This window comes from Microbulbifer mixtoriginis (SeqCode), assembly GCF_052466695.1.
Window position 1 is genome coordinate 406,199 of the sequence record NZ_CP174285.1, and the last position, 461,373, is coordinate 867,571.

Below are 461,373 nucleotides of genomic sequence, written 5' to 3' on the forward strand. Positions count from 1 at the left end.
GAGTATTTAGCAAAATTATTGCAAGGAACTTTGCTGGGTATCGGCAGCACGCCTGAAGGGCGGGCGGCAGTATTGCAAGGTATATTAATGACGGCGCCTATGTTGCTTTGGCAAAACCAACAAGTACTGAAGGCTGTAAATACAGCGATTATGACTCTGGATGAGGATACTTTTGTCACCATACTGCCAGCGCTTCGGCGCTGCTTGACACAATTAAACCCTCATGAGACAGATCGCCTTGCCGAGGAATTGACGACACTGCTCGGAGTCCAGGGGGGCAATATTGCAGGGGCAAAAAGTCACTTCAGTGAAGAAGAGACTACTCAAGCGTTAGCTATTGACCGAGCTATGGGGGCTTTGCTGGAGGCCGATGGGTTAACTCATTGGAAATTAAGCTAGTGCGTGGTCCTCAAGAGAGATGGCGTCTGCTTTTAGGAAAATATGCTGAGCGCCAATTTGGTGATTGTCTCAGCAAAGCTGACGGTCGGCGGGATGCAGCATTGGATTACCTGTACACACGTGAATATAAAAAGCGCGGTATCAAAGTTGAGAAAGTTGGAGGGCGTAGAGGCTCACTTGATCCAACACAGTTGCGCGCCCTGGACTGGTTAGCAGAAGTGCGGGCTCTATTCCCAAATAATGTGTTTGAAGCACTGCAAAGTGAAGCGGTAGAGCGGTATCAGTTAGCAGACTTGCTCAAAGATCCGCAAGTTTGGGAAGACATTGAACCTGATACTAGCTTGTTACGTACACTGTTAACATATCAGGATCGCGCAGACCCAGCTATGCAAGCTGAGCTTCGGCGTATCGCCAAGAATATTATTGATGATATCTTAGATCGGCTAAGAACCAGGGTCGTTCGGGCAATGAGTGGGCGGCGCAACAGGCACCAACGCTCGTCTATGAAGGCCTCGGCAAACTTTGATGCGCGGGCAACGGTTAGAGCCAACCTTAATACTTGGGATAATGAGAAGACACGATTAATAGCAGATCAGTTAGTGTTTATGAGCCGTCAAAAACGGCATCTGGATTGGACGATTGTACTCTGTGTAGACCAATCCGGTTCCATGACGGAAAGTCTGATTTTCTCAGCGTTGATGGCTGCAATCCTGACAGGCCTTCCGGGTATTAAGGTCAAGATGGTGCTGTTTGACACTTCTGTAATCGATGTAACAGATCAACTGGATGACCCTCTTGCGCTACTGCTTTCAGTACAACTTGGCGGCGGCACCAATATTGGAAAGGCGCTCAGTTATTGTGAAACCTTGATTGAACAGCCTAGCAGGACAATATTGGCATTGGTTTCTGACTTCTATGAGGGCGCTGGTCCGAGACCACTGTTTGCTAGTGTTGCTCGCTTATTTGAAGCTCGTGTAAAGATGTTGGGGATTGCGGCATTGGATCATAGTGGGCAGGCTGATTTTGATCGCAATATTGCTGAACAGTTAGCGGGGTTGGGAATGAATGTTGCCGCAATGAGCCCAGAAAGCTTTGCTGATTGGTTGGCTGAGGTTATGAAGTGAGTGCTCTGGCGGCCTTGGTGGCGGTATACGATGAGGCAGCGCTTACAGCAGTTTTATCAAAAGGCGTTGTAATCCGGGCGCGTAAGGATGTATCTGCGGGAAAGGTTTTGGTCCGGAATTTAGCCGAGGAAAGTGCGAACGTTGAAGTTGATGGCGTATCGCTGACTTTGGATTCGAAAGATCTAACTGCCGCACGGTGTACATGCTCTGCAACAGGTTTGTGTCGCCATATCGCGGCAGCAGTTTTATATCTGCGTGAGACTGACTCTGCTTCATCAATTGAGCCAGCATTGCCTTCTGATGTTTTCACTATTGAGCTAGTCGAAAAGTTTTCTGGCAAGGACTGGCCACATGCTCTTGCGATGATAGATGAGCCTGTCAGTATCATTACTGAATCTAGTACTAATGTCAGTTTTATTGAAACAAATGAAACTGTAACATTTCCTGCCGGGATGGCAGTGCAGAAGGCACTTTATAAGGGGTCTGTTAACTCCCGCAAAACGCGGGTTGTTGCAGCGGCTGCTTTGATATTACTTCGTAATAGTGGTGTGATTATACCGGAGTGCGTGATCACTGAAAGTAGAGTGGCTAATAGGGAGGTCTTAGATGCGGCTGCGGAAGGGTTGGCTCAAGCTGCACAAGCACTATCCTCAAGTACAGTAGCTTTAGCAAGAGAACGGTTATTTTCATTAGCAATTTCTACACGGGCAGAAGCGATTCCGCGCCTAGCAGCAGAGTTGCGAAGCCTTTCACAACGGTTGAACCCGGAACGACTACGCAGAGCAGAAGAAAAGCCGGTGGACTTATTTTATTCACTAGCGCGAACATTTGCTTTAACCGAGGCATTGCGAGTAGCTCCGTCAGATCCGTCTTTAATCGGAGTTCTAGCGCGTAACTTTATACCCACTGGTCCTATGCGACTTACTTTTCTTGGAGCAGAACATTGGCGCACCCCCTCTGGTTCTCGAGGTTTTACTGGCATATTTCTAAATCTTGTTACTAACCGGATTCATCGTGTGGTTGAGGCGCGTGGCGCTGGAGTAGATATAAAATTCCGTCCCTGCCGTGTTTGGCAGTTACCACTCTGGGCTTTGGCAGAGCCTGAAAAGATGGCTGGTAGAGAGATTTTATTGGAGGATGCTACTTGTGCTCATGATGGCAGTCTTGGGCTGACCCAAAGGGCAATATTTAATGAAGGTGAATTTTCCTTTAATCAGTTAGAAAGCACAGGTGCAGTAATAGAAGACTGGAAGCGGTTACCTGAGTGGGTCTATCAGGAGCAGGGGCGCGGTTTGCGCCAGCGAGCCGGTGAAATGTATGTCATTCTAAAGCCTTACAAGGTTGATGTCCCTCGTTTTGATCCGCTTGAACAGCGATGGATTTGGACATGGCAGGACGCGCAAAGTGAAGAGATAGTATTGTGTCTACCCAATGATATTGTTTCAAATATAGATACTATTACGTTGCTTTTGGGAAGAGTTAATGCTGGTTTGGTTGCTATATCGCCTCTGGAGAATGGGCGAAGAGGTAGGGTAATCGCTCTTTACTTATCCGGTAAAGCCTGTGGTTGGAAATCATTGCAATTTGAAAAACTTTACAGGCCTCGTGGTTTTAGTGGTGTGGCGGAGAGGTTTAAAGAGCGTGCCGTGCCCCGATCTGTAAGCACGCCGGGAGTCATAAATCCTTTGAGTTTGTTCTATGAGCGATTGGCTGAGGCAGCTTTGGCGTGCCTAAACGGATCCACCATTTCGGACCGGCTGTTTGAAGATGCTAGAGCTTTGGGACAAACACATATAATGTCGATTTTAGAACAGATGCGGGAAACGGGAATGTCTTCAGTAAGGCCAGTAAATGCACTCCGGTTAGCATATCTTTTATCTGAAGGAGCTCGCCGCTCCAAGTAGTTATGAACTGGGATACCCATAAATTAGAGGTAGATAATAGCAGTGGTATTGGTGCTTGGGTATCTCCTGTTTTTAGCTTAATAGGAGGCATTAGTGAAATGCAGAAAATGGGCGTGTAGAGTTCAATACAAAATTCTGGATAAACACCGGAAAAATAGTGTTGGTAAGCTTCGTAAGGGATAGTAAAACGTTAAAGAAAGAGTGTACAGACTTTCGCCCGTATCATGTATCAATAGTTTATAAGCTAGTTGTGATTTAATTTTTCGTAAGTTAGCCTTGATCTGATAGTTTCCGATTTTTCAGAAGGTGCTCTGTCAGGTCAAATTTAGTTTACGAGTTCTTCCTTCCAGATACTTTTTATCTCTTCAAGGGGCACCATTGGTGTGGGGTCACAACAATTTATCCTGATAAGTACGATCATAATTGAGATAGCTGAGCTATTTAACAGGTCCCAGTATAGCTCCTTTAATGATCAATAAGCCTTGCGGCATAATAAAGGGTGGGAGAAACTATTGTAGAATGGTTTTGTGGCGGCGCTCATAGACACCGTTTATTTGTGATAGTCTAGCTTTTCTCCTGATAAATACTGTCTAATTTACTTAGGTACAAATGATATCAGGTTGCTCCAGTTTACCGCAGTAAATAGTAGCGTGATTAGTTAGGATATACAAAACCTGTAGATTATACATAGCGAAAAAAGGTAAAACGGTCATTCAGAAGATCTGCCGTTATGATTGACGCTATAGTGGTATAGAGCTTGTAATTGGCTAATTTTGCATAGGTACCGACATAAGTTTTTTGGTAATTATGTACAACAACCTTAAGATCTCTATCTTAAAATGTATGAACAAGCCAAGATAGCTAGGATGTTGAGTCAACTTTACTGTAGGTTTCTTAATTTTGTCCGTCTCAGCCTATAGGTTGCAGCTGCGATTAGGTGAAGATCAATTTTCCCTCAGCCACCCTGGCAACAAGAACTTCTGGGTGTTTCAGATTTGATCAGAATTAATTCAGAGATTAATTTTCTTTCACATCTGGCGATTCAGTATCTCCTTTCTTTGAGGCTTCAGCCAGAATTTTTCTTCCTCTATTCGCGATCTTCTCGGCTTCTTTGCTTGGATCACGGTTCCATCGCTTAGGGATCTTATCCCAGTCACTATATATGGTAAAAGGGTTATGAGTTGCCCCCTTAGGAGGCATTCCCGTATACCCGCGGTGTTTAATCTGATAAAGATAGTTGTTCGATAATCGCTTATCACGAGCCTCTTCAGCTAGTTTAGGATAAAGGTCAACTTTTGTCATACCTTCACTGCCATCTAGAGAACATATGATGTTCCCATCATAATCGCAGGCCATTGAGCGACCAAAATAAGAGTAGGAACTATCTTCTCCAGTATGGTTGACCGCTACTACATAAGCTTGGTTTTCATAAGCCCGCACTTGATTTGTAATCCCCCAAATATGATCCCATGGGTACATATATTTAGCAGGCCTTAGAATTACATTTGCACCCTTCCAAGCTGCTTCACGTGCCACTTCTGGGTAGTCAAAATCTGAGCAAATCGCAATGGCTAGTTTCGACCCTTTTGGACCATTACAAACTGACATTTCAGGCCCGGGACTCCAGGGCTCCATAGGACACCATGGAACCATTTTTCGATAGGAAAGAGCGACCTCACCATCACCATTGATCAGGACCATTGCGTTATATGGTTTCATATGCGGCTCAGGTGCAAGCTCGACAATTGATACACACAGCCAAACACCATATTGCTTAGCTATTTTCCCAAAAGCTTCTGTTTCAGGTCCCGGTATGGTTGTAGCAAGTTTTAAATGTTCAGCATATGGGTGGAAGCCAAATCCGTAAGTGCTGTATTCAGGAAAAATGATTAAATCCACGCCCGGGAAGCATAAAGATGCACGATCAACATATGCTTCAATTCTCTTTATGTTTTGTTTGATTCCTTCTGAATCAGAGGCTGGGTAAGGCGAAAATTGGACAAGCACTACACTCATCGCATCTGGAATAGGGTTGATAGCCGGCACTTTATTTCTCCTTGAGAAAATTTGGCGGTCTCTTGGAAGAGAAAATCTCTATTGTTACTTGAAGAAAATTATAATTTGATGAGTTTTTAGTTTATTTTAATTGTCTGTTGGTTTGAGTAAAAGGACGTCCGAATTTATTTGTAAGCGAATAAATGCCAGTGGCAAATCAGTTTGTTTGATCACTAATCTGTTCTTGTTAGTATAGGGTTGTTATTATGTGCGCTCGGTGTTAATGATTGTTTGTCCGGTAGAGGGTAAGATTAAACTTTGTGATAGTGACAGAGGTTATGATAGTTTCCAGAGCTATGATCTTGTATGAAGAAAAAAGTGTTATTCATATTGATATGTGAGGGATAAAAGGCCTCGCTATTATTGTTGGTTAGCCGCTGTATATGTTAGTTAATGAGAAAGCTAAATCCTACATAAAGCGGTCAGCTCCGCCTGATGCCTCAATACTATCCCCAGTGATAAAATTATTACGCGCAGAACAAAGGAAGGCCGCCAGAGTAGCAATGTCTTCTGGTTCCCCTGGATGTTTTACAGGCGTACATTCGTTCGATACTCGAACAAGAATTTCATCATCTGTAAGTGTTGCATACTCTGGTGTATTACTGCGGATAAATGGGATCATGTTATTTTTCCAGTTATCCGTTTTAATTGCGCCTACTCCAATCGAGTTAACTAGTATATTGTACGGTGCAACCTCTAATGCAAGAGATTTTGATAGATTATTGATTGCTGCACTTAGGACATGAGATATGAGTAGCTTTGGGTTTGGGTAGGTGCCGCCAATAGATGACATGTTAACTATTCTTCCCCAGCTTTTTTGTTGCATATAAGGGATGGCAGCTTTGCACATTCTCCGCATAGAAGTGAGTTTTACTGCAGTCATTTGTTCCCAGTCTTCTTCAGTTGAGGACATAAGTCCACCAGCATGGGCGCGCCCAGCATTGTTGACTAGAATCTCTGGTGCTCCAAAGGTGTTTAGGGTTTTATTGATTACCTGTTGTGCAGCATGATCCCGAGTTATGTCTATTGAGATAGAAGTTACTTCAGACTTTGAATTTTTATGTAGCCTATTTTCTGCTTTTTGCAGGCGTGCTTCGTTTCGTGCAACCAGAACTACCTTTGCCCCATTGGCAAGAAGCTCTTTGGCAATGGCATAGCCAATTCCTGAGCTAGAGCCAGTTACAATGGCTACTCTATTCGTAATTCCAAGATTCAACATTGAACTCCGCTAACAGTGTAAATGTTGAGATGTTAGGTTTTTAACTTACAGTTAGTACCTAACTGCCGGCAGTTTCTTAATTAGCTGAGAACCTTTCATGTTAAAGATGGCAGTGTAGATGATTTGGGCGTCAAGATTTAAGACAAAAGTTAAAGATTTTAAATCATTTTAATTATAGGTCTAAAAGTTGTTGCTCATCCTATTTTAGGGAGCGCAAATATTAATGTGTGTGTCAATAGAAGGCTGGAGTTTATACTGAGGCTGTCTGAGGAGGCGTGAGATGTAGGTCATCTTTATGAGGTGGGAGTTGGTCAAGTACCCAAGAGTTATTGAGCATAGAGTAAGAGCTCAGTCGGATTGGTAAATATTTTTTAGCACAACCACGCTTATAGGTCTGGATAATAGATCTTCTATATTCTTTCGGTAGTTAATGTAGTGAGCTGAAGATTTGTGTTCACTGAGCGCGGTTTCATCTATATATTTCTCTATGAGGCTATAGATTATTTTGTGATCTTTCTGGTCGATCTGTTCACAAAGTTCATACAATAAATTACCAGGCTCCGCTCTGGATGGTGAAACCATCTCTTTGAGCAAATTTTTGACAGCTTGTTCCTTTTCGGGTTTTGGGTAAAAGGAAGCAAAGACTAAAACAGGTGTTTTCATTGGGAGTCTCAAGATGAATCAACTCAAGGTGGCTGTTATTGAGTGGTTGTAATTATTTTGAAATCTTTGCCGTCTAAGTTTGAACTTAAATTTAGACGGCGATGGCTGCTGTGCAAGTTATTTGGCTGAACTTGAAAGCTAAATCCATTCAAGTTAAAGCCAATTAGTAAATCTCCAGATTTTGTTGGGGGGACTTGATCTGCACTGTTATATTGGGATTTCTAATAGCTATTTCAATACTCCAATCTGTTTCAAGAAACCATATTTGTCCCAGGTCACCCAGGTTTCTAGTATTTTTCCATCCTTGATTTTAACAAACTCTACGGCATCCCAGGTGATGGTTTTATTTGTTGGAGTTTCTCCCATAAATGATCCTGTGTGATTGGCGCTAACTTTTACATGGGTTGCGACAAGATCTCCCTCGGCGACCTGCATTGAATCAATCAGTTTTACATTTTTGAAGGCCGTATGAAATTTGGCAACTTCGGCTTTGAATTCATTTAAATTACGTTTTTGTGAGCCGATACTCAAATTTGTGGCCGAGTCTAGGTTGTTGATATAATTGGGTGCCAAAATTGAATCAGGATTGACCTTTGACCCACTGTGCCATAGGTCGGCTGCCTGCATGGCAGTTTTTTTATTTTCTTCAAGGTTATTTGATTGGGCAATCGCATTGTAGGCAATACCTAACAGCAAGAAAGTTACAGTTAATGCCAAAGAGTAAGGGTGCTTGGACATCTAAATTCTCCCAATGTTAAGTTTTTTACCTGATAGGTTGGTTAGGTGTGAAAATGATATGGCCTAAATAGCTTTAGAGTATGGAGGCAAACTTGGGGATTTGTAGCGTGAGCAGGTAATTTGGCAACTTTCACTTCATTGTAGGGTAGTTAGGTTATAAAAATTTCACGAATACAAACAAGAAAAATTGTGCGAGTGCCAAAAGGGGGATGGAATAATCTGAATAGATATTGATGCGACTAAAACAAAATGATTTAATTTTTTCAATTATGAAAAATAACTTTGAAATACAGAGCTATTGATGGCCAATGACTCGATGAAATATTTTCCCTTTTAATGCTCGGCACCGTATTTTCTTTAGAAAGGGTGTACTTCCATACTAAATTACTTCAGTAGCCTCTCGATACTTTCAATAATTTTCTCAGCTGTAAACTCGAAGTACTGCATGACTTCCTGGCTGGGTGCAGATTTGCCAAAGTTATCCATTCCGATGATTTCACCGTCAAAGCCTACGAACTTGTGCCAATAGTCTTTATGACTAGCCTCTTCCACCACCCGGACGCGGAGAGTACTGGGGAGAACTGATTCACGGTACGGTTCTTCCTGTTCCAAAAAGGTTTCTATGCAAGGCATGGACACAACCCGAATTCTCTTGCTGGTGAGCTTTCTTTTAGCAGCTATGGCCTGCTCGACTTCAGAGCCGGTCGCAATAATGATTGCCTCAGGAGCGCCTTCGCAGTCGGACAGTACATAACCACCTTTTTCAATTTGTGCTATCTGCGTGGTATTTCGTTCCTGCGGAGCTAAATCCTGACGACTGAATACTAGTGCAGTGGGCCCCTCTTTGCGTGTAATAGCCATCTTCCAGCTTACCGCTGATTCCGTAGTGTCACAGGGGCGCCAAGTGTGTAGATTCGGTGTAGAACGCAAGGCGCTGAGTTGCTCCACCGGCTGATGAGTTGGACCGTTTTCACCTATTCCGATGGAGTCATGGGTATAGACGAATATAACTTGTTGCTTCATTAATGCCGCCATACGCACGGCATTTCGAGCATACTCCATAAAAACCAAAAAGGTAGCACCATAAGGTATAAAACCTCCGTGCAGGGCAATGCCGTTCATTATGGCGCTCATACCAAATTCACGAACTCCGTAGTGTATATAGTTGCCTGAAGCATCTTTCTTGTTCAATCTTTTAGAACCGGACCATAGGCTAAAACAAGGGCCGGCTAAATCGGCTGAACCACCTAGGAGTTCGGGCAACAGAGGTCCGTAAACATTCAGTGTATTCTGGCTCGCTTTACGAGAGGGGATTCTTAGTGCATCTTTTTGACATTGCTTAATGTAGCTATCGGCTTTTACCAGGAAATCTGGTGGAAGTTTTCCACTCTCACGACGCACAAACTCGAATGCCATCTCAGGATACTCCTCACGGTATTTAGCGAAGAGACTCTTCCACTCCTTCTCTAATGCTTTACCTTTAGACCTTTGATCCCAATATGCATAGATATCTTCAGGGATCTTAAAAGGAGGGTAGTCCCAACCAATCGTTTTGCGAACGAGAGCTATTTCCTCCTCCCCGAGTGGTTGACCATGGCATTCCTTTCGGCCTTGCTTATTCGGGGAGCCGAAGCCGATCACGGTTTTACAGCAAATAATGGTGGGCTTATCAGAACATGCATGGGCTTTTTCAATTGCTGCTTTAATCGCAATTGCGTCATGGCCGTCAACATTAGGGATGACGTGCCAATGGTAGGACTCGAAACGCTTGGGTGTATCGTCAGTAAACCAACCTTCAATCTGCCCATCGTCAGAAATACCGTTGTCGTCATAGAATGCGATCAACTTGCCCAAGCCTAAAGTACCAGCCAGAGAGCATACTTCATGGGATATGCCTTCCATCAGGCATCCATCCCCCATAAATACATAGGTGTGATGATTGATCAACTTATAGCCAGGGCGGTTAAATTGAGCGGCCAGTGCTTGCTCCGCCAGGGCCATACCTACGGCATTAGCAACCCCCTGGCCTAGGGGGCCTGTGGTGGCCTCAACACCAGGTGTGCAACCATATTCCGGGTGGCCCGGGGTCTTGGAGTGCAATTGGCAGAAATTCATCAGTTCTTCGATTGATAAGTCGTAGCCGCAAAGGTGCAACAGGGCATACAACAATATGGAACCGTGTCCATTAGAGAGGACAAAGCGGTCACGGTTAGGCCAATTCGGGTTAGCTGGGTTGTGCTTTAGGTAATCGTTCCATAAGACCTCCGCAACGTCTGCCATACCCATAGGTGTACCAGGGTGCCCGCTATTGGCTTTTTGGACTGCATCCATGGATAAAGCACGAATCGCATTGGCCATGCTTCTTCTATAAGGAGAGGAGACCATGTAAATGTACTCTGGTGCTTTGAAAGCTGAAGCATCACCTTTACAAAAGGAGATTCCCAACTTAATAAGTGACAAACTAGTAATATAATAATTTTCAGTTTAATTATCCTTGACATAAATAATGAGAAATTTGTTGGCCTTTGCAAAAGATGTTGACCTGCATTTGGCGGCATTAGTGATGATAAGGAGTTATTTGCGTCTTTACAAAAATAGCCTGTTTTTCAAGAAATTTACAATCTAAAGAATTGTAATAATCATGATAAAAAGAAATAAAGATTGTATTTTAGAGATCTGTTGTGGATTACATATCTTGAAATATCTCTACCACCGGGATCATTACTAAATTTCTTGGGGGAAAGTTAGTGTATATGTCAATGAGTAAGAAAAGTCTAATTGCATACTATGTTTTATTCAGTGATCTGTTGATGCTCTTGGAATAAATAAGGCTAACTAAAGATCAATAGTTGTTGATTTACATGTCTCCATCATAAAGGTTAGAGGCAATGTTATGAATACAAGGTATTTTCAATGAGTCCAGAACCATTATCGAGAGAGCTTGGGCCCCAAGAAGCATTATTTATTGAAATGAATAGGTTATCTCGTGGTGGCCTGCAATTTGTTTCTTTTATAAAAGTCTGTGAGCCCTTGCAAATGGAGTCCTTGCGTGAGGGGTTGGCTTACTTGCATAAGCGTCATCCATTTTTGAGGGCGCGTGTAAAAAGGGGGGAGCGATTAAGGTGGGTTTGTGATGTTGATTTTGTTGATGTGCCAATAGAAGTAACTCTAATTGTTGATCAGCTTGATTTGGAGAAAGAGTTTAGGGACCTTGCTGAGATCTTCATTAAAACTGAGGAGCATGTATATAGATTAAGGGTATATACAAATAAGCAAGGCTTTGTTGAGTGGATTTGTTTTATAAATATACATGCCATACTTGATGGCAGATCCCTCATGACGCTATTCTCTGATCTTGACAAGTTCCTATGTCCTCATGAAAAGCCAAGGCATGCCATTAGATCACTCCCTTTGCTAAATAGTATCGCTAGTCAACTAGAGGCTTCTGGATATTGTGGTGAGAAGGAATTTGAGCATCAAATAGAGGGGGGAAGCCGTTGGGCGGTTGAGAAGCAAGCGTCCGTCGCTGATAGAAGAGCCTGTGCTAAATCCTATTTAGTATCACCTAAAAAAATCGAGGGATTGGCTTATTTGGCTAAAAAAAATCAGATAAAGCTAACGGCGCTTTATTGTGCTGTTGCATCAGTTGCTGCCCGGGTTATACCAGCATGTAGAGATTTGACAGAAGTTATTTTCACGATGGATGCTCGACTATTGTGCAACCCTATTATCCCGAGTGATCATGTTGGTTCATTTTCAGAAACTGCCAGCCTAAAATTACCACCAAACGCAACAAGCTCCGATATTTTCGAGGTGGCCAAGCTTTTGAACAATGAGATTAATTTGGTGCTCCTCAAACAAAAACCAATGACAAAAAGCTTAAGATCTGACTATAGCATAGAGGAGGTCACCCGCATGGCTGCTGAGATCACTGCGCCGAAAGAATGCTTTCCTGCAGGTATTCTTGTTTCAAATGTAGGGAATATGCGCCTTCTTGCAAATGAAATGCGATATTTTGAAATTCGAAAAGGGATGATTAGTTTAAAAACTGCAATTAACCCCTTAATGATTATAAATTATACGACTTATCGCAACTCGGCTTTTGTCTTCGGTTATTGTGAGCCTTTGATTAGCGAAGATAGTATCTCTGCGTATATTGATGAATATATGGGTATCATTAACAGATTGATCTCTAATGTTAAATGTTAGTTTAATATAGCGTCTAGCAAACTGTTGGTCAGTTGATTAACTGAAATATTTTCCGAAGTATAAGTATCAGTCAAATTGCAATGCAATTTATTGAACACAATAATTTGATGATTTAGCCCTACAGGTCTGATTGATTAAATGGTTAATAGTATGATTCGTTGATAGGGTATATATCAGAAAATCTGAGATGTAGCTAAGTCGCAGAGTTCGAGCATATAATTTTAATATGAGTGAATCTATCGTAGTTAAGACTTGGCTTGACCGTACACTTTATTTAAATGGGAAATGATCCTACCAAGTCTGAACTAATCTAACTGATACTTTACTCCACTGCTATTTTTTAGGCCTGAATCTTAGAGGCTTAACATTTCACGTAGCCGAGTGGCTGGCCGTCTGGCAACCTCTATTTCTTTCCCATCGGTCATGGTTATTATTAATCCACTATTAACCCAAGATTCTATATTCTTAATATAGTTTAGATTGATAATTTGTTGTCGATTTACACGGAAGAATACTTCTGGGTTTAATCGTTGTTCTATTTTGGTTAGAGATTTATAGATAAAAGGCTTGCTGTCATCGAAAAATACTTGAGCATGGTTGCCGCAGTTTTCAAAGTATCGAATTTTTCCAATTTCGATTAACCAGCAACGCTCCCCATCCTTGATAAATATTTTATTGCTGGAATCTAAATAGCTTGTTGAGCTATTTGTGTGCTCGGTGGGTGTTTCATTTGACGTCTTATCGAGAGCTTTCTTTAGTTTTTCAGGGTTTATGGGTTTAAGTAGATAATCCAGTGCATTTACTTCAAAAGCTTGTATGGCGTATTCGTCATAAGCTGTTGTAAAAATAACCTGAGGTGTGAAATCCAGTTTTTCAAGTATGTCAAAGCCATTGCCATCAGGAAGATTGATATCCAAGAATACTAAATCAGGCTTTTCCTCTGATATAAGGAGAATAGCTTCTTCACAGTTTTTTGCTTCTGCTATTAAGTTTATATTCTTATAAGGTTTGAGTAACTCTCTTAATTCATTGCGTGCGAGACGAGAATCTTCAACGATAATGGCTTTCACTTCTTATACCACTAATTGTAAGTGAGAGGAGGGAATATGGCACCGAGCAACTACCTGGGAGCCCTGCTGTTCAATTCCAAAATATGTCTTGTCTCCATATTGTATGGTTAACCTTTTTTGTATATTGATTAACCCCAGGCCGGTATTACCACTCTCTTTGGTTGACTCTCTGATGAGAGTACCTGGATTTATCACAGTGATTACCATATGATTGTCTTCTTTGGTGATTTTAACCACTAGTTCACCGCCTTGTTTACATTTTTCTATTCCATGGCGAACGGCATTCTCGGCAAGCAGCTGGATTAGGAGTGGAGGTATTCGCTCTCCCATTAAGTCTTCGTTAACTTCCAATGTGAAAGACAATCGATCTTCATATTGTATTTTCAAAAGTTCGATATACTGACAAACGATTTCCAATTCATCTCTTAATGATACAGTTTTATGCTTATGGGCCATTAACGTATAACGTAGAAGGTCAGACAAGTTCGTCAACATATCTCTGGATTTAGCTGTATCTTCAAGGATTAATCCTCGAATATTATTGAGCCCATTGAATAGAAAGTGAGGGTTTAACTGCCCCATTAGAGCGCTCATTTTTACTTCGTTCAGTTGTAATTTAAGTTGTGTTGCATCATGTTCGGCTTTGCGTAATTGCTCTTGATTTACCAGAGTAAGATAAATGAAACTCCAAATAAATATAAGAATGGTAAGATAGAACCAATTGCTAACAACAACCTCCCAAAAGGAAGATGGAATTTCATATCCTACAAAGATGTAATATAAATATCCAAAGCCAGTTGCAATATAGGCGCCTATACCGCCAAGAGGAATGGCAGCTAATAGGAAGCCAATCCATTGTTGATACCCGTTTTTATCAAAGAGGCTAAATCGATATATGATTTCTCGAGTAAGAAGGGTAGAGATCCCTGTAATAAACCCTACAATAATAATATTAATCACGATTTTATCGGTGTGATTCTGAGATAGAAGTCCTAAAGAGAAAACATTAACTAAAGAAAATATCAACCAGCCACCAAAATGGTAGGCTAAAAATTTTGCGGATGGAGTTGGGGATTTGAAAATACTCATTGCACATATATCTAAGTAAGTTGGCTCCTAAATCAGGAGCCATGTCTTGACATTCTTATCAAGTATCAGAAGCGTTCATTCAGCCACGAGGACATTACTTCGAGAGCAATAGGTGAAAAACTCTCCTCTAGCTCGGCATACTCTGAAAATGAGCCCTTATTGGCTATTTGAAAAAGGTGGTTCATTTTGTTCAGCTCGATAGTTTTAAAGTCTTTATGTCCAGCGCTGCTCAATATTGATTGTATATTACTTAGGTTCATTTTTGCATCAACCTGGTAGTCAAGTGAGCCATTAAGAGCCAGAAGTGGTGACTTTGTTTGTTTCAAATAAGGTTCAGGATTGAACTTAACAAAATAACGGAACCAAGGAGTAGTATACTGCTTCTTTAGTTGTTCAACCTGAGCATCCAACTCCTCTTCCTGAGCGCCTTCGAGCTTCACGCTTTCATAAAGCAGCTCATGAATCTCATCATTAAGACTTTCATTCATTCCGAGTTGAGCAATATTCTCAAAAATCTCCTTATCCAACTGGCTAAGTCTTTGCATATTTTGTTCAGGTAAGTTATTGAACTTACGATTTCGGTGCCACTGATCGACCAGTAGTTCAGGTATTTTAACCCCTGGTCCAGCGAGTAAGATGGTAAATCCAATATCATCTCGACTACTGGCAACCATGGGAGCTATCATACCGCCTTCGCTGTGTCCAATTAATCCAACTTTACCCTTTGGGAGATCTTTACGGCTGTTTAAATAATCTACAGCTGCGTTAGCGTCACTGGCGAAATCCTTGCTGGTTGCTGCTTGAAAATCACCACTTGAGCCGCCAATACCGCGGTCGTCATAGCGAAATACTGCATATCCTTGCCGTGTCAAATGATCGGCGATTACCGCAAATGGTTTATGGCCAAACAGGGTTTCATCCCGGTCTTGAGGCCCAGAACCACTGATAAGAACAGCAGTTGCTTTGATATTAGACTTTGGTTTGGTCAGTGTTCCCGAAATGATATTGCCTGTCGCAGCATTCTTAAAGCTTACTTCCTCTATAGCATACGGAAATGGGCCCTTTGGTGTTTGGGGTCGCTTGCTAGTCCTGTTCTTTGCATCTTCAGATGCCCGGCTAAAGTTCAGAGGGGATGCCACTTCCTGGCTGATAGACCCAAATACAAGATCAACTGCTGCACTGTAAGTGCCTTTGTAGTTAATCTGTAAGTCTTCTACTTCGAAAGTGATACTGCTGTCCCGGATTTCCAGCATAGATATTTCTACTCCCTTAGCCCCAAGGGAAGGGCTATCTAAGGAGCCTTTCCACATACCGTTATCTTCTTCCAGGTGAATGACTACAGGTATATTCTTTTCACCATTAATCTGGGCTACGGACCTCCAATCCCCCTCTAAACCTGAAGCCATTACATTGGTTGATATTAAGCCAGTTGTGAGGATTACTGTTTTCAAGTGCCACTTGGCTTCTGCAAAGAGTGTTTTGATAGGCTGCATTTGTACTCTTCCTGTACCTACTTGTTGAATGGTTGATATTCTACCTGTCGATTAGCCTGGTGTTATGAATTTAGTAGGAGCGGCTTCCTGAGGGGATGAATGGTAGGGAGGGGCGGTGAACGGTCTAGGGTTACTCTGAATAGGAAATTCAAACAGATATCTTGCTCATAAAATGGTTGACCAAAGACTTGAGACTAGGGTGCAAAGTATTCTAGTTTTGCTGTGATCGATCCCTCTATAAGGGAATTAGTCGGCCGATAGATCTTTGAGGGTTTACTAATTATCAGCTCCAGTATGGAGCGTTTATTATCAATATCTATAAGGTTTTGCCAATAGATTTTAATCTTTAGGTTAATTTAAGTATACCCACTCGATTTGATTTTTTTTAAATAGCATTTCGTTTGAATGTAATAAAATGGCTCCCAAATTGGAGCCATAAATTCTAGTCAAATCTAGATTTTGAATCGTTCGTTTAACCATTCAGAAATTACATGTAATGCTTTTGGCGAAAAGCTTTCTTTTATTTCAGCATACTCAGTACTTGAACCTTTGTTAGCTATTTGAAAAAGATGATTCATTCTGTCAAGTTCAATGACCGTAAAATCTTTATGTCCGATTCTATTTAACACTGATTGTATATTGCTTAAATTCATTTTTGAATCAACTTGAAAGTCTAAAGAACCATTAAGAGCCAATAGCGGAGCTTTTGTTTGTTCTAAATAGAATTCTGGATTGAACTTTAAGTAATCACGAAATATCAAACGAGAGTATTCTTTTTTCACCTCTTCAAATTGGGTATTTATGTCCTCTTCGGGCACCCCCTCAAGCCTGATGCTGGAATAAATAAGATCCTCAATGGCATCATTAAGCGGTTCATTTAATTCAAGATTACCAATTTTCTCTAGGATTTCCTTATCTAACTCTTTGAGTTTGTTTAATATTTCCTCGGATAATCCATTAAATTTACGACCACGGTACCACTGATCAACAAGCAAATTTGGTATTTTAACTGCAGGCCCAGCAAGTAAAATGGCAAATGCAATATCATCACGCCTACTGGCAACCATAGGAGCTATCATACCGCCTTCACTGTGGCCAATTAAACCAGTTTTACCCTGGGGTAGGTCGTTACGGCTGTTTAAATAGTCAACAGCTGCACTGGTGTCACTTGCGAAGTCTTTAGTAGTTGCTGTTTGATGGCTACCACTAGATCCACCAACCCCTCGGTCATCGTAGCGTAATACTGCATATCCTTGCCGGGTTAAGTGATCGGCTATTACGGCAAAAGGTTTATGTCCATAAAGAGATTCATCTCTATCTTGGGGACCACTACCACTGATAAGAACAGCCGTTGCTTTGATTTTGCAATCTGGCTTGGTTAAAGTCCCCGAAATTAGATTGCTTGTCTCTTTATTTTTAAAATTGACATCTTCAATAATATATGGAATAGATTTTTTTTGTGTTTGTGAATGGTTGCTAGAACCATCAATATAGTCATTTATTCTGCTAAAGAATGTAAGAGATGATGCGCCTTTCTTAATGTTTGCGCCAGCAATTAGGTCTACCTGATTAAAGTAACTTCCCTCGTATTTGATATCTAGGGCTTCTACTTCAAAAGCAATTCTATTGTCTGCAACCTTCAGCCCCGTAATGTCTAATTTCATTTCCTCTAAAGATGGGCTATTTAATACGCCAGTCCATTCACCGCTATTCTCCTCTAGTTGAATCACTATTGGTATGATCTTCTCATCATTTGTTTTAAGCATCGATCTCCAGTCGCCTTCAATGTCAGTGGCCATAGCATTGGAAGTCAATAAAGCGGCTAGGATTAATGACTTTAATCGCCACTTGGTAACTCTAAATTTCGATTTGATCGTTTGCATCAGTAATTATTCCATAGGGTTAGTTGAATGGCTGGCATTCTAGATGTTGAATAACTTTGTGCAGTTAATTTAGTAGGGGAGGTTTTATATAATGGATGAGCGGTAAAGAAAGATGATGAATGGCTAGGTCCTGCGCAAATTAAACAGGTTCTATCGTGCCAGTTACTTTGGGTAATGTCCTTTCAGCTTGTTTTTGTTCGTTAGGCGAAAGATGGTTCTGTGTAGATGGTCAGTTTTAACAGTTGAGCATACAGCATAAGTATGCTCAAAAGGGCCACTCTTACTGTCAATCGCTCTAAAAGTCAGGGGAATCTCGGAGTTATTCTGAGGCTTCGTCAATGTTATAGTTTGGTGAGTGTCCTTTCTTATACACTAATACTGTTCTCATAAAGCGCATAAATAGTTCGCCATCTTGCTTGAAGCCACGAGTCTCAACCGTCACTATTCCTTGAGTGGGGCGGGACTGTGATTCTCGTTTAGATAGGATCTCACTCTCTGCGTAGATGGTGTCCCCCTCAAAAACAGGTTTCAGTAGCTGTACCTTATCCCACTCTAAATTGGCTACTACCTTCTTGCTGATAGTGTTTACTGTCATTCCAGTTATAATCGCCAGGGTTAAAGTACTATCCACTAACGGTAACTGCCACTCGGTTTTTTGTGCATAGTTGGCGTCAAAGTGTAACTGTGCCGTATTCATTGTTAATAGTGTCATCCAGGTATTGTCTGTTCGAGTTAATGTCCTACCTGGACGATGTTCAATGATCATACCTTCTATGAAGTCTTCGAAGTAAAATCCAAAGTCTTCCCGGTAGCGATTATCGTTAATTTTTTTATATGGCTGGAATTGCATGACCACCACTTCCCTTTAAGTTTTAGCTAAGTTTATTGAATATAGAGATAACTTGCTTTGCTTTGGAGTAAATCGGTACATCAATCATCTCCCCTTGGTATTGACAGGCTTTACCTTTTGAATTGTTATAGATTTCTACTATTTTCTCTGCTTTTTCGTATTGTTCTTGAGTAGGCTTGAAAGAGGACTTGATAGCGGAAATTTGTTTGGGGTGAATGGCGGCCTTGCCATTGAATCCCATCCCCTTAACGATATTTAGTTCTTTTTTTAGCCCATCTTCATTATTGAAATCAAAATAGGGGGAGTCAAAGCTGGCCAGATTGTTTGCCGCTGAAGCTTCCACGATTTTACTACGTGCAGAGCTTAGAACGTTTATTGAGTTGTCACAGTTGAGATCGTTGGCATAGTCTGCGGCACCAAACATTAAGGCCTGCAGTTTTTTGGGGCTGTCCTTAGTGATATTGTGGATATTCATTGTTCCATTGGCAGTTTCGATTAAAGCAATAATGGCTATGTCCGTATAAGTTTGAGCGAGGAGTTTATCAAGTTGTTGGATATCATTAGGAGACTCTGTCTTTGGGTAAAGTACAGCGTCGATTTGTAACTTGGTTGTAGTAATGGCAAGTATGTCTTTTAGTCCTTCATTGCTCGTTAGGTGGTTGATTCGAATAATATTGGCTGTATTGTCGCTTTGGCTCTTGGAGCAGTAGTGAATAGCATTGTCTCTGGCTAATTGCTTATCACTACAGGGTACACTGTCTTCGAGATCGATAATAATTGCGCTGGCTTCTACCTCTGCTGCTTTCTGAAAAAGATTGGGCTTATTACCTGGCGTAAAAAGCAGTGCAGGATGAATGTGTAGGTTGATCATAAGGTTGGTTAGATAAAGTTGTGTTCTTTAGCCTGCTTTATCAGGTTGTCTCTAAAGTCTGGGTGTGCAATGTTAATTAGGGCATGTGTACGTTCTGTGGTCGACTTACCCATAAGCTGGCAGCAACCGTACTCAGTTACGACATAGTCAACATCCAGTCTAGAGTCTGTTGTGATTGTATTTAGGCGCGGTACAACCCGGGAAATTTTCCCTCCCTGTGCCGTAGAACTACTCGCCAATATGGTTTTACCATTTCTTGAGTAATATACGCCTCTGATAAAATCCAATTGTCCACCCACCCCAGAGAATTGATGATCGATAAATTCTGCATTTACCTGCCCATTAAAATCGATCTCAATAAAGGAGTTGACTGAGATCATGTTGTCAATTTGAGCAATAGTTTGTGGTTCATTCACGTAGGAGACTGGAAGGCAGGCCATTGAAGGGTTGTTATCAATAAAGTCATAGAGTGTCCTATCCCCTATAGCAAAGGTGAACACATTGAGGTGGGTGTTTAGTTTTTTGCGTGAATTATTAACCGCACCAGATTTGATTAGGTCTATCATTCCGGAGGTGATGACCTCTGTATGTATCCCTAGATCCTTCTTGTTTCTCAGCTGCTCGCACACGGCATTGGGAACACCTCCAATCCCCATTTGAATTGTAGCGCCATCGGGTATTAGCGGTGCAATATAATCGCTAATTTTCTTATCCAGTTCAGAGGTTTCTCTTTGCGGTTCTTCAATTAATGGAGTGTCGTTTTCTATAATTGCTTCTACTTCACTAATGTGAAGTAATGTGCCCCCAGAAGTTCTCGGCATGTTTTTGTTGACTTCAACGATGAGTTGGTCTGCATGTCTGGATAACTCAATCGCATAATCTCCACTAGTACCAAAATTGAAATATCCATATTTATCCATTGGGGATACAGTTACGAGGAAAGCATCTAGATTCACTTGCCTTTTTATAATTTCCGGGTATCGACTAAAAGAAATGGGAACATAATTGATATACTTCTTTCCTTTGGCGAAGCCTTTCTTTGCAAGCTTGACCTCGTCTTTGGTAAGCATAGATGAGAAGGGTCTGACGCGGTCTAGCAAGTCCTCCTGAAAGATTGTTTTCATCGCGACACCGCCACAACGCATGTAATAAACCATGAGTTTTTTTATGTCGCCTGTCCGAACTCGGTTTTCTAAAGCTTTAAGTAAAGCTGGCGGGGTTGCGACGCGCATACCCATGGAGATGATACTCTCGCTGGGTATAGAGGCTACGGCATTATCGGCTGTGGTTAGCTTTCTGTGGTATTGATCTTCGTGATTCATAGTGGGCTAAATTTCCGGTGCCTTAGGTGGGTTCTTGCCGTGTCTTGGTAGATTTATTGTCTTCCGTGAGCCTTGACTTTGAGATGTATGGTTTGAAATATTTTTTGATCTATTTGGGAAGATGAATATTCTGCAGGTTTACCTTGCCTTGCTACGCATCTATGCCATTGTTCCAGGGCATTATAGGTGACATTTAGAGGGCTAAGATCGATCAAGTGATATATTGGGGTTGTTTCGCGACTATTTTTCTAGCAACTGTTTCAAAGCTTCATTAGATTAATTGATTTGCAGGCAGTAAAGAAGAATGCTCTTTAAGTAGATACATAGCGATTCTACCTAACGACCAAGCGGGGGTAGTTTCCTGGCCATGTAAAAGTCCGCTCAACCTTAAGACGTTGCACATACCTTCTAAACCTTCTGCCATTTTGTTTCGAAGGTATCTTTCTATTCCTGCTGTGAGGGGAAATCAGGCCATTTTTACAACGGGTCAAGCTGTATCGTATCGGATTCCCAATCTGAAGCTTTGTTGTGCTAATAGGTGTCGTTTCTTTGTCTTTCTATCTTGCCCTAGAGTGCAAAATCCACAAGAGATCTTAAAAACAAACAGAGTTATCAATAAGGTTGGGACCAACTTTGCCACGTTCTAGTTGGGGGAAGGCTTGGCTCGATCAATTTCCACTGATCGTCTGTTAATTCTGGCTTAAATCTATTCTTACCTACTGTTCTTTTCATTCTATCCGATCGTAAGAATAACTGATTTCAAGTTATGAAACATTTTCTAATATTATTTGATTCCTCACTAGAGAGTTGACTCTCTACATAAAATAAATATTGGCAATGTCAATTAAATTTACGGGAAATTAATTGTGATGCTTTGCTTTGATTGTGTTCTGCGTGGGATCGTGAATGGGTTCAACAACTATGTATTTGCGTGATGTGGAATAGAAGTTTGATCAGGTTTGTGTGAGCGGTGGAATATAATCTAGAAAATTGTTGGTTTTTTTTGGTGATTATGGTTTTGTCGATGGTTAGAAATTCAGCTTATAAACTGTAGCGATGTAAGGCGACCGTGAAATATCATAAACCAGATTTGAGAGGGCTTTCAGGTGGGCTGTATAAAAAATTTTGTCAGTGCCTTCGTAGGTTTAATCGAGTTTTTAAATTCTTGGTATATAAAAAACGGGGGCTTATTGCCATAAACCCCCGAAGCCTGTGAGATAAATTATTGATTGGTTACTTAGCGCCAAACACCCCATTGCCCGGTTGTGCCTGGCTCTTCACCCCTGGTCCACCATCCGGCAGTCCATGTTTTACCGTTATGGCTTACCGTGTCCCCAGCAGTGTAGATTTGGTTACTGTCCCAGGTTTGAATAGTGGGATCTGTGGGATCTGTGGGATCTGTGGGATCTGTGGGATCTGTGGGATCTGTGGGATCTGTGGGTGTCGAGGGTTCAACGACAAAGGAGTAGACCTCGTCATCATTGGCAGAACTACTACTTACGGTTAACTTGAAACTCAACTCGTGTCGGGCATTGGTTAAACTTGAAGTGTCAATAACCAATGCACCACTCGGCCCGGCTGCTGTTTCCACTGGGCTGCCACTCACTTGTGACCACTGGGTATCAGTGATGTTTCCTGTGCTTTCTCCTGTAGAGAGCACCAGTAATTCACCGTGCTCGACCTTGGCTATGTCGAGAGGCTTTAACACCTTGGGCGTAATAGACGCAATCAATTCACTGCCATTACTTGTGATGCTGAACTGGCCTGAAGCGCGTGCATCTTTAGAGTTAAAATAGTTGCCATGCAAGTCGCCTTGGAAATACATGTAATGGTTCATTTCCTCATGCCAGCGACCGATAAAGACATTTCCATTGTGATTGGATTGATACCAGCCAGTAACTTGAGATGCTAGCAGTCTATCCCAATCATTTTTATTGTCCTCAGTAATTGCTAATGAAAACGATGAATGTTCCTCACCATTTTTATTTATGACCGTATAATTGACAGTATCCCCTACAGCTACTGAATCGATATTAATACCCTGCGGGATAAAGGTGTTGCCTTGAATAAGGTATGGCTCTGTTGTACCCGGATCAGGTTCGGTAGGGGGTTGAACATCACCGTTTACAATGGTGATATCACTACAGTTGTAGAAACCTTCACCCGCTGCATCTACTCGTTGCCAGCGTACAAATAAAATTGCATTGCCTACCCTGTCTTGAGGGATCGTAACATTCATTCGGTATTGGCTATTCACAACTGGCACATCGCCCACTTCTTGAATAAGCTCCAAGTCATCCCAGGCGAGAGGCTTTGAAAGGTCAGCGTTGGGTTTGGTTAGATAAAACTGCCAAAAAGAGGGGTTGTGCGGTGCGGTTGCATTGAAAACGTATTCAAAGGTTCCAGCGTTAACTTCAACTCGGCTCCAAGTGTCTGTAGCTGCACCCATGCCCTTTTTTTGTGGGTCATTGGCATAGCAGAGTGTTCCATCTGGAATGGCTGCTTTTACGGCCGTAAAATTATTGTAGTCAGGAATGTTGATGGAAAATTCATTGTGTTGCTGAAATGGATAAGATCCAGAGATCGTTTTTGCTAATGCACATCCAGGATTTGAGGGAGTTCCAGACCAGACATTCCCTTGGTCATAGCATATTTTTTGCCTCGCCTTTGGGTATTCAGACCAGCCGTGAGCTTGAACCTGCAAGCTGAAAGGCATCAGTAGTAATGTGGCAATGGCACATTTTGTTCTTAGTAGCATGGATTTACTCCTGGTATCTCTATTTTTGTGAGTCCGCTAACTTCGTGAATAAGAGTGCTTCACGATGGTTGAATTCTTGTAATAAAAATCTGTTTGTAGAGTGTTCCTTTAGATGGTGTCGAAAAAATCTAGGTGACACTCTAAATTTAAAATCCAGTGTGAACTGTGACGAAGGTTGAGTTTTTTATTGCGTAAAAAATGTGAAAAAATTTCGAATTAATATTTGTGTTTATTCAGTTGCATCACTCAAACAGACATTCGGTTTGGATGTGGGTTCCCGTTGACAGGGTAAAATCTAACTTCTTGGTTTCTCTTTCTGGCCAAATTGCCTATGACCAGCTTTGCTTTTTTGGTCTAGATATATCCTTTTTGATCCCGATATCTTAGCTAAATAAAGTCAAGATACGATGTTAAGGGTAAAGCTTCTGGTTTTTTTCTCTTTAGCGGATTTATATGTGGCTTCGTGAACGTCTGGTTTTAGCGGCCGGGATGGGTAACAAAGCTGGAGAGTCTGTATGGTCATTTCTTTTTATTGCAAACATCGTGGCTCAATGACCACAGGGCCACACTGTGACGATTTTGGCATAACAGGCTTTCAGTTTGCTTGAGGGGATTCAGGTAAATTGCTTGGGGTTAAAGGCACTGTGGGAATTTTATTTAGGGCACTTATTTGGTGGTTTAATTAAAGTTGTGTTCTCTGCCCACTTGAACAGGCCCTCTCTAAAGCTTAGGTGAGCAATGTTGGTCAGTGCGTGTGTGTGTTCAGTCGTGGATTCTCCCATTAATTGACAGTAGCCATATTCTGTAACAATGTAGTCAACATCACGTCTCGAGTTTGTTGAGATTGTATTTGATCGAGGCTTAATTTTTGAAACGCTTCCTTTTTAAATGGTAGAGCCACTTGCTAATATAGTTTTACGGTTTTTGAAATAATGGACACCCCGAATAAAATCCAGCTGACCGCCAACACCTGGAATTGATGATCAATAAATTTGACGTAAACCAGCCCATTGAAATCGATCCCAATAAAAGGGCCAACCGAGATCAAGTTGTCAATTTTTCATTCTGGAATAGTAAAGCAGTCTGTTTGTTGGAATGCCTCAAATTGCTTGTATGTACACCGATTTATACGTATCCATGAGGAAGTTGCTGATGTCACTATGAGCTTGTGAACCATTCAATAGGCAGTAGGCTATTTGTTTTACGAAAAGGTAAGCAAAAGAGATTGTTATTGAAGTTGGCAGGAAAGCCCTTATAGCGGCGTGGCGTGGAGAAATAGAAGATGAAGATTGAGTGAGTGGCCGGTCAATGACCGGCCGTTTGATATTCCAGTCTTTATTCCACAGAAGACCGAATTAAGTAGTCAAACGCTCCCAGTGCCGCTGTGGCCCCTGCGCCCATTGAGATCACAATTTGCTTGTAGGGGGCAGTAGTGGCATCGCCGGCAGCGTAGACGCCTGGAATGGAAGTTGCGCCGCGCTCATCGATTTGAATTTCACCCATACGATTCATTACGACATCACTCTCTTTGAGGAATTCTGTATTTGGCACTAGTCCGATTTGCACAAAGACTCCTGCAAGGTCGAGCTTTTTGCTCTCTCCCGATTTGCGATCGGTGTAGGCAAGGCCATTGACTTTGTTACCATCCCCCAATACTTCGGTAGTTTGTGCATTGAGGATAATATCGATGTTGTCCATTTGTTGTGCCTTGCGCACCAGTACTTCATCGGCACGCAGTGAGTCAGCGAACTCCAGTACGGTGACATGTTCGACAATTCCAGCAAGATCAATAGCCGCTTCAATACCAGAGTTACCGCCGCCAATAACCGCTACGTGCTTACCTTTAAAGAAGGGCCCATCACAATGGGGGCAGTAGGCAACGCCCTTGGTACGGTATTCCGCTTCGCCAGGTACACCAAGCTCTCTCCATCTTGCACCAGTGGCTAGCACCACAGAGCGACTGGATAGGGTGGCACCGCTCTTTAGTTCTATATCTACCAGTTCATTGCGCTGTAAATTTGCCGCACGCTGGTCAGTAATAATATCTACACCGTATTCTTTAACGTGCTGTTCCAGGCTGGCTGCTAGCTTCGGGCCTTCTGTATAAGGTACGGAGATAAAGTTCTCGATACCTACAGTATCCATCACCTGGCCGCCGAAACGTTCAGCTACTAACCCGGTGCGAATACCTTTACGCGCAGCGTAGATGGCAGCTGCTGCGCCGGCAGGTCCACCACCAATGACTAGTAGGTCGTAAGGAGCCTTTCCATTCAGTTTTTCAGCTTTGCGTTTTGCGGTACCTGTATCCAGTTTGCCAATAATCTCCTCAAGGGACATTCTGCCTTGGCCAAAGTGTTCGCCGTTTAAGTAGACCGCAGGTACCGCCATTACATTGTGTTGTTCTACTTCCTGCTGAAACAACCCTCCATCGATCATCTCGTGAGTAATGTTCGGGTTGAGGGTGGCCATCAGGTTCAGTGCCTGTACGACATCCGGGCAATTTTGGCAGGAGAGAGAAATATAGGTTTCAAAGTGAAATTTACCTTCCAGATTACGTACTTGCTCCAGCAGCTGCGGGTCTGCCTTGGATGGGTGGCCACCCGCTTGCAGGAGTGCCAGAACCAATGAGGTGAATTCGTGGCCCAGGGGAATACCGGCAAAGCTTACACGGGGTTCCTCTCCAGCAGGGGCGATAGCCATGCTTGGTGTGCGCTTGGCCTGGCCCTGCTGTGCAGTAATTTTTTTGGAGAGCCCGGAGATTTGATCTACCAGGGTTTCCAGCTCTTTCGATTTTTCGCTGTTATCTGTAGACACACGAATCTCGATCGGTTTGACGATATTCTGCAGGTAAGTGTCCAGTTGTTTTTTCAGGTTTGCGTCCAACATCGGTGTGTCCTTTCTCTAACTAATTCAGGCTTGGTTGTGGCCCACCATCTAGATGGGCCGGGTCAGAGGCATTGGGTTTATATCTTGCCTACCAGATCGAGGGAGGGCGCTAAGGTTTCTTCACCTTCCTTCCACTTAGCAGGGCAGACTTCTCCAGGGTGAGCGGCGATGTACTGGGCCGCTTTGATCTTGCGTAACAGCTCACTGGCATCGCGGCCTATTCCGCCGGCTGTGATCTCCACAATCTGGATACGACCTTCCGGATCGATGACAAAGGTGCCGCGATCGGCAATGCCCTCTTCTTCGATCATCACTCCGAAATTACGAGTGATGGTGCCGGTAGGGTCGCCAATCATGGGGTATTGAATTTTACCGATGGTGTCGGAAGAGTCGTGCCAGGCCTTGTGGGTGAAGTGGGTATCGGTAGATACGGAGTAGATCTCCACACCCAACTTTTTGAACTCTTCGTAGTTGTCCGCCAGATCACCCAGCTCGGTGGGGCACACAAAGGTGAAGTCTGCGGGATAGAAGAAGAACACCGCCCACTTGCCCTTTACGTCGGCGTCGCTTATATCGAAGAAGTCGCCATTCTGGTAGGCCTTAGCGTTAAAGGGCTTTAGTTGGGATTCGATGTAACGTGACATGGATAACTCCTTATTCATCACTTTCTATTCAGTCTTTGTCTTTGGAACAGCATTGATACTATCGATTCATGGATCTTAATAAAAATTATCAATATAAATGCTTCTAATAAATTTTCCCAATCGATCATTGGTTTTTAGGGGAGGGGAAGGCGCCAGTTGGTTGATGTAGCCTTGTCGTTACAGGCTCAAGAACAGAAAAGACTTGGAGTCTAAATGGGAGGACGTTAGCAATGAGTTAAAGAAGTAACTCGGATTCATGTGAGCCTGGATGGCTTCGATTTGATATGAGATTGCCCCTATGAACCAAAATGTGGTGCATGTCATCGTGATTGGTGTTGGCTTGCCAGGGGAGTCAATCGGATGGCTGCATCTTTCTCAGTTGATGAGTATGCCTAATGTCGTAGTAGATGCCATTGTTGAGCAGCACTGGCTGTCTGCTGATGTTTCGTCTTCCAAAAAAGGGATGGCATTTCATGAGGAGATGGCAAGGCTCAAAGATCAATTTGGTGACTTCAAACTCTATTCCTCTTTAGAACAATTACCTAAGGCAAATCTTTCCCATAAAAGTTTGGTGTTGATTTCAGTTAGAACTCAATCAACGAAAGGGATTTTTGATTTTGTAGTAGGCAAGGGGTATAGAAATATCTACCTGGAAAAACCTGGCGCCGATTCACTGGAAAAATTGCGTGACATGGAGAGACGTGCTGGTGAGGAGCACGTGAACGTTGTTATAGGCTATCAGAAGCATATCGCTAGCTACGTAAGCGAAGCTGAGAGAATTAATGAACAATGGCAGTTAAAGTCTAGAAGTGTGGGATTTATACATCACAATCCACACCCAGAGGCTAATTTGGAAAGCATCTTCAGGCAAAATGCCGAAGGTATGTTACTTAACCAATGCTGCCATGAGCTTGAACTTTGTGTCGCAAAGTGGAATCTAGCCCCCCACAATATTGTGGATGTCGTGGTGAATCAGGATGAGACAGCACAGAAGCAATTTGGTGATATTGAGGATTTCAAAAAGCTATCTTTTACCTTAAAAACCAATTTGGGAATCAGTTTCTCCTTTCTGGCTACCCGTTGTGAAGGTGTAGAAAACTGTATAGTGATGCGGAAAGGGCTCAGGGGCAGGCCGATTTTCATTCGACAAGCTATGCCGGATAGGCTTGATCGCGCGCTTGAACTTACAAGAAAGGAAAGGGGGGCTATATGGTATTGCTATTTATTTGAACAAGATTATCGTGATTTGAAGAGGCTTTTCATTGAATCTATCTTGGATGATGATAATGAAAAATACCAGCGGCTACCGCGGTTAAATCATGCATGCAGTGTACTTGAGTTAGCCACATTGATTGAGCCTAGTATCAAGGCTCAAGTGCGAGCAGACGAAAACCATCACTCTATTGTCCAAGTTTCAGACACTATTTGTCAGGCCCCTACAAATCAGAGAATCTGGTATCACCACGGGCTGTTTGACCTCGGCAATCGGTTTCTTATTGAGCTCTTAAGGCCCCCAAAGAACAGGATTATTTGTTGTGTTGATGACAAGGTTTGGGGTTTGTATGAAAAATCTATCATTGCGTGGGAAAAGTCTGTTGGGGTTAAATTTATTCCAATTGTTATGAAGGGCGGTGAGCAGTCAAAAAATATTGACAGTCTTTTAAAAATGATTGATGAAATATGGAAGGTCAACCCTCTTCGTTATAGGGAGCCAATTGTAGCTATCGGGGGGGGAGCGGTAACGGATACAATAGGGTTTGTCAGTGCGGTATGGCGACGTAATACGCCCTGGATACGTATCCCAACCACTCTAATGGGCATGATTGACTCATCTATCGGTATTAAGGTTAGTGTAAACCACAACATCAAAAATGGGATAGGTGCTTTTCATAGCCCTTTGCACACAATAATTGATCCAACCTTCTTAAAAACTAATCCACAGCGAGTGCTGAAAAGCGCGATTGGTGAAATGATCAAGGTTGGCGTGGTATTTAATAGAAACGTACTCGATACATTGTCAGCCCAAGGTGCATCATTATTAGAAAATAAATTTCTGGGACCTGATGGGCTCCCGGGAGAAGCATCCTATAAATTATTAATAAATTGTATCGATGCAATGCTTGACAGTATTGCGGGAGATTTAAAAGAGGAGAACTTATCTAGGCCAATGGACTTTGGACATACGCTATCTCGATGGTTGGAACGTGATGAGGCTTTTAGGTTGATGCATGGTGAAGCTGTGGGTATTGATTGCCTATTTACTTCACTGGTTGCTGAACAGATGGGATTGATATCTAAGGCAGAAGTTAAATTGCTGTTTGACATTTACGTGAATCTGGGACTTTCCGCTAGTGTGAAGGGGCTGAGTCTGGATGTATACAAAACGGCAATTAAACAGATTTCAATCCACCGTTCAGGAACGTTACGCGCGCCTCTACCTGCACCTCTCGGAAGGTGCATATGGGTGAACAAAATAAAGGGTAAACATCTTGAGGGTGCGTGGAATAGCCTGCAAGAGAGGCTTTACTACCACCCTGAACTCGTATTAGATCCCGATACTATAGAAGATGAAGAGGGGCTGATTGAGGACGTAGAAATAGCGAATGTTTATACTCCAGAGAGGGTCTCTCCCCAAAAGCTACGTTGGGGGTTTATTGGTTGTGGAAGGATTGCGAATGATTTTGCCATAGTGATCAATTATCTGGAATCTGCAGAAATTCATGCTGTGGCTTCTAGGGACTTTGGGCGGGCTAAAGATTTTGCAGGTAAGCATGGAGTCTGTCGAGCATATGGAGATTACCAGGAATTAGTTTCTGACCCAGAAGTCGATATTGTCTATATTGCGACTATTCCCGAGTTGCATCGACAGCATGCTGAATTGGCTTTAAGGGCAGGGAAGCCGGTACTGATTGAAAAACCTATAGCGCTGACCGTCGAAGATGCCCAAAAGATTAAGGATCTTGCCAATAAAAAGCGGCTTTTTTGCATGGAAGGTATGTGGATGAGATTCTTTCCAGCTATACAACACTGCAGAAGCATTATAACTTCCGGTGGCATTGGGGATGTTTGTCAGCTACGGGCTGATTTGAGTTTTGATTTACTCATGGACGAAGGGCTTCAATCTCCTAAATGGAAAGTTGGGGCAGGTTTGGATGCCGGGGTATACCCAATACATGCAGCGTTGATGATGCTGGGTCGGGATACATCAGATCTGGAGTTCTCCGGGGTACTTGATGATCATGGATTTAAGGAAGATGGAGCCGGACTGATTTATGCCCACTTTAATTCTGGATCTACTGCAGTTGTTTCTTGGAGTCATCTGGTGGAGGGAGCAGAAGAGTTGGAGATTTATGGAACTGAAGGCAGGATAAAAATTTTTACGCCGGCGCATTGTCCAACAAAGATTTCAACAACTAGAATTTCAGGCGATAGAAGATCGAATAATGTTTCTAAGATGTATGAATTCCCGCTGCCGAGAATTAGGGGTAAATTTAATTATCCCAACTCTGAGGGGCTATACTACGAGGCTCGGATTGTGCAGCAATGTTTGGAGAAAGGTTTAATTGAGTGCCCGGAGCTTCCTCTAGCAGACTCCGTGCGAGCGATTCAGATGGTTGTAGAGTGTGATCACTATATTAAAAGAAGAGCTGCGTGAAGCGAAAGATCTATTGGTTTGGATTGTTATCCTGTTATGGAGCGCTATTTCTTCTAGGTTTTATAGAGGTTTATAAGGCGCCAATTTATCCTCAAATCTTGGATTACTTTTCTGTAACCCCTTCTAAGGGGGCTACCTTTTTCTTTTTGTCTACTTTTTCTGCCTTATTAATGACTCTGTCAGGATCTTTATGGGTAAAGAGAGTTAGAGTGATATCGGGTTTGGGGTTATTTGTCGCTTTTATGGGGGTTGGCTCAATACTATCGGGAGTTTCTGGTTATTATCATTCCTTTCCCACTCTTATTTTAGGAAGTTTTATTTTTGGAATGGGAGCAGGGGGCTGTATGGTACTGATTAATGTAGCAATCCCTCTTTTTGTTCCTCAAGATCTCGCGCGTCAAGGATATTGTGGGTTGCATAGCACCTATGGAGTTGCATCGATACTATCTCCCTTAATACCTGCATTATCCTATAAGTATCATTTTGACTGGGAGGGGGGGTTCTATTTATTTGGCGTACTTGCTGCTGTCATTCTTCTATATATTTATGTCGGCTTATTCAGAAGAAAAAGAAGGCATCAAACAGGAGGTGGGGACTTTGATCCCAGTGCTTATCGAGAAAACGGTAAACGAGATAAAGAGCCAAAAGAATGGTGGATTGCAATTGGGGGTGGGTTAATTGTTTCTGCATATAATGGATCTGAACACATCCTTGCTAGTCGACTTGTGTTATTTCTTGATGCAAGGGGTGGTCCATGGGCTGTTGAGGCAGATGTTTTACTTTCAATTTTTTTTGGCCTGCTGTGTATTGGAAGGATATTTTTTACCTTTATCCTTCTAAGGGGTAGTGCATTTATTTGGTTGATAATTTCTTTTGTATCAACAGCAGTTGTATTTCTTCTTGGTTATTGGGTTAATCCTTTGTGGTTGCCTGTATGTGGTCTAACTCTATCTTACCTTTTTCCCTATACGATGGAGTGGTTAACACGTAGTTCAAGAAATCCACCGTTTACTGTTTCATTTTCTCTTGGAATGGGGGGCGTGTTTTTGATATTTGCCCATGCCTTAGTAGGATGGCTGGATGAGAATTATGGTATACAAACTGCTATCTATATAGTTCCAGTATTTCTTCTGGCGGGGATTGTTTTCTGCACACTGGTAGCCTTTATTGAGAGGTTGGTAAAGTCTCGGTAAGTTCCTGACAATCCATATTACCTTTATGGCTCAGAAAGAAAGTTAACCCGCTGAAATTCTTAATGTGCAGGGTTATTTAATCCTAACCATTCACTTACAGATGAATCAGTCTGACTATAAGAGAGTGGTTTGAACGAAAATGCTGGCGGGTTGTTAAGGTACCCCCTTCCTACAAGTTGAGATTTAGAAAGCTACTAGATGGTCGGATTGGTGGCGCAGTGTTCAGTACCAAGTCTCGATGGAGAAGCATGTTAGGTTACTCTAACCGCTAGGATAGTAGGTATCATCTAAGTTGATTGGTTTGCAAATAGTGCTTGAAATATATTGGCATATTAATTACGCTAAGCGCCTTTAATAGATGCCCACGCCTTGGGAAATACTAATCTAATATCTTGTCCGGAGTCATTTACGCCGATGAATTAAGCCCTGCGCATAACTGGAACTAAGTTCGCACTCTATCGCTGCGGACCTAATCAATCCTTTGCAGGTGGCGTATCTTCCTCAAACACCTATTTTGGCTGATAGCAGAAATACGCCGCACGGTCCTATGATCGGAGGGCATATGACAGCTATTTGTACTCTTGAAAACATCTCCCTGATATTTGGGGACACCCCGATTTTCCATAAAGTAAGCTTGGAATTACCTATTGGAATCACTGGATTAGTTGCACCTAATGGCAGCGGGAAATCCACACTACTAAGTGTTCTTCACGGTCAAGCTTCCGTTACTGGTGGTAAGGTCTCTTGGAGAAGACGCCATCATCTGGTGAAACAGCTTAATCCCCGACTTGATTTGCGGATCGTCGATTGTCTTGCAGATGGCCATTTGTATGAAGTTTTTTTACGGGTAGAGCAAGGGCATGCATCAGAGAATGACCTGATATCTGTTGCAGACTATTGGCACCTGCCTCTTATCTGGCAACGCCAGCTAGAGGAAGCAAAAATCAATGCGCCATTGGATACGCCGATAGAACGATTGAGTGGTGGTCAGAGAGCCAAGTTAAGCCTTGCCTATGCATTTTCTCTCTCAAGTGACTACTTACTGCTAGATGAGCCTAGCAATCATCTTGATCAGAGTGGGCGGGAGTGGCTGCAAGAGAAAATCTTAAATCATGCAGGAGGGGCATTGGTCGCCAGTCATGATGTAGAGCTGCTGGAAAATGCCCGACAAATAATAGAGATATATCAGCGAGGATTGAAAACCTATGGCGGCGCATACAGTGCGTATTTGCAACAAAAAGAAACAGAGCAAGCAGCCCTGTTCCAAAGGGCAGAGGATAATCGAAAAGAATTCAACCAACTAAATAATGTCAGGCAAAAAAGTCTGCATAATTTTGCTACTAGACAACGGCAGGGAAAAGGTAAGCGGAACTCTCAAAGTAAGAGCCTTATGGACTCACAAAAAGATCGCGCTGGGAAAGGTCTTGGAAAATTAAAGCGAAAGTTAGAACAGCGCCAGTTACAGTTAGAGAAAAAAAGAGAGGAAATAAGTAAAATAACAGCAATTGAGTCACAGAGACTAAGACCGCAAAAGCTATCCCTTACTAAGTATGATTCTCGAAAATCAATACAACTACATCTTGAAAATTTGCAGCTCCCATATGGTTCTCATGATAAGCCTATATCTTTAACCCTCCGCAAGGGGGAACGTTGGAGAATAGCGGGAGGTAATGGTAGTGGAAAATCCACTCTGCTAAAGGTCATAGCTGGTCAGCTAAAAGCTCTAAGTGGCGTTTGCCAAACTCGTGGAGGTTTGTGTTATTTAGACCAGGACTTCAGTTTTCTCAATAAAGAGTTATCCGCCTTAGAGAATCTTTTCTATCTTCATCCTGGTAGAAAAGAATCTGAATGGCGTACCATGCTAGGTAGTTTGCGGCTAAGGGGAGATACGCCGCTGCTGCCTCTCAGGCTCCTAAGTGGAGGGGAGCAACTAAAAGTGGCATTACTTGCCGTTACACGGGGCACCATTGCCACAGACTTGATACTACTAGACGAGCCAGATAATCACTTGGATCTGGATTCCCGCCAGCTATTAGTAGATGCCATTATGGATTTTTCTGGTGCTGTCTTATTGGTCTCACATGATCTGAGTTTTATTAATGCTATAGGTGTAGATAGTCAGCTTAATTTGGATTGAAGAATCTTTATCGTTTGGTTGGTAAAGGGTGTTTGTAGGTAGTGTGTCACAGATGGTAATCTATATAGTTGATCCTGATAATAGCCTGGCTACTTTGTATTTTTATCAATAATCTCTGGAGGTTTGCTATTATCGAGAGGCTTTGGAGTGAGTTTTCAGTATAATTCCAAGTCTGGGATTGGCAAATCTTTCCGGGGGGGGTACAGGGAGCTTAGCCTGGTTAGCTCTCTACAAGATCTGCAACACATCTGTTGTTCAACCCTATGAAGCCTTAGTTTGAATTGGGTTTAGCTGGAAGTGGGATATCTATAGTTTATCCTTGTCCTCTCTTGTCTCTTATTATCTTCCCAATATCCTTTTCCATTTTTTCATATTCTGAAACTTTCCATGGTTCCTGTATGGCCTGATCTATCCATTCCTTTAAATTTGGTAAAGCCAATATCTTGTTGAAATATTGGTTTGTCTCTGTGCTAACTGATAAATTGTAGTTATTTATTTTAATGATTGTTGGAGAGTAGAATGCATCTGCGGCGGTAAACTTTTCGCCGGCAAGGAAAGGGCCACCAAAATTTCCAAGTCCTTCCTGCACCAGATCATCAATTCGGGTGAGCGCTTCACTAAGATTATCTGGTATTACTGGGGTGTTAACTTCTGTCGCGCAGCTTAGCGATTTGCTATTGAAGAATTCAAAGTTTGAGTGCATTTCTGCTGAAATACTGCGCGCCCAAGCTCTGGCAGACCTATTCATTGGCCAGATGAGAGAGATTTTTTCGGCTAGATACTCTGTAATTGAAAGAGAATCCCAGATTAAGAGATTGTTATCTTTCAGGCAAGGTAGTTTTCCGCTAGGTGAGAAACTGGAAAATTTTTTCCAACTATCCCCACCCTCAAAAGTGATCATCTTTTCCTCGAACGGTATACGCATCTCCTTCATTAAGAGCCAAACTCTTAAAGACCATGAAGAGTAGTTTTTATTGGCAATAAATAGCTGGTACATGATGGTTTGATTACATTTAGTAAGATGTAGTAATAGAGGCAAGCTTATTGTCTTCGATTTGATATCTCGGTTAATGAAATATTGCTATATCTATTACTTGCCATTATAGGAAAAAGACGTTCAGTAAGTTGTACTATTTCAAAATTCATTAGGGGGGTTGGATAATTGTCACTTTTCCAGATCGCAAATGACTAGTCGGTCAAAATGTTTGGTTGGTTCAATTTATAACTCCGCAGCGTTTATTTGGCGGTAAACCTAACTTTTTTCATTACACTGGTGTTTAACAACTTATTGGAGATTAACCCAGTGGGCCTATATACATCCGAGTCGGGTATGGTTGTAATGCCTATGGATAATTTACCAGTGAGAAATGATCGGGTGTATAGGTGGGGTTTTATAGGTTGTGGGAAAATTGCAAATGACTTTGCCTTGGTGCTAAATTTTCTTGAGTCAGCCCAACTCTATGCAGTTGCAGCACGAGATATTAGTCGTGCGCAGGCATTTGCAACATCGCATGGGGCTAAAAGATATTATGGGGATTATGCCCACTTATTAAATGACCCTCTTGTAGATATTGTTTATATAGCAACAACAACAGAGTTTCATGCTGAGCATGCTTTACTTGCCCTAAATGCCGGAAAGCATGTATTCATCGAAAAGCCAATCGCCCTTTCAGTAGATGATATTGTTAAAATTAAAATTTTGGCTAGCGATAAAGATCTTTTTTGTAGTGAGGCTATGTGGATGCGCTTCTTTCCTGCAGTTGAATACTGTCGGGAATTAATTAAAAAAGGTGAAATTGGAGAGGTTCAACAAGTTAGGGCGGATTTTAGTTTTGATATGAAGAGTGATGAAGGCTTGGAGTCACCAACCTGGAGAACAGGGGGTATCTTCGATGCCGGTGTGTATCCTGTTCATCAATCTTTAATGATTTGTGGAGAAAATATTAAAGAGACTGTGTGCGCAGGAATAATTGATGGTTATGGTTTTGGGCAAGTTGCCGCAGGTATGCTGTACGCTCGTTTTGAAGGATCTTTATCCGCAATCTCAGAATGGAGTATTTTATATGAAGGTGCGGAGGAAACCGATATTTATGGGTCGGAGGGTAGAATTAAGTTGCATTCTCCAGCACATACTCCAACGTGTGTTTCGGTAATTAAGTATGGCGGGAGTCGCCGAAATCCTGATAATACTATTGAAACACAGGACTTTCGTCTGCCTAGTATTCCCGGAAAATTTATCTTTCCATGCTCTGAAGGGCTGATTTATGAGGCTGCCGCTGTACAACGGTGTCTTGCTGCAGGACGCACTGAATGCCCTCAAGCTCCTATGGATGAATCATTATTGGCTATTCAGTTATTATCCGAGTGCGATCGTATCATCAAAAGTAGGGAGAACTAGATTCTTACTGCACTCAAATTTGTGATGATCAGGTGAGCTTTTTCTGAAAAGAAATCAGTGGTAATGCTTACTCTATTGAATTTGTTCAGATCAGTTTGTCAAAATTTATAAATGACAATGCCCACCAAAGAGTGGGCAAAGCCAGTTCCAATCCTGTGAGGGCTTGGGAAAACTTAAATCTTACCTACCAGGTCGAGAGACGGGGCTAAGGTTTCCTCGCCTTCCTTCCACTTGGCCGGGCATACCTCACCGGGGTGTTCGGCAACGTACTGGGCGGCTTTGATTTTACGTAGCAATTCGTTGGCGTCGCGGCCAATACCACCTGCAGTGATCTCAACGATCTGAATACGGCCTTCTGGGTCGATCACAAAGGTGCCGCGGTCTGCGATGCCTTCTTCCTCAATCATTACGCCGAAGTTACGGGTAATAGTGCCAGTGGGATCACCGATCATCGGGTACTGGATCTTACCGATGGTTTCAGAGGAATCGTGCCACGCTTTATGGGTGAAGTGGGTATCGGTGGATACGGAGTAAATCTCCACTCCCAACTTCTTGAACTCTTCATAGTTGTCGGCCAGATCGCCGAGCTCGGTGGGGCAAACAAAGGTGAAGTCGGCGGGGTAAAAGAAGAATACCGCCCACTTGCCTTTGACATCGGCATCGCTGACGTCGTGAAACTCGCCATTTTGGTAGGCTTTGGCGTTGAAGGGTTTAAGTTCAGATTCGATATAACGGGACATGGGTAACTCCTTAAGTGAATACCGCGTTGTGTCAGTAATTTCTATGGGCTTAATACTATTGATGGTTTCACTTTGATAAAAATTAACAATTTAAATATATCAGATAGCTTGTCGCTATCTTGCTGCCCTGGGGCTTGACCGGCTTGGCTGTTAGATTGTGGATGGGGACGACATCAGAGATACTCCAAAGACTTACAGCGGGCGCTGAACAGCGCAGTAATGGATATTTGGCCGCAGGACAGTGGTATGCGATTGATACGCTTATTGAAATATGACTTGGCGCGTGAAGCCGAGGATTGGGTGGATGACGGGGTGATCAGCGAGGCACAAGCAGAGTTAATTTGTGCCCGCTACCAGGTGGATTATCGCAGTGCCCGGCAGCGCTCACTAGGTTACAACGTGTTAGTGGGGCTCGCTTATCTATTTATCGCGCTTGCACTGATCACTCTGATTGGCGCCAATTGGGAAGAAATCCCCCGCGCGTTGCGTATGGGCGGTTTGATTGCGCTCACGCTGGTCACTCAGTGTGTTGCCTTGCGAGCTTATTGCACAGGGGACCGCCGTGCCGGCGAAGGGCTCTTTCTACTGGGGAACTTCTTTTTTGGTACCGCGATAATCCTGATCGCACAAATCTACCATCTGGGTGAGCATATGCCCGATGGAATCTTTTGGTGGGCAGTGGGCTGTCTGCCATTTGCCTTGATTACCCGCAGCCCTTGGCTGGCCATTCAGGTGAATGTGCTGGCACTGCTGTGGTTCTTTTTACAGGTGAGCATGGGCTATTACCCGGCGTTCTTCCCGCTCTTTATAGCGCTATCTCTCTATGTACTTTTACGCGGGCGAGCGAGCACCATTCTTATGCTGCTGCTTGTGGTGAGCATCGGCTTCTGGATCGAATTCTCGCTATCGGAATTTTGGCGTGACGAGCAGCTGGGCGCGGGGTTGAAATTTCATTCGGAGAATCTGGCGGTGGCGGTCTCCCTGTTTATTCTGCTGTATACCTTTAGTCATTGGCTGGCGCTGAGGGCTTCGCCGGTGGCCAAGGACTACGCTGCGGTGATCTCGGTGTGGTGTCTGCGTTTTGCCCTGGCCAGCCTGTTGGTATTCAGCTTCGCACAGCCTTGGGAGGCGTTGATCGAGGCCGATTGGCAACACCGGTTGTCTATGTGGCTGGTGGTGGCCGCGATGGCCAATGTTACTCTGCTGTTGGCACTGCCGGCCAGGCGCTTGATATCGAGTGGTTTGCTCTATGTGTTCTTTATTGGTGCCCTCATCACTGTCAGCAGCAGTGATAACCAAGACTTGGCGATGTATTTGCAAGTGGCTACCAATTTCGCCCTTATTGGCTGTGGTAGCTGGTTAATTTACCGGGGTATTCACGATGGTATTTCTCATTATTTCTTCCTTGGGGTGATGTTGATACTGATCACTGCATTGCTGCGTTATATCGATCTGATCGGTGATTACCTGGGGGCTGCGCTGATCTTTATATTGTTTGCGGGCCTGTTATTGGGCGCCGCCAAGTACTGGAAGTACCACCAGGGCAGGGAGGGAGCACAATGAAAAAGGGACTGATTTTTGTCTTGGGTATGGCGATAGCCGCACAGTTTTTGATTCTGGTAGGCATGTATGTAAAGGCACAGGTGCCGCTTTGGACTGGAGAGCCAATCCGGGTAAAAACGATACCGGTAGACCCCCGCTCCCTGTTTCGTGGCAACTATGCGCGCTTGAATTACGACTTTTCCCGTATTGCCAAGTCAGCCTTAACGGAAGAGCGGCGCATACGAGAGGGGGAGGTGGTGTATGTCTCCTTGAAAAAAACCCCCTCAGGGCTTTATGAATTTTCTGCGGCGAGCCTGGAAAAACCGGTCGAGGGGATATTTCTTAAGGGGCGGATTGCCGGTGCTAATCCCTGGAGTGCAGAGCAATTTTACCGCATCAAGTACGGTATAGAGGCCTACTTTGCCCCCAAAGAAAAAGCCCTGCAGTTGGAGCGGGAATTACGCGATGGTGGGATTGCCGAGCTTATGGTAGCGCCCAGTGGTCAGGTGAGCCTCAAGAGTGTAATAGGAGGCGGCTGAGTCACTCACTTTATGCTCTGGAGTTGCAACGCGAGGTTGTATTGGGCCAAGAGTCGAAGGAAAAAACAGCTCTAATGAATGGAGTCAGAATCTATGTCACAGGGAAGAAAGCGCCAGATAAATATCTTCAGCACCATGATGTGGGTGCAGGGGGCTTGCCTGTTGTTGGCAGTGATCGGACTTTGGCTTTCCGATGTGACGCTATCACCAGCAAGAGGCGATCCGTGGAGTTCTGTTGCCTGGGGAGTCTTGGGCGCACTGTTTAGCTTTGCTGTGGTTGTGGCATTGACCCGCGCCCATCATCGCGTGGGGCGTACTCTGCGTTGGTACTGTGCCCAGCTGGCGCCAATTTTCTGCAAAATGCCCTTGGCCCAGGTGGTACTGTTGTCTCTTGCCGCAGGTGTTTGTGAGGAGTTGTTATTTCGTGGCTTTCTGCAAACCTGGCTGTCGCAACTGAGCTCCCCGCTGCTGGGGTTACTCGGAGCTTCTTTCGTTTTTGCCCTTCTTCACTGGGCTTCGCTGATCTATGTGCTGCTAATTTTCGCATTTGGCTTAATCCTTGGTTTTGTCTACCAAGCCAGCGGCAGCCTATTGGGGGTGGTTGTCTGGCATGCCCTCTACGATTTTTTTGCCCTGGCCACACTTGCCTATTACCCGAAAGTATTGGGTGCGGATCGGTGGCTGGCCAAGTAACAGGCGCATTTCAGTGGTTGGATGTGTCAGCCTTACAGCAGAGTATGCGCTAGCAGTAGGGTTAGTAGGGCGGTCATGGTAAAGCCGATCAGCGCTAGCAAGCCATCGTGAGCCACCAAGGCCAGCCCAAAAATAGTGAGGGCGAAGCCCGCTGTAGTGGCCGAAAAGGGCACCAGTTCCATCAGCGGCATTGTCAGGGCGATAAGCGAGCAAGTAGTGGCAATAGCATAGGTGCCACTGCGCTTTACCAGAAAATGCAGGCGTGGCTGCATCCAGCGATCGGCAAACTCTGCCGGCCGCCTCAACCAGTGCAATGCTCGGGTCAGCTTCTTCTTGGAAATCGAACGGTTTAATAGCCACTGAGGTAGCCATACATGTTTGCGCCCCAGTAACAACTGAATGGCCACTAGTAGGAGTAATGCTGCCATGGAGGTAGATATGCCGGGCACGCCGCTTAGGGGGGAAAATAGAATCAATCCCACCACCAGCAGAAAGGGCGCATAAGAACCGAGCCCTACAGCATCTATTACCAACTCTAGGGAGACCCGTTCAGTATGCTCGCAGCTGGCTTCTATGTGTTCCAGCAGCTGGCATAGGCCGGTAAATTCCTGGGGCATAGGCTTAGGCTTCAATGCCCATTACTGATTGATCGGACAAGAACGGTGAGTCGGGATCTTCCATCCGGGATCATCCATCTGGGATCTTCCATACTGGCGCTTATGCCGGTGATAGGCTACGTAGATAAGCAGCAGGGAGGGGGCTAAAGACAGGAGCAGTCTAGATAAATAGTGCACAAACAACAACATGGCGTTCACCGCAAAGGGAATCCTATAGAGATAGTCTGTGCCGCCAAAGCCTCAATCGCCAGCCCAAAAAGGCGCTAGTTGGAAAACAATTCATCCAGAGTGAAGGTTTCTTGGCCTTTGCCCTCTTTAAGGCTCTCTCTCACCATCTTTGCCGCTACCTGAGCCCCCTCAATTGGGCGATAACGCTGTAGTCCGGGGAGTCGGCAGATCCAGGGTAATAATATGGCGCCAATTTTCTCTGCTGGGCGGGAATCGCCCCGCTCACCTAAAAGTAGGGAAGGGCGAAAGATACTGGTTCGTGTAAAGGGCAAAGATAAAATTTCCTGTTCAAGTTCCCCCTTCATTTGCAAGTAGGCATTGCCACTTTTGGTATTGGCACCGCTAGAGGATACCAGCAGGTAATGCGACACCCCATTATCCGCGGCGAGCTTTGCCGCCTGGTATTGATACTCCACATCCACCTTATGTTGTTGCTCCAGGCTGCCTGCTTGTTTTTTGGTAGTGCCAAGGCAGGAAAAAAGCAAGTCACCATGGAATAAGTCTGCATAGTCCGTCAGATGTTCAAAGTCCACAATTTCATTGCGTACCTTGGGGTGGCGAATAGGGACATTTCGGCGGGTAAGAGTGATTATCTCATCGATAGCGGATTCCTTTGCCAACAGTTCAACCAGTTCACTGCCAATCAGTCCCGTTGCACCGATAATAATTGCCTTCATTATAAAAATTTCCGATTCATACATTTGCCAATTAGCTGATGATCCACTATTTAGGGGTGGTGTTGTCAAGTGTATTGGTCCCTTTCCCCGCTGTAAATTTTCCGACTATTTTTTTAAATAAATGGACGATTTATTTAAAAAATTAATTCTAAAAATAAATGTAGAAATGTTTGCTTATTACATATTAATCTCCTTCGTAATTGTTGGTGAAGGTATCAACCCTTTTAGGGAGTCGGATTGAACAATGCTATTTGATTACTCGAAACAGAAGTTGCCTATTCGTGAAGGTCTACGTGAGGCAAATTTAAAAGCCTGGCAGTTTATTGGGGAGACCGGTAATTGGTGGTCTGCCCAGCAGCACCTTGCCATTGCCAGAGAGGTGCGTGCAGCACATGAATGTGCATTTTGCCGAGAGCGGAAGAAAGCGCTTTCACCTTATCAGGTGGAGGGGCGGCATGAATCTAATTCGGAACTTTCTGAAGTTATTGTCGATACAGTTCACCGAATAGTGACAGACTCATCCCGCTTAAGTGAAGAGTGGTTTAAAAGACTAATACCCTCAGAAATCTCCAAGGGACAGTATGTGGAGTTGGTCGCTGTAGTTGTATTTGTCATGAATGTGGATACCTTCCATCGGGCACTGGGTTTACCTTTGGAGGCATTGCCAGAAATTCAAACTTTAGTGAATGAATCGCCATCGCAATATATTCCCGAAGGCCTGGAAGAGGGTGCAGCCTGGGTGCCAATGATCGGCAAGGGCCAGTGTGCCGAGGAGGAGCAAGATTTATATAGGGATGTCCCCAAGCCCACTAATGTGCTTAGAGCTTTGAGTTTGGTACCAGAGGCGGTGCGTTGTCAGCGCTATATGGAGAATCGTTATTACTTTTTACCCTCTGAAGTCATGCAGGTAGGTGAGAGTCACGATCGTGCGCTATCTCGTATAGAAATTGAGTTAGTCGCTACCAGGGTGTCGATGAATAACGAGTGTTTCTATTGTTCGGCATCTCACGCAATGTTGCTGCAAGTAAGCGGAGAGGTGCAGGGTAAGCAGCAAAATATCACCGACTTGCTCTCTTCGGAAAGAGCGGCAGCTAGTGAAAATAATGGACCTGGTAATGGGGGAATTTCCGGGGAGTATGCGGAGCTTATTGGTTTTGTGGACGCTGCTATGGGGGATGATAATCAGCAACTTGTCCTCGCCAGGGAGAAGTTATCCAGGGAGCATGGTGATTCTGCACTGGTGGATACGGCCGCGCTAATAGGCAGTTTCCAGCGTATGAATCGTATTGCCAGCGCCACAGGAATAGAGTTGGATAAAGAAGTGGATCTGTTAAGTCAGCAGGCACAAAGTCAACTGGCGCTGGATACATATGCCCAGGCAAGTGAGACGACGGCCGGGGGTAAGGCATTGGGGTGGCTGTTTGCCAAGGTTCGCCCGATTTTGTTTAAAATGGTGGGGAAAAGAGCCAGGGATAGGGCTTAAGTAGCAAGCTACTCTCCCTTTGGAATAGTGAGCCAGGTTCAAAAAATGCCTATGGTGGGCAAAAAAGCCCATATGCCAATGAGGATGAGTCGCCTACCGTTATAATCGTTATCGGTATAGTGTGGATCTTGATGGACCCGCTTCAATAGTGGGTTAAAAGGTCTACTCAAGGTTTGGTGCAGTAAATATAAAGCAAGGTGCACCACGGAGAAATTGAGTGTAATCATTCCTGGCAAAACCTTCTGGTCAATCTTGGTGCAAAATTTAATGAACCAACAGATACAGTACATTTACCCAAAAGTACTTCACTGGGCTGATGGCTGCCCTGCATCTCCTGCTTGCGCATAGGCATACGGTCTATGCGCTGAAAAATTTCTACAGGGGAAAAGGTAACTGTACGATATTTTTCTCTGCCATCCTTGCCAATTAGCACAACTTGTTCACTATTTCCCTTGAAGTATTCATCGCGAATATTTTTACCAAAATCCCCAGTAATTTTTCCTGCATAATTGGTTTCAATTTTGTCACCTGAAAATAAAAACCAAATAAGTTGTCTCTCAGCAAATTGTGGCCCCAGCTTGAGCAGTGACTCTAGGGTTTCAGGGGGCTTTGGTGGGTTTGCTAGCAGTAAAATACGATTTTTCCATTGAAAATCTTTGAGGTTACTTATAGCTGTTTCTTCGGCGGCAAGCTGTAAGGATTGAATAAGTAATAGCAAGAAAAATAGTATACGCATTATCACAACTCTGCTATTTAGATTGCTAAATACATTGGAGTTTAGCTGAGTAAACTCAACTAAGCTTAAGTAGTACCCTTTGTGGCACTCCAAAAGAAACGGTTTTGGGTGACCCTTTCAAGCTTACCGGTTTTTGTAATCAGGTTTTAGGATAAAAAATCGAATCTGCGATAGATTAGCGTATTGCATGGTGTGGTCGAACTCCCCTGGCCTAACAATCAAATTGGAGTTTCTGAAGCTGGTACCATTTATGGCACATATGCAGGAGCCTACCCAGCAGTCAAACCGTTTAGGCCTATTAGCCATTTATGTTGCCCTTTTTATCATTGCCATTGATATCAGTGCATTCTCCCCGGCGATTCCCGCAATAGAAAGGGAGATGAATATGAATATTACCACTTCACAGTGGGTAATTAATGGCTATGGGCTGGTTTTTGGGGTAATGGTTGTTACCGGTGGCCGTATTGCCGACATTATTGGGCGGCGCCGTACCTTCATCATTGGTGCGTGTATATTCCTTATCTTTTCCCTGCTCGGAGGGCTAGCTGTAAATGTTCCAATGCTGTTGGCCGCCAGGGCTGCAATGGGTATTGGGGCCGCCTTAATGTGGCCATCAATTCTGGGGATGGCTTACAACCTTATGCCAGAAGAACGCGCTGGGGAAACCGGCGGATTAATTATGGCCATCTGCGGTCTTGCCAATACTTTGGGGCCAGTAGTGGGGGGAGTGTTGGCAGATCTACTGAGTTGGCGCTGGCTATTCTTTTTCAACTTGCCCATCGCTACTGCGGCGGTCTACATGTGCTGGAAATATATCCCGATCGATACACCTTATGACCCAAACGAAAAAATTGACTATTTGGGGGTTTTGACCCTTACGGGTTCTTTGTTAAGTTTTCTCTTGGCCTTAAATTTCGCTTCTGAAAATGGCTTTATGAATCCCTTGGTAGTGGGGTTATTAACCTCCTTTCTTCTGTTTACGGTTGCTTTTGTACTGATTGAAACAAAAGAGCGAGATTTCGCCCTGATACCTCAGGATATCATTAAGAATAAGCGATTCTTTGCCGCAGGAGCTGTTACCCTTTTTACCTCCGTAACTTTTTTTTCCGTGATCTTGTATTTGCCACAATACTTAACCAATGTGCGGGGTTTCTCTACTATTCAGTCCGGCTTGTCCCTGGTACCCATGATGGTCGCTTTTGGCATGATGTCCTTTATTGCAGGTAAATTATATTTGCGTACCGGAGGGAAAATATTGGTATGTGTTGGAATTTTGGGCATGAGCCTGGGGATGTTTTACTTGTCCAGGCTGGGAGAAGGGTATAACTACATCTTAGGGCTGATTATATTAGGAGCTGGCCTGGGGCTGTTTAACCCCTCGACAACCACAATGGTTATTGCGGTTGTAAATCCCAACCGCGCTAGTTTAGCAAGTGCTATTATCTATATGCTCAAAATTACCGGTGGAGCGGTAGGGCTTGGTGTAAATGCGGCCATATTGGGTTTCTCTCCAGATATCACATCGGGTATTAGCTTGGCATTTGAGGTAAACGCTTGTTTTGCTTTTGTGGGCTTTGTTGTTGCTTTCATGTTTATGAGCGCTCCTAGAATTCCAGAGCGGGAAGGCGGGTAGTCACTGAAGTGCAAGACCATATGATGAAAGTGAAGGAAGCTGCGAATCTATCCGAATGGATTGCAGAATTGCTGAGGGATTTACAGTGGTGAGTCAGCTACAGATTTCCAGAGGGCAGGTTTATGGCTTATTTGCTGCCGCTCTGGCCTTATTTATGGTCGCGATTGATATGAGCGCCTTCTCCCCTGCATTGCCAGCTATGCAGCGTGAGTTTGGATTTGATATCACCACTTCGCAATGGGTGATTAATGGTTATGTACTTGTCTTTGGTATTTTGGTGGTCACTGGCGGTCGCATAGCGGATATCTATGGCAGAAAACGTGCATTTATGGTGGGAACGGCTATTTTTGCTCTCTGCTCATTAATTGGTGGCCTCGCTATTGATATGGCCATGTTGCTGGTAGTCCGCTGTCTGATGGGGATAGGTGCAGCGTTAATGTGGCCCTCTGTTATAGGTATGACCTATAGCCTGGTTCCCAAAGAGTATGCTGGGCAGGTTGGTGGGGGCTTGATGGCAGTATTGGGGGTGGCAAATATTGTTGGGCCTGTGGCTGGAGGGGTGTTGGCTGAATATTTAAGTTGGAGGTGGATTTTTTTTATAAATATTCCTCTTGCGATTACCATAATTTGTTTTTGCTGGAAGTCAGTTCCTGATGATGCTCCCAAAATTTCACGGGAGAAGATAGATTATCTGGGAGTTTTGACGTTGAGTATTTCTCTGTTCAGTCTTTTGATTTCTTTGAATTTGGCTGCCGAAATTGGTTTCAGAGATCTATTGGTGATCTATCTGATAATGCTATTCTTAGTGTTCATCTGCTTGTTTATTATTGTGGAAAAGCGCAATCAAGAGGTTGCATTAATTCCTGCTGATATTGTCTCTAATAAAACATTTTCTCTGGTAAGTTTGGTTACTCTTTTATCGGCAGTGATGTTTTTTGCCGTTATTTTGTTTTTGCCCCAGTTTTTAATTGAATATCTGGGGTTTACTGCAGTTCAGTCTGGTGTAGGAATGATCCCCATTATGGCAACCTTTGCCCTGACCTCCTATCTATCGGGTGTTCTGCATAAACAGCTGGGGGCTAAATTGTTGATATGTGGGGGGCTTGTCTGCAAAGGCGCTGGAATATTTTCACTATCTTATCTGAACAAAGAAACAGAATATCTTGAACTTATACCCGGATTGATTATTTTGGGGATTGGCATTGGCTTGTTCAATCCGGCGGTGACTACCGCTGCGATATCAGTGGTAGATTCTGCGCGCTCAAGCTTGGCGAGTGCGATTCTTTATATGTTCAAGATTGCAGGAGGTGCCTTGGGCTTGGGAATCAATGCGGCTATTGTAGGTTTTGCGCCAGATGTGGTGAGTGGTATTGGTTGGGCCTATACGGTAAATGCTTATTTTGCTCTTAGTGCGTTTGTGATTGCTGTTTTCTTTCTTCCCGGGCAGTTACCAAAAGCCTTCTCGAGACGGCAGTAATAATGAAATTTAATCGTTTTAAAAGATCCTATGTTGGGTTCGTAAATGTGATCAGGAGCGTGGTTTGATAATGTGTTGAGTTCGATTTGAGATCTAGTGCGCAGGAGGTTTCAATTAATGCCCGCGCTAAATTCTACTCTAGGAAAGGAACAATATTTAGGGCTCGCGGCCTTATCAGTGGCTGTGTTCCTTGTGGCAAATGACTTTACGGCTTTTGCTCCTGCATTACCTGCTATTGAAAATGAATTTAATGTAGACATTACCACTTCCCAGTGGATTATTAATGGCTATGCGCTGGTCTTTGGGGTGCTGATCATTACTGGTGGTCGGCTTGCTGATCTCTACGGTAGAAGAGGTGTATTTTTTTGCGGTACCCTGATTTTTATATTTTTCTCCATTTTAGGCGGATTGGCAGTTAATGCTAATATGCTGTTGATTTCCCGAGCTTTGATGGCAGTTGGGGCAGCGTTGATGTGGCCATCAATTCTGGGGATGACCTATAACTTGATGCCCGATGACCGCTCTGGCCAGGCTGGCGGGCTGATTATGGCAGTTTGCGCTTTTGCTAATGCCGTAGGCCCAGTACTGGGAGGAATACTGGCGGACCTTTTAAGCTGGCGGTGGATTTTTTTAATCAATATCCCTATAGCATCAATCGCACTATTTGTCTGCTGGAAAGTAGTTCCGTTTACACCACCAGAGCAGACAGAAGAGAAAATTGATTATCCAGGTGTAGCAACACTTTCTATTTCACTATTTGGACTATTGTTTGCGTTGGATATTTCTGGGCAGATTGGCTTCAAGCATCCATTGGTTATTGTTTTGTTGACGATATTTTTAGTTTTTATATGTTTATTTTCCGTTATTGAATGTCGCATAGGGCGTACTGCATTGGTTCCAGGTGATGTTATCGGCAATAAAAAATTTCTTTCAGCAAGTGTTGTTACCCTGTTAGTCGCTGTTTTATATTTTTCAGCCTTACTTTATATTCCGCAGTTTTTGACAAAAACACAGGGGTATAGTGCGATGCAATCTGGTATGTCATTGATTCCATTGATGGTTGTTTCGGGAATCTTTGCTTATATATCAGGGCGTTTTTATGAGCTGATTGGGCCAAGGTGGTTGGCTGGGGCAGGCACACTCTGTATGTGCGTAGGAATGTTTATGTTGTCTCATCTAAGCGACAATACCGGATTCATTAGCCTTTTGCCGGGTATGATGATGTTGGGTACAGGCATTGGCCTCTTTAACCCTGCAGTTACCACTGCTGCAATCACTGCTGTATCACCAAGTCGAGCCAGTTTGGCCGGAGCCGTATTATATATGTTTAAAATTGCTGGAGGTGCCATTGGTCTTGGGATGAATGCGACTATTGTGGCTTTTTCACCAGATATCTCTTCAGGTATTGACCGGGCGTTTGCGGTTAATGCTTATCTTGCACTTGCAGGGTTGATAGGGTGCCTGTTTTTTGTGGCTGCTAGCGAGCAGAAGGAAGTATCTACTTGACTGAATTTTATCTTTTCTTCGACTTATAGGTTTAGAGTCGTAGCGAGGCAATATTTCAAATATTTTAATCTTAATTTTGAATAATAAAAATACTTAAAAAATGATTTTATAATTCAATGGTCATCCCAAAGAAGAGCTATCTCTAGGGGTTTCGGAAAGGGTTCTGCAGTAGTCAGAATGATACTTTTTATTTTGCCAGTCCTTGGGCTATAAAAAACAATAGGTTTCTAAATTATCGAGACCGTGATTGATAGAAGTTTTATGAGTTATTTTAAGGTGCAGATTTTCAACAAATAATCATGTTATAGGTTCTATCCAGGGAAAATAAATATGATCGGTACAAGTCTTTCTATAAATTATAGGAGCTCTTGGGGCTGTCATTTCAAGGTGGAAGCTACACTTCTCAAGTACCCGCTCTGAAGTAAAATGATTTTTGGTTACTACCGCTCTGTAGTGGGTGATACCATGCTCTAAGGTTGCCCATTCCATCAAGGCTGTCAATGATTCGGTACTATACTTTTTTCCGTGAAATTCAGGTAGCAATAAATAGCCAACTTCGGCGATACCATTCTCTACTAGGAAGCCCAGTAACGCCTATTTTTTCGCCTGAATTTTGATCTGAAATAACCAAGCACAACCACGCATTGGCGGTGGCTTTCCAGGGGATCAGGTCCTTCTTTCTGGTTTCCAAGCTGATTGCACCTTAAATCGCTTAATAAGATCCTGAATCTTGGGGCTCATACAGCTTGCGGATTCTATTTCTTGATATACCCTGTCAGTTGCTCGTTTACCTGCGTCTAGAAGTATCTGCGCTGTTTGTTTTTCTGTTAGTTGGGGCCTTTTCTCTTTAAGGTATTGAGATGACATACGTGTTACCAGCTCATAATTTGCCAGGAATGAAGCTAACTCTGGTTTTTTAGGTTGGTAACACTTACCAGCAGCGGCACTAGACAAGGTAAAGTGTTCATACATCTTAAGGATCTCAGGCGTACTCTGGGCAGTGGAGTTTGAACTGGATAAAAGTGCGATGGATCGAGTTATTATGAATTGCATAACATTTCCATATGTTCAATGGTCTGCCCTTATTTTAACTTAGAAAGCTTAGTTTTTACACTGCTTGAATAATTGCTTTCACTATAAGGTGGCTTACTTGGCTGGAAAATAGATTTTTTGGTTTTACCAGAAATGCCAAGTAGCCATCGATATTATCTTTATAGTATTTTTGGTCATCTTTGGGTTCACATTTACTACTGAGAGGGTAGGGAGCTGAAAAGCTTCTTTTTGTATTCCATCCATTTTTTCATGGATTCATTATTTCTTATAAGTTCCTGCATTTTATGCATGGACTCTAGATGCTTCGGTTCTTTTTGCTGATACATCTCTATGCCATGTTTCTTACTAAGTTCCGCAATCTCTTTAAATGAGTTTGCTTACAATTCAATATCACAAGCGCTACCTAATTGCTTGCAGGTCATAGTTTTCATATCGAGCTCCTTTTGTGAAAGACAATTGATTTTTGGGAGGGCTAATTTTAGGACAACTGTAGATTTGAAGAGGTAATGGTGGAGAGGTACAGATTGGGATACTTGAGCGATAGATGGTATTGCTAAGCTTGCTGCAGCTCTTTGAGAGGGCTTTTGTGTGTACTTATGGGTATTAACGGGCCTTACAAAGGGCCATGTGGCCACAGTTATTAGACTCAAAAATCTTATGCGTGCCTAACCATTACCTTAATAGTAATATCTTGCGCTTGTTTGAATGCTCGTGATAGAGACTAATTGTAGTGGTCTAATCCTTCCGAGCACTTGGCTTCTTTGCACCCGTGATAAAGGGATTTTTGAAGTTCATTAAGTTCGCTTGGTAGGATGGTGAGAATAAGCATGAATTGCTTCGTTAGGTATCAGGCATGGACTCCTTGATATTATGATGAAGTCTAGTTAATAGAGTCTTCACGAGGCTTGTTGCTTAAGCCATTGTCGAGGGGAGCATCCCACGCAGGCTTTAAAGGCGCGTGACAAGGCGGCCTCGCTTCCATAGCCAACTTCCTCTACCACCAGTTTGAATGGCAAGCCCTGTTTCAAAGCGCGCTGTACTAACGATATCCGCCAACGCTGCAAGTATGCAGCTGGAGTGGTGCCAACTTGATCACGAAAAGATCTGGCAAATACACTCCGCGACATGCCAGCTTGTTGGGCCAGCTCTTCTAAGGACCAGTCATGTGCGGGCTGTTCATGTATGGCAATCAGCGCTAAGCGCAAGCGTGGGTGTGCCATACCAGCCAGTATACCAACCTGTGTCAGCCCTTCCTCCATCAAGTGCCGAAGTACCCGAATTACTATGACTTCGAATAGGCGATCCAGTATTGCCTGGCGACCACAGTTTTGGGCGAAAGCTTCTTCAAAAATCAGGTCCAGTACACTTTTTGAATCGGATATAGCTGACAATGGAAGGCAGATAAAGTCGGGCAGGGCTGCCGCTATAGGATTACCAGGGCCGCCATCAAAGCTAAGGTTGGCACAGGCAAAATCTGCCCCACTCCTGGAGTCTGTAATAAAGCGATGTGCCAACGGTCGCGGGTAGAACAGCAGACTGGGCTCTGTAATCTGCAATGTCGGACCACTGCTGTGGTTGACCTCGACAGTGCCCTGGCGAATCAAATGGAGCTGTCCCATATCACCGTCGCCATTTAGCCCATTAATACCGCATAAAGTGCCTGTGTGGAATACGCGTGCTGTGATTGAGAACTTATCCAGCAGGGCAGCCAGCCGATCCCCCATTCTGATACTCCTGGTTAACTTATAAAGACTTATTGTTACATATCGTCTCGATTCTGGGGGTAAATTTAAACCCGTTGACAGATATGAATCCCGGCTCTTCACAAAACCAAGGAGTATTATCATGCCGCTAGAAAAAGTCCTCTACACAGCCGAGGCTACCGCTACAGGTGGTCGGGAGGGGCGAGCACTATCAACTGATGGTGCCCTCGACGTCCAACTTTCAACACCACGAGAACTTGGTGGTGCAGGTGGTAACGGCACCAATCCTGAACAGCTATTTGCGGCAGGCTATTCCGCCTGTTTTCTGGGTGCATTGAAGCATGTCGCAGCTCAAGAAAAAATCACTCTGCCAGATAGTTCACGGGTTACCAGCAAGGTCGGCATAGGCCCGATACCCACAGGTTTTGGCATTCAGGTGGCGCTGTGTATCAGCTTGCCCGGACTGACGGAGACTGTGGTGCAGCTGCTGATTAACAGGGCCCATATCGTATGTCCCTATTCAAATGCAACCCGTGGAAACATTGATGTACACCTTGTGCCCGCTGAATAAGTGGCCGGCATTTCCCAATACCTGATTTAAATGCTTCGAAGGAGAAGCCAGTATGAATCCCTTAACTCGTAAGATAGGTGCTCTTGGAATAGCTCTCCTTACTATATTCAGTGCAATACAATCTTCAGCTGACTCAAAATCTGGTAAAGCTGCCGAGTCTGCTAATAGTTATTCTAAGACAGCCAGCACCATCACCACTCGTGATGGAGTGCAGCTTTACTACAAGGATTGGGGGCCAAAGGACGGGCCGGTTGTAACCTTCAGCCATGGTTGGCCACTAAGCTCGGACAGCTGGGAGTCGCAGATGACATTCCTGGCATCCAAAGGTTATCGCGTTGTGGCGCATGATAGGCGAGGGCACGGCCGCTCCAGCCAGTCCTGGGACGGTAATGATATGGATCATTACGCAGATGATCTGGCAGCCGTCATCAAAGCGCTGGACCTGAAAGATGTGACCCTGGTGGGTTTTTCCACTGGTGGCGGTGAAGTCGCGCGCTATATCGGCCGACATGGTACAGGTCGCGTTAAGAAAGCCGCGCTGATCTCAGCCGTGACACCGCTTATGCTTAAGACCAACACCAACCCAGGTGGTTTGCCGCTGGAAGTATTTGATGGTCTCCGTAAAGGCTCCCTGGAAAACCGCTCTCAACTTTACCTGGATATCGCATCTGGACCATTTTTCGGATTTAACCGTCCAGATGCAGAGCCCTCGCAAGGTTTGATTCAGTCATTCTGGGCGCAGGGAATGCGAGGTGGACACAAGAATACCTACGATTCTATCGCTGCCTTTTCGGCTACAGATTTCCGTGGGGACCTGAAGAAATTTGATGTGCCTACGTTGATAGTTCATGGGGATGACGACCAGATTGTTCCCATCGATAATTCGGCCCGTGCCGCAGCAAAAATTGTCCGCAATGCTAAGTTGGTTGTTTATCCCGGTGCGCCGCATGGCCTTGCCGACACTCATAAAGAGCAACTCAATCACGACTTGTTGAAGTTTTTACAGGACAGGTAATTAGCACCAGGAGTGCCCTGCGAAAGCAGGGCAGCCTCCAAGAATACTTTTTTTAGTTTTGACAATACTGGCCATACCTTCGCAGTTAGAAAATGGGTGTAAATTAAATGCGTGATATAACAATTGTAGGTGGCGGTTAATCGGGCCTGAATCGAAGCCTCCCCCCTTTGTGATGGCTCGTAAAAACTTCCTGTTTGCGTCTTTGGTCAATGACTCTAAAGCATTAAGCCTGCACTTCAGTTTGATCCACACTGCTAATCCGTTGAGGATTATGAGGCATTGCTGTCCCAGAAATATCCAACTTGAGTAGGTTGGGCTAGCAATAGTCGCGTCGCGAAAGATAAGAACGTTGCTAGTAAGAGAGGTTGGCACAGGCTGCATCCCTATATATTTATCGATTAACAACACTCTCTTGGGATTTTCTGGCTGGCCATTCAACGAACCAACTTGAATGCCTTGAATAGAGTCCTCACTTGGTCCTAGTGAGATCGCTTACATAAAATATAATGAATTAGAGTGCATGTGAGAAATCTATGCAGCATAAGTTGGAATGGGTGATTGCCGTAATCGTATTAGTATGTGCCACATCTTTGCAGGGTGCTTCCGCTCAAAATGTCGAAGAAGCTGCGCCCTCGTACTCATATTGCTTACGTCCATCATTATTCGATTGGCCAGGTGGTTTGAAGCAAGCCTTTCGGGAGCGTGGGATAAAAGTCGATGCTTGGCTTACACAATTCTACCAAGGTGTGCTCACAGGAGATGGCGACAAGACTTGGCAATACGGTGGTAAAGGAGACCTAATCGTAAATCTGGATATGTCGAAGCTGGGTCTGTGGCGAGGCCTGTCAGTCAATGTGCACCAGGAATGGATTTTTGGTGATGATGTGAATGACTTGGGGAATGGGGAGTTATTGCCGTTTAATACAGCGCTCGCTTTTCCACGACTCGGTGGCAGTGATCGCGAAACGTCCATTACTTTATCGCAAGCCATCGGAGATCGCTATTCGCTCACCTTAGGCAAGTTTTATATGTTTGATGTAGCTGCTAAGAAGCCTCTAATCGGCGGTGGCGGCCTGGATACTTTCATGAATATCGGACTTGCGGCCCCAATTAGTGGAGTAACTCCACCATACTTGTTTGGAGCTATTGGGAAGGTCAAGGCCGATTATGCAACCTTTACATTAATGGTTTATGACCCACGCAACGCGCAGATGAAGGAGGTAATCAGGAGTCCCTTTGCTGAAGGCAAAACTACAAGCCTTTCAGCAACTTTCCCTACCAAGATAAACGATCAAAAAGGTTTTTATACTGTGCGCGGCGTGTACAGTTCGAAAAAGGGGCTGAATCTTTCGACTATTCCCTCGCTTCTCGACCTTCCTGCAGCGTCCGAATCCATCCTCACGCGGAAAGGTTATTGGTATCTAAGTACCAGTGTGCAGCAATATCTTTATCATTACCCAGGCAACCCGGATATTGGATGGGGCCTCTTTGCGGAAGGCGCAATTTCCGATGGAAACCCTAATCCCCTTAAATGGCATTTTTTAGCTGGCGTCGGTGGGCAGGGGTTGTTTCCTGGCCGGCAGCAGGATCGTTGGGGGATCGGTTATTTTAAATATGGATTAAGTAACCAACTGATCAAGGGGCTGGCAAGGATCGGTTCTACCATGCCATTCAATCCCGAGTTCTTTATCAGGGATGAACAGGGCATAGAACTTTTCTACAACATGCACTTGGCGCCTTGGCTACGCATCACGGGCGACCTGCAATGGGTCAGGCCACATGAACTGAGTCGCAAGAGGATTTCTGTTGCGGCCCTGCGATGGCAGATACGTTTTTGAATTGAGACACAGTGTGAAACTGATCGATCTATCGACCTGATGATACTGAATGACCGTCTACTCAATGTCGAGCCTTAGGAACATCCACAAAACCGACATTCTAGTTACCTCTATTATGGAGGAAAGGTGTGCATCACACCGTAGACTGGGAATGGATGTTTTGGAAGTTCGGTGCTGAATTCTCATAGAAATGGTACTGCTGCGGACCGCGACGGCTTTCGCCATCATCTTCTGCGGTGTAGATATTGCCGTTGATAAAGGCAGGGACAGCGGTTTCGGCCACAGGAATGCCTGCTTCCGATTGCTTGGTCACCAAGGAGCTGGAGTACGGTTTCTCGGAATAACCGGAGAGCGCAAGGACGAGGCCAAGCGCTGATTCCAAACAGATACCAGATTCGAAACAGGCCTACCTCCCTGAGGGGTATTGCACAGTTTCGCGCGACACCTGGGCTGCTCAGCTCGTCGAATTTTGTATGTCATTCAGATCAATGTCGAACAAAGTCTATCGAGCGCATTATGTCTTCTATCTGGCCCACAAGATTGCTTACCGGAAATATCAAATCATTTAGCTATTTTGAAGCTTTACCTTTTCCCGCCAGATATTTAATGATCCCATAGAAGCCCTGCAGGTTGTACCCGTCCAGGTAGGTGTCCTTGGATGGCGGCATGGAGGATTGTTTGATGATGGCGATGTCATGGTTCCTGTCGATATAGATCCACTGCCCGTGAACTCCAATGGCCATGAAGGCTTCCATGCCCGGCGTATGTTTGACCCACCACTGGGCGCGGTAGCTCCATTCGCCTTTTTTATACACAATATCGTCGGAGTCTGGACCTTTATCGAAGGCCTCAATGCTGCCCCCCTTGGCGATCTTGTCGACTACCTCTTTCGGCACGACCTGCTGGCCGTTGAATTTACCGTTATCCTTCATCATGATCGCAAAGCGAGCGAGATTGTAAGGTGTCGCATTCAGGCCGCCACCGGCTACCGGCGTCGCGTTGTTGTCAACCAACACGTAGGTCTCACCCTCGGTGCCAATCTTCGACCAGACCTTTTCGTGCAGAGCTTTTTGGAACGATTCGCTGGTCACACGATTGGTAACCCAGTTAACGACGTCGGTCTTGGGGGTCTGATAGTGAAATACTTGGCCGTCCTTGTAGTTCTTGTCGGTTTTGAGAGTCACTAGGTAATCGTACAGGCTCTCAGGGTATTTGATCCCCGGCAATTTCGGCGTCCAGCCCAGGACAGCACTATACATGCGGATGCCGGATTTGGGATCCGCATAGTCCTCGGTGAAATCCATGGAGTTGGTCATATTCAGAACTTGGCCAAAGGTAGCGTTGGCGAAAGCCCCGTCCTTCACGTTGAGTTCTGGAACATATTTCGTAACCGGGTCGGTTTCCTTCAGTTTTTCTTCTGCTACCGCCATCAAGCCGAGCAAGCCGCAGAATGATTTGGTCACAGACATCATCTGGTGCGGCGTGTCTGGCGTCATGCTATTGAGGTATTCCTCGTAGACGATGTCGTTGCCTTTAATCACGACCAGGGAATCCGTCCAGGTTTCTTTCAGAAAATCAGCGACCGACTTGATATTACCCTTTGGATCCGTGATCTTGACGCCGGACGCAAAACTATTATCGATAGCCTTTTGGAGTGTTGACGGGTTGGCAGCGGCGGGTATGTTCGCCGAAGGATAAAACATCCGCATGTGCTGATAGGACCAGCGGATGAACGGCGAAGTCATTAGGGCATTCTTTTTGGTGACTTGCTTATCAGGTGGTGGCGGAAATCCTTCCATGATACCCAGCTCTTTGGCTGTTGCATATTTGTCTTCCGCATGGGCTATAGAGTTTATCGCAATGGTGGACGCTAATACCGAGCAGGCGAAAAAAATGGTTCTCGGAATAACTTCTAACTTACTCATCGTGTACTTTCTCCATAACTAGCAATTGGTCGGCAGAGCAGGTCCTCTGCTTGCTAATCGCTGCAGGCCTTCGTAAGCGGTATATAAACCACATTGTAGTGGTCTAATCCATCTGGGCACCAAAGAGTTGATCAGATGCTGGGTTTTTATGTAGCGTATCAGCCTCCAGCGGCACAATGCCATTAATCTATTTTCTGAAATCGATGGGCTGACGGAAAAACCAGACTTTGCTGTTAAACGGTAACCATATCGTATTTAAAGGTCCATAAAGCCAGGAATTTGCGCCAACAACACCGGGATATTGATCACCAGCTTTATACCATTAGGGCACTCCAATATATCCAGATTTCCCGTAGTGGCCACAGGAGATCGGATATCCACAAGAACAAAGTCAGGGGTATCAGACACCAAAGTTTGTTCAGATAGTTTGCGGTACCAGTAGAGGAGCAGGCTGTAGTTTATGTTGTGCTTACGTATTAAGACACCGGATAAATGTAGTAGGTAAAGGAGTATAGCCCGCGTTACATATAGCGACTAACCCACATACTTTGCGCCACAGCATTGCTATCAACCACCTGATAGATGGTAAAACCCTAGAGTAAGTACAGGGCTTGTATTGAAAGCTCTTAGTATCGAGTGTTTGGTTATGTAAGTAATTAAAATCATGATTAAGCCAAGAGCTGATGAGGCCTGGGATACAACCCTATGTACAATCTAAATCCACTATTATCCTTTAGGTTTTGGTGGTTTAAATAGATTGCTGCGAGAGAACATCAATAGAGAATCTTAGATGGATTGTGTGCTAGTTTCTGTCTATTGTTTAATGCTAATTTCTTATTTTAAGGTTTTAATGTATAGGTGTGGGTGTTAAATAGATATTTCTGTGTCGGTTAACTTTGTATAAGTTATATGGTTAAATCCAAAAAATGACCTCCTACCATAAAGACGTAGTTTGTCGCCAGGTTTGAGATCCTCCCATGACTTTTTTGTCACGCCGCATATCTGATTGCTCATTAAGGAGTTGTACTCACTCAGAAGGATTCTACCTTTGCAATGCTTCTCTCGGTATCTAGATGATTTTCCTGAAACTGTCACATCCATGCTGCCGTGAGTTGATATGAAAAAATGTAATGTTGCTGGTAATCCTCTTGCTATTGAAAGATAGATGGTAATTGGGATCCCCATAGTTAAAGCTATCCCCATCAAGAGAGGGCTTTTTTTCTGATCTTCGATAATTTCCCTTATTGTCGATTTTCTTCTGGGGAGAGAAATGAATAAGATTGTGAGTAGAACTATAGAGAGAGCGATACTAGTAAAAGCAAGAAGCCTAGCTTTTTCATCACTGATCAAAAGTTCACTCGAAGCTCCAATTGGGAGTAGGCAGGCTATGCCAAAAGCTATACATGCATATATCTTGTGCTTAAGTGTTGCTCTTTTCTCGAGTGAGGAATCCATCGCTACCTTTTTGTACGGCTGACTGATCATTTATTGAAGTCACAATATATCATTTGATGTATGTGCTTCCCAGGCACTTACAACGATTTATATTTCAGTTGGTTATTCGTTGGAGAGTAAATCTTTAAAGTGACAAAAACATAAAATTCAAGTCGTGATTAATAAGGTTAACTATGGAGTGGTAAATTTTTCAGTAAAAATGGTAGCTTAGTCAGCTATATGGCATGGCACTTCTCAAAAATTCATTTATTGGTATTCAGGTTACTTATATTGGCTCGTTGGTTCTATCTAGGTGATGCTGCAAATGCTCACAAATAAAATCCACACATAGTTTAATTTTTGGTATTTGATATTTACTGCGCTCGTAAAGAAGAAAGATGCCAATATCACCTCCAGGGCTGACAGAGACTTTACCTTGGGTGGGAACCTGTACTAATTCTCCAGATTCCAGGTGTTCGCAAATACTCCATGAGGGTACACAGAACATACCGCGATGATTCAGTGCTGCAGCCAGTAGAGCTTTGCCATTATTGCTGATCAGGTGGGTGGATAGCTTTAGTGGCACCCAGTGATCATCATCGAAATAATGCCAGTCAATCAGTCCTCTGGGACCGCGGTATTGTAGGGCGTGGGCAGATTCTATAGCCTGTTTGTTTAGCGGTAACTCTTTCCCTAGGGTGTTTAGATACTCGGGTGTGGCGGTGAGTGAGAATTCGTTCTTGGATAGACGCTTGGCGATGACATGCTCATCGGGAGCGGAGCCTCCGCGAATGGCGATATCTACAGGATCTTTACCTAGCTGGGTAAGATCGTCGCTATAGTGCAAATCAAAAACAATGTTTGGGTAGCGTTGGGCGAATTGTTCCAGTAGGGGGGTTAAGTGCTGTTCGCCGTAAGAAGGTAGGCAGCTGATACGGATCAACCCGCTGGGGGCTTCGAAGGTTTGGCTCACCAGCTCATCTGCCTGCTCCAGTTGGCGAATGGCTTCATTAATCATGGAGTAATAGAGCTTACCCAGTTCGGTAACTTCCACCTTGCGGGTGCTGCGCTGCAATAGCTCTACTCCCAGAGACTGCTCAAGGTCCCGCACACGCCGTGAAATAGAAGAGGCAGGAACATCGAATTCCTCAGCCACTGCAGTAAAACTACAGAGTTCTGCCACGCGCTTGAAGTAGCGTAATGCCCGGATTTTGTCCATAAAGCCCCTATTCTTGCTTGTTTACACGGCAACTTAGCATTCATTATTGTCAGAAAGACAAAAGACTTCCACTAAATGCTCTCTGTTTCTCAGTTGGGACAGGGGGCACTATCGCTCTCATTCTTGAACTGATGACTAGAGAGATTAATGAAAGCACTCAAAATTACTCAGTATGGCGATATCGATAGCAGCCTTGCTTTCCAGGAGGCGAATGTACCCGAGCCAGGTGCGAGCGAGGTGTTGATCAAGATCAATGCCGCTAGCATCAACCCCATTGATCTAATGGTGATGCGCGGCGAGATGAAAGCGCTAAAGAAGCTCAACTTGCCGGTGGGAATTGGCCGGGATCTGAGTGGCGAGGTGGTCGCAGTGGGTAGTGGAGTCTCACAATATCAGCCCGGAGAGGAAGTGTTCGCCAGGGTGGGGGAGGATCACGTGGGCACCCTTTCCCAGTATCTGGTGGTGGATGCTACGCATCTGGCGAAGAAACCTGAAAACCTCTCCCATGAAGAAGCTGCAAGTATCCCTTTGGTGGGGCTGACCTCCTACCAGGCTTTGATCCAGGTTGCTGGTTTGAAGAAGGGAGAGAAAGTATTGATCCATGCGGGTTCCGGTGGCATCGGCTCTATGGCGATTCAGCTTGCCAAGGCCTACGGCGCTTATGTGATTACTACAACCAGTAGTGCCAATGTGGACTGGGTGCGCAAACTCGGTGCGGACCAAGTGATCGATTATAAGAAAGAAAACTATCTGGATTTATTGTCTGATATTGATGTGGTGTATGACACCCTAGGCCAACAATACACAATGGATGCCTTTAAAGTATTGAAAAGAGGCGGCAGAGTAGTATCTATTGCTGGGGTGCTGGACCCGTTGACGACGAGGGAGTTGGGTATCAACTGGTTTTTCCGTAAGCTAATCGGGCTTAAGTCTCGCCCGGTATTGAAACAGGCGAAAGACAAGAATGCGTTTTACCGTATGGTCATTATGCAGGCGAATGGGGATCAGCTCAGTGAGCTAAGCGCCTTATACAAGGACAAAATCATTTCTCCTGTCGTTGATAAAGTTTATCCATTTAGCCAGAGTCTGGCGGCTTTCTCCTACCTGAATACCAAGCGTGCAAAGGGTAAAGTAATCATTTCATTGAACAGCGGCGATTAAATCGCCGGGCTATTTGAGCGGCTTCTTTCCAAGTTGGCAGTCATTCCTGTATCTATTGGGTGATTGCCAATGGCTAGCCACGCTTATTTTATTGCTAGTCGCAAATGATAAATGATTATCGATTGCACAGCAGGTACTTTTAATATTTTATAGGTTGGCAGTTTTGCTTGTGAAAGACTTTCACAATGAATCTATAAAACAGTAGCCATTAACATTTCGGCGCGAATTTAGAATTAATGAGATCCACCTCACATAATTGCTCAGTCGCATCACTTCTCAGTGCAAAAAATTAGCAATTGCCGGTTTTCCTAGATTTGACTTTCCTCACATCTGCCTATTTCTGTATTCACTACAATGCCGCTGGCTGAAAGGTCCCTGTTTACAGGCACTTCAATGTGGCCCTCAAGGGGTTTGCACATCGCTGGTTTTCATTGATAAGGATTGGGTCAGAGGTAGGCCACATGTTCAGAATTTTACAGATAGCTCTCCTTCTTTTACTGGCTGCCGCAGTGAATGCGCAGAATGTCAGTCGTGATGATATCCGTGGTTTGGACGAGCAAATCCAGGATGTTAAGAAAGATGTAATTGATCTGACAGCAACTTTGGCACAGTTGGAAGAGAAACTGTTGTTTCCTTCCAATACTCAGGTGGCTTTGTTTGTTTCTGTTGCAGACGAAAAGCCTTTTGAACTGGAATCCGTAGAAGTCACTCTCAATGGTGAAATCGTGGCGCACCACCTCTACACCTATCGGGAAATTGAATCCTTACAAAAAGGGGGGGTGCAAAAAATCTATACCGGTAATGTGCAGGCTGGTGGACACCCGTTACAAGTGCGCTTTATAGGCAAGACCCCTTCCGGTAAAGAGTATCGAGCCAATGCTTCTTATCAAATCGACAAGGCGGTAGGGCCAAAGTTTGTCGAGATCAGAATTTCCGGAACCGAGTCCGAGATTAACTTCAAGGACTGGTAACCATGCGTATCCCCCTGCTTTCGGCATTTTCCGGCGTAGCTGGAGCTGGCCTGCGTGTTCTCAGCTTTACATTATGTAGCTTGTCTCTACTCCCTAGTGTGGCTGGCGCAGACGATGATAAAGAAGAATTGCGCGATCTGTTCTTTGGTGCGGCCATGTACTACGCCCACCAGGAAAACTACTTTGATGCGATTGTAGCGCTGGATAACGAGCTGGCCCAGTATCACCGTCTGGATGAGCCCGAGTTAGACCCCTTCAGTAATCATCTTGGGCAGGCTGAATTCTCTGTGGGTGACCTGGAGCTTTCCTACCGTATGCACCGGGAGGCGGGGCGTGCAATTGAAGCGGTGCTGAAGGGCGATGTTTCGCAGGAAGTGCGCAATGAAGCCGCCTATCGTCTGGCCAAAATTCACTACCACAAACAGCAGCCTCTAAACGCTTTGCATGCGCTGGAAATGATTGAGGGCAGGGTGCCCTTGCGGGTGCGTGCCGAGGAGCAATTCCTGCGCGCGCGGGTTTTTATGGAGTTGGGGCGTCTCGAAGAGGCGGTAGAGCTACTGAAAGACCTGAAAGGTGAGGAATCCCTGGAAGGCTTTGTGGAGTTCAACCTGGGTATTGCCCAGTTGAAATACGGTGAGGAAGCGCGCGGGGTGCTGGAGCTGACCGCTCTGGGCAAGCGCCACAGTGGCGACCCGGCCGATCAGGCCCTGTACGATAAGACCAATTTATTACTGGGTTCCCATTTGATGGAGGCCGGTGAACTGCAGCTGGCGCGCCCCTATTTTGATCGGGTGAATCTCGAAGGGCCTTTCTCCAATCGGGCGCTGCTCGGTGCCGGTTGGGTGGAGGCTCGAGCAGGGCGTTTCGATCGCGCCCTGGTGCCCTGGCGGATATTGCAAAACCGTAAGGGCACCAATGAATCGGTGCAGGAAGTGATGCTGGCTGTACCTTACGCCTATGGAAAATTGGATGTACACAGTACTGCGGCAATTCATTACGGCCGCGCCCTGGATGCCTTTGGTCGTGAGATCGACACACTGACGGCCTCCATCAACAGTATTCGTCAGGGCAAATTTCTCGAAGCGCTGCGGCGCAAAGAGGCTACCCAGGTACAAAACTGGGTGGTGGCGCTGCGCAACCTGCCGGAGGCACCGGAGACTCACTATCTCCTCGACCTCATGGCCTCCAATGACTACCAAGAATTCCTGCGTAACTACCGCGACTTGAATGATCTCTACGAGCGCAATAAAGAGTGGCTTAAAAGTCTCACTGCCTTCGAGGATATTATCAGCGCGCGTCGGGCTTACTACGAGCCCCTGTTACCACAGCTGGATGAGCAGTTCCGTACCTTGGATGCACGTATCAAGCTGCGTATGGAGCAGCGCGATCAATTTTCCAGTCGCATAGAGCAAATGCTGGTTTCTCGCCGCCCGGAGTATCTCGCCACCGCCGAAGAGCAGGAAGCGCGCCTGCAACTACTGCAGCTGCATAAGCAGATCGCACGCAACCCTAAAGGTTTTACCGAGCAAAGCCGCAGCCGTGTTGAGCGCTTGCAGGGTATTTTGGATTTGCGTCTCTCTACCGAATATCACCAGCGTCTCACCGAGGCCTATAAGCATTTGCAGGCCCTCAACGCTGAGATCGAAAAGTTACAAACGGTGTACCGTTCCTATGTGCGCAGTCGCCAGGCGGCGACCCACAGTTACACCGGTTATAACAAGGATATCCAGCGTTCGCGTGCGCAGATTCGCTCGGCCCAGCAGCGTCTGGAGATGTTGATGGCGCGCCAGGGCAGCATGCTGGAAGCACTCGCTGTTGAAGAGCTGGAGCGCCGCCGCAGCCAACTGGAGAGTTACCAGATCAAAGCGCGCTTCGCCCTAGCCGACAGTTACGACCGCGCTAATGAACTGCAGGAGCAGCGTGAGGATCAGCGCAAGATTGAACAGCATCGCGAGGCTCAGCCTGAAACCTTGCCAGAACAAAATCCTCCCGAATTGGAAGCATCTGAAAGCGAAAATGGGCTGCAGGAGCAGAGCCAAGAAGCGCAGCCGGAAACTCTGCCTGAGAGCAATTCTGCCGAATTGAAAGTGCCAGAAAGTGAAAATGGGCCACTGGAGCAGGGTGAGCAACCCCAAACAGGCCAGCCGGAAATTTTACCTGAGAATAAATCCACTGAACGGCAAGTTTCAGAAACTGAGGGGGATAAGGCGTGAAACCTGTAAATCATCGCGTAAGCCTCTCTGCTAGTTTTGCGATCGAGCCAATAACTACAGGGCGGAAGCCCAAAAATGCACTGTGCTATGGTGCATTCGCCGCGGCATTACTGTTACTTAACGCTTGTGCGGTGAACAGCGGCAAAACAATTGGCAGCCTGCAAAATGTCGATATTGAGATTAAAGAGGAATATATCGACGGCAGCCTGGAAAAGGCCCTGGCAAGTTATCAGCGCTACCTGCAGGAAACGCCCGAATCGAGTCTCACCCCTGAAGCGATGCGTCGGATTGCCGACCTGAAAATTAAGCAGGCGCACCGGGCCGAGGATGCTGCCATTGACGGTATTGCCCCTGGCACAGCAGGCAGTGGTGCTGTGGTTGCCATCGAAGCACCGGAGGCAACAGCAGAAAATACCCTGGAAGCCCCGGCTGAGGTAACCGCGCCTGTTGCCAAGGTACAGCGTATCCCCACTGAGCATGTAGCAGGTGCGGAGTCTGATGCGGACTTTGAAGCTCGCGCTAGTGGCAGTGTGGATATCGCCGCAGACACCACTCCACTGCAGGTTCCTGAAGAAGACCCGGAAGCGCTGATGTCGGCGAATGCCCGAGAGGCCATTGCGCTGTATCTCAACCTGCTGAAGAAATACCCTCTTTACGACCGCAACGACCAGGTGATGTACCAGCTCTCCCGCGCTTATGAAGAGGCCGGGCAAATTGATGCCGCAGTAGATGTATTGCGGCAGTTGGTGGCCAAATACCCGGATTCCCGTCATATCGATGAAGCCTGGTTTCGCCTGGGGGAATATTACTTTACCCGCAAAAAGTATCTGGATGCGGAAGAGGCCTATGGCCGGGTAATCACCATCGGGCAGATTTCCAGTTTTTACGAGCTGGCCCTGTATAAACGCGGTTGGTCCCTGTTTAAGCAGGATATGTACGAGATGGCCCTGGACGATTATGTGGCCATGCTCGATTACAAAGTCTCCCAGGGTTACGACTTTGACCAGCAGACCAATACGGTTGAACGCAAGCATGTGGACGATACTTTCCGCGTGGTGAGCCTGAGCTTCTCATATATGGAGGGCCCGGATTCAATTGTCGACTATTTCTCCCGCAAGGGTGCGCGCCAGTATGAATACCTGGTGTACAGCCATCTCGGTGAGTATTACCTAAATAAGCGGCGCTACCAGGATTCGGCCAAATCCTATATCGCCTTTGTGGAGCGCAATCCACTGCACAAGGTTTCTGCGGATTTTTCCATTCGTGTGATCGAGATTTACAGCAAGGGCGGTTTCCCCAAACTGGTGCTTGAGGCGAAGAAGACTTTTGTAAATACCTATGCCCTCAATGCCGACTACTGGACAGTATTCGATATTAATGAGTTCGGCGAGGTGGTCGAATTTCTACAGGCTAACCTGATCGACCTGGCCGGTCATTACCATGCCGCCTACCAAAACAAAAAACTGAAGGATAAAAAAGGAGAGCACTACCTAGAGGCAATTCACTGGTATCGCCGTTACTTGCAGTCCTTCCGTGAAGCTGAGCGTGCGCCGGAAATGAACTACCAGCTCGCCGGCTTGATGCTGGAAAATCGCGATTTCCACAATGCCGCTCTGGAATATGAGCGTACCGCCTACGAATACCCTGCCCACAAGGATTCCAGTGAGGCGGGTTACGCTGCGGTTTACGCTTATCGCGAACATCTGGCCAACAATTTGAAAGAAGCCAGTGCAGATCAGCGCGCTCCATTGTTGCGTGAAATTATCCGCTCATCGTTAACCTTTGCCGATACCTTCTCACAGCACGCCAAAGCGCCGCAGGTAATGCTGGGTGCGGTGGAAGATTTGTACGGTCTTAAAGACTATACGCCGGCGATCGATAACGGACGCCAGCTATTGGAAAAATTCCCGGCGGCAGAGCAGGAGATTCGCCGCTCTGCCTGGATGGTGGTGGCCCACGGCTCCTTTGATACCCATGCCTATGCCGATGCGGAAGTGGCCTATGGGGAAACCCTAAATCTCACCGCCACCGATGCCAAGGATCGTGCAGGCCTGGTCGACAATCTGGCGGCATCCATTTACCAGCAGGGTGATATGGCACGCAAGCAGGAGGACCACGCTACTGCTGCCGGCCACTTCCTGCGCATTCGCGCTGCGGCTCCGGGAGCCACTTTACTGGCCACCGCCGAATACGATGCTGCTGCCTCCCTGATTGTGCTCAAGGATTGGACCCAGGCCGCCACAGTGCTGAACAATTTCCGTGGGAATTTCCCAGAGCATGAACTGGCCAAAGATGTCACCAAGAAACTGGCGGTGGTCTATCAGGAAAGTGGCGAGCTCTTATTGGCAGCAGCGGAGTTTGAGCGTATTGAGCGAGAATCTGAGGACGAGGAAATTCGCCGCGAGGCTCTGACGCAGGCAGCGGATCTCTACAGTACCGCTAAAGATAGCGACAGGGCGTTGGCGGTGTTGAGGCGCTACGTGAAGCTGTTCCCCAACCCCATGGAGCCCGCCCTGGAGACGCGGCAAAAAATCGCCGACATCTACAAAACTGCTGGGCAGCAAAAACGCTATATGCAGGAACTGCGTGAGATGGTGCGCATAGAGAAGCGTGGCGGTTCCCAGCGCAGTGATCGCACCCGCTACCTGGCTGGTAGCGCCGCGTTACAGCTGGCTGAGCCCAGTTATCAGGCCTTTACCAAGGTGATGCTGGTTAAGCCAATCGAGCAGAACCTCAACCTGAAACGCAAGCGTATGAAAAAAGCGATTAGCGATTTCTCTGCCCTGATTGATTACCAGGCAGCGGATGTGACTGCCGCAGCCACTTATTACCTCGCGGAAATTTATTTGCACTTCAGTGTGTCTCTGAAGGAATCCGAGCGCCCAACGAATTTGAGTGCGCTGGAACTGGAAGAGTACGAGCTGGCTCTGGAAGATCAAATTTATCCGTTCGAGGAAAAAGCGATTTCCGTGCATGAAAAAAATGTCGAGTTACTTGGGATGGGTATCTACAACTCCTGGATCGATAAGAGTATCGGCCAACTTGCCGGTCTGATGCCGGCCCGTTATGCCCGTATCGAAGAGGCTGGTGACTATCTGCAGAGTATTGTCCCTCTGCCACCGGAGCCGGAGGCCTTGGAATCAGCGGAAGTAGTTTCCGGCCAGTAATAGCGAGAATGGAGAAGAGGGCTATGCAAATAAAACTGCGAGTGGTTTTCCTGTGGGTGGTTACGCTGTTTTTGGCTGCCTGTGCGGGAGTTCAGACCAAGTCGGGCAAGGTTTCTGATTATTCCTCTGTGCGGGTGTCCGGCAGTGTGAGCCGGGACTTTGAACGATCCCTGGAATTCCTTGCGGATAAGGAGTTTGCGCGCGCGATTGAATTGTTGGAGACGGTAGTTGAGCGGGAGCAGCGTTTGCCCGCGCCTTATATTAATCTCGGCATTGCCCAAATTCAGGTGGCAGAAGAAAAAAAAGCGGAAGAGGCTTTTCTTAAAGCACTGGAAATAGATGCCGAGCACCCGGTGGCTACGAATGAACTGGCAGTGCTTTACCGCAAGCAGGGCCGTTTTGCCGATGCGCGCAAAATTTATGTGAATGCCTTGGCAGAAAACCCCGAATACCTGCCATTGATAAAAAATCTCGGCATATTGTGTGATCTCTATCTGCAAGATCTCCAGTGCGCTCTGGCACAATTCCAGCAATATGTACAGCTGGAACCCGAGGACCAGGATGTGTCTATCTGGCTGGCGGATCTCAAACGGAGGGCGGGCAAGTGATAGCGCAGTGTAAATGGATTTTGCCGTTTATGATGGGGTTTGCCATTTTTCCTTTTGCCGGTGCGCAGACCCAAGAGGGTGATAAAACCCAAGCCACAGATAAGAAAGTGGATACCAAAGTTAAAGAGTTATCGGGTATTTCCATTATTGGTAATAAGGAAGCGCCCAAGTCTCTGTATATCGTTCCCTGGAAAAGTTCCGAGGTGGGTGTCGAAAGTGATCTTGTCTCCAGTTTGATGGACGACAAGCTCAAGCCGCTCGACAAGGAAGTTTTCATGCGTGAGTTGGAGTTCTACCAGCTCAGCCTGTCCGGCGATTAACGCCGTCCTTTCTCTGGCTAAAGCCAGAGCAGCAACCAATTACTGCAGTATTTCTCAAGAGGGTTTGTAATGGACTTTTTCAACAGCGTCATCGAGTTTTTCCAGACGGGCGGTACTTTTATGTACCCCATTCTTGTGGTGGCCGCCCTGGGTGGCGCAGTAGCTATTGAGCGATTTATTCGCCTGCATTACGAGCGTCGTACCAACCGCACTATGTGGGATAAATTGCAGCCAATCCTCTCCAGTGGTGATTTCGATCGTGCGCGCAATCTGGTTAAGCAGGATAACTCCAGTGTGGCAAAGCTACTTTCCATGGGGCTGGCCCGTCAGGGTGCAGTGCGCCGCCGCGAAGATATCGAAATCGCGATGGAAGAGAGCATGATGGAAATCACTCCACAGCTGGAAAAGCGCACGCCCTACGTAGCACTGTTTTCTAATATCGCCACACTGCTGGGTCTGCTCGGTACTATTATGGGCCTGATTGAAGCCTTTACCGCAGTGGCCAATGCCAACCCGGCAGAAAAAGCCGACTTGCTTTCCGCCAGTATCTCGGTAGCGATGAACACAACGGCTTTCGGTCTGATGACCGGTATTCCCCTGTTGATTGTGCATGCACTGCTCAACTCCCTCACTGGAGAAATTATCGATAGCCTGGAAATGGTTTCTGTAAAAGCCTCCAATCTGATCGATAGTTCAACCCGCCGTCGCTTCGAAGTCGATGCGCCTGCTTCAAAAAATAAAGGTGAAAACAAGCCGGCTACCAAGTCTGAGAAGCACACCAAATCACAACCAGTGGCCGAGGCCAAAACCGAAGAACAGCAAACGGAAACAGCGTAATGAGAAGGCGGCGCCACGGGAGAGATAAAGAGGCCCCGGAGCTGGACATCACCGCCTTCCTAAACCTGATGGTGGTGCTGGTGCCGTTTCTGTTGGTATCGGCGGTGTTCTCACGGGTAACAATTTTAGAGCTGAATATGCCGAGCGGAGCCGGTGGTGGAGCGCCGGATGATCCCACGGTCACGGTAGAAGTCGTCGTTCGCACAGAGGCGCTGGAGATTAGTGATGGTGAGAAAGTCATTGCGCGTTTTCCAAACCTGACGCAATCCGAAGAGGGTGAGTCTGCGCCGCTGGAAGCGGCTACAGAGGAAGGTGCCGGGGGGGGGGAACAGCTTGCTCTGTTGCCAACTGCGGAGGTCTACGATCTGAAAAAACTCACCGAGTTTTTACTGCAGGTTAAGGCCAGCTACCCAGAAAAAACCGACTCCATTTTGTTGATGGAAGCGGATATTGCCTATGAGCACTTGGTGGGTGTAATGGATACCGTGCGCGGAGCCGAGGTGCGTGTGGAGGGCAGCGATCCGAGTGATCCAAGTGCTGTAGAGAAAGTGGTGCTGTTTCCCGATATTTCCATAGGAGATGCGCCGTGAGACATGAAAGCCGACGTATGAAGCGCATGGCGCGCAGCCATAAGCGTAAAAAAACCTCGGGTATGAACCTTACCTCGCTAATGGACGTGTTCACCATTTTGGTTTTTTTCCTCTTGACCAACACCTCCAGTAATGAAGCGTTGGAGCCACCCAAGGTGATCACACTGCCGGATTCGGTGGTGGAGACCAAACCAAGGGAAACCGTAACCCTGATGGTGACCAATGAGGAAATTCTGGTGGAATCCAATTCAGTGGTGGCTACCAGCGAGGTACTTGAGAGTGAAGAAATCATTATCGAGGCCATTAAGCAGGCGATGATCGCCGAGATGGGTAAGGCTATCGGTGTGGCCCAGGCCTCTGCGGAGGCGGAGGCCGAAGAAGCCGGCACCGAGGGAGAAGTTCAGCCGGAGCCACCGGAAGTCAATATTCTCGCGGACAGGGGCATTCCGTTCAGTTTGCTTAAGAAGGTGATGTCCAGTTGTACGGAAGCTGGTTACACCAAGGTATCGCTGGCGGTTATTCAGAAAGCATCTCAGGGTTAATGGAAGTTTGTGAGTAATTTTCTACAACAACAGCAGGCGCTTAGCGAATCGCTCAATGCGGTTCGCCAGCGCATGCTCCTGCTCGAGGATGAGCGGCAGCAGATAGAGGCGCAGCTGGCCGAGTTGCAGGCCAATGGCACCAAGTTCCAGCTGCTTGATGAAATTTCCGAGCGCTTGCGCAAGCTCGAAGAGGCCGACGCCGGAGAAATGTTCTGGGCCGAGGATTACCGGGTCGATGCCTCCGAGCGGGTGATTGCTCGAATCGGTGAGTTCACCCGCGATTTCAACGAACAGCTGGAGCAGCTGCATCAATCCCGCCGACAAGTTCTCGATAATATTGAATACTGCAGCGAGGAAATCTTTGCTCTGGACGAGCAGGCAGATGAGCTGCGCCGTGAAGAGGAAGAGTCCAAGTACGAATTCGAAATCACCCGTGAGTTCGAGCAGCCGGATTTTCGCCCAATGGTTATGCCCTGGCATACCCAGGGTGAAGATGAAAAGCGTTTCCGTCTCTGTGTATTCGCCTCTCTGTTTATTGCCACTTTATTAGGTTATCTGGTGCCACTCTATACGTTGCCGGAACCGGAAAACGAAGTGGTTGAGATTCCAGAGCGTTTGGCCAAGCTGGTAATCGAGAAGAAAACCAAGCCCAAGCCACCGCCGGAGCCGGAGAAAACCAAACCCAAGAAAGAGGAGAAGAAGCCCGAGCCCAAGCCTGAGCAGAAGGTGGCCAAGCAAGAGCCCAAGCCAACCAAAACTGAGAAGAAGCAGGCGCGCAAGAAAGCTGAGCGCACAGGCGTTCTGGCCTTTAAGGATAATTTCCAGGATCTGATCCAGGATGATCTGGATAACCGTCTCGGCCAGCAGACCCAGCTGAGCACGGCGGGTAAGAAAGAGAATCGCAGCCAGCGCTCTCTGATTACGTCTGCCGCAGCCAAGGGCAGTGGTGGTATCAGTGCTTCAGATGTGAGTCGCAATGTGGGTGGAACGGGTTCTTCCCTGGGTGGTGTCGAGTTTGCACGTGTTGAAAGTGCTATTGGCAATGAGGGTGACTTTGCCGGTGAGGACCGACCGCTCAGCGATGGTGTTGGCCCGTCTCGTACCGACGAGGAGATCCAGATTGTCTTCGACCGCTATAAGAATGCGCTCTATCGCATTTACAACCGCGAGCTGCGCAACAACCCGGCTCTACAGGGCAAGATGGTGCTGAAGATCACTATCGAGCCAGATGGCTCTGTGTCCCTGGCACAAGTGGAGTCCAGCGATATGGATTCGCCGGCACTTAATGCCAAAATTGTTGCAAGGGTCAAACGGTTTAACTTCGGTGAAAAGGCTGGTGTTCCAACAATCACCATTCTCTACCCGATCGACTTCCTACCGCAGAGTTAATCAAATGGGCCTCCTTCTCGCTTGTGCGGGGAGGGGCCCCTTTTTTTCGAGCAGTTTTTGCCTGCTTTCACAGCTTTTTCCCTCCCGGGTTTGCCTGAGAACCACTTGGCAATCTTCAAAAAAGTCCTCCTGCCGGGCGGTATTTATGACCTGCTTCACGGCCACTTTTCCCCTCTGCAATTAAAGTTCGCGCACCGGGCAGACCCTGTGCGGCGGCAGTGCCTGGGGGCACTGTCAAGGATTTGTAAACAGAAAAGCGGCGGCTAATAAGTGACGATGATGTCGGAAGTAATTGGACGGAAATCCTGGAATAATGCGCTTGTTGGTTTAGTGCTGCTCTGTATTTACATTGCTTTATTTTCTCCGCAGGCAAGGGCGGATCACAATTGTCCGTCGTCTCCGGATAATCCCGCATTTTTTAATATCCTTGACCATAGCTATAGTAATAGCTGGTGTGAACTCTGTGGCGATGGCCAGGTGACCATCAGAATTGTTGTTCCCAGCATCCGTAGTGGTTTTATGGGAACCCAGCATATTGAAAATATTGTGGTCACAGAAAACCTGGGGACTTCACAGCTGGAATATATCCCCGGTTCCACTACAGTAAGCTCTGGTGCTGTTTTAAGCGAACCTACTGTCAGCGGCACTACTATCCGTTGGGACCAAAACGACCTGTCTGCACTCGCTGCCCGTAATGAAAGTACTACCTTATGGATTACTTTCGGTGTGCGCAGTAGGGCAGACCGTGAAGAGGATTTGGTTAATAACAACCGCACTATTAATGCATCTGCCTCTTTCGACTATTGTGGTGATTCGGAGACAGATTACGATAGTATGGAGCTGGCTATTAAAGAGCCGCTGCCCTCCGTAGATAAACGCGGGCGTAATATCGATGCGGGTCAATCTAATTACACCAATAATGTTTATGGCAATATTAATGATGACGTGATCTGGCGTATCGCTATCTCCAATGCTGGCGATGCAGATATGCAAGATGTACGCTTTGATGATTTGATGACCAACCCGAATATGGACATCAATTATGCTTGTTCCAGCGAATCTGCTGCTCAGGCTATCGCCAATAACAATGGTTCCAATCCAGGTGTCTCTGGGTGTGTTTCAGCCAGCAACAATATCAATAATTTTGAGCTGAATGGCAGCTTCTCCGGTGGTTCAGGACGCACAGATGTTCCTGCAAACTCAACCCTGAATATCTATCTGGTAGGTAAGGTAAACACCTCCTGTAGTGACGGCACTAATACGGTTTCAGATATACAGTGGGGTTGCGAAATTGATGACGATACCGGTGTTGGGGGTATTTCCTCTCCTGCAGTAGGCTCAGGGCCCGGTTCAGATTCCGAAGCGATGTATGCCCGAGTTGCCGATGCACTCGATATTACCCAGGCCATTACTGGCACCAATTTGAATCAACCACTGGGTTCGGCTGGTTTTGTAACCATTACCATCAATAACCAGACACGTGGCTCGGTTAAGGATATCCAGTTCGTTAGTGATCTTCCGGATGAATATGTGGTGGATACCACCTATACACCACAAATTACCCGCTCGCGCCGTGGCGTTGATGGGCATGGGGCCAACTACAGCTCCACTTACCCCGGTAAGGCCGATACCTTGCAATGGCGTGTGGGTAGCAATTGGAATCAATGGCACACTGATCCACTGCAAAATAACAAGCCGGAATTCCGCCTGCTGAGTAGTACCACGCACCCGAATTATTCGGACCAGCGTAATATGATGCGTCAGGGCGATGAGATACAAATCCGTTTCCGTATTGTTACCACTGAGCCTGACTTTTTCGACAAGATGGCCGATCTCGATGTGGAAGTAGAATCGGCAGGTAACGGCAAGGACCCGAACAGTAATATTAGCCTCGCCAATAATGTTTTAACGATTGACTACGAGGATTTCTGCCCCAATACCAATCCTCCCACGCAGATTGAAAATCAGTCGGTTACCCCGAACCCGGAAGATCTGGATATCAGCACCGTGCATCCTCTGTACATTGTGCGGGATAGCGGTACGTCTGAGCTGACGGTAGATGTAACCAACAATGGTGGCCACGATGCGGATAACTACGATGTGTATGTCACCTTTGGTGAAGCCATGCGCGTGCTGTCGAATGACCGCGCCTGTACTCCAGTTGGCCAGCCTAACCCCGGCACCGTGCCCGCGCACCCGCTTTGGAACCAACCGGACTTTCTGCCAGCTTCGGCTGCGGTTTATCGCTGTACCAGTCTAGATGGTGTCATTGAACCGGGCAGAACCGAGCGTATTATTTTCCAGGTAGAAAAAAACCATTCTGCCACCGATGATGATCTTACCTTCCGCGCCGATGTGGTGGGAGAGATAGCCCTGTCCGATGGCACTCCGCTGTATTTCCCTAATCCAGCGGTGTTGAATGAAACAACGCCCCAGAAGCAGTTGGCCAATAACTACACCCTCGACGGTATGCGCGCGCGGGTAATGGGTTTTAACCTGATCAAGGAGCGCTCTGATCAGTGTAATGAATTAACTTCCGAAGTTGCATTCCCCAATAGCAGTGTGTTGATAGGTGAGGAGTGTCGCTTTGAAATCCAGGCCGGAGGCTGGTTTGGTTTCGACACGCCCGGATTTACCCTGATTGAAGTGCGCGATATTGATGTGCGCGATGACCTGCCGGATGGCCAGGGCTATATCGCCGATGCTCCGCTTACTTGTGCGGATGTCACCCTGCCGCACCCGGTTTCTCAGGCAAATTGTGTAGTGATTCCCAGTGGCGATATTGTGGAGACCGGGGGCTTGAATATTCCCCTTAGCGAAGCAGACTTTCTCTGGGATGTGACCTCCAAGATAACCCTGCGCGATCGCTGGTTCCTTGCAGATATGACCACGCGCTTACTCAATGATCCGGTGGATACTGAGAACACCGATCCGAATCAGCATGCCAATCCCAGCACCGATTACGCGCGCGCGCAATTTACTGCGGTTTTCGACACCGAAACTATTGTGGTGGATAACTACAATACCAGCGGTATTTTTACCAATATTGATGGTGTGCCTACTACCGTACCGGGTTTCCCGGATATTACCGAGTGGTCGGAAACTGTAACCGTCTCCGAGCCCCATATCGAAGTTGAGAAAAAAGTCTGTAACGAAAATCTCTACGGTATAGGTACCAGCTGTACAAATTTCGTGGACTTTACTAACGAAGGCCACCGGGACCAGACTTACATTTTCCGCCTGACCCTGACTAATCGCACAGCCGATAGCGGTGTAAACCGCGCTCCAGCCTACGATCTGGTGATCACCGATACGCTCGACCCTTCCGGTCAAATGTGTGTGCAGGCCCTGAGCAGCGATGGCCTGGATAACGATGGTGATGGCTCAGCGGAAACGAATAACGGTGATGATGGATGGGTAGGCACCACTACAGGTGCTAATAATTATTCTGAAGCCAGCCATTGTAGTAGTGGTGGAACTCCGGCGATTGTCACTTTCTCTTATGAGCATTCCACAGCACTGGAGCGCATTAATCCCGGTGACTCGGTAACCCTTTACTACCGCGTTAAGCCACATCGCTCCGTAGCGCCACTACAAATTTTTAACAATACCTTTTATGCCCGCTACGACAGCCTGGAAGGCAACTTTGGCCAACAGACCGCCACACAGATCGATAGTGACGTGGACAATGATGGCGTTGGCGATGGCACTCCCGCAGCAGGGCGTGCGCGCCACTATAAATCTGCGGATGCACAAGCGCGAATGCAGATTATTGAGGTGAAAGCGGAACCGAAGCAGGCTTTGCAATTATCCAATGGTGCTGCCAGCGGCACCAATAAAGATACTGCGGTTGTGGGCGAGGAAATTCGCTATCAGCTGACCGCAAAAATTCCTGCAGCTAAATTGCGTAACTTTATTATCCGCGATGAACTGCCGGCGGGAATGCGCTGTGTTGAAGGGCAAACCGTAAACCTCGATGCATCGCCCTACGATGCTGCTGGTTTTATTCCCGGTGGTACTTTTAGCGCTACCTGTACCAGTACAGGTAGCGCTGATTACGTGGAGTGGAATTTTGGCGATCAGGAACTCACCACGGTAACCGGTAGCTTGTTTGATTTCCCGGTGGAATTTATTGCGCGCATTGAAAATAGCAGCAATACCGGTGATGGTGATGTGCTGGGTAATGGTGGTAGTTACACCACTGCCCAGGTGAGCTATGTGGATGAGGCTAATCAAAACGTTACAGTACCTTTTGCCTCCCACGAAATTACCGTGCTGGAACCTAAGATACAGCTGAACAAATCGTTCGCAGTAACTAACAGCGATGCGGATGATATTCTCACAGTAACTGTCACTGCAGAAAATATCGGTACTGCCGCCGCCTATAACCTACAGGTACTCGATGACCTTACCGGCTCCAAGTTAGTTTATATCGGCAATATTGGAGGTAATGATCCACCCCAAAATGTCGATATCACTTCCGTGGGTGCTAATGCACCGATCTTTAGCTGGAATCGCAGTAATGCGGATTACAGCATCGCCGTGGGCGCTACTAAGTCATTCACCTTTGATGTGCGGGTAGAGCAGGGTGTAGAGCCCCATGAGATTCTGGATAACACCATTCAGGCCCGCTGGCAGTCCCTGCCGGGCAAAGATATTTCACTGAATAGCGGTAAGACTATTGGCAATGATGGCGCTGCTGACGGTATGCGTATCGGCGTGTTACCAAATGGTGGCGACGCGATTAATGATTATGAAACCAATGCCAGTGCCCAGACAGAAGTCTTGCCGTTACAGATAAACAAAACCGATTTACAGCCCGCTTTAGCTCCCACCATTGGTGCTCATAAAAAATTCCAGCTGGAAATCCGCTTGCCAGAAGGTATCAGCCAAAATGTAGCGGTTACCGATCAGCTCGGCAGCCCGGAAGGCTATGTGCTTAGCCATAATGCCGATTTCGATATTACTTATGATTTTGTCGGTATCGAAACCATTAATGGCGCAGCGCCATCTGAAACAGCATTCAATAGTTTCCCCACAGATAATACTGCCGGCAATGCCACCTGGAATATTGGCACCGTGGATACTGCCAGTGAAAATGACACGGTTGGCGGTACTATTGAACCACTGATTCGTATTACCTACTTTGCCCGTATCGCCAATGATTTGGCTACAAATAATGGCGATTCCCGTCGCAATGGTGCCACCCTGTCTTACCGCAATGGCGAAACCGGAGCCGGGGAAAATCTCAATGACAACACCGCTGCGGTTACCGTGGTAGAGCCTTTGCTAGCGGTCAGTAAAACCGTCAGTAATGCGACCAACCCCGGCAATTTGCCTGTGGGTGGTGATGTACTGGAGTACGAAATTACCGTGGCCCACGATGGTGGCTCCACAGCAGCTGCTTACGACTTAAATCTGGTGGATACACTACCTTCGGAATTGCGCCTGGACAGCAGTTTCACCCCAACGGCACTAATTAATGGTGGTGCTGTGGCAGGTTTTGTCTCAACACCGGCGGCAGCGCCCAATGGCCCCTTGATTTGGGGGCGGGAGAACGGTGATAACAATCTGGACCTGCAGTTGGGTGAAACTCTGGTGATTACCTACCGCACTCAGGTGAATGGGGTATTTGGTTCTCCCATTAGCAATAGTGTGATGTTGGATTGGACCTCTCTCGACAACAGCAGTACAAATGATCAGGCCTATGAACGCGATGGTGCTGGCTGCCCAAGTATTTCGGCACCGGATGATTACTGTGTGGGCCCGGCCAGCGCCAGTATCGACACGGTGGATAACACCACTATTTCCAAGACAGTCATTGCGGATTCCGATAGCGCCACTCCAGTGGGTACGGTACGGGTTGGTGACACTGTTACCTATCAGCTGGTTCTGAATCTGCAGGCGGGCACCACACCGGCGGTAACCGTTACCGATACGCTGCCGAGCGGATTGGAGTTTGATTCCATTGTCAGCGTGAACGGTGATACCACCGCGCCCTACGATGACAACTTGAATGATTACACCTATGCGGCGATTGCCGTGCCTGGCGCCGGGGATACTGGTACCGTGACCTGGAATCTGGGCGATATCCTCAGTAACTTCGGTAATACCAATCAATTTATTATTGAGTACACCGCCAAGGTACAAACCGGCGCGGGCATTGCGGTGCCCACTGCCACCCTCACCAATACTGCGCAACTGAATTACACCGGTGCTGCCAGCACATTGCAGGACAGCGCCAGTATTACAGTACTGCAGCCGCGCCTTGCGAATCTGACTAAAACCGATGCCAACTGGCCCAGTTCCCATATGAATGTGGATCCGGCCAATGATGTGATGCAGTTTACTTTACAAGCCTGTAACACTGGCTTGGCTCCAGCTTACGATCTGTCTTTGACCGATGATCTGGCGACGCAGATGGAGCAAAGTTCCATCGCCAATTTACGGGTCTCCCTGGATGGCTCAGTACTGACTCAAGGTACTGATTATAGCTACACTGCACCGGTCAATCGCGGTGACGATATGCACTTTACTTTACAGGTGCCTATCGACGCTGGTGCCTGCTTGGATATTTATTATGAAATTGGCTTTTATACTGATATCGGCGGCGGTGAAAACTGGGTAAACACTTTTACAGCAAATGAATTTTGGTCACTGCCCAGCAAGAGCGGTGAACAGTATGCTGCAGTTCCCCTGGCAACGCCTTACCCGATGGGTACTGTTGCCACTACGGTAACGCCTCCGCAGAAAACGCTGCTTACTGCCCCCACAGCGGCAGTGGGTGAGGAAGTGATATACCGAATTCAAGTACCGGGTAGCGCCACTACTGCGGCGATTCACGATTTGGTGATTACCGATGTGCTCGACCCCAGCCTGACACTGGTGCAGCTGCAGGAAATTAATGGCCGCGCATTTACTGATAACACCAGCAGTAACAATATTGCCCTGGCTGTTGACATGCTTCCGGCCGGCGAAGTGGCAATTTTTGAAGTGCGCGCACGGGTTGCCAATAATGCAACCGCGCAAGCGGGGCACAACTTTGCCAATCAAGCCAGTTATACCTTTGCCGCCACTAAAGGTGGGGCTGCACAGGCCGGCGGTGTCGGCACTGCGCCGGTGCTTACTATTGTGGAGCCGGATTTATCCGCAACCAATACGGTGGTCAACCAGACCAGCCCCGGTAATGACCCCGATGCGGGCGATATTTTGCGCTTTACCCTGGACCTAGCCGCTGCGGGCAGCCCGGAGAATTCCACCGCTTTCGATTTGGCTATCCTTGAGCAGCTCTCTCTGGGGCTGCAATTCGTACCGGGCAGTGTCACCTTTGCAGGTGCCGCCCAGGCCGACCCCACGGTAACCGGCGATGGTGTTAATACTACGCAAACTCTCGAGTGGAGCCGTGCCAACAGCGATCTGGATATCTCTGCCGGTAATAACAGCCTACTGGTATTCGATGCTCTGGTACTGGATGAAGTGCTGGCAGCTGCCACACTTTCCACCACTGCGCGTATCGAGTGGACCAGTCTGGATGAAGATAACAGCAGTCCCCATGAGCGCAATGGTGCTGACGGTGTCGGCGGTTTAAATGATTATGTACTGGAAAATATTGCCGCACAGCTGACCGCCTCCAATGACAGCGTACTGAGCAAAACCCGTGTTGACGATAGCTACGGTAGCACCGATGTGCAGTTGCGTATCGGCGATCTGGTGGAATACGAGCTGCGTCTGGCCCTGCCAGAAGGTACAGCACCGAAGGCGCAGATTGTCGATACCTTGCCCCAGGGCATGGTATTCGCCGGCACTGTGTCGATCAATGGCGATAACAATGCACCTTTCGCGGCTGTGGCACCTTTCCTCCACAACGATATCGCCGAGCCGGTGCAGGCTGGTGACCCGGCCGCGGGCCCGACCACACTGAATTGGAATATTGCTGATTTGCGCAACCAAGGCGATAACAACGCAGCTAATGATGAATTTGTGCTGCGCTATCGCGCGCGGGTATTAAACCGCGATGTGCACCCATGGCCAGCCAACAATACTGCACTCACTAATAATGTTGTTTTCAGCTTCGATGCCGCTACCGGTAATGAAACACGCAATGACAGTGAAACTCTGGATCTGCTACAGCCAGACCTGGCAATAGCAATCAGTTCGAACCCTGCTGGGGGTACCACTCTCTCCGCCGGTGATAGGGTCGATTACACCATTACTATTACCAATAATGGTTCTGCGCCCGCCTATGATCCGCTCTTTAAAGATTTGATTCCCATCGGCCTGCGCCAGGCTGGTATCAATGTGCAGTCAGTAACTGTCAATGGCGCTACTGCAACGGTTGTTGCTCCAACTTTCGACAGCAGCACTGGCGCAGCGATTTGGGATTTCTCCGCGGGTACCGGTTACGCCATTAACCCAGGCCAGACTTTACAAATGGTGTACCGCGTTCAGGCGGATGCTAATTTGGGCGCGGGCCTTAATCTGCAAAATGCCGCTTATGTGGAGACTTATTACTCTTTGGATGGAGACAATCTGCCTTCTCTCGGTACGACGGCCGTGACTGCGGATATGCGCGAAGACTACGGCCCCACAGCCCCGGTGAGTGTGCAGTTTAATACTCCCAATGCCGCGCCGCTTTTCATTGAAAATACTCAGCCCACGGCTTCTATTGGCGAGCCGTTCAATTATCGCATTACTATTCCGCAAACGCCGCAGCCAGCAGCCCTGCACGATGTTAGCGTGTTGATTGACCTCAGTGCTTCCGCGGCGGATTTGGAATTTATTGGTGCGGCCAAGGTTTCCGGTAAAAATGCATTTACTCCGCAAAATACCGGTTCCGCTTCTGCACTGGTGATTGCCGATACTACCAACGGCATCGATGTGCCCGCTGGTGAGCAGGTGGTTATTGATGTAACGCTGCGCTTGCACGACAGTAATCCACCCAATGTGGATGGCTTCATGTTTAGCAACAGCGCCAGTTACAGCTACAACTACGATAATGACAACCCGGCCATGGGGCAGGGTGCTGGTACGGGTAATTCCACCTTGGATATGCAGGTGGTAGAACCCACGGCGATTACCCTGACAAAAACCGGCCCGGCCAGTTTGCAGTCCGGTTTACCTGGCACCTTTACTTTGGACTTACACAATATTGGTACCGGCCCAGCCTGGGATATCAGCGTGACCGATATCCTGCCGGACAATAATCCCGGTGGCATGTGTGAAACCGCACCAAATAATTTTGCCGCACAAATCACCGATGCGGCCGGTACTGCGATTGCCACCCTGAGCGAAGGTACCGATTTTAATACGGCCTTTGATGCAGCCAGTTGTACTCTTACCATCACATCAATTGGCGCTGGGGCAATGTTGGCTGCGGATCACCATCTGCTGCTAAGTTACGACGCTACTCTGGATGTAGATACCCACGATGGCGATACGCTCACTAATATTGCCGGGGTAACGCTGTGGCACAGTTGGGATAGCAGTGCGCCTGAAGCGCGTCAGTACACCCGTCCGGCGCCTACCGATGGTACACTTGGCGTGCTCGATCATGAGGATGCCTATACCCTGAGTGCTTCAGTTCCCAAGGTAACTTTCTACAAGACTGTCGAGAATGTTACTCGTGGACAAAACCCGGCTGTCACGGCCAGCCCTGCAGAGGTATTGCGCTACACCCTCACTTTGAAAAATATCAGCGGTGTGGATGTCAGTGGTATTGAGATTACTGATGACTTGGGCCGCCTAAACAGCTTGCCATTGTTCCAGTCGGGCTCCCTGCAACTGGTTACTGCTCCGGCGAGTAGCGATAGCAGCGGGACAGATGCTTCTGCTGGTACCCACGGCAGTGGCTTGTTGAAGGTGACCAATCTTGACTTGGCAGCAAGTGGCAGTGCGGGTGATTCCATTCAGTTGATCTATGAAGTAAGTCTCGCCCCTGTCATAGATAGCGGTACAACTGTGTTGAATCAGGCTCAGGTACAGTTGCCCGGTCAATTACTGAAAAACAGTGATGATCCCAATATTAACGGTACTGATGATCCTGACGCTGCGGGGGATGAAGACCCTACTCAGGTATTAATTGAATCTGAACCACTGCTGGTAATTCATAAAACCTCAGCAGATATGACCGGTGACCCGGACCTGCTGATGGTGGCGGATACCCTGCGCTATACCATTCGCGTGGAAAATACCGGTAACGAAAATATCGTTAACGGGATGTTGCGTGATCAGATCCCAGCGAATACTACTTATGTTGCTGGCTCCACCACCTTGAATGGTTCTGCGCTTACAGATGTAAGTGGCGCTTCGCCGCTTGAAGCGGGTATGAACATTAATACATCTGGCGAAGCCGATGGTTTCATTGCTGCAGCGGCAACTGGCGCTGTGCCTGTGATGGTTACCTTTGATGTCACCATTAATGACGTCAATGACGGCACTATTATTTCAAACCAAGGCTTTGTTAATGGCGAAGGTGCTGGTAGTGGCCCCTTCGATGAAGTCCCATCGGATGACCCCGCTACAGATGCCCCCAACGATCCAACAATAGATATTGTTGGCGATGTTCCCCTGCTGGTTGCTCATAAGACCGTGGCAATTACGGTGGATAATATTTCTACGGGTATTGTCGACCCCGGTGATGTGCTGCGTTACACCATTGCGATTACCAATATGGGGGGGGTTGATGCGCTGCAGGTGGCACTCACTGACCAAGTGCCTGCAAATACCACTTATGTTGCCGGCAGTACCACCTTAAATGGTATCGCGGTTGCTGATAATGCCGGTGGTATGTCACTGCTGAATACTGCATTGCCGGTATCTTCTGATGACCTAACCCCACCTTTGCCAGGTGCCAACGAGGGGGTGATTACTTCTGCACAAACTGCCACCGTAACTTTTGATGTAATGGTGAATATGGATGCTGCCAGGGGTACGGTAATCAGTAACCAGGGCAGTGTTGCTGCAGAAGAACTGCCACTGGTACTCACTGATGCAGATGGCAATCCGGCCAATGGTGCCCAACCGACACTAGTGGTGGTGGGTGATGCACAGCTGCTTTCAATTGTAAAAGAAGTTGCCGTTGTCGGCGGTGGCGCAGCCGAAGCCGGAGCAGTGCTGGAGTATCTGGTGACCATTGAAAATATCAGTGGTGTGCCGGCGACCATGGTAAATATTATTGATGACCTAATGGTTGCCGGCGATGGTGTCCTTACCTACGTTGCAGACTCTGCCATGCTCAACGGCCAAGTAGATGGAGTCAGCGTTGCCGGTACGGTAATTACTGCTGACTACTCCACAACTTATGGAGATTTGCTGCCGGGTGAAAGTGTGACATTGCGCTTCCAGGCAAAACTTTCCGACAGCCTGGAAATTGGCTACACCGTGGTGAATACCGCGGAAGTGCACTGGAATGATCCACCTTCAAGCAACCAGGCCAGTGTTGCTATCGATGTTGGTGGCACACCGGGAATCGCTAATTTGGCCGGTTACCTGTGGCACGATGTGAACTTCAATAATCAGGCCGATGCCGATGAACGCCTGCTGTTGAATTGGGCAGTGGATCTGTATTTCAACGGTGCATTGCTGGAAACAATCCAGACCGATGAAAATGGCTATTTCCATTTCCAGGGACTGGTACCCAACAATTATGGTGGCCTTAGTTACGAGATGCGCTATACCGCGCCGGATGCCAGCGAAAGTACCGCATCTCTGGGTAATCCGGTTTCCGATTTCACCAATGGTCCCCAGCGTATTAGTGAGATCTTTGTGGAGTCGGGTGCTAATCCGCAAGACTTAAACCTGCCGCTCACGCCAAACGGAGTCATTTACAACTCCATCCTGCGTGCTCCGATTACCGGCGCTACGCTGAGTATGCTGCGTGCCAGCTCAGGCCAGGAGCTGCCGAATCGTTGCTTCGATGATGAAAAGCAGCAGGGTCAGGTAACCCGTGCCGGTGGCTACTACAAGTTCGATATTAATTTCGATGATGCCGCCTGTCCGGCCAATGCGGACTACCTGATTCGAGTAGAACTGGCCGATGACAATTATGTCGGTGGTGAATCCCTGGTTATTCCAGCGCAGACCAATGAGGAGACTGCCGGATTCGATGTGGGCGCTTGCCTCGGCAGTAATGCGGATATGGTGCCGGGTACTGCGCAACACTGCGAGGTGCAACTGTCCCCGGCTAATCCGCCACTGGATATAGAAGCACGTGATACCCTGACCAACTATTACCTGCGCCTGACTCTGGATAACAAACAAATTCCAGGGGATAGCCAGTTGTTCAACAACCATATCCCCCTGGACCCGAAATTAGAGGGGGCGCTCTCTATTACTAAAACTGCGGCCATGTTGAATGTGACCCGCAGCCAATTGGTGCCTTACACCATTACCTTCGGCAATAACCTGCCGGTACCGCTCACCGATTTGCAGCTGGTGGACTTTTTCCCCGCAGGCTTCAAATACGTGGCCGGCTCGGCGCGTCTCGATGGTGAACCGGTGGAACCGGAGATGAAGGGGTTACAGTTGATCTGGTCGGACCTACGTGTAGAGGCGGATCAGACCCGCGAGTTGAAACTGCTACTCGTTGTAGGCTCCGGTGTAGGGGAGGGCAAGTATGTGAACCGTGCACGTATGTTTAACCAGCTCTCCGGGCAGGCGGCGTCTGGTGAAGCCTCGGCGACCGTGCGTGTGGTACCGGACCCCACTTTCGACTGTACCGATGTGATCGGTAAGGTCTTCGACGATAAAAATATGAACGGCTACCAAGATGCCGGTGAAGGTGGACTGGCCGGTGCGAGGGTCGTCAGTGCAACGGGTCTCAATGCCACTGCCGATGCCCACGGTCGATTCCATATTACCTGTGCGGTGGTGCCGAACCCCGATCGCGGTTCCAATTTTGTGCTCAAGCTCGACGACCGCAGTTTGCCAAGCGGCTATCGTCTCACCACAGAAAACCCGCGCGTGGTGCGTGCGACCCGAGGCAAGATGGTGAAGTTTAACTTCGGCGCCAGCCTGCATCGGGTAGTGCGCCTGGATATGGCCGAGGCGGTCTTCGAACCGACAACTACCGAGATGCGTCCCCAATGGCAGTCCCGAATTGAGCTGCTGCTGGAAAAACTCAGTGAAGCGCCCTCGGTATTGCGCCTGTCCTACCTCGCGGAAAATGAAGACCCGGATTTGGTGGAAGAGCGTTTGCAAACGATCAAGGCGGATATTGCCGAGCAGTGGGCGCGTAGTTATGGCGACTACGAACTGACGATTGAAACGGAAGTGTTCTGGCGGCGTGGTGCGCCGCCCAGCAAAGGAGGGTGGCAGTAATGTCCTTTGCAGATGGCAATAAAAAGCGCAGTAACTTGGAGTGTTCGCGCACACCTGGCACAGCGGTTGTTGCGAAAAAAAACACTCGCACATTTCGTCGGCGTGAGCGTTGCCTGGCCACAGCGATTACTTTGGCCTTGGCAATGCCTGTACACGCGCAGCAGCAATCTGATACCGAGGTAGCCGAACCCCTGGAAACCAGCTGGTGGCAGGTGTGGCAAAAAATTCCCGGACTGGCGCCAGAGGTAGAGGAGCCGCAGACGGAGTTTGAGGAAAAATCCATAGGCAGCAATACGGAAACGATGTTGCTGCGCGCCCCTTCCAATCAATGGCTGCAGGATGCGGGCACTTTTATTGCCCCTCCCGAGCCGATTGTGGTGGAAGACTTTATCGAGCCATTACAGTTTTTCGCTGTGGCTGATGAAGTTTCTCCTGAGGACATCGCGTTATTGCGTGAAAAGCTGGATGAGCTGGGAGAGACGCCCAATTTCCAATTGCATTTTATTGGTCACACCGATTCGGACCCGATGCAAAAAGAATTCGTTGCGGATTACGCAAGTAAGGAAGAATTTACCCTTGCTCGCGCTCAATTCGTGGCAGATTTTTTCCAGCAGGCTTTGGAACTGCCGGAAGAGATGATCGCGGTGGAAAGCCGCGGTGACGCAGAGCCCATTGCCGACAATATCACTACTGCCGGACGCGAACTGAACCGTCGTGTGCAAGTGCAGGTGAGTTACGATGCTCTGGATGCAGAGGCTATGGCAGCCCGTGCCCGCGCTGAAGCCCTGGCACTTAACCGGGTCAAAGTGTGTCGGCAGGAAACGGTTTGTAGATTGAATTATACCGCTGGCACTGAACAGCGCGCGCGCTTAAAAAACCTGGTTAATCCTTTGCGCTGGCAGCCGGGGCAGGCGAATTTACCCGAGGCGTTCTTACGGCGTATCCGTGAAGTGCGCACAAATCTGGCCAACAAAAATAATCTGGTGATTCATTTTGTTGGTCATACCGATGCGTTGCCTCTGCAAATTGGTGAAAGCTCTGAGCAGCAACAGAGTGCCTATCAGGAAAAGTCCCATAGCGAAGCCCGCCGTGTTGCTCTGGCGGTGCGCGATGCCCTGGGCCTACCGGACACCATGATATCCAGTAGCGGCAAGGGCGCCAGTCAGCCCATAGCCGCTAATGATACACCCAAGGGGCGCACCCTAAACCGCCGTGTGGAAGTGGAGTTCTGGTACGACGATCCCCTCGAAGTGGCGGTGGATGGCGTACAGGCCTGCCCGGAAGCGGCAGCCGCAGAAACCATTACCATTGCCCATCAATCCCTGCGTGGCGATATAGCCCCTATCCGTTTCGATAATGGCGATCCGATTATTACCCAGGCGCAGCTGACTCAAATTCGCGCTGCCATGGGGGAAATTTCGAGCAAAGCCAATGTGCGCCTGAGCTTTATTGGCTATAGCGAAAATAAGCGCATGGACCGCCGGGAAGCTATGGTTTACGGCGATGATGTTGGGCTCTCTGGTGCCCGCGCCCGCCGCGCGATGGAGCAGGTAAAAGAGCTTCTCAGCCTCGAAGACTCCCAAGTGGAATTTGAAGGGCGCGGTTATGTGCAGTCCGACGATGTAGTGGCCAACGGTTTCACCCTGGATGAAGGCGCGAGGGTTGAAGTGCAGGTGCTCTACGATGAGCTGGCGATTCTGGCGGAGAGCGACCGCCTGGAAATCGAGCGTATTAACCGCGAAGCTATCGCTAACAACCCCTATTCACTGAATTTAATGCGTATTACTGTGGATGGCAGCCCCGAATACGATCCCTATAAAAATTCTGCCGATCTGCAGCGCTGTACCGATGTGGCGCTGGATAATGCCAATATCCAGTTCCGCTTCGATAACAAAAAAATGCAGCCGCGTCTGAATATTTCAGCCTGGCCCAATACCATTCGCTATGCGGATAACCCGGATACCGAGCAAAGCGAGAACCGCGTGGTTTTCCGCAGCTACACCAACTATCCCAGTTTTATTGAGCGGGCAGAGGTACGCCTGTTTGAAGAAGGGCAGTCCCTGAGAGACACGCCGCTTGACATAGTCCCGCTGGCTGCCGGAGAAGGGGAGTGGTTTGCAGAATTTTCCCATTTCCAGGCACCGCTAAAAAAACTGCACTATGTATTGCGGGTGTACGATAAAAAAGGCCGCTTCGATGAAACTGCCGAGCAGACTCTGTGGCTGGTGGATAAGGTTGAAGAGTCAACGAAAGAGGTAAACGTTTCACAGGAATTATTGGTTGGCTACGGTGAAAATCGCCTAGCGCGAAGAAATATTCCTCTGGATGGTAACAGTGTGCTGGTGAACGGTGCCGAGGTACCGCCAGGGCACACTGTGTGGCTGGCGGGCAACCCGGTACCGGTCAACGAGCAGGGCCAGTTTGTCGCCGAACAAATTTTCGACCCCGGTATGCACACCGTGGAAGTGGCGGTTCTGGATGAAGAGGGCAATGGTGAATTGTTCCTGCGCGATCTGGAATTTGCCAAAAACGATTGGTTTACCGTGGGTATTGCCGATCTCACGATTGGCTATGACAAAACCAACGGCCCGGCAGCTTTGGTTACCGGCGATGAAACCCACTACGACAATTCTGTTAGCTACGATGGCCGCCTGGCGTTTTATACCAGCGGTGGTTTCGGTGAGGGCTGGCGCCTCTCTGCCAGTGCGGATACGGAAGAGGGGCCGGTGGATGATTTATTTTCCAACTTTATGGAAAAAACGCCCGATGCTCTGTTCCGCCGTTTAGATAGTGATCTTTATTATCCCACCTTTGGTGACGACTCCACCGTAGTGGAAGACGCACCCACCTCCGGCAAGTTTTATGTGAAGTTGTCCAAGTACGACGACTACGGCTTGTGGGGTAATTTCAAGGCGACCTATGCCGATAACGAACTGGCGCAAATAGACCGCGCACTCTATGGTGCTAACGGCCACTTCGAAAGCGATTCCATGACCAGCTTCGGGGAAAAACGCTTTCAGGTCGATGCCTTTGGTGCGGAGCCAGGCACTATTGCCGGGCGCGATGAGTATCGTGGAACCGGTGGCTCCCTGTATTTCATGCGTCATCAGGATATTCTCAACGGCTCCGAACGCCTGCGGGTTGAAGTGCGGGATAAAGACTCCGGTTTGGTACTGGCAGTAAAAAATCTTTCCCCGGTGATCGATTACGATATCGATTACATTCAAGGCCGCGTACTGCTGAACAAGCCCTTGTCTGCCTTGGCTAACGATAATCTGTTAATCCAGGATGGCTCCTACAACGGTAATCCGCAGTATCTGGTAGCCCGCTACGAATATACCCCCGGCTTTGAAGAGATGGATACCCTTGCCTTTGGTGGCCGCGCCCATTACTGGTTTGGAGATCACGTAAAGCTGGGGCTCAGTGCTACCCAACAGGATGAGGATGACAGCGAAACTGCGCTGCAAGGCTTTGACTTAACATTACGTAAAACGGCAGGCAGCTGGCTGAAAGTGGAAGTGGCCAACAGTGAAGGCGGTAATCTCGATAGTACCAACTCCTTAGATGGTGGTTTTACTTTTGATAGCGGTCAAACTTTTGATCCTGAGGCTAGCGCTGCTGCCAACAAAATTGAAGCTAGCCTACAGCTGGGTGATTTCTTCGAAAGCCTACGCGGCTCCGGTAATTTCTATCACCAGCAACGGGAAGCGGGGTTTTCTGGCCCCGGTCAATTTGCCCGCGGTGAAACCACCCAGTTTGGAGCGGGGATCAACCTACCTCTCGGTGAAAGTTTCGATGTGGGCTTGAAAGCGGATAGTAAAGAAGAGGAATTCGGCCTGCACACCAGTGCAACGGATTTGATGCTCGGCTACCGTCTCAACGATCACTGGCATCTCAGTTCCGGTGTGCGCAGCGATAGCCGCGAAGATTTCTCCCAAGTTGTAGCGGCCACCCAGACCCAGGGCGACCGCACTGATATGGCAGTGGAGGCCAGTTATGATTCTGGCGAAAATTGGAGTGCTTTCGGCTTTGTGCAGGGTACCGTAGAGGTGACCGGCACTCGTGAGGAAAACAATCGTGTCGGTGTCGGCGGTGCCTACCGGGTGAGCGACAGACTCACCATGGATAGTGAGGTTTCCAGCGGTGATACCGGCATGGGCGCGCGACTGGGCACTGACTTCCTGGTGAGCGACAGAACCAGCGTATACCTGAATTACACCCTCGATAACGAGCGCAGCGATACCGGCGTACGTGCCCGCAAAGGCAATATGAGTACCGGCTTCCGCAGCCGTTATTCCGATACCCTGAGCATGTATGGTGAGGAGCGCTACAGTCACGGCGATATCTCCACCGGACTGACGCATGCCTTGGGTATGGACCTGGCGCCCAATGATCGCTGGACATACGGCACCACGGTAGAAGCGGGCACCCTGGAAGACCCACGCACCGGTGCCAAAACCGAGCGCAACGCCCTGGGCCTTAATATGGGCTATAGCCTGGATGCGATCCGTTTGGCCTCAGCGGTGGAATACCGTACCGATGCCATGGAAACCGCAGTGGATGAAAATACTGTGCTGGAATCCGAGCGCGATACCTGGCTGCTGAAGAACACCCTGAGCTATCAGCTCAACCCAGACTGGCGCTTGGTTGGCAAATTTAATTACTCCGATAGCAAAAGTTCCCAGGGCGAGTTCTATGATGGAAAATTTACCGAAGCGGTAATGGGCTACGCCTACCGCCCGGTGAATCACGATCGCCTCAACACGCTATTGAAATACACCTATTTCTATAACGTGCCCACCAAAGATCAGGTAACCGTAGAAAACACCTCAGCTGAATTTATTCAGAAGAGCCATATTTTCTCCGTGGATGCCAGCTATGATCTCACCCAGCGCTGGACCCTGGGAGGCAAATACGCCTACCGCCTCGGTCAGCTAAGCCTGGATAGAGAAGACCCGGAATTCTTTGACAGCCGCGCCAGCCTCTATGTACTGCGCGCAGACTGGCATTTTGTAAAACGCTGGGATCTCCTCATCGAAGGGCGCCTGCTCGATTTACCCGACGCGCAGGACAGCAAGAGCGGTGCATTAATTGGCCTATATCGCCATATTGGTGACCACCTCAAGCTGGGGGTGGGCTACAACTTTACGGATTTCTCTGATGATCTTACTCAGCTGGATTACGACAGCCAGGGGATGTTTGTGAATATTGTTGGGAAGTTATGACCAAAGGGTTGTGAGGGACAGTCTGAAAATATGAGAAAACTGCTAGTTAAGTTGCTGTTGGATTTAGTAATTAAGTTGTTACCTCAGGTCTTCTTGATTTAAAGACTCGATTTCACTCACAACAAGTAACAAAGAAGATCCAGTGGAGTATTTGTACTCCACGCGGTCTGTTTTTTTGGAATTAGCGTATCAGATTCATTAAGTCACTATTGTTGAGGACCATCGGAGTGAGGCTCTAGTTGGTGTTTAGTCGCGTACTCATCTCCAATTAAAAAATATAAGATACTCCTGCCTGCCATACACCAAGGTTATCCAGATCGAATTCCACTTGTTCGTTTTCAGTTATTTTATATTTGCCGATCTCTCCGATATTATATTGAATATATTCAGTATTCATACGCAAAGAGTCGGTGAAGTTGTAGCGGAACCCACCTCCAAGGTGGACGAAGCTTTTGTTGAATGATCTCGACTCGTGGACGTCGATTCCTTCAATTATCCCTTCCATAGATAGAGACCAATCTAGCTCTCCAAAGCTATAACCCCCTAGCAGATACAGGCAGGTTCTTTGGCAGGATTTCGAAAGCTCAAAAACACCGGTCAGGGAGAATACTTCTAAATCAAACTTTTGCCAGGAATCAAAAATTACCGCCGTGACGGGATCGTTCTCATCAAAATCCCACGCGTCAATTTTATCAGTAGAAACGGTGCTGTAGCTTAATCGCAATTCCAGCGGATAATTGTCAAAGTTTGCCCCTATTGAAATACTATTCCATGACTCTCTCTCAGAAGCAGTGAATTCTAAGTAGCTAAACTCCTTTGTATTTCCTTTCTCAGTTGTTCGATAATCTCGAGTAAGTTCTATTTCGCTATATCCTGTGTTTAAGGATATATATGGATGGAAACTTAGTGTCTTTTGGTTGCCGAACTCGGCTGCACTAGTGTTAGTTGAAATAACAAGAGCTACGAGAACGGTGGTTAAACGAGAATGCATGGCTTCCTCCATATGGTTACTACGCTTTTTCTTAATTTCTAAGACTGGGTTCTTAGGTTTAAAACGGGTTGAAACCAATCAATATAGCGACATTGCTTCGATTGGAAATACTGAGGTCAGGTAGTGGAGAAGTAGTAAATTCATTTGGTCTTCACTGCTTAGGTAAGACTGACAACAGGTATCCTGTCTCCCTACAAAGCAGTGGATACTTCTTACTTCTATGATATGCCCTACCTCTGCTACGGTAAAAAAGGCACAACAATACTCAAAAATCTACTGTGTGACAATGAGCCAAATTTAGACTTGGCCACATGTAATTGAAGATTAGGAAAAGATGGTATTGATACTTCTGTACCTAATTTAATCTTCTGGGATTTTATGAGTCGAGTCTTACTTGAACGAATGTTCCAAATGAATAATGGTTTAGTAGCTAACTCATAATGTCTATTAGCCAGTTGAGGTTATGAGTCTACCTAAATAGAAAGTGAGATGTTCGTAAGATCTTTTCGCTAATAAGAGAAAAGGGCATTTAGGTGCTTGGGGTGACGGAATTTTTAATATTGTTTGTTAGAAACTGAAATGACCTTGCTTTCAATGTAGCCTGTCTTTGACCGATATTGATTAATATCGGTCAAAGACAGACATGCTATGTTGGCAATCAAATTAAGATCGCAAGAAATCAACTTGAGATTATTGCTTGGCTAATTTTGATATATCAACTTCAAGCCCTGCCAAGTGAGTAGTAAGCTCCTTAGGGATTTCAGAGTACACTTCACCACCAAGGTGCTCAGCAAGAAACTCTTCCATCTTTATTAAATAAGCCATCAGGTTATTGCGCTTGCTAAATCCATGCCCCTCATCTTTAGCTAAAATATACTCGACAGCCAAATCTTTTTGATACATTTTTATAGCAATTTGATCAGACTCAAGCTGAGTAACACGAGGATCATTTGCACCTTGCACCAACAGTAAAGGAGCTTTAATTTGATCAGTAAAGTTTATAGGTGATCTGTTTTGCATATCTTCTCGATCAGCTTGTACCAATGGGTCACCGATTGCTTTTAATCTGTGAGAAAGAAATTCTCGTTCATACTCCGGGAATGATTCTATCAATGTGATTAAACTTGATGGACCTACAAAAGATATGGCGGCTGCATATACATCTGGGGTGAAAGTCAACCCAGAAAGTGCCGCATAGCCGCCATAAGAGCCACCCATGATGGCCACTCTATTTTTGTCTGCAATACCTTGTTCTACTAAATACTCAACACCATCCGTCAGATCGTGTTGCATCCCACCGGTTCCCCACTGGAGATTGCCCAAAGCAATAAAGGTTTCCCCGAAGCCTGCAGATGCGCGAAAGTTGGGTTGCAACACGGCATAGCCACGATTTGCTAACAGTTGAGACACACGGTTGAAAAAGTCAGCACCAAGTCTCCAGTAATCTCTATACCAAGGGCCACCATGCGGCAATACTACTAGCGGTAACTGACTACTCTTGCCTTTAGGTAGCGTTAAATAGGCCTGGATGGCGATGCCATCACGGGCTTCATAGGTAATAGAACGTCTTTCTGCCAGAGATTCAGGGTCTAACTTTGTATCTTTATCAATCAAGCGCGTTAGCGACTGGTCTGTTTGATTGTAGGTATAAAAAGCTCCCAGATCGACATCGCTAGCAATGTCCAACAACCAAATGCCAGACTCTTCATTTATAGAGATAACATCGATCTCTACTCTGCGAGTAAACTGAGTAGTGATAAATTGCCAGTGTTTTTGGAATTCCTTACTAATCGGATAATCTTCTCGGTATCCATAGTAGTAAGAAACCAGCTGAAGCTCACCATCTTTATTGAAAAGACTCTTGTAAACATCAGCACGTTTATTGGGGTCTGTATGCACATCAGTAATTTCTCTTGAGGCCAGGTTCAATTGCTTTAACCCCGATGTGTCTGCCTCACCGTAACTAGACTCGAAATAGACTCTCTCGAGATCTGAGTTATAACTGGACAGGTGTAAGATTTCTCCCGGCTCAGTTTTCAGAGACTTTTGCCAGGATTTGTTCTTACGAATAAATAATTCCATGGATGAATCCGGGTTGGACCTTACACCGGCAACAGGAATTCCCTCTTTGTCTATCAGCACATCATGGAAGTGCTGATTATTCGACATTATTGATGTCAACTTACCAGTTTGGGTGTTCAATTGGTAAAAACTTAACAGCTTTGGATCGTCGTGATTAGCGAAGAGGGTTAGACTGTTGGGCTTTTCTGAAGCTTGTCCTAAAAGTATATAATTTACGCCATTTTTCGATGTTAATTTATGGGTATTGAGTAAATTTAGATCTTTACCTTTTACCTCTAGATCCAACTTATAAATCTGATGTTGCTCATTTCCATTGGAATCTTTAGAGACATACATACCGAGCTGATGCTTATCCCAAGAAAAGCTATCTGCGCCGTCGGCAAAAGCGGTCAACGGGAAGGCATCTTCAACACTTCCGTTACTCGGCATTACATAGATATTCAGTGCTCCATTGTATTGCTGGAGCCAAGCTAGCCATTGCCCATCAGATGATAGTTTGACTCCACTAATTACAGAGTCATTAAAGAAGCTCTCAACAGGGAGTAGCTTCTGCTGAATTTCTGCCGATGCTGAATCCTCCACGAGAAGGTTCACACTGCAGCCACTAAATGCGGCTGCAAGACTCAGCCAACAGATGGCTTTGCGTACTGACCAGCGATGATTTTGTAATTCCATGAGTTTTACTCCTTATCAACAATGACTACGCGGCATACTGTAGATGAGCAATAAATTATTGTAAAGCAATAATTTATTGCTTAATTGCAGAAATATTATATTGTTGTATAATGCCTGCCTATCCAGTGGGAGCAAAATTGTGAACTACAAGATCCAGGTTTTAAGTACACGTCTACGTTGGGCAATCGTGGTAATTAGCCTTATTGCTGTTACTAGCTTACCAATCATTTATTTTTTCTATGATATGAATGGCTTCAATAGTAGTAATCCAGTTTTTCAAGAGTTGTGGGGGTTAGGTGATCAGTTCAGACCGATGCTAATCCTCGGCCAGTTGCCAACTTTTGTGCTTTCCGGTTTGTTTATCTACTGGCTTTGGCGACTTTTTGGGCAGTATGCCAAGGGTGATTATTTTGGTAAGGAGAGTGACCGATGCTATCTATGGCTAGTTTGGCTATATGGAGTTTCAATCCCATTAGGTATGTTGGAGTCGCTGTGGCTTAGTTATCTATCGTATGTGCATAATAATGAGTTTACTTTATTCTTTGCACTCGATATTGGCAGGCTATTTACATTGTTCGTGCTAGTGAGCGTCCTCTATATTTTGCGTGCAGCAAAACAAATCGATCAAGAAAACAAAGAGTTTGTTTAGCATGGCTATCATTGTCAATCTAGATGTAATGCTGGCTAAGCGAAAAGTCAGTTCAAAGTCGTTGGCAGCAGAGATAGGAATTACTGAGGCTAATCTGTCCCTACTGAAGCGTGGTAAAGTGAAGGGCGTTAGGTTTGACACCCTATCGGCAATATGTGAGGCACTAGAGTGTCAGCCAGGTGATATTTTAGAGTTCAGGCGGGATGAGTGACTTGCTCACTGGATTTTTTATAGGTAAAGGTTAAGGGGCTAGGTTATAGTCAATTAAAATTTCGCCAGAATCTAACATTAGTGTACGGGGTTACCTTTAAGAATAAACTTTTGGACTCCGTATATCTTCATGCATTGTATTACTTTCCTAAAATTTTTTCTGTAGTGGTTCATCAACTTTCCACACTTAAAGCTGACCAGTAATTCAGCAGCTATCTTCTTTTATAGCTAAGCTATACCCTATAATTGTCATCCGTAATATGGCAATTGGTAGTTCCCACTCACCAATATAAATTTTCGGGTGATAGTAGTGGCTTTTAAACTGCATATCATTACATATTTATATTTACTTTCTTTTTCTCTTATAACCTTTGCTAATAACTTTTCTAGTCAGTCAGCCTTTGGGGTGGCACCGCCCTCAGAAGTTGAAATAGCTGTCTCGGAAATGAAAAGTCGAACTGGGGATATAACGTTAACTTGGCATCCTCCCCCAGAGACGGTAGACACCTATGAGCTTGTAAAGCAAAAAAATAATGGAGTTTGGTCTAAGCCCATAAAAATTTCTGGGCATTCTTATCGGGCTAAAAAGTTATCTACAGGATCTTGGGGATTTAAGGTCCGGGCTTGTAATAATAGTGGATGTGGCGCTTATTCCAATGAAAAGTGGGTAGATGTAGCTATCCCACCTTCTTCGCCAAGAAATGTTACCGCTTCTGGTGGCGAGGGAGAACGAGTTCAGCAGGTACAGCCTCCTGTACAGTCAGCCCCTTTATCAGTGATTACTGCTTCAGACAACCCAGAATCTCATGGAACGGTCAAAGTTCAATGGGAAGCTCCAGATACTGGAGCAAAAGTAACGGGGTATGAAATTGAGCAGTGTAAAGATGATTGTGCAACATGGTCCTCAGTCTATATAGGAGCAAAAGTTGTATCAGTAACCCTCCCGATTGAAAAAAATAATCGATTAAAGAGTGGTTCTTACAAGTTTCGAGTTCGGTCTTATGCTACCGGAGGTCGTTTTACGTCCTACAGTGAATGGGCAACATCCCCAAGGGTTGCTGTGATCCGAAAGGGGCTGATAAATCCCAAAGAAGTTAGATTTACCCAGGATAGTATTAAGCCGACGTTTTCAAATGGTCGTAAAATTGAAGATTTAATTCAAAACCTTAAAGAGGGTAAAGTAACTGCGTATGATGTCCCTCCTATTCGGGTCTTTGGTCGTGACGGAAAGATTTACTCCCTGGATAATAGAAGGCTCAAAGCTTTTCAAGAGGCGAATAAGCCGATAAGAATAATTCCCGCCACATCAGAGGAGTTATCTACCAGATCATTTAAGTTTACCAGTCGTAACGATGGTACATCTATTCGTATCCGTGAAGAAGGTGAAGATCGATGAAATCACTAGATCTGCCAAATAAGCTGGGTGAAATTAAAACAAGGGCTGATTTTTCCAGTTTCATCTTGGATGTACTTGAGGATTTCAAAAATAACGCATCAACCTGGGAAAATACTGATTTAGCCAATTTTCTCGAAGCAATGGCGGCATGGACGGAAGACATGGATGGATTTTATGCAAATCAAGGGAAGGGTGTGCCTGAAAATGTTCAGTGGAAAGTCTTTGCTGAAATTATTTATGCAGCAAGAATTTATGAATGATTTGCCAGGGAATCCTACTTATCTCCTAGGATAATATATTTAGAAATTAATAAGCGGTTATCCTGAAGCTTGCCAAATGCTTTCCATTGGTAATCAGGTAGGCAAGATGGCACTCCCTGATAATGGTCTAAATGATGTTGGGTGAAATCCATATTTACATCTTCAAAGTCATTTAAGTGATATAGTAATTCTGGGTCATCTTATTCTGATTCTTGTCGCTGTTTACCTTAAGGTATCCATTTATTACTCTCCAGATATAAACTGAGAGTAAACGTTTCTATTGGGGTCGATACATGAGTAGTCGCTCAAATTTATGCTATTTGACTCTTTATAATGTCATTTATTTAGTATGTGGCTTATTGGTACCTTTAAAGGTTGATTCTGCGACACTGGCTCAGCCCTGCTTTTCAGGGCCTAATCCGTTCTGGCAGGAATCTAGTGCCATTAAAGGCAGTTGCATTATTGATTCTAGATGTTATGTCATTAATTTATTTGTTGGGAGCTCAAAGAAAAATAAAAATTTGTTGCCTGTTGGGATTGAGTCCCATCAGTATGTATCAAATGAGGCTTCCAAAAGCGATCAGTCATCGTTCCACTCAGAGAAGATCGAAGGCTTAGATGAGTTATATGCAAAAGCTCCCGCAGCGAAGAAAGAAATTGACCTTCTGGCTGATAAAATAGCGGCTATGAATGAGGGGAGTGTTGCTAAAGTGCCGATAAAGTCTTTAGAGAGATCTAAGGAAAAAGTTATTAATGATTACGGCGGTGATCCAAATCGAATCATGGATCTTGCAAGGAATACCATTGTTGTACCGCAGGATAAAATCCCTATAGTGGTTGGAATGCTTAGGGCAAAAGGCGCAATGGTAAAAGTTATCGATGGATCTGTGGATCCGTTAGGTTATAGCGGAGTAAACTCTAAAATTAAAACGAGTAGTGGTTTGGTTGCAGAAATACAAGTGAACTCCCCTGAGATGATATATGCAAAAGAATCTCCTGACTCTGCAGTAGCTCTACTGGGTAAGGACGTATATGCATCTATTGCAAATAGAACCACAATTGAAGGTGGAAAAGGGCATGAGTTATACGAGAAATGGCGCTCTTTGAAAGAAGATGATCCACGAAGAAAGAGGATTGAAGTTGAAAGTAAAAATTACTATTCATCTTTGAGGTCTGAGTTGATGCCGATTAAAACGGGTGAATATTTAAATCTAAGGCATATTTTTATTGACTATCCTTTTGAGTCAGTCATGTTTAGGAGGGATCATCAGACTAAAAATATATACAGAAAATTTTATGGTGAAGAGGAAGGTCAAACTCCAATTCCCAGCAATAATCGACTGTTTAATGATGCCCTCCGGCATGGGCAAGAAATATCTCAGGAAGAATATCTTAAAGGGAAGGGGAAAGGGAAAGGAAATGAGGGTTAATGTCTAATTGTGAGTATATCCAAAGAGTTAAAGATAATAATCTCGTGGTCTTTATGTTGGTGTGGGGCTTATAAGATGTTTTGATTTTTTTGTGGCTGGGTTTGTTGATGGGGGTGTTCTTTTGTGTCAGGTGAAATTATAAGATCTTAAGGTTTTCAAAGGCTTCAAAATTGAATTGTTGCTTGTTAGTTTTAATTGTAATTTTGTGGATCATGAAACTGCCTCCCATAGCTGCACGCTAACTCGAAAAATTAAAATCAACCCAGATACAAACATGATCGAAAGTGCGTAGCTGTTGAATTTTTGTATGCTTATTATCTTTAGGAAATGTTTTGCTATAAACATGCCTGTCATAATTCCTAGTCCAATGGTCAAGCCGTAAGTGATTAATTCAGTGTTAAGCGCGCCAAAATGGAAGTAAGCGACAAGTTTCGTCGAGTGCATCATTAAAGAGCTTACCCCCCTGGTTGCGACTAGCTCCTCTTTGTTAAGTCCGTAGTTTAAGAAAAAAGGATTTTGTACGGGGCCTACAGCGCCAATAATTGAAGAGAAGAGTGTGGTGACAAAGCCGAGCATGGGAAAGTACGGCAGGTACATAACAAATGAACGTTTCTTATGCCCGAATCCAAACTGAAATATGGTCGAAACTAAGAATAAGCCGACAGTAAACTCTATTAATAGCGGGTGCATCTGGGTGTAAACGTAGGCGCCAATAATTGCACCAGGTATGATGCCTGGGATTAGCCATAATGCCACCTTCCAATCTATGTGCTTCCAAAATAAATACACGCCGAATGGAGATGCAATCGCATTTCCTGTTGTTAATACCGGGGCGACTAAATGGGGGCCTACTAGAAATCCTACTAGTGGTACCAGCAGCAGTGCGCCACCACCTGCAGCCATAATAGAAATGTAGCCAGTAATCAGGCCGAGAATTAGAAGGAGGGTAATGATCATGTGTCAGAGGATTTTCGTGCCTACAATAGGGATTTTTATTTCTTAAAGGTAAGCATAAAAATATTTTAAGGCTAGTGGTTGTGGTAAAGGATATCTATTTTGGAGCAAGTCGAATTATATGAAAATATCTACAGTTTCCTCACATTATTTCACGTCAAATCTGCCTTCTTAGGCTGGTAAATAATAGAATGTTATCACTCAATAGTTTTTTATGATGGCAGATAAAAGTACACTCACATCACTTCACTATTGGGGCTTATCTGTTCTCTCTCTTGCCGTCTTCTTGGTTGCAGGGGACTTTACAGCTTTCTCTCCTGCATTACCGGCGATTGCTGCCAATTTTTCCTCAAATTTTACTTCAGTCCACTGGGTAATTAATGCTTACTCTCTTACTTATGGAGTGATCATTGTGACTGGTGGTCGACTGGCAGATGTTTACGGCCGTAGGCGCTTATTTATATTTGGCGTTATTGTCTTTGCGTTGTCCTCGCTTGTGGGTGGTTTGGCACAAGATCTATGGGTGCTTCTCTTATGTCGGGCATTAATGGGGTTTGCTGGAGCGTTGATCTGGTCCGCGATTCTTGGGATGGCTTATAACCTGTTACCTCCAGAGAGAGCCGGTTTGGCGGGAGGGTTAATACTGGCTGCCCTTGGTTTGTCGACATCCCTAGGGCCCATATTGGGTGGTTTTTTTAGTGAGTACCTAACCTGGAGGTGGGTCCTTTTTGTCAACATACCATTGGCATTTATAATAATTTTTTTGTGTTGTAGGAAGTACCCAGCTGATGAAGTAGTGAGAGTTGAGGAGGATGTTGATTATTTGGGTGCATTATTGCTTTCAGTGTCACTATTTTGTTTCTTGCTGGCTATGGAAGTGCTGGCTCAAAAGCATGCTTTTGGATTATTTTCCACTTTATTGTTGTGTTCTTCAATGGTATTTCTTGTGGGGTTTGGTTGTAGAGAGATCAGTAAGGGATCTGCTGCGCTAATACCCGTTGAGTTGATAAAAGATACCAGTTTTCTATCTATAGTGTTTAGTGTTTTGTTGGTTGCAACAGCCTTCTTTGCTGTCCTTGTTTATATACCTCTACTTTTTATTAAGGTTCATAAATATAGTGCCCTTATGGCAGGGGTTGCACTTTTGCCAATGATGATAAGCTCCAGTATTTTTTCTTTTATATCTGGATTGATACACGAAAAGTGTGGTGCAAGGTTGTTAATTTGTAGCGGAGCCCTTGGTATGAGTGTCGGGCTCTATTGGCTGTCAGTGCTCAATGAATCCACAAGTTATGTTTTTTTTATCCCTGGGTTGGCTTTGGTCGGGGCAAGTTTAGGAGTCTATTCACCAGCCGCGGTTACTGCTGCCGTTGCTTTGGTTGATCCCAGTAAGTCAAGTCTCGCGGGGGGAATTGTTTATATGTTCCGTTTTTTGGGTGGTGCGCTTGCTCTTGGGTTCAACGCAATAATCCTAGCCTATTATGATGATATTGCTGAAGGTGTCTACAGGATTTTTGAGGTGGATGCTTTTATAACTTTTCTTGGTTTTTTATTGCCGCTTTATTTTTTGAGGGGTGTTGATGCACGTTTTTCTTGAGGTTTGTTTTGACGCTTTATATATCTTGTCTGCTGGGTAAAATTTTAAGATCAATTTTGATTATCTGTTTGCGGAGCAATTCAATTTAACAGTGCTTTGCAGGGTGTGAGATCTTACTCTTTTTACCGAATGGAAGATTGAAGGCTTTGTGTTTGGGTAAACATCAGCTTCTTTTTCAGTATTTTTCTATTGTGCTTGGCTAATGAATGATTCACTTCATGATTTACAGTTGTGGAAGGGGACTAAGGATTATTTTTAAGCGATGGTCACTAATGAATGCTCTAATGAAATAGTGAGATGGGGATGCTGTTTTAGTGTGATTTTTGGCTTGACAGGTAAAATTTAACGACTTATAGAAAGGGCTTTAATAATGCTTGGAGTGCAAAGTAGCAGAGTTTTAAAGTTGCTGTATTTGTTGGGGGGCAGAAAATGGAGTAGTCGATAAAACGTGTTTTATGGCTAGGTGAGTAAAAAATAATGAATTTAAAGGGGTTAACGGTTTCCGAAGCCCGCAGTTTGGGGCTGGCGGCGTTAATTTTCTCTATTTTCCTTATTGGGTATGACTATACGGCCTTTTCTGTTGCTCTACCTGCGATCCAAAAAACCTTTAATATCGATCTTACTACAACAATGTGGCTGGTTAATGCTTATGCCTTGGCTTTTGGTGTTTCTGTAATATCGTGTGGGCGTTTAGCCGATATGCTGGGTAGGCGCCGAACTTTCTTCATAGGCGCCTCACTTTTTTCGATGTTCTCATTGCTGGGGGGCTTTTCCATTAACATCTGGATGTTGATGGGGTGCCGCGTAATGTTAAGTATTGGTGGTGCTTTGATGTGGCCCGCCGTGATTGGAATGACATACCACCTTTTGGATAGTAAACGCGCAGGAGTGGCTGGTGGGTTATTAATGCTTGGCTGTGCTGTTGCTAACGCACTTGGTCCAATTATTGGTGGTATTGTGACTGATTCTTTAGGCTGGCGGTGGATTCTCTTTCTTAATCTCCCGATAACTTTGGTAGCAATGTTGGTTTGTTGGCGACTGATTGGTAGTGACTTGCCTGAGTCTCCCTCTGAGCGTGTGGACTTAATGGGGCTACTCTTCCTCTCATTGGCATTACTTGCGCTATTGGTTGGATTGGACCTGTCGGTAGATATGGGATTTACTGACTATAGAGCCATACTTTTATTTTTGGCGTTTGCGATTTTCTTTACAGTTTTTATCTTTTTGGATTACCACTCCTCAGAAGAGCCGCTAATTCCCATCGATGTGGTGAAGAATAAGAAGTTCTTAGCGGAGGGAGTGGCGACCCTTCTGGTCTCTGTGGCATTTATTGCTGCACTTATGTTTATCCCCCAATTTCTAAGCAAGGTTTGGAGTTTTTCTGCAATCCAATGTGGTATTGCATTGCTCCCCATGATGCTTGCTTTTGGTGTCACTTCTTATCTGGCTGGACATCTCTATGGGCGGTATGGGGCCAAACGCCTTTCTAGTCTAGGGGCCTTATTTATGTGGATCGGTATGTTGGTGCTTTCGAGGCTTAGTGCTCAAATTGATCCAACAGCCTTTGTCCCGGGCCTGATATTGATGGGGGTTGGTATGGGCTTGTTCTATCCAACTGTGACGACGGCAGCGATATTGATCCTTCGTTTTAACCGTGCAAGCCTCGCAGCAGCCATTATTTATATGTTTCAGATTATTGGCGGTGCTATTGGCCTGGGCTTGAATACGACAATCGTTGCACTGGCTCCAGATCTAGCAACAGGTATGAGTAGGGCCTTTTTGATGAATGCACACTTGGCTTTGTTAGGTATGGTGGTGAGTGTGTTTTTTATTAATGGAAGAGGTAAGGCTTGATTTGAATGGGTTTAGTGCGTTAAGTGCCCTGTTCTGAACAAAGGCAAAGCTCACTTTAACTCAGTTTTACGCTTTATTTTTATAGTTTTACTTCTTAGATAGCACTAGATTATGACTGCGCAAAGTATTCGGGCAATAAAAAAGCCCCGCCAAATGGCGGGGCTTTTTAGTGAGATAGGGTGGCTAGTTATACACTAACTTCCTGGATCTCAGTCGCGGCGATGCGCTTGCCTTCTTCGGCAGACTTCTGGAAGTCTTCAATCTGATCGAAGTTCAGGTAGCGGTAGATCTCGCTGGACATGGAATCCAGGTTCTGTGCGTATTCCTGGTACTCAGCCGGAGTCGGCAGTTTACCCAGGATGGCGCCTACAGAAGCCAGCTCAGCGGAGGTCAGGTACACGTTGGCACCATCGCCGAGACGGTTGGGGAAGTTACGGGTAGAGGTGGACAGTACGGTGCTGTTCGGAGCTACGCGTGCTTGGTTACCCATACACAGGGAACATCCGGGCATTTCGGTGCGGGCACCGGCAGAGCCGTAGATGTTGTAGTAACCCTCTTCCATCAGCTGGTGCTCGTCCATCTTGGTGGGCGGGGAGATCCACATGCGCGTGGAGATGCCACCTTTGTGTTCTTGCAGCAGTTTACCGGCAGCGCGGAAGTGGCCGATGTTGGTCATACAGGAGCCGATAAAGACTTCGTCTACCTTATCGCCAGCAACGTCGGACAGCAGGCGAGCGTCGTCCGGATCGTTAGGAGCACAGACGATCGGCTCTTTGATCTCGGCCAGGTCGATCTCGATCACTTCCAGGTACTCGGCGTCGGCGTCCGCTTCCATCAGTTTCGGGTTGGCCAGCCACTCTTCCATGGCGCGCGCGCGGCGCTCCAGGGTGCGCTTGGAGCCGTAACCTTCAGCGATCATCCAGCGCAACAGGGTTACGTTGGAGCGCAGGTACTCAGACATGGTGTCTTCGGACAGCTTGATGGTACAGCCAGCAGCGGAGCGCTCGGCGGAGGCGTCGGACAGCTCGAATGCCTGCTCTACAGTCAGGTCTTCCAGGCCTTCGATCTCGAGGATGCGGCCGGAGAAGATGTTCTTCTTGCCTTTCTTCTCAACGGTCAGCAGGCCCTGCTTGATGGCGTAGAGAGGGATGGCGTGAACCAGGTCGCGCAAGGTGATGCCTGGCTGCATTTTGCCTTTGAAGCGCACCAGTACGGACTCAGGCATATCCAGCGGCATAACGCCGGTAGCGGCGGCGAAAGCTACCAGACCGGAACCTGCCGGGAAGGAGATACCCATGGGGAAGCGGGTGTGGGAGTCACCACCGGTACCTACGGTGTCTGGCAGCAGCATGCGGTTCAGCCAGCTGTGGATGATACCGTCAGCTGGGCGCAGAGAAACACCGCCGCGATTCATAATGAAGTCCGGCAGGGTGTGCTGGGTGTCGATATCAACGGGCTTAGGGTAGGCCGCCGTGTGACAGAAGGACTGCATTACCAGGTCGGCGGAAAAGCCGAGGCAAGCCAGGTCTTTCAGTTCGTCACGGGTCATGGGGCCAGTGGTGTCCTGGGAGCCCACGGTAGTCATTTTGGGCTCGCAGTAGGTGCCCGGACGGATACCTTCAACGCCACAGGCTTTACCAACCATCTTCTGCGCCAGGGTGTAACCCTTGCCGGTGTCGGCAGGTTGCTCAGGCTTGCGGAACAGCTCGGAAGGCGCCAGGCCCAGGGCTTCACGGGCTTTGCCGGTCAGGCCGCGACCGATGATCAGGTTGATACGACCGCCAGCCTGAACTTCGTCCAGCAGTACGTCGGACTTGAGGGCAAACTCAGACAGCACCTTGCCGTCTTCGGCCAGGATCTTGCCGTCGTAGGGGCGGATTTCGATCACGTCGCCCATGCCCAGTTCGTCAACGGGGGCTTCGAATACCAGTGCGCCGGCATCTTCCATGGTGTTGTAGAAGATCGGGGCAACTTTACCGCCGATACAAATACCGCCGCCTTTCTTGTTGGGCACGCCCGGCATTTCTTCACCGAAGTACCACAGCACGGAGTTGGTGGCGGATTTACGGGAAGAACCGGTACCGACTACGTCGCCAACGAATGCAACGGGCAGGCCTTTGGCTTTCACTTCTTCGATCTGCTTCAGCGGGCCGGTAACGCCAGCTTCTTCTGGCTCCAGGCCGTCGCGCTTCATTTTGTACATGGCCAGCGCGTGCAGGGGGATGTCCGGACGAGACCAGGCATCCGGTGCCGGAGACAGGTCGTCAGTGTTGGTTTCGCCAGTGACCTTGAATACGGCAACTTTGATGCTCTCGGGTACTTTGTTGCGCTTGGTGAACCACTCGGCATCTGCCCAGGATTGCATTACCGCTTTGGCGAATTCGTTGCCGGCTTTGGCTTTCTCTTCCACATCGTGGAAGGCGTCAAACATCAGCAGAGTGCCTTTCAGCTGCTCGGCAGCCAGTTCGGCCAGATCTTTATCGTCCAGCAGCTCGACCAGGGTGGAGATGTTGTAGCCGCCCAGCATTTGGCCCAGCAGCTCTACAGCGTGTTTGCGGTCGATCAGCGGGGACTCCGCGTCGCCCTTGATAATGGCGGACAGGAAGCCGGCTTTAACGTAAGCGGCTTCGTCAACACCGGGGGGTACACGGTGGGTTAGCAGGTCAACTAATTCCTGCTCTTCGCCTTTTGGCGGATTTTTCAGCAGCTCAACCAGGCCAGCGACTTGCTCTGCGTCGAGTGGCTTCGGTGGGATGCCTTGTTCGGCGCGTTCTGCGACGTGTTTACGATAGGCTTCAAGCACGGATAAGTCCCTCTTGGTGTGTGGGGTGGCACCAACAGCGGGTGGAATTCCCGATCTTTGTACTGTTGTCGGGATTTTTTTTTCGAGGCCGCTGAAGGCGGGGTGGCGAATACTACAGCAAAGCCCTACGGCTGTTAAGTTTATCGAAAAATCAATAATTTAAGTGAATTTCGACTATTCGCAGGGCAAATTTTACTGTGCCCACTACAGCTGCCTCACCTCTTTTCTTAGTGGCCGAAACAAAATAGTCTACGCGCAATTTTAATCCAGGCCCGCGTTGCCTGATCGGCTAAATCTGGTTAATTGATGTACAAAAAAGTCCGTACACCTTGCATTGGTGTCTGTTCAACGGGAATAGGTGATGATGTCTGTCGTGGGTGCAAGCGTTTTGCCCACGAGGTGATCGACTGGAATGCTTATACCGAAGAGCAGCGCCGTATTATTGCCTCCAGGCGGGAGGGCTATTTAACCAATGCTGTACGCAGCCAGCTGGAAATCATTGATGAGTCGTTGCTGCTTTCCCAGTTACGCCATCAACAAATTCGCTTTGATGAAAGCCAAAGTGCCTACTGCTGGGTTTTTGAGCTGCTGCGCGCCGGTGCCAGCCAGATTGGCGATCTGGGTGCTTACGGCCTGCGCCCGACGGCTCAGGCGAGGGGAGTGAGCCTGGTGGAAATTCGCCGGCGCATCGATGAAGATTTTTATGCGTTGTCTGTGGCCTACTATCAGCGCTTTATCGCCCCTGGCTTGATACAAGACTGACTTACAGCCTCAGCTCATTCTTACGTGCCTGGGCTACTGTATTTCCCGAGGCCGCTTCCCCCTTTAGAATTGATGTACATCTTTCCGGTAATGGAGAACCGGCTATCAGCTCAGCTCACAAAAATCCGCGTAGAGTACTTCTCGTGGTTAATCCAAAAAGCCGGAATGGTGCCGAGGCGGATATCGACAGCGGCCTAGCGCGCTTACGCGCTGACGGAATAGAGGTTGAAGTCTTGCATTCCGAGGGCCCAGAGGAGACCGAGGCTGCGATCCGGCAGAGTCATAAGAACCTCGACCTTGTGATAGTCGGTGGCGGAGATGGCACCATCAGCTCCACCGCTCGGGTATTGAAAGAGTGCCAATTGGCCCTGGCAATTCTACCGCTGGGTACCGCGAATGACTTGGCACGCTCCCTTGGCATTGTCGACTTGGAGCAGGCTTTTGATGTCATTATCGGCAACCATCGCCAGCTAATCGACCTCGGTGTTGTCAATGGTCACTATTTTTTCAATGTGGCCAATATGGGGCTTGGGGTAAAAGTGACTGAAGCACAAGACTCCGAGATTAAAAGGCGCTGGGGGGTTCTAAGTTATCTGAGAGCCTTCTTTATTGCTCTGAGGCGTACACAAAAATTCCGGGTTAATCTGGCACTAGATGAAGAGCGCTGCCAAATGCGGTCAATCCAATTGGCCGTGGGCAATGGTCGTTATTACGGTGGCGGCAACCTGGTTGCAGAGAAGGCACGCATCAATGATGCCAAGCTTAACCTCTATAGTCTGCGTCCGCGCGGCCTGTTGGAGTTGCTGGGCATGGCACTTTTGCTCCGCGGTGGCAAGCACCATCTAACCGAGGGGGTTTTTAATGCCAGTGCTCAGCGAATAGAGGTAGAAACCAAGCCGCGTCTGCAGATTCATGCGGATGGGGAGCCGGTTGCTGAAACCCCTGCAACCTTTTCGGTGATTCCCAGAGCGCTTGAGGTTCTGGTGCCACGCAATTCAGAGGAACTCCTCAGTAGAAAAGAGAGAGGGCAATGACACTCATTCGCACTGATATCCAGGCAGCATTGAATGATCTTTTTATGCTTATTAGCCGTAGCGAGGAGGATTACCGGGCAGCGGCCGGGCAACTTGAAGAAAAGTCGGCAGCTAATTTCTTAAACACAATTACCAAACGCCGGCAGGTGCTTGCGGACAAGTTAGAGCGGGCAATTCGTGCCGAAGATAGTTTGCCTTCTGAGCCGGATAGGGACCTCAAGGCTGGTGAACAGCTACTGCAGAGCTTTGCGCCCCTACTGGCTGAGGACAAAACCAAAGAGATTTTCAAAAAGCGTCAAGACGCCGATCGTGAGCTACTTGCGCGTCTTAACGATGATGAGTTGAGTGCTCTTGATAAATCCCACAAGGCGCTTAAAGAAGTCTGCCGGACTCAACTCGAAGAAACATTGGCGGAGCTGGCTCAAAGGCTCCGGTAGCCCTTTGGGCGTTCCGGTTAACCGGCGCTAGCGTTGCTGTCGCAAGAAGACACGCAAGGCAGGTAGGAATGGCTCTGTGGAAATAGCCAGGTCCCTTCTTTGTCGGCGCCGGCTCACACTGGGTTGATGATCGACCCGAGTAAATTCAGGCAATCGCCCGGCTTCATTCGCAGCCACTAGTATCGGCATGGAGGAGTAACCCACTTGTCGATACTGGTCTTCCTCTCCAGCTTCCTGTGCGAAGAAAATTTCGGCCACCTGTAGATTGGGGCGGCTCTGCACTTGTACCTGGCGCAGGTCCTCCTGTTGGCTTTTGTGCAGGCCGGCAAGCAGTTGCCGTTGGTATTGGGTGCCGGGATCTGCACCGGTTGGGTCCATCTGGACCAGCTTTTTTTCACACCACTGCACTGTGACTTTGCGAATGGACTTGCGTGCCTTTATCCAGGAGAGTGTGATGGCATTGGGATGCTGTTCGCAGAGTAAAACCAGGCGGTAGCACTGGCGCAGGTGCGCGCGGGGGTAGCCTGCTTGCGCCAGTACCTCGCGCACGTTGCGGTCTCGCTCTGCCATGGGCCGCTCTGCTAAGGCTGATCGGTACTCGGCGATAGCATTGGCAAAGGCCTCTTTGTCGCTGTTGAGTTGTTTTGCCAGTGCCAGAGTCTTGTCTGGAACCGCCAATAGACCTGGGATTTGCAGGGTTGCACGGGCATCGCCTCCGGTTCCGAGAGGTTCGGCATAATCCAGCTGGTTATACAGGGCGCCAGCAAGAGAAAAGGGCCGCTCAAAGCTTTCTTGCAAGGACTGGGCTGCTTCCAAGGCAAAAGGTGGCTGCAGCAGATAGTGTTGCCAGGGCTTACTGGCAGTTTGAAGTTGTTCAAGAGAGTCGCGTAATTCTGCTGCGCTGCTGTGGATCTGCTCCAGTAAGGGGGGGATGCTGAGTGCCAATTGCCGATAGTCTTTCATCGCCGAGTTCCACTATCCAAAAGATCAATATTTTAATGCACTTAATAAACCGTTAACAAATTTCTATTTGGACTGTTTAAAACTGGGGGGTGCCTGGCGTGTGAAGTTGGTTAGAGGTTGGCTAGAGGTTGACTGAAGGGGGTGCGTCATAGGGAAAAGGATAGATAGCTATTGTCAGTAAAAGCTGTCCTGGAGAACAGCGCTTGATTTCTTTTGGGGCCTGCCTTTCTGCTGTTGTGCCGCTATAATCCCGCGCCAAATGATTGATACCAGATGAAATACTGATCCCATGAGTGCCCAAGTTCCCGATTTGTCCGCGATTCACGAATTCCTGCTGTGCGCCACCCCGGATGCCTGGATTGAGGCAGCACTGGCTGAGCCGGAAATTATGCTGGTGGACCACGCCAACTGTGAAAAGAAGGCGGCCGGTACAGCGCTCAACCTGATGTTTCGCTATCTGGGGGATTTTGAGCTGCTGCACAAGATGTCGCGTTTGGCTCGTGAGGAGTTGCGCCACTTCGAGCAAGTACTGGCCATTATGGAAAAGCGCGGCATTGCCTATCCCCACGTGAGCGCCTCCCGCTACGCGGCTGGGTTGCGTGCCGAGGTGCGCAGCGCAGAGCCAGGGCGCCTTGTGGATACTCTGATTTGTGGAGCCATTATTGAGGCACGTTCCTGTGAACGCTTTGCCCGTATAGCGCCACACTTGGATGAAGAGCTGCAAAAATTTTACCTGTCTCTGCTGAAATCTGAAGCTCGCCATTTCCGCGACTATCTACATCTCGCGCAAAAAGCCGCAGATGAAGATATTGAGCCGCGGGTGCAGGCGTTGTTAGCGCTGGAGAAAGAGCTTGTGCTGAGTGGCGATGGTGAGTTTCGTTTCCATAGCGGTGTGCCGGGAAAGTCGCAGGGCTAGGGTCCGTTAAAAATCATTGAACTGTCACTGATGGAGATCACTTTCTTGCCTAACTAGACAGGAGGGCTATGAAGCTGTTCTACATCAGTTGCAGGCAGTACATTGGACACCAAAATGCTGTGTGCCTATTTAGGTGCTGCTTAGGTGCTGCTTAGGTGCTACCGCGGTTTAGGCGCTACCACGGTGCTAGTCCAATGGGGAGCAACGGCGCTTAAGGTATTCATTTCTGATCAAGACTAGCCAGTAGGCGTATAAAATCCTGCAGCTCTCTGTCGCTCGAATAATCGATAGAAAACTTATTGTGAAAAAAGACGGTGAGCTTCACTTTTGCTGAGTTGATAAATACGGTGTAGCCATCAAAGTCGGTGCTCACTGTCAGCCCCTTGTAGTGCCAGCCGTCTGTTTCCTTGTGTCCCTCCCGGGTGACACGATCAAATACCCGCAAGGCCTGTTTGACATCAATTTTGCTCTCCTCTTCCATACTGGCTTCCCCGTGCCACTAAACTTGTTGTTTCTGTTCTCCCTTACTGTATGGAAGATTAGACAGCATGGATAGTAGCGGCTATCAGCAGCCGGTGGTGGATACCCGTTTATTTGATGCCCTGGCTTACCTGGGGCTCTGTCCTTTTGTTGTCGGTCTATTGTTGCAGCTAACTGAAGTCTCCCTCCTGGGTATTGATGCCAGCCTATTCTTTACCGCTTATAGTGCAGTGATTCTCAGCTTTTTGTGTGGTATCTGGTGGGGGGGCGCGCTGAACCGGCCCGGCCACCCTCACCGGTTGGCGTTGATCGTGCTCAGTAATGTGGTTGCGCTTGCCGGGTGGGTGGGATTAATGCTTTATCAAAGTGCTTGGGGGTTGCCCATTCTCGCAATAGGTTTTGCCTTTGTGGCCTGGATGGAGGCCCGCTTAAATCCCAATCTGCCTGGTCGGGAGCAGTATTTTCGTACTCGCAGTATCGTGACCTATCTGGTGATTGCTTGCCATATCGGCATGATACTGCTGCGTTAACACTTGGAGTAACCGTTTCTCCGTCGTTCTGAAAGCTAGACTTTCACCAGAAAGCGACACGAGAATGCCAGGTATGAAATCGATTGCCCCTCCAGCATTAGATCAATTATTTTTTGAAGCTAGAACACACAGTTACTGGCAAGATAAACCGGTGCCGCATGAGTTGCTGAAAAAGTTGCACAATCTTGTCAGGATGGCGCCCACCAGCGCTAATTGTTGCCCGGTGCGGGTTGTTTTTATTGTGAGCAAGGAGGGAAAAGCCCGGCTTAAACCGGCTTTGAATGCGGGCAATATTGAGAAAACCATGTCGGCACCGGTGACAGCAATCATCGCAGTTGATATGCGCTTTTACGAATATCTTCCCAAGTTGTTTCCCCACACACCGGCGCGTGAGTGGTTTGCCGATAATCCAGAGTTGGCAGAAACCACGGCATTTCGCAATGGTTCAATACAGGGAGGCTACTTTATTCTGGCGGCAAGGGCTTTGGGCTTGGACTGCGGCCCTATGTCTGGGTTTGATAATGCCCTAGTGGATCATGAATTTTTCAGTGATCAGTCCTCAACCCTAGCCTTTGTACAGGAACACTGTCCAGGCCATATTAAATCCAACTTTCTCTGTAATCTGGGATACGGTGTAGATGCCAAGTTACATCCGCGCAACCCGCGCTTTGAATTCGATGAGGTATGCCAAGTTGTTTGAGGGCACTGTGTGAATGCCACCAAGATTTTAAGAGGAAGGTTAAAAGTGAGTTGGATGAATGGCTCATAGGCAATTGCAAAATCTATTTCGCCCGAATAATTACTTTTTACCCAGAGATGAAGAGGTTTTGTATGAGTTGTTTGGCAGGGATATCAGCCGGCCGGTAGTTGAGCGTTTTCTCGCGTTTCAGGATACTGAATATTTACGCTGTGTCTCATCTAAAAATAAAGGAATTTACCGGGCTGACCAGATGCTTCTGGATTGCTATGCCAGAAAAATTAATGAAGAAGCGGTTTTGGGTAAAAAACTGCTGTTCAGCAAGGAGGAACTAGAGCCAATTATTTCGGCGTATCGAAATGAATCGCGATACATGAATCTGGGGGAAGAGAGGGTGTCTTTACCCCATGACGTGATTTCTACCGAAGAATTTATTCTGCACTTACAGGCCACCATTGTTAAAGCCTTGGAAAAAAAGAAAGAGGCCGATGATTTTGTCGTGGTAATTCCTACCACCAGTTATAAAGGGGAGCTTATTCCCAAGGCAATCTGCAGTAAGGCAAAACTGGATGATGAAACTTTCAAAAAGCAGTGTCAGTTGGGTTTGGTGAGAAACCAACACCTGCAATATGTGCTCAGTAAATCTTATCTTTGGACCCTAGCCCATGCCTGGCCCTTTATCACAGGTAGTGAGGTGGGCAGGGGGCGCTTTCGCGGGGTTGTATTCCGGCAGTTTGATCTTGGGTGGGACCTGATCTGCCCTGATCTCGATAGTGATACCAATGTTTTTGTCATTACCGATGCAAGTTGTTCCGGTGGCGAGGCTGAGCAAATTCGCAGTCGCTTGCTGAGGTGTGATAGACGCGAGAAATCTGCAGTTATTATTCCACTATGTAAAAAGAAAGCCTTAGAGCGGTTGAGTAAAACCCCGGACGGTTTTGCCGATATTATCGCAGGGGTTGTGCTGGAGGACTTTAAGCGGCAGTGGAAAGATATGGGGGAGAGAGCAAGCTATAAAATACTGCGGGGAGGGAGTTAAGGCTGAAATCGTGTATTTGGCCATCATCAAATTTTCGTGATGCTGTTTAAAAGGAGGGCTTGGAAACCATCAGGTAAACGATAGCAATCGTTAAGGGAAAAGCCAGAGCACCTAGCAGGCACCAAATGCGCATGATCCCACGGATTTGACTGTGGCTATTTTCTTGGTTTGCATGTGCGCGCAATTGATATTGAAGGTAGATAACCGGTAGCCACAATAGGAAAACCGCTAGGGTTAGCCCGGCAGCCAATTGCAGCCAGGTTTGTTCTATCCATGCCGGGTTAATCACCAGCATCCCCATGGCACTTCCCAGTAAACCGAGCACTGCGCTGCCGGTAAATATCCAGTCTGCTCGCACCGTTTCCTTGCTCACCCACTGAATCACCTGGGAATCACCTGGGAATCACCGGACAGCCAGCCGCGCAAAGTATACCAGGCAATCCCGGTACCGGTTCCGAGTACGATAATGGCGCAGAGAATATGTAGTGTCTTGAGTGCGAGGTAGTAATTCATAAAGCGGCAGACCAAAATAAACCGGCAATAAGGTAGAGTTTTAGCGCATAACTTTCAATCCTATAGGTTTGATTTGGCTATGAGTTTCAAACCAGAAAAAATTATCAGCGGTGGGCAGACCGGTGCGGATACTGGTGGCTTGATCGCCGGGCAACGATTGGGTATTGCCACCGGTGGTACTGCCCCGCAGGGGTATTGGACCGAAGTTGGAGAGCGCGCCGATTTTCTCAAAAGCTTCGGGCTGATTGAACTGGCATCTGGGAATTTAGCAGAGCGCACTCGGGAGAATATCCGTAATTCTGATGCAACTTTGATTTTTACCGACAATCCTGGCAGTGATGGTACCTCTTATACCATTAAGTTTTGCCGGGAGCTGGGTAAACCCTTTTTAGTGATTGATCCCTGGGATGACTGTTGCAAACAAATCCGCGATTTTATCGGTAAAAATAAACCTTATATTTTAAATGTGGCTGGGAATAGGGAATCAAATTCTCAGGGAATTACCTGGCGCACGGCCGAGACCATACAGCGCGTATTTAGTGGTTAAGTGGTTGAGACTGTTGGTTCGAAACTTGTGGTTGTGGCGCGCGCAGGCGAAGCTCTAGGTCTGCATGCTGGCCCACGGAAAACCAGAAAAAAACGCACAGCGCAGTGACTGTTGCGCCGAGGGTAAAGTATTGCACCCACTTTGGCTCCGGTCCGCCGGGTAGCCAGTGTTTCTCTTCAACGCTGCGGCGGCGATTTAATATCAGCGCATAGAAAATAACGGTGGCAATAACAAATATCAGCGACCAGCGCGTCTGTTGGCCATCGGAGCCCACCAGTGCCACCAGGCAATAGATTGCGGCAATTAGCAGTATTACAGTAAACAGTGTGTATTGTTGCTGCGGTATTTTGCCGTAAGCGAGTACCCGCAGTGCAATTGCCGAGTAGATATAGGGCAGTAATGTCATGATGACCGCCACCGAGGCGATCTTGCCAAATTGCTGGCTGGCGCTGGGAGAAATGGTGGCGAGTACCAGTAAGGACATCAGAATGGCCACCAAAGTCAGGCCGACAGAGGGCACCCCTTTAGGATTGGTTTTGGCAAAGGCTTTGGAGAAGAGACCGTCATCAGCTGCAGCCTTGGCAGATTGCCCCACCAAAAGAATCCAGCCGCCGAGAGAGCCGATACAGCCTACTGCTGCACAGACTGCAACAATATTCGCGGCGGTATTGCCTAACGCCAAACGTGCGGCGTCGGCAAAAGGTGCCGAAGAGGCGATGAGTTCTTTGTTAGGCAGCATGCCCATAATGACCGAAGAACTCAGGACATAGGCTACCGATGCCAGCAATACCCCGCCAACAGTGGCGATCGGCACATTGCGGCTGGGGTTTCTCACCACCGCGGCGGATACAGATGCGGTTTCCACGCCGATAAATGCCCACAGGGTAAAGGTGAGGGTGGCCATAATTGCACTGGCATTGCTCTTGCCGGAGACATTCCAGCTGGCGTTGAATGTCTGGCTATCAAACCAGAACCAACCGAAGAGTGCTGTACCGAGAATGGGAATAAACACCAAACTGGTGGTGAGCGATTGGATACGACCAACCATGCGCGGCCCGAGGATATTCGCGTAGGTAAGTAGCCAGATCATGGCCACCTGGGCCAGGGCAAAGGTCATAGGGTCCTGGAGCGGGGGGAAGAAATGGGTGATATAGCCCAGCCCGGCGGTGATCAGTGCGACATTGCCGATGACATTGGCCAGCCAATACACGAGGTTGGTCTGGTAGCCGATATAGTCGCCAAATGCCCTGCGTGCGTAAGCATAAGGGCCTCCGGCGGCTGGGTCCAAGGCGGCAAGGCGGGCAAAAACCAGTGCTAGTGATACGGCGCCCACGATGGTGATCAACCAGCCAATCAGAGAAATGCTGCCTATAACTGCCAAGTTAGCAGGCAGCATAAATACGCCGGAGCCCATCATATTGCCGGCCACCATCAGCGTGGCTGGCACCAGGCCGATTTTATTACTCTCCGCCGTCTGGGGGGTTATGGCGCGGCCCCCCGGCTCAGGGTGTAGACATGGTAGTGCCCCTTGTGTACTTCGACACCGTGGTTGTCATGGCCGAAGCCGGGAAACTCCCGGTCGAAGGACTCCAGCACGCGTAAATATTCCAGGGCAGGACTGCCCTCGCTGCCAAAATTTTCCCCCGGCATCAATAGCGGAATACCCGGTGGGTAGGGAATAACCCCGGTTGCTGCGCTGCGCCCAGCCAACTGGCTCAAGGGGAGCAATTCCACTTCGCCGCGCACCAGGGCTTCATAGGCCTGCACAGGGCTGCAGTCGGCCTGTGGCAGAGCAGAAAAACCAGCGGACATTTTTGCTGTACTGCGCAGCTCCTTCATACGGGTAAACATTTTTTGCGCCAGGTCGCGTAGGCCCATATCGGCATAACCAGAGTGTTTGGCCAGCAGATTGGGCAGACACTGGCTGAGAGGCTGATTGGCATCGTAGTCCCGTTTGAAGGCGAGTAGTGCGTTGATCAGCGTGCCCCATTTGCCCTTGGTTATGCCGATGGAAAATAGGAACAAGATGGTAAAATCAGTGGTCTTCTCGACAATAATGCCGAGGTTATCCAGGTACTTGCTGATAATGCCGGCTGGAATACCCCATTCCGCCAGCTGACTGTTGCGCTGCATGCCCGGGGTAGTGATGGAGACCTTAATGGGGTCGAGCATGCAATAGCCTTTCTCTAGCTCGCCGAATCCGTGCCAGGAGTCTCCGGGATTCAACAACCAGCAGCTGGCTTCGCTGCACAGTAGCTCTGTAGGTGCGCTGTGAAAGGCGTATTTCTGGCCGCTTGAGGGTTCTGTTACCTGATCCGGCTGCCAGCCATCAAAAAACCACTCCCCTTTTTCCCCATACTCTCGTTTCAGCCGTGCCAACACTTGGCGAAAAGCCACCGCCTCAGCGATAGATTCGCCCGTGAGCGCAGTGCCGCCAGGGCCGTCCATCATCGCCGCACTGACATCATTCGAGGCCATGATGGAGTAGAGGGGTGAAGTGGAGGCGTGCAACATAAACGCCTCGTTAAAGCGACCGTGTTCGATGGGGCTGCGCCCATCGCGGATATGAATCATGGAGGCCTGCGATAGGGCCGCCAGCAGTTTGTGTGTGGACTGGGTGGCAAATTTTGTCGGGCCGGTGTGAGGCTCGTCGTCCTCGCTGTCGTACATCGCGAAGCGATCCCGATAGATCGGGTTGAAGCGCGCATAGGCGTACCAGGCCTCATCAAAATGCAGTCGGTCTACGGACTCACCCAGTAATTCCTCCACCCGACGCACGTTATAGCAGAGGCCGTCATAGGTGGAGTTGGTAATCACCGCATGTACCGCCCGCGGGCTATCGGCGCTGCCCGCCAGGGGATTGTTAACAATGGCCTCTGAAATGGCTGCTTTCGTCAACTGATCTGGGGGAATCGGGCCAATCAAACCGTAGTGATTGCGCAACGGTATCAAGTAAGTAGGAACAGCGCCGGACATGGTGATGGCATGTTCTACAGACTTGTGACAATTGCGGTCGCACAGGGCCAGCTGGCCGCGGGTCACAGAGGCCATCACAATCACGCGATTGGAGGTGGAGGAGCCGTTGGTGACATAGTAAGTGCGATCTGCGCCGAATACCTTGGCTGCGTAGCGTTCCCCTGCGGCGATGGGGCCTGTGTGATCGAGCAGGGAGCCCAGCTCTGTCACAGAGATGGACAAATCTGAACGCAGCATATTTTCGCCGAAAAAATCATAGAAGGCGCGCCCTGCAGGGGACTTTAAAAATGCGGTGCCACCAGTGTGGCCGGGCGTGTGCCAGGAGTATTCATGCACATGGGAAAAATGGGTTAGGGCGGCAAACATGGGCGGCAGCACCGCCTGGCTGTAGCGCCTGATTGCACCCTGGATACGCCCGCCGATAAAAGTGGGGGTGTCCTCCAGAATCCAAATGAAGTCATTGGCCAGCTCCAGGGCGCGGCGTGGCATATTGCTGACGGTTTCGCGGTCTGCGAGCAGAAATACCGGCAGATGCAGATTACGTGCTCGCAACTGCTCCAGCACATTCAGCGCTGGGGGGTGACCGCTGCCGGGCAGTTCCCAGTTCAGCAGCAGACATTGTATTGCCGGGTTGGCGCGCAACATGGCACTGGCATCGTCACTTGAAACTGTGGTGATCAGGTCGATGCGGCGCTGCGCCAGCTCCTCCTGCAGGCGTGTGGCGGCGCGGCCAGGAGCGCTGTTGCTGGCGATCTCCCCACTGGCGAGCAGGGCCAACATATTGGTGGGCATTTGTTTTCCGAGCTGGTGCATGAACCTCCCGCCTGGGTTGCGTCTCGGGTCGAGTTGGCCGGCTCCCCGTCAGCGCAGAAAGTTGTCTTTCAGCAGGTCGACCACTTCATCTGCGCGTCCGTTGAGTATGGCTTTGAGGCCAAATAGCGCGGTGGAAGACACCTGCTGCGCTGTCACCTCCGGGGGCATCACCAGTTCCAGCCGGTTTACAGTGACGTCCAGTAAGGCAGGTCCTTTGACTGCCAGCCAGCGTTTCATCGCGTCTTCGAGATCACCCGCTTTCTCGACTTTTTCTCCAGGAATACCAATCACTTCCGCCATGCGGCTGAAGTCGGGGTTCTGCAGGTCGGTGTAGCTATCCAGCAGCCCCTCTATACGCTGTTCCATTTCCACAAAGCCGAGGGAATGATTGTTAAAGACCAATAGTTTGAGAGGGATTTTTTCCTGCACCAGGGTCAATAGATCGCCCATTAGCATGGTCATTCCGCCATCGCCACACATCGCAATTACCTGGCGGTTGGGGTCTGCCTTAGCCATACCCAGACCCTGGGGGTAGGCATTGGCCATGGTGCCGTGGGAGAGGCTGGTGAGGAAGGAGCGCTTGCCATTGGCGCGCAGGTGGCGCAGCAGCCAAACCATGGGAGAGCCGCCATCGGCGGTAAATGCAGCTTCGTCGCTGGCGAGTTTGTCCAGGGCTTGGGCAACGTACTGTGGGTGAATCAGTTTGGGGTCTGGCTCGTGGCCGCGCTCTTCCAGCTGCTCCAGGTCTTTTTGATAGCGACCGAGCAGGTCCTGGAGAAATACATTGTCACTGCGGTCTTTTAATCTCGGCAATAGGGCTTCAATGGTCGCGCCGACATCGCCGACCAGGCCCATATGAATGGGCGTGCGTCGCCCGAGGTGGGAAGCCGCTATATCCACCTGAATAATGGTGGCTTTTTCCGGGTAAAACTGGGTGTAGGCGAAATCGTTACCCAGGCACAACAGCAGGTCACAGGTTTGAACTGCGCGATAACCGGCAGGGTTGCCGAGGATACCATTCATGCCGACGTTGCAAGGATTGTCGTATTCCAGATATTCCTTGGAGCGGGTGGTATGCACTATGGGTGCTGCCAGCTGCTGTCCCAGCTTAACTACTGCATCGTGCGCGAAGCGGCAGCCGATACCGCCATAGATAACAATTTTCCCTGCTTGGTTGAGCTTTTCTGCCAGCGCATCCAGCTCCTCATCAGTGGGGCGTGCTAACCACTGGGGGCGATGAACAGCCCAGGGAATTGAGTCTTTGATCTTGGTCTTGAAGATATCGCCACTGACCTCAACTACCGCAACGCCTCTGTGGTTGAGAGCTGCCTGGGCAGCTTGGCTCACAATGCGGCGAGCCTGCTCAGGGTCGGAAAGGGTTTCACAGAATACTGCGCACTGCTCGTAGAGTTTGATCTGATCGACATCCTGCGGGAATCCCAACCCCTGCTCGGCTCGGTCAATGCGGGTGGCGATCAGCAATACCGGTGCGCCATTGCGGTGGCTCTCAAAGATGCCGTTGAGAAAATGCAGGCTGCCGGGGCCAGCGGTACCAGCACAGACACTCAGTTCCCCGCTCAAGTAAGACTCACCGCCCGCAGCCAGGGCACCCACCTCTTCGTGACGAACGTGGACCCACTCCAGCTTGGACTGGCGCACGGCGGAGGTGAAATGATTGATGGTATCGCCGACGATGCCATAGCAGCGCTTTGCTCCGGCTTTTACCAGGGCATCGACAATAATTTCCGAAACGGTCTCCATGGAAATCTCCAGAATAAGGTGCGGGGCTTACAAGCGCCGCAGTGCGGAGTGATCATCGTGGTGAGCCAGGTTGACTGCGGGCCGGAATGAATCAGCCCTGGCGGCCTGCCACCAATGCCGGTAAGGCGTCTCCTCAGGGGCGTCTATCAAGGCTTTCTCATTGAGAAAGTGCCAGATGCGATCAATAGGATATGACTCGGTACCATTGATGCGGTGATAGAGATGGTAGGGTTGAAGGTCGCGCGGTTCGGTTAAACCGGCGGCGGCGACAATCTCCCCCAGGGCCTCCAGGGTCTTAGCCTGGAAAGCCGCCGCGCGCTTGCTCTGCACATCCACCACCAGGCCCCGCTGGCGCTTGGGGTCCTGGGTCGTGACACCGGTAGGGCAGGTATCGGTGTGGCAGCGTCGCGACTGAATACAGCCGATGGAAAACATAAAAGGCCGCGCGGCATTGCACCAATCGGCGCCTATCGCCAGACAGGCTGCGAGTTCTGAAGCAGAGTAGATTTTACCGCTCGCCGCCAAGCGCACCTTATCGCGCAAGCCGGTAGCAACTAAGGCATTGCGGACTACGATCAGTCCCGACAGCAGTGGCATGCCCACATGGTTGGATAATTCCAATGGCGCGGCACCGGTCCCGCCTTCGGCGCCATCGACCACGATAAAGTCGAGATATTTCTCTGTTTCCAGCATGGCTTTCATAATGGCTAGTACTTCAAAGACCTGCCCCACGCACAGTTTGACGCCCACCGGTTTGCCACCGGATAGGTTGCGCATCTGATCGGCAAATTCGAGCATTTCAATAGGGGTGGAAAACATCGAGTGGGCGCGTGGAGATACGCAGTCGACGCCCGGCTGGACTTTGCGGGTTGAGGCAATTTCCTGGGTAACTTTTGCTCCGGGTAATACACCGCCATGGCCAGGTTTAGCGCCCTGGCTCAGCTTAATTTCCGTCATTTTTACCTGATCATCGCAGGCTTCGCGAAAAAGGTCGGGATCGAAGCTGCCGTCATCCTTACGGGCACCGAAATAGCCGCTTCCCAGCTCCCACACCAGGTCCCCACCGTGTTTGCGGTGATAGGGGCTGATGCCACCTTCTCCGGTGTCGTGATAGAAACCACCGATAGCTGCGCCCTGATTCAGTGCCTCAATCGCAGCGGCGGATAAGGCGCCGAAGCTCATGGCGGAAATATTTAATAGCGTTGCCGAATAGGGTTTTGCACAGCGGCCAGAACCTACTTCGATGCGGGACTTTATATCAGCCTCTTTGGCCGGGTTAATGGAGTGCGTGAGCCACATGTATTCATCACTGCGTACATCCAGCTCAGTACCAAAGGGGTGCATATCCGAGAAACCGTCGGCGCGGGCGTAGACCAGTCGGCGCGCCTCATAGCTAAATGGTCTGCCCTCCTCATCACCTTCCACTATGTAAGCGCGGAAGTAGGGGCGCAGATTCATAAATAACCAGCGTATGCGCCCAGCAACAGGGAAATTACGTGTCAAACTCCAGTTGGGCTGAAGCATGTCATAAATGCCCAGTAGCACTAAGAACAGGCTGAGTAGCAATGCGATCACCCACCAGGCATCGACAGCAATGGTGAGTATTAAAAATATCGGTGTCAGAACCAGGGCGGTCACCGGAATGATGGCGCGCTTGATTCCATTCCGACTGGCATAGGCGCGCCAGGCTGTGGAGATGATCATAGTGTGTGGGTTCAATCTCATTACTGGGAGTTCCGATAATGAACCTAGATCATCACAGGGGGCTTTGCCGCTATCGGTCCACGATCTGCCGCAAAACTGACCACCCCCAGTATGAATCTTGCCAATCTACTGTCTGTAGGCGCGTAAATACTGGCTTTAGGCATTGAGTGTATGCAGCTGTTTATTTCCATGCGGGGAGGCCTGCAATACTTAATAAGGGAATGGGCCTCTGAATAATTCAGTAATTTCAATTGAGGCTTGAAGGTCGAGTGGTATGGGGGTGGGCCTTTGCGAATGGCTGAGTCCTTTGCCGGAGCATTCCAGTAGTCGCCTAACAAGATTCTGGCAGAAATAAGATTGATTGAGCGTTCACGGGAGATAAGCATGTCGGGATGGAAGCATGCTGCGGATGTACCCTTATCGATTACCGAGAGGAGTATCTACAACTTACATTATCGAAAAGCCTTGGCAGATATGATCGCCCGTGCAATCAGTATCAAGGGCACCCTCCAGATCGACCTGTTCAGAGAGGCGGTTCAACGAACTGTCAATACTTACCCTATTGTTCGTTGTCGCTATACCCGCGAGCCTGTTCGGCGGATTTTTGCAGATGTCGAATTGGATATATTGGATGTTCGGGGCATGAGTGACTCTCATGTAAAGAGCTTCTTAACCCAATACAGTAATGCGCCAATAGCATTGGATACTGATCAGCTGTTGAGCTTAAGCCTTATCCGTACCGGAGAGGATGAATACATCTTCTTAACGAAGTGTCATCACATTATTACCGATGGGATTAGTTTGTCACTGCTTTGGGGGTTGATACTGAGCACTTATCTGGACCTTGAGAGCGGGGCTGGTTTTCGTCCTCAGCCGGAAATCATTGATTACGCCGATTACGTGGGTTTTGAAAATAACTACATTCGTAGCCAACGGGGACAAAAAGCTCTACAACATTGGCAAAATAAGTTGGCCCGACAGAGAGGCGCAGTTGAAGTGGCCTCATCGGGGAAAGGAGTCTCTCTGTATTGTGAAGACTTGGTTTGCACCCTGTATAAGAAAGAGTTCTCCCATATTAAAGAACGGGCAAGGGTTGCCGGGGTCAGTCACTTTGTCTATCTGTGTGCAGGATTTCAGCAGGCTTTGTTCGAACTCTTACAAAAAGATTTTTGGATGAATACGAGCTTGTCACTGCGGGTCAAAAGAGAACATCGGAAGGTTTTGGGGCCAATGTTTCGCCAGGTAAATCTGGCAGTGGTAGCTGAGGAAACCTGGTTGAAAAAACTACGGCGGATGTGCAAAGAAATACACTATGCCGTGCGAACGGTTTACGTGGCTGATTCGATTGGTCCCCATGGCATTATTGGCAATAACCTGCCTGCTCCCTGCACCTATTTAATTAACTTTCTGCAAACAGAGGTACAGCAGGAGGGACTACAAGCGATTTATAACGATGCTTCCTCGAACTGGATCAATTTAAATGAGAGAGTAAAAATGCGCTCAATGAGTTTGCCTACCCGAATTACACCCTATGGAATCTATCTTTCTCTGGCGGCCTACGGTGGGCACCTTCATAGTAACTTTGTCTATAACGCCAACTGTTTCAGCCGCGACACCGTGCAAAAACTCAGCGATCGGTGGCGTTTTATCTTGGAGAATGGCTGTTAGGCCGAGTTTGCTTGAGTTACTGCGCCAAAAATATCAGCAAACTCTCATTGGGTACGGGGGTAAATCATTCACTTTGCACAAGCGTTGGCCTGGTTACCGCCCTAGCCAGCAAGTGCTGGCATTCGCTCGCGGGAGTGGGTTTCTATAGCTGTAACGATAGAGTGATCATTCAGTTCAAGCAGAATCTCATCCAGACTCAGTAACTGCCAGCAGGCTCTTGCTCCTGCCTCTTCCATTTCTCCGCGTAGAAACTTACGCGCCAGTGCTGCCGCTGGGGCTGCAGGAATCCAGGGGCCATCGCCATTTAGGCCTAATACCTGCCAGCTGCGCGAGGCGCTTTCTCCATGGGCATTTTCCCCTGTAGCACGCACGATCATGCCGCCGTGTGGCGTGCCTCCCGGCCAGCGGTCACTGATCTTATGGCCAAGTTGGGCTAGGCGCGCAGTGGTTGCCGGTAGTTGTAGGCGTGCCAATTGAGCGCAGGCGGACAGGCCGATTTGCAGGGTCAGAGGCTCAAGGCCAGTGGCGAAGCGAGCACTGTGCATCTTGGGAAAATACTTCGGGCAGAGCTCTAGGTCGGGCACATCAAAGTCGCACAGCCAGCGTTTGCCCACTGGGTGGGCCAGGTTGATGGGGCGTAGATTTTTCCCTGCGTGGGATTCGCGCCAGTAGCCGCTCTGCAGCTGTGGAAAGCTGTGGCCAAGGGATTCAAAGCCAGCGCGTACCGTCGCCAGGCCACGATCTATTCGATGTGCAGGTGCTATGGCAATGTCTACGGAGTGAATCACTGGCAGTTCAAGCTGGATCTCGGCGATTGCGGCGGAGCTCAGCCCGGGTAGGCTACTGGCGCCCGATACCATACTAATGCCGGCGGCCTTTGCGGCGGGGGATAGGCGGTGAAAATCGCACACGAAGCGACGACCATCGGAAATATCAATGTAAGGTGTGCGTGACTCAATGCAGGCTTTTGCAACCCGATAATCACTCTCTTTTTGGAAGGGGCCTGCGCAGTGAATCAAAAGATCCAGGTGGAGGGCTTTGAGTTGCGCAGCCAAGTTGACGGCATCTCTCTCCAGGCGTAAACCTTCGGCGAGCCCGCCGAGTCCCTCGGCACACTGGTCTGCTAGAGCCTTGTTGCGGCCGGCAATAATCAGCTGAATATTGGGCTCGGAGCTCAGCATTTGCGCAATGCGCGCGCCAAAGTTGCCGTAGCCGCCGAGTATTAATACGCGTTTGTTCAGGTTATTAATCACCTGGATCGCACTCCTCTCCCCTGAGGTTAGTTAGAGTGGATCATGCAATGGGGCAGTGACGTAAATCAAGAGAATCTTAGTGACTATTGATTAAATGACTGGCTGGCGGTTTATCACGATTTGCCTTTGCTTGGTGAGTACCGACGAATAAATAGTAATCTTAGGGGGACAACTATGACGTAAAAAGGGTCAACGGATTACCCCCGGCAGGGTTCGTTATTCACGCCTTATCGGCTGTTAAAGAAAACCAGGCGCTATCCCTTAGCCTTATCTAGTTTGTGTCTTACAGGGGCTAATCGATGACACTATTCACTTACTTGACGGTAACCTGATCGGCGGTCTTGTATATTATTTATTCATATCTTTTGGTGTTTGGCGCGGACTTTTCTCTGGGGAGGTTAATATGCGGCAAAACGGTAATGCCCATATTCTGGTGTTGGGGGGAGATGGCTTTTGCGGTTGGCCTACGGCCTTGTTTTTATCGCGGCAGGGATACAGGGTCACTATCGTGGATAACTTCTCAAGGCGTCGTATCGATGAGGAGTTGGGGGTGGAATCCCTGACACCGATTGAGAGTATTGGGCAGCGCCTGCAGTGTTGGTGGGAGACGACCGGGCTAAATATCGGGCTGCACAGGCTGGATTTGGCTTGTGACTACGAGCCGCTAATGGAGTTGATTACCGAGACCCAGCCCGCTGCTATTGTGCACTTTGCTGAGCAACGCGCAGCGCCATATTCCATGAAATCCTCGCGTCATAAACGCTACACCGTTTCCAACAATATCAATGTCACCAATAATCTTCTCGCCGCGGTGGTGGATGCCGGCGTCGATAGCCATATCGTTCATCTCGGTACTATGGGAGTTTACGGTTATGGCTCTGCGGGCATGAAGATTCCAGAAGGTTATCTGGATGTGGAAATACCGATGGCAAACGGCCAGAGGGTGTCCCAGCAGATACTCTATCCCACTAACCCTGGCAGTATTTACCATCTGACGAAATCCCAGGATCAGCTGCTCTTTGCCTACTACAACAAAAATGATGGTTTGCGAATTACAGATTTACACCAGGGGATAGTGTGGGGGACACAAACTGTGGAAACCTCCCTGGATGAGCGCCTAATCAACCGCTTCGACTATGACGGTGATTATGGCACTGTACTGAACCGCTTTCTGATGCAAGCCGCTACCGGACATGAATTGACTGTACACGGTACCGGCGGGCAAACCCGTGCATTTATTCATATCTCCGATACCGTGCGCTGTATCCAGCTGGCGATTAACTCTCCTCCCGTCGCAGGAGAGCGGGTGCGTATCATGAACCAAATGACCGAAACCCATCGGGTGCGTGATCTCGCCAAAATGATTGCCGATGTGAGCGGAGCCAAGGTGGCATTTGTCGACAATCCGCGCAATGAGGCTGCGGAAAATGATTTATTTGTGGAGAATGCCAGTCTCTGCAACCTGGGGTTAAAGCCGACTTTTTTGGCCCAGGGATTGCTGGAGGAAATCTCTGAAGTAGCAGATAAATATGCCTATCGCTGCAATGCAGACCTAATCCCGTGTCGCTCTTACTGGCGCACCCACAAAGTCCAGGAAAGTACACCAGATGTTGAGACACCACACCTGCACAAGGTACTTGAGGGGGCCCAGAATTTGATTCGGCCCACTAACTCTTAGCCGACGACTGGAACTCCTATGCCAGGCTGGGATTGCTCTGCGAATGTGCCTCTGTCGATTACGGAGCAGAGTATTTACAACCTGAATCACCGCAAGGTACTGGCGGACCTGATTACTCGCGCCATGCGTATTAAGGGGGACGTAGATGTCGAACTGTTTGAGCGGGCTGTGCCCACGGTTGTAAACGCTTATCCTATTTTCCGATGCCGCTACCGGGATGAGCCGGCTATTCGAAGTTTTGATGATATCGAACTGGACTACATGGATATTCGCCATATGAGTGAGGCGCATATCACCAGCTTCCTGCGCCAGTTCAGCAGCTCCCCCATGGATTTAAATTCGGACCAGCTGCTAGGCCTCAGCCTTTTTCGCACCGGTGAGGATGAATATATTTTCTTGACCAAGTGCCACCACATTATTACCGATGGTATTAGTCTGTCTCTGTTGTGGGCCGAATCCCTAGCTGCCTACCTGGCAATGGGAGCAGGGAAATCCTATAAACCCCGCGGGGAGTCCACCGATTTTGCCGACTATATCAATTTTGAAGAGACATATCTTGGGACGGAGCGTGGGCAAAAAGCCAGTTACTATTGGCGCAATAAGCTAGAGCTACAGAGAGAAGCCGTTTGGCAGGCTTCGCACCAAGAGATTGTCTCAATTAATTGTGATGAGGTGATTCTCAATATTGACGGAGCCGATTTTACGCAGATTCAAGCCAATGTCAGTGATGCAGAAATCAGCTTGTTTGTCTTCTTATGCGCCGCCTACCAGCAAACTTTATGTGAATTTCTTCATCATGACTTTTGGCTAAATACCAGCTTGTCTCTGCGCTTAAAGCGAGAGCACCGCTATATTCTTGGTCCCATGTTTCGCTATGGCAATTTGTCAGTTTGCAGAAATGAATCCTGGTCAGAAAAGCTCGTGCGCCTGTCACGAGAGATCCGGCATGCGATGCGCACGGCCTACGCTGCTGACTCAATTGGCCCTCACGGCAGTATCGGTCACAACCTTAACGCCTCAAGCTGCTTTCTAATTACTTTTCTTCAGGCGGAGGAGCATCATGAAGGGTTTACCGCTGTGTATACCGGCGAAACTTCGGAGTGGGTAGAAATTAGTGAGAATTTGAAAATACATACGACCCCGCTGCCAACGCGTCTCACCCCTTACGGAATTTACCTCTCACTGGCAGTCTATGGCGGCCAGTTACGGGCGAGCTTTATCTATAATGTGAACTGTTTCAGCCTTAAGCAGGTGGAGAGCATTGCAGATCGCTGGTGCCTTCGCTCAATCCATGGAGCGGATGAGAAAATGCCTCCCCTGTGAGTCTCCCATAGGCATTTCTAAGTGCTAGGCAGTGCGTATACCTAACTAGTGTTAAACAGATTGCAGTAGCCATCATGTCTCGTTGTGCCTTTATTACCCTCGTAAACAGCCCGGATTATGTGATTGGTGCGGTTGCGCTAAAACGTTCGCTGGAAAGGGTGAGGGCTACACACCCTTTGATAGCAATGGTGGTTGCCGATTCTGTGGATACGGAACCGCTGGAATTATCTGGATGCCTGGTGCGGGAGATCAGCCCTCCAGATTTTTCTGAGGCATTTATCCAGCGCCATGAGCGCGCAGGACTTCACATGCGCGCGCCTTTCGATAAAGGGGAAAAACCTCGGTTTCATATTCCTCTGAATAATTTTTGCAAGCTGTCCCTCTGGCAGCTGGAGGAATATGACAAGCTAATTTTTCTCGATGCAGATATGTTGGTACTGCGCAATATCGACCACCTGATGGGATACCCTGAATTTTGTGCCGCGCCCAATCTCTATGAAAACTTGGACGGCTTTGGCCGAATGAATTCTGGCCTGTTTACCGCCGTACCTTGTGTAGAAACCTACCGAGCAATGATGACCTTGTTAGACAAGCCGGACGCTTTTTGGCGGCGCACGGACCAGACTTTTCTGCAGGCATTTTTCCCTCGCTGGCACGGTATGCCTTATATCTACAATGCCTTGCAATATCTGTATCTGAATCTACCGCAATTATGGTTGTGGAGTAGCATTCATGTGATTCACTATCAATACGAAAAACCCTGGCAAAAAGACCATACGAAAATGGAGCAGCTCAGACCCTTGATCGAATTGTGGTGGGCAGTCAATCAGGGTCGTGATATCGGTGCGAGAATCGAGCAGTTGACCCATGAGCAGAGTCAGTCAGTGAGTAGTGCCCAGTGAATATCGGCATCACTGGCGCCAGTGGCTATGTGGGGCAGTTTATTGTCCGTTACTTTCTCGATCATGGTTATAAAGTGCGAGCACTATCCCGCACAGGTCATAAATCTGGGTTATTTCCTTTTGCTACAGGTAGCAACTTTGAGTGGGTTGCTGGCGATATGGCGGATCGTGCAGTTCTATCCAGGTTTGTTAGTGGTTTGAATGCGATAGTGCACTGTGCCTATGATCACTTGCCTGGGCGTTATCGTGGTGGGGAAGGGGAGAATCTTTCCGGGTATCTCCAATCAAACCTGAACAGTACGCTGCTACTGATGCAAGTGGCTCATACTGCCTCCGTGGATAAATTCGTATTTATTTCCAGCAGGGCGGTGTATGCCACGGGGTGTTTGCGAGGCAACTTGTACGAGCATCAGGCGGCTTTGCCCGATACATTTTATGGGGCTTACAAATCGGCGGTGGAAGCGATGGTTTCCGCTTGGGCCCAGCAGCGTCAATGGCACGCGGTCTCCCTGCGTCTCACCGGAGTCTATGGTGTGGTGAATCCCCTCGAGCGCAGTAAGTGGTATGACATTGCTCGCGCAGTGGTGAGCGGTGAGCCCTTCACTCAAACCAGAGTTGCTACAGAAGTACATGGGGAAGATGTCGCCAGGGCAGTGGAGTTGGTCCTATCGGAGGCGGATGCCAAGGGGAGGGCGGTGAATTGCAGTGATCGCCTGGTGAGTTACCGAGAGGTGGCGGAGATTTTGCAGTCCATGTTGGGTAAGCGTAGCCCTCTGCCTCCGGATGCTCAGGGAGAGCGGCCAGCAATAATGGATTGCGCCTATTTACAGGCCAAAGGGTTCCGCTTTGGTGGGGCGAAGCGTCTGCGCCACAGCCTGCGCCTCTTGGCGGAGGCTGTGAAGCTCGAACAAAAGCTCTGTCACTAACTATTGGGAAGCTGGATGTGGGTAGCCCTGCTTCAGCCGATTGGCCAGTGCATCAGTTCCAATGTTTCCCCACTCGCTTTTAGGCACCAGGCATTGCGATCCCAGTCTCCCAGTACAATGCGCTCTGCTGCAGCGTCATCAAGTGAGAAGGGGTGGCGACCGGGCCTGTGGGTGTGGCCGTGGATCAGGGTATTTACGTTGTATTCACGCATCACTCTTTCCACTTCCTCAGGGGTAACATCCATGATGTCTTCCGCTTTGCGACCATTCATGGCTTTGGAGGCGGCGCGAATCTGTGCGGCGATAGCGCGGCGTTCTTCCAAAGGCTTGGCCAGCAACTCCTGTTGCCAATTGGGGTCCCGCGCCTGGCGCCGAAAAGTCATATATTCCTCGTCGCGAGTGCAGAGACTGTCGCCATGCATTAAGAGAACCTGCCGGCCAGCCAGGGTGAGGGTAGTTGGGTCTTGCAGTAGCACCACACCTGTGCGCTGGGCAAAATCGGTACCGAGCAGGAAATCGCGGTTGCCATGCATTAGGTACAGTTCCACCCCGGTGCTACTGTAGTGGCTTAACTCCCGCACCACCTCTTCAATCAGGGGGGCATCGTCGTCATCGCCAATCCAGGCCTCGAAGAAGTCGCCGAGAATATACAGTGCTTCGGCACCGGCGGCGGGGCCGCGCAGAAAATCAAAAAAAGCCTGGGTAATCTCCGGTCGGCTCTCATCGAGGTGCAGATCGGAAATAAAATAAATAGACAATGTCCCCGCCTTAGAGCCTAAATGGGCTCGAAAAATTACTTGTCTGCGTAGTCGTCAGAAATGCTGATACCGGTGATTTCGATGGTTTCCATGGGTACGTCCTGGTGGAAGCCCTTGCTGCCGGTTTTTACGCTCTTGATCTTATTGACCACGTCCATACCGTCGGCCACTTTGCCGAATACGCAGTAACCCCAGCCCTGGGTGTCTTTGCTGCGGAAGTTCAGGAAGTCGTTGTCCTTTACATTGATAAAGAACTGGGAGCTGGCGGAGTGGGGGTCCATGGTGCGGGCCATGGCCAGGGTGCCGGTGTCATTCTTCAGGCCGTTGTCCGCTTCGTTTTCAATGGACTCGCGGGTTTCTTTCTGCTCCATGTCGGGGGTCATGCCGCCACCCTGAATCATGAAGTTGTCGATCACCCGGTGGAAAATGGTCCCAGTATAAAAATCGTCACGGCAGTACTGCAGGAAGTTGGCTGCGGTCTTTGGGGCCTTGTCGAAATCCAGTTCGATAGCAATATCTCCGTGGGTAGTGTGCAAGGTGATCATAAAATGTCCTATGAGGGTTGATTTCGGCCGGCATGATACCTTTTAGTCAGGAGCTGTAAAACGCCGAGTCGCGATATCATAATGGATTGCCTAAAAAGTGTGCGCCAACAGCAAAAATCATCGTCTGGCGCTCAGCTAAATAGGATATTCTGTGGCTCAACTAGGGTATAATTCGCCGTTTATGTTCGCACAGCTGTAAATAAGAGAATCCTATGACATCCGAGAGCAAGCCCGCTCACTTTTTACAGAACCTTATTCGCGAAGACCTGGCAGAGGGCCGGGTATCCCAGGTGGCAACCCGCTTTCCACCGGAGCCGAATGGATATCTACATATTGGACACGCCAAATCCATCTGCCTGAACTTTGGTTTGGCTCAGGAGTTTGGCGGCACCTGCAATTTACGTTTTGATGACACCAACCCGGCTAAGGAAGAGGAAGAGTTTGTCGATGCGATTAAGCGCGACGTTTCTTGGCTCGGTTTTGAGTGGAATGGCGAGGCCAAATATTCCTCGGATAATTTTGATCAATTGTACGAGTGGGCACTGCACCTGATTAAAGATGGCAAGGCCTACGTCTGCGATCTGTCCGCAGAAGAAGCTCGTCACTACCGCGGCACGCTGAAAGAGCCGGGTAAGAACAGCCCCTACCGGGATCGCTCCGTCGAGGAAAACCTGGTGCTGTTTGAAAAGATGCGCAATGGCGAAATGGAAGAGGGCCAGTGCAGCCTGCGTGCCAAGATCGATATGGCCGCGCCCAATATCAATCTGCGCGACCCGATTATTTACCGCATCAAAAAGATGGCTCACCACCAGACCGGTGATAAGTGGTGCATTTACCCCAGCTACGATTTCGCTCACGGACAGTGTGATGCGATTGAAGGTATCAGCCACTCCATCTGTACCCTGGAGTTTGAAGATCACAAGCCGCTGTACGACTGGCTGATCGAGAACCTGCCGGTGCCTTCGCGTCCGCGTCAGTACGAATTTGCACGTCTGCACCTCAACTACACCGTGGTATCCAAGCGCAAGCTCAAGCAGTTGGTAGACGAAGGCCATGTGGACGGCTGGGATGACCCCCGCATGCCGACCCTGTCCGGTATGCGCCGTCGCGGCTTTACCCCGGCTTCCATTCGCAACTTCTGCGAGATGATCGGTGTAACCCGCTCCGATTCCGTCGTCGATGTGAGCATGCTGGAGTACAGCATTCGCGACGACCTGGATAAAAATGCACCGCGCGCTATGTGCGTGATGGAGCCTTTGAAGATCACCCTGAAAAATTACCCGGAAGGTCAGGAAGAGATATTGTCAGCACCGGGCCACCCAGTGCGGGACGATCTGCCGGCCCGTGAACTTCCGTTTGGCCGCACTCTCTATATTGAGAAAGAGGATTTCCGCGAAGAGGCCAACAAGAAGTACAAGCGTCTGGTGCTGGGCAAAAAAGTTCGCCTGCGCAACGCCTATGTGATCTTTGCGGAAGAAGTCGTGAAGAACGATGCCGGTGAAATTGTTGAGGTGATCTGCTCGGTTGATCTGGACACCCTGGGTAAGGACCCGGCCGACGGCGTTAAGCCGAAGGGCGTTATTCATTGGGTATCTGCGGACAACAATGTCGATTGCGAAGTGCGTCTCTACGATCGCCTGTTCAACGATGCGGCGCCGGATGCCGGCGGTAAGAACTTCCTCGACTGTGTAAACCCGGACAACCTGCAAATCCTAAAAGGCTGTAAGGCGGAAATCGGCCTGGCTAAAGCGGAGCCGGAGCAGGGCTACCAGTTCGAGCGCAACGGCTACTTCTGTCGCGACAGCAAATACGGCAGCGCAGAAGCGCCGGTGTTTAACCGCACTATTGGTCTGCGCGACAGCTGGGCGAAAGAGCAAAGCAAATAACAAAACAGGTCACTGTCCGAGGGCAGTATTTGGAGGTTGGGCCAATGATAGGCCCAGCCCAGTCAGCAAAAGAATTTGAGAGAAGAGATGTCTCTACAGGTCTACAACACGTTTTCCGGCAAGAAAGAACCTTTCGTACCACTGGTGGAAGATCAGGTGCGCATGTACGTGTGTGGCCCCACCGTGTACAACCGGGTGCATATTGGCAATGCCCGCCCTGTGGTGGTGTTTGACACCCTGTACCGGGTACTGAAAAGAAACTTCAGCGATGTGATTTACGCGCGCAATATCACCGATATTGACGACAAAATCATGAAGACCGCGCGGGATGACGGCGAGGAAATCGCTGTACTATCTGCCCGCTATGCCCAGGCTTACTACGAGGATATGGCCGCGCTCAATAACCTGGAGCCGGATATCGTTCCCTACGCCACCCAGCACCTGCCGGAAATGATCGCGATGATCGAAAGCCTGCTGGAGAAGGGTCACGCTTACGCCGCCGAGGGCCATGTGCTGTTCGCGGTGGAGTCCATGCAGGAATACGGTCAGCTGTCCAAGCGCTCCCTCGACGATATGCTCGCCGGTGCGCGGGTGGAAGTAGCGCCTTACAAAAAGTACGCCGGCGACTTCGTACTGTGGAAGCCGTCCGCCGATGACGAGCCCGGCTGGGACAGCCCCTGGGGCCGTGGGCGCCCGGGTTGGCACTTGGAGTGCTCGGCCATGATCAAGAAGCACCTGGGTGACACTATCGATATCCATGGCGGCGGTCGCGACCTGACCTTCCCCCACCACGAAAACGAGCGCGCCCAAAGCTGCTGCGCCAATGGCGTGGATTTTGTGCGCTACTGGATGCACAACGGCTACGTGAATATCGATGGCGAGAAGATGTCCAAGTCCCTGGGTAACTTCCGCATGGTCAAAGACCTGCTGGCACTTTACCCTGGCGAAGTACTGCGCTTCGCACTGCTTTCTGCCCACTACCGTTCAGAACTGAATTTCAGTGCTGACCTGCTTGACCAGGCTTGGCGCACCCTGGATACCCTCTACGGTGCACTGCGTGAAACCGAAGTGGTTGAGGCGCAAGCGGCAGATTTGACTGACACTGCTTTCCTTAAAGCGCTGGAAGACGACCTGAATACGCCGATCGCCATTAGCGAATTGCACCAGATTGCCCGCGATTTGAACAAGGCCGAAGACGCCGATAAAGCACGCCTAAAAGGTTTGTTGCTGGCGGCCGGTGAAATGCTTGGCATTTTGCAGCAAGACCCGGAAGCTTGGTTCAAGCAGGCCCGCGGTGGCGAAGAAACTATTTCCGCAGAGGAAATTGAAGCGCTGATTGAAGAGCGCGTGCAGAGCAAGAAAAACCGTGACTTTGCCCGCGCCGATGAGATTCGCGAAGAGTTAAAATCAAAGGGTGTGGTGCTTGAGGATAGCCGCGAGGGCACTAAGTGGCGCCGCGAGTAGGGCGCCTCTAACCCCTAAACGACATCCTTTAACTACGCCTTTTGATTCTCCCTGTCTGGTCGCAGCTGGGGAGAAAAAGCCATTCGAATTTCATTTGTAGAAGCGAACTATGAAAAAAGTACTCGTTCTGATCTGCTCCGCTGTTGCCCTTGTCGCACTGACCGCCTGTGAGCCCAAGCGCGGCTCCGATGCCTGGTGTGAAAAAATGGATAAGGTGCCCAAGGGCCAATGGACCCTGGATGATGGACGCGACTACACCAAATACTGCGTCTTCAACCAAAAGCCGGAAGAGGAATAAGCGGGCCTATAGTCGTTGTTCTTCGTCGATTCCTACCAGCACTTCTTCCGCCCGCTGACCGGTAAATACCGCGAACAGGTGGTTGAGTGCTTGCGTCTTTTGTATGAGCGTCTGTACACCGCCAAGGCTGACTACGGTGAGTCTTTGCTGCGCGAGCAGATCCTGGAAATTTTTGCCGAGGCCCTGACCCGCGCGCCCCAACTCGATAGTGAAGATGGAGTGCAGGACCCCGAGGGCCGCTTCCGCAACCTGCGCGACCAGGCCGTCTGGGTACTGAACAGCCTAGTGGAATTCGGTTGGCTGGAGAAGCAGGTAGATAGCGCCACGCTCACCGCCACCTATCCGTTTAGCCGCCGGGGCCGCCTTTTTACTCAGCCGCTAGTGGAAGTGAACGGCACTCGCGTGCGCACTCGCCACCGCAATACCCGCAACACCTTAAATGCCCTGGAAGCCTTTGCCAGCCGAGGTGAAATCCACGACTTGATCGATGCCTGGGAATACTCCGAGCGTATCGTGGCGGATTTCACCGATATGATCGCCGAGCTGGAAGAGCGCAAGCGGGAAATGGTGCGGGAGGTGGAAGCCCAATTGCTGGTGCAGCAGGCCACCGATGAGTTTTTCTCCTTTATGGAGAGCCGCTTCCAGCCGGACCTGGCTATCCGACTGTCTGCGGACAGCGTGGAAAAACATCGCGACTCCATCAACCGGGTGATTGACTGCATTCGCCGCAAGGAGGATGTGCAGAAAGCGGAGTGGGAGAAGCGCCTGCGCCAGCTGCTGCCAGAGTTGGTGCAACCGGGCCAATCCCTGTTGTGGCTGATGCTCGATACCATCGAGGACCGCATGCGCCGCGCCTGCGAGGTGAAGTTGCCCGCTTTGCGCCGTGCACTACAGGGCTTTACCAAGCGTGCCGATATTATTATCCGCCAGCTCAGCTACCTGCACAGCCAGGCCGAAGGTGAATTTGCCGACCTGTGCCAGCGCCTCGGTGAAAGCCAGCAAAAAACACAAATTCTCGAGCAGCTGGGCGAACAGTTAGGTGGCTTCCAGCTGCGCCTGTTTGACCCCAAACAAACCCAGCTGTGGCAGCGCAATCGCCGCCAGCCGGTGAATACCCGGGTCGAAGATGAAACCCCCATTGGTGAAGAAAACCGCCGCGAGATCGAGCTGCAACAACTGCTCGACCAGGCGTTTAATTTCAACAACAGTAACCTGCGTGATTATCTGAGTGATGCTCTCGGCACTGGCCGCCAGATCAACAGCCGCAACCTGCCATTGCGCGATGCGCGTGATCTGCTCGCTATGAGCCATGTGATCGAAGCGGCGGCGGTGAACCAGAGCGGTGCCGCCGACTTGCAGGTGAAATTTACCGGTGAAATCGCCAGCAATGATTATTTCACCGAATTTGACGAATATATCCTGGAGCTGAAAAACAGTGATTGAACAGGCTTTGGAAGAGGCCCTGGCGCAGTGTCGCCTGAACCGCAGTGAATTCTCCGAGCTGCTGGTGCGCCTGTTGGATTACGGCGTTATCTGCCGGGATGAAAGCGTTATCGAAACCACGCTTTATGATCGCTTCCAGCGCTGCGAGCAGCTGGTGCGCGAGTGGTTGGCCCCGCTGGGGTTGCGTTTGCAGCACGACAGCCGTTTCCAGTTTATTCGCGTGTATCCGCCCGGTGCCGAAGTACCGGGTCTGCCGGATCAGGAAGAGCCGCACCACGGCGGCTTCCGCGCCCGACTCAGCCAACAGGAAGTGGCCGCGATTCTCGCCCTGCGCGTGGAATACGATAAAGCGCTGCGGGAAGGGCAAGTGGATGAGAGTGGTTGCGCCGCCCTGTCGATGGAAGCCCTGGAACTGGGCATGCGCAACCTGCTGAAAATGTCCCTGCCGGATAAGCACGCCGAGCGTAAAAACCTACTGAAGAAATTGCGCCAGTTGCGCCTGGTGCAGTTCAGCAGCGAAGAAGTGGATACCAGTGCGGAAGTCTGGTTGCGCGTACGCCCGACCATCGCCCACTTTGTCAGCGAGTCGGTATTGCACCAGCTGATCGACAGCGAAGTCCCTCCTACAGTGGAGAGCGAGGCCGCTCAAGTTCATGAGGTTGGCGAGGTTGAAGAGGCGGAACAAGAGCAATCGCTCGAACGCATCACTCCAGAAGTCGAAGATAACAGCCTGTTTGAGAGTGAAGCCGCTTCCTAGTTGAAAATAGAGGCCGCACTAGCGGCTATAAAAAATCGAAAACATTCGACCGCCCGGGTTTGCGTAAATTGCACCCGGGAGCCTCGGAGAGGGGTGTCGGCTTCCCGCCTGCAAAAAGACCCTGCTTTTGAAAAGACCGTTTTTTTGAAAAGACTATGTTCCTAAAAAAACTGATCCTGATTAACTGGGGCAATATCCCGCAGTTGGAATATGATTTCGGCCCGATCAACCTGTTTTCCGGTGGCAACGGTTCCGGTAAAACCACGGCGGCTGATGCTATCCAGACATTGATGACCGCCGCCCACGATACCCTGTTTACCTTTAACCCGGGGCAGGATGAAACCACCCAGCGCGGGCGGGGTGGCAAGCAGGTGCGGACGCTAGCTTCCTATGTACTGGGTTGTGACGACGGCAGTTACGCTCGGGTAGAGCCCACCGACTGTTACATTGCCGGTATTTTTCACCCCACCAGCGGTGAAGACGATGCTGAGCCTTTTACTGCAGTGATGGGTATTCGCGCACACCTGGATAACAGCAGCAAACCCGCCCAGGCTCGCCAGAGTGATTTGCGCTTTTTTGTATTCCCCGGTGAACAGTTGGTGATGGGCGATTTTGTACGGGATTACACCGATGGCAAGCACCTGCTGCCGCTGGATAAATTCAACCAGGTCCTGAGCAAGCAGTTCGAAAAAGTCGAGCAGTACGACAAGAAAAAGGCCTACCTGCGCCGCCTTTACGGCGCCCTGCGCGGACGCCGCGATGCGGTCTCCGATCGCGAGGCCATGCACGCTGCGCGCACCTTTGCCAATTTTATGGCCTACAAGCCAGTAAAAAGCATCAACGATTTTGTCGCCCAGGAAGTGTTGGAAAAACGCGATCTGGGTGATGCCATCCGCTCCGTTTCCGAGCTGATGAAAACCATCCACAGCATGGAGCAGGAAGCCCGCCAGATTGTGGAGCGGGTCAGTTCCCTGGAGGCCATCGCCCAGTCGGTAGAGCTCTACCGGGAGCAGTGGTTGCAGTTGCGGGTGCAGGAATATTTGTGCGCACGCCACCGCCAGCAGCGGGTACAAAAGAGTTATCTGAGCGGCAAGAACGACCAGAAAAAACTGCGCAGCGATCTGGACAACAATGAGCGCGAAGTGCGCGTCGCTTCCGAGCGCGTCGAGCAACTCAATGGCCAGCTGGTAGAGCTTCAAGCCCAGCGCCTGGGTATCGATGCGCTGCGCAATAAGGACGAACTGGAACAGCGTATTAACAATGCCCTGAGCCTTCTGTCCCAGCAGCACACCCCCATGTCTGCCGAAGAGGCCCGCTGGCGCGAGAACCGCGAGGCCGCTGAAGAATTATTAAACCTGCTCAACTCGACCTCCGCCGAGCTGGAAATTCCCGCTTTCTCTGATAAAGCACTGGTGCAGGCGATCAAGCAGGTAGCCCGCGAGGAAGACCTGCCGGATCTGCACAAGCTGTTAGGCAAGGACTGGATTGACCTGGCTGCATTGGAGCCACTGCGCGAGCGCGCTGCCAGCAGTGAGGCCCTACAGAACCGCCTCTACGACCTGCTGGATAGCAGTGGCAAAGCTGGCGTCGGTGATGAGGTTTCCCCCAAAGAGCAGATTGCCCAACAGGCCTCCCGCTGGGAGCAAAAAGTACAGCAGCTGCAAAAGCAGCTGCGCACCCAGGAGAGCCGCATTCAGCATCTCCAGGCCAACCGCGTGCGCTACCCCCAATCGGTGGAAGCGGCCCTGGCCGCAATTCGCGAGCAGTGCCCGGAGGCGGAGCCCCGCGTCCTGTGTGATTATGTGGAAGTGCTGGATGAGCGCTGGCAGATGGCGATTGAAGGCTATCTGGGCGGTGCGCGCTTCTCGATTATTGTGGAGCCGGAACACGAGGCCCGCGCGATTCGTATCGTGCGCAGCCTGCCCGGGCGCAACAACCGCGCCCGGGTGATCCAGGGGGATAAAGCCCGCCGCGATGCGGAGCGTCTGGATACGCCGTCGGGCTCCATTATCGAACTGATGGAGTTCACCCATAAAACTGCCGAGCACTATCTGCGCGCCTCTTACGGTGCCGTGGTGCAGGTGGAGGATGAACACGAGCTGCGCGGCACCCGCCGGGGCCTGACCGCCGACGGTATGGCCAGTGGCAACTACAGTATGTGGCGCTGCGATATGGACGATGCCGAGCTGGTCTTCGGCCAGGGCGCCCGCGCCCGCGCACTGGCGGCGCAGCAGCGCGCTATGGAGCAGTTGCTGGAAGAGGCCGCCCACATCAACGAGCGCCACCAGCTCTACCGCCGTGTCACCAATGCGGTGCGCGGACTGGCGAATATCAAGCTGTTGTCCATTGTGGATTCCGCCCTGGCGGCCCAGCGGGAATGGCGCAGCGCCGAGCGGGCCCTGGAAAACCTGGACCTGAAGGACTTTGAGCAGTTCGAGCAGCAGGTCGATGAACTCAAGGCCCAGCTTAAAGACCAGCAGAAGCAGCTGTCGGACCTCCAGCGCAAACATGGCTCTCTGGAGACCAAGCTAAGAAGCAACGAAAAACTCTTATACGCGCTGTCTGGCGAGCTGGAATCCCTGGACGATGCCGCCAGTGACAGCGAGGAAATGGTAAGGCGTATTACCGCCATCGATCCTACTTTCGATGCCGAGCAAGTGTTGGTTACTGCCGACGAGCAGGTAGAGCGCGCCGCCGACAACTTCGACTTCTCAGCGGATATCGAAAGTTGGCAGGGACAGCTGGAGAAATACAGTCGCCAGCTCGATCGTGCGGTGATGGAGTACAACGCCACCTGTGCCAGCGTCGATACCCTGGTGTTTGAGCCAGACTTGAGTGGCGGCCATAAAGACAACCTGTTCAAGTTGATCAGCGGTCTCGGCGATCAGGTAGAGACCCTGCGCAACCGCCTGAAGAACAACCTGCTGGTGGAGCGCCACGATCAATTGCTGGGATTGAAAAAATCCTTTAACACCACTTTTGTAACCCACTTGTGCCACGCTATCTACCAGTCCATTAACGATGGTAAGCGCGTGTTGGATGATCTGAACAAAGAGCTGGAACACCACCGCTTTGGCGCCGACCGCGAGCGCTTCCGTTTCGACTACCAGTGGGTGGCGGAATTCAAGGAGTACTGGAGCTTCTTTAAGGCGGTAATTGAACTGCCGAATCTGGGTGAAGAACAGAGCCTGTTCGACACGGACTTGGCGCCCAAGCACCGCAAGGTGCGGGATCGCCTGTTGAGTATGCTGCTGAGTGAAGACGAGCAGGTGGCGCGGCGCGAGCTGGATCGAATCAGCGATTACCGCAACTACCGCAGCTATGAGATCTATAAGGAACCGGAAGGCAAGGAGCCGATTGCGCTCAGCCAGTACGGCACTGGTTCCGGTGGTCAGCTGGAAACGCCGGCTTATATTATCCGCTCCGCAGCAGTCACTTCGGCCTTCCGCTTTGGTGAAAGCGGCAGCCATTTGCAGATGGTGCTGGTGGATGAGGCCTTCTCCAAAATGGATGAGTCCCGCTCCAAGGAAGTGATCCGGTATCTGACCGAAACGCTGGGCTTACAGCTGCTGTTTATTATGCCCAGCAGTAAATCCGGGCCTTTTATGGACCTGATCTCGAATCAGTTTGTATTCAGTAAGTGCCCCAGTGCCAGGCCCATCGGCCAGCTGAATACGCGGGTGTATGTCGATCGCAAGGTGTGCAACCAGGAGCGTATCGCCGAACTCTGGGCCAATCACCGCCGCACGATTCGCCAGCAGGCGTCGCTGGATTTTATGGACCTGGTAGAAGTAGAGGGATAGGTATTTTCGGGGGGAAACCCCGCCATTGGCAGGGAGGCAACCGATGGAAAAGGCATTGCCCTATTGGGTAGAGGAAAACCCGCTGTTAATCGGCATCCTGAATTTCATTCTGGATCGGCGGGACAGCCAGTTGGAACGGGGCAAGGAAGCCCGCATTAGTTTCAGGCTGGATTTGCGCGCTGGCAGTAAGCGCTGGTTGGAAGTGTTGGAGCCCCTCAGGGACCCCGACCAAGACGAGCAGGAGCTGTGGAATGAATTGCAGCACTTTGCCAGTGAGTATCAATGTTTTGCAGTAAAACCGAACCCTAAACGGCGACCGGGTGTTGCAGAGTGGCAGGGTGCTCAGCTGATCTTTCGGGACGCCAGTGAAGAGCAGCTGCGCCTGTGGCTCAATCGTCCATCCCCCAACTTGCGCAAGTCTGCCTGGACCAGTCTGCTGGAGCCCTATGCCGATCGCTTTGAGAATCCCGCGGCTTTTCCCGTAGAGGGTTTGGAGCTTCAAGCGGGCTTCGACTCTGCCGAGGAGATGGTCTCCTGCTGGGCCGCGATAAGACGGGAATTGATTTTTGCCGAGCAAATCACCTGGCGGCAATTGGCCGCGCGCTGCTTTAAAGGGGATTCCAAATATCTTGATTTACCTAGTCGCCAGTCCCTGGTGCGTAACCTGTTTCCGGAGCTGAGCCGAAAGATTCGCGAGCGCCAGTTATTACTTCACGCCTACCTGCCGGAACAGTTTGCGCAGGTGATTTTTATAGAGAACCAGGATACTTTTATCAGCTTGGCGGAATTGCAGCCCAGCTCCACGGCGCTGGTGTACAGCGAGGGCTATCAGGGTGGTGCGGAGCGGATTCGCAATTATGGTATTACTCGCTTTAGCACGATTAATTCGGCCACTACAGTTTCTCGGCAGCAATTTTCACAGTGGTGGTATGGCGATAATTTGGGTTCACTTCCCGTTTTCTTTTGGGGGGATCTGGATTATGAAGGGCTGCGTATAGCCGCCGCGCTGAAGAAAAGTTTTCCTGAGTTGCAGTGTTGGCGGCCCGGCTATGATTTGTTACTCAACTCTCTGCACGCCGGCAAAGCCCATTCTCCCGACTTGGCAGAAAAGCTCGGGCAAAAACCCATCGAAATGATCGGCTGCCAATATGCGGATAATTATTTGATCCCAGCTATCTCGGCCAATAATTGTTTTGTGGATCAGGAGGCCGTCAAAACAGAGGCTTTGCTGGAGACTCTCCCTTAACGCTGGGCTTTTTGTCGCTATCGGATAAATTTCCCTTCCTCTTTATTGTGCGCTGGCTGTTGCAGTCGTTTCAGTCAGCCTTAAAGCTTGTTTTTTATGCGCGAGATCTCGGAAGATACAGAAAATATACGGTAAAAATGCCCTTTAAAAATAACAAGGGAAGCTTCTGGAGATCTCTATGCGTCAGTTTTCCATTTTGGTCATTTTTGCTTTGGCCTTCGGCGGCGCCGCTGTTTTATATGAGAAGGAAAGCCGTAAAGTTAAAGGCGTACTGACTCAGATTACCGAACTGCAGGCGCAGATGGGAGATTTGCAGGCAGAGGTCAATCGGCTCAACAGCGAGTTGGAAGCGGTTAAGCTGGCCGAGCGCCGACGACCAACGCTAAGCACTATGGCCAGCCGTATCCGACGGGAGTCCAGCACCTCCATACCGCCCAAGCCCGTCGTGGAAAAGCGATTCGAGCAAAAACGCTCCGCTTTAATTGCCTCCGATGTCACCAAGGCACCCCCTGCTATCCAATCGGGGGAGGAGCAGGGTGGCCGCGAGAGTGATGAGTGGTCACGTCCCACGATGGATGCAGACCAATATCAACGGGAGTCCTCAAAAGAGGAGGTACTGGACCCCTACCAGTAATTTTCAATCACCGGTTGATTCCTGCTGTAAAGCCCGCAAAATACCTGCCTCTTGGCACACAATGCGCCAGGTATTTCGCGGGTTTGCTGTGTCTGGCAAACCCGTTTTATAGCCACTGATTGTGAGGGGGCGATCCGGCCATGTCGTTAAATAAATTCTACTCATCGCTCAATAGTCAACTCGAAGGTCTGCTATCCGCCGAGAGGGATTGGCTGGCCAATACTGCCAATGCCAGCGCTCTGTTGTTTATGGAGTTGGAGGATATCAACTGGGCGGGCTTCTACTTTTTGCATGATGATGAGCTACGTCTGGGACCCTTTCAGGGCAAGCCCGCCTGTACTCGTATTCCCGTAGGTGCCGGAGTTTGCGGTACGGCGGTATCCAGCGGAGAGTCTCAACTGGTAGAGGATGTGCACCAGTTTCCAGGCCATATCGCCTGCGATGCGGTTTCTGCTTCTGAAGTGGTCATTCCACTTTACGATAATAACGGCCGCTGCCTTGGGGTGCTCGATATCGATAGCCCGACCGTTGCCCGTTTCACCGCAGAAGACCTGGCTGGCTTACAGGGCTTTGCCCAAGTACTGCTGAAATCTTCAGACCTGCTACAAAGCTAATGGCACTACTGTGGCAGAAGCAGGTGGAAGACACCTGTTATGAGGTGCGCAACCACGGCGCCAGCGTACGTTTGTACAGCAATGGGGTTTTCCATTCCCAGTGGAATCCCCGCGATCCCCTTAAGGGCTCCCTGTGGGAGCTGCTTCTGCTGCCGGCCTTCTTTCTGCCCGAGAAGCGTCTGAACTCTGTATTGTTATTAGGTGTTGGGGGCGGTGCCTTGATCCGCTTGTTACAGGCTTACACCTCGGCGAAACGTATTGTTGGGGTGGACCTGGACCCGGTTCACCTACAGGTGGCCCGCCGCTTCTTCGGAGTTAAGGATGTAGAGCTGGTACATGCCGATGCCAAAGAGTATGTGGCAGATTACCTGCAAAACCCCTCTGCTGAGCCGTTTGATCTGGTAATCGATGACTTATTTGGTCATTTTCAGGGGGTGGCACAGCGCGCCGTGCCCGCAAGTCAAGAATGGTGCGCCAACTTGATGCGCCTATTGCATCGGGATGGGGTTTTAGTGAGTAACTTTGGCGATCTTCAGGAGCTCCGAGACAGTGCCTGGCGTCAAAAGGCTTTGCGCAGCCGTCTGCGTGGCGCCTGGATGGCCTACATGCCCCAATACGAAAATCATATTCTGGCGGTGAGCAGGAACACGCTTTCACTGGCGGAGCTGAAGAAGCGCGTTCCAGCCAAAATCAATCCCGGTAGCCCCAGTTGTCGCCTGTATGCTCATCATCGACTTCTGCGTTGAGTTATCTGTCTGGAGCGCCCTGGCGGCTCGATAGGCAAAGAGAAAACTGCCACTGTCGTTTTTTTGTTGGGTGTTGTTGGCGCCCTTTCTCACTGCCTGTCTATACTGACATTAGCGACTTATTACTCCAGGGCTCGTTAATGCGGTACAAAACAGTTGAGGAAGTTATTCAGGAAGGAAGGGATTTTCATGCCAAATTGGCGCTGCAATACGAAGAGTATGAGCAGCTTGCCACCAACAAGCGGGTTGAGCTGCTCCTAGATCAGCTTCGACGACGGGAAGACTCCATGAAGCATTCACTGGAGAACTTCCACGCCGATTTGCCGCCAGGTGCCTTGCACACCTGGGTGCAATTTGCCCCGGAAGGGCGCGAGAAGGAGTTTCTGCAGCGCCTGCGCAGTATCGATATTGATAATCTAGATGACATTGCCAAACTGGCTATGGATATTGAGATTTATCTGGCTGACCAATACCGGGATCTGGCCCAGGGGGCGGAGACTCCCTCGGCGCGTGAAGCCTTCGAGCGCTTGCGACAATTGGAAGAGCTGGAGGAGCACACCCTCTCGATGAACCTGTTTAATTTGCGCGACTACTAATCCTACCGACTCAACCGGTCCGCAAATTTGATTTTTGTCTCCTGGCGACTGCTCGCCTAATTTAGATAAACGCCGGCAAACTGCGCCCTAAGGGCGCAGCCGGTATACACAGAAGCCTTTTTCTTTGGTGATCAACTGCACCTCAGAAAAGTAACGCGGCCCCTTCTTGGACAGCGGAATAAACTCATTCACCACAAAGAGTGCCGTACCGGTTATTTTCAATAACCGTGCGCTTTGTTGCAGAAAGCGATCGGTGAGATCGCCTTCCACCTGGAATCCCTGGTGGAAGGGCGGGTTGCACAGCACCAGGTCTGCAGCACCGCTTTCCAGCTCTGCCCCGGCATCGGAGGGCAGAACGACGCCCTTGATACCCTGAGTTTGAAAATTTTTCTTACAGGCGAGTAGGGCAGCGGCATTATTGTCGATAGCGGTAAAGTGGAAGCTCCCCAGTGACGCTAGTCGGGCACTGAGATAACCGTAGCCACAGCCGAGGTCCACTACCTGGGCGTTTTCCTTGGGCAGCTCGGTGGTGAGTTGCTGGGCCAGCAGGGCGCTGCCCTTGTCAATCTTGTTCCAGCCGAACAGACCGGGCTTGCTGTAGAGGTCGCCTAACTCTGGCAGACTACGCAGCTGCGGGTAATTCTCCTCACCGATAGGTGTCCCACCCTGGGGATGCTCCACCCGGTTAACACTGCAATAATCGTTGCCGTACTTTTGCAGATGCTTACTGCCATTCAGGCGCTCAGCAACTTTAGCCGCATAGCTTTTAATGCCGCTCTGCTTTTCCCCTAACAACACCAGTTCACCGCCCTCACCGAGAAACCGTGGGGCCTGGTTGATAATATGGTGAACGACGGCTTTTTCCTTGGAGACCGAATAAACAATGCGGCGGTAGCGGCGATCCAGCTCTTCAAGGTGAAAGTCGTTATAGAAGCTGCGCCCAACCTTACCCTGGGCCAGCTCGGCAATATCCCAGCGGTTGGTAAGGAGGTCACCTTCGAAGTGAAAGCCCGGCTGTAGTAAAGGCTTGCTGTTTTCATCGGCGATCCACAGGGTTTCACTCGGCACCTGTGAGATTTCCTGGAGGAGAAGCGAGGACATAGTCTTTATTGTACCGAAGCGATTTCTTCAGAAGTTAACAGCCGGTATTCGCCTTCCTGGAGCTCTTCATCCAGGAAGATATCGCCGATTCTCTCCCGGTGCAGTTCGATTACCCGGTTGCCCAGGGCGGCAAACATACGCTTGACCTGGTGGTAGCGGCCCTCACCGATAGTGATGCGCACCTCGTTAGCGTAGAGAATCTCAAGCTTGGCCGGCTTGGTTCTTTTCTTTTCATTGTTGAGCCAGATACCTTTGGCAAACTTTGCCACCGCATCTTCCTCAATTTTCTCTGCCAGCAGAGCGTAATAGGTTTTCTCACAGTGGTGGTTCGGTGAGGTCACTTTGTGTGACCACTGGCCATCATCGGTGAGTAGCACCAGCCCGGTGGTATCGATATCCAGGCGCCCGGCAATATGCAGCTTGGCTTTGTTGGGCTCGTCAATCAGGTCCAGCACCGTAGGGTGTTCGCCATCTTTGGTCGCGCTTACATAGCCCAGGGGTTTGTTCAACATAATGTAGCGTGGCCCCGGCTCGTGCAGGGGCTCGCCGTCCAGGTACAGTTCATCGCTGGCCTGTACCTTGGCGGCCGGATCGGTGACTATCTCGCCGTTTACGCTGATACGCTCCGCCTTGGCGGCGCGCTTCACATCGGAACGGGAGAGGTCAGTCACCTGGCTGACCGCCTTATCTAGTCGTATAAAACTAGCCAATCTTGCGTTCACCGGAATCGACAGATTGGTAGATCAGGGTATTGATGGTCATGGGGCCAACACCGCCGGGCACCGGGGTGTAGGCGGCAACGCGCTCAGTTAGCGGACCCAGTTCGATATCGCCCACACCGCCTGGATGGTAGCCGGCATCGACAACCACTGCGCCATCTTTAATCCACTCGGCCTTAATAAACTCAGGTTTGCCCACGGCGCCCACTACGATATCGGCGCGGCGGATATGTTCGGCCAGGTCTTGAGTGCGGGAGTGGCAGATGGTTACGGTGGCATTGGCATTCAACAACATGGCAGCCATCGGCTTGCCCAGAATGGGGCTGCGGCCCACGACCACGGCGTGCTTGCCTTCCATTTCGATATTGTAGGCTTCCAGCAGGCGCATAATGCCCTTAGGGGTAGCACAGCCATAGGCCTCTTCACCCATGGCCATACGGCCAAAGCCAAGGCAGGTCACGCCATCTACATCTTTCTCCAGGCTAATCGCGTCGAAACAGGCACGCTCATCGATCTGTGCCGGCACCGGGTGCTGAAGTAGGATACCGTGGACGTTGGGGTTGGCGTTGAGCGCCTCAATCTTGGCGAGTAACTCTTCAGTGGTGGTGGAGGAGGGCAGTTCCACCTGCATGGAATCCATGCCGATACGGCGGCAAGCATTGCCCTTCATCTTTACATAGGTAGCTGAAGCGGGGTCATCACCCACCAGGATGGTCGCCAGGATTGGCGTTTGCCCACCGCTCTTCTCTTTTAGTAGGGCTACCCGAGCCGAGAGTTCTTCTTCAGTTTTCTGTGCCAGGGCCTTGCCGTCCAGAACCAGTGCAGACATAGATGCTATCTCTAACAATAAAAAATCGATGGCTAATAGACCGGAGTCTGCTTCAGCACCTACTGTATATAGAAGGGCGGAAGCAGGCGATTTTTAAAAACGCTTACTTTTTATCCGGTCGGATTTGCGAAGTGCGCCATTTTCGCACAGGTTGGAAATAATTTCGCCACTTCTGGGCCCAGATAGGCAAAAGGATAAACTTCTTTAAAAATAATAGCTTAGAAGCGTTGACATGGGCCGGGGGTATCATTACTATGCACGCACTTCGCAGCTACAGCGACTTACACAACCACCTACGGGGCGGTTAACAGGGTCAAAGAGATGCGAATGATTGGAAAAACGGGGCATAGCGCAGTCTGGTAGCGCGCCTGCTTTGGGAGCAGGATGTCGGGGGTTCGAATCCCTCTGCCCCGACCAATTTTCCGGGTTCACCTTGCGCCCGTAGCTCAGCTGGATAGAGCATCCGCCTTCTAAGCGGATGGTCGCAGGTTCGAGTCCTGCCGGGCGTGCCATCTTCACAAGACGGTGCTGGTTTGGCAAAAAGGACTTAGTCTGAAGCCAGATTGGCTGCAAGAGATATCCGGCAATCAGTACTGCCACAAGGTGCTGAAGTATATCACTTTTATGGTGGCCGTAGCTCAGTTGGTAGAGCACAGGATTGTGGCTCCTGAGGTCGCGGGTTCGATCCCCGTCGGCCACCCCAGATTCTTCCTTGTTTTTCAAGGACTTAAAACCTCGCCTAGTGCGGGGTTTTTTCGTTTTTGGCCTCAGTGTGGTAATTTGGTGTGGTAATTTTGGCCTCAATCTATGTTGAGGTTTTAAAAGCGGGCTAGGAGAGGGATATGGATTTCAAGGAGTTGGAAGAGTTAATATCTTTGGTGCCAGAGCCGCCTGATTTAACGAAAAAAATGGCAGAAATCTCAGCGCCAGAAGAGAGGGGCCCCGAATTCATAGCAGTTGCTTTGGTGCATCTGATGGCTTTTAAGGGGGAGATTGAAGGTTATATCTTCACTCTAGATGGGTTGAAATTAAGGAGTGGGCAGGATTGGGATAAAACTGCAGGAGAACCAAAAAAGCAGTTCCTCGCATCATTTTTGCCGCAAGTCCAAGCATCAGTTGATGCTTTTACAGTCATGAACACTTTAAAGCTGCAAAGGCAGAGCATTAAAGTTGCATCTGAGGGGGTCGCGGCAGCAAAAGAGAGCTCTGAAGCTGCTAATACAAGTCTCAAAATTGCACGGAGGGGCACAATTCTGACAAGAATTGGGGTCGGAGTAGCGGCGATATCAGCAGTAATCTCAAGCGGTGCGCTTTTATGGCAAATTTATAATCAAGGGAAATCAATCGATGTACAGCTCGCTTCGCCGGTAAGCCTTCAAGCTGTCACCCTCACTTCAGAGTCTATCAAGAGCTTAGGTGATGCAATTGTCAAAGCTGAGCTGGAGAGGGGGAATGGTAAACCTGTGTCAGTTATTCTTGATTCTTCCGTGCAGCTGAAACCTATCACTCTTTCTCCGGAATCAATAGATGGGTTGAGTATGGCTGTGGCGGCTGAACTTGAGCGTAGGAAGTCGGCGATAGCGTCAAAAGATCAGACAGAGGCAGGGCAAAAGGCAAACTAAATTATTTGCCTTTTTTTGGGCGCTTCCGGTCTAGGCTGACAACTTTATCTGCTGTTCGATTATATCGCTCCGCCATAGAGCGGGTTTTGTGTCCGGTAAATTTCTGCACGTCACCGTCAAAATCACTGGCGGCTTTAATTTTCAAATCATGAAACCGAAAACGCTCCTTAATAACTCCCGCTTCCAAGGCGGCTCGCTGTTCTCTTAGCCAAGTAGCATTAAAGCCCATGCGGGTGAAAGGTCGCCCGGTGCGGCTGCGAATAATATGAGCTGTTTGAATTTGTGTATCAACATTGCTTGCGAGTGCGCGATCCACAGCTTCCCTTAGTGCTGGGCTCCAGAGTTTTATCTGTGCTTTTCCGGTCTTGCTTTGAATTACAAGCAGACCATCTTCTTTCATATCTGTTCGCGTAAGTGCCAATACATCCTGCTGTCGGGCTGCACACAGATAGCTGATCTCCATAGCGCACTGGTGCATGATGTGGCCGCGTTCACCAAGCCATTGCCAAAAGGCTTCATACTCCCAGTCTTCCAAATAGCGACCGCCAGCTTTTTCCTTGAGTGCTTTAACTACCGCTGTAGGGTCTTCAATTTTTACAAACCCTCTTGCCTTACCCCATTTCATCACAATGCCTAGAAAGGTTTTTTCTCGGTTTGCTGCGGTAGGGTGTTCTGCCCCGCGGGCATCCAAAAACATCTGTACCAGTGGTGAAGTGATTGAATCAGGTGTCATCTCTCCAAACACTGTCAATATACGTTGGCTGTAGCGGTAGTAGTCTTTTTGAGTTTGTGGCTTGATGTGCTTGGTGTACTGAGGTGATGCGAAGTACAACTCAATTAGGTCTTTAAGAGTGAATTCTTTCTCGACTAGGCCCGCAAGGTAGCGTTCATATGCCGTCCAAACTTCTGCTTTGCTGGCATCTTGTTTAGCTAAGTGCTTAGTTGGGTAGCCCCTGCGGTTTACTCGAAAGCCATTCTTGTACCGCTCAACATGTGGTGGCATCCATGCATTTTCGGGGTTACGCCTTCTGCCCATCAGCTTGCTGCTCCAAGGTTAAAGCCTGGGGGTAGATTAACACCAGCTAAGTCGGGTTTTGAGGCCCCTCGGGCTAGAATGGCTTGATTAACCATTTCCCAAGTGAGAGCGGGGGATCGATCCTTTTTCAGCACATAGGGAATCCGATTGGCATCGAGAATACGCTTTTGCTCCTCGGCATTCTCGGCGCCAGCGCCCGTTAGGCGGGCTATCTCATGCTTGGTTAGCAAGTTACCCATCGCACATCCCTCGCGTTGTTGTCTTCTACCTAAAAAGCCCGCGTTTGGCGGGCTGAGAGCGCTATCTTTAGTTGAGTTCAGGCGTACTGCGGTTCTGTCTTGGGTTTTGACTCTGGGTGAGGGCAGTCTTTGGGTTTCTCTTCGATGATTTTCTTATCGACTATGCGATAAATTTTTGCCTTGTCGGTTTTCTTATCGAATATCTGTGCCCAGTCGGTAAACAGGTCATTTTGAGCAATGCGCTGCACTTCTTCGAAGGCCTCTTCTTTGGTGGCGTAGGAGCGTTTGAAATCTTTGATACCGCCCATCAATAGGTTGTAGGAGCCAGTAAGCAGTGCGTATCTTTTCATTAGATTTTCCCATTTTTAAAAATGGGCTCCATACTGGCAGCCCAAGGATGGTTACCTCTGACTGAATGCGCCAGGGCGCGGCTAAATTTCTAGCTGGCTTGGGAGATGGAACTCTTTTCGATCAGATCCCGAATCCACACCATACCTTTCGATGTCACCTTGGTATTGATATACGGCACCTTCACCGGGCCACGGTTATATTCGGCATTCTCTGCAACCAGCAGTCCCTGCTGAACGGCGGCCTTTGTTGGTGAGTTGCGCATAGGTTCGCGGCTATGCAAAAGGTCGCTATTTCGTAGAACCTTTAACAGGTTGTTTCTGCCCATTTCTAAAGTTCGGGCGGCCTGGGTGATGGTGAAGAGTTTTTCCTTTTTCACGCTGCCTCCTGGTCCTTCAAATTTTGTTCTGATGGTTGGCCCTGGATGGCTTCGGAGAGTGCGGCGATTTGCTCTTGCATGCCGTTTATTTGTAACTGCTGAGTTTCTACCGTGGCCATTAGGTCTTGAGTGATTTTTAGTAGTTGGGAGAATTCATTCATGGTCCGCCCCTACTATTTTTTTGAACTTCCGCTCCCTGCCAATTGCCGGCTCCCAGTATTTGCAAAGCTGACAACTCCAGCCGCGCAATAACAGCTTCCCGTTGAATACTGGCCCTGCGGGTTTTCCGCAAAGGGCGCAATGTATCCGTGGCAGCTGCTGCGGTTTGTTCATGCTGCACCTTTCCTCTGGGTTTCGAGGTGAGACCACTCGACACAAAGGGTGCGAAATCTTTTATCGCCCTGTGCGATTACGTTTTGGGGTTCCTTGCCTTGATAGCGAAGTGTCATCACTTTGAGAGCGTGCTGATAGTTCTCCCCATCAAGTAGTGATAACTCGGCAACGGGAACCGTAAAGTCGTTGCTGTTCCAAGCCGAAAGCAACACCTGTGCGGCAATTGCACTAGCACCGGAGTATCCGTTGGCTACAGTAAGCAGCGTTTCCACGCTCTGGGTTGGGCTGAAAGTATTCATGCGGCATCACCTCCAAACGGAAACCAACCATCACCTTGCGTAGGTGTATCCGAAGTTGGTTTGGGCTGTGTGGCTACTGCGTGACGGCCTTTATAAATTGCGGCAACGATTGGCCCGATACAACCATTTGGGCGTTTGATACCGTGTTGAGTTTGAGTTGTTGGGTGTACATAGACTATGGCGGTCATACGATGCCCTCGCGGTTAATGCGAATGCTGATAGTTCGAATAGTGGGGCGGCGTTGGATGCGGGTGCGCAGTTGCTCCTGTGCATCTGAGCCAATGCTGCTAAGAACTGAGGCGATCAGGGCAAATTGAATCAATCCGTGCTTTACCGCCTTGGCCACCGCTTCAGTACTGTTGCGGGCATGCAGCTTGTAAAAGCATTCCGCCAGCAAGTTGGTGACATTGGCTACAGAGCACTGCATAGCTTCGGCGGCTTCTTTGTTGGAGAGGCCACGGGCACGATGTGTAAGCGCTTCAGCTTGGCGTGGCGCTAATGGCCTTAGATTGCTGGCTGTGTGCATTTTGATGCCCTGTCCTTGCAGTAGCCGAAAGTAAATTATCTGGCCAATAGTCATAAGTTAATTTCTTAAAAGGTCCTCTCCTTGATATGCTCAGAGAGCGCTTATCACGGAGGATAAGAATGAAAAAAATAAGACATGCAGTAGTAGGAGTTCTGCTAGCGACTGGCCTTGGTGGCTGTACTGCAACGAACGAGACGCCAGTGTTTATTAGTGAGTACTTTGCTTTAGAGCACCTTTCAACAAAGCAAGAAGTGTTGAGTAAGGCGAGGCAAGCTTTGTTGAAAGATGGGTTTCAGATTTTATCCTCTGATTTAGAGGCGGGTTATATCTCTACAACCCTAAAAAACTGGAAACTTACGCCGGAGCAGGCCAATTGTGGTGCTAACGAGGGCAGAGATTATTTAGAGGATAATTACACCAAGACAGAAGTTGCCTTTAATGTGGTTGTTGATGATAGGGATGTGATTGTTCGTTCAAACATTCAGGGCGAATACTTGCCGGGGAAGCCGGCTCAAGATCTCACTTTGAACTGTGTTTCTCGCGGTGTTATTGAGGTTGAGATGGTCAAAAAGATTCTGCTGTGACTCTCAGCATTCAAAAAGGCCCGCTAATGCGGGCTTTTTTGTGTCCTACTCAGGGGTGTAGGAGCCAATAATTACGCCACAAAGGATATATCTTTGCCTGTTACTTCCATCGGGGAGTAGGTTGGGTTGATAGGGCGTAGATAAATATGGCCCATATCTTCTGCATAGCTTTTGAAGGTGACCTCACCATTTATTTTGGCGATAACTCGGCAGCCATTGGTCAGAGGTTTGTCGGGGTCGACAAAAATGATTGTCCCTTCTGGATAAGAGCGCTGGCTTGGGTAAGGGCTAGTCATGCTGTCACCATTCACTCGTAATGCGTAAGCGCGGTCTGAGTGAGTACCGGGGCAGGGCAGCGAAGCTTCGGCTTCCCCGGGCTCTAATAGATCTACTGCGCTAAATGGAAATTTATACAGGAGGTGGGTGGTGAGCTTTGAAGCTGCGGCATGGGCCATTAAACGCAAGACCAGAACACCAACAGCAAAGCTGGTTTTAATTGCTTTGGCCGATTGCCATAACAGTGATGCCTGGGTAATGCCTATCTGGCCGATGTTGCGCAATGTACAAAACGCTCGGTGATTAATGCCGTCGAAAAGTTGGAATAACTGGGCTACCTGAGCACCGAAAAATCCAACGGGCGCAGGACCAATTATGACCTCTTTCTACACGTAAACCGGTGAAAATGACAACACGTCTTTCTCTATAGAACCAGTAAGAACCAATAAGAAACCAGTAGAGAGAGGTACAGTTCCAAATCGTGCCATCCTAAACGCGGCATACGCTTGCCTGGAAACTGGGTTCTTACGGACAAATTCCGCACCGAAGCCCAACGCCTCCGCCCAAACTTGATCCCCAGAATCCACGACATTGCCGAAAGCTTCCGCGATTACTGGATATCCCAACCCGGCCAGCGGGGCGTAAAACTCGATTGGCTCGCCACTTGGCGCAACTGGCTAAAACGCGAGAAGTACTTTGCCCCCCAACCTCGGGCGTCAGGGCAGCGGCTTACTCGAAACCTCAGCGCAGTAGAAATCGCAACGGATATCAATTGGTAAAACCCAATCACCAAGGAGAGCTCACCATGTGCACAGTCACCATCCCAGAAGCCATCGAAAGGGTTTCCACAACTAACCCCTGCAGCCCGCTGGCCGTATTCCGCAACCTCGTGGAGGTTGTGTTCGCGAATACGGTAGTTACCCAATTCTGGATAAACCAGGGCCACATAAATTACCTGGGCACGTATCACCGAGACAATTTTCATGCAGCCGAAAGGCGACTTCAGGATTATTTCGAGAGCATGCCGCAGGCTGCTTGATGGGGTGCTTGGCTGGTTTTGGCTTTAAAGATTCGAAGGGGGAGGGGCAATGTCCGAATTAGGTGTACGTGAACTGTTGTGGGAGTGGTCCCGAGCCTACCAGGAGAGAGCAGGAGATTCAGTATCCTGGCCCCGTATGTCCTCCTTTGCTAGGAATATGAAGTCAAATTATCGAGAGAATCCAGAACCGGTGAACGAAGGGAGGGCGGAGGAAACTGACCAAGTTGTTGGTATGTACCTTCGAGCGGTAAAGGGGCGCAATAACCAAGATAAAGCCAGAATTGAGTTAACAGTATTTTGGCTCCGTTACTTCCGAAGATGGGAATTGCAGGAGGTGGCAAAGGTGGCAAAAAAATCGGTAGCTAGCATTAAGATTCTATGCCAAATCATTGAGTCCAGTATAGAAGTGGGCTACAAGATGCGAGAGAGGCTTTAGCGGGGATGAGGAAAGGCCCTTTCCCTTCCAGTTAATTAAGTACAATTTTTACTATAACAATTTGCTCTGGCCATTGTCGCCTTAATTATTAAGCCTTATTAACAGTTAAGGTCGATTGTACTCGATATCGTATTTTTACATAGTATCTATGTTTTGGCCTAACCTGCTATTTAAGTATTAATAATTTCCTGCTATTAAGGAGTTTTACTATGCGAAACAAGACCTTAAAGCTGCTAGTCTTGTTCCCATTGCTACTTGGGTTACCTTTATTCGCTAATACGTCGGAGTTAAAAGTCGCTATAGCTAATGATGCATCTCCTTATGTTGCTGATAACGCAAAGAGCGGGCTCGAAGTCGAAATAATCCAGCAGGCATTACCTGGGTATTCAATAAAATTCTTGCAGATGGGTTGGGGGGATATTCAAAATGCTATTAAAAATGGCATAGCAGATGCTGAGACAAATGTGTATGAGCATGGCGAGGCGGGTGGCCATTATTTCTCAAAAAACTATGTTGGATTTGTTAATTACGCAATTAGCCGAAAGAGTGAAGATATTAAAATAGATAATGTGAACGATCTTGTAGGGCACCATGTCATTGCCTGGAAGGGGGCTCACCTGGATCTAGGGCCAGAATTTGAGCGCCTTTTCTCGCCTGGAGGGGCAGGTAGCAAAAATTATGTCGAGATACAAGATTCACGAGATCAGGTCCGGGATTTCTGGAAGAACGAAGATTCTATTGCCATTATCGATAAGAGTATTTTTGCTCACTTCTCCATAAAACAGGGGCACTCAATGGATGAGGTGGATACTCACAAGGTCTTTTTACCGGTATCGAAATTTAAAATGGCGTTTAAGGATGAAAAGACCAGAGATGAGTTCAATAAAGGACTGGCCCGTCTTTGCTCTACAGGTGAATATGCAAAGCTTCTTAGGAAACATGGCATTTCTGAAAAAGCGAATATCTGCGAATGAGCTGGTGATCTAGATGCTATTAGAGGCTTTTAGGATTTACTGGCACGCTAATTTCTACTCTGTGCATATATAAAACTGTATTTATTGACAGCTAGTCATCAAAAGAATAATCTTGGGCAAGCTGTCGAGTTGTATGCATGGCGACCGATCATCCTTTCTTAAACCGGACCCTAAGCCGGTTTTTTTGTGCCTGAAATATCTGGACGTCCTGATGGTTAGCTTTTTTTATTCTGAATCTATTAAATGTTTAAAAGTTAAAACCATTAATGGATTAACCGATATTAATGATTGTATACATATTTTGTTCTGCCAGGTTAGTCAGGTGTTTTTTGTGAAGATGTTCTAAATGAGATGATCTGAATCTCATGATTCTTGTTTGTGGTGAAATTAATTTGTAATGTATTGCGCGCCAACCATTTGAAATATTTTAATTGAATGCTAATGAAGGTTGGGTTGCTAGTTAAAAAGAATCTCAAGGAAAATTTTGAATGAGAAAAGTAGTTTTGCCATTTGCTTTGGCTGTTGCTTCGGTTTTTGCTACATCTGCTGCATTTGCAGCAACTCCATATAAGTATGACTATTGCACTTCTTTAGGGCTTGGTGGAGATACGAGCAAGGTTAAGGGGGATAGGTACGTTATAGCTGGCTCTACTAAAACCTATGAGCATGAAGGTGGTTCGGCATTCTATAAAGAAACTGCTTTATTTAACACTAAGGAAGGTTATGTTGGTGCTGATGATTACAGTTACCAAGACTTCAAGTGGGTGGCGAAAAAGAATATCAACTTCCCAACCCGTGGCTCAAATTATGTATCGATAGGGATACCGGTTCCGGCTGAGGTTGGCGGTAAAACTAATCTGTGTAAAAACATTAATGTTCAGTCTGCTCCCACTATCTCGTTAAAAGCGTTGAATGCTAATGCTGGAATATATGCAGCAGTAAACAGTTCTTACGATACTTCATACTCCAAGGCAGCTCTTGAGGGAGCGAAGGTTACTTATACTTGGTATTTTTCAAATATGACTTACCCTGGTACTAATTACCAGAAGGTTACTTCAACCCCATACACAACTCTTTATACTGATTTTGGTGGCACCTATATGGTGATGGCTACCATTAATGATGGCGCACATTCAAAGAGTGTAAATTTAGGGCAAGTGCGAGTTGCAGGCGGTGCAACGCCATGTGATCCCTTCTGCACCAATCCAGCGGATTAATTAATTTCGCTACTTTCAAGGAGCCCGCTTTATGCGGGCTTTTTTGTGCCCGAAATCCGGGAGCTAATACCTCATGTTTGAATTAACGCGATTCGCCTATGGGCCTGATGCCACATTGGGGCGACTGAGAGTGCGCGACTGTGTGTTTTATACGGTAGAGCGTCCGTGGTTGGGGAATTGTCCGTTCGAGAGCTGTATTCCTGAAGGGGTGTATTCCTGTAATCCCTATAACTCACCAAGGTTCCCCAATGTGTGGGAGCTTCAGGAAGTCCCTGGCCGTACAAAAATATTAATCCACACCGCTAATTATTCGGCGGATGTGCAGGGCTGTATTGGTATTGGTTATGGCCTGGCTCCCGGTGGCTGGTGGGTGATGCAATCCCGCAAGGCAATGCAGCAGTTGCGAGAGCTATTGCCACCTGAGTTTGATCTGACAATTACGCACTATGTGCCGGAGTATCCGTGATGGGTATTTGGTCTGGGGTTAAGGGTTTATTTGCTGGCCCCGAGTCTGCGGGCAAAGTGCTGGATGCCACTGTAAATACCGTGGATGCGGTGTGGTTTACCAATGAGGAAAAATCCCGCTGGTATCTCAAGTACCTGGAGGCCACACAGCCTCAGAACCGGGCACGGCGATTAATTGCCTTTCTGGTGACCTTGGTTTGGGCGTTGCTGGTTTTATTTATTGCGGCGGCTATGGCTTTCAAGGCGCCTTTTGTAGCAGACCTAAAGGGCCTGCTGGTTGATGTGGTTGTGCAGCCTTACAGCATCATCATCGGCTTCTATTTCGTGAAGTCGTGGGTGAGTGAGGTTAAGCGGTGAACACAGTAGCTCAAGAGGCAGCGAGGGAAGCCATGGTTCAGAAGGTCGCCAGTGCAACCACTACGGTTGCTGCGGGTACAGCGGTAGTCGGTGGATATGCAGCACAAGAGTTATTGGCGGTGGGTGGTTTCTTGATTGCTTTGAGTGGGTTCATTGTGAATTGGTATTACAACCATAAGCGCTTGAAGCTGCAGGAAAGGCAGCAGGACGGGGACGATGGACGTTAGTGTAAAGCTGGATACTTCAAAGTTTGATCGAGCATCTGCTGAATTAAAAAAGCAATTACCTTATGCCAGTTCTGTTGCCCTAAATAACGTGGCCTTTCGTATACGGGGAGAAGAGCGCTCAGCGATGGGGCGGGTATTTTCAAACCCGGCAAAGTTAACGCTGAACTCTGTATTGGTAAAGAAAGCCACGAAGCGTTCAGGTATTGCCAAAGTCTTTATCCGTGATCAGGTTTCCAACGGAACTGCACCGAGTAAATATCTGGCCCCGTCAGTCATGGATGTGAACCGGAACGACAAGCGCTTTGAGCGTGCCCTTCGACATATGGGTGTCCTGCCTGCAGGTATGTATGTGGTGCATGGCGAGGCGGCGAGATTAAACAAGCACGGGAATATCTCGGTAGGAACCTATAAAAAAATCCTGGCTGAATTACGGGGTAACCCTGGCTCTACAAGGGGGGCAGGTAGTGTGCAGGGTAAGAAGGGCAAATATTTCGTTGGCAAAGTTAATGGTGTCTTAGGCGTTTGGAAGAGGGCAGGGGGGAAGCGCCGGCCAACGGTTAAGCCCATCCTAATTTTCCTCAAGGGAAAGCCTGACTACCGCAAACGTTTCCCTTTTATTCGAATAGCTGAAGGGATAGCCCGTAGGCATTTGCCATTAGAACTTGATAAGGCCATGGACCATGCGATTGCGACCGCAAAGAGACGTTGAACGGGTCCTCCTGAGGGGGCCAACACACGGGTGATTCGGACCGTGTTTTTTTAACAGATATCTGAAATTTCCTAGGGGGTTATACCTTGGCTGGTGATATCTCTCTTGATGATCAGGCCACTCAATTGGGCTTTGCTCGCTTGGTTGGCGCTACTCAACCGGCTATTGCCAAACACTACAAGGCAGAGGTTTTTACTGTAGGTGCCAGCTTCAGAGTTTGGCTTCATGAATATTGCGAGCGTCTGCGAACCGAGGCCGCAGGCCGCCAGGCAAATGAGGCCCGCAACCGTCGTGATATGGCTCAGGCAGTTGAGTCAGAGGCAAATGCGCAATTAAAAATGCGTGAGCTGTATCGGCAAGACCAATTAATTCTGGATATTGAGTCCGTACGTAAAGCGATGGTGGAGTGGTCCACCATTGGCAAGAATGAATTTTTAGGAGCGGTGGAGAGCATCGTTATTGCTATCGAGAGCCAGCATGCCATTACCATCGATCGCGAACCCCTACAGCCAAACATTGACGCTGCCCTCAAAGCTATTGGCAGTTACGAAATTGAATCTGAAGAGGTTGGTGGAGGAGGTGCGCCAGGCCTGGATACCGCAGCCTAAAATCCCGCTGATCGAGTGGTTGCCGGACAATATCAAACTGCCCTCGGAGGATAGCGATAACGCCGGTTATTACCGCAACGATTATGTGCCCTATTTCTGGGGTGTAATGCACGCGCTCGATAGCCAAGTCTCCTGGATGGTTGTAATGCAAAAAGCGGCGCAGATTGGCTGGACGGTATTGCTAGCGGCAGATATCTGTAAGGTGGCGGTGACTGATCCCGCACGGGTATTGATGCTCTTTCCGAAGGATTCAAAAGGCCAGAACTTCATGGACGAAAAGTTTGTGAAGATTGTTGAGGGCTCGCCGAATGTAGCGCGTGTGATTGATGTCTCCACTAGTCGCAAGCTAGGCAACAGATCTACCAGAAAAGTATTCCCTGGCGGGGAAGTGCGTACTGTCGGTTCTAATTCCGTCTCTAATGTTAAATCCACCACTGCCAAGCGGGGCTATGTGGAAGAGCCCGACGATACCAACAAAGACGTCGGTGATCAGGGTGATTCCATTCGCCACCTGCGTGAACGTCTAAAACGGATGCGCAATAAGAAATTGATTATTGGTGGCACGCCGGCGGTTGCTGATCTTTCCCAAGTGGAGCACTACACCAAGCTCGGCACCATGCGTGTGCTACCGGTTACCTGTCACGACTGCGGTGAGTCCCATGTGCTGGACTGGGAAAACGTTAGTTGGTTGGAGAAAGAGGGCGGCACACCGCACCCGGTATTTGGCCTACACCAGCCTGATACTGCTATCTATGGCTGCCCGGAATGTGGCAGCGAGTGGGATGACTACCGCCGCCAGGTCAATATTCTGCAGACCTGTAAAACGGCGCGGGAAAATGGCGATGATTTTGCCGGCTGGGTGAAAACTCAATGCGGTGAAGACTTTGAGCCCGATGAAATCGAACCGATAGAAACCTTTATGGAGCTTTCCGAGCTCTATGTGTGCATCCCCGGCACCGGTCTTGCCGATGTGGTGCGGGATTTTCTCGAAGCCGAACACGAAGCCAAAAGCGGCGATGAATCCGCGCGCATCGTATTCCAGAACAACAAACTGGGCAGGCCCTACCAGTATGCCGCCAGCCGCTTGCTGGACCACGAAAAACTACAAGAGGCCGCCGAGGACTACCCGGAATTATTCTGTCCCGCCGGTGGCCTGCTGGTAACGGTGGGCATCGATGTGCAGCACGACCGCCTCGCCATCACCATCCGTGCTTTCGGTCGCAATGAAGAAAGCTGGCAGATGTACTGGGGAGAAATCGACGGCGACACCGCCGACAAGCGCGACGACTGCTGGGCGGCCCTGGATAAGCTGGTATTCCAAAGTTTCGAGCACGAGCGCTTTGGCGAAATCCGCGCAGCGGCAGTGAGTATCGACTCTGGTGATGGTGGTACCAGCAACGCGGTGTATCACTGGGTGCGAACCCGCGATAAAAAACACCGCGGTATCTTAGTGATGGCCATTAAGGGCGACAGTAATGACCTCGGCACGAAGGAAATCTTCACCCAACCCAGGCAGGTGGATTACAACAATCCCAAGCGCCGCACCAAAGCCGACCGCCATGGGGTTCGGGTTTATATGGTGGGTACCCATAAAGCCAAGGATCTGATTGCCAAGCGTTTACTCGGCACCAGTGCTTATATGCACAGCTGCAAGCATGTGCGGCAGGACTACTGGGAGCAGGTCACCGCCGAAGTGAAAGCCCCCAGTAAAAAGCACAAGGGCAGGGAAACCTGGCAGCAGCGCCCCGGCAGACCCAACGAGGGCACCGATACCGAGGTCTACGCCCTACACGCAGCCCACGCCAAGGGCATGCACAAATACAACGAGAAAAAGTGGTCCACCATCGAATCGCAGCTGGGCCAGCGCACCTTGTTTAGCGAATCGGATCAATCGCAGTCAGCCCCGAGTAAATCACACCGGACAGCACAGCCGGTTGGTTCCCTACTGGATAGTTAAATGTCTAAAACCGCACAAGCCATGGTCGACCTCTATATCGAGGCCGAAATAGATGTGCTCGCCGGTAAAACCACGGTGATTAACGGCCGCCAATTTACTGCAGAGAACCTGCAGGAAATCCGCGCTGGTCGTCAGGAGTGGGAGCGCCGCGCACTGCAAGAACAACTCAAGGCTGCCGGCAAACGCCGCGGACCCGCCTACGCGAACTTTTACTCATGAACAAACTGGATTCTGTTATCGGATTCTTTGCACCCGAGGCCGCTTTGCGTCGCGTGCAAGCTCGCCGTGCCCTGGAGATCGCCGCCGCCTATGAGGCCGCGCGCCCCAGTCGCCTGCGGAAAAACCCCGGTGATAACCGCAGTGGGGATTTAGTCATTGAAGGCAGTGTGGAAACTCTGCGCGGACAAGCCCGGCACCTGGAGCAAAACCACGATTTTGCCTTTGGCATTCTCACCACTCTGACCAACAACATCGTCGGCCCGCGCGGTATCGATGTGGAATTCCAGCCCAAAACCCGGGATGGCGATATCCACGAAGGCCTTGCGAGCCAAATGAATGAAGCCCACAAGGAATGGGCACGGCGCCCGGAATGCACTCGGCAATTCAGCTGGGGTAAATCTCAGCGCTTACTGTGTAATACCTGGCTGCGCGATGGCGAAACCCTGCTGCGGCACCTGCAGGGCTCGGTGCCGGGGTTAAAGCATCGCACCCCAGTGCCTTATTCCATCGAATGCATGGAACCGGATTTTCTGCCGGTGGATTACAACGATCCCAGCAAACGCATAGTGCAGGGTATTGAGAAATCCGCCTGGGGCGAAGCCAAGGCCTTCTGGCTCTACGACGAGCACCCCGGAGCCTCATTGAATTGGCGGATGAAACGCAGGCGCCACAGTGCCGAAAATATTGAGCACTTAAAGTTTGTTCGTAGGCTGCACCAGACTCGTGGGGTTTCCATCTTTGCAGCGGTAATGAATCGCCTTACTGATATTAAAGACTATGAAGAAAACGAGCGTGTCGCTGCCAAGATTGCCTCGGCCATGGTGGGTTTTATTCAAAAGGGCAGTCCAGAAGATTACTCGCAGAACGAAGTTGATGATGAAGGAAATCGCACCCTGGATATTCGCGCTGGTGCTATCTACGACGATTTACGCCCTGGGGAATCTGTCGGCACCATTCAAAGTAATCGCCCCAGCGGTCTGCTAACACCATTTTTAGAAACCATGCACCGCATGGCGGCCGCTGGCACCATGTCCAGCTTTAGCAGTATCAGCAAAAACTATAACGGTACTTATAGCGCACAACGCCAGGAACTGGTGGAGCAGTGGACTAATTACGAAACCCTCAGTCTGGAATTTTGCGAGGAGATCGTGGAACCGGTCACCCGGCGCTGGGTGCAAATGGCTTTACTGGCCGATGCCTTTCAAGTGCCTGCTGATGTCGATCCGGCCACCCTGATGCATGTCGATTTTATTACCCCGGTCATGCCCTGGATTAATCCAGCCCACGAAGCCAGCGCCGATGAAACGCTGCTGGAAAATGTTCTGGTCAGCCCGCAGCAAACCATTCGGCGCCGTGGCAAAAAGCCGGACGATGTGATCAAGCAAACCGCAGCCTGGCAGCAGAAGTTAAAAGCCAGCGGCATCACCACCCCAAGCAAACGCGCTGCGGTCCCCGCAGAAAATACTGAATCCGAGTAGGAAACTGCTATGCCCAAAAAATCTTGGTACAGCATTACCGCTGCTGCCAATACCAGCGAAGCCGATATCTATCTGTACGATTACATTGGCTACTGGGATATGACCGCAAAAGACTTTGCCCGAGATCTCAAAGCGCTAGGCGATGTCAGCAAGATCAATCTGCACATCAACTGCCCTGGTGGTGATGTGTTCGACGGTACCGCCATCTACAACCTGCTGAAAGATCATAAAGCCGAGGTGGAAACCTGGATTGAAGGTATCGCAGCCAGTATGGGCAGCGTGATCGCCCTCGCCGGGGATACCGTCCATATTGCCGAAAACGCCTATTACATGGTGCATAACCCCAGCGCCGGTGTGCGAGGCGATGAGCGCGCCCTGGAAAAGACCAAGAGTCTGTTGGCCAAAGTCAAAACAACCATGATTGGTTTGTATGCCTCCCGCACCGGCATGTCTGATGAGGAAGTCAGCCAAGTGATGGATGACGAGACTTGGTATACCGGTGCCGAAGCCGTGGAAGCCGGCTTCGCCACTGATACCACTGCCGCAATGGAAATGGCTGCCAGCTTTAACGCCGATCACTTAAACCAATTCAAAAATACCCCGCAAGCCATTAGTGCATTGGTTATGCAGAGGCCCACTGAATTTAGATTCCCGTCTGCGGTTGCAGACAATCCCCCCAAAACCAAGGAGGCGCAAGCCATGACTACAACCACCTCCACTACGCCAGCTGCAACCGCTGCGACCGAGGTTACCCCAGAAATGAAAGCGCAGATTACCGCTGATGCCAGAGCACAATTCGCAGCGGATGAGCAAAAGCGCAAAGACACTATTAAAGCTGTTTTTAAGGGCTTCGAGGCGCACAGCACCGTTATGCAATCTTGCCTGGATGATATGGACTGTGACGCTGAAAAAGCCAAAGACCAGCTGCTCGCAGCTCTGGGAAATCAAACCCCAACTCCAGTGCAAAGCTACAGCGTGGTAGTTCAGGAAGGTGAAGGCATTAAACGCCTCAAAGCGGATGCTGAAAATGCCATTGCCGTGCGTGCCCTCGGTGAAAAGCGCACAGAGGGCAATGAGCTCAGCGGCTACACCATGATGGAGATTGCTCGTATTCTGATGCAGGCCCACGGGCAGAGCCTGTCCGGCCTGGATCGGATGGGTGTGGTCGCCGCAGCGTTTACCCATAGCTCTGGCGACTTCGCGACGGTCCTCGGCAATATTGCTAATAAATCCATGCTGAAGGGTTACTCTGAAGCGGCAGAGGTTTTTCCGCAGTTTACCGCCACTGGAAACTTAAGCGATTTCAAGATAGCTACTCGCACGGATCTTGGCACCTTCCCCTCATTGCGCCAAGTGGCACCTGGGGCAGAATTTAAATATGTGAGTATTGGAGAGCGCGCCGAAACTGCCGCGTTGGCTACTTACGGGGAACTCTTCTCCATTACGCGCCAGGCGATTATCAATGATGACCTGGGGACCTTCACCCGAATCCCACAAAAGATGGGTCTCGCTGCTATTCGCACCGTGGGGGATCTGGTGTTCAGTGTCCTGATCAACAATCCCAAAATGGCCGATGGTAAGGCCTTATTCCATACTGACCATGGAAATCTAGCTGCTAAGGCAGGTATCAACACAGCCAGTATCGACGCCGCGCGGGTATTGATGGGCAAACAGAAGGACGGTACCGCTTTCCTAAATATCCGCCCTAAATTCCTGCTGTGTGATATTGCCGACGAGGGTGCCGCAAAGGTTGCGTTGGAGTCAGAGTTTGAAGTGGGTGCTTCCGAGAAATCCAACACTGTACCCAACAGCGTGCGCAATATTGCCAGCGTGATCTCCGATGGTCGCCTCAGCGGGCACAATGGTTGGTACCTCAATGCCGACCCGGTAGCGCACGACACCATCGAAGTGCTTTACCTGGATGGCCAGCAAGCCCCAGTACTGGAGCAGCAAAACGGCTGGAATGTGGATGGGGTGGAATTCAAAGTGCGCCTGGATGCCGCAGCGAAAGCCTGGGACCCCAAAGGCATGGTGAAAACGCCGAAGACTTAATACCCAGCTCAAACCGATCCAAACCTTAAAGAATCCGAAAAAGGGCCGCACATCGCGGCCTTTTTTATTTCAACAATTTTTAACCCAAGCGGGGAAAGTGAAATGGCTACTAATTTTGTGCAAGACGGGCGCATGCTGGATTACACCAACAACACAAGCTCGGTAATTACCTCTGGCCAGGTGCTAGCAGTAGGCGCAGTACTGGGTGTGGCGATGGATAATATCGCCGTGGGTGAGTCCGGTGTGATCGCTATTGAAGGTGTGTTTAGTGTACCCAAGGTATCCGCCGCAGAGATCAGTCAGGGGGAAACCCTCACCTGGGATATCTCTGCAGCAGCCTTTGACGATAGCGCCGCAACAGCCGCAACCGGCGATATTATCGGCCCCACCGCCTTTGCCGCAGAGGCCGCCGGCGATGGCGTTACCAGCCTAGCGGTCAAATTTACCGGCGTACCGGGCACCGTGAAGGCCTAGGTGATCCATGAATCTGGACCAGAGAGCCGCAGAGCGCGCGTTTCGTAAATGGGGCAAGCCCGCTGCCTATACAGACGGTAGCGGTGCTGAGCCTATAGATTGCCGCGTGATCAAGGATCAAGAGATCGACGAATTCGATGATGAGGAGCGAGTGCGGGTACCGCGTATCGAATTGAGTCTGTTGGTCAGTGAGGTAGGGGCTTACAACTCAGCAGCGGTAATTACCCTTGGTGGCGTGGGATATAGGGTGCGCAAGCGATTGTCGGATGATGGGGTTGTTTGGCGGGTGCTGGTGGATGGATAGCCCAAAAAGTCGAGTTATTGGATTAAGACCTTTTGTGTGTGTTAGTGGTGATCGAAAAATGTACAGTTGTGCATTTTATAACAAAGATCAGCAGCAGCTGCTCCTATTTCTAGGTGAAACTCTGTAACCCATTGATACTTAAAGGGTTCCAAAAGTGATATAAAGCAGAGAAAATACAAAATTATAAAGACGCTGCTTTATATCTTTTTTTGTACATTTGCGCCAAGTGCAGATAGCTTATTGATTTGCTGAGTTTTAGTTCATCTTCGAAGGAAATGAGGCTTAGAAATATAGAGCAGGGTGATATAAAGAAGCTTCTTTTGAATTAACTGTTATGCATCGGTGTCGTAGGTCGGTGAGAATAAAATGAAATTATTGTGGTTTTTAGGGATTCCTTATTACATTTTTGTTGCGCTTATTATCGGCCAGATGTCCAGGGGAGCTGTTTGGTATCTGTTACTTCTAGTCCCACTGCTCCTCGCTTATGACAAACTCAGTCAGGTGGCGTATTCATCGGCTGTGGTTCACCGTGGAGTGTCAAAAGTGTATTTTTCTGCATTTTGGGTGCTAGCCCAATTAGTGCTAATTTCTGTTGTGGTAGGTTTGGTTGGTAGTTTGGTGGGTATCAATGCATAACAAACGCAAGCAGTTTGCTCCGGCCCTTCGGGCCTCCGCGGGACGCCCAACGCTATGCACATTTTGTGCGGGTCGCTGCGCTCCCAGTTTCGCACAAAATGTACATAGCATTGGTCGCCACTGTTGCGGGCGTTAAGGCAAATAATGAAGAAATCCATCCTCTTTATGCTAATGCTCAGTTGGTCTGCAATTACAAATGCAAAAGATCAGAGTAGTTTCAAAGGCTATTTGGTTTACGATGAAGAGTGGATCGGATTTTATTGCTGTGAAGGTGATGTTTATGGTTTAGATGAAAGCAGCGATCTCGATATTTACTCTATGTATCAAGAAAAGAAGTCAGGTTTTAGGAAGCTTCTGTATGTTGAGCTAATCGCAGAAGTCACGAATAAAGGCATTTATACTTTTGGGCCGTCATCACCGCCGAAAGACATCAATCTTCGTATAACTAAAGTTGTAAAAACTGAAAATCACAATTCACCAGTGTGTAGCATTGCTTCTGAAGCAAAGATAATTACTATTTATGATGAAGCACCCGAAGTCTAATTTCTTGTGGAAATGTATATCGGGTGTTGAGGGCGGGACCAGGGGCCTTGTCGCCTTAACAAGGTGCGGCAGACCGACGGCTTACCCTGTGCACTTTTTGCACAGTCGCTGCGCTCCTATTTTCGCACAAAAAATACACAAAGTAAGCCGCCGCTGCGCACGGCGTTTATAAGTAAGAGTATGGGCAAGAAATTACCTCCAGAAGAACTAGAGCTCTACAAAGCCATAGATGAAATTTTATGGCGTGACTGGGACCCTATTGGTGTAAATGACATGCCAGAAGCTCGCGACGAGTATCAGAGTTATCTGCCACATATTTTTCGTCTTGCGGTCGATGGCAAAGATGCCGAGCATATATCCTCGTCACTAGTAGCAACAATAGAGGGCAATATTGGTTTGGGTGCTAGCAAAGAGCATTTTAGAGTTGCAAGCAAAATTGTCAGTGCTAAAAATGAAATTATTGGGTAGCGTCACTTATAACAAGTGACTATGGTCCTTTGTCAAGTATTTAAGCCATTTTCTCATCCCAGTAAGTGTTGTTTTTTACCATCGTATTTAGAATGGTAAGTTGCTTCCTCATACATGCGATAAGGGCTACTTTCTTTGGTTTACCAGCAGCGACCAGGCGCTCATACATTGGCTTTAATTTAGGGTGGCATTGTATTGCCGACATCATAGAAACAAACAAAACCGTGCGTACACGATGTCGCCCACCTCGAATATAGCGCTTACCCTGGAAGCTGCCGCTATCACGATTCATCGGGGCGATACCCACAAGTGCCGCAATCTCTTTGCGGTTCAGCTTGCCCAGCTCAGGAAGTTCGCTCATTAGCGTGTAAGCCAGTACATGGCCAACTCCTTTAGCGCTTAATAAGAGATCGCGTTTTTGTCGCCACTCGGCAACACTATTAACAAGTTTATCAAGTTGCTTATCGACCCCTTCTAGCTCTTTCTTGATGGCTTTTAAGATAGCCTGAATGGGCCTGTGAACAGACTTGGGTATTCTCTTGAGGCGATTCTTTTGCATTGTGCTCATTTCTAAGCACTGGTTCCTGACCGTCAGCAAATCACTGATATTTCTTAGTTTTTCTGGTTTGATCGATGACAATCTTGGCTTCATTGCTTCACCAAAATGTGCGATATCAATTGCATCCAGCTTATCTGTTTTTGCGAGCCACCCCGCTGATTTTGCAAAGTTTCTTACTTGTGAAGGATTGCAAACAACTATCGGCAGTCCCGCTTTATGAGCAGCACAGACAAATTCTAATTCTAGCCTTCCTGTGGACTCGATCAATACTCTTTCAGGTTTAAGAGGTTGTAGTTGTTTAATGGCATCCTTAATACCATTTTTATCATTGGTAACACTAAAGAATTGGCCAGTAGGTCTCACATAAATATCGAGTTGTTTACTGCTGGTATCGATACCGACATTGATCTCTTGAGGTTCCATAAGATAAGCTATCTCCGCCTTGCTATTCGGGCTCGAGGCCCACATGACTATTCGAGTTATGCCTAGTGAGTGCTTATCACGTTCATACTTGTTATCGGTCTTTTACGAACCGGCCAGGCAGCGAACTGTGATAAACAAGGCCTTCGGTGGCCGCCGAAGGTGGGTCTCAATTTACCCGTTAGCGAAAAGGATTTTCAACATCAGAATCGGGCAAGAACAACCATACAAGGCCGGGCAATTTGCTACGGGCCTACGGCCCTCCGCGGGGCAGCTTACCTTGCGCACGTTTTGCGCGGGTCGCTGCGCTCCCATTTTCGCGCAAAACGCGCACAAGGTAAGCTGCCCCTGCCGGCGGCGTTAAGTGTTAGTCATGTCAGAACAAGAGGTGGCATTTTTACTGGTTGCTCTAGTTTGTTTTTTATGTATCGTAATATATGCTCACAAAAAGACCAGCAAACCATGTGAACAATGTGGTGGGAAAATGAGTCTTGTAAAGATTAGAGATCCAGCTGGCATTAATATAAAGCCAAAAATTACTCTGTCATTTTATGTGGGACCAAGAAGGTACGAAGAAACTTGGAAGTGCAAAAATTGTGGGGTGTCAAAGATTATAAAGTACTGGGGGAGCTAGCAAGTGCTTTCCGCAACACTTAACAAGCACCAGCAATCCGACATTTATTTCGGTGCATGTTTTTTGTTCGCTACGCTCATAACACAAAACATGCACCTCCATAAATGCGGTTGTGGTGGGCGTTAGTTATAAAGGAAGATCATGGAAGAAGTTAAGTTTTTGAAAGAGTTAGGTTTCGGCTACCAAATGGAAATGGTTGGGGCTGTTTTATTATTTTCGTTTATTGTCAAAGTGTTATACCAAAGCCATGTTCAACGGCTTTTAAAAGACATTTCTAATGCGATAACCAAGAGAAAGAAAGAAAGAAAGTTGAAAAATAGGGTTCCTTCAGTTTATGAACTAATGTCACCTAAATTTAGACGCATATTTGACTATGTAGAATTAACTTGGAGCTATGCGGTAAGCTTAGCCTGCCTATTATACTTTTTTGCATTGTTACTTTTAGCAGAAAAACTATTTGTAAACTTTGAGCTTAACTCAAGGTTTTTTCTGTATCTTGGTGCTTTGGCGGTGTTGCTAATATTAACTTTTTTGGCAGTTAAAAACGGTAATAAGTTAGTGCATAAAATCCAGCAAGAAAATACAAAAAATGGTTAGCAAGTGGCTTCAGTCGACCGAAAAAACTGTCACTTGTTTTGATGAATGTAAAAATCGAGAGCAAATATGTATAGAAATATTTCATTAGTTTTAGCTGTCCTGATTTCAGTTATATTAGGCGGTTGTGCTGGAGTAAGGTCAGTCGAAGAAGTCAAACCCATAGAAATACAAGTACTTGAGTCTGGACTGTATCAAAATAACGCACGTGTAACGAAAGTGATTGGGCCAGAAAGAGATCGGCTCATACTCTCCGATCCTGGAAAAATGATTGAGGTAAACTCCATTTATAAACCCGTGCTAGGTCAGAGTGTTGGTTTTTATTATATATTACGCAACCCATATATCCGGGGTAAGATGCTCACCATGGTTGTGAAATACCCTGATGGTGGAATATACAACGAAAGAAAAGACAAACAAGTTTACTCTGTCGAAATTAATAGAAAGATAAATGGTAGTGATTTATATGGGCATATGTTTAACTTTACTTATAGCTGGGAGCTTGTAAGCGGAACATATACTTTGGAGATAATGGATGGAAGTAATGTCATTGCTAGTAGGGACTATGTTGTTGACGCATCGGAGTAGGCTGGCGCATAACAACAACAGTCAAACGGCGCATAAAGCGTACGTTTGCTGTAAGCGCTAGATCGGCAGAAATAGTATTTTTTTAAATGTTAAGTAGTTATTGACGCAATTTAATATCCATGGGATTCATTCTAAGTAATCTTGAAAAAGGGATATTGATTAATCCAGATGATGTAATGTTTCTGGTGATACTTCTTCTTTTTGGAATCTTGCTGTTATACATAGGGATAGTGGTTTTTAGTGTTTCGGTGTATCAACGAACTTTAGGTGCTAAATATAATGCAATAGTCGCGGGTGGAGTCTCAGACAATTGGGAAACCGCTAGGGGAACAAAAAGTAATTTATTATTTGTGGTTTTTAAGTACCAAGATGAAAATGGAGTAGGCCACTATAGAAAATCTGTGTCCGGAGGTGATCATAACTTAAAATATAAAACCGGAGAGAAAACGGTAATAGTTACATTTGAAGCATTGGGTTATACGATAGTTTATGACACTAAGAAATACTCTGAATTAAAATTATCATTTTGGCTTATTGTTGCTGGTGCAACTCTTATATCTGTATCAATTGATTTTATTTTTGCGTTGGGGGTAGGTCTTATTCCGCTTTTATTGGGTGTGGCATATGCTCTCTATAAATGGTCAAAAAGAGACAGGCCTAAAAACAGAAAATTTACAGGTAGTGACGTTGATTTAGATCAGGTTAAATCGATTGAGTCTTTTAAATTTGATCTGACAAGTGACTATGAGTAAAGCTGTCCACTTTTCGATTTGCATGGTTCTTTGAGATTTAGGTAACTATCAAAGAGAAGATTGTTAGTTCAGTAAGCATTGCTGCACTTTAAATAGACAAACCCGCACTAGCGGGTTTTTTTATGTACAAAATTCCTGGAGCGCTATTCAATGACCCAACGCATCACCATCCGCGATGCCGTTTTAAGCAAACTGCAAACTCTATCCGATTACATATTTCCACCCTCTGGCACTACAGAAGAAATTGCTCCAGAAAAGTTGCCGGCCATTGTGGTGGGTTTTGCTACTGAAAACACTGATCACGAAATGTATGGCGGTACCAGTCGGGAACTGGATCTGACTATTGCTGCGGTAGTAAAGAGCGATGGCGATATATATGCCGCACTGGATCAAGCGGCCGAAGATATTGAGCTTGCACTGCAGGACTCTGATTTAGAAAAAACCTGTGACTTATTTCTGCTTAGTCAGACGCAATTTGCACTGGATCAAGATCATCCTCTGGGCGAGGTTCGATTGACCTACAGGGCCCAGTATTCCACCGAACCCTCAGCCCTTTAACTCAACAACTCAATAAGGTCTTAGCTATGGCACAAGGTTATAAAACAAAATTTTCCCGCAGTGATGATGGTACTTCCTATACACCAGTGGCTGGGATGCTGGATATTGACCCCGGTGAGGAGTCACGCGGTTCTGTTGAAATGACGCCGATTGATGGCACCAGTGGCTATATGGACTATGACCCCTCCGGCTTACGTGATGCCGGTGAGGTCTCCATTACTTTGATCTGGAAAGAGAGTGACAGCGGCCAGCAGGCTCTGCGGGCAGATTACGACTCCGATACCAATAAGTATTACCAGATTGAATATCCTGAAGGTACCAAGGTGGAATTCACCGGCCATATTACCGGCTGGGGTAAGGCTGTGCCCAAGGATGACAAAATTACCCGCACCGTGAAGTTCAAAATCTCTGGTAAACCCACAGTAACCGCAGGCAGCTAACAATGAATTTAGTTCCTACGCCTATTTTAGAATCCGAAACCGTTGTATTTGGCCAGCAGGAAGTGGAGTTGTTTGAGCTGAGCGCCTACCACCGCTGTGAATATCTGCAGAAGACTACCGAAGATATTCCACTGCCGCAGGATGAAGAGTTGCCGGAAACTGAGCTGGAAAACTTTGGCCAGCTTTGGGCGTTTCGTGCAGGGGAGGTGAGCAAAAAACTGCTGTTGGTAGCCTATGCCATCTGGATGAAGCCGGATTGCCAGGATTCACTAGAAGATATTCACCATGGGCTAATCCGCAGCGTTACCCCTAAGCTGATTGACCGGCTCTATATCCCTGCGGCTAAGCTATCCGGGCTTTTCGTCGATGTCCAAACTGAAAAAGCGGATAGTGAAACAGAAAGTGAGGAAACCGAAAAAAAAGGCTAGTGCCGGGTTTTCACTTTGCCCGGCAGCTCGCGCGGGATTTTAACCGTCCCGACTATTTCAATATGTTGCGCTCCATGAGTTCTACCGAGTTCGACCACTGGTATGAATATCACTCTGAGCGCCCCCTAAATACCGAAGTCCAGCAGTGGCAGCTAGCCCACATTGCCGCCGGCACCCTGGGAGGCAAAGTCTCTAACTTCCTGCCTCAGCAGCACAAGCCAAAAACCGTGCAGCAACAAATTGCAATCTGGAACTCCATGAGCTGAGCAATGGCAAAACAAACTTCCATGGCCACCATGGTGGCGAACCTGGAGCTACGCTCCACCCAATACAAGCGCGAGATGGCCCAAGCGGCCGCGCGCAATAAACAACTCACCCGTGAAATAAAATCCACCAGTGCCGCTGGGGATGTGTTCGGCCGCTCCATGCGTGGTGCCGCCCAAGGGGTCGCGACTATCGATGGTCCTTTGGGCGGTGTTTCTGGTCGAGTCGGTGCGCTTAATGGCCTGCTTACCAGCGGTGCCAGCAGCTGGGCATTGTTTGGGGCAGGGGTTGCCGGTGTGACTGCCGTGTTCTATCAGAGCATTCGCGCTGGTGAGGAGATGGAGCGGCAGCAGCTTAAGATTGAGGCCCTGCTTAAAGCCACGGGAAGTACTAGCGGCCGCACTGCACAACAGCTGGATGATCAGGCGCGTTCGGTTGCTCGTGCGACCCTGGCCAGTGTTACCGGCATTCGTGAAGCCCAAGGTGTGCTCATAACCTTTAAGGGGGTGCAGGGTCCTGTCTTCGATGATGCTATCCGGCTGAGTCAGGATTTATCGGCTGTAATGGGTGGCGATGCCAAGAGTGCAGCGCTGCAGCTTGGTAAGGCCTTAGAGGAGCCATCCACTGGCTTGACCGCCCTGAAGCGCGCCGGGGTCAGTTTTACCGAGCAAGAAAAAGAGCAGATTAAAACCCTCGAGCAGTCAGGTCGTGTGGCGGAAGCCCAGCGCATGATTTTGCTTAAGCTGGAGCAGCAGGTCGGCGGTGCCGGTGCGGCTGAAGCTGGAGGTCTTACCGGTGCTACTGATTCTTTGGGGCAGGCCTGGCAGGAGTTTTTGGAAGGCCTCAGTGAAACCAGCGGCTCGACCAGTATCGCCACGGCAGGGATTCAGAAGCTCACCGGGGTAGTGAATACCCTGCGCCGAGGTCTTGCCCCCACTGAGGAAGAAGAGCAGCGCAATCAATTTGCCAAGCTGCACAGCCAATATGTTTCGCATCAGCACCTTCTGGCCAAGGCAGAAGCCGAAGGTGTTCAGGTTCAGATAGAAATCCATCGCTACAAATCGGAGCAAATACGCCGCCAGCTCGACGAACTGCAGAATGCACAAATAGCCGCACAGAAAAAGCGGCAGGAGGAAGAGCGGAGAGCCGAGGAGGCTGCCGCTGCGGCCAGGGAGCAGGCAGAGCGCGATCGTATCGCCCAACAGCGTGCCATGGCGGAAGAGGCCGGTGGTGCTCAGTTAATCCAGCTGGATCAATTCCTGGCTGACCAACAAGGAAAAATCCAACTCGACCACGAGCAGAGGCTACAGCAAATAGCCGCCCTTCAGGTTGCCGAGGAGGAACTGACAAAGCGGGGGTTTGAATCCATTGAAGCGCTACGGGCGGAATATTCCGAGCGCGAGAAGGCCCGCTATCAAATGGCGCTGGCAGAAGAGCAGGCACGGTCAGCCAATGATGGCGGGGAAGGCAGTCAAGTCGGGGCTGACGGCCTAACCGATGCGGAGCGCCAGCGAATCACTACACGCTTAGAAACCCTACAGCTTTCCTGGCTCACCGAGATGGAGCAGCTGCAGGTTCAGCAAGATGAGGAAATGGCCCTGCTGGATCAGGCATTTGCTAAGAAACTCATCTCTCATGATGACTATGAGCGCAAGCTTACTCTGCTGGAAGGTAAGCATGCTAAGCAGCGAGAAAAGCTAGAACAGGCCAGCAGTAAAAACCGTTGGCAGGCGTTCGGCGGTGCGATGGATATGATGCTGGGCATCTCCAATACCGGTAGTAAAAAACTCTTCAAGATTCAGAAAGCGCTCAGCCTGGCCAAAGCTGCTGCAACCCTCCCGGGTGCAATTATCGAATCCTATAACAACAGCGGTGGTTACCCATGGGGTATTCCTGCAGCGGTCGCAATGGCTGCAGCTGGCGCGGCTCAAATTGCTCAAATCAAAAGTGCTTCCTTTGATGGTGGTGCTAGCGCTTCCAGTGTGAGTACTGGCGGTGCGGTAGCGAGCACACCATCAGAGAGTTTTGCCGCTTCTAATGATGACGGTTTTGTAGAGGGCGATTCACAACAGCCTGGCACGGTTGTGAACCTGACGATACAAGGCGATTTAATCGGAGATAACGCACAAACCATTGCCGATAAATTAACAACCATGTTTGCGGAGCAGGATTTGGTAGCAATCCCCGAGGATAGTCGCCAAGCACAAATACTCAGGGGATAGAAAATGCTCATTCAATACACACCTACACGGTTATTGGTGGGTGATGGTAGTGATTATCAGATTGAATCAAAACTGAAGCGTTATGACTGTAACGATCGCCCCGAGGGTAAAGAACACACATCGCTCAGCGGTAAAACAGAATACACAATCTACCGTCTCGAAGAGGAATATTCTTGTCAGACTGTACCGCTAAGACTCACTCATACCGAATTAGCGCGCTGGCGAGAGTTCAAAAGAAGCTGTGCTTTCGGTGAGTTTTTCACCTTCGATGCCTACGGGACTACAGACACTCCTGATTTCCCCCAACAAGTGCAACTTAAATATAAATCCTTCAAAGAAAAGCGCGAGAAAGACGGCCGCTTTATTTTTTCTTTTACTACCGTTCAAGTCATCGCTTAACTATGCGCAACAACTCAGAAACTTTTGACCTGCACAATCAGGCTGCACAGCGTGAGCTACGCCTGGTCATCGAGATTGGTTTTGATCTGCCGCTGTATATCACCAGTCATAACAGTATTCCGGGTCTCCCCGCCAATGCCGTGCTTGGCGCTTTAAAAAAATGCAGTGCCACCAGCCAGAGAATAATCCCCGAGCAGGGCCGCGCAGAGATTGGGGCTATTTCCTTTGAGGTGGTGGATATCAATGGTCTGCTGTCTTATGTGCTGCGCGATGAGCTGGAACAGGGCAACGGTATCAAGGGTCGCTCGGTGCGTTTGTATCAAGGCTTTGCTGGACTCGACTGGGATGATTTTCGGTTAGAGCAAACCCAGATTGCCGAGGAATCCATTGGCTACGCCGAGGGTGTTTACCGAGTCCGCTGCCGGGATATTCAACGAGAGATGCGCCGCGATATTTTTGTGCCCAATAGCACACGCCTGGCTGCCAATTTTCCTAAATCGAGTAGCACCCTGTGGGTATTCGATACCAGTCCTTTTGAGCCGAACCCGCATACTGCTGCTTATGGTGATGCACCCGGCCAATCCGTGTATTACCTGAAAATAAAGTATCAGGACGGTTTCGAGATTGTGCGAGCCACCGGGAAAACAGGGAATAGTTTCACCGGCTGTACTCGTGGATTGTTCGGCACCTTTGCCCGCGACCATGCGTTGCCAGAAGACAGTGGCGACGAGAGTGGCGTTGAGGTGGAGGAGTTTGTCTATCTGGAAGGCCCTGGCCCCCAGCTTGCCTATGCACTGCTGACCGGGAAGATTCTCGGCACCAATAACGTACTGCCCTCTAATTGGCACTTGGGCATAGATCCCGCCTTTGTGGTGTTGGATGAGTTCGAAAATATCGGGGCAGACTGGTACAAGCCCAGTGACCACCGCAAAGGCAAGATCCTGCGCTTTGATGGCCTGGAAAAAACCGACGGCAAAAAGTTTATCGAGACCGAAATCAATTTATTGCTCGGTGCCTTTATGCCAGTCAATGCCGCCGGCCAGCTGGGCTTTCGCCGTATGGCTGGAGTGCTAGCTGAATCCGGTACAGTGGCCACCATCAGTCCTGATGATGTCAGTAGCCTGGGCGAACTCAAATACAACTTAGCCGGGGTAAAGAATGCCTTCTCGGTGCAGTGGAGTTGGTTTGAGCAGCCCGGATTCGATGGCAAATTCCTGCGCTCCAATAACCTCATTGATGCGGACTCTATTGCGACCCATGGCGAGGCCAAGCCGCTCGCTCTGAAATTTCGGGGGCTGCACAATTCCCGGCATACCTATACCACGATAAAAAATACCTTTGATGCCCTGCGTGATCGATTCGCCGGGCCGCCGCTCAGTCTGCGCCTAGGATTATTGCCCAGTAAAAACGATCTGGAGGTGGGCGATATCGTACGGGTTAGCCTGACGCAATTGCGCGACCACTCGCAAAATGTGTCGGGTGGTATTTTAGATCGCGCCATGGAAGTGCAGCGCTTCAATGTCAATCAGGTCAGTGGAGCGGTCTCCGTCGATCTATTTGGCAGCTACCAGCCTGCCTCAGCGGTGCCCGACCAGCCCAGCGGCAGCAGCTCCAGCGGAGAGCTTCCCGACAGCTGGTATAGCGCAGAGGGCACAGAGATGACTGCCGCCGGCCTTGCTATCGATGCCAGTGGCTTCCTCACCGCTAACGGCACCCTATACGGTGCGGATAACAGCCGCACGATATTTTATTACCTGGGAGACTTAACCGTCCCCGCAGGCCGCACACTTTTTGTTAGCGACAATGTTGAATTGCATGTGCGCGGTGTTCTGCAAATAGACGGTACTTTGCGCGGGGTTCCCAGTAATGGGGGGCGTGGTTTTCTGGGTTCTTGTCGCGGTGGTGGTGGGCGCGTATCTGGAATTGGCGCCACCAACCGCACTATGTACAACCGTATTCGCGGCCAAATTGTGGTCGGTCGCAATTCCGTCATGCCACCGCTCAATATTGAGAATAATGGCGGAGAGCTGCAAGGTATCCCCGAGGATATGCGCGGTACCGGCGGCGCCCGTGGCGGAAATAGTTATTACTACCTGCGCGGCGATCAGAGCTATGAAAATAGCGGCTACGGTGGTTCCGGCGGCCAGGGTGGGGCGAGTGTGGTTATCGTCGCACGGGGTATCGCCCTCGGTGTAAGTGGAACCATTAATACCTCTGGGGGCAATGGCAGTGGCGGCAGCCTGGGAACTGGTATCCAGAAGATTCCCGGCGGTAGTGGTGGCGGTGGTGCGCCTGGCGGTATTGTTTTGTTAGTGGACGGTACCCAAAACCCCATGCCGGTGCTGACCAATAGCCGCATAGTGGCGTCTTATGGTACTAGCCCGAGTAGTCCAGGCACTGCCGGCCAGGGAGGTACTTCCTTAGGTACAGCGGCCGCGCGCGTATTATTTGTTCCCAAATCCCGCACACCCTATCCAGACCCAGAAGATCCCGCGCTAGACCCAGACTTACAGGCTGCGCTAGAGGCTGCAGAGGAAGCCAAGGCCGATGCACAAAAGGCCCTTGAAGATCTCGGCAATATCTCTGCAGATGGTGTGTTGCATACCAATGAAAAACTGCAGCTGATCCGCGAATACAACCAGTTAATAAACGATCAAGTGAAGCTGGATGCGCTGGCCAGCAATTTCGGCACTGCACTCGATGCCAAACGGGCGGCGTTTACGAATGCTTTGACCGCGCTGACAAGCTATCTGCAAGGGTTAACCCCGGCCTGGGATAACCGCCAGGAAAATACCCCGGTAAGCCGCACCCTATTTGATAGCAATTGGACCTACGCCTACGACCAGAAAACAGCGCTGTATAGTGCCGTAGCGGAGGCGACGCGCACCAAAGCCTTTGACGCTACCCGCAATATCATTGGCTATGACGAGGCCAGCGGACAATTCACCGATGACGGTATCTTAATCGGCAATATGCAAAGCGTACGCAAGGCACAGTTGCGCGCGCAGCAGGCTTCGGGCTCTGTATTTTTTGAGGCGTTTACCGATACCACGGCTGCCGATGATTGGGTGGTCTATACCGGTTCGCCGGCTGGCTATACCTATCAAGTACATTCAAGTTCTGATGCACACGTGACTGGTGGCAATGTGTTGCGCATTGGACAGGATGACAAGGCCTCTAATGCTTGGCTTGAGTATAAAGAGCGATTCCCTTTTGATGCTGACAAGCTTTATCGAATTAAATTTCGAGTATTAATGGGACCTGGTGGCGATGCAGACCGCTCTCTGTATCTGGGTATTAATTGCTTTGATAAAGATGGCAAGCGGGTCAATGCCAGCGGCAGTGAGACGCATTCGGGCTCCCATTATATCGCTGCGCCTGGTGTAAAGGCGGCTGGTGTAGGCTGGAAAGAATACACCGCATACTTTCAGGGCCGAACAAGCGGTAATGCCAGCTACCAATCTACCGTGGGGCACAACACCATAGCCCAGCCGGCCCAGCTGCAGACGACCGTCAGACAGTTTACGCCGGTGATTATTGCTAACTACGACGCTGCCAAGAAAGGGGCGACCTTTATTGATTATGTGCGCATCGATACGGTTGAACCAACGGGCAACGGCCTTTATTTAAAGATTAATAGCGGTCCGACCTTGGGCGATAATGCCAATCCGGGCGAGGCACAGCTGTGCGGCTTTGATGCGAATGGCAATCCCGATGGCTCTCTGCCGGGCTGGTTTTACTGGGGTGGCAAGCGGATAAAAATTCCCCCGGTGCAATTAAATCCAAGTCTTGGAGGCCTGTTTTATATCGTCACCGAGACGGATGGAGTTTGGATCTCAGCGGGTTCGGCCTTGTCGGTATCCATTGAGCGCGGACTCTATAAATACCATTACTATGATGGTTCTACCACGAAGCGTGGATTTTTCTCATCAATAGAGAACAAGCTGATTATCGGAGAGATTTTCCTATCCGGGACAGAAGTGGTTGCCAGTGGTGGTGTTTACCAAAATCCACGGCCGCTAGCTGGGTTCTCTGCATTTCTCAGCGGTCTCAATGAGAAAGGCCGTATCGCGGAGCAGCGCAGTCTGCCGCATATCCAGTCCGGTATCTCTTCCATTACGAGCGGTGGGGCACCGCTTACCGCGAGAGATGACGGCTCTACTGCGAAAATTACGGTTGCCTCGCATACCGTGCAGTATGGATTTGGGGCGGTCTCCTATAACAGCGGCAGCATTACCGGCCTGTCATTTTCCAGAAAATATTATGTGTATTGCGATGATGAAGGTTATGAAGGCGGCGCAGTAACTTATAAGGCCACCACAAGTTTTACCGTCCTGGCTGCAAATACCCACCGACGCTATGTAGGGACAATCACGACCCCATCGAATGGCGGCGGCGGGACCATACCGACAGATCCCTGGTGCGTAGACTATGACACCTTGCTGCCGGATGGCCGCTACGTGCGAGACCTACAGCCGGGGGATTTAGTCGAGTGTATCGATGTTGTTACTGGTGAACGTGGAATGTTCCCGCTACGCGCAATGGGTTCCGGTAAGGAGATGTGTTACAGCCTGCGCACCCCTGAAGGTGCGGAAATCTGGCAATCGGAATCCACACCCATGGACCTGCCGGACGGCTCAATCGTGCGCACCCCGCACATGCTAGGCAAGCCGGCGTATGTGCTGTGCCATGGCGCTTCTCAATTATCGACGGTTACAGAAATCCGCAAACTTGGCCCGCGGCGCGTGCTAAAGCCTGATTTTGGCGATCGCATGTTTTTCGCCGGCCGCCAGGCAGAGCTAACCATTGCAACCCACAACGCAAGACAAAAACCTTAGGAGGCACCATGCCCAGCTTTTCCCCGAAAACCGTGCCAGGTCTTGAAGCCTGGCAGTTCCCCTTCACCATCGACGACGGCCACAGCGCCGGCACTATTGTGCGCGCAACGGTAACGCAAACTACCGAACCGGCCTCCACTGAGGCCAAAGCCGCCGCGGTTTTAAAATGCACCATTGCGGTTATTGATGACCAGAATAAAGTGCAGATTGACGGCGCTGGGGACGAAATGCGTAGTGTGTATGTAACGACCAAAACCCTACAGACCGATGCCGGGCAGGCCATCAATGTTGCCGACCATGCCGCCGATCTTGTAGCCGACTGTATTGTTGAAGTGGCGAATCGCCTAGCCGTGCATAGTTCTATTGCGGCTATGGCTATTCCGAGTGGGTGATACTGGCTTCGGTTTTCAGTAGTGGAGAGAGCGTGTCGCCGGTACGAAGGCCCGAATTATAGAGCCATGGCTTACATCTACAGAAAGATCCCCCCTAACTTATTGATTTAATTATGGGTAAAATGTATTCAAGAGCGGGAAGTTGAAGCAGACGACTTGAGCCAATGGCTCACTATCTCTGGTTGCTATTTAAGCAGTAGTTTATAACCTGCTGTAGATAAAGGCTTTTTTTGGGGTTTGAAGGCTTCATCCCAGAAATAGTGGCCAAATGGATAGTGAGTCACTGGCTCTTTAATAAACTGTTACAAGGCATAAATATGCGCACTGCACTGATTTTTATTTTTATCCTTTGCATTACTACCTACTCCAGCGCGAGAACGGTGATAGCTATCGAAGAAAAAGCAAGAAATGAGGTGCGCATTACCCAAAATAACACCGTCGGTTTCTATGCAACGATCGAAGATGTCGCAGGTTATGCTGTTTTAAAACTTACTCTTCCAACAGCAGTAGATGGCGAGGAGTATCAGCATAGCGAAGTAACTCTCTCCAACGGCATAGACAATATCGCCAAAACCCCGCTAGAAAAATTTGGCATCAATCAACAGGAAGTCATTGGTATAGAAATAAACAAGAGCATTGTCAGTGTTGTCACCTTCAGGGTTACTTACACCAACACCATTTATATAGTCGAGTGCCACATCAATGCCTTGTAACAAGTTTATCAACCATCGCCAGCAAGCTGGCTGGACAGCAAAAAGCGTGGCTTCGCCACAAAGCTGCCGGTTATAAAGGCGTTATAAGTAAGAGTATGGGCAAGAAATTACCTCCAGAAGAACTAGAACTCTACAAAGCCATAGATGAAATTTTATGGTGTGACTGGGACCCTATTGGTGTAAATGACATGCCAGAAGCTCGCGACGAGTATCAGAGTTATCTGCCACATATTTTTCGTCTTGCGGTCGAGGGTAAAGATGCCGAGCATATATCCTCGTCACTGGTAGCAACAATAGAGGGCAATATTGGTTTGGGTGCTAGCAAAGAGCATTGTCTTAGGGTTGCACGCAAAATTGTCGGTGCTAAAAATGAAATTATTGGGTAGCGTCACTTATAACAAGGCCAAGCAGCAACGCGCACTGCGTGCGCTGGACAGCTTTTCCGCGGCTTCGCCGCTGCAAAGCTTCCGCTGTTGGCAGCGTTATCTGTCTGTAGGTAAAGAATGAGAAGAACTCGAAAAAAGCCAGTAGACCTCTATGGTGAGATTGATTCAAACTTGCTCAGTTGTTGGGTTACCTCCTTTTTAATGGGGCCTCTTGCACTGATTACTCTCGCATCCACGTTACTTGCTGGAATGGGATTCGATACCTTAATTCTTGCGTTGGCAGTGCTAATCTTCTCCCAGGCGATAAGAGGCATTGTCAAACTACGTAAGTTAAAGAAGAGTTTGCAGGAAGATCCCCAGTCAGTGAGGCATACTGATATTCTGGCTGCACCAAGCTTTAAAGGATTGTATTGGTTTATTCGCTAGTACACAGATAACAAGCGTAGGCACGCCGACAAAATTGGCGCTGCGCTTCAATTTTGCTCGTGCTACGAGCGTTATGCGAGTGAATGGCATGAAGACTCTAGCTATTGCTTTAATTCTGATATTCAGTGTTTCTGCTCATGCAGAAGGATATTTCCAGATATTGGACGAGTCGAGATATCCAGAATATAGCCAAGCTGCAATGAGAGCTGTAGTTGCAGATCTGAAAAAGAGTGGCAAAAATCTCGAAAAATTATACGCGGAAGTGGAGTGTACAGAGCGATTCTGTGATGTCACGATTTCTCTTCTCGAAACTTTCGGGAGTAGGGAAAGCGTCAGAGGTTGTATGAATTACTGCGTGCATTTCGGTTTTAATAACGTTGAAGGCTACATTGTCAAGAAAGCACATATCAGGTAGCCATCGCATAACAATGCGCTGCAATGGGACGGCTTACTTTGTGCACTTTATGTGCAGTTCGCTTCGCTCCATATTTGCACATAAAGTACACAAAGTAAGCCGCTCCTGAGCGCGGCGTTATGCTTCAGGAGTAATCGAAGATCATTGCCAAATTTCTTAAAATCGTTAGCGCTTTGGTTTTGGTTCTAGCAATAGGAGTTGTGCTCATATTTGGGTATGCGTTTAATCCTTGGAAAAATGACGATCATGCTATGCGCCAGCAAGTAGAAAGGTACTGCGGTGGATTTGCCACTTACTACACGCAAGAAATGTGGGACGGTACTATCCAAGTGGTCATTCACTCAAGCAAAGTCGGGCCTGAAGCTATCGAGGCAATAAATGGAGAGCTGCCTGTTACAGTTGGCAATGTTCTGGCTTCCGACTTCAGGCAACCAAACCAAGGGTACGGAAAAGGTCTTGTATTAAACGACAACCAGCTTCAGTTCTGCAGCGCAAGCGGTTGTAAAAACATAACAAGCAAAGGCAGCGGATGCGTAAACGCACCGCTGCTTTGAGCGTTATATGCGTCAGTCTGGCACCATATATCGAACGTTGAAGAGGGTAGAAAAGTGATAAGAAGTATTGTTTTGGTAGTGGTAATTGCTCTTTTGGCTGGGTGTGCTGCCAATAGGTCGGTATCACGAAAAAATTATCACCATTACAAGGTTCTACCGGATAAAGTCGTCTGGGTGGAGCGTAAGGCTTTTGGCATCAATAAAAATCCATTCGATGTACATTTACATATCGCTGACCCTGCTAGTTTTAGTGCGATGGGTCAGAAGTATTATGGTAAGGACAATAAGCATGTTTATTACCGTGGACATGTAATTCCGCTTGCTGACCCAGCTACTTTCAGGCTACTGGCAAAGAACTATGGTGCTGATTCAAACCGTGTCTACATAAAGAAGAAGATAATTGAAGGGGCTGACCCATCCACAACAGTGATCGTTCAAGGTTCCAAATATTTGCAATATGCTAAAGACGCATCGAATATTTATGTAAATGAGAAACCTTTGAATCCCTGTGATCTAGCTACTTTCCGCGCTATTAAAGAGAAGAGCTTTAACTGGTCCAGGGATGATCGCTGTGTCTACTATGATGAACACACTCTACCTAATGCTGACGCTTCAAACTTCCGCTTCGTTAAATATGACTACGCTACTGATGGAGAACGCGTTTACTACGCGGATAAGCTATTAATAGAGGCTAATGCAGCATCTTTTAAGTACAAAAGAAAGGGTAATTACGATGCCACAGATGGTCAAAACTGCTTTATGAGAGGGAAGCTAGTTGCTTGTGATAGTAGCAAAAAGGTTACTAATATCGCCAGAATATCGGATGATCAAATTGAAGCTTCCGCAATGCGAGTTGCGATAAAATGGCTTGCTGATGATAGGAACGCACAAAGCGAGGCAGCTAGAAATTCCGCTATTACCCAAAACTTGGTTGTATCTAATTATCCTGGGAATTTACTTACTCCCGAAAAGGTCTCAGCGCTTAGTATAAGTCAGCTTCCCAACCAGTTTCGCTTTTTGACAGCTTTGACCTATTCAAGTCTGAAACCAGATGAAAATCTTTATGTTTTGGATAAGAGTAATCCAGAATCTGCTGTTTTATCCATACATAACAATGAGGATTGGAGAGTTAAGCAAGAGTTTCTGGACCCTAAAACTGGAGTTCTAAGATCAAAATCTCGTATCGATGGCTATGTTCGGGAGACTATTTACTTAGGAAACCCGTGTAACTTTACTGTAGGTGCCTGCAGCGAAACTATAAAGAATAACAAAAATGGCGTGACCATTAGCGAGTCTAAACTTGATTATCAAGTGGAGTTCAAGGATGGAGTTTGGTCAATGGCCTTCGAACAAGGTGGGAAGCAAAAACGTTACTTCAATATATATGATGAAAATGGCTTTAGAATCTATCACTCATATTTCAGCGAGGGAAAGATGATGGAAGAACATGTAAGGGTGTTTGACTCTGTCAATGGATGGATGAATTTAACTGGACACTAACTATTAATGTATAACAATACGTTGCATAGGACAGTTTGCTCCGTGGCTTCAATTGTGTTTCCATTTCATTACAGCACAATTGCACCACTCCGCAAACTGCCTATTAACTTAGCGTTAGCTGCTCCTAATCATTTACACTCAATATCAAGGGATGATGATGAAAGATATAACCAGAATTAATCATGTAGGATTGAGGGTTAGAGATTTGGATGTCTCTCGTGAATTCTATGGCAAGCTAGGTTTTGAGTTTATAGTTGGCCCAGTTGGCCCTGAGCCAGTAGCTATAGTTGAGCATCCATCAGGAGTTAACATCAACTTGATCCTTAATGCTTCAAAGGATGCACCAAGGAAAAATGTGCTAATGGAAGGTGATATAAAATATCCAGGCTATACGCACATCGCTTTAGAAATAACAGACTATGATTCAGCCAAAAGTAACGTCGAAGCTCTGGGTTTTCCTATAACAGGTGAAGTCGAATACAACGGTGCTCAGTTTTTCTTTATAAGAGATCCAGATGACAATGTTATAGAGTTCCATCAACCAGCACGAAGCTAACAAAGCATTCCAGGTGGCGCCTACGGCGCACCTGAATGCGGCGTTAGCCTTCTTAGGAGACAGAATGCCCATAGCTAGAACACTCTCAGTTAATAGGTTGGAAATACAAGATGACATTTCAGAGTCTTGTATTGATGGTGTTGTAAATGATCTAAAAGTGAAGGTAATACAGACTTGCGGTCCTATTACTACTGAGAGCTGGAAACTACTTAATGATCTCCTGATACCTAAACGTCCAGATATTGAGATAAGGATCTATGGTCATTATTCGAAAGTATGCGACCTAAGTACTCTGGCTTATATCCCATCTGTTGAAACCTTGTCGATCGATTGTCTAAGAGAAGTAAGTGATCTAGAAAACATCACGCATTTGAAAGCACTAAAGTCATTATCTGTAGGTGTTTATAATCTAGATAACTTTGATTTCCTGGAATCCCTGCCTCAATCAATGGAGGCATTATTTCTCGGCGCTACAAAGTCAAAGAAACCTAAGCTAGATGGCTTGTCAAAGCTACCATATCTAAAAGAGTTGTATATCGAGGGGCAAAACAAAAATATTGAAATAGTAGGTGAGCTCGAATTTCTAGAGAAACTTACTCTAAGGTCTGTTAGTCCAAAGGACATTAGCTTTCTACGAAAGCTCAGTAAATTGTGGTCTTTAGATATCAAGCTTGGCGGAATAAAAGATCTTAGTGCAATTGAAGGTTTGGGAAATCTGAAATACTTGGAATTATGGCAGATCAAAGGTCTATCTGATATCTCTGTAATATCAACTCTCACCGGGCTGCAGTATCTATTTCTCCAGTCACTTCGAAACGTAGACGAATTTCCAGATCTAAGTAATCTTACAAAATTAAGAAGGATATATTTGGAAACAATGAAAGGGCTGGAGGATTTAGATGGTTTGTTCAAAGCCCCAGCTTTAGAAGAGTTTATTCATGTATGTGCCCAAAATATGGCTCCAGATCAATACGATCAGTTGTTGGAGCTGAAGTCCTTAAAGAAAGCATTGTTCGGCTTCGGTAGTGATAAAAAGAATAAACAGATGAAAAGTAAGATGAAGCAGAAAGGCATTGAAGAGTATTCGCATGAACGATTTCTGTTTAATTAGGTATGTCAGGGCTAACAAGACGCTACTGTCGGACAAATTTTCCGCTGCGCTTCAAACTTGCCGCAGGCCGTGACGTTAGCATTCATATGAGATATAGATGAAGTTTTTGAGAATCGGCACGCTAATCGTAACCGGGTTTTTTTTAGGGTTTACGACTTCCGCCTTTATGGAGGGCAGAGACAGATTACTTTATGAAATGGAAGGGTACAGCAGAGAGGCAAATTTCGTAAATGTCCTCTTGGATCGTTACAGCCAAGACTGCGATAAGTTTAATTATGGACAGTACTATGCATTTCAAGACCATGCATTAACACGTTATGAGGGCCTTCTTTCTAAAAGTGCCAAATTCCCATTCCTATTGAGAAGTGATGAAATGACTGTGCACTATGATTCCATAATTTTCTATAGAGAAAATTGGGAGAGTACAAATATGGCGTTGGAAAGGTGTTAGAGGGGAAAACAAGACAAAATGCTAACAAGGCGTTGCAACGCGACGTCCAAAGCTGGTAACTACTTTCGATTACTCGGTGAATATGCAAGCGAAATTCCTGTGGTAGCTGTGCATATAGACGAGCTATAAGTGGCGGAAAGGGAATCTGCGCAAAGTGGTGAAGGTTCTCGGCCCCGTACACTTCCGCCAGGGTAATCCCCACCGCCTCACACCAAGCCGGCAGCAGCTCCGCGGGTATCTTCTGCTTGCCTGTTTCCATTTTTGAAACTTGAGATGGCGCCAGCCCCAGCTGCCTAGCCAGCTGTGCGATCGTTTTCCCCTCCTGTTTCCTTCCGTTGCGCAGGCGTTCGCCCAGTGTTCCGGCCTCGTAGTCATCCATTGCCCTTGCCGATTGCTGCCTTCTGGCAATAAACTGTATGAATATACAGTATCCAGGGTTTCCAGAATGAAGCTTTCCCCACTCTATGGCCACGGCATTGCCTGTGGCTTTCCCTCTCCTGCCGATGACCACAAGGAGGCGGCCCTTAGCCTGGATGAGCATCTGGTCAGCAAGCCGGCGGCGACCTTTATGGCGCGGGCGAATGGGGATTCCATGATGGGGATTGGCATCTTTGATAAGGATCTATTGATTGTCGATCGCTCTCTAACCCCCGCTCATGGCGATGTGGTCGTGGTGGCCCTGGACGGCCAACTCACCTGCAAGGTGCTGGATCAGCAGCAGGGGCGGCTGCTCTCTGCCAATGATGATTATGCCCCAATCCCCATCTGGGAGGGGCAGGAATTGATTGTGGAGGGGGTGGTTAAAGCTTCGGTGCGTTACCACCGGCCGCGCTGAATGTTGGTGTTGGTGGACTGCAATAGCTGCTACGCTAGCTGCGAGCAGATATTCCGGCCGGATCTGCGCGGGCTCCCGGTGGTGGTGCTCTCCAATAACGATGGCTTTGTGGTGGCGCGCTCCAAGGAGGCGAAGCTGTTGGGCATCGGCGATCTGGAGCCCTTCTTCAAGGTTCAGCACCTGCTACGCGCGCACCGGGTGGCGATTTTCTCCAGCAATTACCCGCTGTATGGCGATATCTCCCACCGGGTAATGACTACCCTGCGCGAGTTCAGCCCCAATGTGGAGGTCTACAGCATTGATGAGATGTTTCTGGATCTGCACGGGCTGCAGGAGGATTGGCAGGACTACGGCCGCAAGATCCGCAATACCGTCTGGCGCAATATCCGTATGCCTGTCGGTGTGGGCATTGCCCCCAGTAAAACCTTGGCCAAGCTCGCTAACCGCGCGGCCAAGAAAATCCCCAAGTGCGATGGCGTCTGTGCGCTGGATACGCCAGAGAAGTGGCAGTGGATGCAGCGCCGCACAGCTGTGAATGATGTGTGGGGCATAGGACGGCGCCTCACCAAGCGCCTGGCGGATTTCGGCATAGAGACCGCTTACGACCTGGCGCAGGCCAACCCAAAAATCCTGCGCCGCCGTATTAATGTCAATATTGAGCGCACGATTGAGGAGCTAAACGGAATCCCTTGCCTGGGCCTGGAGGAAGATCCCCCAGCGAAGAAACAGATCTATTGCACCCGCTCCTTCGGTGAAAAGCTCACCGAGCTAGCGCCGATACTGCAGGCCGCCACCCTCTACGCCAGCAGGGCAGCGGAGAAACTGCGCGCGCAGAAGTCGCTGGTTAAGTCGATCCATTTATTCCTGCACACCTCACCCCATGAGCCCAACTACTACAGCCGCAGCGCCGTAGTGCAGACCCCATACCCCACCGACGACACGCGGGTAATCGTGCGGCTGGTGAGAGAAGCCATTGCGGACTTGTACCGCCCCGGCTGCCGCTTTATGAAAGCAGGCGTAGGGCTCATCGAAATTATCCCCCGCGCGCTGGGGCAGGGTGATTTGTTCACCCCTGGACAATCGCTCAGGGCAGGGCAGACTATGCAGGCGATGGACAGGGTCAATAAAAAGTTCGGTCGCGGGATGTTGTTTCTTGGGGCAGAAGGTATCCAGAAAAAGTGGAAGATGCGGCAGGCATTTACATCGCCTGCCTATACCACCCGGTGGGGGGATTTGCCTAGGGTGGTGACTTGAAGCGATTGCGGAAATTTTACTTTTAGGAAATAACCTTTAAATCAGGTGAGATTTATGGCTCACCTGATATAAAAGGTAAAACTATTAATATTTAATTGCTGGCTTCTTAAAGGGTCAAGCTTTTCCAGCCTGATGATGCGCAAACATATAGTAGCGATTCAGATTGATGTATGGTCATGCGACCTACATCGGATGAGCTATTACAATCAGAATCGGGAGGAGTTCCTGCAGAAGTATCTAACTGTATATACCCTGGAGAATCGTCGTTCTCGATCGGATTTTTGACAGAGAAATTACCTGCATGCGTAATCCTCACCACTTCATGGAATTCGCCTCCGATGTTTTTGTCGTCAAAATTATCCTCCATTGAGGCTTCCCATGTTCCCATTTGAAGGTATTCACCATCTTTCCACGCGATATCTCCTTCATCGGGCCCTGCACCTTCGATATAGAGTCCAGGCTCATTTTCGGGATTTATAATATTGAAGCGACCCTTAAAATAATTTTTGTAATCGTCAAGTACATTTTTAGAGCCTACACCAACTCGCCCCTGTTTGTTTATAGACATCCTTGCTTTGCCATCCGTAAAAAAACCAATCCAGCCGCCATGCTGGCTATCCTGGTTACCGTAGAAGTGAGCACCGGCTCCATTGTTATTTGGGTTAACACCGTCAGAGACGGCTCTCAGTGCAAGCTCTTCCCTATACGGTAGGCATTCATTCAATTCAGTATCTTTGCACTCCTTATCCAGATTTACATTATGGTCCTCGGGTCGAATGAAACCTGAATAATGGAATATAGTTGAATGGCTATTGTCGCCAATTAATTTCAATCTAGTTTTAGTGTTGCCGGGCACAAATTCACTGTGGCCGGATTCCTTTATATCGTTCTCGAATTCCTTAACATTTTCAGTGTCAATCTCCAGCCAGTTAATATAGCTTTCGGTAGAATCTATCCAATTTCCAAGCTGGAATGTATCATCATTCAAGACCGCAATATCGCCTTCAGTAGAGCTGGCACCAGATATTAGTATCGCGGGTTTTTTTGATCCTGAGTCTTTGATGTGCAAAGTGGCTTGAGGACTTGTAACTCCAATGCCAACATCTTCATAAAAACTTTCCGCAACGGCTACGCCTGAAGTGACAAGACCAATTAAAAATGTAACGTGTACTTTATTCATTCAACATCCCGTATATCCTATTTATAAGCAGCAGATCTAATTTTACCTGGCAGTTTTTTCCCCAGCATTTTTTCAGCGATATGGGGCTCGGTCAGTTAGGAAAACTTGCCATGCCGCCTTGCGCAAGTCATGCACCGACCAGTGTTTCATTTCATAACCTCTGAGCCGGCTTAGCCTCTGAAGGGGATTGTAAAGTATTAATAGCGGTAAAACATATCACTGTTCCAGAAATAGCTGGGGGAACAATACAAGCGCAGGACGGATTCAACAAAACGCTTGGTTAAGGGTCACTATGTCTGGGTGCTGAAAGAGTACAGGAAATTGGCATAGGCAGGCGTTTACATTGCTTGCCTATATCTTTCAGTGAGATCAACTGTTGGTGATTGCAGTCTAGTTGCTGTGTAAGTGTACAGCTTTTAAGTGTGTCAAAAATTGACCAGCTAAGTAATCATGGGGTTTATTGCGATGCTGAACCACCTTGATATTTACACATAAAGGCCTGTAAATGTATGATAGTTATAGAGATTTAGGTTTGATTGTGGCTCCTGAGGTCGCGGGTTCGATCCCCGTCGGCCACCCCAGATTCTTCCTTGTTTATCAAGGACTTAAAACCCCGCCTAGTGCGGGGTTTTTTAGTTTTGGGGCTTTGAGGGGTAATTCGAGGGGGTAATTTTTACCGCAATCGTTTTTTTCAGCTCCTTCGATTGGACATTTATCCAGTGTCCACTGCGCCTAAAGCGTTCCCTTATATACCATCACTTTGGATTGCAATGGGGGCCTCAGAAGTGAAGAATGCCGCCGCTGCTCTGAGTGTCGCTAAGTCTACCAATCTAAAAGCCCTACACAGGAGTTTTAAATGAAAGATCAAACTATTTATCAGGAGGTTGCAAAACTGCTGTACCTCGAAGCTCCAGATGTTTCGAGTGAGGTGCACGCTCTTGTGAGATATTTTAAGGAATCTTCCATGATTTCTGTATGGGTGGGTGAGCTAAGGTCAACAGCTGGCGGGTTTGCTTTATCTTATGAGGCTGGTACTAGAGTCTCAGACCTAGTGGGCGAACTAAAAGCGTATTATGTGGAAAAAATATGGGGGATTGGAATGTTGCACATTTCATTGCGATTCCTCACGCTAAAAAATTTGAACTTGAGTTTGATTATTGTGAAGAGCTGGAAAACGGTGACGTAACTTTTTCAAAGTATGCAAAAAGGCTCAATCAATCCTCAAGGATTCATCAGGAGTAGCTATTGAAATCTTCAGTTTAGTGCTTTCTGCTCGGAAGATTTTAGGCCCTTTTCAGCAGAAACTTCACCCGTCGCCCTTGGGCACGCCTCGCTTTCCTTTAATCCTCGCCTTGTTAAGAGAAACAACTTTATCGGCGGTGTGGTTGTAGCGCTCCATCATGCTGCGGGTCTTGTGCCCGCTGAATTCCTGCTTGTTGCCTTCGAAATCTGAGATGCCTTTAATCTTTAAATCATGAAACCGGAAGCGAGCGGGTAGGGCGCCGGCCTCATAGGCAGCTTTCTGTTCGGGGCTCCAGGTGCTATTAAATCCATCTCGGGTGTAGCGCTGCCCAATTCGGCCACGAATCAGATACATACTTTGTGACCTGGAGCTGGTGTTGCTTTTAAGCGCCAGTTTAACTGCGTCGTGTAATCGATCTGTCCAGAGCTTCAGCTGCTTCTTGCCGGTTTTTTGCTGGCAAATCAACTAATCCTCGTCGGTGATATCCTGCCGCTTTAATGCAAGAACATCTTGTTGCCGTGCGTCGTAGAGGTATGAAATTTCTATGGCAGCAGCGTATGCAGTGTGTCCCCTGGATTCAAGCCAGGTGTAAAAGGCTAAATATTCTGAATCTTCGACATAGCGCACACCCTGTTTTTCCTTGAGAGGTTTCATCGCCTTAGTTGGGTCGCCGATCGACACGAATCCACGGGCCTTTCCCCAGCGATAAATAATGCTGAGGAATGTTCTCTCTCTATTGGCGGCTGTTGGATACTGCTGGCCGCGGGCATCCATATACATTTGTATTACCGGTGAAGAGATAGTGTCTGGACTTGCAGGCCCGAACACTGCCTCTATTTTCTTAGCGTACCTCGCATAGTCTTTTTGCGACTGAGGTTTTAGTTCTTTGGTGTACTGAGGTGAGGCTAAATACAGCTCTAATAGGTCGGCAATGGTAAAGGCCTTGCCATGCTGGCCGCCTTCTCATAGCTCATAAGCGGATAATTTTCAACCAAGCGTGGCATCCAGGCGTTCTTGGGATTTCTTGGTCTACCCATTAACTGCACCCTTGTTCACACCTGATGGTATTTGAGGTCCTTGCCCATTGGAGCTGGCGTTTGTCACTTGCATGAGCTTAGCTTGGTTGACCATCTTCCAGGTTAGAGCGGGGGAGCGGTCCTTTTTTATCACGTAAGGGATGCGATTGCTGTCTAGGACTCGCTTTTGTTCCTCAATATTTTCTGCGCCAACGCCAGTTAATTTTCCTATTTCATATTTAGTTAATAGTTTACTCATTGCATATCCCTCGCAGAATTAATTTATAAGCTCGTGCCAGAATGGATAAATAAAAATGCGTTCTACATGCAGTACATAGGGAAGGGTAATTTCTTTTGCAGATGCTGCCCCTTTTTCTGTCTTCGTAATTCGGCAACTATTGCGCGCTGAACCATTTTGAATTTATCGGTATCAACTGCCACGCCTGCGGGTGTTCTGTTCTTTATCCTTTCGAATGGGGAAACAAACTTTTTAGCTTCTGCTATTACTACTGACGCTTGTTTGTTTAGTGGAAGTTTCGAAATTTCCATTTGACAAAAATGAAAGCTCCTCTATCGGGCCGGACTATGACCCCAGCGATAAAGACGGGCGGCCAGCATCCATTAAATCGCAGGGGGGCGGTCAGGCACATAGCCACGGTATTGGGAGTAGCGGCTCCCATACGCATTCTGTTGACATGCGCCCACCATATTATGCACTTGCTTGGATAATAAAAACTTCTGAAATCACCAGTGAGGATATTACTAACTTACTGGCTGAGTTGAGTGGCGATGAGGATACCTAATGGCTTTCTATCCTATCCGACAACTGGGTGAGCGTGGCATTAATGTTGATACTCCTCTATTTGAGCTACCCGTCAACGAATTCTCGGTCGGTAAAAACGTCCGATTTGCCAATGGCGCGGCACGGTGCCATCACCGAAAATACTAGAAGCTCTGGCAGAAGCTCCCGTATTGGGTGCCGGCTGGATTTCCGATGGTGTACCGCAACTGGCCTATGCCTCGCAAACAGAGCTGTACATTCGCGAGAATGAAATCTTTGTTAACCGCACCAACAGCGCAGATTTTTCTAACGGATATTCTCCGTCAGAAAACTGGCAATCGCTGGTGTGAGGCGAAAGCGTGATATTCAATAATGGTGTAGATGTGCCGCAGATTCTTGAGCCGGCGGATACGGAATTTAAAGCGTTGCCTAACTGGCCAGGCAACCTACGAGCCAAATTGCTGAGCGGTTACAAAAACTTCATGGTGGCCCTGGGTATTACCGAGGACGGGGTTAACTATCCAAACACAGTGCGCTGGTCTACTGAGGTTGTGCCAGGACAAGTACCCTGGACTTGGGATGTGGTGGACCTGTCCGGCCTTGCTGGTGCTAACCCGGTGGACTCTGGGGCAAGTGAGCTAGTTGATTGTCTGCCTCTGGGTGGGGCCAATATTATCTACTCTCAGGAAGCCACCTATCTGATGCAGTTTGTCGGCGGGCAATATGTATTCGCCTTCGACAAACTACTCGACCAAGGCATTCTTTGCCGGGATGCTGTTGCCGCGTTCGACAAGTTTCACTTTGTAATTGGTTCTACTGAAATTTTTGTACACGACGGTTCCAGTACTCGACCGGTAGCGCATCGGAGAGCGAATAAAACTTTTTACAATGAGGTGGGTGACCGCACCAAGGTGCGTTGCGTAGCCAATCATAAAACCAAAGAAGTATGGACCTATTACACTACAGGCACGGGTAATACTAACCGGGCCATGGTTTACAACTGGTTGGATAACACTTTCACGTTTGTAGATGTGCCGGATGTGGCCTGCGCTGTGTTCGCACCAAAGCAGGGTGAAATTGTGACCTGGGAGGAGCTGACACAGAGCTGGGCGGACCTCACCCAGAGCTGGGGTGAATTTGCCGATACTGCCTTTTACCCGGTGATGTACTACTTCTGCAGCGATGAGGCTATTCATACCCTGCAGGAAGCAGACTTCCTCAGCACAGCCAGCACAACTCAGTCGGTTTACCTGGAGCGCACCGGCATCGACCTGGACCAGCTGCTGAAAGCGCCTACAAAGCAGTGGAAATTGATTCGGCAAATTGTTCCGCAAATCCATGGTACAGGCAAAGTTCGCATTACCGTAGGCGGAGGCTCAACGGCCATGGGTGACGTGCACTGGCGCCAGCCGCGGGAGTTCGATGTGGCCGAAGGGCTCAAGGTGGATGTACGGCTTAAGGCTCGCTATCTAGCCATCAAAATCCAATCCGTAGACGCCGGCTTCTGGCGGCTGACCGGCTGGGACCTGGACCTGATTCCGGTGGATGGCCGATGAGTTACACACCGGGACCGGCGCAGCCGAGAAACCTTGAGGAGCTGTGGCGGTATTTACAGGCGGAGCTGAGCAAGATACAGCGCGCCTTTACCGACCTGGAGGCGCTGGCACCGCTTTACCGTGAGCCGCCACGACGCCCGCCGCTGGGCCTGTTGGTGACCGCCGACGGCACAGACTGGGACCCCGGACAAGGGAAGGGTTTGTATATCTGGGAAGGCACTGCCTGGGTGCAAGTGCATGCGCTGTGAGGTTAGAGAGAATCAAACCTGTTGCCCAAGAGTGTTGAGAACGCGGAGGCAATAAGGGAGCCTGGCGTATGGAGTGCATTGAGTGCACGCTAAATCCGTGTGTGGTGACTTGGGAATAAGTAGCTCCTCAGAGACTGCCTGAGTATCGCCTTAAATAGGTGGGGGTTAATTATAGACGCAACATTAGAGCATTGGCGCAAATTTATCCCTTGTGAGGAGGCCGCTGCTAAATTGGTCTAGCCTGAAATCGTGACATATATTTGGGGTCATTAGAACCTTGCTAGGACTTGGCCCCATAAGATTGATCTGGAATCCTTTATATTCGTGAGGTGTTTATGGCGAGGGCTAGAAGTGGCGAGGATATTTCGCCTAAAAAATTTGGTAAAGCTGGTCAGTCTATCGCTCAATCAGAACATAAATCTGAGGAGCAAGAATTAATTGATTTCACTAAAATCAAGGTGGTTAAAGGTATTACAGGGGAATACGTGCTAACTGTATGGGGAAAAAATGACCCTGATATAGAGCCTTCACTTAATCCAAGATATAACCCATTAAATCCGGATTATTATGAGATAGAAGTATTAGGGAAACGCTTGAGTAGTCCTCCCCCTAAAAATGTGAAAAGATTCCCACTCGATTTAGACCTTAAAAACTATATGGGTGAAAAAGGCATAGAAGTTATTGGTGTGACCAAATCTGTTAAGTGGGACTTGCCAGAAGGGTAGAGGGGCTTTTGACATCGAATCGCCTAGCCGTTCATAGTTCTATTGCGGCTATGGCGATACCGGTAGGCTAACTTCTAGTTAATCATTAACTTTTCCATATTTGTGACTTTAGCGAATTAATCTTAACCAGAAAGTCATCATGGCTGTGTTTCACTCCGTTTTTTTCAAGTCCGGCCATGATAGCAATGAGAATATCGAATAAGATGTTAGCCATCTCAGCTGAAATTCTATCTTGCTCATCGCTCTGGATTGATGCCACTGCTCTAGCTCCTTCAAGTCGTGTTGACAGGCTAATGTTTTTATAAAAGAAATCTAATAGCTCTTTGTCGTGGAGGCTGATGGTCAAGCAGGTCAGTTCAATTTTCCTTGTAAATATTTTGTACTCATTAGTTATCATTGTTCGTAGTTTGGGTATATCTACCAGTGCGTGATGAAGTAATTTGAAATTATCATTTCTTTCAAGATAAGCCCTGAAAGATTGCATATCAAAGGCTGCAGGAGAGTTCTTTGTATCTTTACTTGCGAACTTAATTGCTTCAGCGCAATAGGAGGCTACATACTCTCTAAAGGATAGGTATGAGCTTTCTAGCTGTTCGATTCTTCTTTCCTGTTTTATTTTTTCTTTTCGATCTGAGTGATAAGTTGTGTATTTATGTAGAAGCCATCCAAAAATTGTGATTCCTAAAAGTGTCTCGAAAGTTGTTAAAAAGTACCCGACAGTATTGTCTGGTGTTATATCCCCATATCCTAGCGTTGTAATTGTTACAATACTGAGGTAGATGCTTTTTCCCCACTCCATGTTCTTATCGTTTAGGCAATCGCAGAATTTGTATGAGGCTGCAAAGATTACTACCAGCAAAAAGTAAACGAAAAGTGTTAGCACCCAGGGAAGCGCTGATCGAAAACGTTGCATAAGACCATCCATAGTTGCTGTATCGAAACACCTATTATCACGCCATGGTTTTTGCGTGTAAATGAAATAAGCGTCTAATAATAGAGCCACTTTTATGAGCTTTAACTACGGATACAACCCCTACATGCCCGACTGGGAAACCCAGTACAACCCGGTCCCTCCGCTGATTCAGCAACCCCAAGCCCAACAGCAATCCGGCATTAACCCAATGCAGGCCATGAGTTGGTACAACAAATTTGCAGGCGGCGGAGCCTCTGGTGCAGGCAGCACGGCAAACGGTACCGCAAGTGCTGGTGCGGGTAGTGGTGCGGCAGGTGGTTCCAGCTGGATAGCTTCTCTTGGCCCCTGGGCGGCGTTGGCTGTGCTCATTGGGGTAAATGAAAACGAAGCCCGCGAAGGCGGCTATCGCGATGAGGAAGACATGGGCTACGCCCTGGACTTACTCGGCGGCAAGGTGTTCGAGCAAGACGCCACCTACCGCTGGAAAGACGACCTCAACGATGCAATTCCAGGCTCTGGCAGCATGGTCGAATCAATGGCAAATATCGGTTCTCTGGACTTCTCCAACGCTGGCAAAGCGTTTGAAGATGGATTGAAAGAAGACCCATTAATTAAAGGCATTCTCAGCCTCTTCTAATAGGTGAAACATGGGATTTTTAGACGGTCTTATGGGTGGTGGTGGCGAGTCCAAAAGCCAGAGTTATTTGGATGAGGACCAGAAAGGCTACCTGAATGATATTTGGGGAGAAGGGCAAAGGCTCTACAGCTCCGGGCAATCTCCGGTCGCCGACCTCAGCCCTGAAATGCAGCAATATATCCAGGCTGCAATGGGGTTTGGCAACACCGCCAATGGCTATGCCAACCAAGTATCTGGCGCGGCCAGTGGTTTCGGAAATGCCGCCAATGTGATGCAGGATTATTTGACCCAGGTAATGAGCGGCGGAGGCTTTCAGGCCCCAATGCAAAACGGTGTTGATATGAACACCGTGAGCTCCCTGATTGATAACGACCTACTGAACTCGCAAATCACAGCCAGCACTCGTGATATTTACCGCGACCTCAATGAAAACCAATTACCGGGCATTGCTTCAGGGGCGGTCTCTACGGGTAATACAGGCTCAACGCGCCGAGGGGTTGCCGAAGGTATCGCCATGCGCGGAGCAGATGACAGGGCCTCAGACGTGGCTGCAGGTATCCGCTCCAATGCCTATAACCAGGCTGTGGGTGTTGCTGCGAATCAGGCCAGTGCAAATCAAAATGCTCAGATGAACACCAACAACCTCAACGCCAACATGGCGACGAGCAATTTCGGTACAGCGGGCAATCTCTTTAATACCGGATTCGGTAATGCCTACAACATGGGCGCCGGCGGCGTAAGCATGATGGGGCAGGGCGGGAGCGCGATGCAGAACTATATGCAGCAGGTAGCCATGGCGCCCTGGCAAAAACTGCAGCTGTATCAGGGCTCGATTGGCTCTCCAATTGTGCTTAATGAATCTACCCAGGCAGGAGGCAGTAATGGAGCTGGGGGAATCCTGGCCGGTATCGGCGGAATCATGCAGGGCATGGGGTAAGGCCCACAACTGAAACTCAACAGGATAGAGAAATGCCAATACTCAGCATGGGCGAGCCTATCGGGGCGCTCGACCAGAATTTCATAGAACCCTAACAATCCCCCACCTTCGACTCTTCAAACCCTTTTGCCCGCACCATCGACCGATACGAACAGCAGCTAATTGAAAACCAGAGTGAAGTGGAAAAGCTGAAGGGCAAGAAATGGGCCCGGATAGGTCGCATGCTAACTGCTGCCGGCGTGGGCCTTAACGGTGGTGACCCATCGCAGGTTTATCGGGGCTACAACAACCAATTATCAGCACTGCAAAATCATAATGCCAAGCTCAATTCTGGGATTGAGGAAATGATCTTGATGCGGGCAATGTTGGAACAGCAAGGTGCGGGCTCGGCAGACACAGTAGGTTCTCCGCTAACACTGACTAATGGTAATTATGGAATCGCTGTTAAAAACCCGGACGGCTCTACCGAGGTGCGTGACCTCGGTGTTCGGTTTGACCCCAAGGGGCATAAAGTCGGTGACCAGCTCCTGACGACAACTGGCGGAAGCACGCCCGTAGAGCTCCTGTCTGATGAGCAGCTTCAGAAGATTTATGACCAGCGTATAAAAAACAAGAAAGGTGAGATCGACTTAAAGAATAATTCTGAGGCTGAAAAGACGGCCGCGCGTAACGCCAAAACTTACAAGGCGTATCAGGCTGGAATGGAAGGTCTGTCTAAGGGAATGGATGGAACTACCACCAATCCGTTTGCAGGTTCACTCCCAGCATTGACCTCAGGGGCGCAGACGGCTGATGGGGCAGTGTCTGCCATGGCCCCAATCCTTAAATCCCTTTTTCGTGAGGCCGGCGAGGGTGTCTTTACTGATAAAGATCAAGAACTGCTGTTAAAGATAATTCCAACCCGGAAGGACCACCCGGAAGCCCGTAAGGCAAAACTCGAAATGGTTGACCGAATTGTTCGGGCGAAACTTGGTATCGACTTCGAAGATATTGAGCGTGATGGTCCTGAGGCGGTAGCTGACGCCGCCAACACAAATAAAGACCCACTGGGGATTCGATAAATGGCTTTAACTATCGCAGAAATTCGTAAGCAATATCCCGAATATTCGGATATGAGTGACGAGGCTTTGGCGCGCAGCCTGCACCAGTCATATTACAGTGATATGGAGTTTGGGGAGTTCGCCGGCAAGATTGGCTACACACTGCCGGACCCTGCGGGCATTAATCAGCCCGGTGCTTTCGAGCAGTTTGCAGACAATTCCATTGGTGAGCTTGAGGTGTTGGGCACGGTGGGCTCGTCAATTTTGGCTGAGCCGGTTTCCGGGCTTGCGGGCATTGCCCAATCGCTAAACCCGTGGGCTGAGCCGGGAGCTGGTTCCCGAGCAGTGGAGGCGACTCGTGACTTCCTCACCTATGAGCCGCGCACCGATGAAGGCAGGGACAAGCTAAACACTCTTTCTGACTTTATCGAGCCTGTCGGCCGGGCTATGGAATATGCCGAAAAGAGCCTGGGGGATGCGACCTATAACGCTACAGGAAGTCCTGCATTGGCTGCCGGTGCCTCCTCTGTACCAACGGCAATTTTGGAGCTGCTGGGCGTTGGTCTCGGTAAAGGCGCTTCCCGAGCAAAAAGGGCCACTCCAGAGAATGTAAAAACGGAACTGACGCGACTTGGTGTGGACTCGTCTCAGATGTCGGAGGAGGCAGTCTTAAGGGTGGTTGACGAACTGAATGAGGGTGCTGACTTCTCCGGTGATGCTCTGGTGGGAGTCCTTGAAAATGTCGATATGCCAGAGGATTGGGTACCAAAAACCCGCGCCGAGCAGCAGGGGATTGAAAATGGCAACTTTGACCTATGGCGCAAACAGAATGAGGCTGCGGCCGGCGTTTACGGTAGCGATGCAGAGCAGGCAGTTAATCGTTTCACTGATTTCCGCGAGCGCCAGCTGGGCAAGGTGGTGCAGAATCAGATGGATGACCTGGGGCCGACTGAGGGGGCTAGTTCGCTCGCAAGTAATGCGGGGCTGCTCTATGACGGAATTTTGTCAAAGGTAGAGAATGCCAAGCAAGCTAAATCTGACGCTTACTCCAGGGTGGAAGACATTGCAAATGAGCGCGGCCCGATGATGGCCGAGGGCTCGGTTATGCAAGAGGGGCTGGGAGCGGCCTATCGTGGCTTTGATGGCTGCCAGCAAGACAGAGACACCCAACGCCTACGGGTTGTATGAGGAGCTCCAGGCAGCGCTGCGCGGTGAAAAGTCTTCCGACCTGTCGGGCGCTCTGACAGTCGCGACCAACAAGATGGAAAGTTTGGATAACTTCGAAAGCCTGCGCCGTCGAATTTCTGCTGCTGAGCGGGCCTCCGCCCCGGCTCTGCCGACCAAGCACTACTTGGGCAAGTGCGTCGGCAATATGACAGCTGGCTTGATGAGGCCGTGGAGAATGGGAAGCTTTTCGGCTCGCCCGAGCAGCTGGACGCCCTTAAAGAAGCTCGCCGCCTTAATCGCGAGTACATGCAGATAGTCAAAGGCACTCACAAGGATGGAAAGCCTACGGCACGTACTCGCATTATCAATGATGTTGTGAATGGCCGTAGCACTCCTGAGGAGGTGGTCAACAAGATTATCGGCGGCACCGGCAAGAAACAGGGCGCTGCTATTGTGAAAGATTTTAAGCAGCTATTCGGTGAGGGCTCCCCAGAATTCGGAGCCCTGCGGCAGTCCGCTTTTATGAATATTTTCGGTCCCGCTTTCAAGGTGGCCGAGAATGGCAGCCTGCAGCTATCCTGGGGCAGCTATATCAATCGACTCTCTGACTAGCTCAAGAACAATGAAAGTAATCTGCGGGCACTGTTCGATGAGTCTGAGGTGGGGCGGTGGAACAAGTTTGCCGGCGAGCTACGCAAGAAGAACTTTTCGGGCTCTGCCTACCACCTGGCCGGGCCAATGAGCGCACTGGTAAATAAGGTTGGCATTATCGCTCAATGGCTGCCGTTTATGCGTGAGGGGGCTGAAAGTGTGAGTAAGAGCCGTCGTTGGCGGGACCTTAGAAAGAACGGTCTGGCTGAGGGTGATTTCACCGTGTCCAATGATACTGCCACCTTACTGGGTGTACTGATGGGGGGAGCCTCTATGTCCTCTGGAGTATCACCGGCGCTACTATTAAGTGAGGATGACGAGCCTCTCAATCAGGGGGTTCTAGCCTTTAATTAACTTTCCCTTTGGTTTGATACTGATCGAAATTGTTAAAATATCGATGGCAACCCAATTCAAAGGAACTTAAAGGCCTTGTACGGGTTTATGCGGATGTTTTAATCCGCGCTATTCCTTTTTGGTATAACAAAATAAGGCCCTTGTGCCCCTAAAAGACTCGAAATACAGGATATACACTCATACAATTATTGATTAATAACTACGTAGTACTGTGCACTTGGTGAAAGGGAATGCAACCTAATGCTACTCATTGTCGAGAACCTCTCCTATCGCTTGGCCGCACGGCTCGCAGGAGATGTAAAGTCTTTCTTCTTAGTATTCATTTGCTTGCTTTTGTCCTCCAAGGGCATTGCTGCTGATATATACCCCGCGAAGCCTATTGCAAGTTATTGGTTAAACAATAGTTTGGAAGTAGGGCTTTCTGGCTTGTCTTATTGTGATGAGTTAATCAGTGTTTCCCCTAAAAATAACAAAATAATTTATAAAATATACTTAGGTGATCAGCACGCCAAGTTAGACCCTTACATAAATGTGCATGGATTAACGGCTCCTAAAAAGGGTAGACCTAAGAGAGTTTCACACTTTGTTATGGATCTTTTTCGGCCCAAATCTGCGATGCGTTTTGGTGGGGTCAGCTGTCGACATGATGGCTCTTTTGTGTTGAGTGAGCGTTATCACAAAATAGCACATGTAGATAAAGATGGAAGTGCGGCCTGGCTACATGATAAATGGTCATCCGTGATTGGGCACCTGGGTTATACACTGAAATATAATAATGGTGGGGAGGGTATCGTAGATGTTGGAGACGATTTGTGGGTTGCTATGGAGCGGGAACCTAGAGGTTTATTAAAAATTAGGGCTGATAAAGAATTCCAAGTTTTTTCTTTGCCCGAGGTGGAGGGTTTAGATTTCAATGGACACCCTGAGGACATAAGGGGTCTTGATTATCACGATGGTGCTCTTTTTACTTTAGAGAGTAATGCCAGCGCTGTATGTAGAAGAGCCCTGCCAAGTTTGCAAGCTGAGTGGTGCTTAGTGTACCGTGAGATTGAAGAGTCCCCTGAATACGCTTATGAGGCGTCAGGACGGGGGGGGATGGGGGCTGGAGTTGCGGTAAATAATAAGGGGATATTTGTTATTTTTAACAACAGTAATATCAGTCGAGCTAGTAAACCTGCTGATCGCCGTGGACTTCTTTTACATCTGGCTTTTCCCGAGGGTGCGCACTAGTTGGTAGTCGAGAATTTTATTTATAGACTCGATGACGCTTAGAAAGCATCTAAACTCTTTATACTTATTTGGCCTGTTTCTTTTCCCAGCTCTTCATTCAGGTCGCACAGCTTTTTGTAATTGCGTTAGTTTTTAATCGTATAGTACTTACTACAGTGCCAGCTATGCAGTTTCATAAATTTATTACCCAGGCATAACTGATATTGTCACGGACTTACTGTGCTCACCTGTGTTTGTTCTCTCTGGCGGCTTCCAGTACGATTTCTAAAAAATAAAGAGGGGTCGTCATGCGCCTTTTACTGCCCATTCTCCTATCTACCGCCTTGGCTGGCTGTCTCGAAGTGGAAGCCAAAGAAGAGCGTGGCTATGACCGTCACGAGTGGCTACCGAAGTGGTCCGACTCTGACGGCGACTGCCAGAGCATATGTCAGAAGCTGTTGATGCAATGAATAATTCTACACTATTGTGTCGGCCTTAACTGAGAGGGTAAAGATGGCTAAGGTTAGCTATCACGCGCGGTTTTATAAAGTTGATCACAATAGTTGCCCTAAAGCTATAGGGGAATAATAAACCTCGGGCTGGAGCGCGAGGTTTTTATAAGTTTTATGCCAGGCTAGACCAGTCAATGGCCTCAATATCGCATCTCAGCACATATAATGAGCACCCATGATTTTCTGTTCTTGTGCAGGGTATTTTTAATGTTAAATTTCCGGATCTGTCGATTTGGTAGGCGCTTGTGGCAATCATTCGTACATCAGGGTTTTCAGCCATTATCACCTCTTCTGCGCAGTAAGTATCCTTGCCAATGTTAAATCCCAGGGCTTGTCTTAGATCATTAATTTTGTGCAGCAGCTTGTTGTCTTTCCCTCTCTTGTCAGCGGTGCCTGATGTAGATGTATAATACTTTAATTCATTATTGCTATACCCAACCATAACTGCACCAGTTGCATTTGGGTTGAAATCAACTTTAGTGACCATTGATCTAGCTAGATTAGCAGATTTCCCTTTATAGTTTACAGGTTGCCATCCATCGGATGCTTGAGCCTTTATGTCATTTGTAAGAGTTTGTTGTTTTTTTATTTGTTCGTAGGCCTTTTTTATAAGGTAATTGCACTTTCCTTTTATGTTACTCTTTTGTTTTGAATGTCCGTGTTGACTGTATGTGGTTTGTATTCTTCTTTGAAAGTCTTGGCTCAGTCTCACGTTAAAAGCTCTGAATTCAGCTTGACTCATATTCCCTGGCATAGTCGTATCCTTGTGGATTGTTAGTTTTAATTATTTTCTTCCATTGAATGGTTGCATATGAAATTTATCTATTTCTACCTTGCTACTAGCTGATCAAATTTAGTATGGGTTTAGTTTAAAGATATATGTAGATTATTAAAATGCAAATATGGTTTCAGCTGTGACGAATAATGGCGAATTGTGGATGAATATTTTTATTTACACAGATAAGGCGTGATGTAGTGTGTTTGTTCAATTGGCTTCTCCCGTGTACGATAATTCAAAACAATGAGAGATCGTCATGCGCCTGTTACTACCTATTATCCTATCTGCCGCCTTGGCCGGCTGCCTCGAAGTCGAAGCCTAAGAAGAGCGGGGCTATGACCGTCACGAGTGGCTACCGAAGTGGTCCGACACTGACGGCGACTGCCAGAGCACCCGTCATGAGCCTCTGGTGCAATACTCCCTGGCTCCGGTCAGTTTTACCAACGAGAAAGGTTGCACGGTAGATACTAGCCTGTGGTTGGACCCATACACCGGCAACTTTTATATTCTGGCCTCTGATCTGGATGTTGAATACATCGCCCACTTTCCAGGGCGCACGAGTACGGTGGTGCCAACTGGACTGTAGAGCTGAAGAGGCAGTTTGCCGAAGACCCTGAGAACCTCTGGTTAGTCGATGACGGCTGGAACCAGAGCAAGGGCGACAAAGGCTCGGACGAATGGATGCCGCCCTATGAGCCAGTCTAGGCCATCTATGTTAAGCGCTTTATGGCGATAGTTGAGATGTATGGGCTAAAGTTCTAACGGAAAGAGTTAGCCCAAATGTTGGCATTCTTGGGAGAGTAGGCGATTGTCAGATCTCGGAGTTCATAATCTGCTCTATTTATTAGAGAAGCGGCCTCCCCTTATTGTGTAGGCTGCTTCTCTTAAAATAAGCTCATCAAGTGGGAGCATTCAACCTGTTGAAATACTCCTCATTATTAGTGGTATCGTGAAGTTGTTTGTGGTTATTGATAGCTTTTACCAAGAGTATTTGAAGTCTATCCACTCGCCATTGTCATTACAGTAGGCGTTAACGTCGCAATAGTTCTTACAAATCGAACCTCTGCTTATATTAATTATTGTACCTTCATGATGTGCTGCTTCAACATCTCCAAGCCAACAATCTTTTCCGGTTCTGTTGGTGGTATCAATCTCAACTTTATAGGTGCTGGATCTAAATCCTGAAGTTGTTTCCTTTATGACCCCAGTGCATTGATATAGCTCTCCCTGAAAAACAAAGTGGTGTGACAGTTGTTGCGATGGGCAGGTAGCGCTGTTGGCCATTGTAGTGACAGAAGATAAAACTACGGCTGCCAATAATTTTATTTTTAACATCAATAAATCCTTTTTTGATTAAAAGCTTGTATCAAGTCTTGTTTTTTTATTTAAAACAACATTAAGTATTTTCCTTTGCGGGAGGTGTTGAGTTCAAGTTATGAAGATATAGTTTGTGCTGTACTACCGGTAATATATGGGCACAATGGTGCCAATTGGATGTGATAGTGAGTAGATTCGTAGATAGAGATAGCTAGAACAATTTATGGGCAGCGCTTTATGGCGATAGTGGAGAAGTATGGGCTGGAGTTCTCGGAGGAGGAATCAGCCCAATAACTGGCTCTCTTAGAAGAGTAGGGTAGTTACAGCTCTAGGAGATCGTAGTCTGACTTAGTTCTTAGGGCTGTCGCCTTCCCTTCATTGATGAGTTTCATTGGGCCCTGACAGTTTAGCCTAGTGAATCCTCAGGGTTATGAGGGGCAACAGCAAAGAGGGGGTGGGGGCCTGCAGGTAGAAATCTACATGTTTCATAGTCCCGCTTGATGCCGCAGACTCCACGATGACAGAAGATTGAGACAGGCCAACTTGAATCCTGTTTCTTGCTACAAAGAAGTGTCTTTGGGGTGATACGTCTTCAGGGTGTTCGGATACCCAGAGGCCTCCAGTATCGAGTATTCGCATTGCTAGCTTATAGTTTGCCCGAGGGTTTGCAGTGTGCAGGCCATGGGCAAGCACAGGGATAGTGTCTCCCCCGGCTGCCAGGGCGCCCTCATGGGCTACGGCACCAATCCCCAGGGCTAGTCCGCTTATGACAACATTGCCCTTAGTGGTGATGTAACCTGCGATTCTTCGAGCAATCTCCAGGCCGTTTGGAGAAGCGTTTCGAGATCCAACAATCGCAACGCCTGGCCGATTTAGTAGGCTGACATTGCCGCGGGCAAACAGTGTTGCCGACGGATTGGGAGTATCTTCCAGGCCGACTGGATACTCTGGATTGCCGCGTTGAATCTCAACTATTTCGATTAAGAAGCAGTTTTGCAGAGAGCTAGTGTTAAAACTAGATGCTTAGGGTTATTGCCCCCGCGATATGGATGGTACTCAAAAAGATATTCTACGGACATGCCAAAATCCTTGTAACACTTTACATCCTAGTGAAATTTGATCGTAAATATACAGCGGAAATTTAAATCATAAAAACTGGATTTATTTTGGTTAAGCTTCTTGGTTTGGTGCGTTTTGTTTTTGCGTTAAATCATCGGCGGGCTTATCTATCACTTCATGAGTTGCTAAAGTTTTTCGAGTTGCTTTTCGTTGTAGTGATCTTATTGATGTTTTTGTACTAGTGTACAAAAGGCTGAAAAACCTTTTGAAAGGAAGGGTTTCTTTGGTCTAAAAAAAGTTTTACTTTTTTGTTTGTCTGTGTATTCTTCGCACTCTGTTTTAAAGTGTTAAATGGATTTATTGATGAATAAAATAATTAAAATAACCTCTGCGGTATTAGGGTTAACAATTTCCTCGGCTGTATTTTCTGCAACGTGTTCTACAAGTGGGTATGATCCAAGCAGCTATCCTAAGGGAAGCGAATATCCAGCTGTGGGTGTACCGACAACTTTTTATCATGATACCCGGCATGTTGATTACAGCGGGAAAAAGGCAACCTTCTCAACCTCTACCGGATTTATGGGATGGGATGAGTATAATTATCAGGATTTTAAATGGAGAGCCAAAGAGTCCATTACATTTACGACCAGAGGACCACACTGGGTGACAGTTAAAGATCCTTTGTCAGCCAAAACAATTTGTAATGACGTTTCGGTTCAAAATAAACCTAAAATGAGTTTGCTTTCTTTTAGTTCATCTAATAGAACAGCAAAAATAAGTTATACCGTAGATGAGTATTCCAAGTTTGCCAAAGAAAACAAGTCTATGGCAATCGTATTCCGCTGGAGGTCTGATTTCTATGGGACAACTGGTAGCGCTGGAGGAGTCACTATCAATGGCTTAAGTGGTACTGTCACCGGGAATATATCAGTCCCTGGTGGCGATGATCTCTATGAAATTGATGCCGTCCTATCAGATGGTACTTATACTGCGGCGGTAAACCTGGGCTATATTAGAACTCAGGGCGATTCTAATCGGCCATGTGAACGCTGCAATAAGAACTAGATTACACAAGGCTATGAAAATTTCACTCTAGTCAAAAGAGTGTTGTGTGCTGGGTTGACCTTTTGTGAGAACGAGTCAGCCTAGCAACCAGTCTTTTGGGGTGAGTGAGGTACACCTTCAAGCACTCTCCCGGGAGTATCCTCCAGTTTCTCATTCAGCACCCATGTTTCATGCATACCCTTACTTCCAGTGCGGAACGGAATAGGCGCCGAATTCATTCTTTTTTTTATTCTGTATGTTTACACAGTATTTTGGTAAATTGCTCCTGTGTCGCCGGAAAGAAGGAGTTGGACCATGACATTTATAGATGTTGAAGCCGAGATACGCGCTTGCTTGAACACTATTGAGATGACCGCAGACACTACTGACCCGAAAATAAGGGATATGCTAAAGGTGCAGAGAAACAACCTAGATGCAGCAACCAACACCCTGGTTGATGAGCTAAACACTCTTAATGAGAAGCAAGAACAGCTTAGAGAATTATTAAAGTAGTCAGGCAAGGTCAAGAGGTGGCGCTGTGGTCATGCGCCCCCTTGCCTGACCGCTCCCAGCCTCTCGACACTGTATGTATAAGCAGTATCTAGCATTACGGTGAAACTTACCCCTCTATACGGCAGCGGCGTCAGCTGCGGCTTCCCCTCACCGGCAGACGACTACAAAGAAGAAGCCCTCAGTCTAGATGATCATTTAATAACCAGCGGCCCGACGACGTTCATGGCTCGTGCCAATGGCGACTCTATGCAAGGGGTGGGAATCTTCGACCGGGACATTCTTATCATTCCCGGAGAGAGCAGGAGATTCAGTATCCTGGCCCCGTATGTCCTCCTTTGCTAGGAATATGAAGTCAAATTATCGAGAGAATCCAGAACCCGTGAACGAAGGAGGGTCGGAGGAAGCTGATCAAGTTGTTGGTATGTAACTACGAGCGGTAAAGGGGCGCAATAACCAAGATAAGGCCAGAATTGAGTTAACAGTATTTTGGCGCCGTTACTTCCGAAGATGGGAGTTGCAGGAGGTGGCAAAGGTGGCAAAAAAATCGGTAGCTAGCATTAAGATTCTATGCCAAATCATTGAGTCCAGCATAGAAGTGGGCTACAAGATGCGAGAGAGGCTTTAGCAGGGATGAGGAAAGGCCCTTTCCCTTCCAGTTAATTAAGTACAATTTTTTATTATACCAATTTGCTCTGGCCATTGGCGCCTTAATTATTAAGCCTTATTAACAGTTAAAGTCGATTGTATTCGATATCGTATTTTTACATAGTATCTATGTTTTGGCCTAACCTGCTATTTAAGTATTAAGAATTTCCTGCTATTAAGGAGTTTTACTATGCGAAACAAGACCTTAAAGCTACTAGTCTTGTTCCAATTAATGCTTGGGTTACCTTTATTCGCTAATACGTCGGAGTTAAAGGTCGCTATAGCTAATGATGCACCTCCTTATGTTGCTGATAACGCGAAGAGCGGGCTCGAAGTCGAAATAATCCAGCAGGCATTACCTGGGTATTCAATAAAATTCTTGCAGATGGGTTGGGGGGATATTCAAAATGCTATTAAAAATGGCATGGTAGATGCTGAGACAAATGTGTACGAGCATGGCGAGACGGGTGGCCATTATTTCTCAAATAACTATGTTGGATTTGTTAATTACGCAATTAGCCGCAAGAGTGAAGATATTAAAATAGATAATGTGAACGATCTTGTAGGGCACCATGTCATTGCCTGGAAGGGGGCTCACCTGGATCTAGGGCCAGAATTTGAGCGCCTTTTCTCGCCTGGAGGGGCAGGTAGCAAAAATTATGTCGAGTTACAGGATTCACGAGATCAGGTCCGGGACTTTTGGAAGAATGAAGATTCTATTGCCATTATCGATAAGAGTATTTTTGCTCACTTCTCCTTGAAACAGGGGCACTCAATGGATGAGGTGGATACTCATAAGGTCTTTTTACCGGTTTCGAAATTTAAAATGGCGTTTAAGGATGAAAAGACCAGAGATGAGTTCAATAAAGGGCTGGCCCGTCTTTGTTCTACAGGTGAATATGCAAAGCTTCTTAGGAAACATGGCATTTCGGAAAAAGCGAATATCTGCGAATGAGCTGGTGATCTAGATGCTATTAGAGGCTTTTAGAATTTACTGGCACGCTAATTTCTACTCTGTGCATATATAAAACTGTATTTATTGACAGCTAGCCATCAAAAGAATAATCTTGGGCAAGCTGTCGAATTGTATGTATGGCGACCGATCATCCTTTCTTAAACCGGCCCCTAAGCCGGTTTTTTTGTGTTTATTATTTAATTAAGCTTTACTGTCGTTGATAAGCTTCTGTAGGCTTTAACTCATACTTTATATATTTTTTGATTAGATTTTTCGAAAAGTGTGATCAGGTACTGGGTTTTGATGTGTGTTATAAGGTTAACTTTCTTCTCGAGCGGTTAATTCAATTTATTTTTCAGTGAATTTTTATGTTTTTTAGAAACACCATTAAAATAGTAGCTGTCTCTGTGGCTCTATTAGCCTTCGGTGCGCAAGCAAAAACTTTCAAGTATGAACTTCAAGATCTACATTCATCTAACGGTGAAATACAGTATCCTGGCCTAAATTTGAATGGCGCTAGTTCTGTGATTTTGACCGTTGATCAAGTGAATCATTCAGTACCCGCAATGCTTACTTCGTTAGAAATTAATTTTCCTCATGCGCCCGGTTTGTTAATAGGTGATTTCAAGGTAGATGATCAAGGTTGGAGATTTTATTCTACCGTCGATGATGTTTGGGTGTATCGTCAGCTTGATATTGCAGTAGATGGTTTCAATGCTGGAAATCCAAATAATGCAATGGTTCACATTGAAGGCTTTGTCTCTGAAGTTGAAAATTTTATTGGGGAAGAGCGTTCACTAAATTTTGAGCAAAGACTATTTTCTGTTCATGGACAATTAGTTGATGCGACTCCAAGCAAAGTTGTTGATGTCAAATCGTTTACAGTTGATGGTAGTCAGGTTGAGTTGTCGCTTAAAGATAATCCAGCTGTTGATCCAAATTCAAGCAATGGTGATATGGCATTTGTTATCGAATTGCTGTGGTTTGGAGAAGGGAAAGAAGTTTTTCATTTTCACGCACCCTACGGCGATGAGTCAAAGTTTTTTGAGGCATACAAGCTAGAAGTCTCAACAATGCCTGGGCCTGATGGTGATGAAACAGCTGTCAGTATTAAAGCTAAAGACGCGCAAGGTATGGAGTTTGAAACACATCATATTTATCTTAAAGATATGCTGAGGGAAGCTTACGAGCTTTAATCGCATCCTTATTTTTGATTTAAGCTTTAAGATACGCTGTTTATTTAAATTAGTTAAAAAGTATTAGTAAAATCGTTCTGTAGCGACACTTATTTTATAAAAATTAACCCGCCCTGTGCGGGTTTTTTTATTTCTGGTGCTTCCATGTTTGATAATGACTATTTCACAGAGTTGGAATTGGCCTGTCGTTGTTGTGGCAAAAATTATTTCAAAGATGAAACGCTCAGGCGCCTGATCCAAGTTAGAGAGCGCTTTGGCAAGCCGATGATTATTAACTCCGGTTACCGCTGCCCAGTTCATAACGCTCGATTAAACGCCACCATGACCCATACCACCGGGCAGGCTATTGATGTTCAGGTGGCGTCAGGCAGGGCCTACCGGTTAATTAAAATCACCCAGGAGGAAGGTTTCACCGTTATAGGGGTATGGCAAAAGGGGGCATTCAAAAGGTGATTCCTTCACCTGGATGACTTTGAATCAATGCCGGGCGAGCGTACCCGCCCTACAGTCTTAAGTTACTAGCCGTCCCGCTGAAGTGTATAAAATTTGTTCGGCAGTCTGATTTGAAAGATTACTTTGGAAAACTGACGCGGAATTGCTTCCGAGGCAGTGATCAGGATAATAGTGGAGAAGATCATCAGTATATAAATGTTAGCAATAAGTATGAATAAAATCGAAGTTAAGATAACACCCGATGATTACTATCATTCCCAATGGGTTCATCAGAAGCTTAGTGTAAGCAAATTTTTTATCATTACGCTTTTAACAGTATGGCTTGCCTATTTTTTATATAGTGCTTTAAACGTTGAATTATCAATCGCCGTTGGTAGTGCCTCTGGCTGGCTACTTTGGTATTTTGGCTATTATTTGGTCTATCTGCGCTACAAGTGTAATAAAATTTATCGGCAGCAAAAGAGCTTAAATCTTCCAGCTCAATTCGAATGGGATCGTGAGGGCATTAGCGCAATTAACGAAAGAGGGGTAGTAAAAATCAAATGGTCAGACTATGTCAAGTGGCGAGAAAGCAAGCGGATTATCATGCTTTATCAGTCAGATTTGATTTTTAACATTATTCCTAAATCATCATTTGAAAACACAGACCAGGAAAATGACTTTTTATCAAATCTGCAAAGCATCAGCAGCTAATAAGACTAAGCACAATCGACCACTTCTTTATTATTTTGGGCTGACACCTTTTTGGTACTTCTGCGTTTTGGGAGTATAAATAAGCTACCTTTCGATTGCTGTCTCTAGCAGGTACCTAACCATATAAACCGGCCACTGAGCCGGTTTTTTTACGTAAGGCATTCCCAGGTAAGACAGAAGCCAACCGCTTAAAGGCGCAGGTGGATTCAAAGTTAATCTCAATGGACCTGAAGGAGTTGAGAGTGGCTGCCTAGGTAATCACTGCAGAAGCTGGAGGAGAGTCATGGCTACAAAGAAACTGGCGGCCAGTAACAATGCTTACGTTCGTGGGGCTGACCGTCTTTCATTGGTTGGGGTGGACAGCGCTAAACCTCAGCGAGAACCAGACTCTCGCCCTTCTGGAAATAGTAAGAATCGGCCTCGGTGGTTATGTGGTGGGGCGCAGCGTTGAGAAGGCAACTATTGCCTGGAAGCAGTCATGACACTTCAGGATGCTCTGAGAGAAATAGCGGATAAGGCTGGCTATACGACTGCTATTGGTGCTGGAGCTTTCGCGGGTTGGCTCGCAAACAACTGGCTTGGCTTTGCTGGTGTGCTGATAGCTGCAGCAGGTTTAATGGTTAATTGGGGCGTTAGTGTAAAGCTGGATACTTCAAAGTTTGATCAAGCATCTGCTGAATTAAAAAAGCAATTACCTTATGCCAGTTCTGTTGCACTCAATACTGTGGCGTTTCGAATCCGGGGAGAAGAGGGTGCAGCTATGGGGCATGTATTTACAAACCCAGCAAAGCTAACGCTGAACTCAAAGAAAGCCACGAAGCATTCTGGCATTGCCAAAGTCTTTATCCGTGATCAGGTTTCCGACGGTACTGCACCCGGAAATACCTGGCCCCGTCGGTCATGGATGTGAACCGGAACGACAAGTGCTTTGAGCGAGCCCTTTGGCATATGGGTGTTCACTGCTGGTATGTATGTGGTGCATGGCAAGGCGGCAAGATTAAACAAGCATGGGAATATCTCGGTCGGAGTCTATAAAAAAATCCTGGCTGAATTACGGGGCAGCTCTGGTACTGTTGGTGGTGCAGGTAGTTCGCAAGGTAAGAAGGGTAAATATTTCGTTGGCAAAGTTAATGGTGTCTTAGGTGTTTGGAAGAGGGCAGGCGGTAAGCGCCGGCCAACGGTTAAGCCCATCCTGATTTTCCTCAAAGGCAAGCCAGGTTACCGCAAGCGTTTCCCATTTATCCGTATTGCTAAAGGCATAGCGCGGCGTCACCTGCCGATTGAGCTGGATAAGGCCATGGATCATGCGATTGCGACCGCAAAAAGACGTTGAGCGGGTCCTCCTGAGGGGATCAACACACGGGTGATTCGGACTGAGTTTTTTAACAGATATCTGAAATTTCATAGGGGGTTATACCTTGGCTGCTGATATCCCTCTTGATGATCAGCCCACTCAATCGGGTTTTGTATGTCTAGTTGGTGCTTCTCAACCTGCTATTGCCAGCACTACAAAGCTCAGCTTTTTACGGTAGGTGCCAGTTTCAGAGTTTGGCTGCGAGAATACTGCGAGCGGCTGCGAATTACCGCAACCACCTTATCCATTGCAGGTCCAAGCACCGCCACGATCACCGGCCCAGGCCCGTCCGCACAAATCACCATATAAGCAGGAAAAATCATGAGCAACACACCGAATAACGGCATCCCCTACGCCCAGAAAGGCACCCTAGACCCCGTCGCTAGTCTCAATAAGGCCCTGGATACTGCTGCAGCTGCAAGTAGGGGGTGTTTTTAGCGGAACCGAAAACCGGCCTTTTAACCCTGTACGGTGCTTAGTTTGCTGCGCTGGTTGACAGAGTATTATAGTGGTTTTGTCCATCTCTAAAGATGACTTCTAAAAGGGCAACTAACTTCTTTTGAAGCAGCTGAAAATACTCTTGATCCTTATCCAAAATCCCAACCGACTGCGCGGCAAGCTCAGTTGATTTCCTTAGATCTTCAATCAGCCTATGTACTTCTGGCCCGCAATGGAGGGCCAGTTTCTCCAGCTTGTCATCAACTTTATTAAAGCACGTGATGAAGGCTTCTTTGGATTTTGTAACTTTGCGGTCTGAACTATCGCCTTTTCTTATTTTCTCGAACTCCGTTAGAAGGCGGTTTAGTTTCGACTCCAGACCATGTATCAAAAGCACGGCGTTTTCATATGCCTTCATCTTATGGTCGTAAGGGACTTTTTTCTCAGGAGCTCCGCCATCAAACCTTTTTAATGGCTTTATTACTCGCCAGAATATAAAAGCGCTAATTAGGAAAAAGGCTATCGTGACAACGGCAGTGCGAATGATTTTTGTTCCAAGTTCGAATTCGTCCATAATTTTTCCTTAAAAGGGGGACATCGTCGAGCGGCTGGAGGTATAGCTGAGTAGGGCCGCCGATCTCGTAGGCAGTTGAAGTGGTGAACCCTCTAGCGATACATAGTTCCATTGCGGCTATGACCATTCCGAGTGGGTGAGGATGGTTGTGATAGGAGGAGATAGCCTATTGAAGCAGTAATTAAGCACTTGAAAACCTCGAGTCGCAACACGAGGTTTTTATTGACCTGGCTTTAGCGACTAATAACTAGCCTTGCCCAGGCTCTGGTCTGACTCCGCCTGTCCCACCTTCTACTGTCCCAGCTTTGATATCAGTTTCTACATTCATCATGTATTCCTTTTAACTAAAAAATAAAGAGCATTCAAAAAGGTTGGTGTGGAGTCTATGGAAACTTAAAGTATTCATGTGACTTCCATATGGCAATTATCAGGCCACCTGAAAATACCTAAAATCTATTTATGGGGCAATAGTTGTCTTACTTTATAAATCATTATTTTTAGTGCAATTGTACTTATTAGGTTGTTCTGGTAACTCTGCAGCAGGCCGCGAGGGCTGACTCAGTAGCGAGCTGTATTGTTGAGGTGGTCAACCGCCTGGCCGTGCATCGTTCTATTACAGCTATGGCGAAACCTAGTGGGTGAGCGTTTTATTGGCTGCCTTGGGGTAATCAGGCAAGTTGACTCGCTTTATATATCCGAGATAAAAACACCTTCATCTATCCACAGGAAAAAAGTACTTACTTTTCGATTTCTAAGGGGTTTTCAAAATGATATATAGCAGCGAAAATGTCGGGATATGATGTGGCTGCAATACATCCACATATGTACGATAGTGCCAACTGTCAGTAGTCTAATGTTCCTACAGGATTTCTTAATTCGTTGCCGAAAGAGGTCTGTAGATATAGTGATGGGTGATATATTACAGCTGCTTTTGAATACACTGTTATAAGCTAAGGAATCGTTCCATGAAGCCAGCATTTCTACTTCTAATTTCGCTATTATCGATTTCCGCTTTTGGATAGATTGGTGGTGCATGGATAGCTGAGAGTACTATCAAAAACAGTTATGGTGAACCAGCGGATATCTTTGAGCTAGTCCTCATCAGAGATGGCATAGACGTGTGTAGTTATTTTTATGGTACAACGCGGAGTAGAGCGAAGATCGATGGCTCCATTTTAGACGATATAAATGACTCAAAGGTGATCGGTATGTTTAAATCGAATGAAAATATGATTTTAACTCTATATAGTAACCATCAGGCACGACCTGTAAATGGATCGGTGAAAATTACCGATGATACTCTAATCTGGTCTGTGGGAAGCAAAGACTATCCACCAACGATTTGGCGCACTGCCGAGCTATCGCGCCGTAAATTGAAAGAGTATTAGCTTTTTACACTTAAAAAAATGTGCAGTAAAAGCTTATAACAAGCGCGTGCATTTGATCTTCGCTTCGCTGTGGCAAATGACTCGGGCGTTAAGCACCCTATGGAAATTAGCCACGAGGAATATCTCGAAGAGAAGCGTAAGCGTGCCGTTGAATTCGCAAGCGGAATGATTGATGGCTCTATTCACTATCTTGAGGGGGCAATTGAACTTTCTTTACTAAGGTTTGAAGTCGGTCTGCCCGAAGATGATAAAGATTTTCTGGCAATTGCTGGTGTCGCTTCAGAAATCGATCATTTGCCGATCGGTACATCAAGGCAATATTGGTCTAATGAAGCCCTTGAGCGGCACGAGCAAGAAATACAGCAATCTATCAAGTGGGCAAAGGAAGTCTCTTTGTCAGAATGTATATCTATCGTAGCAAGGTTCAATACTTAGCAAGGCCAGGCAGTATCGCCAGCAAAACTGGCTGGACCCCGCTACGTTCGCCCGCTGTTGGCGGCGTTATGTGTAAAGTAAGGTAGTACTAATGAGTATGGACAAAGAAAATATCTCAGACTTTTCTCGTAAATGTATTTCAATGCGTTTGACAGACTTGGAATGCAGTCATGATTTGCACAATCCACGCTTTGAATATCAAGGTGGAAAACTATTTATTGTTGGTGAGATTTCAGTTGGATGCAGTGAGTCAGGTTGGAATGCTGGTCATATTGGCGCAGCTGAATGGGCGCAAGTTAGAAGCTATATGCTTTTCGATGGTTTTACAGCGTATACAAAAGCCATAAAAGTGTCTGAGTCGTATTACGAAAATAGTGAAGAGAAAAACTCATAAGGAGTTACTGCATCTGACCACTTACACTGCTCTCCCTTTGTGCTGTACGCTACGTTAGCACAAAGCGGCTCCATTCCGATGGTGGCTGAGTAAGGTGTTAGCCGTTGAACACACGGAGGTATGATGAGGGATAGAAACCAAGCATTAGTCTTTATCGTCTTGGTGCTTGCAATTAGTTGGAGCTTGGAGGCGTTCATCATCGCCAGCGGGGGTGTCAGGAATTTCGGCCCGCTTTGGATAGTCGCCCTGATGTGCATCCCAGGCTCTCTTTCAATAGTGCTGAGACTCATCCTGAAATCTGGATATGAAGATGTCAGCTTTCGGATCGGAAAGGGACGCTACTACGTCTATGCAGTCGCAATTCCATTCCTATTAGTATTGCTAACGGGTCTGGTATCTGCAGCCATTGATATCCGGCAATTCTCGCTGGTGTCATTGGAGCAACTGATCCAACTCAGCCCTGTTCTTCTGTCCGTCTTAGTGCTTGGCCTGATCGGCGCATTTGGGGAAGAGCTCGGATGGCGCGGATTCCTATTGCCAAAGTTGGTAAGTGGTGGTGTTAAGAACCCCTATCTCGTCAGCGGACTTGTATGGGCGTCCTGGCATCTTCCACTCATTGCTTACGGAGGTTTCTACCAGACAGATTATACGTTGCTCATGGCGTTGATCTATGGCCTCGGTATTATCGCCATGAGCTTTGTATTCAGCGAGCTCAGAATGCGCTCTGGATCAGTCTGGGTTGCCACCATCGCCCACGCTGCTCACAATTTCTTCTTCCAGTTCGCGGCCCCTGTATTGCTTTTAACGGAACCGGGTTCGCGTTCAAAGCTTTGGGATATGGTGGCCAGCGATACTGGTTTGTGTATCGCAGTATTCTATGCTGTTGCGTACCTCGTTTTTCGTCATGTCGTTCGACGGGGCAAGGCTTTTGATCGGTGTTTATCGCCAAAAGCCCCGATAAATCAGTAGCGGGCCTTGGCAGGGGTAAGCCACCGGGGCCAGTGCCTTTGGTGGTTAGGGTTTGTCGTTCCTACAAGGAGGTAGACCATGCCTTTGACCGCTCACGTTCAACAACTTCTCCACGTTAATAATCTATGTGCCGGCGGCCTGGAATGGGTGGTTGGCTGCCCCAATCAGAATGCGCGCACCGCCTTGCTGCAGCTGATTGGTGAGGAGGCGGCCCTCAGCCTGGATGAGCACATGAACAACAAGCCGGCGGCGACCTTTATGGCGTGGGCAAATGGGGATTCCATGATGGGGCTCGGTATCTTCGACAAGGATTTGTTGATTGTCGATCGCTCGCTAAAGCCTACCCATGGGGATGTGGTGGTGGCCCTGGATGGGCAGCTGACCTGCAAGGTGCTGGACCAGCAGCAGGGGCGGCTGCTCTCTGTGAATGATGACTACGCGCCGATCCCTATTTGGGAGGGGCAGGAATTGATTGTGGAGGGGGGGAAGGCTTCGGTGCGTTATCACCGTCCGCGCTGAATGCTGGTATTGGTGGACTGCAGTGAGCAGATATTCCGGCCCGATCTGCGCGGGAGCCCGGTGGTGGTGCTCTCCAATAACGATGGCTTTGTGGTGGCGTGCTCCAAGGAGGCGAAGCTGTTGGGCGTTGGCGACTTGGAGCCTTTCGTTAAGGTTTAGCACCTGCTGGCCATCTTCTCCAGCAATTATCCCCTGTATGGCGATATCTCCCACCGGGTAATGACCACCCTCCGCGAGTTAGGCCCCAATGTGGAGGTTTACAGCATCGATGAGATGTTTTTGGATCTGCAAGGGCTGCAGGAGGATTGGCAGGGCTACGGCCGCAAGATCCGTAACACGCTCTGTCGTAATATTCGTATGCCTGTCGGAGTGGGTATCGCCCCCAGTAAAACCCTGGCCAAGCTCGCCAACCGCTCGGCCGAGAAGATCCCCAAGTGCGATGGCGTCTATGCATCGGATACTCCCGAGAAATGGCAGTGGGTGCAGCGCCGCACAGCTGTTTTTGTCATATCTATTCCTTCTGAAAGTATCTCTGTGGAAGCCTTGTCTAATTGGTTGATTTAACATTTTTCTGTAGGCTTTAAGTCGGTAAGCCATCCGTACAGAAATGGTCAGATCTTAGCTTTACCGTTTTGAGGGAGTCTTGGAGTTGAAAGGGAATATTTTGAACTCTGTTTTGAAAAAATGCAGCTGGCAAGAAATTATACTTTTTTGGTGTTAAATCGTCTAATTTTTTCATTTTTTTGGGTGCGGTCGATTTGGGAATTATGTACACTTGGTTTTATTAGTTTTAGGGAGTGATAATGAAAAATTTAGGCTTAATTGCAACTTTAATGCTTGCTTCAGTTCCAGTTTCAGCAAGTGACTCACTAGATATATGCTTAGTTACGGGGCACCCAGTATCAGATATAAAATATGAAAAGATCCAAAGAATTAAAATAGGTAAAAATTCTTATGGCAGTGTAACTGATGTTTTGCAGGTATTTGCTGATAAGGCTGATGCCTTAGGAGCTAATGCAGTAGTAAATTATGTCGGCTCTCAGCGTTTCGGATTTTGGCCTTGGCGTTTTGTTCGCCCAGTGGTAAGAGGTGAAGCGGTCAAGCTTTATTTTAGTAATGGTCAAACTTGCAGAGATATTGGTGGCGCAACGGTTAGAGAGGTTATTAAAACCAATAAAGAGCCTCATCACATTTAACTATACAATTGTTGTAATCTAAGTTTCGGTTTTGGCTATCTTCTACTGTATCTTAGCGCAAAAGGTGTCAGTAGACTCAGACAATTGAGTTGTGTGCTGGGTTTAATTCACTTCAGGACAATAGTTCTGAGTAGGAGTAGCCATATAGACGATGGGTTGAATCAGCAAAAAAAATAGCAGTGGCTCTTTGTTTATAGGGGGCAATGGTGTCCAGAGAAAATTGAATGTGCGGTAAGTATTTACATTGCCTACTTGAATCGCTAGATGGGAAGATTTCCCTTGGGGAGTGACTTGAGTTTTGCTGGACTGCTCAAGCCACTCACTTTGTTCACACGGTTAGTCTTGATGCAGATACGTATTCGATAAAGATATGACCGTTAACCCTTTCTATAGGGTCATAACCGTTGCACCAATACGAATATCCAATGTGAGGACGGTCGGGCCCATTACCTGCGGCACCTGGAGGGATGTCATCCATATCTATAATAAGAGACCAGGTGCGCTCCTGAGTACCATGCCCCACCGTTCGTGAGCATTTCCACTCAACTGGGGCATATCGACTAGTATCGCCTGAAGCCGTCATAGTTACCTCAAAGTCATCCATTGTTAGGTTTAAGCCAGTTGCATCGTTAATTCGCGCTAATGCACGTGCTCTAGCTTTGTCCTCTTTGCCTCTTGCGGCAAACCCAGTGCTTGGTGGATTGTCTTGTAAGTCTTCGTCATGTTCTGTGAGTTGATAAGGTGGAACTTTTGTAGAACCTCTTAAAGCAACCATTCGGAAACTCCTTGATTAAATAATTATTTTAAATGGCAGCCAGAATGCATTTTAGGCTACCTCGAGAGGGTGCGATATTTGCCCTCAAGACGAATTTAATAACTTATTAGGGGGCTTCTCTATCATGCGATACTTCACGGTGTTTTCCTGCTTTTTACCTGAATAAGAGGGTAAAAGCTCTTAAATGTAAATTAATATTGTAGCTCCACTAATAAATACTTCTTTATTTACCCTTTACTTCAGCAGAGCAGCAAAGCTGTCATACAGTCTCCTTACTCCATCGATGACATTCGTAATTGTACGATCGGGAGGGGAAAGATTGTTGCGAATTTAAACCGTCCAGGATGACTTTCTATGAAAGAAGGAATGGGGCATATCGAGATTACTCCCACCAGCGTAATTGCTCAGAATAAGGGAAGTTATATAGGAGATTGATCGAATCAACAAAATATTCGTCCAGGAGGCGCTTCCACTTGTGGTAATACACTAAGGGATGATCAAAGGCTCGCATACTGCCTGCCTTGATCTGAGAGCAGCATAGCACCACTGGGTATTTCCCAGGCCATTACCAAGGCCTTTGTCGTTAATGTGGCATCTGCTTGCTTTAAGAGGGACCATTTGACGATGCATGTGAGTATGCAAATCTATGCTGGTTGCTAGGCAACACCAGTCTTAACCAAGCCCAGATATAGGTAATATCAACGCGCTAAATTTTGATTGGGCTTCTCTGCATTAAACTGGCGATCAAGTTCATTTGGCGTGACTAAGTGCGCAATTATTTCCCTTCTGTATTGATGAGAGTTAGGAACACTTGCATACTAAATCGGTCTCACACACTTGCCTTCTAACTTTGAATCTCATGATTGATATCCCTGCCGATAAGGTAAATTGACGATTTTGTGGCTTTCTCCTGAGCTATGGCTGCGTTAGAAGGGCTCCGTGACTTGGGAGCGGTGCTACATTCTAGGTAGTTCAGAGGAGTTTTTCTTTCTGCTATATTCGAAACGGTATGTCCGACATGCTTCAATCACTTTGCAGGCCAGCTCCAAGCTAATCAGTCTCTCAGCGTGTGCGATTCTTCTCGTTGAGTACCAAGAGGGCGAGCTCCTTTTTAAACCTTTTTCTCTCTTACTGGGCTGTCAGTATGGCTTTAAGCTCTTAAATTTCTATTGCTCAGTTGTTAGCGCTTTATTTGCGGGTATGTCTCCATACGTTCTGTCTCATATCAAAATGTTGATAGTTTAGTGGCGCTATAATCTATTTCTGGCGGATTTCTTAGGTGTCATGTTTAATTTGATGTCTCAATTTTGGCGAATATTTTTGCTTGAAATAGTATGGCGGCATTAGAAAATAGAAACCTGTGAGCTGGTACCTATTGTTGGGAGAAGTTGTAGTTGTACTAATTTAACAAGGAGGGTTAAGGTGGGGCTGGTTTGGAAAAATTATAACGTCTATGGCAATGATGTGAGTTAGCATGTAAGGCTTGCTGGAAAATATTTAATTGTTGTTTAACTAATTCTGCTGAATTGGTTGTAAATAAAAGTCTAGTTGAATCTTGACAATTGCCTTGAAGAGCAGCGGTTTTGTTTGGTTTTCGTGCGATGAAGATATTTTGACTATTTATTGAAAAGCTTCTCCTTTAACATGAAATGGGTTTGAAAGATGAAAATATTTATGCGTGCATTGGCTTTCTATGTTTTTTGTGTTGGATATTGTAATCAGGCATTTTCTATTGAGATTCTCGCACATAGGGGGGCATCTGGTGAATATCCTCAAAGTACAAGGCTAGCGTTTGATAAAGCATTGGAGCAAGGTGCCGATATATTAGAGTTAGATGTTCATCTGTCGAAAGACTATTTTGTCATCATTAATCATGATTCAGACCTAAAGGATAATGTTGGGATATCTGAAAAAATTGCGGATTTGACGCTGGGTGAAATTAAAACCCTTGATGCTGGTCACGAATTCACATTAGATAATGGCAATAGCTACCCTTTTAGGGGGCAAGGACTCACTCTGTTAACTCTCAATGAATTGTTTGAGCGTTACCCAGATGGCTATTTTAATATAGAGATTAAGCCCAATGATAAGACTCTTTCTGAGACTCTTTGGCAAGTCATTGCAGATTACCGTATGGAGCAGCAAGTTACTGTTGCTAGCCAGCATAGTAAAGCCATGAAGCACTTCCGTGAACTTAGCGGGGGTCAGGTTAGAACCAGCGCAACTATAGGTGAGCTTATCGAAGCAAGTCTTGCTTGGAGTACGGGTTTTGGCTGGGCTTTTCAGCCCAAGTTTGATGTTGCACAATTGCCATATAGTATTACGACCAAGCCCTATGTGCGCTTTTTTCAGAGAAAAGGAGTGGCTGTGGACCTTTGGACAGTGAACAATGAAGACCATATTGAGCGCAGTATATCATTGGGTGTAGATGGGATTATTGGTGATTATCCAGGCCGAATTTATCGAGCGCTTGTTGATGCTGGTGAGCGTTAACTGATCACTTTATTTTTAAAGGCTATGGAATATTGAAATGTAATAAATTTTAAAGTGAATTGGGACCTTATTGTGTTTTGGGTGCTCTAGTGATACTAAGTTGCTTCCAAGGTGACTTCTTTGAGCCCCGATTCCTAATGAATTAAGTTCCTTCCTGTTTGAATAGTTTGGATCCATTTGCAAATACAGAGGTGCCGTATGAGTAGGTTGGAAATTGATGTATTTGGATTTTTTCTGGGTGCTTAGGAGGGGATTTCTGTGTGACAATGAATCTAGTAGTTGGCGTTTTGTGTTGATCGGCTATTTTTAGTAGTGTTTCGTTATGATAATAAGGGGAGGGGGTTAGATGTATAAAACAATTCTTTGCGCTATAGAGGCTTCCAAAGAAGGGCGCTTTGTGCTTTCTAGGGCTGTAGAGCTTTCAAGGCAGCATGAAAGTAAGTTGATCGTATTAAATGTGCTTCCCTACAGTTTTTTGCCTAAGGATTATCAGCGAGAGCTTAAAGAGGATGCTATTCCGAAGTTTGAGGAGATAGTTTCAGATTTCGGTATCTCTAAGAAAAATAGACTCCTGAAAGTAGGCAAGCCCTATGAGGTAATTTGCAAGGAAGCTGAAAAAAGAAGTGTAGATTTAATCGTGCTCGGGACTCACTCTAAGAAAGGTATAAGCTCTCTAATAGGCTCTACGGCAAATAGTATCGTAAATTATGCTCATTGTGATGTGACTTTGGTGCGGATTTAATTGATGCTGAACTTATTTTTTGCTGTTAGTTGAGTTATTCGATACCAAGCCTAGCCGGTGCTGTTATCTAAGTAATCGTTATGTGAGTAAATCTGAGCCGAGTAACTATTGATTATAGTTACTCGGCTCAGGCTGTACAATTTAAAGCGGAAATTTTAGGCCTACCACAAATCTACTCTGCTACGAGACGGAATGAGGCGGCAGTCCAGAACTTGAGCTCTCAGCTTCCTCTGCTTCCTTGAATTCATCCTCTTGCTCTGCAGAGATAGGTGCATTGCGTAGAACTAGGAAGCCGGCAACTCCGGCGATTACAGAAGCTAGTAGAATACCGGCTTTCGCCTGCACCAGAAGTTCGTACTGGGAGCTAAATGCCAGCTCGGCTATAAAGATAGACATAGTAAAGCCAATGCCGGCGAGTAATGCCACACCTACGATATGCTGAAAGTTCGCAGCCTTGGGTAGCTTGCCCCAGCCAAGTTTCCAGCCAATCCAAGTTGCGCCTACAATGCCAATTAGCTTGCCAACAACCAAGCCGCTAATGACACCAAGTGTTACTGGGTTGAGTACCGCTGCTGAACTACTAAAGCTATCGAAAGGGATGCCCGCATTAGCCAGTGCGAAAATTGGAATTACTATAAAGCCCACCGGGATATGTAAGCGGGTTTCCATGCGCTGTAGGGGGGACTGAGCTAGATTTACACCGTTACCCAAGGCCATTACACGTGCATGGAGGGCATCGTTTGCAATGATCTTATCACCGGGGCGAAAGTATCGATCGAAGCTGCGGATAATATCTTTAACAAAGGTGCTGAACGCTACGGGATCATACTTTGGCTTGGCAGGTAGTGCCATTGCCGTAATTACGCCTGCTAGAGTGGCATGAACGCCTGCCTTGTAAAGTCCGTACCAGAGCAAAATACCGGTAAAGACGTAGGCAGAGGAGCGGCGAACCCCGGCGGCATTGAGTAAGCCCATGATTGCAACTAGAAATCCGGAGGCCATTAAAGCGGTAGTGTTCACTTGCTCTGTATACCAAATAGCAATTACAAGAATTGCTCCTAGGTCATCTACGATGGCTAGGGCTACCAGAAAAGTTACCACAGCTCTGGGTACTCTGTTTCCTAGTAATGCAATACAGCCCACGGCAAAAGCGATATCAGTAGCCATAGGGATGCCCCAACCGCGTTCTGCGATGTCGCCACTGTTTAGGGAGCTATAAATCAAGGCTGGAACTACCATGCCGCCAACCGCTGCCATTACGGGCAGGACTGCTTGGCGTAGATCTGAAAGTTCTCCAACTAAAAATTCACGTTTAAGTTCTAACCCTACCAGGAAAAAGAAGATGGCCATTAGGCCATCATTAATCCAATGATGTAGTGATAAAGAAAGCACCCAGTCACCAGTGCCAATGCTGACTGGCATGTGCAGCAGGTGCTTGTAAGCATCCTGTAGGGGGGAGTTGGCAACAATCAGTGCAACCATTGCAGAGAACATCAGTAAGATACCACTGCTGCTTTGGCGATGGATAAATTCTTCAAAAGGTGTAACCAGGCGGCCAAAGGCCTCCTCAAGCGGTGCCTCAAAGACTTTTCCTTTACGAATTTTGAATCTATCCAGAACACTTTTTGCCATCGGCTAATTGCCTCCTTTTATAAAGCTAAGCCCCACTAAATGCAGGGCTATTTCATGCCTATTCAAAGCAGAGGTTATCATGGTCATAGTGTCATTTTCTATATTTGGCGTGTTTTATTGAGGGGGGTGTAACTGGGTTTAGCTTTGAAAATAGGGGGAGAGATAGGCATATCTTGTTTACGAGTAGGCACTAAGTAAGCACAAATTTATATGTATGATATTGCTTACATATATAATTGGAGGGTGAAGCATGGCACATACTAAAAGATAATCTCCCTTTTGAATATCAGCTAATTATTAAAGGGTTTATCCCACCTTATAACTTTTTAGGGTTACTGGTTTGCTAACCCTCTGATAGGTTGTGCCATAGTCCTTATGTGGCACTTCTATATGCGGAATGCGGATTATATTTAAAGGTATAGTTGTATGTGCTTGCATAATGTCATTAGATGAAACAAAGATATAATCATAACGTAATATTCAATTGCTTATATGTGTTATAACTGCAATATAGAACGCAGTGAGATAATGCTGCGTGATATGCTTTAATTGCTAATGGTTAATACTGATTGTTGTTTAATGAAGCTTATTTGAAAGTGCACAGTATTGAGGCATTGAATTTATGGTGCTCTCAATAGAATTATGATCATTATCAAATTTAGGTTAAATCTATTTGCTGGCCCACAACAGTCAATGGAAAAATAGTCCCTACTTCTCGACCAGGGAAAAAGGCGCTTTTCCTTAGGATTTATCACCTAAAATTTTTCTCTTTTAGGTGACTATGTTCTTTCTTGATGTCGAAATTTAGAATTAAGCGGCCAGAGGTACTTATGCACATCCACCACTATATGTGGTTGAATATGCTATAAGCAAAGCCTTTACGCTAATGCTTCAAATGCCTGATAATTGGCCGCCTAGCCTCTGGGGGAGTGGTTTCCTGCGAACCTCTCACTGCAGAGGGAATAGGAATTGAATCAAAATCTTGGAGTGATCGGTGACGACAACAGTTGAACGCAAGGCGACCAATGTACATTGGCATGATGGCGATGTAACTCGTGACAATAGGGCCAGTATTCTTGGTCACAAAGGCGTGACCCTTTGGTTCACCGGCCTGTCGGGTTCCGGCAAGAGCACGGTAGCAGTAGCAGTTGAGAAGGCTTTGGCTGCGCGTGGTGTCCTGAGCTATCGCTTGGATGGTGACAATATACGTCTGGGTATCAACTCCAATCTAGGCTTTTCTGCTGAAGATCGCCAAGAAAATATCCGTCGTGTAGGTGAGATTTCTAAACTGTTTTCGGACACTGGGGTTGTGGTTCTCAGTAGCTTTATTAGTCCATATCGAGAAGATCGCGATATGGTTAGAAAGATGCATGAGGATGGCAATCTGCCTTATTTGGAGGTGTTTGTAGACTGTCCACTTGAGGAAGCTGAATCTCGTGACCCTAAAGGCCTTTATAAAAAGGCTCGTGCGGGTGAAATTAAGGGTTTTACTGGAATTGATGACCCTTATGAAGCGCCTATTTCCCCTGAGTTGCGTCTCAATACGGCAGAAATGACCTTAGAGCAAGAGGTGGAAGTAATTATTTCTACCCTGCAAGAGAAAGGTCTTATTGCCAAGGATTAAGCTGACTTTTTTGAGGCATACTATAAGGGAAGCCTGATGGGCTTCCTTTTTGTCTTTGCCTGATTTGTTGGGCTACTTGGTTCGATATTTCTGATACATCCTTCCTATAAGTCCTCCCCGGCGCCAACTGTCGGTTGACCTCTTTATCCCTTCATATACTCAAGCTGTATCACTTGGTGAAGTTGACAGCTGTGGAGGCGTTTATGTCGACAAGGGGAGCTTGGTTTCTCTCTGTATTTTTCTTGGCGCTGCTCGGAGTGCTGGGGGTAGTCGCTTGGATCGCGTATGCGAAATTGCCAAAAGTACATGGTAAAGCAGATGCTCCAGTAATAGGGGTGCCGGCTGGAGCTCTTGATTATGCTTCTACACCGGCTTATGCGGGGCCTCACCCTAGAATGATGTCACGTCCGCCTGAGTATTTCCCATTCCCTATCTCAATTGGTGAGGTTGGACCAGTAGAAACGTTATTTACTGGCCCCTCAAAGTACCCCTTCTTTTGTGGTCGTAATGCGATCACCGATAAGCAGCCATTGGTTGATAACCAAGCTAAGGAGGGGGTCCCAGTTTTTGCTTTAGGTCCAGATGGGAAGAAAACCAAAGAGGTGATTGGTTATAGCCGAGACTGTAGCCATGCAACGGAGGTAACGTACTTCTATAGGAGCACAACGGATGGAAGCTTTTATTACCTACATGAAGCACGTAACGATATTGATAAGGTAACAGTAAATGGCCGCCAAGTAGATTTTATTGTCCGTGTCGAAACAGGCACGATTAACCGGCATCATTATGCTATTGCAGCTCTGCGAGGAGACGGCGAAACTGCCGAAAAACCAAATGCCAGCAATTGGAACCGGCGTTTGATCTATCAGTTCCGTGGGGGAGTAGGTATAGGTTGGCGCCAAGGTAATTTGAGCAAAGGAGATGTGACAACTCGGCGAATGGACCAGTTGGCTCGAGGATATGCCATCGTTTACTCGACGGCGAATCAAACCAGAAATCACTATAACTTATGGTTGGCAGAGGATACGGCACGGCGCCTAAAAAAACAGTTCCAAGCACTCTATGGTGAGCCCATGTATACGGTTGGTATCGGTGGCTCGGGAGGTGCTATTCAGCAGTACATCTTGGCGCAAAATGCACCGGGGCTACTGGATGCGGCGATACCACTTTACTCCTATCCAGATATGGTAACCCAGACTATCTATGCCTTTGACTGTGAGCCTTTAGAGTATTTCTTCGATGTCCTGGATGCTAACAACCCCCGCTGGCAGGATGTTGAGGAACGTCAACGGATACAGGGGTTGGCTGCGAACCCTGAAGCGGATAGCCGCTTTAAGCTGATTACTTTAGCCGCTGGTTTGTTTGATGGCCGTTATAGGGGACGACCTAGCGGTGCAACTGAATGTGTAGAAGGTTGGCGTGGTTTGGTGCCACTGGTAAATAACCCAAACTTTGTACACTTTTTTAAAAGTTTTTCCGGTGATTTGCCGGATAGAGTGCATTGGACACATTGGGAAAATCTTCGCCAGTTCTATGGTGCTGCTGAAAATGGCTATGCGAATACAACCTGGGATAATGAAGGGGTTCAGTATGGGTTGAAAGCGTTGGTTGATGGAGAGATAAGCATCGATAATTTCTTAAAAATCAATGCTGCAATAGGTGGGTGGAAAGCCCCGCAGAATCAGTCGCAAGAAAAGCTCTGGTTTCTCAATGGTGGGCTTTTTCCTGTGCGCCTTTCAGTATGGAGTGAGCAAAATTTAAACATGGGGACTCTGGCGAGCCCAGCTAAGCGTAGCCGCGCGGATATGGAGGCAATCAAGGGGATTTATAGGTCTGGTCATGTTTTCCTTGGGGATGTAGAAATTCCGATAATTGATATGCGCCACTATCTGGACGAAGAACCAGATATGCATCACAGCTCGGCTTCTTTTTCGACTCGAGAGCGTATCCGGAGGGCCCGTGGCCACGCTGACAATCAACTGATCTGGATGAGTCACAAAGACTACAACCCATTGGATGATGCACTTGATCTGGTCGACCGGTGGATGCAAAACATCATTAATGACCCTGCTAAAGGTGTAGTTGGTAATCGACCTGAGGATGCCAGTGACCAATGCTTTGATAGCGAAGGTAATGTACTAGCATCAGGATCTGATGTTTGGAATGGAGACTGGAACCGCCAGTCGAAAGGGAAATGTATGCGGGAATACCCTGCCCACAGCACCTCAAGGCAGGTAGCCGGAGCACCAGTGACTGATGACATCTTTAAGTGCGCGCTTCAGCCGGTGGAGAGGGCTCTTGCAAAAGGCGTCTATGGCTCTCATACGGAAGAGATATCAGGTCGTCTCGATGACTTACGCCGTATCTTTCCAACAGGGGTATGCAACTACAATGAACAGGATTTGGCCCGCCCAAGAGAGCAGTTGATTCCTAAAGAGGTCCCAGTGCGAATCGCGGGTCATTTAATTGACCCAGACTATCGACAGGGTAAGGTATTGCAGGAGGCAAGTGTTGGGGAAGAGGAGATGCAACCGGTGTCTGTACCACCGGAAAGCATGCCCGATGAATAATAGTGGGACTTGGCGCGAAAATTATTGACAGGAAATTTTATTCCAGTAATATGCGCCTCGCTCAGGGGGCAAGGCCCTGAAAGAAGATGAGCAGCGGGTGGTTAGCTCAGTTGGGAGAGCGACGGCCTTACAAGCCGTAGGTCACAGGTTCGACCCCTGTACCACCCACCAACTTCCTAAATGGAAGTTTACTACCGAGGACCGGTAGTTCAGTTGGTTAGAATGCCGGCCTGTCACGCCGGAGGTCGCGGGTTCGAGTCCCGTCCGGTCCGCCAGATACGATAAAAGGCCCGTACATATGTACGGGCCTTTTTTATTTGTGTGTGTGGCGAAGTGGCAATTAGTTCTGAGTATCTTTGGAGCTGCGCCTTGCTTGGCCCCTTAAGGCTATTTGAGGTGAGTGGCACAACTCTTTTTCCTTGTGCTCAAGCTTGCGGTAGTTGGCGGGAAGGAAGGAGTTTGCAGCAGGTATGTTACCCTCAGCATTCTGCGCTAGGGGGGCTCTTCATCTCGTCCATATGATCTCTGGCTAAGTGCCGAGCACTAACCTAATACGGAGGGCGTTAGACTCTATCGTATTGCTGGCTCTGGATGGGTTGGGATGCACACTTTGCTTGTGAACTTTTTTTGTGGGGGGGGATTGTGTCTTTATCGGTAAAGGGCTGCTTTTATGGAGTAAACCCTGTCAAACTGCCTCTTTTTAAAGGGGTTGGAGATACGTGACAGTTTCCTACCTGACAACTCTTGATCTGGACACTTTCACTGAGGCTGCCCACGCGATTCCTTACCAAAAGGTCCGAAGTAATCTTTTTCCGGGAGTTGAGGTTTGGATTCGTCGTGATGACCTGCTGGACCCACTTATTTCAGGTAATAAAGCGTATAAGCTCATTTTTAACTTGATTAAAGCAAGGGAGCTGGGTGTCGAGACGTTAATCACTTGTGGTGGAGCATGGTCAAATCACCTGCATGCCACTGCTGCTGCAGGGGCCCGCTTTGGCTTCCGTACGAATGGCATTATCCGCGGTGAGCTCCGGCCAGAACTAAGTGCCATGCTTCTGGATGCAGAGCGCTTGGGCATGGAATTCAAATTTGTGACCCGGGAACTGTATAGGCAGCGCAACCAGCAGGAATTTCTCAATCATTTAGGAGTTGAGCAACATAATTGCCTCTATTTGCCCGAAGGTGGGGCAAACTTTGCTGGTGCAAGAGGGGTTTTCTTATTGGGAAAGATTATTGAAGCTACTAAGCCAATTAGGTTTGATCAACTTTGGGTGGCTTGCGGTACAGGCTTGACTCTAGGAGGGCTGAGAGCAGCTGTAAATAGCTTTCAGGTGTGCGGCGTTGAGGTATTGAAGGCGGGTGGGTCTATCCGCCGAGACGCACAGCGTTGGCTCTCGGCACTATCAACAAGCGAAGCTTGCAGGTGCGACCAGGCCGTCGCGAAGGATGTTGATCTAATGAACGAGTACCATTGTGGCGGTTATGGTAAATACCCCAGCCAATTGCAGGCATTTCAGCAGGCTTTCGAGTGTCAATCCGGTATTCCTCTAGATCCTATTTATACCGCCAAACTGTTGTATGCGATTCACCTGAAAGCTAATGCTGGCCATTTCGAATGCGGTACTAAGATCTTAGCACTCCATTCAGGTGGACTACAGGGGCGGCGTGGATTACAGCTTGACGGCTAGGTTCAAAACAACTTTTTTTGGTTGGCGGCTTTCATTGACCTAGCGTCCTTGTTCGACTCCAACTCCAAGCTAAGGCATAATCTCCTGTCACATTTTTGGGAAGCTTCTTCTGTCGACGTGTAAAGTGAGATTATGCGATTGACAGGCAAAGCAACAATCGCAAGGCCCAGGTTCGGGCACCTGAGAGGGAGCGGTGTCGGAATTTCAAAATATCGGCCTGATCGGCCGCACTGAAAGTGATAGTGCTGTACTCTCACTCAAGCGCCTTATGGTATTTCTTGAGCGTGAAGGCTACGCCGTTGTTTTGGAGAAGGAGACTGCTACGGCAGTGTCCGCCCACAACGCACGCGTTTCTTCAAGAGAGAAGCTAGGCGAACTCTGTGACTTGGTCATCGTCGTCGGTGGTGATGGCAGCTTACTTGCAGCTGCTCGTGCTTTAGCGAAATTCAGTGTGCCGCTGCTGGGTATTAATCGTGGCCGCCTAGGCTTCCTCACCGATATTACCCCTGGTGAGATTGAGAAAAAAGTAGGTGAGGTATTGGCCGGTAAATATATGGCCGAGAGCCGCTTTCTTCTTGACGTGTCAGTAACTAGGGATGGTAAGCCGATAGGAAAAGGTTCAGCGTTGAACGATGTTGTACTTCATCCCGGTGAATTTATTCGGATGATCGAATTTGATCTTTATATTGATGGGCAATTTGTTTATACCCAACGCTCTGATGGCTTAATAATTTCTACTCCGACAGGTTCCACTGCTTATGCGCTTTCAGGAGGCGGGCCGATTATGCATCCTAAATTGGATGCTATTGTTGTGGTGCCACTAAATCCACATACTCTCAGCAGCCGTCCAATTGTTGTTGAGGGGAGTAGTGAATTTAAAATCATTGTCGGCGAGCAAAATACTGCTAATCCATATGTGACTTGTGATGGGTACGATCAAGTAGTTACCGAGCCGGGTGACGTTATTCGTATACACAAGAAGCCTCATAGGTTAACTCTTATCCATCCGATCGATCACAATTTTTATGAGACTTGCCGGTCGAAACTTGGCTGGGCTGAATAACTTTCTAGATTACACTATAAAGCTGAAAAAAATATGTTAGAGGGTGGCGAGGCTGGGGGGCTATCGATCGGTCGTAGCATATCTCAAGGAGTTAAATGCCTTGGGGTTAATTAGAGGCTTTTCCTAGCTGTAAATTGAGGGCGCCTGAATAAGGGGTTTAACATTGATTCAAAGATAGATATTGATATCGAATTCAGGCTCATAAAACTACGGCCTCTCTCATAACAAGAAAAACGTTCGGCTAAGATCTTACTGAGGGCTCTTATTAGTTCGCCCATCTGCCAGCAAAAAAGCTCGTACTCTACAGGGAATTCTCAGATGTAGATCGACTTGTCAGAGTTGGCTTGAGTAAAATTTGACAGTGTACCGCCTGGATGACGGCAACTGTCAAATTAAATCGAAGCAACTAACGATTAGTATCCGGAAATTATATTTTTTGTGTCAGTTATTAATGTGGATGGCTGTGAAAATAGTTTCTTGATGTTTCTTCTTGTAAACCCTGGGGCGGCGATTCGTTTTTTAAATCGAGTGAAGACTCCCCTGAATTGAGGGTTATTAAATTGAGCTTTCTTTTGTCCAGGATGGCGAGATTCAAAGTAGAGGGTAAAGTCCCTGAAAACTCCACTGTTTCTCTTTATGATGCTGTAATTGCGATTCAGGGTCAGCTGTCTATTTGGTAATCTTATCTCTTTAAATGCGATTTCTGTTGTTGCGGAATGGTTGTGGCCGTTTTCTAATTTGGTAATTTTTACGGATGCCTCTCCAAATGAATACATTTTTTTTAAGAGGAAATAAATAAATCTTTTTATTTTTTCTGGGTCAGGATACCTAGAATCGTCATTGAGGATTTTTTCGATTTCGCTGGCATTGGCCGACTGAAAGGTTAGACCTCGATGGCCATAAAATGCGTCCCCGGCCACTACAACCTTCTTATTCCACATTAATGATTGTACTCCTACGCCAGAGTTGATTACGAGCACGGCATCGCTAATGTTGATTAGATCCTTGAAGTGCATGTCACTCTGGGCCCAGGTGATTCGTGAGAGTTCTGGGTAGTGGTCTTCAAGAGGGTGTTTTTTTCCGACAATTACCCAGTCATTATCGAGCGTGTCGGCTAGCTCTTCCACTAGCTCTAAGAAACCTGAGTAGCTCTTTATGGGGCCACAAAAATATTTACAAACAGTGTCTACTGGGCGTTGAAATGGCACAAAAAGAATTTTCTTGCGGCTATGTATTCCCAGCTGCCGCTTAATTGATTCAGGGGACTGCCTTTGCCCTTGATGCTCGAGCGCCGTGTCTGATGCCACCTCTGTGGCGATATAGCTTTCTAGTTCTTCCCGCTCCGATGAGGGGACTGGCTTATCCCAAAATTCCGGATGGTAAGATTCGCTATCAAAATTAAATCCGTTTTCATCGAAAAAGTATGAGTTATTAAGTGCGCCACGGTCGGAGACGATGATCGGAAATTGTTCATTCTTAAGTTTTTGATATATTTTGAGGCGATTCTCGTTGCCATAAGGGTTTGGTAGTAAGACTCGGTCGATAGATTTCCTTATCAGCCAGGAGTGAAACTCATCTAAGTTATTGATATCTTTTTCTTCAATAAAGTGAAGCTCCCCAAAGTGCGGAATCGCGTCCCTTATGCTTTTATAAAAAAGGTTGTTGGGATTACCTAAAGCACAAGTTTTCCCTGCATTTAGGTCGGGCAAAGGAGTGGGGTGTGTTGCTTTTTGGTCGAACTCTTTCAGTTTTTTAGTAAGTAAATTGGCGTTTCTTTTGGTTGATTTTACATAGTTAGAGTCAGAATCATTGGGGTGCCACAAATGAATAAGATAGAGCCCACGGCTTAGCTGCAGTCTTCCGTGCATTGAGAAAAGTGCCCTGAACCCTTCATATCTTCCTGTAAACCATTTTTTAGTGTCTCTATAATAATCGCGAGGACGCTCGAAGATGGGGTAGTTATAACAAAGTCTGTTCATGAGCTCGAAATCTTCAAAGCCGTGCCCGTGAAAATCGAAGTCGACCCCGCCAACTGATAAAAAGTATGTCCGCTCTATGAGAAGACACGACGATGCGAGAGCTGGGTTTTGGATTTTGCCATCGTGACCAAGATAATAGTCCTCAAGCACAGAGTTTATGTTTTCATCCATGCTCCAATCATATGATTCGGTAGAGTCTTGTGTGATATAGAAGCATGGGTAGCAGTTGAATTTATTGGTTTGCCAATTGGTACTTACATCCTTAACAAGAGAGAGGTAAAACTGATCGGTCGCAATAAGGTCAATGTCATGAAAGAAAATATGGTCTTCTAATGCATGAGAAGCCCCTATGTTTCTCGCCTTGCCAATTGAAAAAATTTCTCTGTCTGTTCTTACTTTTATATAGTTTGCTGTATGCTGCTTGCATATATCTCTAAGTTGAAGAGATATATTTTCTGGGCTACCTGAGTCAACAAGGTAAGTCGAAATATCCGCAGTCCTATTAATCTTAGTAAGGATGTTCGCAATCCTGAGGAGGTCGTTTGGTCGAGCCTCGGAGTGGCGAAAAGTGAAGATGACGGCTACTTTTTTCTTGGCAGGTGAATATCTGTGGATTTCTATTTCATTAAAGTACATAATTAGTCGATGACTCTTTACAGATTAAGTCTTTGCGGGAATAATATATCCTATCTTCTTAGTGTTCAAGTGGGGCACTAGGATTGCTGTCTTTTCTATCAAATGATACAGCTCTACTTAAAAAGTGTTGCTTTTATCAAGTATTGTTGACTATCAAGTATCGTTGAGCGCTCTAACAGTCAGTCTAAAACTGAGCGATTCTCTATTGCCAGGGGGATTTTGGGGATTTTGGGGATTTGATTTATCCTAAGTAAACCTTTGCATGCCTGAGGGTAGCAGTATCGGAATAGGGTTGCCTTGCAATGAGCAATTTCTCAAGCGCTGATACTGAATATCGTGCACAGGACGGTTTCAAAGTTTGATAGCCTCTTTATATGGGGGCCCTATAGGGTCTTATTGGTCGACGCGTGTGCTTTACCGCGCCCAGGTTACAAGCGCAAGCTCCATGCCTCCCCTTCAGGGATTTCAACGGTTAATGCTCGTCTTGCCCCGATCCCGATAAAGCAGGCATATTACTTTTCAGGTCCCTATTTTTTCATATACCATTGGCGACTGGTAGTCTAGTGCGGAATGCGGCTATTTTGATTGTAGAAATAATCAATGCATCGAACTAGGGCATACCCCAGGTGGCTCGCTGCCTCGAAGAAGTTTCTCTGATCAATTCTGCTTTTAAGCTATGTAAGAACGCCTCTGTATGAGCATTGTCCGTATATTTACCCGCTCAACTCAAACTATACTGGATGCTATATTTTCTCAGCTCTTTTTGATGCTGGGATTCTCAGTGCCTTACGCTTCTATCTGTGAGTAATATCAAGCCGGTTGTGATTCTCTTTTCTTGTAACATTTATCGGGGTTTTTCAGCTAAATTTTTTGCTCTTTTCGTGTCTACATCTCAACTGATTATTCGGCGAGAGTACGAATCTATTGCCGCTGGTAAGTATTGCTAACGCCTCTTAACCTTTAGGTGAGTTACGCCAGCAATTCAAACTTGATTCTTATTTTTAGGTACAGCTCCATCCGATTTAAAGTTTTCCTTAGGGGGCCAGGAAAAGCTTTATCCCGGTGCTCTACCTATCACACTAGCTACATCCCTGACTCCTGCATCAGTCGGGCTGCGCACTTACGGTCAACTTTATAATTCATGGTTAGTAGAGTTTTTCAGATTCTTGGGTTGTTATGTCACCCTACAGGGTCATCCGAAATCTTTTGAATCGGAACTTTGAGGTCATCATCTTGGTATCTTCGGTTTGGTTGCGGCCTCTTCAGTCAATCATAATAGTGATTGGCAAATTTCTTGAAGCCTGGTTCTGATCTGAACCCCTGGATGAATTAATAGAGCCGATATCTTGCTAGCATTCCTTCGGAAGAAATCGCTGCCATTTATTTGGCAAATCAAATTCCTAATTCAATTTCCGATTCTACGCCTCTAAGCGCTTTACCCTTTAATTCTAGAGGCTACTCCAGAGAGCTTCTCTTGTGTACCTGCCGCGATCCTCCTTTCCCCTTTTAGGTACTCTTTTCACTATCGTGACAGTATGAAAGAGCGAGTGTCGAGAGCTTGGATGATTTCCTTGGTTGGAAAGCCCTCTATCCTGCTAAGTATTACTACCTTTGTTTTGAGTTCGATTGAGTACTACCAAGCCTTTCTGGCTTTGTTTTACTATGGCATAAGGCGCCTAGCCCGTTTGGCTTTGGAGCCGGTTAAAACGGGGGGAGATCAGTATTTCTTCGCTTTAACTTGCTGTATAAGTTGTTATGCAAGTTTATCGTTGACAATCAATTTTGCGTCTATGTTTGAAGGGAGGGGGTCACCTTTTGAGTAAAATCTTTTCTAGTTTGCTTTTGAGCAAAATCTTAAAGATGGAAAAAGCAATGCCGAATGGTGAGTAACTTGAATATCTGTGATTTATTTTGAGCGATACTAAGCTGCTAAAGTAAGAGTTTTTAGATGTGGAAAGTTTATTTTGCTTGCCGAGGAGGAGGTTTAAGAGCTCTTCCTGTTTGTCAATAGAGTATTTATGATTGATGGGCACTATTTCCTGAAGGTTTATTTTGTAAATGGCCTTGCTGCCCGAAAAAACCCCATCACCTATCGCGTAAATAGGCTTTTCGTATATCAGCGACTCTAGTAATACTGTGCTATTGATTCCCAGGACACAATTAGATTTCGCTATCAATTGGTGTAGTGGTGTTTTGTTGTCGAGTTTTATTCGACTGTTTCCAGGGAGGAGGTTTTTAGTGGATTTGCGATCGAGAGGATGTTGGCGTGCAATGATATTTCTGCTGGGGTCTATTCGCGATTCTGCCCACTCAAGAAATTCTTTCATGGTGGAAAATGGGGAAAATTTTGTTATGTTTGTGTCTGTTTCTAGCTGAAGGGGGATAAACACATATCCATTATCAGATATGCTATTACCTTCAAATTTATTTCTGTATGACAGTTTCCACTGTATTATGTTTTGCCGTTCTTTCGGGCTAATAGTTCTTGGTTTTGTAATAGAGATTGAGCTTTGAGCATTTACTCCGAGGGGATCTTCATAGTAAGTACCTGACTGTGGAAGCCAGCCAGCTTCCAAGAAAGAAAATTTCTGATTTGGATTTATATTGCGTGCAAGATCGATAAAATCCTGTTGATAATGGGGTAGCCCACTCCAGATTATTATCTTTTCTGGTTTAAAGCTCTCTATTACTTTCTGGAAGCAATTAGCTCGATAGCGCCTTATATCATTTAAGGTCTTTTGGGGGCTTGCTTCGAATCGCTTCGCTAGTGCTTTGTTTCTAGGTAGAGGAATAAAGTCGAATTCGCTTGTTGCAATCTTTGCTTTTATTATGTTTGTACAGTTAACGCTGTGCGGTTGCTTGATGTGGTTCCTGAAAAGAAGTTGTACCTCTTCTTCAACCAATAGCAAAATATTATTTCCGAGTTTGGATTCTTTACGTGCGATTGCTAAGATTATATCTGCGCGCTGAATATCTGGCATTGGCTCATATATAAGGATACGCATTACGTCTGTGATTCCTCATAAGATGCTACTACATCTTTACTATCGCCGTATTGGGCCACAACACCATTTTCAATCCATATGGCTTTGTTACAAAGCCGCTTAACAGTTTCTGCAGAATGAGAAACCAAAACCACAGTGTCTCCTGAGGTAATTTTTTCCCTCATTACTGCTTCTGACTTTCTTCTAAACCTAGAATCACCGACTGCTAAAATCTCATCAATCAGTAAGATATCAGATTTCAAATGAATAGCGACAGCCATTCCAAGCCGTTGTTTCATACCTGTAGAGTAGTTTTTAACAGGTTGGTCAAAAAACTCTTTAAGCTCGGCGAATTCATTAATTTCATCTAGTTTACTGACGATGAAATGCTTTTTCAGGCCCATCATCATGCCGCTGATAACTGCGTTTTGGCGGCCGGAAAGGTTTTGGTCGTAGCCAACAGTCAGTGAGAGCAGCGCAGTTCTGTGACCATGGTTGATCACTTTACCACCATCTGGTTTTATAATGCCGTTTAACAGGCGAAGTAAGGTGCTTTTCCCTGCGCCATTACGGCCGAGAACCCCAAGTGAGTCGCCCTCATATAGTTCGAAGCTAATATCTTTCAATGGGCTGTAAACATTGGTTGTACGGGTAAATGGAATTCCCGAGCGATAGGTCACCCGTACATTGTTTAAGCTAATGGCTGGCTTCTTACTTCCACTCATCGTTGCATCAGTGCTCTTGCGAATACGGGATTTAGCTTTCTCATTATCAACCTAGCTAGGGCATAAAGTGATATAGCTGCGCAGGTGTAAATTGCGAAACTAGTTACGTTAGGCATTTGGTTATACATCAATATGTCTCGGTAGCTCTCAATGATCCAGACCATTGGATTGTAAGCGAGAATAGCTTGAATGTTTTCTGGTAATGAGCTGACGCTATAGAGGATACCTGAGCCATACATGCCAAGTCGTAGTAAATGGGGAATCAAGTTAGAGAGGTCTGGTACAAATGGAATGAGCGCGCTGGCGATCAGGCCACAGGCATAATTCAGCAGGAATTGTATTGCCAAAATTAGTGGTAGGTAAATGTAGCTCCATGTGGGTGGATACCCCATTGCCCACAAGCCGATTAGCAGTAATGTGAATACAATACTGAACTTGAAGGTGTCCATGACGATATTAATCGATGGGAGTACAACTTTGGGAAAGTTGACTTGGCTGATCAGTGCATGATTTTGAGTGATTGCAGCTGAGCAGTGGCTGACACACTGGGCAAACCATTGCCAAACTACCAATCCCACAAGAAGGAAGGGGATAAAATCATCTGTTCCCCTTTGAAATACAACAGCAAATATAAAGTAATAGATCGCCATCGAAAAAATTGGCTCTATTATCCACCAGAGGAAACTCAAGTAGGTTTTTGAGGCCTCAGATCGTAAATTACAGAGCGCTTTGTAAAAGACGATGTCTCTATGATGTTTTTGTAAAAAGATCACGGGGTTAAAACACTTTTTGGTATTCGGAGAAAATTTTTTCAGAAACTGCTTTCGCGGATAATCCCAAAGTAGGATGACCTATTTTCGATATGTCTTTTCTAGCTATATCTAACAGTCCTTTCAATTGGTTCGCATTATTAACAGAGAAAATGGCGACTGGAGAAAGTAGTTCTGCACAACCTGGAGTATTAGAAGCAAGTACAGGCTTCTTCCTGGCGGCTGCCTCAAGTAGCACTTGAGGTTGATTTTCTGGTGAGTTGCTAGGTATTACTAACAAGTCCAGAGAGTCTAAGAATTCTTTACTCTGTGATTCGCAAAGCTCACCGGCATACTCGGTAATTTTATAGGAGTCTAGGCACTGTTTGGCATAGCGTTGGTCAGAAATTCTTCCTGCGACCTTGAGTTTTATTTTTGAATCGTTAAGAGTATTTAGTGCATGGGTTAGAGTATGCAGGCCTTTGTGAGGGGCGACAGCTCCAAGAAACCCAACTACGAAGGGGGTAGTGTTCGTTTGTCGGTCAGGAACTGTTTCGAACCAGGTATCCGAAAGACCTGCAGGAATATAGTGGCAATTATTGAGTGAGTAGTACTCTTTTATCAGTCTCAGGCTTGTTTTAGATAGGCAAATTACCTTTCTTGCTTTATTTAGGATTGAGGCCAATATTTGTTTACGATTTTTGTTTTCTAGTGTGGTCGCAAATGAAGTATTCTTTAAATGTAGAATTTTAGCGACAGAATTCCTAACAAAGGTGAGCTGAGAAGCAGTTTTTAGGAGCTTGTTAGGATGTGTTTCTGCAATACATCGAAAACAAGTTTTTTGATCGATAAAGCCTGAGCAGAAATCGCCGGATTTGAGAGTCAATGTATGTTTGGGGCATAGCCACCAGAAGTCAGTAATCGAAATAAAGTATGGAATGCCTAATTTCTGAGCTGCATTGAGTAAATTAATACCAATATGTGCCGGATTCACCATGTGCACGAGATCGGGCTTCAATTCAGAAAGTAAAGAAAGATAATTGTCTACTGAGTCACCTTCAGTTGTCCCCCATCCAAAAGTTGGAAGTTTGATTTGGCGAAATCCTCCTTCATCAATGAATGTGCGATTACCTAATATCCCTTCAGGATCGCCGCCCGCGACTATTACGTCACAACCGCGCTTACTTAAATTTAGCGCAAGATTACGTATGTATTTTTCGGTTCCTTGATTATATCCGGGCCCGAATTGCATGGTAGAGAATAGTATTTTCACGTTGACACCGGGCTATTGGGGGGCGTTAATATACCTTAATGTGTTATAAAACAACAGGTTACCAGTAGGTTACTAACCCATCAATTAAGCGAGTCTCAATTGTTCCCCGAACTTCAAATTCTCCACTGTTACCGTACGTTTTACCCAGAATCTCAAGGGGGGCTCGAGCAGGTAATCTTAGAGGTTGCACAAAAAACAGACAAGTGTGGTGTGCTAACTCTTGCCGATACTCCCGCAAATTTAAATTTGAATGGTCGGCTTCCTGTTGTTGCAAAAAAGCGTTGGTTCTCAATTGCTTCTTGCTGTATTGGGCCGGGTTTTTTTGGGGCTCTATATCGCTCAAAAGCCAAGTTGTTACATTTTCATTTCCCCTGGCCGTTCGGTGATCTAGCTTATTTTGTGGCTGGAAAGTCACGCCCGCTGGTGGTGACTTATCATTCCGATATTGTCAGGCAACGACTACTTGGTGCTATATATCGGCCTTTGATGCGTTGGTTTTTGGCTCGAGCAGATCGTATCGTAGCGACATCGTACAATTATCAAGAAAGCAGCCCTGTTCTTACCGCTTATAAGGATAAAGTGAAGGTGATTCCCCTTGGGGTATCCGAGGGTGGGTACCCTGAACCTTCGGATAAGACAATGAAAGTCCTTGAGCTGCAATTTGGCCGGGATTTTATGCTATTTGTTGGTGTTCTCCGGTATTATAAAGGGTTGGAATTTTTAATTAGAGCCGCCGCGAATCAGCCCTATCGTGTAGTTATCGCTGGCAAAGGACCTGAGGCCAGTCGCTTGAAATCTCTGGCGGATAAACTTGGAGCAAGTAACATTTGTTTTGCCGGTTTCGTCAGTGATGAGGAGAAAGTCGCGCTAATGAAATTATGCCGAGCCGTCGTGTTCCCCTCGCATTTGCGCTCAGAGGCTTTCGGGGTAACCTTGATTGAAGGGTTGATGAACAGCAAGCCACTTATCTCTTGTGAAATCGGTACTGGAACCAGTTTTGTTAATCAAGATGGAGTAACGGGCCATGTTGTGAGGCCGGCTGATCATCTTGCATTACGCGAAGCGATGGATGATTTGTGGTCTGACGCTGTTAAAGCTGAGGAGATGGGGCGCGCTGGTCGTAGTCGTTATGAGAGGTTGTTTACTGCTGACAAAATGGCAGAAGCCTATCACCAACTCTACCGGGAAGTTCTCTTGGAAAGGGGAGTGGTGGATTAATGGCCAAAATAGCAGTGGATGCTCGGCCACTTTCAATTCCTACTACAGGCATTGGGCGTTATACCCGTGCACTTTTGGAGCGAATGTTAAGAAGTGAGCATCATTGGTACTTATATAGCCATCAACCTCTTCTGGTTGATTTTCAATCCCTACCAAATGTAACTATCCGGTCAGGAAATGTTCAAAGGGGGAGTCTCAGTACTTTCTTTGCTCAGACAGTTTTTCCATTTTGGGCTTGGAGGGATGAAGTAGATCTGTTTTGGTCCCCCCGTCACCACCTACCGCTTTGCCTAGGGGGATCGGTATCTAAGGTGCTCACAATCCACGATTTAGTATGGCAGCGCTTTCCTAAGACTATGTCGCGCTTGGGTCTGCAGCTTGAGAGATTACTGATGCCTCCCGCTGTCAAGTCGGCTGGCTCAGTTATTGCCGTTTCTGAATCTACAGCAAGTGAGTTGAAGCAGTCATTTTCCGCTTGTGCTGAGAAGGTTGTGACTATTTATGAGGCTCCTTTTCTCGAGGTTTCTGAAGCCCCGGGTCCTCTTGGTGGGTATTTTCTATTTGTGGGTACGATTGAACCCCGCAAAAACCTTAGGAGGTTGTTAGAAGCTTATGCCTCATATCGTACGATAGTGGCAGAGCCGCTGCCGTTGAAAATTTGTGGTGGTAGGGGATGGGGAATGCCTGAGCTGCAAGAGAGAGTGCGGGCGTTGGACCTAGAGGGAAGCGTTGAGATTCTCGGTTATATGGCCGACGATCAACTGCCAAAGCTCTACCGGGAGGCTAGAGCACTACTAATTCCATCGTTATATGAAGGATTTGGCTTGCCAATAGTCGAGGCTTATAGTCAGGGAACCCCTGTTTTGACGGCTGACCGAGGTGCTATGGCTGAAGTTGCTGGGAATGCAGCATTAACAGTCAATCCAGATTCCACTACAGAAATTACACAGGCACTCGCAGTAATGACTGAAGATCATCTGAAAGTAACTGAGTTGCAATCCTGTGCACTGAAAAGGGCGAGTGAGTTTTCTTGGGATAGGGCAGCCGCTGAGACTCTCTCATTGATGGAATCTACTTTGAATCGGGCCCAGTAATAGCGCTGATCAAAGATATACATGGGTTGGGGCTTGGCCGGCTAAATCGATAACAGGATTAGGTGGCTGTCAGGTCAAGCCCACTACTAAAATTCAGGTGAAGAGTTTCGGTAACTCTTCAACCTCCGATGCCTTGTCCATACTACCCTCTCGACTCATCAACCTATCAACCAGAACTTTTATCTTCACTATATTTAGCGGTTTAACAGGTTCTTGATAGATGGCTGCGCTGAGCAGCGATTGGATCTCATGAAGCTCCTCAAAGCCTAACTGGTGCGAAACCTCACTTAAATTATTACCCTCAACTTGTGGCCAGCGTTGCTGGAGCCAGTCGAGTAGGGCCTGTTGAATGTGTCTAGGATCCTCACTTTCAAGAGCCTTCTTTAGCTTGGCTTCGTGGTGCATTTTTCTTGCTGGCTTGGTGCTCGTTGTGGACTGTTCCAGGCGTTGGGGGCGATATCGATAGAGATAAAAAATCCACAGTAGGTGGGAGGCAAGTGCGGCTATGGCCAGGTTGCGCCAGAAATGATCTTGCTCCTCCAAAGTGGTGGTTCCAGGTACCAATGTGGGGAGATTTCCCGGCTCTTGAGTTTGGGGTGTGGCTGCAGCAGTACCGCTGACTTCAAAGCGGAAGGCGGGGAGCTGGGTGGCGCGCTGTTTTTGGCTCTTGGTATCCCACCAAGTGAGTGTGACGGCGGGTAGCTGATAATTACCGGGCTGGGTGGCGACGATTGCGGTAGTTTCTATGCGGCTACCTGTTACCCCATTTGGGCCTATCTGATCTTCTTGTTGTGGTTGATCTGGGTAGGTTTTAAGGCCTTCAATTTCCAACTTGGGGAGAGGTGGTAGTTGGGCTGCACGCAGACCCTCTGCCCGTATGGTGAGAATACGGGTTATGGGCTCGCCGACAGTGAAGGTATCTGGGTTTTGGCTCCAACTTTGTACGATTCCGAGACTTGCAGCGGGCAGCCAGTGGGCACCGCTGTAGCTGTCAGGCTTGGGAAGGACCTCAATAGTTTTTGCCTGGGAGCGCAATCGTAATCTCTGGCTGTTGCGATTGAACAGTGAGAAAGGATCTCGGCGACCGGCAACCGCAACATAAGTCATTGCGGGGATAGAGAGCTGGCCAGAGCTATCGGGAAAAACGGCATAAGTGAGTTCATATACCGCATGGCTGACGCCTCCGAGCTTGCGCTCATAACGCTGTTCATCGACTTTTTCTACATGGGCGCCCGCTACTTGTAAAGGTTCGGTGGCGATATCGTGCAAGCCGATTGTTGTGTATAGGCGAACCTTAACAAGTAGCTGTTCTTGTACGTAGACTTTATCTTTGTCTAATTCGATCTCCAGAAAGGCTTTGCGATCGGCACCGTCGGGCGCACTACCGGCTTCGCTGACTTTTATGGGGATTGCATCAGAAACTTGTCCTTTATAGTGCAGAGAGGGAATAAACAGCTCTCCTTCCCGTTTTGGTGCCAGTGTGAGCGTCCATTCGACGAAACTTTCCGCACGACCATTAATTACCCGATATTGGTTGGATTGCTGACGGGATAGAATATCGAAATCCTGCTCAAGTAATTCGAAATCGGGTTGGCCGCCATTCTCATCACCGGAGTAGCGTACGCGCAGATTCAGGGTCTCATCAATACCAATTTTATTGCGGTCCACGCTGGCATTGAGGTCGCTGCCCCAACTGCTTGCGGGCAGGCAAAAGAGAGCAAGAAAAAATAGCAGGCAATGAAGTCCTGTAAGGTTTAGTGGCCGAGTAAGATTATGTTTTCTAAAAAAGCTATCCATAAGCCTTCCTGGGGTTTGGTCACATCTAAAGCCGAAAATAATGTTGTGCATTGTGGGCATCTTTCTACCACCTCTGGGTAGCGCCGTTTTCAGGAGGCTCCCACTCGCCACTGCGATAGGCACGGCGTCTTTGCAGACTTTCGTATTTGAATTTTTCTCGCATTAAGCCGGCGGGGTCATCGGGAATTTGGCGCAGCCATTGGTCAAGAGCCTGCTGGGTTTCAGGATCTAATTGGCGCTCTTCGGCGCCGGCAGGTTGGGGCTTCCCTTGCTCTTCTTCGCCTTCGCCCTGTTGGCCTTGCTGAGACTGCTGCTCCTGCTCATTTTTCTGTTGCTCAGCATTTTCAGATTGCTGTTGGTCTGATTGCTCCTGCTCTTGGCCGGATTGTTGCTCGGAGGGCTGAGGTTCGCCAGAGGAGGGCTGCTGTTGGCTCTCCTGTTGTTGACTTTGTTGGTTTTGCTGTTGGTTGCCGGCCTGCTGCTCCTGTTGTTGGTCCTGCTTATCTTGTTGTTCTTGTTGATCACCGGATTGCTGTTGGTTTTGTTGCTGCTGGCGCTCTTGAAGCTCCTTGAGTTTCTCGGCAATTTCCCGGTTGTGTTGCGCATCGGAGAATTGCGGGGCCTGGGCCAGAGCCTGGTCATAGGCTTCAATGGCGCGCTCATAGTCTCCCTGTTGCACTAGGCTATTGCCCAGGTTGTATAGGCCTTGCGCATCATTTAATTGGGCAAAGTCCTGCTGAGCAGCGGCATAATCACCGGCGCGATAATTTGCCGTGCCGCGCCATTCCGGGTTGCGGAAAGTTTCGGCGGCCTCGGCAGACTCCCCTTTGTTGAGTAATTCCTGTCCCTGCTGATCTTTGCGTTGCCAGAGGTCTTTCCATTCAAAAGCCTGACCTTCACTCGGTAGGCCCAAGCATAGGGCTAGGGGCAGGGTGCAGGCGAGAGTGCCACGGCGAAACAGTAGGGCGGCAAAGGGCAGGAGGAGTAAAATTAACAAGGGGCCTTCATCGCGCCATTGGTCGAATTCTCGCTCGGTCAATTCGGCCTGCTCGGGGGTTTCGCTTTGCGGCAACAGGTGTTCTATGTCGGCGTCGTTGACGGTGATCTTGGCGTAACGGCCGCCGCTGCCTCTAGCCAGCTTACGCAGCTCCCGTGGGTCAAAATTGGCAATCACAATTGCGCCATTACTATCTGTGACGAAGCCGCCGCTATTGCCGCGGGGGATTGGGCTGCCCTCGCCACTGCCGACAGCGAGGATATTGAGTTCAACTCCAGCTTCGGCCAGGGATTTTGCGACGATATCCGCTGCCGCAGGCTCAATGCCGTCTGTAACTGCGAGCAGTTGCCCGCGCCCAGCAGAGCCATCCCTGAGTAGGCGAATGCCGGTCGATACGGCCATCTCAATATTGCTTCCCGGTACCGGCATGATGGCAGGCGATAATGCGGGGACCAGGTTGGCGATAGTGGCGGTATCTTCTGTCAGTGGTGTGACCACATGGGCTTCGCCGGCATAGGCTACCAGGGCGGTCAGGCCATCTTTGCGCTCACGAAGAATGTCCAGAATTTTCAATCTTGCACGGGTGAGACGGTTGGGGGCGAGATCTGTCGCCATCATAGAGGGAGACAGATCCAATAAAATCACCAGGGCATCTTGATTACTGTAAACCGGTGTCGGCAATTTTCTCCAGGTGGGCCCCGACATAGCGATAATCATGGCGGCGAGTAATGCAAAGATCAGCCCGAATAACCAGGGGCGCTTGGCACCGCCGCGCATTAAGAGGTGCGGTAAAAGATCTGCATCAATCACCTTTTGTAGCTGGGCATTGTTTAGAACGATTTTGCCCAAACCCCAGCAAATGAGTGCTGCGGGGATTAATAGCCACAGCCAGTAGGGGCGGAGAAAATGAAACGATTGGAGTAGCTCAGGGGTGCTCACTATGCCTGGCCTCCGTTGGTAGTGGTTTGTTTATTGCCGTTGCCGGAATATCTGAAATTAGTGGTGAGAGGAGCCACTGCCCAAATAGAAGACAGGAGTAGGGCTACTCCAAGCGGCCATACAAATAGGGACTTCAGTGGGCGGTAGCTTTCTGCTTCCTGCTCCACAGGTTCCAGTTCATCCAATTCCGAATAGATTTCTGCCAGTTCCTGGGGGTTATGAGCGCGGAAATAGCGCCCCCCCGTTGTATCGGCAATCGCCTGCAGGGTCTTGCTGTCGAGATCCCTGGAGGGGTTAATTCTGCGGCTGCCATAGCGGCTGCCCAATAAGCCCGGTTGAACCATTTCCTCGGCACCCACACCGATGGTGTAAACCGTAATGCCCGCTTGCTGTGCAAGTTCGGCGGCTTTCAGTGGGGAGACTTCACCGGCAGTGTTGGCGCCGTCGGTGAGTAGGATTAGCACGCGCTGCTCGGCTGGGCGCTGGGTTAAGCGCTTAACAGAGAGGCCTATAGCATCCCCTATAGCGGTACCCTGGCCGGCGAATCCGATTTGCGCCTCGCGCAATAGGGTCCCTACAGTTTCCCGATCGTAGGTTAGTGGTGCTTGAAGGTAGGCGCGGGTGCCGAATAGCACTAGGCCCAGTCGGTCGCCTTGGCGTCGCTCGACAAAGTCTCCCACTACCTGTTTGACCGCATTAATACGCATTGCCGGGCGCCCGCCAAGGAGCATATCGGGGGTCTCCATACTGCCGGATATGTCTACGGCAACCAATAGATCCCTTGCGCTGCTGGCTTGGGAAATCGGCTCCCCATACCAGCGAGGCCGCGCGGCAGCGCTGATCAGCAGTAACCAAATCAGTGTGAGCAATAATAAATTGAGATAGTTACTTTGCTCCCCACCGCTGCGTTGGGAGAGTTCAGAGTAAAAGGGTACTTTTAAGGCACTGCTCAATGGCTTTGAGCGGGGCATTAGCCATCGCGCGAGTAGTGGCAGTGGGGTGAGCAGGAAAACCCAGGGCCAGGCAAACTCAAACACCGGCATGTTCCTCACTAACTTGCTTTTCAGGTTCCTGCATAGACAGTTGATGCTGCAGGACCCACTGAATAGCGTATTGTTGAAAAGCCTGGCTGCTTTCTGGCTTGGAAGTGCCGCGATAAAGTTGCTCGAGCAATGCTGTCCGTGCCTCATCAGGGCACTTCAGAGAAGCGCTCTGTTCTAAAAAACTTAACCATGCACTACCGGTGAGGTTGCCACAGCGGGTTCTGCCATAAGTGGTGACAGCAACACGTTTAAGAATTTCGTTGATCTCCCCGGTGGCTTCAGGTCGGCTTATATCCACCGCATTCAATAAACTAACCGCTTCAACCTTGTAGCGGTTGCGTTCAGTTTGTTTGCGCCGATATCTGATCCATAGGGCAATTCCCAACAGAGATAACATGATTAATAGGGCTAGGAGCCACCAGCCGGGGGCAGGTGGCCACCAGCTCACTGGTGCTGGTTCCTGGATATCGTATAGTTGTGCCAGTAATTCCTGGGCCTCAGGCGAGGGGGGCTGTAGTTGTTGCTGCTTTCTCAGCATAGTTGCCCCTCCGTTGGAATGACTTTGTTGGTAGCGCTAATCGCTCCAATTACATAAAGCCTGCTTGGCGAAAATATAGAGTGTTGCCTATCGCTCACGGCTATTGCCTTTTATTTTTATGCCAACCGTTTTGCTGGCGTGAACCGTAAAAAGACATTAATTCCCCGACAATGGGTTTTGTATTGTCAAAATCCAACAGCGGAAGTCGGTGCCTCCGGCATAATTGTTCAACATCGGCGCGGGCCTGGGCCTGCTTCTCTGCAAAATGCTCACGCAGGGGGCGGTTGCCTGCGTACAAAAATGTGCGCTGGCGGCCATCAGAAATTGTCAGGGACTGATCGGGTAAATGCTGTTCCAGCGGATCGGTGATTCGCAGTACCTGTAAATCCGCATGTCTCGACAGCAAATATAATGATTGTGAGCAATCCTGATTGAGGTCATGGCAATCACTTATAAGAAAAAGTGCACTGCCGGGGCGGGCGATACGGCGGGCTTCCTCCAGCAGAGTCTGCATGGATTGGCTGCCATTCTCGGCGATAGGGCTCTGTAATTTAGATGCTCTGTCCACCGCGCTGTGAATCATCGCTAATACGGCATGGTGGCTGCGTTTCGGGCGCACTGTATCGATGTCGTTATCCGAGAAGAGCAGGGCACCAATGCGATCGCTATGTTGCAGTCCAGCCCAGCCCAGCGCTGCGGCAATGCCGCTCGCTGCTACAGATTTGAAGGCGCGATGGCTGCCAAAAAACATCGGTGAGCGCAAATCGAGCAGGATAACAATGGGTCTCTCCCGCTCCTCTTGATACAATTTGGTATGGGTAGTGCCGGTGCGGGCAGTAACACGCCAATCAATTGAGCGCACGTCATCGCCGGCCTGGTAATCCCGTACCTCTTCGAAATTCATGCCTCGTCCACGGTAGCGGGTAAGAAGGCTACCAGCCTGGTCGCTACGTACCAGGCGCGGTTTAAAGAGTTGTAGTTGGCGTGCGACATAACGCATTTGTACGAGTGAGTTGACTTCCGGATAGGCGCCGCGCAGGTCCAAATCTGATGGAGGTGTTGCTGTGTGCATCAGATAGCCGGCACCTGTTGCAGCAGGCGCTGAATAACCTGGTCGGTAGTGATACCTGCGGCTTCGGCTTCAAAGCTGAGTAGCAAGCGATGGCGTAAAATATCCGGGGCTACATCCATGACATCATCGGGCGTTACAAAATCGCGGCCATCTAACCATGCGCGTGCTCGGGCGCAGCGGTCGAGTGCAATTGTTGCCCTTGGGCTTGCACCAAAATCTAGCCATGATGCCAGCTCGCTGTCATACTTCGCCGGCTCGCGCGTAGCAATGACAAGTTGGACAGTATAGGTTTCCACGGCTTCGACCATCTGCATTTCCAGAATCTGGTTGCGAGCCTGAAAAATGGTCTCCTGACTAATGATTTCGGTAGGGCGATTTTCGCCAAGGGTGGCCTCGGATCTGGCCAGGCGCAGGATTTTTGCTTCCGCCTCGGCATCGGGATAGGCAAGATTCACTTGCATGAGGAACCTATCCAGTTGAGCCTCGGGCAGAGGATAAGTCCCCTCTTGTTCAATGGGGTTTTGAGTGGCCATCACTAAAAATAATTGCGGCAGCGGATAGGTTTTTCGACCCACACTAATTTGTCGCTCAGCCATAGCCTCAAGCAGTGCCGACTGTACTTTGGCCGGCGCGCGGTTTATCTCATCCGCCAGGATCAAGTTGTGAAAGACTGGTCCCGGTTGAAAATGGAACTCTCCGGTTTCCGGCCGGTAAATGTCGGTACCGGTAATATCGGCCGGCAGTAAGTCTGGCGTGAATTGAACTCGATGGAAGTCACCCTCAATAGCTTCGCCCAGTGTTTTAATCGCCTTGGTTTTGGCCAGGCCTGGCGCCCCCTCGACAAGCAGGTGTCCATCGGCAAGCAGAGCGATAAGAATGCGATTAACCAGCGTTTCCTGGCCTATGATCTGCTCTTTAAGCCAGTCGCCCAGTGCGATGATGTGATCTCTGTTATTTCGGTTTGCTTCCATAGCGTCTCTTCTTCTACAAATGTACCCGCCCTATTCATTCGGGTGGCTATCTACCATCTTTTATATATAGTCGCCGCCAAAGCGGTGGGGCCTGTTGATTTTAACGGCACCAGAGGAAGAGGCAACCACCGCGCCCAAGCCCACTTTTTTGGCGACATTTTTTCGGTGGCACCAGTGCCACTTACAAGGTTACGTGAAAGTTTAATTTTTAGGACTCGTCCCTGCAGCACTTCAGGGATGAGATGACGATCTTTTCGGATCTACAGTCATTGGATTCGATGTGACAAAAATGAGATTGGGAGGTTCCCCGTGAATATGGCGACGGTGATTACCGAAAGCCGTGAAGAATTGGTAGCACAGATTTGTGAGCTGATTCGCGACAAGTTGGCATCTGATGCAGAACCAGTAGTGGCTTTTGCGCAGCAGTTCCTGCACCAGTACCCGCTGGAAGACCTGCAGGGCCGACGCCTGGTAGATATCTACGGTTGTATCTACACCTGGTGGAACTTTATCCAACAACGTTCTGACGGCCTGCCGAAGGTACGGATCTTCAATCCACGCCTGGAAGACGATGGCTGGGAATGCTCGCACACTGTAATTGGGCTGTTGGTGCGAGATATGCCTTTCCTGGTGGACTCGGTGCGTATGGAAGTCAACCAGAGAAACACGGTTATTCATTCCATTAAGAGTACGGTGTTAAAACTAGAGCGCAGTGCCAGTGGCAAATTAAAACACCTACTGCCTCCGCGGGATGAAATTCCAAATCTATCTTTCGACCATGTTACGGCCAAGGATCATAAGCCCGCCAAGGGATCGAAGCTGGTCAGTGAGGCCCTCATTTATATTGAGGTCAATCATGACACTTCCGCCAAGTTTGCCTCTGAACTCAGTGCGGCGCTGAAAGATGTCCTAGGCGATGTAGAGCTGGTAGTGGATGATTATGCGCCGATGCTCGAGACCTGTGGGGGTATGGAAGGGCAGCTGAAAGCCGGGGTCTCGGAGGACGATACCAATCTTCTCGAGGCCTGTGCGTTTCTGCAGTGGATGCGCGATGGCAACTTTACCTTCCTTGGCTACCGGGAATACGAGTTCAGTCAGGTTGATGACAAGAAAATTCTCAGTGAGGTGGAAGATCGCCGCCTGGGTATTTTCAAAAAACTGGAAGAGTCTGCAGCTCCAATGCTCGAAGCTGCCTTTAGCGAGGGTAAGCAGCGCTTTTACGAGGGGCCTAACTATCTGACTTTTGCCAAATCCTCGGTGAAATCCCGTGTGCATCGCAGTGCCTATTCAGATTATGTAATGATCAAACGTTACAACGCCGAGGGTGAGGTAATTGGAGAGTCGGCATTTATGGGGCTATACACTTCCCCTGTGTATACGGAAAGCCCAGCCAAAATTCCGATTATCCGACGTAAGATGGCCTCCATTATTGAGTCCAGTGGCCTTTCCGGTTATGGCCACGATGGCAAGGCGTTGCGCCGTATTTTGGATACCTTCCCCCGCGATGAGTTGTTCCAAAGTAGTAGTCAGGACCTGTTTAAAGTGGTGATGGGTGTGCTCAGTTTGAATGAGCGCGCTCATGTTCGCCTGTTTATGCGTAGAGACCTTTTTGGAAAATTTGTTACGGCCACCGTGTATGTGCCGAGAGATCAATTCAACAGTAACGTACGTGAGTTGATCTGCTCCCATATTTCCAAGGCAATTAAAGCCAAAGAATCGGACTTTACGACTTATTTTTCTGAATCCATTCTCGCGCGTGTGCACTTTGTATTCCGCATCTCGCCCGATGAACCTGTCGATATAGATGTAGCGCTGTTGGAGGCGCAGATTGTGGATATTACCCGTTCCTGGGAAGACGTTTTTCAAAGATCCTTAGTTGAAAGCAGTGGAGAGGAAGAGGGTAACCGACTTTTCCGTATCTTTGGTCGAGCCTTTCCTGCTGGTTACCGTGAGGATTTTGAGCCGCGTATCGCTGTACAGGATGTGGCAGCAATCCAGAATCTCAACGAAAACAACCGGGTGGCCATGAGTTTCTACCAGCCGGTAGGTGCGGCCCAGGGTAGCTTGCGCTTTAAGGTGTTTAACTGGGGTAGCGGCTTAACCCTCTCCGATGTGATCCCAGTATTGGAAAATCTCGGTCTTAGAGTTATGGGCGAGTTCCCATATACCATTCGCCCTTGTGGCAGTAGTGATGTATGGATGCATGAGTTCCATCTGGAGTTTGGCCTTCCAACAAAAGTTGATGCCCAAGCATCGCGCGGGCTGTTCCAGGATGCATTCGCTGCTATTTGGAATCACACTGCGGAAAGTGATGCTTTTAACCGTCTGGTGCTGGCGGCTCGCCTGAATTGGCGAGAGGTTTCTATGTTGCGTGCCTACGCCCGTTATTTGAAACAAACAAAATCTAGCGCTAGCCAGAGCTTTATTGCTGCGACTTTGGCCAATCAAGTTGAAATTACCCGCAATCTGGTGGCTTTGTTCCGCGCATTGTTTGACCCGCGTCTTAGCAGTGGCAAGCAGGAGCAAACACGAGTTGATCGATTAATCGCTAAGATCCATGACGGTTTGGATGCTGTTGAAAATCTCAACGAAGACTTGGTGCTGCGTCGTTATCTCGAATTGATCCTGGCTACTTTGCGGACCAACTTCTTCCAGGCGGGTGCTGACGGCCAGCCTAAAGACTACATCTCTATTAAATTCAGCCCGCGGGATATTCCCGGTATTCCCGAACCTCGCCCGGAATTTGAAATCTTCGTTTACTCCCCCAGAGTGGAAGGTGTTCACCTGCGCGGTAGTAAGGTAGCCCGTGGCGGCTTGCGTTGGTCCGATCGTTTAGAAGATTTCCGCACCGAGGTGTTGGGGCTGGTAAAGGCCCAGGCTGTAAAAAATGCCGTGATTGTCCCCAGTGGAGCCAAGGGCGGTTTCGTTGTGCGGCGTCCTCCGGCGGATGGCAGTCGCGAAGCCATGCTGGAAGAGGGCATTTCCTGTTACAAAACCTTTATTCGCGGTTTACTAGATATCACCGACAACCTGAAAAATGGTGAGATAGTAGCGCCTAAGCAAGTGGTGCGCAGGGATGAGGATGACCCCTATCTGGTAGTGGCTGCAGATAAAGGAACCGCGACTTTTTCCGATATCGCCAATGGTATTGCTGAGGACTACGGTTTTTGGCTGGGGGATGCCTTTGCCTCAGGTGGTAGTCAGGGTTACGACCACAAGAAGATGGGAATCACCGCGCGCGGTGCCTGGGTATCTGTACAGAGGCACTTCCGCGAGATGGGGGTGGATGTTCAGAAAGAGGACTTCTCTGTCATCGGTATTGGCGACATGGGTGGGGATGTCTTTGGCAACGGTATGTTGCTATCTGAGCATATTCAGTTGAAGGCCGCCTTCAACCACATGCATATTTTTATCGACCCAAGCCCTGATGCAGCGGCTAGCTTTGAAGAACGCAAGCGCCTGTTTGAGCTGCCTCGCTCCAGCTGGAGGGATTACGATCGCACTCTCATTTCCAAAGGGGGCGGTGTTTTTGAGCGCCGGGTGAAGGCAATTAGCATCACACCTGAAATGAAAGAAGCCTTCGATATCAAAGAAGACCGACTCACGCCAAACGAATTAATCAGCGCACTGCTGCGTGCGCCGGTTGATTTAATCTGGAATGGTGGCATCGGTACGTATGTGAAAGCCGGGACTGAATCCGACAGTGAGGTGGGTGACAAATCCAACGACCATCTGCGGGTTAATGGTGCTGAGTTGCGTGCCAAAGTTTTTGGTGAGGGTGGCAACCTTGGTATGACCCAACAAGGACGTATCGAATTTGCCCTCAATGGCGGCCGCTGTAACACCGACTTTATCGATAACGCGGCAGGAGTGGACTGTTCCGACCATGAGGTGAATATCAAGATTCTCCTCGATAAAGTGGTTGCCAACGGTGACTTGACCGAGAAGCAGCGCAATGAGCTGCTGCATGGTATGACAGACTCCGTGAGTGATCTGGTGCTGCACAATAACTATGATCAAACTCGTGCATTGAGTGTGGCGGAATACCAAGTTTCCAAACGCCTTGACGAATACCGCCGCACTATTAATACCCTGGAAGATGACGGTCGACTGAATCGGGCTCTGGAGTTTATCCCCGATAACGAGCAGATTTCCGATCGGGTACATAAGGGGCAGACCCTGACCCGGCCGGAACTTTCCGTTTTGATTTCTTATGTGAAGGTGAAGTTAAAAGAGGAGCTTCAAGAGGCGGAAATCACGGATAACCCACGAGTGCGTGAAGCCGCGGAATCCGCTTTTCCTTCGGCATTGGTGGAGCGTTATAAGGGCCAGGTTTACGAGCACCCCCTACTGCGCCAGATCGTTTCCACCCAGGTGGCCAACGAAATGGTGAACAGCATGGGAATCACCTTCTACAACCGCATCAGCACGGCAACAGGCGCAGATGTCAATGATGTCGCTGCGGCTTATATCAGTGCCCGCGATGTTTATAAGATGGTGGAATTCCAGCAGCAACTGGCTGAATTGGACTACAAAGTACCGGCCGAGCTGCAGACCGAGTTGCTCAACTCCATGATCGGTCGGGTCCGTCGTGCCACCCGCTGGTTCCTGCGCAATCGTCGCAGTGATCTGGAGCCGGGACAAAACTGCGCACTGTTCCAGTCTCAGGTGCAGAGGGTGATCAAGGCCCTGCCGAAAGTCCTGAGTGGTGGTCCGCTGGGTGAGTGGGAACAGCGCTACCAAAAATTATTGGAGGCGGGGCTGCCAGAGGAGATTGCCCTGCTATCAGCATCCCCGACCTACCTTTATTCTGCACTGGGCATTTCCGAATCTGCTTATGCCAGTGACCGCCCTGTAGAAGAGGTGGCCAAAGTCTATTTCAGCCTCTCTGACGAGTTGAATCTACACTGGTTTGGCAATTTGATTGTCGATCTACCGGTGGACAGCTTCTGGCAAGCCCAGGCACGCGAAACGAGTATGGATGACTTAGACAGCCAGCTCGCCACCCTGGCAGTGAATATCCTGCGCCTTGCCACTGTGGAGAAATTGGACGTAGATAGTGCAATGTTGCGCTGGGGCGCTATTATGGCGCCGGCTATTCAGCGTTGGCACAACATGATTGCCGAGCTGAAGGCAGCTGCCGTCGGTGATTTTGCGATGTTTACAGTAGCGCTGCGCGAGTTGATGTACCTTGCCCACGCAACTGCAGACCGCGAAACCCTGGCTGAGTAGGCCGAAGTGAGTTCGGGAAATAGCGCTAGGGAGTTAGTTCTCCTTGGCGCTATTTCACGGGTGGCAATGAAATTCTATCCCCGTTCGTTGACTCCTGGCGGACGGGTTCAGTCCCCACGTAAGGAAAGGTATGTATTCAACTCTGCGTAAAGCTCTGTTTGCGCTCGATCCCGAGCGGGCCCACCACCTCTCTCTGGATGCAATTGGTGCCGTTGAGCGCCTTGGCCTGATGTCTTTTTTCAAACAGGCAGTCGCTCACGACCCGGTAGAGCTGATGGGGTTGACCCTACCAAACCCTGTTGGTCTGGCTGCAGGATTGGATAAGAATGCCCAGGCTTTTAACGGTTTGGGTGCTTTGGGTTTCGGTTTTGTTGAAGTTGGCACCGTGACTCCGCGCCCACAGCCGGGCAACCCGTTGCCACGACTGTTCCGTGTGGAAGAGGCGGGTGCCATTATCAACCGTATGGGGTTTAACAACCTGGGAGTTGACTACTTAATCGACAGAGTGAAGCACCGCCGTTACAGAGGTGTTTTGGGAATCAATGTTGGTAAAAACTTCGACACTCCGGTAGAAAAGGCGGCGGATGATTACCGGCTCTGTATGGAAAAGGTGTATCCCTATGCGGATTACATCACCGCCAATGTTTCTTCGCCGAACACCAAGGGGCTGCGGGACCTGCAGTTTGGTGAGAGCCTCAACAGGCTGCTGGGAAGTATCAAGGAGAAGCAGGCGGAACTGGCCCAAAAGAGCGATCGCTACGTGCCCGTTGCGGTAAAAATCGCGCCAGACATCGAAGGGGATGCCATAGAGCAGATCGCTGAGGCTCTGTGCGAATACGGTATTGATGGCGTCATTGCCACTAATACCACCATTGATAAGTCATCTGTGGCTAATCTGCCCCATGGTAACGAGCAGGGTGGGCTGAGTGGTATGCCTCTACAGCACCGCTCCACTGAGGTTATTGCGCAGCTGTCGAAGGCTCTGGACAAGCAGATCCCTATTATTGGTGTTGGCGGAATCTTCGACGGTGACAGTGCAGCAGAAAAAATTCGCGCAGGGGCAACTGCCGTACAGGTTTATACCGGGTTTATATACCGGGGACCGCAGCTTGTTCGCGAAGCGGTGGAGTCTATAGCTATGGAGCGTCGTCGCTCAGCTGGTGAATAGCGCCAGTATTGCCTGGTCCTATAAAACTAGATTGAGATGTTGAATTCATCTTTATCGTCGAACGGGTTCAGAGGGATGCAGGTGCAGCCTGGTGGTGGTCGTGTAAAAGGTGCAGGTGAACCTGCACCTTTCCCGCAGGCTAAATAGTACTCCAGCCGTCTGGATATTGAATATCGGTGGAAATGGCGCCATAGATTTCCAGTTTTTGCGCCTTGGTAGTCCTGTCAAAGCCATTCCAGTAATCTTCCCGCCCTTCACGCCAGCCGTTAACCCATTCCTGGTGTGGGTCATTTTCGACAAAGGGACAGCTATCTATAGACTTATTGTTCAGGGCTGCCAAATACCCTTTGTAGAAAGCCCTGTCGGCGTGATTGCGTTTTTGGCGTTTCATCTATACGGCACCTCTGCTTGTAGATTTACGAACTGCGGCGCAGTCCGTTGGATGCTTATTACGGTTTTGTTGCATCGACAATTAAAGCTTAGCGAAACTTTTGCGCGGGCAGTTGTGTGACTCCTATCGCTTCCCACATAGCAAGAATATGGTGGAGAGAGCAAAATCGGAAAATGGCTGGGCATCGCTCTCAAGATATCTACGGAGAAGCATTTAAAAGTCGGGGTGACTGTGTAGACACTAGCAAGATATCCCGACTACGTAGGCTCCGCCGCTACAAAGTGGGATAATCGCGCCAGAAAATCTGGCCTGTAGAGGGGAATACTGACCCCTTGGTATGTCTACCAGGCTCTTGAAAATCTAATTTGCGCCAAGAGGCGCCATGTTTATCCCCCTGATGCTAGGGGTTATCGAGTAAAAGTTTTGATCGACTCACGTATAGAAGAATTTAAGTTTACTGCGACATGTCCGAAAGGGTTGGAAAGCTTACTTGCTGTAGAGCTTGGGTCTCTGGGGGCTAAGGTCCTTCGGGAGCAGCCTGCAGCCATACATTTTACCGGCTCCTTGAAGCTTGCTTATCGTTGCTGTCTGTGGAGTCGCCTGGCAAACCGGATTTTGCTGCAACTCGATCAGGTTCGCATCGGTGATGCTGAAGACCTCTACCGGGCGGTGGCTGCACAGCCTTGGGAGGAGCATATTGGCCCTTCGGGCAAACTGTGGTTGCAGTTTTCGGGGACAAATCGGGAAATCCGTAATAGTCAGTTCGGAGCCCAAAAAACAAAAGATGCCATCGTTGATCGCTTGCGTGATAAAACCGGGGCGAGACCGAGTATTGATAAGCACAATCCGGACCTGACTGTGGCTTTGCGACTGCAGCGGGACAGGCTGGATATTGCCATAGATCTCAGTGGGGATAGCTTGCATAAAAGGGGATACCGAACGCATATCGGGGCTGCCCCCCTCAAGGAAAACCTGGCTGCAGCCCTGTTATTGCGCGCTCGTTGGCCGCAGATCGCGGTTGAGGGCGGGGCCCTGCTGGATCCAATGTGTGGCTCGGGCACTATTTTGATTGAAGCGGCCATGATGGCTGCTGATATTGCTCCGGGTCTCTTCCGTGAGAGTTTTGGCTTTGAGCGCTGGCTCAACCATCAGAGCGATATTTGGAATGAGCTTCGTGAAGAGGCTCTACAGCGTCGCGTTGCCGGTTTGGAGAAGCCTTTGCCGGAAATTCGAGGTTATGATGCCGATGCTAGGGTGCTATTTGCTGCCGAAGCCAATATTGATAGGGCGGGATTGGAGCGCCAGGTGCGGGTGAGTTGCCGGCCGGTCGCCGCATTCAAGGTTCCGAGTCATCGGGAGATCAATACTGGTTTAGTATTGACCAACCCCCCCTATGGTGAGCGCCTTGGTGAGCAGGAGGCTCTGCGAGAAACCTACGCCGAGTTGGGTAAGCAGTTAAAGGCGGAGTTTCCCGGTTGGCAGGTGGGAATTTTTACCGGCAACCCTGAGTTGGGATATTCCACCGGGCTACGCTCTCACAAGCACTACCAGTTGTATAACGGCTCAATCCCCAGTCAGTTGTTGTTGTTTCAGGTGCGCGAACAGGGGGGGCAGGCCGAGAGCGCACCCAAGGAACGCAAGCTTTCCCCAGAAGCTGAAATGGTGGCCAATCGATTGCGCAAAAATTTGCGCACAACAGGCAAGTGGGCATCCAGAAACGGTATTGACTGTTATAGGCTCTACGATGCTGACTTACCGGAGTACGCCGCTGCAGTAGATTTATATCGCACCTTAGAAGGGGAGCTCTACGCTCACCTCCAGGAGTACCGCCCGCCGGCCAGTATTGATGAGGGTAAGGCGCGCAACCGGTTAAGGGATCTGTTGAGAGCCGTGCAATCCGTATTGGAGCTGCCTAGAGGGAAAATTAGTATCAAGGAGCGTCGCCGCCACAGCCATAAAGGTGGCCAAAAGGGCGCTGGCCAGTATCAAAAACAGGTTGACGAAAGGGCTAGCTTGCAGGTGCAGGAGTACGGCGCTGAGCTGGAAGTGGATTTATGGCGCTACTTGGATACAGGGCTGTTCCTAGATCATCGCCCGGTGAGAAAGCACCTGCGCGAGATATCCTCTGGGAAGAAATTTCTCAACCTGTTTTGCTATACCGCAACAGCCACTGTACAAGCTGCTTTGGGTGGCAGCGTACAAAGTACCAGTGTGGATATGTCCAAAACCTATCAATCCTGGGCTGCGCGAAACTTCCGTGCAAATGGTATGGATCCCTATAAGCACCAGCTGGTGGAAGCTGATTGCCTGCAGTGGTTGGCATCGGCCCAACAAAATCGCAAAGGCCATTACGACCTGATCTTCCTCGATCCCCCGAGCTTTTCCAATTCGGCCAAAATGCGCGGGGTGCTGGATATTCAGCGCGACCACGCCAAGCTGATCAGCCAATGCATGGCATTATTGGCCCCGGGGGGCACTCTGATTTTTTCCAATAATTTGCGCAGTTTTAAAATGGATGTGGCGATTACAGATGCCTTTGCTGTGCAGTCTTTACAGTTGTTGGATAAGGATTTTCAACGCAACCCTAAAATCCACAACGTTTGGGAAGTTCGGGCTAAGTAGTGGGAGTTGGCTGCTAGCCTAGGGTCTGAATGATGCAGTGAGTTAATGCGGCACAGGGAAGTGTTGCCGCTGCTGGCAGTCATAAGGTTAGAGTATAAAGAATTTCTGTATCACTATTTGGTTGGTGTAAATCAAAAGCCACAGCCACAGGCTCAATGAAAAATAGGGTTATTTTTTGCTTCGAAAGTAGCCTGGGGTCGGTCAATAAAGTTCCATAACAATCCGCATTCCTACATCCTTTGCACGACTATTTTCATTGAGGCCCTTGCGATAATCTGCCCCAATTCTGCTAGACGGGTCCCGCATTGAGCCACCGCGAACGCTGCGTAACTGACAGTTTTTGATTTTCAGTGGTGCAGATGTGTTGTGGTTTTTATCATAACCGGGTTGGTAACAGTCTTGCACCCACTCTGCCGCATTGCCGGCCGTATCGTATAGTCCAAAAGGGTTGGCTTGGTAATTCGCTACCGGTCCGGTTTTCGTGATAAAGAGACTGTTAAATTCACTGTCACATCCGCGCCTGCAATTGGCTTTTCCCCTTGCATTGCTGCTTTTCCACCAGAAAGGTTGGTCAGTGCCCGCGCGGGCTGCATATTCCCACTCGGCCTCGCTGGGCAAACGATATTTTTGTCCCGTTTGCTCTGAAAGCCACTCAACATATTTTTGTGCGTCCCGCCAGGTAATATTGGTGACCGGTCGCCTCCCTCGGCCCCAGCCTGAGTCACTGGGCTGATTGGTCCCTGTGGCGAGAGCAAAGCGGTCGTAATCCTCAAAAGTGATTTCTTGAGTTGATATGGCAAAGGGTTTGGGAATTTTTACTTGATGCTCGGGGCGGCTATTACTGCGCTTATTGCTGCCCATCATAAATTCTCCCGAGCCTACTATGATCATCTGAGGGCCCTGATCGCCGGAGGAGAGCTTGGAGCGTATTTTCTTTCCGGCAAAATAGGCTTTTTGTAGCTTTACCGAAAGCTGGTGGTTCTGATCCTCAATAATGATCCAATTACGATAGCGGTCATAGCCGGGTTTGCTGACCTCTACATCGTATCGCCCGGGCTCTAGTCGAATGCCCGGTGCATAGCGCGGGCTTATATTCATAATACGCACGCGGGCATCTTCGGGCTCAGTTTTGACCGTAAATGCAAACTTTGGTACTGAGTTTGGCTCCTCCTGTGAAAGCACAACCGAGTTTTGGGTGTGTAGATTGCCCGATAGTGAATTTTCCGGGGATTGGTTGTTTATGGAATGACCTTGAGAGATCTCCTGCCCTTGTGTCTGTACCAGATCTTTAACTGGAGGCTTCTCTACATCTCTGACTTGTACTTCTTCAGAGGGATCGGCGCTGGGCGTAGTATCGGAGGTATGGCGTCTTGCGCTGTCGGATAAAGTGATCTGGCTAAGCCAAGTTTCCTTACCACTGAAAGTGCTATGAATGCTCCAGCCAAAGAGTAGCGTAATGGCGGTGATGGCGGTTAGTGCCCATGGGCGCCTGTGCTTTGTTGGTTCACTGACCAGCTGTCGTAAACGCACCAGGGTATCCTGATCTTTACGTACGGAGTCCACTTGCTGAGGGTTTTCCAGTCTCACCTGCCAGCCTTTAATAAAGCGATCCCGGAGGCTGCTCAACAGAGTGAGAAAAAGTGCACGGGCCAAACTGGAAACACCGACAGAGGCGTTGTTTAACTGGCTGATTTGCTGGCTGGGCTTGCCGGCTAGGGTTGCAACTAACTGATCGGTTGCATCTGCGACATCCAAGCCCCGTTGAAATCGTTTGGCCGGCTCTTTGGCCAGGGCGCGATCAATGATCGGCTGGTATAGCGCGTGCCGAGCAGGTAACTTGGGTATGGGGTCGGTCAGGTGCTTGATGGCAATAGCCACCGCTTCCTCTGCTTGGTAGGGGACAGCACCAGTGAGCATTTCATAAAAGACAACACCTAGGCTGTAGAGATCGGCCCGGCCGTCAATAGCATTACCTCTGGCCTGCTCGGGGCTCATATAGTGTGGTGTGCCTACCACCATGCCGCTATTGGTCATTCTTGTGGTATGTGCAACAGCGCGCGCCACGCCAAAATCACTCAATACGGCAGAGCCATCCTCCCGAAACAGTATATTTTCTGGTTTTAGGTCCCTATGCACATACCCCTTGCTGTGGGAGTGGTCCAAGGCCATGGCGATTTGGCGTACAACATTGAGGGCTTCCAGTGGCTCCAATGGCCCTTTGGCGAGTCTTTCAGAAACAGAGCCCCCAGCCATATAGTCCATGGCGATATAGTTAAGGCTGCGATAGCGTCCAATATCATGGATGCCAACGATATTTGGATGGGAGAGCTGTCCGACAATGTTGGCTTCCCGTTGAAATCGCTCACTGAAAATTGGGTCGGCATTGAGAACCGGCGACATAACCTTGAGGGCCACTTGTCGACCGACACTGCGCTGAATGGCTAGGTATACCGTGGACATGCCACCCTGGTTAATTTTGCGGAGGATGCGATAGCCGGGGATTTGTAGCGACGAATTGCCACTCTTTACGAGCTCCATGGTGTGTTATGGCCCCGTTAAAATAGCTGGAATATTCCGCCTGCCAGTGCGGCAATTGCTCCGCAAGCAGCAAGTAAGACCAGAAGTGGTCGCCAGCTTCTATTGCTTTGGCTGTCACTATTAGTTTCGTTTTGTGCAGTGCTGTTGTGAGATTCTTGCGAAAAGCTTGGGGGAGGGGCGATAGCTGGTGCTTCGATAACTTGAACGGTGATATTGTCCTTGCCACCGGCATCAAGGGCTGCGTTTATGAGAAGCTCAACTATTTGGTGGTTATTGGAGTTTTCAGCGATGATCCGGTTTATTTTTTCATTGGGTACTTCGGAGCTGAGTCCATCGCTGCAAAGTAGGAGTTTTTGCCCAGAGCTCCAGCGATGAGATACCCTGTCCACTTCGAGCTTGGGGTTGGTACTACCGCCGATACATCGGGTAATGACGTGGCGATTTGGGTGGGTTGCGGCTTCCTCTGAGTTGATGGCACCGGAATCCATCAGCATCTGAACATAGGAGTGATCACTTGTCAGTTGGCTGAGTTCGCCGTTTTTGTCGCCCGGTGTCCAGAGGTAAGCTCGGCTATCTCCAACCCAATAGATGTGATAGTAATCGCCTTCCTCGGCGAGCACTACTGCGGTTGAGCCCATATTGGCAGTGCTGTGCTCATCACCAAGCAGTAAGGCGTGGGCCCTTTGTAGGCCGCGTTCATAGTGGCGGTCAGTTGACGCGCACTGTTGGATTTCTTCTACTACGGTCTGGCTGGCAATCTCGCCGGCGTGGTGTCCGCCCAAGCCATCGGCGACGACCCAAATGCCTTTTTCTTCATCTGCCCAATAGGCATCTTCATTCTGCTCTCGCCGGTAGCCGGGATGAGTGGCGCCAGCGCTACGTGTAGCACTTGGGGTGTGTTGAACTACTTCGCTGTGCCGCGATACCTCGCGAACTTTGGCTTCACTCACTGGCGTGCAACTACCTGTTATGGTTTCTCATCGTAACTGACGGTGATAGCCGATTTGGCAAAGATCCGTCTTTTCCTTGTGGTGCTGCAAGTGTACTTTACCCAACGACACCAATGGCAGCTGAATTGGTCACCCCTGCCTGAGCCGGATATTAGACCTTTGCGCCATTGTAAGCTGCAAACCCAATCACACGCTAATGATATTGCCCGTGTTAAACTCGGTTTTATCTTCAATCTGCAAATTTTTTTCAGGTTTTACTGTTAATTGGGACAGTCCCTTTATTTAGGCTGCCCTATATTCAGTCTCCTTAGGGCTGAGGAGCGTGATCAATGCTAAAACTTTGTGATGTAAACGATTCTGGCCAGAGTGTTTGGCTGGTGGCCCCCGGTGTAACGGTGGGGCGAGATCAGGGTTGTGATCTGTGTATACCGGATGACTCGATTGCGAAGTTACATCTAAAGATCGCGATTAAGGGGGGGCAGCTTACCCTGGGGAATGTTTCTGGAGACTCCCATGTATTGGTTAATGGGAAGCCGATAGCATCAGCCTGTCGAATCAAGCTGAACGATCAGATAACAATCGGCACTCGAACACTGCAAATTATTGACCCCAAAGTAACAAAACTTAATTCGAGCAAGTCGAAAAATACCGCCTGGGCGCTACGGGCAAATCACAAGGCGATAGCGGGGAAAGTGTTTCCTGTAAAGGGAGGCGCGGTGGTGGGGCGCTCTGAGGAGTGCGATATCACTTTTTCTTTGTCACACCTTTCACGTCGCCATGCAAGGTTGGAGGTACGTGAAGGGTTGTTGTTCGCAATTGATCTCGGCTCGGCCAACGGGACATTCGTCAATGGTCGACGGATCACGGAAAGCCGTGTGCGAAGAGGCGATGAACTGCGGTTTGATTCGTTGAGTTTTTCTGTTGTGGGCCCTGCGGATGATCTTGATCGCACTGCAGTGCGCCCTGCAATCTCTTCACATCTTATGAAGTCTCCAATAATTGGCTCAGGTGAAGTGGCAGCTGAAGATGTCACTCAGAGATCCTTCTCGGCTTCTATCGCTGGGCTGCGGGAAGAGAGCCCAAGTATGGCTGAGCCCCAGGAGGAAAAACTTCAGCCACGTACCCCTATAAAAGCCTTGGGCCTGACTCTGTTATTGGTTGCCGGTGCTGCCGGATATTTTTGGGTTAATAACCTGGGAGTGTTCTCATGAGTTCGCCCCGTGAATTGCTGCTCTATACCACCCTTGGATGCAGCCTGTGCGAAAAGGCCAAGCTGGAAATATGGCCCCTGCTCGAGCAGTTTGGGTTGCGTTTAAGGGAGGTAGATATTGCCGATGATGACAATTTATTCGAGCGCTTTAGTCTTTTGATACCCGTGGTGGGGCTCGGTGATCCTGAAGACACTTATGCATGGCCCTTTCAGCAATCGCAGCTGCAAGCTTGGTTGGCCAAACGAATTGGTTAGGCGCCCGTTATTTATTGGGAGATACCTCCCTCCTTAAGCCCTAATGACGCGGGTGCCCAAGGGGGGGCTTTATTCCTATTCAAACGGTATCAAAGTTAGGACAGAGGTTTGTAAGGTTATTCTGAGGCACCTTAAAGTTTATTCCCTGCCTCATGCGCCTTGAGAAGTTGTAGCTTGGTGCCGCTCCGATAGGCATAAATTACCGTATAAGCGAGTACATTCTGTACATAATTCCTCGTTTCACTATAGGGAATCGTCTCGATCCAGACATCGTGAGGCAGACGCTGACGAGTCTCCTTTAACCACTTGGCAACCCGCGTTGGCCCCGCGTTGTAAGCGGCAGCGGCGAGGAAGCGATTGTTATCGAATCGATTTAACAGGGTGCTCAGGTAAAAGCTGCCAAGGGCAATATTAGTTTTGGGGCTTAGTAGATCCCAGCTGCGTCGATAGCGTACACCGGCGCGCTTTGCCGTTGCGCGTGCGGTAGAGGGTAGCAATTGCATTAGGCCCAATGCGCCAGACCGTGATTTGGCGTCGTGGCTGAAGTGGCTTTCCTGGCGGGCAACTGCGTAAATCATATAGGGCTCTAGAGGCGTGCTCTGCCGTCCAACCTGCTCACTTACACTTTCTACAATATCGGCAAAGGCCAGGGGGAAGCGGAGTTCCAGATCATCCAGGTAGTCTGCCGCAAGAACAGATTGAATGGATTTGTGATACCAACCCCATGCGCTTGCCACTTTGCCCGCGGCTAATAGCTCCTCGTGATCCATTTCCCGAGTAGCGTAGCTCCACTCACGCCGAGCATGGAATAGTTCACCAATAGCCTGCAATTCACGTGCCCTTTGTAAGCCGGTGTGCTGGGCCATCTGCTGCACTTGAATTGGCGTGATTGGCGCGGGACGATCTACAAAGCTGTAATTTTGTCCGAGGGTATCGGCAGCAAGGAAGCCGTAGTAACTGCGTTCCCGTGCAGCTTTTCGATAGAGAAGGGAGGCTGCGCCAGACTGTGCCTTGCCATAAAGTTCTTCCAGTGAGCGGGCTTTCCAGTAGAGCCAGCGATCGCGCTGTTGCCGTTCGAGTGGCAGGCGATCAATCCAAAAGGCAACCTGCTCCCAGTCGAGCTCTCGCAGGGATTGTCGCGCCAGCCATTCAATGGAATATCCATCATCAATTGTGTAATTCTTGGTCAGTTGTAGCAGTCCCTGGGTATCGTCTTGACGCGCAAATTGCCGAGCCAGATGGCGGAGCATATTGGCTTGCTCCTTATCGTTAAACAGGAGGCTGGCACTATAGCGCTGCCATGCCTGTTCAGCGACGGCTGCATCTTCCCTAGCTAATCGATGCAATCCATGCAGAATAATTTCCCTGTGATGCTCCGGTGACTGTAAGAAGCGGGGGTAATTGAGAAGAAGCTTGGGTGATTTGTGCACCTCCCGTAGCAGGGCTGCTCTCTGTTGGAAGGGTTTGTCCATTTTCCTGGCGATATAGGAAGCGAGTTCTAGGTTATCCTCTTCTAAGGCGAGTAAATGGCGGGACCAAATCTTTTCCTGGGTTAGGCCACCATTGCGCTTCCAACGGGCAAAAACTGGGTCACACTCCTCTACTTGTGAGTGCCCAACCAGCCAGAGCTCGGTGGTTACTTGATTGGCATTGTCTTTGCTGCCATGGCGAAACAGTGCGTCGGCATAATAGCAACGCAGTGCCGCGCGCTTGTGTTTCTCAGGTTGAAAGTATTTTAGGTAGGTCTGAAATTGTCTCTGTTGCCCCAGCTCTCTAAGCAACCTAATACGCATCCAGTCACCCACCGCTGTTCCCTGATTCTCAGCGAGAAAGCGATTTATATCTTTTAGAGGCAGTTGGCGCAATTTTCTTCCGATCGCCCAGTAGTCGAGATAGGGCACTAGAGGGTAATTCGCCAACTTGGCTTTCAATTGCTTTAACTGTTTTTTATTGCCGTATTTGATCGCTATCCTGGCTTGTTGTAATAGCTGGCGCTGGTTGGATATACCTGTGGCTGGCTTGTCTTGCTGAGACAACTCCTTCGATGATGCTTGTGACTCTGCCTGGGCGCTGAGGCAGATCCAGACCATTAAAGGGGCAATAAACTGGAAGAGTCGACTTGTGCTAACTGACATGACAGTAACCCCAAAGTTGAGTCTGGTCGCGCAAGTTTATGAGACGGCTTGGCAAAAAAGCGTAAAATAGCGAATTTTTCACAGGACCCGAAGTATCAATTTTCGTTTCATTCAACTAACTAGCGAGAATGTTAACCGGGTCTGTTAATTGTAGTGCCTAATTATGTTGCTTCTATTGGATGGGGTCAGTCTGCGTTACGGGACCCAGGTGCTTGCTGAAAACGTCAGTGCAAAAATTGAGCGGGGCGATCGTATTTGCCTTGTTGGCCGCAATGGAGAGGGTAAGTCCAGCCTGTTGCGTTTAATTGCGGGGCAGGTGGACCCAGATGCTGGGGAGATTGTGCGCGCGAGTGGGATGGTTATGGCAACCCTTGAGCAGGAGTTACCAGCAGGCTGTCTCGACTCTGTCTACCGATATGTTGCCGAGGGTCTGGGCCCTATAGGGAGGGTATTGGCTGGTTATCGGGAGAACCCATCGGCCGAGCTACAGGCCAAAATTGAAGTGGAGCACGGCTGGGATCTCCTGCCTAGAGTCGATAGCGTGCTCGACCGCCTCGGCTTGAGTCCTGATGAATCCGTGGCTGATCTCTCTGGAGGTTGGCAGCGCCGTGCAGCTCTCGCGCGCGCGCTGGTTACTGAGCCCGATCTGCTCATTCTCGATGAGCCCACCAACCATTTGGATATTGCCGCTGTGGAGTGGTTGGAAGGGTTCCTCGATACTTTTAGGGGCGCGTTATTGTTCGTCAGCCACGACCGTGCTTTGGCGCAGCGGTTGGCCAGTACAGTCTGGGATTTGGATCGTGGATACCTACGGGTTTTTCGCTGCAAGTTTGGGCGTTACCAAGAAGAAAAAGAGAAACTTTTAGAAGAAGAGGCCAGGAACGAAGCGCTATTCGACAAAAAGCTAGCCCAGGAGGAAGCCTGGATTCGCCAGGGTATCAAGGCGCGACGCACCCGTAATGAAGGGCGGGTTCGGGCCTTGCAAGGACTCAGGCGCCAGAGAGAGGCGCGCCGAACTCAACAGGGCATTGCCAGAATGTCTCTCGATAGTGGAGAAACATCCGGTAAGTTGGTGGCTGAGCTTAGTAACGTTACCTTTGCCTACCCCAATGAGTCCCCCCTGATTCGCGACCTTTCATTTACCTTAATGCGCGGTGATAAGGTGGGATTGATTGGTCCTAATGGAGTTGGTAAAAGCACCTTAATTCGAGTGTTGCTCGGGGACCTTCAGTCTCAGTCTGGTCAGGTGCGTTTGGGTACAAAGCAGCAGGTAGCTTACTTTGATCAGCGCAGGGACCAATTAAATCCTGAACTTACCGTATTGGATAATGTTGGTGGAGGGCGCGATTCTGTCACTATTGGCGGCAAAAGCCGCCACATCATGTCCTATTTATCCGATTTCCTCTTTAGCGGTTTGAAAGCGCGGACCAAGGTAGGTGCGTTGAGTGGTGGTGAGCGCAATAGGGCTCTTCTGGCGAAATTATTCAGTCAGCCAGCCAATATTCTGGTGCTCGATGAGCCGACCAACGACCTGGATGTAGAAACCCTGGAGCTGCTTGAAAAGTTACTCTTGGAATTCACAGGCACAGTGTTATTAGTCAGTCACGACCGTGCATTTCTCGATAATGTTGTGGATTCCTGTCTGGCCTTCGAGGGAGATGGTCGTATCCGAGAGTATGTGGGTGGTTATGCGGACTTCATTCGCCAGGGAGGTAGTTTTGAGCAGGAGTCAAAAGAGGAAAAAGTCCCCGAAGGCAAGGTGAAAGCGAAGCCGGTCGAAGCGGACAAGCCTCAGGTTAAGAAAAAGAAGCTCAGCTATAAGCTGCAACGTGAACTGGATGGCTTGCCAGCCTTGATCGAACAGCTTGAAGTTGAAATTGGCGCTATAGAGGCTGAAGTAGCAGACCCTTCTTTTTATCAACAGGAGCAAGTCCAGGTGCAAAACCGGCTCAATTTACTGGCGGAGAAACAAACTCAATTAGAGACCGCTTTTGATCGATGGTCGGAGTTGGAGGGGGGCGAAGAGTAAGGTTTGAGTATTGGAGAGAAGGGGTGCATGGCACCCCTTCTCTCGCCGAAAGAGGGGGCTTACTCTTCGTCCACATATACCCTGACAGCTAAAACATCGCACTTGGCGCCGTGAAGAACCCCGTTAGAGGTTGAGCCCAGCAGAAGAGCCAGGCCATGGCGTCCATGGCTACCGATAACAATAAGATCGACCTCTAGATCTTTGGCTAGGCGATGTATCTCGGTGGATGGTTGGCCCAAAATTACATGCTGTCGTTCAGTGGGGATATTCAGCGGTAGAGCGGCTTTGTGGAGCTGTTCCTTGGCCTGTCTCTGCAGCTGATCCTGTACCTCTGATAAATCCATGGGGATATCCCCACCATAGGCAAATGTCAGTGGCTCAATGGCATGCATCAAGCTGATTTCGGCATTGAAAGCTTCAGCGAGGGAAGCCGCTTTTTCCAGTACTTGTGAGGATTCTTCCGAGAGGTCCAGGCCCACCAATATTCGTTCATATTTCGCCATTTTCCATTAGCTCCTGTCTTTTCTATTTGCCCAGTGGGGCCTCTTACGACAGCTATTTTCAGTCTATCGCAAAAAAAACTGTTTGACATGGATCATATATGGCGCCGCAGAATAGGCCGTTTTTAAAACCATCATAAGGAACTTTTATGTCCGAATGGCTACCGGTAATCATAATTGGCTTTGCTATTGCCCTGGTGCTGGGGCCAGTGATGTGGCTGAAGCCCAATCAGCGCGACAGCCGTCTGGCTGATTTGCGTGGCCGTGCCGCCAGGGCAGGTATTACCGTGCAAATTCAAGCCTTACCTGAAGCTTTGGGGGAGGGGACCGCAGCGGTTTATTACTATCGGTGGAAGGATAGAAAGCGTCTACAGATTGGTTGGAAGCTACAGCGCCAGCGGATTACGCACGAAATGAATTTTGCCGGTAGTTGGGACTGGGGCAACAGTGTGAGAGCCCCCCAGGCAGCATGGCAGCAATTGCACCAGTTGCTGGATAGCTTGCCGGCGGATTGCTGTGCGATTATCGCAACCGATGTCGGATTGGGCGTGCAATGGCAGGAAAACGGTGGGGTCAAAGCTTTTTCGCAGCTGTCTGAGAGTTTGGCGGAGTACACCCCTCTTATAGAAGAATCTGTACGCAAGATCAGTCCCATTAAGCTCCCAGAAGACTAGGGCGACAGGCATTTTAGCGGGCTGCTCAAATAGGGAAAATTGTCACAATTTTACCCTTTTCTGGGGGTGAAATTTGGCGAATAAGCACTAAAAGTTGTCAGCTTTGCTTGACCGCGCCTTGACTGAGGCTTATATATTCGCGCAGCGCAGGCCCGATTGAAGGGCCTGAAATGCTTCGGATAGCAGTAAATTTTTCATTTGAAATCAAAGGCTTATGGGTAAATCACTGGTCATCGTCGAATCACCGGCCAAAGCGAAAACCATCAATAAATATCTCGGCAAGGACTTTGTTGTTAAGTCCAGCGTCGGTCATATTCGCGATTTGCCAACCGGTGGCGGCAACAAACAGCCCGTTGACGCAAAAGAACGGGCAAGGCGTGCGGCAGAGACTCGTAAGCTTTCCCCTGAGGCGAAAGAGGCTTACAAGCGCAAGAAAAATCGTGCGCAGCTGATCAAGCGCATGGGGATCGACCCGGATAATAGCTGGCAGGCTCACTACGAAATTTTGCCAGGCAAGGAAAAAGTAGTCAGCGAATTGCAAAAGCTGGCAGAGAATGCTGATCACATTTATCTGGCAACGGATTTGGACCGCGAGGGAGAGGCGATCGCCTGGCACTTGCGGGAAGCAATTGGCGGTAATGACGAACGCTATCGCCGAGTGGTTTTTAATGAAATCACTAAGTCCGCGATCCAGGAGGCGTTCAAAGATCCCGGCCGCCTGAATATCAATCGGGTTCATGCCCAGCAGGCTCGCCGATTCCTCGATCGTATTGTTGGCTATATGGTCTCCCCACTATTGTGGGAGAAAGTTGCCCGAGGACTCTCTGCTGGCCGGGTGCAGTCAGTGGCAGTTCGTCTCGTGGTAGAGCGCGAACGTGAGATCCGCGCTTTCATTCCTGAGGAGTACTGGACGCTTTTCGCTGATACCGCTACCAGCAAAGCGAACAAGCTGCGGCTAGAGGTTAAAAAACAAGCTGGTGAAACTTTCCGCCCCACCAATGAAGCCGATGCGAATAGCGCGGTGAAATTGCTTCAGGGTAGTGAGTTTGTTGTTAGCGGTCGTGACGATAAGCCTACCAGTTCCAAGCCTAGTGCTCCCTTTATTACTTCGACACTGCAGCAGGCGGCTAGTAATCGTCTCGGTTTCAGTGTCAAGAAAACCATGACCCTTGCACAGCGTCTCTACGAAGCCGGTCATATTACATACATGCGTACCGATTCGACCAATCTAAGTAAAGAGGCGGTTGAGTCGGCCCGGCAGTATATCGGTGAGAATTTTGGCGATAAGTATCTGCCAGAAAAGCCCGTTAGTTATAGCAGCAAGGAGGGAGCGCAAGAGGCTCACGAGGCAATTCGTCCCTCCGATGTACGTGTTGCCCCCAATATGCTCTCAGGTGCGGAGCGGGATGCAGAGCGGCTCTACAATCTGATTTGGCAGCAGTTCGTCGCCTGTCAGATGACCCCAGCAAAATACACTTCGACCTCAATTGTGGTGAGTGCCGGTGACTTTGAGTTGCGTGCTCGCGGCAGGGTGATTCGTTTTGATGGCTTTCTCAAAGTTGCCCCTCCTGCGGGCAAGAAAGATGAAGATCTGCTGCTGCCTGATGTTCAGGTTGGCGATAAGCTGTCTCTGCAGCAGCTGGACCCGAAACAACATTTCACCAAGCCTCCGGCTCGTTTTAGCGAAGCCGCTCTGGTGAAAGAGCTGGAAAAGCGTGGTATTGGCCGGCCCTCAACCTATGCCTCTATTATTTCCACAATTCAGGATCGGGGCTATGTGCGGCTTGAGAACCGCCGTTTTTATGCGGAAAAAATGGGTGATATTGTCACCGACCGCCTCAGCGAAAGTTTTAAAAATCTGATGGACTACGGTTTTACCGCAAGCCTGGAGGAATCTCTGGATGCGGTTGCCGATGGCGATAAAGGTTGGAAGCAGTTACTCGACGAGTTTTATCAGGATTTCTCTTCTCGGTTGGAAAAAGCTCAGTCCAGTGATGCGGGTATGCGGCGCAACACGCCGACAGATACTGATATCGAGTGCAGTAAGTGCGGTCGCCATATGCAGATCCGCACAGGTTCTACCGGTGTATTCCTTGGTTGCTCCGGTTACGCGCTTCCTCCTAAGGAGCGTTGCACCAACACGATGAATCTGGTCTCAGGCGATGAGGCCGTGGACGCGGATAAGGATGAAGATGCCGAAACCCGCCAGCTGCGGGAGAAACGCCGCTGTCCTAAGTGCGGCACGGCGATGGATAGTTATCTGCTTGATGAGCAGAGAAAGCTACATATCTGCGGAAATAACCCAGACTGTAATGGTTACGAGGTAGAGCAGGGCACGTTCAAAATCAAGGGCTACGACGGTCCGATTATTGAGTGTGACAAGTGCGGTAGCGACATGCAGCTGAAGTCAGGCCGTTTTGGTAAATACTTTGGCTGTACTAACGAAGCCTGTAAGAACACCCGCAAGCTGTTGAAAAATGGCCAGCCGGCGCCACCCAAAATGGATCCGGTTCCTATGCCGGAGTTGGCTTGCCTGAAGGTTGAGGATCATTACATTCTCCGCGATGGTGCCTCCGGATTATTCCTGGCCGCCAGCCAGTTTCCGAAAAACCGTGAGACCCGTGCCCCGCTGATAAAAGAGCTACTGCCTCACCAAAGTGAGATTGACCCTAAGTACAGTTTCTTGTTCTCGGCTCCCTCACAGGATGATCAGGGGCGCGATACGGTAGTTCGCTTCAGCCGTAAGACCCAAGAGCAGTATGTTCAGTCTGAGGAGGATGGAAAGGCCACGGGTTGGAAGGCTTTTTACCGGGATGGCTCCTGGAAAGTCGAAGCGGCGGCCAAGAAAAAGCCGGCAGCTAAGAAAGCGGCGGCAAAAAAGTAAATGAGTAACCCCTATACCGGCCTAGTCACTTCGGCATTGCGTAAGAGTCAGCTGCTGGCCACAAGTAGTTATGACTCTACTATTCAGCGAATGGCCCTGGAAGAAGGTGCTTTGTTGCAGCTGTGGAAAGCCTATCAGGCTTTCCTGGCTGAACTGTCACACCAGCTGCAATTGGGTTTTGAGCCGGAGTCTGTACAGGTTATTTTTGATAGCCTACACAGCCAGGGGAGAGCGAGCCTTGAAGTAAGTGAACTGCAGTTATTGCTCTCAGAGCCAGGGAGTTGGCTTAGCGAATTATTACGCGCGTGGAACCAGCTCTTAAGGCTGCCTACATTAGCGGAGGAAAAGGGGCAAGCTGGCAACCTTATTCCGACCCACAATATCGCCGGACCAGTACCAATTGAGCTTTCTTTCGAGGTGCTGCTTAAATGGCACAAAGCTCTCAGTGAGCTGATACTTAGACAGCGTGCCAATCTCGAGGAGTGCTAAGAGGGCTCCGCTACCTTTCTATTCATCTTTTTGCGCCCACTGAAACTTCTAAATTGCCTGTGGTACACTGGGCGCAAACTGATGTGCAGTGAAGGGAAAGCAAATGTCCTCCGAAACTTTTGAGATTATCGAGTTGGCCAATGGCGATGTGGCTCTGCGCCGTGCCGGCCATGAGGAGGACCCTCTGGTGAGTATTCGTTTCTCAGCCGAGAGTCTCCAATTTTTGCGAAAGCACAAGGTAGCGGTAGCCCGGGCCATGTTAGAGGCGGGTATAGAAGCCGTGCAAAATCTCGATGACCTGGAGCCAGGTTACTTTGAAGAGGAAGAGTCGATGCCGGTTAACCATACGATTCACTAATCTATGGTAAAGGCGAAAAATTAAGTGAAACAACAGCGGCTAGAAGCCGCTGTTGTTGTATTTGATTGGCGGTAAATCTTTTAGTCTCACGGAGTTTGGCGAATAACGCCCACCGCTAATCCTTCGATTACAAAGTTCTTATCCCGCATATCTACTTGGATGGTATCAAAGTCTTCGTTTTCAGGCAGGAGTTGTACCGTTGCCTGATTACCTTTACGGCGGAAGCGCTTAACGGTTACTTCATCATCAATCCGCGCAACCACAATCTGCCCGTTTCTGATTTGTTCGGTCTTCTGTACTGCCAGAAGGTCCCCGTCGAGAATGCCGGCATTTCGCATACTCATGCCGTGTACCCGCAATAAATAATCTGCCGGTGGGTGGAAGAAACTGGCGGGCAGGTCGCAATAATCCTCAATATGCTCGGCTGCCAGAATAGGGTTGCCTGCGGCGACACGCCCCACGATGGGAAGTCCCGATTGGTGGTCGGGAATTCGAATACCTCGGGAGGCACCGGCAACCATCTCAATGGCTCCTTTTCGTGCCAGTGCTTTGAGGTGTTCCTCTGCAGCGTTGGGCGAGCGAAAGCCCAGCTCTTGGGCGATTTCTGCGCGGGTGGGAGGGTAACCTGTGTCGTCCAGGTAGGCTTTTATCAGCTCTAATACTTGAGTCTGGCGTGCTGTGAGATTGGTCATAGATTTACCTAGCGTTTCTGTATTTTTATACAGTTGCTGGGATTATATACAGATTTAAGGATCTCGCAAACTGAGCACCTGCCTGCAGTCCAGCTGCTACATTGTTTAAGAAAACAAGGAATGAAAAGAAAAGTTGAAAGAACTGACAGCAAGGGAGAACAATAATGCTTGATGCGAAAATGGCTGAAGCCTGGAGAGTTCTGCGCATTCAATCTGAGTTGGTTGATGGAATTGAGCGTTTGGTTGCGCTTAACGGGGCGGTAACAGTTTTTGGCGGTGCGCGTTTCACTGAAGATAGCCAGGAATATCAGCAAGGGGTGAAGCTTGGGGAGCTTTTAGCAGCAGAGGGGATACCTGTGATGACCGGTGGCGGGCCGGGTCTGATGGAGGCGTGTAATCGTGGGGCTTTTGAGCAGCCTGGTACTTCAATCGGATTAAATATCGAGCTGCCTTTTGAGCAGGCAGCCAATCCTTACCAAGATATCAGTTTGAATTTTCGCTATTTCTTTGTGCGTAAATTTATGTTTGTGAAGCATGCCGTGGGCTTTGTGGGTTTACCCGGGGGCTACGGCACGCTGGACGAATTATTTGAGGCGCTGACATTAGTACAAACTCAAAAAGTACGGCGATTCCCAATAGTTTTGGTGGGCAAGCGTTATTGGGGAGGGCTGTACGATTGGCTGGTAGATACGGTATTGGAACGGAATTGTATCGACTCTGCTGATCTAGACCTGTTTCATGTGGTGGATGCAGTAGAAGAGGCTGCAGATTTGATTATGAAATATATGCGAGCCAGGGATTAAAAAGTTTTCGAGATGTCTAGGTTACTTTCTTTATTAATTAACAATCGGATAGGGCGAGGAGTAGGGGAGGCAGAAAAAACAGGAATACAGGAAGTAGAGGCCAAATACAGAGCCTACGGCTGTGCCTCGTCCCTAAATAGTAGTTAGCGCCCCTATCTTTCTTCCCACGCAGTGGAATGCACTAAGGCCTATGGGAAGAGGTAGTGGTCAGTCGCTTCGGTAATTACATCTTATCCTGCCAATTTACCAAACCAATTTTGCCTATGGGGATTCGCCAGGTTGGACTTCCCCCTACAACCGTTCTTTCTGTATGTGCAATAAGCCGCCAGCGAGCTGGGAGTGTGTTACTCTGGCCGAAATTAAACAGCTGTTTTAAATGGTGGTTTGATATCTATGAGCCAGATGGATACCGTTAACCGCATCTTGGATGCTGCCGAAGCGCTCTTTGCCGAGCGCGGCTTTACCGAGACATCCCTCAGGACTATTACGAGTACTGCCGGAGTCAATCTGGCGGCGGTCAACTACCACTTTGGTTCTAAGAAAGAGTTGATCCAGGCGGTCTTTGAGCGTTTCCTAACACCATTTACCGATGCGCTGGAAGCAGAGTTGGATCGACGCATAGCTTCTGGCCAACCACTTAAGGTTGAAGGGTTGTTGGAGAGCCTATACCGAGTTGGGTTGGGCAGTCTGAGCCAACTTGGGCTGGATGCTCAGCGCTTTATGCGCCTGCTGGGACTGGCTTATACGCAGTTTCAGGGGCACTTACGCCGCTTTATAGTGTCTCGTTACGGTGATAGTTACCGACGCTTCGCAGGCCTACTGGCCGAGGCCTTACCGGGAGTTGATCCCGTGACCTTCTACTGGCGCCTGTATTTTATGTTAGGGGCCACTATTTTCACCTTGTCGAGCTACGATGCCATAGAGGCTATCCTGAGAGAGGATTTTGGTGCTCAGAGCAGCCTGCCGGAAACTTTGGAGCGCCTTGTGCCGGCCGCTTCGGCAATGCTAAAGGTGGAGTCCGGTTAAACTGCGCAGCTGGTGAATCTTAGAGGAACTGAATATGCCTGCATCACTCGGACCGGTGATGATCGATATCGAAGGGCAGAAGCTCACTGATGAGGATTGCGAGCTTTTGCGCCACCCGCTCGTGGGTGGTTTGATTTTCTTTGCGCGCAATTATCGCGATCGCGATCAGATTCAAGCTCTGATTGCCGATATTCGATCTGTGCGCCCAGAGATACTGCTGGCTGTTGATCAGGAGGGTGGGCGCGTACAGCGTTTTCGAGAGGGGTTCACGCGTTTGCCTTCCATGCAAAAACTGTCCGCCGAGGCTTCAGCAGCACAGCTGCAGGATGTGGGTTGGTTGCTTGCCTCTGAGTTATTGGCTGTAGGGATGGATTTCAGTTTCGCCCCTGTATTGGATGCCGATGACAGCCACAGCCGAGTTATTGGAGATCGCAGTTTTTGTCCCAACCCCCATCACCTGACGGCTATTGCAAGACCATTTATTCAAGGGATGCGTGAGGCTGGTATGGCTACAACCGGCAAGCACTTTCCAGGACACGGGCACGTGCTTGAAGATAGCCATGTGGAGCTTCCTCAAGACGAGCGCTCCCTGGAGCAGGTGCTGGCCAGCGATGCCTTGCCCTTTATTGACTGCATAGGGGCCGATGAACTGGATGCGGTGATGCCCGCTCACATTCGCTTCGTCAATATAGACAGTCAGCCGGTGGGTTTCTCCCGTTACTGGCTACAGGATATTTTGCGAGGACGACTGGGTTTTAATGGGGTTATCTTCAGTGATGATCTGTCCATGGAGGGGGCGGGAGCTGCCGGTGGTTATGGGGAGAGAATCCGCGCTGCTCTGGAAGCGGGTTGTGATATGGGCGTAGTCTGCAATAACCGTGCAGGGGCTTTGGAGTCTCTCGCTGGGCTGCAGAACTTTATTCCCGCAGCGGAATCGAGTGAGCGTCTGAAAGCCATGCGGGGTAGACCCTCAATCACCTCTTGGGCGGAACTCGAAAAAAGTGAGCGCTGGCATAGAACTCGCAGCTGGTTAGCTTCAATAATGCAGTAGTTGAGAAATACCGGTTTCTGCAGCTTGCTCCAAGAACCTATGGGCGGCTGGAGCCGGTTTTATAAGCGGAGGGGGAATTGTGGAGTCCGTAGAGAGTGTGCTGTTGTCCTGGCTGGGTGATAACCGGGTTTGGATAATCTCTGTTTTTCTTATTGTATTAGCTTCCGCACTGGCGGCCTGGATTTTCGGCCGCTTTGTGCAAAAACTGGCTGCCAGGGCTGAGAAGACCGTCAATCCCTGGGATGATGCGCTGGTAGGGGCTCTCTCCCCTCCTGGACAAGTATTAATCTGGCTGTTGGGGCTCACGGTGGCCGCCCAGCGTGCGGGTCAGGCGACGGGTGCAGAGATTTTCTCCCTGGCAGAGCCTGCCCGCGAGATAGGCCTTATTTTGGTCCTCTCCTGGTTCGCTTGGCGCTTCTCGCACAGCGCGGAGCGTAACCTTTGCAATCCCCGCTATATTGGCAAGCCGATGGATGCTACCACGGTTAGAGCCATCGGCAAGCTGGTGCGGGCTTCGATCGCTATCACTGCGGGTATAGTGATTATGCAGTTCCTAGGCTATAGCGTCAGTGGCGTTTTGGCCTTTGGTGGCATTGGGGGTTTGGCGGTAGGCTTTGCCGCTAAGGATTTGCTGGCGAATTTCTTTGGTGGGCTGATGATTTACTTAGATCGCCCCTTTGCGGTTGGCGATTGGATACGCTCCCCGGACAAGGAGATTGAGGGGACTGTAGAGGATATTGGCTGGCGCCTGACTCGCATACGCACCTTTGATATGCGCCCGGTTTATGTGCCCAATAGTGTCTTCACGCAGATTTCTGTCGAGAACCCTTCGCGAATGCTCAATCGTAGGATCTTTGAAACTATTGGGATTCGTTATGAAGATGGCCATTTAATGGCGCAGATAGTGGCAGATGTTAAGAAAATGTTACAGCATCACCCGGAAATAGATGCCAACCGAACTCTTATTGTTAATTTTAATAGTTTTGCAGCCTCATCCCTTGATTTCTTTATATACACCTTTACCAGAACGACAGAGTGGGTGAGATACCATGAAATCAAGCAGGATGTTTTGTTGAATGTACTCAATATAATTGAGCGCCATGGTGCGTCTTGTGCATTTCCGACCTCGACGGTACATATTGCCGATATTCCTTCATTAGCGCGAGAAGCCGCGTTAGACAGTTGAGTATTGGGAGTGCGATAAGGTACAAATGTTTAGTTTAAATATCGCGCCTAATTGGGGTTTTGACGGTTAATTACGCCTATTGGTAAAAACGTAGTATTTATTTCACATGGAAACCTAGACACTGGCGCTGTTTTATCTAAGAATCAGGTTACGCCCTTTGGGTTACTCTCAATAGGGTGAAGCAAGATAGCATTCTGCATGGAGCAGTTTGTTAACAATGGGGTGGCGTTTGCCCCTCTTGCCGAATTGAGCAGTGAGGTAATAGAGGTAGGCGCAATAACAATAATGAGGTTTTCTCAATGAGTGATCGCGTTACAGGTACAGTGAAGTGGTTTAATAACGCACGGGGTTATGGCTTCATCACCTGTGGAGAAGGAACTGAAGATATTTTTGTTCACTATCGCAGCATTCGCGGAGAGGGTTATAAAACCCTTAACGAGGGGCAGGCGGTTGAGTTCGAAATGCAACAAGGTGACAAAGGACTGCTGGCGGAAGATGTTGTTCCCTGTGAGTGATTCTCGGATCACTCGTTGAAAGAACTGTTGTCGCGTAGAGTTTGCGGTGCCAGCCGCTAGCTCTGCCAGCGCCTCCAAAGCGGGCTTTTCAGCTCGCTTTTCTATTTCTCCATTCGCTTGGTTCAATATGTGTCTTATGGCGGTCTGCATACATATATGACCCGTTCCACGAGTTTCGTTATATTTTGAAATGTATTAATTACCTGCGCCTTTAATTTCTGAAAGCACTCCAGGCTATTTATGAAGCTTTAATAATCTTGAAACCAATTTAATGTTAGGAGTCAGGGTTTCAGTTTTGTCTGGCGGAATAAATTTAAAAATCTTTATCGCTGCTTCTTTATTAAGCTTTTTTATTTTATTTGGCTATTTTGCTTTTCTAGTGATTTTCACTTGAGCGAGGGTGTTGTAATAATGGGGTGAGTTTTTCTCTTCGCCTTCCGTGTCTTTGTACTTGTTTCTTGCCGGATGTCGTTAAGTTGCTGCCTTTGTAAAATTTTATTTTATAAATCGCAGTCAAATTGGTTTGGTTGTGTTATCTGTTATGCCGGATTCGATTCGGCTTTTATAGATTTAAGAAAGTGTAATTTGTTTGGTTAAATATGCTATTGCATATGGAATACCCCCTTTGAAGGGGGTATTTAAAAGAGTATTAATTGGCTGTTTATAAGGTAACTGGGGTGGTTTCTTCTGTGACTTCTTCGTTGCTTTCAGCCACAGTGCGAATTTCAATCAAAATACCAAAAGCCGGGTGGTCAATATAGTGCAGTTGGCCGCTTCGCATACGGCGCTCATGTTGTAAATGAGCGGCCCGCATCACATATACCGGTTGCTCAGCTGGGGCATCTAAGGTTATGGGCTCCTGATCTCCTGCTGCGTTTGAGAAGTTATGCCTATTCGGATTGGAAGCAATAAGCCCTTCATTCGGGGTGGGGAAAGAAATTGTCTCCTCGGAGGGTGCTGGAGCAGCCTTGGGTCGATGAGGCAGGCGGATACCCTCCGCAGATGCGGGAGCAGAGAAATCATTGAGCCAAAGGTTTGTGCTCAGGTGCAAATAGCGTGAGACGCTCAGGGTAACTGACCCTTCCAGTTGGCTGTGTCCTGAAAAGGTTTCGCCACCATCAATCAGGATTGCTGGTGACTTATGTTTTTGCTCCAAAACTTGGTGCCAAGCTTTGTGGAATAAAATGCGATCCCCGCCTCTCACTAGAGCTGCCGCCTTAGTATCCAGCTTGGTGTCTACGGGAGAGAGGAGTAAGTGGAGGGGGGGAGCTTGGTCAGTATTGTGATCGCCGAACTCGCTGACTGCAAAGCTGACAGGCTCTTCGTCCAATGCTGTATCTTCTTGGGGGAGCTCTGTGGATTCAGGGAATGCGGTTGCGACAGGGGATTCTGCTTTTTCCTCCCGGGGTGCAGGGGTGTCAAAGTCCACCCAGCGAGCAGGGTAGGTGAGGCTCGGCTCCGCAGGCCAGGTTTCATTGGTTTGTGCCATACCTTGGGGGCGTTCGAACACGATCATCTCGATTTCGAAAGTATTGCCGGCGTAGTTCGCCGCCTGTGAGGCCGTGGCGGAGAGTGCTAGGGCAAGTGTAGAGCAGAGGTGCACTATCTTTTTTATGGTCATTGGGTTACCACTTTCTTCCATCTGTCCTGTCTATCGTCAGAGCAGGGTGAGTATTTCGCGGCCAGCTATATAGGCCGGGATTGTGGCAGGGGGTGGCCCCCCTGTCGATCGATCAGGTCACTAGCTGCCGGATACTATCACTGGGCTAAGCGCTCCAGCACTTCGCTTATTTCCTGTAGCTTGCGGTCGGCGCCCTCTTCATCGAGGCTGAAGTTCAGCTGGTTGGCGCCGGCCAGCTGGTAGCGTCCAGGCTGTGTCTGCACCAATTTCACCAGGGTGAGGGGGTCTACTTGGGTATTTTCGGCAAACTCGATGCGACCTCGGGCGGCGGAGGCTTCCAATTTACGAATGCCCATTTTATCGGCCTTCAGTTTTATTTCGGTGGTGCGGAACAGGTGTTTGACCGGTTCTGGCAGTAGACCAAAGCGGTCGATCATCTCCACCTGTAACTCCTTCAGTTGTTGGCGATCAACGGCATTGGCGATACGTTTGTACATCATTAGACGGCCATGGACATCCGGCAAGTAGTCCTCTGGAATCAGCGCCGGTACCCGCAGATTGACATCTACAGCCGGGGACTCCAGGGGGTCGTCGATATTGGGAGTGCGCCCCTCGCGAATGGCTTTTACCGCGCGGTCGAGCATCTCCATATACAGGTTGAAGCCGACACTCTGGATTTGCCCGCTCTGTTCCTCACCAAGTAACTCGCCGGCGCCACGGATTTCCAGATCGTGGGTGGCCAGGGTGAATCCAGCCCCAAGATCCTGGGCTTCACTGATTGCTTCCAGTCGCTTGACTGCGTCGCCAGTCATTGAGCGTTTGTTGGGGGTCAGCAAGTAGGCATAGGCTTGGTGGTGGGATCGCCCCACACGACCACGCAGCTGGTGCAGCTGGGCCAGGCCAAATTTGTCTGCGCGTTCGATCAGTATTGTGTTGGCAGTTGGGACGTCGATACCGGTTTCGATAATGGTGGTACACACCAGTACGTTAAAGCGCTTGTGGTAAAAGTCACTCATGACCTGCTCCAGTTCGCGCTCACGCATCTGACCGTGACCGATACCGATGCGGGCCTCGGGAATCAGCTCCTGTAATTCTCGGGCGATACGCTCAATGCTTTTCACTTCATTGTGCAGGAAATACACCTGGCCGCCACGGAGGATCTCCCGCAGTATGGCCTCCTTCACCAGTGCATCGTCGCGCTCGCGCACGAAAGTTTTTACAGAGAGGCGTCGCGCCGGCGGCGTGGCGATGACTGATAGATCGCGAATGCCGGTCATTGCCATATTTAAAGTGCGCGGGATCGGTGTGGCGGTTAGGTTGAGGATATCCACTTCGGCGCGCAGGCTCTTGAGGCGCTCTTTCTGGCGTACCCCAAAGCGGTGTTCTTCGTCGATAATCAGCAGTCCGAGATTCTTAAAGTCCAGGTCGCTCTGTAGAAGCTTATGGGTACCGACAAGGATATCCACTTTGCCACTGGCTACCTTCTCTTTCACGCTGTCCACTTCTTTGCCTGAACGGAAGCGGGAGATCACTTCAATATTGATGGGCCAGTCGGCGAAGCGATCCTGGAAAGACTGGAAATGTTGCTGCGCTAACAGTGTGGTGGGTACCAGCATGGCCACTTGCTTGCCGGCATGGGCGGCGACAAAGGCCGCACGCATAGCGACTTCGGTTTTACCAAAGCCCACATCGCCACACACCAGTCGGTCCATGGGCTTTTTCGACTGCATGTCGCCAATCACGGCTTCAATGGCCTGCTGCTGGTCTGGTGTTTCCTCGAAGGGGAAGCCGGCTGAAAATTCTCTATAAGCCAGCTTAGGGTCGGCAAAAGCATGACCTACACGGGCTTCACGACGCGCATAGATATCCAGGAGTTCGGCAGCGGCATCACGAACTTTTTCGGCGGCTTTGCGCTTGGCTTTCTGCCACTGTTCGCTGCCCATTTTATGCAGTGGAGCCAGGGCTTCATCGGCACCGGAGTAACGGCTGATCAGGTGCAGGCTGGCTACGGGAACATAGAGCTTGGCTTCATTGGCGTATTCCAGAGTCAAGAACTCGGCAGGTTGTCCATCGATTTCCAGGTGTTGCAGGCCGCGGTAGCGTCCCACTCCTTGATCGATATGCACTACCGGGGCGCCGATACGCAATTCCGCCAGGTTTTTGACTGCATTGTCTGCATCATCTTTGGCTTTTTTGCGGCGGCGCTGTTGTAGCACCCGCTCGCCAAATAACTGCGGTTCCGCGATCAGGTTGACGGCTGGATCGGTCAGTAACAGGCCCTGATCCAGGGGCGCTACGGTGATCCCAATGGATTCACTGCTTTGGAGGAATTCTTCCCAGCTGGCATAGGTTGGGGGAGTCAGGCGAATACCTTTTAAAAGCTCCAGCAATGCCTCGCGGCGCCCACCGCTTTCGGCACAGAAGAGCACTCGTCCCGAGTACTCTATCAGGTAACTTTCCAGGGCGGCCATTGGCTGCTCGGCCTTGCCGTCTACTGGCAGGGTTGGAGGCACTTGGGTGGCAAAGTTGTAATTGCCCCGGGCATCGGGCAGCGTCTCTGCAGAGAAGATGGCCCTTGGCATCGATTTGAGCGCGCCATTGAATTCATTGATATCCAGCAGAATCTGGCGTGGTTGAAGAATTGGGCGGGTCAGATCGCCACGGCGGCTCTCATAGCGGTTGCTGACCTCGCGCCAAAAGCTATCAACAGGTGCTTGCACATTTCCCTGGATAAAAGCCTGGCTGTTCTTGGGAAGGTAGTCGAACAGGCTCGCGCAATTGTTATCGAAAAATAGTGGTAGGTAGTATTCGATACCCGCTGGGGCAATTCCTGCACTGATATCCTGGTAGATGGGCACAAGACTGGGGTCCACCTGGAATTGTTCATGCCAGTTCTGCAGAAAGCCGGAAAGACCGGCCTTGTGCATTGGGAACTCTCTCGCGGGCAGCAGGTGAATGGTTTCCACCTTATTCACTGTGCGTTGGGTTTCCGGGTCAAAGGTGCGCAGGGATTCAATTTCATCGTCGAATAGATCGATGCGATAGGGCAGTGGACTGCCCATAGGGAAAATATCCATGAGTGAGCCGCGCACGGCAAACTCACCATGTTCATAGACGGTATCTACACAGTGATAGCCTGCCTGCTCTAACAGGCGACGCTGGATATCAATATCAAATTGTTGCCCCTCATTGAGGATCAGCGCATTGCCGGCTACGTAATCACTGGGTGGCAAGCGATGCATTAGAGTGCTTACAGGCACTATAACGATGCCGCTCCCCATTTGCGGCAGGCGGTAGAGGGTGGCCAGGCGGTCCGAGATAATATCCTGGTGCGGGGAGAAGGTATCGTAGGGGAGAATTTCCCAGTCTGGAAAATGAAAGATCTCAAAGTCGCCCTCTGAGGCTGCATCTCTCCGCGCTTTGTTAAAAAATTTCAGCTGTACCTCTAAGCGGTGCGCTTCGAGGCTGTCACGAGTGATCAGCAGTGTGGGGGATTGACTGTTGCGAGCAGCATTCAGAATGGCGAGTGCGGCCGCTGCGCCGTGAAGTTGCCCCCAGAATTGCCGGTCGGTGGTGCTGTGAAATTTGGGGGGAGTCAGGGGCTGTATATCGGTCATCGTTCCTTAAATATCCGCGCTTTCATTTGCTGTAGTGCCAGGGGCGGCTATTGTAGCCGCGATCGGATCGGGCTGCAGTCTATGATATCTGTGCCTGTGGTTTCGATCTCAAACGGCTGCAATTTTTAGGGGGTTGCGTATCGCGAGGGCTTGTGACAACAAAAAGGTAGTTTTACTACATTTTTTTGGTTTTTTTTTGCGCAGTTGCGTAGCAGCGGGTGAATACTGATAATGCGCAGCCATACGGCCCCGAGTGGTTTGTGGGCCGTGATTTCCTGCCTATTAAACACATTGCAGAGGTGTCCGATAGTGACTCAGAAGCGACCGAAGCCCGCGGACTTTTTCAAGGACTGGAAACAGCGTGAAGCACTGGCTGAATCCATGATCCCGATGATTGGAAAGCTCAACCGTGAGAGCAACGTCGGTATTTATATGTACGGCCGCAACCTGGTTAATCGCTCAGTGCTGAGCATTATGAAAGCGCACCGTTTCGTGCGTCAGGTTGAGGAAAATGAACTCTCCGAGTTTGAAACCTTCCCTGTATTGGAAGCCATCTGCAAGATGGAGCTGGGTCCCGTACATATCGACCTGGGAACCATGACCAACAAGTACATGCGCGACGATCGCGGCTTGTCTGTGGATGAGTTTGTACGTGAAGAGCTGTCCGACGCAGCGGGTGCCGGCAAGCCTCTGCCTGAATCCAAAGATGTTGTGATCTACGGTTTTGGCCGTATCGGCCGTCTGGTTGCCCGCCTGCTGATCGACAAGGCCGGTAGTGGTGACGTTCTGCGTCTGCGCGCTATCGTACTGCGCAAGGGTAAGGCCCCCAACGATCTGGTGAAGCGCGCTTCTCTGCTGCGTCGCGACTCCGTACATGGCGCCTTCCAGGGCACTATCCGTGTAGACGAGGAGACCAACTCCCTGATCTGTAACGGTAACGAAATCAAGATTATCTACGCCAACTCCCCGCAGGAAGTGGATTACACCCAGCACGGTATCAACGATGCGATTATCGTTGACAGTACCGGTGTATGGCGCGATGAAGAAGGCCTGAGCCAGCACCTGCAGAGCCCCGGCGCCTCCAAAGTGCTTCTGACTGCACCGGGCAAGGGCGATATCAAGAATATCGTTTACGGTATCAACAGTAGCGACATCAAGCCGGAAGACAAGGTGCTGTCTGCCGCTTCCTGTACCACTAACGCCATCGTGCCTGTGCTGAAGGCGATGATGGACGGTTACGGCGTTGAGCACGGCCACGTAGAAACTGTACACGCCTACACCAATGACCAGAACCTGATCGACAACTATCACAAAGGTGAGCGTCGCGGTCGCGCAGCAGCGCTGAATATGGTTCTGACTGAAACTGGTGCCGCCAAGGCGGTTGCCAAAGCGCTGCCCGAGCTGAAAGGTAAGCTCACCGGTAACGCAATTCGCGTTCCAACCCCTAATGTTTCCATGGCGATCCTGAACCTGAATCTGGGTAAAGAGACCACCAAGGAAGAGCTGAACGAATATATGCGCGATGTGGCACTGCACTCGCCACTGCGTCAGCAGATCGATTTCACCAACTCCCCGGAAGTGGTATCCAGCGATTTTGTTGGCTCCCGCGTTGCCTGCGTATTCGATTCCACTGCGACTATCGTGGATGGTAAGAACGCAGTGCTCTACTGCTGGTACGACAACGAGTTCGGTTATAGCTGTCAAGTGGTTCGCTGCTTGGAAGATATGGCTGGCGTTCGTTATGAGTTGTTCCCTAAGAAAGACTAAGGCGTCAGCTTAAAGTCTGCAGGTCGGCTCTTTGGGCTGACCATGAGGGTGGGGCGGCAGTCACAGCCGTCCGCCCACATCTTTCCAAATCCCTGTTTTTTCAGTAGAAATTTCCCTTCTTAGTGCCACTTTGGACGCTTCCAGACTGGTAAAGCTTTTGCCCCATCTTTATAATGCGCGCGATTTTGCGGGGCGGCCGTGCGCCGAGAAGTTAGCGCGCACAACCTTTAGTTAGCTTCCTTCCGCCCGGTCTACGGGTGAAACGGCATAAGCCCTCGCAGCACAGAATTCCACAGTATGGCTCGCCAGTCCGGGATTGACTGTTTTTCAGTTTGAACCTGGGCGGGTGGGCTTTATTGCAATTTTATAAACTAGAAACTTAGGCATAGGCGTATGAGAAAGATCCGTCGGGGATTGGACTTACCCATATCCGGCGCGCCCGAGCAGGTCATCCACAAAGGACCTGCGATCAAGACCGTTGCTGTTCTCGGCCCCGATTATCACGGGATGAAGCCGACAATGGCAGTGGCTGTAGGGGATCGCGTCAATCTTGGTCAGCTACTGTTCAGTGACAAAAAAACCGAAGGCGTGCGCTACACCGCGCCGGCCGCCGGTCGTGTTGTTGCTATCAATCGCGGTGCCCGCCGTGTTCTGCAATCCGTTGTGATTGGCATAGACGGCGATGCAGCAGAACAGTTCCAGAGCTATAGCGCAGATAAGCTATCTGGTCTGACGCGCGAACAGGTCGTTGAGAACCTGGTTGAATCCGGTATGTGGACCGCACTGCGTACCCGCCCGTTCAGCCGCGTGCCCGCTTTGGATGCTAAACCGGAAGCGGTGTTTATCAATGCGATGGACACCAATCCTCTGGCTGCCAACCCAGAAGTGGTCATTGCCGAGAACCCCAAAGCCTTCTCTCAGGGCGTTGAGATTCTTTCCAAGCTGGCGGAAACCACTTACGTCTGTACCGCTCCTGATGCAGATATCCCCGTACCGAGCGCTGCGAATATTCGCCGCGAAGCTTTTGCCGGCCCCCACCCGGCTGGCCTGTCCGGTACCCATATCCATTACTTGAACCCGGTTTCCGGTTCTCGCAGTGTATTTACCATTAATTACCAGGATGTGATCGCCGTAGGCAAACTGTTTACCACCGGTAAACTGTTCACCGATCGCGTTGTTTCCCTGGCCGGCCCTCAAGTTAAGCAGCCCCGACTTGTGCGCACTCGTCTCGGCGCCAGCCTGGAAACTTTGACTTCCGGTGAGTTGAAAGGTGATAACGACCGCGTTATTTCCGGCTCCGTATTTGGCGGCAGCACTGCTGAAGGTCCTTTGGGTTACCTGGGTCGTTACCATAATCAGGTATCTGTGCTGGAAGAGGGTGGTGAGCGTCCTTTCCTGCACTATCTGCGTGCCGGTAACAAGCGCTTCTCCGTTTTCCCGATTTACCTTTCGCGCCTGTTCAAGAACAGACTGTTCAACTTCACCACCAGTACTAACGGTTCCGAGCGTGCCATGGTACCGGTCGGCACTTATGAGAAGGTCATGCCGCTGGACGTACTGCCGACCCAGCTACTGCGCTCCCTGATCGTGGGTGATACCGCTATGGCCCAGAAACTGGGTGCTCTGGAGTTGGATGAGGAAGATCTGGCACTGTGCACCTTTGTGTGTCCGGGCAAGTACGAATACGGCCCCATTTTGCGGGACAACCTGACCCGTATTGAGAAGGAGGGGTAAGTATGTTGCGTAAATTCCTCGATTCCATCGAACCGAAATTCCACAAAGGCGGCAAGTTCGAAAAGTTCTATGCCCTCTTTGAGGCCATTGATACTGGCTTGTTCCAGCCGGCTGATAAAACCAAAACCACCTCTCATGTGCGCGATGGTATCGACCTGAAGCGTATTATGATCACCGTGTGGGCTTGTGCGATGATCCCTGCCTTCTACGGTATGTGGAATATCGGTTTCCAGGCCAACACTATTCTGGAAGGTATGACCAATCCGGATCTGTCCGGCTGGCGTCACGCCATTATTGGTGCTCTGACCTCCTATAACCCTGCGAGCCTGTGGGACAACTTTGTCTACGGAGCCATGTACTTCCTGCCGATTTATGCGGTCACCTTTATTGTGGGTGGTATTTGGGAAGTGCTGTTCGCCGCTGTGCGCGGTCACGAAGTGAACGAAGGTTTCTTCGTAACCTCTATTCTGTTTGCCTTAACCTGTCCGCCGGATCTGCCTCTGTGGATGGTGGCAATGGGCATCAGCTTCGGTGTGGTGATCGGTAAGGAAGTGTTCGGTGGTACCGGCAAAAACTTCCTCAACCCGGCACTTACCGGTCGTGCGTTCGTATTCTTCGCCTACCCGGCAGCGATGTCTGGCGATGCAGTTTGGACTGCGGTTGACGGTTACACCGGTGCTACCGCGCTGTCTGTCATGGCCAGCGAAGGTATCCAGAACGGTATCGTGAATGCTGCGGTTGGCCAGGTAACCTGGTTCGACGCTTTCTTCGGCAAGATACATGGTTCCATCGGTGAAACTTCTACCCTGGCTATCCTGATTGCCGGTGTAATTCTGATGGGCATGAAGATCGCCAGCTGGCGCATCGTAGCCGGTACTCTGCTGGGTATGATGGCCACCGCATTTATGTTCAACATGATCGGTTCCGAAACCAACCCGATGTTCCAGGTACCCTGGTACTGGCACCTGGTGGTGGGCGGTTTTGCTTTCGGCCTGATCTTTATGACCACTGACCCGGTTTCCGCTGCTATGACCAACACTGGTCGCTGGTGGTACGGCATCCTGATCGGGGTGATGGTTGTCCTGATTCGTGTAGTGAACCCGGCCTTCCCGGAAGGCATGATGCTGGCGATCTTGTTCGCTAACCTGTTCGCTCCGCTGTTTGACCACTTTGTGGTGCAGTCCAATATCAAACGGAGGTTGGCACGTGGCTAATAAAGATTCCGTAACCGGTACTCTGATTGTCGCGCTGGTAATGTGCCTGGTGTGCTCTGTGGTGGTTTCCACTGCGGCGGTAATGCTGAAGCCTGCCCAGCAGGCGAATGCCGAGCTGGACATGAAGCGCAACGTACTGATGGCTGGTGGCCTGCTGAAGGACTCTCGCGCTAACAAAGCGGAAGTAGAGAAAGCCTTCGCCGATGTGAAGATCAAATACGTTGATCTGAACACCGGTAAGTTCACCGATGAAGCGCCGGCTGGCGGCAGCGGTCGCGCTGCTTCCAAGATTCCCTCTGCCAGTGAGAGACTGCCGGCAGACGAGGATACCGCCAAGATTATCCGTCGGGAAAACATTAAAGAGGTTTACCTGGTAGAGAAAGATGGCCAACTGGACAAGATCATTCTGCCTGTCCGTGGCTACGGACTTTGGGGTACCTTGTACGGCTTCCTCGCGCTGGAGAGCAACCTAGACACCGTAGCGGGCCTCGGCTTCTACGAGCACAAGGAAACTCCCGGACTGGGTGGCGAAGTGGACAACCCTAACTGGAAAGCCCAGTGGGTTGGTAAGCAAGTCTTCAACAAGCAAGGCGACGTAGATATCGCTGTGATCAAAGGCCAGGTTAACCCCAACAGCCCGAATGCGATTCACGAAGTAGACGGCCTGTCCGGTGCAACTCTGACCAGTAAGGGCGTTAGCAACCTGGTGAACTTCTGGCTGGGTAACCAAGGTTATGGTCCCTTCCTGAAAAACCTGAAAGCAGGGGAGGCATAAGCATGAAAATCAAAGAGACTCTGCTAGAGCCGATTTTTAACAACAACCCGATCGCACTGCAGATCCTGGGCATCTGTTCTGCACTGGCTGTAACCAGCTCGCTGCAGGTAACCCTGGTAATGTGTATCGCTCTGACCTCGGTTGTGGCCTGTTCCAACGTTGCGGTATCTCTGATCCGCAACCAGATCCCGAACAGTATCCGCATCATCGTTCAGATGACCGTGATTGCCTCATTGGTAATCCTGGTGGATCAGTTGATCAAGGCTTTGGCATACGACATCTCCAAGCAGTTGTCCGTATTCGTTGGCCTGATCATTACCAACTGTATCGTAATGGGTCGTGCGGAAGCCTTCGCTATGAAGAACCCGCCGCTGCCCAGCTTCTTCGATGGTCTCGGTAACGGTCTGGGCTACAGCGTTATCCTGATTGGTCTCGCGGTAATCCGTGAACTGTTCGGCGCTGGCAAACTGTTCGGTGTAGATATCCTGACCACCGTGAGCAACGGCGGCTGGTATATCCCCAACGGCCTGCTGTTATTGCCGCCCAGTGCATTCTTCCTGATCGGCCTGTTCATCTGGGCAATCCGCGCCTGGAAGCCTGCCCAGGTTGAGCAAGACGAGTTCAAGATTGCGCCTAATTCCCAAGCGCAGGAGGCCTAATCCATGGAACATTATATTTCTTTGATTATCCGCGCCGTTTTCGTTGAAAACATGGCGTTGGCCTTCTTCCTCGGTATGTGTACCTTCTTGGCCGTATCGAAGAAGATCGAAGCTGCGATTGGCCTGGGTGTTGCGGTTATCGTGGTACTGACTCTGACAGTACCGGTGAACAACCTGATTTACACCTACCTGCTGAAAGACGGCGCACTGGCCTGGGCCGGTTACCCCGACGTGGACCTGAGCTTCCTCGGCTTGCTGTCTTACATCGGCGTAATTGCGGCACTGGTACAGATCCTGGAGATGTTCCTGGATAAATATGTACCAGCGCTCTACAACGCCCTGGGTGTATTCCTGCCGCTGATCACCGTGAACTGCGCCATCATGGGTGCCTCCCTGTTCATGGTTGAGCGCGAATACGCGTTCGGTGAGAGTGTTGCCTACGGTTTCGGTGCCGGCCTTGGCTGGGCACTGGCGATTACTGCTCTGGCCGGTATTCGTGAAAAGCTGAAGTACAGTGACGTTCCGGATGGCCTGAAAGGTCTGGGCATCACCTTCGTAACCGTTGGTCTGATGTCCCTGGGCTTCATGTCCTTCGGCGGCATCGATATCTAAGCGGGGAAAACAATAGAATGAGTATTGAAATTATCCTCGGCGTAGCGATGTTTACCGTCATCGTACTGGCGCTGGTGGCGGTGATCCTTGCGGCCCGCTCGCGCCTGGTAAACACCGGCAACGTCAACATTTTGGTTAACGGTGAGAAGACTCTCACCGTGCCAGCCGGCGGCAAGCTGCTGCAAACCCTGGCTGCCAATAACCTGTTCCTGGCCTCCGCCTGTGGTGGCGGCGGCAGTTGTGCGCAGTGTGTGTGTAAAGTGACTGCGGGCGGTGGCGATATGTTGCCGACTGAAGCGGCTCACTTTACCCCGCGCGATGCGAAAGAAGGCAAGCGTCTTTCCTGTCAGGTTGCGGTTAAGCAGGACATGGAAATCGAAGTGCCGGAAGAGGTATTCGGAGTGAAGCAGTGGGAGTGCACTGTGGAATCCAACCCCAACGTTGCCACCTTCATTAAGGAGCTGACCTTGCGTCTGCCCGAAGGCGAAAACGTTGACTTCCGTGCTGGCGGTTACGTACAGCTGGAAGCCCCAGCTCACCACGTTAAATTTGCCGACTTCGAAGTAGAAGACCAGTACCGCGGTGACTGGGAGCACTTTGGCTTCTTCAAGCTGGAGTCCAAGGTGACCGAGCCTGTGGTTCGCGCTTACTCCATGGCTAACTACCCGGAAGAAAAAGGTGTTGTTAAGTTCAACATCCGTATTGCGACTCCGCCGCCCCGCACCGAGGGTATCCCGCCGGGTCAGATGTCTTCCTACGTGTTCAGCCTGAAGCCGGGTGACAAGATCAAGGTGTACGGACCCTTCGGTGAGTTCTTTGCCAAGGAAACCGACAACGAGATGGTGTTTATCGGTGGTGGTGCCGGTATGGCGCCGATGCGTTCACACATCTTCGACCAGCTCAAGCGTCTGAATTCCAAGCGCAAGATCAGCTTCTGGTACGGCGCGCGTTCTCTGCGCGAGATGTTCTACGAAGATGACTACAACGGTCTGGCTGCTGAGTTTGATAACTTCAAGTGGCACGTGGCCTTGTCTGATCCGCAACCAGAGGACAACTGGACGGGTTACACTGGTTTCATTCACAACGTGGTGTATGAAAACTACCTGAAGGACCACCCGGCTCCGGAAGACTGTGAGTACTACATGTGTGGACCACCCATGATGAACGCCGCAGTAATCAGCATGCTCAAAGACTTGGGCGTAGAGGATGAAAATATCCTCCTTGATGACTTCGGTGGTTAAACGGAGAGCTTAGTTTGCTAAACGCAATCAAAGCCCCGATAAAAGCAAAAACAGGGCCCGTTCTTCCGGCCCTGTTTTTGCTTTGGGCAACTGTAATTTTCACTGCCTGTACTCCGGCAGCGGAAAACTGGCAGATTAGTGGCCGCACCATGGGGACCATCTATCACATCACTGTTGTCGATGTACCGCAAAGCGTAAAGCGTAGCGAGCTGCAAGCGTTAATTGACGATGAGCTGCAGCAGGTCAACCAGGAGATGTCCACCTATATCGAGGACTCGGAGTTGATGCGTTTCAACCGCGGTCCTGTAGGTGAGGCCATCCCGGTCAGTGAGCCGTTGGTAGATATTGTGACGCTGTCCCTGGATATTTATCGACGCAGTCAGGGTGCCTTCGAGGTTACCGTTGGCCCATTGGTTAACTTGTGGGGATTTGGTCCCCAACCAGAGCCTGAGAAAATTCCTTCGGATGTGGAGATAGCCGGCCTACAAAAGGTAGTCGGCTCCGATGCACTTAAAGTGACCCGTAAACCGGATACGATCACTCGTCAGAGACCGGTAGAAATTGACCTTTCGGCTATCGCCAAGGGGCACGGCGTCGACCGGGTTGCACTGTTGCTGGAGCAGCAGGGAATTCGCAACTACTTGGTCGAAATCGGCGGTGAACTGCGTACCCTGGGTGTGAATCCAAAAGGTAAGACCTGGGTAATTGGTATTGAAGCACCTGACTCGTTCGGCCAGATGGTTCAACAGCCCATTGGTGTTAGTGGTAAGGCGGTGGCTACCAGTGGTGATTACCGGAATTACTATGAACGCGATGGAGTGCGCTATGCACACAGTATCGACCCCCGAACTGGTCGACCGTTACAGCACAAGCTGGCCTCGGTAACAGTGCTGGCAGATACCTGTGCTGAAGCAGATGGCCTTGCTACCGCTCTCAATGTACTTGGGGCTGAAGAAGGGTTGGCTTTGGCCGAACGTGAAAACCTGGCTGTTTTCATGCTGGTAAAAACTGATAAGGGTTTCGAGGAGCGCTATAGCCGCGCCTTCGCACCCTACTTAGAGAGGTCTGAGTAATGACAATATTTATCTTTGCTTTTATTGCCATGCTGTTAGTAGTCGCCGGAATGGCACTCGGCGCCATGGTGCAAAATAAGCCACTAAAAGGCTCCTGTGGAGGTCTGAATAATATCGGCATGAAGCAGGACTGCACCATTTGTGGTGGCAACGACGATGAGTGCGAAAAAGAGCAAGAGCGTAAGCGTCAGCAAAAGGTTGCCGCTGAAGACCTCGCTTACGACGCGACTAAGCGCAAGTAAGCAATCTCTCCCAAGCCCGTAATTAACGGGCTTGTTGTTTTATATCATTGGCACCTTCTGTGCTGATTTTAGTATTGAGTGTGAGGCATTCTTAAATCTCATACTCCGTTTTGGAAAAATAGAATTAGAGCTATAGATGGCAGAGCAAAAGTTTGACTTGGTTGTAATTGGTTCTGGTCCCGCTGGTGAGGCCGCCGCAATGAGCGCTGCGAAAAAAGGCATGCGTGTCGCAGTGATTGAAAAACGCCAAGTAGTGGGCGGTAACTGTACCCATAAGGGCACCATTCCCTCCAAAGCTCTGCGCCACTCTGTCAAACAATTAATGCGTTATAACACTCAGAGTGTTTTTCGTGCTTTGGGTGAACCGCGCCGCCTAACCTTTCCTCAGGTGATGCAAACGGTCAATAAAGTGATTTCCTATCAAGTGGAAATGCACACCTCTTTTTATGCGCGCAATCGGGTTGAGCTAATCGTTGGGGCGGCAAATTTCCGCGATGCGAATAGTGTAGAAGTACAGCTGCCCGATGGCGCCACAGAAATTGTCACCGCGAAAAAATTTATTATTGCCACGGGTTCCCGTCCATATCGTCCCGCAGATGTGGACTTTGATCACGAGCGTGTCTACGACAGCGATATGATTCTGGATATGCAGCATACACCGCATTCCATCATGATCTACGGCGCCGGCGTGATTGGCTGTGAATACGCTTCTATTTTCGCTGGTCTTGGTATCAAGGTAGATTTGATCAATACCCGCAGTAGCCTGTTGGAATTTCTGGATGATGAGATCTCTGATGCCTTGAGTTACCACTTGCGAGATATGGGCGTTACCGTTCGCCACCAGGAGGAGTATGCGCGTGTGCTCCCCAATGATCAGGGCGTGATTATGGAAATGCAATCAGGTAAGCGTATCCATGCAGACGCGCTGCTCTGGTGCAATGGTCGTACAGGTAATACCAGCTCCCTGGGCCTGGAAAATGTCGGCCTCGAAGCGAATCACCGCGGCCAGTTAAGTGTAGATGATCACTATTGCACTGAAGTGGATAATATCTTTGCGGTGGGCGATGTTATTGGTTGGCCTAGCCTTGCCAGTGCCTCCTATGACCAGGGTAGGGCGGTAGCAGCAGCTATTGCCGGTCGCGGGCACCGTGTAATCGAGGATGCGCCCACTGGTATTTATACCCTGCCGGAAATTTCCTCAGTAGGAAAAACAGAATCCGAACTGACAGCCGCCAAGGTACCCTATGAGGTGGGGCGTGCGCTCTTTAAACACACTGCACGCGCACAGATCTCTGGTGAGCGCGTGGGCATGCTCAAGATCCTGTTCCATATTGAAACCCGTGAAATTCTCGGCATTCACTGTTTTGGTGCCGAAGCGGCAGAGATTGTGCATATTGGTCAGGCTATCATGAAGCAGCCCTCGCCAAATAACACCATCGATTATTTCGTTAACACCACATTTAACTACCCCACCATGGCAGAGGCCTACCGTAGTGCCGCACTGGATGGTCTCAACCGGGTTGCAAGATTATGACAGAGCCCTCTCCCCATGAATTTCAGGAGTTGGTAAAGGGATTTTTTGAAAAGATCCCTTTTAATCAGCAGATTGGCCTTGAAATGCGCTCCCTAGACCTAGAGGCACTTACTCTCTCCGCCGGCTTTCAACAACGCCCGGAGTTGATAGGTAACGTCTGGACGAATATTTTGCACGGCGGCGTAATTGCCACTGCTCTGGATACTGTCGGTGGCCTTACCGCAATGGTTGCTGCATATCAGCGCATGGGGGATCTGCACTGGAAAGAAAAAGCCGATCGCCTTTCTAAGCTGGGTACGGTAGATATGCGCGTGGATTATTTAAAGCCCGGAAGGGGGGAGCACTTTCTCTGTGAAGGCTCGATTTTACGCACGGGCAATAAACTCGTGGTTGCGCGTATGGAGTTGAGTAATGACCGGGAAGAATTAATTGCTACTGGGACTGCCACATTTCTCTACTGATGCCCCCTTGGATTAGCTGCAAGAACTGGCTTGCAGTTAATTTGGTAAGCTGAAATGCTTTTGTAAATTGCAAGGGGCCATTGTGAAAATATTACGATGTGAAAGCCATCATGTACCTGAGGTGGCTCAATTATTTGATGAATACAGGGTATTTTGTGGCTATAAATCGGACTTAATTGGAACTGAGTCTTTTCTGGGCAACTTGATCGACAGTCAGGCTTCCACACTTTTTATAGCAATAGATTCCGAGTGTTCTGGGGTAATGGGTTTTGTGAATCTTTATCCCAGCTTTTCTTCCCTTGCTCTTACACGCCTGTGGATTTTAAATGACTTAGGTGTTTCAAGCCGCTATAGGGGGAGGGGCGTTTCTAAAAAGCTGATCCAGGTTGCGATAGATTTTGCCAAGGAAACTCAGGCCATTCGTATTGAACTTAAAACAGAGAAAAGAAACAATCGCGCACGTCAGTTATATCAGTCTTTAGGTTTTGAGATTGACTGTGAAAATATTTACTACAGAGTACCCTGTTAAAAAGTAACGGGTCTTTTAGCAAAGAGTGAGAGAAGGATTTAAAGCTCAGCCGTTTTTAGAGGTCATGCCTGGGGCTCAATCTAATCTAATGGACTGCTAATCCCACGTTCATGAACACCAATCACGTGTGTGTAGATCGTCGTAGTACTTATATCATTGTGACCAAGAAGTTCTTGAATATTACGAATGTCTGCACCTGATCGTAATAGGTTGGTAGCGAATGAATGCCTGAAGGTGTGGCAGCTGGCTTTTTTTCGTATACCCAAGCTCGAAATAGCCTTGGCAACTGCACGCCTTATCTGTTGTTCTCCAATATCATGCCTTCGTATGATATCGCTACGAGGATCGAGCGAGCGCTCTCTAGCAGAAAATATATATTGCCAAACGGGGTTGATGGCAGCCTTTGGAAACTTTCTGGCTAGCGCAAATGGGAGATAGACCTCGCCATATCCTTCAACGAGATCCTGCTGATGGAGCGAGAGAGCATAGTGAATTTGGGCCCTTAATGGTTCAATAAGAGATTTAGGTAGTAGGGTCCTTCTCCACTTTTCACCCTTGGCTTCACGTACGAATATACACTGCTCTGTAAAATCAACGTCTTTCACCCGAAGCCGCACGGCTTCCATGACCCTAAGACCGGAACCGTACATCAAAGATGCAGCAAGCTTTGCCGGGCCAGTAAGCTGCCCCAAAATATCTGTCGCCTCCACATGGCTGAAAACCACCGGCAGCCGCCTGGGGCGGTGGCTGCTGTGAAATTTGAGCTCACCTAGTTCAAGGCCCATAAACTGCTTGTATAAAAATACGACTGCATTCAAAGCCGTTTTTTGGGTATTGATTGATACGGATCGATTGGTTGCCAAATGGCTAAGCCACTTATTCACTTCAGCCTTGCCTAATACTTCTGGGTGGCGCATCTGATTAAAGCGAATGAAGTCTTTAATCCAATAGCAATAGGTTTGCTCGGTTTTGTATGCCAAATACTTTGATCGCATAAAAGTTCGCAATCGATCCATAAATCGAGAGGAGCTTTTGGGGATCGGTATAGGAATGTCATCCATTTAAACACACCCAACTCTGGTTATATATACAGTCTTGCAAAAAATATGACCAGATGCGAGCTGGAATTTCGGTCATCGTGACCGTTATTTTGATAGGTTTAGCAAATATGCTCAAAAAATCATTAAATACAATGAGTTACGTAAAGTGGTATATTTAGGGATAGTGGTCGCAGTGACCATATTTCCACATTGCACCTTCGTATCATTTTTGTATAACTATATGATTTTAAAGTGATTCAAAGGGGGCTGTCGTGGGATTGCTTCTGAAATAGTAATCAGGATAATAGTGGTCATGATGATCACTATATAAATGTTATGTGCCCCAAACATGAGAGATATATTTTGAGCAAGTGGCTCTATTTGATTGTTGTTTTCGTGCTCGCGGGTTTGCTTTACCCGGCAATCTATCTGTTTGGCCTTGATGGCTTTCGAGACGGCATCCTATTCAAAGTTCCCACATTAATTATCTACGGAGTTCTAGCAGGGTTCTTTCTGTACCCCTTCGTTGAAGGCTACAGGCGATACAAAGCTGGGAGTAAGCGCGTAGCCTTGGTTATGCTCGTTTTTGGTATTATCTTTCCCGTCGTAAGTGGGGCGTTCTTAATAGTTCTCTTTGAATCAATGTTACGCGAAGGAAACAATAGTGGGCATAGCAGCACATAACCAGGCCAGGCAGTACGCTCCGGCGCTGCGCGCCTCCGCGGGACAGCCCACGCTGGCAACGTTATTGTGGCGGTCAATTTTTAGATAGTTTGTAGTTGCTGCAAGTAACAATCTCTACCTGAATACACTTCACCAGAGAGTTCTCCTGCAAACTGGTACCGCAGTTTCGTTCAAGTGCCTTCGTTTAAAGCCAACAAGTTCTGCAAGCTAGCTGCAGCATTGTGGAGTGCCAGTCAGTTAGTTAACCGGTGGGAAAAGTATGGTATTTTTCCCAGTAGATTTATCGGGCAGTGGCCAGCCAACGTTGGCTGGCAAAGAGCAAGTAGGTTGTTCTGTGCGCGCCAGCTATAACCAGGCCAGGCAAGATCGCCCAGCCGGTGGCTGGGCTGGACAGCCTACGCTTTGCTTCGGCTGCCCTTGCTGGCTACGTTATACGTATTTATGAAAGTTAGGTTTATAGACAATAAGCATTCCATGACTACAGGAAAAGAGTATATTGTCCTCGGCATAGAGTGCGATGATTACAGAATCATAAATGATAATAATGACCCTTGCTTATATGAGCCAAGCTCATTTGAAGTAATCGACCCAACTGAACCAGAGTTTTGGGTTAAAGAGTATGGAGAAGATGGAGAGAGGTATGCCTATCCCATTGAGTGGAACGAGGCAGGTTTCTTTGAAGACTATCACGACAATAATAATTCAGTTGTTAGTAAATTTTGGCAAGACTGCAAAAAATATTATGGTATTAGCAAACACGCATAACCAGTGCAGGCAAAATCGCCCGCAAGCGGGCTGGACGTCGCTGACGCTCCGCCTTTGCTGCAGGCGTTAACCATCTATGAGAACACCAGTATCCATCGCAGGAATCGGAGTAGTAATTGGCGTGACGATCCAAATGGGATTCCTGCTCAATTCAGAAGTGCTTTATGGTAGCTACTTAACTGCTTTAGGGATTTTATTGGGCCTTGTAGTCGGTGTGGCTATCTATTTATACAAAAAGCATAGAAATGCCCAGTCAATGTACGTCATGCTGGACTACAGCGGTAAGCTACCCTGGTATAAGGGTGTATTTCACACAGAGCTAATCTTATCGCTTTGTATCGTGTTTACGATGGTTGCCGTATCGCTTTTAAACAACGTACCTAATGTCTTTGCCACTTATGAACAAGGCTTCGTTGTTTCGAAAAAAGGCGAGCGTCGCATTCGTTACGACCAGTTTCAATATATAGAGCTTACTGATAATGATGTTGTCGTAAAGCACTTAACTGAAAACAAAAATTTCACAATAGGTCAGCAGGTCACGGTAAAAATGCGCAAGGGGCTTTTAGGTTTTCCCCTAGTAGTGGAGGTACTGCCAAGCAATGGTTAACAAGGCAAGGCACAATCGCCAGCAAAGCTGGCTGGACCTACGCACTTTGTGCTCCGGCCTGTGCTTGCGACGTTAAAGGTACGTCAATGATTAGAGCAGTTCTCGTAATAGTCTCCCTAAGCATAATGTCGGGTTGTGTTGGTTTTGCTGTTGGAACTTACGGGAAAAAAGAATGGGCTAGAACAGAATTCAGTCTAGGGAATGAGAGAAATAAATTCTCATTCGAAAAGAGAGATTCGCCTTACTCAGAACTTGAAATTATCGAACGTTGGGGAAAACCTGATTCTGTAGATCAATTTGAGTATTGCAAAGTACTTATATATAAAGACGGAACGTCGTGGGCTGGTGCTGGAGCATTTGTTGGCGTAGTACCAGTTCCGCTCGCAGTACCAACTGGAACGTATAAGAATCGCTTCTATCTTCGTAACAATGCAGCTGTTGGCTTAATTCAAGAGTACGGAGAAGTAGATCGTGCTGTTGGATATACGTGTGGTAGTAACGAGTGCGCGGCTAGCTCTGGTGAAAAGGTTAATGAGCCTGAGGTTGATCCTAAAGTGGCAGTAACACAGTGGTGTGGCAAGTCCCTTTAACAAACGCAGGCAGTATAGCTCCGGCCCTTCGGGCCTGCGCGGGACGCCCAACGCTGTGCACCTATTGTGCTTGTCGCTGCGCTCCTTTTTAGCACAATAGGTGCACAACATTGGTCGCCCCTGCTGCGGTCGTTAAACATCTAATGGATATTATCGAGTTGCATGATTTGATCTCTGAGGTTATTGAAAGTCTCCCCGAACAAGAATCTAGAGAGCTGACTGCCCTTTGTGATTCTTTAGAAGAGCTTGGCCCTAATGAATGGAGTATTAGGATTGCGAAATTCTCAAATAAAATGCTCCTAAACAATATTGGCGATACCGAAAAACTACTGAAGTTAGAGGCTGAGGCAGAGAATGCCGGCTCCATCGAGATCAAACCAATCTACCTGTTGTTAATTTTAGTTCTAGTGGTATTGGTGGTGTATTATGTTTAACAAATCAATGAACTACGCGCCTTCGGCGCCGGACAGCCTACGCTACGCTCTGGCTGCCGGTTATTGAAGCGTTATACGATCGAAATATGAACGAGAAGCTCCTTAAGATTATCAATGAACGTCAGTTGGTCTCTGCAATGAACAAAACCAAGTGGCGTGAAGTTTGCGAGGACCTTGAAAAGCTTCATTCTTCATATATCTGTGTTCGTTATAAACTAATTACGTCAGATGAGATTTTTGGCTTTAGTCCAGTTTGGTGGGATCAATTATTCGAATATTCTTCAGCAATAGAATGGCTTGATTTCAACCCTATTGTAAGTGAGTATCAAGGTCATCTCATATCAGATAAAAAAACTGATAGGTCTGCGGAGATACTAAGTATCTTAAAGAGATACAGTATTAAATATTCAAATCAGGAATCATACTTTCGAGTTTGGGGTTACTTAAACCCAGGAGCTTGCCCTGAATTCGTATAACAAAGCTATTCACCGGAACAGCAGTCCTTCGTTGCAATTTATGCACTACGCTGCCGCTTCGTTAACATAAATTACAACTACAGCCCGCTGTCCAGTGATAGCGGCGTTAAAAATCGGTCTATGAACACAGGATATCTCTTCAAAATTGTTTGGCGCGGCTGGTTTACTAGCGTAAGTATTCTGGCATTCATAGCTATTTTACTTGGATACTTTTTTGGTCCAGAGCTAGGAAAACCTCTCATTTTGCTCTTGGCCCTGGTCCCCGTAATAGCCGCGCTCCAAGGGGTACTTGTAGCAGCATTGGTGTGTGCTGGAGTCAAAATATGGCCTTTGAAATAGCTCAGAAGGTAATCATTTTTAACAAGGCTAGGCTGTACGCTCCGGCGCTACGCGCTTCCGCGGGACGGCCCACGCTATGCGCTGAGCGCATAAACAGCGTAGGCCGCCCCAGCTGGCAACGTTAGGTGAGTAAATGAAGAAATACGTAGCTCTTCTGTTCGTTAGCTTTCTATCTGGCTGTGCTGATACAGATATTCGTAGCTGCAAAATATCTGCAGTAGAGGCTGCAACTCTTGAACGGAATATTCGTGTATTTATGAATGAAGCACCAAATGGAGAGTGCTCGGATGTTCTCGCTGGTGATGCGTTCTTCCACAGAGATTTCAGAAATTCATGTCTGGTAGCTGTCTCATATCCCCAAGATAACAAAAATTGCGGCGCAGTATTGGATGGTGAATATCATATTGTTTTTGATCCTAAATCTCTCAAGCCAATAGAGGAGCTGCCATGGATAGTTCCGTACTACTAGGCAGGAACTCACCTAACAATCACAGGCAGGTTGCTACGGCCCTTCGGGCCTCCGCGGGACGGCCTACGCTTCGCTTCGGCCGCCCCTGCTGTGAGCGTTATGTGTCTATAGGAAATTAGAATTGTACGAACGTCTACCAGACAAGGAGCCAACATCATTCGAGTTAAAGATCTTCAAGTGGGTATTTCTTCCTGTAATTGCCATTGGTTTATTTCTTATATTCTCTGACGTAAGCAAAGGTCGGAATAAGTGTGAGAATATCTGCCTCGAAAAAGAGTTCCCTGACTTTCGTTATACCCCAAGCGGGCGTTATGGCATTGGTGGCAATACGTGCCACTGCTTAACAGAAGAAGAAAGTAACATTAAAAATCGCATACCCGAGGGTACTCGTGTATTTTGAGCATCAACACATAACCAGGCTAGGCAAGCTCGCCCACCCCCTTCGGGGCTGGGCTGGACAGCCTACGCGTTGCTTCGGCTGCCCTTGCTAGCGGCGTTAACTTTCCAGGAGCATCGAGATCAAAGCGAGTGAATTTCCAGAATTAGTTGGTTCACTATCAAAGGAGTGGAAGGTGTACTTCTACGAGTCACTTGCACACAATCTGACCGTATCCGCTAGGCTAGTTTGGTCAAACGATGACACCTCGGATTCTGAGAAATTAGATCAGCTAAAGTGGCTTAATGAGATTCAGCACCGTGTGACGTCAAAGATTCAAGTTGAGCGCACTAAGCGGCATGAATGGCCAGAATTAGAGTTTATAGAGATGGCCAATCACTATGTAAAGTTGTGCCCAGCCATTTCAGGCATGGTTGCCGGCGCAATTTCAAAATCATATGAGCATGTAGCTAGTGTCAAAAGTTAACAAATCAATCAACTTCGCGCCTTCGGCGCCGGACAGCTTACACTACACTTCGCTTCGTTACAGCTGCCGGTTATTGAGGCGTTATAAGTAAAACCATGGATCAGCTTCAGATAGGAAACGAATCAGATTATTGCGTAGTTCTCGATAACCCACGACTCAATGATGAGGGGTGGGTAGAGTACTATGATCTGCATCTAAAGTCGGACGCAATGAATGCAACCGTCAAAGTAGAGAACTTGCCGTATACAGTCGCAATTTGGGAGTTCTTTAAAGACCTCGATGACAACTGGTCAGGCTGGGAGGGTGAGAAATCTTGGCGAGCACTGGAGGATGAATTTAGGCTAGAAGCCACAATATCGAACACAGGTCACGTCAATCTAAGCTTTCAACTCAACTTATATAACTATGAGTGGCGTGCTATTGCAAACATATGTATTGAGTCGGGGCAGCTAAGCCAGTTGTCACGTAACATCTATAAATTCTTCCGAATCAATGCAAACTTATAACAAGGCCAGGCACACTCGCCCCTTAGGGGCTGGACCTACGCACTGCGTGCTCCGGCCCGTGCTGGCGGCGTTATAAGTCATGTTGAGAAAATGCCCAAAATGTAAAGAGAAAACTGTAAAGGTAAAGATGTTATCTTTCTCAAGTAGAATGCATTGTGAGAAATGCTTTTTCCAGTATGAATATGCAGCCTTATCTAAGAGGGTGATAGCGTTCGGATGCGCGTTTATACCTATTCTTGCTATTTACTTGGGATTGAGGTTTCAAAGTTTACTGGTTTTTGGCTCCTTACTACTAGCGGGTCCGTTTTTAGCTGAGTTTGTTTTTGCAAAATACTGCCCACTAAAGCCAGTTAGTGCTAGGGCGTTAAGGAAGAAACATCGTGGCAAAAACTTATAACAAACTGCGGCACAATCGCCCGCAAGAAGCGCGGGCTGGACTCGCTGCACTACGTTTCGCTCGCCTGTGCGCAGAGCGTTATTGTGGCGGTCAATTTTTAGATAGTTTGTAGTTGCTGCAAGTAACAATCTCTACCTGAACACGCTTCGCCAGAGAGTTCTCCTTCAAACTGGTACCGCAGTTTCGTTCAAGAGCCTTCGTTTTAAGCCAACAAGTTCTGCAAGTTAGCTGCCGCATTGTTGAGTGCCAGGCAGATAGTTAATTGGTGGGGAAAGTATGGTACTTTTCCCTGTAAATTTATTGGGCAGTGGCCAGCCAAAGTTGGCTGGCAGAGAGCAAGTAGGTCGTTCAGAGCGCGCCAGCTATAACCAGGCCAGGCAAGATCGCCCAGCCGGAGGCTGGGCTGGACAGCCTACGCTCCGCTTCGGCTGCCCTTGCTGGCAACGTTAAATGTCTATGAGCGAATATCCAGTACTTATTGGCGGAGTGGGTTTAGTTAAGGGTCGAATTAAGAATATCGGCCAAGCAATGGCTTCTGTTTGTGAAGAAGTTAAACTCATCATCGAACAAAGCAGAGCCTTTGATGAAATGCCGTTCAAAGAAATAAATATGATCATTCGCTGGGGCAATGAAAGAATTGAGGCCCCAGAAATAGGCCCATTGCGTAAGGCCAAAAATAGTCTTGAGGTTGCAACAACTATCAGCCTTTCCGAAGGTAAGGAAATAGAAAATAGCCCTGAGCAGCTGAAGGCAATGGTAAAAGGTGAGCTTGTAAAAGTATTTAAAGCAGTAGAGGCAAAGTATGGCCTGTGCCAAATCAACATTTAACAAGTCAAGGCAGCATCGCCACTTCGTGGCTGGACGCGCTAACGCGCGCCGCTGCTTGAGGTGTTAAATTTATATGAGCAAGAATCAATATCGAACTCTAATTGTACTATCGCTAGCCATAGGTTTGCTTTCTGGCGTGTACGACTATATTTGGCCTGACCCAATAACCGACCAGGTTTTTGATTATATTGTCGAGATAGAGCCAGAAATTGACGGCACAAAACTTGTTGTGGCTGGCGCACTAGCTGTTCTTGCCATCATTATGGCACTAGTTTCAGTGGTCGGTTTGCTTCTGTTCAAGTCATGGGCAAGACATGTTTATGCTGCTGGGTTTGTTGCTGCATTTGCTCTTTATCCATTCATGGGCGTTACGGTTTACAGCGGTTTCAGCCAAGTGCTCTATGACATATCTATGGTGTTGTCTGGCGTGCTGCTGGCATTAATGTATTACTCACCTGTAGCGCGGCACTATGAGAAAAAAATTTAACAAGACCAGGCACAATCGCCCACTTCGTGGGCTGGACCTCCGCACTGCGTGCTCCGGCCTGTGCTGGCAGCGTTAGGAGTTCTTGGGTTGAAGAACGCATTTTTCATTTTTGTCGTTGCGGTATTAGTCTCTGCTTGCATGGTTATCGTGCCAGTTAAGACGTCAAGACACAATGGTGCCATGTTGTTTTCGGTGGAAAAGTCAGGACTTGTTTTTAAATCTGACCGCAAGATATCTCTTGTATCTGTTACCGTAAGGTCTGGTAAGGGATGGAAAAATGAAAAGACGGTTTGGGAAATTAGAACGTCTGGCGAAGCTGTGCCAATCCCCGTCATAGTCTATGGCATTGTCCCTCAGGAGTTTGTTGAAACTACCGCGAGTATAAAAATGGTTAAAGGCAATGGTTATAGGGTCGACATTGTTGGTCCCGGGTACACTGCCTATAAAGAGTTTATCTATGAGTAGAGGTTGTACACTCCTAACAAGGTTAGCCAACATCGCACCTCCGGTGCTGGACCTCCGTTCCGGTGTTTGTTTATGTGCTTTAACGCTGACGCTAGCACAACACAAATACCTCTACTACGGCCGTTGCTAACGGCGTTATTGCGGCGGTCAGTTTTTAGATATTTTGTAGACACTGCAAGAACTAACCTCTATCTGAATACGCTTTGCCAGAAAACTGTCCCGAAAACTGGTACTGCAGTTTCGTTCAAGTGCCTTCGGATAAAGCCAACAAGTTCTGCAAGCTAGCTGCAGCATTGTGGAGTGCCAGACAGTTAGTTAACTGGTGGGGAAAGTATGGTATTTTTCACAGTAAATTTATCGGGCAGTGGCCAGCCAAGGGTGGCTGGCAGAGAGCAAGTAGGTCGTTCAGTACGCGCCAGCTATAACCAGGCCAGGCAAGATCGCCCAGCTGGAGGCTGGGCTGGACAGCCTACGCTCCGCTTCGGCTGCCCTTGCTGGCAACGTTATGCATCTGAGTAATTGAAGAGTTGAGAGTCTAAAAATTGAAGTTGTGGAGATGGGAGAAAGGTAGGCAAAACACCGGTTATGAAAAGCTATTCTTGCTCGGTTCGAAATGGCCTATCCCTTTTGATTTTTACCTGTTGCGGTTCAAAGAAGGTGCGGAAATTCCACCACATACGGATAAAGTTAGTTCAGGCAGCCACTATCGCTTAAATGTGGTTATAAAAAAGGCAAAATCAGGTGGTGAGTTTCTATGCAGTTCGCCGATTTTCGAAAATACGAGAGTAAAGTACTTTCGTCCTGATCTCTCGGAGCACTCAGTATCAAGGGTCATCTCAGGTACCCGCTATGTACTGAGTCTCGGTTGGGTGCGGCACGCATAACAAGGCCGGGCAATTTACTCCGGGCCTGCGGCCCTCCGTGGGACAGCTTACCTTGTGCACCTTTTGCGCAGGTCGCTACGCTCCCATTTTCGCGCAAAAGGCGCACAAGGTAAGCTGCCCCTGCCGGCGGCGTTATAGTTCATGAGAATATTTAGCGCTACAATGAGAAAAAACATCATTTCGGTACTGGTTGGTCCGTTAGCGATCATACCTGCAATATTTGTAATGGGTTTGGCTAGTCATCTGTTTTACCCAGAAGAATCCGCGGTTACAGATTGGAAGCAAGTTTTTAATTTTTATAGCGTAATTGCTTTAGTAATCGCTTATGTATTAACTGCGTTTCTCGCTTTACCACTAGTTATTGCACTACAAAAAATGCACGCATTTACCTTGCTTAATGTTCTTCTAGTTGCTTTGGGTATAGCTGGTCTTCTTTGTCTTGCTTCATCAAGCCAGCTATTTGCATTTCTATATTTTGGTTTTTTTACGGTTAGTGTAGCTCTGGCTTGTTGGGGGGTACACAGATGGGTTTAAGCTATAACCAAGCCAGGCAAGTTCGCCCAGCCGAAGGCTGGGCTGGACAGCCTACGCTCCGCTTCGGCTGCCCTTGCTGGCAACGTTATGTGTCAATGAGTAGAAATATGATTGATGTCATTGATGGGTTCAAAGCGGGTGGTTGCGGTAAAATTTTTATCAGACACTTACTTAAGCTTATTTTTACATTGTGTGCCTCAATAGTTCTTGTAGGATTGATTCGCTTCTTACTTGGGAAAGATGAGATAATACCTCTTGGTGCTGAATTCATAGGCGTTTTAATAACTCTGGTATTAGTACACTTAATTGATTTCATGCGTGCGGTAATTAAAAATGGCGAGCATTCTGATATACCCCCAACCACATAACCAGGCCAAGCAGGCTCGCCCAGCTATTGGCTGGGCTGGACGGCCTACGCTATGCTTCGGCCGCCCCTGTTGGCAACGTTATGCATAGGTAGATCATGAACACATTTCTTATTGTTTGTGCTTCAGTTCTGGGGATCGTGATTTGGATGATCGTCGATCATTACAGAATGAGAAAGATCGCGATTGAAAGAGGTAATCCTAATGTCTGTGAGTATGCTAGAGCTTTCGATTACAGGAATGTAGATACTAAAATAATGCGTGAAGTATGGAACGAAGTGCAGCTAAATTTAGGCAACTACAACGGCAAGCCATTTCCTGTTAAAGCCGAGGATATGTTTGAAGAAACATATAATATGCACCCTGACGATCTTGATGATATTTACTGGTCAGTAGCAGATCGGCTAGGTATCGATACTGAGCAACCCGAAAATAATCCGTATTTTAATAAGGTTACAAGTGTCAAAAACCTCGTCCTTTTCTTGCACAACCAACCGAGAATCGGCAATGCATAACAAGTCAATTAACTCCGCGCCTTCGGCGCCGGACAGCTTACACTGCGCTTCGCTCCGTTACAGCTGCCGGTTATTGAGGCGTTAAGCAATACAATGAAAATTGAAGCGCATATTACAAAGAAAGACCTTATAAACCTAAGCTGCTATTTTTTTCCAAGAAACAGAGGCACCTGGATATATTTTATGGTGCTATTTCTCGGTATGTTTGTTTTTCTTAGCTACAAGGATGGATTTACATTTTTCACCAAGAGTACGCTCATTGGAGTTGTGTCCAGTTTTATTGGTGCGCTTGTAGCCACACTGATAGCATGGTTATGGAACTTGGGCTGCATCTTGCTAATGTCTAACTCTAAATCGGGTGTATTGGGTAAGCATGAATACGTTATTACCGAGGAAGGGTTATCCGAGAGCACCGAAGCTAATGAGGCGCTTATAAAGTGGTCAGGTATAGATGATGTTAAAATCAATAAAAATTACATACTAGTCAGAGTAAACCAGTATCTATTCCACATGCTGCCAAGGCGTTCGTTTAGCTCTTTAGCTAAATACGAAGAGTTCGGTAATATACTTTCTAGTAGGGTAGGTGAAAATGCTTAACAAAGGCCAGCACAATCGCCAAATGCAAAAAGCGCATTTGGCTGGACTCGCTACACTGCGTTTCGCTCGCCTGTGTGGCCGGCGTTATAGTTCATGAGAATATTTAGCGCTACAATGAGAAAAAACATCATTTCGGTACTGGTTGGTCCGTTAGCGATCATACCTGCAATATTTGTAATGGGTTTGGCTAGTCATCTGTTTTACCCAGAAGAATCCGCGGTTACAGATTGGAAGCAAGTTTTTAATTTTTATAGCGTAATTGCTTTAGTAATCGCTTATGTATTAACTGCGTTTCTCGCTTTACCACTAGTTATTGCACTACAAAAAATGCACGCATTTACCTTGCTTAATGTTCTTCTAGTTGCTTTGGGTATAGCTGGTCTTCTTTGTCTTGCTTCATCAAGCCAGCTATTTGCATTTCTATATTTTGGTTTTTTTACGGTTAGTGTAGCTCTGGCTTGTTGGGGGGTACACAGATGGGTTTAAGCTATAACCAAGCCAGGCAAGTTCGCCCAGCCGAAGGCTGGGCTGGACAGCCTACGCTCCGCTTCGGCTGCCCTTGCTGGCAACGTTATTGCGGCGGTCAGTTTTTAGATATTTTGTAGACACTGCAAGAACTAACCTCTATCTGAATACGCTTTGCCAGAAAACTGTCCCGAAAACTGGTACTGCAGTTTCGTTCAAGTGCCTTCGGATAAAGCCAACAAGTTCTGCAAGCTAGCTGCAGCATTGTGGAGTGCCAGACAGTTAGTTAACTGGTGGGGAAAGTATGGTATTTTTCACAGTAAATTTATCGGGCAGTGGCCAGCCAAGGGTGGCTGGCAGAGAGCAAGTAGGTCGTTCAGTACGCGCCAGCTATAACCAGGCCAGGCAAGATCGCCCAGCTGGAGGCTGGGCTGGACAGCCTACGCTCCGCTTCGGCTGCCCTTGCTGGCAACGTTAGAACTCCAGACCGAGAAGCGAGATGGATTTAGATACCTTTTGTAGGCAAATTAAGGAAACCTATCCTGAAATATCAGCACATGCTGACAAGTTATATGATGACTATTGGAACAGGTTGGTCCAAACGGAATTCTCTTCATATTCTTGGTTTGAATCACTAGCGAATGCCCTGAATAGCGAAATGAAAAAGAAAGTGGCAGCTGATAATTATCAGGCACTCCTTGAAACCATTAGTTCAGAGTACGAGCACGGTGAAAGTGGAATAATGAAAGCAATTGACGTTGCGTTCGTAGAGAATCTGTTTTGGCAAGTAAATAGCGATAATGCTCGGCCGTACTGGGAAGTAATGCCTAAGAATCTAAAGGGGCTCTATGTCGGGTTTCACGGGCAAGCACCGCTCTAACAATCACAGGCACGTTGCTACGGCCCTCCGGGCCTCCGCAGGACGGCCTCCGCTGCGCTCCGGCCGCCCGTGCTGTGGGCGTTATGAGTAAAAGTAATCGGAGAGATTATGAAAGCTGTGCTTGTCAGGCTACTGAAAGTAATCGCTTTTTGCTTGGCATGGTTTCTCGTGGTTTTAATTTTGTCCACTTTGTACGTAGGCATTGGGCAGTGTGTTACAGATGAATGTGGCCCGCCACCGCCCTGGTGGGAAAACTATCTCTTTGTAGTTATCTCTATTGGGCCGCCGGCTATCTATGCCTTATACACTTTTAAGCGACTAAGGAGGTAGCATGAAACAAACACATAACAAGCAGCGGCACAATCGCCCGCAAAATATGCGGGCTGGACTCACTACGCTGCGCTCCGTTCGCCTGTGCGCTGGGCGTTAATTGCTCACTAAATTTGTATGAGCTGCGAGGAAAGGATGCTTCGAAAAATTTTGATCAGCTCGGTGTGCATATACCTTGGCTTGGGACTCGTGATCGGTCTATTTCTGTATAATCAGGATCTAAATACATTTGAATGCCTCGCTCGTGATGAGCCACACGGATATATAACAATATTCAGGTCGAGTGGCGGAAACCCCGATCCGGAAAAATGCACATCACATGGAACTCGATTAAAGTCGCTCATAAAAATTCCAGCAGCAATGGCAATCGGGCCGCCATTGATAGTTTATTCTGTTTTACGCAAACGTGCGGAGCGAGAACTAATTAATGAGCGAGGAGCCGGCAATTAACAAGGCCAGGCAGTATGCTACGGGCCTTCGGCCCTCTGCGGGACGCCTTACCTTGTGCACTTTTTGCGCGGTCGCAACGCTCCCATTTTCGCGCAAAAAGCGCACAATGTAAGTCGCCCCTGCTGGCGGCGTTATGGATAATTCAATGAAGTTTATCGGCTCCATATTGTTATTGCTTTCCGGGTCGGTCTACGGCAATAGCTACGATTCAAAGCTTGATAAGCAGATGGTGCAATTCCTTAATTCTGGGCCTAGGGTTGAAAGTGCCGTAGATCACGATAGGGTATTGCCAAAAGGATCTGGTGAAAATCTTAGGCGCCAGTATCTTCAGGATGAGAATTTTTTTATTTTTATTAAAACTGAGAAATGTACCGCCAAAGGAGAGGTCATGCTTGTAACCATCCATTGCGTAATCGGTGGGACATGCACTAACAAGCTTCATGAAACAGGCAGGTGCGAGTAATAATTACCATAACAAACACAGGCAGCAAGGCTGCGGCCCTTCTGGCCTCCGCGGGACGGCTTACCTTGTGCGCCATTTGCGCAGGTCGCTACGCTCCCATTTTTGCGCAAACGGCGCACAAGGTAAGCCGCCCCTGCTGTGGGCGTTATGAGTGTTGAATAAGTCGATGTTAATCTTTGCATTGCTGTTTTTCCTATTGGGTGTGGTGCTTTTCCTATGGGCAACAGCTTCCGGTAAAGCACTTATTGCTTTGATTAAAAAAGAGCGGCCGAAAGTGCATGAGAAATATTTCTCAGCATTAAATGGTTCGTATTACTATTGGATCCTAATTTTAAGTAAGACAGAGTTTGGTCGAGAGAATTTCTCTGATGAAATTCTGCGGTTGCGGACTAGCGTAGCTAAGAAATATAAGGCATCTCTTTTCTGTGTTTTAATATTTGCAATGTTGTTGCTAGTCAGTACACTCATAACCAGCCAATGAACCTCACTCCAGCCCTTCGGGCTTCCGCCGGACAGCCTACGCTATGCTCCGGCTGCCGGTTATTGGGGCGTTAACTGTATTCACTGAGCCATGAGTAAAGCTAAAGGAATTGCAATAAGAACTATACTGGCTGCAGCGTTCGTCATTGCTATATCGTTCTTCTTCGGAGCGAGCTTTTACTTGTCTCTTATCATTGTTGCTGGTTTGGGTGTTTTTGGTGAAATAATCCATATGCCAGAAAACATGCCGGGCGCTATCGATAATCCAGATGGCAAAGAGTTGCATCCAGCTAAAGCAATCTGTATTGGTTTGGTCGTTGTTCTGGTTTTAATTGGTTTTGGGATTCTTTTTCCGGAGTTATATGGTTATGGTTTTGGCACAAACAGTTAACAAGCAGCAGCACCCTCGGCCTTTGGCCTGGACCTCCTTCCGCTGCGCTTCAGTCGGCCGGTGTGCTGGGCGTTATGTGAATGTCAGATTCAGTGCCTGAAAAATAGATGAAGAATAAATTAAGAATATCGATAGCTACTACATTACTTTTGTCTTCAATAGTTTCTAGTGCAGAAACTCCTGATGCATTAGCTGTCGACATGGCAAAGAGTTTTGCTTCTATCGCAAATAAAAGCAGTCCCAGGATGTTGGATGAATATACTCGATTGGAGCGAGTGTATTCGGAATCACTTGATATTATATTTGACTACACAATTCTCGCTGCCATACCCGAGTATAGTGAAGTTGAACATAGAGGCCGTCTTAGAGACAATTTTATAAGAGTTATGTGTGACACACCTAAATTCCATGATCAGCTATTGAGCAAAGGTGTAAAGCAGATCTATAGATACTCTAATACTACAGGTAGAATATTGCGTGAATTTACCTTTTCTATCGATGATTGTGCGTAAATCACATAACAAGTGACTATGGTCCGTTGTCAAGTATTTAAGCCATTTTTTCATCCCAGTAAGTGTTGTTTTTTACCATCGTATTTAGGATAGTAAGTTGCTTTCTCATACATGCGATAAGGGCCACTTTCTTAGGTTTACCAGCAGCGACCAGGCGCTCATACATTGGCTTTAATTTAGGGTGACATTGTATTGCCGACATCATAGAAACAAACAAAACCGTGCGTACACGATGTCGCCCACCTCGAATATAGCGTTTACCCTGGAAGCTGCCGCTATCACGATTCATCGGGGCGACACCCACAAGTGCCGCAATCTCTTTGCGGTTCAACTTGCCCAGCTCAGGAAGTTCGCTCATTAGCGTGTAAGCCAGTACATTGCCGACTCCTTTAGCGCTTGATAAGAGATCGCGTTTTTGTCGCCACTCGGCAACACTGTTAACAAGTTTATCAAGTTGCTTATCGACCCCTTCTAGCTCTTTCTTGATGACTTTTAAGATAGCCTGAATGGGCTTGTGAACAGATTTGGGCATTCTTTTGAGACGATTCTTTTGCATTGTGCTCATCTCTAAGCACTGTTTCCTGACCGTCAGTAAATCACTAATATTTCTAAGTTTTTCTGGTTTGATTGATGACAATCTTGGCTTCATTGCTTCACCAAAATGTGCGATATCAATTGCATCTAGTTTATCTGTTTTGGCGAGCCGCCCGGCTGACTTTGCAAAGTTTCTTACTTGTGAAGGATTGCAAACAACTATCGGCAGTCCCGCTTTATGAGCAGCACAGACGAATTCTAATTCTAGTCTCCCTGTGGACTCGATTAATACTCTTTGAGGTTTAAGGGGTTGTAGTTGTTTAATGGCGTCTTTAATACCCTCTTTGTTGTTGGTAACACTAAAGAACTGGCCATTAGGTCTCACATAAATATCGAGTTGTTTACTGCTGGTATCGATACCGACATTGATCTCTTGAGGTTCCATAAGATAAGCTATCTCCGCCTTGCTATTCGGGCTCGAGGCCCACATGACTATTCGAGTTATGCCTAGTGAGTGTCTGTCACGTTCATACTTGTTAACGGTCTTTATGAACCGGCGCAGCAACGAACTGTGACAGACAAGGCCTTCGGTGGCCGCCGAAGGTGGGTCTCAATTTACCCGTTAGCGAAAAGGATTTTCAACATCAGAATCGGACAAGAACAACCATACAAGCAGCAGCACGACCGCCCGCAAAAAACGCTGGCTGGACGGCTTACGCTTCGCTTCGGCCGCCCGTGTGCTGGGCGTTATGAGTAAATCAGGAGTAACAATGAAGTATGCAGTTTTAGCTTCTTTGATTTTTTTAACCGCATGTGCGGGTAGTCAGCGACAGACGCCTGTGATTGTTGCGGATGGAACTGAAGCAGAGCAATTAGTGCAACTATTCTTTTGCGGTGACTCAGAAGGTTTTGCTAAAGCGATTGGTGGTGTTGACTCAAAACTTAGAGGCGCCTGGGATCAGATCGAAGGAGAAAATTCACCTCACGAATGTACTGTTCGAATAAACATTGATAAAAATGGCCACATTGTCGGCCACGAAGTGGTGACATGTGACAAGCCATCTGCCATATCAGCATTATTAGTTGCCGCTAGCCCAGTTCCTGTACCAGCGAATCAGTGCATGTTCGACAGAATAAATGAAATGAAGTTTGAACTTAACAGTGGCAGTGATAGCAATTCATAACAATCGCAGGCACAGGGACAAAATTTCCGCTGCGCTACAATTTTGCCCGTGCTGCGGGCGTTATGAGTGTTGAATAGGTCTATGTTAATCTTTGCATTGCTGTTTTTCCTATTGGGTGTGGTGCTTTTCCTATGGGCAACAGCTTCTGGTAAAGCACTTATTGCTTTGATTAAAAAAGAGCGGCCGAAAGTGCATGAGAAATATTTCTCAGCATTAAATGGTTCGTATTACTATTGGATCTTAATTTTAAGTAAGACAGAGTTTGGTCGAGAGAATTTCTCTGATGAAATTCTGCAGTTGCGGACTAGCGTAGCTAAGAAATATAAGGCATCTCTTTTATGTGTTTTAATATTTGCAATGTTGTTGCTAGTCAGTACACTCATAACCAGCCAATGAACTTCACTCCAGCCCTTCGGGCTTCCGCCGGACAGCCTACGCTATGCTCCGGCTGCCGGTTATTGGGGCGTTATGAGTCAATCACGTAGTCTTAGACAATGAAAAGTTACCTTGTAAAATGGATTTTTGCTTCGCTCGTTGTTCCAACATTAGTTGCATTGTTTGAGCCCCTAATCAGAGCAAATGAACTACAGCAGCTTGTTTTGTTATTTTGGCCAAGCTCCTTGGTATTAATGTCTCTCGGTGCTAACCCTGAGCCAACCTCCGATGTAGTTTATGCTTGGGCTATCGCACTATCGTTAAATATACTTTTCTATGTCATTATCGGGCTAGCCATCAAGGCAGTAGTCAATATTAAAAAGTGCACAGATGCAGAAAACTCATAACAAAGCCAAGCACGCTCGCCAGCAAAGCTGGCTGGACCTACATTCCGCAGCTTCGCTACTGCATTTCGGCCCGTGTTGGCGGCGTTATGAGTAAAAGAGAGTATGGAAACTGATTTATTTGATCTAAGCGAAAAAGTTTATGACGAGGCAACTTTCTTGCTATTTCTCAAGGCGCTAATGAAAGATCGCGAGCGAGAAGTAGAATTAGAAAAAGAAAATCCTTCATCCCCGTATGGTGCCGGTGCATTAGGCTGGGAAAATAATACTATCGAGGGTTTTCTTGAGAGTGCAATTGCTTGGGCAGAAGATTCAGATCAAACTACAGAGCAAGCTAATCCTTGGTTACGGGCAGCAAAAATTTTACATGCAGGCAAAACATATGAGTAAGTTCACTCATAACAAGTTGCTGTTGTCGCCGCTGCGCGGCTGGGACGGCCTACAGAAACCTTCCCCCATTGAGTAGACGCCTACCTTTTGAATAGGGTAGGAAAAAATGCCGAAAATACTGAGTGAAGAGCGGGTTGTTGAATATTCAACAGAGTTCAAAGTTAGAGTGGTAGCTCTCACTAATCAACTGAAAGTAGAAACGACTACTATCGCCAACATTATTGGTTTGCATCCAGTAATGGTGTATAGATGGCGACAGGAAAGTAGAGAAGGCAAGCTGGTCGAGAAGCCCAGTCGTAGAATAAGAATGACAAAGACAACGAAAACTCAGTCTCAAACTTATGATAAAGAGATAAGAGGTCTAAAAAAGCAGGTTGAGAAATTGCAAAAGGAGAATGATTTCCTAAAAAAGTGGGAAATGTACCTGAAAGATCCAAAGCTGAAAGATTCTCGTTCATAGCTCTTAATCGATCAGACTTTAGTGTCAGGTACTTATGTAGATACTTGAATGTTTCACCTCAAGGGTTTTATAAGTGGCTCAACCGCGATGAGAGTACTCGAGACATAGAAAATAGGAGAATTCTAGCGTGTATCGAAACTATCTATGCGCAGCATGATGGTAATTATGGAAGTCCAAGAATTAGCGCAGAGCTGAAAGCTACTGGTGAACGAATAAATCACAAGCGCGTTGAACGCCTTATGAGAGAGGCTGGAATCGTGGGGAAAGCTGGAAGGATCTATCGTCGACGTCCTTTGCCTGGAAATCCTTGCATTAAGGTTGAAAATTTACAAAGAGAGCATGGTATGCCGAGTAAACCAGACTCACAATGGGCTGGTGATGTAACCTATCTGAAGATCAATGGGCAATGGCAATATTTAGCTGTGATTATTGATCTTTACTCCCGGAAAGTGTTGGGTTGGGAGCTGTCGGATACTCGATCTGTTGAGCTAACACTGTCAGCGCTAAATAAAGCTGTTTGTCGCAGAAATATAGAGTCAGATCTAATATTTCACAGCGACCGAGGTTCTGAGTACGGTGCTTATGCATACCAAAACCGACTCAAAGAACTGGGTATTGAGCCGAGCATGAACCGTCCAGGATTTATGAATGATAATGTGTATGTAGAATCATTTTTTCAAACACTGAAAACTGAGAGTTTCAAATGGTTTAATTTTGAATCCATTGAGGAGCTAAGAACTAACTTATCTTGGTATCTTGATAGGTACTATAACTTTAAAAGAAGATATGGTTCACTTGGGTTCAAAAGCCCAGATGAGTTTGAAAGAATGGCCGCATAAGATGAATATAAGGTGGCGTCTACTTTAAGGGGGGAGGCTTCACACGCCGCTTCGCTCTGTTTCGGCCGCCCCAAAGCAATGCGTTATGTATGAGCAAAGAATGTAGTTATGGATGAGTTAATTGGAGAGATAGGGAAGGGGTTTTTCCGGGGTATAGGATATATCTTGGCGGAGATATTCTTCGGCACCATCTGCTACTGGACTGGCTGGCCTATCTGTAAGCTTGTCACGCTCGGTCGTTACCCTTCACCAAAACAAGTTATCTATCTAGAGGGTAATAGCGGCAATAATCATGGTTTTTGGTGCAGTGTCACTGGCCTTGTCGTATTAGTTGCAGCAGGCTTGTTTGCCACGGGACAATTTTAAAATGCACAAAATACATAACAAACAGCAGCACGATCGCCCGCAAAAAAAGCGGGCTGGACGGCCTACGCTATGCTTCGGCCGCCCGTGTGCTGAGCGTTATTGTGGCGGTCAATTTTTAGATGTTCTGTAGCTGCTGCAAGCATCAATCTCTATCTGAGCACTTTTTCTGAGAGTTTTCCTGCAATTTGGTACCACAGTTTCGCTCAAGTGCCATCGTTTTAAGTCAGCAAGCCCTGCAAGCCAGATACGCCATCATGGAATGCCAATCAGATAGTTAACCGGTTGGGAAAGTATGATATTTTTTCCCTTAAATTTATCGGGCAGTGGCCAGCCAAAGTTGGCTGGTAGAAAGCAAGTAGGTGGTTCAGTGCGCGCCAGCCATAACCAGGCTAGTCAAGCTCGCCCAACCCCTTCGGGTCTGGGCTGGACAGCCTACGCGTTGCTTCGGCTGCCCTTGCTAGCGGCGTTATGTGTAGGCATGACTCATAGTCCATTTGAAATAGGTACAATGATCAAATACGCCATCTATTTATTTTTAGCCTCGCTTCTCTACATGGCATGCGTAGGGGTGGCAGGTACAGAGATTAGTGGCGATACAAGGTATTCTATCCTCCTTTATCTCTTCGGATTTTCCCAGCTTATTCCTATGATTACTGGCCATCCAATGAGAGTCCCGTATAGCGGTGAAATACTACTTAAGGGGCAGCACTCTTTTCAGCGGGCTGGTTTAGCATGCATTTATTTACTAATCACATTATGCGGGTTAAGTTTTGCGTTCTAAACAAACAACACATAACAAAACGGTCAATGGCGCCTGCGGCTGGACAGCATTAAGCGCCGCTTCGCAGCAATGCTGCCCATTACCTCAACGTTATACATTAAGAAAGATTAATATTTGAAAAATAACGTAGAGTCATTGTCAGGAAAGGCATTAAAATCAAAGATTAAAAGACTGAAGCGAAAGAAAGTTCTTAACGATCTAGGGTCAACTCTAATAATTATTTTCTTGTTGCTTGGCATGATTGTGTTTGCTGTGCATGGGCAATGGTTTCTTGTGGGCTCTCTAGCAATATTATTTTTCATTTTTTCAATTGGTACGGTCGGTGATTAACTTGACGCAAGAAAAGTATAACAAGTACAAGCAGGTTGCTACGGGCCTTTGGCCCTTCGCGGGACGGCCTACGCTACGCTCCAGCCGCCCCTTTTGTAGACGTTAAATTGCGAATATGAAAGCGAAGCTACTTTCTACAGAAGGCACATATCTCGAGGCGCTTATTGAAATAGGGGGCACTGAGTACTGTGTTATGGATGAGTTGACTCTTGATGTCGAAAGCATACCCAAAGAGGAAGGTGTGTTTGAATTTGAGTTCTCTAACATGCTTGGCGAAGAAGAGTCTTGGGAGTCTATTTTCCAAGGAAGTCCGGGAAAAAAAATTTTAGAGCAAGTGCATGGCTGGAAATACAGAGCTTTTGGACAAATTGTTTCAATAAATCCAGTTAAGGTAGATTGTGGTGTTCTCGTTGAGGAGGACGTATTACACACACATGACCCAAAGGTTGTTGGTGAATTTGTTGCATTTACAATCAGTTGGCTCGGCGGTTATGCCATTTAACAATCACAGGCAGTTTGCGCCGCCCCTGCTGTGGGCATTAGGTGCTACTTTGATCCAAATATTTGGACTTCTAATTACATTACTAGTGGTCGGCTGCAGTACTCAAACAGTTCAGGAAGAGAGATTGGCTAAGCTGCCATGCTATGACGGATGGAGCAGCTATAAGACTGGAAGTAGTGTGGTCTATTTGCCTAACGAAGTAGAAGTGCTCAATGTTAAAAAACAGCTGCCTGTAGATCGAGAACTGGGTTGTTGGCATCTGAAACCCTCTGGTGAAATAATTGTACTGTCAGTTGATCCAAGTGGTATTGCTCGTTCAACTGAATTTGTTAGAGAAAAAGAAGGCCTAACCAAAACTAATAGCCCGGAGGAATTCATTGTTCAAGTTCATTAGTACTATCGCACTAACAAGGCGCTGTTGTCGCAGCCTCCGGCTGCTGGGACGGCCTGCTACGCACTCCGCCCCAAAGCTTAGCGTTAGGTGTAAGACAAATGTTATGAGAGTTAAAACTCCTTTAAAAAAACTACTAAAGCAAGCTTATAAATCATTTGCTGTGATAGCCATTATTATATCTTGGCCAGCTCTGGGGGAAGAGATGGAAAATACATACTTTACATGGAATGACTTTAAAGAAGCATTTGGTAGAGAGATGAATATTTCATTAGGGATCTACGATTCCATGAAAGAAGGAGGTCTTACTGACTTTGATAGAAGCTCATTCGATTTCCAGTATAAATCTGACAGCAAGGAAAAACTTGAAAAACTATCAGCTTTTTTATTAGAAAGTTATCCTTACAAAATGGATTACATAAGGGAAGTTGAGGGGGGGTGGGAGCTTTCCATGACCACTAACCCTATATCTATAACAGAAGAAATTATCATGTATTGGGCTTTAGATATGGCTAAGCGAGGTTATGAGTTTGACGCTATGCTCGAAAGTTATGGTGCTCCATATGACCCTAAAAATCCTGACTTGCCAGTTCTCTCTAAAGAGAAAGAAGATGAATACTTTGATAAAGGCGTGAAAGAATACAACAAAGGTAATCTCAGTGGAGCCTTGATGTATTGGAGCTATGCTATTGAGATTAATCCCAAGGATCCGAACTCTTTTTATTCAAGAGCAATTGTAAAAACCGAGTTGTATACTTGGAAAGCAGCAATTAGAGATTACGATAAAGCATTAGAAATTGCTCCAGACTTTGTAAGTGCTTTAACCAATCGAGGCAGCACGAAAGACGAGAACGGAGATCACAAAGGTGCTATTCAGGATTACAACAAAGTGATCGAACTCGCTGAAGCCGGAAGTGATAACAAGCAAATGGCTTTTTATAACAGGGGTAACTCTAAATACAAATTAGGTGATAATAAGGGAGCTTGCGTGGATTGGAAAAAAGCGGTTGATGCAGGTGCCGATTATGCGCAAGAGCGATTCGAAAAATACTGTAAAATTTTATAAGCAAAACACCATACAAGCGCAAGCAATAGGGCTCGCAACAAATTGCTCGCCCTTGTTGCAGGCGTTATGTGACAAGAGTTTCAACGCGATGAAAAGTGATTATAAAAACTATAGTCGGAAGGAGTTACTGGAGGCTTTAGCCAGTATTGATAGGGATCGGTTTCCTGAAAGATACCAGAAGCTAGTTGAAGAACTCCGAAAACCCGAGCGAAATACTCCGAAAATCAAAGAACAAGAAGAAATAGCCGAGAAAAGAGAAGACAGTGAGTACAAAGGGATTTTTATACTCTTCGTTTCCTCATTCTTTTATTTATGGTCATTTTTGGCAACATACAAACAGGAGTTTTATCTAGGTCGTGGAAAAGGGCGCCTCATCACATTTGAAGATAATCCTGAGTTATTTGTTGCTATGGTGGTTTTGTGCATTTTTGTAGCTACATGCCTACTGTATTTAGGTATTAAGATGCTCAGGAATGCTAAACGCACATAACAAACGCAGGCAGTTTGCTAGGAACCTAACCCGCTTTTGCACACACCTCCACCTAACTGGTAAGGAGGTGTCTTATGGCACGAAGAAAGCACTACAATCGTTACGATGACGATTTTAAAGCAACAGCGGTTTCGCTAACCGATATCCCCGGTGTACTAGCAAAACACGTGGCTGATGCTCTCGATATCCATGAAGTGATGCTTTATCGTTGGCGCATGGAAATGCGACGGGGGCAGATCATGGCAAAGAAGAAAAGCATCAACATAGATCCTGAGGTAAAGTCCGAGCTGAAGCGTCTCAGGAAACTGGAGCGGGAGCATAATCTGCTTCAGGAAGAGCACGCCCTTTTAAAAAAAGCCATCCGATTCTCTTTACAACAAAAAGGGAAATCTTCGAGTTCATAGATCAAAACCGGGAGAAGCACAGTATCGCAATGATGTGCCGGATCTATGACGTCACCCGTGATGGATACAATTCTTGGCGCCGCCGTGGCGTGTGTGAACGTCGACAAGAAGATAGTGAGCTGTTTGCACATATAAGATCAATTTTCAACCGACATGATGGCTGCTATGGTAGTCCCAAGATCACCCAGGAGCTGAAAAAGAGGGGTATAAAAGTTGGTCAAAAACGGGTGGCAAGGATCATGCGAAATCATGGTCTTAGGGCTGTAAAATCGAGGCTCTACACGGCGAGGCCGGGTACTTACAGACATGTTTACGGGATCACATGTAAGATAGAGGGAATCAAGCTAACTCGCCCGAACCAGCTGTGGGTGGGTGATGTTACTTATATAAAGCTCCGAGATGGCAGCTGGCAGTACTTGTCAGTAGTCATGGATCGCTTCAGCAGGAGGGTTGTCTCTTGGTCCCTGAGTGATAGAAGGGATGTCTCTTTGACACTGGCTAGTATCGATAGGGCGGTACGAAACCGTGGACATCATCCGGAGCTGATTTTTCACTCTGACCGTGGCAGCGAGTACTTATCGGGCCAATATCGCGAGCGATTGCGTCGATATGGGATCTGTCAGAGTATGAATCGCGTGAAGAATATGAATGACAATGCATTCATTGAGTCATTCTTTCACCAATTTAAAACGGAGCGTATTAAGCGCCAGGTATTCGATTCTGCACAACAACTAAGAACGACAGTGACTGAATATATGCGCTACTACAACAATCAGAGATCGCACTCGTCAATTGGGTATGTTTCACCTCAAGAATTTGAGTATAAAATCAAATGCTAACAACTAGGTGTGTGCAAAAGCGGGTTAAGTCCCCTACGGTCCCTGGCGGGGCCTATGCGGGATGCCCAATGCTATGCACATTTTGTGCGGATCGCTTCGCTCCCATTTTCACGCAAAACGCGCATAAGATAAGCCACCCCTGCTGTGGGCGTTAAGGCATACGCAGACGGAAACAAATACGAAATGAGAACTCTTGCTACAGTCTTGGTGCTATCCGTTGTTCTGAATTTGTACTTGATTTATTGGTATATTGATAAAAGTTCTACGATAGAAGCGGCACACAAATTGAGCGCCGATGTCCGTATTCTAGGGAAGTTTATTGGTCAAAACAGCACCAAGGAATCAGTAGTCGCTATATTAGAACGTGATCTACCGGACATCAATTTCGAAGACTCGAAGACTATGGATAGAAATTACGAGACCCAGATCAGACTTCAAAATCAGATAGTGTTCTATTTTGATGAAAATGAGCAGCTTGTTGCCGTAGACCACTGGGGAGCTAAGTTATCTCCGCTATGGCAGAAAAAGCCTTAACAAGCGCATGTTGTCGGATTGGTTTTCCGCTGCGCTCCAAGCCAGCCGCAACTGTGGGCGTTATGCGCTGATAAAGCATGGATTACAATAATGAAAAAGCATTTAATTATTGCGGCTTTTTGTATTTTCGCTACTATGGCCGTCGCCGATGAGCCAAGTTTTATAGGATACAAGACAGTCTTGGAAGCACTGGAAAGTCTGAGGCAAGATCTCCAGGCTTCGGAGCCCGACCAAAATGGTTGGGCTATTTTCTCTACAAAAGAAAATGGTAATTACGTTTTGTGGTCGTTCTCACCAAAGGGGCACGATGCCTATCCGGCAGCAATAAAGCGCACTGTATTAGAATGCGATGGCGCCATCTACATAGATATAAAGGCACTATGCCAAGCTGAAAAGGCAGCGTGCGATGCGCTTATCGAGCAATTTAAGCAACTAAATGAGCGTATTGCTCAGCAAATGCAGAGTGGTGGCGCATAACCAGGCCAGGCAGTACGCTCCGGGCCTTCAGCTCTCCGCGGGATAGCTTACCTTATGCACATTTTGCGCGGGTCGCTACACTTCCATTTTCGCGAAAAATTCGCATAGTTAGAGTGTCTACTTTTTGTGGGCAAGACCAGCACTGGAAGGAGATTCAGTGGGTTATCATGTATCAATATTGAGAACTGAGGATAAAGTTCAGAGGAATATCGAATTTAGCGAGATTCATAGCGCTATGTCCTCTGAATGGAAATTCGATACGAAACAGAAATGCTTCGAGAAGATAGGAAAAGATAACGAGATCTGCACTTTGTGGTACTCAAATGGTGAGCTTTGGTCAAAAAATCCATCTCAATGGGCCATAATTCAAATGCTCGATCTCGCGGATAGTTTAGGTGCTCGCGTCAGAGGTGATGAGTTCGAAACTTACATCTCCGATAATAATACCTATCTTCACCCTGATGATATTTCTCTTATCAAGAAAGCCAATAAAGCTGGCGAGGACCTCATCAAAGAGTCGTTGAGAGAGCAAAAAAGAATCAGAGGAGTATTTATAGGCTTCTTCTTAGTTATAGGCGCCATTGCTTTCGTAATGGGAAAAAGCTTCGAATAGTAACGGGCCTAACAAACCAATGCAGCTGACAGCCAACACTCTGCTTGCTTTGTGTTGCTCGCTGCGCTCACAGATTAACACAAAGTAAGCTCCATGCCGGCTACAACTGATTGGGGCGATTCCTACGAGTGCGACGATTTCTTTACAGTTCAATTTTCCTAGTTCAGGAAGTTCGCTCATCAGTGCATAAGCCAATACATTCCCGACTCCTTTAGTGCTCAACGATAGGTTGCATCTTTGCCGCCACTCGGAAACATTGTTAACAAGCTTATCCAGCTGTTTGTCGATTCTTTCTAGTTCTTTCTTAATGGTATTTAGAATAGTCTGAATAGGTTTGTGTACTGATTTAGGCATCCGCTGAAGCCGGTTCTTTTGCATCGTGCTCATCTATAAACACTGACTTCTTACAGTTAGTAAGTCACTGATCTCCCTTAGTTTTTCTGGCTTCAGCACCTGCAGCCTTGGCTTCATGGCCTGACCAAAGTGTGCGATATCAATTGCATCTAGTTTGTCAGTTTTGACGAGGCGCCCTGCGGATTTGACGAAGCTTCTGATCTGAGAAGGGTTGCAAACAACAATAGGCAATCCCGCTTTGTCTGCTGCACAAACAAACTCTAATTCAAGTCTTCCAGTAGACTCTATTAGTACTCTTTCAGGTTTAAGAGGTTGTAGTTGTTTAATAGCGTCTTTAATACCTTCTTTGTTATTGGTAACACTAAATAACTGGCCAGTAGGTCTCACATAAATATCGAGTTGTTTACTGCTGGTATCGATACCGACATTGATCTCTTGTGGTTCCATAAGATAAGCTATCTCCGCCTTGCTATTCGGGCTCGAGGCCCACATGACTATTCGAGTTATGCTTAGTGAGTACTTATCACGTTCATACTTGTTATCGGTCTTTTACGAACCGGCCAGGCAGCGAACTGTGATAAACAAGGCCTTCGGTGGCCGCTGAAGGTGGGTCTCAATTTACCCGTTAGCGAAAAGGATTTTCAACATCAGAATCGGACAAGAACAACCATACAAGCAGCAGCACGATTGCCCGCAAAATATGTGAGCTGAACGTTATACCCTTGCAGGAGAAGGATACACCGGATGATATCTTTAGAGTTTTTACTTACTTCGTTAGTTGTAGTTTTAATTCCCGGGACCGGAGTGTTGTATACTGTGGCTACCGGATTGTTTATTGGTAGAAAAGCAAGTTTATTTGCTGCCCTAGGATGCACTTTAGGCATCATTCCAGCACTCCTAGCAAGCGCTTTTGGTTTGGCTGCAATTTTTCACACTAGTGTAATAGCGTTTCAAATCGTTAAATACATTGGAGCTGTCTACTTGCTTTATTTGGCATATCAAATGTGGCGTTTCTCATCTCCTTTATCAGTTTCTAACCAGCAGTCAGACAGCAAATACTCAGGCATCATAGTAAAAGGCTTTTTGCTAAATATACTAAACCCAAAATTATCTATTTTCTTTCTAGCGTTTCTTCCTCAGTTTATTCCAGCTACAACAGAAGGTGCATTGGATAGCATGCTTACACTTGGCGTTGTGTTCATGATAATGACGTTTGGCATTTTTATTGTGTATGGTTTTCTATCAGGTAGTTTTAGCGCATTCATTATTAAATCAGAGAAAGCAAGCATTGCAATTCAGAAGCTCTTTGCAACTAGCTTTGCAGCACTCGGCATCAGACTGGCGTTTAGTGAGCGGGTATAACAAGCCAATTAACTTCGCGCCTGAAACCTCCTCCAGTTAAGTGGGTAGTAGCTTTTCACTCTAAGTGCCTGAAGGCGCTAATTAATCGATGTCGCATCCTTGCTTGTGGTGAAATTCTCAAAATTTATCTATGTTTTCTATCACCTCCCTAGGTTTTATTCTGACACGCTAGGCAATCTGATCGTCTCATCTTTAATTGAAATTCATGTCGACTAAAACAACAAAGTTAAGTTGAAGAATATACTTTCCTTCGAGTTATTTATTTATATGAAGATGGCGCTAGGGTAGGTTTTAAATTCACTGTTTGGAACACTTTTCTTACTCCATTCTTGTGTCTTTTTTAGGGTGTAAGTTCTTGTATTCTGGGGTATTTGGCTGTGTCCCTTTCATCGGTTAGGCTGCTTGGTAAATAGTAGGTGCGATATAATAAGAACTTTATATGTATCGTTTGCTTAACTGCCAGCAGTATCTAAGTACTTAATAAGAGAAGAACTCTAATGGTAATTGGTCTCCTCTTGGCTTGACGCTACATATTTAGGATGCTTGCGTTGTATCACAATATTGCAGTAATGCGGGCGTTATGATCACTATAAATGGTAATGGGGGGTAGTAGTGTCGAAATTTTGAAATAGTCTACGTGGCTTTTGCTGACGGCGGAAATGTCTCATGGGACGAAAGTTCTGTTATTAATGTTAATCAAATGAAAAGGGAAGTTTAATGCGAAGCAATAAATTTTATAAGCAGGCTCTAAAAGGAGTTTTGGGTTTTCTAGTTGTTTCAGCTAGCTGGCAGGCTCAAGCCTTCACTTGCCCACAATTGGCCGATGTTACATTGCCACCAAAGTGTAGCTCTGTAGACTTAGAGAGTTGTAATGCTGCAGTACAGAATATAATTCCTGCTGCGGCCTGCGCAATTTTTGAGGTTTCGCCCGCTGCTAATGATGCAACTTTAGTGCTACGTTTTACGACACTAATAACCAACTCCTGGTTTGATGCAACAGCACCTTATCACCCTACTGCAAAAGGTGTTTATTCTGACATTGCAAGGATGCCTCAGTCATCGGATAACAGTGAATTAAATATTGCACTTTCTTACGCATCTCATAAAGTGCTAAGTGGGTTGTTTCCACATTTGGTACCGGAATGGGATAACATGCTGGTTGAATTAGGTTTGGATCCCTACAACCTTTCTGAGGATACTACTACGCCGATTGGTATTGGTAACTATGCCGGCCGGAAGGTATTGGAAGGGCGCGCCAATGACGGTATGAATCAGTTGGGTAATGAGGGAGATCAGCTATATCATCGTTTACCCTATGCCGACTATACCGATTTCAAGCCAGCCAATACGGCATACAAATTACGCTTCCCTTCTAAGTGGCAACCAGCTGTTTTAATGGAGCGCCCTGGCGTATTCCGGGTTCAGCAATTCGTAACCCCTCAAATTGCACTGACAACACCCTATAGCTATGAGTCTCCGGATGAATTCACCTCTCCAATACCTCTGAAGTCAAAAATCTGGAACTATCCAAGTTATGTTGCGCAAGTTAATGATGTACTGAATACGTCAGCGAGCTTGACGGATGAGCAGAAGATGAAAGCCGAGTTGTTTGATATGAAGATATTCAGCTTGGGCTTTGCTGCTGTATTTGCATCTGAATCTCAAGGTCTTTCGTTGATGGACTTCATTCATTATGACTTCCTCACCAATATGGCCGCTTTTGATACCGCTATTGCAATTTGGAAAGAAAAGCGTCGCCATAATTCAGTACGGCCTTTTTCTGCCGTTCGTTATATTTATAAGGACGAGCTAGTTACTGCTTGGGGTGGCGTAGGCAAAGGAACAGTGAACGACTTGCCAGCTAGCCAATGGACAAGCTATTTACCTGTAGCAGATCATCCGGAATATCCCTCTGCATCTGCCAGTTTTTGTGCAGCTCATGCAGAAACAAGCCGCCTATTTTTACCTCAAGGAGATACGTTAGGGTATAGCGTACCTGCTCCTGCGGGAAGCTCACAGATTGAACCTGGCATAACACCGCAAGCTGATATGTATTTGCATTTCCCGACTTGGACATCGTTTGAGGAAGACTGCGGAAACAGCCGTGTTTGGGCTGGTGTGCATTTTGAACCTTCAGTACCAGCGGGCCAAAAGATAGGCCGTGAAATTGCGAGCCGTGCCTATCAATTTTATCTTTCAAAAGTGGCAGGCGAATAATAAGGATTTATCGGGGCGGAGAGTGTATTTGCTGATTCAATGGTATGATTAATGATTACACCCTGCGTCTTGCTCCTTATGCGCAATCTTTCCGCTTTGTCATAGCGGCGTAGCGGAACTTGGGTGAGGTGACTAGATTTTCCTGAGCTGTTAAAGTGTTTGTTATTTTGATTAATTTTTCCTTAGTTATGGATAGAGAGAAGTAACCAAAATGAGGAAATCAGATAGGCTTTTTCAGCTTGTGAACATTTTAAGAGCTCACCAGCCTATAACTGCAAAAGAACTTGCCGAAAAATTATCTGTTTCTGAACGGACAATATATAGGTATATGGATGATCTCTCTGTATCGGGGATTCCTGTTTATGGTGAAGCAGGTGTAGGATATCGCCTTTCAAATGGGTTTGAGTTACCCCCATTGCAATTAACACAAGAAGAATTTGAAGCACTTATTATTGGTTTAAATTTACTGTCTTCATGGACTGGGGCTGAGTTAAAGCAATCTTCACTTTCATTGTTAAGTAAAATTGAAGCTGGTTTACCTGATCTCGGGAAGTATGACCTCCATAAAACAGTTAGGGTACCAGGTAAGCATTTAAGATCAGTGGACTTCAGTTTGTGGGACCAGCTTCATAAAGCGATTAGTTCAAAGCAGTGTATTTATCTTTCATATACTTCCCTGGTAGGCAGTAGGTCAAAGAGAATCATTTATCCCTTGGGTCTCTTCTATTGGGGTGGCAAGTGGACCCTTGGTGGATGGTGTGGTTTAAAGCAAGATTATCGTGACTTTAGAATTGATCGTATTGAAAGCCTTGACCTGGAAGTGCCCCAGCGTGAACTTCCTACTAATGTTAGCTTGTCAGATTATATTGAAGTGCAGAAAAGCTCATCTTTGCAAAACACTACTGACACAATGCTGTCAGGAGTCTAACCCGATAATGTGACCTCCACAGAAGGAGTGAACCATGTTATATCACAATCGAACGGCTGATTTTATAGGTTTTGAATTTGCTACATTTCGTCTCCGGGAAGGTGTTTCGGAGAAAGACTTGATAGCACTCTCAAAAGAGGTGGATGATGCGTTTTTATCCAAGCAAGAAGGTTTGTTATCTCATTTCCTTCTGCGAGGTAAAAATGGTATCTACGCTGATGTCGCTTTAGCCTCAACCCAGGAAAGGGCTGAACAGATATGTCAGTTGTGGCTGGATAATGATGTTACAAGAAAGTATTTGCAGCTCCTTGACTCGGAATCTGTTGATATGACATTTTGGTCGAAAATTGTTTGATGGATAGCTAGGCCCAGAACGAAAGTAATAAGGAGTATCACTTTGTGCTGCTCCTTATTTATAACAGTTTTGATCCGAACTGAGAGGATGTCTTCGAGAAGTACTTATTTTGTTCAAATGTAAGTACTTCAATTGTTCCTTCGGGTGTTGGTTTCGTCTTGCTGCAATAACTGGTAGGAAGTAATGTCCCTCTCCTCAAAAGTTCCCCTTCAAGGTTTCCTCTTGCTTTGGGACTGTGAGGTCTTCAATTGATTTACAGTGATGATTAGAGCGATGTAAGGCTGTTTCGGGGGCAGTAAGAAGTTGCCCCCGAGTAATACCTTCATTGGACGTTATTTGCGCACAAGTAACAAGCCGGTTTCGGTGTGGTCTGTGTAGGGGAATTGATCAAATAAGGCAAAGCGCTCGATGCGGTGGGTCCTACTCAAGAATTTGAGGTTTTCCAGCTGGGTCTCCGGATTACAGGAGATATACAGAATGCGAGGGAAGCGCGCAACCATTGCACAGGTATCTTCATCCAGACCGGCGCGGGGGGGATCTACCAGCACAGTGTCAAAACTGTAACTATCCAGGTCTATATGAGCGAGGCGACGAAATGGGCGAACCTTGTCGATAGCCTGGGTAAACTCCTCGCTGGATAAGCGCACGATATCCAGATTATTGATGCCGTTTACCTGAATATTCTCCTGGGCTGAGTTGACTGAAACCTTGGAGATTTCAGTGGCAAGTACTTTCTCAAAATTTTCACTGAGTGGAATGGTAAAGTTGCCATTGCCGCAATAGAGCTCAAGCAGGTCGCTGGAGTTCTGGCCGCAGGCATTCTTAGCCCACTGGATCATGGAACGGCAAATGTGCCCATTGGGTTGGGTAAAGCTGCCTTCTACTTGTTTGTACTGATAGCTCTTGCCATCGATATCCAGTTTTTCGGTGACGAAATCTCGCTCTAACACCATTTTCTGCTTGCGCGAGCGTCCAAGGATAGGGAAGCCCAGTTTTTCTTGTAAGGCCCTTGCTTCCTGTTCCCAGCTCTCTTCCAGCTTTTTGTGATAGATGAGTGTGATGAGTGCATCACCACTCAAAGTGGTAAGGAATTCGGCGGAGAACAGGCGCTTGCGCAGTATCTCGCTGCTGTTAACGGCCTCCAAGACCTTGGGCATTAGCTGATTCATTAGCTCCGAGCCCACGGTAAATGTATCGATGATAAAAGGCTTTTTATACTCACCCTGGCGATACATGGCGTAATGAGCTACGCCGCCTTCATGCCAAACCTTGAACTCGGCGCGAAGCCGGTAGTGAATGGGCGGAGATGGAAATAGCTCAGGCCCCAGATCGGTAAATTCACGATAGGCCTCGGCCAGGCGCTTGGCCTTTGCATGGAGCTGGTCTTGATAGTCGTCGGTGTTAACGCGGTGCAGTGCCATATTAAAATACGGTAGTCTCAATGGTAGAGCGGGCGCGAATTATATAGGAATCCGTATGGCAATAGGTGAGATTGCAATAAGAGTGTCTGGGCAGGGGCTTCAGGAGTTTACCAGCCAAGTGGCCGATTGGGTGTCGAGGCTCAATGTGGGGGAGGGGCTTTGTACGCTATTTATACAACATACTTCGGCGAGCCTGCTGATCCAGGAGAATGCCGACCCCAGCGCGCGCAGGGATCTTGAGCAATGGCTCAATCGGCTGGTGCCAGAGGATGACCGCCTCTATACCCATACTCTTGAGGGGCCAGACGATATGCCGGCCCATATCAAAGCGGCCCTGACTGCCACTAGCCTCTCGATCCCTGTGCAAAATGGGCGGCTAATGTTAGGTACATGGCAGGGTATCTATTTGTGGGAGCACCGACACCACCACGGTGAGCGCAGAGTCATTCTCCATATCTAAATGTTCGGCCTAGAGGCAGTTGGTGGGCTTGGGGAGCCCGGCAATTTTGCTGGCAATCTTGGCTGGGCTTGGGGGGAACAGCTGCATGAGGTAGATGCTGCGACCTTTTTCCGAGCCCAGGTGCTGGCCGATAAACTTTACTAGCGGGCGCATAGCGGGAGATAGTTCAAATTGGCGATAAAATTCCTGCAGCAGCTCAATGACCTCCCAGTGGGCGTTGGTCAGCTCGATTTTCTCGGCGTGAGCTAGCTCTTCGGCCACATCGCGGTTCCAATCATTGAGGTCTCGCAGGTAACCCTCTTTATCCAGAGGGATTTCCAGGCCATTTACAGTTAGGTTGCTCATTGTATTGATCACCGGAACCAACTGACGATGGGGTAATGCTCGGTACATAGTTGCACCCAGCGAGCATCGTTGATCATCTCTACTGAGGCGAGTGTCGAGCTGGCCTGTATGCCGCGGGCTTCGCTATCGGCTATCAGGCAGTAGACCTTTGCTTCTTGTAGGTCGTGCAAGGCTTGGTGCTTCAGGGCGTAGACCCCGTCTTCAAGCAAGAGTAGGGCATCGCCTTCGGTGAGACTCTGCAGGCAATCGTGTAGTGCCTGGCTGCTAAAAGGCGATTTACTGACAATATGTAAGGTCATCTTAAAAACTCAACACGCACTGGTAAGCAGCGATTAGCTTCCCTGGCTTAGTGACCAGGGTGATTTCCGCTCCGGGAATCTGTATTTGGTCAGGGTGGATACCTCTTTGCTCCAGGCTGTGCTGGCACACATAGAGCTGTTCGACCCCAAACATGGGGAGTGCCATAAGGTTCCGGTACAGGTTTTTTTGTTCTATGGCCTCTGGAGCTTGGTTGTCCAGTAGTTGGAATACGCCATCGCCAAGGAATAACAAATCAACGTCCTGTTCCATAGCTGCTGAGGCGAGCACAGCTTCAATCCCCTCTCGGGCCAGGGCGCTCCCATAGGGTGCAGCCCTGCATAGGGCCAGGGTCTGGTTACCCATTGTTAACCTCCAAAAGTGATCAGGCGCTCAGAGTTGGCAACGGCATCGGTGAGCTGGCCGAGGCCGGCCAGTTCGAAGCCTTCTGCAAGATTGGCTGCGGGCTTTTCCAGGCGGTTTGCTTCCCGCAGGCTTAAGACACCGCGTCTCTGCGCTGCGGCGATACAGACGACCAAATCCAGGTTGTGTTTCTGTTGCAGTGATTGCCACTCATTGATCAGGTCGGCTTCGTCCTGGGGGGGCGCGGCAATATTGTTGCCGTTTTGTATGCCATCACAGTAGAAAAAAATCCGGTAGATTTCATGACCCTCGGCCAGTAGTGCTTTGGCAAAGCGCAATGCGCTGGCTGCCGATTGCGAGGCGTGTGGAGCGGAGTAAATTGCCAGGGAAAACTTCATAGGGGGCCAAATAGTAAAATGCCCCGCAGAGCGGGGCATTGGGTCTAGCTCAGCAGCACTTATGCTTAGTCGTCAGAGGAAGCGAACCCAAGAATGTGCAGCAGGCTGGTGAACAGGTTGAAGATATTCAGGTACAGGGAAGCCGTTGCCATCAGGTAGTTGGTCTCACCGCCGTTGATGATACGGCTGGTGTCATACAGGATGAAACCTGACATCAGCAGGGCAACAACACCACTCAGGGCAACGCTGACCAGAGGCATGTGAATGCCGAAGAAGCCTGCGATGATGACTGCCAGGAAGCAGACCAGTACAGCGATCAGACCAACAGCCAGGAAACCACCCATAAAGCTGAAGTCTTTGCGGGTAGTCAGTACGTAAGCAGACAGGGCAAAGAAAATCAGGGCTGTGGTACCTAAAGCTTGCATTACGATCTGGCCGCCGCCAGCGAGGCCCAGGTAATGGTTAAGCAATGGGCCGATAGATGCGCCCAATAGGCCGGTGAATGCGAAAACAACACCGACGCCGGCGCTGGAATTGGCAGTGCGTGGCAGAACGAACCAAATCAGGGCCAGGGCTCCCAGAGAGCAGATCAGGCTCATGCCGCGGCCCATGCCGACGGCCATAGAGATACCGGCTGTGACAGCACTAAAAAGTACAGTCATGGCCAAGAGGGCATAGGTATTGCGCAACACCTTCGCCGATTCCGAGCGGTCCAGTGCACGGGTATTTGTATAAGCTTGCGGTTGCATTTAGCGACTCCTGCTATTTAATCGATACCGGAATCATATAGCTCGCGGTGGGGACCATCAAGTCGGGAAATCCCTTTTAGGCGCTGGCTATAAATTGAGTTGAATTCGAAAAACCGCAGTTTTTTCAGGGTTTTAGTCGAATCTTCTCCTGTTATTAATAGGGACCGCTGGAGATTTTTCAAGGGGTTTTGCTTGCTTCGGGCCTAAAAGGCACCTCGATATCGACAATCAAAGGCAGGTGATCCGAAGCTTGTCGGGTCAGCACGGTACGTGGCACTCGCACTTTTTTTATCACAATGCCGGCGCTCAAGAAAATATGATCGATTCGCACCTTGAGAAAAGTGCCTTTAGGGCTATGCCTGGGTGCTTGCTCCTGGGCATCGCGCAGGTAGCCGCAGAGGCGTTTACACTCGGCGGAAGTGGGCAGAGCATTGAAGTCACCGAGTAAAATTCGCTCGCCTTTACAGCGAGGGTTGCTCAGCCATTCTGGTCCCAGCAGAGCATCCACCTGCAGTAACCGCTCTGCGCGCGAGAGTCCGAGATGCGTATTGATCACCTGAATTTTGCTGCCATTATGCTCAACCTCTACCCAAATGGCGCCGCGAGGCTCATCTGCAGCGGGATTGAACAAGCGCCCCTTACCCTTGGGTGGCCCCGGTAAAATTCCTTTTTTGATCAGCTTTGCCGGTAGGTGAGTGAGAATGGCGTCGCCGTAGCGCTCCTCATTGAGGTTAATGGCTGGCTGAAAATGCACATCCATTGAGAGTAACCGTGCCAGCCGCTCAGCCTGATCAAGCCCCCCGGTGCGTTTGCGTTTCACATCCAGTTCCTGCAAGGCGACAATATCGGGGCGGTAGCGGGCGATTACCCTGGCAATACGCTGCGGTGACAGAGTACCGTCGGTTCCTTTACAGCTATGCACATTGTAAGTCATGACTCGCAGAGTTTTTTGTGGCAGCTGGTGCTCATCCAATTTCATCGGGTGGGCGCCGCGCAGGTAGGCCCTCGCAGCAGTGCGTAGATCCTGGGGGCGCCAGTAGCCCAGCCGCGGATCTGGCGGCTGTATATCTTTAGGCATTAGGGCAAAGGCGTGGGTTTCCCTGGGACCGGCGGCACCGTGGCTGCCGTTTTCCATGGCGAAAGTCAGAGGCTGTTCCTCGCTGGAGCACCAGCCGTACATCATAAAGTCGCCGGAGTCGGGGTGACTGCACAAGCTGATCATGTCGGCAATGGATTGCTCGGGGTAGGGGTGCTCGTCCCCCATCAACTTGCGGCCGTCTTCGGGCAACCTCACCGGGCCGTGTTTCCACCATCCGTGCACCGGAGACTTTGCCGAAGTGGGGTCTACCCGATAGAGCACCAGAGGCACATGGGCCTGTTCAACTATCTTGCGAGCGACCTGTTCGCGGCTGATATTACCCAATTCCAGGTTGTAGAGCATGGCCAGAGGGCCAAGGGCGGTGAGTGCCAGAGGGGTTTTACTGGCGCTGCAATCAACAGACACCTCCTGTTTTTCTATGTCTTTTTTATCCATCCATTCGCTGCCAAACAAGCGCGCCCGCTCCAGCTGCACGCCGTGCCTGCTTTGGCCTGGCTCAATTTCTGGCGGTTTTGCAAGATCGGACAATGTTTCTGACAGAGCATCGCCAAGGCTGCGGCCAAAGACCTCTTCGTAGGGCTTGGTTTGTTCCTGGCCGTGATCGGAAAAAATCCACACATCGTAGTGGCGCCGATCGGAGGCATGGGCGGCACGCCAAATGCGGGCTATGGCATCGTCGATACCCTTCAATACCCAGTGGGCGAACGCCGAGCGCGGGCCGCGTCGGTGGGACTGCTCATCATAACCGAGCAAATTGACATAAATAATGGGGAGGCCGCGGCTGATGTCCACCTTGACCCCCATGGTGCAAAATTCTCTTGAGAGAATGGTGATACCGACCCGGGTAGGGACAAACATCAATTCCTTGAGCAAGTTTTGCCCCTGCATCACGCCGCGTATGCAGTCTACAAGGGATAGCAGCAACTCCACCACAATCAGTGCAGCTGTGCGTATCAGACTCCATAAGTTGGTTAGGATTAGAACGGCAATGGTCCAGGGGCTGGCACTGCGCAGGGCTGGACCCCAGCCCTGATCGGCTGGGCAAAAGTGTGCCTCGCCGGTCTTGGTACCGGCGCGAAACAGGCTCAGGTAGCAACTGCCATCGCGCAGAAGGGGGTCACGCTGTTTGAACATATCCCTGCTTTCCACCAGCGCGGCCACTTCCGGGTCGTACATACGGCCGAGTTTTTGGGTTTCATGAATAAGAAAGCCAAAGGCCGGTACTGCCTGGCGCACACCGTAGAACAGCTCTGCCTGTACGGCGGGGGTGGTGGAGGGAATCCCGGAAAACATGTGTTCCAGGCGGTAGTGTTCTTTGCGGATCAGGCCCTTTAAGAAAGGCATCCGGCCCCCGGAAAGGGCCTTTAAGAGTTCCGGATGTGCCAAACCATCAATCTGGATCAGGATCAAACCCGGTGCGTGGGGTTGACGGCCGCTGGTGGAGAGTCCTAACAGTTTGGCGATCCACTCGCTGCGGCTGAAGCGGCGGCGCCAGCGCCTAATGGAAAGTCCGACTCTGCTTAACATAATGGGCGGCTATGGCTCCGGTGCCTGGCCAAATGCCGCACCGGCGGCTCCGGTCAGCCCTTCGATAATCTCCCACTGGGCACCAATAAGATTGCGCATGCGCATCCACTGGGCGAAGAGGGAGTCATCCAGGGCCCATCCGTATTTGAGCAGAGGTTGATAGAGATCCAGCGCTCTCTGTGCACAGCTGTGCATAGAGAAATCCCGTGCGGTATTTAAGGCTTCTCGGTTGAGAGCCTGGCGTTGTTCCGGGGGTAGCTGGTAAAGCCAGCGGATTGCCTCAATAAAGCTTTCCAGGTTTATTTCCGTCACCAGTCGCCCATTTTTACCATCGCGTACCATTTCTCGGGAGCCGTTGGCATCCAGGGCAATAACCGGTACCCCTCCAGCCATGGCCTCAGAGAGCACTAGGCCCTGAGTTTCACTGGTAGAGGCGAAAACAAAAGCGTCCATGGCGTTGTACATGTCCCGGCGCGCCTCGCCAAGCACTGCACCGGGCATATGCAGACGCTGGGAAAGCCCCCGGCTGGCAAAAATTGCCTGCAGCTCATCCTCAAGAGGTCCGCTGCCGGCAAACAGGAAGTGAGTGTTGCCTTCATCCCGCATAAATCTCGTTACTGCATTGCAGAGGAAACGCAGATTTTTTTCCTGACCAAAGCGGCCCAGATGGCCCACCACAAATGCGGACTTGGGAATACCCAGGCGCCGACGCACCTTGCTGCCGTCGCCGTTGTTATAGTCCTCCAGTTGAACGCCCGTGGGCACCTCGGCGATGGGGGTTTGAACGCCGCGCTCGCGCAATAATTTAACAATGCTGTGGCTGGGTGCCAGTACCAGGCTGGACAGGTTGGCGTAGCGTGTGGCCAGCTCAATCACGAAGCGTTTCAGCACTTGAGAGTCAGCGGGTACATAGTGGGTATAGTGCTCATAGAGCGTGTGGTGGGTGAAAACCAGCGGTAGCTCCCGCTGCCGGGCTACCCGGAGGGCAGTCATACCCAGAAGAAAAGGGTGATGGGCGTGAACGATATCTGGCTTGAATTGATCCAGCCGATCACTCAAATCCGGTGAAAAAGGCAGTGCTACCGAGAAGTCGCTGCCATTGAAATTTTGGATGGCGTGGATGCGCACAACGTGCTTTTCCCCGGCGATTTTCTCTGGAAATTCCGGGGCCACGATCAAAACCCTGTGCCCTCGCTTGCGATATTCCTCGCTGAAAGCAGCGACCGAGTGCGCCACGCCACCGACATGGGGTAAGTAGGTGTTGGTCAGCATGACGATATTCACTGGGATTTTAACTCCACAGATAGCAGCCCCTCGCCAACCAGTGTGGGTGGAAAGCCAATGGGGTTAACAGCAATGGCCGGTGGCTTTCCGTACCAGTCTGCGGTCCAGGAGACCTTTGGGCGGACTCCGGGAGTGATCTCTAAGGAAATCACTCCAAAGCGCGTCGGCGCTGGGCCGAAACGAATGGGGACTTTGGTAGACGTATCCTTGAGCCATTCCGGCGGTAATCCTGAGACCAGTATCAAGGCGTCCTGTTCCTCTCGCACAAAGCAATTGCGCTGCATGGCGACCCACTCTGCAGCGGCCCAGGCATGCTGCCCGTCGCCCATGCAACCGCCCAGGGAATGGGGGTGGATGGCTTCAGGCCACTGGCCGGTGGGGGAGGCCAGTTTGGCGACACTGCGCATCAACTCCAGGCATCGCCGATCCCCGGCGCGCAGTAAGACCTGGGCAATATGTAGTGTGAGGTAGGCATTGATACCCGAGTGGATCATATCCTGAAAGAAACCGCCGCTGACAAAGCATTTGTCGATCAAAAAGTCAGCCAGGTCGATCAAGCGGGGATCATCCGGGGGGTAGAGCTGTAGTGGATAGCCTGCCACCACGGACCCGATAGCTCCGGCATCCAGGCGCCGGTTGGGAGAGGCCGGCATGGCGGATCTTCCGAGCCGTTCTTGAGCACTGCTGAGGCTTTCGTCAATGGTGCGCTGAAAATCATTGGCGGCGGTGCTGAATCGGTGTGCATTGTCGTCGATGCCTTCTCTGGTGCAGATGGCGGCAGCGGCGTGTAATCCGGCTACTCCCCAAAAATCATCCCAGTAGTAACAGTCGTTGGGGCCCAGGTGCTCTGCACTGAAGCCCGCTGGTAACAGGCCCGCACAGAGGCTGCCATCCTGGGGCAGGCGCTTGTTGATAATCCATCTGGCTCCCTTGAGGATGGGCTCGCACCAGAATTGCTTAAGCGGCTTATTTGCCAGCTGGCAAAATAAGTTGAATATCCAAAGAGCTTCGCCGTTGGAATCCCACTCACCATCCTGGGAGTGAAAAAAACCATCGCGTTTTTGTCGGTGGGGAAACTGATCCAAAGCCCGTTCTGCGCGATCTATCAAGCCTGCGTAAAGGAGTGACTGGATCATAAAGGCGGCATCCCGGAACCAGAATCGCTTGTAGGTGTAGGGGCCTGGGTACACATCTTTGGGGGAGTGCAGAATCAGGGTGCGAATGGCTGAGTCGTAGAGGAACTGGAAGTCCCGGTCTGGAATCTTGAGCGCGCAGTGGCCTGCCAAGCTTTCCGCCCAGCTTTTCGTCTCTGTGTCTTTAGGGGTTTCGCTGTCGAGGGGAATTGAAACTTCCAGCTTCAGGGGTTTGTGACGCTCTAATCGAAACATGGCTGCAGCGGAGGCCATGCCCACATCACATTCACCCTGCATACGCCCAGTTTCGTCTTTCAAGTGCAGGTAAATATCCCCACCGCGATAATCTGAGGCCAGGTGCTTGTCGATGGGTTGACTGAATAAAACCGCTTGCTTGTCTTCAATGAGCCACCCCCGGCCTTGGTCATTGAGGCGCACCTTGTGTACAAAACTGACCCCCTCTGGATTACATGGGCGCAGCACTACCAGTAGCCAGCCGCTGTTCCGGCAACTGGCGGTAAGTTTGATGTTGCAGTGGGGGGCTCCATCAATGGCTTCTACGGCTACAGTGTTGCGCAGTTTGAGTCCGTGGCGAGCGGATTCCGTAACCACAGAGAGGTGATCATCCAGTTCCTGATGTTGCTCACAGTAGGTGAGGGAGGCGGGAGTTAATTCCTCGCCACCGTCGCCGATTACCCAGGCATCAATGGACCACCCGTCGTAGTAGGGTGTGACCAGGCCACGGGGATCGACCACCGGCAAAGCCTCACAGTCCGGCAACCCCACAGCGGTCCAATTGCGGTGGCTGAGGTTACAGTGGGTAATAGAAAAAGCCCGGGGGATAAACGAATTATCTCGTGGGTCAAACTGGCGTTGTATCCAATAGGGCCAGACCCAGTCCAGATTGTGCTGGATTACCTTGCTGTTGATCAGTGCACGGGCGTGAAATACCGCACCCGCACGCAGTAGCTCAATGGGCTCGCTGACTTCTGAGGGTTCGGCGAAGCGCTGCAAGCGAGCCATCAATGTCAGCGGATCAAGAAAACCGTGGGCGGTGGCAAATCGGCGTACGAAGAAGCGCCACGGTAGCCATTTCATCCAGGGCATCAGAGATCCTCTTCTTTCACGATCTTCTTCAGGGCGCGTCGCGCCATGCGTGTGAGGCCGATCAAGGCCAGTACAGCCAGTACAAAGCCCATGATGTAAAGCGCCCATTGCACCGTAGTGCGCTCCTCCACCTCACCCAGGGACGTTAGATCCGCGGCGATGGAGCCTACATACACATTGTTCAGGGTAAGGGGAATTACCCCCAACGCGTTGCCCAGTATGAAATCCCGCAAGCGAACCGGTGTTAGCCCAAAGAAATAGTTGGAGAGCTTGAAAGGGAACAGTGGTACCAGGCGGGTTAACATGATCATCTGCCAGCCCTCACGACGAATCACTTCGCCCACCGTGGCGGGCTTTATGTGGGACATAATCCAGCGTGATGGCCTCTCTCCGAGCAAGTAGCGGGCAATCAGAAAGGCCAAGGTTGCGCCGAGGACGGTTCCCAACAGTACCAACAAAGTGCCTTTGATTACTCCAAATACAAATCCTGCGCCCATGGTGAAAATAACACCAGGCAACAACAATACGATCGCCAGGGCAACGATTAACACGAATAGCAGGCTGGTTTGCCAGCCCTGCTCATTGAGCCACTGGAACAGTTCGATCAGTCGCTCATCCAGGTTGAAATACATCATCAGGCTGAGCGCACCGGCCACGGCGATCAGGCAAATCAGAATCACAATTACCGGTAGGAATTTCACCGCCATAGAACTGCTCGGGAGCCAACAACAAGCGGTTTTGATCGCCGCCAGTTATTAGCCTAGCCAATGGAAAAGGGCAGGTAAAACTTCATTTTGACGCACCCGGGTTTTATCGAGCGCTAGCACCTAGAAAGGATTTATTGGCGGGGAAATGGCTCAGGCAGATATAAAAAAAAGAAATATGTAGGGGGAGTACACTGGTTGGCGTGGGGATAGGCGTGCTGACTAAGCGGTGAGCATGAAGCACATATACTTACTGGAATAATTGCATATTGTGCGGTTGTGTGCTGCTGCCAGGAAGGGGTGATCGTTGTTCAAGGGCGGGTTCGCAATATGGATCTTTATCGGCGCTGCCTGGAGCTCTGCCCCTGAGCCTGTGCTTCCGCTCAATGATGCAGTACAAACGGCCATTCGTACCAACCTGCGGGTGCAGGGCGCGGCTCTAGAAGTCGATGAGGCGGGAGATATGGTTGAGGCGCTAAAGACACGCCGTTACCCGCGATTGGAACTGAATGCCGCCATCAATCACAACCTCACCACCCAGAGCTATACCTTCCCTGAGGGTAGCCTTGTTCCCGATTCTGAAATAGGACCAATCCCACCAAACAATGTGGAGATCACCACCGAGCAGGGAACTACTGAGATCGTCTCCTTCAGTGCGCGCCAGCCTCTTACCCGTCTCTACACTATTGCCTTGGAAATCTGTGAGGGCTATGTCACCACTGCGATGGCGGTGCAAAAAGTGCGCTGGACGCAGCAGGATGTCGCTTTTTTGGTAAAGCTGCAGTATTTCGAGGTGGGCAGGATTATCGGTGACCTCCAGGCGATTGATGAATCTATTTTGTTCTTGAGTTCCCTGAGTGACCTGGTGCGCAATTATGTCGACCAACAGGTGGCTCTGGAATACGAGTTGCTGGATGTACGTGCCCGCTTGGCCCAGCGTCAACTGGAGCGTCAGCGCAGGATTGATGAGATGATTACGGCCAAGGAGCGACTCAATGCGCTATTGGGGCGCGATGTAGAAACGCCATTTAGCGTCGAGCACCTCCCTGTACCTCATCAAGTCGTGTATGACACCGATGCATCCCTAGTGTTGGCCTTTGATCAACGCCCTGATTTTATTGAATCGCTGTTGGCCATTGAGAAGGCTGAATACAGCTACGATGTTAAGAAATCTGAATATATTCCCGATATAGACTTTCACTTCAGCTATCTCAAGCTCTTTAACGTAAGCCTTGTGCCTGATGCCGAGGCAATCGTTGCTTTAGATTTACGCTGGGAGATTTTTGACTGGGGGCGCAAGCGGGATGAGCTGGCCAGCCGCGCGAGTAAAATTGCTGGGGCCGAAGTTAGAGTGGGGGAATTGCGCGGTCAAATTGAAGTAGAAGTGCGCGACAGCTTGCGCAAGTTACGGACTGCGCAGGAATCGGTTGCTGTAGCCCGAGAATTACAAGCGGCATATCGGGAAAAGTTACGGGTAATGATCAACCGCTATCGTGAGCAAACGACGCTATTAACCAACGTACTGGAAACGGAAACCCAGCTCGATCGCGCCAACAGCGATTACAACAAAGCGGTACTTTCTGTCTGGAGGGCGTTAGCCGAATACGAAAGAGCGGTCGGGGAGGTGTAACGATGTTGCGTTTACCCCTTTTACTGATGTTTCTGCTCTTACTATCGGCCTGCCAAAGTGAGCCGCCGGGGAAAAGTCCGGTGCCTGTGCAAGCTACAGTGGCTCGTACAGAAAGTGGAATTGAAGGTTATCCATACTCTGCAGTGGTCCACCCCTATACGCAGGTAGATGTAGCATTTCGAACAGAGGGATATATCGATGAAATTCCAACTCGTCGGGCGCTTGGAAAAATAAGAATATTGCAGGGCGGGGACCGAGTGATTCAGGGAGAGCCCCTGGCTATCGTCAACGACGAGCAATACAGAGACAAGGTGGTTGAGGCGGCAGCGAATGTCAGTAAAGCAGAGGCTGCCCGGAGGAAAGCAGATCTGGACTACAAAAGAGCTTCGGCTCTTTTTGCCACCGCAAGTATCACGGCGCCGGATTACGACGCCGCCCGGGAGGAGTATGAGATCTCACAGGCCTCGGTTGTAGGTTCTAAGGCACGCTTGGATAACGCTAAAGAGAATCTTAATGACACGGTATTACGTTCACCCCTTACGGGAATTATTCTTCAACGCAATATAGAGGTCGGCACTCTGGTGCAAAGGGATGCCGTTGGTTTTGTGGTTGCCGATATCTCTCGTGTCAAAGTGGTTTTTAATGTGCCTGATGTGGTGTTGAGCTTTGCCAAACTGGGTAGTGTTATCTCTATGATGACAGAGTCCCAACCAGGCAAGACTTTTACTGGCCAGGTCACAGAAGTTTCCCCGAAAGCAGAGGAACGCACCAGAGTTTTTGCCATTACCGTAACCGTGCCTAACCCCAATGCAATATTAAAACCGGGCATGATTATGAGTCTTTTACTGGACAAAATGCAGCCTCAGCCAAACCGGGTTGTGGTGCCCCTTTCATGTTTGGTCCCGCAGTCAAATGAGTCGGAAGGCTTTGCCGTTTTTGTATTGGAAATTGACAACAATGTTTTACAGGCAAAGCTGCGCAGAGTGGTTCCAGGGCCGGTAGTGGGTAACAACATTGTTGTTTTACACGGCCTCAAGGAGGGGGAGCGGGTTGTGTCAAATGGCGCGTCACAATTACAGGATGGTCAGACGGTAAGGATAGTGCCCTAGTGCCTCAAGGGAATATCAATGGTGGTTAAAGACGAAAAAACCAGAGAAGAAATTCTGGAAGCTGAAAGTGAGCATCGCTTTAATACCGCTCGCTTTTTTGTCGATAACTCCTCCATTTCATGGGCGCTATTGGTTGGGGTTATGTTTTGGGGGCTTATCTCTTATATCGCGATGCCCAAAAGTAAGGACCCTGATATTCCCGTCCGTATAGCCACAGCAACAACCAAATGGCCAGGGCAAAGTGCCATCAAAGTTGAGGAGCTGGTGACACGACGAATTGAAGATGCCATCGCCCAGAGTGAATATCTCTACCAGCCAGATGCGCGTTCCTTTGCAATAAAATCCCTGACCCTTAACGGTGTGTCCGTAGTACAAACTCAGCTTGCCCCCCACACCGATGTCACTAAGGCATTTAATGATATAAACCTGAAACTTATTGACGCGCAGAGTCAACTGCCTTCAGGGACACAGGCTACTCAATTCAATGATGAATTTGGGGATACGGCTGCCGTGCTTTTGGCAGTAGCCAGCCCAAGGGCCGGAGCTACTGAAATAAGCCTCCGGGCAGAAAACATTCGAGAAGCATTATCGGAGGTTCGCGCCAAGTATAAAAATCAGGGAGTAGAGCAGAGGGTTAGTATTATGGTGGCCCTGCCGCTTTCAGTGCACGGGGTGAATAGCTTGGCTGCCTTCAAGGTCTTTTCCCGCTGGATGGAGAAACAGGGTTATGGCACTGCATTTAAAATTCTGTCGGGCCCCGGTTATATCGGCGTAGATTTTACCTCAGATAAAAGCGATGAAGAGTTGATGCGCGCGGGATATCGTTTTTTAAATGAGCGACTTAGTGCACAGAAATTTTTTCCCGACTCCTGGCAGCCTTTTCTTGTACGAGATATTGCTAAAACTCGTGAGCGTCTTGCCGAAGTGGCTGGGGCAAAATACAGCTATCGGCAGCTGGATGATTTCTCTGATCTCATCGCTGCGAATATTCGCACTCTCCCGCAGGTAAAGCGGGTACTGCGTTCCGGGGTGCTGCAACAGCAAGTCGATTTGGTTTATTCCCAGGAGCGGCTTGCTTCTTACGGCCTGCGCCCGGATATGATTGGCCCAATACTCAATGCCCGCAATACAACCATTCCTGGCGGCAATCTGACTGTTGAGGATATGGATGTCGCAATATTTCCCAGTGGGGACTTTAGCAATTATGAAGAAATTGGGGATGTACCTATCGCTTTGAGTGATGATGGTACTCCGGTGTACCTACGGGGTGTACTGGATGTTTCAATGGGCTATGAGTCGCCACCAGAGCTATTAAATTACTATGTCAGCAAATCTAAACACGATGGAACATGGCAACGGCATCGCAGCGTCAACTTATCGGTACAGATGCGTGATGGTGAGCAAATCGGCGAGCTAGGCAAGGTACTCACAAAGTTACTGGAACAGGTTAGAGCCGACTTGCCGCCAGATTTAATTATTGAAAAAGTGTCTGATCAGCCCAGACAAGTAAAGGAAAGTGTGGGGCTTTTTATTGAGGCGCTGGTTGAAGCCATTATCCTTGTGGTTATTGTCGCTTTTATCGGGTTTTCTGATTGGCGTTCCGCTGTCCTACTGATGATCTCAATCCCGATTACCTTGGCAATGACCTTCGGCTTTATCCAGTTTATGGGGGTGGATATTCAACAGGTCTCTATTGCAGCCTTGATTATTGCCCTGGGGCTTTTAGTGGATGATCCTGTTGTTGCCGGGGATGCCATCAAGCGACAGATGGCCGCGGGAAAACCATCGTTTATTGCTGCCTGGCTTGGTCCAACCCTACTCGCGAAAGCCATTTTCTTTGCGACGCTCACCAATGTGGTTGCGTATTTACCTTTCTTACTACTAACCGGAAATCAAGGTGATTTTTTGCACAGTTTGCCAATTGTTATGGCCTGCGCATTGATCTCCTCCCGGATAGTATCTATGACTTTTCTGCCTTTCATAGGAAATCTTCTCTTGCGTCCACCGAAGCGTACAGAGCCAACACTGGAGGAGAGGCGGAAACATGGGCTTACAGGTGTGTACTATCGAACCGCTAGCTGGGCTATAGATCATAGGAAACTTGTATTACTGGGATTTCTACTTTTTCTGATTGCGGGAGTGGTATTGAAAACGCAATTGAAAAATGCCTTTTTTCCAGATGACATTCAATATTTGTCCTATGTGGATGTCTGGTTGCAGAATGATGCAAGCATTGATGCAACAGATAATGTTGCCAAACAAGCGGAGCAGGTGATTAGACAAACAATAGAAAAGTATCAAAAAGAAAATGGTGGGAATTCTGATGAACCAATTCTACAGGCACTGAGTACTACCGTTGGTGGAGGGGCGCCGCGTTTTTGGTATACAGTGAACCCTCGGCCACAGCAAGCTAATTATGGTCAAATTATTATCCGTATCAATGATAAAAATCTGACTCCAAAGTTGGTGCCGTTTATTCAGGAAGCACTCAGTAAGAATATCCCCGGAGCCGATCTGGATGTGCGCCAACTGCAAACTACTCCGGTAGATTACCCCTTTGAAATAAGGGTGTCAGGGCGTGTGACAACCGGTTCTGAGGAAGAGCGTAAGGATATTATTATCTTGCGAGATGTTGCCGAGAGAGTGAAAAATATTGTACAGAAATCGGCATATGCTCGCACGGTTCGCCAGAACTGGGGAGAGAGGAGTCTTGCGGTTTATATGAATGTTCTTGAAGACCGGGCAGCCATGTCTAGAGTCACTAATGCCGATATTGCCCAGGCTTCATCAACGGCAATTAATGGTAGTGAGGTATCCACATTACGGGAGGGGGACAAAGAAATACCAATTGTTATTCGCCTCCGGCTGGATCAGCGTGGGCAATTGCAGGATATTAACAATCTTTATGTGTTTTCATCAGATACGGAAGTAAGAGTTCCCCTAGAGCAGGTGGCGACAACAAGAATTGACTTTAGAACTGAGCGAATTCGTCGTTTGGAAAAATTTCGCACGATTTCTGTTTTTGCATACCCTTATGCAGGATTTATTGCCTCCGATATTATGGGAGATGTAAAAGATGAATTAGATGCCTTGCAAAAGACGTTGCCCAGTGGTTATCAAATACAAGCTTCTGGAGATGCGGCTAACTCAACACATGGGTTTGCACAGCTACTCATGATACTTGGTGTTTCCTCGGGGGCCATTTTTTTGGCTCTGGTTTTCCAGTTTAGTAACTTATTGAAGCCCTTGGTGGTATTTGCCACCGTACCACTGGGTATGGTGGGTGCCCTTGCCGCGCTTTATGTTACTGGCCAGCCATTCGGGTTTATGGCTTTTCTGGGGATAGTAAGCTTGGTAGGGGTAATTGTCAGCCATATTATTGTCTTGTTTGATTTTATAGAAGTGCGTCATGCCGCAGGCGATCCTTTCAGAGAGGCATTGTTGGACGCGGGGATCCTACGACTAAGACCAATCCTGATCACAATAGCGGCTACTACCTGCGCCCTGGTGCCTCTCGCTTTCCATGGTGGTCCTCTTTGGCAGCCTTTATGTTTTGCCCAGATAGGAGGCTTGATATTGGCAACCTGCGGTACTTTGCTACTGGTGCCGGTGCTTTATACCGTGATGGTGGTGGATCTAAAGTGGATTCACTGGCACGAGAGGGGTTCAGGCGCGGAAGACGGCAGTAGAAACATGGTAGAAGCATAAGAACTCTACTTAACCACCAGTGTCCTTCAGCGGGATTAGTCACCTCATATCGCTTAATTGGTTTGGTATTGACTATGGTTGGAGCCTAAACCTTAATTCCCCAACAGAGGAAGCCCGATGCGCCTGTTAATGAAAATCCTGATCCCCGTTAAAAGTGGCAATAATGCTATCGCAGACAAGTCCATGCCGAGAGCCTTCAATGATTTTATCGCTTCGGCTGAGCCTGAATCCTCCTATTTCTTTTTAGAGAATGGTAAGCGCGCGGCTATTTTTATTCTTGAGGAGAAGCGGCAGGATCATCTGATGGCATATAACGAAAAGTTTTTTTCAGCTCTGGGTGCGGAAATTTGGATTACCCCAGTGCTAAATCAAAAAGAACTACAAAAACACCTTTAAGTCTTGACGTAGGCAAGTTTGATTTCTCCGAAAGAGCGTAGTTGGGGCTTAAGCTTTGCGACGCTAGACTAGCGTTTTAGTTTGTTTACAGTTTAAGTCTCTCGCTTCGGACTGCCCGGGCATCTAAATTTATTAGGATCTGCTTATGCCTACAAATGGTAATAAACGGATTGGAGAGTCACTAATTGGTTTAAGCGGTCTATTGATAGTTGCCATTTCCACATTCTCAGCCGGCACTATGGGGTTTGATACCGCCCCTTTAAATGGTTTTAGTGCCTCTAAATGGTCAACGTCTCATAGGTTAACGACATGGCCAACGCCTAATAGGTTAACGACTAGTTACTATCTAAAGAAGCTTCCTCTGGGTGGCACTAGCCCGGTTCCAGTAATATGTTTGTCTAAGATGAAACTGTTAGCCGTTTCACCCATTGATTTTTTCTCAGATCAGCCCGTGTTAACCACGTTACGCTGGGCTATCCCTTCTGGGGCCAGTGCTAGGGGGAGCGCGATATCGCAAAGGATTATAGCTTCGCCTATTCGCCACTTTGATGCGGTAATAGATAAAGATTTTAAAGCAAATTTGGCTCGCAAAAGATACCATCGTATCTGTGACCGTAAGGTTCCCAGAGATCTTAACCCCTGTGCTGAGGCTCGCTGGCATTATCGGCAAGCCAAGGCTTGCTTGGCAGCCCGAGAAAAGTGGGAGATTAAATGGGGAACCGCAGAAACTACTGAACCCCATGGGCGGGCTCTAGAGAATGTCAGAGCCAGAGTGAAAAATGCTGGCAAAGCTCAGCTTCGGTTTTGCAGCCTTAGAGATCAAAACTAAAGGTCGAATAAGAGAGCATTAAAACCCCTCTTGTGAACGCTTTTGAGTTGTCTAATCATTGCTTAGCCAAGATACTTTTATCTTCAGGCTACCCGTTTAGAGGCTCTTTATCATCAGCCCTTCCACCAGTGACTCAATGCTTCCCTATCTGTAAACTACTTCCTGATGAAATTAATTGATATGGGCGGGGCTTGTGGAAGCGCGAGTATTGTTGACCGGTGCCAGTGGCTTTATTGGAAGTGCTCTTTTATCAGCCCTGCGATCTAAAAGGGTTAAGGTACTGCCCGTGTATCGCCAGGAGGTAGAAGGGGGGCTTTATGTACCTCGCATAGATGCGGAAACTGACTGGGGTACCACACTGAACAACATTGATGTGGTGATCCATACTGCCGCGAGAGTTCATGTGATGCAAGAAAGTGCTGTCGACCCCTTGGCAGAGTTTCGCAAAGTGAACTTGGAAGGTACCTTACAACTGGCCCGCCAAGCTGCATCTTCAGGAGTAAAAAGGTTTATTTTCTTAAGCTCTATTAAGGTGAATGGGGAATCCACTACTGGCAGAGGCCCATTTACCGCAGAGGAGCCCTCAAATCCTGTAGACCCCTATGGGATTTCAAAAAAAGAAGCTGAGGATGCCTTACTCGCTCTGGCAGAGGAAACTGGCCTAGAAGTGGTTGTTATTCGTTCACCGCTAGTCTATGGACCTGGAGTAAAAGCTAACTTTCAATCCATGATGCGTTGGCTGCAGAAAGGTATTCCACTGCCGTTAGGTTCAATTAACAATCGGCGCAGCCTGGTTTCTGTCTATAACTTGATCGACTTGATCACAGTTTGTATTGAACACCCGAACGCAAGAAATCAAGTCTTCCTTGTATCTGATGGTCTTGATATGTCTATCACGGATTTATTGCGGCGGCTTTCAAGGAGCCTAAGATGCCGGGCTCTATTGATACCTGTGCCAGCATCTGTTCTGATCTTTACTCTCTCCCTACTGGGGAAAAGGGCTGTTGCCGATCGTCTATGTGGTTCTTTGCAAGTGGATATTGGAAAAACCATGAACCTGCTTGATTGGCAGCCACCGGTATCGGTAGAAGAGGGGCTTGCTAAGACTGCTGAAAGCCTGCAGAAATCTTAGTTTATAGATTATAGAAGCCTGGGAGTATCTGAATGATCCCGCCAGGCTTTCGGCTCTATTTTTTGGGAGTGTTCAGACTATTCACAAACCTGTTATGAAGACTTTGCCTCGTTAAGCAAGCCAGGCGCTGAAGTCTGTATAGGTATTCCGGAGCTACTCAGAGATCTCACAATTTAAAGGTCACACAATAAGTAATTGTGATGGCCTTCCAGTTTTTAGCCCCGTCTATTGACAATACTGGAGTAAAAACCCATCAGATAAGAGCTGGGCACTTCGATAACCGAGCGATGACCTGACTTTGCATAAAGCTTCACTCTAAGGCTTTCTCGCTTCTTGAGAGCATTGGTGATCTGATTTTCACTCAATGTGACTTCCAGAGTTTCTTCAAGCATGCATTTAAATGCTGATGCACAGTTGAGGACTTTTCGATCGAGTTGGGATAGCTCAACCTCGTTTCCACCACTAAATGTGGCTGTGTCATAGTTGCGCCAGTTTTCCCGGTATGTGATATCAATACGCAGTTGGTATTGGGGGCTTCCGCCATTCTTGGGGGCAAGAGCACGTAGCATATAGTAGTACAGGTTGTGATCCGAGCCATCGGTGGTTGCCTGCATTGGGGGGCCGCTATATTCAGTTGCGTTATTTTCGGAACTATTATGTATCGTTACCGCCTGACGAACTTCACTAGCACTTTTTTGTGTGATGCTTGTGGTGGCGCTACATCCAGCTAGTAAGGCAGCTGCCAGGTAGGTGGTGAACTTAGTCATAGGTCTTTCCCAGTTTATTAGGGTTCTTTTATGGGGGGAGTATCTCATATTTGACGCTAATTGTAGGGATTCATGCATTTTTTGACAAATGCCAGCGATAAAGTCTTGCATAAGATTTGAAAGGCGGGGATGCCAATGAATCAGTTAAGTCTGTAAGAACACATAGTGTGAGCAAGTTTCGAGAGGCTAGGCGTAACGTTCGTTAAGGATAATTGTAAGGCTATGAATAGGATAATGGCAGTAGGACATGAGCAGTCAATATCTGTATTTGCCTACAGAGAAGAAAAGCCACTAGTAATTCGTTCTCATTTTTTTCGAAAAGAAGGATTATCTGGCTCTTTTTATGTCTGTTCGGATTAGTGTCTTGGGGGTGAAATTTTATATAGGTTTAATACTTTACTTGGGGGAATTTGTTTGTGGTATGTTATTTTTGATAAGACACAAGTCTCTCTAAATAGAATTTACAGCTAGCTTATGATGGTAGAGTCAAACTTAAGGTTTGTGCTTATACTTTGTATGTAGGGTAGAGGTGCTGTAATGAAAATCAAGCATTCTGTAGTCATTTTCTTTTTGTTAGTAGTGGCTCTAAGTTTGCTGGTTTTTTCTTACAATTATGTTTTTGTTCGCGGTATCAAGTTTGATTCCCAGCCAATTACAGAGGAGTTAATAAAAAGCAATGAGGCATTAGAGAAAAAGGAAACAATTAATATTCTGATCATTGAAGGGGGTGGCGTCAGGGGGCTTATACCTCTCTATGTGATACAGCATATTGAGAAGCAATTGGGGAAGCCTGTAGAGGAAGTGTTCGACGTCTTTAGTGGAGTTTCAACAGGTGCAATTATTGCCACCAGCTTGAATATTCCTCTTTCCCAATTGGGTCGGCTTGATTTTGATCATGACAACATTTCCTCAAGAAGTGAAAGGTTAATAAAGGTATATGAAAAAGAAAGCGAGTTTTTATTTTCAGTGCCCTGGTATCATAATGCCTTGACATTTAATGGATACCTCTCGCCGCAATTTATGGGTACCCATCTTTCAGAAGTCTTGGAGAGAAATTATTCTCCTGCGATGAACTTCACCAGCTTAAATAACTATGTAATTATCCCGTCGCTGGATGTACATAATGGAAGGTTGCATCTATTTAAGAATAGAGGGATAAAAGCTTTAGATTTGCCTACTAATACGCTTTATCAGCTTGTTGCTGCTGCATCGAGTGCAGAGGCTTTTTTTACCCCTGTTGATTTTGTGGGGCCAGACAAGAAGATTACCCATCGTTACTTTGCAGATGCAGCAATCACGGCTAATGATCCGGCTAACGTCATCTTGCATGATGTAATAAAAAATTTTCCAGGCAAAAACTACTACTTGCTGATTCTTGGTTCCGGAATACACCCAGTTCATACTATGGGTTTTGATTATAGAAGTCTAAAGAGTTGGGGGAAATTACGCTGGTTCCATGATGCAATATTTAGCATGACACGATCAATGGATTATCAGCAAATATTTTCTCTGGAAATTGCCGAGTCTTTAGCACCCTCGCGGGTGAAATATGATTATCTTAATGTTGAGCTTATTGACCCCTTTGTGGGCCCTTTTGATTACAAATCAATTGACAAGCTTAAGATTCTTTCAGATAGGCTTATTGACGAAAATGAAGAGGAGATTGATAAAATAGTGGACTATCTGAAGGGCGAGGACCGGTGATAAGTTCCTCTTAAATTCTCCTTCTTCTTTTAACCATCTTATTAGTGTGGTTCAGGCCACACTTTACGGTGAATTTCCATGTGCTACTCCTTTACGGTCCCTAGTGACAAGACGCTGTCATCACTACCTGTAGGGTTTAGAGCGGATGTGAATGCCTGGAATCAATTCCGCTTCAACCAGAAGTGGGAGAGCTGCTCTACTAAAGCAGAGGTTCGCCACACTCTCGGTTTGAAGGGGCTACCTCGTGTCAGTCAATTCCGCCTTGCAGGGTCAGGCGAAAGAGTATACCCCCGCTATTTTGCTCCGGGTATAGTATGTGATGGAGGTAAGAATTGGTTGCGCCCGCTACGTTACTCGATACGCCTATCCAACTTGGCTTGGGATCTAGCAGTAAAATACAGTCTATATAACGCTCGGCTAGATAGATTACTTGAAGCAAAAACCTGGAGACCCCTGATTGGCTACCAGCATGGGATATTACCATTCACGAGTTTCTTTGAGTGGGTCGAACACAAGGGTAAGAACGCTCAGGCCCAGTTTACCCCAAAGGGTAAAGATTTGATGTGGGCACCAATTGTCGCTTGCGAATTGTCACAACGAGGCAAGCGGGCAATGTAATCCCTCGATTGCTTACATTGCTCAGGCAACGGGCCTTAATCGGAAAACTGTCATCACAGCTATGGAGCAGCTGGAAGAATCAAGTCTGATTATCCGCGTCAAGTCGAACGGGTCCAGCAATCAATTCACTTTAAATTTTGGCCAAATCACCAGTACCAAAAACGGACCACAAATCTAAAAGGAATCTAAAAGAACCTAAAAATATTAATAGGGGATCAGATTTTTCATCTTGGCCAAACAATCCAGAGAGCGAAGTCTTGCAGGGCTGGAAAAAGGTCCGCAGCAAACCGCTCACCCAAATCGCAATCAACCAGATCTCGAAACAGCCCCATCTGGCAAACCAACACGGTTACAGCGTTGACCACTGCCTTGCTGTCAGCTGCTTGCGTGGTTGGACCGGATTCTAGTTTGAGTGGTTGCTGAACCATGAAAACCAACTGCGGCGAAAGCCAGCACCCCCAGGCAGAGGATCAAATGGCAATCGCCCCTCTCGCGATATCTCCATCCCCGACATGCTTAACGACCAGTGGTAACAGGGGAAACACTATGAGAACCATTGAATTCACCATTCCCCTGGCCACCCCTTCGAACAACCAGCTGCTGCGCATGCATTGGGCAAAGCGTCGTGCTTTGAAAAAACAACTGGCCCTGGAAGTGACTAGCGCGCTGGTGCGCAGTGGTCAGCGCCGCCCCAATGAGCCGCTTGCGCAGGTGTATCTGGAGATTGAGCGCGGTTCTTTTGGTGAAGACAACCTGCAGGGCGGTACCAGGCCGCTGGTGGATGTGCTGTAGAAGGTGAGTCGCAGCAATCCCCATGGCTTGGGCTTGATCGACAACGACAGCAACCGCTGCGCGGTGCAACGCAAGGTAACCCAAGCCCCGGCCAAACGTGACCAGGGATTTACTCGAGTTTTTATCGCCGAGGTACTGGAAGACAGCGAATTTTCTTACCGCTTTGGGGGTGCTCAATGATCGATATCCATACGCCAGCCAGTCGGAATTATTTCACCGATGAGGAACTGCAGTGCCGCTGCACTTTTTGTGCTCGCTCTAGAGATCAGGGGGAGCGTGAAGCGGGAAGCGCATCGAACATGAGGGCCGACTTTCTTGCCCACCTGAACCGGGTACTTGAGCGAGTCTACTGCCGCCCTATGCCGGTGAGCAGCGGTTACCGTTGCCAGCACCATCCTGAGGAATCGTTTAAGCGCCGCAGAGTAGAACAGGGCGGTAAAACCTGGATTCCTGGGGACCACCCTTGCGGTGTAGGCGTGGACATACGAATTCATGGTTCCGCTGCGCACGTGTTAATGCGATCACTGCATGTTTACAACTGGTTTCACCTCCAAAAAAACCAGCCTCAGCCATTTACAGCTATTTGCCCCCATCAGCGCGGCCGCACTGAAGAGCGCTTTATTCATATCGGTGGTAACAACCTAGCCCCGGGGCGTCCGCGCCCCTGGCTGTGGACCTATTGAGGGGCTGCAAGTGGGGGAGCGTATCAGCCCACGCCTAATCGAGGCTCTGGAAGACAAGCTGTATCTGTGGGGCTCGGTGGCCCTGGATCTGGGCGGGGTGAACGGCAGCAGCGTGCTCTGTTCCATCGAGGTTCATGCCGCGCACAGTGCTTCACGGCTCAGACAAAAACAACGCACCGCACTGGCTAGCGCCAGCCGGGGCAATCGCAACAGCAGCCTGGGTATTAGCGACGAAGTGGCGGCACCGGTAGAGCGGGCTATGGCAGCGATCAAACGCGAAAACCCGAAGCTATACGAGGTGCTGAAAGTGGAGGCCCGCGCTACTGCTGCACGAAGGCCTGGACGAACAAAGGGCGCGCGCCCGCTATCTGCGCATCAGTCTGCGCACCTATCAATCCCGCCTGCACAAGGGGCGGATCTATCTCGCTGGTTTGTTGTTTGGGCCGGCTATCGCAACGCAAAACATCAGTACAGCAGAGAGGGTGAGCCAGTGAGCCGTAAAGCCAACGAACGCGGCGAGTTCTTGTGCACTGGCTGCTACCAGTGGAAAGCCCCGGAAGAATTCCCGCGCAATAACAGCCCTTTTAGCCGCTGCGGCCGTGCCAGCCGCTGCAAGTCCTGTCGGGCGGCTTATCGCAGAGCTTACCGAGCCCGCCAGGCCAGGCAATCGAATATCACCGCGCTGATTCAGCGCAGAACACACCAGTTTTTTTAATTAAAACCTTAACCCACTGGGAGGGGAGAAGATGGAACTGACCGCCGTACCACTGACAAAAGGGGCTGCCGCAATTGTTGGCCGCTGTGAAAAGTATCTGGATTGCCTTAATGAGGCTGGTCGATCACTTCCAAAACGGATGCCGCTATATCGCAAGGATTATCAAAAACTGCATGGCATCGCACAAAAGACCGCAGAGCGTGAAAACAAAAAAGCCAAGGTGCAGCGCATCACTTGTAAGGGTGTTGAGCTGTACGAGCTGGACGACTGAAAAAACCTGAGCCGGTGGAAGGCCGGCACTTTAACCGCAGGAGAGCAACAGTGAGCAGATGGAAAAGCATGACTCTGGCAGCAATAGCCCAAGCATTGACGTTTGGTAGTGGTGAGTGGTCCCCGGTTGGTCAGAATTTGCAGGCTAACTATCGACATAGCAGCAAGCCCAACACCATGAGCCAACAGGCGAGGCGCAAGCGGGCAAAGTGGAGTTGAGAGTGAGAAAGCAGTACTTAAATCGTTTCGCAGTCTTTAGCGGCACCTACAACCTAATGATGGGCGGGGCCAAAGATTTTAAAGAGTCCCTCCCCACCAAACAGGCCGCAGAGGAAATGGCAAAGGAGATAGCCAGGAGTGAATTCTTTACCAGTTGGGTGCAAATCTTCGACAAGGTAACAGACCAAATAACCACCTATCGCATTGTCGATGGGGAGCTTAAGCAAGAGGAGTGCGAGTAATGGCCAGGGGGATCAATAAAGTTATTTTGATTGGCAATCTGGGTAACGATCCGGAAACCAAGTACATGCCCAGCGGTGGGGCGGTAACCAATATCATCCTGGCCACCAGTGAGAGCTGAAAGGATAAGCAAACCGGCCAGCAGCAGGAGCGCACCGAATGGCACCGGGTGGTGTTCTTTAACCGCTTAGCGGAGGTTGCCGGCGAGTATTTGCGCAAGGGCGCCAAGGTTTATGTGGAGGGCTCACTGCGTACACGCAAATGGCAGGACAGGCAAACCGGCCAGGACCGCTTCACCACCGAGATCGTCGCCAGTGACATGCAGATGCTAGACGGTAGGGGAGAGCAGGGTGGCTATCCCCAGGGCGCAACAAGTCAACCCGCCCCGCAACAGACCCCCAATCAGCCTGGGGGTGAAAATTCCTTTGATGACGATGTGCCGTTTTAGGGGGTGATGTATGACAGTAGCCCAATGCCCCCAACCCGAAACCCTGCGCCAGGCTCAGGCAAATATCGACAGCAAAATAGCGGCGTTTCTGGCCAGTGGTGGAGAGATTAAGCAGATACCGCGCGGCCAGTCTGGTGAGTGCCTGCGGGTGGCGGCATGCACTGCGGACACAACCCGGCGCAGCTGGGCAAAAGTACAAAACAAACAGCAGATTAAAGTAAGCAGCGAAAAGAAGAGGGCAAAGAAATGATAGGGCATCCCGATGGCGATCCGGTTTATAAACTGGATGATCCAAATTATCAGCGCTTAGCCGATGTATTAGAGCGGGCATACGATCAGGCTGCGCGGGGGAAGGGAGAGGAGCGGCACGCTAATGGGCAGCGCTTCGAAGACCAGCCTATGCAAACCATTAGCGGGCTATTGGCGACCGATGACGGTATGGCTTTTCAGGCGATCAAAAAAATTCAGGAAGCCCGCCGCCTGCCAACCCGTGAGCGCCGTGTGAGGGAATTGCTAGGGGCGATCAATTACATCGCGGGCATGATCATTTATGAGGAGAGTCATAACTTCAACCAAACAGAATAATAAATTTAGGAATATGGTTGATAAATGAGGGGCATTACAGTCGCTCAAAAACCAATCTGGCCGATGGTAATTTGTCCCAAAATAATAATTTTTATTAAAATTTATTCCCAAAATAATTTGACGCTATAGTTTGGTTGGATTATAAACTACGCGCTTCCTATATTTTATAAAGTTTGAAGGATTATTAAATGTTTAAGTATCTTGCCGTTTCTGCAATCGCTCTTTTTTCTCAGGTTTCATTTGCAGGTGCTACTGTTGCAAAAATAGAATCATTCTTGCTGGTCGATAGTACAAAGCTTGTCTATGTCTATCCAGAGGGCGGGGTCAATAATCCACCTGCATGTCATGGTGCAAATGGTGATTACATTTCATTCAGCATGGATAGACCAATGGCCAAGGAATATCTGAGCGCAATTATGTACGCGCACGCTTCAGGAAAGACAGTAAGTATTCGTACTCACGGCGCCTGCGTAGATCAGACATATTCCGATACGCTTCATTATTTAAGCGTGCTAAAAGACTAAGAGTATAGATATTCTCTAAGGGGTGTTTGTTCTGCTTCTTTTTACATGAAATGGAAGAGACTCGGATTCAATACCCCATAAATATGAATACTTAAATAAGTATGAAGAGTCCGCGCTTGGACTTTTCGTCAATCAATGGAAAGTATTATGTACTCTAAGTATCTTTTTGTGGCAATAGTCGCAACCTTATGCTTTAGCGCGAAAGCTTCAGCAGATGAAGTTCTTTTAATACCGTATGAGGGTATTAATATCCCAGTGGTAGTTGCTTCGCCGGAGCCGGAGCCGGAGCCGGAGCCGGAGCCCGAGACAGTAGAAACAATATTTAAGGCGAAGGGTTTTGGATATTGCAAAGCAGATCTATATGTAGATGGGAAATTTATTCTGACAATTGACTCCCTAAGAAATTACCAATTTTCGTACGATTTGCGTCGTGGGTCTCACACTATGCGCTTACAAAATTGGACCTCATCGTGTGGGGTGGGTAATGGACATGTAAATGCGGTTGAGGCAGAAGTCAGATTAAATGGTGTGCAAGTGGGGTATGTTAACTACCAGGACCAGTACGATTTGTTCAAGATTTAAAGGGCTGACTAAGTCAATATGGCTGATTTTGTATTGAAAATTACAACCAAAAATATGGAAATATGATGAAAAAATTACTTTCTATCCTCATGCTGTCTTCTATTAGTGGAATGGCGTTTGCAGAGTGCACAGTGGGTGTATGTAGTAACGTTGAAGTTGATAGGGTTTATGCAACTGTTGGCAATACTGTATATGTTGGGACTACTGGTGATGAGCGCAACTTAGGCTGTGGTGCAATAGCAGATGTTTATGGAAAATTGGATATGACTAATCCCAGCGCTGATGCCGTATATTCTGCGATATTGGCTGCGCAAATGGCTAAGAAAAAAATAATAATGAAAGTTGACGAAAATGTAGCAGGTTGCCCAATCTCTTATGTAGTGGTACTGGGCGACTAAGCGACTTGCCTCCACTCGATATGCGAGTGGTGTATTTATAGTAGTGGGTACCAAGTTAGGTGCCCATTACTATTTTTGGGTGACGCGCTTTTGGTGCTTTTGCGTTTGGGGGGTATAAATAAGGCACTTTGCGATTGTTGCCTCTGCCAGATGCCACGGATTGTTCAACCCCTTGGACCGGCCCACCCAGGCCGGTTTTTTTTCGCCTGGAGAAACTGCATGACTGGACAAGAAGCCGGAAGCACAACCGTAACTGCGGCAGGGGTGGGGCTTACACAAGTTCCATTTAATTGGCTGCAGGTAGTGGGGTTGCTGCTCGCCGTGCTCGGCCTTGTTTGGAATGTTTATGCAGTGATTACCCGCAACCAGCACAACCGATTTATTCGTGAGCAGCGCGAAGAGTCAGACCGAAATAAAACCCCATAACTTTTTTCGCCACCCGGTGCTCCCTCCCCCCCCCCATATCACCTGGCACCGGGTGGCCCCTTATTTTTGGAGATAGCGGTATGAGCTTTTGGTCCCGCTTGTGGGGTAGTGAGAAAGCCCTGGAAAAAGGTGCTGATGCCCTGATCAAAACTGGCGATGCGCTGTTTTATACCGCTGAAGAAAAAGCCCAGGATAGCGACCAGCGCAACGCACAGGTGTGTGAATTCTTGTTGCAGTGGATCAAGTCTACCAGCGGGCAGAACATAGCCCGCAGGCTGATAGCTCTATCGTTTACTGGCGTTTATCTGTTGTTGCTTTTGGTTGTGGCAATCTTATCTGTACGGGCAGCACTGGCGGACCCAGGGCAGGGCGCCACTGCTTTGGCTGCAGCAGCTACAGCAGCTGAGGGGGTACTGGCAAAAGCCACCGAAACCTTGGCGTTATATTTCAGCGGGCATAGGAGCCACATAGTTTGGGTAACTGGGATGGCGCAATAATTCGCAGTGTGGGTTGGGTTTTACTCTTTGTGGTTGCTTATTCATTCTATGAAATTGGCATTCCTATCCTTACTTATCCACCTCAAGATTTCATTGCCATATTTGGGCTTTTCGCTACTGTATATTTGGCTATATCTGTTGTCGGTTGGCTCGTAATCGGTCTCCCATTTCATTGGGCGGTATGCAATTGGCCTCAGCCAAAGTTCATATATTATTTATTAGCTTGTGTAAGTGTTTTTTTGGTTGTTTCAGTAGTTAGTAGCATAGAGGCTTGTATTATTTTCGGTCTAGCTGCAGCTGCTCAAGCAATAGTGTTCAGGTACTATGTATTTAAATCAAAAAAAATATAACAATGGTAGGCAAAATCGCCCGCAAAAGGCGCGGGCTGGACTCGCTAACGCTCGCCTTTGCTACCGGCGTTAGCTTTCTTCGGATGAGTTAACGCAGATTCTTGCTTTACTGGAAGAATAGCTGATTTAAACGCTTGCTATCATTATTGCTAGATTTTCAAACTCAGCTTGAATTTTGCAGTGTGGAGGGCTCTCATGTGTTACTCCTTTGCTGTTTCCAGTAATGGATTACTCTCGGAGTTACCAATTAGTTTCCAGAATGACGGGTTGTCTTGGGACCAGCTGCGCTTAGATCAGGAGTGGGAGAAATCTTCTAGTAAGGAAGAGATTAAACATGCACTGGGCTTGAGGGGACAGCCCCGCGCGAGTCAATTCCGGCTGGTAGAGCCTGGTCAGCGCGCATACCCTCGATATTTTGCTCCAGGTATCGTGTGCGATGAGGGCAAGAATTGGCTGCGCCCATTACGATATTCGATCCGCCCATCAAATTCAGCTTGGGACTTATCAACCAAATACAGCCTTTATAACGCCCGCCTGGATAGGTTACTGGAGGCAAAAACTTGGCGACCTCTGATAGGTCATCGTCATGGCATCCTACCATTTACTAGCTTCTTCGAGTGGGTAGAACGGAAGGGTAAGAAAACACAAATACAGTTCACACCAGAAGGAAGGAGCTTAATGTGGGTGCCAATTCTATGGGATTACTGGACGTCTCCGGGTAAAGAGGTCGGCTACTTCTCATGCACCTTGATTACTGATGACCCTGCTCCTGAAGTTGAAGCAGCAGGACATGATCGCAGCCCAATTTTCCTTGATGCTGATTACATGGAAGCTTGGCTTGACGCGGAATCAGACAGCGCAGAGGGGTGGCAGGAATTTCTGAAGGGGCATCGTGAGACAGTAGCTTATCGCCACTCTTTAGCTGCATGACTAAAGCAGGCTTACTGGTTAAGTATTTCGCTTGGTAGTCACAATTCTACATCCGTATGCTGTATATAAACACAGTGTTTGGGTGTTTCATGAAATCTATCCCTTTCTTTAGTAGCGGCGTTCCATGCGGCTTTCCCTCTCCAGCAGATGACCACCTGGAAGCGGCTCTTAGCCTTGATGACCATCTAGTTACTAGGCCGGCTGCAACGTACATGGTCCGCGCTAATGGTAACTCTATGATTAATGCTGGCATCCACGATGGTGACCTTCTCATAGTCGATCGGTCTCTTGCGCCAGTGCACGGCGATGTGGTTGTTGTGGCTCTGGATGGCCAGCTCACTTGCAAGATCTTGGATCGACGTCGTGGAAGATTGCTTCCGGCTAACTCTAACTATCCAGCAATACCCATATGGGAGGGGCAAGAATTGATAGTGGAGGGGGTGGTTAAGGCATCAGTGAGGTATCACAGGGGTGACTAATGGTGGGCGTCGAGTGAAGCGCTTCAAAAATTAAGTGGGGGAACAAAAAGGGTAGAAACAAAAAAGCCCTGAAAAATCAGGGCTTTATGTTTAAAAATGGCGGTGGGGCAGGGATTCGAACCCTGGGACCTGTTACAGTCAACGGTTTTCAAGACCGCCGCTTTCGACCACTCAGCCACCCCACCAAATTGTGCTGTGCATTATACATAGCTTCGTGCTACATACAAGTGCCGTTTTAAATTTTTTCAATTAGTTCAATGGGTTAGGTGATTTATTGACCAGTCAAGGGAAATTCTTCAGATGTAAAAAGCCGCCAGCAGCTGAACTGCTGGCGGCTTTGATTGGTTGCTTAGCCTGCTTCTGCAGAATTGTGGTCAGTATTAGCCTGTGTTGCTTGACGTGCCACACGCGGGTCATTGGCTGGGCGTGCAAGTGCGCGAGGACTGTGCTGGATGGCCGCTGGTTGAGCGGTGTCTAGCGGCTGCTGGGAGCCTATGTCACGATGCTCTGTCACGATTGCCAGCTCCAGCAATGGCTTGGGGTTGATGCGCGGGTCGTTGCCGGCGCGTCCCTGAGCTGCCGGCGTAGCGATTTCCTCAGAAGCTTTAGCTTCTGCAGCCATCATTTCCTCTCTGGCGATAGCGTCGCCTTGCTCTACCGATGCCTTTGCGGCTTCACTGGCTTCTTTTAGGGCAGTTTCTTCAGCATCTTCAGTTGCTGCGGTAGCCTCCACGTTAGTAGCAGGTGCCGACACTTTTGTGGCTTGTACTTCTTGAGAGGCTTTGGGGGTTACCAGGGTAGGAGAGGGTTGCTCTTCTCTGGTTGCAGTAACCTTTTCAGATGTTACTGGCTGCTGAGCGGGTGCCTCGTTTGTGATTGCTGGCTGTGCCTTTGGAGAGGCCTCTGCAACTGGTTTTACTTCCGCTTGGCTTTCAGAAACCTTAGGCGCAAAAGGCTTTTGCTCAGGAGCCTTCACTACAGGCTTGGGCTCGGTTACCTGGGTGGGCTCGGGAGCTTTTTGCTCTTTGCGCTTGGGCTTCGCCGCCTCACTCACAGGAGCTTCGCTCAAGTTTTTGGCTGCGGTATCCCTGGATTTCCTGGCTTCACTTTCCGCTTCGTCAATCGCTTCATTGACTTCGCGATTTAGCTCTTCCTGGCTCTGAGCTACGGCTGTGGCGGCAGTGTTTTCTGTACGGCGGCCACGACGACGAGCTTGTGGACGGCCGCGAACATTGCTGGGGCGACGTGCCGGGCGATCCTGATCGGCGCTTTCATCTACCTGTGAGATGTTTTCGTTAGTGTTACCCTCGGAGACGTTGCCGCGATTTTCATCTTTACGGCGATTGTCTCCGCTACGGCGGCGGCGGCGACGGCGCTGTCCTTCACCGCGGTCGGCTCCGCTATCACGCTCATCGAACGACTTTGTGGTCTGCCTGGCTTCGCGCAGGTCATCGCTCTTGCTATCTTCGCGGCGATCGTCTTTGCGGCGAGTCTGACGTTCATTGCGACTGCCACGGTTGCCACCGCGCTGATTGCGATTACGGTTGCGATTGCGCTGGTAATCTTTACCGCGGTTTTGGGACTTCTGATGCTTTTTGGGCTCTTCTTCTTTGCTGGTGAAAAGCTCAGCAATAGCGTTTATCAGGCGGCTAAACAGACCTGGCTCCGGTTTTTTCTCCGGAGTTGGTGCCGGTGCGGTGTGCGCGAGCGGTTGTACAACAGGCTGTGCTTGTGGGCGCTTAGGCTGCTCTTCTTTCTTGGTGACAGTTTCCTCTACGCTTCCAGATATTTTATAGGAGGTTTCAAGGGTAGATGTGTCGTCATCGCGTAGGCGCTGAACTTCAAAGTGCGGCGTTTCAATTTCCGCATTTGGTACGACCACTACGCGGGTTTTATTACGTGACTCAATTTGGGAGATCGCCTTGCGCTTCTCGTTGAGGAGATAGGTGGCAACGTTTACCGGGGTAATTGCGCGAATCTCTGCGCTGCGCTCCTTCTTGGCCTCTTCTTCTACTAGGCGCAAGATAGAGAGGGCCAGAGATTTGGTGCCGCGAATAGTGCCTTGGCCGCTACAGCGGGGGCAAACGCGGAAGGTGGTTTCACCGAGAGATGGGCGCAGGCGCTGGCGTGACATTTCCAGCAAGCCGAAGCGGGAGATGCGGCCAACTTGTACACGGGCGCGGTCCATGCTGAGAGCTTTCTCCATGCGCTTTTCAACTTCGCGCTGATTGGACTTGCTTTGCATGTCGATAAAGTCGATCACGACCAGGCCGCCCATATCGCGCAGGCGCAGCTGGCGGGCAATCTCATCGGCGGCTTCCAGGTTGATGTTGCGCGCGGTCTCCTCAATGTCTCCGCCTTTGGTGGCGCGGGAGGAGTTGATATCAATGGAGACCAGTGCTTCAGTCACATCAATAACGATTGAGCCACCGGAGGGAAGTTTTACTTCGCGTTCAAAGGCGGTCTCAATCTGGCTTTCGATTTGGTATCGGTTGAAGAGCGGAATGCTATCTTCGTAGAACTTTACCTTGTGGGCGTAGTGGGGCATTACTTGTTCAGCAAAGCCCTTTACTAGTTTAAAGGCATCCGCATCATCAACAATAACTTCACCAATATCATCGCGCATGTAATCGCGAATCGCCCGGATGATTACATTGCTTTCCTGGAAGAGGAATTCGGGCGCGCTATTTTTGTCCGCTGATTCTTTGATTAAGCTCCACAGTTGCAGGAGGTAGTTGAGATCCCATTGCAGCTCTTCGCCACTGCGGCCCACACCGGCGGTGCGTACAATCATGCCCATGCCAGAGGGGACATCCACGCTGGCTAGGGCGTCACGTAGCTCAGAGCGTTCATCGCCCTCAATGCGACGGGAGATGCCGCCGGCACGGGGGTTGTTCGGCATTAGTACCAGATAGCGCCCGGCGAGACTGATAAATGTGGTGAGGGCGGCGCCTTTGTTGCCGCGCTCTTCCTTATCTACCTGGACAACAACCTCCATCCCCTCTTTGACGACATCTTTAATCTTGATGCGGCCTTCGATGTCCTTGGGTTGCTTGAGGAAGTATTCTCGGGAAATTTCTTTCAAGGGAAGGAAGCCGTGGCGCTCTTCACCGTAGTCGACGAATGCGGCTTCAAGCGAGGGTTCTACACGGGTGATTTTACCTTTGTAGATGTTGGCTTTTTTCTGTTGACGGGTGCGATTTTCAATATCCAGGTCATAGAGCCACTGGCCGTCCACCAGTGCTACACGCAACTCCTCAGGCTGGGTTGCGTTGATCAACATTCTCTTCATGCGTGTCGATTTCCTTGCGTTGCGCAAAGGTGAGACACCGCTCATTGCAGGCTTGCTTATGGGCCGCCAAGAGGAGATGACCTGGTGGCGGGGCAGGGAAGTTAGAGAGGCTGTCTGTTCCGCAAACTCAGTCTACGCGGCCTTTCGAGACGAGCGTTCGCCCAACATTCCACTGCAAAAACTCCGGATATGCGATGCTGTGCTGCTATCCGTTGGCACTTACCAGTACCTTTCTTCCTTTAGTACCTTACGTTTAGTACTGCCCTGTACCGGGGCCGTGGGTTTCCATGGCCGGGTTGGGCGCCACCCTTGGGTCAGTTTCAAGCTGGGCGGCAAGGTTTGCGTCATCGTTTCTAGCTCTGTAGCTCGGCTTTTGGCCGCTACTCTTCTTCTATATTTTGTTGACCAGGTTAAAGTAAGCAGTTGTCTCCTGGTTGCCAGTTCGGTCGCTGGCATTATCTACAGAGCGGGACGCAAGTTTTGAGTCGTCCTTTCAAGCGCTGCGGGTCGCGGCCCGTCTTACCTTCGCGATTGTTACCCACTTAACTGTGGGCTGTTGTGCTGGTGAGGCCCCCTTGAGATTCTCGTTTTGGGGAGTGCTCATCAGCTAAGTTTTTATCAATAACACGGGTATGCCCGCGCACTGGCCGAACAGCAGTATTTTCTCCGAAGCCATGGCTATTTCTTCATGTGGGAAGCCGCCGATGACCGAAAACCAGCCGAATTCAGGCCGGCCGAATATAGCACGGGCAGGGAGGTGCTTCAATTGTCCTTGCGGCGGCGCTATGATGCGCGTCATGCGAAGTACACCTCCCCTGAAAACGGCTGCGGCCGACACTCCCTCTGATACCTGGAACCCCTCTGGTGGCGTGCAGTTTTTGACTGTGCCTGAAGAGCTGGCTGGGCAGAGGATTGACAATTTCCTTCAGGCACGCCTAAAAGGTGTGCCCCGTTCACGCGTTTACCGAATCCTGCGCAAGGGTGAGGTAAGGGTAAATAAAGGACGGGTAAAGGCAGAATACAAGCTCGCGGCGGGCGATGTGGTGCGTGTGCCGCCAATTCGTGCGGCAGAGCAGGCTCCTCCCCCCCATGCTGGAGAGCAGCTGCGCCAGTTGGTGCACGACTCGATACTTTATGATGACAAGGGACTGCTTGTGATCAATAAGCCTGCCGGCCTTGCCGTTCATGGCGGTAGCGGCGTCCGGCTCGGTTTGATTGAGGTGCTCCGGCAGATGTATCCGCAGAGCCCGTTTATTGAGCTTGTGCATCGCCTCGACCGGGATACTAGCGGTGCGATCATGGTGGCGCGCAAGCGTAATGTTTTACAGCATGTGCAGGCGGAACTAAGGGGCGGAGGGATTGGGAAGTCTTATCTGGCGCTGGCGGTAGGTAAATGGCCGCGAGGTAGGAGGGTTGTTGAAGCCCCGTTGCGTAAAAACACCCTCAAGAGTGGTGAACGAATGGTCTCGGTGCATCAGGATGGAAAGGCTTCCGAGACGCGCTTCCAGGTGTTGGAGCGTTTTAAAGCGGCAACACTGATGGGCGCAGAGCCGGTAACCGGGCGCACCCACCAGATTCGTGTGCACGCCCAGTTTGTTGGTTGTCCCCTGGCGGGTGATAGTAAGTACACCGGTGATGAGGATAACCGTGCGTTTCGTGAGCGAGGCCTTAAGCGTCTTTTCCTGCACTCGGCTTCTGTGCGCTGCACGCTTCCAGACGGCACCGATGTGCATGTTGAAGCGCCGCTACCCACTGAAATGCAAGCGCTATTAAAGAAGTTGCGAGACGAGTAAAGGGGCGCGGCGATGCTGGTTATTCTCGATTGGGATGGCACTGTTTGTAATTCCGAGACGCGGATTGTTAGCTGCATGCTGCGCGCGGCGGCGCGAGTTGGTTTGCCGGCGCTTTCTCCTGAAGCGGTGAGCAATATTATTGGATTGGGTTTGCCGGAGGCGGTGGCCACTCTTTTTCCTGAGGCTGTTGATAAAGATCGGCAAGCCTTGAAGCAATTCTACTCAGAAGAGTGGATGGCGGCGCGAGTGGAGCCCCTACCTTTATTTGATGGGGTTTTAGATACTTTGGATGCGTTGCTTTGCCAGGGGCATCAGTTGGCGGTCGCCACTGGGAAGAGTCGTCGAGGCCTCAGTCGGGAGTTTGAAGAGCATGGCATGGGGCACTTATTTATAGCGAGCCGCTGTGCAGATGAAACTGCTTCCAAGCCAGACCCATTGATGCTGAGTGAGCTGCTAGCTGAAGTTGACTGCGGTGTTGATGATGCGGTGATGGTTGGTGACACCACTTATGACTTGGCGATGGCGGCAGCGATTGGTATGCCCGCCGTGGGGGTTAGCTATGGCGCTCATTGCCCAAGTCGCCTGCGGGAGTGTAATCCCCAGGCGATTATCGATGACTTTTCCGGGTTGCTGGGTTGGCCGCCGCTTAGCTCTTAGCAGTTGATTTCAGTGGATCTATACCAAATTCGCCGAGCAGATCTACCAGGCGAATTAGGGGTAAACCTATAAGAGTGTTGATGTCGGTGCCGTCGAGCTTTTCAAATAATGCTATACCGAGGCCCTCCACTTTAAATGAGCCTGCACAATCGTAGGGCTCTTCCAGCTCAATATATTTTTCAATTTGCGGAAGGCTGAGTGGCCGGAAATACACTGTAAAGGTTTCCACGGTGCTCACTTGGCGGTTGCTTGCGCTTTCCAGCAAAGACAGCCCTGTATGGAAGGTAACTTTGTTGCCGGAGCAGGCCTGTAATTGAGCAATGGCTTTGTCGCGATTACCGGGCTTGCCCAGAATTTGTCCCCGGCATTCTGCAACCTGGTCGGAGCCGATGATCAGGGATTGGGGGTTGTCTCGCATTAAAGCGCGAGATTTTTCCTGTGCGAGCCTTAAGGCAAGGGCGCCAGCGGCCTCCCCTGGCTTGGCATCTTCATTTATGTGGGGAGACGCGGTCTGAAAGGGGAGGTGGAGTTGCTTCAGTAGCTCCCTGCGGTAGGGGGAGCTGGAAGCTAGTATCAGTGTGGAGGCCATTATTTGGGCGGTTCCATGGTTGTTAGGTCAAAGTTTGTGACCGAGCGATACTGCAGTGACTGAATTGTTTTGACAAGGGTAGGGTGAGTCCATAGAATTGCGCGCTTATGTCGATAGCCCCCTCTAAATCAGTATTGCCTAAGAGCGTTGACGCTCGGAAATTGGTGCAGCGCGAGCAGTATCTGGAAGGTATTTTGCCTCTGGAGTCACTGCAGCGACTACGTGAAGCCGTTGAGTCTGTGAAAGGGGAGGTCGAGGCTGAAATCCAATTTGGCCGCGACCTGCAAAATCACCTCACTGTTAGCGGTAAGGTGCACTGCACGGTGGATTTGTTATGCCAGCGTTGCCTGCATCCTGTGGGCGAGCAGCTCGAGGCGCAGTTTTGCTGGGGTATCGTTTGGTCTGAAGAGCAGGGCAAGGCTCTTCCCAAAGACTTGGATCCGGTGATTCAGGATGGCGATGAGCTGGACTTGCACCAGATCCTCGAAGATGAAATTTTGCTCAATCTGCCGATGGTGGCTTATCACGATGAGGAGTGTGTCTCCAAGGAGACTTTCCATATTGGTGAGAAGGCATCTGAAGCGGGTGAGCAACGGGAAAACCCCTTTAAAGTGCTGGAGCAGTTGAAGGGTTCTTCGGGAAAATCCTAGATTTTCTCTTAGAGTTTGGGCTCGCCGGTAGGCGCCCCGGTTCCAGCGAAATTTGTTTATTTTAGGAGCTAGCAATGGCTGTTCAACAAAACAAGAAGACTCGTTCCCGTCGCGGTATGCGCCGTTCACACGACGCGCTAGGCGCCGGTGCAACTCTCTCCGTAGACCCGACTACTGGTGAAAAGCACCGTCGCCACCACGTGACCAAAGATGGTTTCTACCGTGGTCGCAAGGTGATCGACATCGGCGGCGGCTCCGAAGAAGAGTAAGCTTTGTCCAGCCAATTGCGATTGGCCGTGGATGCAATGGGCGGGGACTTAGGTCCCCGCTCTGTCGTTCCGGCCTGTATTAGATTTCTTCAAAACTTCCCTGAAGCGCAGTTGAAACTTTTCGGCCCGCGCGCACAATTAGAAGCTCTGCTCCTCGAGCAGCGCCACGCCCAAATTCCCGATCGCCTTGAAATCATCCCTTGTGAGCAGGTTGTTACCCAAGAGTGCAACCCTTTGCAGGCGGTTCGCCATAAGCGCAACTCCACCATGGCCCAAGCTCTAAAAGCTGTGGCGGAAGGTAGTGCCCAGGCAATGGTTACCTCTGGAAATACCGGCGCCCTTTTGGCCTTAAGTCGCAGTGTTCTGGGTAATATTGAGGGCGTTCGCAAGCCGGCACTGGGCAAGTCTGTACCCTCAGGGCACGGTTCCTGCTACCTTTTGGATCTCGGCGCAAATGTGGGGTGCAGCGCGGAAGATCTACTGCAGTTTGCGCGTATGGGTATTGAGGCTCAGCATCTCCACACTGGCGTTCCGCGTGCGGACATTGAGGTTGCACTGCTGAATATTGGTGCCGAGGCGCACAAAGGTACTGCTGAAATACGCAGGGCGGCCGAGCTCCTCGAGGGGGATCCACAGGTTAACTATGTGGGTTTTGTGGAGGGGCACGACATCTTTACCGGGGCTGTCGATGTAGTTGTGTGCGACGGTTTGATGGGAAATGTTGCCATGAAATCCGCCGAAGGCGTGATTAGACTGATGGGTCAAAAAGCGTTCACCATTGAGAAGAAGGGGTGTTTCAAACGTTTTTTTGGCCAATTAGCCATAAAGCTGTTGCGAAAATGGCGCACACAGGTGGAACCCGCTCGCTATAATGGCGCCAGCTTTGTAGGGGTGAAGGGCAACGTGATTAAAAGTCACGGGGGTGCCAGCAGCGAAGCTTTTTACCGGGCTATGGTGACGGCAAAAGAATGTGCCGATGCCGATTTGGCTGCCAGAGTTGGCGCCGCCTTGGTACAAGCTGGCGAGCGAAACTCAAAGGAAATGGGGTAGATACTACACCTCCCTCCTACTGAAATTTGCCAAACAGGTTTAAGGATATCTTATGACCAATGCCGCGCTTGCATTCGTCTTTCCGGGGCAGGGATCTCAAAAGATCGGCATGCTCTCCGAAATTGCTCAGGAGGCCCCTGAAATCCAATCCACCTTTGCTGAAGCCTCAGAAGTTCTGGGATATGACCTCTGGGATCTCTGTCAAAATGGTGAGCAGGAAGCAATCAATCTTACCCAGCGTACGCAACCTCTTCTTTTAGCCTCCAGTGTTGCTCTCTATCGCCATTGGCGCGCTCGTGGTGGTGCGGTGCCTGCTCGCATGGCAGGGCATAGTCTTGGGGAGTGGTCGGCATTGGTGTGTTCCGGTGTCCTGGCTTTTAAAGATGCTGTCCACCTGGTTCGTGAACGTGGCCGCCTGATGCAGGAAGCTGTACCCGTGGGTACAGGAGCTATGGCCGCAGTGATTGGGCTTGATGATGATGTGGTGGGAGAGCTCTGTGCTAAAGCCGCTCAAGGTGAAGTGGTGGCTGCGGTGAACTACAACTCTCCGGGCCAGATCGTAATTGCAGGCAATAGTGCTGCTGTGGAAAGGGCGATAGATGCCTGTAAAGCGGCCGGTGCAAAGCGTGCCATGCCTTTGCCGGTGAGTGCGCCATTTCATACTGAGTTAATGCGTCCGGCAGCGGAGAAGCTCGCCCCTCAGATCGAGGCGGCAGAATTCAGTGCCCCGCAAATCCCTGTTGTACACAACGTGCATGCCGAAACTGAATCTGACCCCGCGAAGATCAAGGCTTTGATGATTGAGCAGATATATAGTCCGGTTCGCTGGACTGCCTGTGCGCAAAAGCTGATAAACGATGGTGCTTCCCAGCTGGTCGAGTGTGGTCCGGGTAAGGTGCTGGCTGGTCTCATTAAACGTATTGATCGGAGTGCCGTTTGTCACGGTATAGACACTCCCAGCAGCTTTAATGAGGCGCTGAGATCTACAGCTGCCTGAGTTGCTCAGGCACGATGGCAATGGTCAAATAAGGATAAAGCAAGTATGAGTCTGAAGACCTCCCTTGAGGGCAAAGTTGCCCTGGTCACTGGTGCCAGTCGCGGCATAGGTGCAGCAATTGCGGATATGTTGGGCAGCCAAGGTGCAGTGGTCATTGGTACTGCCACTAGTGCTGGCGGTGCCGAAAAAATTAGTGCGCGTTTCGCCGAGCAGGGCTTCAATGGCGCAGGTATGGTACTTGATGTCACCAGTGCGGATAGTATCGCTGGGCTGCTAGAAGTAGTAAAAAATGATTTTGCGGCGCCGACCATTTTGGTTAATAACGCGGGAATCACAAAAGACAACTTGCTCATGCGCATGAAAGATGATGAGTGGGACTCGGTGATCGAGACAAACTTATCCGCTGTCTACCGTATGACAAAAGCTTGCCTCAGAGATATGACTCGGGCGCGCTGGGGGCGTATCATCAATATCAGCTCCGTGGTGGGTAGCATGGGCAACGCGGGTCAGAGCAATTACGCGGCCACCAAGGCTGGAGTAGCGGGTTTTGCTCGGTCCCTGGCTGCAGAGATCGGCTCTCGCGGCATTACTGTGAATACGGTCGCCCCGGGTTTTATTGATACCGATATGACCAAAGTGCTGCCTGAGGCGCAGCGCGAGGCACTTCTTGGTAAGATCCCTCTGGGTCGTTTGGGGCAGCCTGAAGAGATTGCCTCTGTTGTGGCCTTCCTGGCGAGTGATGCCGGAGCTTATGTCACGGGGGAGACGATACATGTCAATGGCGGCATGTATATGGCCTGAGGTACGTTGAAAATATTTCAATAACCTATTGATTTTTAAAAGTTTTTTGTATTTGCTGATGGTGCCGCAGAGCCGTGCATTACAACCCTAAAAACTTGGGGTACAATGGCCTCTGAATTATCCAAAAGCTGTGTGAGCCGGTCGTTATCGCTGTTAATTGGATTGGCGAAATAACAATAGCGACTAAAACAGATTTTTACCCACTAGGAGTTAAATTGAATCATGAGCAGCATTGAAGAGCGCGTTAAAAAGATCGTTGCTGAACAACTGGGCGTGAAGGAAGAAGACGTTAAGCCTGAAGCCTCTTTTGTTGAAGATCTGGGCGCGGACTCACTCGACACAGTTGAGTTGGTAATGGCTTTGGAAGAGGAATTCGAAACCGAAATCCCCGACGAAGAAGCTGAGAAAATCACAACTGTTCAGCTGGCAATTGATTACATCAAGGACAACCTTGGTTAATTCCTGCTGGGTGGTTTAGGCGCGAACAGTTTTATTACTGTGCGTAGCCAAGCGTTTCTGAGAGCCGTTCTATGTTACATAGCGCGGCTCTCTTTATATTTGCACTATGGAATTGTGACTGCTGTTCTAGTGTTGATTCCTTCGTACTTAGATTGAAGGGAGAGCAGTGGCAGTAAGAGTTTCGGGGGGACCGCAGTGTCGCACAGAAGAGTTGTTGTAACCGGAATGGGCGCAGTGAGCCCGCTGGGAAACACCGTAGAGGAGACTTGGTCTGGCATCCTAAAGGGCGTCAGTGGAGCTGCTCCAATAGAGTCATTTGATGTTTCGGCGTTCTCAACCCGCTTCGCCGCTATGGTGAAAGATTTTGATCCGACTCCTTATGTAGCCGCAAAAGATGCGCGCAAGATGGACACTTTCTTGCAATATGGCCTGGTTGCGGGTAATCAGGCAATGGAAGATAGCGGTCTAGAAATTAATGAAGAGAATGCGTCGCGTATGGGGACCTGTATCGGTTCCGGTATGGGAGGCATTTTGGCTATTGAAGATAATGCCCTGTTAATTGCCGACAAGGGCCCCCGACGAGTGTCACCATTTTTTGTGCCGGGTGCCATCATCAATATGGTCGCTGGCAATTTGTCGATAAAATTTGGTCTTCGGGGCCCAAATCTCGCCGTCACAACAGCCTGTACTACTGGCACCCATGCTCTGGGATTGGGCATGCGGACCATTCAGTATGGCGATGCGGATGTTATGGTATGTGGCGGGGCCGAAATGGTCACTACACCTGTTGGGCTCGGTGGCTTCTGTGCGGCCAGGGCGCTTTCTACGCGCAATGATGACCCCAAAACGGCCAGTCGCCCGTGGGATAAAAGTCGAGATGGTTTTGTGCTGGGAGAGGGAGCCGCGGTACTTGTCCTGGAAGAGTACGAGCACGCGAAAGCCCGCGGCGCAAAGATTTACGCAGAGCTTGCAGGCTTTGGTATGAGTGGCGATGCCCATCACATGACTTCGCCTCCAGAAGATGGTGCTGGAGCTGCACTCTCCATGCAGAATGCGCTTAATGACGCCGGTATGAATGCTGCTGATATCCAGTATATCAATGCACATGGCACCTCTACGCCATTGGGAGATACGGCTGAAATTCAGGCTGTTCGTGAGGTTTTTGCAGATTCTTTAGAGGAGCTGGCGGTAAGTTCTACAAAGTCTATGACTGGCCACCTTCTCGGTGCTGCAGGAGCTCTTGAAGCAGTTTTCTCTGTCCTCGCTCTGCGCGATCAAATGGCACCGCCAACAATCAATTTGTATGACCCAGACGAGGCTTGTGAAAATATCAACCTAGTGCCTCAGGAGGCCCAGCCTAGAGTAATTAATTCGGTACTATCTAACTCTTTTGGGTTTGGTGGCACCAATGGTTCATTAATCTTCAAGCGAACCTGATCTGTCTGCCCGCCTCTGGGTGGGCAACTCCCATCCTGATATGTGCAAATTGCCACAATTTTTTCTCAGAAGCCGACCTGTGCTGAGCTTGCCTGCTGATGAGAGTTACGAAGATGGAATCCTCGAAACCATGCGCTGTCACAACGGAAGGTTGCCGCTGTGGCCGCTACACCGAGAGCGCCTGGCCCGGAATGCTGGTTTGGATGAGCTGCTCCTTAAAGAGATTGATCAGTGCATACCCCGGTTGGTTGAGCAGCTTAACCAGAAAATGGCTATCGCCCGATTGCGGCTGGGTTCGGTTGGTGGTGAGTGGTGCTGGGATCTGTCCTTGTTGCCGCTAAAGTTGACTGCCGAGACTGAACTTGGAGTTCGACTTTACCCCTGTAAGACCTATCTACCACTTTCAAAAAGTAGGAACTTAGGCAGCAAACTTCTATGTCGCAATCGATATAATAAGGCGAAATCTGAGCTTCCTGACGGGGAGCGTATCGATGGCCTGATGTTAGATAGTGAGGGCAGGGTTATCGAGAGCTTGCGCTGTAATTTACTGGCTCGCTTTGGTAATACCTGGATAACGCCTGATTTGCATCGCTGTGGTGTCCGGGGCGTCATGCGGGACTGGTTATCCAGTGAGATTCAGTGGCAGGAGCGAGATTTAGAAATTCGGGATCTGAGCGGGGCTGATGAAGTAGCATTGTGTAACAGCGTGCGCGGGGTATTGCCGGTTGTCGAGATTATCGGTCGTCAACGTTGGTCGATCGGGGCTGGTGTTCGAGGGTTGCAGCATTTGATCATGGAAACATTGTGGTAAAGAAAAAGCGGACAAGTTCTCCTTTCAAGTTTTGGAAAATCCTGTTTAGTGGTTTTCTCCTCGTTGCCTTATTGGGCGGAGCCTCTCTGTGGATGTTACAGATGGCCCTAGCGTCTCCACTGGCTGTGGGAGAAAAGGGCCTGCAATTCCAAGTGCAAAAAGGCAGCAGCTTATCTGGAACCTTGCGGAAACTGAAAAGTGACGGGGTGATTAGCTGGCCGCGATTGATTCTTGCCTATGCCTATTGGGAGGGCAAAACCGATATCCACTCTGGTGAGTATCTGATACCCAGCGGAAGTACGGCAGTGGATTTAATTACCCGGTTAAATCGGGGTGACGTTACCATTTATCGACTTACTTTAGTCGAGGGATGGACTTTCCGGCAGGCGCTGCAAAAGATTCGCTCGGGGCAGAGGGTTGTTAGATCTGAGGCTGGCAGTAGTGTGAGTGCCGCAGCCAGGGCTCTTGGCCTGAAAGAGGGTGCTGAGGAAGGTTGGATTTTCCCAGATACCTATGTATATCGCTCTGGGACTACAGATATTGAGCTTTTACGCGAAGCGTATGAACGTATGCAGCGCGTGCTGGATGAAGAGTGGCAGGCAAAAGAGGATGGCCTCCCTTACGCAACGCCCTATGAGGCCTTGATTATGGCTTCGTTGATTGAAAAGGAAACTGGTCAGCCTTCCGAGCGAAGTCAAATTGCCGGAGTTTTTGTGCGGCGCCTAAATATGGGTATGCGCTTGCAAACCGATCCCACCGTAATTTATGGGCTGGGGGAAGACTATGATGGTAACCTCACCCGAGCACACCTTCGCCAGCCAACCCCGTATAATACTTATGTAATCAATGGGCTCCCCCCTACACCAATTGCACTGCCGGGACGCGCGGCTATCCGCGCCGCACTGAACCCAAAGCCCGGCAAAAGCCTGTATTTTGTAGGTAAGGGTGATGGTTCCCATCATTTCTCAGCCACTCTGACAGAGCACAACCGTGCGGTGCGGGAGTATCAGTTGAAAAGGCGAGCGGATTACCGCTCCAGTCCGGCAAAAGGAAATTAGAAATAGTGTCGCGCGGAAAATTTATAACCCTGGAAGGCGGGGAGGGGGTTGGCAAGTCTACCAACCTGCAGTTTATTACCCAGTGGTTAGCTGATCGTAATATTCCATTTATTCAAACCCGCGAGCCGGGTGGCACTCCCCTGGCTGAGCAGCTGCGGGAGTTGCTACTAGCTAAGCGTGACGAGGCTGTTGATCCCACGGCGGAGCTGCTTATGGTTTTTGCCGCTCGAGCACAACATCTGGCGAAAGTGATTATCCCGGCCTTGGAACGGGGTGACTGGGTGATTTGTGACCGCTTTACCGATGCTACTTATGCCTACCAAGGTGGGGGGCGAGCGCTTGACAGGGCTCTAATCGAGCGCTTAGAAAATGATGTGCAAGGAGATTTGCGGCCTGATAAGGTGCTTCTTTTAGATTTGGACCCGCAAATAGGTTTACAGCGCGCTGCCAGTACTGGAGCTGCCGATCGGTTTGAAAGTGAGCAGCTGGCTTTCTTCCACCGGGTGCGTGAAGCTTATCGTGAACGTGCTCAGGCAGCCCCTTCGCGCTATGCCGTTGTTGATGCTAGTCAACCTTTAGTGCAGGTCCAGCAACAGCTGGGGCAGGAGTTACAGCGGCTTCTTTGATGCACGCTTTAAAATATGGTCACCACGAGTGTGGTGAAGTTTCCAGTTACAAATTTGGCAATTGGCAGTGTCTGAAGTACCTGAACATACCCCTATTCCTTCTTTACTACCCTGGCAAACGGAACAGTGGCAACGGCTTGGTACCCAGTGGCGCGCTGGTCGATGCCCTCATGCCCTATTACTGAGTGGCCAGCCTGGTCTTGGCAAACGCGCTTTTGCTGAGGCTTTTTCTGCGCTGGTATTGTGCGAGCAGCCCAGAGAAGGGCAGGCCTGTGGAAGTTGCAAGGATTGCCACCTTTGGCAGGCGGGGTCGCACCCGGATTTTCTTCGGGTAGAGCCTGAAAAGGTAGGCGGTCCGCTTAAGGTTGAACAGATTCGCCAGCTGGGGGATTTTGTCTCCCGCACCAGTGGGCGCGGGGGGGCGCGCTTGGTATGGCTGGCGCCAGCGGAAGCTATGAACATCAATGCGGCCAATGCGCTATTAAAAAACCTGGAGGAGCCTGCGGCATCAGTGATTTTCCTTCTGGTCAGTGACTCTCCCGCAGGTTTACTGCCAACAATTCGCAGTCGTTGCCAAGCTGTTGCTTTTCCATCCCCTTCTGCAGAAATGGCATTGCAGTGGCTGCATGGATATGGTTTGAAGGAAGGTGCGGCAACCAAGGCCCTGGCGTTGGCCGGTGGGGCGCCATTGTTGGCTGCGCAATTGGCCGAGCCAAAATGTGAGGAAGTTCGGGAGCGCTTTCTGGAGGAGCTAATTGCCCTAGCTCGGGGTAGTGCAAGGGCTGTGGCAGCTGCAGGTCGCTGGGAGACTCCGCCCGAGCCTGCAGATCTGGCCCAGCTTATTCAATTTTGGCAGCAGTGGGTTGCCCAAATGGCTAGGGTGCGCAGTTGTGATTCCACTGGCGATACTCAGGTTATGACCCTTCTTCAGAGGTTCCCAGGAATAGGGCAAGGCAGTTTGCGCCCACTGTTTGGTTTTTACGATCACCTCGTTCAGGCGCGTAAGGGGCTTGCGAGTGGAGCGAATCCCAATCGTCGCTTGTTGCTGGAGGAGTTGATGATACGGTGGTCTAGGCTTTTTGCTTAATGAGAAATGTAAAGCCGTAACCACACGCGGGGGCATTAAGCTTCTTTCTACCGGGAACGTGTAGTGTTCTGGACAGAAACAGTACGCTCAGATAAGTTAGCGCAACATTTAAAACATTGAGGTTGAGCATGAAAGCCATGGGAGGCGGTGCCCGAAACGGCATCCTATCGCTGAAAATCCAGGATAAGTCGGTTCTCTATGCCGCTTATATGCCCTTTGTAAAAAATGGTGGCTTGTTTATCAGCACGGATAAATCCTATAGCCTCGGCGATGAAGTATTCCTGTTGTTAAGCTTGATGGATGAGCCGGAAAAAATTCCGGTGGCAGGCAAGGTTATCTGGATAACCCCTAATGGAGCCCAGGGAAACCGTACGCCGGGTATTGGCGTTCAGTTTGGTGACAAGGACAACATTGCACAAAACAAGATAGAAACTTACCTGGCTGGCACCCTTGAATCCAGTCGACCTACTCACACGTTGTAATTTTCACATGCTCGTAGATTCTCATTGTCACCTGGATAGACTGAAGCTCGATAAATTTGATGGCGATCTGGATGCAGTCTTGGAGTTCGCACGCAGCCGAGGAGTTGGGAAATTCCTATGTGTTGGTATCAGTCTGGAAAATGCAGATGCCGTCGTAGAAATCGCCTCAAAATATGAGGATGTTGTCTGCTCTGTTGGAATACATCCTCTGGATGTTGAATCCGGTCTCGCTGGGGTGGACGAACTGATCGCGATGGCTGAGCGTCCCAAGGTAGTGGCACTTGGGGAGACTGGTCTTGATTATTATTACAGTACGGACACCAAAGAGACCCAACAGCAGAGCTTTATTGCTCACTTGCAGGCCGCAGGTCAGGTGGGGTTGCCGGTTATTGTGCACACACGCGATGCTCGTGAAGATACAATTCAGTTGATTCAAGAGTACGGAAACCCACAAACAGCCGGTGTATTGCATTGCTTCACTGAGAGCTGGGAGATGGCCAAGGCCGCATTAGATCTTAACTATTACATTTCCCTCTCCGGTATTGTGACATTTAAAAATGCTGAGGATCTGCGCGATGTTGCGCGCAAACTGCCCCTCGATCGCCTGTTGGTGGAAACAGATTCTCCCTACCTTGCACCGATTCCTTATCGTGGCAAGCCCAATATCCCGGCTTATGTGCGAGAAGTAGCCGAATTTATTGCTGAGTTGCGCGGAATTTCATACGAGCAGCTGGCTGAAATCACTACAGAAAACTTTCTCCGATTATTTCCTCGGGCTGCCTAAGCCCGGCTAGTTAGAAGTTCCCTATATGATGAAGCAACAATTGCAGGTCATGCTGACCCTGCAGGACGAAATTAATACCGTTGTTAACAAAAACTGGCGTGCGCAAAATTTTGCCTGGTATCGCGCGATCTGGGTAGAAAGCGCGGAACTCTTGGATCATTACGGCTGGAAGTGGTGGAAAAAGCAGCAGCCGGATATCGACCAGGTAAAGTTGGAGCTGGTGGATATCTGGCATTTTGGCCTGAGTCTTGAGCTGCAACAGGGCTCTCCGGCCCAAGTCGCTGAAAAGATGCTTAAGGAATTAGAGGCTGGCCAGCGAGAGCCCGGTGATTTTCGTGAAGATCTGGAGGCCTTTACTTTGAGCACCTTGGCAAGTAAACAATTCGATCTGCCAGGGTTTGCGCAGCTTCTTGCCGGCACAGAGATGCCTTTTACTGAACTGTATCAACGTTATGTAGGAAAGAACGTACTCAATCGATTCCGCCAGGATAACGGGTACAAAGAAGGAACTTATGTGAAGAACTGGGGCGGACGTGAAGACAATGAGCACTTAGCGGAAATCGCCGCTGAGCTTGATGCCTCGGCAGTAGATTACAGCGAGCAGGTTTATCGTATTTTGCAGCAACGTTACCGGGAAGCTGCCTCGGCTTGAGCCTTTTTTTGGCGTCTCTTATAAAAAATTAAAGTTTTGTTAGGCAAATTGAGTTGAGAATTGCTCCGCTTGAGGTGAAATTTGCTCAAGAGGCCCTATAATGCGGCCGCTTACAAACGAGGAGAACTATCGTGAAAGCACCTGTTCGTGTTGCTGTTACCGGCGCTGCCGGTCAGATCAGCTATTCGCTGCTGTTCCGCATCGCTTCCGGCGAGATGCTGGGTAAAGATCAACCAGTTATTCTGCAGCTGCTGGAAATTACCCCGGCACTAGAAGCGCTGAAAGGCGTTGCTATGGAGCTTGAAGACTGCGCCTTCCCGCTGCTCGCGGGTATCGTTCAGTCCGATGACGCTACTATTGCGTTCAAAGATGCAGATTATGCTTTGCTGGTCGGCGCGCGTCCCCGTGGACCGGGTATGGAGCGCAAAGACCTGCTGGAAGCTAACGCTGCTATCTTCTCTGCACAGGGTAAAGCCCTGAACGACGTTGCTTCTCGTAACGTAAAAGTACTGGTTGTTGGCAACCCGGCTAACACCAATGCCCTGATTGCTCAGCGCAATGCGCCAGACCTGGACCCGCGTAACTTCACCGCGATGACCCGTCTGGATCACAATCGCGCTCTGTCCCAGCTGGCGAACAAAACTGATTCCAGCGTTAACGACATCACCCATATGACTATTTGGGGCAACCACTCTTCGACTCAGTACCCAGACCTACACCAAGTGAAGGTTGCCGGTGCTGCGGCGATGGATAAAGTGGAGCAGGAGTGGTACGAAAACGACTTCATCCCGACGGTTCAACAGCGTGGTGCAGCTATTATCAAGGCGCGCGGTGCTTCTTCTGCGGCTTCCGCTGCCAATGCTGCTATCGACCATATGCGCGATTGGGCCCTGGGCACCGCTGAGGGTGACTGGACCAGCATGGCTGTATTCAGCGATGGTTCTTACGGTATTCAGGAAGGCCTGATTTACTCTTTCCCTTGCACTTGCAAAAACGGCGACTGGGAAATTGTTCAAGGCGTTGACATCAACGACTTCTCCCGCGAGAAGATGACTGCGACCGAACAGGAGTTGGCGGAAGAGCGTGATGCAGTCGCTCACCTGCTGCCCTAACCCTGTCGATTGACCGGCCTTGATGGCTGGTTCGTCTAAAAAGCCCGCACCAGTGTGTGGGCTTTTTTATTTGGCTCTTCGTCGCTGATTTATTGACTTCGCTGTAGCTATAAAATCGCCAGCTAGTCCAGATAAAAAAGTTTGCGTATTTCAAGTAAGAAGTAAGTGATACCAAGTGAGGGCATCTCCTCTTATTATTTCAATCCCGCCAACAGTGGCTTATTCAGAAAGGCTAGATTAGGGTTCCTTTAGCCGCAGCTTAATAGAGTGACTTTTGCTAATGGTATTTAAAATAGAGTGGGGTGGCCTGAATACTGGCGGGTCGTTATACGAGTGTGGGCTGATGGCGGCGGCACTACACTGATTAGGTAAGTATTGTCTGGAAGTATTTGCCATGGTCACAGAAGTCGGCCGCCAAGCCCCTCGATGCGCCTGTATTCTTCTTCAGCCTAATCAATCCCTGTCGGCAACGGGAAATCTTTGGGTGTTCTTTTCCCTGGTTGGTGTTTCCCTTGGTATTAGTTTGGCTTTTGCCTTTGCTGGGGCTTGGATGATCCTGCCATTTGCAGGGTTGGAAATTTTACTACTTGCAGTTTTATTCACCTATGTCTACCTAGAAGGGACCCGTCGCGAAGTAATCCGCATTAGCGATGAGAGGGTTGTGTTAGATTGTTGTAAAGGGTTCCGCCAGCAATCTGTCTATCATCGGGAGTTCTCACGGGGAAATCTTGCCTTGCTGGTGAGGATGGGTAACAGTCCGGCTGAGCCTGCCTCGGTGACCTTTAGCGGTCCAGAAGGATGCCTGGAGGTAGGTGAGTTTTTGACCGATGCAGAGAAGGCAGAGTTAGTGCAAAAGCTGAGGAAAATAGGCATTTTTGCGCGCAGGGAGAAGGAGTTTCGCCTGCACCAGTTTTGAATGATGGAGTTCTTGGCATTTCAGTTAGTACTTTTCGTTATAATCCCCCCAAAACTTAAACCAACACTTCAGGGGATTTCTTATGTCTTTTCCCAAAATTGGCAATTTGGCACCGGCATTCACACTGACAAACCAAAGCGGAGAGAAGGTTTCACTGAAAGATTTCCGCGAAAAAAGCAATGTTGTGCTTTATTTCTACCCAAAGGCACTGACCCCAGGTTGTACAACACAGGCTTGTGGTATCCGGGATAGTGCCGATGCGTTCAAGGAGCTAGACACTGTTGTTCTCGGTGTGAGCCCAGACCCAGAAGCTAAGTTGCAGCGATTTATTGATAAACATGAGCTGAACTTCGACCTCCTGTCCGATGAGGATCACAAGATTGCGGACAAGTACGGTTGCTGGGGGCTGAAGAAGTTTATGGGCAAAGAGTATATGGGGCTAATCCGGACAACTTTTATCATCGACAAAAGTGGACGCTTACGCCATGTTATCGACAAAGTGAAAACCAAGACCCACAGTGATGATGTGCTTGGCTGGGTGGCTGAAAATCTGGATTGATTATCTGTTACACAGCTTCTGCAAACTCTTTCTAAGGGGGTAGGGTAGCCTCTGGCCCCCGAATTTCCTTGAGTTTTCATTGAAATTGCGTACCGGGACCATTCAATTTTGTCTTCTGCGGCACAATAAGATGAAAAAAACCACTGTCGTCCCTTGCATTCTCAATTCTTGGTCTATACTGGCAGATGTAAAGGAAAGGTGCGCCGGCGAGAGAGTGTTTCTCTTTGGGTATTGCCGGAGCGGTTAGTTTAAAAATTGTACATCTCTGTGAAGGATTCGATGTCTGTTTTTGGTGCATCCCGCATCGAGTAGTAGTCCGCCGAAGTTGTAGGTGTGTTGGTGTGGGCAGGGGCAACCGGGATTCGCTGGATGCGGACATAGAAAAATAACTGCGGCTCACGGAACTCAAAAGGAGCAGCTCGATGAACCATACTCAGCCCGACCAGACTTCGCTCTCTGAAGATAAATCCCTGCAGCAGGCCCGAATATCCGGCGACCCGAATATTCTCGACCAGCTGCTGGCCCCACCGGAAGCTACCAGCTTTGGCATTGCTGCCAGAGTCATCGATGTGCTCGAACAGCGCATTGGTAAGGCTTCTCTCGCTATTCGCCCCGTTGCTTCCGACTTAAGCATGTCCACCCGGACTTTGCAGCGTCGTTTGCAGGAGCATAACTTGAGCTTTGCCTCACTGCGTGACCACGTGCGCTTCCGCCACGCGGTGCACTTCCTCAAAGATACCGCCCTGAGTGTTGACGGAATTTCAAGGATTTTGGATTTTTCTGATCGGACCAGCTTTACCAGTGCCTTCAAGCGCTGGACCGGTATGTCGCCAACTGGTTATCGCCGTCAGGTGCGTCAACGCTTTTAAGTGAGTGCGAATTGGTTAGGCCGGTCTCCTGTTGATCGGCCCAATCCGTTGCCTCAACAGGGGAAACCCGTTAGAGTTGGCGGCAATTTTATAGGCTGACTCTTTGAGGTTTTGCATGAGCTTTTTTATCCCCTCCGCCATGGCACAGCAAGCGGCACCGGCGCCACAGGGTAACCCCATGATCACCCTGTTGATGTTTGCGGGCCTGTTCGCTTTCATGTGGTTTTTTATCATCCGTCCTCAGCGCAAGCGCCAGAAGGAGCATCAAGAGTTGGTTGGTGCACTGAAAAAGGGTGACGAAGTCGTGATGAGCAGCGGTATGCTGGGTCGTGTAGACAAGGTGGACGAAGATTACATCGTGCTGGAAGTTGCAGACAATATGTCTTTGAAGTTCCAGAAAGTAGCAGTTCATGCTGTTTTGCCCAAGGGCACGATAAAGAAGATCTGATAGCTTTTTACTAGATTTTTTAGTGATTCAGATTGGAAAGCCCGGCATATGCCGGGCTTTCTCGTTTTTCGGCAAGTGAGATTTTCTCGGGCGATACTTCTGGTTAATTGATTTAGAAATTTTCAGGAGGCCCCATATGCAAAGCGATAGCCAAAATGCTTTGAAAGCAGCCATTGTTAGAAAAGTTACGGCACTTCCTAAGTTATCCAAAATTCAAGTGGATACACCAGTTAAAGAGCGGGGAAGTTTTCACTTTCAAGTTAACCTATCGGCTAAAGCAGCTTTGGAAGAGGGATACCTGAAGACTGCCACTGTACAAGCGAACGTACCGGGATGTAGTGCTTTTGAATTACTCTGCGACGAAGGCACCATTATTGGAGGTGCGGATAGCGCACCGGCACCACTTGATTACCTATCAGCAGGTATTGCTTTTTGTTTTCTCAGTCATATCAGCATCTACATTAATCAGAACAAACTGGATGTTGAAAGTGTCAAGATTGAGCAACAGATGCGTTTTAAGGCTGAGGTGTACAAAATGCAGGAATGTACCGATACTCCACCTAAGGGGGTCTGTGAAGGAGTAGAAACTGTTGTTTTTGTTAAATCTGCAGAGTCGAGGGAAGCGATTGAGAGAATGGTGGGAGTTTGCCGCGCTGCCTGCATGGGTTTACAGACTGTAGTAAATGCTGTTCCTGCCAAGATTACATTGGTTTTTAACGAGCCCTAGAGTTGATACCTTCACGATAGATTTAGCATAGGCAAGGCTTTATGCCTTTACCGATAAGCCTTTTTGGTATTTGCAATGGAGCTTGCTATGCCTGGCAGTTTGCCGATTTCTTTACCTAGGCGGATACGTTTAGCCCATCTTCCCACGCCAATACAGCCGCTGGATAGGATTAGTAAACAATATTCCTTTCCTTTTGGTGGCCCTAGAATTTGGATAAAAAGGGATGACCTGACTGAATCTGGGATGTCAGGTAATAAATTGCGAAAACTTGAGTTTGTTGTTGCTGAGGCCTTAAAGCAGGGCAGCGATACCTTGATCACCGCTGGGGGTATTCAGTCCAATCATTGCCGCACCACTGCACTTGTCGGTGCTCGCTTAGGACTCAAAGTGCACCTGTTATTGCGTGGTGAGCCCTTAGCCCAAGCAGATGGAAACCTACTGCTGGATCAGTTGGCGGGGGCAGAAGTGAGCATCCATTCGCCTGAAGAGTTTGCCAAAGATCTCAAGAGGTTGTTCAATTTTTGGTCCGATCAATATTCGAAGCGCGGGCACATTCCCTTCCGTATTCCTATTGGTGCCAGCGATGGTCTGGGATTGTGGGGGTATCTCTCGGCTTCGCAAGAACTTATTACAGATTGTCGAATGAGAGGATTCCGGCCGGATCATATTGTGTGTGCCACTGGCAGTGGAGGTACCCAGGCGGGTTTAACGATGGGGTGCTATCTGCTGGGGCTTGGTGTTCAGGTCACAGGTTATGCTGTCTGCGATAATGCCACTTATTTTCAAACCAAAGTGAGAGAGGATATCCGCCATTGGAGCAGGCTATCGGGAAACCCTGTGGATTTGCAATCTCTGCAAGTGCATGTGAACGCCGACTATATTGGGCCGGGGTATGCCAAGGCTGAACCTCCAATCTACGAAATGATTGAAGAGATTGCTGCTCTAGAGGGAATCTTGTTGGACCCTATATATACCGGTAAAGCTTTTTATGGGCTGATGCAAGAATTGAGAAAAGGCCATTATAAAGGATCTAGTAACCTGGTATTTCTGCATTCGGGGGGGCAGTTTGCCTTGTTCCCCTATCGTCATAACTTCTCTTTTAATAGGGTTTAGGCCCCTTTACTGTTCTAGTGCTTCGGAAGCTGCTAACCTGCGCAACAAATTACAGCTGTAGCTGTATATAAAACAATCAGAATTGGTTCAGAGAAGTGGGGGGTTAGTTTGGATTCCTTTAATCAGCTGCTACTGTCGTTGGACGGTATGCTCGGATCGGCACCTTGGTTCCCGTGGGTGCTGCTCGGGGTAGGTTTCTTTTTTACTATCTATCTTGGGTTTCCGCAATTTCGTTACTTTGGACATGCGATTAAGATTGTCCAGGGGAAATATGATAAACCCGGTGACCCAGGAGATACCTCTCACTTCCAAGCACTGGCTACCGCTCTTTCAGGAACTGTAGGTACCGGTAATATCGGTGGTGTTGGCCTGGCTATTTTCCTGGGTGGTCCGGCCGCTTTGTTTTGGATGTGGATGACTGCCTTCCTGGGGATGACAACCAAGTTTGTCGAAGTCACACTGTCACATAAATATCGTATTAAAGCGGCAGATGGCTACTACGCAGGTGGTCCTATGTTCTATATGGAGCGCCGTCTCAATATGAAGTGGCTGGCAGTGTTATTTGCCATCGCCACAGTAATTTGTTCCTTCGGTACCGGAAGCTTGCCCCAGGTGAATAATATTGCCCAGGCGATGCACGATTCTTTCGGTATTGAGAAAGCGCTCACTGGTGGTGTGCTTGCTATCCTGCTGGGGATGGTGATCATCGGTGGCATTACCCGAATTGCCAAGGTTACCTCCACTATCGTTCCGGCAATGGCACTGATCTATGTAATTGGTGCGTTGGGTGTGATTTTCTACAATATAGAAAATATCATCCCTTCATTTGTGGCCGTTTTCCGTGATGCCTTCACTGGAAGTGCTGCTGTAGGTGGTTTCCTCGGAGCCAGTTTTGCCTATGCCTTTAACCGTGGTGTGAATCGTGGCCTCTTCTCCAACGAGGCGGGGCAGGGCTCTGCACCGATTGCTCACGCCGCCGCACGTGCCGATGAGCCTGTTTCCGAAGGCATGGTTTCACTACTGGAACCGTTTATCGACACCATCATTATCTGTACTCTGACTGGCTTGGTAATCTTATCTTCCGGTGTATGGACTGAAAAACACGAAAACCTGTTTGAGGGGGCTGACACATATGTTGTCGAAGGTCGCTACGAAGAGAGTGACCCCAAGCAGGTTAAACAGCTGTTTAATTACTTAAGTGGTCAACCCAGTGATGTGAAGCCCTATAACGGATCAGTGGTTGTCACTGATGGGCAGCCTCTAAACCTGCAGGATTTCACCCTAATTCATGCACGCTCAATTGCAGAAGACCTGGATTTCCGTGTTGGTGAAGATCAGTTTAGCGGTGTGCTTAATGTTGTTGATGGTAAGTTTGCTAATGAGGATGTGGATATTTGGGGTAAATCCCTGGTTCATTCCGTTGCATTGACCAGTAAAGCTTTCCAGCGCGGTTTCTTCGGAGAATACGGTGGCTTGATTGTAACTCTGGGTATTCTCATGTTTGCTTTCTCGACCGCTATCGCTTGGTCCTACTATGGTGATCGCTCTATGATCTACCTGTTTGGTCCCAAGGCGGTAATGCCTTACCGAATTGTGTATGTGATTGCCTTCTTCTGGGCGGCGATTGAGGACACCACCGTTATTTGGAACCTGTCTGCGGTAGCCATCGTCATTATGACCTTACCGAACCTGTTTGGTATTACGATATTGGCGAAGGAGATGAAGTCAACGGTGAAGGATTATTGGAAGGATCCCAGCCATAAGTAACTTGGCTTGCAAGGGTTACTCCTAGAATAAAAAAGGCAGCCTAGTGGCTGCCTTTTTTATTGTCTGGCCCTATTGGTATGGCAACGGGGCCAGATTGTTCAGCAGATAAGCTTATTCTGCTTGGGCGCTGAGTGCTACACCGGAGTATGTCTGGTAACCGCGAATACTAATGTACCAGGTACCTGCTTGTGGGTTGCTGATGTTGCAGTTCTCATCATTACCCCATTTATATGGACGACAATCCCAGGTGTTTCGAGTTGGTGCTGAGCCAAAGCGAACATAGAGGTCACCGTCCCCACTGCCACCAGACATCACCGCTTTCAGGGATGACATACCGCTGTCCACATCCAGGGTAAAGTGCTGCCAGGCATTAGCGGAGCCAGACAGATTGGTTTTTTCCCAGCCGCCGGGGTTGCCACCGCCACCGTCGGTGAAGCTACCTACCAGACTGACACCGGAGAAGGAACTATAACCACGCACCATCACATAGTAGGTGCCTGCTTGTATGTTGGAGATCTCACAGGTTTCATTGTTGCCGGTAGTGTAGGGACGGCAGTCGTATGTGCTGGTGGTTGGTGCTGAGCCAAAGCGTACATAGAGGTCCGCATCACCTGTACCTCCAGACATATTAAAGCTTAGGCCGGTAGCGCCAGCAGGAACATCTAAGGTGTAATGGAGTTCATCGCCAGAGCCGCCACCAAGGTTGTCAACGGAAACTCCATTTTCAAGCTCTCCAGGAGGAGGTGGTGGAGTGTTATCACAGGTAACTCCTACGGTACTGAAGGCGGTTGTAACATCCGCTTTACTGTACCCTAGGTCTACAGCAGCTTGCTCAACACCGCAGGCAGCCTCATCGTAGTCAGAGTTTGAGCCCCAGTACATCTGATTGGCGAGGACAAAAATATCAAATGCCTTGCGAGTATCCCAGCCGTTGGTATTGGCGATCAGATAGAAAGCTCGATTGTAGACACCGGAGCTATAGTGTACGTCCATACCGCTGTAATAATCATCGGCATGGCCAATGGAGCGTCCATCCTGTGTCGGGTCTTCAAAATAACGCAAGGCGCCATTGGCTTTGAAAATCTGGGCTCCAACCAGCCAGTCGTTACTGCCGGTCATAAAGTATTCAGCGGCTTCACCAGAGATATCGGAGAAGGCTTCATTAATTCCCCCTGGTTGTTGACTGTAAACTAGGCCAGAGTTCTGCTCGGTAAAGCCGTGGCTGACTTCGTGAGCCGTAACATCCAGGCTGACTAGGGGGTGGAAGGTGTTTTGCCCATCGCCAAAGGTCATCTGGCTGCCATCCCAGAAAGCATTTTCGTAGTTATTACCGTAATGCACGCGAAGGCGCAGCTTTTGAGTCAGCGGTGAAGTGTTGTACCAGTCACTGAACATCGCGAAGACCACGCCACCAAAATAGTGCGCGTCATTTAGCGGTGAATAAGCACCATTGATTTCTTTGTGATCATTGTAGGGGCAGTTGAATTGATGGACGCTACCGCCACTGGTTCCATGATTCAGGTTCACAGTTTCAACGTTGGTAGTATCCATACGGCAGTTGGCATCAACCTGCATGGAGGGGAAATCGGTACCATATTCATAGCGGCCCGTTTTTACATTGCCGCCAGGACCTTGTGCATCTTGGAAGGTGAGGCCATCCCAATGCTTAATCACTTCACCGGTCATGGCATCAATAAAGTAGAAGGGGCGCTTGGGGTCGTCTCCATACTCGACCCAGTTCACCAGGTAGGCCAGGCGAGCCTCATCTTGTTCATTGATGTAAACATAGAGTTCTTTTTTCTGGTTTTTGGCCTCCAGCTTAAGCACTGGCAGTGATAAAGCACCCGACATCACTCCCTGTTGTGCGCGCAGTGAAACCTGATGGTTCATGGCGCGATCAAGGGCATTGCCCGCGTCAATTGCCGCGCGCACGGTGGGTACTTCAAGTTCGAGTCCGGTAAGGATATTACCGTGCATCTCGGTAATGAGTCCCTGTCCAGAACTGGTTACGGTCTGTCCCCACACGGGTATGCCTTTGTGGGTTTGTTGGTAGCGGGCGACGGTTTTGCCATTTCCCAGAGTACGCTCACGAATTTTTACCAATGCCATATCAGATCCGGCAACGGTATTTAATGTCTGTGGCGAGAGCATATCTGGAGTGGCTGGAACACGGTCGGCAGCCTGCGCACTAATAGCCATAGCTAAAGTGCAGGTAAGTCCTATGAAATGCTTCATTGCTAGCTTTCCCTTATTTAACTTTTTTATTAGCGACCGAGCATCAGCAGCTGGAAAACAATCCAGTAAGGAATTACTGATTGCTTCAGCAACTTGATGCAAACGGTCTTTATGGTTGGTAAGACAGCAGAAGAAGGCCGGGCATCTGGGGTGGGGCCAATAATTGGCATTGACGTCCGCTTTCTCAAACCGGTTGCCCAAATATTCCGGGCAACCTGAGATTACCTTGCATGTGCTTAGTGGCAACAAAAAGGTGATGACAAACTCATATATTTGAATTGTTTTCGATATTTTTGCTTAATTAGTCACAAATCAGCAAATAATATCCTGCCGAGGAATCCAAATTGATGCGCTTAAATAAACCCGATAAAAGGGTGGTGCGCCAGCCGAGAATAAAATTTCAGAAAAGTCTCAAAAATATTTTTTGGGATTATCTATACGTTGAGAAGTAGATATTCCCGCTCCCAAGAACTGATAACTCGGTTAAATTCCTCGTATTCATCACGTTTTATTGCGCTCCATGCTTTTACGAATTTTTTGCCAAACATTTCAGCGGCGCCTTCACATTCCGTTAAAAGATTGAGGGCGTGCTCTTGAGTGCGGGGTAAGGTAATGGTCTCTTTGGAGCAGTCGCCCTGATACGGTGCGCTAGGCGCTACCTTATTGATCATACCGAGATAACCGCAAGCGAGAGAAGCCGCAATGGCGAGATAAGGGTTGCAGTCGGCACCAGGAAAACGATTTTCCAATCTTTTTCCTTGAGGTGAACTGTCGGGAACTCTAAGGCCGGTAGTGCGATTGTCATAGCCCCAATGCAGGCTTGTCGGGGCGGCCATTTCGGGAGTGAAGCGTCGATAAGAATTGACATTTGGGGCTAGAAAACTAATGAATCCTGGAGTGTACTCCTGCATACCGCCAATAAAATACATGAAGCTATCGTTTTCATTTCCATGGTCGTCTACAAATATGTTCTTCTCTGTTTTTAAGTCAACAACACTTTGGTGAAGATGTAATGCACTGCCGGGTTCGTCCTCCATGGGTTTGGCCATAAAGGTGGCATAAATTCCGTGGCGCAGAGCAGTTTCTCTGACGGTGCGTTTAAAGGTGAAAACTTGATCGGCGAGTTGAAGTGGGTCTCCATGAAGGAAATTGATTTCCATCTGCGCGGTTCCTGATTCGTGAATCAAGGTATCTACATCGAGCCCCTGCGCCTCACAGAAATTATACATATCCTCAATAATGGGTTCGTATTCGTTGGCAGCGTCGATGCTATAAGACTGTCTGGTTTTTTCCGTGCGGCCAGATCTGCCAACGGGTGCTGAGAGTTTTTCATCTGGATCAAGATTGCGCTTTATGAGGTAAAACTCTACCTCCGGAGCAACGATTGGTTTCCAGCCTTTCTCTTTATATTTTTCCAAAACGAATTTGAGGATGTTCCGCGTACTAATCGGATGTGGTTGACCATCCCGGGTATAACAATCGTGAATAATTTGAGCAGTGGGATCATTGGCCCAGGGGTTAAGTCGAACGGAATCGGGATCTGGCACCAGCAACATATCCGTATCTGCTGGGTCCACGAGTTCATTGTGCTCATCGACATAGTCGCCGGTAACGGTTTGCACAAGGATACTTTCTGGAAGTCGGCTGTCCTGGGTAAGGAATTTATCTGTAGGCGTAAATTTGCCTCTGGCATTACCCGACATATCCGGCACCAGGCACTCCACCTCGGCAATATCGTGTTCGGCGAGCCAGCTTGTAATCTTGTCCATTTGTTAGAGTTACCCAGTGTGTTTCCATCTACATGTCGTACCAGTATATGCCTGACCCTCACATTGGCGGTAGCCGCCAGTGCAGGCAAAAATAATGACTTGCCGGATATGTTTTGAGATTTATGGGAAGCCTGGCACGGCAGGTAAAAGGGAATTACCATTTTGCTATTCTCGGGGCCGAACTATTTTAGAGCTTCCCGCATACTCAACGCCTTGAAGGGCTGCATTGATGAAAACCACCTCTGGTTATACAGATTCTTACTACTCAGCAAGTGCCAATCCGCTCACCTCCTATCCCCAGCTGGATGGTGTCCGGGAGGTGGATGTTTGTGTGATTGGGGCCGGCTATACCGGGCTCTCCACAGCGTTGCATTTAGCGGAACGGGGCTACAAAGTGTCTGTCTTGGAAGCGCAGCGTGTGGCATGGGGCGCATCTGGTCGCAATGGTGGACATGTTGGGGTTGGGCAACGGCGCTGCCAAAGTGACTTGGAAGAAATGTTCGGTGTGGAGATTGCCAAGCGGTTTTGGCAATTTAGCCTTGAGGCGGTGCGGCTGGTAGAGCAGTTGATTGATAAGCATCAAATTAATTGCGACCTGAAGCGAGGGATTATGCATCTCGCAGCTAAACCCAGCCATGACAACTACCTGCGCAAGGAAGCCGAGCTTCTTCAGGAGCGTTATGGTTACTCGGGTGTGCGCTATGCCGATGAGCAGGAGGTGGGTGGCCTTGTGGGAACAAGGCGTTATTTAGGCGCGCAAATTGACAGTGGCTCCATGCACCTTCACCCATTGAACTATGGGCTTGGGTTAGCGGCGGCTTGTGTCAGAGCTGGGGTCGAGCTCTATGAGCACAGTAGAGTGACTAGCTATCGGGGAGGGAATTCCTGTACCATCGAAACAGCCAAGGGGCAGATAAAGGCGGCTAAGGTTATATTGGCCTGCAATGGCTATCTCGGAAACTTGGAGCCGCGGCTGGCTGGCAAAATTATGCCAATCAATAATTTTGTTCTGGCCACTGAACCTCTGTCTGAGCCTGCTGCTCAAAAATTGATCGCCAATGATTATGCAGTGCAGGACACACTGTTTGTTATCAACTACTGGAAGTTATCGGGAGATAACCGCCTGATTTTTGGTGGTGGTGAGAATTATACGGCCAGCTTTCCTGCAGATATACGCAAGTTTGTACGGAAAAAAATGCTGCAGGTGTATCCGCAGCTAAAGCAGACCCGAATTGATTATGGCTGGGGCGGCACTCTGGCGATCACTATGAATCGCATGCCGCATATGGGGCGCCTGGAGCCCAATATCTATTACAGTCAAGGTTACTCGGGCCACGGGGTGCCTACTGCAACCTTTGCGGGAAAACTACTCGCTGAAGCAATTGCTGGCACTGAGGAGCGCTTTGACATCATGACGAAGATCCCAACAGAGACTTTTCCTGGTGGAACCCTTTTGCGTTGGCCGGGCCTGGTGCTGGGAATGCTTTACCACAGTTTGCTTGATAGGTTTGGGCATTGAAAGAGGTGAGGTGGCTGGACTGTTGCTGGTGAAATTGTCGACTCCTTTGGTGTTAAGATGCTGTGAGTTGCCATTAGGAAACCGATCTTGTCCAGTACCGAACAGCATAAGCGCAAAAGCCAATTAACCCCTCGCCGCGAGCCGGTCCAAGCCCGTGCACGGGCTCGAGCCCGGCAGATACTCGATGTCACCGGGAGGCTCCTGGAAGAGGTCGGGCTCGATGATCTCACTACTATCCTAATTGCGCGGAAGCTCGATATTTCAGTGGGCTCCCTCTACCATTATTTCCCCAATAAACATGCGATTCTCTATGCTATGGGCGAGCAGTGGCTCGCTAGTATCAGTGAGGCCATGGCTGAGCTGGCAGAGCTCGATCTCGAGTATATGACACTTGGGAGTTTTATTGATGAGTTTGTTGGGCGCCTTCTAGCTGTGTACCGTGAGCAGCGAGGACTGCTGCCATTGGCCCAAGCTATGTGGGGAATTCCCGAGTTGCACGAGCTGGATAAGAGCCATGACGAGCTGGTGATCGGGCACCTGGTGGATATGTTCCATCGCTTGGGCTTTACCTGCCCGCCCAATGAAATGAATCGCTTGGGTCGGCTCACACTGGAAAGCTGCCATGCGCTATTGCTGGTGATGGTTAACCAAGCAGAGGTGCGTGCTTACCGTACCCGTGAAGATTTACAGCAAATGCTTTTCACTCTGTTGAACCTCAGAGGAAGCGATAATAGTCCCGAGGGGCTCAGTGATGTGGAGGCGCCCTGATGGCCATGCGTCCGGACAAACTGGTAATCGCGATTTCTTCTCGGGCACTGTTCGACTTGAATGATAGCCATAAGGTTTTCGAGGAGCTGGGCCTGCAAGCTTTCTCGCGCTATCAAGTAGAGCGAGAGAACGATGTATTGCAGAAAGGAGATGCCTTCCACCTGGTAGAGAAATTTCTAAAAATCAACGAGCAGCTTGAGGGGGAGCCCAGGGTCGAGGTCATCCTGCTTTCCCGCAACAGCGCTGATACAGGACTTCGGGTATTTAATTCAATTGAGCACTATGGTCTGGATATTACCCGGGCTGCCTTTTGCAATGGTGAAAGCCCCTATCGCTATATCGGTCCATTTGGCTGTAACTTGTTTCTCTCGACTGATGGCTTGGATGTTCGTCGCGCCCTGGATCAGGGTGTTGCTGCGGCAACTCTGGTGGCCGGAGGTAGCCGCGAACAGCGAGACGATGTTTTGCGCTTTGCCTTTGATGGTGATGCGGTAATCTTTTCTGATGAGGCTGAGCAGATTTTCAAGCGGGATGGGCTGGATGCCTTTACCCGTGCAGAGCGAGCCTCTGCACAGATGCCGCTGGGTGGAGGGCCTTTCAAGGGATTTCTTGAAGCTTTACAGACATTGCAGGCGGAATTTGGTTTAGAGAGTTGTCCAATACGCACCGCCCTGGTGACGGCAAGGTCTGCGCCAGCCCATGAGCGGGTAATCCGTACGTTGCGTGCCTGGGACATCCGGGTAGATGAATCGGTATTTTTGGGAGGGCTTCCAAAGGGGGAGTTTCTGCGGGCATTCGGTGCTGATGTGTTCTTTGATGACCAGCCGGCGCACTGTGCCTCCGCAGCTGAGCATGTGGCTACAGGTCATGTGCCGCACGGTATTGCCAATATCGCAAATAGTGATGCCTGAGTATTTGAGCCCTTTCGGGGCCAATTAATACTGGAAAGTCGATTGACACCCGCCGCTCTTCACCGGATATTCATCTGTCCGTTGGCCCCGGCTTCGATTGGCTGCTATTCTTTTCTCGCATAACTCAAGATGTTTTTTATAACTAACAATTTATATGTCAGAGTTGCACTCGCCCTGGGGCGGGGTGATTGATATTAAAGGGAGGACTTATGAAGCTGCAGCAGTTGCGATATATCTGGGAAGTGGCGCATCACGATCTCAACGTTTCTGCTACTGCGCAGAGCCTCTATACCTCCCAGCCAGGCATCAGCAAGCAGATTCGCCTACTGGAAGATGAGCTGGGGGTGGAAATCTTTGCCCGCAGCGGCAAGCACCTCACCAGGGTGACGCCAGCGGGGGAGGCGATCCTCAAGACCGCTGGCGAAATTATGCGCAAAGTGGAAAATATCAAGCAGGTTGCCCAGGAGTTCAGCAATGACAAGAAGGGCAGCTTGGCGGTTGCCACTACCCATACCCAGGCGCGGTATGCGCTGCCCCCGGTTATCAAGCTGTTTATTTCCCGTTACCCTGATGTATCGCTGCATATGCACCAGGGAACCCCCATGCAAATCTCGGAAATGGCAGCCGATGGTACTGCGGATTTCGCTATTGCTACCGAGGCACTAGAGCTTTTCAGTGATTTGGTGATGATGCCGGTTTATCGCTGGAATCGTTGTATTTTGGTGCCTAAAGATCATCCTCTCTGCCATGTCAGCAAGCTGAATCTTGAAGAGGTTGCAAAGTATCCGATCGTCACTTACGTGTTTGGCTTTACCGGCCGCTCAAAATTGGATGAGGCATTCCTGGAGAAAGGGCTTTCGCCTAAGGTCGTGTTTACCGCCGCGGATGCGGATGTTATTAAAACCTATGTGCGCCTGGGTCTCGGTATTGGCATAGTGGCGGATATGGCGGTGGATGGTGAGGATGAAGATTTAGTTGCCCTGGATGCCAGTGATTTGTTCGAGTCCAGTATTACTAAGATCGGCTTTCGCAAGGGAATATTCCTGCGAGGCTTTATGTATGATTTCATCCAACAGTTTGCTCCGCATCTCACCCGGGAATTGGTGGATCAAGCTGCGCATGCTACTTCCAGAGCTGAGGTAGATGCGCTATTTGCCGATACAGAGCTGCCGGTTTATTAGTATTGCGGTGTAGCTGGCTGGCAGAGGCTAAGAGGCCTCTGCCTGTTGGATCAGGGGTTGTAAAACTTCCTTGGCAAATTTGAAGTAGACGGTATAGATCTCTGCTTCTTGCCCTTCACGCTCGACCACAAAGAATGGCGCTCGATCCACATTAAATTGCTGTGCAATTTGCATCCCGGCACTTTGCGGGTCGCGCACGTCAGCTACCAAGGTTTGATCGATAAATTTGAGTTGCTCGTTCACTTCCAGTTTTTCCTGCACATCCCGGCATTTGGCGCAGGGTGAGCCATCGGCGAGTACTTTTTTGACTAGTGTGATCTTCACAATAAATTCCTTGATCCAGTTAAGCGCTGAAATTGGCACTACTGGCATTGAATCTATCAGATGGCCTAATAACTTTGAAATATCAATCCTAGATAATTCTATAACCAAAATGCTGTAGTAAGACTACAGAAAGCCCAGTAGGCAGTGATTTTTGACGGGCTGGGTGATCAATTTAGGAATTGCTCTGCGGTTTCAAGAAGTAAGCGCACTTTGGCCAGGCACTCCTTGTACTCTGCTGTCGGGTCAGAGTCGGCGACTATGCCTCCACCGGCAGCACAGGTAATGCGCCCATTACTGGCGCTAAAGGTACGAATGGCGATGTTGGTATCGGCGCGGCCGCAGCTACTGATATAGCCGATGCTGCCGCAATAGATACCCCTGGGGCTGCCTTCCAGCTCGCGAATGACCTCCATAGAGCGGCGTTTGGGCGCACCGGTGATGGAGCCTCCGGGAAAACAGGCCGCTAACAGGTCGCTGTAAGCTGAGTCCTCATGCATCTCTCCTGTCACTACGCTGACCAAGTGGTGAACATTGGCAAAGCTAGCCAGCTGGAATAGCTCCGGCACCCTCACGCTGCCACGGCGGCATAACTTGCTGAAATCGTTGCGCAGCAAATCCACGATCATCAGGTTTTCTGCGCGATCTTTAGGGCTTCTCTGCAGGGTAAATGCCGCACGCTGGTCCTCTACCGGATCAGCTACTCTGGCGGCGGTGCCCTTGATGGGCTCGGTGCGCAAGCTACTGCCATCGGCACGTATAAAGCGCTCTGGCGATAGGCTCAACAAGCTGCCCTGGGGCATTTCCATAAATGCTGAAAATGGCCCTGCCACGCGTCGACGCAACGCCAGGTAGGCACCAAAGAGATCGCCCTTGTAGGGGGCGCTGAAGCGTTGGGTAAAGTTTGCCTGGTAGACATCTCCCGCTGCGATATATTCGAGGATTCGCGCAATGCGCTCCTCATAGTCAACAACACTGAGTTCGTGGGCAAATGGTGCTAAAAGGCGAAATCCCTCGGGATCCTGCTCTCGCTCCCAGTGCACCGATTTAAAACGATCGATTAGCTCTTGTACCTGCCTGGCAGGGCAGGCAGGATGAAAAACCAGATGGCTGGAGCCCAGCTGGTGATCTGCAATAAAAGCCCAGCTATAGAGCCCAAAAAAGCCTGCCGGTAGGTCCGTAGGTCGGGTATCCGCCGGCAAAAAGTTACCGCTGGTGCCCAGTTCATAACCGGCAAAACCGATGATTCCACCGCAAAATGGCAGTTGTGAGTCCCGCTCCTGTGGGCACAGCTCACGACTTAGGTCATCTACCCGAGTGAAAGGCTCGCTGCTATCTGCTGCCAGTTCCAGCGCGTTAAGAGGGTCGGCACTGATAATATCGTAGCGACCTCCGCTGCTGAGAGGTCGGCCGCTATCGAGCCATACCGGCACAGGTAGATCCGCAATTGCCTTGAAGGCCGCTGCAGAATTGAGTGAATAGGGCAGGGAGACTATTTGCATATCAAAACACGGCAGTCTGGAAGACGGCGCACACTACACACTTTGTCGCGGCGTGAAAAGGGCGCCTGGCTTTTTGGTCATCCCTTAGTCAATTCTTCGCTCGATGCCGGCCTGGGACATCAGGCGCGTAGCGAGCTCCTCCACGGATAGCTGGGTGGCATTGAGGAAGGGCACTTGCGCCCGCCTTAGCATCTGTTCGACTTGGCGTACCTCAAATTCGCACTGTCCTATAGAAGCGTAGCGGCTATTGGCGCGCCTTTCCTGTCGAATCTGCATCAGGCGTTTGGGATCTATGGTGAGGCCGAAGAGTTTGCGCTGGAAGGGGCGCAGAATCTTGGGCAGGGTGGTGGAGTCCATATCCTCTTCGGTGATGGGATAGTTGGCCGCGCGCAGTCCAAATTGCAGGGCCAAATATAGGCAGGTGGGGGTTTTGCCGGAGCGGGAGACGCCGAGCAATATGACATCCGCTTGCTCAAATTCACTGATGCGGCGCCCGTCGTCGTTATCGATAGCAAAGTGCACCGCATCAATGCGTTCGCTATAGCGGCGATTATCGGCAATGCCGTGGGAGACATTAACGGTCTGTGCAGGATCGCGCCCAAATAAATTGGCCAGAGGTGTCAGGTAATTCTCGAAGATATCCAGCATTAAAGCGGGGCTTTGGTGCAATTGATCGCGAATCTGGTCAGAAACGATGCTGGTAATAATGATGGGCTGCAGACCGGATTCCTGGGCAGCGCTCTCTATACGCTGGAGAGCCTGCTGGACCTTTTCGGTAGAGTCAATATAAGGCAGAGTCACCTGCTCGACATGCTGGTCCTGAAACTGTGCCAATAGGCTGTGGCCAATGCCCTCTACAGTGAGGCCGGTTCCATCGGAAATAAAAAAAGCGGTGCGTTTGTCTTTTGCCATGCTGCGTCTCTGTCTGTTGGCGGGACTTTTTAGTGGCCGCTAGTATAGGGGTGGTGGGCTTAAAGGTCTTATTTTCTGAGGGCTAAGCAAGCTTGTAGAAAATTTACAACATATTGACCGTTTTTCCTGGGCTATTTTTTACAAGACTCATCCTTATAATCAGCGCCCAACAAACCTGATTTCAGAGGGCCTTCACTTGACGAATTTCACCATCGACTTTGCAAAACTGGGAATGGATGATGTCGACAAAGTCGGCGGTAAAAACGCATCGCTCGGCGAGATGATTTCATCTCTGGCCGGCGCTGGTGTGAGTGTACCGGGCGGCTTTGCGACCACAGCGGAGGCTTTTCGGGCTTTCCTCGCCCATGAGCAGTTAGAGCAGCGTATCGCCGAGCGGCTGAAAGGACTCGATGTCGGTGATGTTACTGAGTTAGCCAAAGCCGGCGATGAAATTCGCAATTGGATCATACAGACCCCATTTCCTGCACAGCTGGAAAAAGAGATCCGCGATGGTTATGAAGCTTTGGGTGGTGGTGAGACAGCTGTTGCTGTGCGTTCCTCCGCGACTGCTGAAGATTTACCGGATGCTTCTTTCGCAGGCCAGCAGGAGACCTTCCTGAATATCCGTGGTATAGATGCGGTTCTGATTGCGGTTAAAGAAGTATTTGCCTCTCTTTATAACGACCGTGCCATCGCCTACCGCGTACATACAGGTTATGCGGATGTAGGTGTAGCTCTGTCGGCTGGTATTCAGCACATGGTGCGCAGTGAGACTGGCGCTGCCGGTGTAATGTTTACCTTGGATACTGAGAGTGGATTCCGTGATGTGATCTTTATCACTGCGGCCTTCGGTCTGGGTGAGACTGTTGTACAGGGTGCTGTGAATCCTGACGAGTTCTATCTCTACAAGCCGGCTTTGGATGCCGGGCGCCCAGCTATCCTGCGTCGCAATCGCGGTAGTAAAGCCATCAAAATGGTTTACGACGAAAGCGGCGATTGCGGGCGCTCAGTAAAAACCGTTGAGGTTGCAGAAGAAGATCGCCAGCGTTTTGCTCTCAATGATGAAGAGCTGACCAGCCTGGCAATTCAGGCCCGAAAAATCGAAGAGCACTACGGTCGTCCGATGGATATCGAGTGGGCCAAAGACGGTGATACCGGTAAGCTATTTATCGTACAAGCGCGCCCGGAGACCGTACGCTCCCGCGATCAGGGTACCAGCATTGAGCGTTACAGCCTGCAGGAACGCGGTGAAGTACTGTGTGAGGGGCGCGCGATTGGTCAGCGTATCGGTGCCGGCCGCGTTCGCAAGCTGAAGTCCGTCCAAGATATGGCAGCTATGCAGGACGGTGAGGTCCTGGTGACCGATATGACTGACCCGGATTGGGAACCGGTGTTGAAAAAGGCGAGCGCAATTGTTACCAACCGCGGCGGCCGTACTTGTCACGCGGCGATTATTGCCCGTGAATTGGGGATTCCCGCAGTGGTTGGCTGTGGAAACGCCACCGAGTTATTGGAAGACGGTACTCCCGTCACCGTCTCTTGTGCCGAAGGCGATACCGGCTTCGTAATGTCCGGCGAGTTGGACTTCCAGCGTGAAGAAACTGAAGTTTCCGAAATGCCGGATCTGCCTTTCAAAATCATGCTCAATGTGGGCAATCCAGATCGCGCTTTTGCCTTTAGCCACTTGCCCAATCAGGGGGTTGGCCTGGCGCGCTTGGAATTTATCCTGAATCGCATGATTGGGATTCACCCGAAAGCCCTGCTTGAGCTGGATAGCCTCCCGGATGACTTGCAACAGAATATCCGCGAGCGCATAGGCGGTTACGCCTCCCCGGAAGACTTTATTGTTGAGAAACTGGTAGAAGGTATCGCTACCCTGGCCGCGGCCTTTGCACCTAATCGTGTAATCGTGCGTCTATCAGACTTTAAGTCCAACGAATACGCACACCTGGTTGGTGGCCAACTATACGAACCCAGCGAAGAGAACCCGATGCTCGGCTTCCGTGGTGCGGCTCGCTACCGCTCTGAAGATTTCCGCCAGTGTTTCGCCCTGGAATGTCGTGCACTGAAGAAAGTACGTGACGAGATGGGGCTGACCAATGTGGAGATCATGGTACCCTTCGTGCGAACTCCGGAAGAGGCAGAAGAGGTTGTCGGTCTGCTCGCCGAGAACGGTCTGCGCCGCGGCGAGGCTGGTCTCAAGGTCATTATGATGTGCGAACTGCCATCCAATGCCCTGCTGGCAGAAGAGTTCCTGCAGCATTTTGATGGCTTCTCAATCGGTTCTAATGACTTGACCCAGCTTACCCTGGGTCTTGATCGGGATTCCGGTCTGGTGGCCGACCTGTTCGACGAGCGTAACCCGGCAGTGAAGGCTCTGCTGTCCCGCGCCATCCAGGCCTGCAAAAAAGCTGGTAAATATGTAGGCATCTGCGGTCAGGGACCTTCTGACCACAAAGACTTCGCCCGCTGGTTGATGGATGAGGGAATCGACAGTGTTTCCCTGAACCCGGATACCGCTGTAGATACCTGGCTATTCCTAGCTAACGAAGAAGCCTAATTTCCTTTCTAAGCGGCCCTTTTGGGCCGCTTTTCCTATCTAAGCGCCCCTCCAGCGACTGTGGTTTTTTTTCCCTAATTCATTGCGTGTTTGCCCAAAAATTAGACTTCTGTTGCCGCTTCTCTCGATAACTTCGGAATTTATCCTGCTATTTCTGTGTGAGATTTACAGATCACACGCTACCGAAAAAATTCAAAACTCTATGGCTTGCCTTCAGAGATAAGAATTCATTCTAAGGCTTACCACCAGCCTCAATAAAATCGGAAGAGTCCTGAGGCAGCGCGTAGATAGAAAACAGAGCGCAATTTGCTTTGGTGCTGATTCACCTGCAGGGGTAAATCCTCCGGTGTAGAAGTTTGAGTGGTATCGGTTGGGCTGTTTTCCTTTCCGCCCACTTTGGCAGAGCAGAGAAAGTTGTTGAGGTGAGCTATGCATACGAGCAGACAGTTACAGATCCCAATATTGCATATTTTTCTGATGTTGTGCCTCTTGGCACTAATCGCCGTTCCCCCTGTAATGGCAAAGCCCCGCGGTGGTAACTGGTTTGATGATCGCGCTGCGGCTAGGGGAGGAGGCGCCTCAATCAGGATTGACTTGAGTGAACAGCGCGCTTACCTCTACAAAGGCGGCAAGTTGGTCGGGGTATCCAGAATTTCCTCCGGTAAGCGGGGTTATAGTACGCGCCCAGGACACTTCCGTGTATTGTCCAAGCACCCGCATCATCGCTCTTCGATCTACGGTAGTTATGTAGATAGGCGCACAGGACGGGTGGTGAGGTCCAATGTAAATACTCGTAAACATCGTCGTCCCGCCGGTACTGTGTATCGTGGTGCAAAAATGAATAACTATATTCGCTTCAACGGCGGGATCGGTCTGCATGCTTCTGGCCATGTGCCCAGACACCCTGCCTCGCATGGTTGTGTGCGTATGCCTCCGCACATGGCTAGAAAGTTTTATCGCCATGTACGTGTAGGTACTCCGGTGCGTGTTACGCACTAAAACCTGAAAACGATTTTGTAGCAGCGAAGCCTTGGCCGGGTATTATCTATAGGGATGATACCCGGTATTTATTTGTCAGCCTGCCACCAAAGTGACACTATCGCTATCATCATTTTTTACGGAATGATTGCGAGAGGACTTATGCCAATTTCTACCCCCGATTTGTGTGATGACCACGGTGATGCAGTGCAAGTGGTTGAGCCGATGTTTGTTAATTACGGAGGCCGTGAGAACTTTGGCGGTCAAATCGTAACTATTAAGTGTTTTGAGGATAACTCACTGGTGCGGGAGTTAGTGGCGGAACCGGGACAAGGAAAAGTTCTGGTAGTCGATGCGGGTGGTTCAATGCGTCGCGCTTGTCTTGGCGATATGCTCGCCGATAAAGCGGTAGCCAATGGCTGGGAAGGCATAGTGATGTATGGCTGCATCCGCGATGTTGACCAGATTGGGGCGCTAGATTTAGGCGTTCAGGCCCTGGGTACACACCCAATGAAAACGGAGAAAAAAGGTATTGGTGAGCGGGATTTGACAGTGACTTTTGGAGGGGTGACTTTTCGACCTGGAGAATATCTGTATGGGGATAACAACGGAATCATTGTTGCGCAAGAAGCACTAGTGTGAACCCCACTTTTCAATTACACAGCTTTCACAAAAGCTTGCAGATAAAAATGCCCGCTGGCAACTTTGTTGCCGCGGGCATCGTTCATGAAGAGCTGCCTATCGATTGTGTAAATCTGAAACTGGATCCTTGGGCATGCGCAGAGACATCAGAAAATAAAGGATCTTGTTCTTGTCTTCGTCACTCAGATTTTGGAAGTTTTCTGCGGCGTAGCCGGCATCACTTCCAGGATTATCGTGTAACAAGATGGCTTCTACCAAGGTGAGTGCGCGCCCATCGTGCATATAGGGCGCTGTGTCAGCAACTCCCCAAAGGCGTGCGGTGATAAATTCCCTGTTTTGCACTTCATCCTGGAAAAAGGCGGTTTCAGCTAAGGCTATGCCCATGTCATAGCGCTTGAGATCAGAGAACATTTCGACCTCAATTCCCGCTCCAAAAATGGATTTAAAAACTGTGGGGGGCTTGCTTAGATCCACGTGATAGAAAGTATCTTCAAATGGTGCCTCCGGGGAGCCCGTTAGCTTAAAGGGCAAGGTCCTCCGCTCAGTGGTCATTACGGGACGATGGCAGTCGGCACAGCCAACCTCGTGGAACAATTTGCGACCCCGGTTATTTTTGCCGGATTCTATTTGGAAGGGGCGGTCCAGGGTGGCAATGAAAATACTGATCGCGGATAGGTCACCGACAGAAATTTCGTTGGTCACGCCGTCATTGTCTTCGTCGGCTTCTGCCCCGCCAAACTTTTCTGTTGCCTGCATCCCCATGTGAAAAGAAAGGGCGTTCAAGGAGAATTCGCGGGCTGAGGCATTATCGCCTTTCCTGCCAAACGGGCGTACCACAAGGTCTGCATCGACGCCTTCCACATTGCTGGTGTCCAGGTTGCCATCTTCATCGACAAAAATACTGCCAAAATTAACGGATTTAGTATCCAGACTGACAACAGTTCCAGGGTTGTCTAAGGCGTATTGTTTGAGGCGCTGAAGGTCAGCGGTCATTTCTCTGGCGACTAGTTCAATCCCTCCAGAACCAAATAAGAATAGGGGGTTGATCAGGCGGCCATCGTATTCCGCAGTCCCATCGAAGCTTTCGTCAATGACATCGATATTGACCGGACGCAGCATTGCGCTGGTACTAAAACCGCCACCGCCGCCAATACCCATGGTGGCCGGCACAGTTCTATTGCTGACGATACTGTGACATTCCAGGCAGTTCTGGGAGTCGAGTCCATTGACTCGCAGGAAGGTACCATTGCCCTGTAATGTCGGTCGGTTACCGCCATCCGCGGAGTGGTTATCAGGCTGGGATTCATCGTGTGCACCATCCCCGTAGCCATCGTAGCGATTAAAGGGGGTGCTGAAAATGAGCATCCCGGCCTGGCGAATTTCATCCAGGCTCAGTTCACCTTCAACAATTTGTCCCTGGGTAATTCTGTCTTCCGGGGCCAGCCGGGGGCCTTCTCCCACCAGATTGGCGAAGAGCAGGCTGGGGGTTAAAAGTCCGACACCGGCAAGCGAGTTCACAAGAGTCTGCTTCATACGAGCATCCTAATTCAATGCTTTCTATCAACTGATCCAGAGCTTCATTTGCGGCGTCCATTCCATCTCTCTAAATATAGGTAGTATTTCCCAGGAATATCGCGACAACTGGCGCTTCATACATCTTATTGATGTATAAATTTCAGGTTCTCTTGGGCGTCTAGTTACCAGGGGGCTCTCCCCGCACAAAATGTTGTGTCAGGAGTACTGAGTGACTGCTTGTGAGTTTTCAATTTGGGAAGAGATCTTACTGAAACTCTTCAACCGCATTCGTTGCCTATCATTATTTTTTGAAATAGCACCATGGCTAGTGGTAATTGGCGGGGTAGTGCACCGCTAGGGATACTGCGGAAGGTAAAAATGAGCGAGTTGCGCAAGAAATTCTTTACCAAACCCCTATTGAATATCATAAAGAGGATTTTACCGCCAATATCTCAAACGGAACGGGAGGCAATGGAGGCCGGAGAGGTTTGGTGGGATGCTCAGCTACTCTCCGGCAAACCGGACTGGAAGCAATTGCTCGATATGGGGCCGCCGGAGCTGAATGAGGAGGAACAGGCTTTTCTCGATGGGCCTGCCGAAGAGCTCTGTAAAATGATCAATGATTGGCAGATCAGTTTTGTCGATCACGATATCCCAGAGCATGTTTGGGAGTTTCTGCGCAAAAATCGTTTCTTCGGCATCATCATTCCCAAAAAATATGGTGGTCTCGGCTTTTCCCCTACTGCGCATGCAGAAATAGTCACCAAAATTTCCACGCGGAGTAACACCGTCGGCGTCACTGTGATGGTGCCCAACTCCCTTGGGCCGGGAGAATTGCTGCTCGCTCATGGCACCCAGGAGCAAAAAGACTATTATTTGCCCCGGCTTGCCGATGGCACGGATATTCCCTGTTTTGGCCTCACCAGCCCCCAGGCGGGCTCCGATGCGGCATCCATGATTGACCGCGGAGAGGTCTGTTACGGTGATCATCAGGGGGAAAAGGTCTTGGGGATGCGTGTCAACTGGCACAAGCGGTATATCACCCTGGGGCCTATTGCCACGGTCTTGGGGCTCGCCTTTAAGTTGTACGACCCGGAGCATATTCTCGGCGATAAAGAGGAGCTGGGAATTACCGTGGCACTGGTTCCTACTGATACAGAAGGCGTAACTATTGGTCAACGCCATCTCCCGGCGATGCAGGCCTTCCAAAATGGTCCCAACTGGGGAAAAGATGTCTTTATCCCTATGGAGTGGATTATTGGAGGTCAGGAGAATGTCGGCAAAGGCTGGGAAATGTTGATGAGCGCCTTGGCTGCTGGGCGTGGCATCTCGCTTCCCTCGCTCTCTACGGGCGGTGCCAAGATGGCGGCGAGGACCACTGGTGCCTATGCGCGTATCCGCGAGCAATTCAATATTCCTGTAGGGCGTTTTGAAGGGGTGCAAAGTCGGCTGGCTGAGATCGCCGCTATCGCTTTCGTGCTAGATAGCGCCCATAAGACAACCACTAGGGCATTGGATGATGGACTTAAGCCGGCGGTAATCACCGCAATTATGAAAGCCAATGCAACAGGGGGGCTGCGCCAGGCTATTGATGACGCCATGGATATTCATGCTGGTAAAGCCATCATGGATGGCCCACTAAATTACCTGGGTAATGCCTATCGTGCGGTACCCGTGGCGATAACGGTAGAAGGGGCCAATTTATTGACCCGCAGCTTAATGATCTTTGGTCAGGGTGCAATTCGCTGCCATCCCTACATACTTGATGAAATGCTCGCTGCTGAAAATCCCGATGAAGAGGAGGGGCTGGAGCAACTGGATCATTTGCTCCCCAAGCATATGTGGTTCCAGTTCAAGACATTATTGCGAGGAGTATTTCACGGTTGGACCGTGGGGCTCTTTGCCAGCAGCCCTCGTAATGTTGGAGGCGCGGCCAAGTATTTTCGTCAGATCAATCGCTACTCGGCTGTGCTGACACTGGTGACAGAGGTCTCGCTGATCACCTTGGGCGGTGAGTTAAAAAGAAAAGAGCTGATATCCTCCCGGCTCGGCGATGTGCTCAGCCAGCTTTATCTGTTGAGCTGTACTCTCAAGCGTTTCTATGATGATGGAAATCCCAAAGATGATTTACCGTTGCTGGAATTCGCCATGCGCGATGGTTTGCATAAAATCGAAGTTCAGTTGCTGGAAGTTTTTCAGAATTTCCCGCGCCCATTTTTTGGACAGTTGATGCATTTTCTGACTATGCCCTGGGGGCATAGTATCCATACTGCTTCAGATCGACAGGCGCGAGCATGTGCCGAGTTGCTGTTGAGTCCCTCCAAAACCCGAGACCGTTTGACCCGTGGTGTTTTCCTTGGCAATCCTGGCGATGGAGTTGAAATTGTCGAGCAGGCCTTCAACAAGGTATGTGCCTCTGAGCGTGCACGAGAGAAGTTAAAAAAGGGGGGTATTCGCACCCTAAGTCGCGAGTCGGTGGAAGAGGGGTTGCAACGTAATCTCATTAGTGATGAAGAAGCGGATGCTCTTCGTGACGCAGCTGATGCAGTGGATAAGGCTATCCAGGTCGACCACTTTGATCATTTGGCCAGGGTGGTGGGAAAAATCCAATAGCCTTGTGAGAAAAGCCTGATTTCCATGGAAGTTTCTCCTGATAATGTTCCCCAGCGGTTTACCGGCGCCGAGGAGTGTATCGATGCTCTGTTACGCAGGGTCGGTAAAAAGATTGTGCTGGGGTTACCCCTCGGATTGGGAAAAGCCAATCACTTTGCCAATGCCCTTTACGCGCGTGCCGCTGCAGATCCTTCTATTTCTCTGACCATTTATACCGCCCTGACTCTTGAGCGACCCAGGGGGGACAGTGATATCACGCGCCGTTTTGTACAGCCTTTACTGGATCGTCTTTACAGTCACTATCAGGATCTTGGTTATGTGACGGCAAGGAGGCAAGGGCAGCTTCCCAATAATATTGAGGTGATAGAGTTTTTTATGGAGCCCGGTGCTTTGCTGGGTAATCGCTATGCTCAGCAACATTATGTCAGTACTAATTATACCGAGGTGCCCGAAGATCTCTTGCGCAATGGGATCAATGTGATCGCGCAAATGGTGTCACCCTCACCGGCGGGTGGCAAATACAGTTTGAGCTGTAATCCGGATCTGACCCTGCCACTTTTAAAGCTGGCCTCCGATCGCAAAGGGCAATCGCTTTTTTTACTGGGAGAGGTAAATCATCAATTACCTTATATGCCGGGCAGTAGTGAGCTTGCGGAAGGCGCTTTCGATTTTTTATTAGAAGGTAACCAGTTCAATACTCCATTGTTTGCCGCTCCTGCAATGCCGGTGAGTTTTACCGAATACGCTATCGGTTTTCATATTGCCAGCCTGATCGCTGATGGTGGTACTTTACAAGTGGGTATCGGGGCGCTTGGCGATGCGGTGTGTCATGCCTTGCGCTTGCGTCACAAAGAGAATCCGCTCTTCACTCGCCTGCTGGATGAATTATCCGATTCGGAGTCATCCGCATACCGAAAAAACCTCCCCCTACAAAAGGCGCCCTTTCAACAGGGGCTATATGGTGCCAGTGAAATGGTTCCCCATGGCTTTTTACTTCTGCGTAAGGCGGGGGTTTTAATCCGTGAAGTGTTTGCTGATGCGGCACTACAGGAGTTGCTGGACTCGGATGCGATCACCCATACAGTGAACGAAGAGACTCTGCTTGCTCTGAAAAAGAGAGGGCGTATCCACTGCCCGTTAACCCCTGATGACACGGCGTTTTTGCAGCGTTTTGGTATTGTGGATCCAAGTTACAGTTGGCGCGGCCACAAGTTGTTAACACCCGATGGCGAAGAGGAGGAGTGTGACCTGCACAGTGAGCACGGCCGTCGACGATTGATAGGCAGTTGTTTGAACAACAAACTTAAAGGCGGTATCTGGTTGCACGGTGGTTTTTACCTTGGCCCTGAGGTGATGTATCGAGAGTTACGGGATCTAGCCCCCATTGAGCGGGCCGGTATCGATATGACTTCTATCGATTTCACCAACGATCTGCGCGGCCAACAAATGCTGAAGCAAGTCCAGCGCAAACACGCACGTTTTGTAAATTCAGCCATGATGGTGACATTGGGCGGAGCCGTTATTTCTGATGCTTTAATGGATAATCAGGTAGTTAGTGGTGTTGGAGGGCAATACAATTTTGTTGCCCAGGCGTTTGCACTGCCTGGGGCCCGCTCCATTATTGCCCTGCCGAGCACACGCGTTCGCGACGGAATTTGTGAAAGTAATATTGTCTGGGAATACCCCCACACCACTATACCTCGGCACTTGCGTGATATTGTGGTAACTGAATACGGCGCGGTGGACCTGCGGGGTAAAGCAGATCGGGACGTGATGGTTTCCATGCTCAGTATTTGCGATACACGATTTCAGGCAGTGTTGCTGGAACAGGCCAAATATGCAGGCAAAATCGAAAAGGACTTCACTATTCCGGCAGCGTTTAATCGAAATACCCCGGAGCATATTGCCGAGGTCTTTTCCGATGAAAAGTCCCTCGCCATGTTGCCTTACTATCCGCTGGGTACGGACTTTACCGATGAAGAGGGATGGCTGGCTGTCGCACTTCAACAGTTGAGAGCGGCTGACCGCAGCTGGTGGAAAATGCTGATAACGGTGATCAAGGGGCGCAGAGTGTGGCGGGACAGGTCTGATAAATTCGCGTTTATCCATCGCTGTCTGGAGCGGATGGGTTGTGACCATTCGGATACCTATGAGCACCGCCTGGAGGCCTATGTTATTGCCGCCGCGCTGCATGAATATATTGACCTTCGCCGTCCCCTCTGTGGATAGAGGCCAGTTATTATTTAGTTATATGTGATTGATGTTGCTGGGCCTGAATAGCGGTAAGTGCAATGGTGTAGACAATATCGTCCACCAGGGCACCGCGGGAAAGATCATTCACCGGTTTGCGCAGCCCCTGCAACATAGGCCCAATACTGACTAAGTCCGCACTGCGTTGTACTGCTTTATATGTGGTGTTGCCGGTGTTTAAATCAGGGAAAATAAATACGGTGGCGCGGCCCGCGACTGGGCTCTGTGGCGCTTTCTGCTCAGCCACATTTTTTATCAGCGCCGCATCGTATTGCAGTGGTCCATCAATAATCAGCTTGGGCCTTCTCTGCTTGGCGATTTGTGTAGCTTCACGCACTTTGTCTACGTCTAAGCCGGTTCCTGAGGTGCCGGTGGAGTAACTGATCATTGCTACTCGGGGTTCTATCCCAAAAGCCGCTGCGGAGTCTGCCGACTGGATGGCGATCGCAGCCAATTGGTTGGCGTTGGGGTCCGGGTTGATGGCGCAGTCTCCGTATACCAGTACCTGCTCGGGTAGAAGCATAAAGAAAATTGAGGAGACAAGCTCTTCACCTGGAGCGCTCTTGATCAATTGCAGGGCGGGGCGGATGGTATTGGCGGTAGTGTGAATAGCGCCTGAAACCAGGCCGTCCACTCGGTCTAGGGCCAGCATCATAGTGCCCAAAACTACATTGTCTTGCAGCTGTTCTTTCGCGACCACCTGAGTGAGGCCTTTATTTTTACGAAGAGCTACCATGGGCTCTACATACTCTTCCCTGACATCTTCGGGCTTGATGATTTCTACTTTTTTACTGAGCCTGAGGCCCTGTTGCTCGGCGATTCGCTGGATAGATCCCGGTCTCCCCAGCAGTATCGGTTGTGCAATTCCCCGTTCTGCACAGGCCAGAGCTGCGCGTATAGTGCGGGGTTCTTCCCCCTCTGGAAGCACAATGCGTTTTAGCACCCGGCGGGCCATTTCTGTTAGGTGGTAGCGAAATGCTGGGGGTGACATCCGCCGCGGTCGCTGGGAAACCTGGCTTAGGGATTGCACCCAGTTTCTATCCAAGTGGCTGGCAAAAAAATCCTGTACCCGGTTTACTCGCTCGCGGTCATCTGCGGGGGTGCGCAGGTTAAAGGTTTGTAACTCCATCACGGTATGCCAGGTGTTGGAGCTGACTAACATTACCGGCAGTCCAGTCTCCATGGCCGGTGTGCAAAGTTTGTGTACCCCGCGATCCAGTCGGTAGCCCCCGGTCAGCAGCAAGCAGCCAATTTTTACACCGTTCATTGCTGCCAGGCTGGCTCCTACCATGACATCGGGCCTGTCAGCTGAAGTGACCAGTAGGGCACCTGAATTAAAGCGATGCAGCATATTGGCTAGGGATCGCGAGCAGAAGGTTACGCTGCGCAAACGGCGGCTCTCTAGTTCTCCGCGATTGATCAGTTGTGCATTGAAATGCCGGGCCAGATCCAGCGCCCGGGGGGCCAGCAGCTGCGCATTCCAGGGGATGGCGCCAACGATGCGTAGAGGAATTTTACGATACAGATCCTTTCGGTTGACAGCTTTGGTACAGGGCTCCTGTTGAGCGCCTACCGAGATAAAGTGGCCGCCAGGTGGGTCGGTTATGCGGGGAGGGGCATCCAGCTTATTGATAATGCAGCCTACCACCGGGTTGGATGGGCCCTCACCAAACGGTTGCATCGCATACTGCAGACGCTCTGTAAGCTGGCGAATATCACCTGTGTGCAGGCTGGCAACCAACACCACTTCCGCATCCAGGGTTTTTGCCATCTGGCAGTTCAATTGGTCAGAAAATTGATTCTGCCTTCCGGGTAAAAGTCCCTCCACGACTATTACATCCGCAGTTTGAACGCTGCTGCGGTAGCGGGCCAAAATTTTCTCCAGTAGCTCCGTGGTTCCACCTGCGGAGATCATAGTTTCAGCTTCTTGTGCGCTGATTGAACGGGGAATGTCCAGCTTGGTAGTCTGCCGCAATATCTCTGTGGTTCTCTCGATGGCGCCGTCGCGGGAAGGTGCTTCGCTGACAGGTTTGAAAAACTGGGTTTCTACACGGTTTCGTTCAAGTGCCCGTATTAAGCCCAGGCTTACCGACGTAATACCCACACCCACATCCAGTGGAATCAGCATTAAGGCGCGCGCGTTGTGGGGCATGTTTATAGCGCCCTGTTCGCTAAGCGGATGGTATCTCGAGCAATAACCCAATCTTCACGGGTGGGTATCACAAGGATATCCAGTGTTCCGTCTTTCGATATCTGCCCTTCAGAACCGAAGCGAACGTCTTCATTGCGCTTATTGTCCAGCTGGTAGCCGAGCTGGCTGAGCCAACCTATCGTTTCTCGCCGCACCCAAGATGAGTTTTCGCCAATACCCCCGGTGAATACCAGCGAATCAACGCGCTTTAGTGGCACTGTGTAGGCTGCGATATATTTGGCCAGCCGATAACAAAATAGCTTCAATGCCAAGCTAGCACCGGCATGGCCTTTGCCCATAGCTTCTTCCAGTTCACGACAGTCATTGCTTAGCTCGGATATCCCCAGCAGGCCGCTGTTGCGATTCAGTAACTGTTCGAGTTCCGCTAGGGAATAGTCCAGTGCCTCTCCCAAATGAAGTAATAAACCAGGGTCTAGGTCCCCGCAGCGACTGCCCATTACCAGCCCTTCAAGAGGAGTCAGACCCATACTGGTATCCACGCTCTTTCCGTTTTTAATGGCGCACAGGGAAGCGCCATTGCCGAGGTGAGCGGAGATCACATTGATTTTGTCTGTGGGTGTTTTCAATATTTCGGCGCTGCGCTCACCGATATAGCGATGACTGCTGCCATGCATACCGTAGCGGCGCAGTTGGTGATCCCGATACAAACTGTAAGGCAGTGCATAGAGGTAGGCGTAATCCGGCAAACTCTGGTGGAAGGCGGTATCGAAGACCGCCACCTGGGGCAACTCTGGGAAAGCGAGCAGTGAGGCCTGTATACCTTGCAGGGCTGCAGGGTTGTGTAGTGGCGCCAGTTCACAGCAGGCTCTGATAGCTGATACCACGCTGTCATTGATCAGCGCGGAATCTGCGAACTGTTCGCCACCATGGACCACCCGATGCCCGATAGCCCGAAGCTGCTCGCGCAACGCTGACCAGGGGCCGCCGAATCGCTTTACCAACGCTCCGATAACCCCTTCGTAGTCATCCCCTGGAGAGAGTTTCTGTGTTCCCTCTTTTTCATCGCGCTGCCAAGAGAGTGCTGCTGAGGATGATCCCAGGGCATCGGCTTGGCCTTTTAAGCGTTCCTCACCAGTTTCTGGGTTAATGATGGAGAACTTTAAAGAAGAGCTGCCGCAGTTGATGGTCAGTACAAGGCTTGGGCCAGACATAGGCGGTGCGCACCTTAGCGTGTATACCCTAAGGCTAGCTAATATGGCGCAAAAGTCTTTGAGAAAAGGCAATAAGATTGGGAGCAAAAAAAGGGCCGCGATTGCGGCCCAAGTCCAAAATGCAGAGATAAAAGCGCAGTTTGCATAACTGTTCTTCTTCGGCGGAATCATTGTCCTGATCAATTTGAACAGGAGAGAATCCCTGAAGAAAAAGGCGGCTTGCGCCGCCTTGAATCTACCTGAAAGGTATAAGAGCGTCTTAGCTGAACTGGTTCATGGTGTTGTCTTTACCAGAAGCTTTCAGTGCCGCTTCACCAGCAAAATACTCTTTGTGGTCGTCACCGATGTCGGAACCGGCCATATTCTGGTGCTTAACACAGGCGATACCCTGACGGATTTCTTTACGCTGAACGCCTTTTACGTAGCCCAGCATGCCTTGCTCACCGAAGTACTCTTTGGCTAGGTTGTCGGTAGACAGGGCCGCAGTGTGGTAAGTCGGCAGGGTGATCAGGTGGTGGAAGATACCGGCTTCACGGGCAGCGTCGGCCTGGAAGGTACGGATCTTCTCATCTGCAGCTGCAGAAAGCTCGGAGTCGTCATACTCGGCGCTCATCAGGTTGGCGCGGTCGTAAGCGGATACGTCTTTGCCTTCTTCAGACCATGCATCGAATACCTGCTGGCGGAAGTTCAGGGTCCAGTTGAAGGATGGGCTGTTGTTGTAAACCAGCTTCGCATCGGGAACCACTTTGCGGATTTCGTCCATCATGCCGCCGATCTGGCGAACGTGGGGTTTCTCGGTTTCGATCCAAATCAGATCGGCGCCGTTCTGCAGAGAGGTGATGCTGTCCAGGATGCAGCGAGCTTCGCCGGTACCTTTGCGGAACTGGAACAGGTTGGAAGCCAGGCGCTTAGGACGCAGCAGCTTGCCTTCGCGGTTGATTACAACGTCACCGTTGGCCAGATCAGAAGCTGCGATTTCTTCACAGTCCAGGAAAGCGTTGTACTGGTCGCCCAGGTCACCCGGCTCTTTGGTCACGGCGATCTGCTTGGTCAGGCCGGCACCCAGGGAGTCGGTACGGGCAACGATAACACCGTTGTCTACGCCCAACTCCAAAAATGCGTAGCGAACTGCGCGGATCTTGGCCAGGAAGTCTTCGTGAGGAACGGTGACTTTACCGTCCTGGTGACCACACTGCTTCTCGTCGGAAACCTGGTTCTCGATCTGGATACAGCAAGCACCCGCCTCGATCATCTGCTTAGCCATTAGGTAAGTGGCTTCTGCGTTACCGAAACCGGCGTCGATGTCGGCAATGATCGGCACAACGTGAGTCTTGTGGTTGTCGATCTTGTCTTGAACTGCTTTCTCGGCTTCTTTGTTGCCGGCTTCGCGGGCGGCGTCTAGCTCGCGGAACAGGTCGTTCAGCTCGCGGGCATCGGCCTGACGCAGGAAGGTGTACAGTTCGTTGATCAGGTGCGCAACAGAGGTTTTTTCGTGCATGGACTGGTCGGGCAGAGGACCGAATTCACTGCGCAGAGCGGCGACCATCCAGCCGGACAGGTACAGGTAGCGACGGTCAGTATTGCCTTCGAAGTGCTTCTTAATAGAAATCATCTTCTGTTGGCCGATGAAACCGTGCCAGCAGCCCAGGGATTGGGTGTACTTTGAGCTGTCTTTGTCGTAGTTCTCCATGTCAGCGCGCATGATATTGGCAGTGTATTTGGCAATATCCAGGCCGTTCTTGAACTTGTTCTGGGCGCGCATACGGGCAACAGATTCGGGATTGATAGCATCCCAAGTGCCGCTTTTGCTGTCACGGAGCTTAGCTACCGCGTCGATGTCTTGAGTGTAAGTGGACATGACAGTGTTTCCTTAAAACGGTGACTGCGATTAGGTGTTGAGTATCTTAGGAGGAGTGGCATAATTTGCCTAATTTATTGATTTTATTTTCACTATCGATCTGGCAAATGTTGTATGCAACTGGAAAGAGCTGACCTGAACCTGCTGGTATACCTGGATGTGCTGCTGCGCGAGCGCAATGTGACACGAGCGGCCAACTACTTAGGGCTGTCCCAGCCCGCAATGAGCAATGGCCTGAAACGCCTGCGCGAACTCTTTGACGACCCTCTGCTGGTACGCACCCGAGAGGGCATGATGCCCACGGAGCGTGCCCTTGAACTTCAGCCGATGGTTCGTGAGGCGCTATCCAGCATTGACCGTGTGATTCAGCCCAATAGGGATTTTGATCCCGCCAACACCCGGCGTACCTTTCGCATTATGGCCAGTGACTATGCTGAATCCACGTTGATCCCGCCCCTGCTTAAGCAGCTGAGGGATGGTGCTCCAGGAATCAGCCTGGATATCATGACGCCCAGCGATGTGAGCTTTGTCGATGTGGAGCAGGGTAAGGTGGATATGGTAATTAACCGTTTCGATAGTATGCCCCAGAGCTTCCACCAAGCTACCGTATGGCGCGACAGTTTCTCTTGCATGATGCGAGCGGATAACCCAATTCTCGAAGACTACAATCTGCAGAGTTACTTAAAGGCTCAGCATATATGGGTGAGCAAGACCGGCATGGGTGTGGGGGTAGGAGTAAACCCAGAGGATGTGCAACGCTTGGGCTGGGTAGATGAGGCTATTGGCAAATTGGGGGAAAAGCGGGATATCTCGGTTTTCACACGCCACTACCAAGTGGCTATGCTGTTGGCCGAGCAGAGTGACCTGATTGTCACTGTGCCCACCCGTCTGGCACAGCTTGCCAGCGACAATCCCAGAGTCGTGCGCAGGGATCCGCCGCTGGACATCCCTCCTCTTGAGCTAAAAATGGCTTGGAGCCCACTTTTACAGCAGAGCGCACCGCACCGCTGGTTACGGCGCCTGATCCTGGATATTGGTCGGGCTCTATGAGTGACCCCTTAGTAAGGAATCATGCGCCCTGCGGGTGAATATACAGTTCTCTTGGCAGTGAATCATGCGTCATCCATTTTCATAAAAATTTGATCTATGAATAGTGGAAATTGTGTCTATAAATTAGCGGTATGCTGAAATGGCTGTTTAGAATGCCGTAATTCCAACAATCAGTGAGAGGCCCAGGGTATGACGGAACGAGTCCAAATCGGTGATCTACAAATCGCACCAGAGCTTTACAACCTGGTCTGCGAGGAGGTGATTCCAGGAACCGGGGTCGATGCCGATAAGTTCTGGGCTGGACTCGATGCGATTGTCCGCGACCTGGCGCCAGTCAATCGCTCCCTGCTGGAAAAACGCGACGAATTACAGGAAACCCTGGATCGCTGGTACACCGAAAATCCGCAGGGCTTCCTCGATCTGGAAGGCTACCAGACCTTTCTGAAAGAAATTGGCTACTTGGTGGATGAGCCCGCTGAGTTCAGTGCTTCCACTGAGAATGTGGATGAGGAGATCGCCACTCTCGCCGGTCCTCAGCTAGTGGTCCCGGTGATGAACGCCCGCTATGCACTGAATGCCGCAAATGCCCGCTGGGGCAGCCTTTACGATGCCCTCTACGGCACTGATGTGATCAGCGAAGAAGGTGGAGCGGAAAAGGGCAGTGAGTACAATCCGGTGCGCGGAGCCAAAGTGATTGAATATGCGCGCAGCTTCCTAGATCAGTCTGCTCCATTAACCTGCGGCAGTCATAAAGAAGCCGTGCAATATCGTATTAACGGCTCTCTGCTGGAAGTTGTCCAAGCCAATGGCGATATTGCCACCTTGAAAGACGGCACTCAGTTTGCCGGTTACCGCGGTGACAGCGAAGAACCCTCGAGTATTTTGCTCAAGCAGCACGGCCTGCACTTTGAAATTCAGGTGGATCGTGAAAGCCCTATCGGTAAAACCGATGACGCGGGTATTAAAGACGTCCTTATGGAATCTGCATTGACCACCATTATGGACTGTGAGGACTCCGTAGCGGCAGTCGATGCGGAAGACAAGGTTGTGGTTTACCGCAACTGGCTCGGCCTGATGAGAGGTGACCTCAAGGAAACCATCAATAAAGGCGGCAAGACTTTTGAGCGCAAATTAAATGTCGACCGTGAATATATTACACCGAATGGTAATCAGCTAACCCTGCCGGGTCGCAGTTTGATGTTTGTGCGCAATGTTGGCCACCTGATGACCAACGATGCTGTTTTATATGGTGACGGCCAGGAAATTCCGGAAGGTATTCTCGACGGAATGATTACCAGCCTGATCGCTCTACATGATCTACGCGGCAATAACGAGATCAAGAACTCTCGTGAAGGAAGTATCTACATCGTAAAGCCGAAGATGCATGGCCCGGAAGAGGTGGCTTTTGCCAACACGTTGTTTAATCGTATTGAGGATGCCCTCGGCCTACCGCGCCACACGGTGAAAATGGGTATTATGGATGAGGAGCGGCGTACCACGGTAAACCTCAAAGCCTGTATCGCCGAAGCCAAAGAGCGCGTGGTCTTTATCAACACCGGCTTCCTGGATCGCACAGGAGATGAAATTCATACCTCTATGCTTGCCGGCCCCATGATTCGCAAGGGAGATATGAAGCAGTCCACTTGGATCAACGCCTACGAAGAGTGGAATGTGGATGTGGGTCTCAATAGCGGTCTCAAGGGTAGAGCGCAGATTGGTAAAGGTATGTGGCCGATTCCAGATCAGATGTCAGCGATGATGCACGCCAAGCTCGCACACCCAATGGCTGGTGCGAATACTGCTTGGGTACCATCGCCCACGGCGGCAACTTTGCATGCACTGCACTACCACAAGGTTGATGTGAACCGTCGACAGGAAGAGATTCAGCACCGCCATCACGCCAAGCTGGAAGATATTCTCACCGTACCGGTGGCCAAAGACACTAATTGGAGTGCTAAAGAGATTCAATTGGAGTTGGATAACAATGCTCAGGGTATTCTCGGCTATGTGGTGCGCTGGGTTGAGCAGGGGGTAGGTTGCTCCAAGGTACCGGATATTAATGATGTCGGCCTGATGGAAGATCGCGCCACCTTGCGAATTTCTTCACAGCATATTGCCAACTGGCTCAAGCATGACATTGTTAGCGAGAAGCAAGTGCGCGAAACCATGGAGCGTATGGCTGCAGTTGTGGACCGCCAAAATGCCGGTGATGCCAATTACAACAGTATGGCTCCAAATTTCGATAGAAGTGTTGCCTTCCAGGCCGCTTGTGAGCTCGTATTTGAAGGTTGTGTACAACCAAACGGCTACACTGAGCCGGTTTTACATCGTCGCAGGCGTGAGTTTAAGGCTTTGAACGGTTGATTTCTGAGCTGGATTGTTTCTTAAAGGCCCCTCAAGGGGCCTTTTTTATTGGGCCTGTGGAGTATCATTTAGCATGCCCAACAGTAGATAGTAATTAATATTCCGATAGAATTCCGCGCCTGAAGCTGATAAGTGACATGGCTTTGCTGTTGAACAGTAAAGGATGGAGAGTGTTGTCATATTGACCTCCTCCTATTTAGTCACTCTGGCTGTACAAAGTGCCGCCCTACTAGCCACCGCAAATACTCGAATTGATAGATTGTTGGCGCCACTGAGGCAGTCGTCCAAGCTGTTTGTATCATTTAATTTCGGCCGCTTACAGAGGGAGTAAAGTATGGCCCATCTCCCCATTCTTTGACTTAGCAGGTATTCAATTTTCAAAGTGTATGGTTATGACACGATGGCGCGCAATCAAGTGAAGTAAATGTTAAGTAGGCAAATGCTGGGCTGATTGCTTTAGGATACCTTTCTAACCAATCCTGATTTTATTAGGCAGTTAAAGAAAGGTATACCGCTCAATAAATTTGATAATACAATTTTCCTTAGGGGATAAAAAGCCTATACAAATTATCTCTTTGCCTATGCCCAAACTACAGGCTATAAAAAGAGACTGACGGAAAATCATAGACTGTGAGACGAGCTTTTAAATACTAACTTCATTTTTTCGTTTATAACTTATGTCGTATGTTGGGATATAAGTTTTTAGAGATCTTCGCTGACGCTCATACTTTATTGGCACTTTAAAATACGCTTTGTGCGTGCTGTATCTATAAGTGCATCCCTGATTTAGTTGCTTTCTTATATGCCATACTTCCTCCTGCCAACCTAAAAATTACATGACTTGTAATCATTAGGGTGTCAAAAGCTTGTCGCTTTATCGTGAAAATACTCGGAGATAACATTGTACCTGTCTCGCAATGCGAAAGAGTCAATAAAAATTGCGCTGGCTTTGGTAATTGTTTATGCCATTGCAATGGGTATCAATTGGGAAAAACCTTTTTGGGGTGCATTTGCCGTTATTGTGTGTAGCCAGGCAAACTTGGGGCAGTCGTTAAATCGTGCCATTTTGTGGATGCTGGGCACTCTGTTTGCACTTCTAGGCGGCTGGATAATCGTCGCATCTTTCCCTCAAGATCGATGGCTTTTTATGATTGCGCTATCGGTATGGGTTGCGGGCTGCGTTTATATCTTGCAAAGGTCAAAGCGTCAGTATTTTTGGATGACCTGTGGCTATGTTATTTTGATGTTATGGGATGCGACCGGTGGTGATTTATCCCTTTCTTATGAGGAAGGGATATTCCGTATTCAAGAATCTTTACTGGGTATTATTGTATATGGGCTTGTAGCTGTTTTGATCTGGCCAAATTGTAGCCGCGAAGAACTGCATGAAGCAGCGGTTTCCCTGCTAGATATGCATCGTACTTTTGCAGATAGATGTTTTTTAAGAATTCAAGATCGAAAGAAAGTTAAAGTCCTTAGAGATAAGCGAGTCGAACTGTTAAGGGCAGATACACGTTTGCGTACAGCTATTAATGATGCCAGTTCTGATAGTTATGAAATCTGGGAGTGCCGTAGACATTGGAAGGCGCTTGGTTATCGTACAACCGCGGTAACACAGTCATTACTTAAATTAGAAGAGAGTTTGGCCCTATCCAGTGATTTGGGGATTATGAAGTTTCTTTTGAATGTGAATGACTATTTGGAAGTTATGAGAGGGCGATTTAAGAGAGTTAGATTTGCCATTGCTGAAGATGAGGTGGCTGGAGATGCTCGGGAGAGGGTGGTTAGGGGGGACGTTGAAAAAGTAAAAAAGGAGCTGTCAACTCCAGAGACTGCCGCAATAGCTGTAACAAGGCGTTCTTTGAATGATTTGGAGGTGGAAACCCGGGCACTAATTAATGCTGTAAATGATCTAAAAAGCCTGGAATTTTCCAGTTCGAGTACTTCAAGTGAACGTGAAGAATACTGGTTTGGATTGTTAATGCCTGATCCTGATAGGCTGGCTAATGTGGTTCGCGTGCTAGTGGGGATCTGGATATCTTATTTAGCTTATTTATTTGTTCCAGATATGATAGGCGGGCTGCTTGTTGTACTTTTAATTACAATTATAGCAATCATAGCATCTGTAAGTCCACAAATTAACTTATTTAAATCTTGCATATATACAATTCTCGTATGCTTGATGTCCGCACCTCTTTACTTTTTAGTTATGCCAAAATTGCAAGGCTTTTATTCGTTGGGTTTAATGGTGTTTTTCTGGACTTTTACTATTTCCTATTTTGCGAATCGAATGTTTGGTGCGCAGTCAATGATAAGAACCTTAGCTCTGCTATTTCCGCAAATTATTTTCAATTTCAATAATTATCAGACTTATAGTTTTGTCGTTTATACAAATTATATTTTTGTGTTGGCGATTATTTTTTGCATACTGGCGGTATCTAGAAATATCCCGATTTCTTCTCATCCTGAAAGAAATTTCAAAAAAAATGTGAATCGACTACTTGATAGTGCTGCGCGTTTGGTAGTTGAAGGCGATTTGCCGGCCTTAACAAGACGCTCAATATTTCATCGCCTTTATGTTTTATATCATTTAAATATCGTTGTGATTTCGCATGAGAAGATCCTTTACTGGAAAGAAGGTATTGATGTCAATAATGTTAAAGGTATGTCGGGGGATCAAATGCGAAGGGTAATTGATTTACTTATGCTGATTGCTAATCAGGTTAAGATTTTGCATGGAATTGATCACTCAAAAATGAAACTTGTTGCAACCAAAAGTATGCTGCGCGAGGTGTTTATCTGGAGATCTCTCGTAGGAAAAATATTGTTTTACTTGTCAGGGGGACAGCGAAATATAAACATCAAGTCTTTACGAAGAGGTTATAGGCGTATATTTGATAGAGTAAATGTGGATGTTGGAGGGCTGATGGAGCTCTGGGAAAATGATGAGGAGACTGCAAAGGGGGTTTCCAACTTTTTGTACTTTTTGGGTGTTACCCACTGTATTAGCAATTACCTCGATGAGTTTTATAAATTATCAGAGTCCGTAGATTGGAAATATTTTTGTGAAGAAAGATGTTTATGATTCAAATGGGTTAATGTATGGAAAAGATACCTCATGATGTATCAGTAGGAGGTTTTTTTATTTCTCCAGTTCTAGTTGCGGGGGTACTTGGGGTGCTCGCGGCATTACTTACTGCGAGACTCCTGGATCGTTACCGCCTTTCTAGATACTTTGCAAACCCGCCAGTAGTAATTATATCGTTGAGCATTATCTATTCAGTCTTTATTGGGTCAGTATTTGTGGGTATTTAAGGGTGGAGAAGTTTAGAAAGTACATACTTACGGCAAGTATGGTATTCCTGGCAATGTTTGCATTGGTTCTTCAGTTTTGGAAGTATCTCAACAACCCCTGGACTAGAGATGGGAAAGTGCAGGCGGATATTATCCAGGTTACTCCTAGAGTTTCAGGTCAAGTGGTTTCGCTGCCTATTAGAGATAACCAATTTGTCAATGCGGGTGAACTTCTATTTCAAATAGATCCAAGAACCTATGAAGCCGCTTTGGCGGAAGCCAAGGCTCAATACGAGGAGGCAGTCGATATTTATAATGCTCAGAGGGAGAATATTCTGGCTTATGAAGCTAGGATAAGGGAGTCCTCCGCGGCTATAGATTTAGCGCAAAGCAACATCAATGCACTAGATGCAGAGATCACCAAGGCTAGAGCGGAGTATAGGCGTCAGCAAGAACTACTTCCTCAGCGCGCCACTTCATTGAGATCTCTTCAGGCCGCACAAGCTGAGTTTGAGTCGTCAGTGGAGTATCGGGCTGGTGCAGAGGCAACACTCGTTAAATCCTTAGCTGCTTTAGAGCAATCTCAGGCTGAATTAGCACAGGTCCGTGCGCAACTCGGTGCACTTGGGGCAGATAATCCTGGTGTGCGCGCAGCTCTGGCTTTAGTACGTCAGGCTGAACTTAATCTGGAATATACAACGGTGACGGCGCCTGTATCCGGATATGTTACAAATCTGGATTTTCGCTTCGGTGATCAAGCTGTAGCAAATCAGCCCGCACTATCAATAGTGGATATTAGTACTTATCGAGTAGAAGGTTATTTTCGTGAAACCTTTATACGCAGAATTGCTCCAGGGGATAAGGCAATAGTGACATTAATGGCATACCCACATAGGCCACTCAAAGGGTATGTTGAAAGCATTGGCTGGGGTATTGCACAAACTGATGGAACTGCGGGTAACGACCTTTTACCACGAGTTGATCCAACTTTTGAGTGGATTCGCCTCGCTCAGAGAATTCCGGTGAGAGTTCATTTGTCAGAAAGGCCTGAGTCTGTCGAGCTTCGTGTTGGTTTTACCAGTTCAGTGCTCATATTGAGCAATACTGCGAGCGCCGACCAAGATGATACGGCGCAAAATCCTTAGCCTGTTTAGGTTTGAATATCTACGCAAGTCCTTAGCTCTTGGTGCTTTTTCTGTATTTGTTGGTAATGGTTGCATGCTGGGCCCAGATTATGTACCGCCCCCTGTTACAGTTGAAGACACCTGGATTTATCAAAACAGTAAACGGGTAGATATCCTTGAAACAGTGAATCCTTACTGGTGGCAGTCTGCCTTCGCCGATCCTGTTCTGGATGATTTGGTAGAGCAGGCAATAGAAAATAACCTGGAATTGCGATCAGCCGCATTAAGAGCACTGCAAGCGCAGCAGCTCCTCGCTATTGCAATAGGGAATCAATATCCACAGATACAGCAAATTGAGGGGCTCGTAGATCGCTCCAAATATGTTCGCTCCGGTATAACCGGAAACTATCAGAGTGAGTACTACCTTAATTTCAATTTAACCTGGGAGTTGGATATGTGGGGGCAGTTGAGGCGATTGGTTAATTCCGCCGCAGCTGACTTTGAGGCCAGTATGGCTGAATATGATGGGCTGCTTGTCTCAATCATTGCACAGGTAGCGCAAACATATATCAATATTCGCACTGTAAAACGCCGTATTCAGGTGGCACAGGAAAATATTCGTATTCAGACTGAAGGGCTAAGAATCGCTGAAGTAAAATTTCATGCAGGAGAGGTCAGTGCGTTGGATGCCGAACAGGCCCAAACCTTATTAAGTAACACTCAGGCTGCTGTTCCTGCGCTGGAAGCTACGCTTCAGCAGTTCAAAAATACCCTTTCAATACTACTGGGTATGCCCCCTCATAGCCTTAATGACCTCCTTTCTGTACCTCCAACGGTGCCCCATGTGCCCTCAATTATAACGATAGGCATGCCGCAGGATCTTTTGCGTCAGCGTCCTGATATTCGCCAGGCTGAGCGGCTTCTCGCAGCACAGGGGGAGCTGATTGGTGTTGCTCGAGCGGAGCTATACCCAAACTTTTCAATCGGTGGGCTAATAGGAGCAATTGATATCAGGGGGGGGCAGTTAAATGGCAGAAGTGATGCTTGGGATTTATTCGTTGAGTTTGATTGGAATGTGTTTAATTATGGCCGGTTGCGCAACAATGTGCGCTTGCAGGATGCGACCTTCCAGCAGCTGGTATCAGACTACCAGCAAGTGGTCTTACAGGCGCAGGTTGATGTTGAGAATGCCATAGTTGCATATCTCAAATCCCAGGAACAGCAGTACTTTTATAATATCGCAGCTATGGCTTCTGAAGAGGCCGTCAATCTCTCCATGACGCAATATGTCGACGGAGCGATACAGTTCAACACTGTTATCACCACGATGGTTTCAAATTTTACCCAGCAGGATCTCTTGGTGATTGCCCAAGGTGCAGTAGCAGCGAATCTAGTTCAGGTTTATCTTTCTCTTGGGGGCGGCTGGCAGATTCAAGATGGGCTGACGCCATTGGAGTTATTACCCGAAGAGACAATAGAGGATATGCTTCGCAGGACTCACTATTGGGATAAGATCTTGGAATAAGCTCTCTTTGCACTTGTCTGGCCCGCACCAATCCATTAATCCGTATCTTTAGGATGATCAGCGTACCATCAGCCGCTTAGAGACATTTGGCGCAAAAAGAGTAAAGAGAATTAGCAATCGATATTGACCTAAACCAAGGTTCAGGTATTAGACTGCTGCTATTGTTGATTGGCCATGAGGATTGAAGTCAAATGACACCAAGCACCCATAACATCAATTTATCAAAATACTTAGCACGTATTGGTTACCGCAATAAGCCAGCCCTGGATTTGAAAACCTTAAGGGATATTCTTACGCAACATATTCGTACTCTGCCATTTGAGAATGTAACGTCCTTTCTTGGGAGTCCCGTGAATATTGAGATGGCCGCTATTGAACAAAAGCTTGTGAACCAAAAGCGTGGTGGTTATTGCTTTGAGCAAAATGCTTTATTACGGGCTGGGTTACAGCAGATAGGCTTTGCAGTTACAGGACTTGCCGCTCGGGTTCTTTGGCAAACACCACCGGGCCATCAGCCGGCTCAGTCTCATATGATCTTACTTGTAAAAGTAGGGCAGGTATCGTATTTGGTGGATGCGGGCTTTGGCAGCAATACACTGACTGCACCTTTGCGCTTAGATGTTTCAGGTCCTCAGAGTACGCCCCACGGTACTTATCGCCTAACTCAATCGGGAGAGGACTATCTATTAGAAGTGAAGGTCCATGATGCCTGGCATTCAATGTACAGCTTTGATTTACGGCCACGTACAGCGGGCGACTATAAAATCGCCAATTGGTTTTGTAGTACTCACCCTGAGTCCCGTTTTGTAGAGCACTTGATTGCTACTCGTGCTTTCCCCGAAGGGCGTCATGCTTTACTGGATCGCCAATTGAGTTATCAGCCGATAACTGGAGCAAAGACAGTCATCATGCTGGCGAATGTTGAAGAGTTACGCAAAACGCTATTAAGCATTTTTGGGATCGAGGTGCCCGAGGATATATCTTCCTTTGAGAGGTTAGCTGGCCTCTTTGAGAATGGCTCATCTCAAAAGGTTGCAGAGCATGCTGCTGTGAACACTGATCGGGTCGCATCATGATTAAAGCAGGAGTTGTTTATCACTCCGTTTGCGGCAGTACAAGGACATTGGCAGAAGCCACTGCGGATGGAATTAATAGTATCCCTGGATGTGAAGGAGTTACATTTGCTGTTGAGGCCAAGCATATTCAGCACGGGCGCTATGAGAATCCTGACTTGATGCATCGTCTGGATCAGTGTGATGGAATTGTGCTGGGCTCGCCAACTTTTATGGGGTCGGTTTCAGCCCAGTTTAAGGCTTTTATGGATGCGGCCAGTGAACGTTATAGTAGTCGCGGCTGGGTTGATAAGCTATCTGCAGGTTTTACTATCGGCAGTAATTTCAGTGGGGATCAGCTTAATACTCTAACGACTTTGCAGATATTTGCCGCGCAGATGGGGATGTTGTGGGTGCCTAATGACATTTTACCAAATCTGGACGTACAGGGGCGAAATAGAAGTGGTTGTCAGTCCGGTCTTGTGGCCGTTGTTAATAGTGAAGGGGCTGTGCATGAGCTTGATCGACTTACGGCTTTATATTTGGGGGAGCGAATAGGGCGTCTATTAAAGCGCTTTAGTCCTTGCGGCAGTATCTAATATCCAGCAAATAAATTTTAGTAAAACTTTAGGGAAAGTGGCGTAGTCCCAGAGGAATAGCCTCGATGTTCTTTAATTGAAAGGACCGAGGCTATTTTGCGTTATCTTTAAAAGAAAAATCTGCTAATGAGGCTGAGACAGATAACTAGATCTATCAACTGGAAGGCGGATTGGTAACTTAGGAATTTTCACTGCTCGTGGGCAAGGGATTAAGGTTTTTGGTTTTTATTTCTGTTAAATCAAATTGTTGAAGGGATTCTAGCTTAGGCCCAGGGACTATTTGCACAATACGACCTAATATAAGCCCTGAAGTAAGCACCACTTCTGTAGCTAACTTGTGCACTGATTTTGATATATGGACTTGAATGATTAAAAGAGTCAGGACGGAGTTGCTGAGTCCAACGCCTCAGTGATTAAACTATAGCTCCTTGTTGGTAATATGTAGGCATGGCTAAAGTGGTTGAAAAACCCAATAATGAGACGTCCAGTGATTATTCAGAACAAGATCATTGTATTGTTGATAGCCCCTTCCCATATATTTTTACCAAAAAATCTACTTGAATTTGTATATTCTAAAAATCGAAGTGTGTAAGAATACAGTCTTAGAGATAAATATAAAAAATCAGAGCCGCCCAATACTGTGTGGAATTCCTGCAAATTCTAAACTTGCTTGCAAGTGGTAACAGATACTCCTTTGACTCATTTGAAATTTTTGGCTTGCTGTCGGTATGGAGTCCTATTTCGGTATTGGGCTAGAGAAGGGTAAGCAAAACTGAGAGTGCAGCGCTGGTTGAAAAAAAACCGTACAGCTACGCCCTAGGTAGATACCTTTTCTTTCCTTCCACACTTACTACTATTCTGTGCCCATCAGCCATCAGCCATCAGCCATCAGCCATCAGCCATCAGCCATCAGCCATCAGCCAATAACCTCTGGCTCCATTGATTGTGATCTCGAATAACGGGTTCCATATTTATTGAAGTAATCTCTCCATTGCTCACAACTTGTCGACCGTGAATTACTACTGTTTTTGCTGATTGGGGGGCACAGAAGACTATCGCGGCAACTGGATCTGAAAGCGCCCCGGCATATTGAATAGTGTTGAGTTCTAGAGAAAAGAAATCAGCACAACGTCCAACTTCCAATGCACCGATATCTGTGCGATTAAGAACGCTGGCGCCACCAATGGTAGCAAGCTCTAAAGCTTCCCTGGCTGTCATCCATTCCGGCGAGCGTAGAGGGTGGGACTGAGGAAGTTGGGCGTAGCGATGTGGCCCCTCCGGTGGGCGAAGGCCCATGCGCAACCTTGAGAGCAACATTGCCTGGCGGGTTTCCAGGAGCATATTGGAGGCGTCATTGCTGGCTGACCCATCCACACCAAGTCCCACTTTAATTCCAGCCGCAATATAGTCTTTAACGGGGGCTATCCCTGATGCAAGGCGCATATTAGAGCTTGGACAGTGAGCGATGCCACACCCGGTACGAGCAAAAGTATTTATTTCTTGTGTATCGATGTGTATTGCGTGAGCAAACCAAACATCGGGCCCCAACCACTCGCTTTCTCCCATCCACTCCAGAGGGCGCTTGCCAAATCGTTCTAAAGTGTGGCGCTCTTCATCAAATGTTTCGCAAATATGTGTGTGTAGCATAACGCCTTTATCACGGGCCAGCAGGGCAGTTTCTTTGAGCAGATTTTCCGAAACAGTAAATGGAGAGCAGGGGGCCAGAACAATTCGAGTCAGGGCTCCATAGCTTGCATCGTGATAGCGATCAATGACCCGGATACTGTCTTGGAGAATAAAATCTTCATCTTCGACACTTTCATCTGGGGGTAAGCCCCCTTGTGATCTGCCCAAAGACATGGAACCGCGGCTTGCATGGAACCTCACCCCTAAGTCCTTTGCTGCTTCAATATGAAAGTCCACTTTGTTGCCACTTTTAAATAAATAAGAATGGTCAAAAACCGTGGTGCAACCAGAGAGAATAAGCTCAGCCAAACCAATCAAAGCACTTGTGCGGGAGGCTTCTGGATTTATCCGGCTCCAGATAGGGTAGTGAAGCTGAAGCCAGGCGAATAAATTTTTGTTCTGGGTCGCTGGCAGGTTGCGGGTGAGAGTCTGGTTTAAATGGTGATGAGTGTTCACCAGTCCTGGTAGGACTATCTGCCCGCTAGCGTCAATAATGGTGTCAGCGCTCATGGGTAGTTTATCTGTGGGGCCTACAGCCGTGATAATGCTTTCTTCGGCAAAAATACCGCCATTGGGAATCTCACGTCTTTCTGAGTCCATGGTTACCAGTACTTCAGCGTTCTTAAGCAGTAGTGTCTTGGGCATATGATCTGAGCACTCACTTATAGGGTTTCCTGGCATTCTGATATTAGCCTGGGCAGTCTTTCGCAGGGCGAGAGTTTTAACCCGAGTAATAAGTAGCCGGTACTCCTGCGGTTACTTCAAGTTGCGATACGGAATCCAGTTCAGAGCACTAAAAGAATACACTTACAAAGCCGTTATCATTTGTTTTTATTTTACCGCTAGCTACATCGACGAATATGTTAGTCAGAAAGAGGAGGGGGGGTAGTCTCGCGAGACCTGAAAATTAGTGGCGGACATTTCATCTTTAACGAGCAGACGGAAATGAAGGCGTCGGTATACGTAAACATACCAGCGCCTTCATTACGGCCTAGTGCAACTGACGAATCATTTTAATATGAGGGATATTAGCCTCGTAAAAGGTTTCTCCCTCTGGGATAAAGCCACTCCGAATGTAGAAGCCTTCAGCATGCTGTTGTGCATGTAGATATACACTGCGAAAGCCCTGTAGTTTGGCAAAGTGACAAATCGCCTTGAGTAACTGGGCCCCCAGACCTTTGCCTCGGGCGGATGGCATGATCGCCATCCGCCCAACTTTACCACTTTTGCTGAGCCGCCCGGTTCCAACGGCAACATCACCATTAAAAACTAGGAAGTGTTGTGAAGATTCTTCCTGGTTATCCCACTCCAAGTCGGCAGGAACTTTCTGTTCCTGGACGAACACAGCTTCGCGGATAGTGCGAATGCTTTCTTGTTCTTTTTGCCAGTCAGCGGGGCGCACCAGTGCGGCCATATCAGAAATCCTCAGGGGGATAAATTAGTGTGCCTTGGGCTACCAATTGGTCAATTAAACCATCAGGGTTGGCAATTTCTGGAAAGGTTTCAATGTCGCTCCAGGAAATTTCGTGGGACTCGGCAAATTGTTGAGCAAAGGTGATTGGTGCGGTTAGGGCTTCACCGTCGACAAATAACGTGGCCGGCGCCCTGGAAAAGGCGACTCGTGATGCGGGGTTTAGCACCAATAGCATCCCCTTTGGCATTTGCTCACGCCAGTCAGCGGCCTCATCCGCGTCTAGTGCGACGGTATCAGGGTATTTTGCTTCAGTCATCACTGCGCCAAACCACTGAGTAACCTTCTCTGGTTGCTTAAGCCACTCGGCCAGTTGTTGTTGTAAGCGAGCTACGGACTCGGGATCAACTTCCGCTGGGGATTTTGTCGGTTCCATGCCGGCATCGGTATAACGCTGACTATCCTTCAGTCCCATTGCCACTTCGGCCGCGAGATCTTCCAATATGGCTGAGGCAGAAGGTGCTCGGAAGCCAATGGAGATCGTGGTGCAGCCGCCCTCGGCGATACCCCAGTGACTGTATTGTGGCGGGAGGTAGAGCATGTCGCCAGGCTCCAATACCCAGCTGTTCTCAGCATTAAATTTTTTCAGGATATTGAGGGGCGTGCCTTCCAGGCGAGGATTGGTCTCATCCACTTTCGCTCCCTGCTGCCACAGACGTTTGCCCTCAGCTTGGAGCAGAAAGACATCGTAGTGGTCATAGTGCGGTCCGACACTCCCCTGATCCGCCGCGTAACTAATCATCACATCATCCAGGCGCCAGTCTGGGATAAAGCGAAAATACTCTTTTAATTCAGCCACTTCGGAAAGCCATTGATCTACGGCTTGTACAAGTAGGGTCCAGTGCGTGCGGGGTAGGGATAGAAAGTCTTCCTCAGTGAAAGGGCCGTTGCGTAGCTCCCAGGGACCGCTCTCGCCATTTTCAAGTACCAGGCGAGATTCAATCGTCTCCTCCAGAGCCATTCCGGCAAGCTCTTCTCCTGATATGGGCGATTCGAAGTTGGGGAAAGCATTGCGGATCAGCAAGGGTTTTTGCTGCCAATAATCGCGCATAAAAACTTCAATTGGCATATCGCCGAGATGGGTAAGGGGGCTTGCCACGGTAACTCTCACTGTTTGTTGGGCTGGGGAAATGTTCTCTAGTCTGCCACTAATAGGTGTAACTCAGCCCGAGGTTAAAGCTCTGCAGAGTAGAGCGGCAGTAAAGAAGTTTGAATAAATTTCCGGCCACTGCGGTGTGGCCGGAAGCGGTGCTCACTTAGATTTTGCGAGCTTGCTCGACGGCGTTACCGATGTAGGATGCAGGAGTCATTTCCAGCAGTGCGCTTTTGGCTTCCGCAGGAATTTCCAGATTCTCGATAAACACTTTCAAGGTTTCGCGGGTGATGCCCTGGCCGCGGGTAAGGGCCTTCAGTTTCTCGTAAGGCTCTTCGATGTTGTAGCGGCGCATCACAGTCTGGATCGGCTCTGCCAGAACTTCCCAGGAGTTATCTAGGTCTTCGGCCAAGCGTTCACGGTTGATTTCCAGTTTGCCCAGCCCCTTCATGGTGGCGGCATAAGCAATTGCGGAGTAACCGGCGCCCACACCCATGTTGCGCAGCACGGTGGAATCGGTCAGATCGCGCTGCCAGCGGGAGACCGGTAACTTTGCGGCCAGGTGCTGGAATACAGCGTTGGCTAGGCCCAGGTTTCCTTCGGAGTTTTCGAAATCGATAGGATTGACCTTGTGCGGCATAGTGGAGGAGCCCACTTCTCCGGCTACGACTTTCTGTTTGAAGTAACCGAGGGAAATATAGCCCCAGATGTCGCGGTCAAAGTCGATCAGGATGGTGTTAAAGCGCGCAATAGCATCGAACAGTTCGGCAATATAGTCGTGTGGTTCGATCTGGGTGGTGTAGGGGTTCCAGGTCAGGCCGAGCGAGGAAATAAATTCTTCCGCATTCTTTTCCCAGTCGATATTTGGGTAGGCGGACAGATGGGCATTGTAGTTGCCTACAGCACCGTTGATTTTACCCAGCAAGGGGACAGCCCCTATCTGGGCTACCTGGCGGCGCAGGCGCGCAACCACGTTGGCGAGTTCCTTGCCCACGGTCGTAGGGCTGGCGGTTTGGCCGTGGGTGCGAGACAGCATGGGCACGTCGGCGAAATCCTGGGCTAGCTGGGCGATCTTTTCTACCAGGTTATTCATTGCGGGCAACATAACGTTGTCGCGACCAGCGCGTAGCATCAGAGCGTGGGACAGGTTGTTGATGTCTTCAGATGTGCAAGCGAAGTGCACGAACTCGCTTACTTTTTCCAGCTGGGCATTGCCGCTGATTTTTTCTTTGAGGAAGTATTCAACCGCTTTCACGTCGTGGTTGGTGGTGCGCTCAATTTCTTTGATGCGCGCGGCATCTTTCAGGGAAAAGCTGGCCACAATGCTATCGAGTAGTTGGTTAGCAGCTTCATCGAACTGCTCTACCTCAGTGATTTCTGAGTGCGCGGAGAGTTTCTGAAGCCAGCGCACTTCCACTTCAACACGGGCGCGAATCAGGCCGTATTCACTAAAAATTTCGCGTAGGGGGGCAGTCTTGCTCTCGTAGCGACCATCAATAGGGGATACCGCTGTGAGTGCGGAAAGCTCAACTGTCATAGTAAATCTCCGGGATTAGTTTTTTATAGATTCGATCTGTGCGATTAGCTCGTCGGTCGCACGCAATAGTTTTTTGCGTTGAAATAGCAGGTGCAGGCGCCTTCCGCCCAATTGTCGCCACAGCGTGGCTGAACGGATACCGGCAAACAGCATTGAGCGGATTTGGTTAGCGACGCGCTGTTGCTGCAGGAAATTAAAATCTCCCAGCACCTGGATACGAAAGCGGAAAGTGCCGAGGGTATCGCTATAAATACTGGCGAGATTGGAAAATACATTCTCGTGGGTGGGGGCGAAGTGTTCCGCCTGAGTCTTGGCTTTTTCGAGGCGGCTGCCAATGATGGAGAGCAACTCTCCTTTCTTACTCAATTGCCGCTGCAGATAGAGCACAGACAGTGCATAGCGCAGGCAGTCTGTGTATTCAGGGTGTTGCCGCGATTGCAGTAACTGCCGTGAGACCTGCAAGCCGGGCAGCAGCTTCTCTGCGCCGGCGAACACATCTTCGGTGCGATCTGGGTTGAGCTGGAAAAGGCTGTATACCCCGGTTTCCAGCTGGGCCTGGGGAGCGGTGCCTGTTTTGGCCAAGCGCTCCACTAAAGTTGCGGATTGAAATATTCCGGCCAATGCCAGAGCCTGATCCCGCCAGTTATTCAAGGTTACTCCTTAGTGTTTCTTGTATTTTTCCGGTACGGCAGTGCCGATACCTGTAGCCTGTTCAATAACTGCGCCGCCGAGGCATATTTCACCATCGTACAGGACCAGGGATTGTCCTGGGGTAATTGCCCGCTGTGGCTCGTCAAATTCCACAGTCAGGTTACCACCCTTTTGCACCCGTATTGTGCAGTCCTGGTCTGGCTGTCGATAGCGGGTTTTCGCTTGACAGCGGAAAGACTCACCCGGTGCGGCGCCATTGATCCAATGTATTTGGGTTGCCACCAGACCCGTGGCGTAAAGCAGGGGGTGATGTGCCCCCTGGGCAACAATCAATACGTTGCGCTCTAGGTTCTTACCGACTACGTACCAGGGTTCTTCGCCCGCGCCTTTTACCCCTCCGATACCAAGACCCTGCCTCTGTCCTATGGTGTGGTACATCAGGCCGGCGTGGCGCCCCATAATTTCACCTTCTGGGGTTTCCATGTCGCCCGGCTGGGCGGGCAGATACTGCTCCAGAAAGTCCTTGAAGCGGCGTTCGCCAATAAAGCAAATCCCCGTACTGTCTTTTTTATTGTGGGTGATAAAGCCGTTTTCCTCAGCGATACGCCGTACCTCAGGTTTTTCCAACTCGCCCAGTGGAAATAGAGAGCGAGCGAACTCACCCTCGCCGACAGCGTGGAGGAAGTAGCTTTGATCCTTGTTGCCATCCAAGCCCTTGAGCAAATAGGTGCGACCTTCTATATCGCGTCGGCGGGTGTAATGTCCGGTGGCAATGGCATCAGCTCCCAGAACTTCGGCATATTCCAGGAAAACTTTAAACTTGATCTCCCGATTGCACAGAATGTCCGGGTTAGGCGTGCGTCCGGCCTTGTATTCTGCCAGGAAGTATTCGAAGACATGGTCCCAATACTCGGCAGCAAAATTGGCGGTATGCAGCTTGATGCCCAGTTTTTCACATACCGCCTGGGCATCGGCTAAGTCTGCTTTCGCGGTGCAGTACTCAGTGCCGTCATCTTCGTCCCAATTCTTCATAAACAAGCCCTCCACCTGGTAGCCCTGCTGCATGAGCAGAAGTGCGGCTACAGAGGAATCCACACCGCCGGACATACCGACGATGACGCGTTTGGGCTGTTTGTTGTGCGTGGAATCAGGCATAAGAAGGACAGTCACTACTTCACTGGGATGGAAAGGGGGCGAATTTTACCTGTGAATCGGGCTTCTGACCAAGGCCGCTTTCATCTTGGGTTATTGCTTATTGTCTCCGGCGAGGACGATTGCGCTTCTGAGGTGGCTTCGACTTACCTTTGGGCCTTGGCTTAGGCGCAGAGAAAACCTCCTCCGAGCGGTGCTGCCCCGGCTGCAGAGTGTCGAGATTCCAATTGCCGATAGCCATTCGAACCAAGCGCAGGGTAGGGAAGCCAACCGCTGCGGTCATACGTCGCACCTGACGGTTTTTACCCTCGTGAATGATAAGTTCTACCCAGCTGGTGGGAATGGACTTGCGCTCTCGGATTGGGGGATTGCGCGGCCACAGGTCGACTTCGGAGAGTCTGCGGACCTTAGCGGGCGCTGTGCGTCCATCCTTCAAATCTACACCTTTGCGCAGAAACATCAGGGCGTCATCTGAAATATCCCCCTCTACCTGTGCCCAGTAAGTCTTCGCCATCTTTCTCTTCGGGTGGCTGATTTGATGTTGTAGCGCTCCATCATCTGTGAGTAGTAGAAGTCCCTCCGAGTCATAGTCGAGCCGACCCGCGGCATAGAAGCCCTTGTGCGGGATGTAGTCTGCCAGCGTGGCGCGACCCTGGGGGTCCGTGAATTGGCTTAACACGCCAAAAGGTTTGTTTAGGAGAATAATCTTGGGCATAAGAAAAATTGAGTATTGTAATCCAACTACAAAAATTAGCCGATGCTGCTATAATCCCGCCGATTTTTATCCCCGCCCAATGGTCCCGGGGGAGCGGTGCAAGCAACGCTGGACCTAAAAAGTCATAGAATTTTGGGAGTTTACGCAATATGGGTCACATCCAAGTGCCGGCAGACGGCGAAAAAGTTACAGTCAATTCCGACGGTTCGCTGAATGTTCCGAATCGCCCGGTAATTCCGTTCATCGAGGGTGACGGCATCGGTGTGGACATCACTCCGGTAATGCGCAAGGTAATCGACGCTGCGGTAGAGAAAGCTTTCAGCGGCGACAAGAAAATCGAGTGGATGGAAATCTATTGTGGTGAGAAAGCCGCAGAGACTTACGCTGGCGACTGGTTCCCAGCTGAAACTCTGGAAGCGATCAAAGATTACGTTGTCAGCATCAAAGGCCCTCTGACCACACCTGTGGGCGGCGGTTTCCGTTCCCTGAACGTTGCCCTGCGTCAGGAGCTGGACCTGTATGTATGTCAGCGTCCCGTTCGCTGGTTCAGCGGTGTACCTTCTCCGGTTAAAGAGCCGAACAAGGTAGACATGGTTATCTTCCGTGAAAACTCTGAAGATATCTACGCTGGTATCGAGTGGAAAGCTGATACCGACGAAGCCAAGAAAGTTATCAAGTTCCTGCAGGACGAGATGGGTGTTAAGAAAATCCGTTTCCCTGAGAACTGTGGTATCGGTGTTAAGCCGGTTTCTGCAGAGGGTACCAAGCGTCTCGTGCGCAAGGCTATTCAGTACGCTGTGGACCAGGATCGCGATTCCGTAACCCTGGTACACAAAGGCAACATCATGAAGTTCACCGAAGGTGCCTTCGCCGATTGGGGTTACGAGCTGGCTCGCGACGAGTTTGGCGCTCAGCCGCTGGACGGCGGCCCCTGGCACAGCTTCAAGAACCCGAAGACTGGCAAGGAAATCGTTGTTAAGGACGTAATTGCTGACGCTATGCTGCAGCAGATCCTGCTGCGTCCGGCTGAGTACGACGTAATTGCTACCCTGAACCTAAACGGTGACTACCTGTCTGACGCACTGGCTGCACAGGTTGGTGGTATCGGTATCGCTCCGGGCGCAAACCTGTCCGACGACGTTGCCCTGTTCGAAGCAACCCACGGTACTGCACCTAAGTACGCTGGCCAGGACAAGGTTAACCCGGGCTCCCTGATTCTTTCCGCTGAGATGATGCTGCGTCACCTGGGCTGGAACGAAGCTGCTGACCTGGTAATCAAGGGTATGGAAGGTGCTATCGAAGCGAAAACCGTAACCTACGATTTCGAGCGCCTGATGGATGGTGCTGAGCTGAAATCCTGCTCTGCGTTTGGTGACGAAGTGATCAAGCACATGGCCTAATTGGCTGATTTGGGGCTAGGTTTTTTAATCAACCTGGCCCTAGCTAGAAAAAGCCCTTTGCTTTGCAGCAAGGGGCTTTTTTGTTGGTGGGGGCTGCTTGTGCGGGCTTGCAGGGTTAGTCGAGCATCTCTGCCTCTTTTTCCCGCTCTGTTTCAGAGTGGTTGGGATCTGCAATAGCGGCCACTTTGGGGCTTTGGGGGCTAGGTGCGGTCTCTGCCGCCACTGCGGTGGAAATATTGGCGGCGTGATAGCCTTTGTCGCCTCTGACGATATCAAAGGTGACCTGTTGGCCGGCCTTTAGGGTTCGGTAGCCTTCCATCTGAATAGCGGAATAGTGCGCAAACAGATCCTCCCCTCCTTCATCTGCAAGAATAAACCCATATCCCTTAGCGTTGTTGAACCACTTCACGGTACCAGTAGGCATATCGAACTCCCTCTAATTGCCTGAGTGGCCAGTCGGCCACCTTACAGAGTTTTTATATTTATTTGACCTGCGGATTAATCGGCTGCGATCCTATCTGCGACTAACGGCTGTGAATGAGCAGGCACTACCTCTTGTAGTCAACTGCTATAGGAATGTCAAGAAACCGCGCTTGAGGCTGTGATCTCCCTGTGTCGTTGGTCAAATAAGGTTACAATGGCAGGTCATTGATGGTTGAGCATGCTGCACTATCAAGGCTCGATAGAACACATTGATAATTGTTATGAGTATTTTGCAGGTCATTAAACTAGGCTCCAGTGATTCTGGAGAAGACTATTTCGACGGTGAGGGTTCCGAGGGCGGGCTCGCATTGGAGGAGGCGCCGCCACGGCTCAAGCGCCCGCCTATGTACAAGGTCATCATGTTGAACGATGACTACACCCCCATGGACTTTGTCGTAGAGACTCTGGAGTTGTTTTTTGGGGTTAACCGTGAGCGCGCCACACAGTTGATGTTGCAAGTACACACGCGGGGAAAAGCAGTGTGCGGTGTCTATACTCGGGATATAGCGGAGACAAAGGCCGCTCAGGTTAATCAGTTCGCCCAGGAGAATGAGCATCCACTATTGTGTGAGATTGAGGCGGACGAGAGTAAAGACGATTGATTGAAATTACAGCTGCTTTAGCACAAGGGTCCCGTCACCTGAAGGGAATCAGCCAGGAGTTAGACGCCGGCAAAGGGTGCACGCCTACCAGCGGAGTCGGCGGGGAACATTGGCGATTAGGGTTTGAGGTTTAAATGCTCAGCAAGGACTTAGAGGTAACGCTCAATCTGGCGTTCAAGGGTGCACGAGCGAAGCGGCACGAATTCATGACTGTGGAGCACCTGTTACTGGCGCTTCTGGATAATGAGTCGGCTGCTGACGTGTTGCATGCCTGCGGGGCCGACCTGAGCGCACTGCGCCGCGAACTACTGGAGTTTGTGGACTCTACCACGCCGTTAATCCCAGAGGCGGACACCGATCGCGAAACTCAGCCCACATTGGGTTTTCAGAGGGTGTTGCAGAGGGCTGTTTTCCATGTTCAGTCATCGGGGAAAAAAGAGGTTACCGGTGCTAATGTGCTTGTGGCTATTTTCTGTGAGCAGGAAAGCCAAGCCGTTTATTATCTGAAGCAGCAGAGTGTTGCGCGTATCGATGTAGTCAATTACATCACCCACGGAATTTCCAGGGTTGGTTCCAGCGGCAACAATCACAATCATCACCACGGTTCAGATACCACCCAAGAGCAGGTGGAAGAGGAGATCAGTACAGGCTCTGAGCCTGGAGGTTCAGACCCCCTGGAGAGTTACGCGACCAACCTGAACCAGGAAGCTATCTTGGGTCGAATTGATCCCTTGGTAGGGCGAGGCCCCGAAGTAGAGAGAGTCACCCAGGTTCTTGCGCGGCGTCGCAAAAACAACCCCTTGTTGGTTGGAGAATCCGGAGTCGGTAAAACCGCAATCGCGGAGGGGTTGGCCCGACGAATAGTGGATGAGGATATCCCTGAGCCACTAAAAGAGAGCACTATTTACTCCCTCGACCTCGGTTCTCTGCTCGCTGGTACCAAGTACCGTGGGGATTTTGAGAAACGTTTTAAAGCGCTGCTGGCAGAGCTGAAGAAGCGTGAGCATGCAGTCCTGTTTATTGATGAAATTCACACCATTATTGGAGCCGGCGCAGCATCCGGCGGCGTTATGGACGCCTCCAACCTGTTGAAACCGCTGCTGTCCAGCGGTCAGCTCCGCTGCATTGGCTCCACCACCTTTACCGAATATCGCGGCATTTTTGAGAAAGATCGTGCGCTTTCCCGTCGTTTTCAAAAGATCGATGTCAGTGAGCCATCGGTAGAGGAGACTGTGCAAATATTACAGGGGCTTCGGAGTTGTTTCGAAGACCATCATAAAGTTCGTTTCACTGACGCCGCCCTCGATGCCGCGGCTCAACTTTCCAGTCGCCATATCACCGAGCGCTTCCTGCCTGATAAGGCGATAGATGTAATTGATGAGGCCGGAGCTTTCCAATCGCTGTTGCCGGTTGAAGAGCGCACTGAGGTGATTGGTATCAGTGAAATCGAGTCGGTAATTGCCAAGATGGCCCGAATCCCGGCCAAGAGTGTCTCTGCTTCTGATAAAGAGCAGTTGTCTAAGCTTGATGACAACCTCAAGATGGTGGTATTTGGCCAGGATCGTGCAATTGAGGCGCTCAGTACGGCAATTAAACTCAGCCGTGCTGGGTTGGGTGCTGAGGAGAAGCCCATAGGGTCCTTCCTGTTCTCTGGCCCCACAGGCGTTGGTAAGACTGAGCTCTGTCGGCAGTTGGCCAAAGTGATGGGGATTGAGTTAATCCGCTTCGATATGTCTGAGTATATGGAGCGACATACGGTTTCCCGTTTGATCGGTGCGCCACCGGGATATGTGGGTTTTGATCAGGGCGGCTTGCTGACTGATTCTGTGACTAAGCATCCACATAGTGTGGTACTGCTCGATGAGATTGAAAAAGCTCACCCAGAAGTCTTCAACCTGCTTCTCCAGGTGATGGATCACGGAACTCTTACAGATAATAACGGCCGCAAAGCGGACTTCCGCAATGTCATATTAATTATGACCACTAATGCGGGCGCAGAGCTGATGAGTCGTCGGTCTATCGGCTTCTCCAGCCAGGATCACTCCTCCGATGGTATGGAGGAAATCAAAAAGATGTTTACCCCAGAGTTCCGCAACCGCCTCGATAGTATTATCCAGTTTGGCTCTCTGCCACTGGATGTGGTTAAAACAGTAGTGGATAAGTTTATTGTCGAGTTGCAAGCGCAGCTAGATGACTCTCGTGTGACTCTGATCGTAGATGATGAGGCTCGCGAGTGGCTGGCTGTTCGCGGTTACGATGAAAAAATGGGGGCTCGCCCGATGTCCCGTTTGATAAGAGACAAACTGCGCAAGCCATTGGCTGAGTCAGTCTTGTTTGGCGAGTTGGCAGAGGAGGGGGGCCGCGTGGTGGTCGTCATAGAGAATGATGAACTCTCCATAAAAACGGCGGTTCCTGCCTAGCTCTACAAAAAATACATCAAAAAAGCCACCGCAAGGTGGCTTTTTTGTGTCCAGGGCAAATCACTAAAAGCTCTTTGCCTGGCGAGCGAATTAGCGGGCGCGGTAGGTGATGCGACCTTTGCTCAGGTCGTAAGGGGTGAGTTCCACTTTGACCTTATCGCCGGTGAGGATGCGAATGTAGTTTTTACGCATCTTTCCAGAGATGTGCGCAATGACCACGTGTCCGTTTTCCAGCTTTACGCGGAAAGTGGTATTTGGCAGGGTGTCGATCACCTCGCCTTCCATTTCAATATAATCGTCTTTTGCCATGCGGCAGCAACCTTCAAATAACTTGATCAGACCTTTACCCCGGAGGCAATCTTGCCTAGCCGCGGCTTGACGGGCGAGCATTTTGCACGAAAAGGCAGAATAGAGCAAAGGGCGCGTGCGTAGGAATTATAGAGATTTCAGGCTCCAGCGGTTCTCTGTGAGCATTTCAATGGGTTGGAACTGGCTTTTGTAGGCCATCTTATGGCATTTCTCTATCCAATAGCCCAAATACAGATTGGGAAGCCCTAATCTTCTGGCCCATTCAATTTGGTAGAGAATGCAGTAACTGCCCAGACTGCGCTTGTCCTCATCCGGGTCGAAGAAAGTATAGATGGCCGACAGGCCTGCAGTAAGCAGGTCGGTGACCGCCACTGCGACTAGGCGCCCACGTGCACGCAGCTCAATATAGCGAGTAGCTCCCCAGGCCGGGCTTAGGAAGCTACGATACTGCTCGCGGCTCGGAGGGTACATTTCCCCATCGGCATGACGTTGCTCAATGTAGCGTGCATACAGCTCGTAATGCTCATCGGTGTCGATGGATTCGATATGAAAGATATCCAGGTCCTTATTGCGTTTCCAGCAGCGGCGCTGGTTGCGATCCGGTACAAAAAGGCCCACTGGTACACGGGCGGGCACACAGGCCCTGCATGTTGCGCATTGAGGTCGGTAGAGATAGGCCCCGCTGCGACGAAAGCCCAGCTCTGAGAGGCGGTTGTAAAGGCGCTGGTCTACCTCTGTCTGCGGGTCCACAAATACCGTTGTAGCCTCCCTATCTGGCAGATAGCCACATGGGTGGGGCAGGGTTGCCAAAAGCCGGACCGAGTCGAGCTGAGAATATTTACCCATAAGTCCACGAAAGTTTCCAAAGCTGCGGAAAGGCGGGTTGTGTAAGGCCGTCCTCCAGCAGGTGTTCGAAGTCCCTACGACACATTTCAACGGCCCCAAGACTACTCAGGTGGGGGTTGCTTACCTGGCAGTCGATCAGTGGGCAGCCCCACAATTCTAATTGGCGAACGAGGTGGACAAAAGCGACTTTGGAAGCATCTGTCTCTCTGTGAAACATGGACTCACCAAAAAAAATACGGCCGATTGAGAGACCGTAAAGTCCACCGACCAGCCGACCCTCACGCCATACCTCAACGGAGTGGGCATGGCCCAGATGGTGCATGTCGATATAGGCCTCGGCCATCTCATCGGTAATCCAGGTGCCATCTTCAGAACCCCTGGGGAGGCGGCAACCCTCGATTACTTGTTCGAAGGCTTGGTCAAATGTGACTGAGAAAATACCTCTGCGCAGGGTTTTACGCAGACTGCGGCCAATACGGAAGTCGTTGGGTATTACTACACAGCGCGGTGAGGGGCTCCACCAGAGGATAGGCTGGTCTTCGGAAAACCAGGGAAAGATACCTCGGCGATAGGCGGCCAACAACCATTCCGGGGAGAGATCTCCACCAGCTGCGAGGAGTCCATTGGGATCGTCTAGAGCAGTCTGGGTAGAAGGGAAATCTATATGATTGTGGTCGAGCCACATTAGGTGGCTTTGGGTATTCCTTGCCACAAGCTGTTTCCTGTCCTGGGTCTGAGGAGGCCCGGGTAGCCTTGAGGCTACCCGGGTGAGAAGCAGTTGTTAGGCGTCGAGGAAACGCTCGGCGTCCAGGGCTGCCATACAGCCGGTGCCAGCGGAGGTGACCGCCTGACGGTAGATGTGATCAGACACATCGCCAGCTGCAAACACGCCGGGCACAGATGACTGAGTGGCGTTACCCTCCAGGCCACTTTGCACGATGATATAGCCGTTATTCATTTCCAGCTGATCTTTAAAGATGTCGGTATTGGGCTTGTGGCCAATCGCGATAAATACACCGGCGGCCTCCAATTCCTTGGTGGAGTCGTCCTGGGTGCTGCGAACGCGCAGGCCGGTTACTCCGTTGTCATCACCAAGAACCTCGTCGAGGGTGTGGTGAAAGCAAAGTTTGATATTGCCGTTTTCCACCTTCTCCATCAGGCGATCCTGAAGGATTTTCTCGGCGCGAAGCTCGTCACGGCGGTGGATCAGGGTAACTTCACTGGCGATATTGGACAGGTATAGGGCCTCTTCTACTGCGGTATTACCACCGCCTACAACGGCTACTTTCTGATCGCGATAGAAGAAACCGTCACAGGTCGCACAGGCACTGACACCACGACCCTGGAAGGCTTCTTCAGACGGTAGGCCCAGATATTGAGCTGAGGCACCAGTGGCGATGACTAGGGCGTCGCAGGTATAGGTTTCATTGCCCTTCAAAGTGAATGGGCGATTGTTCAGATCTACAGACTCGATGTGATCAAAAATAATCTGGGTGTCGAAGCGCTCGGCGTGTTGTTGCATTTGCACCATCAGATCGGGGCCCTGCAGCTCGGGGATGCCACCGGGCCAGTTTTCAACTTCTGTAGTGGTGGTCAACTGCCCACCCTGTTGCATACCGGTAATAACAACGGGGTTCAAGTTTGCGCGGGCTGCATAAATGGCTGCTGTGTAGCCTGCGGGGCCAGAACCGAGAATAATCAGTCGATGATGGTTGTTGCTCATGAAACTCTCTTTAAACCTGTCTGTGTGCAAAGTTTACCCAGATAACTGGGAGTCCACCTAGCCGGCCATATTTTGATCAGCCAAAGCTATTAGATTGGCCGATATAATAGGCGATAGTGACAATTCGACGAAATAGTTTGCCTCAATTTATGCCATTGGAAAGTGCTATTTAGATCGCTGCAGTGAGTCGACCCGGTTCTCACCACCCAGAAACGACATCAATAATTGAGAATAATTCATTGTTTTTATTGAATAAATTGCGATTTATTTGATGTGAAGTCCGCCCGGTACGACTTATAAAGTATTTGTATTTGGTCACAAGAGGGCTCGGAGGAGGTGTTTTCATCCTTTTGGTAGTTAGCCAAATTTGGGATGCATAACAACGGCCAAAGGGCGAAGCCATGAGGCAGGGCAGAAAAATAGTACCGTTGAATCTGGGCAGCAATTTGATTGGCCACCCCACATTTACCTTCAGTCTCAGTAATGAAGCACAGGTATTTGTGTCGGAAATCCTGGATGACACCTTCTCCTTGAGGCTTTCTGTCGATTTAGGGCCTGATGGTAGCCATATTGCCAGTTTGCATGGCCCTCCAGATTTAGTGGAGTTGTTCGCATCCCTGAAGCTGCAGGTCAGATGCGATATTGTGGCGGATGGGTACAATGTCCTTTCCCATGATGCTTTAGACGCCTTCGTGGCTTCACCCGAGTCGAAAGCAAAGCTACTCGAAGCGCTGGATCTCAGAGAGGGAAATAAAGTACTGGATTTAATGAGCGGCAGTGGCGCGGTCAGCCAGTTGCTGTTGGAGTATGGTGATAAAAAGTCAATGGGGCTCGCCCTCAGTATGTGCGATACCCACCATTCCCAGCTCAAGCGTATCAACTCAAAAGTGCGTGAAAGGGTTGTCGATGTTACTGTGGGTGATGCCAGGGCATTGCCCTATGAAAAGGAATCTTTTGATGCGGTAGTACTCAAAATGGGGCTGCACGAAGTGCCCCAGTTGGACCAGCCGTTGGTAATGAGGAATGTCTTTCGGGTCCTGAAGCGAGGGGGGCGTTTTATTATTTGGCAATTGCTGCCGGCCTCCGGTGTGATACAGGATGTGTTTACAGATATCGTACGAAAAACCAGCATGTTGGCTGGTTGCGAATCTCAAGCATTCAACCGCTACTTCCCCAGGCAGGACCAGATATCCTGGCTGTTTAAAAGTGCTGGGTTCAGAGGGTGTGAGGAAATATTTCAGGCTGAATTCACTTACAGCACCCGAGCAAGCTTGGGTGCCGAGCTGGGTGGAGACTCCAGCAAACTAGAAATACTGAACAACTTTGCCCGCGACAGAGTGCCCCAAGAGATAAGAGATTCACTGTGTTGGCGGGATACTGGAGAGGATATCTCCCTTAAGATCCCGGCTTGTATATATCGCACATACAAACCAGCATAAATCAAAGATAATTAGGCCATCGAGGAAATCGCTCAATTAGCGATTTCCGTTTGTTACAAGTACCAGAAAGCAACAACAAAGAATATTGAGGTAAGCCATTGAAGGCCGAAAGCGCAACCGGAGAAAATTCTGAAAAGAGCGGTGCATTGCCGGATTCACTCGTCGCCCGTTTGGTCCGTGAGGGAGCATTAATCTGCCTGCTGGCAGGGGCACTATTAATGGCTATCAGCCTGCTCAGTTACGATTCCCAAGATCCAGGTTGGTCCCATACCGGGCAGGTAGGGGAAATTCACAATGCCATCGGTCCTGCAGGCGCCTGGCTTGCCGATGTATGCCTTTCGCTATTGGGTTGGATGGCCTATCTGTTTCCCCTGTTGATTGGCTTGCGTGCTTATAAAATCTTACGCGACCGCAATGCACGTTTCCATGCTCCCCTGTTTGCGCTGAGAGTCTTTGGTCTGTTCCTTCTGTTAATTAGTGGTGCCGCTTTGGCGACACTATGTTTCTCTCCCGCTGACGATCCTCTGCCTTTCACAAACGGCGGAATCATTGGAGACGCGCTATCAAGTTCTCTTCAGGGAAGTCTTGGTTATGTTGGTGGGACCATTTTATTGTTGGCGATTTTTGCCATTGGTGTCACGGTATTCACAGGCCTTTCCTGGCTCAAGTTGGCCGAGTCCATTGGTCGTAATGTGTTAGGGCTTATCGCCTGGTTGAGCAGTTACTACAAGCATTGGCGCCTGAAGCGCACAGAACAGCGCGTGGCGCGGGAAGCCATAGTCGTGCGCAAAGCCGCAGTGGAAGAAGAGAAGCAGCGCACCGCCAAGCGAATTCCCCCTAAGATTGAAGCGGCTCCAGTAAAGCCCAAGCAGAGCCCCCGTGCGGCTAAAGAAAAGCAAGGCGAATTATTCAAGGGCGGGCCTGTTACAGGAACATTGCCACCTTTAGGCTTGCTTGATCCTTCCGATCAAAATAAGAAACCGGGCTTTTCCCGGGAATCCCTCGAAGCCCTGTCGCGCTTATTGGAGCTGAAGCTTAAAGATTTTGGTGTGGTAGCCGAAGTTGTATCGGTATTACCCGGTCCTGTGGTAACCCGCTTTGAGATCCAACCGGCGCCGGGTGTAAAGGTGAGTAAGATTTCAAACTTGGCCAAAGACCTGGCCCGATCTTTGGCGGTAATCAGTGTCCGCGTAGTGGAGGTGATCCCGGGGAAATCAGTGGTGGGTATTGAGATTCCCAATGAAAATCGACAAATGGTACGTCTTAGTGAAGTGCTGTCCGCCGATGTCTATGAGAATGCCAAATCACCCCTGACATTGGCACTTGGGCACGATATTTCCGGCCAACCGGTAGTGGCCGATCTCGCCAAGATGCCCCACCTCCTGGTTGCCGGTACCACTGGATCTGGTAAGTCTGTGGGCATCAATGTGATGTTGCTCAGCCTTTTGTACAAGTCTACTCCGGATGAGGTTCGCCTGATCTTGGTGGATCCGAAGATGTTGGAGCTATCGGTGTACGAGGGTATTCCCCACTTGCTCACTCCGGTGATCACCGATATGAATGATGCGGCCAACGGTTTGCGTTGGTGTGTGGGCGAGATGGAGCGCCGTTATAAATTGATGGCGGCGATGGGAGTGCGCAATCTAGCGGGCTTTAATCGCAAGATAAAAGAGGCAGAGGAAGCTGGTGAGCCGATTTTAGATCCACTGTGGGAACCGGATCCTGCTTCCAGCGTTCCGGCTGAAGAGCAAACCGCTCCTGCACTTAAGGCACTGCCCGCAATCGTGGTTGTTATTGATGAATTTGCCGACATGATGATGATCGTTGGCAAGAAGGTGGAGCAGCTGATTGCCCGTATCGCACAGAAAGCCCGTGCTGCGGGAATTCATTTGCTGTTAGCTACTCAACGACCCTCAGTGGATGTGATTACCGGATTGATCAAGGCCAATGTGCCTACCCGTATCGGTTTCCAGGTTTCTTCCAAGGTGGATTCCCGCACAATCCTAGACCAGGGCGGTGCCGAACAGCTGCTCGGTCACGGCGATATGCTCTACCTCCCTCCGGGCAGTGGGGTGCCAGTGCGGGTTCATGGCGCCTTTGTGGACGATCATGAAGTGCATAAAGTCGTCGCGGACTGGACCCGGCGCGGAGAACCCGAATATATCGACGGCATTGTTGATGACAGCAACAACAGTATTCCAGTGCCTGGCCTGCAGTCTGAGGGCGGTGATGAAGATGACCCTGAGGCTGATGCTCTTTACGATGAAGCGGTTGCCTTTGTCACCAAATCGCGCAAGGCGTCCATCTCTTCAGTTCAGCGCCAGCTTCGCATCGGCTACAATCGCGCCGCGCGAATTATCGATGCCATGGAGGCTGCCGGAGTTGTTTCACCGGCGGGGCATAATGGCAACCGTGAGGTACTGGCTCCGCCTCCAGCCTAAAAAAAGGAGGGGCGGCGCCATCCAAAGTTAAGCTGCGGTTCACTTCCCGCTGACTAATCTTTAGGGAAATCAACATACTGGAAATCAATGATGAAGAATATTCTGCGCAACTTCCTGCTGGTATTGACCGTTGCGAGCAGTGCAGTCTGGGCCGATGCTACAGAAGAACTCGGCAAACTCCTGCAACCGTTGTCTTCCCTTTCAGGAAACTTTAAGCAAACGCTGATTGATGAGCGCGGTAAGGTATCGCAAAAAAGCAATGGTAGTTTTTCAGTACAGCGGCCAGGCAAGTTGCGCTGGAAAACCGGCGAGCCATACGCCCAGTTATTGGTAACGAATAATAAAACCCTTTGGCTCTATGATCCGGATCTTGAGCAAGTCACTATACGCCCGGTGGATGAGCGTATGAAAGAGACCCCTGCTTTACTTCTCGGCGGTAAGGTTGAGGATATTCGTAAATCATTCGATGTGGCTTTAAAGGACGGTATTTATCAGCTGACGCCAAAAAATCCAAAGGCGCCATTCAAGTCTATGGAAATCCGCTTTGCTAAAAATGGTCTGCCGTCTGCTATGAAAGTGCGCGACAGCATGGGGCAGAGCACGGAGATTGTTTTCAACAGTTTGAAAGCAAACCCGAAACTTTCCGAGTCCATCTTTAATTTCAAGCCGCCCGCTGGTACAGACATAATCAAAGATGAGTGACCTGTTTCAAACCCCGCAACGGCATCAGCCGCTGGCCGCAAGAATGCGGCCTAATTCTCTGGCCCACTATGTGGGCCAATCGCATTTATTGGGAAAGGGAAAGCCGTTGCGGGAAGCGGTTGAGCGCGGCCAGTTACACTCAATGATCCTGTGGGGACCACCAGGAGTCGGCAAAACCACATTTGCTCGGCTGTTAGCTGAGGAGTGTGATGCGCGCTTTGCTACCCTTTCAGCGGTGTTGGCGGGGGTGAAGGATATTCGGCAGGCAGTGGCAGAGGCCGAGCAACAGCGCATGCAGTCAGGCCGCAATACCATTCTTTTTGTCGACGAAGTACATCGTTTTAATAAGGCGCAGCAGGATGCTTTCTTGCCCTATGTAGAAGAGGGCACGGTGACTTTTGTTGGCGCTACTACCGAAAACCCGGCTTTTGAGCTGAACAACGCCCTCTTATCCCGCTGCCGTGTGTATCTACTGCGCAGTATTCCCGAAGAAGATCTAATCGGGCTGCTTGGGTATGCTCAGCAGACGGATGATCAACTGCGCGAGCGCAATGTTTATATCCCAAAAGAAGTTTTGGCTAAAATTGCCCGCGCGGCCGATGGGGATGCGCGCAGTGCCCTGAACCTGCTGGAAGTCGCCTGCGATTTGGCCAGGGAGGAGGGTGGTAGGTTGCTGGTCGATGAGGATGTGCTCAGTGAAGTACTCAGCGCTGACGTGCGTCGATTTGACAAGGGCGGTGATTATTTTTATGACCAAATTTCCGCCATGCATAAATCGGTACGGGGTTCCGACCCCGATGCCGCGCTTTATTGGTTTGTGCGCATGCTCGATGGTGGTTGTGATCCCTTATATGTCGCCCGCCGGGTAGTGCGAATGGCCAGTGAAGATATTGGCAATGCCGACCCGCGAGCATTGCAATTGGCTCTTAATGCCTGGGATGTACAGGAGCGTCTCGGTAGTCCCGAAGGAGAGCTGGCCATTGCGCAGGCAATTACCTATCTTGCTGTCGCGGCGAAAAGTAACGCAGTTTATAGCGCTTATAAGCGCGCAGTGGCGGATGTGCGCCGTGATCCCAGCTACGAGGTGCCGGTGCATCTGCGCAATGCCCCCACGAAGTTGGCGAAAAGTTTGTCGCATGGGGCCGAGTACCGCTATGCCCACGACGAGCCAGATGCTTTCGCAGCCGGGGAAAACTACTTCCCTGAAGAAATTGCGGATAGAGAGTATTACCAGCCGGTTCCCCGTGGGCTGGAGTTAAAAATTTCCGAAAAGTTGCAAGTGTTGCGCCGGCTTAACAGTGAGAGTGAGCAGCAACGTTATAAGAAGAAACCGTAAGGATTTAAGGTAAAAGACCATGCAGTGGCTGGCCATCGCCATAGGTGGTGCCTTGGGGGCAATACTTCGTCACCAGATAAGCGTCTGGAGCTATCCGGTATTCAGTGGGAAGTTCCCGCTGGGTACGTTGATCGTGAATGTGCTTGGATCATTTCTGATTGGCATCGCCTACATTTTGATCACCCATAGAGCAATGCTCGGAGAGGAGTGGCGCCTGCTAATCATGACAGGAATGTTCGGTGCACTGACCACCTTTTCCACTTTCTCCCTAGAAAGCTTGATACTGTGGCACAATGGCCAACCTTTGATGGCTCTTGGCTATATTGTCGGCAGTCTCATTTGCTGTCTGGCGGCCACGGGAGCCGCGGTCGCCCTAGCGACGCGTTATTTTTAACCAATATTTATTTTAATTCTGTTGTAGGAGCCTGATTACAGGCGAACTGGAAACGATGCTCGATCCCAAACTGATTCGCACGGATATGGACCAAGTGGCCGCGGCCCTGAAAAAACGCGGTGTGGAACTGGATACTGCCAAACTGGAAGCCCTCGAGGAGCGCCGTAAAGAGCTGCAGGTGCGCACCGAGAGTTTGCAAAACGAGCGCAATAGCAAGTCGAAAAATATCGGGCGAGCTAAGGCCTCCGGAGAAGATATTGCTCCGCTGCTCAAAGAAGTCGAGTCCCTCGGGGGCGAGTTACAAAATGCCAAGCAGGCGCTGTCTGAGTTGCAGAAAGAGCTGGATGCGATTCTGTCCGCAATTCCCAACCTGCCGGATGCTTCGGTGCCCGAAGGCGAGAGCGAAGATGACAATGTGGAAGTACGTCGCTGGGGGCAGCCCCGTAGCTTCGATTTTGAGATCAAAGATCATGTAGATCTCGGCTCCCAGCTCGGCGGTCTCGATTTTGAGATGGCGGTAAAACTTACCGGATCGCGCTTTGCTGTGATGTCCGGTGAAGTAGCGCGTTTACACCGTGCTCTCGCCCAATTCATGCTCGATACGCACATTGAGGAGCATGGTTATAAAGAAACTAACGTACCGGTGGTCGTCAATGGTGACTCCCTGTATGGAACCTCGCAGCTGCCAAAGTTCGAGGAGGATCTGTTTAAGCTGACCGATGAGCGTGGCTTCTATCTGATTCCGACAGCAGAAGTGCCTCTTACTAATATGTATCGCGATCATATTGTCGAGGACAGTAATTCTTTGCCGCACAAGCTGGTCGCGCATACAACCTGCTTCCGTTCTGAGGCCGGTTCACACGGCCGCGACACTCGCGGCATGATTCGCCAGCACCAGTTTGAAAAAGTGGAATTGGTGTGGGCGGCGCGCCCGGACCAGTCCGAGGAAGCGCTGGAGACCCTTACCAAAAATGCTGAGGCGATCCTGCAAAAGCTGAACCTGCCTTACCGCACTGTAGTGTTGTGTGGTGGTGATATTGGTTTCGCTGCGCGCAAGACTTACGATATCGAAGTCTGGATTCCCTCTCAGGACAAGTACCGCGAAATCTCTTCCTGCTCCCTTGTGGGTGACTTCCAGGCTCGCCGTATGAAGGCGCGTTGGCGCAACCCGGAAACCGGCAAGCCGGAATTGTTACACACACTGAATGGCTCCGGCTTGGCAGTAGGGCGCACCTTGATTGCAGTGCTGGAAAACTACCAACGCGAGGATGGCAGTATCGAGGTCCCTGAAGCGCTGCGCCCCTATATGCGTGGTCAGGAAGTAATCTCTGCTGCCTGAGCGCAGTGACTTAAAAGGGCGAACGTTATGTTCGCCTTTTTTCTTTTCTGGGTAAAATACTACCCGACTGCTTGTTTGATGGATTAATCAGTGCGTTATCTCCCTCTTGCATTCGATGTAAAAAATCGCCCCAGCTTAATCGTTGGCGGAGGCTCCATTGCCACACGAAAGGCCCGCTTACTGCAAAAGGCGGGGGCTCGGATTCTGGTGGTATCCCCGGATATCACGGAAGAATTACACCGGATTGTGGTTGACTCTGATGGAGAGTGGCATCGGGTAACATATTCTGTTGAGCATTTGGATCTAGCCGATTTGGTGATTGCGGCAACGAGCAGCTCTGAGGTCAATGGCTGTGTATCCAGGGATGCGCAGAGGCGCCGCTTGCCGGTAAATGCAGTGGATGCTCCGGAATTGTGCACTTTTACTTTCCCTGCAATTGTCGAACGTGGCGATCTATCCATCGGGATCAGTAGTGGTGGTGTGGCCCCAGTTCTCGCCCGCCGCATTCGCGCCCAGCTTGAGGCATTGCTTTCCCCTGGGCTCGCATCACTGGTTGATTTCGCTTCGCGTATGCGCTCACAGGTGAAGCAGGCGTTGCCGGAGGCGCGGCGTAAGAATTTTTGGGAATGGGTCTTTACTGGGCCTGTTGCCCGTCGGGTGGAAGTGGGTCAGCTGGCAGATGCTGAGAGGGAATTCTTGGGCGCGTTGCAAGATTGGCAGGGGAGCCCCAACCCGCTTGGAGAAGTTTATTTGGTTGGGGGTGGCCCCGGAGATCCCGATTTATTAACTTTCCGCGCGTTGCGACTAATGCAGCAAGCGGATGTGGTGCTGTACGACCGCCTGGTTTCTCCAGAAGTTATGGACTTAGTCCGAAGAGATGCCGAGCGTATTTATGTCGGCAAAAAAAAGGCATTTCATGCCGTACCCCAGGATGATATCAACCAGTTACTGGTTGATCTGGCCAGGCAGGGAAAGAAAGTTCTGCGCCTGAAAGGTGGTGATCCCTTTATTTTTGGGCGTGGTGGAGAGGAGATCGACAAACTGGCCGACGCCTCAATTCCTTTTCAGGTGGTACCGGGAATAACCGCTGCAGCGGGGTGTGCCAGCTATGCGGGGATTCCGCTGACTCATCGAGATCATGCGCAGTCGGTACGTTTTATTACGGGCCATCTAAAAGAAGGTAGTCTCGACCTGCCATGGAATGAGCTGGCTTCCGGTAGCCAAACCCTGGTTTTTTATATGGGATTAACGGGCCTGCAAACAATATGTACAGAGCTGGTTCAGCATGGCCTACCGACAGCCACGCCGGCGGCGCTGATTGAAAAAGGCACTACCAAGGCACAAAGGGTGATCATCGGTGATCTCAATACGCTTCCCGCTCTTGCCCAAGAAAAGGCTGTACGGGCGCCTACGCTCACCATTATTGGTGGTGTGGTGGGGTTACATAAAAAACTCAGCTGGTACCAATCCAGCGAGCGCTAAATGGGCTTTGGCAGGCTAATTACTATTGTACAGGCCTGAAACTACCTAGGTAAGACCTATACTGAGAGGGTCTTTCCGTCAGGTATTTGTGTCATGCTGCTGACGATAATTTGCTTTTATTGCACTAATTTTGTGCGATTCTTTCTTCCGCAACAGCCCGAGTTTCCACAAATTGGCCTATTAAGTCACGACTCCCGCCGCTATAGATACCAATATCGCCAAAAGAAGGCGTTGGTACGCTGGCTATGGATAGGGGTTTCTCTGGTTATGCTGTGCTTTCCACTTTTACCTTTAGTAGTTGGCCTAGCTTTTTTTACCACCTTCCTGTCATTCGCTATTCTGGATGAGACTGCCTAATGTCTGTTTCCAATGGTTAATCTAAAAATCCTGTCATGAGCATTAGCGGCACAGGCTTGTGCCGCAGCGAGTGTGGGTGGGGATAGGCCTGAATAAATTTTTTATCAGTATTTTCAGTAAAGTTACGGCAGTTATTGCAGCCTGAGCAGATAGCGGCTCTCCCCCTCAATAAAAGGGGAGGGGTTCCCCTCGACCCAATCTTCGTGGCCTTTGTCAAAAAACGGGGATAACGGGTGACTGCTTTGCCCTGTAGCCATATGAAAAATACCCTGCTCTTCGCGCCCAGGGGAAATAACCATTCGCTCTGAGGCACCATGGTTTGGAGATTGAATGCGGGGCATATGGGTGTCTCCTGACAATTGGTCCTTGGGCATGGCGGTAAACCAATCTATGGCCGAGACTGCTTTTGCCAATGGGTGTCGAATGGAAGCCGTGTTTTGCTCACCCCAGGTTTGCTCTAGTAGTGGGAGCCCGCCTATCGACATTTTATCCAGTACTTGGTTAAGTGCAGATAGCTTCAGAGCTGTCCAAGACTCAAAGTCGGGATTCAGTAAATGCTGTGGCTCTTCTTGCGCAAGGGCCCAGATCGGATACTCAAATTGACGTTTTAACTGGCCGAAGGAAAAGTTCGGTTGGGTTTTTCGCATAAAAGTAAGAATGGGGGCGGTACTCAGCTCCATAAACTTTAAACGATAGTTACGTATAATCCGGTACCCAACCGAATTAGTGCTGGCGTGTCCACCCCAGTCGCGAACGAGTTGATAGGCTTCTTTATAGCCTTCTCGGTCATGTAGAAGTTCTGAGAGATGTTGCTGCCATCGCTGAAAAAAGATAGCGCGATCATCCAGCTGTATATCCAATAGCGCTCGCTCATTAAATTGTTGGCGGGCAAGCAGGCTGTCGCGAATTTGCTGCTGTCGGGCACCGAGAGCATAGCCATGGTCGCCCATTATTGTTAGCCAGTCACCGCTCAGGATGCGGGCATTAGCGCTCCAAAGGCGGTGGTTGTCAGGGTTGTAAATTCGCGGTTGTTCCTCCTTCGTAAGATATCCGTTCCAGTAAATAGTCCCACCGGCCCAACTTACTGAACGGCTGCCATCAAAGCCAATACGCTTGGGAATGGGTCCAGCGATTGTCCAGCCAATATTGCCTTCTTTATCGCCTACAACAAAATTCTGGTGAGGAATACCGATGTCTGGGCCCAGGTCTAATGCCTCGCTGGCGGAGGTAATAGATTCCATCCGCAGCAAGTTCATATTGCCACCGGAAATATCGTGGGCAACCCAGCGGTAGGCGAGGGGGGTTCCCCGGTGGTCTTTACCGATAACAGGTCCCCAGACGGTTTTTTCTACTGCTATGGTTTCATCTTTGGCACCTTTTACTTTTATGGTTTCCTGTTCGATAGAGAGATCTCGCCAGCCATCCGGGGTCAGATACTGGGTTCCATCAGAGTTTAATTCCAGTGGGATAAGGTCACCCCAATCCGCTCCGGTATTGGTAAAGCCCCAGGCAACTGCGCCATTACTACCTGCTACCACAATTGGGCCCCCGGGCAGGGTCACACCGCGGATACTTCTTTCAGTTCCTGGAATATTCCAGCCGGCGCGAAACCAGATATTGGGTACAGCCAGTCCCAGGTGCATGTCGTTCGCGAGTATGGCACCACCATGTTCTGTTAAAGCCCCCCCAACAACCCAATTGTTACTACCGTAAACTTTGTCATCACTCTGCATGGCTTGATAAGTAATGGGATCGCTTGTATCCAGTAATGAATAGATAGGTGTTTCTGGAATATTATCGAGAGATTCCGCTTCGCCAATTAGAGGGGCATCCCAAATACCTCCGGCGGGAAAGAAGAAAGCATAGAGATCTTGGGGTAACAGATCTGCTAAGGCGGTATCGCGCCGCTCAAACTTGCCCTCTTCACTTTGCAATGTTAAGTACATGCTAAAGGTTGCCAGCAGGCTGTCTGCTGCGTTCCATGGCCTGGGCTCTTGCCCCAGAAGCAAATACTCCCAGGGTTTAGCGTTCAGATACTGCAGGCCAAAATTTACCCCTTGAACATAGTGGTTGAGAAGTTGGCGCTGGTCTTCAGGCATAGCCGCAATATTCCTCTCTGCCCGCTTGCGAAACTGGTGTCTACGGACCTTTTTATCTTTCTTTAGTGCGGCGGCTCCTACCAATTCAGACAGCTCACCGGCGGAGCTTCGGCGCAACAGGTCCATCTGGAAAAAGCGCTCCTGGGCATGTAATAAGCCCAGGGCAAAAGCGCTGCTATTACGGTCATCGGATTGAATGATTACTACACCCTGCTTATCCCGGTGAATTAATGCGGGTTCTAGTAGTTGCCCTGTGACAATACTTCCTTCGAGTGATGGCAGGCTTTGTCGCCACCAACCCCAGACTGCGAGAAGAGCAATTGCGATGAGTGCCGAAATTACAACGAGTAAGGGCAATACACGACTTTTTAAATAAGACGAACGCACCATAGTTTTTCCCGTATAGCGGTTAATGAAATGGACGTTGGTAAAATCGGACTCTATAGAATCCGTAAATATATAAGTTACTAGAGAACACACCTTAGTAACTTTTCGTGACGATAATAGATAGCTATTTTCGCCGATTAACCTGTCTTTTCGCGCAATCCTTCACAAAACTGACCAGTCATAAGAAAAAGGTCATGTCGGGGTTTTAAATCCAAAAAGGCGACCGTAAGATGGCGTGGAATAACAAAAATAAAAAACCAATACATCACGCTGTATAACAATAAATGCGAGGACGCGATGATGCACGATGTTGGTAGCACCGTAAAAAACCGTCAATTTAACCTCTCTATCCTCTCCGGCGCTATTGCCTTCTTTACAGCTGTGAGCGCTAATGTTCAAGCTGCAGAAATTGAAGAAGTTGTAGTTACGGCACAAAAGCGAGCGGAAAACCTGCAGGAAGTACCGATCGCGATTTCCGCATTTACCGGGGAAAATATAAAAGAGTCGGGTGTCAAAAATCTCACGGATCTAGGCCGGTATACACCTGGTGTCGAGATGCACAATGATACCGCTTTGCAGCCAACATACAGTATCCGCGGTATTCAAACCAACGATTGGACCGTGGGATCCGATCCGGCCGTTGCTGTTTATGTGGACGGTGTCTACACCGGTCGCGGTGCGGGCGCCGAAATTCCCCTGACGGATATAGAAAGAGTGGAGGTTCTGAAAGGCCCACAAGGTACGCTTTTTGGGCGTAATGCTACGGGTGGGGCCATTCATATTATTACCACCAAGCCCCAGGCAGATAATACCGTCGAGCTAAATCTCACCGCTGGTAATTATGGCCGCCAGTCCTCCGATCTGCTTCTCAATCGCCAGCTAACCGATACGCTTTCCGCTCGTTTCTCCGCATCCACTAACCGCCGAGACCCCTTTGCGGATAATTTGGCGGGTGGTTTTTCAGTAGGTGATCAGGATACCCAGACCTACCGCGCATCTGTTCTGTGGGAGCCTGCGGAAGATATTGAGGTGCTATGGCGGGCAGACTATGGCGTAATGGATCAGGGTAGTGCGTTGCGCACAACTATTGTGCCCAGCCTAAAAGAGGGAACCGATGTATTCGGGGACTACGCTCTGGATACACCAACCATTGAAGATCGAGATTCTTTCGGCACTTCCCTGACCGTTAGCAAAGAGTTCGATAACTTTACCCTTACCTCGATCACGGCTTATCGAAAGTTTGATGCGCACCTGCAGCAGGACGAGGATGGCACAGCCAATCCTGACCATATGTTTGGGTCTGCGAATACAGATGACCAAAGCCAGTTCTCGCAGGAATTCCGCCTCAACGGTGCTACCGACTCGATTAAATGGACTCTGGGAGCCTCATACTCCCAAGAGGAGCTGGACCACACAACTTACGCTTATTTCACTACCGGTTCTGTTGAATCTTTTGCCGTTTACGAAGGTATCAAAGAGAGTTTTCCAGAATTGACCCAAACAGAGCAGGAAGACCTGGCGGTTATGAATCGGCAGTTATTGCAGTCGATGGGGCTGGAAGGCGTTGCCAGTGCGACTTTTGTCTATGACTTGATGTTGCAAAGTGGCCAGGTGGATGCGTTACTTCATGCGCTAGGCGCGCCGGTAAGTGGCAGTATGCTCAGGGCGGATCAGGTTGTAGAGCAGATGATGGCAGGCTTCCAGCCCTGGATAGCTTCTGATGCCCCTTGGAATGAGAGTGTGCGCAATACTGGTGATTACCGCTCTACAGCGCTCTATGGTGATATGACCTGGAGTATCACCGACAAAATGGATCTGACGGTCGGTGCCCGCTACACCTACGATAAGAAAGATTTCACTATTCAAACCGCCTATGGCAACAGTATCCCGCTGTCATTGTCTGGCGGAGACGTGGATCTCCTAGATGAAAATGGCAATAAAGTCGGCAGCATCACACTGCCAACAGTTGACCTGGGCTCACAGCTTTTTGGCATCGCCTTTTATAACAATGGTCAAACAGAGTTAAATTCCAAGCTGAGTGATAGCTGGAGTGATATTTCCGGCCGCATCGTGCTCGACTATCGCTGGACTGATGAGATGATGACCTTTATCTCCTTGGCGGATGGTTTTAAGGCCGGCGGATTTAACAGCCTTAACTTTGGTCCAGGTGTGGAATCCTCATTTGATCAGGAAGATGTCGTCAATTTGGAAGTGGGGCTTAAGAGTAGCCTGTTTGATAACCGCGTGCGTCTAAATGCGTCTGTATACACCTATGAGTATAAAAACCTTCAGGAGTTGGATCTGGTCGGTTACCCAATCCCCAGCTACAACCTGAGAAATGCTGACGCTGAGGGGACCGGTGCCGAGATAGAAGTGCAGTGGGCCGCTACCGATAGTCTATTCATTGCCGGTAATTATTCATACTTGGACACGGAATTCACAGACTATCAAATTATTACGGTTATTGGTGAAACCGAGGAAGACTCCAAGGTTGGTCAGGCCAGGGTTTCCACTCCCGAAAGTAAGCTCAACCTGATGGCTGAGTACACAGTGGATTTAGCTTCAGGTGGAGAGTTTGTATTCCGTGGAGATTATAACTGGACGGATGAGCGCATCGGCTCCATCACCGATAGAACCCGCATCGTGGATGATTATCAGTTATTTAATCTGCGTGCTGCTTGGAATAGCGCATCGGATAACTATTCAGTAGCCCTTTGGGTGCAGAATTTAACCGATGAGGAAATCGCTGGGGGTTATGGTGGCACTGGTGCTGCGATCGGGGCGAGCCCGGCATGGCGTTTTATGCCGAGAATGTATGGCGCAGATTTTACTGCACGATTTTAATTCATTATTCATGTCAGCATGACGAGAGTGTGGGCCGGTTATCCGGCCCTTTTTTTTGCATGAGTTTTTCTTAATTGAATAAAGTGGCGTGGATTAGATCGTGTAGTTCTGCAAGCTCTTAGGAATACGCCTAAAACTGCGTATGATGATTTCAATAGAACTGAATTCTATCGTAGTTGATAATTGATATGACAATATTTGCAGGTGAAGTATCTCTGGAAGAGTTACAGCAGCGGGTTCTTTTAGCTTATCAAAGGGTGCGGGGGGAGACAGAGTGTCTTGCTGCACCTTTATCTGTCGAGGATATGCAGCTGCAGTCGATGCCGGATGCGAGCCCAACCAAGTGGCACCTGGCGCACACCAGCTGGTTTTTTGAAACATTCTTACTCGCTCCTTACCTCCCCAATTACCAGCTCTTTGACCCGCATTTTCACCATCTTTTTAATTCCTACTACAACAGTTTGGGTACCCCATACTCCAGACCGCAAAGGGGGGTAATCTCCAGGCCTGGAATTGAGCGCATCTACGCCTATCGCCAGTCTGTAGATACGGCAATAGAACAGCTGTTAGATATAGCCCCCATTACTTCAACCATTAGTGCTTTGCTGGATCTTGGCCTCAATCATGAGCAGCAACACCAGGAATTACTGCTGACTGATATCAAGCATGCTCTATCGATGAATCCAATGGCACCTGCTTATAGTGATAATACTCACGAAGAAGAAGCTGAGAGTGTTGCTGCCCTTTGCTGGCTGGAAATACCCGGCGGATTCTATGGTATCGGTAGTGATGGGGAGGATTTCTTTTTTGATAATGAAGGGCCTGTACACCAACAGTTTCTGCCTGACTTTTCAATTGCTTCACGTTTAGTCAGTAACGCTGAATATCTGGAGTTTATTGAGGATGGAGGCTATCAACAGCATCGCCTGTGGTTGTCGGATGGTTGGTCAAAGGTGCAAAAGAACGCTCAGAAACATCCTTTGTACTGGCGTGAAACGAAAGACGGCTGGCAGCAATATACGTTACATGGGTTACAACCGTTGAATGGTTTTGAACCTGTGCATCACCTTTCGTTTTATGAGGCGGATGCCTTTGCCACCTGGGCCGGCAAAAGACTGCCAACAGAATTTGAGTGGGAGGCAGCGGCTTGTCACTTGCGACAAGTAAATCAGCTTGCCAGTGCCAACTTGTTGGAAAAACGTTATCTGAAGCCCTTGGCGGCTCAAAATGGCCATACCCAGTTCTTGGGGGACCTTTGGGAATGGACTTCTAGTGCTTATTTGCCATACCACGGTTTCAAGGCCCACAAGGATGCAGTTGGCGAGTACAACGGCAAATTCATGTGTAACCAGAAGGTCTTGCGCGGAGGATCCTTCGCAACCCCATCTGATCATATCAGAATCAGTTACAGGAATTTCTTTTATCCACATCAAGCGTGGCAATTTACCGGTGTCCGATTGGCAGGAGACTAAAGTGAAAGCAGCCGTATCGTCAGTTATTGAGAATCAACTCCAGAATAATGAGTTCCTGGGGGATGTTTTGGAGGGGCTGAGTAGAAAAAGAAAGACATTGCCTTGCAAATATTTATACGATGAAGTTGGTTCACGCCTGTTTGAGGAAATCTGCGATTCACAAGATTACTACCTGACCCGAAATGAGGCGGATATATTTACAACCTATCGGGATGAAATTGCTCAAAAATTTGGACCTGAAACACTGCTGATAGAACCAGGTGCAGGGAATTGTGAGAAGGTAGAAGAGCTTCTTGATGCTATGGATTCCCCCAGGGGTTACTGCCCAATAGATATTTCTCCCGAGATTTTACTGGAGGCAGAAAAACGGATCAAAAAGAGTTTACCGGGAGTCCAGGTATGGAGTGAGGTGGGTGATTTTTCCCAATCTGAGGTATGGAATAAGCTTATTCATGTTTCCTCAAGAAAAAAAGTTATCTTTTTTCCGGGGTCCACAATAGGAAATTTTGAGCCATTGGAGGCGGAGCGCCTCTTGAAGTTGTTTGCCTCGAACCTTGATGCTGGCGATGGCTTGTTGATTGGTACAGACCTAGTCAAGGATTCTGTGATTTTAGAGCGAGCCTATAACGATAGTGATCACGTTACTGAGCGGTTTAATCTGAACCTTCTGCAAAGGATCAATGTTGAGCTAGGAGCAAACTTTGATCTTTCTCTATTCGCGCATCGAGCATTTTACCACCCGTTGCGTCAGCGAGTGGAAATGCACTTGGTTTGTCTTAAAAACCACAGTGTTTCTATAGCGGATACATGTATAGACTTTATTGAAGGGGAAACAATCCATACTGAAAATAGCCACAAGTATTCAATTGCTGGGTTCAAGAGTTTATTGGCCCGCAGTGGATTTGAGTCCGTTTGCTTTTGGCAGGATTCTGCTAAGACTTATGTGATTCATTACGCTCAGGCTATTTAAAATTTGAATAAAGAGGTGGCAGTTGAAAAAGATTTTTTTATTGCTTCTATTTGCTATCGCAATAGTTGGTGGTGCTTTCGCAGAAAGCGGTGATGACGCTGCGGAACTTATTGTTTATAAGCATCCTTTATGTTTTTGCTGTAAAAAATGGATGGCGCACCTAAAGGAAAAGGACTTCACGGCCACCTCTGTTTTTAAAGTGAATATGCAGGAGGTTAAACGTAAATGGGGTATTCCTAGAGGAATGGAAGGCTGCCACACAGCGGTATGGCGCGATCAGTATGTTTTTGAGGGGCATGTTCCGGCTATGTATATCCAGAATTTCCTGGCCTCACCGCCAGAGGGTAGTGTGGGGCTAATAGTTTCAGGGATGCCGGTTGGGAGCCCTGGAATGGAAGATGGTGAAAAATTCGAACCTTATAATATCTATTTGTTGCTCCAAAATGGCGATTACCGTTTATATGCGCGTATAGAGAAACCTAAAAAAGCTTAAGTATATCTAATGGCTTCTTTATTTCTCACTACTGTAGGTTTTGTTGCTGTTTACTGCCAGGATGCATACCAGAGAATCCAGATATAACTTATCAGTACGCTTATAAAACTGACTGGCAGCATCAGGTAAAAGAATTGCCAGAAATTAAAAGGCTTTACCCCGAATTTCTCTGCCTGCTGTAGCACGATAACATTACTGGCCGCGCTAATAATAAACAGGTTGCCGGCAACTGTAGATATTGCGGAAAGCATCATTAAGGTTTGGGGGTCACGTTGATGCAAAAGGTTAAGGTAGATCTCTACTACTGGTACATTGGAGAATAGCTGGCTTGCAAAGAAGCTGACAAAAGCTACGGTCTCTGGTTCTGCTAAATCAATATTGCCCATTTTCAGGAAGTGCTGGAGAGAGCCAGATTGTAGCAGTGATCCGGTTACAACAAACATAGAAACAAAGAAAAAAAGAGTGGGCCAGTCTACCTCTCTTAATATCCGTCTGCGCTCATGGCTGGCCAAATATATCGGCAAACAAGCGGCTAGCCCGATTTGCCCAATACTTGGGTGATATATGCCATCCACGTTGTGTAGGATACTGGCAAGGACAATAAAGATTAATAATAGGGCTGCAGATAAAAGTGCCGGCCACTTTTGCGCAACCTTTTCCGCCTCCCTGTACTCTTTACTAGCTTCGTAATTGATTATATCGCTGGTTTTGAAAAAACGTTTCAGCCATAGCATGGACAGAAACATAGTGACGATAGCGGGCGCAAGAGTCCACTGGGCAAAAACGACAAACATATTGTCGAAGTTCCCGGCGTTGGCAATCAGTATGTTTTGGGGATTGCCTACGGGGGATACCATGCTGCCAATTGTGACTGTTGCACAGAGTGTAATCAGGAGTGGAATCAGTCCCCATTTCATATTCCGTGCAAGTACAATTGCAATGGGTACACCAATTACAGCAGCGGCATCATTGGTAAGAAGGGCTGCACAAATTGCCATTACGAGGATATAACTTATTAATACAAGACTTGGATGCTTGATTGAAAGAATCCGATGGCTGATTTGTGCGGATATCCCTGTATCGTACAGAGCTGAGGCAATAGAGAAGACCGAGAATAAATATAATATCAGATCCCAATCTATGGCCCAGAAAGCCTCTCTAAAGGTAATTTGACGCATGAGCAGCAAAGCGATCGCACCAAGGGTCATAATATGCCAGATGCGAATCGTGGAGGGGAGCCACTGCCGGGCAGCAATCATTAAGAAGATGATCGCCGATACTATCAGGCTAAGGGACATTGGCGCAGCCTCGGATGTCGTCTCTGCTTACTGCTACTCTAAAAATCATTCTCCGCTTCTTATACTTGGTGTCAGGGCATTCACCTGGGCTGATAAATCCCACAATAAGACTTCTCTATGAGTTTAAACAAGCCTCTTCTTTTTACGAACTTCTTCGCGGGAGATGTGGTTGCAGGTTTAGGTCCTTATTTGGCGATATACCTGTTGTCAGCTATGCACTGGAAGCCAGGGGATATTGGCATTGTTTTAGCTATTGGTGGCATCACTACGGTTTTATTACAAACACCCGCAGGGGCTTTTATCGATAGCACCCGCTTTAAGCGTATGCTAATAGCAGCTTGCGGAATCATTATTGCGATTGTCTCTATCGCTATTGTTGCACTGGCCAATCACAAACCTGTCATTTATGGCTCCCAGGTGTTAATGGGGGCGGCTATTGCTTTCGTGGCTCCCTCTATTGCAGCCATTACTCTGGGAGTTTGTAGTGATAAGACTTTTACATTACAGACAAGTGCTAACCAGGCGGCCAATCATGCGGGCAATGTATTTGCTGCGGCGATTGCTGGAATTGTAGCGCTAACGATCGCTGCGGAAGGGGTTTTCTGGTTGATGGCCGTTATGGGCGTATTAATGGCTATCTCAGTTGGATTTATTCCTGCTCATTCAATTGATCATATTCGAGCACGGGGCGGTGAACGGCGCGATGTTTCGGGAAAAAGGGAGCCTGCCGGTTTTTCTGTATTGCTTACCGATAAACGCCTGATCGCTTTGGCTGTGAGTGTTTTTCTATTCCATTTTGGCAATGCGGCTATGTTGCCTCTGGTCAGCCAGAAGCTGTCACTCAATTCGAATGTGAACCAGGCCATTGCTTTTACCTCTGCCTGCATAATTGCTGCGCAATTTTGGATGATGTTGATGTCACTAATGTGTGCAGCCAAAGCCGATGCCTGGGGACGTAAAGTTATCTTTATGATCGGTTTTTGTATTAACCCAATTCGTGCGCTCTTGTTTATGTCTACAGATAACCCTTTCTTTTTAGTGGCTATACAGTCGTTAGACGGTGTGGCCAACGGCATCTTTGGGGTGATCATCATTCTGATGTGCGCCGATCTTACTAAGGGTACAGGACGCTTCAACATTACTCAGGGCGCCATGGCTGCTTTAGTGGGGATTGGTTCTGCCTGCAGTAATTTCTCGGCAGAATATGTTGTTCAGTACTTCGGGTATAACGCCGCGTTCTTATCGCTGGCGGGGATTGCCACTATTGCCGCAACCTTCTTTCTGATCTTCGTGCCTGAAACCATGTCCAAAACTAAGGTTCAGCTGCAGTAATAACACACGATACCCGTCGCCTAACCCAACATATGTCCTCGCAGGTTATATACTGATGATATTCGCGCAATACTTTCGAGGGGCAGCTACCCCTCATGCTTCGCGAAGCCAGCTCTGCTTGGTCGCTATATAGAAGTGCCTAAATTGAGCAGAGTAGGGCAGGTAAATAGCAATAGCGGAATCCGGTATATGACTGATCAGTTTATCCCCGCCACAGGTCTTGGAAACTGTCATATTCAAACCGTCTTTGGCCGTGTGCATCGCCCAGCTCCATGGATAGAAACCCAGTGCCGTTGGTATGAAACGCCGGACGGGGATTGTCTCGCACTACTCACTCCTCGCCCTTTGGTTGATGACCCTGAACTCCCATTAGTCTTGATTCTCCATGGTCTAGGTGGCTCGGTGGCTTCTCCCTATGTCCAGGGTATGATGGAATCCTTACTCGCACGCCGCTACCAGGTTGCTGTCATGCACTTCCGCGGTTGTGGGGGTGTGCCAAACAGGTTGCCCCGGGCATACCACAGCGGAGATAGTGAGGATCCACGTTGGTTGGTAGAACAGCTGAGGGGGGAGTTACCCCTGACCCCAATTACGGTGGTGGGTTACTCGTTGGGTGGCAATGTACTGCTTAAGATGCTGGGGGAGGATGGAACCTGCAGCCCGGTGGCTGCGGCGGTGGCGATATCTTCTCCAATGGATCTCCATGCGTGTAGTCGCAAGATTAATACTGGCCTTTCCAGACTTTACCAGCGCCATCTTTTGAGTTGCCTGCGCCTCACTCTCAAACAAAAGGCGCAAGACCCCTGTATGGCGGCAGCTCTGCCAAATGTGGATGATGCTACGGTCTTTGCCAACTTCCGGCGCTTTGACAACACTTTTACCGCGCCCTTGCATGGGTTTCGGGATGTTGATGACTATTACACCAAGGCATCTAGCAAGCATCTTTTACGGGAAATTGGGGTGCCAACGATGGTCGTAAACTCTGTGGATGATCCCTTCGTTTGTCCATCGGCTATTCCCGAGAAGAGAGAAGTGAGCTCCATGGTGCAGTTAGAAGTCACTTTACAGGGGGGGCATGTGGGATTTGTTGGGGGTTCTGTGTGGCGGCCGAATTATTGGCTCGAACATAGAGTCCCCAAATTTCTCGACTTTGTCATTCGGCGGAATAGAGCTTGAATACTCGGCGTCGCTGTTGCGACGCTGAGTAGTTGGGTCAAACGGTTAGCAGCACTGACTACCAGTGTCGCTACTGCTTATTGAAGGGTTAGTAGCCCCCTCAGAGAAAGGCATCTCTCGACCGCAACCGGGAAATAAACCGAAGTGCTGGGAGAAGTCACCGATAAAGTCAAAGTGGGGAGCCAAGCGCGTTTCTGCCAGCATTTTCCACGTATTACCGCAGACAGAAAACACACGCCCCTTCTCAATCCGGTGGTGTCCATCCAATACAAATTCAGTCGGTTGTTCTGGAATGCTCCCCTTATAAACTACAGCCTGGCCGTAGTCTTCACAGTCTTTTTCCAAGCCTGCCAGTTTGAAAAGACGGTAGCTGGCGGAGTAAAAGCGAACACTGCCACAGCGGGCAAGCAAAAGCGCATTGGTCACTTCCAGTGGGCGACTTTGCACCAGTCGGCTATCGCGGAAGCCGCTGGCCTGGGCCAGTTCGAGGAAATCGTTCCAGTAGAGAGCACCACCCAGGCACTCGCCGATAAGTTCGGGATCCGTACGCAGAGTGTCAGGGACGCGCCTATCGGCATACACATCGGAAAAGTAGAACTCTCCACCTTCCTTTAATAATTGATATAGGCCTCGTAACACGGCCCCTTTGTCGGTAGAGAGATTCACGACACAATTGGAGACAATAACATCGAAACTACCCGGTTCCAGGCCGAGTTCATCCAGTTTTTCGATATAACCATGCAGAAAGGTGATGTTGTCATAGCCAAACTTTTCTGCATGATAATCCTGATGCTGGCGGGCAACTTGTAGTTGTTCATCGGTCATGTCAATACCGACCACTTCACCGCTTGCTCCCACGAGTTGGGAGAGGAGGTAGACATCGCGACCTGAACCACAGCCAAGATCGAGAACCCTGCAGCCTTCTAAAAGCGGGGGGCACACGAGCCCGCAACCGTAATAGCGGGAGAGGACTTCTGGATGTATATTGGCTAGTAGCGGCTTCAGCCAACTTGGCACCGCACTGGCATCGCAGCAGGCATCAGTTTTGAGATCTGATGTGCTTTTTAGCTGGCGTCCGTAGTAGTCCTGAACAATATCATGCATGGAGCATACCTTTCGCAGAGTGATTTTCCTTTCGGGCGCTGGGCGCCATTCGAGGGTTGTTTTTTACCTGTCCTTTCTTTTTGTAACAAGTCCCGCTGCTTCACGACTAATAACTTTGTGATTGTGTTGTTAGTACCGGCAGAGGGAATTAAGTTGCCTTTTGGTGTCAGGGTGAGCTGGCTGTTAGATAATTCTCGCTTTTTAGTTAATATCGCCGGTCTCCGCTTCGATTTTATGAGGGAACGTAGTTGAGCGATTACCTTGCCCCTGATGCTTCGCCTGAACCAAGAGTTGAGGAATCTTTGCAGAACCCCCAGTTTCTGGTGGACCTGCGCCAGCAGATGCTTCGTTTTGCCAGCTTGCAGTTGCAGGATGCCCAATTGGCTGAAGATGCTGTGCAAGAGGCCCTTATGGGAGCCCTGAAAAACTCCCGCAGCTTTACCGGGCGATCGGCCCTGAAAACCTGGGTGTTTGCCATCTTGAAGAACAAGATCGCCGACATTTTGCGACAACGGCAGCGCTTTGTTGATGCCGACCAGCTGGTGCGCGGCGATCGCGAGGAGCACGATCACGACGAGTTATTTGATCAAACCGGCCACTGGAGAAAGGATGAGCGACCAAAGAAATGGGCAGACCCCGAGTCGGCCATTCACGACAAGCATTTTTGGCGAATCTTCGATGCATGCCTCAATCATCTGCCTTCCCGTCAGGCGCAAATATTTATGATGCGAGAGTTTATTGAGCTGGAGAGTCACGAGATCTGTGCCGCAGCAGAGATTTCGGTGAGCAACTTAAATGTGACATTGCACCGGGCGCGCCTGCGATTACGTGAATGCCTGGAAGATAACTGGTTTGGCGTGGAGGGCTGAGTCAATGAAATCGTGCCGGGAAGCTACGCGGTTGATGTCGGAGTCCCAGGAGCGCAGGCTGCAGTTGCGGGAGCAGGCCAGCCTTAAGCTGCATTTGGCAATGTGCGCCCCATGTAGGAACTTTGGCAAACAGCTCAGCATCCTCCGTGGTATCAGTAAATCCTATGCCGAGGGTGGGCCGGAAAGAACTGAGGACTAACGTTCCTATAAGTCTCCCAGCGCCATAAACCCAATCGAGAGTTTCAGTTAGGCGCTGGAAGAATTTCAAGCTATCGCCGCGGCCGCCGTGGTGCTCCTACATGCCGATAGGCGATATGCCCTGCCACGAAATGGGGTTGATACCAATAAGACCCACATCGCTCATAGGTCACATTACCGACCGTCACACTGACACAGCTGGGAGGTAGTGTGTAGAGCCAGCCACCAACACCCACGGCAGTAACCCCCCAATATCTAGGGCCTGGATAGGGCCAGTGTCGAGGGCGCCAGGGTGGAGGGTAAGGAGGGTGACGGTGGTGCCCCGGGCGAATGGGGTGGAATGGTGGATGGTTTGGAAACCTGCGCTCAAAGTCCCCCCGTGCAAATTCACCGTGGAAGCCTCCTCCGGGTCCTGGGCGAACCGCATTGAAGTGTCCACCCACATTAAAATGCGCGCCGCGTCCACCAAAATGCTCGCGCGCCTCCACCTGAGAGCTGAACACTGCGGCGAGCAGAGTTCCGGAGAGTAATAGTGGTGCCGCCCATAGTGACAAGGCTCGCGACTTACGATGCTTAGCATGGATCATTGTGGCGCCTCCTGCTTGTTTGGCTCAGCCTTTTTAAACGGGATTTGTTTGTGCTTCCCGGTAGCTGGAGTGAACTCTTTTGCCGCTTCTGGTTTGGCCTTCATCCATTTAAGTGTCGCGATAAAGCGCGGCTTGGCTGGATCGCGGGTATTAACGGTGGATATGCGAAGTGGTAGGGGCTTATCGCCAACCTGGATCCAGATCTCCCAGTCCAGGTTTTCCGAACGGAAAGCCCAGTGCTTGGTACGTTGCCCGTTAACTTTGGGAGAGTTAACCAGAAAGCCCTCCTTGATCCCTGCCCAGGCGTCCGGTTTGCGCCCCCATTCCAGAAGGTCTGCAAAAGGTACTTCAATGCCGTATTCCTTTGCTGCCTTGGAGAGTACTTGGGAGGTGGGTTGAGAGGCCTCCATTTCGGCAAAATAACCATTGCGCGGGGCAATCATGGTGAACTTGCCACCATTGTGAATAAAGTTCCGAGTAATTGAATCAGTAGTCATATCCACGCGCAGTTTATCTGGTGGCATTGCCATGTATCTGACTTTGCCCCCGATCAATAACTTTTGCTCATTCTCAAGTACTACATCGGCAAAAATTCTGGCTTTGAACATCAGCATCTTCATGCTCGCCAGGTATTTTCCCATTGCCTTCAGTGCCTCCATGGCTTTGGGGTCAATAGCTTCACCATTTTGGTCAACTCCCGCCAAGGACTGAGCGCTTTGCCCTTGTCCAGGTGAGGTATCTGGTGGTGAAGAGGGTTGACCTTGACCGGTTGTGTCCCCCGGTGGCGCAGGGGGTTGGCCCTGACCGGTAGTATTGTCACTAGGAGCTGGGGGCTGGCCCTGCGGTGGATTGTTTGAGCCCCCCTGCTGGTCCTGGGTCGGCGGACTACCTGGCTGAGGCGGTGGGGGAGTGGGCTGTGCAACTACGGCCGGAATTAAGGCTATTGACACAGCAAGAAGCATTGCTCTGGTGTGGCAGCCAAGTGGATGAGGGGCAAGCATATACAGATACCTCCCGGTACAAACTCAAGTTAATGGCATCAAAATCAGTGTAGAGGAGTTGAGGGTGACCAAATGGACAGGGGGCTCACTTTGCTGACTAGGGCTTCTATTTCTCAAAGCCGTTGGCGGTGCACAAATTCTGAGAGGGTTTTCTGTTTGAGCTATCCTGACATGTTTGCTAGAGTCCAGAATAAGATTTTGTGGTCCCCTTGTTCATATGAACCTAGTTAGGCTGTCTTTTTTATTGATCGCACTGCTGGTCTTCCAGACCGCAGGGGCTTTCTATGACAGTCATGAAGAACTGCAGGATGTAACCGAGCATCTACTTCCCCACCATCTGGACCAATCTGATCTCAATAGTGAATTCACTTCGCCGGAACTTGGCGAGGTGGTTCAAGTTTCGCTCCCTGTCGATGAGCCCGCGCAACAGTCACCACTTCTCGACTTTTGTAATCACTGTTGCCACTGCCATGGCAGTACCGTTGCCGGACTGCTCGGACAGTCATTCCAACCCCTTCTCTGGGGTACCATTTCTTATCGTGAAGTGATTAATGTCGCGGTACCCAGCGGTTACTTCTCCCCCTTACTGCGCCCACCTATAACCCAAGTCTGATCGATCTATTACTGCGTGAGTTAAGAGAGTCGCAAGACCCAACTCACGTATATGGGATGTGATTTGGGAGATATCCATGGATTTGTTTCACACGCTCATTGCGAGTGTGATTCGTCGCCTTGCCGCCTGGCTATTGGCGATGGCGATATTGTGTTTGCCTGTGCAACCTGTATTTGCACAGGAGGGGGACTTGCTAACACTACCGGATGCGATAGGGCTTACGCTTGCGCAGAATCCGGAGCTTGCAGTTTTTCCATTGCAGAAAAGGGGTTTGGATGGTACCGGGCAGACTGCGGCACTAAAGCCGGAGATGGAGCTGGGTGTTGAGGCCGAGTACAAGCACTTCAATGAAGGTGACTCGGACAATACTCCAGATCCAGAGGACGATGCCGACAATGAGTTTGAGCTGACGGTAACTCTTTCCTCAGTCGTGGAGATGGGCAATAAACGCCAGGCTCGTATAGATGTTGTCAATGCGCAGCGCGACCTGTTAATCGCCGATGAACAGGCTAAGGCTTTGGATCTGTTGGCGGAAGTGATCCGCCGCTATACCCAGGTCTTGGCCGCCCAAGAGCTGGTGGTTTTGGCGGAAGAGAAAGTCGCGCTGGCACGTGAGGCTTTGAGCGCTGTAAGCGCGCGGGTCAGTGCTGCGGCCAGCCCCGTCTCAGAGCGTATGCGTGCGGAGTCTTCTCTGGCAAAAGCGATCCTCGCACAACAGACCGATCAGAGCATGCTGGTGTACTACAAGCATGCGCTCTCGGCACTCTGGGGGCAGCCAGCCCAAAATTATCGCGTGGACTCCGCTGAGCTTTATCGCTTTGATCCGGGTGCAAGTTTTGAGGCGCTTTATGAAAGAGCCCAGGCAAACCCTGCGATAGCACGATTTGCTTCTGAAGAGCGTTTGCAAGCCTCCCGGCTACGCCTGACCCAGGCGAATTCCAGACCGGATGTTGGATGGTATGCAGGTCTTCGTGTGAATCCGGCAGTTAATGAAACTGCAGTCCAGGCGGGTTTCAGTGTCCCCCTATTTACCGCTAAACGTAATCGCGGTGCTGAACTAACGGCAATGACAGAGCTGGATGAGGTCATGCTGCGTCGTGAGGCAGCACTTTTGCAGCTCTACCCACAGCTTTTTCTCGCAGTGACCAGC

Annotated in this window: 426 protein-coding genes, 6 tRNA genes and 3 pseudogenes (2 of these 435 only partly in view); 302 read left to right on the forward strand and 133 right to left on the reverse strand. The window is 48.9% G+C overall.

Annotated features, from left to right (window positions below; genetic code table 11):
• The 3 genes in view from ACJJI0_RS01720 to ACJJI0_RS01730 are tightly spaced (each overlapping or abutting the next) and all read left to right on the forward strand, a layout consistent with a single transcriptional unit that may run on beyond the window.
• Window positions 1-399, forward strand: partial view of a DUF5682 family protein gene (locus tag ACJJI0_RS01720; RefSeq protein WP_444884392.1) — the 3' portion only. Its footprint begins 1,974 nt before the window's first position; the window shows 399 of its 2,373 coding nt (coding positions 1,975-2,373); the start codon falls outside the window, past its left edge; the stop codon is at window positions 397-399.
• A complete protein-coding gene (locus tag ACJJI0_RS01725) occupies window positions 384-1,523 on the forward strand; it encodes a VWA domain-containing protein (RefSeq protein ID WP_444884393.1) in 1,140 nt (379 codons plus the stop codon). Before ACJJI0_RS01720 ends, ACJJI0_RS01725 begins: the two co-directional genes overlap by 16 nt.
• Window positions 1,520-3,427, forward strand: coding sequence for a hypothetical protein (locus ACJJI0_RS01730; protein WP_444884394.1), 1,908 nt, complete (start codon window positions 1,520-1,522; stop codon window positions 3,425-3,427). The genes ACJJI0_RS01725 and ACJJI0_RS01730 overlap by 4 nt, the downstream gene beginning before the upstream one ends.
• Window positions 3,428-4,444: 1,017 nt before the next feature.
• Here ACJJI0_RS01730 and ACJJI0_RS01735 read toward each other — a convergent pair.
• The 5 genes from ACJJI0_RS01735 to tkt all read right to left on the reverse strand — a co-directional run bounded on the left by ACJJI0_RS01735 (window position 4,445) and on the right by tkt (window position 10,487).
• Window positions 4,445-5,473, reverse strand: a complete 1,029-nt coding sequence (locus ACJJI0_RS01735; RefSeq protein ID WP_444884395.1) for a nitrilase-related carbon-nitrogen hydrolase — start codon at window positions 5,471-5,473, stop codon at window positions 4,445-4,447.
• A 418-nt stretch (window positions 5,474-5,891) separates the two neighbouring features.
• Entirely contained in the window at window positions 5,892-6,701 is an 810-nt protein-coding gene (locus tag ACJJI0_RS01740; protein ID WP_444884396.1) for an SDR family NAD(P)-dependent oxidoreductase, read from the reverse strand.
• A gap of 348 nt (window positions 6,702-7,049) precedes the next feature.
• Window positions 7,050-7,364 (reverse strand): putative quinol monooxygenase, encoded by a 315-nt coding sequence (locus ACJJI0_RS01745; RefSeq protein ID WP_444884397.1) that lies wholly within the window; start codon window positions 7,362-7,364, stop codon window positions 7,050-7,052.
• Window positions 7,365-7,592: 228 nt separating this feature from the next.
• Window positions 7,593-8,102: an ester cyclase gene (locus tag ACJJI0_RS01750; RefSeq protein ID WP_444884398.1), complete on the reverse strand. Its 510-nt coding sequence runs from the start codon at window positions 8,100-8,102 to the stop codon at window positions 7,593-7,595.
• A 384-nt stretch (window positions 8,103-8,486) separates the two neighbouring features.
• Window positions 8,487-10,487, reverse strand: a complete 2,001-nt coding sequence (gene tkt, locus ACJJI0_RS01755) for a transketolase (RefSeq protein WP_444884399.1) — start codon at window positions 10,485-10,487, stop codon at window positions 8,487-8,489.
• 528 nt (window positions 10,488-11,015) lie between these two features.
• Between tkt and ACJJI0_RS01760 the strand changes: the two genes are divergently transcribed.
• Window positions 11,016-12,311 (forward strand): hypothetical protein, encoded by a 1,296-nt coding sequence (locus ACJJI0_RS01760; RefSeq protein WP_444884400.1) that lies wholly within the window; start codon window positions 11,016-11,018, stop codon window positions 12,309-12,311.
• Window positions 12,312-12,664: 353 nt separating this feature from the next.
• Here the strand turns inward: ACJJI0_RS01760 and ACJJI0_RS01765 are convergent, their stop codons facing one another.
• From ACJJI0_RS01765 to ahpC (ACJJI0_RS01815), 11 genes and pseudogenes are all read right to left on the reverse strand, one after another.
• A complete protein-coding gene (locus tag ACJJI0_RS01765) occupies window positions 12,665-13,381 on the reverse strand; it encodes a LytR/AlgR family response regulator transcription factor (protein ID WP_444884401.1) in 717 nt (238 codons plus the stop codon).
• Window positions 13,382-13,384: 3 nt separating this feature from the next.
• Window positions 13,385-14,470, reverse strand: a complete 1,086-nt coding sequence (locus ACJJI0_RS01770; protein WP_444884402.1) for a sensor histidine kinase — start codon at window positions 14,468-14,470, stop codon at window positions 13,385-13,387.
• 65 nt (window positions 14,471-14,535) lie between these two features.
• Complete coding sequence (locus ACJJI0_RS01775; RefSeq protein ID WP_444884403.1) at window positions 14,536-15,963, reverse strand: alpha/beta hydrolase family protein; 1,428 nt, start codon at window positions 15,961-15,963, stop codon at window positions 14,536-14,538.
• A gap of 452 nt (window positions 15,964-16,415) precedes the next feature.
• Window positions 16,416-17,846 carry an alpha/beta hydrolase family protein gene (locus ACJJI0_RS01780; RefSeq protein ID WP_444884404.1) on the reverse strand — a complete coding sequence of 477 codons (1,431 nt, stop codon included), beginning with the start codon at window positions 17,844-17,846 and terminating at the stop codon, window positions 16,416-16,418.
• A gap of 319 nt (window positions 17,847-18,165) precedes the next feature.
• Window positions 18,166-18,696 (reverse strand): MaoC/PaaZ C-terminal domain-containing protein, encoded by a 531-nt coding sequence (locus ACJJI0_RS01785; RefSeq protein ID WP_444884405.1) that lies wholly within the window; start codon window positions 18,694-18,696, stop codon window positions 18,166-18,168.
• Window positions 18,697-18,718: 22 nt separating this feature from the next.
• Complete coding sequence (locus ACJJI0_RS01790; RefSeq protein WP_444884406.1) at window positions 18,719-19,567, reverse strand: HpcH/HpaI aldolase/citrate lyase family protein; 849 nt, start codon at window positions 19,565-19,567, stop codon at window positions 18,719-18,721.
• Between the two features lie 8 nt (window positions 19,568-19,575).
• Window positions 19,576-20,889 carry an acetyl-CoA hydrolase/transferase family protein gene (locus tag ACJJI0_RS01795; protein WP_444884407.1) on the reverse strand — a complete coding sequence of 438 codons (1,314 nt, stop codon included), beginning with the start codon at window positions 20,887-20,889 and terminating at the stop codon, window positions 19,576-19,578.
• A 1,237-nt stretch (window positions 20,890-22,126) separates the two neighbouring features.
• On the reverse strand, window positions 22,127-23,647 hold the full coding sequence (locus ACJJI0_RS01800; RefSeq protein ID WP_444884408.1) for a lytic polysaccharide monooxygenase: 1,521 nt from the start codon (window positions 23,645-23,647) through the stop codon (window positions 22,127-22,129).
• 653 nt (window positions 23,648-24,300) lie between these two features.
• Window positions 24,301-24,519: pseudogene (locus ACJJI0_RS01805) on the reverse strand (acetyl-CoA hydrolase/transferase C-terminal domain-containing protein); the annotation flags it as partial.
• A 463-nt stretch (window positions 24,520-24,982) separates the two neighbouring features.
• A complete protein-coding gene (gene ahpF, locus ACJJI0_RS01810; protein ID WP_444884409.1) occupies window positions 24,983-26,533 on the reverse strand; it encodes an alkyl hydroperoxide reductase subunit F in 1,551 nt (516 codons plus the stop codon).
• 77 nt (window positions 26,534-26,610) lie between these two features.
• The gene (ahpC, locus tag ACJJI0_RS01815; RefSeq protein ID WP_444884410.1) at window positions 26,611-27,177 is read right to left on the reverse strand and encodes an alkyl hydroperoxide reductase subunit C; all 567 of its coding nucleotides are present in this window, start codon (window positions 27,175-27,177) and stop codon (window positions 26,611-26,613) included.
• A gap of 298 nt (window positions 27,178-27,475) precedes the next feature.
• Here ahpC (ACJJI0_RS01815) and ACJJI0_RS01820 point away from each other — a divergent pair, with 298 nt between their 5' ends.
• The 3 genes from ACJJI0_RS01820 (at window position 27,476) to ACJJI0_RS01830 (ending at window position 34,162) form a co-directional block, all read left to right on the forward strand.
• Window positions 27,476-30,832, forward strand: a complete 3,357-nt coding sequence (locus ACJJI0_RS01820; protein ID WP_444884411.1) for a Gfo/Idh/MocA family oxidoreductase — start codon at window positions 27,476-27,478, stop codon at window positions 30,830-30,832.
• Window positions 30,829-32,025 carry an MFS transporter gene (locus ACJJI0_RS01825; protein ID WP_444884412.1) on the forward strand — a complete coding sequence of 399 codons (1,197 nt, stop codon included), beginning with the start codon at window positions 30,829-30,831 and terminating at the stop codon, window positions 32,023-32,025. The genes ACJJI0_RS01820 and ACJJI0_RS01825 overlap by 4 nt, the downstream gene beginning before the upstream one ends.
• A 562-nt stretch (window positions 32,026-32,587) precedes the next feature.
• Window positions 32,588-34,162, forward strand: a complete 1,575-nt coding sequence (locus tag ACJJI0_RS01830) for an ATP-binding cassette domain-containing protein (protein WP_444884413.1) — start codon at window positions 32,588-32,590, stop codon at window positions 34,160-34,162.
• Between the two features lie 313 nt (window positions 34,163-34,475).
• On the opposite strand, the gene ACJJI0_RS01835 is transcribed toward ACJJI0_RS01830, so the two are convergent.
• Window positions 34,476-35,159: a glutathione S-transferase N-terminal domain-containing protein gene (locus tag ACJJI0_RS01835; protein WP_444884414.1), complete on the reverse strand. Its 684-nt coding sequence runs from the start codon at window positions 35,157-35,159 to the stop codon at window positions 34,476-34,478.
• A 348-nt stretch (window positions 35,160-35,507) separates the two neighbouring features.
• Between ACJJI0_RS01835 and ACJJI0_RS01840 the strand changes: the two genes are divergently transcribed.
• On the forward strand, window positions 35,508-36,560 hold the full coding sequence (locus ACJJI0_RS01840; RefSeq protein WP_444884415.1) for a Gfo/Idh/MocA family protein: 1,053 nt from the start codon (window positions 35,508-35,510) through the stop codon (window positions 36,558-36,560).
• 173 nt (window positions 36,561-36,733) lie between these two features.
• On the opposite strand, the gene ahpC (ACJJI0_RS01845) is transcribed toward ACJJI0_RS01840, so the two are convergent.
• The gene (gene ahpC, locus ACJJI0_RS01845) at window positions 36,734-37,300 is read right to left on the reverse strand and encodes an alkyl hydroperoxide reductase subunit C (protein ID WP_444884416.1); all 567 of its coding nucleotides are present in this window, start codon (window positions 37,298-37,300) and stop codon (window positions 36,734-36,736) included.
• Window positions 37,301-37,546: 246 nt separating this feature from the next.
• Here ahpC (ACJJI0_RS01845) and ACJJI0_RS01850 point away from each other — a divergent pair, with 246 nt between their 5' ends.
• From ACJJI0_RS01850 to ACJJI0_RS01860, 3 genes are all read left to right on the forward strand, one after another.
• Window positions 37,547-38,863: a DUF2157 domain-containing protein gene (locus ACJJI0_RS01850; RefSeq protein ID WP_444884417.1), complete on the forward strand. Its 1,317-nt coding sequence runs from the start codon at window positions 37,547-37,549 to the stop codon at window positions 38,861-38,863.
• Window positions 38,860-39,381 carry a GDYXXLXY domain-containing protein gene (locus ACJJI0_RS01855; protein ID WP_444884418.1) on the forward strand — a complete coding sequence of 174 codons (522 nt, stop codon included), beginning with the start codon at window positions 38,860-38,862 and terminating at the stop codon, window positions 39,379-39,381. Before ACJJI0_RS01850 ends, ACJJI0_RS01855 begins: the two co-directional genes overlap by 4 nt.
• A 93-nt stretch (window positions 39,382-39,474) precedes the next feature.
• A complete protein-coding gene (locus tag ACJJI0_RS01860; protein ID WP_444884419.1) occupies window positions 39,475-40,074 on the forward strand; it encodes a CPBP family intramembrane glutamic endopeptidase in 600 nt (199 codons plus the stop codon).
• A 32-nt stretch (window positions 40,075-40,106) separates the two neighbouring features.
• Here ACJJI0_RS01860 and ACJJI0_RS01865 read toward each other — a convergent pair whose 3' ends face one another.
• Together ACJJI0_RS01865 and ACJJI0_RS01870 are read right to left on the reverse strand one after the other, a co-directional pair.
• Window positions 40,107-40,691 carry an exopolysaccharide biosynthesis protein gene (locus ACJJI0_RS01865; RefSeq protein ID WP_444884420.1) on the reverse strand — a complete coding sequence of 195 codons (585 nt, stop codon included), beginning with the start codon at window positions 40,689-40,691 and terminating at the stop codon, window positions 40,107-40,109.
• Window positions 40,692-40,954: 263 nt separating this feature from the next.
• Complete coding sequence (locus tag ACJJI0_RS01870; RefSeq protein ID WP_444884421.1) at window positions 40,955-41,596, reverse strand: NAD-dependent epimerase/dehydratase family protein; 642 nt, start codon at window positions 41,594-41,596, stop codon at window positions 40,955-40,957.
• A gap of 244 nt (window positions 41,597-41,840) precedes the next feature.
• Here ACJJI0_RS01870 and ACJJI0_RS01875 point away from each other — a divergent pair, with 244 nt between their 5' ends.
• Window positions 41,841-43,079, forward strand: coding sequence for an alkylhydroperoxidase-related (seleno)protein (locus tag ACJJI0_RS01875; RefSeq protein ID WP_444884422.1), 1,239 nt, complete (start codon window positions 41,841-41,843; stop codon window positions 43,077-43,079).
• A 223-nt stretch (window positions 43,080-43,302) separates the two neighbouring features.
• On the opposite strand, the gene ACJJI0_RS01880 is transcribed toward ACJJI0_RS01875, so the two are convergent.
• Window positions 43,303-43,815: a DUF4174 domain-containing protein gene (locus tag ACJJI0_RS01880; protein WP_444884423.1), complete on the reverse strand. Its 513-nt coding sequence runs from the start codon at window positions 43,813-43,815 to the stop codon at window positions 43,303-43,305.
• Between the two features lie 250 nt (window positions 43,816-44,065).
• Here ACJJI0_RS01880 and ACJJI0_RS01885 point away from each other — a divergent pair, with 250 nt between their 5' ends.
• The 3 genes from ACJJI0_RS01885 to ACJJI0_RS01895 all read left to right on the forward strand — a co-directional run bounded on the left by ACJJI0_RS01885 (window position 44,066) and on the right by ACJJI0_RS01895 (window position 48,431).
• On the forward strand, window positions 44,066-45,448 hold the full coding sequence (locus tag ACJJI0_RS01885) for an MFS transporter (RefSeq protein ID WP_444884424.1): 1,383 nt from the start codon (window positions 44,066-44,068) through the stop codon (window positions 45,446-45,448).
• Between the two features lie 88 nt (window positions 45,449-45,536).
• Window positions 45,537-46,925 (forward strand): MFS transporter, encoded by a 1,389-nt coding sequence (locus ACJJI0_RS01890; protein ID WP_444884425.1) that lies wholly within the window; start codon window positions 45,537-45,539, stop codon window positions 46,923-46,925.
• A gap of 117 nt (window positions 46,926-47,042) precedes the next feature.
• The gene (locus ACJJI0_RS01895; RefSeq protein WP_444884426.1) at window positions 47,043-48,431 is read left to right on the forward strand and encodes an MFS transporter; all 1,389 of its coding nucleotides are present in this window, start codon (window positions 47,043-47,045) and stop codon (window positions 48,429-48,431) included.
• A gap of 297 nt (window positions 48,432-48,728) precedes the next feature.
• Here the strand turns inward: ACJJI0_RS01895 and ACJJI0_RS01900 are convergent, their stop codons facing one another.
• Both ACJJI0_RS01900 and ACJJI0_RS01905 read right to left on the reverse strand, forming a co-directional pair.
• Window positions 48,729-49,019: a GNAT family N-acetyltransferase gene (locus ACJJI0_RS01900; RefSeq protein WP_444885903.1), complete on the reverse strand. Its 291-nt coding sequence runs from the start codon at window positions 49,017-49,019 to the stop codon at window positions 48,729-48,731.
• Window positions 49,020-50,380: 1,361 nt separating this feature from the next.
• On the reverse strand, window positions 50,381-51,208 hold the full coding sequence (locus ACJJI0_RS01905; protein ID WP_444884427.1) for an AraC family transcriptional regulator: 828 nt from the start codon (window positions 51,206-51,208) through the stop codon (window positions 50,381-50,383).
• A gap of 121 nt (window positions 51,209-51,329) precedes the next feature.
• Here ACJJI0_RS01905 and ACJJI0_RS01910 point away from each other — a divergent pair, with 121 nt between their 5' ends.
• The 3 genes from ACJJI0_RS01910 to ACJJI0_RS01920 all read left to right on the forward strand — a co-directional run bounded on the left by ACJJI0_RS01910 (window position 51,330) and on the right by ACJJI0_RS01920 (window position 54,611).
• Window positions 51,330-51,758, forward strand: a complete 429-nt coding sequence (locus ACJJI0_RS01910; protein WP_444884428.1) for an organic hydroperoxide resistance protein — start codon at window positions 51,330-51,332, stop codon at window positions 51,756-51,758.
• A gap of 52 nt (window positions 51,759-51,810) precedes the next feature.
• On the forward strand, window positions 51,811-52,773 hold the full coding sequence (locus ACJJI0_RS01915) for an alpha/beta fold hydrolase (protein ID WP_444884429.1): 963 nt from the start codon (window positions 51,811-51,813) through the stop codon (window positions 52,771-52,773).
• Window positions 52,774-53,306: 533 nt separating this feature from the next.
• Window positions 53,307-54,611, forward strand: coding sequence for a carbohydrate porin (locus ACJJI0_RS01920; RefSeq protein WP_444884430.1), 1,305 nt, complete (start codon window positions 53,307-53,309; stop codon window positions 54,609-54,611).
• 133 nt (window positions 54,612-54,744) lie between these two features.
• Here ACJJI0_RS01920 and ACJJI0_RS01925 read toward each other — a convergent pair whose 3' ends face one another.
• From ACJJI0_RS01925 to ACJJI0_RS01945, 5 genes are all read right to left on the reverse strand, one after another.
• A complete protein-coding gene (locus ACJJI0_RS01925) occupies window positions 54,745-54,993 on the reverse strand; it encodes a hypothetical protein (RefSeq protein WP_444884431.1) in 249 nt (82 codons plus the stop codon).
• 187 nt (window positions 54,994-55,180) lie between these two features.
• A complete protein-coding gene (locus tag ACJJI0_RS01930; RefSeq protein WP_444884432.1) occupies window positions 55,181-56,536 on the reverse strand; it encodes a serine hydrolase domain-containing protein in 1,356 nt (451 codons plus the stop codon).
• 255 nt (window positions 56,537-56,791) lie between these two features.
• Window positions 56,792-56,944 (reverse strand): hypothetical protein, encoded by a 153-nt coding sequence (locus tag ACJJI0_RS01935; RefSeq protein WP_444884433.1) that lies wholly within the window; start codon window positions 56,942-56,944, stop codon window positions 56,792-56,794.
• Between the two features lie 459 nt (window positions 56,945-57,403).
• Window positions 57,404-57,991 (reverse strand): hypothetical protein, encoded by a 588-nt coding sequence (locus tag ACJJI0_RS01940; protein ID WP_444884434.1) that lies wholly within the window; start codon window positions 57,989-57,991, stop codon window positions 57,404-57,406.
• 265 nt (window positions 57,992-58,256) lie between these two features.
• Window positions 58,257-59,189, reverse strand: a complete 933-nt coding sequence (locus ACJJI0_RS01945) for a LysR family transcriptional regulator (RefSeq protein WP_444884435.1) — start codon at window positions 59,187-59,189, stop codon at window positions 58,257-58,259.
• A gap of 147 nt (window positions 59,190-59,336) precedes the next feature.
• Here ACJJI0_RS01945 and ACJJI0_RS01950 point away from each other — a divergent pair, with 147 nt between their 5' ends.
• From ACJJI0_RS01950 to ACJJI0_RS02005, 12 genes are all read left to right on the forward strand, one after another.
• Window positions 59,337-60,350, forward strand: coding sequence for an NADP-dependent oxidoreductase (locus ACJJI0_RS01950; protein ID WP_444884436.1), 1,014 nt, complete (start codon window positions 59,337-59,339; stop codon window positions 60,348-60,350).
• 461 nt (window positions 60,351-60,811) lie between these two features.
• Window positions 60,812-61,321 carry a hypothetical protein gene (locus ACJJI0_RS01955; protein ID WP_252082145.1) on the forward strand — a complete coding sequence of 170 codons (510 nt, stop codon included), beginning with the start codon at window positions 60,812-60,814 and terminating at the stop codon, window positions 61,319-61,321.
• A gap of 2 nt (window positions 61,322-61,323) precedes the next feature.
• Window positions 61,324-63,534, forward strand: a complete 2,211-nt coding sequence (locus ACJJI0_RS01960; protein ID WP_444884437.1) for a tetratricopeptide repeat protein — start codon at window positions 61,324-61,326, stop codon at window positions 63,532-63,534.
• Complete coding sequence (locus ACJJI0_RS01965) at window positions 63,531-66,701, forward strand: tetratricopeptide repeat protein (RefSeq protein ID WP_444884438.1); 3,171 nt, start codon at window positions 63,531-63,533, stop codon at window positions 66,699-66,701. Before ACJJI0_RS01960 ends, ACJJI0_RS01965 begins: the two co-directional genes overlap by 4 nt.
• 23 nt (window positions 66,702-66,724) lie before the next feature.
• Window positions 66,725-67,309, forward strand: coding sequence for a tetratricopeptide repeat protein (locus ACJJI0_RS01970; RefSeq protein WP_444884439.1), 585 nt, complete (start codon window positions 66,725-66,727; stop codon window positions 67,307-67,309).
• Window positions 67,306-67,629, forward strand: a complete 324-nt coding sequence (locus ACJJI0_RS01975; protein ID WP_444884440.1) for a hypothetical protein — start codon at window positions 67,306-67,308, stop codon at window positions 67,627-67,629. Before ACJJI0_RS01970 ends, ACJJI0_RS01975 begins: the two co-directional genes overlap by 4 nt.
• Before the next feature lie 69 nt (window positions 67,630-67,698).
• Window positions 67,699-68,466 carry a MotA/TolQ/ExbB proton channel family protein gene (locus ACJJI0_RS01980; RefSeq protein ID WP_444884441.1) on the forward strand — a complete coding sequence of 256 codons (768 nt, stop codon included), beginning with the start codon at window positions 67,699-67,701 and terminating at the stop codon, window positions 68,464-68,466.
• Window positions 68,466-69,056 (forward strand): ExbD/TolR family protein, encoded by a 591-nt coding sequence (locus ACJJI0_RS01985; RefSeq protein ID WP_444884442.1) that lies wholly within the window; start codon window positions 68,466-68,468, stop codon window positions 69,054-69,056. Before ACJJI0_RS01980 ends, ACJJI0_RS01985 begins: the two co-directional genes overlap by 1 nt.
• Window positions 69,053-69,598 carry an ExbD/TolR family protein gene (locus tag ACJJI0_RS01990; RefSeq protein ID WP_252082138.1) on the forward strand — a complete coding sequence of 182 codons (546 nt, stop codon included), beginning with the start codon at window positions 69,053-69,055 and terminating at the stop codon, window positions 69,596-69,598. The genes ACJJI0_RS01985 and ACJJI0_RS01990 overlap by 4 nt, the downstream gene beginning before the upstream one ends.
• A gap of 9 nt (window positions 69,599-69,607) precedes the next feature.
• A complete protein-coding gene (locus ACJJI0_RS01995) occupies window positions 69,608-70,987 on the forward strand; it encodes an AgmX/PglI C-terminal domain-containing protein (protein ID WP_444884443.1) in 1,380 nt (459 codons plus the stop codon).
• Window positions 70,988-71,266: 279 nt separating this feature from the next.
• Complete coding sequence (locus ACJJI0_RS02000) at window positions 71,267-84,304, forward strand: isopeptide-forming domain-containing fimbrial protein (protein WP_444884444.1); 13,038 nt, start codon at window positions 71,267-71,269, stop codon at window positions 84,302-84,304.
• The gene (locus ACJJI0_RS02005; protein ID WP_444884445.1) at window positions 84,304-89,529 is read left to right on the forward strand and encodes an OmpA family protein; all 5,226 of its coding nucleotides are present in this window, start codon (window positions 84,304-84,306) and stop codon (window positions 89,527-89,529) included. Before ACJJI0_RS02000 ends, ACJJI0_RS02005 begins: the two co-directional genes overlap by 1 nt.
• A 268-nt stretch (window positions 89,530-89,797) precedes the next feature.
• Here ACJJI0_RS02005 and ACJJI0_RS02010 read toward each other — a convergent pair whose 3' ends face one another.
• A complete protein-coding gene (locus ACJJI0_RS02010; RefSeq protein ID WP_444884446.1) occupies window positions 89,798-90,520 on the reverse strand; it encodes an outer membrane protein in 723 nt (240 codons plus the stop codon).
• 690 nt (window positions 90,521-91,210) lie between these two features.
• Complete coding sequence (locus ACJJI0_RS02015) at window positions 91,211-93,277, reverse strand: alpha/beta hydrolase family protein (protein ID WP_444884447.1); 2,067 nt, start codon at window positions 93,275-93,277, stop codon at window positions 91,211-91,213.
• Window positions 93,278-93,416: 139 nt separating this feature from the next.
• Between ACJJI0_RS02015 and ACJJI0_RS02020 the strand changes: the two genes are divergently transcribed.
• The 5 genes from ACJJI0_RS02020 (at window position 93,417) to ACJJI0_RS02040 (ending at window position 97,222) form a co-directional block, all read left to right on the forward strand.
• Window positions 93,417-93,926 (forward strand): hypothetical protein, encoded by a 510-nt coding sequence (locus ACJJI0_RS02020; protein ID WP_444884448.1) that lies wholly within the window; start codon window positions 93,417-93,419, stop codon window positions 93,924-93,926.
• Between the two features lies 1 nt (window position 93,927).
• Window positions 93,928-94,137, forward strand: a complete 210-nt coding sequence (locus ACJJI0_RS02025; protein ID WP_252082131.1) for a helix-turn-helix domain-containing protein — start codon at window positions 93,928-93,930, stop codon at window positions 94,135-94,137.
• Between the two features lie 309 nt (window positions 94,138-94,446).
• The gene (locus ACJJI0_RS02030) at window positions 94,447-95,532 is read left to right on the forward strand and encodes a hypothetical protein (protein WP_444884449.1); all 1,086 of its coding nucleotides are present in this window, start codon (window positions 94,447-94,449) and stop codon (window positions 95,530-95,532) included.
• Complete coding sequence (locus ACJJI0_RS02035; RefSeq protein WP_444884450.1) at window positions 95,529-95,792, forward strand: DUF7660 family protein; 264 nt, start codon at window positions 95,529-95,531, stop codon at window positions 95,790-95,792. Before ACJJI0_RS02030 ends, ACJJI0_RS02035 begins: the two co-directional genes overlap by 4 nt.
• A 293-nt stretch (window positions 95,793-96,085) precedes the next feature.
• On the forward strand, window positions 96,086-97,222 hold the full coding sequence (locus tag ACJJI0_RS02040) for a hypothetical protein (RefSeq protein WP_444884451.1): 1,137 nt from the start codon (window positions 96,086-96,088) through the stop codon (window positions 97,220-97,222).
• A 210-nt stretch (window positions 97,223-97,432) separates the two neighbouring features.
• On the opposite strand, the gene ACJJI0_RS02045 is transcribed toward ACJJI0_RS02040, so the two are convergent.
• A complete protein-coding gene (locus ACJJI0_RS02045) occupies window positions 97,433-98,179 on the reverse strand; it encodes a sulfite exporter TauE/SafE family protein (RefSeq protein WP_252082127.1) in 747 nt (248 codons plus the stop codon).
• Window positions 98,180-98,390: 211 nt separating this feature from the next.
• On the opposite strand from ACJJI0_RS02045, the gene ACJJI0_RS02050 reads away from it, so the two are divergent.
• Complete coding sequence (locus ACJJI0_RS02050; RefSeq protein WP_444884452.1) at window positions 98,391-99,773, forward strand: MFS transporter; 1,383 nt, start codon at window positions 98,391-98,393, stop codon at window positions 99,771-99,773.
• Between the two features lie 477 nt (window positions 99,774-100,250).
• A complete protein-coding gene (locus ACJJI0_RS02055; protein WP_444884453.1) occupies window positions 100,251-101,627 on the forward strand; it encodes an MFS transporter in 1,377 nt (458 codons plus the stop codon).
• Between the two features lie 187 nt (window positions 101,628-101,814).
• Here the strand turns inward: ACJJI0_RS02055 and acnB are convergent, their stop codons facing one another.
• On the reverse strand, window positions 101,815-104,430 hold the full coding sequence (acnB, locus tag ACJJI0_RS02060) for a bifunctional aconitate hydratase 2/2-methylisocitrate dehydratase (RefSeq protein WP_444884454.1): 2,616 nt from the start codon (window positions 104,428-104,430) through the stop codon (window positions 101,815-101,817).
• 306 nt (window positions 104,431-104,736) lie between these two features.
• Between acnB and ACJJI0_RS02065 the strand changes: the two genes are divergently transcribed.
• The 3 genes from ACJJI0_RS02065 to ACJJI0_RS02075 all read left to right on the forward strand — a co-directional run bounded on the left by ACJJI0_RS02065 (window position 104,737) and on the right by ACJJI0_RS02075 (window position 106,663).
• Entirely contained in the window at window positions 104,737-105,192 is a 456-nt protein-coding gene (locus ACJJI0_RS02065) for a DUF1289 domain-containing protein (protein WP_444884455.1), read from the forward strand.
• A gap of 104 nt (window positions 105,193-105,296) precedes the next feature.
• Window positions 105,297-106,226 carry a lipid kinase gene (locus ACJJI0_RS02070; protein WP_444885904.1) on the forward strand — a complete coding sequence of 310 codons (930 nt, stop codon included), beginning with the start codon at window positions 105,297-105,299 and terminating at the stop codon, window positions 106,224-106,226.
• Complete coding sequence (locus tag ACJJI0_RS02075) at window positions 106,223-106,663, forward strand: hypothetical protein (protein ID WP_444884456.1); 441 nt, start codon at window positions 106,223-106,225, stop codon at window positions 106,661-106,663. The genes ACJJI0_RS02070 and ACJJI0_RS02075 overlap by 4 nt, the downstream gene beginning before the upstream one ends.
• Before the next feature lie 27 nt (window positions 106,664-106,690).
• Here the strand turns inward: ACJJI0_RS02075 and ACJJI0_RS02080 are convergent, their stop codons facing one another.
• Window positions 106,691-107,626: a hypothetical protein gene (locus tag ACJJI0_RS02080; RefSeq protein WP_444884457.1), complete on the reverse strand. Its 936-nt coding sequence runs from the start codon at window positions 107,624-107,626 to the stop codon at window positions 106,691-106,693.
• Between the two features lie 289 nt (window positions 107,627-107,915).
• On the opposite strand from ACJJI0_RS02080, the gene ACJJI0_RS02085 reads away from it, so the two are divergent.
• Entirely contained in the window at window positions 107,916-108,542 is a 627-nt protein-coding gene (locus ACJJI0_RS02085; protein WP_444884458.1) for a MiaE family protein, read from the forward strand.
• A gap of 220 nt (window positions 108,543-108,762) precedes the next feature.
• Here the strand turns inward: ACJJI0_RS02085 and ACJJI0_RS02090 are convergent, their stop codons facing one another.
• Window positions 108,763-109,023, reverse strand: a complete 261-nt coding sequence (locus ACJJI0_RS02090) for a DUF3081 family protein (RefSeq protein ID WP_252082117.1) — start codon at window positions 109,021-109,023, stop codon at window positions 108,763-108,765.
• Window positions 109,024-109,090: 67 nt separating this feature from the next.
• Between ACJJI0_RS02090 and ACJJI0_RS02095 the strand changes: the two genes are divergently transcribed.
• From ACJJI0_RS02095 to ACJJI0_RS02105, 3 genes are all read left to right on the forward strand, one after another.
• Window positions 109,091-109,552 (forward strand): DUF3429 domain-containing protein, encoded by a 462-nt coding sequence (locus tag ACJJI0_RS02095; protein ID WP_252082116.1) that lies wholly within the window; start codon window positions 109,091-109,093, stop codon window positions 109,550-109,552.
• Window positions 109,553-109,625: 73 nt separating this feature from the next.
• Entirely contained in the window at window positions 109,626-110,252 is a 627-nt protein-coding gene (locus ACJJI0_RS02100) for a malonic semialdehyde reductase (protein WP_444884459.1), read from the forward strand.
• 58 nt (window positions 110,253-110,310) lie between these two features.
• Window positions 110,311-111,288, forward strand: coding sequence for a hypothetical protein (locus ACJJI0_RS02105; protein ID WP_444884460.1), 978 nt, complete (start codon window positions 110,311-110,313; stop codon window positions 111,286-111,288).
• A 46-nt stretch (window positions 111,289-111,334) separates the two neighbouring features.
• On the opposite strand, the gene ACJJI0_RS02110 is transcribed toward ACJJI0_RS02105, so the two are convergent.
• Both ACJJI0_RS02110 and ACJJI0_RS02115 read right to left on the reverse strand, forming a co-directional pair.
• Window positions 111,335-111,661 carry a DUF2269 family protein gene (locus ACJJI0_RS02110; RefSeq protein ID WP_444884461.1) on the reverse strand — a complete coding sequence of 109 codons (327 nt, stop codon included), beginning with the start codon at window positions 111,659-111,661 and terminating at the stop codon, window positions 111,335-111,337.
• An 8-nt stretch (window positions 111,662-111,669) separates the two neighbouring features.
• Window positions 111,670-111,801 carry a DUF2269 family protein gene (locus tag ACJJI0_RS02115; RefSeq protein ID WP_444884462.1) on the reverse strand — a complete coding sequence of 44 codons (132 nt, stop codon included), beginning with the start codon at window positions 111,799-111,801 and terminating at the stop codon, window positions 111,670-111,672.
• A 79-nt stretch (window positions 111,802-111,880) separates the two neighbouring features.
• On the opposite strand from ACJJI0_RS02115, the gene ACJJI0_RS02120 reads away from it, so the two are divergent.
• Entirely contained in the window at window positions 111,881-112,348 is a 468-nt protein-coding gene (locus tag ACJJI0_RS02120; protein ID WP_444884463.1) for a YpsA SLOG family protein, read from the forward strand.
• Here ACJJI0_RS02120 and adiC read toward each other — a convergent pair.
• Genes adiC through ACJJI0_RS02140 form a run of 4 tightly spaced genes read right to left on the reverse strand, consistent with a single transcriptional unit; the run spans window position 112,338 to window position 119,623 of the window.
• On the reverse strand, window positions 112,338-113,834 hold the full coding sequence (gene adiC / locus ACJJI0_RS02125) for an arginine/agmatine antiporter (protein ID WP_444885905.1): 1,497 nt from the start codon (window positions 113,832-113,834) through the stop codon (window positions 112,338-112,340). The two genes, ACJJI0_RS02120 and adiC, sit on opposite strands and share 11 nt — an antisense overlap.
• The gene (locus ACJJI0_RS02130) at window positions 113,831-116,137 is read right to left on the reverse strand and encodes an Orn/Lys/Arg family decarboxylase (protein ID WP_444884464.1); all 2,307 of its coding nucleotides are present in this window, start codon (window positions 116,135-116,137) and stop codon (window positions 113,831-113,833) included. The genes adiC and ACJJI0_RS02130 overlap by 4 nt, the downstream gene beginning before the upstream one ends.
• Before the next feature lie 48 nt (window positions 116,138-116,185).
• A complete protein-coding gene (locus ACJJI0_RS02135; RefSeq protein ID WP_444884465.1) occupies window positions 116,186-117,898 on the reverse strand; it encodes a thiamine pyrophosphate-dependent enzyme in 1,713 nt (570 codons plus the stop codon).
• Window positions 117,899-117,925: 27 nt separating this feature from the next.
• Window positions 117,926-119,623, reverse strand: coding sequence for an FMN-binding glutamate synthase family protein (locus ACJJI0_RS02140; protein ID WP_444884466.1), 1,698 nt, complete (start codon window positions 119,621-119,623; stop codon window positions 117,926-117,928).
• Window positions 119,624-119,986: 363 nt separating this feature from the next.
• Between ACJJI0_RS02140 and ACJJI0_RS02145 the strand changes: the two genes are divergently transcribed.
• A complete protein-coding gene (locus ACJJI0_RS02145; protein WP_444884467.1) occupies window positions 119,987-121,270 on the forward strand; it encodes a condensation domain-containing protein in 1,284 nt (427 codons plus the stop codon).
• A 101-nt stretch (window positions 121,271-121,371) separates the two neighbouring features.
• Here ACJJI0_RS02145 and ACJJI0_RS02150 read toward each other — a convergent pair whose 3' ends face one another.
• Window positions 121,372-122,523 (reverse strand): saccharopine dehydrogenase NADP-binding domain-containing protein, encoded by a 1,152-nt coding sequence (locus ACJJI0_RS02150; protein ID WP_444884468.1) that lies wholly within the window; start codon window positions 122,521-122,523, stop codon window positions 121,372-121,374.
• A gap of 403 nt (window positions 122,524-122,926) precedes the next feature.
• Here ACJJI0_RS02150 and ACJJI0_RS02155 point away from each other — a divergent pair, with 403 nt between their 5' ends.
• From ACJJI0_RS02155 to ACJJI0_RS02170, 4 genes are all read left to right on the forward strand, one after another.
• On the forward strand, window positions 122,927-124,201 hold the full coding sequence (locus ACJJI0_RS02155; RefSeq protein ID WP_444884469.1) for an NAD-dependent epimerase/dehydratase family protein: 1,275 nt from the start codon (window positions 122,927-122,929) through the stop codon (window positions 124,199-124,201).
• 18 nt (window positions 124,202-124,219) lie between these two features.
• A complete protein-coding gene (locus tag ACJJI0_RS02160) occupies window positions 124,220-125,524 on the forward strand; it encodes a condensation domain-containing protein (protein WP_444884470.1) in 1,305 nt (434 codons plus the stop codon).
• Between the two features lie 74 nt (window positions 125,525-125,598).
• The gene (locus tag ACJJI0_RS02165) at window positions 125,599-126,426 is read left to right on the forward strand and encodes a glycosyltransferase (RefSeq protein WP_444884471.1); all 828 of its coding nucleotides are present in this window, start codon (window positions 125,599-125,601) and stop codon (window positions 126,424-126,426) included.
• Window positions 126,423-127,352: an NAD-dependent epimerase/dehydratase family protein gene (locus ACJJI0_RS02170; protein WP_444884472.1), complete on the forward strand. Its 930-nt coding sequence runs from the start codon at window positions 126,423-126,425 to the stop codon at window positions 127,350-127,352. The genes ACJJI0_RS02165 and ACJJI0_RS02170 overlap by 4 nt, the downstream gene beginning before the upstream one ends.
• Before the next feature lie 32 nt (window positions 127,353-127,384).
• On the opposite strand, the gene ACJJI0_RS02175 is transcribed toward ACJJI0_RS02170, so the two are convergent.
• On the reverse strand, window positions 127,385-128,110 hold the full coding sequence (locus ACJJI0_RS02175; RefSeq protein WP_444884473.1) for a UDP-2,3-diacylglucosamine diphosphatase: 726 nt from the start codon (window positions 128,108-128,110) through the stop codon (window positions 127,385-127,387).
• A 35-nt stretch (window positions 128,111-128,145) separates the two neighbouring features.
• Entirely contained in the window at window positions 128,146-128,655 is a 510-nt protein-coding gene (locus ACJJI0_RS02180; protein WP_252082100.1) for a peptidylprolyl isomerase, read from the reverse strand.
• Window positions 128,656-128,867: 212 nt separating this feature from the next.
• Between ACJJI0_RS02180 and ACJJI0_RS02185 the strand changes: the two genes are divergently transcribed.
• The 11 genes from ACJJI0_RS02185 to ACJJI0_RS02235 all read left to right on the forward strand — a co-directional run bounded on the left by ACJJI0_RS02185 (window position 128,868) and on the right by ACJJI0_RS02235 (window position 142,142).
• Window positions 128,868-130,541, forward strand: coding sequence for a glutamine--tRNA ligase/YqeY domain fusion protein (locus tag ACJJI0_RS02185; protein WP_444884474.1), 1,674 nt, complete (start codon window positions 128,868-128,870; stop codon window positions 130,539-130,541).
• 87 nt (window positions 130,542-130,628) lie between these two features.
• Window positions 130,629-132,005, forward strand: coding sequence for a cysteine--tRNA ligase (cysS, locus tag ACJJI0_RS02190; RefSeq protein ID WP_444884475.1), 1,377 nt, complete (start codon window positions 130,629-130,631; stop codon window positions 132,003-132,005).
• A gap of 109 nt (window positions 132,006-132,114) precedes the next feature.
• Window positions 132,115-132,303: a DUF3012 domain-containing protein gene (locus ACJJI0_RS02195; RefSeq protein ID WP_252082097.1), complete on the forward strand. Its 189-nt coding sequence runs from the start codon at window positions 132,115-132,117 to the stop codon at window positions 132,301-132,303.
• Between the two features lie 15 nt (window positions 132,304-132,318).
• On the forward strand, window positions 132,319-133,746 hold the full coding sequence (locus ACJJI0_RS02200; RefSeq protein WP_444884476.1) for a Wadjet anti-phage system protein JetA family protein: 1,428 nt from the start codon (window positions 132,319-132,321) through the stop codon (window positions 133,744-133,746).
• Complete coding sequence (locus ACJJI0_RS02205) at window positions 133,739-134,503, forward strand: DUF4194 domain-containing protein (protein ID WP_444884477.1); 765 nt, start codon at window positions 133,739-133,741, stop codon at window positions 134,501-134,503. The genes ACJJI0_RS02200 and ACJJI0_RS02205 overlap by 8 nt, the downstream gene beginning before the upstream one ends.
• A 155-nt stretch (window positions 134,504-134,658) precedes the next feature.
• Window positions 134,659-138,306 (forward strand): ATP-binding protein, encoded by a 3,648-nt coding sequence (locus ACJJI0_RS02210; RefSeq protein ID WP_444884478.1) that lies wholly within the window; start codon window positions 134,659-134,661, stop codon window positions 138,304-138,306.
• Window positions 138,307-138,349: 43 nt separating this feature from the next.
• Entirely contained in the window at window positions 138,350-139,552 is a 1,203-nt protein-coding gene (locus ACJJI0_RS02215; RefSeq protein ID WP_444884479.1) for a Wadjet anti-phage system protein JetD domain-containing protein, read from the forward strand.
• Window positions 139,553-139,730: 178 nt separating this feature from the next.
• A complete protein-coding gene (locus tag ACJJI0_RS02220) occupies window positions 139,731-140,186 on the forward strand; it encodes a hypothetical protein (RefSeq protein WP_444884480.1) in 456 nt (151 codons plus the stop codon).
• Between the two features lie 140 nt (window positions 140,187-140,326).
• Window positions 140,327-140,800, forward strand: coding sequence for a free L-methionine (R)-S-oxide reductase MsrC (gene msrC / locus ACJJI0_RS02225; RefSeq protein WP_444884481.1), 474 nt, complete (start codon window positions 140,327-140,329; stop codon window positions 140,798-140,800).
• On the forward strand, window positions 140,800-141,546 hold the full coding sequence (locus ACJJI0_RS02230; RefSeq protein WP_444884482.1) for a methyltransferase domain-containing protein: 747 nt from the start codon (window positions 140,800-140,802) through the stop codon (window positions 141,544-141,546). Before msrC ends, ACJJI0_RS02230 begins: the two co-directional genes overlap by 1 nt.
• A gap of 140 nt (window positions 141,547-141,686) precedes the next feature.
• Window positions 141,687-142,142 carry a hypothetical protein gene (locus ACJJI0_RS02235; protein ID WP_152453116.1) on the forward strand — a complete coding sequence of 152 codons (456 nt, stop codon included), beginning with the start codon at window positions 141,687-141,689 and terminating at the stop codon, window positions 142,140-142,142.
• A gap of 87 nt (window positions 142,143-142,229) precedes the next feature.
• Here ACJJI0_RS02235 and ACJJI0_RS02240 read toward each other — a convergent pair whose 3' ends face one another.
• Genes ACJJI0_RS02240 through folD form a run of 3 tightly spaced genes read right to left on the reverse strand, consistent with a single transcriptional unit; the run spans window position 142,230 to window position 144,791 of the window.
• A complete protein-coding gene (locus ACJJI0_RS02240; protein ID WP_444884483.1) occupies window positions 142,230-143,210 on the reverse strand; it encodes a class I SAM-dependent methyltransferase in 981 nt (326 codons plus the stop codon).
• A 38-nt stretch (window positions 143,211-143,248) separates the two neighbouring features.
• A complete protein-coding gene (gene rsuA, locus ACJJI0_RS02245) occupies window positions 143,249-143,953 on the reverse strand; it encodes a 16S rRNA pseudouridine(516) synthase RsuA (RefSeq protein ID WP_444884484.1) in 705 nt (234 codons plus the stop codon).
• Window positions 143,946-144,791 (reverse strand): bifunctional methylenetetrahydrofolate dehydrogenase/methenyltetrahydrofolate cyclohydrolase FolD, encoded by an 846-nt coding sequence (folD, locus tag ACJJI0_RS02250; RefSeq protein ID WP_444884485.1) that lies wholly within the window; start codon window positions 144,789-144,791, stop codon window positions 143,946-143,948. The genes rsuA and folD overlap by 8 nt, the downstream gene beginning before the upstream one ends.
• A gap of 340 nt (window positions 144,792-145,131) precedes the next feature.
• Here folD and ACJJI0_RS02255 point away from each other — a divergent pair.
• The 4 genes from ACJJI0_RS02255 to ACJJI0_RS02270 all read left to right on the forward strand — a co-directional run bounded on the left by ACJJI0_RS02255 (window position 145,132) and on the right by ACJJI0_RS02270 (window position 146,413).
• Window positions 145,132-145,208, forward strand: a tRNA-Pro gene (locus tag ACJJI0_RS02255).
• Between the two features lie 18 nt (window positions 145,209-145,226).
• Window positions 145,227-145,303, forward strand: a tRNA-Arg gene (locus ACJJI0_RS02260).
• A 115-nt stretch (window positions 145,304-145,418) separates the two neighbouring features.
• Window positions 145,419-145,494, forward strand: a tRNA-His gene (locus ACJJI0_RS02265).
• A 139-nt stretch (window positions 145,495-145,633) separates the two neighbouring features.
• Window positions 145,634-146,413: a hypothetical protein gene (locus tag ACJJI0_RS02270; protein WP_444884486.1), complete on the forward strand. Its 780-nt coding sequence runs from the start codon at window positions 145,634-145,636 to the stop codon at window positions 146,411-146,413.
• Window position 146,414: 1 nt separating this feature from the next.
• Here the strand turns inward: ACJJI0_RS02270 and ACJJI0_RS02275 are convergent, their stop codons facing one another.
• The 8 genes from ACJJI0_RS02275 to ACJJI0_RS02310 form a co-directional block, all read right to left on the reverse strand.
• A complete protein-coding gene (locus ACJJI0_RS02275; RefSeq protein WP_444884487.1) occupies window positions 146,415-147,449 on the reverse strand; it encodes a tyrosine-type recombinase/integrase in 1,035 nt (344 codons plus the stop codon).
• On the reverse strand, window positions 147,449-147,688 hold the full coding sequence (locus ACJJI0_RS02280) for a DUF4224 domain-containing protein (RefSeq protein WP_252082084.1): 240 nt from the start codon (window positions 147,686-147,688) through the stop codon (window positions 147,449-147,451). The genes ACJJI0_RS02275 and ACJJI0_RS02280 overlap by 1 nt, the downstream gene beginning before the upstream one ends.
• Before the next feature lie 77 nt (window positions 147,689-147,765).
• A complete protein-coding gene (locus ACJJI0_RS02285) occupies window positions 147,766-148,038 on the reverse strand; it encodes a hypothetical protein (protein ID WP_444884488.1) in 273 nt (90 codons plus the stop codon).
• Window positions 148,039-148,127: 89 nt separating this feature from the next.
• Window positions 148,128-148,415, reverse strand: a complete 288-nt coding sequence (locus ACJJI0_RS02290; protein ID WP_444884489.1) for a phage antirepressor KilAC domain-containing protein — start codon at window positions 148,413-148,415, stop codon at window positions 148,128-148,130.
• The gene (locus ACJJI0_RS02295) at window positions 148,412-148,576 is read right to left on the reverse strand and encodes a hypothetical protein (RefSeq protein WP_444884490.1); all 165 of its coding nucleotides are present in this window, start codon (window positions 148,574-148,576) and stop codon (window positions 148,412-148,414) included. Before ACJJI0_RS02295 ends, ACJJI0_RS02290 begins: the two co-directional genes overlap by 4 nt.
• A gap of 168 nt (window positions 148,577-148,744) precedes the next feature.
• The gene (locus ACJJI0_RS02300; RefSeq protein ID WP_444884491.1) at window positions 148,745-149,047 is read right to left on the reverse strand and encodes a DUF7673 family protein; all 303 of its coding nucleotides are present in this window, start codon (window positions 149,045-149,047) and stop codon (window positions 148,745-148,747) included.
• A complete protein-coding gene (locus ACJJI0_RS02305) occupies window positions 149,044-149,235 on the reverse strand; it encodes a hypothetical protein (RefSeq protein ID WP_444884492.1) in 192 nt (63 codons plus the stop codon). Before ACJJI0_RS02305 ends, ACJJI0_RS02300 begins: the two co-directional genes overlap by 4 nt.
• Window positions 149,232-149,573 carry a response regulator transcription factor gene (locus tag ACJJI0_RS02310; RefSeq protein ID WP_444884493.1) on the reverse strand — a complete coding sequence of 114 codons (342 nt, stop codon included), beginning with the start codon at window positions 149,571-149,573 and terminating at the stop codon, window positions 149,232-149,234. Before ACJJI0_RS02310 ends, ACJJI0_RS02305 begins: the two co-directional genes overlap by 4 nt.
• A gap of 119 nt (window positions 149,574-149,692) precedes the next feature.
• Between ACJJI0_RS02310 and ACJJI0_RS02315 the strand changes: the two genes are divergently transcribed.
• On the forward strand, window positions 149,693-150,157 hold the full coding sequence (locus ACJJI0_RS02315; protein WP_444884494.1) for a hypothetical protein: 465 nt from the start codon (window positions 149,693-149,695) through the stop codon (window positions 150,155-150,157).
• A gap of 71 nt (window positions 150,158-150,228) precedes the next feature.
• Here the strand turns inward: ACJJI0_RS02315 and ACJJI0_RS02320 are convergent, their stop codons facing one another.
• Together ACJJI0_RS02320 and ACJJI0_RS02325 are read right to left on the reverse strand one after the other, a co-directional pair.
• On the reverse strand, window positions 150,229-150,717 hold the full coding sequence (locus ACJJI0_RS02320) for a LexA family protein (protein WP_444884495.1): 489 nt from the start codon (window positions 150,715-150,717) through the stop codon (window positions 150,229-150,231).
• 326 nt (window positions 150,718-151,043) lie between these two features.
• The gene (locus tag ACJJI0_RS02325) at window positions 151,044-151,418 is read right to left on the reverse strand and encodes a hypothetical protein (protein ID WP_444884496.1); all 375 of its coding nucleotides are present in this window, start codon (window positions 151,416-151,418) and stop codon (window positions 151,044-151,046) included.
• Window positions 151,419-151,521: 103 nt separating this feature from the next.
• Between ACJJI0_RS02325 and ACJJI0_RS02330 the strand changes: the two genes are divergently transcribed.
• The 17 genes from ACJJI0_RS02330 (at window position 151,522) to ACJJI0_RS02410 (ending at window position 164,596) form a co-directional block, all read left to right on the forward strand.
• Window positions 151,522-151,908 carry a hypothetical protein gene (locus ACJJI0_RS02330; RefSeq protein ID WP_252082074.1) on the forward strand — a complete coding sequence of 129 codons (387 nt, stop codon included), beginning with the start codon at window positions 151,522-151,524 and terminating at the stop codon, window positions 151,906-151,908.
• 209 nt (window positions 151,909-152,117) lie between these two features.
• A complete protein-coding gene (locus ACJJI0_RS02335; protein ID WP_444884497.1) occupies window positions 152,118-152,882 on the forward strand; it encodes a substrate-binding periplasmic protein in 765 nt (254 codons plus the stop codon).
• A gap of 488 nt (window positions 152,883-153,370) precedes the next feature.
• Window positions 153,371-154,099 carry a hypothetical protein gene (locus ACJJI0_RS02340; protein ID WP_444884498.1) on the forward strand — a complete coding sequence of 243 codons (729 nt, stop codon included), beginning with the start codon at window positions 153,371-153,373 and terminating at the stop codon, window positions 154,097-154,099.
• 73 nt (window positions 154,100-154,172) lie between these two features.
• Window positions 154,173-154,565, forward strand: a complete 393-nt coding sequence (locus ACJJI0_RS02345; RefSeq protein WP_444884499.1) for a DUF5675 family protein — start codon at window positions 154,173-154,175, stop codon at window positions 154,563-154,565.
• A complete protein-coding gene (locus ACJJI0_RS02350; RefSeq protein ID WP_252084500.1) occupies window positions 154,565-154,921 on the forward strand; it encodes a hypothetical protein in 357 nt (118 codons plus the stop codon). Before ACJJI0_RS02345 ends, ACJJI0_RS02350 begins: the two co-directional genes overlap by 1 nt.
• Window positions 154,918-155,148 (forward strand): holin, encoded by a 231-nt coding sequence (locus tag ACJJI0_RS02355; protein WP_245556633.1) that lies wholly within the window; start codon window positions 154,918-154,920, stop codon window positions 155,146-155,148. Before ACJJI0_RS02350 ends, ACJJI0_RS02355 begins: the two co-directional genes overlap by 4 nt.
• Entirely contained in the window at window positions 155,138-155,857 is a 720-nt protein-coding gene (locus ACJJI0_RS02360; protein ID WP_444884500.1) for a hypothetical protein, read from the forward strand. Before ACJJI0_RS02355 ends, ACJJI0_RS02360 begins: the two co-directional genes overlap by 11 nt.
• A gap of 86 nt (window positions 155,858-155,943) precedes the next feature.
• Complete coding sequence (locus tag ACJJI0_RS02365; protein ID WP_444884501.1) at window positions 155,944-156,465, forward strand: hypothetical protein; 522 nt, start codon at window positions 155,944-155,946, stop codon at window positions 156,463-156,465.
• Window positions 156,410-158,422 (forward strand): terminase gpA endonuclease subunit, encoded by a 2,013-nt coding sequence (locus ACJJI0_RS02370; protein ID WP_444884502.1) that lies wholly within the window; start codon window positions 156,410-156,412, stop codon window positions 158,420-158,422. Before ACJJI0_RS02365 ends, ACJJI0_RS02370 begins: the two co-directional genes overlap by 56 nt.
• Complete coding sequence (locus ACJJI0_RS02375) at window positions 158,423-158,641, forward strand: DUF6148 family protein (RefSeq protein WP_444884503.1); 219 nt, start codon at window positions 158,423-158,425, stop codon at window positions 158,639-158,641.
• Window positions 158,638-160,119 carry a phage portal protein gene (locus ACJJI0_RS02380; protein ID WP_444884504.1) on the forward strand — a complete coding sequence of 494 codons (1,482 nt, stop codon included), beginning with the start codon at window positions 158,638-158,640 and terminating at the stop codon, window positions 160,117-160,119. The genes ACJJI0_RS02375 and ACJJI0_RS02380 overlap by 4 nt, the downstream gene beginning before the upstream one ends.
• A gap of 9 nt (window positions 160,120-160,128) precedes the next feature.
• On the forward strand, window positions 160,129-162,171 hold the full coding sequence (locus tag ACJJI0_RS02385; RefSeq protein WP_444884505.1) for a ClpP-like prohead protease/major capsid protein fusion protein: 2,043 nt from the start codon (window positions 160,129-160,131) through the stop codon (window positions 162,169-162,171).
• A 102-nt stretch (window positions 162,172-162,273) separates the two neighbouring features.
• Window positions 162,274-162,645: a capsid cement protein gene (locus tag ACJJI0_RS02390; protein WP_444884506.1), complete on the forward strand. Its 372-nt coding sequence runs from the start codon at window positions 162,274-162,276 to the stop codon at window positions 162,643-162,645.
• A gap of 7 nt (window positions 162,646-162,652) precedes the next feature.
• The gene (locus tag ACJJI0_RS02395; protein ID WP_444884507.1) at window positions 162,653-162,949 is read left to right on the forward strand and encodes a head-tail joining protein; all 297 of its coding nucleotides are present in this window, start codon (window positions 162,653-162,655) and stop codon (window positions 162,947-162,949) included.
• Window positions 162,950-163,315: 366 nt separating this feature from the next.
• A complete protein-coding gene (locus tag ACJJI0_RS02400) occupies window positions 163,316-163,585 on the forward strand; it encodes a hypothetical protein (protein ID WP_444884508.1) in 270 nt (89 codons plus the stop codon).
• Between the two features lie 144 nt (window positions 163,586-163,729).
• Entirely contained in the window at window positions 163,730-164,128 is a 399-nt protein-coding gene (locus ACJJI0_RS02405; RefSeq protein ID WP_444884509.1) for a hypothetical protein, read from the forward strand.
• Between the two features lie 180 nt (window positions 164,129-164,308).
• A complete protein-coding gene (locus tag ACJJI0_RS02410) occupies window positions 164,309-164,596 on the forward strand; it encodes a hypothetical protein (protein WP_444884510.1) in 288 nt (95 codons plus the stop codon).
• Window positions 164,597-164,636: 40 nt separating this feature from the next.
• On the opposite strand, the gene ACJJI0_RS02415 is transcribed toward ACJJI0_RS02410, so the two are convergent.
• Window positions 164,637-165,578, reverse strand: coding sequence for an IS110 family RNA-guided transposase (locus ACJJI0_RS02415; RefSeq protein ID WP_444884511.1), 942 nt, complete (start codon window positions 165,576-165,578; stop codon window positions 164,637-164,639).
• Window positions 165,579-166,350: 772 nt separating this feature from the next.
• Here ACJJI0_RS02415 and ACJJI0_RS02420 point away from each other — a divergent pair.
• The 20 genes from ACJJI0_RS02420 to ACJJI0_RS02515 all read left to right on the forward strand — a co-directional run bounded on the left by ACJJI0_RS02420 (window position 166,351) and on the right by ACJJI0_RS02515 (window position 183,345).
• Window positions 166,351-166,806 (forward strand): hypothetical protein, encoded by a 456-nt coding sequence (locus ACJJI0_RS02420; protein ID WP_444884512.1) that lies wholly within the window; start codon window positions 166,351-166,353, stop codon window positions 166,804-166,806.
• Window positions 166,807-166,872: 66 nt separating this feature from the next.
• A complete protein-coding gene (locus ACJJI0_RS02425; RefSeq protein WP_444884513.1) occupies window positions 166,873-167,391 on the forward strand; it encodes a hypothetical protein in 519 nt (172 codons plus the stop codon).
• A gap of 119 nt (window positions 167,392-167,510) precedes the next feature.
• Window positions 167,511-168,143, forward strand: coding sequence for a hypothetical protein (locus tag ACJJI0_RS02430; RefSeq protein WP_444884514.1), 633 nt, complete (start codon window positions 167,511-167,513; stop codon window positions 168,141-168,143).
• Between the two features lie 150 nt (window positions 168,144-168,293).
• Entirely contained in the window at window positions 168,294-168,701 is a 408-nt protein-coding gene (gene gpU, locus ACJJI0_RS02435; RefSeq protein ID WP_444884515.1) for a phage tail terminator protein, read from the forward strand.
• Between the two features lie 26 nt (window positions 168,702-168,727).
• Entirely contained in the window at window positions 168,728-169,141 is a 414-nt protein-coding gene (locus tag ACJJI0_RS02440) for a phage tail tube protein (RefSeq protein ID WP_444884516.1), read from the forward strand.
• Between the two features lie 2 nt (window positions 169,142-169,143).
• Window positions 169,144-169,569: a phage minor tail protein domain-containing protein gene (locus ACJJI0_RS02445; RefSeq protein ID WP_444884517.1), complete on the forward strand. Its 426-nt coding sequence runs from the start codon at window positions 169,144-169,146 to the stop codon at window positions 169,567-169,569.
• Entirely contained in the window at window positions 169,569-169,835 is a 267-nt protein-coding gene (locus ACJJI0_RS02450; protein ID WP_444884518.1) for a hypothetical protein, read from the forward strand. The genes ACJJI0_RS02445 and ACJJI0_RS02450 overlap by 1 nt, the downstream gene beginning before the upstream one ends.
• Before the next feature lie 3 nt (window positions 169,836-169,838).
• Window positions 169,839-172,055 carry a hypothetical protein gene (locus tag ACJJI0_RS02455; RefSeq protein ID WP_444884519.1) on the forward strand — a complete coding sequence of 739 codons (2,217 nt, stop codon included), beginning with the start codon at window positions 169,839-169,841 and terminating at the stop codon, window positions 172,053-172,055.
• A gap of 3 nt (window positions 172,056-172,058) precedes the next feature.
• Window positions 172,059-172,454 carry a hypothetical protein gene (locus ACJJI0_RS02460; RefSeq protein ID WP_444884520.1) on the forward strand — a complete coding sequence of 132 codons (396 nt, stop codon included), beginning with the start codon at window positions 172,059-172,061 and terminating at the stop codon, window positions 172,452-172,454.
• A gap of 2 nt (window positions 172,455-172,456) precedes the next feature.
• Window positions 172,457-177,292 carry a Hint domain-containing protein gene (locus ACJJI0_RS02465; RefSeq protein ID WP_444884521.1) on the forward strand — a complete coding sequence of 1,612 codons (4,836 nt, stop codon included), beginning with the start codon at window positions 172,457-172,459 and terminating at the stop codon, window positions 177,290-177,292.
• Window positions 177,293-177,300: 8 nt separating this feature from the next.
• A complete protein-coding gene (locus ACJJI0_RS02470; RefSeq protein WP_444884522.1) occupies window positions 177,301-177,684 on the forward strand; it encodes a hypothetical protein in 384 nt (127 codons plus the stop codon).
• A gap of 317 nt (window positions 177,685-178,001) precedes the next feature.
• A complete protein-coding gene (locus ACJJI0_RS02475; protein ID WP_444884523.1) occupies window positions 178,002-178,397 on the forward strand; it encodes a hypothetical protein in 396 nt (131 codons plus the stop codon).
• Window positions 178,398-178,492: 95 nt separating this feature from the next.
• On the forward strand, window positions 178,493-178,783 hold the full coding sequence (locus ACJJI0_RS02480) for a hypothetical protein (RefSeq protein ID WP_444884524.1): 291 nt from the start codon (window positions 178,493-178,495) through the stop codon (window positions 178,781-178,783).
• Complete coding sequence (locus ACJJI0_RS02485) at window positions 178,767-178,904, forward strand: hypothetical protein (RefSeq protein ID WP_444884525.1); 138 nt, start codon at window positions 178,767-178,769, stop codon at window positions 178,902-178,904. The genes ACJJI0_RS02480 and ACJJI0_RS02485 overlap by 17 nt, the downstream gene beginning before the upstream one ends.
• Window positions 178,901-179,209 (forward strand): hypothetical protein, encoded by a 309-nt coding sequence (locus ACJJI0_RS02490; RefSeq protein ID WP_226645361.1) that lies wholly within the window; start codon window positions 178,901-178,903, stop codon window positions 179,207-179,209. The genes ACJJI0_RS02485 and ACJJI0_RS02490 overlap by 4 nt, the downstream gene beginning before the upstream one ends.
• An 88-nt stretch (window positions 179,210-179,297) precedes the next feature.
• Complete coding sequence (locus ACJJI0_RS02495; protein WP_444884526.1) at window positions 179,298-179,624, forward strand: hypothetical protein; 327 nt, start codon at window positions 179,298-179,300, stop codon at window positions 179,622-179,624.
• Window positions 179,625-179,875: 251 nt separating this feature from the next.
• Complete coding sequence (locus ACJJI0_RS02500) at window positions 179,876-180,178, forward strand: hypothetical protein (RefSeq protein WP_444884527.1); 303 nt, start codon at window positions 179,876-179,878, stop codon at window positions 180,176-180,178.
• Window positions 180,179-180,232: 54 nt separating this feature from the next.
• On the forward strand, window positions 180,233-181,678 hold the full coding sequence (locus ACJJI0_RS02505; protein WP_444884528.1) for a DKNYY domain-containing protein: 1,446 nt from the start codon (window positions 180,233-180,235) through the stop codon (window positions 181,676-181,678).
• Between the two features lie 157 nt (window positions 181,679-181,835).
• A complete protein-coding gene (locus ACJJI0_RS02510) occupies window positions 181,836-182,234 on the forward strand; it encodes a VOC family protein (protein ID WP_444884529.1) in 399 nt (132 codons plus the stop codon).
• Between the two features lie 64 nt (window positions 182,235-182,298).
• Window positions 182,299-183,345 carry a leucine-rich repeat domain-containing protein gene (locus ACJJI0_RS02515; RefSeq protein ID WP_444884530.1) on the forward strand — a complete coding sequence of 349 codons (1,047 nt, stop codon included), beginning with the start codon at window positions 182,299-182,301 and terminating at the stop codon, window positions 183,343-183,345.
• A 332-nt stretch (window positions 183,346-183,677) separates the two neighbouring features.
• On the opposite strand, the gene ACJJI0_RS02520 is transcribed toward ACJJI0_RS02515, so the two are convergent.
• On the reverse strand, window positions 183,678-184,175 hold the full coding sequence (locus tag ACJJI0_RS02520; RefSeq protein ID WP_444884531.1) for a helix-turn-helix domain-containing protein: 498 nt from the start codon (window positions 184,173-184,175) through the stop codon (window positions 183,678-183,680).
• 66 nt (window positions 184,176-184,241) lie between these two features.
• Between ACJJI0_RS02520 and ACJJI0_RS02525 the strand changes: the two genes are divergently transcribed.
• Both ACJJI0_RS02525 and ACJJI0_RS02530 read left to right on the forward strand, forming a co-directional pair.
• Window positions 184,242-184,631: a LexA family protein gene (locus ACJJI0_RS02525; RefSeq protein WP_444884532.1), complete on the forward strand. Its 390-nt coding sequence runs from the start codon at window positions 184,242-184,244 to the stop codon at window positions 184,629-184,631.
• On the forward strand, window positions 184,632-185,885 hold the full coding sequence (locus ACJJI0_RS02530; protein WP_444884533.1) for a Y-family DNA polymerase: 1,254 nt from the start codon (window positions 184,632-184,634) through the stop codon (window positions 185,883-185,885). It begins immediately after the preceding gene.
• Between the two features lie 106 nt (window positions 185,886-185,991).
• Here ACJJI0_RS02530 and ACJJI0_RS02535 read toward each other — a convergent pair whose 3' ends face one another.
• On the reverse strand, window positions 185,992-187,065 hold the full coding sequence (locus tag ACJJI0_RS02535; protein WP_444884534.1) for a hypothetical protein: 1,074 nt from the start codon (window positions 187,063-187,065) through the stop codon (window positions 185,992-185,994).
• A gap of 856 nt (window positions 187,066-187,921) precedes the next feature.
• On the opposite strand from ACJJI0_RS02535, the gene ACJJI0_RS02540 reads away from it, so the two are divergent.
• Window positions 187,922-188,251: a hypothetical protein gene (locus ACJJI0_RS02540; RefSeq protein ID WP_444884535.1), complete on the forward strand. Its 330-nt coding sequence runs from the start codon at window positions 187,922-187,924 to the stop codon at window positions 188,249-188,251.
• A 120-nt stretch (window positions 188,252-188,371) separates the two neighbouring features.
• Here the strand turns inward: ACJJI0_RS02540 and ACJJI0_RS02545 are convergent, their stop codons facing one another.
• The 3 genes from ACJJI0_RS02545 to ACJJI0_RS02555 all read right to left on the reverse strand — a co-directional run bounded on the left by ACJJI0_RS02545 (window position 188,372) and on the right by ACJJI0_RS02555 (window position 189,583).
• Window positions 188,372-188,662: a site-specific integrase gene (locus ACJJI0_RS02545; RefSeq protein ID WP_444884536.1), complete on the reverse strand. Its 291-nt coding sequence runs from the start codon at window positions 188,660-188,662 to the stop codon at window positions 188,372-188,374.
• A 111-nt stretch (window positions 188,663-188,773) separates the two neighbouring features.
• Window positions 188,774-189,136: a site-specific integrase gene (locus tag ACJJI0_RS02550; RefSeq protein ID WP_444884537.1), complete on the reverse strand. Its 363-nt coding sequence runs from the start codon at window positions 189,134-189,136 to the stop codon at window positions 188,774-188,776.
• A gap of 201 nt (window positions 189,137-189,337) precedes the next feature.
• Entirely contained in the window at window positions 189,338-189,583 is a 246-nt protein-coding gene (locus tag ACJJI0_RS02555) for a hypothetical protein (RefSeq protein WP_444884538.1), read from the reverse strand.
• Window positions 189,584-189,851: 268 nt separating this feature from the next.
• Here ACJJI0_RS02555 and ACJJI0_RS02560 point away from each other — a divergent pair, with 268 nt between their 5' ends.
• The 5 genes from ACJJI0_RS02560 (at window position 189,852) to ACJJI0_RS02580 (ending at window position 192,634) form a co-directional block, all read left to right on the forward strand.
• Window positions 189,852-190,127 carry a hypothetical protein gene (locus ACJJI0_RS02560; RefSeq protein ID WP_444884539.1) on the forward strand — a complete coding sequence of 92 codons (276 nt, stop codon included), beginning with the start codon at window positions 189,852-189,854 and terminating at the stop codon, window positions 190,125-190,127.
• A 124-nt stretch (window positions 190,128-190,251) separates the two neighbouring features.
• Complete coding sequence (locus tag ACJJI0_RS02565; RefSeq protein ID WP_444884540.1) at window positions 190,252-190,455, forward strand: hypothetical protein; 204 nt, start codon at window positions 190,252-190,254, stop codon at window positions 190,453-190,455.
• Window positions 190,456-190,464: 9 nt separating this feature from the next.
• Complete coding sequence (locus ACJJI0_RS02570; protein WP_444884541.1) at window positions 190,465-191,661, forward strand: hypothetical protein; 1,197 nt, start codon at window positions 190,465-190,467, stop codon at window positions 191,659-191,661.
• Window positions 191,658-191,909 carry a hypothetical protein gene (locus ACJJI0_RS02575; protein ID WP_444884542.1) on the forward strand — a complete coding sequence of 84 codons (252 nt, stop codon included), beginning with the start codon at window positions 191,658-191,660 and terminating at the stop codon, window positions 191,907-191,909. The genes ACJJI0_RS02570 and ACJJI0_RS02575 overlap by 4 nt, the downstream gene beginning before the upstream one ends.
• 335 nt (window positions 191,910-192,244) lie before the next feature.
• Window positions 192,245-192,634 carry a hypothetical protein gene (locus ACJJI0_RS02580; protein ID WP_444884543.1) on the forward strand — a complete coding sequence of 130 codons (390 nt, stop codon included), beginning with the start codon at window positions 192,245-192,247 and terminating at the stop codon, window positions 192,632-192,634.
• A gap of 85 nt (window positions 192,635-192,719) precedes the next feature.
• On the opposite strand, the gene ACJJI0_RS02585 is transcribed toward ACJJI0_RS02580, so the two are convergent.
• Window positions 192,720-193,547, reverse strand: coding sequence for a potassium channel family protein (locus ACJJI0_RS02585; protein WP_444884544.1), 828 nt, complete (start codon window positions 193,545-193,547; stop codon window positions 192,720-192,722).
• Window positions 193,548-193,641: 94 nt separating this feature from the next.
• Here ACJJI0_RS02585 and ACJJI0_RS02590 point away from each other — a divergent pair, with 94 nt between their 5' ends.
• From ACJJI0_RS02590 to ACJJI0_RS02625, 8 genes are all read left to right on the forward strand, one after another.
• Window positions 193,642-194,184, forward strand: a complete 543-nt coding sequence (locus ACJJI0_RS02590; RefSeq protein ID WP_444884545.1) for a hypothetical protein — start codon at window positions 193,642-193,644, stop codon at window positions 194,182-194,184.
• 10 nt (window positions 194,185-194,194) lie between these two features.
• Window positions 194,195-195,121 carry a hypothetical protein gene (locus tag ACJJI0_RS02595; protein WP_444884546.1) on the forward strand — a complete coding sequence of 309 codons (927 nt, stop codon included), beginning with the start codon at window positions 194,195-194,197 and terminating at the stop codon, window positions 195,119-195,121.
• A 179-nt stretch (window positions 195,122-195,300) separates the two neighbouring features.
• Complete coding sequence (locus tag ACJJI0_RS02600) at window positions 195,301-196,182, forward strand: hypothetical protein (RefSeq protein WP_444884547.1); 882 nt, start codon at window positions 195,301-195,303, stop codon at window positions 196,180-196,182.
• The gene (locus ACJJI0_RS02605) at window positions 196,183-197,349 is read left to right on the forward strand and encodes a hypothetical protein (RefSeq protein ID WP_444884548.1); all 1,167 of its coding nucleotides are present in this window, start codon (window positions 196,183-196,185) and stop codon (window positions 197,347-197,349) included.
• 171 nt (window positions 197,350-197,520) lie between these two features.
• On the forward strand, window positions 197,521-197,940 hold the full coding sequence (locus ACJJI0_RS02610; RefSeq protein WP_444884549.1) for a hypothetical protein: 420 nt from the start codon (window positions 197,521-197,523) through the stop codon (window positions 197,938-197,940).
• 48 nt (window positions 197,941-197,988) lie between these two features.
• A complete protein-coding gene (locus ACJJI0_RS02615; RefSeq protein WP_444884550.1) occupies window positions 197,989-198,333 on the forward strand; it encodes a hypothetical protein in 345 nt (114 codons plus the stop codon).
• A gap of 240 nt (window positions 198,334-198,573) precedes the next feature.
• A complete protein-coding gene (locus tag ACJJI0_RS02620; RefSeq protein WP_444884551.1) occupies window positions 198,574-199,563 on the forward strand; it encodes a hypothetical protein in 990 nt (329 codons plus the stop codon).
• A gap of 287 nt (window positions 199,564-199,850) precedes the next feature.
• Entirely contained in the window at window positions 199,851-200,012 is a 162-nt protein-coding gene (locus ACJJI0_RS02625) for a hypothetical protein (protein WP_444884552.1), read from the forward strand.
• A gap of 154 nt (window positions 200,013-200,166) precedes the next feature.
• On the opposite strand, the gene ACJJI0_RS02630 is transcribed toward ACJJI0_RS02625, so the two are convergent.
• Entirely contained in the window at window positions 200,167-200,808 is a 642-nt protein-coding gene (locus ACJJI0_RS02630; protein ID WP_444884553.1) for a hypothetical protein, read from the reverse strand.
• 433 nt (window positions 200,809-201,241) lie between these two features.
• Between ACJJI0_RS02630 and ACJJI0_RS02635 the strand changes: the two genes are divergently transcribed.
• Window positions 201,242-201,418 (forward strand): hypothetical protein, encoded by a 177-nt coding sequence (locus ACJJI0_RS02635; protein WP_444884554.1) that lies wholly within the window; start codon window positions 201,242-201,244, stop codon window positions 201,416-201,418.
• 392 nt (window positions 201,419-201,810) lie between these two features.
• Here the strand turns inward: ACJJI0_RS02635 and ACJJI0_RS02640 are convergent, their stop codons facing one another.
• Window positions 201,811-202,167, reverse strand: a complete 357-nt coding sequence (locus tag ACJJI0_RS02640) for a hypothetical protein (RefSeq protein WP_444884555.1) — start codon at window positions 202,165-202,167, stop codon at window positions 201,811-201,813.
• 393 nt (window positions 202,168-202,560) lie between these two features.
• On the reverse strand, window positions 202,561-203,148 hold the full coding sequence (locus ACJJI0_RS02645) for a DNA-processing protein DprA (protein WP_444885906.1): 588 nt from the start codon (window positions 203,146-203,148) through the stop codon (window positions 202,561-202,563).
• 423 nt (window positions 203,149-203,571) lie between these two features.
• Here ACJJI0_RS02645 and ACJJI0_RS02650 point away from each other — a divergent pair, with 423 nt between their 5' ends.
• From ACJJI0_RS02650 to ACJJI0_RS02695, 10 genes are all read left to right on the forward strand, one after another.
• Window positions 203,572-204,273, forward strand: coding sequence for a hypothetical protein (locus ACJJI0_RS02650; RefSeq protein ID WP_252082021.1), 702 nt, complete (start codon window positions 203,572-203,574; stop codon window positions 204,271-204,273).
• 294 nt (window positions 204,274-204,567) lie between these two features.
• The gene (locus ACJJI0_RS02655) at window positions 204,568-204,765 is read left to right on the forward strand and encodes a hypothetical protein (protein WP_444884556.1); all 198 of its coding nucleotides are present in this window, start codon (window positions 204,568-204,570) and stop codon (window positions 204,763-204,765) included.
• A 99-nt stretch (window positions 204,766-204,864) separates the two neighbouring features.
• Window positions 204,865-205,107 carry a LexA family protein gene (locus tag ACJJI0_RS02660; RefSeq protein WP_252082019.1) on the forward strand — a complete coding sequence of 81 codons (243 nt, stop codon included), beginning with the start codon at window positions 204,865-204,867 and terminating at the stop codon, window positions 205,105-205,107.
• Window positions 205,108-205,600: 493 nt separating this feature from the next.
• On the forward strand, window positions 205,601-206,365 hold the full coding sequence (locus ACJJI0_RS02665) for a substrate-binding periplasmic protein (RefSeq protein ID WP_444884557.1): 765 nt from the start codon (window positions 205,601-205,603) through the stop codon (window positions 206,363-206,365).
• Between the two features lie 368 nt (window positions 206,366-206,733).
• Entirely contained in the window at window positions 206,734-207,561 is an 828-nt protein-coding gene (locus ACJJI0_RS02670) for a hypothetical protein (RefSeq protein WP_444884558.1), read from the forward strand.
• Window positions 207,562-207,705: 144 nt separating this feature from the next.
• Window positions 207,706-208,014 (forward strand): D-Ala-D-Ala carboxypeptidase family metallohydrolase, encoded by a 309-nt coding sequence (locus ACJJI0_RS02675; RefSeq protein WP_444884559.1) that lies wholly within the window; start codon window positions 207,706-207,708, stop codon window positions 208,012-208,014.
• Between the two features lie 210 nt (window positions 208,015-208,224).
• The gene (locus tag ACJJI0_RS02680) at window positions 208,225-208,707 is read left to right on the forward strand and encodes a YcxB family protein (protein ID WP_444884560.1); all 483 of its coding nucleotides are present in this window, start codon (window positions 208,225-208,227) and stop codon (window positions 208,705-208,707) included.
• 314 nt (window positions 208,708-209,021) lie between these two features.
• Window positions 209,022-209,189, forward strand: coding sequence for a hypothetical protein (locus ACJJI0_RS02685; protein WP_444884561.1), 168 nt, complete (start codon window positions 209,022-209,024; stop codon window positions 209,187-209,189).
• Window positions 209,186-209,617 carry a phage holin family protein gene (locus ACJJI0_RS02690; RefSeq protein ID WP_444884562.1) on the forward strand — a complete coding sequence of 144 codons (432 nt, stop codon included), beginning with the start codon at window positions 209,186-209,188 and terminating at the stop codon, window positions 209,615-209,617. The genes ACJJI0_RS02685 and ACJJI0_RS02690 overlap by 4 nt, the downstream gene beginning before the upstream one ends.
• A gap of 18 nt (window positions 209,618-209,635) precedes the next feature.
• Complete coding sequence (locus ACJJI0_RS02695; RefSeq protein WP_444884563.1) at window positions 209,636-210,040, forward strand: hypothetical protein; 405 nt, start codon at window positions 209,636-209,638, stop codon at window positions 210,038-210,040.
• Between the two features lie 182 nt (window positions 210,041-210,222).
• On the opposite strand, the gene ACJJI0_RS02700 is transcribed toward ACJJI0_RS02695, so the two are convergent.
• Together ACJJI0_RS02700 and ACJJI0_RS02705 are read right to left on the reverse strand one after the other, a co-directional pair.
• Entirely contained in the window at window positions 210,223-210,384 is a 162-nt protein-coding gene (locus tag ACJJI0_RS02700) for a hypothetical protein (RefSeq protein WP_444884564.1), read from the reverse strand.
• A gap of 152 nt (window positions 210,385-210,536) precedes the next feature.
• Window positions 210,537-211,073 (reverse strand): hypothetical protein, encoded by a 537-nt coding sequence (locus ACJJI0_RS02705; RefSeq protein WP_444884565.1) that lies wholly within the window; start codon window positions 211,071-211,073, stop codon window positions 210,537-210,539.
• Window positions 211,074-212,560: 1,487 nt separating this feature from the next.
• On the opposite strand from ACJJI0_RS02705, the gene ACJJI0_RS02710 reads away from it, so the two are divergent.
• The 6 genes and pseudogenes from ACJJI0_RS02710 (at window position 212,561) to ACJJI0_RS02735 (ending at window position 215,974) form a co-directional block, all read left to right on the forward strand.
• Window positions 212,561-212,896, forward strand: a complete 336-nt coding sequence (locus tag ACJJI0_RS02710; RefSeq protein WP_444884566.1) for a DUF2489 domain-containing protein — start codon at window positions 212,561-212,563, stop codon at window positions 212,894-212,896.
• 91 nt (window positions 212,897-212,987) lie between these two features.
• Complete coding sequence (locus ACJJI0_RS02715; protein WP_444884567.1) at window positions 212,988-213,290, forward strand: hypothetical protein; 303 nt, start codon at window positions 212,988-212,990, stop codon at window positions 213,288-213,290.
• Window positions 213,291-213,413: 123 nt separating this feature from the next.
• Window positions 213,414-214,259 (forward strand): CPBP family intramembrane glutamic endopeptidase, encoded by an 846-nt coding sequence (locus ACJJI0_RS02720; protein WP_444884568.1) that lies wholly within the window; start codon window positions 213,414-213,416, stop codon window positions 214,257-214,259.
• Between the two features lie 78 nt (window positions 214,260-214,337).
• Window positions 214,338-214,778 (forward strand): LexA family protein, encoded by a 441-nt coding sequence (locus tag ACJJI0_RS02725; RefSeq protein WP_444884569.1) that lies wholly within the window; start codon window positions 214,338-214,340, stop codon window positions 214,776-214,778.
• A pseudogene (locus tag ACJJI0_RS02730) lies at window positions 214,779-215,342 on the forward strand (Y-family DNA polymerase).
• Between the two features lie 239 nt (window positions 215,343-215,581).
• A complete protein-coding gene (locus tag ACJJI0_RS02735; RefSeq protein WP_444884570.1) occupies window positions 215,582-215,974 on the forward strand; it encodes a hypothetical protein in 393 nt (130 codons plus the stop codon).
• A gap of 328 nt (window positions 215,975-216,302) precedes the next feature.
• On the opposite strand, the gene ACJJI0_RS02740 is transcribed toward ACJJI0_RS02735, so the two are convergent.
• Window positions 216,303-216,749, reverse strand: coding sequence for a hypothetical protein (locus tag ACJJI0_RS02740; protein WP_444884571.1), 447 nt, complete (start codon window positions 216,747-216,749; stop codon window positions 216,303-216,305).
• Between the two features lie 1,662 nt (window positions 216,750-218,411).
• Between ACJJI0_RS02740 and ACJJI0_RS02745 the strand changes: the two genes are divergently transcribed.
• Together ACJJI0_RS02745 and ACJJI0_RS02750 are read left to right on the forward strand one after the other, a co-directional pair.
• Window positions 218,412-219,242 carry a glycerophosphodiester phosphodiesterase family protein gene (locus ACJJI0_RS02745; protein ID WP_444884572.1) on the forward strand — a complete coding sequence of 277 codons (831 nt, stop codon included), beginning with the start codon at window positions 218,412-218,414 and terminating at the stop codon, window positions 219,240-219,242.
• Between the two features lie 346 nt (window positions 219,243-219,588).
• A complete protein-coding gene (locus tag ACJJI0_RS02750; protein ID WP_444884573.1) occupies window positions 219,589-219,984 on the forward strand; it encodes a universal stress protein in 396 nt (131 codons plus the stop codon).
• 180 nt (window positions 219,985-220,164) lie between these two features.
• Here ACJJI0_RS02750 and nhaA read toward each other — a convergent pair whose 3' ends face one another.
• Window positions 220,165-221,616, reverse strand: coding sequence for a Na+/H+ antiporter NhaA (nhaA, locus tag ACJJI0_RS02755; RefSeq protein WP_444884574.1), 1,452 nt, complete (start codon window positions 221,614-221,616; stop codon window positions 220,165-220,167).
• Between the two features lie 994 nt (window positions 221,617-222,610).
• Between nhaA and cysC the strand changes: the two genes are divergently transcribed.
• From cysC to ACJJI0_RS02785, 6 genes are all read left to right on the forward strand, one after another.
• A complete protein-coding gene (cysC, locus tag ACJJI0_RS02760) occupies window positions 222,611-223,240 on the forward strand; it encodes an adenylyl-sulfate kinase (protein WP_444884575.1) in 630 nt (209 codons plus the stop codon).
• A gap of 203 nt (window positions 223,241-223,443) precedes the next feature.
• Entirely contained in the window at window positions 223,444-225,810 is a 2,367-nt protein-coding gene (locus ACJJI0_RS02765) for a DUF6351 family protein (protein ID WP_444884576.1), read from the forward strand.
• Between the two features lie 95 nt (window positions 225,811-225,905).
• A tRNA-Val gene (locus tag ACJJI0_RS02770) sits at window positions 225,906-225,981 on the forward strand.
• Window positions 225,982-226,008: 27 nt separating this feature from the next.
• Window positions 226,009-226,085 (forward strand) — tRNA-Asp (locus tag ACJJI0_RS02775).
• Between the two features lie 444 nt (window positions 226,086-226,529).
• Window positions 226,530-227,498, forward strand: coding sequence for a 1-aminocyclopropane-1-carboxylate deaminase/D-cysteine desulfhydrase (locus ACJJI0_RS02780; RefSeq protein WP_444884577.1), 969 nt, complete (start codon window positions 226,530-226,532; stop codon window positions 227,496-227,498).
• A gap of 193 nt (window positions 227,499-227,691) precedes the next feature.
• Window positions 227,692-228,561, forward strand: coding sequence for an NAD(+) kinase (locus ACJJI0_RS02785; protein ID WP_444884578.1), 870 nt, complete (start codon window positions 227,692-227,694; stop codon window positions 228,559-228,561).
• Between the two features lie 413 nt (window positions 228,562-228,974).
• Here the strand turns inward: ACJJI0_RS02785 and ACJJI0_RS02790 are convergent, their stop codons facing one another.
• The 5 genes from ACJJI0_RS02790 to ACJJI0_RS02810 all read right to left on the reverse strand — a co-directional run bounded on the left by ACJJI0_RS02790 (window position 228,975) and on the right by ACJJI0_RS02810 (window position 236,907).
• Window positions 228,975-231,176 (reverse strand): capsular polysaccharide export protein, LipB/KpsS family, encoded by a 2,202-nt coding sequence (locus ACJJI0_RS02790; RefSeq protein WP_444884579.1) that lies wholly within the window; start codon window positions 231,174-231,176, stop codon window positions 228,975-228,977.
• Between the two features lie 1,808 nt (window positions 231,177-232,984).
• Window positions 232,985-234,181 (reverse strand): capsular polysaccharide export protein, LipB/KpsS family, encoded by a 1,197-nt coding sequence (locus tag ACJJI0_RS02795; RefSeq protein WP_444884580.1) that lies wholly within the window; start codon window positions 234,179-234,181, stop codon window positions 232,985-232,987.
• Window positions 234,181-234,885, reverse strand: coding sequence for an ABC transporter ATP-binding protein (locus ACJJI0_RS02800; RefSeq protein WP_444884581.1), 705 nt, complete (start codon window positions 234,883-234,885; stop codon window positions 234,181-234,183). Before ACJJI0_RS02800 ends, ACJJI0_RS02795 begins: the two co-directional genes overlap by 1 nt.
• The gene (locus tag ACJJI0_RS02805) at window positions 234,882-235,658 is read right to left on the reverse strand and encodes an ABC transporter permease (protein ID WP_444884582.1); all 777 of its coding nucleotides are present in this window, start codon (window positions 235,656-235,658) and stop codon (window positions 234,882-234,884) included. The genes ACJJI0_RS02800 and ACJJI0_RS02805 overlap by 4 nt, the downstream gene beginning before the upstream one ends.
• Window positions 235,659-235,662: 4 nt before the next feature.
• Entirely contained in the window at window positions 235,663-236,907 is a 1,245-nt protein-coding gene (locus ACJJI0_RS02810; protein ID WP_444884583.1) for a glycosyltransferase, read from the reverse strand.
• A gap of 99 nt (window positions 236,908-237,006) precedes the next feature.
• Here ACJJI0_RS02810 and ACJJI0_RS02815 point away from each other — a divergent pair, with 99 nt between their 5' ends.
• Both ACJJI0_RS02815 and ACJJI0_RS02820 read left to right on the forward strand, forming a co-directional pair.
• Complete coding sequence (locus tag ACJJI0_RS02815) at window positions 237,007-238,125, forward strand: glycosyltransferase (protein WP_444884584.1); 1,119 nt, start codon at window positions 237,007-237,009, stop codon at window positions 238,123-238,125.
• Window positions 238,125-239,219: a glycosyltransferase family 4 protein gene (locus ACJJI0_RS02820; RefSeq protein WP_444884585.1), complete on the forward strand. Its 1,095-nt coding sequence runs from the start codon at window positions 238,125-238,127 to the stop codon at window positions 239,217-239,219. The genes ACJJI0_RS02815 and ACJJI0_RS02820 overlap by 1 nt, the downstream gene beginning before the upstream one ends.
• 93 nt (window positions 239,220-239,312) lie before the next feature.
• Here the strand turns inward: ACJJI0_RS02820 and ACJJI0_RS02825 are convergent, their stop codons facing one another.
• The 6 genes from ACJJI0_RS02825 to ACJJI0_RS02850 form a co-directional block, all read right to left on the reverse strand.
• Window positions 239,313-241,016 carry a BatD family protein gene (locus tag ACJJI0_RS02825; protein ID WP_444884586.1) on the reverse strand — a complete coding sequence of 568 codons (1,704 nt, stop codon included), beginning with the start codon at window positions 241,014-241,016 and terminating at the stop codon, window positions 239,313-239,315.
• A 64-nt stretch (window positions 241,017-241,080) separates the two neighbouring features.
• Entirely contained in the window at window positions 241,081-242,952 is a 1,872-nt protein-coding gene (locus ACJJI0_RS02830; protein ID WP_444884587.1) for a VWA domain-containing protein, read from the reverse strand.
• Complete coding sequence (locus ACJJI0_RS02835; protein WP_444884588.1) at window positions 242,952-243,989, reverse strand: vWA domain-containing protein; 1,038 nt, start codon at window positions 243,987-243,989, stop codon at window positions 242,952-242,954. The genes ACJJI0_RS02830 and ACJJI0_RS02835 overlap by 1 nt, the downstream gene beginning before the upstream one ends.
• The gene (locus tag ACJJI0_RS02840) at window positions 243,982-244,533 is read right to left on the reverse strand and encodes a DUF4381 domain-containing protein (protein WP_444884589.1); all 552 of its coding nucleotides are present in this window, start codon (window positions 244,531-244,533) and stop codon (window positions 243,982-243,984) included. The genes ACJJI0_RS02835 and ACJJI0_RS02840 overlap by 8 nt, the downstream gene beginning before the upstream one ends.
• 100 nt (window positions 244,534-244,633) lie before the next feature.
• Window positions 244,634-245,605 (reverse strand): DUF58 domain-containing protein, encoded by a 972-nt coding sequence (locus tag ACJJI0_RS02845; RefSeq protein ID WP_444884590.1) that lies wholly within the window; start codon window positions 245,603-245,605, stop codon window positions 244,634-244,636.
• Entirely contained in the window at window positions 245,605-246,576 is a 972-nt protein-coding gene (locus tag ACJJI0_RS02850) for an AAA family ATPase (protein WP_444884591.1), read from the reverse strand. Before ACJJI0_RS02850 ends, ACJJI0_RS02845 begins: the two co-directional genes overlap by 1 nt.
• A 315-nt stretch (window positions 246,577-246,891) precedes the next feature.
• Here ACJJI0_RS02850 and ACJJI0_RS02855 point away from each other — a divergent pair, with 315 nt between their 5' ends.
• The gene (locus tag ACJJI0_RS02855) at window positions 246,892-251,808 is read left to right on the forward strand and encodes an NAD-glutamate dehydrogenase (RefSeq protein WP_444885907.1); all 4,917 of its coding nucleotides are present in this window, start codon (window positions 246,892-246,894) and stop codon (window positions 251,806-251,808) included.
• Between the two features lie 130 nt (window positions 251,809-251,938).
• On the forward strand, window positions 251,939-252,976 hold the full coding sequence (locus tag ACJJI0_RS02860; protein WP_444884592.1) for a quinone-dependent dihydroorotate dehydrogenase: 1,038 nt from the start codon (window positions 251,939-251,941) through the stop codon (window positions 252,974-252,976).
• Between the two features lie 139 nt (window positions 252,977-253,115).
• On the opposite strand, the gene rmf is transcribed toward ACJJI0_RS02860, so the two are convergent.
• A complete protein-coding gene (gene rmf / locus ACJJI0_RS02865; protein WP_444884593.1) occupies window positions 253,116-253,367 on the reverse strand; it encodes a ribosome modulation factor in 252 nt (83 codons plus the stop codon).
• Window positions 253,368-253,790: 423 nt separating this feature from the next.
• Here rmf and rlmKL point away from each other — a divergent pair, with 423 nt between their 5' ends.
• On the forward strand, window positions 253,791-255,989 hold the full coding sequence (gene rlmKL, locus ACJJI0_RS02870; RefSeq protein WP_444884594.1) for a bifunctional 23S rRNA (guanine(2069)-N(7))-methyltransferase RlmK/23S rRNA (guanine(2445)-N(2))-methyltransferase RlmL: 2,199 nt from the start codon (window positions 253,791-253,793) through the stop codon (window positions 255,987-255,989).
• 201 nt (window positions 255,990-256,190) lie between these two features.
• Here the strand turns inward: rlmKL and ACJJI0_RS02875 are convergent, their stop codons facing one another.
• The gene (locus ACJJI0_RS02875; RefSeq protein ID WP_444884595.1) at window positions 256,191-258,527 is read right to left on the reverse strand and encodes an SUMF1/EgtB/PvdO family nonheme iron enzyme; all 2,337 of its coding nucleotides are present in this window, start codon (window positions 258,525-258,527) and stop codon (window positions 256,191-256,193) included.
• A 17-nt stretch (window positions 258,528-258,544) separates the two neighbouring features.
• The gene (locus tag ACJJI0_RS02880) at window positions 258,545-259,477 is read right to left on the reverse strand and encodes a PP2C family protein-serine/threonine phosphatase (protein WP_444884596.1); all 933 of its coding nucleotides are present in this window, start codon (window positions 259,475-259,477) and stop codon (window positions 258,545-258,547) included.
• 329 nt (window positions 259,478-259,806) lie between these two features.
• On the opposite strand from ACJJI0_RS02880, the gene ACJJI0_RS02885 reads away from it, so the two are divergent.
• Window positions 259,807-260,688 carry an FHA domain-containing protein gene (locus ACJJI0_RS02885; protein WP_444884597.1) on the forward strand — a complete coding sequence of 294 codons (882 nt, stop codon included), beginning with the start codon at window positions 259,807-259,809 and terminating at the stop codon, window positions 260,686-260,688.
• Window positions 260,685-260,942, forward strand: a complete 258-nt coding sequence (locus ACJJI0_RS02890) for a glutaredoxin family protein (RefSeq protein ID WP_252081970.1) — start codon at window positions 260,685-260,687, stop codon at window positions 260,940-260,942. The genes ACJJI0_RS02885 and ACJJI0_RS02890 overlap by 4 nt, the downstream gene beginning before the upstream one ends.
• 131 nt (window positions 260,943-261,073) lie before the next feature.
• On the opposite strand, the gene ACJJI0_RS02895 is transcribed toward ACJJI0_RS02890, so the two are convergent.
• Complete coding sequence (locus ACJJI0_RS02895; protein ID WP_444884598.1) at window positions 261,074-263,077, reverse strand: transglycosylase SLT domain-containing protein; 2,004 nt, start codon at window positions 263,075-263,077, stop codon at window positions 261,074-261,076.
• A gap of 163 nt (window positions 263,078-263,240) precedes the next feature.
• Between ACJJI0_RS02895 and ACJJI0_RS02900 the strand changes: the two genes are divergently transcribed.
• Window positions 263,241-265,106, forward strand: a complete 1,866-nt coding sequence (locus tag ACJJI0_RS02900) for an ATP-binding cassette domain-containing protein (protein WP_444884599.1) — start codon at window positions 263,241-263,243, stop codon at window positions 265,104-265,106.
• A 59-nt stretch (window positions 265,107-265,165) separates the two neighbouring features.
• Here the strand turns inward: ACJJI0_RS02900 and ACJJI0_RS02905 are convergent, their stop codons facing one another.
• The gene (locus ACJJI0_RS02905) at window positions 265,166-265,609 is read right to left on the reverse strand and encodes a universal stress protein (protein ID WP_444884600.1); all 444 of its coding nucleotides are present in this window, start codon (window positions 265,607-265,609) and stop codon (window positions 265,166-265,168) included.
• Between the two features lie 146 nt (window positions 265,610-265,755).
• Here ACJJI0_RS02905 and ACJJI0_RS02910 point away from each other — a divergent pair, with 146 nt between their 5' ends.
• From ACJJI0_RS02910 to ACJJI0_RS02925, 4 genes are all read left to right on the forward strand, one after another.
• Window positions 265,756-266,280: a hypothetical protein gene (locus ACJJI0_RS02910; RefSeq protein WP_252081966.1), complete on the forward strand. Its 525-nt coding sequence runs from the start codon at window positions 265,756-265,758 to the stop codon at window positions 266,278-266,280.
• A 214-nt stretch (window positions 266,281-266,494) separates the two neighbouring features.
• Window positions 266,495-269,164 (forward strand): type I DNA topoisomerase, encoded by a 2,670-nt coding sequence (topA, locus tag ACJJI0_RS02915; protein WP_444884601.1) that lies wholly within the window; start codon window positions 266,495-266,497, stop codon window positions 269,162-269,164.
• Window positions 269,165-269,653 (forward strand): DUF6586 family protein, encoded by a 489-nt coding sequence (locus tag ACJJI0_RS02920; RefSeq protein WP_444884602.1) that lies wholly within the window; start codon window positions 269,165-269,167, stop codon window positions 269,651-269,653.
• A 103-nt stretch (window positions 269,654-269,756) separates the two neighbouring features.
• Window positions 269,757-270,011 carry a hypothetical protein gene (locus tag ACJJI0_RS02925; protein ID WP_152453256.1) on the forward strand — a complete coding sequence of 85 codons (255 nt, stop codon included), beginning with the start codon at window positions 269,757-269,759 and terminating at the stop codon, window positions 270,009-270,011.
• Between the two features lie 86 nt (window positions 270,012-270,097).
• Here the strand turns inward: ACJJI0_RS02925 and lexA are convergent, their stop codons facing one another.
• Entirely contained in the window at window positions 270,098-270,703 is a 606-nt protein-coding gene (gene lexA / locus ACJJI0_RS02930; protein WP_252081962.1) for a transcriptional repressor LexA, read from the reverse strand.
• Window positions 270,704-270,867: 164 nt separating this feature from the next.
• On the opposite strand from lexA, the gene ACJJI0_RS02935 reads away from it, so the two are divergent.
• The 5 genes from ACJJI0_RS02935 (at window position 270,868) to ACJJI0_RS02955 (ending at window position 275,284) form a co-directional block, all read left to right on the forward strand.
• Window positions 270,868-271,506: an LOG family protein gene (locus tag ACJJI0_RS02935; protein WP_252081961.1), complete on the forward strand. Its 639-nt coding sequence runs from the start codon at window positions 270,868-270,870 to the stop codon at window positions 271,504-271,506.
• Window positions 271,507-271,899: 393 nt separating this feature from the next.
• Window positions 271,900-272,532, forward strand: a complete 633-nt coding sequence (locus ACJJI0_RS02940) for a TetR/AcrR family transcriptional regulator (protein WP_444884603.1) — start codon at window positions 271,900-271,902, stop codon at window positions 272,530-272,532.
• Window positions 272,533-272,566: 34 nt separating this feature from the next.
• Window positions 272,567-273,583, forward strand: a complete 1,017-nt coding sequence (nagZ, locus tag ACJJI0_RS02945; RefSeq protein WP_444884604.1) for a beta-N-acetylhexosaminidase — start codon at window positions 272,567-272,569, stop codon at window positions 273,581-273,583.
• Window positions 273,584-273,662: 79 nt separating this feature from the next.
• Entirely contained in the window at window positions 273,663-274,769 is a 1,107-nt protein-coding gene (locus ACJJI0_RS02950) for a mechanosensitive ion channel family protein (RefSeq protein ID WP_444884605.1), read from the forward strand.
• A 299-nt stretch (window positions 274,770-275,068) separates the two neighbouring features.
• Complete coding sequence (locus ACJJI0_RS02955; protein ID WP_020413094.1) at window positions 275,069-275,284, forward strand: cold-shock protein; 216 nt, start codon at window positions 275,069-275,071, stop codon at window positions 275,282-275,284.
• Window positions 275,285-275,945: 661 nt separating this feature from the next.
• Here ACJJI0_RS02955 and ACJJI0_RS02960 read toward each other — a convergent pair.
• A complete protein-coding gene (locus ACJJI0_RS02960; protein WP_444884606.1) occupies window positions 275,946-276,905 on the reverse strand; it encodes a CsiV family protein in 960 nt (319 codons plus the stop codon).
• A gap of 137 nt (window positions 276,906-277,042) precedes the next feature.
• A complete protein-coding gene (gene mfd, locus ACJJI0_RS02965) occupies window positions 277,043-280,522 on the reverse strand; it encodes a transcription-repair coupling factor (RefSeq protein ID WP_444884607.1) in 3,480 nt (1,159 codons plus the stop codon).
• 306 nt (window positions 280,523-280,828) lie between these two features.
• On the opposite strand from mfd, the gene ACJJI0_RS02970 reads away from it, so the two are divergent.
• The 12 genes from ACJJI0_RS02970 (at window position 280,829) to ACJJI0_RS03025 (ending at window position 292,363) form a co-directional block, all read left to right on the forward strand.
• Window positions 280,829-282,289: a glyceraldehyde-3-phosphate dehydrogenase gene (locus ACJJI0_RS02970; RefSeq protein ID WP_444885908.1), complete on the forward strand. Its 1,461-nt coding sequence runs from the start codon at window positions 280,829-280,831 to the stop codon at window positions 282,287-282,289.
• A gap of 393 nt (window positions 282,290-282,682) precedes the next feature.
• Entirely contained in the window at window positions 282,683-284,023 is a 1,341-nt protein-coding gene (locus ACJJI0_RS02975) for a Na(+)-translocating NADH-quinone reductase subunit A (RefSeq protein ID WP_444884608.1), read from the forward strand.
• Window positions 284,024-284,025: 2 nt separating this feature from the next.
• Window positions 284,026-285,237 (forward strand): NADH:ubiquinone reductase (Na(+)-transporting) subunit B, encoded by a 1,212-nt coding sequence (locus ACJJI0_RS02980; RefSeq protein WP_252081954.1) that lies wholly within the window; start codon window positions 284,026-284,028, stop codon window positions 285,235-285,237.
• The gene (locus ACJJI0_RS02985; protein WP_252081953.1) at window positions 285,230-286,012 is read left to right on the forward strand and encodes a Na(+)-translocating NADH-quinone reductase subunit C; all 783 of its coding nucleotides are present in this window, start codon (window positions 285,230-285,232) and stop codon (window positions 286,010-286,012) included. Before ACJJI0_RS02980 ends, ACJJI0_RS02985 begins: the two co-directional genes overlap by 8 nt.
• A 2-nt stretch (window positions 286,013-286,014) precedes the next feature.
• Entirely contained in the window at window positions 286,015-286,671 is a 657-nt protein-coding gene (locus ACJJI0_RS02990; protein ID WP_252081952.1) for an NADH:ubiquinone reductase (Na(+)-transporting) subunit D, read from the forward strand.
• A 3-nt stretch (window positions 286,672-286,674) separates the two neighbouring features.
• Window positions 286,675-287,283, forward strand: a complete 609-nt coding sequence (gene nqrE / locus ACJJI0_RS02995) for an NADH:ubiquinone reductase (Na(+)-transporting) subunit E (RefSeq protein ID WP_020413086.1) — start codon at window positions 286,675-286,677, stop codon at window positions 287,281-287,283.
• A 17-nt stretch (window positions 287,284-287,300) separates the two neighbouring features.
• Complete coding sequence (nqrF, locus tag ACJJI0_RS03000) at window positions 287,301-288,524, forward strand: NADH:ubiquinone reductase (Na(+)-transporting) subunit F (RefSeq protein WP_252081951.1); 1,224 nt, start codon at window positions 287,301-287,303, stop codon at window positions 288,522-288,524.
• Between the two features lie 14 nt (window positions 288,525-288,538).
• On the forward strand, window positions 288,539-289,597 hold the full coding sequence (locus ACJJI0_RS03005) for an FAD:protein FMN transferase (protein ID WP_444884609.1): 1,059 nt from the start codon (window positions 288,539-288,541) through the stop codon (window positions 289,595-289,597).
• Complete coding sequence (nqrM, locus tag ACJJI0_RS03010) at window positions 289,597-289,839, forward strand: (Na+)-NQR maturation NqrM (RefSeq protein ID WP_252081949.1); 243 nt, start codon at window positions 289,597-289,599, stop codon at window positions 289,837-289,839. Before ACJJI0_RS03005 ends, nqrM begins: the two co-directional genes overlap by 1 nt.
• 136 nt (window positions 289,840-289,975) lie before the next feature.
• Window positions 289,976-291,373: a Si-specific NAD(P)(+) transhydrogenase gene (gene sthA / locus ACJJI0_RS03015; RefSeq protein ID WP_252081948.1), complete on the forward strand. Its 1,398-nt coding sequence runs from the start codon at window positions 289,976-289,978 to the stop codon at window positions 291,371-291,373.
• On the forward strand, window positions 291,370-291,834 hold the full coding sequence (locus tag ACJJI0_RS03020; RefSeq protein ID WP_252081947.1) for a thioesterase family protein: 465 nt from the start codon (window positions 291,370-291,372) through the stop codon (window positions 291,832-291,834). Before sthA ends, ACJJI0_RS03020 begins: the two co-directional genes overlap by 4 nt.
• Before the next feature lie 82 nt (window positions 291,835-291,916).
• Window positions 291,917-292,363 carry a GNAT family N-acetyltransferase gene (locus ACJJI0_RS03025; RefSeq protein ID WP_444884610.1) on the forward strand — a complete coding sequence of 149 codons (447 nt, stop codon included), beginning with the start codon at window positions 291,917-291,919 and terminating at the stop codon, window positions 292,361-292,363.
• Between the two features lie 80 nt (window positions 292,364-292,443).
• On the opposite strand, the gene ACJJI0_RS03030 is transcribed toward ACJJI0_RS03025, so the two are convergent.
• A complete protein-coding gene (locus ACJJI0_RS03030) occupies window positions 292,444-293,424 on the reverse strand; it encodes an integron integrase (RefSeq protein ID WP_444884611.1) in 981 nt (326 codons plus the stop codon).
• Window positions 293,425-294,561: 1,137 nt separating this feature from the next.
• Between ACJJI0_RS03030 and ACJJI0_RS03035 the strand changes: the two genes are divergently transcribed.
• The 20 genes from ACJJI0_RS03035 to ACJJI0_RS03130 all read left to right on the forward strand — a co-directional run bounded on the left by ACJJI0_RS03035 (window position 294,562) and on the right by ACJJI0_RS03130 (window position 308,179).
• The gene (locus ACJJI0_RS03035) at window positions 294,562-294,852 is read left to right on the forward strand and encodes a hypothetical protein (RefSeq protein WP_444884612.1); all 291 of its coding nucleotides are present in this window, start codon (window positions 294,562-294,564) and stop codon (window positions 294,850-294,852) included.
• A gap of 76 nt (window positions 294,853-294,928) precedes the next feature.
• Window positions 294,929-295,459, forward strand: coding sequence for a hypothetical protein (locus tag ACJJI0_RS03040; protein ID WP_444884613.1), 531 nt, complete (start codon window positions 294,929-294,931; stop codon window positions 295,457-295,459).
• Between the two features lie 86 nt (window positions 295,460-295,545).
• Entirely contained in the window at window positions 295,546-296,049 is a 504-nt protein-coding gene (locus ACJJI0_RS03045) for a hypothetical protein (protein WP_444884614.1), read from the forward strand.
• 110 nt (window positions 296,050-296,159) lie between these two features.
• Window positions 296,160-296,483, forward strand: coding sequence for a hypothetical protein (locus ACJJI0_RS03050; RefSeq protein ID WP_444884615.1), 324 nt, complete (start codon window positions 296,160-296,162; stop codon window positions 296,481-296,483).
• Between the two features lie 86 nt (window positions 296,484-296,569).
• Complete coding sequence (locus ACJJI0_RS03055) at window positions 296,570-296,959, forward strand: DUF6678 family protein (protein ID WP_444884616.1); 390 nt, start codon at window positions 296,570-296,572, stop codon at window positions 296,957-296,959.
• A 472-nt stretch (window positions 296,960-297,431) separates the two neighbouring features.
• The gene (locus ACJJI0_RS03060; protein ID WP_444884617.1) at window positions 297,432-297,767 is read left to right on the forward strand and encodes a hypothetical protein; all 336 of its coding nucleotides are present in this window, start codon (window positions 297,432-297,434) and stop codon (window positions 297,765-297,767) included.
• 958 nt (window positions 297,768-298,725) lie between these two features.
• A complete protein-coding gene (locus ACJJI0_RS03065) occupies window positions 298,726-299,136 on the forward strand; it encodes a DUF6228 family protein (RefSeq protein WP_444884618.1) in 411 nt (136 codons plus the stop codon).
• Between the two features lie 847 nt (window positions 299,137-299,983).
• Window positions 299,984-300,361, forward strand: a complete 378-nt coding sequence (locus tag ACJJI0_RS03070) for an Imm39 family immunity protein (RefSeq protein WP_444884619.1) — start codon at window positions 299,984-299,986, stop codon at window positions 300,359-300,361.
• Window positions 300,362-300,434: 73 nt separating this feature from the next.
• Window positions 300,435-300,848, forward strand: a complete 414-nt coding sequence (locus ACJJI0_RS03075; protein WP_444884620.1) for a hypothetical protein — start codon at window positions 300,435-300,437, stop codon at window positions 300,846-300,848.
• A gap of 87 nt (window positions 300,849-300,935) precedes the next feature.
• A complete protein-coding gene (locus ACJJI0_RS03080; protein WP_444884621.1) occupies window positions 300,936-301,313 on the forward strand; it encodes a hypothetical protein in 378 nt (125 codons plus the stop codon).
• A 1,046-nt stretch (window positions 301,314-302,359) separates the two neighbouring features.
• Window positions 302,360-302,731: a hypothetical protein gene (locus ACJJI0_RS03085; RefSeq protein ID WP_444884622.1), complete on the forward strand. Its 372-nt coding sequence runs from the start codon at window positions 302,360-302,362 to the stop codon at window positions 302,729-302,731.
• Window positions 302,722-303,099 carry a hypothetical protein gene (locus ACJJI0_RS03090; protein WP_444884623.1) on the forward strand — a complete coding sequence of 126 codons (378 nt, stop codon included), beginning with the start codon at window positions 302,722-302,724 and terminating at the stop codon, window positions 303,097-303,099. Before ACJJI0_RS03085 ends, ACJJI0_RS03090 begins: the two co-directional genes overlap by 10 nt.
• Before the next feature lie 95 nt (window positions 303,100-303,194).
• Window positions 303,195-303,611, forward strand: coding sequence for a hypothetical protein (locus ACJJI0_RS03095; protein WP_444884624.1), 417 nt, complete (start codon window positions 303,195-303,197; stop codon window positions 303,609-303,611).
• Window positions 303,612-303,704: 93 nt separating this feature from the next.
• Window positions 303,705-304,208: a YcxB family protein gene (locus ACJJI0_RS03100; RefSeq protein WP_444884625.1), complete on the forward strand. Its 504-nt coding sequence runs from the start codon at window positions 303,705-303,707 to the stop codon at window positions 304,206-304,208.
• Between the two features lie 114 nt (window positions 304,209-304,322).
• Entirely contained in the window at window positions 304,323-304,694 is a 372-nt protein-coding gene (locus tag ACJJI0_RS03105; protein ID WP_444884622.1) for a hypothetical protein, read from the forward strand.
• Window positions 304,695-305,172: 478 nt separating this feature from the next.
• Window positions 305,173-305,553, forward strand: a complete 381-nt coding sequence (locus ACJJI0_RS03110) for a DUF7674 family protein (protein ID WP_444884626.1) — start codon at window positions 305,173-305,175, stop codon at window positions 305,551-305,553.
• A 913-nt stretch (window positions 305,554-306,466) separates the two neighbouring features.
• Complete coding sequence (locus ACJJI0_RS03115; protein ID WP_444884627.1) at window positions 306,467-306,796, forward strand: hypothetical protein; 330 nt, start codon at window positions 306,467-306,469, stop codon at window positions 306,794-306,796.
• 151 nt (window positions 306,797-306,947) lie between these two features.
• Window positions 306,948-307,277 (forward strand): hypothetical protein, encoded by a 330-nt coding sequence (locus ACJJI0_RS03120; protein ID WP_444884628.1) that lies wholly within the window; start codon window positions 306,948-306,950, stop codon window positions 307,275-307,277.
• 90 nt (window positions 307,278-307,367) lie between these two features.
• On the forward strand, window positions 307,368-307,667 hold the full coding sequence (locus ACJJI0_RS03125) for a hypothetical protein (RefSeq protein WP_444884629.1): 300 nt from the start codon (window positions 307,368-307,370) through the stop codon (window positions 307,665-307,667).
• A gap of 107 nt (window positions 307,668-307,774) precedes the next feature.
• On the forward strand, window positions 307,775-308,179 hold the full coding sequence (locus ACJJI0_RS03130) for a hypothetical protein (protein ID WP_444884630.1): 405 nt from the start codon (window positions 307,775-307,777) through the stop codon (window positions 308,177-308,179).
• A 37-nt stretch (window positions 308,180-308,216) separates the two neighbouring features.
• On the opposite strand, the gene ACJJI0_RS03135 is transcribed toward ACJJI0_RS03130, so the two are convergent.
• On the reverse strand, window positions 308,217-309,158 hold the full coding sequence (locus ACJJI0_RS03135; protein WP_444884631.1) for an IS110 family RNA-guided transposase: 942 nt from the start codon (window positions 309,156-309,158) through the stop codon (window positions 308,217-308,219).
• Between the two features lie 325 nt (window positions 309,159-309,483).
• Here ACJJI0_RS03135 and ACJJI0_RS03140 point away from each other — a divergent pair, with 325 nt between their 5' ends.
• The 16 genes from ACJJI0_RS03140 (at window position 309,484) to ACJJI0_RS03215 (ending at window position 319,158) form a co-directional block, all read left to right on the forward strand.
• Entirely contained in the window at window positions 309,484-309,897 is a 414-nt protein-coding gene (locus tag ACJJI0_RS03140; RefSeq protein ID WP_444884632.1) for a hypothetical protein, read from the forward strand.
• An 81-nt stretch (window positions 309,898-309,978) separates the two neighbouring features.
• On the forward strand, window positions 309,979-310,293 hold the full coding sequence (locus tag ACJJI0_RS03145) for a hypothetical protein (protein WP_444884633.1): 315 nt from the start codon (window positions 309,979-309,981) through the stop codon (window positions 310,291-310,293).
• Between the two features lie 98 nt (window positions 310,294-310,391).
• Window positions 310,392-310,679, forward strand: a complete 288-nt coding sequence (locus tag ACJJI0_RS03150; protein ID WP_444884634.1) for a hypothetical protein — start codon at window positions 310,392-310,394, stop codon at window positions 310,677-310,679.
• 102 nt (window positions 310,680-310,781) lie between these two features.
• Window positions 310,782-311,066 carry a DUF7660 family protein gene (locus ACJJI0_RS03155; RefSeq protein WP_444884635.1) on the forward strand — a complete coding sequence of 95 codons (285 nt, stop codon included), beginning with the start codon at window positions 310,782-310,784 and terminating at the stop codon, window positions 311,064-311,066.
• A gap of 106 nt (window positions 311,067-311,172) precedes the next feature.
• Window positions 311,173-311,526: a transposase gene (locus ACJJI0_RS03160; RefSeq protein ID WP_444884636.1), complete on the forward strand. Its 354-nt coding sequence runs from the start codon at window positions 311,173-311,175 to the stop codon at window positions 311,524-311,526.
• The gene (locus tag ACJJI0_RS03165) at window positions 311,478-312,365 is read left to right on the forward strand and encodes an IS3 family transposase (RefSeq protein WP_444884637.1); all 888 of its coding nucleotides are present in this window, start codon (window positions 311,478-311,480) and stop codon (window positions 312,363-312,365) included. The genes ACJJI0_RS03160 and ACJJI0_RS03165 overlap by 49 nt, the downstream gene beginning before the upstream one ends.
• Window positions 312,366-312,473: 108 nt before the next feature.
• Window positions 312,474-312,731, forward strand: a complete 258-nt coding sequence (locus ACJJI0_RS03170) for a hypothetical protein (protein ID WP_444884638.1) — start codon at window positions 312,474-312,476, stop codon at window positions 312,729-312,731.
• 1,226 nt (window positions 312,732-313,957) lie between these two features.
• Complete coding sequence (locus ACJJI0_RS03175; protein WP_444884639.1) at window positions 313,958-314,344, forward strand: hypothetical protein; 387 nt, start codon at window positions 313,958-313,960, stop codon at window positions 314,342-314,344.
• Window positions 314,334-314,738 (forward strand): hypothetical protein, encoded by a 405-nt coding sequence (locus tag ACJJI0_RS03180; RefSeq protein ID WP_444884640.1) that lies wholly within the window; start codon window positions 314,334-314,336, stop codon window positions 314,736-314,738. Before ACJJI0_RS03175 ends, ACJJI0_RS03180 begins: the two co-directional genes overlap by 11 nt.
• Window positions 314,739-314,841: 103 nt before the next feature.
• Window positions 314,842-315,801 (forward strand): tetratricopeptide repeat protein, encoded by a 960-nt coding sequence (locus tag ACJJI0_RS03185; RefSeq protein WP_444884641.1) that lies wholly within the window; start codon window positions 314,842-314,844, stop codon window positions 315,799-315,801.
• Entirely contained in the window at window positions 315,761-316,291 is a 531-nt protein-coding gene (locus tag ACJJI0_RS03190; RefSeq protein ID WP_444884642.1) for a hypothetical protein, read from the forward strand. The genes ACJJI0_RS03185 and ACJJI0_RS03190 overlap by 41 nt, the downstream gene beginning before the upstream one ends.
• 74 nt (window positions 316,292-316,365) lie before the next feature.
• Window positions 316,366-316,695 (forward strand): transposase, encoded by a 330-nt coding sequence (locus tag ACJJI0_RS03195; protein WP_444884643.1) that lies wholly within the window; start codon window positions 316,366-316,368, stop codon window positions 316,693-316,695.
• Window positions 316,692-317,534: an IS3 family transposase gene (locus ACJJI0_RS03200; protein WP_444885909.1), complete on the forward strand. Its 843-nt coding sequence runs from the start codon at window positions 316,692-316,694 to the stop codon at window positions 317,532-317,534. Before ACJJI0_RS03195 ends, ACJJI0_RS03200 begins: the two co-directional genes overlap by 4 nt.
• A gap of 183 nt (window positions 317,535-317,717) precedes the next feature.
• Entirely contained in the window at window positions 317,718-318,068 is a 351-nt protein-coding gene (locus ACJJI0_RS03205) for a hypothetical protein (RefSeq protein WP_444884644.1), read from the forward strand.
• A 90-nt stretch (window positions 318,069-318,158) separates the two neighbouring features.
• Window positions 318,159-318,545, forward strand: a complete 387-nt coding sequence (locus tag ACJJI0_RS03210) for a hypothetical protein (protein ID WP_444884645.1) — start codon at window positions 318,159-318,161, stop codon at window positions 318,543-318,545.
• Between the two features lie 157 nt (window positions 318,546-318,702).
• Complete coding sequence (locus ACJJI0_RS03215) at window positions 318,703-319,158, forward strand: hypothetical protein (protein ID WP_444884646.1); 456 nt, start codon at window positions 318,703-318,705, stop codon at window positions 319,156-319,158.
• A gap of 387 nt (window positions 319,159-319,545) precedes the next feature.
• On the opposite strand, the gene ACJJI0_RS03220 is transcribed toward ACJJI0_RS03215, so the two are convergent.
• Window positions 319,546-319,959, reverse strand: coding sequence for an IS110 family transposase (locus tag ACJJI0_RS03220; protein WP_444884647.1), 414 nt, complete (start codon window positions 319,957-319,959; stop codon window positions 319,546-319,548).
• Between the two features lie 297 nt (window positions 319,960-320,256).
• On the opposite strand from ACJJI0_RS03220, the gene ACJJI0_RS03225 reads away from it, so the two are divergent.
• The 4 genes from ACJJI0_RS03225 to ACJJI0_RS03240 all read left to right on the forward strand — a co-directional run bounded on the left by ACJJI0_RS03225 (window position 320,257) and on the right by ACJJI0_RS03240 (window position 324,374).
• A complete protein-coding gene (locus ACJJI0_RS03225) occupies window positions 320,257-320,874 on the forward strand; it encodes a LysE family translocator (RefSeq protein WP_444884648.1) in 618 nt (205 codons plus the stop codon).
• 717 nt (window positions 320,875-321,591) lie between these two features.
• Window positions 321,592-323,091, forward strand: coding sequence for a vanadium-dependent haloperoxidase (locus ACJJI0_RS03230; protein ID WP_444884649.1), 1,500 nt, complete (start codon window positions 321,592-321,594; stop codon window positions 323,089-323,091).
• A gap of 211 nt (window positions 323,092-323,302) precedes the next feature.
• Window positions 323,303-324,019: a helix-turn-helix transcriptional regulator gene (locus ACJJI0_RS03235; RefSeq protein WP_444884650.1), complete on the forward strand. Its 717-nt coding sequence runs from the start codon at window positions 323,303-323,305 to the stop codon at window positions 324,017-324,019.
• Window positions 324,020-324,053: 34 nt separating this feature from the next.
• Entirely contained in the window at window positions 324,054-324,374 is a 321-nt protein-coding gene (locus tag ACJJI0_RS03240; RefSeq protein ID WP_444884651.1) for a hypothetical protein, read from the forward strand.
• Between the two features lie 332 nt (window positions 324,375-324,706).
• Here the strand turns inward: ACJJI0_RS03240 and trmA are convergent, their stop codons facing one another.
• Entirely contained in the window at window positions 324,707-325,795 is a 1,089-nt protein-coding gene (gene trmA, locus ACJJI0_RS03245; RefSeq protein WP_444884652.1) for a tRNA (uridine(54)-C5)-methyltransferase TrmA, read from the reverse strand.
• A 55-nt stretch (window positions 325,796-325,850) separates the two neighbouring features.
• On the opposite strand from trmA, the gene ACJJI0_RS03250 reads away from it, so the two are divergent.
• Window positions 325,851-326,255, forward strand: coding sequence for a secondary thiamine-phosphate synthase enzyme YjbQ (locus ACJJI0_RS03250; protein ID WP_444884653.1), 405 nt, complete (start codon window positions 325,851-325,853; stop codon window positions 326,253-326,255).
• A 9-nt stretch (window positions 326,256-326,264) separates the two neighbouring features.
• On the opposite strand, the gene ACJJI0_RS03255 is transcribed toward ACJJI0_RS03250, so the two are convergent.
• The 9 genes from ACJJI0_RS03255 to ACJJI0_RS03295 form a co-directional block, all read right to left on the reverse strand.
• On the reverse strand, window positions 326,265-326,600 hold the full coding sequence (locus ACJJI0_RS03255) for a TusE/DsrC/DsvC family sulfur relay protein (RefSeq protein WP_444884654.1): 336 nt from the start codon (window positions 326,598-326,600) through the stop codon (window positions 326,265-326,267).
• An 8-nt stretch (window positions 326,601-326,608) separates the two neighbouring features.
• Window positions 326,609-326,899: a sulfurtransferase complex subunit TusB gene (tusB, locus tag ACJJI0_RS03260; protein WP_444884655.1), complete on the reverse strand. Its 291-nt coding sequence runs from the start codon at window positions 326,897-326,899 to the stop codon at window positions 326,609-326,611.
• Between the two features lies 1 nt (window position 326,900).
• Window positions 326,901-327,263: a sulfurtransferase complex subunit TusC gene (gene tusC, locus ACJJI0_RS03265; protein WP_444884656.1), complete on the reverse strand. Its 363-nt coding sequence runs from the start codon at window positions 327,261-327,263 to the stop codon at window positions 326,901-326,903.
• Window positions 327,264-327,265: 2 nt separating this feature from the next.
• A complete protein-coding gene (gene tusD / locus ACJJI0_RS03270) occupies window positions 327,266-327,658 on the reverse strand; it encodes a sulfurtransferase complex subunit TusD (RefSeq protein WP_444884657.1) in 393 nt (130 codons plus the stop codon).
• A gap of 65 nt (window positions 327,659-327,723) precedes the next feature.
• The gene (locus ACJJI0_RS03275) at window positions 327,724-328,407 is read right to left on the reverse strand and encodes a Bax inhibitor-1/YccA family protein (protein WP_152453311.1); all 684 of its coding nucleotides are present in this window, start codon (window positions 328,405-328,407) and stop codon (window positions 327,724-327,726) included.
• Window positions 328,408-328,585: 178 nt separating this feature from the next.
• On the reverse strand, window positions 328,586-331,033 hold the full coding sequence (locus ACJJI0_RS03280) for an endonuclease/exonuclease/phosphatase family protein (protein WP_444884658.1): 2,448 nt from the start codon (window positions 331,031-331,033) through the stop codon (window positions 328,586-328,588).
• A gap of 9 nt (window positions 331,034-331,042) precedes the next feature.
• Window positions 331,043-332,317, reverse strand: coding sequence for a glycosyltransferase (locus ACJJI0_RS03285; RefSeq protein ID WP_444884659.1), 1,275 nt, complete (start codon window positions 332,315-332,317; stop codon window positions 331,043-331,045).
• Window positions 332,314-334,557: a hypothetical protein gene (locus ACJJI0_RS03290; protein ID WP_444884660.1), complete on the reverse strand. Its 2,244-nt coding sequence runs from the start codon at window positions 334,555-334,557 to the stop codon at window positions 332,314-332,316. The genes ACJJI0_RS03285 and ACJJI0_RS03290 overlap by 4 nt, the downstream gene beginning before the upstream one ends.
• Complete coding sequence (locus ACJJI0_RS03295; protein WP_252081918.1) at window positions 334,557-335,264, reverse strand: TVP38/TMEM64 family protein; 708 nt, start codon at window positions 335,262-335,264, stop codon at window positions 334,557-334,559. Before ACJJI0_RS03295 ends, ACJJI0_RS03290 begins: the two co-directional genes overlap by 1 nt.
• A gap of 304 nt (window positions 335,265-335,568) precedes the next feature.
• Between ACJJI0_RS03295 and ACJJI0_RS03300 the strand changes: the two genes are divergently transcribed.
• The 5 genes from ACJJI0_RS03300 (at window position 335,569) to ACJJI0_RS03320 (ending at window position 344,065) form a co-directional block, all read left to right on the forward strand.
• Window positions 335,569-336,891 carry a TolC family protein gene (locus ACJJI0_RS03300; protein WP_444884661.1) on the forward strand — a complete coding sequence of 441 codons (1,323 nt, stop codon included), beginning with the start codon at window positions 335,569-335,571 and terminating at the stop codon, window positions 336,889-336,891.
• Window positions 336,892-336,893: 2 nt separating this feature from the next.
• A complete protein-coding gene (locus tag ACJJI0_RS03305; protein WP_444884662.1) occupies window positions 336,894-338,000 on the forward strand; it encodes an efflux RND transporter periplasmic adaptor subunit in 1,107 nt (368 codons plus the stop codon).
• Window positions 338,001-338,018: 18 nt separating this feature from the next.
• Entirely contained in the window at window positions 338,019-341,708 is a 3,690-nt protein-coding gene (locus ACJJI0_RS03310; RefSeq protein ID WP_444884663.1) for an efflux RND transporter permease subunit, read from the forward strand.
• A gap of 129 nt (window positions 341,709-341,837) precedes the next feature.
• On the forward strand, window positions 341,838-342,104 hold the full coding sequence (locus ACJJI0_RS03315; RefSeq protein WP_444884664.1) for a hypothetical protein: 267 nt from the start codon (window positions 341,838-341,840) through the stop codon (window positions 342,102-342,104).
• A gap of 1,022 nt (window positions 342,105-343,126) precedes the next feature.
• Window positions 343,127-344,065 carry a UDP-glucose 4-epimerase family protein gene (locus ACJJI0_RS03320; protein ID WP_444884665.1) on the forward strand — a complete coding sequence of 313 codons (939 nt, stop codon included), beginning with the start codon at window positions 343,127-343,129 and terminating at the stop codon, window positions 344,063-344,065.
• Window positions 344,066-344,280: 215 nt separating this feature from the next.
• Here ACJJI0_RS03320 and ACJJI0_RS03325 read toward each other — a convergent pair whose 3' ends face one another.
• A complete protein-coding gene (locus tag ACJJI0_RS03325; protein ID WP_444884666.1) occupies window positions 344,281-344,832 on the reverse strand; it encodes a hypothetical protein in 552 nt (183 codons plus the stop codon).
• Window positions 344,833-345,369: 537 nt separating this feature from the next.
• Between ACJJI0_RS03325 and ACJJI0_RS03330 the strand changes: the two genes are divergently transcribed.
• The 21 genes and pseudogenes from ACJJI0_RS03330 to ACJJI0_RS03430 all read left to right on the forward strand — a co-directional run bounded on the left by ACJJI0_RS03330 (window position 345,370) and on the right by ACJJI0_RS03430 (window position 355,292).
• The gene (locus tag ACJJI0_RS03330; protein ID WP_444884667.1) at window positions 345,370-346,536 is read left to right on the forward strand and encodes a patatin-like phospholipase family protein; all 1,167 of its coding nucleotides are present in this window, start codon (window positions 345,370-345,372) and stop codon (window positions 346,534-346,536) included.
• A gap of 78 nt (window positions 346,537-346,614) precedes the next feature.
• Entirely contained in the window at window positions 346,615-347,154 is a 540-nt protein-coding gene (locus ACJJI0_RS03335; RefSeq protein WP_444884668.1) for an SOS response-associated peptidase family protein, read from the forward strand.
• Window positions 347,111-347,332, forward strand: coding sequence for a helix-turn-helix domain-containing protein (locus ACJJI0_RS03340; RefSeq protein ID WP_353505428.1), 222 nt, complete (start codon window positions 347,111-347,113; stop codon window positions 347,330-347,332). The genes ACJJI0_RS03335 and ACJJI0_RS03340 overlap by 44 nt, the downstream gene beginning before the upstream one ends.
• 79 nt (window positions 347,333-347,411) lie before the next feature.
• The gene (locus ACJJI0_RS21940) at window positions 347,412-347,561 is read left to right on the forward strand and encodes a phage replication initiator YdaU family protein (RefSeq protein WP_507021905.1); all 150 of its coding nucleotides are present in this window, start codon (window positions 347,412-347,414) and stop codon (window positions 347,559-347,561) included.
• Window positions 347,562-347,700: 139 nt separating this feature from the next.
• A complete protein-coding gene (locus ACJJI0_RS03350; protein WP_444884670.1) occupies window positions 347,701-347,946 on the forward strand; it encodes a hypothetical protein in 246 nt (81 codons plus the stop codon).
• A gap of 3 nt (window positions 347,947-347,949) precedes the next feature.
• The gene (locus ACJJI0_RS03355; protein ID WP_444884671.1) at window positions 347,950-348,126 is read left to right on the forward strand and encodes a hypothetical protein; all 177 of its coding nucleotides are present in this window, start codon (window positions 347,950-347,952) and stop codon (window positions 348,124-348,126) included.
• On the forward strand, window positions 348,123-348,629 hold the full coding sequence (locus tag ACJJI0_RS03360; RefSeq protein ID WP_444884672.1) for a hypothetical protein: 507 nt from the start codon (window positions 348,123-348,125) through the stop codon (window positions 348,627-348,629). Before ACJJI0_RS03355 ends, ACJJI0_RS03360 begins: the two co-directional genes overlap by 4 nt.
• Window positions 348,630-348,639: 10 nt before the next feature.
• Entirely contained in the window at window positions 348,640-349,344 is a 705-nt protein-coding gene (locus ACJJI0_RS03365; protein WP_444884673.1) for a hypothetical protein, read from the forward strand.
• A 31-nt stretch (window positions 349,345-349,375) separates the two neighbouring features.
• On the forward strand, window positions 349,376-349,615 hold the full coding sequence (locus ACJJI0_RS03370) for a hypothetical protein (RefSeq protein WP_444884674.1): 240 nt from the start codon (window positions 349,376-349,378) through the stop codon (window positions 349,613-349,615).
• Between the two features lie 50 nt (window positions 349,616-349,665).
• Window positions 349,666-349,833: a hypothetical protein gene (locus ACJJI0_RS03375; protein ID WP_444884675.1), complete on the forward strand. Its 168-nt coding sequence runs from the start codon at window positions 349,666-349,668 to the stop codon at window positions 349,831-349,833.
• Window positions 349,834-349,835: 2 nt separating this feature from the next.
• The gene (locus ACJJI0_RS03380; protein WP_444884676.1) at window positions 349,836-350,075 is read left to right on the forward strand and encodes a hypothetical protein; all 240 of its coding nucleotides are present in this window, start codon (window positions 349,836-349,838) and stop codon (window positions 350,073-350,075) included.
• A pseudogene (ssb, locus tag ACJJI0_RS03385) lies at window positions 350,075-350,521 on the forward strand (single-stranded DNA-binding protein). The gene ACJJI0_RS03380 and the pseudogene ssb overlap by 1 nt, the downstream one beginning before the upstream one ends.
• A gap of 10 nt (window positions 350,522-350,531) precedes the next feature.
• Window positions 350,532-350,771: a hypothetical protein gene (locus ACJJI0_RS03390; protein WP_444884677.1), complete on the forward strand. Its 240-nt coding sequence runs from the start codon at window positions 350,532-350,534 to the stop codon at window positions 350,769-350,771.
• Entirely contained in the window at window positions 350,768-351,106 is a 339-nt protein-coding gene (locus tag ACJJI0_RS03395) for a hypothetical protein (protein ID WP_444884678.1), read from the forward strand. The genes ACJJI0_RS03390 and ACJJI0_RS03395 overlap by 4 nt, the downstream gene beginning before the upstream one ends.
• A gap of 188 nt (window positions 351,107-351,294) precedes the next feature.
• On the forward strand, window positions 351,295-351,630 hold the full coding sequence (locus ACJJI0_RS03400; protein ID WP_444884679.1) for a hypothetical protein: 336 nt from the start codon (window positions 351,295-351,297) through the stop codon (window positions 351,628-351,630).
• A gap of 647 nt (window positions 351,631-352,277) precedes the next feature.
• Window positions 352,278-352,610, forward strand: coding sequence for a hypothetical protein (locus ACJJI0_RS03405; protein ID WP_444884680.1), 333 nt, complete (start codon window positions 352,278-352,280; stop codon window positions 352,608-352,610).
• A 219-nt stretch (window positions 352,611-352,829) separates the two neighbouring features.
• Window positions 352,830-353,036, forward strand: a complete 207-nt coding sequence (locus tag ACJJI0_RS03410; RefSeq protein ID WP_444884681.1) for a hypothetical protein — start codon at window positions 352,830-352,832, stop codon at window positions 353,034-353,036.
• 80 nt (window positions 353,037-353,116) lie between these two features.
• A complete protein-coding gene (locus ACJJI0_RS03415) occupies window positions 353,117-353,533 on the forward strand; it encodes a hypothetical protein (protein WP_444884682.1) in 417 nt (138 codons plus the stop codon).
• Complete coding sequence (locus ACJJI0_RS03420; protein WP_444884683.1) at window positions 353,509-353,883, forward strand: hypothetical protein; 375 nt, start codon at window positions 353,509-353,511, stop codon at window positions 353,881-353,883. The genes ACJJI0_RS03415 and ACJJI0_RS03420 overlap by 25 nt, the downstream gene beginning before the upstream one ends.
• Before the next feature lie 195 nt (window positions 353,884-354,078).
• Window positions 354,079-354,813, forward strand: coding sequence for an SOS response-associated peptidase family protein (locus ACJJI0_RS03425; protein ID WP_444884684.1), 735 nt, complete (start codon window positions 354,079-354,081; stop codon window positions 354,811-354,813).
• 89 nt (window positions 354,814-354,902) lie between these two features.
• A complete protein-coding gene (locus ACJJI0_RS03430) occupies window positions 354,903-355,292 on the forward strand; it encodes a LexA family protein (protein ID WP_444884685.1) in 390 nt (129 codons plus the stop codon).
• Between the two features lie 97 nt (window positions 355,293-355,389).
• On the opposite strand, the gene ACJJI0_RS03435 is transcribed toward ACJJI0_RS03430, so the two are convergent.
• Window positions 355,390-355,477 (reverse strand) — tRNA-Ser (locus tag ACJJI0_RS03435).
• Window positions 355,478-355,641: 164 nt separating this feature from the next.
• Window positions 355,642-358,584, reverse strand: a complete 2,943-nt coding sequence (locus tag ACJJI0_RS03440; protein WP_444884686.1) for an Rne/Rng family ribonuclease — start codon at window positions 358,582-358,584, stop codon at window positions 355,642-355,644.
• On the opposite strand from ACJJI0_RS03440, the gene ACJJI0_RS03445 reads away from it, so the two are divergent.
• Window positions 358,583-359,068, forward strand: coding sequence for a hypothetical protein (locus tag ACJJI0_RS03445; protein WP_252081844.1), 486 nt, complete (start codon window positions 358,583-358,585; stop codon window positions 359,066-359,068). The two genes, ACJJI0_RS03440 and ACJJI0_RS03445, sit on opposite strands and share 2 nt — an antisense overlap.
• 123 nt (window positions 359,069-359,191) lie before the next feature.
• Here the strand turns inward: ACJJI0_RS03445 and ACJJI0_RS03450 are convergent, their stop codons facing one another.
• Window positions 359,192-359,383, reverse strand: a complete 192-nt coding sequence (locus ACJJI0_RS03450) for a hypothetical protein (RefSeq protein WP_252081843.1) — start codon at window positions 359,381-359,383, stop codon at window positions 359,192-359,194.
• Between ACJJI0_RS03450 and rluC the strand changes: the two genes are divergently transcribed.
• On the forward strand, window positions 359,382-360,377 hold the full coding sequence (rluC, locus tag ACJJI0_RS03455) for a 23S rRNA pseudouridine(955/2504/2580) synthase RluC (RefSeq protein WP_444884687.1): 996 nt from the start codon (window positions 359,382-359,384) through the stop codon (window positions 360,375-360,377). The genes ACJJI0_RS03450 and rluC overlap by 2 nt on opposite strands.
• Before the next feature lie 12 nt (window positions 360,378-360,389).
• Window positions 360,390-361,034: an HAD-IA family hydrolase gene (locus ACJJI0_RS03460; RefSeq protein WP_444884688.1), complete on the forward strand. Its 645-nt coding sequence runs from the start codon at window positions 360,390-360,392 to the stop codon at window positions 361,032-361,034.
• Here ACJJI0_RS03460 and ACJJI0_RS03465 read toward each other — a convergent pair.
• Window positions 361,024-361,623, reverse strand: a complete 600-nt coding sequence (locus ACJJI0_RS03465) for a Maf family protein (RefSeq protein ID WP_444884689.1) — start codon at window positions 361,621-361,623, stop codon at window positions 361,024-361,026. The genes ACJJI0_RS03460 and ACJJI0_RS03465 overlap by 11 nt on opposite strands.
• Before the next feature lie 107 nt (window positions 361,624-361,730).
• Here ACJJI0_RS03465 and ACJJI0_RS03470 point away from each other — a divergent pair, with 107 nt between their 5' ends.
• From ACJJI0_RS03470 to ACJJI0_RS03575, 22 genes are all read left to right on the forward strand, one after another.
• A complete protein-coding gene (locus tag ACJJI0_RS03470) occupies window positions 361,731-362,273 on the forward strand; it encodes a YceD family protein (protein WP_252081839.1) in 543 nt (180 codons plus the stop codon).
• 74 nt (window positions 362,274-362,347) lie between these two features.
• Window positions 362,348-362,542 carry a 50S ribosomal protein L32 gene (gene rpmF / locus ACJJI0_RS03475; protein ID WP_252081838.1) on the forward strand — a complete coding sequence of 65 codons (195 nt, stop codon included), beginning with the start codon at window positions 362,348-362,350 and terminating at the stop codon, window positions 362,540-362,542.
• 3 nt (window positions 362,543-362,545) lie between these two features.
• Entirely contained in the window at window positions 362,546-363,592 is a 1,047-nt protein-coding gene (plsX, locus tag ACJJI0_RS03480; protein ID WP_444884690.1) for a phosphate acyltransferase PlsX, read from the forward strand.
• Window positions 363,593-363,644: 52 nt separating this feature from the next.
• Entirely contained in the window at window positions 363,645-364,589 is a 945-nt protein-coding gene (fabD, locus tag ACJJI0_RS03485) for an ACP S-malonyltransferase (RefSeq protein ID WP_252081836.1), read from the forward strand.
• 45 nt (window positions 364,590-364,634) lie between these two features.
• Window positions 364,635-365,390 carry a 3-oxoacyl-ACP reductase FabG gene (gene fabG, locus ACJJI0_RS03490; protein WP_444884691.1) on the forward strand — a complete coding sequence of 252 codons (756 nt, stop codon included), beginning with the start codon at window positions 364,635-364,637 and terminating at the stop codon, window positions 365,388-365,390.
• A gap of 222 nt (window positions 365,391-365,612) precedes the next feature.
• Window positions 365,613-365,849 (forward strand): acyl carrier protein, encoded by a 237-nt coding sequence (acpP, locus tag ACJJI0_RS03495; RefSeq protein ID WP_152453358.1) that lies wholly within the window; start codon window positions 365,613-365,615, stop codon window positions 365,847-365,849.
• Window positions 365,850-366,044: 195 nt separating this feature from the next.
• Window positions 366,045-367,286, forward strand: a complete 1,242-nt coding sequence (fabF, locus tag ACJJI0_RS03500; RefSeq protein WP_252081834.1) for a beta-ketoacyl-ACP synthase II — start codon at window positions 366,045-366,047, stop codon at window positions 367,284-367,286.
• A 79-nt stretch (window positions 367,287-367,365) separates the two neighbouring features.
• Complete coding sequence (locus ACJJI0_RS03505; protein WP_444884692.1) at window positions 367,366-368,097, forward strand: aminotransferase class IV; 732 nt, start codon at window positions 367,366-367,368, stop codon at window positions 368,095-368,097.
• Window positions 368,091-369,155, forward strand: coding sequence for an endolytic transglycosylase MltG (gene mltG / locus ACJJI0_RS03510; RefSeq protein ID WP_286036962.1), 1,065 nt, complete (start codon window positions 368,091-368,093; stop codon window positions 369,153-369,155). The genes ACJJI0_RS03505 and mltG overlap by 7 nt, the downstream gene beginning before the upstream one ends.
• Before the next feature lie 5 nt (window positions 369,156-369,160).
• A complete protein-coding gene (gene tmk / locus ACJJI0_RS03515; RefSeq protein WP_252081832.1) occupies window positions 369,161-369,781 on the forward strand; it encodes a dTMP kinase in 621 nt (206 codons plus the stop codon).
• Between the two features lie 67 nt (window positions 369,782-369,848).
• Entirely contained in the window at window positions 369,849-370,868 is a 1,020-nt protein-coding gene (locus ACJJI0_RS03520) for a DNA polymerase III subunit delta' (protein ID WP_444884693.1), read from the forward strand.
• Window positions 370,869-370,996: 128 nt separating this feature from the next.
• Window positions 370,997-371,350 (forward strand): PilZ domain-containing protein, encoded by a 354-nt coding sequence (locus ACJJI0_RS03525; RefSeq protein WP_020415211.1) that lies wholly within the window; start codon window positions 370,997-370,999, stop codon window positions 371,348-371,350.
• 7 nt (window positions 371,351-371,357) lie between these two features.
• Window positions 371,358-372,134 (forward strand): TatD family hydrolase, encoded by a 777-nt coding sequence (locus tag ACJJI0_RS03530; RefSeq protein WP_444884694.1) that lies wholly within the window; start codon window positions 371,358-371,360, stop codon window positions 372,132-372,134.
• 28 nt (window positions 372,135-372,162) lie between these two features.
• Complete coding sequence (locus tag ACJJI0_RS03535; protein ID WP_444885910.1) at window positions 372,163-372,786, forward strand: dUTP diphosphatase; 624 nt, start codon at window positions 372,163-372,165, stop codon at window positions 372,784-372,786.
• Between the two features lie 131 nt (window positions 372,787-372,917).
• A complete protein-coding gene (locus ACJJI0_RS03540) occupies window positions 372,918-373,898 on the forward strand; it encodes a malate dehydrogenase (protein ID WP_252081829.1) in 981 nt (326 codons plus the stop codon).
• 394 nt (window positions 373,899-374,292) lie between these two features.
• Window positions 374,293-374,814: a DUF2244 domain-containing protein gene (locus ACJJI0_RS03545; RefSeq protein WP_444884695.1), complete on the forward strand. Its 522-nt coding sequence runs from the start codon at window positions 374,293-374,295 to the stop codon at window positions 374,812-374,814.
• Between the two features lie 82 nt (window positions 374,815-374,896).
• Entirely contained in the window at window positions 374,897-375,373 is a 477-nt protein-coding gene (bcp, locus tag ACJJI0_RS03550) for a thioredoxin-dependent thiol peroxidase (protein WP_252081827.1), read from the forward strand.
• Window positions 375,374-375,795: 422 nt separating this feature from the next.
• Window positions 375,796-376,242 carry a helix-turn-helix domain-containing protein gene (locus ACJJI0_RS03555; RefSeq protein WP_020415217.1) on the forward strand — a complete coding sequence of 149 codons (447 nt, stop codon included), beginning with the start codon at window positions 375,796-375,798 and terminating at the stop codon, window positions 376,240-376,242.
• A 115-nt stretch (window positions 376,243-376,357) separates the two neighbouring features.
• Window positions 376,358-376,690, forward strand: a complete 333-nt coding sequence (gene yajC, locus ACJJI0_RS03560; protein ID WP_020415218.1) for a preprotein translocase subunit YajC — start codon at window positions 376,358-376,360, stop codon at window positions 376,688-376,690.
• 136 nt (window positions 376,691-376,826) lie between these two features.
• Window positions 376,827-377,417 carry an OsmC-related (seleno)protein gene (locus tag ACJJI0_RS03565; protein WP_444884696.1) on the forward strand — a complete coding sequence of 197 codons (591 nt, stop codon included), beginning with the start codon at window positions 376,827-376,829 and terminating at the stop codon, window positions 377,415-377,417.
• 87 nt (window positions 377,418-377,504) lie between these two features.
• Window positions 377,505-378,530, forward strand: a complete 1,026-nt coding sequence (locus ACJJI0_RS03570; protein WP_444884697.1) for a D-cysteine desulfhydrase family protein — start codon at window positions 377,505-377,507, stop codon at window positions 378,528-378,530.
• 108 nt (window positions 378,531-378,638) lie between these two features.
• Window positions 378,639-380,297 carry an alanine/glycine:cation symporter family protein gene (locus tag ACJJI0_RS03575; protein ID WP_444884698.1) on the forward strand — a complete coding sequence of 553 codons (1,659 nt, stop codon included), beginning with the start codon at window positions 378,639-378,641 and terminating at the stop codon, window positions 380,295-380,297.
• 111 nt (window positions 380,298-380,408) lie between these two features.
• Here the strand turns inward: ACJJI0_RS03575 and ACJJI0_RS03580 are convergent, their stop codons facing one another.
• Both ACJJI0_RS03580 and ACJJI0_RS03585 read right to left on the reverse strand, forming a co-directional pair.
• On the reverse strand, window positions 380,409-382,532 hold the full coding sequence (locus ACJJI0_RS03580; protein WP_252081821.1) for a M4 family metallopeptidase: 2,124 nt from the start codon (window positions 382,530-382,532) through the stop codon (window positions 380,409-380,411).
• A 434-nt stretch (window positions 382,533-382,966) separates the two neighbouring features.
• Window positions 382,967-384,301 (reverse strand): glutamine synthetase family protein, encoded by a 1,335-nt coding sequence (locus ACJJI0_RS03585; RefSeq protein ID WP_252081820.1) that lies wholly within the window; start codon window positions 384,299-384,301, stop codon window positions 382,967-382,969.
• 229 nt (window positions 384,302-384,530) lie between these two features.
• Here ACJJI0_RS03585 and ACJJI0_RS03590 point away from each other — a divergent pair, with 229 nt between their 5' ends.
• The 4 genes from ACJJI0_RS03590 to cysB all read left to right on the forward strand — a co-directional run bounded on the left by ACJJI0_RS03590 (window position 384,531) and on the right by cysB (window position 388,680).
• Window positions 384,531-385,820: an NAD(P)/FAD-dependent oxidoreductase gene (locus ACJJI0_RS03590; RefSeq protein ID WP_444884699.1), complete on the forward strand. Its 1,290-nt coding sequence runs from the start codon at window positions 384,531-384,533 to the stop codon at window positions 385,818-385,820.
• Between the two features lie 87 nt (window positions 385,821-385,907).
• Entirely contained in the window at window positions 385,908-386,588 is a 681-nt protein-coding gene (locus tag ACJJI0_RS03595) for a TetR/AcrR family transcriptional regulator (protein ID WP_444884700.1), read from the forward strand.
• Window positions 386,588-387,499 carry a 5'-nucleotidase gene (locus tag ACJJI0_RS03600; RefSeq protein ID WP_252081817.1) on the forward strand — a complete coding sequence of 304 codons (912 nt, stop codon included), beginning with the start codon at window positions 386,588-386,590 and terminating at the stop codon, window positions 387,497-387,499. Before ACJJI0_RS03595 ends, ACJJI0_RS03600 begins: the two co-directional genes overlap by 1 nt.
• A 209-nt stretch (window positions 387,500-387,708) precedes the next feature.
• A complete protein-coding gene (gene cysB, locus ACJJI0_RS03605; RefSeq protein ID WP_252081816.1) occupies window positions 387,709-388,680 on the forward strand; it encodes an HTH-type transcriptional regulator CysB in 972 nt (323 codons plus the stop codon).
• A 27-nt stretch (window positions 388,681-388,707) separates the two neighbouring features.
• On the opposite strand, the gene ACJJI0_RS03610 is transcribed toward cysB, so the two are convergent.
• The 3 genes from ACJJI0_RS03610 to ppsR form a co-directional block, all read right to left on the reverse strand.
• Window positions 388,708-389,004, reverse strand: a complete 297-nt coding sequence (locus ACJJI0_RS03610; RefSeq protein WP_444884701.1) for a hypothetical protein — start codon at window positions 389,002-389,004, stop codon at window positions 388,708-388,710.
• Between the two features lie 167 nt (window positions 389,005-389,171).
• Window positions 389,172-390,503, reverse strand: coding sequence for an aminodeoxychorismate synthase component I (gene pabB, locus ACJJI0_RS03615; RefSeq protein ID WP_444884702.1), 1,332 nt, complete (start codon window positions 390,501-390,503; stop codon window positions 389,172-389,174).
• Between the two features lie 84 nt (window positions 390,504-390,587).
• Window positions 390,588-391,415 (reverse strand): phosphoenolpyruvate synthetase regulatory kinase/phosphorylase PpsR, encoded by an 828-nt coding sequence (gene ppsR, locus ACJJI0_RS03620; RefSeq protein ID WP_252081813.1) that lies wholly within the window; start codon window positions 391,413-391,415, stop codon window positions 390,588-390,590.
• A 196-nt stretch (window positions 391,416-391,611) separates the two neighbouring features.
• Here ppsR and ppsA point away from each other — a divergent pair, with 196 nt between their 5' ends.
• The 3 genes from ppsA to rraA all read left to right on the forward strand — a co-directional run bounded on the left by ppsA (window position 391,612) and on the right by rraA (window position 395,595).
• Window positions 391,612-393,975, forward strand: coding sequence for a phosphoenolpyruvate synthase (ppsA, locus tag ACJJI0_RS03625; RefSeq protein WP_252081812.1), 2,364 nt, complete (start codon window positions 391,612-391,614; stop codon window positions 393,973-393,975).
• A 429-nt stretch (window positions 393,976-394,404) separates the two neighbouring features.
• Entirely contained in the window at window positions 394,405-394,974 is a 570-nt protein-coding gene (locus ACJJI0_RS03630) for a L,D-transpeptidase (RefSeq protein WP_444884703.1), read from the forward strand.
• Window positions 394,975-395,115: 141 nt separating this feature from the next.
• Window positions 395,116-395,595 carry a ribonuclease E activity regulator RraA gene (rraA, locus tag ACJJI0_RS03635; protein WP_444884704.1) on the forward strand — a complete coding sequence of 160 codons (480 nt, stop codon included), beginning with the start codon at window positions 395,116-395,118 and terminating at the stop codon, window positions 395,593-395,595.
• A gap of 96 nt (window positions 395,596-395,691) precedes the next feature.
• On the opposite strand, the gene ACJJI0_RS03640 is transcribed toward rraA, so the two are convergent.
• A complete protein-coding gene (locus ACJJI0_RS03640) occupies window positions 395,692-397,128 on the reverse strand; it encodes a di-heme oxidoredictase family protein (protein WP_252081809.1) in 1,437 nt (478 codons plus the stop codon).
• 360 nt (window positions 397,129-397,488) lie between these two features.
• Between ACJJI0_RS03640 and ACJJI0_RS03645 the strand changes: the two genes are divergently transcribed.
• Window positions 397,489-399,723, forward strand: a complete 2,235-nt coding sequence (locus ACJJI0_RS03645; protein WP_444884705.1) for an acyl-CoA dehydrogenase — start codon at window positions 397,489-397,491, stop codon at window positions 399,721-399,723.
• Window positions 399,724-399,747: 24 nt separating this feature from the next.
• Window positions 399,748-401,952 (forward strand): acetyl-CoA hydrolase/transferase C-terminal domain-containing protein, encoded by a 2,205-nt coding sequence (locus ACJJI0_RS03650; RefSeq protein WP_444884706.1) that lies wholly within the window; start codon window positions 399,748-399,750, stop codon window positions 401,950-401,952.
• 10 nt (window positions 401,953-401,962) lie between these two features.
• Here the strand turns inward: ACJJI0_RS03650 and pta are convergent, their stop codons facing one another.
• From pta to ACJJI0_RS03665, 3 genes are all read right to left on the reverse strand, one after another.
• The gene (gene pta / locus ACJJI0_RS03655; protein ID WP_444884707.1) at window positions 401,963-404,125 is read right to left on the reverse strand and encodes a phosphate acetyltransferase; all 2,163 of its coding nucleotides are present in this window, start codon (window positions 404,123-404,125) and stop codon (window positions 401,963-401,965) included.
• Window positions 404,126-404,127: 2 nt separating this feature from the next.
• Window positions 404,128-405,336, reverse strand: coding sequence for an acetate kinase (locus ACJJI0_RS03660; protein ID WP_444884708.1), 1,209 nt, complete (start codon window positions 405,334-405,336; stop codon window positions 404,128-404,130).
• Between the two features lie 259 nt (window positions 405,337-405,595).
• Entirely contained in the window at window positions 405,596-407,194 is a 1,599-nt protein-coding gene (locus ACJJI0_RS03665; protein ID WP_252081804.1) for an isocitrate lyase, read from the reverse strand.
• A 114-nt stretch (window positions 407,195-407,308) separates the two neighbouring features.
• On the opposite strand from ACJJI0_RS03665, the gene ACJJI0_RS03670 reads away from it, so the two are divergent.
• The 8 genes from ACJJI0_RS03670 (at window position 407,309) to ACJJI0_RS03705 (ending at window position 418,202) form a co-directional block, all read left to right on the forward strand.
• Complete coding sequence (locus ACJJI0_RS03670; RefSeq protein ID WP_252081803.1) at window positions 407,309-408,244, forward strand: LysR family transcriptional regulator; 936 nt, start codon at window positions 407,309-407,311, stop codon at window positions 408,242-408,244.
• Window positions 408,245-408,433: 189 nt separating this feature from the next.
• Entirely contained in the window at window positions 408,434-410,608 is a 2,175-nt protein-coding gene (locus ACJJI0_RS03675) for a malate synthase G (RefSeq protein ID WP_444884709.1), read from the forward strand.
• A gap of 901 nt (window positions 410,609-411,509) precedes the next feature.
• Window positions 411,510-413,693, forward strand: coding sequence for an FUSC family protein (locus ACJJI0_RS03680; RefSeq protein WP_444884710.1), 2,184 nt, complete (start codon window positions 411,510-411,512; stop codon window positions 413,691-413,693).
• 17 nt (window positions 413,694-413,710) lie between these two features.
• Entirely contained in the window at window positions 413,711-413,923 is a 213-nt protein-coding gene (locus tag ACJJI0_RS03685) for a DUF1656 domain-containing protein (RefSeq protein ID WP_353505426.1), read from the forward strand.
• Between the two features lie 53 nt (window positions 413,924-413,976).
• On the forward strand, window positions 413,977-415,047 hold the full coding sequence (locus ACJJI0_RS03690) for an HlyD family secretion protein (protein ID WP_444884711.1): 1,071 nt from the start codon (window positions 413,977-413,979) through the stop codon (window positions 415,045-415,047).
• Window positions 415,025-416,551 (forward strand): efflux transporter outer membrane subunit, encoded by a 1,527-nt coding sequence (locus ACJJI0_RS03695; RefSeq protein ID WP_444884712.1) that lies wholly within the window; start codon window positions 415,025-415,027, stop codon window positions 416,549-416,551. The genes ACJJI0_RS03690 and ACJJI0_RS03695 overlap by 23 nt, the downstream gene beginning before the upstream one ends.
• Before the next feature lie 191 nt (window positions 416,552-416,742).
• A complete protein-coding gene (locus ACJJI0_RS03700) occupies window positions 416,743-417,627 on the forward strand; it encodes an arylamine N-acetyltransferase family protein (RefSeq protein WP_444884713.1) in 885 nt (294 codons plus the stop codon).
• Window positions 417,624-418,202, forward strand: a complete 579-nt coding sequence (locus ACJJI0_RS03705) for a flavodoxin family protein (RefSeq protein WP_444884714.1) — start codon at window positions 417,624-417,626, stop codon at window positions 418,200-418,202. Before ACJJI0_RS03700 ends, ACJJI0_RS03705 begins: the two co-directional genes overlap by 4 nt.
• Window positions 418,203-419,111: 909 nt before the next feature.
• Here the strand turns inward: ACJJI0_RS03705 and ACJJI0_RS03710 are convergent.
• From ACJJI0_RS03710 to ACJJI0_RS03740, 7 genes are all read right to left on the reverse strand, one after another.
• A complete protein-coding gene (locus ACJJI0_RS03710; protein ID WP_444884715.1) occupies window positions 419,112-420,533 on the reverse strand; it encodes an 8-oxoguanine deaminase in 1,422 nt (473 codons plus the stop codon).
• A gap of 346 nt (window positions 420,534-420,879) precedes the next feature.
• The gene (locus ACJJI0_RS03715) at window positions 420,880-421,302 is read right to left on the reverse strand and encodes a GNAT family N-acetyltransferase (RefSeq protein ID WP_444884716.1); all 423 of its coding nucleotides are present in this window, start codon (window positions 421,300-421,302) and stop codon (window positions 420,880-420,882) included.
• Between the two features lies 1 nt (window position 421,303).
• Window positions 421,304-422,458 (reverse strand): JmjC domain-containing protein, encoded by a 1,155-nt coding sequence (locus ACJJI0_RS03720; RefSeq protein WP_444884717.1) that lies wholly within the window; start codon window positions 422,456-422,458, stop codon window positions 421,304-421,306.
• A gap of 157 nt (window positions 422,459-422,615) precedes the next feature.
• On the reverse strand, window positions 422,616-423,989 hold the full coding sequence (purB, locus tag ACJJI0_RS03725; protein WP_444884718.1) for an adenylosuccinate lyase: 1,374 nt from the start codon (window positions 423,987-423,989) through the stop codon (window positions 422,616-422,618).
• A 15-nt stretch (window positions 423,990-424,004) separates the two neighbouring features.
• On the reverse strand, window positions 424,005-424,640 hold the full coding sequence (gene hflD, locus ACJJI0_RS03730) for a high frequency lysogenization protein HflD (RefSeq protein ID WP_152453442.1): 636 nt from the start codon (window positions 424,638-424,640) through the stop codon (window positions 424,005-424,007).
• Between the two features lie 9 nt (window positions 424,641-424,649).
• A complete protein-coding gene (gene mnmA, locus ACJJI0_RS03735; protein WP_444884719.1) occupies window positions 424,650-425,795 on the reverse strand; it encodes a tRNA 2-thiouridine(34) synthase MnmA in 1,146 nt (381 codons plus the stop codon).
• Between the two features lie 97 nt (window positions 425,796-425,892).
• The gene (locus tag ACJJI0_RS03740; RefSeq protein ID WP_444884720.1) at window positions 425,893-426,507 is read right to left on the reverse strand and encodes a pseudouridine synthase; all 615 of its coding nucleotides are present in this window, start codon (window positions 426,505-426,507) and stop codon (window positions 425,893-425,895) included.
• Between the two features lie 149 nt (window positions 426,508-426,656).
• Between ACJJI0_RS03740 and icd the strand changes: the two genes are divergently transcribed.
• On the forward strand, window positions 426,657-427,907 hold the full coding sequence (gene icd, locus ACJJI0_RS03745) for an NADP-dependent isocitrate dehydrogenase (RefSeq protein ID WP_252081790.1): 1,251 nt from the start codon (window positions 426,657-426,659) through the stop codon (window positions 427,905-427,907).
• 115 nt (window positions 427,908-428,022) lie between these two features.
• On the opposite strand, the gene cspD is transcribed toward icd, so the two are convergent.
• Window positions 428,023-428,331 (reverse strand): cold shock domain-containing protein CspD, encoded by a 309-nt coding sequence (cspD, locus tag ACJJI0_RS03750; protein ID WP_286036961.1) that lies wholly within the window; start codon window positions 428,329-428,331, stop codon window positions 428,023-428,025.
• Window positions 428,332-428,611: 280 nt separating this feature from the next.
• Between cspD and clpS the strand changes: the two genes are divergently transcribed.
• Entirely contained in the window at window positions 428,612-428,992 is a 381-nt protein-coding gene (clpS, locus tag ACJJI0_RS03755) for an ATP-dependent Clp protease adapter ClpS (protein ID WP_252081789.1), read from the forward strand.
• A gap of 134 nt (window positions 428,993-429,126) precedes the next feature.
• A complete protein-coding gene (gene clpA, locus ACJJI0_RS03760; RefSeq protein WP_444884721.1) occupies window positions 429,127-431,412 on the forward strand; it encodes an ATP-dependent Clp protease ATP-binding subunit ClpA in 2,286 nt (761 codons plus the stop codon).
• 90 nt (window positions 431,413-431,502) lie between these two features.
• Here the strand turns inward: clpA and infA are convergent, their stop codons facing one another.
• The 4 genes from infA to trxB form a co-directional block, all read right to left on the reverse strand.
• On the reverse strand, window positions 431,503-431,721 hold the full coding sequence (infA, locus tag ACJJI0_RS03765) for a translation initiation factor IF-1 (RefSeq protein ID WP_010130378.1): 219 nt from the start codon (window positions 431,719-431,721) through the stop codon (window positions 431,503-431,505).
• Window positions 431,722-431,847: 126 nt separating this feature from the next.
• Window positions 431,848-432,567: an arginyltransferase gene (locus tag ACJJI0_RS03770; protein WP_252081787.1), complete on the reverse strand. Its 720-nt coding sequence runs from the start codon at window positions 432,565-432,567 to the stop codon at window positions 431,848-431,850.
• Window positions 432,560-433,279: a leucyl/phenylalanyl-tRNA--protein transferase gene (gene aat / locus ACJJI0_RS03775; RefSeq protein ID WP_444884722.1), complete on the reverse strand. Its 720-nt coding sequence runs from the start codon at window positions 433,277-433,279 to the stop codon at window positions 432,560-432,562. The genes ACJJI0_RS03770 and aat overlap by 8 nt, the downstream gene beginning before the upstream one ends.
• Before the next feature lie 69 nt (window positions 433,280-433,348).
• Window positions 433,349-434,290 carry a thioredoxin-disulfide reductase gene (trxB, locus tag ACJJI0_RS03780; protein ID WP_444884723.1) on the reverse strand — a complete coding sequence of 314 codons (942 nt, stop codon included), beginning with the start codon at window positions 434,288-434,290 and terminating at the stop codon, window positions 433,349-433,351.
• Between the two features lie 401 nt (window positions 434,291-434,691).
• Between trxB and ACJJI0_RS03785 the strand changes: the two genes are divergently transcribed.
• The 7 genes from ACJJI0_RS03785 (at window position 434,692) to cysG (ending at window position 443,423) form a co-directional block, all read left to right on the forward strand.
• The gene (locus ACJJI0_RS03785; RefSeq protein WP_444884724.1) at window positions 434,692-435,729 is read left to right on the forward strand and encodes a class I SAM-dependent methyltransferase; all 1,038 of its coding nucleotides are present in this window, start codon (window positions 434,692-434,694) and stop codon (window positions 435,727-435,729) included.
• A gap of 98 nt (window positions 435,730-435,827) precedes the next feature.
• Window positions 435,828-438,170, forward strand: a complete 2,343-nt coding sequence (locus ACJJI0_RS03790) for a DNA translocase FtsK (protein WP_444884725.1) — start codon at window positions 435,828-435,830, stop codon at window positions 438,168-438,170.
• Between the two features lie 90 nt (window positions 438,171-438,260).
• Window positions 438,261-438,872, forward strand: a complete 612-nt coding sequence (gene lolA, locus ACJJI0_RS03795) for an outer membrane lipoprotein periplasmic chaperone LolA (protein WP_444884726.1) — start codon at window positions 438,261-438,263, stop codon at window positions 438,870-438,872.
• Entirely contained in the window at window positions 438,865-440,208 is a 1,344-nt protein-coding gene (locus tag ACJJI0_RS03800; protein ID WP_444884727.1) for a replication-associated recombination protein A, read from the forward strand. The genes lolA and ACJJI0_RS03800 overlap by 8 nt, the downstream gene beginning before the upstream one ends.
• A gap of 19 nt (window positions 440,209-440,227) precedes the next feature.
• On the forward strand, window positions 440,228-440,602 hold the full coding sequence (crcB, locus tag ACJJI0_RS03805) for a fluoride efflux transporter CrcB (RefSeq protein ID WP_444884728.1): 375 nt from the start codon (window positions 440,228-440,230) through the stop codon (window positions 440,600-440,602).
• Between the two features lie 55 nt (window positions 440,603-440,657).
• Window positions 440,658-441,941 (forward strand): serine--tRNA ligase, encoded by a 1,284-nt coding sequence (gene serS, locus ACJJI0_RS03810; protein WP_444884729.1) that lies wholly within the window; start codon window positions 440,658-440,660, stop codon window positions 441,939-441,941.
• 90 nt (window positions 441,942-442,031) lie between these two features.
• A complete protein-coding gene (gene cysG, locus ACJJI0_RS03815; protein WP_444884730.1) occupies window positions 442,032-443,423 on the forward strand; it encodes a siroheme synthase CysG in 1,392 nt (463 codons plus the stop codon).
• Window positions 443,424-443,911: 488 nt separating this feature from the next.
• On the opposite strand, the gene ACJJI0_RS03820 is transcribed toward cysG, so the two are convergent.
• Complete coding sequence (locus ACJJI0_RS03820) at window positions 443,912-446,269, reverse strand: penicillin acylase family protein (RefSeq protein ID WP_444884731.1); 2,358 nt, start codon at window positions 446,267-446,269, stop codon at window positions 443,912-443,914.
• A 294-nt stretch (window positions 446,270-446,563) separates the two neighbouring features.
• On the opposite strand from ACJJI0_RS03820, the gene ACJJI0_RS03825 reads away from it, so the two are divergent.
• The 4 genes from ACJJI0_RS03825 (at window position 446,564) to ACJJI0_RS03840 (ending at window position 452,045) form a co-directional block, all read left to right on the forward strand.
• Window positions 446,564-449,110: a TonB-dependent receptor gene (locus tag ACJJI0_RS03825; RefSeq protein WP_444884732.1), complete on the forward strand. Its 2,547-nt coding sequence runs from the start codon at window positions 446,564-446,566 to the stop codon at window positions 449,108-449,110.
• A gap of 188 nt (window positions 449,111-449,298) precedes the next feature.
• Window positions 449,299-450,582 carry an ergothioneine biosynthesis protein EgtB gene (gene egtB / locus ACJJI0_RS03830; protein WP_444884733.1) on the forward strand — a complete coding sequence of 428 codons (1,284 nt, stop codon included), beginning with the start codon at window positions 449,299-449,301 and terminating at the stop codon, window positions 450,580-450,582.
• A gap of 1 nt (window position 450,583) precedes the next feature.
• Window positions 450,584-451,552 (forward strand): L-histidine N(alpha)-methyltransferase, encoded by a 969-nt coding sequence (egtD, locus tag ACJJI0_RS03835; RefSeq protein ID WP_444884734.1) that lies wholly within the window; start codon window positions 450,584-450,586, stop codon window positions 451,550-451,552.
• Between the two features lie 22 nt (window positions 451,553-451,574).
• The gene (locus ACJJI0_RS03840; protein ID WP_444884735.1) at window positions 451,575-452,045 is read left to right on the forward strand and encodes a DUF411 domain-containing protein; all 471 of its coding nucleotides are present in this window, start codon (window positions 451,575-451,577) and stop codon (window positions 452,043-452,045) included.
• 50 nt (window positions 452,046-452,095) lie between these two features.
• Here ACJJI0_RS03840 and ACJJI0_RS03845 read toward each other — a convergent pair whose 3' ends face one another.
• Complete coding sequence (locus tag ACJJI0_RS03845; RefSeq protein ID WP_444884736.1) at window positions 452,096-453,343, reverse strand: ArsB/NhaD family transporter; 1,248 nt, start codon at window positions 453,341-453,343, stop codon at window positions 452,096-452,098.
• Window positions 453,344-453,460: 117 nt separating this feature from the next.
• On the opposite strand from ACJJI0_RS03845, the gene ACJJI0_RS03850 reads away from it, so the two are divergent.
• Complete coding sequence (locus tag ACJJI0_RS03850) at window positions 453,461-454,675, forward strand: MFS transporter (protein ID WP_444884737.1); 1,215 nt, start codon at window positions 453,461-453,463, stop codon at window positions 454,673-454,675.
• A gap of 189 nt (window positions 454,676-454,864) precedes the next feature.
• Window positions 454,865-455,851 (forward strand): hydrolase, encoded by a 987-nt coding sequence (locus tag ACJJI0_RS03855; protein ID WP_444884738.1) that lies wholly within the window; start codon window positions 454,865-454,867, stop codon window positions 455,849-455,851.
• Between the two features lie 45 nt (window positions 455,852-455,896).
• Here the strand turns inward: ACJJI0_RS03855 and ACJJI0_RS03860 are convergent, their stop codons facing one another.
• Window positions 455,897-456,955, reverse strand: a complete 1,059-nt coding sequence (locus ACJJI0_RS03860; protein ID WP_444884739.1) for a methyltransferase domain-containing protein — start codon at window positions 456,953-456,955, stop codon at window positions 455,897-455,899.
• A 248-nt stretch (window positions 456,956-457,203) separates the two neighbouring features.
• On the opposite strand from ACJJI0_RS03860, the gene ACJJI0_RS03865 reads away from it, so the two are divergent.
• Both ACJJI0_RS03865 and ACJJI0_RS03870 read left to right on the forward strand, forming a co-directional pair.
• A complete protein-coding gene (locus ACJJI0_RS03865) occupies window positions 457,204-457,824 on the forward strand; it encodes an RNA polymerase factor sigma-70 (RefSeq protein ID WP_252081768.1) in 621 nt (206 codons plus the stop codon).
• Between the two features lie 4 nt (window positions 457,825-457,828).
• Window positions 457,829-458,023: a zf-HC2 domain-containing protein gene (locus tag ACJJI0_RS03870; protein WP_252081767.1), complete on the forward strand. Its 195-nt coding sequence runs from the start codon at window positions 457,829-457,831 to the stop codon at window positions 458,021-458,023.
• 70 nt (window positions 458,024-458,093) lie between these two features.
• On the opposite strand, the gene ACJJI0_RS03875 is transcribed toward ACJJI0_RS03870, so the two are convergent.
• Together ACJJI0_RS03875 and ACJJI0_RS03880 are read right to left on the reverse strand one after the other, a co-directional pair.
• Complete coding sequence (locus ACJJI0_RS03875) at window positions 458,094-458,609, reverse strand: hypothetical protein (RefSeq protein ID WP_252081766.1); 516 nt, start codon at window positions 458,607-458,609, stop codon at window positions 458,094-458,096.
• The gene (locus ACJJI0_RS03880; protein ID WP_444884740.1) at window positions 458,606-459,610 is read right to left on the reverse strand and encodes a DUF2092 domain-containing protein; all 1,005 of its coding nucleotides are present in this window, start codon (window positions 459,608-459,610) and stop codon (window positions 458,606-458,608) included. Before ACJJI0_RS03880 ends, ACJJI0_RS03875 begins: the two co-directional genes overlap by 4 nt.
• A 217-nt stretch (window positions 459,611-459,827) precedes the next feature.
• Between ACJJI0_RS03880 and ACJJI0_RS03885 the strand changes: the two genes are divergently transcribed.
• Both ACJJI0_RS03885 and ACJJI0_RS03890 read left to right on the forward strand, forming a co-directional pair.
• Window positions 459,828-460,223 carry a hypothetical protein gene (locus ACJJI0_RS03885; protein ID WP_444884741.1) on the forward strand — a complete coding sequence of 132 codons (396 nt, stop codon included), beginning with the start codon at window positions 459,828-459,830 and terminating at the stop codon, window positions 460,221-460,223.
• A 76-nt stretch (window positions 460,224-460,299) separates the two neighbouring features.
• On the forward strand, window positions 460,300-461,373 hold the 5' portion of the coding sequence (locus tag ACJJI0_RS03890; protein ID WP_444884742.1) for a TolC family protein. 258 nt of this gene lie beyond the right edge of the window; 1,074 of the gene's 1,332 nt are visible here — the first part of the coding sequence; the start codon lies at window positions 460,300-460,302; the stop codon falls past the right edge of the window.

Bases quoted from the DNA above. Each gene is read 5' to 3' on its own strand.
- ACJJI0_RS01740 (WP_444884396.1), bottom strand. From the start codon at position 6,701: ATGTTGAATCTTGGAATTACGAATAGAGTAGCCATTGTAACTGGCTCT.
- ACJJI0_RS01745 (WP_444884397.1), bottom strand. From the start codon at position 7,364: ATGAAAACACCTGTTTTAGTCTTTGCTTCCTTTTACCCAAAACCCGAA.
- ACJJI0_RS01750 (WP_444884398.1), bottom strand. From the start codon at position 8,102: ATGTCCAAGCACCCTTACTCTTTGGCATTAACTGTAACTTTCTTGCTG.
- tkt (WP_444884399.1), bottom strand. From the start codon at position 10,487: ATGGTCTCCTCTCCTTATAGAAGAAGCATGGCCAATGCGATTCGTGCT.
- ACJJI0_RS01760 (WP_444884400.1), top strand. From the start codon at position 11,016: ATGAGTCCAGAACCATTATCGAGAGAGCTTGGGCCCCAAGAAGCATTA.
- ACJJI0_RS01770 (WP_444884402.1), bottom strand. From the start codon at position 14,470: ATGAGTATTTTCAAATCCCCAACTCCATCCGCAAAATTTTTAGCCTAC.
- ACJJI0_RS01775 (WP_444884403.1), bottom strand. From the start codon at position 15,963: ATGCAGCCTATCAAAACACTCTTTGCAGAAGCCAAGTGGCACTTGAAA.
- ACJJI0_RS01780 (WP_444884404.1), bottom strand. From the start codon at position 17,846: ATGCAAACGATCAAATCGAAATTTAGAGTTACCAAGTGGCGATTAAAG.
- ACJJI0_RS01785 (WP_444884405.1), bottom strand. From the start codon at position 18,696: ATGCAATTCCAGCCATATAAAAAAATTAACGATAATCGCTACCGGGAA.
- ACJJI0_RS01790 (WP_444884406.1), bottom strand. From the start codon at position 19,567: ATGATCAACCTACACATTCATCCTGCACTGCTTTTTACGCCAGGTAAT.
- ACJJI0_RS01795 (WP_444884407.1), bottom strand. From the start codon at position 20,889: ATGAATCACGAAGATCAATACCACAGAAAGCTAACCACAGCCGATAAT.
- ACJJI0_RS01800 (WP_444884408.1), bottom strand. From the start codon at position 23,647: ATGCTACTAAGAACAAAATGTGCCATTGCCACATTACTACTGATGCCT.
- ahpF (WP_444884409.1), bottom strand. From the start codon at position 26,533: ATGTTGGACGCAAACCTGAAAAAACAACTGGACACTTACCTGCAGAAT.
- ahpC (WP_444884410.1), bottom strand. From the start codon at position 27,177: ATGTCACGTTACATCGAATCCCAACTAAAGCCCTTTAACGCTAAGGCC.
- ACJJI0_RS01820 (WP_444884411.1), top strand. From the start codon at position 27,476: ATGAACCAAAATGTGGTGCATGTCATCGTGATTGGTGTTGGCTTGCCA.
- ACJJI0_RS01830 (WP_444884413.1), top strand. From the start codon at position 32,588: ATGACAGCTATTTGTACTCTTGAAAACATCTCCCTGATATTTGGGGAC.
- ACJJI0_RS01835 (WP_444884414.1), bottom strand. From the start codon at position 35,159: ATGTACCAGCTATTTATTGCCAATAAAAACTACTCTTCATGGTCTTTA.
- ACJJI0_RS01840 (WP_444884415.1), top strand. From the start codon at position 35,508: ATGGATAATTTACCAGTGAGAAATGATCGGGTGTATAGGTGGGGTTTT.
- ahpC (WP_444884416.1), bottom strand. From the start codon at position 37,300: ATGTCCCGTTATATCGAATCTGAACTTAAACCCTTCAACGCCAAAGCC.
- ACJJI0_RS01850 (WP_444884417.1), top strand. From the start codon at position 37,547: ATGCGATTGATACGCTTATTGAAATATGACTTGGCGCGTGAAGCCGAG.
- ACJJI0_RS01855 (WP_444884418.1), top strand. From the start codon at position 38,860: ATGAAAAAGGGACTGATTTTTGTCTTGGGTATGGCGATAGCCGCACAG.
- ACJJI0_RS01860 (WP_444884419.1), top strand. From the start codon at position 39,475: ATGTCACAGGGAAGAAAGCGCCAGATAAATATCTTCAGCACCATGATG.
- ACJJI0_RS01865 (WP_444884420.1), bottom strand. From the start codon at position 40,691: ATGCCCCAGGAATTTACCGGCCTATGCCAGCTGCTGGAACACATAGAA.
- ACJJI0_RS01870 (WP_444884421.1), bottom strand. From the start codon at position 41,596: ATGAAGGCAATTATTATCGGTGCAACGGGACTGATTGGCAGTGAACTG.
- ACJJI0_RS01875 (WP_444884422.1), top strand. From the start codon at position 41,841: ATGCTATTTGATTACTCGAAACAGAAGTTGCCTATTCGTGAAGGTCTA.
- ACJJI0_RS01880 (WP_444884423.1), bottom strand. From the start codon at position 43,815: ATGCGTATACTATTTTTCTTGCTATTACTTATTCAATCCTTACAGCTT.
- ACJJI0_RS01885 (WP_444884424.1), top strand. From the start codon at position 44,066: ATGGCACATATGCAGGAGCCTACCCAGCAGTCAAACCGTTTAGGCCTA.
- ACJJI0_RS01895 (WP_444884426.1), top strand. From the start codon at position 47,043: ATGCCCGCGCTAAATTCTACTCTAGGAAAGGAACAATATTTAGGGCTC.
- ACJJI0_RS01905 (WP_444884427.1), bottom strand. From the start codon at position 51,208: ATGGGGGATCGGCTGGCTGCCCTGCTGGATAAGTTCTCAATCACAGCA.
- ACJJI0_RS01910 (WP_444884428.1), top strand. From the start codon at position 51,330: ATGCCGCTAGAAAAAGTCCTCTACACAGCCGAGGCTACCGCTACAGGT.
- ACJJI0_RS01915 (WP_444884429.1), top strand. From the start codon at position 51,811: ATGAATCCCTTAACTCGTAAGATAGGTGCTCTTGGAATAGCTCTCCTT.
- ACJJI0_RS01920 (WP_444884430.1), top strand. From the start codon at position 53,307: ATGCAGCATAAGTTGGAATGGGTGATTGCCGTAATCGTATTAGTATGT.
- ACJJI0_RS01930 (WP_444884432.1), bottom strand. From the start codon at position 56,536: ATGAGTAAGTTAGAAGTTATTCCGAGAACCATTTTTTTCGCCTGCTCG.
- ACJJI0_RS01940 (WP_444884434.1), bottom strand. From the start codon at position 57,991: ATGGATTCCTCACTCGAGAAAAGAGCAACACTTAAGCACAAGATATAT.
- ACJJI0_RS01945 (WP_444884435.1), bottom strand. From the start codon at position 59,189: ATGGACAAAATCCGGGCATTACGCTACTTCAAGCGCGTGGCAGAACTC.
- ACJJI0_RS01950 (WP_444884436.1), top strand. From the start codon at position 59,337: ATGAAAGCACTCAAAATTACTCAGTATGGCGATATCGATAGCAGCCTT.
- ACJJI0_RS01955 (WP_252082145.1), top strand. From the start codon at position 60,812: ATGTTCAGAATTTTACAGATAGCTCTCCTTCTTTTACTGGCTGCCGCA.
- ACJJI0_RS01960 (WP_444884437.1), top strand. From the start codon at position 61,324: ATGCGTATCCCCCTGCTTTCGGCATTTTCCGGCGTAGCTGGAGCTGGC.
- ACJJI0_RS01970 (WP_444884439.1), top strand. From the start codon at position 66,725: ATGCAAATAAAACTGCGAGTGGTTTTCCTGTGGGTGGTTACGCTGTTT.
- ACJJI0_RS01980 (WP_444884441.1), top strand. From the start codon at position 67,699: ATGGACTTTTTCAACAGCGTCATCGAGTTTTTCCAGACGGGCGGTACT.
- ACJJI0_RS01985 (WP_444884442.1), top strand. From the start codon at position 68,466: ATGAGAAGGCGGCGCCACGGGAGAGATAAAGAGGCCCCGGAGCTGGAC.
- ACJJI0_RS02000 (WP_444884444.1), top strand. From the start codon at position 71,267: ATGTCGGAAGTAATTGGACGGAAATCCTGGAATAATGCGCTTGTTGGT.
- ACJJI0_RS02005 (WP_444884445.1), top strand. From the start codon at position 84,304: ATGTCCTTTGCAGATGGCAATAAAAAGCGCAGTAACTTGGAGTGTTCG.
- ACJJI0_RS02010 (WP_444884446.1), bottom strand. From the start codon at position 90,520: ATGCATTCTCGTTTAACCACCGTTCTCGTAGCTCTTGTTATTTCAACT.
- ACJJI0_RS02015 (WP_444884447.1), bottom strand. From the start codon at position 93,277: ATGGAATTACAAAATCATCGCTGGTCAGTACGCAAAGCCATCTGTTGG.
- ACJJI0_RS02025 (WP_252082131.1), top strand. From the start codon at position 93,928: ATGGCTATCATTGTCAATCTAGATGTAATGCTGGCTAAGCGAAAAGTC.
- ACJJI0_RS02035 (WP_444884450.1), top strand. From the start codon at position 95,529: ATGAAATCACTAGATCTGCCAAATAAGCTGGGTGAAATTAAAACAAGG.
- ACJJI0_RS02040 (WP_444884451.1), top strand. From the start codon at position 96,086: ATGAGTAGTCGCTCAAATTTATGCTATTTGACTCTTTATAATGTCATT.
- ACJJI0_RS02045 (WP_252082127.1), bottom strand. From the start codon at position 98,179: ATGATCATTACCCTCCTTCTAATTCTCGGCCTGATTACTGGCTACATT.
- ACJJI0_RS02050 (WP_444884452.1), top strand. From the start codon at position 98,391: ATGATGGCAGATAAAAGTACACTCACATCACTTCACTATTGGGGCTTA.
- ACJJI0_RS02055 (WP_444884453.1), top strand. From the start codon at position 100,251: ATGAATTTAAAGGGGTTAACGGTTTCCGAAGCCCGCAGTTTGGGGCTG.
- ACJJI0_RS02065 (WP_444884455.1), top strand. From the start codon at position 104,737: ATGTACAAAAAAGTCCGTACACCTTGCATTGGTGTCTGTTCAACGGGA.
- ACJJI0_RS02075 (WP_444884456.1), top strand. From the start codon at position 106,223: ATGACACTCATTCGCACTGATATCCAGGCAGCATTGAATGATCTTTTT.
- ACJJI0_RS02080 (WP_444884457.1), bottom strand. From the start codon at position 107,626: ATGAAAGACTATCGGCAATTGGCACTCAGCATCCCCCCCTTACTGGAG.
- ACJJI0_RS02085 (WP_444884458.1), top strand. From the start codon at position 107,916: ATGAGTGCCCAAGTTCCCGATTTGTCCGCGATTCACGAATTCCTGCTG.
- ACJJI0_RS02090 (WP_252082117.1), bottom strand. From the start codon at position 109,023: ATGGAAGAGGAGAGCAAAATTGATGTCAAACAGGCCTTGCGGGTATTT.
- ACJJI0_RS02095 (WP_252082116.1), top strand. From the start codon at position 109,091: ATGGATAGTAGCGGCTATCAGCAGCCGGTGGTGGATACCCGTTTATTT.
- ACJJI0_RS02100 (WP_444884459.1), top strand. From the start codon at position 109,626: ATGAAATCGATTGCCCCTCCAGCATTAGATCAATTATTTTTTGAAGCT.
- ACJJI0_RS02105 (WP_444884460.1), top strand. From the start codon at position 110,311: ATGGCTCATAGGCAATTGCAAAATCTATTTCGCCCGAATAATTACTTT.
- ACJJI0_RS02115 (WP_444884462.1), bottom strand. From the start codon at position 111,801: ATGAATTACTACCTCGCACTCAAGACACTACATATTCTCTGCGCCATT.
- ACJJI0_RS02120 (WP_444884463.1), top strand. From the start codon at position 111,881: ATGAGTTTCAAACCAGAAAAAATTATCAGCGGTGGGCAGACCGGTGCG.
- ACJJI0_RS02130 (WP_444884464.1), bottom strand. From the start codon at position 116,137: ATGCACCAGCTCGGAAAACAAATGCCCACCAATATGTTGGCCCTGCTC.
- ACJJI0_RS02135 (WP_444884465.1), bottom strand. From the start codon at position 117,898: ATGGAGACCGTTTCGGAAATTATTGTCGATGCCCTGGTAAAAGCCGGA.
- ACJJI0_RS02140 (WP_444884466.1), bottom strand. From the start codon at position 119,623: ATGAGATTGAACCCACACACTATGATCATCTCCACAGCCTGGCGCGCC.
- ACJJI0_RS02145 (WP_444884467.1), top strand. From the start codon at position 119,987: ATGTCGGGATGGAAGCATGCTGCGGATGTACCCTTATCGATTACCGAG.
- ACJJI0_RS02155 (WP_444884469.1), top strand. From the start codon at position 122,927: ATGCGGCAAAACGGTAATGCCCATATTCTGGTGTTGGGGGGAGATGGC.
- ACJJI0_RS02160 (WP_444884470.1), top strand. From the start codon at position 124,220: ATGCCAGGCTGGGATTGCTCTGCGAATGTGCCTCTGTCGATTACGGAG.
- ACJJI0_RS02165 (WP_444884471.1), top strand. From the start codon at position 125,599: ATGTCTCGTTGTGCCTTTATTACCCTCGTAAACAGCCCGGATTATGTG.
- ACJJI0_RS02180 (WP_252082100.1), bottom strand. From the start codon at position 128,655: ATGATCACCTTGCACACTACCCACGGAGATATTGCTATCGAACTGGAT.
- ACJJI0_RS02185 (WP_444884474.1), top strand. From the start codon at position 128,868: ATGACATCCGAGAGCAAGCCCGCTCACTTTTTACAGAACCTTATTCGC.
- cysS (WP_444884475.1), top strand. From the start codon at position 130,629: ATGTCTCTACAGGTCTACAACACGTTTTCCGGCAAGAAAGAACCTTTC.
- ACJJI0_RS02195 (WP_252082097.1), top strand. From the start codon at position 132,115: ATGAAAAAAGTACTCGTTCTGATCTGCTCCGCTGTTGCCCTTGTCGCA.
- ACJJI0_RS02210 (WP_444884478.1), top strand. From the start codon at position 134,659: ATGTTCCTAAAAAAACTGATCCTGATTAACTGGGGCAATATCCCGCAG.
- ACJJI0_RS02215 (WP_444884479.1), top strand. From the start codon at position 138,350: ATGGAAAAGGCATTGCCCTATTGGGTAGAGGAAAACCCGCTGTTAATC.
- ACJJI0_RS02220 (WP_444884480.1), top strand. From the start codon at position 139,731: ATGCGTCAGTTTTCCATTTTGGTCATTTTTGCTTTGGCCTTCGGCGGC.
- msrC (WP_444884481.1), top strand. From the start codon at position 140,327: ATGTCGTTAAATAAATTCTACTCATCGCTCAATAGTCAACTCGAAGGT.
- ACJJI0_RS02230 (WP_444884482.1), top strand. From the start codon at position 140,800: ATGGCACTACTGTGGCAGAAGCAGGTGGAAGACACCTGTTATGAGGTG.
- ACJJI0_RS02235 (WP_152453116.1), top strand. From the start codon at position 141,687: ATGCGGTACAAAACAGTTGAGGAAGTTATTCAGGAAGGAAGGGATTTT.
- folD (WP_444884485.1), bottom strand. From the start codon at position 144,791: ATGTCTGCACTGGTTCTGGACGGCAAGGCCCTGGCACAGAAAACTGAA.
- ACJJI0_RS02270 (WP_444884486.1), top strand. From the start codon at position 145,634: ATGGATTTCAAGGAGTTGGAAGAGTTAATATCTTTGGTGCCAGAGCCG.
- ACJJI0_RS02275 (WP_444884487.1), bottom strand. From the start codon at position 147,449: ATGGGCAGAAGGCGTAACCCCGAAAATGCATGGATGCCACCACATGTT.
- ACJJI0_RS02280 (WP_252082084.1), bottom strand. From the start codon at position 147,688: ATGGGTAACTTGCTAACCAAGCATGAGATAGCCCGCCTAACGGGCGCT.
- ACJJI0_RS02285 (WP_444884488.1), bottom strand. From the start codon at position 148,038: ATGAAAAGATACGCACTGCTTACTGGCTCCTACAACCTATTGATGGGC.
- ACJJI0_RS02295 (WP_444884490.1), bottom strand. From the start codon at position 148,576: ATGAATGAATTCTCCCAACTACTAAAAATCACTCAAGACCTAATGGCC.
- ACJJI0_RS02300 (WP_444884491.1), bottom strand. From the start codon at position 149,047: ATGAATACTTTCAGCCCAACCCAGAGCGTGGAAACGCTGCTTACTGTA.
- ACJJI0_RS02305 (WP_444884492.1), bottom strand. From the start codon at position 149,235: ATGACCGCCATAGTCTATGTACACCCAACAACTCAAACTCAACACGGT.
- ACJJI0_RS02310 (WP_444884493.1), bottom strand. From the start codon at position 149,573: ATGCACACAGCCAGCAATCTAAGGCCATTAGCGCCACGCCAAGCTGAA.
- ACJJI0_RS02315 (WP_444884494.1), top strand. From the start codon at position 149,693: ATGAAAAAAATAAGACATGCAGTAGTAGGAGTTCTGCTAGCGACTGGC.
- ACJJI0_RS02325 (WP_444884496.1), bottom strand. From the start codon at position 151,418: ATGAAAATTGTCTCGGTGATACGTGCCCAGGTAATTTATGTGGCCCTG.
- ACJJI0_RS02330 (WP_252082074.1), top strand. From the start codon at position 151,522: ATGTCCGAATTAGGTGTACGTGAACTGTTGTGGGAGTGGTCCCGAGCC.
- ACJJI0_RS02335 (WP_444884497.1), top strand. From the start codon at position 152,118: ATGCGAAACAAGACCTTAAAGCTGCTAGTCTTGTTCCCATTGCTACTT.
- ACJJI0_RS02340 (WP_444884498.1), top strand. From the start codon at position 153,371: ATGAGAAAAGTAGTTTTGCCATTTGCTTTGGCTGTTGCTTCGGTTTTT.
- ACJJI0_RS02345 (WP_444884499.1), top strand. From the start codon at position 154,173: ATGTTTGAATTAACGCGATTCGCCTATGGGCCTGATGCCACATTGGGG.
- ACJJI0_RS02350 (WP_252084500.1), top strand. From the start codon at position 154,565: ATGGGTATTTGGTCTGGGGTTAAGGGTTTATTTGCTGGCCCCGAGTCT.
- ACJJI0_RS02360 (WP_444884500.1), top strand. From the start codon at position 155,138: ATGGACGTTAGTGTAAAGCTGGATACTTCAAAGTTTGATCGAGCATCT.
- ACJJI0_RS02375 (WP_444884503.1), top strand. From the start codon at position 158,423: ATGTCTAAAACCGCACAAGCCATGGTCGACCTCTATATCGAGGCCGAA.
- ACJJI0_RS02380 (WP_444884504.1), top strand. From the start codon at position 158,638: ATGAACAAACTGGATTCTGTTATCGGATTCTTTGCACCCGAGGCCGCT.
- ACJJI0_RS02385 (WP_444884505.1), top strand. From the start codon at position 160,129: ATGCCCAAAAAATCTTGGTACAGCATTACCGCTGCTGCCAATACCAGC.
- ACJJI0_RS02390 (WP_444884506.1), top strand. From the start codon at position 162,274: ATGGCTACTAATTTTGTGCAAGACGGGCGCATGCTGGATTACACCAAC.
- ACJJI0_RS02395 (WP_444884507.1), top strand. From the start codon at position 162,653: ATGAATCTGGACCAGAGAGCCGCAGAGCGCGCGTTTCGTAAATGGGGC.
- ACJJI0_RS02400 (WP_444884508.1), top strand. From the start codon at position 163,316: ATGAAATTATTGTGGTTTTTAGGGATTCCTTATTACATTTTTGTTGCG.
- ACJJI0_RS02405 (WP_444884509.1), top strand. From the start codon at position 163,730: ATGAAGAAATCCATCCTCTTTATGCTAATGCTCAGTTGGTCTGCAATT.
- ACJJI0_RS02410 (WP_444884510.1), top strand. From the start codon at position 164,309: ATGGGCAAGAAATTACCTCCAGAAGAACTAGAGCTCTACAAAGCCATA.
- ACJJI0_RS02415 (WP_444884511.1), bottom strand. From the start codon at position 165,578: ATGGAACCTCAAGAGATCAATGTCGGTATCGATACCAGCAGTAAACAA.
- ACJJI0_RS02420 (WP_444884512.1), top strand. From the start codon at position 166,351: ATGGAAGAAGTTAAGTTTTTGAAAGAGTTAGGTTTCGGCTACCAAATG.
- ACJJI0_RS02425 (WP_444884513.1), top strand. From the start codon at position 166,873: ATGTATAGAAATATTTCATTAGTTTTAGCTGTCCTGATTTCAGTTATA.
- ACJJI0_RS02430 (WP_444884514.1), top strand. From the start codon at position 167,511: ATGGGATTCATTCTAAGTAATCTTGAAAAAGGGATATTGATTAATCCA.
- gpU (WP_444884515.1), top strand. From the start codon at position 168,294: ATGACCCAACGCATCACCATCCGCGATGCCGTTTTAAGCAAACTGCAA.
- ACJJI0_RS02440 (WP_444884516.1), top strand. From the start codon at position 168,728: ATGGCACAAGGTTATAAAACAAAATTTTCCCGCAGTGATGATGGTACT.
- ACJJI0_RS02445 (WP_444884517.1), top strand. From the start codon at position 169,144: ATGAATTTAGTTCCTACGCCTATTTTAGAATCCGAAACCGTTGTATTT.
- ACJJI0_RS02455 (WP_444884519.1), top strand. From the start codon at position 169,839: ATGGCAAAACAAACTTCCATGGCCACCATGGTGGCGAACCTGGAGCTA.
- ACJJI0_RS02460 (WP_444884520.1), top strand. From the start codon at position 172,059: ATGCTCATTCAATACACACCTACACGGTTATTGGTGGGTGATGGTAGT.
- ACJJI0_RS02465 (WP_444884521.1), top strand. From the start codon at position 172,457: ATGCGCAACAACTCAGAAACTTTTGACCTGCACAATCAGGCTGCACAG.
- ACJJI0_RS02470 (WP_444884522.1), top strand. From the start codon at position 177,301: ATGCCCAGCTTTTCCCCGAAAACCGTGCCAGGTCTTGAAGCCTGGCAG.
- ACJJI0_RS02475 (WP_444884523.1), top strand. From the start codon at position 178,002: ATGCGCACTGCACTGATTTTTATTTTTATCCTTTGCATTACTACCTAC.
- ACJJI0_RS02480 (WP_444884524.1), top strand. From the start codon at position 178,493: ATGGGCAAGAAATTACCTCCAGAAGAACTAGAACTCTACAAAGCCATA.
- ACJJI0_RS02485 (WP_444884525.1), top strand. From the start codon at position 178,767: ATGAAATTATTGGGTAGCGTCACTTATAACAAGGCCAAGCAGCAACGC.
- ACJJI0_RS02490 (WP_226645361.1), top strand. From the start codon at position 178,901: ATGAGAAGAACTCGAAAAAAGCCAGTAGACCTCTATGGTGAGATTGAT.
- ACJJI0_RS02495 (WP_444884526.1), top strand. From the start codon at position 179,298: ATGAAGACTCTAGCTATTGCTTTAATTCTGATATTCAGTGTTTCTGCT.
- ACJJI0_RS02500 (WP_444884527.1), top strand. From the start codon at position 179,876: ATGCGCCAGCAAGTAGAAAGGTACTGCGGTGGATTTGCCACTTACTAC.
- ACJJI0_RS02510 (WP_444884529.1), top strand. From the start codon at position 181,836: ATGAAAGATATAACCAGAATTAATCATGTAGGATTGAGGGTTAGAGAT.
- ACJJI0_RS02515 (WP_444884530.1), top strand. From the start codon at position 182,299: ATGCCCATAGCTAGAACACTCTCAGTTAATAGGTTGGAAATACAAGAT.
- ACJJI0_RS02520 (WP_444884531.1), bottom strand. From the start codon at position 184,175: ATGGATGACTACGAGGCCGGAACACTGGGCGAACGCCTGCGCAACGGA.
- ACJJI0_RS02525 (WP_444884532.1), top strand. From the start codon at position 184,242: ATGAAGCTTTCCCCACTCTATGGCCACGGCATTGCCTGTGGCTTTCCC.
- ACJJI0_RS02530 (WP_444884533.1), top strand. From the start codon at position 184,632: ATGTTGGTGTTGGTGGACTGCAATAGCTGCTACGCTAGCTGCGAGCAG.
- ACJJI0_RS02535 (WP_444884534.1), bottom strand. From the start codon at position 187,065: ATGAATAAAGTACACGTTACATTTTTAATTGGTCTTGTCACTTCAGGC.
- ACJJI0_RS02540 (WP_444884535.1), top strand. From the start codon at position 187,922: ATGAAAGATCAAACTATTTATCAGGAGGTTGCAAAACTGCTGTACCTC.
- ACJJI0_RS02545 (WP_444884536.1), bottom strand. From the start codon at position 188,662: ATGTATCTGATTCGTGGCCGAATTGGGCAGCGCTACACCCGAGATGGA.
- ACJJI0_RS02555 (WP_444884538.1), bottom strand. From the start codon at position 189,583: ATGAGTAAACTATTAACTAAATATGAAATAGGAAAATTAACTGGCGTT.
- ACJJI0_RS02575 (WP_444884542.1), top strand. From the start codon at position 191,658: ATGAGTTACACACCGGGACCGGCGCAGCCGAGAAACCTTGAGGAGCTG.
- ACJJI0_RS02580 (WP_444884543.1), top strand. From the start codon at position 192,245: ATGGCGAGGGCTAGAAGTGGCGAGGATATTTCGCCTAAAAAATTTGGT.
- ACJJI0_RS02585 (WP_444884544.1), bottom strand. From the start codon at position 193,547: ATGCAACGTTTTCGATCAGCGCTTCCCTGGGTGCTAACACTTTTCGTT.
- ACJJI0_RS02590 (WP_444884545.1), top strand. From the start codon at position 193,642: ATGAGCTTTAACTACGGATACAACCCCTACATGCCCGACTGGGAAACC.
- ACJJI0_RS02595 (WP_444884546.1), top strand. From the start codon at position 194,195: ATGGGATTTTTAGACGGTCTTATGGGTGGTGGTGGCGAGTCCAAAAGC.
- ACJJI0_RS02605 (WP_444884548.1), top strand. From the start codon at position 196,183: ATGGCTTTAACTATCGCAGAAATTCGTAAGCAATATCCCGAATATTCG.
- ACJJI0_RS02620 (WP_444884551.1), top strand. From the start codon at position 198,574: ATGCTACTCATTGTCGAGAACCTCTCCTATCGCTTGGCCGCACGGCTC.
- ACJJI0_RS02625 (WP_444884552.1), top strand. From the start codon at position 199,851: ATGCGCCTTTTACTGCCCATTCTCCTATCTACCGCCTTGGCTGGCTGT.
- ACJJI0_RS02630 (WP_444884553.1), bottom strand. From the start codon at position 200,808: ATGCCAGGGAATATGAGTCAAGCTGAATTCAGAGCTTTTAACGTGAGA.
- ACJJI0_RS02640 (WP_444884555.1), bottom strand. From the start codon at position 202,167: ATGTTAAAAATAAAATTATTGGCAGCCGTAGTTTTATCTTCTGTCACT.
- ACJJI0_RS02650 (WP_252082021.1), top strand. From the start codon at position 203,572: ATGAATAAAATAATTAAAATAACCTCTGCGGTATTAGGGTTAACAATT.
- ACJJI0_RS02655 (WP_444884556.1), top strand. From the start codon at position 204,568: ATGACATTTATAGATGTTGAAGCCGAGATACGCGCTTGCTTGAACACT.
- ACJJI0_RS02665 (WP_444884557.1), top strand. From the start codon at position 205,601: ATGCGAAACAAGACCTTAAAGCTACTAGTCTTGTTCCAATTAATGCTT.
- ACJJI0_RS02670 (WP_444884558.1), top strand. From the start codon at position 206,734: ATGTTTTTTAGAAACACCATTAAAATAGTAGCTGTCTCTGTGGCTCTA.
- ACJJI0_RS02675 (WP_444884559.1), top strand. From the start codon at position 207,706: ATGTTTGATAATGACTATTTCACAGAGTTGGAATTGGCCTGTCGTTGT.
- ACJJI0_RS02680 (WP_444884560.1), top strand. From the start codon at position 208,225: ATGAATAAAATCGAAGTTAAGATAACACCCGATGATTACTATCATTCC.
- ACJJI0_RS02685 (WP_444884561.1), top strand. From the start codon at position 209,022: ATGCTTACGTTCGTGGGGCTGACCGTCTTTCATTGGTTGGGGTGGACA.
- ACJJI0_RS02690 (WP_444884562.1), top strand. From the start codon at position 209,186: ATGACACTTCAGGATGCTCTGAGAGAAATAGCGGATAAGGCTGGCTAT.
- ACJJI0_RS02700 (WP_444884564.1), bottom strand. From the start codon at position 210,384: ATGATTTTTCCTGCTTATATGGTGATTTGTGCGGACGGGCCTGGGCCG.
- ACJJI0_RS02705 (WP_444884565.1), bottom strand. From the start codon at position 211,073: ATGGACGAATTCGAACTTGGAACAAAAATCATTCGCACTGCCGTTGTC.
- ACJJI0_RS02710 (WP_444884566.1), top strand. From the start codon at position 212,561: ATGGAAATTAGCCACGAGGAATATCTCGAAGAGAAGCGTAAGCGTGCC.
- ACJJI0_RS02715 (WP_444884567.1), top strand. From the start codon at position 212,988: ATGAGTATGGACAAAGAAAATATCTCAGACTTTTCTCGTAAATGTATT.
- ACJJI0_RS02720 (WP_444884568.1), top strand. From the start codon at position 213,414: ATGAGGGATAGAAACCAAGCATTAGTCTTTATCGTCTTGGTGCTTGCA.
- ACJJI0_RS02725 (WP_444884569.1), top strand. From the start codon at position 214,338: ATGCCTTTGACCGCTCACGTTCAACAACTTCTCCACGTTAATAATCTA.
- ACJJI0_RS02735 (WP_444884570.1), top strand. From the start codon at position 215,582: ATGAAAAATTTAGGCTTAATTGCAACTTTAATGCTTGCTTCAGTTCCA.
- ACJJI0_RS02740 (WP_444884571.1), bottom strand. From the start codon at position 216,749: ATGGTTGCTTTAAGAGGTTCTACAAAAGTTCCACCTTATCAACTCACA.
- ACJJI0_RS02745 (WP_444884572.1), top strand. From the start codon at position 218,412: ATGAAAATATTTATGCGTGCATTGGCTTTCTATGTTTTTTGTGTTGGA.
- ACJJI0_RS02750 (WP_444884573.1), top strand. From the start codon at position 219,589: ATGTATAAAACAATTCTTTGCGCTATAGAGGCTTCCAAAGAAGGGCGC.
- nhaA (WP_444884574.1), bottom strand. From the start codon at position 221,616: ATGGCAAAAAGTGTTCTGGATAGATTCAAAATTCGTAAAGGAAAAGTC.
- ACJJI0_RS02765 (WP_444884576.1), top strand. From the start codon at position 223,444: ATGTCGACAAGGGGAGCTTGGTTTCTCTCTGTATTTTTCTTGGCGCTG.
- ACJJI0_RS02790 (WP_444884579.1), bottom strand. From the start codon at position 231,176: ATGTACTTTAATGAAATAGAAATCCACAGATATTCACCTGCCAAGAAA.
- ACJJI0_RS02795 (WP_444884580.1), bottom strand. From the start codon at position 234,181: ATGCGTATCCTTATATATGAGCCAATGCCAGATATTCAGCGCGCAGAT.
- ACJJI0_RS02800 (WP_444884581.1), bottom strand. From the start codon at position 234,885: ATGAGTGGAAGTAAGAAGCCAGCCATTAGCTTAAACAATGTACGGGTG.
- ACJJI0_RS02820 (WP_444884585.1), top strand. From the start codon at position 238,125: ATGGCCAAAATAGCAGTGGATGCTCGGCCACTTTCAATTCCTACTACA.
- ACJJI0_RS02825 (WP_444884586.1), bottom strand. From the start codon at position 241,016: ATGGATAGCTTTTTTAGAAAACATAATCTTACTCGGCCACTAAACCTT.
- ACJJI0_RS02840 (WP_444884589.1), bottom strand. From the start codon at position 244,533: ATGCTGAGAAAGCAGCAACAACTACAGCCCCCCTCGCCTGAGGCCCAG.
- ACJJI0_RS02845 (WP_444884590.1), bottom strand. From the start codon at position 245,605: ATGCACACAGCAACACCTCCATCAGATTTGGACCTGCGCGGCGCCTAT.
- ACJJI0_RS02850 (WP_444884591.1), bottom strand. From the start codon at position 246,576: ATGGAAGCAAACCGAAATAACAGAGATCACATCATCGCACTGGGCGAC.
- ACJJI0_RS02855 (WP_444885907.1), top strand. From the start codon at position 246,892: ATGGCGACGGTGATTACCGAAAGCCGTGAAGAATTGGTAGCACAGATT.
- ACJJI0_RS02860 (WP_444884592.1), top strand. From the start codon at position 251,939: ATGTATTCAACTCTGCGTAAAGCTCTGTTTGCGCTCGATCCCGAGCGG.
- rmf (WP_444884593.1), bottom strand. From the start codon at position 253,367: ATGAAACGCCAAAAACGCAATCACGCCGACAGGGCTTTCTACAAAGGG.
- ACJJI0_RS02875 (WP_444884595.1), bottom strand. From the start codon at position 258,527: ATGGAGCTCGTAAAGAGTGGCAATTCGTCGCTACAAATCCCCGGCTAT.
- ACJJI0_RS02885 (WP_444884597.1), top strand. From the start codon at position 259,807: ATGCTAAAACTTTGTGATGTAAACGATTCTGGCCAGAGTGTTTGGCTG.
- ACJJI0_RS02890 (WP_252081970.1), top strand. From the start codon at position 260,685: ATGAGTTCGCCCCGTGAATTGCTGCTCTATACCACCCTTGGATGCAGC.
- ACJJI0_RS02895 (WP_444884598.1), bottom strand. From the start codon at position 263,077: ATGTCAGTTAGCACAAGTCGACTCTTCCAGTTTATTGCCCCTTTAATG.
- ACJJI0_RS02900 (WP_444884599.1), top strand. From the start codon at position 263,241: ATGTTGCTTCTATTGGATGGGGTCAGTCTGCGTTACGGGACCCAGGTG.
- ACJJI0_RS02905 (WP_444884600.1), bottom strand. From the start codon at position 265,609: ATGGCGAAATATGAACGAATATTGGTGGGCCTGGACCTCTCGGAAGAA.
- ACJJI0_RS02910 (WP_252081966.1), top strand. From the start codon at position 265,756: ATGTCCGAATGGCTACCGGTAATCATAATTGGCTTTGCTATTGCCCTG.
- topA (WP_444884601.1), top strand. From the start codon at position 266,495: ATGGGTAAATCACTGGTCATCGTCGAATCACCGGCCAAAGCGAAAACC.
- ACJJI0_RS02920 (WP_444884602.1), top strand. From the start codon at position 269,165: ATGAGTAACCCCTATACCGGCCTAGTCACTTCGGCATTGCGTAAGAGT.
- ACJJI0_RS02925 (WP_152453256.1), top strand. From the start codon at position 269,757: ATGTCCTCCGAAACTTTTGAGATTATCGAGTTGGCCAATGGCGATGTG.
- lexA (WP_252081962.1), bottom strand. From the start codon at position 270,703: ATGACCAATCTCACAGCACGCCAGACTCAAGTATTAGAGCTGATAAAA.
- ACJJI0_RS02935 (WP_252081961.1), top strand. From the start codon at position 270,868: ATGCTTGATGCGAAAATGGCTGAAGCCTGGAGAGTTCTGCGCATTCAA.
- ACJJI0_RS02940 (WP_444884603.1), top strand. From the start codon at position 271,900: ATGAGCCAGATGGATACCGTTAACCGCATCTTGGATGCTGCCGAAGCG.
- nagZ (WP_444884604.1), top strand. From the start codon at position 272,567: ATGCCTGCATCACTCGGACCGGTGATGATCGATATCGAAGGGCAGAAG.
- ACJJI0_RS02955 (WP_020413094.1), top strand. From the start codon at position 275,069: ATGAGTGATCGCGTTACAGGTACAGTGAAGTGGTTTAATAACGCACGG.
- ACJJI0_RS02960 (WP_444884606.1), bottom strand. From the start codon at position 276,905: ATGACCATAAAAAAGATAGTGCACCTCTGCTCTACACTTGCCCTAGCA.
- mfd (WP_444884607.1), bottom strand. From the start codon at position 280,522: ATGACCGATATACAGCCCCTGACTCCCCCCAAATTTCACAGCACCACC.
- ACJJI0_RS02975 (WP_444884608.1), top strand. From the start codon at position 282,683: ATGAGAAAGATCCGTCGGGGATTGGACTTACCCATATCCGGCGCGCCC.
- ACJJI0_RS02980 (WP_252081954.1), top strand. From the start codon at position 284,026: ATGTTGCGTAAATTCCTCGATTCCATCGAACCGAAATTCCACAAAGGC.
- ACJJI0_RS02990 (WP_252081952.1), top strand. From the start codon at position 286,015: ATGAAAATCAAAGAGACTCTGCTAGAGCCGATTTTTAACAACAACCCG.
- nqrE (WP_020413086.1), top strand. From the start codon at position 286,675: ATGGAACATTATATTTCTTTGATTATCCGCGCCGTTTTCGTTGAAAAC.
- nqrF (WP_252081951.1), top strand. From the start codon at position 287,301: ATGAGTATTGAAATTATCCTCGGCGTAGCGATGTTTACCGTCATCGTA.
- nqrM (WP_252081949.1), top strand. From the start codon at position 289,597: ATGACAATATTTATCTTTGCTTTTATTGCCATGCTGTTAGTAGTCGCC.
- sthA (WP_252081948.1), top strand. From the start codon at position 289,976: ATGGCAGAGCAAAAGTTTGACTTGGTTGTAATTGGTTCTGGTCCCGCT.
- ACJJI0_RS03020 (WP_252081947.1), top strand. From the start codon at position 291,370: ATGACAGAGCCCTCTCCCCATGAATTTCAGGAGTTGGTAAAGGGATTT.
- ACJJI0_RS03030 (WP_444884611.1), bottom strand. From the start codon at position 293,424: ATGGATGACATTCCTATACCGATCCCCAAAAGCTCCTCTCGATTTATG.
- ACJJI0_RS03035 (WP_444884612.1), top strand. From the start codon at position 294,562: ATGACTACAGGAAAAGAGTATATTGTCCTCGGCATAGAGTGCGATGAT.
- ACJJI0_RS03040 (WP_444884613.1), top strand. From the start codon at position 294,929: ATGAGAACACCAGTATCCATCGCAGGAATCGGAGTAGTAATTGGCGTG.
- ACJJI0_RS03045 (WP_444884614.1), top strand. From the start codon at position 295,546: ATGATTAGAGCAGTTCTCGTAATAGTCTCCCTAAGCATAATGTCGGGT.
- ACJJI0_RS03055 (WP_444884616.1), top strand. From the start codon at position 296,570: ATGAACGAGAAGCTCCTTAAGATTATCAATGAACGTCAGTTGGTCTCT.
- ACJJI0_RS03060 (WP_444884617.1), top strand. From the start codon at position 297,432: ATGAAGAAATACGTAGCTCTTCTGTTCGTTAGCTTTCTATCTGGCTGT.
- ACJJI0_RS03065 (WP_444884618.1), top strand. From the start codon at position 298,726: ATGGATCAGCTTCAGATAGGAAACGAATCAGATTATTGCGTAGTTCTC.
- ACJJI0_RS03070 (WP_444884619.1), top strand. From the start codon at position 299,984: ATGTCTATGAGCGAATATCCAGTACTTATTGGCGGAGTGGGTTTAGTT.
- ACJJI0_RS03075 (WP_444884620.1), top strand. From the start codon at position 300,435: ATGAGCAAGAATCAATATCGAACTCTAATTGTACTATCGCTAGCCATA.
- ACJJI0_RS03085 (WP_444884622.1), top strand. From the start codon at position 302,360: ATGAGAAAAAACATCATTTCGGTACTGGTTGGTCCGTTAGCGATCATA.
- ACJJI0_RS03090 (WP_444884623.1), top strand. From the start codon at position 302,722: ATGGGTTTAAGCTATAACCAAGCCAGGCAAGTTCGCCCAGCCGAAGGC.
- ACJJI0_RS03095 (WP_444884624.1), top strand. From the start codon at position 303,195: ATGAACACATTTCTTATTGTTTGTGCTTCAGTTCTGGGGATCGTGATT.
- ACJJI0_RS03100 (WP_444884625.1), top strand. From the start codon at position 303,705: ATGAAAATTGAAGCGCATATTACAAAGAAAGACCTTATAAACCTAAGC.
- ACJJI0_RS03105 (WP_444884622.1), top strand. From the start codon at position 304,323: ATGAGAAAAAACATCATTTCGGTACTGGTTGGTCCGTTAGCGATCATA.
- ACJJI0_RS03110 (WP_444884626.1), top strand. From the start codon at position 305,173: ATGGATTTAGATACCTTTTGTAGGCAAATTAAGGAAACCTATCCTGAA.
- ACJJI0_RS03115 (WP_444884627.1), top strand. From the start codon at position 306,467: ATGGATAATTCAATGAAGTTTATCGGCTCCATATTGTTATTGCTTTCC.
- ACJJI0_RS03125 (WP_444884629.1), top strand. From the start codon at position 307,368: ATGAGTAAAGCTAAAGGAATTGCAATAAGAACTATACTGGCTGCAGCG.
- ACJJI0_RS03130 (WP_444884630.1), top strand. From the start codon at position 307,775: ATGAAGAATAAATTAAGAATATCGATAGCTACTACATTACTTTTGTCT.
- ACJJI0_RS03135 (WP_444884631.1), bottom strand. From the start codon at position 309,158: ATGGAACCTCAAGAGATCAATGTCGGTATCGATACCAGCAGTAAACAA.
- ACJJI0_RS03140 (WP_444884632.1), top strand. From the start codon at position 309,484: ATGAAGTATGCAGTTTTAGCTTCTTTGATTTTTTTAACCGCATGTGCG.
- ACJJI0_RS03145 (WP_444884633.1), top strand. From the start codon at position 309,979: ATGTTAATCTTTGCATTGCTGTTTTTCCTATTGGGTGTGGTGCTTTTC.
- ACJJI0_RS03150 (WP_444884634.1), top strand. From the start codon at position 310,392: ATGAAAAGTTACCTTGTAAAATGGATTTTTGCTTCGCTCGTTGTTCCA.
- ACJJI0_RS03155 (WP_444884635.1), top strand. From the start codon at position 310,782: ATGGAAACTGATTTATTTGATCTAAGCGAAAAAGTTTATGACGAGGCA.
- ACJJI0_RS03160 (WP_444884636.1), top strand. From the start codon at position 311,173: ATGCCGAAAATACTGAGTGAAGAGCGGGTTGTTGAATATTCAACAGAG.
- ACJJI0_RS03170 (WP_444884638.1), top strand. From the start codon at position 312,474: ATGGATGAGTTAATTGGAGAGATAGGGAAGGGGTTTTTCCGGGGTATA.
- ACJJI0_RS03175 (WP_444884639.1), top strand. From the start codon at position 313,958: ATGAAAGCGAAGCTACTTTCTACAGAAGGCACATATCTCGAGGCGCTT.
- ACJJI0_RS03180 (WP_444884640.1), top strand. From the start codon at position 314,334: ATGCCATTTAACAATCACAGGCAGTTTGCGCCGCCCCTGCTGTGGGCA.
- ACJJI0_RS03185 (WP_444884641.1), top strand. From the start codon at position 314,842: ATGAGAGTTAAAACTCCTTTAAAAAAACTACTAAAGCAAGCTTATAAA.
- ACJJI0_RS03190 (WP_444884642.1), top strand. From the start codon at position 315,761: ATGCGCAAGAGCGATTCGAAAAATACTGTAAAATTTTATAAGCAAAAC.
- ACJJI0_RS03195 (WP_444884643.1), top strand. From the start codon at position 316,366: ATGGCACGAAGAAAGCACTACAATCGTTACGATGACGATTTTAAAGCA.
- ACJJI0_RS03205 (WP_444884644.1), top strand. From the start codon at position 317,718: ATGAGAACTCTTGCTACAGTCTTGGTGCTATCCGTTGTTCTGAATTTG.
- ACJJI0_RS03210 (WP_444884645.1), top strand. From the start codon at position 318,159: ATGAAAAAGCATTTAATTATTGCGGCTTTTTGTATTTTCGCTACTATG.
- ACJJI0_RS03220 (WP_444884647.1), bottom strand. From the start codon at position 319,959: ATGGAACCACAAGAGATCAATGTCGGTATCGATACCAGCAGTAAACAA.
- ACJJI0_RS03225 (WP_444884648.1), top strand. From the start codon at position 320,257: ATGATATCTTTAGAGTTTTTACTTACTTCGTTAGTTGTAGTTTTAATT.
- ACJJI0_RS03230 (WP_444884649.1), top strand. From the start codon at position 321,592: ATGCGAAGCAATAAATTTTATAAGCAGGCTCTAAAAGGAGTTTTGGGT.
- ACJJI0_RS03235 (WP_444884650.1), top strand. From the start codon at position 323,303: ATGAGGAAATCAGATAGGCTTTTTCAGCTTGTGAACATTTTAAGAGCT.
- ACJJI0_RS03240 (WP_444884651.1), top strand. From the start codon at position 324,054: ATGTTATATCACAATCGAACGGCTGATTTTATAGGTTTTGAATTTGCT.
- trmA (WP_444884652.1), bottom strand. From the start codon at position 325,795: ATGGCACTGCACCGCGTTAACACCGACGACTATCAAGACCAGCTCCAT.
- ACJJI0_RS03250 (WP_444884653.1), top strand. From the start codon at position 325,851: ATGGCAATAGGTGAGATTGCAATAAGAGTGTCTGGGCAGGGGCTTCAG.
- ACJJI0_RS03255 (WP_444884654.1), bottom strand. From the start codon at position 326,600: ATGAGCAACCTAACTGTAAATGGCCTGGAAATCCCTCTGGATAAAGAG.
- tusB (WP_444884655.1), bottom strand. From the start codon at position 326,899: ATGACCTTACATATTGTCAGTAAATCGCCTTTTAGCAGCCAGGCACTA.
- tusC (WP_444884656.1), bottom strand. From the start codon at position 327,263: ATGGGTAACCAGACCCTGGCCCTATGCAGGGCTGCACCCTATGGGAGC.
- tusD (WP_444884657.1), bottom strand. From the start codon at position 327,658: ATGAAGTTTTCCCTGGCAATTTACTCCGCTCCACACGCCTCGCAATCG.
- ACJJI0_RS03275 (WP_152453311.1), bottom strand. From the start codon at position 328,407: ATGCAACCGCAAGCTTATACAAATACCCGTGCACTGGACCGCTCGGAA.
- ACJJI0_RS03280 (WP_444884658.1), bottom strand. From the start codon at position 331,033: ATGTTAAGCAGAGTCGGACTTTCCATTAGGCGCTGGCGCCGCCGCTTC.
- ACJJI0_RS03290 (WP_444884660.1), bottom strand. From the start codon at position 334,557: ATGCCCTGGATGAAATGGCTACCGTGGCGCTTCTTCGTACGCCGATTT.
- ACJJI0_RS03295 (WP_252081918.1), bottom strand. From the start codon at position 335,264: ATGGCGGTGAAATTCCTACCGGTAATTGTGATTCTGATTTGCCTGATC.
- ACJJI0_RS03305 (WP_444884662.1), top strand. From the start codon at position 336,894: ATGTTGCGTTTACCCCTTTTACTGATGTTTCTGCTCTTACTATCGGCC.
- ACJJI0_RS03310 (WP_444884663.1), top strand. From the start codon at position 338,019: ATGGTGGTTAAAGACGAAAAAACCAGAGAAGAAATTCTGGAAGCTGAA.
- ACJJI0_RS03315 (WP_444884664.1), top strand. From the start codon at position 341,838: ATGAAAATCCTGATCCCCGTTAAAAGTGGCAATAATGCTATCGCAGAC.
- ACJJI0_RS03325 (WP_444884666.1), bottom strand. From the start codon at position 344,832: ATGACTAAGTTCACCACCTACCTGGCAGCTGCCTTACTAGCTGGATGT.
- ACJJI0_RS03330 (WP_444884667.1), top strand. From the start codon at position 345,370: ATGAAAATCAAGCATTCTGTAGTCATTTTCTTTTTGTTAGTAGTGGCT.
- ACJJI0_RS03335 (WP_444884668.1), top strand. From the start codon at position 346,615: ATGTGCTACTCCTTTACGGTCCCTAGTGACAAGACGCTGTCATCACTA.
- ACJJI0_RS03350 (WP_444884670.1), top strand. From the start codon at position 347,701: ATGAGAACCATTGAATTCACCATTCCCCTGGCCACCCCTTCGAACAAC.
- ACJJI0_RS03360 (WP_444884672.1), top strand. From the start codon at position 348,123: ATGATCGATATCCATACGCCAGCCAGTCGGAATTATTTCACCGATGAG.
- ACJJI0_RS03370 (WP_444884674.1), top strand. From the start codon at position 349,376: ATGGAACTGACCGCCGTACCACTGACAAAAGGGGCTGCCGCAATTGTT.
- ACJJI0_RS03390 (WP_444884677.1), top strand. From the start codon at position 350,532: ATGACAGTAGCCCAATGCCCCCAACCCGAAACCCTGCGCCAGGCTCAG.
- ACJJI0_RS03395 (WP_444884678.1), top strand. From the start codon at position 350,768: ATGATAGGGCATCCCGATGGCGATCCGGTTTATAAACTGGATGATCCA.
- ACJJI0_RS03400 (WP_444884679.1), top strand. From the start codon at position 351,295: ATGTTTAAGTATCTTGCCGTTTCTGCAATCGCTCTTTTTTCTCAGGTT.
- ACJJI0_RS03405 (WP_444884680.1), top strand. From the start codon at position 352,278: ATGAAAAAATTACTTTCTATCCTCATGCTGTCTTCTATTAGTGGAATG.
- ACJJI0_RS03410 (WP_444884681.1), top strand. From the start codon at position 352,830: ATGACTGGACAAGAAGCCGGAAGCACAACCGTAACTGCGGCAGGGGTG.
- ACJJI0_RS03415 (WP_444884682.1), top strand. From the start codon at position 353,117: ATGAGCTTTTGGTCCCGCTTGTGGGGTAGTGAGAAAGCCCTGGAAAAA.
- ACJJI0_RS03425 (WP_444884684.1), top strand. From the start codon at position 354,079: ATGTGTTACTCCTTTGCTGTTTCCAGTAATGGATTACTCTCGGAGTTA.
- ACJJI0_RS03430 (WP_444884685.1), top strand. From the start codon at position 354,903: ATGAAATCTATCCCTTTCTTTAGTAGCGGCGTTCCATGCGGCTTTCCC.
- ACJJI0_RS03445 (WP_252081844.1), top strand. From the start codon at position 358,583: ATGCGTGTCGATTTCCTTGCGTTGCGCAAAGGTGAGACACCGCTCATT.
- ACJJI0_RS03440 (WP_444884686.1), bottom strand. From the start codon at position 358,584: ATGAAGAGAATGTTGATCAACGCAACCCAGCCTGAGGAGTTGCGTGTA.
- rluC (WP_444884687.1), top strand. From the start codon at position 359,382: ATGCGAAGTACACCTCCCCTGAAAACGGCTGCGGCCGACACTCCCTCT.
- ACJJI0_RS03450 (WP_252081843.1), bottom strand. From the start codon at position 359,383: ATGACGCGCATCATAGCGCCGCCGCAAGGACAATTGAAGCACCTCCCT.
- ACJJI0_RS03460 (WP_444884688.1), top strand. From the start codon at position 360,390: ATGCTGGTTATTCTCGATTGGGATGGCACTGTTTGTAATTCCGAGACG.
- ACJJI0_RS03465 (WP_444884689.1), bottom strand. From the start codon at position 361,623: ATGGCCTCCACACTGATACTAGCTTCCAGCTCCCCCTACCGCAGGGAG.
- ACJJI0_RS03470 (WP_252081839.1), top strand. From the start codon at position 361,731: ATGTCGATAGCCCCCTCTAAATCAGTATTGCCTAAGAGCGTTGACGCT.
- rpmF (WP_252081838.1), top strand. From the start codon at position 362,348: ATGGCTGTTCAACAAAACAAGAAGACTCGTTCCCGTCGCGGTATGCGC.
- fabD (WP_252081836.1), top strand. From the start codon at position 363,645: ATGACCAATGCCGCGCTTGCATTCGTCTTTCCGGGGCAGGGATCTCAA.
- fabG (WP_444884691.1), top strand. From the start codon at position 364,635: ATGAGTCTGAAGACCTCCCTTGAGGGCAAAGTTGCCCTGGTCACTGGT.
- acpP (WP_152453358.1), top strand. From the start codon at position 365,613: ATGAGCAGCATTGAAGAGCGCGTTAAAAAGATCGTTGCTGAACAACTG.
- ACJJI0_RS03525 (WP_020415211.1), top strand. From the start codon at position 370,997: ATGAAAGCCATGGGAGGCGGTGCCCGAAACGGCATCCTATCGCTGAAA.
- ACJJI0_RS03530 (WP_444884694.1), top strand. From the start codon at position 371,358: ATGCTCGTAGATTCTCATTGTCACCTGGATAGACTGAAGCTCGATAAA.
- ACJJI0_RS03535 (WP_444885910.1), top strand. From the start codon at position 372,163: ATGAAGCAACAATTGCAGGTCATGCTGACCCTGCAGGACGAAATTAAT.
- ACJJI0_RS03545 (WP_444884695.1), top strand. From the start codon at position 374,293: ATGGTCACAGAAGTCGGCCGCCAAGCCCCTCGATGCGCCTGTATTCTT.
- bcp (WP_252081827.1), top strand. From the start codon at position 374,897: ATGTCTTTTCCCAAAATTGGCAATTTGGCACCGGCATTCACACTGACA.
- ACJJI0_RS03555 (WP_020415217.1), top strand. From the start codon at position 375,796: ATGAACCATACTCAGCCCGACCAGACTTCGCTCTCTGAAGATAAATCC.
- yajC (WP_020415218.1), top strand. From the start codon at position 376,358: ATGAGCTTTTTTATCCCCTCCGCCATGGCACAGCAAGCGGCACCGGCG.
- ACJJI0_RS03565 (WP_444884696.1), top strand. From the start codon at position 376,827: ATGCAAAGCGATAGCCAAAATGCTTTGAAAGCAGCCATTGTTAGAAAA.
- ACJJI0_RS03570 (WP_444884697.1), top strand. From the start codon at position 377,505: ATGCCTGGCAGTTTGCCGATTTCTTTACCTAGGCGGATACGTTTAGCC.
- ACJJI0_RS03580 (WP_252081821.1), bottom strand. From the start codon at position 382,532: ATGAAGCATTTCATAGGACTTACCTGCACTTTAGCTATGGCTATTAGT.
- ACJJI0_RS03585 (WP_252081820.1), bottom strand. From the start codon at position 384,301: ATGGACAAGATTACAAGCTGGCTCGCCGAACACGATATTGCCGAGGTG.
- ACJJI0_RS03590 (WP_444884699.1), top strand. From the start codon at position 384,531: ATGAAAACCACCTCTGGTTATACAGATTCTTACTACTCAGCAAGTGCC.
- ACJJI0_RS03600 (WP_252081817.1), top strand. From the start codon at position 386,588: ATGGCCATGCGTCCGGACAAACTGGTAATCGCGATTTCTTCTCGGGCA.
- cysB (WP_252081816.1), top strand. From the start codon at position 387,709: ATGAAGCTGCAGCAGTTGCGATATATCTGGGAAGTGGCGCATCACGAT.
- pabB (WP_444884702.1), bottom strand. From the start codon at position 390,503: ATGCAAATAGTCTCCCTGCCCTATTCACTCAATTCTGCAGCGGCCTTC.
- ppsR (WP_252081813.1), bottom strand. From the start codon at position 391,415: ATGGCAAAAGACAAACGCACCGCTTTTTTTATTTCCGATGGAACCGGC.
- ACJJI0_RS03630 (WP_444884703.1), top strand. From the start codon at position 394,405: ATGCATACGAGCAGACAGTTACAGATCCCAATATTGCATATTTTTCTG.
- rraA (WP_444884704.1), top strand. From the start codon at position 395,116: ATGCCAATTTCTACCCCCGATTTGTGTGATGACCACGGTGATGCAGTG.
- ACJJI0_RS03640 (WP_252081809.1), bottom strand. From the start codon at position 397,128: ATGAAGCAGACTCTTGTGAACTCGCTTGCCGGTGTCGGACTTTTAACC.
- ACJJI0_RS03645 (WP_444884705.1), top strand. From the start codon at position 397,489: ATGAGCGAGTTGCGCAAGAAATTCTTTACCAAACCCCTATTGAATATC.
- ACJJI0_RS03650 (WP_444884706.1), top strand. From the start codon at position 399,748: ATGGAAGTTTCTCCTGATAATGTTCCCCAGCGGTTTACCGGCGCCGAG.
- pta (WP_444884707.1), bottom strand. From the start codon at position 404,125: ATGCCCCACAACGCGCGCGCCTTAATGCTGATTCCACTGGATGTGGGT.
- ACJJI0_RS03660 (WP_444884708.1), bottom strand. From the start codon at position 405,336: ATGTCTGGCCCAAGCCTTGTACTGACCATCAACTGCGGCAGCTCTTCT.
- ACJJI0_RS03665 (WP_252081804.1), bottom strand. From the start codon at position 407,194: ATGTCCACTTACACTCAAGACATCGACGCGGTAGCTAAGCTCCGTGAC.
- ACJJI0_RS03670 (WP_252081803.1), top strand. From the start codon at position 407,309: ATGCAACTGGAAAGAGCTGACCTGAACCTGCTGGTATACCTGGATGTG.
- ACJJI0_RS03675 (WP_444884709.1), top strand. From the start codon at position 408,434: ATGACGGAACGAGTCCAAATCGGTGATCTACAAATCGCACCAGAGCTT.
- ACJJI0_RS03685 (WP_353505426.1), top strand. From the start codon at position 413,711: ATGGAAAAGATACCTCATGATGTATCAGTAGGAGGTTTTTTTATTTCT.
- ACJJI0_RS03690 (WP_444884711.1), top strand. From the start codon at position 413,977: ATGTTTGCATTGGTTCTTCAGTTTTGGAAGTATCTCAACAACCCCTGG.
- ACJJI0_RS03695 (WP_444884712.1), top strand. From the start codon at position 415,025: ATGATACGGCGCAAAATCCTTAGCCTGTTTAGGTTTGAATATCTACGC.
- ACJJI0_RS03700 (WP_444884713.1), top strand. From the start codon at position 416,743: ATGACACCAAGCACCCATAACATCAATTTATCAAAATACTTAGCACGT.
- ACJJI0_RS03705 (WP_444884714.1), top strand. From the start codon at position 417,624: ATGATTAAAGCAGGAGTTGTTTATCACTCCGTTTGCGGCAGTACAAGG.
- ACJJI0_RS03710 (WP_444884715.1), bottom strand. From the start codon at position 420,533: ATGCCCAAGACACTACTGCTTAAGAACGCTGAAGTACTGGTAACCATG.
- ACJJI0_RS03715 (WP_444884716.1), bottom strand. From the start codon at position 421,302: ATGGCCGCACTGGTGCGCCCCGCTGACTGGCAAAAAGAACAAGAAAGC.
- purB (WP_444884718.1), bottom strand. From the start codon at position 423,989: ATGACAGTTGAGCTTTCCGCACTCACAGCGGTATCCCCTATTGATGGT.
- mnmA (WP_444884719.1), bottom strand. From the start codon at position 425,795: ATGCCTGATTCCACGCACAACAAACAGCCCAAACGCGTCATCGTCGGT.
- ACJJI0_RS03740 (WP_444884720.1), bottom strand. From the start codon at position 426,507: ATGCCCAAGATTATTCTCCTAAACAAACCTTTTGGCGTGTTAAGCCAA.
- icd (WP_252081790.1), top strand. From the start codon at position 426,657: ATGGGTCACATCCAAGTGCCGGCAGACGGCGAAAAAGTTACAGTCAAT.
- cspD (WP_286036961.1), bottom strand. From the start codon at position 428,331: ATGCCTACTGGTACCGTGAAGTGGTTCAACAACGCTAAGGGATATGGG.
- clpS (WP_252081789.1), top strand. From the start codon at position 428,612: ATGAGTATTTTGCAGGTCATTAAACTAGGCTCCAGTGATTCTGGAGAA.
- clpA (WP_444884721.1), top strand. From the start codon at position 429,127: ATGCTCAGCAAGGACTTAGAGGTAACGCTCAATCTGGCGTTCAAGGGT.
- infA (WP_010130378.1), bottom strand. From the start codon at position 431,721: ATGGCAAAAGACGATTATATTGAAATGGAAGGCGAGGTGATCGACACC.
- ACJJI0_RS03770 (WP_252081787.1), bottom strand. From the start codon at position 432,567: ATGGGTAAATATTCTCAGCTCGACTCGGTCCGGCTTTTGGCAACCCTG.
- trxB (WP_444884723.1), bottom strand. From the start codon at position 434,290: ATGAGCAACAACCATCATCGACTGATTATTCTCGGTTCTGGCCCCGCA.
- ACJJI0_RS03785 (WP_444884724.1), top strand. From the start codon at position 434,692: ATGAGGCAGGGCAGAAAAATAGTACCGTTGAATCTGGGCAGCAATTTG.
- lolA (WP_444884726.1), top strand. From the start codon at position 438,261: ATGAAGAATATTCTGCGCAACTTCCTGCTGGTATTGACCGTTGCGAGC.
- ACJJI0_RS03800 (WP_444884727.1), top strand. From the start codon at position 438,865: ATGAGTGACCTGTTTCAAACCCCGCAACGGCATCAGCCGCTGGCCGCA.
- crcB (WP_444884728.1), top strand. From the start codon at position 440,228: ATGCAGTGGCTGGCCATCGCCATAGGTGGTGCCTTGGGGGCAATACTT.
- serS (WP_444884729.1), top strand. From the start codon at position 440,658: ATGCTCGATCCCAAACTGATTCGCACGGATATGGACCAAGTGGCCGCG.
- ACJJI0_RS03820 (WP_444884731.1), bottom strand. From the start codon at position 446,269: ATGGTGCGTTCGTCTTATTTAAAAAGTCGTGTATTGCCCTTACTCGTT.
- ACJJI0_RS03825 (WP_444884732.1), top strand. From the start codon at position 446,564: ATGATGCACGATGTTGGTAGCACCGTAAAAAACCGTCAATTTAACCTC.
- egtB (WP_444884733.1), top strand. From the start codon at position 449,299: ATGACAATATTTGCAGGTGAAGTATCTCTGGAAGAGTTACAGCAGCGG.
- ACJJI0_RS03845 (WP_444884736.1), bottom strand. From the start codon at position 453,343: ATGTCCCTTAGCCTGATAGTATCGGCGATCATCTTCTTAATGATTGCT.
- ACJJI0_RS03850 (WP_444884737.1), top strand. From the start codon at position 453,461: ATGAGTTTAAACAAGCCTCTTCTTTTTACGAACTTCTTCGCGGGAGAT.
- ACJJI0_RS03855 (WP_444884738.1), top strand. From the start codon at position 454,865: ATGACTGATCAGTTTATCCCCGCCACAGGTCTTGGAAACTGTCATATT.
- ACJJI0_RS03860 (WP_444884739.1), bottom strand. From the start codon at position 456,955: ATGCATGATATTGTTCAGGACTACTACGGACGCCAGCTAAAAAGCACA.
- ACJJI0_RS03870 (WP_252081767.1), top strand. From the start codon at position 457,829: ATGAAATCGTGCCGGGAAGCTACGCGGTTGATGTCGGAGTCCCAGGAG.
- ACJJI0_RS03875 (WP_252081766.1), bottom strand. From the start codon at position 458,609: ATGATCCATGCTAAGCATCGTAAGTCGCGAGCCTTGTCACTATGGGCG.
- ACJJI0_RS03880 (WP_444884740.1), bottom strand. From the start codon at position 459,610: ATGCTTGCCCCTCATCCACTTGGCTGCCACACCAGAGCAATGCTTCTT.
- ACJJI0_RS03885 (WP_444884741.1), top strand. From the start codon at position 459,828: ATGAACCTAGTTAGGCTGTCTTTTTTATTGATCGCACTGCTGGTCTTC.